Origin of the sequence: Massilia sp. Mn16-1_5 (assembly GCF_004798585.1) — a bacterium.
Taxonomy (GTDB): domain Bacteria; phylum Pseudomonadota; class Gammaproteobacteria; order Burkholderiales; family Burkholderiaceae_D; genus Telluria.
Genome location: NZ_PPXQ01000002.1, coordinates 1 through 401,374 on the forward strand (window position 1 = coordinate 1; position 401,374 = coordinate 401,374).

The window sequence follows — 401,374 nt, forward strand, 5'->3', positions numbered from 1 at the left end:
GGCGCCAGCTCGGCCGCATAGTCCAAGTTAAGTTGAAGAGCCATAATAAAAAACGGATTCATGATTGAACATGAATCCGTTTTAGCTCTTGCGGCGCAGAGATCAATGCCTTAAGTGACTGGCATTAACCCTTGGGTCGGCTTTCTCATTTCAGCGGAAGCGATCAGTCGTCGCCGCCCACGATGCCCAGCAGGCGCAGCAGGCTGGTGAAGATGTTGTACACGTCCAGGTAGATCGCCAGGGTGGCCGAGATGTAGTTGGTCTCGCCGCCGTTCACGATGCGCTGCACGTCATACAGGATGAAGGCCGAGAAGATACCGATCGCCAGCACCGACACCACGATCGAGATGACCGACATCTGCAGGAAGATGTTGGCAACGGCCGCCAGCAGCAGCACGATCACGCCGGCGAACAGCCAGCTGCCCATGCCCGAGAAGTCGCGCTTGGTGGTGGTGGCGATGCTCGCCATCACGGCGAACACGACCGCGGTGCCGCCGAAGGCGGTCATGATCAGCTGGCCGCCGTTGCCGTAGCCCAGGGTGTGGCGCAGCAGCGGGGTGAGCATCAGGCCCATGAAGAAGGTGAAGCCGAGCAGAACGAACACGCCGGCCGCGGATTCCTTGGTCTTCTCGATCGCGAACATGAAGCCGAAGGCGATCGCCATGAAGACGATGAAGCCCATGAAGCCGCTGAACATCGGCAGCGCCAGCGAGACGCCGACATAGGCGCCCAGCACCGTCGGAATCATCGACAGCGCGAGCAGCCAGAAGGTATTGCGCAGTACTTTGTTGCGCGTGACCTGGCTATATGCCACGTCATAAGCAGGTTGCTTTTGCAGAATGGGATTCATGATCGCTCCGGTTGGGTAAATATGTATTGCCACTCAAGCATAGCATGGGGCTGTTCGTTGTAAACCGGCCTTAAGCTTTCCATAAGGGAGTGGTTGCGCTCGCTGAGGAAAGCAAATGACCACGTTGACAAGGCGGTTTTTCGCCGCCACTCTACCACTTTGGCCCTTGCCGCGGCAATATCGGCTATATGGGTCCAGGTATGGTAAAATCAAAGGTTGATTGAGTTCTTACTTTCTCGATTTAAACCTTTCTTTTTATTGGAGTTTTACATGGCAATCGAACGCACCCTGTCGATCATCAAACCAGACGCAGTTGCAAAAAACGTGATCGGCCAAATCTACAGCCGCTTCGAAAACGCTGGCCTGAAGATCGTTGCTGCCCGCATGACCCAACTGACCCGCGAGCAGGCTGAAGGCTTCTACGCCGCTCACAAAGAGCGCGGCTTCTTCAACGACCTGGTGAACTTCATGGTTTCCGGCCCTGTCATGATCCAGACCCTGGAAGGCGAAAACGCCGTCCTGGCACACCGCGACCTGATGGGCGCGACCGATCCGAAGAAAGCTGAAAAAGGCACCATCCGCGCCGATTTCGCCGATTCGATCGATGCCAACGCCGTTCACGGTTCGGACGCTGTCGAAGCTGCAAAAGTTGAAATCGCCTACTTCTTCCCAGAACTGAAGTAATCGATTTCCCGTATCAGACGCCGCTCGCTTGATGCCTCGGGCCCTGCGAGCGGGGTTGCATCACTTTTTAGTATTAGGAACAACATGACGACCCTCACCAACCTGCTGGACTTCGATCCCGCGCAACTCGTCGCCTACTGCGCCGAATTGGGTGAGAAGCCGTTCCGCGCCAAGCAGCTGCAGCGCTGGATCCACCAATTCGGCGCCGGCAACTTCGACGACATGACGGATCTCGCCAAGTCGCTGCGCGAAAAACTCAAGACCCGCGCCGAGATCCGTGCGCCGGGCATCATCAGCGACCACACCTCGACCGACGGCACCCGCAAATGGCTGGTCGACGTCGGCAACGGCAACGCGGTCGAAACCGTGTTCATCCCGGAAGAAAACCGCGGCACGCTGTGCATCTCCACCCAGGCCGGCTGCGCCGTCAACTGCCGCTTCTGCTCGACCGGCAAACAGGGCTTCAACCGCAATCTCACCGTGGCCGAGATCATCGGCCAGCTGTGGATGGCCGAGTTCGAGCTGCGCCGTACCAAGGGCATCGAGCCCGGCCCGAAGGGCGAACGCCAGATCACCAACGTGGTCATGATGGGCATGGGCGAGCCGCTGCTGAACTACGAGCCGACCGTCACGGCCCTGAAGCTGATGCTCGACGATAACGCCTACGGCCTGTCGCGCCGCCGCGTGACCCTGTCGACCTCGGGCGTGGTGCCGAACATCGACAAGCTGTCCCAGGATGTGCCGGTGGCGCTGGCTGTCTCGCTGCACGCGTCGAACGACGCGCTGCGCGACATCCTGGTCCCGCTGAACAAGAAATACCCGCTGCGCGAACTGATGGCCGCCTGCAAGCGCTACCTGGAATTCGCGCCGCGCGACTTCATCACCTTCGAATACTGCATGCTTGACGGCTTCAACGACAGCGACGAGCACGCACGCGAACTGATCGCGCTGGTGAACGATCCGGTGGTAGGCGTGAACTGCAAGTTCAATCTGATTCCGTTCAACCCGTTCCCGGAATCGGGCCTGACGCGCTCGAAGAATCCGCGTATCAAGGCCTTCGCCGAGGTCCTGATGAACGCCGGCATCGTGACCACTGTGCGCAAGACGCGCGGCGACGACATCGACGCCGCCTGCGGCCAGCTGGCCGGCGAGGTGCAGGACCGCACCCGCGTCGCCCAGCGTATGGAAAAGATGGCCGAATACCAGAAGAAATTCGGCGCCGATTTCGGACGCATCGTGGAGATTCCTTCTTGATCGTGACGACGCCAGTCCGGGGCATGGTGAACCGCTTCGCGGCAGCGCTCGCGTTGTGCCTGCTTGCGGCCTGTGCCGCGCCTGGCAACAGCGGTGCCGAGCTCAAGACGGCGTCGGACCAGACCGCGAACGAGAAGCGCGCCTTGATCCGCCTGCAACTGGCGGTCGGCTACTACCAGCAGGGCAAGTACGACATCGCGCTCGACGAGGTCAAGCAGGCGATCAATGCCGATCCGGACTACGCCGACGCCTACGGCATGCGTGCGCTGATCTACACGGCGATGGGGCAGGTGCCGCTGGCCGACGACAATTACCAGCACGCGCTGCGCCTGGCGCCGCGCAACCCCGAGCTGGCCAACAACTACGGCGCCTTCCTGTGCCAGACGGCGAACCGTCCGCAAGAGGCGATGCGCCAGTTCGAGTCGGCGCTGAAGAACCCGTCCTACCAGACGCCGGTGAGCGCGCTCGTGAACGCGGGCGTGTGCAGCCTGAAAACGAAGAATATCGATGCGGCCGAGCGCTACCTGCTCGACGCACTGCGTTACCAGCCCGACCTGCCGGCCGTCTCGAGCGGACTGGCGCGGGTCTATTTCGAGCGGCGCGACTACCAGCGCGCCGGTTTTTTCATTAACCGCCTGACAGAAGTGTCGAAGCTCGACAACCTGTCCGCCGATGCGTTGTGGCTCGCTTTGCGGGTGCAGCGTAAACTGGGCGAACGCTCGATGGAGGCCAGCCTGGTGGCGCAGTTGCGGCGGCGCTTCCCGGGCTCGCCCGAATACCTGGCGTACGAGCGCGGGGCTTTCGATGAGTGAGACGACAATGACTTCAGAGCGCACGGAACAAAGCGCCCCTTCGAACCAACACCACGGCCATCCGGGCGCGACCCTGTCGGCCCAGCGCGAATCGATGGGCTGGACCATCGAGCAGGTGGCCGAGCAGCTCAAGCTGGCGCCGCGCCAGGTGGTGGCGATCGAAGCGGGCGACTATGCAGCTTTGCCGAGTCCGGCCGTGACGCGCGGTTTCGTGCGCGCCTACGCCAAGATCCTGCGGCTCGATCCGGCCCCGCTGGTAGCGATGATCCCGATGGACAACCCGGTCCCGGTCGACACCGGTGCCGTGCGCAGCAACCGTCCGACCTCCTTCTCGCACTCGCGCTACCCGACCCACGGCAAGCGCTCGAGCCTGCCGCTGGCCTGGATCGCCGGTGTCGTGGTCGTGGCCGCTTGCGCGGGCGCGGCCTGGCATTTCGGCCTGGTCTCGCTGCCGGGCAGCCAGGCCCCAGGCAACGAAGCCGTGCTGGCCGGTCCGGCCGAGACCGCCACCGCAACGGCGCCGGCCGCCGATACGGTGCATAACCCGACCGTGCCGCTGATCTCGGTGCCGGCCCCGGCCGACGCGAATGCCACCGGCGCCGCACCGGCAGCCGGCGCCGCGGGCGCAACGGCGACGCCGCCGGCAGCAACGACGACGCCAGGCGCCGCCGCCGGTACCCCGGCAGCAGTCACGACGGCACCGGCAACGCCAGCCACCGCGACCCCGGCGCCGGCTGCGGCCACGCCGGCTGCCGCGCCGGCCGCCGAGGGCGCCAATACCCTGGTGCTGACTGTGCGCGAAGATTCGTGGATCGAAGTCAAGCCGCAAGGCGGCCGCGCCCTGATCTCGCGCCTGGTGAAAGCCGGCAGCACCGAGACCGTTGAAGTGCCGGGCACGGCGACCCTGGTGGTTGGCAATCCAAGCGGCGTCTCGGCCACGCTGCGCGGCGCCGCCGTTGCCTTGCCTGCATTGCCGGGCAAGACAATCTCCCGCGTAACCCTGAAGTAAAACAGAGTGTAGCCCGGGCACCGCCCGGGGCAGGGCGGCATCGAGACGACGCCCCAAACAAGGACAACGAGCAAAGCATGACTTCTACGAACCTGCCAATTCCTTCCGGCCCGATGGCGCGCCGCGCCGCGCGCCGCGTGCTGGTCCAGCACGGCGAGCGCAAGGTCTGGATCGGCGGCGACGCCCCGGTCGTGGTGCAGTCGATGACCAATACCGACACCGCCGACGTGATCGGTACCGCGATCCAGATCAAGGAACTCGCGCGCGCCGGCTCCGAGATGGTGCGCCTGACCGTGGACAAGCCGGAAGCGGCCGCCGCCGTGCCCCTGATCCGCGAGCAGCTCGACCGCATGGAAATCGACGTGCCGCTGGTCGGCGACTTCCACTACAACGGCCACATCCTGCTGCGCGACTTCCCCGAGTGCGCCAAGGCGCTGTCGAAGTACCGCATCAATCCGGGCAACGTGGGGCAGGGCGCCAAGCGCGACACCCAGTTCGCCCAGATGATCGAGATCGCGATCCAGCACAATAAACCGGTGCGCATCGGCGTCAACTGGGGCAGCCTCGACCAGTCGCTGCTGGCGCGCATCATGGACGAGAACGCCGCACGTGCGAACCCGTTCAGTGCGCAGGCCGTGATGTACGAAGCCCTGATCACCTCGGCGATCGAGAACGCGGTGAAGGCCGAGGAAATCGGCTTGGCCAAGGACAAGATCATCCTCTCGTGCAAGGTCTCGGCCGTGCAGGACCTGATCGCGGTCTACCGCGAACTGGCGCGCCGCTGCGATTACCCGCTGCACCTGGGCCTGACCGAAGCCGGCATGGGCAGCAAGGGCATCGTCGCTTCGACCGCGGCTTTGTCCGTGCTGCTGCAGGAAGGCATCGGCGACACCATCCGCGTTTCGCTGACCCCGGAACCGGGCGGCGACCGCACGAAGGAAGTGATCGTGTCGCAGGAAATCCTGCAGACCATGGGCCTGCGCAAGTTCACCCCGATGGTGATCGCCTGCCCGGGCTGCGGCCGTACAACGTCCACCGTGTTCCAGGAACTGGCCGACAACATCCAGACCTTCCTGCGCGATTCGATGCCGGAATGGAAGAAGCTGTATCCGGGCGTGGAAGCGATGAACGTGGCCGTGATGGGCTGCATCGTCAACGGTCCGGGCGAATCGAAGCACGCGAATATCGGCATCAGCCTGCCCGGTACCGGCGAATCGCCGGCCGCGCCGGTGTTCGTCGACGGCCAGAAGGTGGCGACGCTACGCGGCGAGCGGATCGTCGACGAGTTCCAGAACATCGTGCTGGAGTATGTGAAGAAGAACTACGGCAAGCAGACCGAGATCGCGTAGGGTGCGCACTCCGTGCGCACGCAGTCGACCTCGTGCGCACCCCGCCGTATCACGTAGCCCGATAGATCGAATGCCGTACCGCGTGCGCACAAGTGCGCACCCTACTGAAAAATAGAATATGTCCAAACCAGAAAAAATCGTCGCCATCAAAGGCATGAACGACATCCTCCCAAGCGATGCACCACTGTGGGAGCTGTTCGAAAACACCGCTGAAACCATCCTGAAAAGCTACGGCTACCAGAAGATCGTGACCCCGATCGTCGAGGAAACCGGCCTCTTCAAGCGCGCCATCGGCGCCGTCACCGACATCGTCGAAAAGGAAATGTATTCCTTTACCGACTCGATGAACGGCGACGAGCTGACCCTGCGCCCTGAAGGTACGGCCGGCGTCGTGCGCGCGGTGCTAGAGCACAACATGGTCTACGACGGTCCGAAGCGCCTCTGGTACAAGGGCCCGATGTTCCGCCACGAGCGTCCGCAGCGCGGCCGCTATCGCCAATTCTTCCAGTTCGGCGCGGAAGCCGTCGGCTTCACCGGCCCGGACATCGACGCCGAGCTGATCATGCTGTGCCGCCGCCTGTGGGACGACCTGGGCCTGCAGAACGTGCGCCTGGAACTGAACTCGATCGGCAACGCCGAGGAGCGCCTGCGCCACCGTGCCGACCTGATCGCCTACTTCGAAAAGCACGCCGACATCCTCGACGCCGAAGCGCAGCGCCGCCTGCACAGCAACCCGCTGCGCATCCTCGACACCAAGAACCCGACCATGCAAGAGATGGTGAACGGCGCGCCGCAGCTGCTGTCGTACCTGGGCGAGGAATCGCTGGCGCACTTCGAAGGCGTGAAAAAACTCCTCGACCGCAACAACGTGCAGTACACCGTCAACCCGCGCCTGGTGCGCGGCCTGGATTACTACAACCGCACCGTGTTCGAATGGGTCACCGAGGAACTCGGCTCGCAGGGCACGATCTGCGCCGGCGGCCGCTACGATCCGCTGATCGAGCAGTTCGGCGGCAAGGCGACCCCGGGCGTCGGCTTCGCGATGGGCATCGAGCGCATCATCGAGCTGATGAAGGGCCTGGGCGAACCGGCCCAGCCGAGCCAGTGCGACGTCTACATGGTGCACCAGGGAGAAGAGGCGCAAGTGCAGGCCTTCATCCTGGCCGAGCGCCTGCGTGATGCCGGCCTCGACGTTGTGTTACATTGCGCAACGCCAACGGGTGCGGGCAGCTTCAAGAGCCAGATGAAGAAGGCCGACGGCAGCGGCGCATCGTTTGCCGTGATCCTGGGCGAGGATGAAGTGGCGAACAATGTGGCGGCCGTGAAGTCGCTCCGTGGCGAAGCCGGCGAGCAGCAGCAGGCGACCGTCGCCTTCGACGCGGTGGTCGACCAAATCGTCGATGCCATCGTCGGCGACCACGATCACGACCACGATCACGTGCATTACCATCCGTAAGAGCAGCAGACCGATTCACCCATATAACTACTAGACGAACGACATGGCATACGACCTCGAAGAACAAGAGCAGATAGCGACTTTCAAGGCTTTCTGGTCCAAGTACGGCAACCTGATCACCTGGGTGCTGATCCTCGCCCTCGGCGCCTTTGCGGCCTACAACTTCTGGAACAAGCACCAGCGCGACCAGTCGGTGGCGGCTTCCGGCCTGTACGACGAGCTCACCGATGCCGTGACCGCCAAGGACAACGCCAAGAGCCAGCGCATCGCCGCCGACATCCAGTCGAAGTACAAGCGCACCAGCTACGCCCAGATGAGCGCCCTGGCCGCGGCCAAGACCGCCTTCGAAGCGAACGACCTCAAAACCGCGAAAACCCAGCTGCAATGGGTGATCGACAACGGCAACGACGAGTACAAGTCGGTGGCCCAGCTGCGCCTGGCCGGCGTCCTGCTCGACGAGAAGAACTTCGACGGCGCGATGAAGCTGCTGAACGGTACTTTCCTGCCGCAGTTCTCGGCTGAAGTGTCGGACCGCAAGGGCGACGTGCTGGTCGCGCAGAACAAGATCGTCGACGCCCGCGCCGCCTACGTCGCCGCGCTCGCCGCCATGGGTCCGAAGCACCCGGGCAGCCAGCTGGTGCGCATCAAGCTGGAAGCGATCGGTGGCACTGCACCGGATGCGGCCAAAAAAGCCGCTTAAACTGATCATTACGTAAGGGCCCACGCTTGCCGCAAGGCTCGGAGCGGGCGAAAAAGCCTTCAGGGCAAGGCGCATCGTCGAAGACAGTACGCGAGTACGGCGAGACGATGCAACGCAGCCATGAAGGCTTTTTCGCCCGCTCCGCGTGGGTTTTGCCTCTCTACGACTCGAAACAAGGTAAAAGAAAAATGCGTATTACCCGTAAGCTGGTTGGTGTCGGTGTCCTGGCCCTGATGACGGGCTGCTCGACCTTGAGCTCGCTCAATCCATTCGGATCGAAATCGAAGGGCAACGAGCCCGCCAAGCTGGTCGAACTGAAGGGCACGATGGCCGTGCGCACCGCCTGGAAGCTGGACATCGGCAAGGCGCGCGGCAACCAGTTCTCGCCTGCGCTGGCCGGCAATACCGTGATCGTCGCCGGCGGCGACGGCAGCATCGCCCGGGTCGAAGCGGCGGACGGCCGCCAGGTCTGGCGCATCAAGGCGGGCAGCGACCTGACCGCCGGCGTCGGCACCGACGGCAATGTGATCGCCGTCGGCGCCGCCGACGGCGTCCTGATGGCCTTCGACATGGACGGCAAGGCGCTCTGGAAGAGCCAGCTGTCGAGCGAAATCCTCTCCGCGCCGGCCGTGGGGCAGGGCATCGTCGTGGCCCGTTCGATCGACAACCGCATCGTCGGTTTCGACGCCACCACCGGCCAGAAGAAATGGACCGTCCAGCGCGCCGCGCCGCCGCTGACCCTGCGCACCGCGCCGGGCATGGCCGTGTACGACAAGGACGTGATCGTGGCCCAGCCGGCCGGCAAGCTCGGCTCCTTCCTGCTCGCCACCGGCGCGCCGCGCTGGGAAGTCGAAGTCGCGCCGGCGCGCGGCGCCACCGAACTGGAGCGCGTGACCGACATCGGCGGCGCCCCGAGCATCTTCGAATCGGATGTCTGCGCCGTCGCCTACCAGGGCCGCGTCGCCTGCTACGACGTCGCCAGCGGCTCGCCGCGCTGGACCCGCGACCTGTCCTCGCTCGTGGGCGTGGCGGTCGACCAGCGCTTCGTCTTTGCCGCCGACGACAAGGGCGCCCTGAACGCCTTCAACCGCGACGGCGGCGCCAGCGCCTGGAAGAACGACAAGCTGGCCTTCCGCGGCCTGTCGACGCCGGTGTCCTACGGCCGTGCCGTGGCGGTCGGCGACTACGAAGGCTACGTGCACTTCCTGTCGCGCGAGGACGGCACTTTCCTGGCGCGCGCCGCCACCGACGGCAGCGCCATCACAGGCACCCCGCTGGTCGCGGGGTCGAACCTGATTTTTCAAACACAAAATGGAACTGTGACCGCCATCGCGGTCGAATAGAATAACTACATGAAGCCGGTAATTGCACTCGTTGGTCGCCCGAATGTCGGGAAGTCGACCCTATTCAACCGCCTGACCCGTTCGCGCGACGCGTTGGTGGCCGACCTCCCTGGCCTGACGCGCGACCGCCACTACGGCGAGGGGCGCATCGGCGAGCGGCCGTTCCTGGTCATCGACACGGGCGGTTTCGAACCGGTCGCCAAGGAAGGCATCATGCACGAGATGGCCATCCAGACGAAGCAGGCGGTGGCGGAAGCCGACATCGTCGTCTTCCTCGTCGACGGCCGCCAGGGCCTGACCCCGCACGACAAGACGATCACCGACTTCCTGCGCAAGTCCGGCCGCCAGGTCATGCTCGTCATTAACAAGTCCGAGGGCATGAAGTACACCTCGGTCACCGCCGAGTTCTATGAGCTGGGCATGGGCGACCCCTACGTCATCTCGGCTGCCCACGGCGACGGCGTGCACGACCTCGTCAACGAGGCGCTCGACCAGGCCTTCGCCTCGCGTCCGCACGAGGAAGACGAACTGGAAAACCAGGACCACGGGGTCAAGATCGCCCTGGTCGGCCGTCCGAACGTCGGCAAGTCCACCCTGATCAACACCCTGGTCGGCGAACAGCGCGTGATCGCCTTCGACATGCCGGGCACCACCCGCGACTCGATCGAAGTGCCCTTCGAACGCGACGGCAAGCAGTACACGCTGATCGATACCGCCGGTATCCGCCGCCGCGGCAAGGTGTTCGAGGCGATCGAGAAGTTCTCGGTCGTGAAAACCCTGCAGTCGGTGTCGGAAGCCAACGTGGTGGTGCTGATGCTCGATGCCCAGCAGGACATCTCCGAGCAGGATGCCCACATCGCCGGCTTCATCCTCGAGTCCGGCCGCGCCCTGGTGGTGGCGGTCAACAAGTGGGATGGCTTGACGACCGACCAGCGCGACCAGATCAAGAACGACATCGACCGCAAGCTCGATTTCCTCGGCTTTGCCGAGATGCGCTTCATTTCGGCGCTGAAAGGCACCGGCATCAAGCAGCTGATGACCTCGGTCGACGCGGCCTACAAGGCGGCCACCGCCAACCTGTCGACGCCGCGCCTGACACGCGCGCTGCAGGAAGCGATCGAAAAGCAGGAGCCGAAGCGCAAGGGCGGTACCCGTCCGAAGATGCGCTACGCCCACCAGGGCGGCCAGAACCCGCCGGTCATCGTCATCCACGGCAATGCCCTGGACGGCGTCACCGAGCCGTACAAGCGCTACCTGGAAAAGCATTTCCGCGACACCTTCAGCCTGATCGGTACGCCGCTGCGGATCGAACTGCGCAGTGGTAAGAACCCGTTCGACAAGAACCGCGAATAATGGGGCGCATGGATCGGCTTTGCTCGTCCGTCTTAATTGTTTCTTAAGCGTAGCAGTACGACAAAAACCACTAAAACAGGTTACAGTAACTACAAGGCCTCGTTCGCAAAGCTGAATCTTGCCCCGTGCACTTGAAATGGGGGCGCAAGCCTCCAACTTTTAAACTACAACAACATTACGGAGCTGTTATGAGCAACAAAGGGCAACTGTTACAAGACCCATTCCTCAATGCCTTGCGCAAAGAGCACGTCCCAGTCTCGATCTACCTCGTCAACGGGATCAAGCTGCAGGGCCATATCGAGTCGTTCGACCAATATGTCGTCCTGCTGCGCAACACCGTGACCCAGATGGTGTACAAGCATGCCATTTCCACCGTTGTACCGGCTCGCGCCGTCAATCTCAACCTCGAATCCGAAGCTGAGTAAGGCCGATGGCTGACGCCCCCGGCACTCCCAATATGCGCGCCGCGCTGGTCGGCGTCGATTTTGGCGCGGTCGATTTTTCGGCCAGCCTTGAAGAGCTGGCCTTGCTGGCCAGCTCTGCCGGCGCCGAGCCGATCGATACGATCACGGCCAAGCGCAATGCTCCCGATCCCGCTTACTTCGTCGGCAGCGGCAAGGCCGACGAAATCGGCGTCGCCGCCAAGGCTGCCGGCGCAGAGCTCGTCATCTTCAATCACGCTTTATCGCCTGCGCAGCAGCGTAACCTCGAGCGCCGCCTCGAATTGCGCGTCATCGACCGCACCAGCCTGATCCTCGACATCTTCGCCCAGCGCGCCAAGAGCCACGAGGGCAAGCTGCAGGTCGAGCTGGCCCAGCTGCAGCACCTGGCCACGCGCCTGATCCGCGGCTGGACCCACCTTGAACGCCAGAAGGGCGGTATCGGCCTGCGCGGTCCCGGTGAAACCCAGCTCGAGACCGACCGCCGCCTGATCGGCGAGCGCGTCAAGGCCCTGCGCACGCGCCTGGCCAAGCTGCGCAAGCAGCACGAAACCCAGCGCCGCCAGCGCGGCCGCAACAATACCTTCTCGGTGTCCCTGGTCGGCTATACCAACGCCGGCAAGTCGACCCTGTTCAACACGCTGACCAAGGCCGGCGTCTACGTCGCGAACCAGCTGTTCGCGACCCTGGACACGACCAGCCGCCGCATGTACCTGGGCGACCAGACCGGCAGCGTCGTCATCTCCGACACGGTCGGATTCGTGCGCGAACTGCCGCACCAGCTGGTGGCGGCATTCCGCGCCACCCTGGAAGAAACCATCCACGCCGATTTGCTGCTGCACGTGGTCGACGGTTCGTCGCCGGTGCGCATGGAGCAGATCGAGCAGGTCAACGAGGTCTTGCGCGAAATCGGCGCCGACCATATTCCGCAGATCCTCGTGTGGAACAAGATTGATGCGGCCGACCTCCAGCCTGGGGTCGAACGTGATGAACATGATAAAATCAGCCGCGTTTTTATCAGCGCCAGGAGCGGCGCCGGCCTTGATCTGCTGCGCGAAGCCATTGTCGAGGCAGCAAGCTCGGCGGACCGTTATCCTCCGAGCGCTGTGCCAGGCTCGAGCCCTGAAAACGATGAGCAGGACGATGCAGCGCTGGACGACGACTTTGATGACGCCGGCGAAAGTATTCCAACCTCCACCCATGTCGGGCCACACTGAAGCCTATGCTTGTTTCTTTAATAAAAAAATTCGGCGTCAAACTGTCGCTGAACGATCCACGCTGGGGTAAAAATCCTCAAGGCGATAACAGCAAGGCCCAGGAGGGCCGCCGTCCGGGTGAGGGTCCACCCGATCTCGATCAGATGTGGCGCGATTTCAATGCGCGCCTGAATCGCCTGTTCGGCAGCCGCGGCAACAATGGCGGCGACGCCGGCGGTCCTTACCGTAGCGAAGGCCGCGGCGCCGGCATCACGGCTTCCGTGATCGGCTTCATCGTCCTGCTGATCTGGCTCGCCAGCGGTGCCTTCATCGTGCAGGAAGGGCAGGTCGGCGTGGTCACCACCTTCGGCCGCCTCTCGCACACCACCGGCGCCGGTTTCAACTGGCGCTGGCCGGCCCCGATCCAGGCCCACGAAACCGTCAACGTCTCGCAGGTGCGCACGGCCGAAATCGGCTACCGCGACAACGTGCGCAACAAGCAGGGCGCCGAGTCGCTGATGCTGACCGACGACGAAAACATCATCGACATCCAGTTCGCGGTGCAGTACACGCTGAAGGATCCGGTGGCATGGGTCTTCAACAACCGCGACCAGGACACCACCGTGCACCAGGTGGCCGAAACGGCCATCCGCGAAGTCGTCGGCAAGAGCAAGATGGACTTCGTGCTGTACGAAGGCCGCGAGAAGGTCGCGCTCGACGTGCACAACATGATCCAGCAGATCGTCGACCGCTACAAGCTCGGTGCCCTGATCACCAACGTGACCATGCAGAACGTACAGCCGCCGGAGCAGGTGCAGAGCGCCTTCGACGACGCCGTGAAAGCCGGCCAGGATCGCGCCCGTGCCCGCAACGAAGGCGAAGCCTATGCCAACGACGTGATTCCGCGCGCCCGTGGTGCCGCATTCCGCCTGCTGCAGGACGCCGAAGCCTATCGCTCGATGGTGGTCGAGAATGCCACCGGTAATGCCTCGCGCTTCAACCAGGTGGTGACGGAATATGCAAAGGCCCCGGGCGTGACCCGCGACCGCATGTATCTCGACACCATGCAGCAGATCTTCAGCAGCACCAGCAAGGTGATGGTCGACGCCAAGTCCGGCTCCAACCTGCTGTACCTGCCGCTCGACAAGCTGATCGCCCAGGTTGCCGCCAACGATGCCGCCACGGGGACCGCCCGTTCCGGTCCGGTGCAGGCGCCGCAGGAGCAGCCGGCGGCGACGCCGTCGCAGGAAGTAATGCAGACCATCGAACAAGTACGCCAGCGCGACAGCCGTTCGCGCGATTCCTCACGTGACCGGGAGAGCCGTTAATGAACCGCCTCGTAACCATTTTCGTGGCGGGCTTCATTGCCCTGATGCTGCTGTCCTCGACCGTCTTCGTCGTCGACCAGCGCCGCTTCGCCATCGTCTTCGCACTGGGCGAGGTGCGTGAAGTCATCGCCGAGCCGGGCCTGCACTTCAAGCTGCCGCCGCCTTTCCAGAACGTGATCTATCTCGACAAGCGCGTCCTGACGCTCGACACGCCCGACGCCGACCGTTTCATCACGGCCGAGAAGAAGAACATTTTGGTCGACGCCTTCGTCAAATGGCGCATCGTTGAGCCGCGCTTGTACTACGTCAGCTTCAGCGGCGACGAGCGCGCCGCTGCCAACCGCATGTCGCAGATCATCAAGGCGGCCCTGAACGACGAGATCACCAAGCGCACCGTGCGCCAGGTGATCTCGGGCGAACGCGGCGCGGTCATGCAAGCGGTGCATAACAAGGTTGTGGCCGAAGCCAAGCAGATCGGCGTCGGCATCGTCGACGTGCGCCTCAAGCGCGTCGACTACATCGAGCAGATCAACAACTCGGTCTACGACCGCATGCGCGCCGAGCGCGTGCGCGTGGCGAACGAGCTGCGTTCGACCGGTTCGGCCGAAAGCGAAAAGATCCGCGCCGACGCCGACCGCCAGCGCACCGTGATCCTGGCCGAAGCCTTCCGCGATGCCGAGAAGATCAAGGGCGAGGGCGATGCCAAGGCCTCGGCGATCTATGCCGACTCCTTTGGCAAGAATCCGGAGTTCTACAAGTTCTATCGTTCACTGGAAGCCTACCGCGCCAGCTTCAAGGCGCACGGCGATGTGATGGTGATCGATTCGAATTCGGAGTTCTTCAAGTATTTCCGAAACCCCGGGAGCAAATAAGCGATCTGCAAACGCCGCGTTCATCGCGGCGTTTTTTCTTTGCATACTCCGTACGCGTGGAGTCGGGACTTCACCCTACGACTACCGCTGACCGTAGGGTGGAGTCCCGACTCCACGCGTTACACCGTGCGAGCAGCCCACCGCTTGTCTAGTCAGATTTCAGTGGCAACCCGGCAACTTCTAAGCACATCAGCAAGCATCCGCCCCCAGCCCCGCCGCATTTTCGGGTAAAATTGCCGATTCGGCGCCGACTTCGTCCTGCACGAGCGCGCCTTGTTGCTTCATTTCTAACAATTCCCAACGCTGTCGCCCATGCCGAACTGGCTTTTGCCTGAGAATATCGCCGACGTATTGCCGTCGGAAGCGCGCAAGATCGAAGATCTGCGCCGCCAGATGCTCGACACCTTCCGCCTGTACGGCTACGAACTCGTCATGCCGCCGCTGCTCGAATACGTCGAGTCGCTGCTGGCCGGCGCCGGCCAGGATACCGACCTGCGCACCTTCAAGCTGGTCGACCAGCTGTCGGGCCGCCTGCTCGGCCTGCGCGCCGACATGACGACGCAGGTGGCGCGCATCGACGCGCACCTCCTGAACCGTGATTCGATCACCCGCCTGTGCTATGCCGGCAGCGTCCTGCATACCCGTCCGTCGGGCCTGCACGCCACCCGCGAGCCGATCCAGATCGGCGCCGAGATCTACGGCCACGCCGGCCTGGAAGCCGACGCCGAGATCCAGGAACTGGCGCTGGCTTCCGTCGCCCTCGCGGGCTTCCTCGACGTGCGCCTCGACATGGCCCACGTCGGCGTGCTGCGCGCGCTGCTGGAAGAAGACGCGCTGGCGAAAAAGGACGAGGCCCAGATCACCGCGTTGCTGCGCGCCAAGGATGTCCCCGGTCTGAACGAGCTGACCCGCGCCTATGCGCCGGCGACGCGCGACGCGCTGCTCGCGCTGCCGAACCTGTACGGCGACGTCGAGGTCCTCAAGCGCGCGAAAGAGGTGCTGCCTGCGCTGCCGGGCATCACGCGCGCCCTGGCGGAGCTCGCGGCGCTGGCCGCCGGCGCCATCGGCCGCGCGCAAGTGGCGATCGACCTGGCCGACCTGCGCGGCTACCAATACGAAAGCGGCGCCATGTTCGCGCTGTATGTTCCCGGCCTGCCGAACGCGGTGGCGCGGGGAGGGCGCTACGACCATGTCGGCGAAGCCTTCGGACGCGCGCGTCCGGCGACCGGCTTCTCGCTCGACCTGCGCGAGCTGGCCCGCCTGCTGCCGACGGCCGAGCGCAAGCATTCGATCCGCGCCCCGTGGGGCAATGCGCCCGAGCTGCGCGAAAAAATCGCTGACCTGCGCAAGGCAGGCGAAGTCGTGATCCAGTCCATGCCGGGTCACGAGAATGTTCAGGACGAGTTCGAGTGCGACCGCGTGCTCGTCCTCGAAGATGGAAATTGGATTCTCAAAAACTTAGGTTAAGTGATGTCAAATACAAACGTGGCAAAGAACGTCGTTGTCATCGGCACCCAGTGGGGCGATGAAGGCAAGGGTAAGATCGTCGACTGGCTGACCGATCACGCAGCGGGCGTCGTCCGTTTCCAGGGCGGCCATAACGCCGGCCATACCCTGGTCATCAAGGGCCAGAAAACCGCACTGCAGCTGATCCCGTCGGGCATCATGCGCGAAGGCGTGGCCTGCTACATCGGCAACGGCGTCGTCGTCTCGGTACCGGACGTGATGCGCGAAATCGACAAGCTGGCCGCCGCCGGCGTCGAAGTCGTGTCGCGCCTGAAGATCTCGGAAGCCTGCCCGATCATCCTGCCGTACCACGTCGCCATCGACCAGGCCCGTGAAGCCAAGCGCGGCGTCAACAAGATCGGCACCACCGGCAAGGGCATCGGCCCGGCCTACGAAGACAAGGTCGCACGCCGCGCGATCCGCATCGCCGACCTGCTCAACGAAGAGCGTTTCGCCGAAAAGCTCAAGGAAAACCTGGAATACCACAACTTCGTGCTGGTGAACTACCTGGGCGGCGAAGCGATCGACTTCCAGAAGACCTACGACGACGCGATGGCCCTGGTGCCGCGCCTGCGTCCGATGGTCGGTGACGTCTCCTCCGCCCTGTACGCCGCCCACAAGGCCGGCGGCAGCCTGCTGTTCGAAGGCGCCCAGGGTTCGCTGCTCGACGTCGACCACGGCACCTATCCGTTCGTCACCTCGTCGAACTGCGTGGCCGGTAACGCCGCCGCCGGCGCCGGCGTCGGTCCTGGCATGCTGCACTACATCATGGGCATCACCAAAGCCTACACGACCCGCGTCGGTTCGGGCCCGTTCCCGTCCGAACTGCCGACCGACGCAGGCGTCGGCGAGCACCTGTCGCGCGTGGGCCACGAGTTCGGCACCGTGACCGGCCGCGCCCGCCGCTGCGGCTGGTTCGACGCCGCGCTGCTGCGCCGCTCGGTCCAGATCAACGGCGTGACCGGCATGTGCCTGACCAAGCTGGACGTGCTGGACGGCATCGAGTCCCTGAAGCTATGCACCGGCTACAAGATCGACGGCCGTGACGTCGACATCTTCCCGGTCGGCGCCGAAGAAGCCGCCGCCTGCGTGCCTGTCTACGAAGAAATGCCGGGCTGGACCGAGTCCACCGTCGGCGCCAAGTCGATGGACGAGCTGCCTGCCAACGCCCGCGCCTACATCAAGCGCATCGAAGAGCTGGTCGGTATCCCGGTCGACATGGTGTCGACCGGTCCGGACCGCGAAGAAACCATCGTGCTGCGTCACCCGTTCGCCGCTTAAATAAAATAATAGGAATGACTGAAATGAACACCCCTGCATCGACCGACAAGGACCTCTGGGTTTCGTGGGACGAGTACAACCGCCTGGTCGAGCGTCTTGCACTGCAAGTCTACGAATCGAACTGGAAGTTCGACATGGTGCTGTGCCTGGCGCGCGGCGGCGTGCGTCCTGGCGACGTGATCTCGCGCATCTTCGACGTGCCGCTGGCGATCCTGTCGACCAGCTCCTACCGCGAAGAAGCCGGCACCAAGCAGGGCAACCTGGACATCGCCAAGTACATGACGATGACCAAGGGCCCGCTGGCCGGCCGTATCCTGCTGGTCGATGACCTGGCCGATTCCGGCGTGACTCTGCAGCGCGTGCGCGAGCACCTGCAGACCAACTACCCGGACGTCACGGAAGTGCGCTCGGCCGTCATCTGGGTGAAAGGCACCTCGGCCTTCAAGCCGGACTACCACCTGGAAGACCTGCCGCACAACCCGTGGATCCACCAGCCGTTCGAGGACTACGACGGCTTGCGCCCGCACCAGCTGGCGGCGTGGATGAAGAAGTTCGAGAAGTAATCGCGTCTGCGGCCCTGAGCTGACAGTGCGAAAAAGGCCAGAACGTTTCGGCGTTCTGGCCTTTTTCTTTCCGACTTCCAACGTGCAACGGCAAGCGTGCGAATCGGTTAAGATTGTGTCGCATCTCTTTATTGCCGGGAAACCAAGAAAAACAACATGACCCAAAGCTTCTTCCAGACCTTCATCCTGCTCATCCTCGTCACTGACCCTTTCGGCAACGTTCCCTTGTTCGCCACCGCCCTGAAGGACACGCCGCTGCACCGCCGGCCGCGCATCGTCGTGCGCGAGTGCGCGATCGCGTTCCTGCTGCTCCTGATCTTCATGTTCTTCGGCCAGCACTTCCTGGCCGCCTTGCACCTGAGCCCGATCGCGCTGCGCATCGGTGGCGCCGTAATCCTGCTGATCATCGCAATCCGCATGATCTTCCCGCATCCGGACGGCGTACTTGGCCGCAGCGAGCACGGCGAACCGTTTATCGTGCCGCTGGCCATTCCCGCGCTGGCAGGCCCGTCGGCACTGGCGACCGTGTTGCTGTTCAGCTCGAATTCGGTGGCTGAAACCATGGTGCATGTCGCGGCCCTGGCTGCGGTCGGCGTGGTCTGGCTGATGGTGTTCCTGAGCGCCGAGCGCCTCCAGCAAAAGCTGGGGCCGCAGGTGATGACGGCGTTCGAGCGCCTGATGGGACTGATCCTGACGGCGATGTCGGTCGAGATGCTGCTGGGCGGCATTCGAGATTTTGTGAAGACCCTGTGAGATGAGCAACCCGGACGCCTCCACCCCGCAGCACGATGACGCGGCTTCGCTGATCTTCCTCAGCGGTGGCGGCGAGATGGGCGCCATGATGCGCGCCCACGACTGGTCGCGCTCGCCGCTGGGCCACCCGTCCACCTGGCCGCAGGCCCTGCGCACGGTGGTGGCGCTGATGCTGAACTCGGCTTTCCCGATGTTCGTCGCCTGGGGCAAGGATCTCGGCTTCCTGTACAACGACGCCTACGTCCAGGTTCTCGGCGAGAAGCACCCGGCCTCGCTGGGTGCGCCGTTCTACGACATCTGGAAGGAGATCTGGCAGGACATCAACCCGCTGATCGAGCGGGCGCTGCAGGGCGAGGCGACCTACATGGAAAAGCTGCCGCTGCTGATGAACCGCCACGGCTACGACGAGCAGACCTGGTTCACCTTTTCGTATTCTCCCGTGCGCGACGACAGCGGCACGCCTGCCGGCGTGTATTGCGCCTGCGTCGAGGTGACCGGGCAGGTGCTGGCCGAGCGCTACCGCGACGAGGAGAACAAGCGCCTGGTGACCCTGTTCGAGCAGGCGCCCGGCATCATCGCGGTGCTGCGCGGTCCCGAGCATATCTTCGAAATCACGAATAAAAGCTACATGGAACTGGTCGGGCGCACCGACCTGGTCGGCAAGCCGGCACGCGACGCCTTGCCATACGTGGAAGGGCAGGGCTTCTTCGAGCTGCTCGACCAGGTCTACACGAGCGGCGAGCCCTTCGTCGGCCACGCGGTACCCTTCGACATCGCGCGCGCGCCGGGCGCGCCGCTGGAGCGCCGCTATCTCGACTTCATCTACCAGCCGATCCGTGACCCAGCCGGCGACGTGGTCGGCATCTTCGTCGAGGGCAGCGACATGACCGTGCGCAAGCAGGTCGAGGACGAACTGCGCGCCGCGAATCGCCAGAAAGACCAGTTCCTGGCGATGCTGGCGCATGAGCTGCGCAACCCGCTGGCGCCGATCACGACCGCCGCCCAGCTGCTCAAGATGGGCACGCTGGACGCGAAAGCCATCCGCAATGCCAGCGAGATCATCGCGCGCCAGGCCGAGCACATGACGGATCTCGTGAACGACCTGCTGGACGTCTCGCGCGTGACGCGCGGCCTGGTCACGCTGGACAAGGAAGAGCTCGACCTCAACGCCGTGGTGGCCGGCGCGCTGGAACAGGTACGTCCGCTGATCGAATCGAAACGCCATTCGCTGACGATGCAGCTGTCGGGCGAGCCGGTGCACGTGCTGGGCGACCGCACGCGCCTGGTGCAGGTGCTGTCGAATATCCTGAACAATGCCGCGAAATACACGCCGCCCGGCGGCGAGATCGTCCTGCGCGTGACGGCCCTCGAGGACCACGTCGTCGTCACCGTGCGCGACAACGGCATCGGCATCGAGCCGGACGTGCTGCCGTATATCTTCGAGCTGTTCACCCAGGCCGAGCGCACGCCGGACCGTTCGCAGGGAGGCCTCGGGATTGGCCTCGCGCTGGTCAAAAGCCTGGTCGCGCTGCACGGCGGCAAAGTCGATGCGCGCAGCGAAGCGCCGGGCAAGGGCAGCGAATTCGAGATCTGCCTGCCGCGCATGGACACGGGCGCGGCGGCGACGCCGGAGGCAAACGGCGAATCGCTTGCTGCGCGCGCCCAGCCGCTGCGCGTGGTGGTGGTCGACGACAACCAGGATGCGGCCCAGATGCTGGCGACGCTGCTGGAAGTGCAGGGCCATTCGGTGTCGGTGGAATACGACGGCCGCGGCGCGGTGCTGCGCGCCCGCATCGAGCGTCCGCACGTGATGCTGCTCGACATTGGACTGCCCGATACCGACGGCTACGCCCTGGCGCGCCAGCTGCGCGCGATTTCCGAGCTGCGTGGCGTCACCCTGATCGCGCTGACCGGCTACGGCCAGGACGAGGACCGGCGCATGGCGGAAGAGGCCGGCTTCGACCATCACCTGGTGAAACCGGCGGACCTGGCGCAGGTCACTGCCATCCTCGCTTCGGTCCAGCGCTCCACGGCTTAAGTTTCGGGTGCTTGTGCGAAGCGCATTGTTCGGCAATACTGCCGTGCGCTTCACTCACATAAAAAGGACAAGCATGAAACAAGCAATCTCGGCCCTCGGCCTCGCCCTGTTCCTGAGCGCTGCCGCCGCCGGCACCGCCGTGGCCGCAACGCCGGCAGCCCCTGCCGCTCAGGCACAAGGTCTGCAAAAGATCGACACCGTCGTCGGCAAGGGCAAGGAAGCCGTCGCCGGCAAGACCGTCGTGGTCCACTACACCGGCTGGCTGTACGCGCCGACAGCGCCGAAGCAGCGCGGCCAGCAGTTCGACAGCTCGGTCGGCGGCGAACCGTTCACCTTCCCGCTGGGCATGGGTGGCGTCATCAAGGGCTGGGACCAGGGCGTGACCGGCATGAAGGTCGGCGGCAAGCGCACGCTGGTGATTCCGGCGGAACTCGGCTACGGCCAGCGTGGCGCCGGCCCGATCCCGCCGGGCGCGACCTTGTTGTTCGATGTCGAGCTGCTCGACGTGAAATAAAGCGCTTCCTGGTGCGACAGAGAGCGGCCTGCGGGCCGCTTTTTGTTGTCCGCCCGATCCGTGCGCAAGCCTGCGCAGCGCTCGTTGTATGCTGAGATCAATTATGTATCGGCATGCATACGATGAGGACCTGGAGAATTGCAATCGAAAAGGCGGCGCTCGATCGGGAGTGCAAGGGCGCGCGCGAGAGCGGCGGTCACTGGCACAGCGAAGGCCAGCCGGCCTTGTACGCGGCGATGACAGTGGAGCTGGCGGTGCTGGAAAAGTTCGTGCACACCGAGGAGGTCGACGAGGAGCCGCTGGTGCTGGTGGCGATCGATCTGCCGGACGATCCGGAGCTTGGGCTGGACGTCTCTGCCGATGACCTGCCTGAAGGGTGGGACGCGCTGGAGGATGGCGGCAGCGCCACGGCGTTCGGTACGGCTTTCCTGAAGAAGCGCGAACATCTTTATATGCGCGTGCCGTCGGTGATCGTCGGTGAGGGCGTGAACCTCGTCATCAATCCGGCGCATCACGCGTATGAAGAGGTCAAGCTGAGTATCGCGCGGAGCTTCAGTTTTAATCCGCGGATGTTCAAGCGTTAGGGCAGGGAAGCATTGGACAGGTCTTCCGATGGCGCTAAACGCGCGGGCATGCCCGCCCTACGTTACGCCACCGTCTCGTGAACTTTCTACCGCAAGTGGTGCACCGTAGGGCGGGCATGCCCGCGCGGATCACCGTCTGCGTTCCGGCGAATTTTCACTTCGAACAAAAAAACGGCGCCACTGGCGCCGTTCTGCTTACTTGCCCAACATCGACACCACATTGTCCGCCCCCGGCGCCCCGAAGGCCTGCTGCTTGAGCACATGCAGCTGGTCGCGCACCTGCGCCGCTTTCTCGAACTCGAGGTTCTTGGCGTGGTCAACCATGAGCTTCTCGAGGCGCTTGATCTCCTTCGAGATCTGCTTCTCGCTCATGCCCTCGACCTTGGCCGTCGCTTCCGCTTCCGCCAGGGAAGTGGCACCTTCGGCCATGGCCTTCTGCGCAGCATTGCTGTAGACGCCGTCGATCAGTTCCTTGATCTTCTTCTGCACACCCTTCGGCGTGATGCCGTTCGCCTCGTTGAAGGCGATCTGCTTGGCGCGGCGGCGTTCGGTTTCGTCGATCGCGCGGCGCATCGAGTCGGTAATGTGATCCGCGTACAGGATCGCCACGCCGTTCAGGTTACGCGCCGCGCGGCCGATGGTCTGGATCAGCGAGCGCTCGGAACGCAGGAAGCCTTCCTTGTCGGCGTCCAGGATCGCGACCAGCGACACTTCCGGCAAGTCCAGGCCCTCGCGCAGCAGGTTAATGCCGATCAGGACGTCGAAGGTGCCGAGACGCAGGTCGCGCAGGATCTCGACACGTTCCACCGTCTCGATGTCGCTGTGCAGGTAGCGCACCTTGATGCCGTGGTCGCTCAGGTATTCCGTCAGCTGCTCGGCCATGCGCTTGGTCAGCGTGGTCACCAGCACGCGCTCGTCCTTCTTGATGCGGTCGTTAATCTCGCTCATCAGGTCGTCCACCTGCGACAGGGCGGGGCGCACGATGACTTGCGGGTCGACCAGGCCGGTCGGACGCACCACCTGCTCGACCACGTTGTCCGCATGCGAATTCTCGTATTCGGCCGGGGTCGCAGAGACGAAGATCGTCTGGCGCATCTTCGACTCGAATTCCTCGAATTTCAAAGGCCGGTTGTCGAGCGCCGAGGGCAGGCGGAAGCCGTAGTCGACGAGATTCGTCTTCCTCGAACGGTCGCCGTTGTACATGGCGCTGAGCTGGCCGACCAGCACGTGCGACTCGTCCATGAACATGATCGCGTCCTTCGGCAGGTAGTCGACCAGGGTCGGCGGCGGTTCGCCCGGCATCGATCCGGACAGGTGGCGCGAGTAGTTCTCGATGCCCTTGGTGAAACCGATCTCGGCCAACATCTCGAGGTCGAAGCGGGTGCGCTGTTCCAGGCGCTGTTCTTCGATCAGCTTGTTTTGCTGGCGGAATTCCTCGAGGCGGTCTTTCAGCTCGGCCTTGATCGACTCGACCGCGCGCAGCACGGTCGAGCGCGGCGTCACGTAGTGCGAACCCGGATACACGGTGAAGCGCGGGATCTTCTGGCGCACGCGGCCGGTCAGCGGGTCGAACAGCTGCAGCGATTCGATCTCGTCGTCGAACATCTCGACGCGGATGGCCAGCTCGGCGTGCTCGGCCGGGAAGATGTCGATGGTATCGCCGCGCACGCGGAAAGTACCGCGGCCGAAGTCCATCTCGTTGCGCGTGTACTGCATCTGGATCAGGCGCGCGATGATGTCGCGCTGGGCCACCTTGTCCTTGTGGCGCAGCGTCAGGATCATCTTGTGGTATTCGTTCGGATTACCGATACCGTAGATGGCCGACACGGTGGCGACGATAACGACGTCGCGCCGCTCCATCAGCGACTTGGTGCACGACAGACGCATCTGCTCGATGTGCTCGTTGATCGACGAGTCCTTTTCGATGAACAGGTCGCGCTGCGGCACATAGGCTTCCGGCTGGTAGTAATCATAGTAGGACACGAAATACTCGACCGCGTTCTGCGGGAAGAATTCGCGGAACTCCGAGTACAGCTGGGCCGCCAGGGTTTTATTTGGCGCGAACACGATCGCCGGCCGGCCGGCCTTGGCGATCACGTTGGCCATCGTGTAGGTTTTACCGGAACCCGTCACGCCGAGCAGGGTCTGGTACATCAGGCCGTCGTCGATGCCTTCGACCAGGCCGTCGATCGCGGTCGGCTGGTCGCCGGCGGGCGGGAAGGGCTGGTGCAGCTTGAATGGCGACCCCGGGTAAGTAATAACCGTAGGTTCCGGGGAATTTGCGATGGATAAATCAGCCATACTTTCAGACCTTTGCTAGAATGGGGATTCGTTTGCGGCACTGCAGCAGAGGTATCGCTGCGGTGCCGCTGTCTATACAACTGCTGCGATCCACCGACAAAATCAGTTTATCACGATGACTTCCACCGCCTCCGCCAGCCTCTTCGGCGCCATCGACATGGCCCCGCGCGACCCGATCCTGGGCATCACCGAAGCATTCAACGCCGATACGAACCCGGCGAAAATCAACCTGGGAGTCGGCGTCTACTATGACGATAACGGCAAGGTGCCTCTGCTGCAGTGCGTGCAGAAAGCGGAAGCGAAATTGATGGAGCAGCTGTCGCCGCGCACCTACCTTCCGATCGAAGGCCTGGCAGCGTACGACAAAGCCGTGCAGGAGCTTGTATTTGGGGCCGACAGCGCGGTAATTCAAGAGAAACGTGCAGTCACCGTGCAAGCCATCGGCGGCACCGGCGCACTGAAGATCGGCGCCGACTTCCTGAAGCGTTTCTCGCCCGATTCGCAAGTCTTCATCAGCGATCCGAGCTGGGAAAACCACCGCGCCCTGTTCGAGTCGGCTGGTTTCATCGTCAACAACTACACCTATTACGATCCAGCCACCCATGGCGTGAACTTCGAAGGCATGCTGGCCTCGCTGCGCAAGATGGACGCCGGCTCGATCGTCGTGCTGCACGCTTGCTGCCACAACCCGACCGGCGCCGACCTCACGCAAGACCAGTGGGGCCAGGTGATCGAGGCGGTGCAGCAGGGCGGCCTGATTCCCTTCCTCGACATGGCCTACCAGGGCTTCGGCGCGGGCATCGCGGAAGACGGCGCCGTGGTGCGCCGCTTTGTCGACGCCGGCGGCCCGCTGCTGGTCTCGAACTCGTTCTCGAAGTCCTTCTCGCTGTACGGCGAGCGCGTCGGCGCGCTGTCGGTGGTTGCTTCGAGCGGCGAAGAAGCGGCACGCCTGCTGTCGCAGCTCAAGCGCGTCGTGCGCACCAACTACTCGAACCCGCCTTCGCATGGCGGCAAGGTCGTCGCCACCGTGCTGTCGACGCCGGAACTGCGCCAGCTGTGGGAAGACGAACTGGCCGGCATGCGCGTGCGCATCAAGCAGATGCGCGAAGCGCTGGTCGAGAAGCTGGCCGCCAAGGCGCCTGGCTACGACTTCGGTTTCGTGCGCGAGCAGGTCGGCATGTTCTCGTATTCGGGCCTGACGAAAGAGCAAGTCGGCAAGCTGCGCGACGAATCGATCTATGCGGTCGACACCGGCCGTATCTGCGTTGCCGCGCTGAATTCGAAGAACATCGATCTCGTCGTTGACGCGATCGCCAAAGTCCTCTAAAATCTTGGCTCTTCGCTGCTGAACTTGTTTGGCAGCAAAGAGCAAGCAATTCCCTGATAGCTCAGTCGGTAGAGCGACGGACTGTTAATCCGCAGGTCCCTGGTTCGAGTCCAGGTCGGGGAGCCAGAATACGAAAAAGAGTTTCGAGAAATCGGAACTCTTTTTTTTCGTCGGTAGTACTGGTCACGTCACCGATGTCCGCAAACACTGCTCGACTTTCCGCGCGGGCATGCCCGCCCTACAACTGCAGGTCCCTGGTTCGAGTCCAGGTCGGGGAGCCAGAATACGAAAAGGAGTTTCGAGAAATCGGAACTCTTTTTTTCGTTTACGCATCCCGCGGAAATTTTTCTCCCATGAAGGCCAAAAACGCCTGCACCCGCGGGCTGAGGTGCTTGCGCCCCTGGTACACCAGGTACAGCGGCTCCTGCGCCGGCGGCTGGTAGTCGGCCAGCACCCGCACCAGCCGGCCGCTGCGCAAGTCTTCGCCCACGTGGAATTCGGCCAGCCGCACCAATCCCATGCCATGGCGCGCCAGCTGCAGCAGCATGTCGCCCTGGTTGGCGCCGACATTGCCTTCGGCGGCGACGGTGCGCGCTTCGCCATGTTCCAGCACGGGCCAGGCGTTCCAGTCGGTGCGCTGGCTGAAGTTGAGGCAGTTGTGCCGGGCCAGGTCGTCGGGTGTCTGCGGCGTGCCATGGCGCGCCAGGTAGGAGGGCGCCGCGCAGATGATCCAGGCGCTGTCGAGCAGGCGGCGCGCAACCAGGGACGAGTCGGGCAGGGGGCCGCCCTGGATCGAGACGTCGATGCGCTGTTCGGCGAAATCGACCGGCTCGTTGGTGAGGTGGAACTCGATGCGCAGCTTCGGGTGCCGCGCCAGGAATTCGCCGACGATCGGCGCCAGCTGGTACTTGGCGAAGGTGACCATCGAGTGCACGCGCAAGGTGCCGCTGACCTCGCCCGAGCAGGCCAGCACCGCATTCTCGGCGTTGCGCAGCGCGGCGAAGATGGTCTGGCCTTCGTCGTAGAGCACGCGTCCGGCTTCGGTCAGCGTGAGCGCGCGCGAGCTGCGGTGGAACAGGCGCGCCTGCAGGCGGTCTTCCAGGCGCGACACCAGTTTGCTCACGGCGGAGGGCGACAGCTCCAGCCGGCGCCCGGCGGCGGAAAAGCTGCCGCTGTCGACCGCCGCCACGAACACTTCCAACTCGCTCAACTGTATCGACACCGGCCCACCTGTGAAATTTCGTCATCGTCCATTGACGATTATCGCATTGTCCACTCCGCGTGCGGGGCGCAAGATGGTCTTCTGCCGCGCAGGCTCCATCCCGGCGCCGGCGCCAACCGAACAAGGAGAACCAAGTGTCCAAGTCGACCGAACGTACCCACCCGAGCAGCCTGGTGGGCTTTTCCCAGCCGATCCCCCGTTTCGCCATCAACGACCTGGTCGTTCCCGATGCGGTGCCGGAAGACGAACGCGAATGGGTGCCGCAGGCGCCAAACGTCTGGTTCCGTCCGCTCATCCTGAACGTCACGCAAGGCTATTTCGTCAACGTGCTGCGCGTGCGTAAAAGCGGCGTGCTGTCGCGCCACCGTCACGACGGCCCGGTGCATGCCCACGTCCTCAAGGGCCGCTGGTACTACCTCGAACACGACTGGACCGCGATCGAAGGCTCGTACGCGCACGAGATCCCGGGCGAGATCCACACCCTGTACGTGCCGGAAGACGTGACCGAGATGATGACGCTGTTCCATGTGACCGGCGCCTACACCTATCTCGACGAGGAAGGCAAGCCGACCGGCTACGAGGACGTGTTCACCAAGCTGGAAGCGGCTGTGAAGCATTACGAAGCCGTGGGCCTCGGCACCGACTACGTGCGCCGCTTCATCCGGTAAGCGCAGGGGCTCGTCCACGCTTGCTTGAACACAGGAGACAGCCCGCCGATGCAGCGGGCGTGCAATGATGAAAAAAAGGAGCAGCAACATGAGTACCGATACCCCCGGCATCGCCCTCCCGCTCGGGAGTGGCGCAGCCGCCGCAAGCGAGCAGGCGCAGGTCTACCGAAAGGTCAGCCTGCGGCTGATTCCTTTCCTGTTCATCTGCTACGTCGCGGCCTATCTCGACCGCATCAACATCGGCTTCGCACAATTGCAGATGAAGGCCGACCTCGGCTTTTCCGATGCGGTGTACGGCCTGGGCGCCGGCATCTTCTTCTTCGGCTACGCGCTGTTCGAAGTGCCGAGCAACCTGTTGCTGGAAAAGATCGGCGCGCGCAAGACGCTGCTGCGCATCATGGTGCTGTGGGGCCTGACCTCGGCCGGCATGATGTTCGTCACCACGCCGACCCAGCTCTACATCGCGCGCTTCCTGCTGGGGCTGTTCGAAGCCGGTTTCTTCCCCGGCATGATCCTGTACTTCACCTATTGGTACCCCTCGAAGATGCGCGCCAGGATCATCGCGCTCTTCATGTCGGGCATGGCGGTGGCCGGCATCATCGGCGGACCGCTGTCGGGCTGGATCATGAACGACATGGCCGGCGTCAACGGCTGGCGCGGCTGGCAGTGGATGTTCCTGCTCGAAGGCATCCCGGCCGTGCTGCTGGGCGTGATGGCGTGGTTCCTGCTCGACGACCGTCCGGGCCAGGCGACGTGGCTGTCGAAGCGTGAAAAGGAGCTCATCGAGCACACGCTGCAGCAGGACCAGCACGACCTCGGCCCGGCCCACCACGGCTCGCTGCGCCATGCGCTGCGCGATCCGAAGATCTACATCCTCGCCTTCGCCTACTTCACTTTCATTGCCGGCACCTACGTGATCACGTTCTGGCTGCCGACCATCGTCAAGAGCTTCGGCGTCACCGATCCGCTGCGCATCGGCCTGCTGACCGCGATCCCGTACATCATCGGCGCGATCGGGATGGTAGTACTGAGTAAAAACTCGGACCGCACCCGCGAACGCCGCTGGCACGCCGCCGGCGCCGCCTTCCTCGGCGGAGCGGGCCTGGTGGTGGCCAGCCTGCTGCCGGGACAGTTGGCGCTGGCGCTGGTGGCGCTCTCCTTTGCGACGATCGGCATCCTGGCCACGATGCCGCTGTTCTGGGCGATGCCGACCGCCTACCTGTCGGGTCCGGCCGCGGCGGGCGGGATCGCGCTGATCAATTCGCTCGGCCTGATCGGCGGCTTCGTCAGCCCTTTCGTCATCGGCTGGTTCAAGACGGCGACGGGAAGCGTCAACTACGGCCTGTATTTCGTGACGGCGCTGATGGTGCTGGGCGGGATCGCGCTGCTGGTCGGCGTGCCGGCGAAGGCGCTGCGCGAGAAGCGGGAAGGGTGACCGGACCGGCAAGGCCTGCACGAAGAAGTTTCGTGCAGGCCTTGCAGAATGCCGCTGAGCAGTTATAATGCCAAGCTCAATTCCCTGATAGCTCAGTCGGTAGAGCGACGGACTGTTAATCCGCAGGTCCCTGGTTCGAGTCCAGGTCGGGGAGCCAGAATTCAGCAGTAAGCAAAAGGCCGCGTCGATGACGCGGCCTTTTTGTTTTATGCCCCGCGTACCGGCTTCACCTTCGAGGCCGCCGCCAGCGCCCGTTCGCGGGAGGTCTCGACGTCGTCAGCGGTGGCCAGCGCCACGCCCATGCGCCGGCGCGTGAAGGACTCCGGCTTGCCGAACAGGCGGATGTCGCTGCCCGGCACCTGCAGGGCCTCGGCCACGCCTTCGAAGGCGATTCCCTGCGCATCCATGCCGCCGTAGATCACGGCCGAGGCGCCCGGAGCGCGCAGTGCCGTGTTGACCGGCAGGCCGAGCACCGCCTTCGCGTGCAGCTCGAATTCGCTCTGCAGCTGCGTGGCCATGGTGACCATGCCGGTATCGTGCGGGCGCGGGCTCACTTCCGAGAACCAGACCATGTCGCCCTTGACGAACAGCTCGACGCCGAACACGCCCAGGCCGCCGAGGTTGCTGGTCACTTTTTCGGCGATGTCGCGCGAACGCTCGAGAGCGAGGGCGCTCATCGGATGCGGCTGCCAGGATTCCACGTAGTCACCCTGCACCTGCTTGTGGCCGATCGGCTCGCAGAAGCCCGTCTGGATCTCGCCGTCCGCGCCGCGCGAGCGTACCGTCAGCAGGGTGATCTCGTAGTCGAAGTCGATGAAGCCTTCGGCGATCACGCGGCCGGCGTCGACCCGGCCGCCGGCGGCGGCGTAGTCCCAGGCGGCTTTCACGTCGACCGCGCTGTCGAGTTTCGATTGGCCCTTGCCCGAGGAGGACATCACCGGTTTGACGACGCAGGGGAAACCGACGGCCGCGCACGCCTGTTCCAGCTCTTCCAGGCTGCTGGCGAAGCGGTAGGGCGAGGTTGCCAGCCCCAGGGTCTCGGCGGCGAGGCGGCGGATGCCTTCGCGGTTCATCGTCAGCTGGGCGGCGCGCGCGGTCGGGATGCAGGTGATCGTGCCGGCCGCTTCGAGTTCCGCCAGCTTGTCGGTGGCGATCGCCTCGATCTCGGGGATCACGAGGTGGGGCTGTTCCTGCGCGATCAGGGCGGCCAGCGCGTCGCCGTCGGTCATGTCGATCACGTGGGCGCGGTGCGCGACCTGGTGGCCCGGCGCGTTCGGATAGCGGTCGACGGCGACGACTTCGACGCCGAGGCGCTGCAGGGAGATGGTCACCTCCTTGCCGAGTTCGCCGGAGCCGAGCAGCATTACGCGGGTGGCGGAAGGAGAGAGGGGAGTGCCGAGAATGGTCATGGTCTTGTAGAGTGAAGAGCGCCGTGCGCAGGGTGCTGGGACTATAGCAAAGGCGGGTCGAATGCGTGCAAAGTTGAAAAGTTTGTCCGGGACTCGCCAAATCCGGATTGGCCCGCTATAATGTTGCCTCAATTCCCTGATAGCTCAGTCGGTAGAGCGACGGACTGTTAATCCGCAGGTCCCTGGTTCGAGTCCAGGTCGGGGAGCCAGAATATGAAAGAGAGCGTCGAGTGATCGGCGCTCTTTTTTTTTCGTCGTTAGCCGCTGCTGCTGCTGCTGCTGCTGCTGCCGTTGTAGGGTGCGCACTCTGTGCGCACGCGGTTGTGCATTCGCATACCAGCGTCGCCTCAAATCAACCGGTCATACCGCGTGCGCACGGAGTGCGCGGTAAATCCGCCGCTGAGGCCATTGGCCTCAACGGCCCCTACGCAGGCGCCAACTCTGCTTTCACGCCTTCGCGCGCCAACGGCGCCAGCCGATCGAACCACGGCGCCACCCCCTCCAGCTGGTGCGCCAGCTGCAGCAGCCTGTCCTCGGCCCCAAAACGCGCGACGAATTGCACGCCCAGCGGGAGGCCGGCGGCGGTCCAGTGCAGCGGCACCGACATCGCCGGCGTGCCGGTCAGATTGGCCAGCTGGGTGAAGGGCACGTAGCGCAGGCTGTCGCGGGCGATCTTGTTGACGGTCCCTTCCAACAGGCCCAGCCGCGCCAGGATGCCGAGCAGGCCGCTGCGTTGCAGCAGGTCGAGCACGAATTGCTCGCCGCGCGGGGGATCACCCTGGCCGTGGCGGATCGGCGGATGGGCCAGGGTCGGCGTCAGCAGCATGTCGTAGCGGGCATGGAAGCGTGCCAGCGCACGCGAGAAATCGTTCCACTTCGCCAGTTGCGTGGTCAGGTTTCCGGCCGAGACGCTGCCGCCCAGCGTCGCCAGCAGCCGGCTCATCAGTTCGACGTCGGCGCTGCGCGCGCCCAGCGCCTTGCCGCGCGCGACCATGGCCGGCACCTGACCGAAGTACACGTGTAAAAAACTTTCCGCCAGCGCCGCGCCGTCGAGTTCGGGCGCCGCTTCCTCGACTTCGTGACCCAGTCCGCGCAGCAGGGCAACCGTCTTTTGCACGGCCAGCACCGCTTCCGGATGCACCTCGGTGCCGATTGGCGAGACGGTACTGAAACCGATGCGCAGATGCCCGGGATCGCGCCGCATCAGGTCGACGTAGGGCGCGGCCGGCGGGACGATGTCGAACGGGTCGCCCGGCTCGGGACCGGACAGGATGTCGAGCGCCAGCGCCGAGTCGCGCACGCTGCGCGACAACACGCCTTCGGTGGAGGCGCCGAACCAGACTTCGCCGATTGCCGGCCCGGACGATACCCGACCGCGCGAAGGGCGCAGTGCGAATAGTCCGCAGCAGGCGGCCGGGATGCGCAGCGAGCCGCCGCCGTCGTTGCCGGCCGCCATGGGCACGATGCCGCTTGCGACCGCCGCTGCCGCGCCGCCGCTCGAACCGCCGGGCGTATGGTCGAGGTTCCAGGGATTGCTGGCGCGGCCGTAGAGCACCGAATCGGTCACCGCTTTCAAAGCGAATTCCGGGAGGTTGGTCTTGCCGAAGACGACCAGGCCGGCCTGCAGGTAACGGCGCACGACGGCGGCGTGTTCGCTCGGCACATAGCCCTGCATCGAGCGGCTGCCGAAGCTGGTCGGCACGCCGGCGTAATCCTGCACGCCGTCCTTAATCAGGAAGGGCACGCCGGCCAGTGGCCCGCTCGACAAGTGCGCCAGTTGCGCCAGCGCCTGCTTGTCGAGCAGGCGGCAGACGGCATTGATGCGGCCGTGGACGTCGGCATTGCGGGTCAGCGCCAGCGCCAGCAGTTCGGCCGGGGTGGTGTCGCCGCGGCGCACCAGGGCGGCGAGGGCGGTGGCGTCGTGTTGCAGGTAATGGGCGAAGTCCATGGCATCCTCGAGGAATACCCATATGGAATAGCTTCATTGGAATCTTGTCAAGTTAAAATCAAATCCGTCATTTCCTGCGCTTCTTGTCGTTCGACGTGTAGGTACGAGTATAGAAGTCCGGCGGCTTCCTCGCGACCCAATCGATGAAGGCGCGGATCTCCTCGTGGCCGCGCAGCGCTTCCCAGGTATGGTAGGTGCGCAGCAGCTCGCGCTCGGTAAAGGCCGAGTGGATCTTGCGATGACAGATCTTGTGGATCGGGAACTGTTCCTTGCCCTTGAAGGTCTTCGGCACCAGGTGGTGGCGGTCAATGTTGACTGTGCCCAGTTCGCGGCCGCAGAGAGGGCAGAGAGAATCGTCCATGGCTCCTGTCGTGGTAAAAAACATTGTGAATACAATGTGGTGGCGAATCGGAGACCGACAAGCCGAAACGTGAATTTGATGAACTTGCTGTTCACATTGGTGTAGAATCAACGCTTCACAAAATGCAACTTGGCCTTTGCGTGGCGAGCAAAAACGGGGCCCTTCCAACGATGATCGAAGACGAAACGAGTTCCTGTTCGATCCTGCTGATCGATGACGAGCCATTCGCTCAGTCGATCATCGAGCATGGACTGAAAACCTGCGTCAAGCACGTCCTCCATTACGAGTCGAGCCCGGCCCGGGCAGTCGATCTCGTACGCGAGCTGGACATCACCGTGGTGCTGGTCGACCTGCGCATGCCCGACCTCGACGGCTTCGAATTCACGCGCCGCCTGCGCGCCACGCCCGACACCGAACACGTCCCCGTCATCATGCTGTCGTCCGAGGACGATCCGGAAGTCAAGGCGCAAGCCTTTGCCGCCGGCGTCAACGACTACATGGTCAAGTGGCCCGATCCGCGCGAACTGGTCGCACGCGTCCAGTACCACAACGACGCCTGCATCGCCCGGCGCGAGCGCGACGCCGCCTTCGTCTCGCTGCGCCTGAGCCAGCAGCAGCTGGCCGAGAGCCAGTCGGCCCTGCACCAGGCGCAGAAGATGGAAGCTATCGGCCAGCTGACCGGCGGCGTGGCTCACGACTTCAACAACGTGCTGCAGATCATCGGCGGCAACCTGCAATTGCTGAAACTCGTCGGCAACCTGAACGAGGCGGCGCGCACGCGCGTCGAGATGGCGCTGGCCGGCGTCGAGCGCGGCGCCAAGCTGTCCTCGCACCTGCTGGCCTTTGCCCGGCGCCAGCCGCTGCAGGCCGTGGTCCTGAATCCCGGGCACCTGCTGCGCGAGATGGACGACATGATGCGCCGCGTGCTGGGTCCGAATGCGCGCATCGTCACCGATATCGATCCGGCCCTGTGGAGCACGGTCGCCGACCCGAACCAGCTGAACAACGTGCTGCTCAACCTGGCCATCAATGCGCGCGATGCGATGGGCGGCAACGGCAGCTTGCTGATTCGCGCGACCAATGCCGGTGGCGCTGCCGCAGGCAGGGACGCAGCGCTGCCGCCGGGCGTCCCGGCCGGCGAGTACGTCCTCATCGAAGTGGCCGATACCGGCAAGGGCATGCCACCCGAGGTCCTGCAGCGGGCCTTCGAGCCCTTCTTCACGACCAAGCCGGTCGGGAAGGGCACGGGCCTGGGACTGTCGATGGCTTATGGCTTCGTCAAGCAGTCGGGCGGCGAGATCGTGCTCGACAGCGAAGTGGGGCGCGGCACCAGCGTGCGCATCTTCCTGCCGCGCAGCGCCACCGAAGCCGCCCAGCCGGAAGCACCAAGCGATGTGCCGCTGTTCGGCGGCCTGGAAACGATCCTGGTGGTGGAAGACGAGGAAGACGTGCGCAGCTCGACCTGCGCGATCCTGTCCGCCCTCGGCTACGAAGTGCTGGAAGCCTGCGACGCGGCCGGCGCGGTCGAGCTGGTCGAAAGCGGACGCCATATCGACCTGGTGTTCACCGACGTCATCATGCCGGGTCCCGTGAGCAGTCTGCAACTGGGCGAGGCGGTGCGCGCGCACCTGCCGGACGCGCAGATTTTATATACCTCGGGCTACGCGGAAGGGGTATTGGCGCACGAGGGCAAGGTCAGCGCCTCGGTGCACCTGCTGCAGAAACCGTATCATCCGGACGCGCTCAGCGCGCGCATCCGTCATTTGCTGCGGCGCGGACGCGCCGGCACGCTGCAGGCCGCGAGCAACAGCGGCGCGACGGCCGCCTAAGAGCACCCAGGCGCTCTAAGCCGCTTACTTCGGCGGCGTGTAGCGGAACGAGCCCGGCGGCGGTTCGTTCAGCACGGCCCAGAACATGCCGAGGTCGGCAATCGCGCGCAGGAAATCCTTGAAATCGACCGGCTTGACGACGTAGGCATTCACGCCCAGCGAGTAGCTCGTGATCAGGTCCTGTTCTTCCTTCGACGAGGTCAGCATCACGACCGGCATGCTTTTCAGCGACTCGGTCTTGCGGATCGTCGCCAGCACTTCCAGGCCGTCGACTTTCGGCAGCTTCAGGTCGAGCAGGGTGACGGCCGGGTTGCCTTCCGGACGCTCGGCAAATTCGCCGCGGCGCAGCAGGTAGTCGAGCGCCTCGGCGCCGTCGCGCACGACCACGACTTCGTTGGCAAGCTGGCTGCGCGCCAGCGCCACCAGGGTCAGCTCGAGGTCGTTCGGATTGTCTTCGACCAGCAGGATGGGTTTTAACATGGTTGGCTTGCCTGGCGTTTAAAGTGCGAGTTTGCGCGGGATACTGAAGGAGAAGGTGGCGCCCTGGCCGAGTGTCGAGTCTGCCCAGGCGCGTCCGCCGTGGCGTTCGACGATGCGGCGCACGTTGGCCAGGCCGATGCCGGTGCCCTGGAAGTCTTCCATCCGGTGCAGGCGCTGGAACACGCCGAACAGCTTGTGCACGTATTCCATGTTGAAGCCGGCGCCGTTGTCGGCGACGTGGAACACCGTTTCGTGCTCGTCCTGCTCGGACCAGATGCGGATCCGGGCCGGGTCGCGCCCGCCACTGAATTTCACCGCGTTCGACAGCAGGTTCTGCACGGCCAGGTGCAGGAAGGTCGGGTCGGCGGTGATGCGCGGCAGTGGCGCGACGTCCCATTCGATGTTGCGGCCGGCCGTGTCGAGCGACAGCTTGTCGATGCAGGAAGCGAGCAGCTTCGACATGTCGACCTCGACCGGGCGCAGGGCGGCGCGGCCCATCTGCGAAAAACTCAGCAGGTCGTCGACCAGCTTGCCGGCCAGGCGCGCCGATTCCTTGATGTTGGTGAGGAAGCGCTGGCGCATGGCCGTGTCCTCGCTGCCGGCGGACTCCAGCAGCAGGTCGGAGAAGCCGACGATGTGGCGCAGCGGCGCGCGCAGGTCATGCGAGACCGAATACGAAAACGCCTCCAGTTCCTTGTTGGCGCGGCCCAGCTCCTCGGCCAGTTCCGCCATCTGCTCGGCGCGTTCGAGCGCGATGCCGAGCAGGGCGCTGCGGAATTCGCCCGTCAGCTCGATCTCGGCCACGTGCCAGGGCTGGCTGACGCCGTGGATGACTTCGCGCCAGGTAGCGAAGCTGGTGCGCGGACTGAGCTGCGTGGGCGTCGGCATCCCCTCCTTTTCATGCGGATTGCCGGCCCACTCGATGGTATGCACCACCTCGGGACGGAACCACAGCAGGTAGTGCTTGTGCAGGCGCGAGATCGGCATGGCCAGCAGGCCGCTGGCATTGCGCCGGATGGCGGCCCCGCCCGGATACGCGGCCGACAACTGGTCGGTATGGTAGATCTCGGCGCCGTGGCCTTCCGTTTCGAGCCAGGTGACCAGCTCGCCAATCGCGCGGGCGTCGGGCGTGTCGCCCCAGGTCAGCACGCGTTCGTCGGTGACGACGGCCACGCCGCCGGCGCGCGCAAAGCGCAGCAGTTCCGGGAAGACGCCGCTCATGTTCTCGATGACGTCGGCGCCCTTGGTGAGATTGCCCAGCATGGCCACCATCATGCGCCGTACCTCGAGGCGGAACTGCAGCTCGGTCGCGTCCTCGCGCGACTCGATGCACAGCGCCAGCACCTGGCCCAGCTGCTCGCAGGCGGTGCGCTTTTCAAAGGCGAGCGGGCAGGGCGTCTCGTTGTGGCAGGAGATCAGGCCCCACAGTTTGCCCTTGACCATCAGCGACACCGACATCGAAGCCAGCGTGCCCATGTTGCGCATGTATTGCAGGTGCACGGGCGAGACGCTGCGCAGGGCGGCAAAGGAGAGGTCGTTGCGTGCGCCCGTCACGGGATTTTCCGCCGGCACCAGCGGCGCCGGGACATAATTCGCGTCCTGGATCAGGCGGATGCGCGAGAGCGCATACAGCTCGCGCGCCTGGGCCGGGATGTCGGTTGCCGGAAACCGTTGTCCCATGTACGAGTGGTACGCCTCTTCCTTGGACTCGGCCATGACGTGGCCATGGCCGTCGCGGTCGAACTGGTAGACCATCACGCGGCCGAAACCGGTCACCATGCGTACGTGGTGGGCCGCCAGCGTGGCCAGCGACTCCACCGACTGGGTCTCGTTCACGTTCAGCAGGAAGTCGCCCAGCAGCGGATACAGATTGCGGAAGTCCGGTGCTTCGGCGCGCTCGACGGCTTCGCATTCGAGCACGGTCACGCTGTCCCACACGTGGCCGAGGGCGTCGAAATGGGCGCCGTTGCCGGCCGTAATCGTACCCAGGTAGAAGGGACGGTTGCCCAGGCTGCCATTGGTGAGCGCCGGCAGCAGGCGCTCGGCCGCGTCCAGGCCGATGACCTGGGCCAGCGGCCGTCCGCAAGCGGCCTCGGCGTCGACGCCGGTCCAGCGCGCCAGGTTGGCGCTGGCCTGCAAGACCTGCCCGTCCGGCGCCAGCGTCAGCAGGAAGCCATGGGGCTGGATGCTGCCGGGAGTACGGATCGGTTCCCGGTCACAGCCGGACAGGTCGAGCGGTGCGGAAGAAGGTGGAGTCATGAGGCGCGGCGCGGGCACGGCTGGGTTGCAAAAGCAGTATTCTAGCGTGAAAGGCAAGGGCCGGTGCGAGGCCGGGCCGGCATTTTCCGCACAGTGCAACGCCGGAACGAATGGACAAGTTTTTGAGGCGATCGCGGCTTGACCTTTCTGTAAAGACATGGACGATCTGGCAATGTCGCGTGGCTGGAAAACGCCATTTGGGTTTATTATCCTGCATTATTCCGCCATTGCGAGCTCTCGCCACCGATGACCAACCAACCTGCCAAGAAGACGCTGACCGAAGAACAGCGCTTCCAGTACCTGATTTCCGGGATCAGCGACTACGCGATCTACATGCTCGATCCCGAAGGCCATGTCAGCAGCTGGAATGCAGGCGCCCAGCGTTTCAAGGGCTACCTGGCGCCGGAAATCCTGGGTCAGCATTTCTCGCGCTTCTACACCCCCGAGGACCGGGCCACGAACCTGCCCGAGCGCGCGCTGGCGACCGCCTTGGCCGAAGGCAAGTATGAAGCCGAAGGCTGGCGCATGCGCCAGGACGGCACGCGCTTCTGGGCCAGCGTCGTGATCGACCCGATCTACGACGAACAGGGTACGCTGCTGGGCTACGCCAAGATCACGCGCGACATCACCGAGAAGCGCCAGGCCGAGCAGGCGCTGCGTGCCAGCGAGGAACGCTTCCGCCTGCTGGTGCAGGGCGTCACCGACTATGCTATCTACATGCTCTCGCCCGATGGGACGGTGACCAACTGGAACGTCGGTGCCGAGCGTATCAAGGGCTATAGCTACAACGAAATCGTCGGCCAGCACTTTTCGCGCTTCTATACCGAGGAAGACCGCGGCGCCGGCCTGCCGGCGCGGGCGCTCGGCAATGCCGCGCGCGAGGGGCGCTACGAAGCCGAAGGCTGGCGCCTGCGCAAGGACGGCACCCGCTTCTGGGCCCACGTCGTGATCGACGCGGTCCACGACGAGATGGGTTCGCTGATCGGTTTCGCCAAGATCACGCGCGACCTGACCGAGAAAAAGAAGGCCGATGCCGCCCTGGCGGAAGCCAACGCGGCCCTGTTCCAGGCGCAGAAGATGGAATCGATCGGCCAGCTGACCGGCGGCATCGCGCACGACTTCAACAACCTGCTGTCGGTGCTGGCCAGCGGCCTGGAAGTGCTGGCCCTGGGCCGTGGCGCCGGCGCCGACGCCAAGACCTTCGACAGCATGCGGCGCGCGATCGACCGCGGCGCCACGCTGACCCAGCAGCTGCTCGCCTTTGCGCGCCAGCAGCCGCTGCAGCCGGAAACGCGCAGCGTGAACCGCCTGATTTCCGGTTTCGAATCCGTGCTGCGGCGGGCCGTGAACGCCTCGATCGACTTCCAGGTCAAGCTCGAACCGCAGATTCGCACCACCGTCATCGACAGCGCGCGCTTCGAGTCGGCGATCCTGAACCTGGTCGTCAACGCGCGCGACGCCATGCCCGAGGGCGGCCACCTGCAGATCGAGACCGCCAACGTCGACCTCGTCGAAGGCGAGGTGCGCGGCCTGGCGCCGGGCCCGTATGTGCGCGTGACCGTGAGCGACACCGGCACCGGCATGACGCCCGAGACCGCCGCACGCGCCTTCGAACCCTTCTACACCACCAAGGAAGTAGGCAAGGGGACCGGCCTCGGCCTGTCCCAGGTGTACGGCTTCATCAAGCAGTCGGGCGGCGAAGTCGTGATCGGCACCGCGCCGGGCGAAGGCACGTCGATCTCCATTTTCCTGCCGGCCGCGCCCGGCCAGGATGGCGGCACGCACCAGGACAACACCGAACTGGTGCTGATCGTCGAAGACGAGCCCGACCTGATGGACGTCGCCTCGGCGCTCTTCATCAGCATGGGCTACGAGGTCGTCACCGCATCGGGCAGCCAGGAAGCCATAAAGCTGCTGGCCACGCGTGACGTCGACATCCTGTTCACCGACGTCATCATGCCAGGCATGAACGGCATCGAGCTGGCGACTTATACGCAAGCGAACTATCCCGAGGTGAAGACGATCCTCGCCTCGGGCTATCCACTGCCGGCCCTGAAGCTCGAGAATGCCAAGCTGGACGATTTCGTCTTCGTCGGCAAGCCCTATCGCCTGTCCGACCTGGCGCGCGCGCTGCGCTCGGCGGCGTAAGACAGACGGCGCCCTGCTCACAGCGCAAACAGGATATCGCTGATGCGCTCGTAGACCGGTTCGGCCGGCGGCCCCTTGTTCGGCCAGTTCAGGATGTCGAAGTGGTCGTAGCCCCGATAGTTCCCCAGGAAATTCCAGGTGCCCGGCAGCGGCGTGCCGTCGAAGTCGCGCACCGGATGCCCGGCGGGCGCACGCATGCTGTTCGTATTGACCACGCCGTCGTTGGCGAACCAGGCGGCGTCGACGCGCACCCGCCCGGGCGCATCCTGGGTGTAGCCGCCCATCCCATGCTGCAGCATCGAGGGCACGATCCATTCCCCGGCATAGGTCTTGTAGTAGGTGAACATGTCGTTGCGCGGGTACTGGTAATAGCGGTTCTGCAGCGGCGCGATCGTGCGGTCGGTGTCGTTGCAGCAGGTCGCGCCGGCTTCGGTGGCGACCGTGCCGACCGAAAAATAATAGACGCGGGGCGAGGTGCGGGCCCAGGCATTGAAGTTGCGCGCGCCGTCGGGGGCCAGTTCCCAATTGGCGAGATCGGCCAGCAGCCAGTCGCGCAGGGGCGAACGCAGTTCGGGCAGGATGTCGAGCACGGCGTCGCGCAGGGTGGTGCCGTTGTGCGGCGCCGAGATCGTGGTGACGCTGCGGATCCAGCCGAACTTGCCGCCGCGGTAGAGATCGCCGTTGCCGGCCTGCGGGTCGCCGTGTTCCAGCAGTTCGACCAGGGCGCGGATGGTCGTGCCGCCCTGGCTGTGGCCGATCATGTGCAGCGGGTGCCCGGCGTCCCAGGCCGGATACAGCGCGGGCGGGTAGCCCAGCGGGTTGTTCGCGGGATCGGCCGCCCAGCACTGGACCGCCTTGTCGGCGGTGCCGGCGCTGCGGGGCCGCGCGCCGTAGTCGACGCAGCCGCCCTTGAGCTGCGCATACAGTTCGGCTGCGCGCTCGCGGTTGCTGGCGATGGCGCCGACGGTTGCGGTGAAGACCGTGTGCGGTCCGCGATAACTGCGCAGGTGGGCGGCCAGGTCGCCGTAGCCGCCCCAGTACAGGAAACCGCTGCGCGGGAACTGGTCGGGACCGAAGCCGAGGAAGCCGTGCACCAGCACGATGGGATTGTCATTGCCGGCTCGGGCCGTGCCCGTCAGCTGGGCAAGCGTCAGGAGGAGCGCGGCAAGGAGAATCCGGTACAGACGCGGCATGAAGCTCTCCGGAAGGTCGAAGGCTTCATTGTGGGAGGGTGGGAAAGGCTGAGGTTTGCGCCAGATCGAGCGGGCGCGAGAACGAGGCTAGCGGCGCAACAGGAGCGTGCGCCGCCGGCTTGACGATATGAATCAGTTTGCTGCCGGAACCGGCTTGGCCACGGGAACCGTACTGCCCACCGCACCCGGCGCATTCGCGTCGGCCGGTGCCGCGATCGAGGCCGTCATGCTGGCCTTCTCGGCGGCGTCGACGCGCTCGCCGTTCCACACCACGTAGTCGTCGATCGAATACAGCTTGCAAGGCTCGGTGCTCTTGGCCGAGCAGGTGGCCAGGGCGCGCGCTTCCGGCGACTCGCCTTCCTCGGCCCAGGTCCAGGCGCCCGATGGCGAAACGGCAAAGGCGCGCGGCGTCATCTTGGTCAGATAGTCGGCGTAGGCGCGGCGTCCGTTTTCCGAGAGGAAGGGCACGGCCTCGATGTCCTCGACCTTGGCGAACTCGGTGCGCGCCGGCATCGGCGGCGCCGGCACGTCGTACAGTACTTCGGTCGGCATGCCGACGCCCTTCAGGAACTGCATGGTGTCGTTCAGCCAGATCTTCTCGCCGTCGCGGCTGGCGAGCATGCCGTGGGCGTCGCGCTTGAACGAAGGGAATTCGATCAGGCGCGCCTTGCCGCCGGCCTGGGCAAAGGCTTCGTGCAGGCGGTTGGCCAGGTCCGGGCCGAACAGCGAATCGTTCTCGCCATACATCCACAGGCTCGGCACCTTGCTGTTGGCGCCGTATTCGGCGAAGGCCGACACCAGCGCCGAACGCCAGGCGCAGCGGTCGCTGTCGTCGCGCAGGCCGCCCGCGAAATTGATCAGGCCGCGCACGCCGGGCAGCTGCTGGGTGCCGAGCGCCATCGTCGCCAGGCCGCCGTAGGACTGGCCGGCCACCACGATATGGTCCTTGTCGATCCAGGACTGGGCGCGCGCATACTCGAGCGTCGAACGGATGTCTTCGGCCTGCAGGTAGCCGTTGGCCGTCATGTTGCAGCCGCGGTCGCGGTAGCGTCCGGTCGAATTGGCGAAGCCCTGGCGCATCGGCACCATCACGGCGTAGCCGCGCTTCACGAAGGCGGTCGCCATGTGATAGAAGCGGTCGCGCGGCTGGGCGCTCGGGCTGCCCGGGTCCTTGCCGTGGTTGATCACCAGCAGCGGGAACGGACCGGGACCGTTCGGGCGGAACACGGTCGTCTCCAGCATCGCGCGGTTCTCGAGCCCGGCCGGCACCTGCACGATCTGTTCGTTCATGCGGTAGTCGAGCGCGAGTTCCCCCTCGATGGCGATGCCCGGCAACATGGCCAGGCTGGCGATCAAGGCGGCGGTAATCTTGCGGACAGCGGGAGAAACTTTGAACATGGGCGACTCTGAAATGCCTGCCGGTGCGACAGAATTGCTTGCGGGAATAAATTGATTCTAGGCACCTAGAAACGCGAGGGCAATATCCGTTTGGGCAATTCCAGAGTTAAATTTTCGTGTGTGGTAAAGATGCTTAGATACATCAACAATGAAAGCCGCCCCTGTTGCGCTTATGGCCTCGAAAAGCGTGATTGAACGGGAAAGATTGCCGCTTTGATAGCGGTAAAATCGACGAGGGCTTGTCAACTTGTTTATGAGTGACTTGGCGGCAAGGCGGCGCGGCCCGCCAGGCACTTTCACTAGAATGGTTGCGGCAGTTCCCAACCAATCGCGAGGAGAACGACATGGTGAAAGTGGCGGTAATCGTGGGCAGTACCCGTCCAGGACGCAAGGCACTCGACGTGGCACGCTGGGTGATGGAGACGGCGGGCAAGCGCAGCGATGCGCAGTTCGAACTGGTCGATATCCAGGATTTCAACTTGCCCCTGCTTGACGAGCCGGTGCCACCCTCGATGGGCCAGTACTCGAAGCCGCACACGATCGCCTGGGCCGAGAAAATTGCGCAGTACGACGGCTTCGTTTTCGTCACGCCCGAGTACAACCACGGCACCTCGGGCGCGCTGAAGAACGCCATCGACTTCCTTTATAAAGAGTGGAACAACAAGGCGGCGGGCTTCGTCGGCTACGGCAGCGCGGGCGGGGCGCGCGCAATCGAGAGCCTGCGCCTGGTGATGGGCGAACTGATGGTGGCCGACGTGCGCGCCCAGGTGATGCTGTCGCTGTTTACCGACTTCGAGAATTTCGCGACCTTCAAGCCGGCCGCGCACCACACGGGATCGGTGAACGCCATGCTCGACCAGGTGGTGGCCTGGAGCGGGGCGCTGGCGCCGCTGCGCAAGGGCGCCTAGCGTTACAATCGGCGCCTGTTTCTTTTTGCATGCGCCGATGTCTTCTCTGATTTCCTCCCGCCGCGCCAGCTGCGCGGTCTGCCTGCGCGCGCAGTCGGCCTGTATCTGCGCCTGGGTGCGGCCGGTCGCCGTGGCGCCCGCCTTGCTGATCCTGCAACACCCGCTGGAGGTGGCGAATGCGAAGAACAGCGCGCGCCTGCTGCATCTGTGCGTGGCCGGCAGCACGCTGGCGGTCGGCGAGCAGTTCGAGCCGTTCGAGCTCGATGCGCTGCTACATGCCGACGGGTGCACGCCTGTGCTGTTGTATCCCGAGACGCCAGGCGTGGCCGCGGCCGGGACGGCAGAGCTGCCGCCGGCGGACCAACTGCGCCTGGTCGTGCTCGACGCCACCTGGCGCAAGAGCCGCAAGATGCTGCACCTGAACCCGGCACTGCAAGCACTGCCGCGCCTGGCGCTCTCCAGCATGCCGGCATCGAACTACCGCATCCGCAAGGCGCATGCGCCGGACCAGCTGTCGAGCCTGGAAGCTGGCGCCTACGCGCTGGGCCAGCTCGGCGCGGACATGGCTGTGGTCGCGCCGCTATTCGATGCCTTTGACGGTTTTGTGCAACAGCAGGCCGATTTCGTGCCGGCTGACCGCGCACGTACACGGCACGCTTGAGTTCACAGAGATAGCGGCGTACCATACTGTATAAACATACAGTACGAGGTGCCCAAGTGGAACTGCGCGAAAGAACAATTGACCGTGAATACAGTGCCGAGCAGCCCATCGTGGCCGCGCGTCCGCTCGTGGCGGCACGCGGGCGCGGCGCCGTGTCGAACATCCAGGGCCGTTATGAAGTCAACGGCCGCGAAGGCTTCGACGACGGCTGGGAAGCCGGCATCGCCATCGAGGGCGCACCGCGCTTCAAGACCCAGGTCACGGACGAGATCGCCAAGAGCATCCTGTCGCGCAATGCCTCGCCCGACATTCCCTTCAAGGTTTCGCTGAATCCGTATCGAGGCTGCGAGCACGGCTGTATCTATTGTTTTGCGCGGCCGACGCACAGCTATCTCGGCCTGTCGCCCGGACTCGATTTCGAGACCCAGCTGTTTGCCAAGGTCAACGCGGCCGAGCTGCTGCGGCGCGAGCTGGCCAAGCCCGGGTATCAACCCGAACACATCGCCATCGGCGTGAATACCGACGCTTATCAACCGTGCGAGCGCGACAAGCGCCTGACGCGCCAGGTGCTCGAGGTGCTAAGCGAGTGCAATCACCCGGTCGGCATGATCACCAAGTCCTCGCTGATCGAGCGCGACATCGACCTGCTGGCGCCGATGGCGGCCAAGGGCCTGGCCTGCGCCGCGATCACGCTCACCACGCTCGACTCGGAAATCTCGCGCACGCTGGAACCGCGCGCGGCCGCCCCGGCGCGGCGCCTGCGCACCATTCGCACGCTCACCGAGGCCGGCATCCCGGTCAGCGTCAGCGTGGCGCCGATCATTCCTTTCGTGACCGAACCGGAAATCGAGCGCATCCTGGAAGCGGCGCGCGATGCTGGCGCCGTCAGCGCGCACTACACGGTGCTGCGGCTGCCCTTCGAGGTCAATCCGCTATTCCAGGAATGGCTCGAAACCCATTTCCCCGAGCGTGCCCAGCGCGTGATGAACCGCGTGCGCGAGATGCGCGGCGGTAAGGATTACGACAGCGACTGGGGCAAGCGCATGAGCGGCGAGGGCGTCTGGGCCGATTTGATCCGCCAGCGTTTTACCAAGACCGTCGAACGCATGGGGCTGGGCAAGCTGAGCAACCGCTTTTCGCGGCTCGACACCTCGCAGTTCCGGCGGCCGCTGGTGGTGCCGGCGGCGGCCGGGAAGGCGAGTGGGAAGGGCGCGGGGCAGCTGGATTTGTTCTAAGGGCGAACCGGCGCGAGGAGGGACGCAACTCCGTGCACGATCTGCGGGTCCAAGGGTGTGCATACAGGAGAACGCCATGCCGAACAAACCCCAGACACCCGCACCGCGCCCACCAAATGGTCCGAGCACGACCGGCAAACCCTCCGGCAAGGGACGAGGAAACAACCCTCCCGGTCAGGGTGGTCCGCGCAAGCGCAGGCGGTGAGCCTGCAGGCATGCCTGTGGAGCGCGACTATTGGCCCAGACAGATGATCTTGGTGGCGTATTCTTTCGCGTTGCTCTTCTTGCTCGCCGCCCAGGCGATGACTTCCTCGGCCTCGGCCACCGTCATGACCGTGGCTTTGTCCTTGTTCTTGATGAAGGAGACGCCTTCGAACTTGCCTTCCTTGCTACGCATGACCTTGGCGAACACGGGCGGCTTGGTGCCGCCGTCGGCAAGCTTGTTTTGTTGAACGAGGTAACGCTGGTCCTTGGTTTCCATGGGCTTCGATCAAAAATGAATGCAGGCTGCATTGTACGGCCTGCCGGCCTCACGTCCCGGAAGCACTCAGTTGCCGGCCAGTTCCACGAGGTGCCGTTCGATCTCGAACACGTGGGCGTCATCCTTGCCCAGCGCGCGCAGGGCTCTGGCCAATTCCAGCAGGTATTCGCTGTTCGGTCCGCTCGGACCAGCCGCAGTGGCGATCTGTTGTGCGATCTCGTACTCAGTCGCAGGGCCGAGAAAGGCCGCGTTCTCGTGGGTCGCGATGTACACCAGGCCCTCTGCGCTACCACCCCCGTCGAAGGCGATGTCGATCGCCAGGCGCAGGTAGCCATTCTTCTCGCGGTGGTCGAGGTGGGCGAATTCCTCGGGCGTGACCAGGTAGGCCATGCCGTGGCAGACGGCGCCTTCGTCCGGCACCAGGGTGACGACCCGGCCCGGCGCGGTCTCGGTGCCGCGGTGGTCGTGCGAACCCTGCCAGAAACGCCGCGTCCAGCCCTTGATGCTGGCCGGGCGCCGTTCGAGATAGGGAAAGTCGGCCTTGAAGATGAGGGAACCGTAGCCGAACAGCCAGACTTGGTGGTGGCCGTCGAATTTGTCCATGCGCTGGTTGATCGCAATGGTATTGTGGGACATCTGTGCAGCTCCGCCGAAAACAATGGACCTGATTCTAGCCCAGCGCCATCAGCGGCGCAGGCTCAGGGCGCATTGCCTCATGCCTCATGCCTGCTGCGCACGCGCCTCGCTGCGCTTGGCATCCACATAGGGAAACAGGAAATCGATGAAGCTCTGCGCCGCGGGCGACAGCGAACGGCCGGCGCGGGTGTAGACGAAGAAGCGCCGCGTCAGGCGCGGTGCTTCCAGCGGGCGCATGTGCAGTTTATAGAGCTGGACCAGCGGCTCGGCATAGGGCAGGCAGACGGTGATGCCGAGCCCGGCGCTGACCATGGCCAGGGCCGTCGTCATGAAGGTCACCTCGTTCGCCGGTTTCAGGGACACGTCGCGCAGCATCGCCCCCATGTCGGCCTGCAGGCGCTCGGTGAATTGTCCCTGCAGCGAAATGAAAGGATAGCGCGCCAGGTCCTGCCAGGTTACCTGCTCCTGGCTTTCCAGTGCGTGGCCCCGGGGGAAGACCAGCGAGAAGGGCATCTCGAACAGTTCGCGTGTTTCCAGCTGCGGCGCCGGTTCGCGCTCGGGGCCGATGCCGAAATCGGATTCGCCCGAGAGCACGCGTGCGATCACTTGCTCGACCGCGCTGTCGGCCACGCGCACGTCGATGTCCGGATGCCCGGCGCGGTAGGCGGCCACCGCTTCCGGCACCAAGGTGCAGCACATCAATTGCGGCGCGGCGATACGAACGACGCCCTTGCGCAGTTGCGTGTGGTCCGCCACGTACGCCAGCGCACCGTCGAGATCATCGATCATCTGGCTAAATAGCGGGTACAGCTCGCGACCGATGTCCGTCAAGACGATGCGGCGCGTCGAGCGGTCGACCACGCGCGCGCCCAGGGTCTGCTCGAGCTCCTTGATCAGGCCCGATAAAGCCGATTGCGTCACGTGCATGGCCGCTGCCGCTGCCGTGAAATTGCCCGTCTTGGCAAGCGCCACGAAGGCGCGCATCTGGCGCAGGGTCGGATTCATAAGATAGTCTGATAAATCAGGCAGAAAATATTGTTTGTATGATAGTTCAAATTGTTTTTTAATGGCGGCAACTCACTGCACAGAACGAAGGATTTCGCCATGAAACTCGCCACCCTCAAGACCGGCGGCCGCGACGGTACGCTGGTCGTCGTCAGCCGCGACCTGGTCACCTGCCAGGCCGTCCCGAAAATCGCCCGCACCCTGCAGTCCGCCCTCGACGACTGGGACAATGTCGCGCCGCGCCTGCAGGCCGTGTACGACAAGCTCAACCAGGGCAGCGCCGATCAGGCCGAAGCCTTCGTCGAGTTGGATTGCCACTCGCCGCTGCCGCGCGCCTTCCAGTGGGCCGACGGCTCGGCCTACATCAACCACGTCGAGCTGGTGCGCAAGGCGCGCAACGCCGAGGTGCCGGCCTCCTTCTATACCGATCCGCTGATGTACCAGGGCGGCGGCGATTCCTTCATCGGCCCCAACGATCCGATCGCGGTCATGAGCGAGGACTGGGGCGTGGACCTGGAAGCGGAAGTCGCGGTCGTGACCAGCGACGTGGCGATGGGCGCCAGCGTGGAAGAAGCGGCCAAGGCGATCCGCCTGGTCATGCTGGTCAACGACGTGTCCCTGCGCAACCTGATCCCGAACGAACTGGCCAAGGGCTTCGGCTTCTACCAGTCGAAGCCGGCCAGCGCCTTCTCGCCGGTGGCGGTCACGCCTGACGAGCTGGGCGACGCCTGGCTTGACTCCAAACTGCACCTGCCGCTGCTGGTCTCGATCAACCAGGAGCCTTTCGGCAAGCCGAATGCGGGCGAAGACATGACCTTCAGCTTCGCGCAACTGATCGCCCACGCCGCCAGGACGCGCGAACTGTGCGCCGGCAGCATCATCGGCTCGGGCACGGTGTCCAACAAGCAGGGCAACCTGCACGGTTCCAGCATCGCCAACGGCGGCGTCGGCTATTGCTGCCTGGCCGAAGTGCGGATGTACGAAACCATCGAGCACGGCGCCCCTCAAACCCCATTCCTGCGCTTCGGCGACAGCGTGCGCATCGAAATGCTGGACGCCGACGGCGCCAGCATCTTCGGCGCCATCGATCACGAGGTGTCGCATTACCACGGGAGGAAAGAATGAAGCTTTATACGTATTTCCGTAGCTCCGCGGCCTACCGCGTGCGCATTGCCCTGAACCTGAAGGGCCTGAGCTATGACGCCATCCCCGTGCACCTGCTCAAGGATGGCGGCCAGCAGCGCCAGGAAGAATACCGCCGCATCAATCCGAGCGGCCTGGTGCCGGCTTTTCAGGACGAGCGCATCACGCTGACCCAGTCGATGGCCATCATCGAATACCTGGAAGAGCGCTTCCCGGCCGTCCCGCTGCTGCCACAGGACGCGCCGGGCCGCGCCAAGGTGCGCGAACTGGCGCAAATCATCGCCTGCGACATTCACCCGCTGAACAACCTGCGCGTGCTGAGGCACCTGGTGCACGAGCTGAAACTCAGCGAAGAGCAGAAGACCGAGTGGGTACGCCACTGGATCCGCGAGGGCCTGGCCGGCCTCGAGACCCACCTGGCGCGCGACCCGGCCGCCGGCCCGTTCTGCCATGGTCCTGCGCCGACGATCGCCGACTGCTTCCTGGTGCCGCAGGTCTTCAATGCGCAGCGCTTCGAGATCGACATGGCCGCCTATCCGAACATCGCGCGCATCAACGAGCAGTGCGTCGAGCTGCCTGCCTTCGCGGCGGCGCATCCGTCGAAACAGCCGGACGCCGAGTAAGCGTTTTTAATGCCGGGTCGCCGAGCGATCCGGCTCCGACGGCGTCGAGATCTCGTCCAGCGTGCGGTCGACGTCGGCCGAATGCTTGGTCGCCACGTCGCCCAGCGAGACGATGCCGATCACTTTCTGCGAGCCTTCGTCGAGCACGGGGATGCGGCGGATCTGGACGTCGCCCATCTGGCCCAGCACCTCGTCGACGCTCTGGCCTGCCGTGCAGGTGCGCACGTCGGTGCTCATCACGTCGGTAACCCGGGTCGAGACGGGATTCTGGCCGGCGGCCACCGAACGCACGGCGATGTCGCGGTCGGTGATCATGCCGACCAGCTTGTCGCCTTCGAGCACGGGAATGGCGCCCACGTTCAATTCGTCCATCAGTTGCGCGGCGCGCTGCACGCTGTCCTGCGGCGAAATGGTCTGCACGTCGCGGGTCATGATGTCCTGGATGGTTTGCATGACTGGTCTCCTGTTCTGGTTAGCGGGGCGACAAATATGCCTCGATTCCTGAAACCGCTACGCCAGCTTGACGCGCGGCATGCTGGCACCCGCCGTGCATGGGCTGGGCTACAATTCCGCCTCCTTTTCGCTACATCCATGCCATGACCGGATCCCTGATTCCCGAGGCCATGATCGATGCCCTCGATCTTGCCGACGCCTCCTGGCGTCCCCATCTGCTGCGCGGGCTGGAGGCGGTCGCCCGCGCCAATCCCGGCTACCTGCCGGCGCTGGCCGTCGACGACTACCTGCCGACCCAGGGACGCCTGTTCGCCGCTTTTGCCCAGCCGCTGGAGCGCGTTCGTTATGTGCTGGTGGGGGAGGGGCCGTATCCGCGCGCGGAAAGTGCGACCGGGGTCTGCTTCATGGATGGCGCCGTCGGCGAGCTGTGGAGCGAAGCCGGGCTGTCGAAGCCGGTCAACCGGGCGACCTCGCTGCGCAACTTCATGAAAATGCTGCTGGTGGCCGACGGGCAGTTGCAGCTCGAGGATACCGGCGGGGCGGCAATGGCGCCGGTGGCCGCTGCTGCGCGTTCCAACGGAGCGATCCGGACCCTGGCGCAACTGCAGGACAACCTGACGCAGCACGGCTTCCTGCTGCTGAACGCGGCGCTGGTGTTTCGCAAGCACGTCAAGCCGGTGATCGATGCGCGCGCCTGGCTGCCGTTCCTGCAGACGGTGCTGGCGGTGCTGGCCGGGCAGCCGCAACAGCCGACGCTGGTGTTGTGGGGGAAGATTGCGGAGGAGTTGAGGAAGCTCCCGGAGACGGCCATATTGCCGCAGGTGGTGGCGGAGCATCCGTATAACCTGAGCTTTATCGGGCATCAGGGGATGCAGCAATTGTTCGGACCGATGGAATTATTGCGGGCGCGGTGATGCGGAGGTCGCGTATCGACGCGTGGAGTGCGCAGGCGCCACGTCGATGTACGCTCAAGGGTGGAGCACTCCACCCTACGCGCGCGGCAATTCGTAGGGTGGGCGGGGGATTTCAGTCTGGGAGACTGAAATCCCGCCCACGCGGTGATACGCGACGGCTGAGCCCTCGAAAACGCACCGCCAACCCCTAGGCCGTTTTTTGGCCTGCCAAGACAAGCCCCCCGGAATTTGCTATACTTGACTAAATCGTTCAACTAATCCGGTCTTTATGCTTCAGCATCGAAGACCCAGGAAAAGTGAATACGAAATGAACAAGAGCAATATTTTAACATTACCGGGGTTGTGATGCGTCTGACCACCAAAGGCCGTTTTGCTGTCACTGCGATGATCGATCTTGCCCTGCGCCAGGGCACGGGTCCGGTCACGCTGTCGGGCATCAGCCAGCGCCAGGCCATTTCGCTGTCCTACCTGGAGCAGCTGTTCGGCAAGCTGCGCCGCCACGAGATCGTCGAATCGATTCGCGGTCCGGGCGGCGGCTACAGCCTGGCGCGTCCGGCGGACAAGGTGACGGTGGCCGACATCATCATCGCCGTCGACGAGCCGCTCGACGCCACCCAATGCGGCGGCAAGGAAAACTGCCACGGGTCCGACGCCGCCAGCGGCATCCGCTGCATGACGCACGACCTGTGGACCACGCTGAACGCCAAGATGGTCGACTACCTGGACTCGGTCTCCCTGCAAGACCTGGTCGACCAGCAGAAGCAGAAAGAACAAGCCGTCGTGGTAGTGCACCGTACTGCCGCAGCAACCGGGCAAAACGCCGCAAAAATTGAAGCATGACTGGAGTGAACTGATGAACGCGCCTTTGGATAAAAAAATCGAGCAGAGCTTCGTGACTGCACCACATTTCCCGGTCTACATGGACTACTCGGCAACGACGCCGATCGACCCGCGTGTGGCCGACAAGATGATTCCGTTCCTGCGCGAGCAGTTCGGCAATCCGGCCTCGCGCAGCCACATGTACGGCTGGTCGGCCGAGGCGGCCGTCGAAGAGGCGCGTGGCCACGTGGCAGCCCTGGTCGGCGCCGATCCGCGCGAGATCATCTGGACCTCCGGCGCAACCGAGTCGAACAACCTGGCCCTGAAGGGCGCGGCCCAGTTCTACAAGACCAAGGGCAAGCACATCATCACGGTGAAGACCGAGCACAAGGCCGTGCTCGATACCGTGCGCGAACTGGAACGCCAGGGTTTCGAGGCGACCTACCTCGAGCCGCAGGACAATGGCCTGATCACCGTCGAGCAGCTGGAAGCGGCGATCCGTCCGGACACCATCCTGGTCTCGGTCATGCTGGTGAATAACGAAATCGGCGTGATCCAGCCGATCGACGCGATCGGCGAACTGTGCCGCTCGAAGGGCATCATCTTTCACTGCGACGCTGCCCAGGCGACCGGCAAAGTGCACATCGACCTGAACAAGACGAAGTGCGACCTGATGACCTTCACCGCGCACAAGACCTATGGTCCGAAGGGCATCGGCGCCCTGTACGTGCGCCGCAAGCCGCGCGTGCGCCTGGAAGCGCAGATGCACGGCGGCGGCCACGAGCGCGGCCTGCGTTCGGGCACGCTGCCGACCCACCAGATCGCCGGCATGGGCGAAGCCTTCCGCATCGCCAAGGAAGAGATGGATGCCGAGATCGTGCGCATTACGGCATTGCGCGACCGCCTGGCGAAAGGCCTGATGGAGATCGAAGAGGTCTATATCAACGGCGACATGACCAACCGCGTGCCGCACAACCTGAACGTCTCGTTCAACTACGTCGAAGGCGAGTCGCTGATCATGGCGATCAAAGACATCGCCGTGTCGTCGGGTTCGGCCTGCACCTCGGCCTCGCTGGAACCGTCCTACGTGCTGCGCGCCCTGGGCCGCAGCGACGAACTGGCGCACAGCTCGATCCGCTTCACCATCGGCCGCTTCACGACCGAGGAAGACATCGACTTCACGATCGAACTGCTGAAGTCGAAGGTCGGCAAACTGCGCGAACTGTCGCCGCTGTGGGACATGTTCAAGGAAGGGATCGACCTGAATTCGATCCAATGGGCAGCCCACTAATTACTGAAGAATTCAAGGAGTCACACCATGGCATATTCCGATAAAGTCCTCGACCACTACGAGAATCCACGCAACGTCGGCGCCTTCGACAAGGGCGACGAATCGATCGGCACCGGCATGGTCGGCGCACCGGCCTGCGGCGACGTGATGAAGCTGCAGATCAAGGTGAACGAGCAGGGCCTGATCGAAGACGCTAAGTTCAAGACCTACGGCTGCGGTTCGGCAATCGCCTCGAGCTCGCTGGTGACCGAGTGGGTCAAGGGTAAAACCCTGGACCAGGCACTGGCCATCAAGAACACGCAGATCGCCGAAGAACTGGCGCTGCCGCCGGTGAAGATCCACTGCTCGATCCTGGCCGAAGACGCGATCAAGGCCGCCGTCGCCGACTACAAGACCAAGCACGCAACTGCTTAAGTAGAGAACCCAAGCTGGAGAAGAAACGCATGGCAATCACACTGACCGAAAAAGCGGCGAAGCACATCAACCGCTACATCGAGCGTCGCGGCAAGGGCCTCGGGCTGCGTTTCGGCGTGCGCACCACCGGCTGCTCCGGCCTGGCCTACAAGCTGGAGTACGTCGACGAAGCGGCGGCCGAGGACAACGTCTTCGAGTCCCACGGCGTGAAGGTCTTCGTCGACCCGAAAAGCCTGCCCTACATCGACGGCACCGAACTCGATTTCGCCCGTGAGGGACTGAACGAAGGCTTCCGCTTCAACAACCCGAACGTCAAGGACAATTGCGGTTGCGGCGAGAGCTTCCGTATCTAAACCAAAGATGCAGAATCACTTCGAGCTCTTCGGCCTGCCGGCCCGCTTCGACGTCGACCTGGGCGCACTCGATGCGGCCTACCGCGAGGTCCAGGGCCGCGTCCACCCGGACCGCTTCGTCAACGCGACCGGCGCCGAGCAGCGCGTCGCCATGCAGTGGGCCACGCGCGCCAACGAAGCCTACCAAACGCTGAAGCACCCGCAAAAGCGCGCTCAGTACCTGTGCGAACTGAACGGCGTCGACCTGCAGACGGAATCGAACACGGCGATGCCGATGGACTTCCTGATGCAGCAGATGGAGTGGCGCGAAGCCCTGGGCGACGCCCGTGCGGCGAAGGATGCCGACGCGCTCGACGCCCTCGACAAGGACGTGCGCATGGAGCGCAAGGCGCTGCTCGAGCGGGTAGGGAAGCAGCTCGACGCCGGCGATTTCCAGCAAGCCGCCGAAGGCGTGCGCGCCCTGATGTTCCTCGACAAATTCGGCGACGAAGTACAGTACGCCTACGAGTCAGTAGAAGGCTAAAACAGCGTCGGCTTCGAGAGTAGGAACGTAAGGTGGGCGGGTTTCCCGCCCACGCGTCCAACTAGCGTTTGAACACGTAGGGTGGGCGCCCCGTGCCCACCACAAAATAACAACCAGGTAACACGAACATGGCACTTTTGCAGATCTCCGAACCCGGCATGTCCACCGCCCCGCACCAGCACCGCCTGGCGGTCGGCATCGACCTGGGCACCACCAATTCGCTCGTCGCCACCGTGCGCAGCGGGATTCCTGAAGTGCTCAGCGACGAAGACGGCCGTTCCCTGCTGCCATCGGTCGTGCGTTACCTCCCCAACGGCCATGCCCACATCGGCCGCAAGGCGCAAGCCCAGCGCACGACCGACCCGAAGAACACCATCGTCTCCGTGAAGCGCTTCATGGGCCGTGGCTTGAAGGACATCGCCCACGCCGAGAACCTGCCTTACGACTTCGTCGACGGCGAAGGCATGGTGCAAATCCGCACCGTGGCCGGCGTGAAAAGCCCGGTCGAGACCTCGGCCCAGATCCTCGCGACTCTGCGCCAGCTGGCCGAGGATTCGCTCGGCGACGAACTCGTTGGCGCGGTGATTACCGTGCCCGCCTACTTCGACGACGCCCAGCGCCAGGCGACCAAGGACGCGGCCCAGCTGGCCGGCCTGAACGTGCTGCGCCTGCTGTCGGAACCGACCGCCGCGGCGATCGCCTATGGCCTCGACCACGGCTCGGAAGGCGTCTACGCCGTCTATGACCTGGGCGGCGGCACCTTCGACATCTCGATCCTGAAGTTGTCGAAGGGCGTGTTCGAAGTCCTGTCCACCGGCGGCGACTCGGCCCTGGGCGGCGACGACTTCGACCACCGCCTGTTCTGCTGGATCACCGAGCAGGCAAAATTGTCTCCGCTGTCGGAAGAAGACACGGCCACCCTGATGGTCAAGGCGCGCCAGGCCAAGGAACTGCTGTCGACCAATGACGAAACGACGGTCGACGCCGTCCTGAATTCGGGCGAACTGGTGCACGTGAACGTCACCGCGCAGACCTTCGCCGAGATCACGAAGCACTTGGTGGCCAAAACGATGAACGCGATCCGCAAGGCCATGCGCGACGCCAACGTCAGCGTGGAAGACGTGGACGGCGTGGTGATGGTCGGCGGCGCGACGCGCATGCCGCACGTGCGCCGCACCGTCTCCGAGTTCTTCCACACCATCCCGCACGCGAACATCGACCCGGACAAGGTCGTGGCGCTGGGCGCCGCCATCCAGGCGAACCTGCTAGCCGGTAACCGCGCCGCAGGCGACGACTGGCTGCTGCTGGACGTGACACCGCTCTCGCTCGGCATCGAGACCATGGGCGGGCTGGTCGAGAAGATCATCCCGCGTAACTCGACGATTCCCTGCGCCCGTGCCCAGGAATTCACGACGTTTAAAGATGGCCAGACCGCGCTGGCGGTGCACGTGGTGCAGGGCGAGCGCGAGCTGGTGTCGGACTGCCGCTCGCTGGCGCGCTTCGAGCTGCGCGGCATCCCGCCGATGGCTGCCGGCGCGGCACGCATCCGCGTGACCTATCAGGTCGACGCCGACGGCCTGCTGTCGGTCTCGGCGCGCGAGACGCGTTCGGGTGTGGAGGCCTCGATCACGGTGAAGCCGTCCTACGGCCTGGCCGACGACGAAGTGGCGCGTATGCTGCAGGACTCGTACAGCTCGGCGCAGGCCGACATGCAGATGCGCGCGCTGCGCGAAGAGCAGGTCGAGGCCGACCGCATCCTGCTGGCGACGCAGTCGGCGCTGGACAGCGACAGCGAGCTGCTCGAGGCGCTTGAACTGGAAGCGGTCGGCAAGCTGGTGCAGGGCGTGCGCGATGCGATCGCCTACGCGAACGACGCGGCCATCGAACCAGGCACGCGCCAGAACGCGCTGCACGATGCGGTGCAGGCGCTCGCGCACGGCACCGAGGAATTCGCCGCGCGCCGCATGGACAAGAGCGTGCGGCAAGCATTGGCCGGAAAGTCCCTGGACGAAGTGTGATGTTGTAGGGTGGGCATTTATGCCCACGCGGTACGGCGTGTGATCCGTGTTTGTGCCAGCATCAAAGAACAGTATAAATTATTAACGAGGTAACCCAAGTGCCACAAATCGTCATCCTGCCCCACCCGGTCTTCTGCCCCGACGGCGCCGTCCTGGAAGCCCCGGCCGGCAAATCCGTCTGCGACGTCATGCTGGAAAACGACATCGAGATCGAACACGCCTGTGACCGCGTCTGCGCCTGCACCACTTGCCACGTGATCGTGCGCGAAGGCTTCGACTCGCTCAACGACCTGGAAGAGAAAGAAGAAGACATGCTCGACAAGGCCTGGGGCCTGGAGCCGAATTCGCGCCTGTCCTGCCAAGCCATCGTGGCGGAAGAAGACCTCGTGGTCGAAATCCCGAAGTACACGATCAACCACGCAGCCGAGAAGAACCACTAACCGGGAGCCGCTATGAAGTGGACCGACGTCACCGAGATCGCCGAAGCGCTGGTCGAACAGTATCCGGACGTGGACCCAAGCACGGTCCGCTTCGTGGACCTGCACAACTGGGTCGTCGAACTCGAGGGCTTCGACGACGACCGCACGCGCGGCGGCGAGCGCGTACTGGAAGCCATTCAGGCAGCATGGATCGATGAAGCACGCTAAGCAAACCAACACCAAGGCCCCGGCAGCGCCCGAGCTGCCCCCAGAAGTGCGTCCCGGGCAGTCGATCGAACTGCTCAAGGAACTGCACATCCTCACGCGCGACGCGAAACTCAACCAGGACAGCCGCAGGAAGCTGAAGCAGGTGTACCACCTGATCAACTTCATCGAGCCGCTCGTGAAGGATGTGCGCGGCGAGAAGGGCAGCGTTTCGCTGGTCGACCACGGCGCCGGCAAGTCCTACCTCGGCTTCATCCTCTACGACCTGTTCTTCAAGGGCCTGCAGGACGCCTCGCACATCTACGGCATCGAGACGCGCGACGAGCTGGTGGCCAGGTCGACCGAGCTGGCGGCGCGCCTGGGTTTTACGAACATGTCCTTCCTGCCGCTGTCGGTGGCCGAGTCGACCACGTCAAGCAAGCTCCCCGAGACCATCGACATCGTCACCGCGCTGCACGCCTGTAACACGGCCACTGACGACGCCATCGACTTCGCGCTGAAGAAGAAGGCCAAACACATGGTGCTGGTGCCGTGCTGCCAGGCGGAAGTCGCCTCGGTGCTGCGCAAGAACAAGGGCCGCGACCTGAAAAGCCCGCTGACCGAAATCTGGCGCCGTCCGATCCATACGCGCGAATTCGGGAGCCAGGTGACCAACGTGCTGCGCTGCCTGCAGCTGGAAGCGCACGGCTACGAAGTGACCGTTACCGAACTGGTGGGCTGGGAGCACTCGATGAAGAACGAGCTGATCGTGGCTACGTATAAAAACCTGCCGCGCCGCCGTCCGAGCGAGCGCCTGCAGGAAGTGCTGTCCACGCTGGGGCTGGAAGAGATGGGCCAGCGTTTTTATTCTTCGCAAGCTGACGCCGTAACTAACGACTGAGACAAATGAGCGAAAACATGAAGTGGATCGACCTGCGTAGCGACACCGTCACCCAGCCATCCGACACCATGCGCGCCGCGATGGCCGCCGCCGAAGTCGGCGACGACGTCTACGCCGACGACCCGACCGTGAACCGCCTGCAGGACTATGCGGCCGACCTGTTCGGTTACGAGGCAGGCATGTTCGCGCCGAGCGGTACGCAAACCAATCTGATCGCCTTGATGACCCACTGTGGCCGCGGCGACGAGTACCTGGTCGGCCAGGAAGCGCACACCTACAAGTACGAAGGCGGCGGCGCCGCGGTGCTGGGCTCGATCCAGCCGCAGCCGATCGCGAACCAGGCCGACGGTTCGATCGCGTTGGCCGACATCGAGGCCTACATCAAGCCCGACGACATGCACTTCGCACGCACCCGCCTGCTGGCGCTGGAAAACACGATCGGCGGCCGCGTATTGAAACAGGACTACATCGCACAGGCGACCTCGCTGGCGCACGCGAAGGGCCTGGCCACCCACCTCGACGGCGCGCGCGTTGCCAACGCCGCGGTCAAACAGGGCATCAGCCTGCGCGAAGTCGTGAAAGGCTTCGATACGGTCTCGGTCTGCCTGTCGAAAGGCCTGGGCGCGCCGGTCGGCTCGGTGCTGCTGGGCCCGAAGGCCTTCATCGAGCAGGGCAAGCGCTGGCGCAAGATGCTGGGCGGCGGCATGCGCCAGGCCGGCGTGCTGGCGGCAGCGGCGCATCACGCGCTCGAACACAACGTGCAGCGCCTGGCGCAAGACCACGAGAACGCAACGCTGCTGGCGCAGGGCCTGTCCGGTATCAATGCCTTGAGCGTCGCTATGCCGCAGACGAACATCTTCTGGCTCGACATTCCAGCCGCGGCATGCGAACCGCTACGCAAGTCGCTGGCCGAGCAGGGCATCCGCGCCTCGATCGGCCCGCGCACGCGCCTGGTGACCCACCTGGACATCTCGCGCGCCGACGTCGAGAAGGTCGTCGCTGCCTTTAAAACCTTCTTCCAGGACTGGCGCGCCTGATGAGTGACGAGGGAATCCGCCTGGCCAAGCGTGTGGCCGAACTGGCGTCGTGCTCGCGGGCGGAGGCCGAGCGTTACATCGCGAATGGCGGCGTCAGCGTCGACGGCGCCGTGGTCGAGGATCCGGCGACGCGCGTGACGCCGGCGCAAGCCGTCGTGCTGCTGCCGGGCGCCAGCTCGCAGGAAGCGCCGCCGGTGACCATCCTGCTGCACAAGCCGTCCGGGATGAATGCGGGCGTGGGCGTGCGCGGCGCGCATGCGCTGGAGTGCCTGAATGCCGCTACACTGGTGGCGGGCCACGGCCAGCCGCGCTTCCTCAAGCGCCACCTGGCGCGCCTGACTTTGTGCACGCCGCTGGAAACCGATGCCAGCGGGCTGGTGATCTATTCCCAGGACTTCCGCGTCGTGCGCAAGCTGCTGGACGATGGCGAGCGTGTCGAGCACGAGTATGTGGTCGATGTGTCGGGCGGGATCCAGGAGGGTGGGCTGGCGCTGCTGAACCATGGCTTGAGCTTCAACGGCAAGCCGGTCAACCCGATGAAGGTCAGCTGGCAGAGCGAAGGGCGGCTGCGCTTCGCGGCCAAGGGCGTGCGGCCCGGGCAGATCGAGCACATGTGCGCGGCGGTGGGGTTGACGGTGACCGACATCAAGCGGCTGCGTGTGGGCAGGATGTCGATGGGCGGACTGCCTGTTGGACAGTGGCGCTATCTGACGGACTACGAACGCTTCTGAGGTCTGCGTGGGCCGTACCGCGTGGGCATGAATGCCCACCCTACGAACAGCCATATGTAGGGTGGGCATTCATGCCCACGCGGTATGGCGTCCGAACAGAGCTTACTTTTTCTTGCCTACCTTCGGCAACGCAATCAAGCGCGTCCCCGCAATCCGGTCATGCAGGAACTGCCGGTCCTTGTCGAGAAACGCCGTCAATCCCCAGGCAATCAACCCCAGCACCAGCACGAGCGCCCATTCCTTGAAATGGTGCAGGTCCATCAAGCCGCCCACCAGCAGCGCCGGCGCAAACCAGCCCCAGGCCAGCAGGTAGCGCAGCGCCGCATTCCGGAACGGCACCTTCGACGAGCCCACCTTCACCACCTTGATCCGCCAGGTCTTCATCGCCAGCGTAAACCCGCTGCCGCTCCAGGCATGCACGAAATACGCCGCCGTCACCAGGAACAGGAACACCATCAACCCCGCGCGGTAGGCCGGTTCCTGCCGGTTGCCGGTAACGAAGATATAAATGAAAACCGCCAGCGCCTCGACCGCGATCAGGAGGAAGGCTTCATAGACCATCGCGATGACGCGGCGCTTGACGGTCGGGGTGCCGATGAGGGGAGCTGCTGGAATCTTATCCGTTTGCATTCGAAGGCGTGGGCGCGGCGAGAGGTTGGGCGGCGGGAGTGGCTGGCGCCGGTGCGGCGGCAGGCGGCGCCGCCGGTACGGGAGCAGGCACCGGCGCCGGTTGGGTGATCGCCGGCGCGGCCGGGACCGCGGCGGGCGCTTCCATCGACATGCAGGAGGCGCCGCGGCGCGTGGTGCCGGCCGGGCAGCTGGTCGGCGCGACGATCATGTTGCTCGCGGCGGCCGGGCTGTTGGCGGGGGCCGCGTTCTTGCGCGCCGTCGCCGCCAGGCGCTGCTTCTCGCCGGGGGTGAGCTGCTTGTAGCTTTCCCAGGTGGCGGCTTTGTCGCCGGGAGCGAGCTTGCGCGCCTTGTTGTAGTTCTCGCGCGCGAGGTTGCGCTGCTCGGGCGTCAGGCGCATCCACTGGCGCATGCGTTCGTGCACGCGGCCCTGCTCGGTCGGGTTCATCGACGCGAAGCGGCGCGACATCTCCAGCCATTTCTTCTTGCGCACGCCATCCATCGCATCCCATTCCGGATGCAGGGGCTCGAGCGCGACCTGCTGGGCCGGCGAGAGATCGCGCCACAGGGGCTTGTCGAGGGCGCGTGCGCTCTTGACGGCGGCGGTGCCGGGCGCGCTCGCGGAAGCGCTCGGGGCCCGTGTACCGGCCGGGCCGGCGTCATCGGCGTGCTGCCAGATGGCCCAGGCCGCGAGGCCGGCCAGCAGCGCCGCCACCGCGGCAATCCAGCCGAGGCGGCGGGGCTTGGAAAGAGGTGTCCTCATTGCTGGCGCTGTTGCGACTCCAGGTAGGCATTGAAGCCATGGTCGAGGTAGGCCGTCAGCGGCAGTTCGTCGGCCAGCACGGCCGCGTCGAGCTCGGCCAGTTCGGCGATGCGCTGCTGCTCTTCATACTGGTACAGCCCGCCCAGGCCGACGACCAGCGCCAGCAGGGGAATGGCCACGCCGAGGCGTCCGAGGGAGGCGCCGGAGAAATGGAAATCGACATCGAAGAAGCGGCGGCTCTTGCGCGGCTGCTGCTTGCGCGACAGCGCGATGGCGCGCGCGGCGGCCAGGCGCTCGGTGGTCGAAGCCGGCAGCGCGTCGAGGTTCTCGTTCAGGGCGTGGCGTATCTTGTACGCCAGGTTGATGTCGTCGGTATTCATAGTTGTATTCCCTTGGCCCGCAGGGCGTCGGCAAGGGCATGCGTCGCGCGGGAACAGTGCGTCTTGACGCTACCCTCCGAGCATCCCATCGCCGCGGCCGTCTCGGCCACGTCCATATCCTGCCAGTAACGCATAAGGAAGGCTTCGCGTTGACGCGCCGGGAGTTTTTGTATCTCCGCTTCGATCAGCTGCAAGGTCTGGGCGCGTTCGGCCTGGTCCATGGTGGACTCGGCCGCAGCCGTTCCTTCCTCCGCTTCATACGCTTCGAGTATATCAAAGTCCTCATCGCTTCCTTCCCGTCGGCCGAGGCCAGAAAAGAGACTGACCCAGGTGTTGCGCACCTTTTCGCGGCGGAAGTAATCGAGGATGGTGGTCTGCAAGATGCGCTGGAACAGCATCGGCAGTTCGGCGGCTGGCTTGTCGCCGTATTTCTCGGCGAGCTTGATCATCGCGTCCTGCACGATGTCGAGCGCCGCCTCGTCCTTGCGCACCGCATACACGGCTTGCTTGAACGCCCGCCGCTCGACATTCTCGAGGAAGTCGCCTAGTTCTTTGTCTGTCGCCATGCGATGAGGAGGGGTGATGCGCGCGGGTACTTAGCCCATGCTTTATGGAAAACCCACGAATCCTAGCAAAAATCCCCCCTGTATGCACTGGAATTGCTCAGTGTCGTGCCCGGCGCGGCGGCGAAGTGTCAAAAAACGCATGTCGATCCTCGAAATGATTCGTTGTCGCTGCGGCAGCGGCTGGCTAACCTGAACCCAAGATTGACTCAGCCTAGTCACCATGCCTCTCGATAATGCCGCCCGCCAGGATTTCGATATCCGCCCCCTGAACGCCCCGCTCGGCGCCGAAGTGCTCGGCCTCGACCTGTCGCGCCCGCTCGGCACCGCCGACCTGGCCCGGGTCCACCGCGCCCACCTCGACCACCACGTGCTGGTCTTCCGCGACACCCATATCACCCCGGCCCAGCAGGTGGAATTTTCGCGCCGCTTCGGCGAACTGCAGATCCACGTGCTGCGCCAGTTCCAGCTGCCGACCCAGCCCGAGGTGCTGGTCATCTCCAACATCCGCGAGAACGGCGAGCCGATCGGCCTGGGCGACGCCGGCCACTACTGGCATTCCGACCTGTCCTATAAAGCCACCCCCAGCCTGGGTTCGATGCTGCATGCGCAGGAATTGCCGGAAGAGGGCGGCGACACCCTGTTCGCCAACCAGCACCTGGCCTGGGACACGCTGGCGCCCGAACTGCAGCGCGAAGTGGAGCACTTGCAGGCCGAGCACAGCTACCTGGCGCGCTACGAAGACCTGAGGAAGCTCAACCCCTGGCGTCCGGCGCTGACCCAGGCGCAAATCGACGAAGTGGTGCCGGTGCGCCAGCCGGTCGTGCGCACCCATCCGGAGACGGGCCGCCGCGCGCTGTTTGTGAGCGAACATTTCACGACCCGCATCCTCGATATGCCGGAAGCACGCAGCCGCGAGCTGCTCGACGCCCTCTTCGAGCACAGCACGAAACCGGAATTCATCTACCGCCACCAATGGCGCCCGCACGACATGGTGTTCTGGGACAACCGCTCGCTGCTGCACCTGGCCGCCGGTTGCCCGCCCGAGCAGCGCCGCAAGCTGTACCGCACCACGATCGCGGGCGATGTCCCGTTCTGAACCAGGAGAATCCATGAATATCAAGAAAATCGCCGCCGCGCTGGTCGCAGCCTCCCTGGTCGCCGCCGTTCCTGCCGCGCAGGCCGAGGGCAAGATCCGTATCGCCGAGCAGTTCGGCGTGGTGTACCTGCTGCTGAACGTAGCCCAGGACCAGAAGCTGATCGAGAAGCACGGCAAGAAGCAGGGCGTCGAGATCGACGTCGACTGGGTCAAGCTCTCGGGCGGCGCGGCCGTCAACGACGCACTGCTGTCGAATTCGGTGGACGTGGTCGGCGCCGGCCTCGGCCCGCTGATGACGATCTGGGACCGCACCGCCGGCAGGCAGAACGTGCGTGCCGTCGCCTCGCTCGGCAATTTCCCCTACTACCTGATCAGCACCAACCCGGCCGTGAAGTCGATCGCCGACTTCGGTCCCAAGGACCGCATCGCGCTGCCTGCGGTGACCGTCTCGGTGCAGGCGCGCATCCTGCAGATGGCGGCGGCCAAGCAGTGGGGCCAGGCCCAGTTCAAGAAGCTCGATTCCTTCACCCAGGCCGTGCCGCATCCGGACGCGGCCGCCGCCGTGATCGCCGGCGGCACCGAGATCAATGCCCACTTCGCCAACCCGCCGTTCCAGGAGCAGGAACTGGCAGGCAATCCGAAGGCGAAGATCGTGCTCGATTCCTACCAGGTGCTGGGTGGCCCGGCTTCGGCGACCGTGCTGTACGCAACCGAAAAGTATGTGAAGGAAAATCCGAAGACGTATAGGGCCTTCCTCGACGCCTTGGTGGAGGCGGCGCAGCTGGCCTCGACCAATCCGGAAGCGGCGGCCGATGCCTACCTGCGCGTGAACAAGGGCAACATCGACCGTGCGCTGCTGATCAAGGTGATCAAGGATCCGAAGGTGCAGTTCAAGGTGGCGCCGCAGAACACGCTGGGCCTGGCGCAGTTCCTGCACGAGGTCGGTGCGATCAAGAAAAAGCCGGAGAGCTGGAAAGACTACTTCTTCGAGCATCCGGCGCTGGCCTCGGGGAGCTGAGATGACGACGCCACCCTTGCAGGTCGTCCCGCCCACCGGCCCGCTGCTGCGTGCCGAGCACGTGACGATCGAATACGCCGGCGCCCGAGGTACCGTGCGCGCCACCGAGGACGTCAGCTTCGAGGTCTATCGGGGCGACCGCTTCGTGCTGCTGGGCCCTTCGGGCTGCGGCAAGTCGACCTTGCTGAAGGCTGTCGGCGGCTTCATCACGCCGCGCGCCGGCAGCCTGCAATTGAAGAGCAAGCCGATCACCGGGCCGGGACCGGACCGCATCGTCGTGTTCCAGGAATTCGACCAGCTGCCGCCGTGGAAGACGGTGGAGAGCAACGTCATGTTTCCGCTGCTGGCCGGCGGCGTCAAGAAGGCCGAGGCCCGCGAACGCGCGCGCCACTGGCTGGGCAAGGTCGGTCTGGCGCGCTTTGCCGACGCCTATCCGCACACGCTTTCGGGCGGGATGAAGGCGCGGGTCGCGATCGCGCGGGCGCTGGCCATGCAGCCGGACATCCTCTTGATGGACGAACCCTTCGCGGCGCTCGACGCGCTCACCCGGCGCACCATGCAGGAACAGCTGCAGAGTCTGTGGGAAGGGATCGGTTTTACGATGCTGTTCGTGACCCACTCGATCGAGGAGGCGCTGGTGGTGGGGAACCGCATCCTCCTGCTGAGTCCGCACCCTGGCCGGGTGCGCGCGGAGCTCAACAGCCACCAGTTCGATCTGGGGAGCGCGGGCAGCGTGGAGTTCCAGGCGGCGAACGAGCGCATTCACCGCTTGCTGTTCGGTGATGGAGGCATCGCGGCGCCGCGCGTCGCGCCTGCCCATACGGCCTTGCAGGTGCACGCATGAACGCCTTCAAGGATCCACCGATTCGTCCCGAATACGAACTGGCGCTGGCCTTGCCGCAGGCGGGCGCCAATGCCGCAGCACAGCCGGCGGCATCGCCCTTGAACCTGTCCTGGCTGCGCAAGGCCGGCATCCTGCTAGTGCTGGCCATGATCTGGGAAGTGGTCGCGCGCTGGTACGGCAACGACCTGCTGCTGCCGACCTTCGTTCAGACGGCCCGCGCCCTGGTCGAGGGGCTGGCGACGGGCGAACTGTTCGGCTATATCGGCGTTTCGTTCGCAACGCTCACCCAGGGCTATGTGATGGGTGTCGCCGGGGCTTTCCTGCTGACCTGGCTGGCCGTGTCGAACCGTTTGGGGCGCGAGCTGATCGAGACGCTGACGGCGATGTTCAATCCACTGCCGGCGATTGCCTTGCTGCCGCTGGCGCTGCTCTGGTTCGGCCTGGGTAAAGGCAGCCTGATCATGGTGCTGATGCATTCGGTGCTGTGGCCGCTGACCCTGAATGCCTGCGCGGGTTTTCGCGCGGTGCCGGAGACGCTGCGCATGGCGGGGCGCAACTATGGGCTCGGCGGCTTGCGGCTGGTGCTGCAGATCCTGATCCCGGCGGCGCTGCCGGCGATCCTGTCGGGACTCAAGATCGGCTGGGCTTTCGCGTGGCGTACGCTGATTGCGGCGGAGCTGGTGTTCGGGACCACGTCGGGGCAGGGCGGGCTGGGGTGGTTCATCTTCCAGAGCCGCAATGAGCTGTTCACGGACAAGGTGTTTGCGGGGCTGGCGGCGGTGATTATCATCGGGCTGGCTGTCGAGCATGTCGTGTTCCAGACATTGGAGCGGGTGACCGTTCGGAAGTGGGGGATGGAGCGATAGGGCGTGCATGGGCACGAAAACGCGGGCATGCCCGCCCTACGTTACACAACGGTTCCGTGAACTTGCAATGGACGGTTGTGCGCCGTAGGGCGGGCATGCCCGCGTTCATCGCCCGCACACCTGGGCCAACGACCTCATCGCTGCACCGCACGATCCCCTCTGCAAATACGCACCGCAACGGTGCGTGTTGTCTTTTCTATTTTTTATCTTGACCAAAATGGTGCAACGCAGTAAGGTGTTCCTCACGCTTTGCACCCCCGAAGCTTCAGAGTCAGTCAGACGCGCACACAAGGCCCGTTCGGCATGACACGCTTTCATTTGTAGGCAGTTTGCTCCAACCCGCGCCAAAAGCGCGAGAGATGCGTCGAGCCGCTACAGACACTCAGCCAAACGAGTTGCGTCCAGCGCTGTTCCGAAGGTATCTATTGATACCGGGAGTCCAGTGTGCGCGCAGAAAGAAGGGAAGCTGAAGGCGCTGTGGGGCAAATCGCACCTCGTTAGGAAAGAGCATCCGATCAATCTCCCATTGGGTTTTGAAAGGAATGATTCATGAATAACGAAGCCTCAGCCCCGATCACGGGCGCTGAAATCGTCGTCCGTTGCCTGGCCGAGGAGGGCGTCAAACACGTCTTCGGCTATCCCGGTGGCGCGGTGCTGTACATCTACGACGCCATCTTCCAGCAGGACAAATTCCAGCACGTGCTGGTCCGCCACGAACAGGCAGCCGTGCATGCGGCCGATGCCTATTCGCGCAGCTCGAACACCGTCGGCGTCGCCATCGTCACCTCCGGTCCGGGCGTCACCAATGCCGTCACCGGCCTCTCGACCGCCTACATGGATTCGATCCCGATGGTCGTGATCAGCGGCCAGGTGCCGAGCCATGCGATCGGCCAGGATGCCTTCCAGGAATGCGACACGGTCGGCATCACCCGCCCCGTGGTCAAGCACAACTTCCTGGTCAAGGACGTCAAGGAACTGGCCTCGACGCTGAAGAAAGCCTTCTTCATTGCCCGTACCGGCCGTCCCGGGCCGGTGCTGGTCGATATCCCGAAGGACATCAGCATGCACAAGTGCATGTTCGAGTATCCGCGCGAAATCGAGATGCGCTCCTATAAACCGGTGGACAAGGGCCATACCGGCCAGATCCGCAAGGCCGTCCAGCTGCTGCAGGGCGCCGAGCGCCCGATGATCTATGCGGGCGGCGGTGTGATCCTGGCGAATGCCTCGAACGAGCTGAACCGCCTGGTCGAGAAGCTCGGCGCGCCGGTCACGAACACCCTGATGGGCCTGGGCGGCTCGCGCTCGACCGATGACCGCTTCGTCGGCATGCCCGGCATGCACGGCACCTACGAAGCGAACATGGCGATGCAGCACTGCGACGTCCTGATCGCGATCGGCGCCCGCTTCGACGACCGCGTGATCGGCAACCCCAAGCACTTCGCCAGCCATCCGCGCAAGATCATCCACATCGACATCGACCCGTCCTCGATCTCGAAACGGGTCAAGGTCGACATCCCGATCGTCGGCAACGTCAAGGAAGTGCTGACCGAATTCCTGGCCCAGCTCGACGCGGCAGGCAGCACCCGTGCCAATCCGGAACCGCTGCGCGCCTGGTGGAAGCAGATCCAGGAGTGGCGCGGCCGCGAGTGCCTGAAGTACGAGGATTCCGACCTCGTCATCAAGCCGCAGTCCGTGATCGAAAAGCTGTGGCAGGTGACCAAGGGCGACGCCTTCATCACCTCCGACGTCGGCCAGCACCAGATGTGGGCCGCCCAGTACTACCCCTTCGACAAGCCGCGCCGCTGGATCAATTCGGGCGGCCTGGGCACGATGGGCGTCGGCCTGCCGTATGCGATGGGCGTGCAGATGGCGAACCCGGATGCGACCGTGGCCTGCGTCACCGGCGAAGGCTCGATCCAGATGTGCATCCAGGAGCTCGCGACCTGCAAGCAATACCATCTGACGCCGAAGATCATCCTCCTGAACAACCGCTTCCTGGGCATGGTGCGCCAGTGGCAGCAGATCGACTACGGTTCGCGCTATTCCGAGTCGTACATGGATTCGCTGCCGGACTTCGAGAAGCTGGCCGAGGCCTATGGGCACGTCGGCATGCGCATCGAGAAGCCGGGCGACGTCGAGGGTTCGCTGCGCGAAGCGTTCGCGATGAAAGACCGCCTGGTCTTCATGAACTTCATCACCGACCAGAGCGAGAACGTCTGGCCGATGGTCAAGGCCGGCAAGGGCCTGTCTGAAATGCTGCTCGGATCGGAGGACCTGTAAATGAGACACATCATCTCGGTTCTCCTGGAGAACGAAGCCGGCGCCCTGTCGCGCGTGGTGGGCCTGTTCTCGGCCCGCGGCTACAACATCGAAACGCTGACCGTGGCGCCGACCGAAGACGCGACCCTGTCGCGCATGACGATCGTGACCTCCGGTTCGGACGACATCATCGAGCAGATCACCAAGCACCTGAACCGCCTGATCGAAGTGGTGAAAGTGGTCGACCTGACCGAGGGCCAGCACATCGAGCGCGAGCTCATGCTGATCAAGGTGCGGGCGGTCGGCAAGGAGCGCGAAGAGATCAAGCGCACCGCCGACATCTTCCGCGGCCGCGTCATCGACGTGACGGAGAAGAGCTACACGATCGAACTGACCGGCGCCAAGAGCAAGCTCGACGCCTTCATCGACGCCATCGACCGTGCTTCGATCCTGGAGACCGTCCGTACCGGCGGCTCCGGCATCGGCCGCGGCGAGCGCATCCTAAAAGTCTGATGCATCGATTTGGTGGGCACGGGGCGCCCACCCTACGTTGCTGATTGCGATGACGACGTAGGGTGGGCGGCTCCACCGCTCCGATTGAATAACACGAAACGCCGGCGCCGCCCACGCGTAACGCCTGCACACAACGAACATAAAACAAAGGAATGACCATGAAAGTTTTCTACGACAAAGACTGCGACCTCTCCCTCGTCAAAGGCAAGAACGTCGCCATCATCGGCTACGGCTCGCAGGGCCACGCGCACGCCCAGAACCTGTCCGAATCGGGCGTCAACGTCACCGTCGGCCTGCGCCGCGGCGGCGCTTCCTGGAACAAGGTCGAGCAGGCCGGCCTGAAGGTCGCCGAGGTCGATGAAGCGGTCAAGAACGCCGACATCATCATGATCCTGCTGCCGGACGAGAACATCGCCCAGGTCTACAAGGAAAACGTCGAGCCGAACGCGAAGCAGGGCGCCGTGCTGGCATTCGCCCACGGCTTCAACGTCCACTACGGCCAGGTCGTGCCGCGCGCCGACCTCGACGTCATCATGATCGCCCCGAAAGCGCCGGGCCACACCGTGCGCAGCACCTACAAGGGCGGCGGCGGCGTGCCGCACCTGATCGCCGTCTACCAGGACAAGTCCGGCTCGGCTCGCGACATCGCGCTGTCGTATGCGATGGCCAACGGCGGCGGCCGCGCCGGCATCATCGAGACCAACTTCCGCGAAGAGACCGAGACCGACCTGTTCGGCGAGCAGGCCGTGCTGTGCGGCGGCACCGTCGAGCTGATCAAGGCCGGTTTCGAGACCCTGGTCGAAGCGGGCTACGCGCCGGAGATGGCCTATTTCGAGTGCCTGCACGAGCTGAAGCTGATCGTCGACCTGATCTACGAAGGCGGCATCGCCAACATGAACTACTCGATCTCGAACAACGCCGAATACGGCGAGTACGTGACCGGTCCGAAAGTCGTCACCTCGGCGACCAAGGAAGCGATGAAGCAGTGCCTGAAGGACATCCAGACCGGCGAGTACGCGAAGAGCTTCATCCTCGAGAACAAGGCCGGCGCCCCGACCCTGATCTCGCGCCGCCGCCTGACGAGCGAGCACCAGATCGAGGAAGTCGGCGCCAAGCTGCGCGCGATGATGCCGTGGATCGCGAAAAACAAGCTGGTGGATCAGTCGAAGAACTGATGACGGAGGGACCGGCTTCGTAAGTGGACGATCTCAAATGCAACTTTCCATTACAAAATCACGATGGATGGATGCACGGCAGTATCGTATAAGGGAGACCTTACTGAACCACGGAGAAACCATGTCCCTTCCAAAACTCTTCCTCGTCACCAGCCTGGTGCTGGCAGCCCACGCCGGCGCGCAGACGCTGCCTGCACCGAGCACCTCCGGCACGATGGTCATCGTGCCGGCCAACGGCGAAGTGCGCCACGCCAACGACCAGGCGACCGTCACCTTCGCCGTCGAGGAATTCGACAAGGACAAGGCCGCCGCCGCCGCCCGCGTGAACCGCAAGATGAAGGAGGGTACCGACATCGTGCGCCGCGCCGATCCGAAGGCCGAGCTGAAGACCCAGGGCTATTACACCTATCCCGTGTATCCGGAACCGCCGGTGCAGCCGCTGCCGGCTAGCCGTACGCCGGTGAAGCCGGTACCGTCGGGCTGGCGCGTCGGGCAGTACCTGGAAGTGAAGACGACGAATCTGGCCGAGCTGCCGAAGACGGCGGCCGCGGCACAGAAGGTCCTGCAGATCAACGGCATCCAGTTCGGCCTGGCGCCGGCGACCGAAAAGATGCTGGACGATCAGCGGATCGCCGCGACCTACCGCAACCTGAACGAGCGCATCGTGTCGATCGCGCGCGCGATGGGGCGCCAGCCGGGCGATGCCGTGCTCGACACGGTCGACTTCGAGGGAACGGGTAATTACGGCGGCGAACGCAGCGACAAAGTCATGATGATGCGCGCCGCGGCGCCGGCGGCGGAAAGCGCGAGCGAACCAAGTTTTGAACCAGGAGAAACGACCTTACAGATGCATCTTGTTGGCAAGGTGAAGTTCAAGTAAGGATTTCGTATCGGCAAACCTGCAGCTTGCTGATATGGATTCCAATAGTATCCGTTCGCTAACATGCCGTTCCCGCCTCTATAATGGCGGAAACGGCGCGCGGTTCATGCCAGCGCGCGAACACTATTTGAATACGGAACCTTATGCCAGCCTTTCCACGACGTAAGAAAAATGGAACAGCGCCTCGCGCGCCACGATTTGCCCGCCTGAAGCGCCTCGGCCGCCGTGCCGAAGACCGCCAGGGCAAGCGCGGACGCGGCATTTATTTGCTGCCGAATGCGTTCACGACCGGCGCCCTGTTCTGCGGTTTCTACGCGATCGTGATGGCGATGAACCAGCGCTTCGAGCATGCCTGCTGGGCCGTGTTCATCGCCATGATCCTGGACGGGCTGGACGGGCGCGTGGCGCGCCTGACGAATACGCAGTCGGAGTTCGGCGCGCAGTACGACAGCCTGTCGGACATGGTGTCCTTCGGGGCGGCGCCGGCGCTGGTGATCTATGAATGGTCGCTGCGCGGACTAGGAAAGCTGGGCTGGATCGCCGCCTTCGTCTACTGCGCCGGCGCCGCGCTGCGCCTGGCGCGCTTCAACACCAACATCGAGGTGGTGGACAAGCGCTTCTTCCAGGGCTTGCCCAGCCCGGCGGCGGCGGCGCTGGTGGTCGGTTTCATCATGTTCATGACCGACCCGGACATCAACATCAGCGCACGCCAGGTGGACTGGGTGAGCTGGTGCATCGCGGTGTTCGCCGGCCTGACGATGGTGTCGAATGTGCCGTTTTACAGCTTCAAGGACGTGAACTTCCGCAAGTCGGTACCGTTCATCGTGGTGTTCCTGATCGCCCTTGGCTTCGCGCTGGTGGCGATCGATCCGCCGAAAGTCCTGTGGCCGATTTTTGTAGTGTACGGTTTGTCGGGCTATGTGGTGTACGTGCTGCAGCGCGCCCGCGGCAAGCGGGTCAGCATCATTCCGACCGACGAACCGATGAAGGATAGCGAGCGCCGCTAAGGCCGACCGGGTCGGCACGGCAGGCGCTCATCGATTAACAAGCGCCTATCGGAGTAGCCATGTTCGACCCCAACCGCCTCATCATTTTCGACACCACCCTGCGCGACGGCGAGCAATCGCCGGGCGCCTCGATGACCAAGGACGAAAAAGTCCGCATCGCGCGCCAGCTCGAACGACTGCGCGTGGACGTCATCGAAGCCGGCTTCGCCGCCGCTTCCCCGGGCGACTTCGAGGCCATTCGCGCCATCGCCAGCGTGGTGCGCGACTCCACCATCTGCTCGCTCTCGCGCGCCAACGACCGCGACATCGCACGCGCCGCCGAAGCTCTGCAACCTGCCGCCCGCAAGCGCATCCACACCTTCATCGCCACCTCTCCGCTGCACATGCAGATGAAGCTGCGCATGGAGCCGGAGCAGGTGCTGGAACAGGCGAAACTCGCCATCCGCTACGCGCGCAACCACACCGACGACATCGAGTTCTCGCCCGAGGACGGCAGCCGCTCGGAAGAGGATTTCCTGTGCCGCGTGCTGGAAACCGTGATCGCCGAAGGCGCGACCACCATCAACTTCCCCGACACCGTCGGCTACGCCACGCCCGAAGTCTTTGGCGAAACCATCCGCCGCCTGCGCGAACGGGTGCCCAATTCCGACAAGGCCATCTGGTCGGTGCACTGCCATAACGACCTGGGCCTCGCAGTGGCGAACTCGCTGGCCGGCGTGGCCATCGGCGGGGCGCGCCAGATCGAGTGCACCATCAACGGCCTGGGCGAACGGGCAGGGAACACGGCGCTGGAAGAAGTCGTGATGGCGCTGCGCACACGCGCCGACTACTACAAGCTCACGGTCGGCATCGACACCACGCAGATCGTGCCGGCCTCTAAAATGGTCTCGCAGATCACGGGCTTCGCCGTGCAGCCGAACAAGGCGGTGGTCGGCGCCAACGCCTTTGCCCACGCCTCCGGCATCCACCAGGACGGCATCCTGAAAGCGCGCGAGACCTACGAGATCATGCGCGCCGAGGATGTCGGCTGGCATGCCAATAAAATCGTGCTCGGCAAGCTCTCGGGCCGCAACGCCTTCAAGGCGCGCCTGCAGGAACTGGGCATCGACCTCGAGTCGGAAGCCGAGGTGAATGCCGCCTTCGCCCGCTTCAAGGAGCTGGCCGACCGCAAGAGCGAGATCTTCGACGAGGACATCATGGCGCTCGTCTCGGCCGAGGACCACGCGCAGGAAGGCGAGTACTTCCGCTTCGTCTCGCTGTCCCAGCGCTCGGAAACCGGAGAGCTGCCGCACGCGCGCGTCGTGTTCGCGATCGACGGCCAGGAATACACCTGCGAGGGCAGCGGCGACGGCCCGGTCGACGCCACCGTGAACGCCATCGAAAGCCAGGCCAAGACGGGCGCCGACCTGATCCTCTTCTCGATCAATGCGATCAGCGGCGGCACCGAGTCGCAGGGCGAGGTGACGATGCGCCTGTCGCGCCAGGGGCGGATCGTCAACGGCGTTGGGGCGGATCCGGATATCGTCGTGGCTTCGGCCAAGGCCTACCTGTCGGGCCTGAACAAACTGCATTCGAAGGTCGAGCGGGCACACCCGCAGCTCTGAGGGCGGTAGCGTGGGGTGGCCATCCATCCCCACGATGCGGCGTGCATGCCCTCATCCTCATGTGCGCCACGACCCGACTCGGGTCAATATACTCGGGGCATGAAAAAACTCATCTACGGCGCAAGCGTGCTGCTGGCCGGCGCGCTCGCGGCCTGCTCCCCGCTTGCGGTCGTGAATGCGGTGTCGCCGGGCGGCGCTGTGCAGGCCACGTCCGCGCTGCGCTATGGCCCCGACCCGCGCAACATGCTCGACGTCTATCGCCCCGCGGGCAATGCCGTGGACGCGCCGGTGGTCGTGTTTTTCTACGGGGGTAATTGGGTCAGCGGCAAACGCGCGGACTATGCCTTCGTCGGCCGCGCCCTGGCCGCGCGCGGTTTCGTGGTCGTCATTCCCGATTACCGGCTCTACCCTCAGGTGCGCTATCCCGACTTCCTGGTCGATGGCGCCGCGGCCGTCACCTGGACCGTGCGCGAGATCCGCGCCCACGGCGGCGACCCGATGAAGGTCTTCCTGATGGGGCACAGCGCCGGCGCCTATAACGCCGCCATGCTGGCGCTCGATCCGCGCTGGCTGGAGCAGCAGGGCATGACGAGGAGCATGCTGCGCGGCTGGATCGGCCTGGCCGGTCCCTATGATTTCCTGCCGGTGCAAAACCCGGTCACCAGGCCCGTGTTCAGCGCCCCGGATACGCCGCCCGACTCGCAGCCGCTCGCGCACGTCAGCACGCTCGCCCCGCCCGCGCTCCTGATCGCGGCCAGCAAGGACAAGCTCGTCGATCCGGCGCGCAACACCGGCGGCATGGCGGCCAAGCTGCGCGCGTACCACGTGCCGGTGCGCGAGCTGTATGTCGACGGCGTCAGCCACGCAACCCTGGTCGCCTCGCTGTCGAATTCGCTGAAGGGGCTGGCGCCGACGCTCGATGCGGTCGAGACCTTTATCCGTAGCGAAGGCGGACGATAAGTCCTACCAGCCCTTGCGGTCGCGCACGTCGAACATCGGATCCGGCCCATTCATCATCTGCCGCACCACACCCTGCTGGTCGAAGTGCACGTGCATCAGCGAATTCCACACGCCCGCCTCCTTGTAGCGGTAGGACCAGACCTCGTAGTTGCGCAGGTGGACGCGCGAGATCTCGGCCGGGCGGCCGATCGTGCGCAGGACCTCGTCCTTGGTGGCCTGGTCGACCTTGAGCGTGGCGAATTTTTCGCCGGTGAGCACCTGCTCGTAGGAGAGCAGCCTGCCGTCCGGGCTCATGTGGGCCATCCAGGTGAACTGGCCGAACGGCGCGGTCGCGTATTCCAGGTTCCGGCTACCGTCGGGGAGGGGATAGACGGCCGTCGGCTGTCCCAGCTTGGTCGTGACGGCGGCAAGCGGATCGTCCACCAGCGGCGTTTCCTTGAAGATCGGCCCGGCACAGCCCGCCAGGGACAGGATGGCGCAAAGGCTTGCAATTCTGATCATTTTGTTCATGAAATCCTCTGCTGTCGGCCTGAAAACCCCATTATGAAGGACTTCAAGGCCAGCAAATGCTGGTGACGCCCCAGGTTTTCGCATATACTGGCGGGTCTGTCCGCAAGGGCAGGTTTTTTTAATCAAATCACGGTGCGCTGGGTTCCGACTCTTGCACCGCATGTGAAAGGTAACATCATGACCGTTGAAAACATCAACAAGTCGGCCATCATCGCCGACAACGCACGTGGCCAGAACGATACCGGTTCGCCGGAAGTCCAGGTCGCACTGCTGACCGCACGCATCAACGAACTGAACGGCCACTTCAAAGCCCACCAGAAAGACCACCACTCCCGCCGCGGCCTGATCATGATGGTCAACCGCCGTAAGAGCCTGCTGGCTTACCTGAAGCGCAAAGACCTGAACCGTTACCGCGACCTGATCGCCAAGCTCGGCCTGCGTAAGTAATTGTTGCGCCAGACGGCTTAAGTCAAGGAAATGCCTGCGTCAGTTCCAACTGTCGCGGGCATTTTTTGTTTCAAGCCTTTGATGTTCAAGTTGTAAGACGGGGTTCTGAGACTCGTCCGTGGTGAGGTGAACGACAGCTCCTGAAAATCTGTCGGCAAATAGAAAGGGATTACCAATGTTTAATAAAGTTACGAAGACCTTCCAGTACGGTCAACACACCGTCACCCTGGAAACCGGTGAAATCGCCCGTCAAGCTTCCGGCGCCGTCATCGTGTCGGTCGAAGATACCGTCGTGCTGGCCACCGTCGTCGCCAAGAAGGATGCCAAGCCAGGCCAGGACTTCTTCCCGCTGACCGTCGATTACATCGAAAAAACGTATGCTGCCGGTAAAATCCCGGGCGGTTTCTTCAAGCGCGAAGGCCGTCCTTCCGAAAAAGAAACGCTCACCTCGCGCCTGATCGACCGTCCGATCCGCCCGCTGTTCCCGGAAGGCTACCTGAACGAAGTTCAGGTCATCATCCACGTGCTGTCGGTCAACCCTGAAATCGATCCGGACATCCCGTCGATGATCGGCGCCTCGGCTGCCCTGTGCATCGCCGGCATCCCGTTCAACGGCCCGATCGGCGCCGCCCGCGTCGGCTACGCCAACGGCCAGTACATCCTGAACCCGACCACCACCCAGCTCAAGACCTCGCAGATGGACCTGGTCGTCGCCGGTACCGAAACGGCCGTGCTGATGGTCGAATCCGAAGCGCAGCAGCTGTCCGAAGAAATCATGCTGGGCGCGGTCGTCTACGGCCACGACCAGATGCGCGCCGTCATCGACGCGATCCACGCCCTGGTCGAAGAAGGCGGCAAGCCGGAAGTCGAGTGGACCGCGCCGGCCAAGAACGAAACCCTGATCGCCCAAGTGTCCGAGCTGGCCTCGGCAAAAGTGCGCGAAGCCTACCAGACCCGCGAAAAGTCGGCACGCCAGCAAAAGCTGAAGTCGCTGTCGTCGGAAGTCATGGCCGCCCTGGCGGAGCAGGGCGTTGACGCGAATGCGGCCGACGTCGGCAACATCCTGTTCGACATGGAAGCCAAGGTCGTGCGTTCGCAGATCCTGGACGGCGAGCCACGTATCGACGGCCGCGACACCCGCACCGTGCGTCCGATCGAGATCCGTACCGGCGTGCTGCCGCGTACCCACGGCTCGGCCCTGTTCACCCGCGGCGAAACCCAGGCCCTGGTCATCGCCACCCTCGGCACCGCCCGCGACAGCCAGAAGATCGACGCGCTGATGGGCGAGTACACCGACGACTTCATGATGCACTACAACATGCCTCCGTTCGCCACCGGCGAAACCGGCCGTGTGGGCACCCCGAAGCGCCGCGAAATCGGTCACGGCCGCCTGGCCAAGCGCGCGTTGGTCGCGGCTCTGCCTTCGCAGGAAGAGTTCAGCTACTCGGTGCGCCTGGTGTCGGAAATCACTGAATCGAACGGTTCCTCGTCGATGGCATCGGTCTGCGGCGGCTGCCTGGCACTGATGGACGCCGGCGTGCCGATGAAGGCGCACGTCGCCGGCATCGCCATGGGCCTGATCAAGGAAGGCGGCAAGTTCGCCGTCCTGACCGACATCCTGGGTGACGAAGACCACCTGGGCGACATGGACTTCAAGGTCGCCGGTACCACCGCAGGCATCACCGCGCTGCAGATGGACATCAAGATCCAGGGCATCACCAAGGAAATCATGCAGGTGGCACTGGCGCAAGCCAAGGAAGCCCGCCAGCACATCCTGGGCGAGATGCAGAAGGCCGTGCCGACCGTGAAGACCGAACTGTCGGACTTCGCTCCACGCCTGATCACCATCAAGATCAACCCTGAGAAGATCCGTGACGTGATCGGCAAGGGCGGCGCCGTCATCCGCGCGCTGACCGAAGAAACCGGCACCCAGATCGACATCACCGACGAAGGCATCGTGACCATCGCATCGGTCGACGCCGCCGCCGGCCAGGAAGCCAAGCGCCGCATCGAAGAGCTGACCGCGTCGGTCGAAGTAGGCAAGACCTACGACGGCACCGTCCTGAAGCTGCTGGACTTCGGCGCCATCGTGCAGGTCATGCCGGGCAAGGACGGCCTGCTGCACATCTCGCAGATCGCCAACGAGCGCGTCAACGCCGTCGCCGACTACCTGAAGGAAGGCCAGCAAGTGCGCGTGAAGGTCCTCGAGACCGACGAGCGCGGCCGCCTGAAGCTGTCCATGAAGGCTGCCGATCCTGTGGAAGGCGCGGCGCAGTAATCCAAGCTGTAGGCTGAAGCAAAAACCGCCAGTGCGTGAGCCTGGCGGTTTTTTTATTTCTTACGCCGCCTGGCGGCCGATCCAGCGCCGATACTTCCGGGTCTTGAGCAAAGTATCGACCTGCTGCTCGACAAAGGCGCGCAGTGGCGTCACGCCCGGATTCGGCCTCTTGCCCCGGCTCATGCGCCGCAGCTGGTGCTTGACCATCGCCATATAGGCCAGCGAGGCCAGCACCTTGCTGTTCCAGGTAATGGGCTGCAAGGCGGGGGCGCTGGGCGTGCCGGCCTTCCAATCGCGCGGCAGGGAGGGATTCAGCGCCAGGGCGGTACCGATGCCGACCACGTCGATGCCGCCTTGCAGCACCTGCTCGGCGACCGGCAGGCGGCGGATGCCGCCGGTGACCATCACCGGCATGTCGGCGACTTGCGCGATGTCCTCGGCGAACTCGAGAAAATAGGCTTCGCGCGCCAGCGTGCGGCCGTCGCGCGCCTGGCCGTGCATGGCCGGTGCTTCGTAGCTGCCGCCGGACAACTCGAGCAGGTCGATCTTCAAGGGGTTCAGCATGCGCACGACCTCGCGCGCATCCTCGGGACTGAAGCCGCCGCGCTGGAAATCCGCGGAATTGAGTTTCACCGAGACCGCAAAGCGCGCGCCGACCCGCATGCGGACGTCGCGCACGACGTCCAGCAGGATGCGCGCCCGGTTCTCCAGCGAGCCGCCCCAACGGTCCGTGCGCCGGTTGGTGATCGGTGACAGGAACTGGCTGAACAGGTAGCCATGCGCGGCGTGGATCTGCACGCCGTCGAAGCCGGCCTGTTCGGCCAGCACGGCCGTCTCGACGAAGCGGCGCTTGACCTCCTCGATTTCCGCTTCCGTCATTGGCTTCGGCGCGCTGAACTGTTTCGAGAAGCGTCCCATGTCCATCGCCACGCTCGATGGCGCGAGCGTCGGTTGGCCAAGCGCCGCCGGCATCTGGCGTCCGGGGTGATTGATCTGCATCCAGACCTGGGCGCCGCCCGCCTGGGCCGCCTTGGCCCATTGCGCAAAGCGCGCACGGTGTTCGCCCGACTCCAGTACGACGCCGCCCGGGCCGGTCATGGCGCGGCGGTCCACCATCACGTTACCCGTGACGATCAAGCCGGTTCCTCCCTCGGCCCAGGTGTGGTAGAGCCGGATCAGCTCATCGGAAGGTGCATGGTCGGCGTCGGCAAGGTTCTCTTCCATGGCGGCTTTCGCCAGGCGATTATTCAAGCGGGTGCCGTTCGGCAAAGTGAGGGGAGTAAATGGGCTCATTGGCGGCTCCTGGGTTACGATGCACAGGATCGTAAGCCTCAAGTCAACTTGAAGGTCAACAGGTATTTTACGAACTCGTTGACCACGCAGGGCTTGACCTTCAACTTCACTTCAAGGCTAGGCTTTCCTTATTTCACCCAGGGGATCGATATGAAAATTGGCGAACTTGCAAAACGCACGGGCCTGTCGGCGTCGGCGATCCGCTTCTACGAATCGAAGGGGCTGTTGAAATCGGTGGGCCGGCAGTCGAATGGCTACCGCGACTATCCGCTCGACGCCGCCGTTATCCTCAGTATCATCGTCAACGCCCAGCAGACCGGGTTCACGCTCGACGAGATCAAGGCGATCCTGCCGGCGCAATCCGACGGCTGGCGCCACGACGAACTGATCGCGACCCTGAACCGGAAGCTGCAGGACATCGAGGCGATGGAGCTGCGCCTGGCGCAGAACAAGGCGCACCTGCGCTCGCTGATCGCGCTGATCGAATCGAAGCCCGCCGACATGGCCTGCGCGGACAATGCTGCCCGCGTGATCGACAGCGTCGACCTGCAGCCGCCGCGCAAAGGCAAACAAGTCCCTTGACCTTCAAGCCGGCTTGAAAGCTAGCATCCCCTCGATCTTTCAACCAGTCGAAGGGAACGCAGCATGCATATCAAACGCAGCATGGCCATCGCCGGCATGGCACTCATGGCGGCAACGGCGGCCGCCACGGAGCAGGAAACGACGACGATCGACATCGCCGGTCATGAAGTGCCGGTCCTCAAGGGCGGCCTGTACGACCGCTACCGTTCGAATCCGCCGCTGTCCATCATCCAGCAGGAGGCACCAGGCGTCGACCTCGGCTGGTTCAAGACCCTGAAAAAGGAAAAGGTCGACGTCGGCTTCGAGACGTATTCTCCGAACTTCTATTACAAGGACAGCCGGATCACCGCCATCTTCACCGCCGACATCGAACGCCTGCGCGAACTGGTGCCGGCCGCGGTGCGTGCGCGGGTCGAGCCGCTCCAGGTCTGGCCGGGCAGGGGCGTGGTGGCCCTGACCGCCTATGCCTATCACTACTGCGACAACGACAGCTACAACGAGATCTCGCTCTCGGTCGTCACCAACCGCCCCGGCTCGGGCAGCTTCGGGCCCTTCAGCTTGCTGGGCCAGGCGCGGGCCAAGGATTTCTGGGGCTATGTGCTCAAGCTCCCGGTGAACACGGAGCTGGCGCGGGTGCGCGGCGTGGTCGGTTACGGATTGCCGAAATGGCTAAGCGATATTCGCCTGCGCGAAGACGAACGAACGATCGCATTCGAGCTCCTCGATCCGGACAGCGGCAAAGTAGATTTGGTGCTGGAGGGGAGCAAGCTGCCGGGGCTGTCGAACGAGGCCGAGCTGGTCACCAACAGCTTCGTCAACGTCGCTCGGGATGGCGGGCTGAACTATGGCTATGCCGTGTCGCGCCAGCTCAGCCATGCAGCGAGCAGCGATGCGCAAACGGTTCGCCTGACCCTGGGCGAAGGCAGCCTGGCCGCCTACATCAAGTCCCTGAAGCTGGGAAAGATGCTGCGTTACGAGTACGTGCCGCAATTCCAGAGCGCGCTGTATGCGCCGCGCCCGCTGGCCGATTTGTCGTCTGGCCGCTGAACGCGTCATCGATGGACGAAAAAGCGAGGTCCCACTAGACTGCCGGGTTATCGCCATCTCGGAGCACACTGTGGGAATCCTCGACTTTTTCAACCGTACCCCAACGCCTGCCAAATTCGCCAGGATCGTCATGCAGGCGGCCAGGGAGCGCGGCGTCGACGGCCCCATGGAGTTCGACGCGCAGAACTTCCGCATCGTCCTGGGCAAGAACGACGTCGTCAACCTGCACAATTTTTATCACGACTACTGCCAGGCGCCGCGTGCCGGGCGCGACGAGGTAGTGGCCAAGTATTCGCACCTGTTCGTGCGCTCGGACATTCCCGACGCCTTCGATGCGGCCCGGCGCAACGTGCTGCCGGTGCTGCGCACACGCGCTTTCCTGCAGGCGGCCCGCTTCGCGCCGCTGCTCGATGCCGGCGTCAAGGAAACCCGGTTTGCCATGGCCGATTTCAGCGACGATACGGCGCTCCTGTTGGCCTACGACACCGAGCACCTGACGCGCGTGCTCGGCATGGAGCAGCTCGCGACCTGGGGCGTGTCGCTGGAGGAGGCGACCGCCGTCGCCCTCGACAATCTGCGCGACCTCGCCGCAGAAAAGTTCATTCAGATTTCGCCGACCCAGTTCGCGAGCGACTGGAACGACGCCTACGATTCGTCGCGCCTGCTGCTGGCCGACCTGGCGCACCGCGTGGCCGGCCCGCGGGCGGTGGCGATGATTCCGACGCGCGGACGGATGCTGCTGAGCGCCGCGCGCGGCAAGGCCGACCTGCTGGCACTGCTGCAAAACGCCAAGGCGGCGATCGACCAGGAAGGGCGGCGCGTGTCGACGCTGATGTACGAATTCGTCGACGGCCGGCCGGTGCCCTTCCGGCCGGAGGACGAGGAGGTGGCGTGCCTGCTGGCCGACCTGCAGCGCATCGCGCTGCAGGAAGACTATGCCGAGCAGAAGCAGCTGCTCGAGCAGGTCCACGAGAAGCAGGGCGTCGATGTGTTCGTGGCCACTTACATGCTCTACAAGGGCGAAGACCAGGGCGTGTTCAGCGTTGCGACCTGGACCGAGGACGTCGACGCCTTGCTGCCCCGTGCCGACAAGCTCGCCTTCGTCGAGATGAACGACGCGGGCGAGACGCGCAGCGCGGGCGTGCTGGAGTGGGAGCGGGTCGAAGCCGCGGCCGGACACTTGATGCAGCTTGATCCGGAACTTTATCCGCCCCGTTATCGGGTGAAGCAGTTTCCCGACCTGGCCAGCCTGGGTTTGCAGTAAAACGTCCCGTTCTGCAGCCATGCACCGGCATGGTGCGAATGCCCCCGCACGTTAGTCAAACGTTTCATGGATTCAATAGCAGAAGTGTTATAGTTAATAATTCTCCAATTGTGGGGCAGCTCGTCCAGAATTCGGGCGCACCCATGAACGACGACCAAACCTAGGAAAGCATCGATGACCACGAAAGACAACGCCTCCCGCATCAGCCAGCTCATCCAGGAACACCAGGCTGAAATCGGCTCGCAATGGATTGCCCAGCTCGAAGCCCTGTTGTTGCGCGGCACCAGCAGCGCCAAGGAACAGCTGCGCATGCATTGCCAGCAATTCCTGGCAGCTTTTGCCCAGGCAACCCGTAGCGGCGAGCTGGAGAATATCGAACACCGGTCCTGGGACGAAGTGCGCGACCTGCTAAGCGAGATCTCGTCGACCCGCGCTAAGAGCGGTTCGACGCCCAGCGAGACGGCCAGTTTCGTGTTTTCTCTGAAGCAACCTCTGTTTTCGCAAATGACGGATGCCTTCGCGGACGACCCGGCTGCCCTGGCCGCCGCGTCGTGGTCGGTCAGCTCGCTGCTCGACAAGCTCGGCCTGTACACGATCGAAGTGTTCCAGAAGGCCAAGGACCAGATCATCGTGCGCCAGCAGCAGGAGCTGCTGGAACTGTCGACCCCGGTGGTAAAACTGTGGAACGGCATCCTGGCGCTGCCGCTGATCGGCACGCTGGACTCGGCCCGTACCCAGGTCGTAATGGAAAACATCCTGCAGAAGATCGTCGATACCGGCGCCATCATCGCCATCATCGACATCACCGGCGTGCCGATGGTCGACACCCTGGTCGCCCAGCACCTGATGAAGACAATCGCCGCCGCGCGCCTGATGGGCGCCGACTGCATCATCAGCGGCATCCGCCCGCAGATCGCACAGACCATCGTGCACCTGGGCGTGAACCTGGAAGACGTGATCACCAAGGCGACGCTGGCCGACGCCTTCCTGGTCGCCCTCGAGCGTACCGGCGCTTCGGTCACCATCAAGAATTGAGCCGACGATGGAACGCATTCCTATCCTGCGGATGGGTGACCTACTGCTGGTCACCATCCAGGTCGACATGCACGACCGCCTGGCCATGACCTTGCAGGACGACCTGACCGAGCGTATCGTGCGCGATAACGCCAAGGGCGTGCTGATCGACATTTCGGCGCTCGACCTGGTCGATTCCTTCATCGGGCGCATGATCAGCAATACCGCGGCGATGGCGCGCGTGCTCGACGCCCAGACCGTGGTGGTCGGCATGCAGCCGGCCGTTGCCATCACCCTGGTCGAGCTGGGCCTGACCCTGCACGGCGTGAAGACCGCGCTGAACGTCGAGAAGGGCATGGCCCTGCTCGGAAAGAACCTGAACAGATGAGCACCACGACTGATTCCGCAGTCGGATTCGAGACCGATCTGGTCGAAAGGCATGCCCGGCTGCGCGCGGACCGGGTCTTGCTGCCATTGCGCGGGGATGAGGACGTCGTCGGCCTGCGCAAGCACGTGCGCGAGCGCGCGGTCGGGATCGGCCTGTCGCTGGTCGACCAGACCAAGCTGATCACGGCAGCCAGCGAACTGGCGCGCAATACCATCAAGTACGGAGGTGGCGGCAGCGCCTACCTCGACAAGCTGGTCGACGGCCTGCGCCAGGGCGTCGGGCTGGTGTTCGTCGATGCCGGCCCCGGCATCCCGGACCTCGAGCAGGCGCTGCGCGACGGCTATACGACCGGCGGCGGCCTGGGCCTGGGCCTGGGCGGCTCCAAGCGCCTGGTCGACGAATTCGACATCGACACCCGTCCGGGAGAGGGGACCGCGATCGCGGTCGTGAAATGGAAACGCTGATCAGCTCCATCGACGCCCAGCTCGCCTTCCCGATCGTGCACGCCAGCGACATCGCGGCCGCACGGCGCGCCGGGCAGAAGCTGGCAACCGAGCTCGGTTTCAACGAGACCCGCGCCGGCGCGCTGGCCCTGATCGTCACCGAGGCCGGCACCAACCTGCTCAAGCATGCGGGCGAGGGCACGCTTTACCTGAACGTGGCCCAGTCCGAGGGCGTGCCCGGGGTCGACGTGCTGGCCGTGGACAACGGTCCCGGCATCGCCGATCTCGACGCCTCCCTGCGCGATGGCATGTCCACCACCGGCACCTCAGGCACCGGGCTGGGCGCCTTGCGTCGCCTGTCCGACGAATTCGACGTCTGGTCGGCGCCGGGCAATGGAACCGTGTTCTTCATGCGCCTGTGGCGTGACGAGGCCGGGCCGGGCCTGTGCCGGGTCGACGTCGGCGCGCTGACCGTGCCCCTGGCGGGCGAAGACGAATGCGGCGATGGCTGGGGCGTGGCCTGCGACCCGACGGGGGCAACCCTGCTCGCGGCCGATGGCCTGGGCCACGGACCGAGCGCGGCCGCCGCGGCGCGCGCGGCGCTGGGCGCACTGGTGAGCCGGCCGACCTCCGAGCCCGGTCCGCTGGTCGAGGCGGCGCACGAGGCGCTGCGCAGCACGCGCGGCGCGGCGCTGGCGGCGGCGCGCATCGATTTCGAAAACGATACGATCCGCTTCGCCGGCATCGGCAACATCGGCGCCTACGTAATCGACGGCCAGTCGCGCCGCGCGCTGGTCTCGCACAACGGCATCGTCGGCCACAACATGCGCAAGGTGCAGGAATTTTCCGTGCCCTGTCCGCCGGGGGCGCTGGTGATCATGCATTCCGACGGCATCCAGACCCAGTGGGACCTGGACCGCTATCCGGGGCTGCTGGCGAGCAGCCCGGCGCTGGTCGCGGCGATGCTGATGCGCGACTTCATCCGACGCCGCGACGATGCGATGGTGCTGGCGGTGCGCCGCCGTGCGGGGCGCCCATGAGCCAGCGCATCCTGTCGGTCGTCATCGAAAGCGACAAGGACGTGGTGCTGGTACGCCAGCGCGCGCGCCAGATTTCGCACCTGCTCGGCTTCGCCAAGCAGGACCAGGTGCGCATCGCCACCGCCGTCTCGGAAGTGGCGCGCGCCGCCTGTTTCGGCGGCATCAAGGCACGCGTCGGCTTCGTGCTGCACGACGGGCACGCGCGCCAGCAGCTCGAAGTGACGGTAACGGCCGCCCAGGCCGCGCAGGCGGAGTCGGAAGCGGCGGCGCTGGCCGATGCCGCGCTGGTCACCGCCCATCGCCTGATGGACAGCTGCGTGGCCGACGGCGGCAGCGACGCGCCCGCGATCCGCATGCAGAAGGCGCTGCCGCCGCAACTGCCTGTCAGCCCGTCGCGGCTGGCCCAGATCGCCACGGAACTGGCCGCCACGCCGGCCGGCAGCTCCTTCGAGGAAGTGCAGCAGCAGAACCGCGAACTGGTCGAAACCCTTGCCGAGCTGCGCGAGCGCCAGGAAGACCTGCTGTCCTTGACGCGCGAACTGGAAGACACCAACCGCGGCATCGTCGCCCTCTACGCCGAGATCGAGGACAAGGCCGAGCGCCTGCGCCGTGCGGACGAAATGAAATCGCGCTTCCTGTCCAACACCAGCCACGAATTGCGCACGCCGCTGTCCTCGATCCGTGCGCTCTCGAAGCTCCTGCTCGACCGCATGGACGGCGAACTGACCGAGGAGCAGGAACGGCAGGTCTGGCTGATCGAGCGCACCGCCACCGAGATGTCGGAGCTGGTGAACGACTTGCTGGACCTGGCCAAGATCGAAGCGGGGCGGGTAGAAGCGCAGCCGGCGCCGGTCGTGGTCGATAACCTGTTCCGCGCCCTGAAGGGCATGATGCGTCCACTGGTGGACGACAGCCGGGTCGAACTGGTGTTCGACACCGGCGGCATCAAGGATCCGTTCGAATCGGACGAGGGCATGCTGTCGCAAATCCTGCGCAATTTCATCTCGAACGCACTGAAGTTCACCGAGCAGGGCTCGGTACGCGTGAGCGCGGAGCACGAGCTCGAGAACGACACGCTGCGCTTTGCCGTCACCGACACCGGCATCGGCATCGATGCCGATCACCTGCAGCTGATCTTCGAGGAGTTCACCCAGGTCGAGAATCCGCTGCAGCGCAAGAGCAAGGGCACGGGCCTGGGGCTGCCGCTGTGCCGGCGCCTGGCCGAACTGCTGGGTGGCCGCGTCGAGGTCAGCAGCCGGCCCGGCACCGGCTCGACCTTCGTGCTGATCCTGCCGCGTTTATTTCCCCATCCGGCGCCTGCCGAGGCTTGAAGAAACCGAACCATGACTGCCAACCCACCTCTGATCCTCAACGTCGACGACAACGACGGTGCACGCTACGCCAAGACCCGGATCCTGCAAAGCGCGGGCTTCCAGGTGCTGGAAGCGGCCAACGGCACCGATGCACTGGCGATGGTCCGGGAAGAGAATCCGGCGCTGGTGCTGCTGGACGTGAAGCTCCCCGATATCAACGGTATCGAGGTCTGCCGCCGCATCAAGGCCGATCCTGATACCAACGGCGTACTGGTGCTGCAGACCTCGGCCGCGCTGACCGGGCGCGCCGACAAGATCCGCGGCCTGGAAGGCGGCGCCGACAACTACCTGGCCGCGCCGATCGAGGCCGACGAGCTGATCGCCAACGTGAATGCGCTGCTGCGCATGCGCCAGACCCAGGACGCGCTGCGCGAGGGAGAAGAACGCTTTCGCCAGCTGACCGACAACATCGAGGACGTGTTCTGGATGTTCTCGGCGCCGAACGGCGTGCTGGCTTATGTCAGCCCGGCCTACGCCACCATCTGGGGGCGCAGCGTCGACACGCTCAAGCGCCAGCACGCCAGCTGGCTGGAAAGCGTGCACCCGGACGACCGCGCGCGTCTGGCCGGACGCTGGGCGGCGCTGGCGACCCAGCCGCACTACGACGAGGAATTCCGCCTGATGATGGCCGACGGCGCGACGCGCTGGGTGCGCGACCGCCTGTTCGCGGTGAGGAATGCGCGCGGCGAGGTGTACCGCGTGGCGCGCATCACCAGCGACATCTCGGCACGTAAAGAGATGGAAGCGCTGCTGCGCGCGGCCGACGCCAACAAGAACCAGTTCCTGGCCACGCTGGCGCACGAGCTGCGCAATCCCCTGAGCCCGATCCGCAATGCCGCGGCTTTGCTCGGGGTGGGCGGCGCCAACGCCGAGCAGCGCCATGCGCATGCACGCGAAGTGATCCTGCGCCAGGTCGACCACCTGGCGCACCTGGTGGACGACTTGCTGGATGTGGCGCGCATCTCGGAAGGCAAGATCGTGCTGCGGCGCGAAGAGGTCAACCTGGGCGCCGTGATCGCCCAGGCGATCGAGACCGCCGGCCCGCTGATCGCCGCGCGCAGCCACCAGCTCGACGTGCACCAGCCGGACTGCCAGGTCTGGGTCGCGGGCGACCCGGTACGCCTGGCGCAGTCGGTCGGCAACCTGCTGCACAACGCCGCCAAATTCACGCCGAAGGGCGGCACCATCACGCTGAGCGTGGCGCTCGCGGGCGAGAACGTCCAGATCGCGGTGCAGGACAACGGCATCGGCATCGCCGAGGACAACCTGCCGCGCATCTTCGGCATGTTCGCGCAAGCCGCGGTGCCGCCGGACCGCGCGCCGGAAGGCCTCGGCATCGGCCTGTCGCTGGTGTCGCGCCTGCTCGAGATGCACGGCGGCCAGCTGCGCGCCGAGAGCCCGGGCATCGGCATGGGCAGCACCTTCACCGTCGAGCTGCCGGTGCTGCGCACCACGGGTAACGAGTGTGCAACGGACGCGGCGCAGCAGCAGGACGCCCTCGGCGGCGGCCTGCGCGTGCTCCTGGTGGACGACAACGTCGACGCCATGGAGATGATGGGCTTCCTGCTGGCAGAGATGGGCCACGAGACCTGGACCACCTCCGACGCCGCCCAGATCGAGAGCCTGGCGCTGCAGCACCGCCCGCAGGTGATCGTGCTCGACATCGGCCTGCCGGGCGCCGACGGCTACCAGCTGGCGCGCATGATCAAGGCGAATCAGGAACTGAAGCACATCCGCCTGGTGGCGCACACCGGCTACGGCTCGCCAGACGACCGCCGCCGCGCGCAGGAGGCGGGCTTCGATGCGCACCTGGTCAAGCCGGCCGAGCTCGAGGATCTGGAAAAAGCCCTGCGCGGCTAAAACGGCGCGGACACGCATACGCCGTACCGCGTGGAGTCAGGACTCCACCCTACGATTATCTTGGTTCGTAGGGTGGAGTCCTGACTCCACGCGTTTTCGTGCCCGAGCCCACCCGGGCGCCAGCACGAGTCGAACTAATTGATTGGCGGCAATCAAGCCCGGCCAATCCGGCATGTTGGCTAGAATGAGCAAGCGCATTTGTCTCCATTCCGACCGCCAACGATGCTTTCCGACGACACGCTTGACGCGGCCCGCCTGGCCATCCTCGACGCCTACCGGATCCTCGACACCGGGGCCGAGGAGTGCTTCGACCGCGTGCTGGATCTGGCCGGCGCCCTGTGCGGCACGCCGCTGGCTACACTGGCCTTCGTCGACGCCACGCGCGAGTGGCGCAAGGCCACGCTCGGCGCGATGCCGGCCGAGGTGGCGCGCGGCGCATCGCTCGCGGCCGTCGCGGTCGATGCCGGGCGCGAGCTGATCCTGCCCGACGCCTGCGACGGCCGCCATGCCGCCGCCGCCCGCGCCGCCGGCTGGTGCTTCTATGCCGCCATGCCGCTGGTGACGCAGGAGGGCTACGTGCTCGGCGTCCTGGCGGTGATGGACCGCGCGCCGCGCCTGCTTGCGGCCGGCCAGCTCGACGGCTTGCGCACCCTGGCCCAGCTGGCGATGGCCCAGCTCGAGCTGCGGCGGCGCCGGCACGACGAGACGCCGGCCGCGGCGGAACCCGAACAGCGCTTGCGCCAGCTGGCCGACGCCATGCCCTACGTCGTCTGGTCGGCCACGCCCGAGGGCCTCATCGATTACGCGAACAAGGCGATCTACGATTATGCCGGCATGCCCGACACCGGCGACATCGGCGCACAATGGATAGGGCTGCTCCATCCCGAGGACGTGGAGCCCACGCTGAGGGTCTGGGGCGAGTCGGTCGCTACCGGCGCCGTGTTCTCGGCCGAATACCGCCTGCTGCGCGGGGCCGACCGCAGCTACCGCTGGCACCTGGCCAAGGGCATGCCGATCAGGAGCGCGGAGGGCGCCATCGTCAAGTGGTACGGCACCACGACCGACATCCACGACATGAAGCTGGCGCACGAGGAAATCGGGCGCCTGGCCTTCTACGACACGCTGACCGGCCTGCCCAACCGCCAGCTGCTGGCGGACCGCCTGGGGCATGCGGTGGCGCTGCATGCACGCAACAAGCGCTATGGCGCGGTGCTCCTGATCGACCTCGATCACTTCAAGCTCATCAACGACACGCTCGGCCACGACAGGGGCGACCTGCTGCTCGAGCTGGTCGCGCGCAAGCTGGTCGCCAGCGTCGCCGCGCGCGATACCGTGTCGCGCCTGGGCGGCGACGAGTTCGTGATCGTGCTCGAGGACATCGGCCTCAACGAAGCGCAGGCCGCCGGGCGCGCTGCCGGCGTGGCGCGGCGCATCCTGGAAGCGCTCTCCGGCTCGTTCAACCTGGACGGCTACGAACGGCACATCACACCCAGCGTCGGCGTGGCCCTGTTCGGCGGCGTCGTCCATGGCATCGGCGAGCTGCTCAAGCGCGCCGACATGGCGATGTACCAGGCCAAGGGCGCGGGGCGCAATACGGTGCGCTTCTTCGACCCCGCGGTCCAGGCCGCGGCACTGGCGCGCGCCAGCCTCGACGCCGAGCTGCGCCAGGCCCTGCAGGATGGCCAGTTCCTGCTGCACTACCAGTCGCAGCAGGACGGCGCGGGGACCGTCATCGGCCTCGAGGCCCTGGTGCGCTGGCAGCATCCGCAGCGCGGCATGGTGTCGCCGGCCGAGTTCATCCCGCTGGCCGAAGACACCGGCTTGATCCTGCCGCTGGGGCGCTGGGTGCTGGAAGAGGCCTGCGCCCAGCTGGTGCGGCTGGGCGCCGTGGCCGGCACGGCAGGCATGAACCTGTCGGTCAACGTCAGTGCCCTGCAGTTCCGCCAGCGCGGCTTCGTGGACGAGGTGCTGGAGGTGCTGGCGCGCACCGGAGCCGATCCGCGCCGCCTGAAGATCGAGCTCACCGAGTCGCTGCTGGTCGAGGACATGGACGGCGCCATCGAGAAGATGGCGCGCCTGAAGGAACACGGCGTCTGTTTCGCGCTCGACGACTTCGGTACCGGTTACTCCTCGCTGGCCTACCTCAAGCGGCTGCCGCTGGACGAACTGAAGATCGACCAGTCCTTCGTGCGCAACCTGCACAGCGATTCGCGTGACCTGGCGATTGTGCACACGATCGTCGCGCTCGGGCGTTCGCTGTCCATGTCGGTGATCGCGGAAGGCGTGGAAACGACGGAACAGCGCGCCCAGTTGGCCGAGTGTGGCTGCCACCATTATCAAGGCTACCTGTTCAGCCGGCCGTTGCCGGCGCAGCAGCTCGCCGAATTCCTGGCGCGGCGTACCTGACAAGGTGCCCCGGCGGTGAACTTTGCAGGCCCGTCCAACTCTTAGCATGATTGCCGCCTGCGAGGAGAACCGCCATGGCCCAGCTATCGACTCCCGGCACACCGCTCGTGCTGGCTTCCGCCCAACTGAAGCGCAATACGCCGGCCGAGGTGGCGCAGGCGAAGACCCCGTGGCGCGAAGCCTCGCTCGAGTTCTGGCGCCGCCGCAACGCGGTGCTCGACGCCATCTTCTACGACTTGAAAGTCATCCATCCGCTCGAGGCGGCCGCGCTCGCGCCCTGGCTGGCGCGCGAAGGCGCCTTGCTGATCGTGCCGCCGTCCGGCGCCGGTGCCTTGACCATGTGCCCGCACATCGACGACTTCGCCCGCGCCGGTGGGGCAGGCTTGCGCATCCTGGCCGTGGCCGGCGTCGGCAGCTCGGCGCTCGGCACGGCCGCCTTCGCCCGCAATGTGGCCGATGCTTTCAACGAGCCGGTGGCGGCGCTGGTGTCGGGCTACGGCCTGGCCGACCTGCTGACGGAAGCGGCGGGCGGCTGGTTCTGGTTCGGCGCGCTCAACCGCATGCGCCACGCCTTCGAACAGCTCGACGACTTCACGCGCGGCACCGTGTTCGACCTGACGCCGGACGTGCCCAACGTCGCCCGCGCCAGCCTCGACACGCGCACGCTGTGCGCGCTGCTAACCGACGAACGCTTTCGATTCGGCCTGCTGACCGGACACTCGAAGGGCAACCTGGTGATCTCGGAAGCGCTGTACGCGCTGCGTGCCGCGGAGGCCGACGAGCACCTGGCGGACGTGGGCATCGTCACCATCTCGGCGGCGATTGCCATGCCGCCGCGTTATCGCAAGATCGTCGACGTCATCGGCGAGGTGGACTGGTTCGGGGCGCTCAATTCGAACGTGGCGATCGGGGTGGAGTACCGGCCGAAGCAGGCGTGGCATCACACGAATACGGAGCTGGCGTATCACTTGCCGGTTCGTGAGGTGATGAGTAACTTGCGGCGCGAGCGAGGGAGTGCGCTCTTGCAGTGACGTTGCGGATGATCGAATGCCGTACCGCGTGGGCATGGAATGCCCACCCTACAAATGCGGACGCGTCGGCCGCAAAAAACAATGCCCGCACGGGGCGGGCATCGGATCTGGAACAACCCGTCTCACCTCTCCGTGACGGTGAACTCGCCAAAGGGCTTGAGCTGCTCCGCCACCGCCTTCGGATCGCCGACCACGACGATCGACTGCGCCTCCGGTGCGAAATACTTCTTCGATACGTCGCGCACCTGCTGCGGCGTCACCTTCTGGATCAGCGGCACGTACTGGCCGAGGAATTCCGGCGGCAGGCCGATCAGCCAGTTTTGCGCCAGCGTGTTCGCCACCGCGCCCTGGAGCTGGTTGCTGATCAGGTAGCCGCCGGCGACGTAGCGCTTGTTCATCGTCATCTCCTCCGGCGGCACCAGCTCGCTGCCGATGCGCTTGTACTCGTTGAAGTACTCGGTCAGCGCCGCCCCCGTGACTTCGTTGCGCACGTCGGCGCCGCCGACGATGGCGCCGCCGACGCGGTTCATGCGCGCACCTGCCGAGGCGCCGTAGGTATAGCCCTTCTGTTCGCGCAGGTTGATGTTGACCCGGCTCGAGAAGCCGCCGCCGAGGATGGTGCTGGCCAGGCGTAGCGGCACCTGCTCGTCGGCGCTGGCCTGGATGCCGGGGCCGCCGACGCGGATGGTCGACTGCACGCTGTTCGCGCGCTCCAGCAGGATGCGCGCCGGTTTCGCGGCGCGCGGCGCCGGTGCCGTCTCGGCCAGGGCCGGACCCTCGGCCTTCCAGTCGCCGAACGCGGCCTGGGCCAGCTTCATCGCTTCGCCTTCCTTGACGCTGCCGGTGATCACCAGCAGGGCGCGGTCGGGACGGAAGCGCTTCGCATGCTCGCTGCGCAGCAGGTCCTGCGTGGTCGAACCGATCGACGCCTCGGTCGGCTGGGTGTGGCCATACGGGTGCTCGCCATACACGGCCTGGTTGATGGCGCGCTCGGCGCGGAAGCGCGGCGTGGCCTCGGCTGCGCGCAGCTCCTGCAGCGCGTTGGCCTTGGCCAGCTCGACTTCCTTGGCCGGGAAGCTCGGCGTGCGCACCACTTCGGCCAGCAGGGACATCATCGCCGGCGCCTGCGAGGCGAGGGCGTTGGCCTGGACCAGGATGCCGTCCGAGGCCGAGCTGGCGGCCACCGAGCCGCCCATGCCCTGGGCCGCTTCGGCGATGGCGCGCGAGTCGCGCTTGGCGCTGCCTTCGTTGATCATGTAGGCCAGCAGTTTGGCAAAGCCCGGATGGGCACTGTCGTCGGCCGCGAAGCCGGCGCCGCGCACGGCCAGCACGTAGTCCACGCGCGGCAGGCCCTTACGGGGTACGACCCAGACGGTCATGCCGTTCGCCAGGGTTTTTTTAATGATGGTCGGCGCCGGGATCGGCTTGTCCTTGCCGTAGGCCGGCATGGCGCTCGGCTTGGCGGCGGCAGGGGTGTCCGCGGCGAAGGCGGCCGGGGCGAAGGCCAGCGAGACGGCCAGTGTCAGCATCAGTTTTTTCATCGATGCGCTCCTCATTTCTGTGCGCCGGCAGCCGGCGCGGTTGGTGCAGGGGCAGCCGCCACCTTGGCGACGGGCTTGCGGTCGATGACGGTGCGGTTGTTCTTCACCAGGTAGGTGGAGGCCGCGCGCTGGATGTCGGCGGACGTGACGCCTTCGATCCAGCCCGGGATCTTGTTGACGACGTGTGCATCGCCCCACAGGGTCTGCAGGCGCGCCAGGGTGTCGGCGCGCGTGATGAAGCTTTCCAGGTGGTTGTTCCAGTCGGCCAGCATGCGGGTTTTCACGCGCTTGAGGGTCGCGTCGTCGACGCCGTCCTTGACGATCTTTGCGATCTCTTCATCGATTGCGGTCAGGACCGCGTCGGCGTTCGTCGTCGGCTTGTACATCGTGTACACGGTGAACAGGGTCGGGCCATCGAATTCCCAGGGGCTGGTGAGGCCGAACAGGATGTCGAGGTTCAGCGACAGCTCGCGGCCTTTCACCAGGCCCTGGTACAGGACCGAGGCGTCGCCGCCGGCCAGCAGTTCGCCGAGGACGGCCATCGGCGCCTGGTCGCGGCTGCCGCGTTCCGGCATTTTCCAGGCCGCGGCCAGCGCGGGCACCTGGGCCAGGGCGTCGCTTTGCTCGACGCGCTTCTCGGCCTTGTTCAGCGGCTCGGAGAAGTCGCCGCCTTTCGGCACCGGACGCGCGGCGATGCCGCCGAAGTATTTCTGGGCCAGCGCAAAGCCCTGCGCCGGCGTCACGTCGCCGGCGATCGCCAGCACCGCGTTGTTCGGGCCGTAGTAGTCGCGGTGGAAGGCGCGCACGTCGTCCAGGCTCGCGCCCTCGAGGTCCTCGAAGCTGCCGTAGCCGTCGTGGTTGTTCTCCCATTTCTGGAACGCGTGCTGGCCGATGTCGATCCACATGAAGCCGCCGTAAGGCTGGTTCTTCACGTTCACGCGGATCTCTTCCTTGACCACGTCCTGCTGGTTCTTCAGCGTCTCCTTGTTGAAGTCGAGCGTCTTCATGCGGTCCGCTTCGAGCCACAGGATCGGTTCGAGCGAGGAGGCCGGCGCGGTCTCGATGTAGTTGGTGAAGTCGGCGCGGGTCGAACCGTTGTTGCGGCCGCCGCCGCCGGTGATCGTCCTGTCGAACACGCCCTTCGGGGCATTCGGGGTGCCCTGGAACATCAGGTGTTCGAACAGGTGGGCGAAGCCGGTGCGGTTCTTCGGTTCCAGGCGCATGCCGACGTGGTACACGACCGAGACGCCGACGGTGGGCGAGCTATGGTCTTCGCTGATAATGACGGTCAGGCCGTTGTCGAGTTTCTTGGTGTGGACCGGCAGGTTCCACTTGTCGCTCGTTGCCGCGAGGGCTGAGACCGACAAGCCGAGCCCGGCCAGCAGGACGGGAAGATGGCGCATGCGCATTGATGACCTCGAATAAATGGCGGAGTCGAATGAAAACCGTGAAAAACGGAGCGAATCATCTTAGCGCAAGGGAATGTCAAAACGTAATCTTTTTTGCGTATGTATGTTGACGCTACGCAAGGTAGCCAACCCGGCAATTTGTCGTCCAGTCCCGCAAATCTGCAGTCTGTCGCAATCCGGGGCGGGGCATGCCGGCCTCTGGGTATAGTGCTTCCATTGCCAATTTGTATAAAAATTGTCGGATGAGCGGATTTTTCGCTGGAACCCGGCAGGGCTTGCTGGTAGGGTGGCCGCCACGTATGTACGGACGTGCAGGGCTCGAACAAGAACATCGCATCGCACCACGGAGAAACACATGAACAAATTCTTGAAGCTCGGCCTCGCGGCCCTCGGACTGTTGGCGCTGATGCGCCTGGCAACGGCCGCGCCCGAGAGCACCAGCGAAACGCGCCCGCTCGATGCGCGCGTGGTGCGCGTCAAGATCGACGGGGTTGTCGACCTGCGGGTGCGCCAGGGCAGCCCGGCCTCGCTGGTCCTGTCCGGCGATCCGCGCTGGATCGCGCAGATGACGACCCTGCAAAGCGGCGACACGGTCGTCATCGGTACCGAGATGCACGAGATGCGCATGGGCCGCAAGAACGGCGTGCGCGCCGACCTGGTGCTGCCGAACCTGCGCGAAGTCAGCTCGGAAAGCGTCGGCATGACCGACATCAGCGGCTTCAAGGGCGAGGAACTGGAACTCTCGCTCGACGGCGCCGGTTCGATGAACGTGAACGCGGACTTCCGCGTGATTTCGGCCAGCCTGGGCGGCGTCGGCAGCATGAAGCTGGCCGGCCTGAACGCCGAACGCATCACCCTCGACCTGCAGGGCGCCGGCTACGTGACCCTGGCCGGGCGCAGCAAATCCTTGAAGGCCGAGCTGGGCGGACTGGGCGGCCTGGACGCGCAGCAGTTCGCCGCCGACAGCGTCACGCTCGAACTGTCGGGGCTGGGCAACGCAACGGTCACGGCGCACCAGAGCGCCAACCTGAACCTGTCGGGCATGGGTTCGGTCACAGTCTACGGCAAGCCGCTGAACCGCCGGGTGAGCGTCGATGGACTGGGCAAGGTCAGCTGGAAATAGAACGTAGTACGGGCGAAATAAGAAAAAGTAGGCGCAAGACCGAACCACGCACGAGACAATGAAAAAATTTACTGTAGCGATCCTGCTGGCACTAGGGCTGCATGGTGCAGCGCTGGCAGGATTTCCCGAAGGGGCGAACGCGTACAACGCGCGCAACTATGCGCTGGCGTTGAAAGAGATCACGCCCCTGGCGCGCGCCGGCAATCCCGAGGCCCAGCACCTGCTGGGCTTGATGTATTACATGGGCCGCGGCGTCACGCGCGACTACAAGCAGGCCTTCGCCTGGCACCTGAAGGCGGCCCAGCAGGGCAAGGCCGACGCCCAGTATGTCGTCGGCGCCATGTACTACACGGGTAACGCCGTGCCGCTCGACCAGAAGCTGGCCGTCAACTGGTTCCGCCGCGCGGCCGAGCAGGGCCACGCCGAAGCCCAGCACGCACTCGGCCTGATGTACCGCTACCACGTGGCGGGCGTGCCCGGCGATCCGGTGATCGCCTACATGCTGTGGAACCTGGCGGCGGCGAGCGGCAACCACAATGCCGTCGGCCAGCGCGCGGCGATCGCCAAGACCATGACGCAGGAGCAGATCGAGGAGGCGCAGGCCTTGTCGCGGACGTGGAAGGTGGGGACGCCGTTGCCGATGCAGTCGAAGACCGGTGGAGGGTAGCTTGTTGGACAGGGGAGCCACGGCCCCGTACCGTGCTCCACTTCTTCGCCACCTGACATACGATGAGTAACGCGAAAACTTGGGCGGCGCCCATTGCGCATGAACTACACATCCGAGTGGTCAGGCATTCCGCGCGAGCGCGCGGCGTCTGCTGACAGCCAGACAGCCAGAACCTTGTTCGAATACGACGCCAAGCCGGCATCAAGGCGCCTGGCGCTGGTCATCGTTGCGGTATCGCTGGGGATGTTTATTACGCTCATCCCGTTCGCGAGTACGCCGCTGGCCGCCGCGCCCTGGTTCATCCCCCTGCATCAGCCGGTTCTCGCGATCAACGACCTGATCACGACGACGCTGCTGCTCGGCTATTTCTACCTGACCCGCAGGAAGGCCATCCTGGTCCTGGCCTGCGGCTACCTGTACTCGGCCGTCATGGCAACGGTGCACTTGCTGTCCTTCCCGGGCGTCTTCACGCCCACCGGGCTGCTCGGCGCCGGCCCGCAAACGACCGGCTACCTGCACGTTTTCTGGCACCTCGGCTTTCCCGTTGCGGTCATCGCCTATTCCTTCCTCAAGCAGACGGGCCGGCCCGCGGAAAAGCCGGGACGGGCGACGGCCAAGGCGATGCTGGTGACGCTCGCCTGCGCCGCCGTGCTGGGCACGCTGGCGACGGCGGGAGGCGACTGGCTGCCGCAGATGTTGACGGACAACCGTTACTCGTCCGCCTTCAACATCGGGCGCTACGGCCAATGGTTCGTTACCGGGCTGGCCCTGGTCATCCTGTTCACCCGCCGCTCGGCCTCGGCGCTGGACATGTGGCTGGGGGTGGTGCTGTCCGCATGGTTCTTCGAAATCGGGCTCGTCAGCGTGTTCAATGCCGGCCGCTGGGATGTCGGCTTCTATGCCGGCAGGGCATACGGCCTGGTCGCCTCGATCTTCGTCCTGATCATGCTGCTGGTCGAGCACGGGCGCATGCACCGCGACCTGGCCGAAGCCCAGGCCACCGCACGCACCGCCGCCAGGCTGCAGGAAATGCAGCAAGTGCTGCGCCTGGCATTGAAAGCGGGAAGGATGGGCGTGTTCAGCTGGGACCTCGTCAACGATCGCGCATGGTGGAGCCCGGAGGTGGAGCAGGACATCCTCGGGCTGCGGGCCGGAGAACTGGCTGCGCAGCCGGACGCGCTGACGGATTACGTGTTCGCCGAGGATCGCGACCGCCTGCGCGCAGATCCACGAATGCATCGGCAACCGGCGCGAATGCGATGTCGAGTTCCGCCTGCGCGACGCGCAAGGTGAGCCGCGCTGGGCGTTCGCGCGCGGCGAAGCCGGTTACGACGAGCATGGCAAGGCAACGGTGGTATTCGGCGTCCTGGCCGACATCACGGAGCGCAAGCGCGGCGAGGCGGCGGCAGCCGAGATGGAGAGGCATTTCCACACCCTGGCGGACGAATTGCCGGAGATTGCCTGGATGGCGCGGCCGGACGGCTGGATCTACTGGTTCAACCGGCGCTGGCACGAATACACCGGGCTGTCGCAGGCGGAGGCCGAAGGCTGGGGCTGGCGCAAGGTGAACGACCCGGACCTGGTGCCGACCATCGTCGCCAGGTGGCGCCATTCGGTCGCCACCGGCGAACCCTATGAAATGGTGGTGCCCTTGAAGGGGACGGACGGCCGCTGGCGGCAGTTCCTGAGCCGGGCTGTGGCGCTGCGCAACAACGACGGGCAGATCATCCACTGGTTCGGGGTGAATGCCGACATCACGGCGCAGACCGAGGCCGAAGAGACGCTCAAGCTGGCGGACCAGCGCAAGGACGAGTTCCTGGCGACGCTGGCCCATGAGCTGCGCAATCCGCTGGCGCCGATCCGCAACGCCGCCGAACTGCTGACGCGCATGCCCGGCCTGCCGCCCAGCGTCGAACGGGCGCTGGCCATCGTCGACCGCCAGTCGCGCCACCTCGCGCGCCTGGTCGACGACCTGCTGGAGGTGTCGCGGATCACCCAGGGAAAGGTGTCCCTGCGCAAGAAGGACGTGTCGCTGGTCGACTGCCTGTCGGACGCATTGCACGCGGTGGAAGGCGCGCTCAAGGCTGCCGGACACGAGGTACTGGTGCACCTGCCCGACGACCCGTTATACGCGAGCGCGGACGCCACCCGCATCGTCCAGTGCTTCCTCAACCTGCTGAACAACGCGATCAAGTTCACGCCGCACGGCGGCGTGATCGGCGTGTCGGCCGAGCGCCTGCCCGGCATGGCGAAGATCGCCATTTCCGATAGCGGCATCGGCATTCCGCCGGAACACTTGCAGGATATCTTCGGCCTGTTCTCGCAAGTCACCCCGGCGCTCGAGCGCAGCCAGGGCGGCCTCGGGATCGGCTTGTCGCTGGTGAAGGGGTTTGTCGAGCTGCACGGCGGCAGTGTCGAGGCGGCGAGCGCAGGCGCCGGCAGCGGCAGCACGTTTACCGTCACCCTGCCGCTGCTCGAGCGGCCCGCCCTGTCGCCGGCGGACATGACGCATACCAGCCACAATGCGAGCCGCGAAGCGCGCCTGCATCCGCGCCGTGTCCTCGTCGTCGACGACAACCGCGATGCCGCCACCAGCATGGTGGCCCTGTTGCAAGCGGCCGGCCACCAGGTGCGCGAGGCCCACGACGGACAGGAGGGACTCAGGCTGGCCTTCGAGTTCGAGCCGGAGGTCGTCCTGCTCGACCTCGGCATGCCGGGCATATCGGGCTTCGACGTGGCGCGCGAACTGCGCGGACGGACCGCCCAGGCGGCGCCGCGCATCATCGCCGTCACCGGATGGGGCCAGGAAAGCGACCGCCGCCTGACGCGCGAGGCCGGCTTCGACTTCCACCTGACCAAGCCGGTCAATCACACGGAACTGGACGTGCTGCTGTCGATGGATGTGCCCAATGCCGAACCGGCGGCGCCGCCGGTCCGGCACTAGGCCATGACTACATCGGCGGCTGTCCGTTGGATGCCGTCACGCCCGCATCCACGGGCAGGTTGACGCCCGTGACCAGGCGCGCGTCCTCGCTTGCCAGGAATGCGATGACCGCTGCAACGCCTTCCGCATCCTCTGGTGCGCCGAGCGGCATGCGTTCATTGAACTTGGCGACCAGCTCGGGATCCGCCAGCATGTCCTGGGTCATGCCGGTATCCGTGAAGCTCGGATTGACCGCGTTGACCCGCACGCCATCCTTTCCTGCATCCAGCGCCATCGCGCGCACCATGTTGCTGACCGCGCCCTTCGAGGTGTTGTAGGCGAAGGTATTCCAGTCGCCTCCCAGCCCCGAGACGGAGGAGGTCATGACGATCGAGCCTTTGACCTTGACCAGTTCGGGCATCGCCGCCTTGGCCATGTGGAAGTAGCCGGCCACGTTGACCGACATGACGTGGTCGAAGTCTTCTTCGCTGGTCTGCATGATGTCGCCTTCGACCGCCACGCCGGCGTTGTTGACCAGGATGTGCAGGCCGCCGAAACGGTCGAGGGCGGCCTTGACGGCGGTGGTGGCGGTTTCCTTTTTGGCGGTGTCGCCGACGTGGACGAGGACGCGGTCCTGTGGGAGTCCAGAAGCAACTTTCTTGAGGCTGGCTTCGTCCTTATCGAGCATCACGACACGGGCGCCTTCGTCGAGGAAACGGCGGGCGGTGGCCAGGCCGATGCCGGAAGCGGCGCCGGTGACGAGTACGGTTTTGTCTTTGAAGCGGTTCATTCTGATTCCTCTATTAGCCAAACCAAATTGAGCGGCGCAAGTAGCCGCAGCGGCAATGACGATGTGCGCAAACTAGCCTGATCGCGGATACGCCGGAGTTTGATTACGACGATAGCACGGCCGTGCAAATACGGATTTTCTGTTTCTCCACGCAACTTCACGCGTTGTGGATCATGCTGTTCGCAGGCGTTGCAGGCGGCTAATTGAGCTTTCTCAAACGACAACAATTCAGGTAAACTGGTTTCCAATTAGGCGCGTGCGTGGCGGCTATTCACAATTCAAGGAAATTCGTGCGTATCAGTTTCTTGTGCGGTTTAGCTTTTCTATTAATCGGCTTGCTTCCGGCACAGGCCGGGACCTGGCAACCATCGCCAGGGCAGGTACAGGTCTCGATCTGGCCCGGGGCTGTACCTGATGCACTATCCGCGCAAAAGACAGAGTCTGTCGTCGCTGCGACGGGACATGGTGGCTGGATGCAGATTAATGACGTCAGCCGCCCCACGATGACCGTGTATCCGGCGAAGAACATGAACACCGGAGCCGCCGTAGTTGTATTTCCTGGAGGAGGATTCAGGGTTCTCGCCATCGACCTGGAAGGAACGGAAATCTGCGATTGGCTGACATCGCGGGGGATTACCTGCGTGCTGCTCAAATACCGTGTCCCTGGAGGAAACGATTATTGGGACGATAAATGTAATTGCAGGATTACGCCAAAAATACCGCGTGCGCTGCAGGACGCGCAAAGGACTATCAAGCTGGTGCGCTCGAAGGCACAGGAACTGCATCTCGATCCAAAAAAAATCGGAGTCATTGGCTTCTCGGCAGGGGGGTATCTGGTCGCGCAGACCAGCAATATCGTTACACCCACGTACAAGCCGGTTGACGCGGCCGACGCCTTGAGCAGTCGCCCCGACTTTGCTATTGCGCTCTATCCGGGCCACCTTTGCCGCTCCGGCGTATTAGAAGCAAGCATTCATGTAACGAAGGCGACTCCCCCTACATTCCTGTTACAAGCTTGGGATGATCCGGTGGATTCCATCTGCAACAGTATTCTCTATGCCGACGCGCTTCATCACGCGGGGGTGCCCACAGAGGTTCATTTCTTTGCAAAGGGAGGGCACGCTTTCGGTCTCAGGGACAAGGACCACCCAGTTGCAGCCTGGCCGACGCTAGTCGAAAGCTGGCTTAAGGAAATTGGAGTCCTGTAGATCGGTGCGATTCGCACCGTCCTGCGGCCCGAAGCCGTTACCGACATTCGCGCTCATTGGTTTTTGACAAACGACCTACAATACCGGAAACAGTTTATTTGAACTCCTTACCTGTGACCGTCATAAGGTCCGACGACACGCCCTGGATGGAAACGGCTTTCGGAGAGCACGGCATACGCCGCTTCCCGGCTGGACAGACCAACCCCCGAATTGTCGAGTACAACGACCACACCAACTTGCGCGGCTATGACGACAAGATTTCATGGTGTTCATCTTTCGTGAATTGGTGCCTCGCCCAGTCCGGTATCGCAGGCACTGGTTCAGCATTGGCCCGTTCCTGGCTGGAATGGGGTGTACCCCTTGAAAGCCCCGTTCCCGGATGCATCGCCGTGCTGACACGGGACGATCCGAATAGCTGGAAAGGTCACGTGGGTTTCTTCCTGCGCGTGGAAGGGGACTGCGTTTTCCTGCTTGGAGGGAATCAGCTCGAAGAGGTTCGGGAACATTACTACCCCGTAGCCAGTGTGTTGAGCTACCGGTGGCCCGCTCATCGACTTGAAGCCGACAATAAGACTGATAACAGCTAATGTCAGGTCCGGGTTGTCAGCCGACCCTGCAATAGGTCGCAATCGGCCAGCAGCGCCCGCTACATGACGATCGTACGACCATTGGTGGTGGCTTGATGATGTCGATGTGCTGCTCGGCAGATTGCAGGCGCTGCGACGCTGCCGACGGCCGTGAGCGCAGGTTCACCAGTACAATCTGATGCATTAGCTAAAAGCCAAGGTCTTGTGATGCCAATATCGCTTCCAGAAGCAATTCAGACACGGAGCTTAACGTTAAGAAAGCCCGATGCGGCCGATGCGAAGCACATTTTTAAAGCTTATACGCAGGACCTCGACGTTGCGCGATATCTGGTCTGGCGCCCGCATCAGTCGATCGGGGAAACCGAAGCGTTCATTTTGAACTGCATGCAAGGCTGGGCCAGCGGCCAGCGCCGCCCGTTTATCCTCACCCGGCGCGAAAACAGTCGTATTCCCATCGGGATGCTGGAAGCGCGCATTCTCCCGAATGCCATCGACCTCGGATATGTTTTGCAGCGATCATATTGGGGCGCCGGTCTCATGACCGAAGCAATCCTTGCTCTTAGTGACGCGGCCTTGAGTCTCCCGGAATGTTCTCGGGTGCAGGCAACGTGCGACACGGAAAATCATGCATCTGCGCGCGTGTTGGAGAAGGCCGGGTTCACGAGAGAAGGGCAGCTTGAACGGCATAGTGTATTACCCAACCTTGGACCCGAACCGCGCGCATCGTTCATGTATGCGCGTTCCAGATAGCGCCAATCGGAAGCCGAGGGGCTGGTCTGTTATCTGACACTGACCGTTTGTGACATTGACCGGTTCCGTTCAAGATTACCCAACCATGACCAATCAAAATAAGACGGAACGGTGCCAAATTTGCGGGCGCGGCCTCGATAACCCAGCAGATTCGCTTTCGGAAAACTGTGGCGGCGATTGCTGGGGATGTATTGGCGAGATTGAGGCCGATATGGGCGATTCCTGGGCGTTGGCCAAAGTTCGAAAAGAGTTCGATGCTGGTCTTCGTCCAGGCTGGATTGATCCCACTGAACCGTAAAACCAATACCTGCTGTGCCACCGCTCCATCGGCTATTCGGCCGTTTTTTTCGGTCACTCAGCTTCGACGTTGTAGCAATCAAGAAATTGCAATAGTATCCAGAACCTCAGGCGCACCGATGGGTTCGCCAACCGTTCCCACTACTGCAAGGACCTGATTGCATGAAGCTTGTTCGCCCGACCCTCCTGCTGGCCGCCGCCGTCCTGTCCACTTTACCCGCCAGCGCGTCCCTCGCGGCCCAGGCCGCCGCGCCGAAAGCCGCCACCCCGGCGCTGAAAGTCGACTATCAGAAGTTCACGCTGCCCAACGGCCTGGAAGTCATCTTCCACATCGACCGTTCCGACCCGGTCGTGGCCGTCAACCTGACGGCGCACGTGGGATCGAGCCGCGAGAAGGCGGGTCGTACCGGCTTCGCCCACCTGTTCGAGCACCTGCTGTTCCTGGAGTCGGAAAACCTGGGCAAGGGCGGTCTCGACAAGATGACCGCGCGCATCGGCGGCTCGGGCGCCAACGGCTCGACCTCGCAGGACCGCACCAACTACCTGCAGACGGTGCCGAAGGATGCGCTGGAGAAGATGATCTGGGCCGAGGCGGACAAGCTGGGCTGGTTCATCAACACCGTCACCGATCCGGTGCTGGCCAAGGAAAAGCAGGTCGTCAAGAACGAGAAGCGCCAGGGCGTGGATAACGCGCCTTACGGCCACACCCGCTACGTCATCAATAAGGCCCTGTATCCGGCGGACCATCCCTATAACTGGCAGGTCATCGGTTCGCTCGAGGACTTGCAGAATGCAACCCTGGACGACGTCAAGGAATTCTTCCGCCTCTGGTACGTGCCCAACAACGTGACCCTGGTGCTGGCGGGCGACTTCGATCCGGTGCAGGCCCGCAAGTGGGTCGAAAAGTATTTTTCCGAAATCAAGCGCGGTGAGGCGATCAAGCCGATGGCCAAGCGTCCGGGCAGCCTGAAGCAGACCGTGAAGCTGGCGCACGAGGACAACTTCGCGAAGCTGCCCGAGCTGACCATGACCTGGCCGACCGTCGAGGACCTGCATCCGGATTCGTATGCGCTGGAGGTGCTGGCCGAATACCTGTCCCAGACCAAGCGCGCGCCGTTCTACAAGGTCGTCGTCGAAGACAGCAAGCTCGCGCCAGCCGTCCAGATCGGCAACAACACCTCGGAACTGGCGGGCCAGTTCATGCTGCGCATCCGCGCCTTCGAAGGCAAACCGCTGGACGAGGTGGCAGGCGCCGTCGACCAGGCCTTCGCCAGGTTCGAGAAGGAGGGCATTTCCGAGCGCGACCTGAACCGCATCAAGGCCGGCCTGGAAACCCGTTTCTACAACGCGATGTCGAGCGTGCTCGGCAAGTCGGCGTTGCTGGCGGAATCCAACTACCTGACCGGCAATCCGGGTTATGTGTCCGATAGCGTCAAGAAGACCCTGGCGGTGAGCACGGCCGACGTGCGCCGCGTGTACGACACCTACATCAAGGGCAAGCCGTTCGTGGCGACCAGCTTTGTCCCGAAAGGCAAGCTGGCGCTGGCGCTGAGCGGATCGAGCAAGGCCGAAGTGGTCGAGGAAAAAGTGGTGCAGGGCGCCGAGCAGGCGGTCGACGCGAGCAAGAACGCGGAGTATGCGAAGACGCCGTCCTCGTTTGACCGCAGCAAGGAACCGCCGTACGGCGAGACGCCGGCGCTGAAGGTGCCGCAGGTGTGGAACACCACGCTCGCCAACGGCATGCGCGTGTACGGCATCGAGAACAAGGAAGTGCCGCTGGTGCAGTTCGACATCGCGATCGACGGCGGCCTGCTGCTGGATCAACTCGACAAGGTGGGCGTGGCCAACCTGATGGCGCGCATGCTGACCCAGGGCACCGCGAGCAAGACGCCGCAGGAACTGGAAGAAGCGATCCAGCAGCTGGGCGCGACGATCAATGTCGCTGCCCGTACCGAGGATGTGCGCATCAGCGTCACGACCCTGGCGCGCAATTATGCGGCGACCCTGGACCTGGTCGAGGAGATGCTGCTGCAGCCGCGCTGGGACGAGAAGGAGTTCGCCCTTGTCAAGGCAAGCGTGCTGAGCCAGATCCGCCAGCAGGAAGCCGATCCGAACGCGCTGGCCGGCATCAATTTCGCCAAGCTGGTCTACGCCAAGGACGATCCCCGTTCGCGCAACATCCTGGGTACGGCGGAGGCGGTCAACGCGATCACCATCGACGACCTGAAGACGTACTACCGCGCCAACCTGTCGCCGTCGAACGCACGCATGCACGTGGTCGGCGCCTTGCCGAAGGCGGCGATCGCCCGTTCGCTGGCCGGGCTCGGACGCGACTGGAAAGCGAAATCGGTGGAACTGCCAGCAAGCTCGCTGGCCGGCGGTGCGGCTCCAGGCAAGGTCTACTTCGTCGACGTGCCGGACGCCAAGCAGTCGGTGCTGAACGTCGGCTACCGTGCGCTGCCCGTCACCGACGCGGATTATTACCCGGCCACCGTGATGAACTACATCCTGGGCGGCGGCGGTTTCGCCTCGCGCCTGACCCAGCAGCTGCGGGAAGGGAAGGGCTATACCTATGGCATCCGCTCGGAGTTCGCGGGCAGCAAGAGCGCCGGTCCGTTCATCATCGCCAGCGGCGTGCGCAGCAACGTCACGCTGGAGTCGACCCAGCTGGTGAAAGCCATCCTGCAGGACTACCCGGCGACCTATACGGCGGCCGACCTCGAGACGACCAGGAACTTCCTCGTCAAGAGCAATGCGCGCGCCTTCGAAACGGCCGCGGCCAAGCTGGCCATGCTCGACAACATGAGCAAGTACGGCTGGCGCGCCGACTACGTCAAGGAGCGCGAAGGGATCGTCAAGGCGATGACGCTGCCGCGTATCCAGGCGCTGTCGACGAAGTACCTGGATCCGTCGAAGATGGTGTGGCTGGTGGTGGGGGATGCAAAGACCCAATTGCCGCGCATGAAGGAGCTGGGCTTCGACGAGCCGGTGCTGATCAGCAAATGATTGTAGGGTGGGCATGCCCACGCGTGACGCCTGCATCGTGTTGGCGGAGTCGTTCCTTAAACGGAGCCAACACGATTCGACGTTTACGCGTGGGCATGCCCACCCTACGCTTGAATTACTCAACCGTCGCTGGCGCCTTCTGCTGCGCCGGCTTCAACCCCGATATCCCCACCGAACGGAACAGCGTCAGCGGCACCGCATTGCCCATCGCCTGGTAGCCCAGGTCGTTCGGGTGCAAATGATCGCCGCTGTCGTAGGCCGGCAGGAAGCGCGTCGGGTGCGAGGGGTCGCGCGTGGCGAGGTCGAAGTCGATCACGGCGTCGAATTCGTCGCTGTTGCGGATCCAGTTATTCACCGCCTGGCGCACCACTTCCTTCTCGGGCGAATAGTAGCCCGCGCCTTCGAAGGGCGTCAGCGTTGCGCCGAAGACGGCGATCCCCTTGGCGTGGGCGCGGGCGATGACCTGGCGGTAGCCGGCGATCAGGTCGGCAGCGGGGATCGGATTCATGGCCGGGCTGTTGCCGATGTCGTTGATGCCGATGAGCAGGGTCATGTAGCGCACGCCGGCGGTGGCCAGCACATCGCGGTCGAAGCGCTCGAGGATGCTGCGGCCGGCGAGCGGGTTGGGCGAATCGCTGACCAGGCGGTTTCCGCTGATGCCGCGGTTGACCACGCCCAGGCGCGCGTTCAGGCCGAGCACGGGATCGCGCACGGTTTGCAGGCGGCGCGCCAGCCAGTCGGGCCACCGGTTGTTGGTGTCGACCGTGCTGCGCGTGCCGTCGGTGATCGAGTCGCCCAGGGTGACGATGGACGGTCCGGCGCTGTCGACGTCCACTTCGGTGAGGAAGGGCCAGGCCGTGATCGTGCGCTGCACGGGGAGGGTGGCGGCCGCCGTGAAGTCGCCCGGCAGCGAGACGTAATTGGTCTGCAGGCCCGTGTTGTGGATCGTGGTCGCCTCGACCGTGCCCGGCAGGTACAGGCTGACGGCAAGGTCGCCCAGGGCCGGCACGTTCAGTTCCACCGGGTCCGACAGCACCGGCGCGCCGGGCGGGATCGTGATCGAGGGGCTGCCGCTGAAGGTCAGCACGCGGTCGGTGCCGGGTGCGACGTCGGAACCCGCTGCGCGCACGCCGATGCGGGCGGCACCGATGCGCAGGGGCACGGTGCCGAACTCGTTCGATACGCGGATGCGCACGCGGTTGCCGCCGATGCTGGTATGGACGATCAGGCGCAAGGTCTGGTCGGTAAAGGTTTGCAGGTTGGTCGCGGGCGGCGGGCCGGCGGGCGCCGTGCCCCAGGTGCCGGTCCAGCGTTCGTTGCTCCAGTTCTGGGCGCCGGCGTGCTGGCCGGGCAGGGCGAGGGCGATCGCCAGTGCGACGCCACCCAGCAGCATGCCGCGGCGCGGGCGATTGGACGGGGTCGGACGATGAAAGGCGGCCGCGGTGCGCTGGGCCAGGTCGGACAGGGCGGACGATATCGACAACATGATCGTGCTCCTTCGTGGTTGGTGGAAACGTGCTCATATGGCTGAGCGCGCGTCCTCCAATCTATGCGGCGCGGGTAGCACGGACAAGGTAGGTACGGACGAGTTCGTTGTGCTAGCTCTAAAGTTCCCCACAAAGCTCATGCGTCAAAGAATTTGTTTGCGTTTGAGCACAGCAAATTGAAATAAAGTCGCCATACGGCAACAAATCCGGACCCCGACGCGTGCGCAGGCACTGACGTACAATTGTTGTTTTCTCAAGAGGAGACCGGACCATGCGTGCCATCGAAATCACCCAACCGGGCAAGCCCGAGGTATTGCAACTGTGCGAGCGGCCGACGCCGGAGCTGAAGGCCGGTGAGGTACTGATCAAGGTCCACGCGGCGGGCATCAACCGCCCCGATGTGTTCCAGCGCCTGGGCCAGTATCCGGTGCCGCCGGGCGCCTCCGACCTGCCGGGCCTGGAAGTGGCGGGCGAGATCGTCGACGGTGAGCTCGGCGACAGTGGCTTTGCCAAGGGCGACATGGTCTGCGCGCTGGTGCAGGGCGGCGGCTATGCCGAGTACTGCGCGGCGCCGCTGGCGCAATGCCTGCCGGTGCCGCAGGGCTTGTCCATGGTCGAGGCGGCCTCGCTGCCGGAAACCTTTTTCACGGTCTGGTCCAACGTGTTCGATCGCGCGCAATTGAGCGAGGGCGAGACCCTGCTGGTGCAGGGCGGCACGTCCGGCATCGGCGTGACGGCGATCCAGCTGGCGACCGCCATGGGACACCGCGTGTTCGCCACCGCCGGCACCGAAGACAAGCGCCGCGCCTGCGAGGAGCTCGGCGCCGAGCGCGGCATCAACTACCGGGACGAGGATTTCGTCGCCGTGGTGAAAGAACTGACGGGCGGGAAGGGCGTCGACGTCGTGCTCGATATGGTGGCCGGCGACTACGTGGGACGCGAGATCGATTGCCTGGCGGACGATGGGCGCATTGCGATCATCGCGCTGCTGGGTGGTGCCAAGGCGAATGTCGACCTGTCGCAAGTGCTGCGCCGGCGCTTGAGCATCAGCGGTTCGACCCTGCGGCCGCGGCCGGTGGCCTTCAAGGGCGCGATCGCGCAGAAGCTGCGCGAGCGGGTGTGGCCGTTGCTCGAAGCGGGGAAGATCAAGCCGGTGATCTACAAGACTTTCCCGCTGGCCGAGGCGGCCGCTGCGCACGAGTTGATGGAGTCGAGTACGCACGTCGGGAAAATCGTGCTGCAGGTGGTGTGAACCGGTGGATCGGGCGTAGGGTGGGCGCTCCGTGCCCACCAAACGATGCGCCAACGTGACCCATGCAATGGTGGGCACAGGGCGCCCACCCTACGCCCTGCGAACAGCAATGAATCCTAGGGTGGAGTCCCGACTCCACGCAGTCGTGCGCCGGATACCGCGCGCTGCGAGATCCATTGACGTCTTTTCAACACGCCCACTCAGCCATTTGTTTGACCGCCCCCTGAACGGCGGCTAGAATAGCGGGTTATTTGACTGTGGGGTAATATGCGTCCCAAACTCGTCGTAGGTAACTGGAAGATGAACGGCAGCCGCGCGAACAACGCGACGCTGCTCGCTGGTATTGTTGAGGGTCTGGGCCAAGGCAAGGCGCAAGCCGCCGTCTGCGTTCCGGCACCGTATCTGCAGCAATGCGCCGATACGCTGGCCGGCAGCGAGCTGGCCTGGGGTGCGCAGGATGTATCGATCCACGCCAGCGGTGCCTACACGGGCGAGGTCGCGGCCTCGATGCTGAGCGATTTCGGTTGCCGCTACGTGATCGTCGGCCACTCGGAGCGCCGCGCCTACCACGGCGAAACCGACCAGCAGGTGGCGCAGAAGGCAGTGGCGGCACTCAACGCCGGCCTGACCCCGATCGTCTGCGTCGGCGAGACGCTGGATCAGCGCGAAGCCGGACAAACAAATGTCGTAGTTAACAAACAATTGTCTGCCGTGCTGGAGCTGCTCGACGGCGCAGCGGTACAGCGCATCGTGGTGGCCTACGAGCCGGTCTGGGCGATCGGCACCGGCAAGACGGCGACCCCGGCGATGGCGCAGGAAGTGCATGCCGAGCTGCGCAGCCAGCTGCGTGCCCGCAGCCTTGATGCAGGCGAGAAGGTCGCGATCCTGTACGGCGGCAGCATGAAGCCGGACAATGCGGCCGAATTGATGGCCCAGGCCGACATCGATGGCGGCCTGATCGGCGGCGCGGCCCTGAAGGCGGCGGACTTCCTCGCCATCATCAACGCTGCTTGAAGCATCCAGATTTTCAGAATTTGCAACGTAGTTAAACTTGGAATGGAATTGTAATGAACATGTTGTTCAATCTTGTGATCGTCGTGCAGGTGATCTCGGCCCTGGCTATCATCGGCCTGGTGCTCTTGCAGCACGGTAAGGGTGCCGACATGGGCGCCGCCTTCGGTTCCGGCGCCTCGGGCAGCCTGTTCGGCGCCAGTGGTTCGTCGAACTTCCTGTCGAAGTCGACGGCTGTCGCCGCCGCGATCTTCTTTGCATCGACCCTGGCGCTGGCCTACATGGGCAATAACCGTACCCCGGGCGCGTCGCAAGACAATGGCGTGATGGGCCGCCTGGCAGCGCCGGCGAATGGCGTACCTGCAAACAATGCTGGCGCCAACGTGCCAGCCACCACGACCCCGGCCGACGTGCCTGCGCCGACCGCCGGCGTGCCGGCCGCACCGACCGCCGACGTGCCGCCAGGCCCGGCCGAGACCGTGCCGGCCACCGTGTCGCCGGCCCCGGCCGCGCAGTCGACCCCGGCCGCGCCGGCAGCACCTGCTCCGCAGAAGTAATCGTCGTTTCAGTCGTGCGCGCACGGGGCCATGGGCCGGCGTGCGCGAGGGCCGCAAGGCCCATGCAGGTCCTCGCAGTACCTCCGGCAGCCGCTTGACCAGGGCGCTGTCCGGCTCTCAGGCGCCCTGGGTCGTGCTTTAGCCGGCCTGAGGCAAGAAAGTTTGAGAAATTCCCTGTTTTTCCTTGCGATGCATCAATTTGAGCATTGAAAAAAGGTGCTAAGGCAGGGTAGAATACTGGTCTCCAGCCGACGTGGTGAAATTGGTAGACACGCTATCTTGAGGGGGTAGTGGCGCAAGCTGTGCGAGTTCGAGTCTCGCCGTCGGCACCAAGATACAGAAAAAGCCAGCAAGGGCAAACGAGCGATTGCTCTCATGCCTGAGCTGGCTTTTTTACGAGGATCAGTCGTACGGTCCTGGTGGCAGGCACGAGGCCAGGATTGCGCGATACGGCGCTGCAGGCATGCAGTGGTTTCATTAACCGATCGTTCAAATAGGCTCCATCGTGAACCTCGAAAATTACTTCCCCGTTCTTCTCTTCATCCTGATCGGCGTCGGTGTCGGCGTCGCACCCCAGGTGCTCGGCTATCTGCTCGGGCCACAGCGTCCCGACGCTGCCAAGCTCTCCCCCTATGAATGCGGCTTCGAAGCCTTCGAAGACGCGCGCATGAAATTCGACGTCCGGTACTATCTGGTCGCGATTCTCTTTATTTTGTTTGATCTGGAAACGGCATTCTTCTTCCCATGGGGCGTCTCCATGCGCGAGCTGGGCTGGACCGGCTTCGTCACGATGATGGTGTTCATCGCCGAATTCGTCGTCGGCTTCTGGTACATCTGGAAGAAAGGTGCCCTTGATTGGGAATAAGCCATGGCTATTCATGAAGGCGTTCTAAACGAAGGTTTTATTACCACTACAGCCGATAAGCTGATCAACTGGGCGCGTACCGGGTCGATGTTCCCGATGACGTTTGGCCTGGCCTGTTGCGCGGTCGAGATGATGCATGTGGGCGCTGCCCGCTATGACCTCGACCGCTTCGGCATTGTGTTCCGTCCATCGCCGCGCCAGTCCGACGTGATGATCGTCGCCGGCACGCTGTGCAACAAGATGGCGCCGGCACTGCGCAAGGTCTACGACCAGATGGCCGAGCCGCGCTGGGTGATCTCGATGGGTTCCTGCGCCAACGGCGGCGGCTACTACCACTACTCGTACTCGGTGGTGCGCGGCTGCGACCGCATCGTGCCGGTCGACGTCTATGTGCCGGGCTGCCCGCCGACGGCTGAAGCTCTGCTGTACGGCATCATGCAGTTGCAGAACAAGATCAAGCGCACCAACACCATCGCGCGTTAATACTGCGAATCACCATGACGACAAAACTCGAAGTCCTCCAACTCGCCCTGGAAAAAGCCCTGGGCGAGGGCGCCGTCATTACGGCAGCGCTCGGCGAAGTGACCGTGGTGGTCAAGGCCGCCGATTACATCAAATCGATGCAGACCCTGCGCGACGATCCGACCCTCGCATTCGAGGAAATGATCGACCTCTGCGGCGTCGACTACTCCCAATATGGGGAAGGCACCTGGGACGGCCCGCGCTACGCGGTCACCACCCACCTGCTGTCGCTGGCAAATAACTGGCGCGTCCGCGTGCGCGTGTTCTGCCCGGACGACGAGATGCCGATCGTCGAATCGATCACCGGCATCTGGCGCGCCGCCAACTGGTACGAGCGCGAAGCCTTCGACCTGTTCGGCATCCTGTTCGACGGTCATGGCGACCTGCGCCGCATCCTGACCGACTATGGCTTCATCGGCCACCCGTTCCGCAAGGACTTCCCGATCTCGGGCTACGTCGAAATGCGCTACGACCCCGAGCAGAAGCGCGTGATCTACCAACCCGTGACGATCGAGCCGCGTGAAAACATTCCGCGCGTGATCCGCGAAGAAACCTACGGGATGAAATAATGGCTGAGCTTAAGAATTACACCCTGAACTTTGGTCCGCAGCACCCGGCAGCGCACGGCGTGCTGCGTCTCGTGCTGGAACTGGACGGCGAAGTGATCCAGCGCGCCGACCCGCACATCGGCCTGCTGCACCGCGGCACCGAGAAGCTGGCCGAGACCCGCACCTACCTGCAGTCGGTGCCGTACATGGACCGCCTCGACTACGTCTCGATGATGTGCAACGAGCACGGCTACGTGCTGGCCATCGAGAAGCTGCTGGGCATCGAAGCGCCGGTGCGCGCCCAGTACATCCGCGTCATGTTCGACGAAATCACGCGCCTGCTGAACCACCTGATGTGGCTGGGCGCGCACGCGCTCGACATCGGCGCCATGGGTCCGTTCCTGTACGCCTTCCGCGACCGCGAAGACCTGTTCGACGTCTATGAAGCCGTCTCGGGCGCGCGCATGCATGCGGCCTACTACCGTCCGGGCGGCGTGTATCGCGACCTGCCGGACACCATGCCGCAGCACCGCGAATCGATCATCCGCAGCAAGAAAGCGATCGACAAGCTGAACGAAGACCGCCAGGGCTCCGTGCTCGACTTCATCGAAGCCTTCACCAAGCGCTTCGACGGCTACGTCGACGAATACGAGACCCTGCTGACCGATAACCGTATCTGGAAGCAGCGTACCGTCGGTATCGGCGTCGTCTCGCCGGAAGATGCGAAGGCCATGGGCTTCACCGGCGCCATGCTGCGCGGCTCGGGCATCGCCTGGGACCTGCGCAAGACCCAGCCGTACGCCGTGTACGACAAGCTGGACTTCGACATCCCTGTGGGCACCAACGGCGACTCCTACGACCGCTACCTGGTGCGCGTGGAAGAAATGCGCCAGTCGAACCGCATCATCAAGCAGTGCATTACCTGGCTGCGCGCGAACCAGGGTCCGGTGATGATCGACAACCACAAGATCGTCCCGCCTGCGCGCGAAGAGATGAAGTCGAACATGGAATCGCTGATCCACCACTTCAAGCTGTTCACCGAAGGCTTCCACGTCCCGCCGGGCGAGGCCTATGCGGCGGTCGAGCACCCGAAGGGCGAGTTCGGCATCTACATCGTCTCCGACGGCGCCAACAAGCCATACCGCCTGAAGATCCGCACGCCCGACTATGCGCACCTGCAGAGCCTGGACGAGATGGCGCGTGGCCACATGATCGCCGACGCCGTCACGATCATCGGCACCCAAGACATCGTTTTCGGTTCCATCGACCGATAAGTCCGAAAGGCAGAAAAGATTATGTTGTTATCTGAGCAGTGCTATAAAAAAATCGACCGCGAGTTGGCCAAGTACCCGGCCGACCAGCGCCAGTCGGCCGTGATGGCCGCGCTGGCCCACGCCCAGGTCGAACTGGGCTGGCTGTCGCCCGACACCATGCAGGAAATCGCCGACTACATCGGCATGCCGGCCATCGCCGTGCAGGAAGTGGCGACCTTCTACAACATGTACAACACCCGCCCGGTCGGCAAGCACAAGATCACCGTGTGCACCAACCTGCCGTGCGCGCTGTCGGGCGGCGAGCGCGCCGCGCACCACCTGATGCAAAAACTCGGCGTCGAGTTCCGCGGCACCACCGAAGACGGCCAGTTCACCGTGATGGAAGGCGAGTGCATGGGCGCCTGCGGCGACGCGCCGGTCATGCTGGTGAACAACCACCGCATGTGCTCGTTCATGAGCAACGACAAGATCGACGCCCTGGTGGAAGAACTGAAGGAAGCGAAGCAATGACCAGCCTGCACGACCGTCACATCAACCCGCTGATCCTGAAGGATCTGAACGGCGAAAACTGGCACCTGGAAGACTACGTCAAGCGCGGCGGCTATTCGGCCCTGCGCCGTATCCTCGAAGGCGGCGTCTCGCCGGAGCAAGTCATTGCCGACCTGAAGGCCTCGGGCCTGCGCGGCCGCGGCGGCGCCGGTTTCCCGACCGGCCTGAAGTGGAGCTTCATGCCGCGCCAGTTCCCTGGCCAGAAATACCTCGTCTGCAATACCGATGAAGGCGAGCCGGGTACGTTCAAGGACCGCGACATCATCCGCTACAACCCGCACGCGCTGATCGAAGGCATGGCCATCGGCGCCTACGCGATGGGCATCACCGTGGGCTACAACTACATCCACGGCGAGATCTTCCAGGAATACCTGCGCTTCGAAGAGGCGCTGGAAGAGGCGCGTGCCGCCGGCTTCCTGGGCGATAACATCATGGGCTCGGCGTTCAGCTTCCAGCTGCACGCGCACCATGGCTACGGCGCCTACATCTGCGGCGAAGAAACCGCGCTGCTCGAGTCGCTGGAAGGCAAGAAGGGCCAGCCACGCTTCAAGCCGCCTTTCCCGGCCTCGTTCGGCCTGTACGGCAAGCCGACCACCATCAACAACACCGAGACCTTCGCCGCCGTGCCGTTCATCATGAATGTCGGCCCGGAGAACTACATGGGCATGGGCAAGCCGAACAATGGCGGCACCAAGATCTTCTCGATCTCGGGCGACGTCGAGCGTCCGGGCAACTACGAGATCCCGCTGGGCACCCCGTTTGCCAAGCTGCTCGAGCTGGCCGGCGGCATGCGCGGCGGCAAGAAGATCAAGGCCGTGATTCCAGGCGGTTCCTCGGCTCCCGTGATCCGCGGCGAAGTCATGATGGAAACCGACATGGACTACGATTCGATCGCGAAGGCCGGCTCGATGCTGGGTTCGGGCGCCGTCATCGTCATGGACGAGACGCGCTGCATGGTCAAGTCGCTGCTGCGCCTGTCCTACTTCTATTACGAAGAATCCTGCGGCCAGTGCACGCCTTGCCGTGAAGGCACGGGTTGGCTGTACCGCATGGTGCACCGTATCGAAAACGGACAAGGTCGTCCGGAAGACATCGAGCTGCTGAACAACGTGGCCTTCAACATCAAGGGCCGCACGATTTGCGCCCTGGGTGAAGCCGCCGCGATGCCGGTGGAAGCCATGATCAAGAACTTCCGCGAGGAATTCATTCATCACATCGAGCACAAGCAATGCCTCGTGCCCGCATACCTTTAAGCCAGGTCAGGTAACGATCAAATGGTTGAAATTGAATTAGACGGCAAAAAAGTCGAAGTCGCACCAGGTTCCATGGTGATGGACGCCGCAAACAAACTCGGGACCTATATCCCGCACTTCTGCTATCACAAGAAACTGTCGATCGCAGCGAACTGCCGCATGTGCCTGGTCGAAGTGGAAAAGGCGCCGAAGCCGATGCCGGCCTGCGCCACCCCGGTCACGCCAGGCATGATCGTGCGTACCCACAGCGACAAGGCTGTGGCCGCGCAGAAGTCGGTCATGGAGTTCCTGCTGATTAACCACCCGCTGGATTGCCCGATCTGCGACCAGGGCGGCGAATGCCAGCTGCAGGATCTGGCCGTCGGCTACGGCAAGAGCAACTCGCGCTACAACGAAGAAAAGCGCGTGGTGACGCCGAAGGAAGCCGGTCCGCTGATCTCGATGGAAGAGATGAGCCGCTGCATCCAGTGCACCCGCTGCGTGCGTTTTGGCCAGGAAGTGGCCGGCGTCATGGAATTCGGCATGCTGGGCCGTGGCGAGCACTCGGAAATCACGACTTTCGTCGGCAAGACCGTCGACTCGGAAGTGTCGGGCAACATGATCGACCTGTGCCCGGTCGGCGCGCTCACCAGCAAGCCTTTCCGTTACAGCGCACGTCCATGGGAACTGTCGCGCCGTAAATCGGTGTCGCCGCACGACTCGCTCGGCTCGAACCTGATCGTCCAGGTCAAGGGCGGTAAAGTGATGCGCGTGCTGCCGCTGGAAAACGAACACATCAACGAGTGCTGGCTGTCCGATAAAGACCGCTTCTCGTACGAAGCCCTGGACAATGCCGACCGCCTGATCAATCCAATGATCAAGCAGGGCGGCCAGTGGCAGGAAACCGACTGGCAGACGGCGCTGGAATACGTCGCCCACGGCCTGCGCAACATCCGCCACGAACACGGCAACGACAGCATCGCCGCCGTCGCGACCGCGCACTCGACCGTCGAAGAACTGTTCCTGCTGAACAAAGCCATGCGCGGCTTCGGCGTGAACGCCGTCGACTTCCGCCTGCGCCAGAGCGACTTCGCCCTGGACGGTTCCGTCACCCCATGGCTGGGCATGCCGATCGCCGAACTGTCGTCGCTCAAGCGCGCCTTCGTCATCGGTTCCTTCCTACGCAAGGACCACCCGCTGGTCGCAACCCGCCTGCGTACGGCAGTGAAGGGCGGCGCCAAGCTGTCGATCCTGCACGGTTCGGACGAGGACAACCTGATCCCGACCGCGAATAAACTGATCGCGGCGCCGAACGACTGGCTGGCCGTGCTGTCGGAAGTCGTCTCGGCCGTGGCCGCCGCCAAGAACGTCTCGGCGCCAGCCGGCTTCGAGAGCGTGCAGGCAGGCGACGTGGCGAAAGCCATCGCTGCCTCGCTGGTCGCGATCGACGGCGATACCCCGGGCGCCGTCCTGCTGGGTAACGCAGCTTCGCACCACCCGCAAGCCTCGAAGATCCACGCCGCCGCGCAATGGATCGCCGACGCGACCGGCGCCAAGTTCGGTTCCTTCGTCGAAGCCGCGAACACGGTCGGCGGCTACCTGGTGGGCGCCACCACCAATGCCGACCTGTTCAGCGTACCGAAGAAAGCTTATGTATTGCTTAACGCCGAGCCGGAGCTGGATGCCGCGAATCCGCAGCAGGCAGTCGCCGCGCTGGCCGGCGCCGAAATGGTCGTCGCCATGTCGCCGTTCAAGCACGGCATGGACTACGCCGACGTGCTGCTGCCGATCTCGCCGTTCACCGAGACCGCCGGCACCTTCGTCAACTGCGAGGGCCGCGCACAGAGCTTCAACGGTACCGTCAAGCCGCTGGGCGAGACCCGTCCGGCCTGGAAAGTGCTGCGCGTGCTGGGCAACCTGCTCGGCCTGCAAGGTTTTGATTACGACACCGCCGAATCGATCCGCGACGAAGCGCTGGGCAAAGGCGTGACCGACCTCTCTAGCAAGCTGAACAACGTGGCCAAGCTGGCGCCATCGGCAGCCTCGCGCTCGGAAGAGCAGGGCGCACTGCAGCGCCTGGCCGACGTGCCGATCTACTTCGCCGACGCCATCGCGCGCCGTTCGGAACCACTGCTGCGCACGGCCGATGGCCAGCAGCCGCTGGCTCGCCTGCCGAAGGCGCTCGCCGAGAAGCTGGGCGTGGTCGCCGGCGACGTCGTCAAGGTCACGCAAGGCAATGGCAGCGCGCTGCTGGTCGCCGACATCGACGCCCGCCTGCCGGCGAACGTCGTGCGCGTCGCCGCCGCGCACCCGGCCACCGCCACGCTCGGCGCGATGTTTGGCTCCATTAATGTTGAAAAAGCAGGGGAGGGCAAGTAATGGCAACGCCCGGTTTTATCGATAACGTCTACACCGGCGGCGATGCGCTGCTGGGCCCGGTCTGGCCAGTGGCCTGGACCCTGATCAAGATCCTGTGCGTGCTGCTGCCGCTGATGGGCCTGGTCGCTTACGCCACCCTGTGGGAGCGCAAGCTGATCGGCTGGATCCAGATCCGCGTGGGTCCGAACCGCGTGGGCCCGATCGGCTTGCTGCAGCCGATCGCCGATGCGGTCAAGTTGCTGCTGAAGGAGATCGTGATCCCGTCGAAGGCGACCACCAAGCTCTTCGTGCTGGGCCCGATCATGACCATCATGCCGGCCCTGGCCGCCTGGTCGGTCGTGCCTTTCGGCCCGCAAGCGGCGCTGGCCAACGTCAACGCCGGCCTGCTCCTGCTGCTGGCGATCACCTCGATCGAAGTCTACGGCATCATCATCGCCGGCTGGTCCTCGAACTCGAAGTACTCGTTCATGGGCGCGATGCGCGCCTCGGCCCAGATGATTTCGTACGAAATCCCGATGGGCTTCGTGATGGTCGTGGTGCTGATGGTCTCGGGCAGCCTGAACTTCTCGGACATCGTCGCCGGCCAGGCCGTCGGCATGGCTGCAAGCAATGGCCTGAACTTCCTGTCGTGGAACTGGCTGCCGCTGCTGCCGCTGTTCGTCATCTATTTCGTCTCCGGCCTGGCAGAGTGCAACCGCCACCCGTTCGACGTGGTGGAAGGCGAGTCGGAGATCGTCGCCGGCCACATGGTCGAGTACTCGGGCATGTCCTACGCGATGTTCATGCTGGCCGAATACGCCAACATGATCCTGATCGCCACCCTGGCATCGATCATGTTCCTGGGCGGCTGGCACGCACCGTTCGCATTCCTGGAATTCGGCGGCGCCTTCGGCGGCTTCTTCTGGCTGTTCCTGAAGATGTTCCTGCTGGTGTCCATGATGATCTGGGTCCGCGGCACCTTCCCGCGTTACCGCTATGACCAGATCATGCGCCTGGGCTGGAAAGTCTTCATTCCAATCACGCTGGTCTGGCTGGTGCTGGTTGCCGGCGTCATGCAGACGTCCTGGAATATCTGGAAGTAAGGAAGCGCATTCAAATGAACCGAATTAAAGAAATCCTCGGCAGCCTGATGCTGTCCGAGCTGTTCAAGGGGCTGGCCCTGACGGGCCGCTACGCCTTGTCGCGCAAGATCACCGTGCAGTACCCGGAAGAGAAGACGCCGATGTCGAACCGCTTCCGCGGCCTGCACGCGCTGCGCCGCTACCCGAACGGGGAAGAGCGCTGCATCGCCTGCAAACTGTGCGAAGCGGTGTGCCCGGCGATGGCCATCACGATCGAATCGGCGCAGCGCGAAGACGGCACCCGCCGCACGACGCGCTACGACATCGACCTGACCAAGTGCATCTTCTGCGGCTTCTGCGAAGAGTCCTGCCCGGTCGACTCGATCGTCGAGACCCACGTGCTGGAATACCACGGCGAAAAGCGTGGCGATCTCTACTACACCAAAGAGATGCTGCTGGCCGTGGGCGACCGTTACGAAGCCGACATCGCTGCCGCTCGCGCGGCCGACGCGAAGTACCGTTAAAAGAAAAGGTCCCGTCAGTCATGCAATTCACAACTGGTTTGTTCTACGTCTTCGCGGCCATCATGGTGCTGTCCGCGTTGCGCGTCATTACCGCGAAGAACCCGGTGCACGCCGCGCTGTTCCTCGTGCTCGCCTTCTTCAACGCGGCCGGTATCTGGCTGCTGCTGAAGGCCGAGTTCCTGGCCATCGTGCTGGTGCTCGTCTACGTCGGCGCCGTCATGGTGCTGTTCCTGTTCGTCGTCATGATGCTCGACATTAATATCGACCGCATGCGCGAAGGCTTCCTCGGCTATGTGCCGCTGGCCTCGATCATCGGCGCCGTCGTCGTCATCGAGATGGCCCTGGTGCTGTGGAATGGCTACGGCAACTTCGCCCAGACCCCGGAAGCGGCCGCGCTGAACATCGGCGGCACCAAGGAACTGGGTCGCCTGATCTACACCAAGTACATCTACGGCTTCGAAGTGGCCGCCGTGATCCTGCTGGTGGGTATCATCGCCGCCGTCTCGCTGACCCTGCGCAAGCGCAAGGACAGCAAGGCCATCGATCCGGGCGCGGCTGTCCGCGTCAAGCGTAACGACCGCCTGCGCATCGTCAAGATGGAAGCGGTGAACCAGCGCGCCATCGACGAAGCAGCCGTTGCCGCCGCCGCCGCCGCGCAGAACAAGGAGCAAACCCCATGACTTTATCGCTCGCACACTACCTGGTCCTGGGAGCGATCCTGTTCGCAATCTCGATCGTGGGTATCTTCCTGAACCGGAAGAACATCATCATCCTGCTGATGGCCATCGAACTGATGCTGCTGGCGGTGAACCTGAACTTCGTCGCGTTCTCCCATTACCTGGGCGACGCGGCGGGGCAGATCTTCGTGTTCTTCATTTTGACCGTCGCGGCCGCCGAATCGGCGATCGGCCTGGCGATCCTGGTGGTCCTGTTCCGTAACCTGGACACGATCAATGTGGAAGACCTCGACAGCCTCAAGGGCTGACCGGTCTCGGCTAGATAAACAATAACGATTAAGGTTCAACATGGCGGGGCAACTCTCTTCCTCAATGTTACTGGCGGTGCCTCTGGCGCCGCTGGCGGGCTCGGCGATCGCCGGCCTGCTTGGTACCAAGTTCCTTGGTAACGTGGTCGGCCGCAAGGTCTCCCACACGGCAACCATCCTCGGCGTCCTGATCGCCCTGATCATCTCGGTGCAGACCCTGATGGCAGTGCTCGACGGCGCCAGCTTCAACCAGGACATCTACACCTGGATGCAGGTCGGTACCGTGAAACTGGCGGTCGGCTTCCAGATCGACACGCTGTCGGCAATGATGATGTGCGTGGTCACTTCGGTGTCGCTGATGGTCCACATCTACACGATCGGCTACATGGCCGAGGACGAAGGCTACAACCGCTTCTTCTCGTACATCTCGCTGTTCACCTTCTCGATGCTGATGCTGGTCATGTCGAACAACTTCCTGCAGCTGTTCTTCGGCTGGGAAGCGGTGGGCCTGGTGTCGTATCTCCTGATCGGCTTCTGGTACACCCGTCCGACCGCGATCTTCGCCAACATGAAGGCCTTCCTGGTCAACCGCGTCGGCGACTTCGGCTTCATCCTCGGTATCGGCCTGCTGCTGGCCGCGTCGGGCACGATGCACTACGGCGAAACCTTCGCCCAGGCCGACAAGCTGGTCGGCATGACGGTGCCCGGCATCGGCTGGCCGCTGCTGACCGCCGCCTGTATCTGCCTGTTCATCGGCGCGATGGGCAAGTCGGCGCAGTTCCCGCTGCACGTCTGGCTGCCTGACTCGATGGAAGGCCCGACCCCGATCTCGGCACTGATCCACGCCGCAACGATGGTTACCGCCGGCATCTTCATGGTGTCGCGCATGTCGCCGCTGTTCGAACTGTCGGACGGCGCGCTGTCCTTCATCATCGTCATCGGCGCCATCACCGCGCTGTTCATGGGCTTCCTGGGCATCATCCAGAACGACATCAAGCGCGTGGTCGCGTACTCGACCCTGTCGCAGCTGGGCTACATGACCGTCGCCCTGGGCGCCTCGGCCTACTCGGTGGCCGTGTTCCACCTGATGACCCACGCGTTCTTCAAGGCACTGCTGTTCCTGGGCGCCGGTTCGGTCATCATCGGCATGCACCACGACCAGGACATGCGCAACATGGGCGGCCTGCGCAAGTACATGCCGATCACCTGGATCACCTCGCTGCTCGGCTCGCTGGCCCTGATCGGTACCCCGTTCTTCGCCGGTTTCTACTCGAAGGACTCGATCATCGAAGCGGTGCACGCCTCGAACATCCCGGGCGCCGGCTTTGCCTACTTCGCCGTGCTGGCAGGCGTTTTTGTTACCGCCTTCTACTCGTTCCGCATGTACTTCCTGGTGTTCCACGGCGAGTCGCGCTGGAACCACCCGGCGCCGCATAGCCACGGCCACGATTCGGACGCCCACAACGAGGAAGACGATCACGCCGGTGACGATCACCACCACCACGGCCTGCAGCCGGGCGACAAGCCGCACGAGTCGCCGCTGGTCGTGACCCTGCCGCTGATCCTGCTGGCGATCCCGTCGGTCATCATCGGTTTCCTGGCCATCGGCCCGATGCTGCACGGCGACTTCTTCAAGGGCGTGATCTTCGTCGGCGAAAACCACCCGGCGATGGAAACCCTGCGCGAAGAATTCCACGGCGCGGTCGGCATGGCGACCCACGGCCTGACCACGGCACCGTTCTGGCTGGCCCTGGCCGGCGTGGCCCTGGCCTACTACTGCTACATGATCAACCCGCGCGTGCCAGCCTGGTTCTACAACAAGTTCAAGTTCCTGCACACCCTGCTGGACAACAAGTACTACATGGACAAGTTCAACCAGGCAGTGTTCGCGGGCGGCGCACGCGCCGTCGGTACCGGCCTGTGGAAGGGCGGCGACCGTGCGCTGATCGATGGCCTGCTGGTCAACGGTTCGGCCAAGCTGGTGGGCTGGTTCTCGCTGATCACCCGTACCTTCCAGACGGGTTACATCTATCACTACGCGTTCGTGATGATCGTGGGCGTCATGGCGACCCTGCTGTACTTCTTCCCGTTCTGGCGCTAATCACAGGCAAAGAAAAAGACAAATGATGCAGTCTACGATCTCTACATTTCCTCCTTACCTGAGCCTGGCTATCTGGCTCCCGATCCTGTTCGGCGTGCTCGTGCTCGCCGTGGGACGCGACAAGAACGCGGGCTTCGCCCGCCTGCTGTCGCTGGTCGGCGCGGTCGTCAGCTTCCTGCCGACGATCCCGCTGATCACGAACTTCGACAACGCCGCCCATGGCATGCAGTTCTATGAAATGGCGCCGTGGATCGACACCTTCAACATCTTCTACCGTCTCGGTGTGGATGGCCTGTCGCTGTGGTTCATTCCGCTGACGGCCTTCATCAACATCATCGTGATCGTGGCGGCCTGGGAAGTCATCCAGGAACGCGTGTCGCAGTACATGGGCTCCTTCCTGCTGCTGTCGGGCCTGATGATCGGCGTGTTCGCTTCGCTCGACGGCCTGCTGTTCTACTTCTTCTTCGAAGCAACCCTGATCCCGATGTTCATCATCATCGGCGTCTTCGGTGGCCCGAATCGCGTGTACGCGGCATTCAAGTTCTTCCTGTACACGTTCTTCGGCTCGCTGCTGACCCTGGTCGCGATCATCTACCTGTACAACGTCTCGGGCACCTTCGACATCCAGAAGTGGCACCTGCAGCCGCTGGGCATGAAGGAACAGATCCTGATCTTCATCGCCTTCTTCATGGCCTTCGCCGTCAAGGTGCCGATGTGGCCGGTGCACACCTGGCTGCCTGACGCCCACGTGGAAGCGCCGACCGGCGGTTCCGTCGTGCTGGCCGCGATTATGCTGAAGCTGGGCGCCTACGGTTTCCTGCGTTTCTCGCTGCCGATCACCCCGGACGCCTCGCACTACCTGGCGCCGGTCGTCATTGCGCTGTCGCTGATCGCCGTGATCTACATCGGCCTGGTGGCCCTGGTCCAGAAGGACATGAAGAAACTGGTCGCCTATTCGTCGATCGCCCACATGGGTTTCGTCACCCTCGGCTTCTTCATCTTCAACGACATGGGCGTGCAGGGCGGCCTGATGCAGTCGATCTCGCACGGCTTCGTGTCGGGCGCGATGTTCCTCTGCATCGGCGTGCTGTATGACCGCGTTCACTCGCGCGAAATCGCCGACTACGGCGGTGTCGTCAACACGATGCCGAAGTTCGCCGCCTTTGCCGTGCTGTTCTCGATGGCGAACGCCGGCCTGCCGGCCACCTCGGGCTTCATCGGCGAATTCATGGTCATCCTGGGTTCGGTGCAGTTCAACTTCTGGACCGGCCTGGCCGCGGGTACCGCGCTGATCCTGGGCGCCGCCTACTCGCTGTGGATGGTCAAGCGCGTCGTGTTCGGCCCGATTGGCAATCAACACGTCGCCGAACTGGTCGACCTGAACAAGCGCGAATTCGCGATCCTGGCCGTGCTGGCCATCGCCACGCTGTACATGGGCCTGTATCCAGCGCCGATCGCCGAGACGCTGCAAACCTCGGTGGCCGACCTGCTGCAGCACGTCTCGGTCAGCAAGCTGCCTCAATAAATCGACTTCAACGCCATGAACAACACTTTATTACCGGCAGTCGACACCAACCTGGTGCCGGTCTACGCCGAAATCTTCCTGCTGATCGCGGCTTCCGCGATCCTGCTGATCGACATGTACCTGAAGGGCACGCGTCGTAACATCACCTACTGGCTGTCGCTGCTGACCCTGGTCGGTTGCGCCGTCTTCAGCTGGGCCGACTACAACGCCGGCACCACGGTCTACACGTTCAACAACATGTACGTGTCGGATCCGATGTCGAACCTGCTGAAACTGTTCACCTACCTCGCGGTGGGCGTCACCCTGGTGTATTCGCGCCAGTACGCGACCGAGCGCGGCATGCTCTCGGGGAACCTGGGCGGCGAGTTCTACGTGCTCGCGCTGTTCTCGATGCTGGGCCAGATGATCATGATCTCGGGTAACAGCATGCTGTCGATCTACCTGGGCCTGGAACTCATGTCGCTGTCGCTGTACGCGCTGGTGGCACTGCGCCGCGACCATGCGATCTCGACCGAAGCATCGATGAAGTACTTCGTGCTGGGTTCGCTGGCTTCGGGCTTCATGCTCTACGGTATCTCGATGATCTACGGCGCCACCGGTTCGCTCGACCTGAACGAAATCGCCGCCCGTGCCGCAACCGGCGCCAACAGCACGATCCTCGTGTTCGGCCTGGTGTTCCTGGTGGCCGGCATGGCCTTCAAGCTGGGCGCCGTGCCGTTCCACATGTGGGTGCCGGACGTCTACCAGGGTTCGCCGACCGCCGTGACCCTGCTGCTGGGTGGCGCGCCGAAACTGGCATCGTTCGCCATGGTGCTGCGCATCCTGGTCGAGGGCCTGGGCCAGATGGCCTACGACTGGCAGCAGATGCTGCTGGTGCTGGCCGTGCTGTCGCTGGCAATCGGTAACCTGACCGCGATCGCCCAGACCAACATCAAGCGTATGCTGGCCTACTCGACGATCGCCCAGATGGGCTTCGTGCTGCTGGGCATGCTGGCCGGCGTGGTGGGCGAGGACCGCTCGAACATGGGCGCCGCCTACAGCTCGGCCATGTACTACTCGATCACCTACGTGCTGACCACGCTGGGCGCCTTCGGTCTGATCATGATGCTGGCGCGTTCGGGCTTCGAAGCCGAGCAGATCGCCGACTTCAAGGGCCTGGGCCGCCGCAGCCCGTGGTTCGCCGTCGTCATGACCATCCTGATGTTCTCGCTGGCCGGCGTGCCGCCGATGATGGGCTTCATGGCCAAGTGGGCAGTGCTGCAGGCCGTCGCCAACACCGGCGCGGTCTGGCTGGCCGTGGTCGCCGTGCTGTTCTCGCTGATCGGCGCCTTCTACTACCTGCGCGTCGTCAAGACGATGTGGTTCGACGAAGCGGCCGACAACAGCCCGATCGTCACCCACGGCGACATGCGCGTCGCGCTGTCGATCAACGGCATCATGGTCGTGCTGCTGGGCCTGATCCCGGGCACCTTGCTGAGCGCCTGCCTGCAGGCCATGCAGCTGACCCTGAAGTCGTAATGTGATGGACGTCTCGTTCGCAGCCTGGATCGTGGTTGTCGTGGCCTTGTTGGCCGCCAACCTCCCGTTTGCGAACGAGCGCGTGTTCGGCGTCGTTTCCTTGAAGCCAGCGCAAACCGGCCAGGTGCGCCGCAAGCCCTTCGTGGCGCGCCTGCTCGAGCTCCTTGTTCTATACTTCCTCGTCGGCCTCGTCGGCTACCTGCTCGAATCCCGCATCGGCAACGTGTTTGCCCAGGGCTGGGAGTTCTATGCGGTGACCGGCTGCCTGTTCCTCGTGCTGGCGTTTCCGGGATTTGTCTTTACCTATCTGCGTAAGCGCCGCTGATTCTCCGATCAACGCTCTACACAGGGGTCCAATGGATTCGCAACACCTGAAGGAAGTTCGCCTCGACGGCGAAGTGGCTTACGACGGGCATTTCCTCAAAGTCTCGCGCGACCGCATCCAACTGCCGGACGGCAAAGTCACTCACCGCGAATACATCCGCCATCCGGGCGCGGTAACGATCCTGCCGCTGCTCGACGACGGCCGCGTGCTGCTCGAGCGCCAGTTCCGCTACCCGAACGACCGCGTCTTCATCGAATTCCCGGCCGGTAAAATCGACCCGGGCGAGGACCACCTGGCCTGCGCCAAGCGCGAGCTGGAAGAAGAAACCGGCTACACCGCCACCGACTGGCGTTTCGTCTGCACCATCCACAATGCGATCGCCTATTCCGACGAGCACTTGGAACTGTTCCTGGCGCGCGGGCTGACTGCGGGCGAGGCCAGGCTGGACGAAGGCGAGTTCCTGGAAATCTTCACGACCACGGTGCCGGAACTGATGGCGATGGTGAAGTCGGGCGAAATCACCGACGTGAAGACCATCATCGGCGCCTTCTGGCTGGAAAAGATCGTCAACGGGACCTGGTCGCCGGCCTGACGTCATGAAGTGGTTGCTCGTGCTCGCCCTGCTGTGCGCCCTCGCGCCGGCGAGCGCGCGCACCGCATTCCAGGCGCGCTGCGAGGACACGATCGGACAAAGTGTCTCGGTCATGAGCTCGAAGCAGAACGGCTACCGCATCGACCACAGTTATTCGTTCCACGGCCTGTCCGCCATGAAGGGCGACCGCGCGCCGGGCAGCTATGTACTGGGACTGACGCGTACGGCCTCGCAGGTCGGCATCAAGGTCGAGGGCCGCATGCTGAGCGATCCGGCCAGCGGCTACGAATGCGTGGCGCCGCGCCTCGAGATCAATCTGTATTACCTGCCCATCGTCGTCTACGTCGGACGCGAATTCCCGCCGCATACCTGCTCCTACCGCGAGATCCTGGCCCACGAACTGCGCCACCGCGACATCTATCTCAATTACCTGCCACAGGCCGAGAAGGTCATCAGCGCTGCCCTGGCGCGCCGCTTCGAGGGCAAGCCGCTGTACGCGCCGCGCGGCCAGGCGCGCAGCCTCTTGCAGCGCGAGATCGACAGCGGCTGGATGCCCTTCATTAAAAACGAGATGGCGAAAGTCGAACGTTTACAGGCCGCAATCGATACCCCGCAAGAATACGCCCGTCTCGGCAAAGTTTGCGCAGGTGAGGTACAGTCTCTTATCAGACCGGCAAAGAGTAAACGAAGCACATGAATTCACAGGCACCACGTTATTTCGCGCTCATCCCCGCCGCCGGCGTCGGGGCGCGCATGGCCGCGAGCGGTCCCAAGCAATACCTGAAAATCGGCGGCAAGCCGATGCTGCGTCATGCCATCGACGCCTTCCTGTTCAGCGAACTGATCGCGCATACCTATGTCGTGGTCAGCCCGGACGATCCGATCATCGACAGCGTCGTACCGAGCCACGGCGTGACCGTGCTGCGCTGCGGCGGGGCGACCCGCATGGAGTCGGTGCAGAACGGCCTCGCGGCCCTGAGCCCGACGCTGCGCGAGAACGACTGGGTGCTGGTGCACGACGCGGCCCGCCCCGGCCTCGACGACGCGCTGATCGAAAAACTGATTACCCAGACCGGCGAACATCCGGTCGGCGGCCTGCTGGCCCTGCCGGTGGTCGACACCGTCAAGCGCAGCATCGCCGGCGACCTCGGCACCGTCTCGCGCGAAGGTTTGTGGCTGGCGCAGACGCCGCAGATGTTCCGGTATAAACTGCTGCGCGACGCACTGGCGGCTGCGCGCGACCCGAACCAGATCACCGACGATGCCTCCGCCGTCGAAGCGCTCGGCCTGTCGCCGAAACTGGTCGAGGGCCATCCGCGTAACATGAAGGTGACGCTGCCGTCCGACGTGCGCATCGCCGAGATGTACCTGGCCACGACCCAACCTGAATTACTGTAAGCACACCATGGCACTCGCATCCTACAACCCGACCCCACCGTTTCGCATCGGCACCGGCTATGACTGCCACCGCCTGGTCGAAGGGCGCAAGCTGATCGTCGGCGGCGTGACCATCCCGCATCGCCTCGGCCTGTTCGGCCATTCGGACGCCGACGTGCTGCTGCACGCGATCATCGACGCCTTGCTGGGCGCGGCCGCGCTGGGCGACATCGGCAAGCATTTCCCGGACACCGACCCGATGTTCGCCGGCGCCGACTCGCGCGTCCTGCTGCGCGAAGCCGCCACCCGCGTCGTCGCCACCGGCTACACGATCGGCAATGTCGACGCCACCATCATCGCCCAGCAACCGAAGATGGCGCCGCACATCCCGCACATGGTCTCGCGCATCGCCGAAGACCTGGGCGTGTCGCCGCAGCAGGTGAACATCAAGGCCAAGACCAATGAGAAGCTCGGCTACCTGGGCCGGGAAGAGGGCATGGCGGCGGAAGCGATTGCTATGCTGATTCGCGCCGGCAGCTAAGACTTCGTCGTAACAGGGAGGACGACCTCCCCCCAGTCCGGGAACCAATGTCGGGACGGCCCGCCTTTTTCAAGGAGCGCCGTCATGGCCTGGATCATGTTGCTTGTCGCAGGAATTTTCGAAGTCGTATGGGCCTATTCGATGAAGCAGTCGGAGGGGTTCACACGGCTGTGGCCGTCCATCGTCACCCTGGTCATGATGACAGCGAGCTTCTTCTTGCTGTCTTTCGCCATGCGCAGCATCCCTCTTGGGACGGCCTATACGGTATGGACCGGCATCGGCGCGGTCGGCGCCTTCATCGTCGGGATCGTCCTGCTGGGCGAGCAGATCAATCCGACGCGCATCCTGGCCGCCGTGCTGATCGTCTGCGGCCTGGTGCTGATGAAGCTGTCGTCGCAGTAGCGTCCCTTGTGCCGGCCAGCTGAACCCGGTTCAATGAAAAATCCGCGCCGCTGCGAAAGCCAGTCCGGCAACGGCCGTCGCCGTGCCGAGGAACCACTTGATCAGGGTGGTTTCCAGCTGGGCGACGTCGGCCTTCGTGGCCGTGTTCTGCGCCAGGCCGTCGGCGACGGTTTCGATTTTTGCCAGGCGCACATCGACGGAGCGCATCTCTCGCCGGCACTCGTCGCCGAAACTTTCGAGCCGCGCGATTCTCGGTTCCATGTCGTCTTCTCCGCGTGGTGAAACTACACCGCTGAAAGGGCGGGGCGGCGCAGTGCCCGGCCCGACCGTTGAATTGCGTGCCTGAGACCGTCTTGCCGCGGCCGCGTTCGTGGTGTGCTCATGCATTGTGTGGCATTCTTTCGTGGCTGGTTCCGGATAGGTCAATCGTGCGGCGCCCCGACCAGCAGGGCTGCACGGCCTGTACATCTTCTTCGACCACGAGGATTCCGTTCCGATCCCCGCCACACTTTGTTCGACATCATCAGTTCCATATCTTCACGCGCTTCCGGCAAGGATCGAGGGCTGCCAGCAAGGCCTGCGGTTCGTTGTTAAACTCTCATTCCAGTTCCGCATGCGTGCGCACGCGGCAAACAACAATAACGGGGATGACGATGAGTACCCATACCGAGATGTCGACACGCGCCGCCTGGCTTCTGATCCTTGCCGCCAGCGCGATCCTGATGATCACGATGGGCGCGCGCCTGACCACCGGCCTGTTCCTGTCGCCGCTGAACACCTCCACCGGCCTGGGTGTGGCGACGATCAGCTTCGCGCTGGCCGTGGGCCAGTTCATGTGGGGCGCTTCGCAGCCGGTCTTCGGCGCCATTGCCGACAAGTACGGCCCGGCCCGTGTGATCGTGCTCGGCGCGCTGCTGCTGGCCGGCGGCCTGGCCGCCACGCCCTTCGTCAGTTCGGAATGGGGCCTGCTGCTGACCATGGGTGTGCTCTCGGCGGCGGGGGCCGGCGCCGGCAGCTTCTCGATCCTGATCGGCGCCACCGCCCAGCGCCTGCCGGCCGCGCGCCGTCCCTTCGCTTCCGGCTTCATCAATGCCGGCGGCTCCTTCGGCCAGTTCGTGTTTTCTCCGCTGATGCAGGTCCTGATCGCCGGCCCCGGCTGGATCATCGCCATGCTGACCATGGCGGCCACCACCTTGCTCACCATTCCGCTGGCCTGGCTGATGCGCGGCCGCAAAGCCGCGCAGCCGACGGTGGCCGCGGCCGGGGCGGCGCCGGTGATCGGCATCAGCCTGACCCAGCAGCTGCGCGAAGCCATGCGCGACCGCAGCTACCTGTGCCTGCATGCCGGCTTTTTCACCTGCGGTTTCCATATCGCCTTTCTCGTGACCCACTTGCCGGGTGAAGTTGCCCTGTGCGGCCTGCCGGTCGCCGTGGCGGGTACGGCGCTCGGCCTGATCGGCCTGTTCAACATCGCCGGCAGCCTCAGTGCCGGCGCACTGTCGACACGCTATCGGATGAAAAACCTGCTGGCCCTGATGTACTTCAGCCGTGCGGCGATCATCGTCGTCTATTTGCTGGCGCCAAAGACCGCACTGACCTTCTACATCCTTGCCGCCGCGCTCGGCTTCACCTGGCTGGCGACGGTGCCGCCCACCGCCGGCCTGGTCGGCAAACTCTTCGGCACGCGCTACCTGGCGACCCTGTTCGGCCTGACCCTGCTGTCGCACCAGATCGGCGGCTTCTTCGGCGCCTGGCTCGGCGGCCTGGCCTTTGTCCGCTTCGGCGACTACAGCTGGATGTGGTACGCCGACATCGCGCTGGCACTGGCGGCGGCCCTGGTCAACCTGCCGATCCGCGAAGCGCCCGTGGCGCGCGGCGCCGCACTGGCCAAGGCGTAGCGGTGGCACGCGACAGCTGGGCCTACCGCGAGGTGGCCGTGCATTCGGTGCCGGATCCGCGCACCGGGCGCCTGCGCATCCAGCCGATGCCGGGCCAGGCCTTCGCGCCCACGACGCGGGTGCAGTGCGCGCGCTCCTTGCGCGACCCGGCCCAATACCCGGCCGGTACCCGCTTCCTGCTCAACGCCAAGCTGACCGACCGCCTCGGCGGTGAACCCTTCCTGTTCGCCTGGCACGGCGATCCGGTTCAGGTGCTGAGTGCGGCGCAGGCGCGGAAATTTCTTGCGGCATTCCGGCGCGGCCGCATCTGAAGGAGGCGCGCGCACGCGCTTGCGGGAAAGTGGTTACCATCAAGATTTTGCAGACAATGAAAGAGGGGATCGCATGGCATCGAAGAAAATCGCAATCGTCGTTGGCAGCCTGCGCAAGGATTCGTACAGCGGCAAGCTGGCAAAGGTGATGAGCCAGCTGGCAGAAGGCAAGCTCGACATGGAAGTCGTCGAGATCCGCGACCTGCCGATGTATGACCAGGACATCGACACCGAGACACCGCCGCCGGCCTACACGGCCTTCCGCGAGCGCATCCGCGCGGCGGACGGCATCCTGTTCATCACGCCCGAATACAACCGCTCGGTGCCGGGCGCGCTGAAGAACGCGATCGACGTCGGCTCGCGTCCCTACGGCAAGGCCGCCTGGAGCGGCAAGCCCTGCGCCATCGTCAGCCAGTCGCCGGGCGCGCTGGGCGGCTTCGGTGCCAACCACCACCTGCGCCAGACGCTGCCTTTCCTGAACATGCCGGCCATGCCGGCGCCGGAAGCCTATCTCGGCGGCATCGCCGACAAGTTCGACGGCGACCATCTGAAGGACGAGTCGCTGCGCGGCTTCCTGCAGACCTTCGTCGACAGCTTCGCCGCCTGGGTCGAGCGCCACGCCGGCTGAGTCCCGGACGCCTGGGCATGGCCTGCAACGGCCCCGCATCCGCACTGCGCGGAGGCGGGGCCGTTCTCTTTTCCGCAGGCTTTTCGTGTTTGCACACCTTTGATCCAGCGCAAACCCGGGACATGGTGCTGCCCTAGCCTTGAGGCTTCGCGCGGAAGACGCCCTCCTGTGCCGGGCGGGCGCCGCCGGCGAAACATGGACTACTCCTATAAACACTTACCCATGAATGAGGCAACGCATGTATCCATTTTCCCAATCGGTGACCCCGGCGGTGCGTACCCACCTGGACGCGCAGACCGCCTTCATGAACGACATGTCGAAATCGCTGTTCCAGTCCTTTCAGCAGATGTGCAACCTGAACATCCAGCTGGTGCAAACGATGCTCGAGGAAACGGCGCTGGCAAGCCAGCAGATCCTGACCGCCGACCGCCAGACCGAAGTGCTGAGCGCAGCCGCGTCGCGTGCCCAGCCCACCACCGAGAAGCTGCGCGCTTACCAGCAACACATCTCGCGCCTGGCGGCCGACGCCCAGGTGGAACTGGCGCGCGTGACTGAAGAGCACGTGCAGAACACGACCCGCACCGCGCGCCAGCTGGCCGACGAGGTGGCGCGTACTGCAACCGAGGAAACCCAGCGCGGCCTGCGCCAGGGCCAGGATAACCTGCAGCGCTTCGTCGATCCGTTTGCGGCCGGTAATGGCCAGGACCGCGCCCAGGGCAGCGCCGGCACGCAAGGCGCGAGTGCAGGGCAGGCCGGCAACTTCCAGCGTCCGGACGGCAGCCCGGGCGCCTCTCAGGCCAGCAAGACCGCGCACTGAGAGACGAGCCCGGCCCGGCCGGGTTCAGCCGCCGTTCTCGTCCTGGCGCTCGCGGTCGAGCCGCGCCTTCATGGCAGCCACGTCGGCCATGAACTCGTCGACGCTGCTGTCCGGCGTGGCCCGCATCTCGGGCGGCAGCAGCACCGACATATAGAGTTCGTCGGCCAGGCGGCCGTTGCGCTGCTCGTTGCTGATCAAAACCAGGCCCGAACCGAGCAGGGCCAGGGCCGCGCAGACGATTGCGTGGCGCCGGCGCGGCTCCGGTTTCACCGTCGTCAGGTGGAAATAGACCATGCCGGCCACCAGCGCGATCGCCACGTGCGAGCCATAGCGGGTGAAGACCTCGATCGACCAGGCATAGCCGATGGAGCTCGAGACCAGGCGGAACAGCATCAGGGCGGCAACGCCGCTGCCGAAGATGAACAGGTGGCGCCCGAGCCGCGCATGGCGGCCGAACAGGCGGTTGCCGAGGGCCCACAGGCCGCTCCAGACCAGGCCGGCGCCCAGGCCGTAGGCCAGCGCCAGCAGGTAACGGAACGGCCGGTAAGCCTGGGTATCGGCCAGCCACATCGTGAATAGCGCGACCAGGGCGATCAGCACGGTGCCGGCCAGGCCGGGCAGGGCGCCTTCCCAGCCGTGCATGGTGCGGTCACGTACTTCGGGCGGCACCGGGAAGTCGGCGGCGCGGATGCGCAGGGTCGTGTGGCCGAGCCGGGCAACCGTGTTGCCGGTCAAGACCAGGCGTTCGCTGCGCTTGCCCGCGTGGACCACGCCGTTGCGCGTGCCGAGGTCGCGCAGCACAAGGCTGCCGTCCTCGCCCGCTTCGACCAGCGCGTGGTGCGCGGCCGCATAGGCGTCGTCGAGGATGTAGTCGTTGTCGTAGCCGCGGCCGATGCGGATCGGCAGGCTGTCCACCCGATGCCGGTGCAGCACGTCACCGTTGCGCGCGAGGGTTTCGATGAACCATGGCCCTTTCATAGGCACTTCACTGTAGCTTCCCGCTGCGCCCGAGCGCGTTGAGGAAGGCGCGGGCGACGCGCATGCCGTTATCGTAGGACACGCCGGACACGTCGAGCCGGCTCTGCAGGCTGGCCTGGGCATCGTCGGTACTGGCTGTCAGCAGGGTGAAGTTGTACAGCCCCGGGAACTTGCGGTAGGCCCGCACGCAGGTGACGGCACGCAGCGGCAGGTTATTGGTGCGCACGTAGCGCTCGCTGCAGAGCGGACCCGTCAGGCGCACGTCGCGCGTACGGCCGAGGCGGTCGAGGCCGAACTGGCTGCTGGCCAGGGCCGCGAAACGCAGCGGATGCAAGCTCATCGAACGCAGGTACTGGTGGCTCATGGCCACTTGCCCGGTCTGCTGGGTGTCCGAGACATAGATCGCCGATTCCATCGCGCAGTTGAGCGTATCGGAGCTGAAGGAGACGTCCGCCATCGCATTCGAGCGGCCCCAGCAGCGTACCTGGCCGGACTCGCGCACCGGTACCCGGTAGGGGCCCATGTTCTTGATCGAGAGCGGGGAATCGAGCAGGCGCCCGACCATGGCGCGCTGGTGCGCCAGCAATTGCTCGGCGATGAGGGGATTGAAGTCCTTGGGCGCCGCGCGCTGCTTGGCAACGCGGCGCAGCAATTCCTGCGCGTACCCGACCGGCACCAGGAAGCTGACTGCCTCGCCGTCGCGCCGCTTCGATACATTGATCCCGGCCACAGTCCCGCTCGAGGTCACGCTCGGCCCGCCGCTCATGCCCGAATTGATCGGGCCGCTGAAAATCAGCTGGTCGTAGAAGCTGCGGCTGACCACGCCGTTATAGGCGCCTTCCGAAATGGCGAAGCCCAGGTCGAGCGGATTGCCGAGCGAGTACAGGTCCTGGCCCTGGATCAGTTTCACCGGCTTTTCCGGAACGATGAAAAAGCCGGTGCCGTTGCGGTTCACGCGCAGCACCGCCAGGTCGTGCAGCACGTCCACGGCCAGCAGTTCGACCGGGCCATGCTCGCCGTTGGTGTCGACGTATTCGCCGGCATACACCTCGGGATCGAGCGCCATCTGCGAGACCACGTGGTAATTCGTCAGCACCAGGTTGCTGGTGCCGACCAGGAAGCCCGAGCCCACCGTCGACTGGGTGCGGCCGTTTTTCAGCAGCATGCGGATCTGCAGCAGATCGGCCTGGGCCGACGAGTACAGCTGCTGGGCGGCCGAGGAGGGCGGCGGCAGGGCGGTGGTGGTATCGAGTTCGCCGGGACCGGGCGCGGGCGGGGTGGCGCCGGGTGGCGTGACGGGCGGCAGCGCCGGCGATGTGGCGGCGGGCGGCGCCTCCGGCTTGGCCGCCTGCGCCGCGGCTGCCCGCACGCGTGCCGGGTGCGCGCCGGCCGGCGCGGTGGCGCCGGCGTGGCTGCTCAGGACTACACCGAAAACGAGGCTGGCGGCAAGTTTCATGGCGGTGGCGACGGCGCGGGCAGCGCCGCACGCGGGAAGCCACCCTGCACCTCAGCAGTCAGCGAGCGCTCGATGCGCGCTCAGTAAGTGCTATCTTGCCACCACACTAAGTTATCTGCAGAACGTTACAGTTCGCCATCTTCGGCAATCGCTGCCGACGGGGTGCTCATCATGTGGCCGAGCTTGGCCTGCTTGGTGTCGAGGTAGCCCGTGTTGAAGGCATTCCGGTTGACCAGCAGCGGCACCCGTTCCGTCACCTCGATGCCGAGGCGCGCCAGGGCGTCGATCTTGCGCGGATTGTTGGTCATCAGCTTGACCTGCCTGATGCCGAACTGTTCCAGCATCGGCAGGCACAGTTCATAGTTGCGGGCGTCGGCATGGAAACCGAGCTGCAGGTTGGCCTCGACCGTATCGGCGCCGGCTTCCTGCAGGCGGTAGGCGCGGATCTTGTTCACCAGGCCGATACCGCGGCCTTCCTGGCGCAGGTAGAGCAGCACGCCGCGGCCTTCGGCGGCGATGCGTTTCAGGGCGCCCTCGAGCTGGGCGCCGCAGTCGCAGCGCTGCGAGAACAGGACATCGCCGGTCAGGCATTCCGAATGCACGCGCGCCAGCACCGGTTCGCCGTTGCCGATGTCGCCCAGGGCCATGGCCAGGTGTTCCTTGCCGGTGGAATGCTCGACGAAAGCGTGCAGCGTGAACTGGGCCCACGGCGTGGGCAGCGCGCAGGACGTGACGTAGTCGAGCAGGGGAGCGGCGGGCGTTGCGTTGTTGGACATGCTGTGTTCTGGTGCGGTTGGATGTAACCAGTAAGTATAAGAGAAATCGGCCGCGGCCGTGCGACCGGTGGCCGTGCCAGTCCCCGCGCGCCCCGGCACATGGTACTCTTGCACCATAGTAAATATGTAGTAAATGAGCTGATGCACATGGACCGTTCTTCGACTTCCCAGCCAGCCGCGACTGGCGCCACCGCACGCAAGCCGGCCCGGCGCGGCCTGGGCACCTGGCTGGCGCTGGCCTTCTCGCTGCTGTCGATCTTCCTTACCGTGCTGATGGTCGAGGTGGTCGACGTGGCGGCCACCAGGCAGATCGAGGCCAGTATCGGCCAGGGCTTGCGCGAACTGGCGGTGCAGGCGGCCGACAAGCTCGAACGCGGCATGTACACGCGCTACCGCGAGGTGCGGCTGCTGGCGCAGCGGCGCGACCTGGCACCCGCAAGCAACGACCTGGCCGAGCGCCGGGCGGTGCTGGACAGCATCAAGCAATCCTACGAATACTACGACTGGATCGGCATGGCCGGCCTCGACGGCCGGGTGCAGGTCGCCGCCGGCGGCCTGCTCGAAGGCGCCGACGTATCGCAGCGGCCCTGGTTCGGCAACGCCCTCAAGGGCATCCATGTCGGCGACGTGCACGAGGCGGTGCTGCTGGCCAAACTGTTGCCGCGCCAGGAGGGCGAGCCGCGCCGCTTCGTCGACGTCGCCTTTCCCTACAAGGATGCGCAGGGCAAGACCATCGGCGTGCTCGGCGCCCACCTGTCCTGGCAATGGGCGCGCTCCATCGAGCGTTCGGTAATCGCGCCGCTTGCCACGCGCGGCAAGGTCGACGCCCTGATCATCGGCAACAATGGCACTGTGCTGCTGGGGCCAAGCGGACTGCAGGGCAAGAAGCTGGACCTGCCCAGCCTGCGCGCGGCAGAGCGCCAGGATGCCGGCTACCTGGTCGAGCGCTGGCCGGATGGCACCTCCTATCTGGTGGGTTTCAGCCGCGGCCGCGGTTTCGATGCCTATCCGGGCCTGGGTTGGACCGTGCTGGTGCGCCAGGCCGAGCTCGACGCCTACGCGCCAGCCAGGGAGCTGCGCCGGCGCGCCCTGATCAGCGGGCTGGCGCTGGCGGCGCTGTTCTCGATCGCCGGCGTGGTGCTGGCGCGCTACATCACGCGCCCGCTGGGCCGCCTGGTGAGCGAGGCCGAGCGCATCCGCGGCGGCGAGAACGTGCCGCTCGTGTCGGGACGGGGCAGCTATGTCGAGGTCGAGACCCTGTCCGCCACCCTGAACGCGCTGCTGAGCGACCTGCGCCAGCGCCGCCACGAACTGAAGGGCGTGAACGCCACGCTCGAGGCGCGCGTCGAGGAGCGGACGCGCGAAATGGAGCGCGCCCTGGTTGCCGTGCGCGCCAGCGAACAGCGCATCGGCGCCATCGTCGAGGCGGCCCAGGATGCCTTCGTCGGCGTCGACATGCGCGGGCTGGTCACCGACTGGAACAGCGCGGCCGAGCGCATGTTCGGCTGGAAACGGTCCGAGGTGCTGGGCTGGCCGATGCCGGAACTGATCGTGCCCGAGCGCTTCCGCCCCAGCACCTATAAAGCGATCGAGATGGTGCGCGCGACCGGCTACAGCCCGCTGCTCGAGCGCCGCGTCGAGCGCCTGGTGATCGACCGCCAGGGCGTCGAATTCCCGATCGAGATGACGGCCGGGCTGGCCAGCGGCGGCGAGGGCAGCTTCTTTGCCGTCTTCCTGCACGACATCTCCGAGCGCAGGAAAGTCGAGCAGCTGAAAAGCGAATTCGTCGCCACCGTCTCGCACGAACTGCGCACCCCGCTGACCTCGATCCGCGCTTCGCTCTCGATGCTGGCCGACGGCATCGCGGGCGACTTGCCGCCCGATGTCGCCGGCCTGGTCATGATCGCGCACGACAGTTGCGAGCGCCTCGTGCGCCTGGTGAACGACGTGCTCGACATCCAGAAGATCGAGGCCGGCAGCATGCAGTTCGAGCGCCACGCCCAGCCGCTGCTGCCGGTGGCCGAGCATGCGCTGGCCGGGATGCAGGGATACGCGGGCCAGATGGGCGTCGTCCTGCAGCTGGAGTGCGACCCGGCCGCGCGCGACCTGTCGGCTGCGATCGACCACGACCGCCTGGTGCAGGTGCTGACGAACCTGCTGTCGAATGCGATCAAGTTCTCGCCGCGCGGCGGCCGCGTGACGCTGGCGCTGTGCCTGCATGCGGGCCGCGCGCGCCTCTCGGTGCGCGACCAGGGCAGCGGCATCCCGCCGGCCTTCCAGCCGCGCGTGTTCCAGCGATTTGCCCAGGCTGATGGCGCCGATACGCGCCAGAAGGGCGGCACGGGGCTGGGGCTGTCGATCAGCAAGAGCCTGGTCGAGGAACATGGCGGGCAGATCAGTTTCGAGACGGCGCCGGGTGCCGGGACGACTTTCCATGTCGATTTGCCGCTGGCGCCGGCGCCGTGAAACCAGAAAGTAAAGCTCAGACCGCCGCAGCCTGGCGCCCTTGGAGTTCCTTGTTGACTTGCGTGACCAGGAACGCGGCCACGATGGTGGTACCGACGACCACGTAGCCGACGTGCGGGAAGCCTTGCAGCTTGCCGTTTGCACCCGTGCTGACGAGGTGGCCGGCGATGATGGCGGCCAGGCCGCCGGACAATTGCTGCAGCGAGGAGCTGATGGCATTGAACGAGCCTCGCATATGCTGCTCGGGGACCGACGCTGCCAAGGCCTGGTACGGAATCATGCGCGAGAAAATGCCGAGGAACATGACGACATTCACGGCGATCACGACCGGCAAGGGCACGGGCGGCAGGTGCGTGTAGGTCAGCACCATGACGATCGTCACCGCGGTGCCGAAATAAAACACAGGCATCTTGCCGAATCGATCGGCCAGCTTTCCGATCAGCGGACCCACGAAAATCGTGCACAGCCCCGTGATCAGATAAATCGTCGGCAGGCGGTCCAGGCCGATGCCCAGGTTGTTGACGGTGAAGACGCTGCTGAACGGCATCAGCATGAAGCCGCCGGTGGCGAGTAAACACGTGGTGGCCAGTGCAGGCAAGTGGCGCCGATCGGTTACGGTGGCGATCAGGTGTTGCAATGCGTTCGAGCGTGACTGTCCTTGCAGGTGAGCGTCGACCGGTTGCAGGCGCCAGGCGAGCACGACGCCGCCTATGGCGCCGATGCCGACGATGAGGAAAAACGGTGCATGCCAGCTGAAATGGTTCGATAAATACAGCGCGACCGGGATGCCCATCACCTGGCTTGCGGCGAACGCGGTCTGGATGATGCCCATCACGCGGCCGCGCAAATTGGGCGCAAACAGGTCGGTAGCAATGGCCAGCAACACCGAGCCGATCACGCCGCCGAAGAGGCCGGTGACGATGCGCGCGGCCAGCATCGCTTCGAACGAGCGCGCCAGGCCGCACCACAGCGTGCCGCAGATGAAACCGGCATAGAAGAACAACAGTAATTTCTTGCGGTCGAAGCGGTCGGCAAAGCCTGCTGCCAGCAAGCCGGACAGGCCGGCACTGAACGCATACGCCGACACCACGATGCCGAAGCGCGCCGGCGAAATGCCGAGTGAGGGCATGATCACAGCGCCGAGCGGCGACATCACCATGAAGTCGAGGATGACGGCGAACTGCAGAAAGGCAAGCAGGCCGGCCACGAACTTCTGGTAGCCGGTGAACGGGACGGTGGCGGGTTGAGCGGTTTTCTTATCGAGGGCTAGCATGAAGTTCCTGGTTGACGTGAGCGCCCCTGCGCGCTGCGATACGCGGGCAATGCCGCAATATACTGAATTTCGGCCTTTTGCTCATTTGCTCCCGTACGTTGCCGGCCGAAGGCGCTTTCGGCGGACTCGATGTCCGCTCACGACCCGCAAAGCGGACGTGCCGACAGCACAGCTTCTTCCCCCGCTCGCGGGGCGCTGGCAGATCGTGCGCTTCACTTGAACTCCACATTAGCTACTTGTTCGATTTCTCAGCCTCGTTCGGCTCCTCTCCGGGTTTGTAGCGTGGCGCGGGTTGTGGCAGGAGGAAGAAGGCAACGCACAGTAGTGCAATGGCCACTCCGATGCGCGGCGCCACGATCACAAGGGGAACTGCAGCGATCTGGACCAGCGTCGCAGCGCCGTAGCGGCGCGTCATCTGCTGGAGGAAATCGGGCGCCAACCGTTCGTCCATCAGCCTGCGGCCTGGCATTGCATAGAACCATTTCGACATCCAGGCGGAGGCAGTCAGGGCAAGACCGGTAACCAGGGTCACTGACGCGACGGGCTCGAAGCCCGTGCCGAGGTGGAAGCACCAGACGCGGATTGGATAAGGAATGACAATGATCGCCAGTATGAACAGGAGGTTGATCGTGCCGAACCAGTGATCAGTCTTGGCATAAATGCGACCCGTATAATGGTGCTGCAGCCAGTAGGCGCCGATCACGACATAGCAGAGAACAAGCGCGAGAAATTCGCGCCACTGCTCCGCCATGGCGCGTGCCAGGTCGCTGTAGCCATGTGCGCCCTCGGGAGATCCGGGGACCTTGATCTCGACGATCAGCAGGGTCAGCGCGATTGCGAAAACCGCGTCGCTGAATCCCTCGAAGCGGTCAAGTCCGCGCTCGGCACCATGCGTTTCCGCGTCGGTCAATTGGTTACGTTTATTGCGTAACATCATCTGAGTCCTTTCTCGCATACCGGAGCCGCCCCGAGCAAATTAGGCGCTCAAAGTATGACCGCTTTTGGCCGTTAGCGACGCTCCGAGTGGCTCAGTGTACGCACTTCGCTGCTTTCCGGGTAAAGAAGGGTAGATCACTACCTCTTATGCCCGTCATTGCCAGCGCCAACCGTGCAGCGCCAGCCCCCCGAACGAGGACCAGGCCGAGAAATCGCGCTCCAGCCGCGGCAGCAGCGCGCGCAGCCGCTCCGGATTGCCGTGGAAGCTGGTGGCGCTGCCGTCCAGCGTACGCTCGCCCGAGAGGCGATACAGGGTGCCGGCCGTGGTTTTTACCGGCTGGCGCAGCAGCACCAGTACCGGCGTTTTGCCGACCTGCGCCACCAGCAGCGATCCTGACTCGTCGGCGTCGGCCCGCACGTAGCGCCGTTGCAGTTCCGGCGCTACCCGGCCGGCTTCCAGGGCAATGTGCACGCCCTTGCCGTGCCGGGTACCCCAGTCGAGGAAGGGCACGGCGAAGCGGACAATCTGGTCCGGATCGGTGCGGTAGTCCATCACGGCCAGGCCGTCGGACGTTTTCGCCAGGCCGTCGAGCAGGGCGCGCTTGTCCCACCACCAGAAGGGCACGACGAATTCAAGCGGCATGCCGCCGGCCGCCGCATGCAGCGCCTGCGCCATGGCCAGGTATTCGCGGTCGCGCAGGTCCGGGTCCAGCACGGTGTCGTCCAGCAGATAAGGTTCGACGTCGAACTGCATGGCGCGCAGGCGTTCCTCGGGTTTCGCGGCGCGGTTGTAGGCGGCGTAGGCGCGGGCGCGGTCCACGGTGGCGGCGCGCTGCGAGGGCAGCACCATGTGCGGGTCGCCTTCGACCGCCGTGACGGCGATGCCGGCCTGCCCGGCGCGGCGCACGAAGGCAGCCAGGCGGTCCGGTTCACGTACGCGGGCGCCCTCGAGCGGCACGACGATGAACAGTTCGCGCACGGCTTCGCGCCTGGCCCAGGCCAGCAGCGCATCGGGCTTGTCACGCCATTCGGCGCGTTCCCAGATCCAGGTGGCGCGTGGTTGCGGCTTCCCGGGGACAGGTTCCAGGCTCAGCGCATCCAGCGTGAGCGTGGCAGCGTTCGATGGGCACAGGAGCACGAACTGGCGCCAGCCGGCACGATCGAGCGCGGCCGGCAGCGCCAGCGTGGCTGCGCCCTTGGCGGCATCGAGGTCGCCGAGCGCATGGGAGGTTTCGCGCGCAGCCGAGGCCTCGTCCGCGGCCTGCAGGCTGAACGTACCATTGGCGCTGTAGCGCGCCGCCAGGCGCAGTTCGGCCAGCGGCAGCTGCCAGGGACCGTCGATCAGCACCCCGGCCGCGCGCGTGCCGGCGCCGCAAGCCAGGCGCAGCTTGCCGTCGGCATGCTCGGCGCGCACCCGCTCTTCCACTCCGAACGGACGCACGCGCGCTTCACCCAGCAAGTTGGCGCGCAGCGGTACCGGGCGCCGCTGCGGCACGGCGCCGGGCCGGTCGGGTTGCGGCAGGTCGTGGCTGGATGGCGCGAACGGCTTGTTGCCGACCGCGCCATAGAGCAGGATGGTGCGCGCCGGCGTATCGCCGGGGGCGAGCGGATACAGGCTTTCCACCTGGGACGCATCGACGCCGAGCGCGCTCGCGCGACAGCCCGGCAGTTGCGGCGCGCTGCTTACCGCCAGCACGCTGCCGTCCGCCAACTTGACCTGCACGCCGTCCTTCGGCGCCGCGTCGGCCGGGCACAGGTGCAGGTAAGCGGCGTGCGCGGAAGACGACATCAGGAGCAAAGCGGCCAGCAGCGCTTTCATGGCCCGCGGGGCGGCACGCCGGCGCCTTCCTCGCCGATGCCCTTGCGTTTCATCGCACCCCAGGTCGCCTCCTTCTGGCGCAGCCAGCGCCACAGGCCGACCAGGCGCCACCAGGTATTGAGCTGGCGGTAGCCGAAGTTCTCGAGGATCACGATCAATCCCAGCATGAGCAGCTGCTTGCCGCGCGGGTAGAGGTGGAAGGACATCTCTTCCAGCAGCAGCCCGGACGCCGACAGCAAAATGCCCAGTCCCAGCGCCACGAACAGGAAGGCGCCAAAGGCTTCCCAGGAGATCGCGCCGGTGAGGAAGGCAAAGACCATGAAGATGTAGCCGCCCAGTTCGATCACCGGTCCGAGCCACTCGAAGAACAGCATGAAGGGAAACGCGACCCAGCCGGCGACGCCGCCGTTACGCGAGAACATCAGGCCCCAGTTCGCGTTCAGGCTTTCGGCCAGGCCGCGCTGCCAGCGCACGCGCTGGTTCTTCAGCGTCGCCATGTCTTCCGGGGCTTCGGTCCAGCACACCGGATCGGGCACGAATTCGATGCGGTAGGGCTGGCCCTTTTCACGCAGGGTGCGGTGCATGCGCACGACGAGTTCCATGTCTTCGCCGATAGTATTCGGGCGGTAGCCGCCGGCCAGCACCACGGCATCCTTCTTGAAGATGCCGAAGGCGCCCGAGATGATCAGCATGCCGTTCAGCGCCGACCAGCCGAGGCGCCCGAACAGGAAGGCGCGCAGGTATTCGACCACCTGGAACAGCGCCAGCGGGCTGCGCGGCAGGCCGACCTTGGTCAGGAAACCGCCGCTGACTTCGCAGCCGTTGGCCACGCGCACGGTACCGCCGGTGGCGACCATGGTCGGGTCGCGCAGGAAGGGCTCCGTCACTTTCGCCAGGCTGTCGCGCTGCAGGATGGAGTCGGCGTCGACGCCGCAGAACAGCGGATAGCGCGAGGCGTTGATGCCGGCGTTGAGCGAGTCGGCCTTGCCGCCGTTGACCTTGTCGATCACGCGCACGTTCGGGTAGCGCGTGGAGCGGTAGATCTGGCGCACCTCCTTGGTCGGGATCGTGCGGCGGTAGGCTTCGGGGAAGGGCAGCAGGGCGAACTCGCGCTGCAGCACTTCCAGGGTCTTGTCCTTCGAGCCGTCGTTGATGATCACGATCTCGAATTCGGCGTAGCTCAGCTGCAGCATCGAGCGGATCGAGGCGGCGATCGTCGCTTCCTCGTTGTAGGCGGGGACCAGGATGCTGACCGGCGGCTCCAGGCCGGAGTACGCCCGCGGCAGGTCGCCCAGGAACTGCTCCTGGCCACGCCGGTGCAATGCCCGCAGCGAGAATAGGTTTAATAACAAGTAGCCGCCGTTCAGCGCCACGAAGAAGCAGAGCACGAACCAGGTGACGAAGGCGACGATGACGTGTTCGGTATTCATGCGAGGCTCACTTGTTGGCGCTTTCGGCCAGCGCCTGCGACAGCATGTCGGCGGCGAAGCGGTCGGTCAGGGAGGCGCGCAGGACGTCCAGGTCGGCGCGCGACAGCGCCGGCAGTTCGAGCAGGGCTTCGGCGGCGCGGTAGCGCACCCACCATTCGCGGTCGCCCAGCAGCTGCACGAGGCGCTCGGCGTCGGCGCGTTCGCCGACCCGGCCCAGCGCGCGCGCCGCCTGCACCCGCACCTGCCAGTCCGCGTGCGCCAGCAGCGCGCGCACCTCAAGCAGGGTCTCGGGCGTGCGCACCCCACGCAGTCCGGCGATCACGACCGGCATCGACGGGCTGCGCAGCGCCGCGCCCAGCACGGCGCCCGGCAGCGCCAGGTGCAGGGCCTCGGCGATGCGCAGCGCGCGCGGCAGCTTGTCCTCACCCAGCTGCGGCAGCAGGCGCGTCAGCGCGGCGGCTGCAGGTTCCGTCGCCTGCTGCAGGATGCCGGCCGCCAGCGACAGCGCCCATTCCTCGCGCGCGATGAAGAGCGGGACCATGTAGTCGGCGGCGGCGGGCGGATCGACCCGCACCAGCGCCCAGAGTGCGGTCAGCGCGACCGTGTTGTCGGGCTGTTCGGCCATGCGCAGCAGGGCCGGCCAGGCTTCGCGGTCGTGCAGGTGGCCCAGCACCAGGGCCGACAGCAGGCGCGCCGGCCGGCTGCCGCGCACCAGCAGGCCGCGCGCGTAGGCGTCGATGCCGAGGCGGCGTGCCACTTCGTTCAGCGCCTCGTTGGCTTCGCCGCGCAGGGAACCCTGCAGGTGAGCCCACAGGCGCAGGAAGGGCAGGCGCTCGGCGCGGCGCAGCGGCGGCAGGCTGTCCGGCATCTCGCCGACGATGGCGGCATTCAGCAGCGGGCGCCAGCGCGCCAGCGCCCGTGCGTCGCTGCGCTGGCGCCGGCGCAGCATCAGGCGCATGCCGATGATCTGCAGGCCCAGCAGCAGGGTCAGGAGCAGCGCCGCGAAGCCGGTCCAGAGGGCGGCGGCGATGAAGGTGTCGGGGTTGGTGGCCGGGGTCAAAGGCGCGTCCTTGCCGCTGCGCCGTCAGGTGCTTGGGCGCAGGAAGCGGCGCACGCGGGCCAGCAGTTCCTGCGGCTGGAAGGGCTTGATGACGAAGTCGTTGGCGCCGGCGTCGAGCGCGCGCACGGTGTCGCGCTCGGTGTTCTTCGCGGTCAGCATCAGCACCGGCACGTCGCGCCAGCTTTCCTGCGAGCGGATCAGCTGCACGATCTCGAAACCGTCCACGTAGGGCAGCATCACGTCGAGCAGGACCAGGGCCGGCGGCTCCGCGGCCACGATGTGCTGCGACGCGGCGCGTCCGTCGGCCATGTGCACCACCTGGTAGCCCTGGCGTTCCAGCATGAAGCGCAGGACCTGGGAGATGTGTTCGTCGTCCTCGACGACGAGGACGGTCGAGGCGGTGGTCGGATGTGTTTGCATGCGCTCTGGATGACGTAAAGATAGAAGTGATTATAGCCAAGCACTCCGCCCCGGTCGCGCCATGCCTTCCCTGGCGCGGCGGGACAAAGCCGGTACGCCGCTTGAGCGTTGCTATGCAGCAACGCAAGTCTGGCATGCAGCGGCCTTAGCGGGCGCCACGCAGCGGCTCGAGCAGTCCGCGCAGGTCGTTATGGTCGAGCTCGTACATCAGTTCCAGCAGTTCGCCCAGTTCACCGCGCGGAAAGCCTTCGCGCGCGAGCCAGCCGAGGTAATGGCCGGGCAGGTCGGCGATCTTGCGGCCTTCGTATTTCCCGTAGGGCATGTCGCGGGTGAGCAGCAGGAGCAGGTGTTCGGGTTTCATGGTGGCGCCACTTTAGCAAAAACGACGAAAGAGGTAGGATGAATATTCTTGGGAGATCGCCATGAACCATGAATTCGACCTCGACCGCTTCGTCGCCGCCCAGGATCCCGTGTACTCCGACGTCCTGGCCGAACTGCGCACCGGCAAGAAGCGCACCCACTGGATGTGGTTCGTCTTCCCGCAGATCGCCGGCCTGGGCCGGAGCGAGATGGCGCGGAAGTACGCGATTCGCTCGGGCGACGAAGCCGCCGCCTACCTGGCCCACCCGGTACTGGGGCCGCGCCTGCGCGAGTGCGCGCGCCTGGTCGCCACCCACCGCGACATGGACATCGGCGCGATCTTCGACGGTCCCGACGACCGCAAATTCCATTCTTCGATGACCCTGTTCGCCGATGTCGCTCCGGACGAGGCCGTGTTCCAGACCTGTCTCGACCAGTTTTTCGACGGCCTGCCCGACTCGGCCACGCTGGCGCGGCTCTGAGCGCGCCGGTCTCCCGGCGGCGATGCCCGCCAATACGGCCCCATGCGCTGGGCAAGCCCATCTTGTGCGTATAATCCGCCGGGTGTCCGACCCTCTTTATTATTGAAAATAACAAACATGGCTTCATCCGATAACATCAGCATGGCGGTGTTCTGCGATTTCGAGAACGTAGCGCTGGGCGTACGCGACGCCAACTACGAGAAATTCGACATCAAGCCCGTGCTCGAACGCCTGCTGCTCAAGGGCAGCATCGTGGTCAAGAAAGCCTATTGCGACTGGGACCGCTACAAGGGCTTCAAGTCGACGATGCACGAAGCGAATTTCGAGTTGATCGAGATCCCGCACGTGCGCCAGTCGGGCAAGAATTCGGCCGACATCCGCCTCGTCGTCGACGCGCTCGACCTGTGCTACACCAAGTCCCACGTGAATACCTTCGTGATCATCAGCGGCGACTCCGACTTCTCGCCGCTGGTTTCCAAGCTGCGCGAGAACGCCAAGCAGGTGATCGGCGTCGGCGTCAAGCAGTCGACCTCCGACCTGCTGGTCGCCAACTGCGACGAATTCATCTTCTACGACGACCTGGTGCGCGAGGTGCGCCGCGCTGCCGCGAAACGCGACGAACGCAAGGCCCAGCCGCAAAAGCGGCCAAGTGGAGACGACCGCCGCAAGGAAGAGCTGGAAGCGCGCAAGACGCAGGCCCTGGAAATGGTGGTCGAGACCTTCGACGCGCTGGTATCCGAACGTGGCGACACGGGCAAGATCTGGGCTTCGCTGCTGAAGGACACCCTGAAGCGCCGCCGTCCGGAATTCTCCGAGGTGTATTACGGCTTCCGCACCTTCGGCAACCTGCTCGAAGAAGCACAGGTGCGCGGCCTGTTCGAGTTCGGCCGCGACGAAAAGTCGGGCACCTATGTCTATCGCAGCACCAGCGCTGCCGCCGCCGTGCCTGCCGAAGGGCCGACCATGGCCGAGACCATCCTGGCCGCGCCGGAAGCGCTGGCCGAGGGTGAGGAAGCACCGGCACCGGTCGAGGCGAAGGAAGAAGGCAAGAGCAAGGGCCGCACCCGCGGCGGACGCGGACGCAAGAATGCGCGTACCGAAGCGCCGTTCGTGGCGGTGACGCCGGACGAAGTGGCCGAGGTGGCCGACGAAGCCGAGGCCGCGCCGGCGGAGGAAGCGGCCGCAGATGCGGGCATGGAAGCCTGGCCGGCCCCGGCCGCGCTGGAAGAGGTGGTCGCCGCCGTCGAACCGGCCGTGCTGGAAGAAGCCCCGGCGCCGGCGAAGAAGGAACGCCGCCGCACGCCGCGCAAGCCGACGGCCAAGCAGCTGGCCGCGCAGGCCGAGGAAGCATCCGCGCCGGAAGCCCCGCAGGTCGATGCGGTGCCGGCGGCCGATGTGCCTGTGGCCGAGATCGCAGCGCCGGTCGCCACGCTGGCTGAGGACGACGACGAATACGTCTTGCCCGATGACGTCAACGGTAACGTGGCACGGGACGAGAACGGCGCCGCCCGTCCGAAATCCGGGCGCGGCGGTTCAAGCCGTCCGGCACGCAAGCCTGCGGCACGCAGCCGCCGCCCGGCCAAGCCGAAAGCGGCGCCGGAAAAGGGCTGACCGGCGTAGGATCGGCACAGTGGCAAGCGGCGCGCGAGGGGAGCGATTCCATCCCGCGCGCCCGGCTGGATCGATCACACAACCGTCGTAAAAGGAGCTGTCATGCGTGCGCTTGCCGGATTGCTGCTGTCCTTCCTTGCCCTCGCCAGTGCGCCGCTCGCCGCCGCCGCGCCGCCTGCGCCCCTGGCAAATCACCCCATCCTCGGCATCTGGCGCCTGGCGCTGCCCGAACTCCACTGCATCGAAACCTACCGCTTCCGCGGCGACGGCACCACCCTGGTGACGAGCAAGGAAGAAATCTCCGAAAGCGAATACCGCATCCCCGACAAGCCGAGCGCCAAGGGCTTCTACAAACTGGAGGACCGCATCGTCAAGGACAACGGCAAGAAGGATTGCTCGGGCGAGATCATGAAGGTCGGCACCCAGGCCACCAATTTCGTACGCTTCCACCCGTCGGGGGCGCTGTTCCTGATGTGCAGCGACGAGACGATGGAGGCCTGCATCGGGCCGTTCGAGCGGGTGGAGGGTGAGGAGGCGTGACCGGGCGCCGGTGGCCGCAGGTCCGTTGTGGGTGTATATTGCTGGGCGAATCATCATCACCCACGGAAACACATGTCCCCGGTTCTTCTCTTCTGCATCCTCATCGGCTATTTCGCGCTCCTGCTCGGCGTCGCCTGGGCCACCTCCCGCAACGCCAACAACGACAGCTTCTTCATCGGTAACAAGAGCAGCAACTGGATGCTGGTCGCCTTCGGCATGGTCGGCACCACGCTCTCCGGCGCCACCTTCATCAGCGTGCCCGGCGCCGTCGGCAAGGACGCCTTCGGCTATGGCCAGATCCTGATCGGCTATATCTTCGGCTACATCGCGGTGGCCTATATCCTGCTGCCGCTGTACTACCGCCTGAAACTGACCTCGATCTACCATTACCTGGACGTGCGCCTGGGACGGCGCGCCTACCAGAGCGGGGCCGGCTTCTTCATCGTGTCGCGCCTGCTCGGTTCCACTGCGCGGCTCTACCTGGTCGTCAACATCCTGCAAGCGATCATCCTCGACAGCCTGGGCGTGCCGTTCTGGCTCACCACGCTCGTGATCCTGGCCATGATCCTGATGTACACCTACCAGGGCGGCGTGAAGACCATCGTCTGGACCGATACCCTGCAGACCACCTGCATGCTGTTCGGCCTGTTCGCCTGCGCCTGGTTCCTGCTGGGCGAACTGGGCATGTCGATTCCGGACAGCCTGAACGCCATGCAGTCGCAGGGGCTGGCGCGCATCTTCACCTGGGATGTCGACAGCCCGAATTTCTTCTGGAAGCAGTTCGTCGCCGGCATCTTCATCGTGCTGACGATGACGGGCATGGACCAGGAGATGATGCAGAAGACGATCTCGGTGAAAACCCTGGCCGACTCGCAAAAGAACCTGCTGAGCCTGACGCTGGTGCTGACCATCGTGCTCTCGTCCTTCCTGTTCCTGGGCGGCTTGCTCTACCTGTACGCGCCGCTGGCGGGCGTGACGGCGACCGGCGACAAGATCTTCCCTGCCGTCGTGATGGGCCATCTGCCGGCCGCCGTACAGATCATCTTCCTGATCGCGCTGGTCTCGGCCCTGTTCCCGAGTGCCGACGGGGCGATCACGGCGCTGACCTCGACCTTCTGCATCGACATCCTCGGCATCAAGCGCCGTCCGGACCTTGACGTAGCAAGCCAGGAACGCCTGCGCCGCCGCGTCCACCTCGGCTTCGCCCTGCTGTTCCTGGTGCTGGTGCTGGGCTTCAAGGCGGTCGACGAGCCGAGCATGATCGGCGTGATCCTGAAACTGGCGGCCTACACCTATGGGCCGCTGCTGGGCCTGTTCGCCTTCGGCATGCTCACCAAGCGCTCGCTGACCGACCGCCTGGTGCCTTACGTCACCGTCGGGGCGCCGATTCTTTGCGCGATCCTTGAGTTCTATCAGCAATACTTGCTCGGCAGCTATCGGCTGGGACTTGAACTGTTGATGGTCAATGGCATACTCGTATTCGCCGGTCTCTTTGCGATCTCGCACAAAGAGACGGCAGACAAAGTCACTGTGACAGCTTGACGTCCCCCTTTTTAGCGGAGTTCCGATGTCCTTCAAACCCCTGAGTTCCCTGCGCCGCGGTATCGGCATGTTCTGGCGCGGTCTAGACACCACGCGTCGCTTCGTGTTGAACAGCCTGTTCCTGCTGGTCGTGGTCGTGCTGCTGGTGGCAATCTTCACCGGCGGCCCCAAGCCGCTCGTCTCGAAAACGGCGCTCGTGCTCGAACTGCGCGGCGACCTGGTCGAAGAGCATACGGGCGGCCTGCGCGACGCGCTGCTGGCCAACGTCGGCGGCGAAGTGAGGCGGATGGTGGAATTGCGCGACCTGCTGGTCGTGCTCGACGCCGCCGCCAAGGACAAGAACATCAGCAGCGTGGTCCTGCTGCTCGACGAACTCGACGGCGGTGGCCTGGCCATGCTGCACGAGGTCGGCGCCGCGATCGACCGCGTCAAGGCGGCCGGCAAGCCCGTGATCGCCTGGGGCGGCAGCTTCGACCAGAAGCGCTACCTGCTCGCCTCGCACGCCAGCGAAGTATATGTGCACCCGATGGGCATGGTGCTGATCGAAGGTTTTGGACGTCACCGCAATTACTACCGCGAAGCCCTCGACAAGCTGGGCGTCACGGTCAACCTGATGAAGGTCGGCACCTACAAGAGCTTTGCCGAGCCTTATATCAGCAACGGTCCGTCGCAGGCGGCCGTCGAGGCCGATACCTTCCTGTACGGCGCGCTGTGGAACGGCTACACGGCGCTTGTGGAGAAGAACCGCAAGCTGCCGCTTGGTGCCGTCGCACGCGGCATCGACCAACTGCCGCAGCTGATGGAAGCCACCGGCGGTAACGCGGCCCAGGTGGCCGTCAACCTGAAACTCGTCGACGGCATTAGAACGAAGGACGAAGTGCGCGCGATGATGATCAAGCGTGGCGTGTACGAGGAGTCGACCAAGACCTTCCGCCAGGTGTCCTTCGCCGACTACCTCGCCCGCAATCCGCAGAAGGCTTTCGGCGACGCGGTCGGCGTGATCGTCGCGGCCGGCGAGATCACCGAAGGGCAGGGCGGCCCCGGCGTCGTCGGCGGCGTCTCGACCGCCAACCAGATCCGCCGCGCGCGCGAGGACGACTCGGTCAAGGCGGTGGTGCTACGCGTCGATTCGCCCGGCGGCAGTGCCTATGGCTCGGAGCTGATCCGGCGCGAACTGGAACTGACGCGCGCGGCCGGCAAGCCGGTCGTGGTTTCGATGGGCAGCGTGGCGGCATCCGGCGGCTACTGGATCTCGATGGCGGCCGACGAGGTCATCGCCGATCCGGCCACCATCACCGGCTCGATCGGGGTGTTCGCCATCCTGCCGACCGCCGACAAGGTCGCCGACAAGCTGGGCGTGCGTACCGCCGGCGTGACCACCACCTGGCTGGCCGACGCCTACAACCCGCTGCGTCCGCTCGATCCGCGCTTCGGCCAGTTGGTGCAAGCCAGCATCAACAACGTCTACCGCGAGTTCACCACGCGCGCCGCCGCCGCCCGCAAGACCACGCAGGCGAAGATCGACGAAGTCGGCCAGGGCCGGGTCTGGACCGGCACGCAAGCCAAGGAACGCGGCCTGGTCGACACCCTGGGCAGCTACGGCGACGCGCTGCGCTCGGCCGCCAAGCGCGCCAAACTGGGCGACGATTTCCGCGTCGCCTATGTCCAGCGTGCCGAGTCGAGCCTGGAACGCTTCCTGTCGCTGCTGGGCGTGTCCGATGTCCAGGCCATCCGGATCCAGGTCAAGCTGGGCATGCTGCCGGACGCGCTGCCGGCTGGCGCCGTCGCCGGCGTGGCGAAAGACCTGGGCTGGCTGTCGGACTTGGCAGAGGGCAAGAAGCCGTTCGCGGCCGTGACCCATTGCCTGTGCGAATTGCCATGAGCGCGAGCCCGTAAAGCCATGTAGCGGTTTTGTATCGGCTGTTACAAATTAAGTAGGAATCCAAAGCGGGCCCCGGTTTACCGGGGTCCGCTTTTTCATGCATCTTCCTTGTACTTCTTCCTATGGTGTAAAGCGGTGTAAAGACCCGGCGGACGGGGAAAAAAGCATAGATTTTGACCGCCGCGCTATGTACGTTACGAAACATATCCTTCGTGTGGGCCATGCTACATTCCAAGCTGATTAATTGTGCATTTGTCAGCAAGCCGACATCAAGGATGAGCATGGATTCCACCGTATCCCCGAACAAGACTCCGAATCCCCCAACGCGTCCCAAGAAGCGCAGCAAGATCATCGGCAGCATCATTGCCGTGCTCAGCATGATCGCGCTCGGAGCGCTCGCCTGGTACCTGACCCATCGCACGCCGCAGGGCGCGGGTGCCGCCGGTCCCGGTGCCGCGGCGGGGGCGCGCGGCGGGGCGGGGGCCGGTCCGGGCGGTGGCGGGGGCGGCGGTGGTCCGGGCGGCGGCGGCAGGCGCGGCGCTCCGGCCACGACGGTCGGCGTCGCAACGGCCGAACAGGTCGACATCCCGGTCACCCTGGAGGCGCTGGGCACGGTGACGCCGGCGGCGGTGGCCACGGTGCGTCCACAGGTCTCCGGCGTGCTCCAGAAGATCAACTTCACCGAAGGGCAGATCGTCAAAGCCGGCCAGGTGCTGGCCACGATCGATCCGCGCCAGTCGGAAATCGCGCTGCTGCAGGCCACCGGCCAGCGCCAGCGCGACGAAGCCCAGCTGGAAAACGCGCGCCTGCTGCTGTCGCGTTACCGCACCCTGCTCGAACAGGACTCGATCGCGCGCCAGGAAGTCGATACCCAGGCCGCGCTGGTGCGCCAGCTCGAGGCAACCGTGAAGACCGATACCGCCGCCGAAAACCTGGCGCGCCTGAACCTGAGCTATGCGCAGGTGAAGGCGCCGATCTCCGGGCGCGTCGGCCTGCGCACCGTGGACATCGGCAACCTCGTCTCCAGCGGCGACGCCAACGGCATTGCCGTCATCACCCAGTTCTCGCCGATCGACGTCGAATTCGCCGTGCCCCAGGACCAGGTGCCTGAGCTGCAGGGGCGCATCGCCCAGAACGCAAAGCTGCCCGCCACGGCGCTCGACCGTACGCGCAGCAGCACGCTCGCGACCGGCCGCTTCGCCGCGCTCGACAACCAGGTTGATACCCAGACCGGCACCGTGCGCGCCAAGGCCAGGTTCGAGAACGCCGACAACAAGCTGTTCCCGAGCCAGTTCGTCAACCTGCGCCTGGAAGTGCGCACCATCGAAGATGCCGTGGTCGTGCCGGTCAACGCGATCCGCCACGGCGCCAACGGCGATTTCGTCTACGTGCTCAACCCGCAGGCGAAGACGGTGGCGCTGCGCACGGTCACGCGCGGCCAGGCCTTCGGCGACAAGGTGCAGGTCGCGACCGGCCTGAAGGCGGGCGAGCAGGTGATCACGGAAGGCGCGGACCGCCTGAAGGATGGCGCGAAGGTGACCTTGCCGGGTGACCGGCCGCAAGGCGCAGCCGGTGGCCGCCAGGGCGGACAGGGTGCGCAGGGCGAACGTCCGCGCCGCCAGCGCGAAGGAAGCACGCAATGATGAAGATCGTAGGGTGGGCACCCCGTGCCCACGCGGACGTGCGCGAGGTGCTGCGATGAGCCCGTCCGGCCCATTTATCCGTCGTCCCGTCGCGACGGCCCTCCTGATGCTGGCCATCGTCCTGGCCGGCCTGGTCGGCTACAAGTTCCTGCCGCTGTCCGCGCTGCCGCAGGTCGACTTCCCGACCATCCAGGTGCAAACCCTGTACCCGGGCGCCAGTCCCGAAGTCATGGCGCGCACGGTGACGGCGCCGCTGGAGCGCCAGTTCGGCCAGATGTCCGGCCTGTCGCGCATGAGTTCGACCAGCGCCGCCGGTGTCTCGGTGGTCACGCTGCAGTTCGGCCTCGGCCAGACGCTCGACGTGGCCGAGCAGGAAGTGCAGGCCGCCATCAATGCCGGCGGCTCGCTGCTGCCAGCGGACCTCCCCGCGCCGCCGGTCTACGCCAAGGTCAATCCGGCCGACGCGCCGGTGCTGACCCTGGCCATCACCTCCGATACGGTGCCGCTCACCGAAATCCAGAACATGGTGAACACGCGCCTGGCCCTGAAGATCAGCCAGGTTTCGGGCGTCGGCCTGGTCACGCTCTCGGGCGGCCAGCGTCCGGCCGTGCGCATCCAGGCCGATACCGAGGCCCTCGCTTCCTACGGCATGGGCCTCGACTCGCTGCGCACCGCGATCACGGCGGCCAACGCCAACAGCGCCAAGGGCAGCTTCGACGGCCCGACCCGCGCCTACGCCATCAATGCCAACGACCAGCTGGTCACCGTCGACGACTACAAGAACCTGATCGTCGCCTACCGCAATGGCGCCCCGGTGCGCCTGGGGAATGTCGCGCGCGTGGTCGACAGCGCCGAGAACGTTCGCCTGGGCGCCTGGGCCAACATGAAGCCGGCCATCATCCTGAACGTGCAGCGCCAGCCGGGCGCCAACGTGATCGCCACCGTGGACGCGATCAAGGAACGCCTGCCGGAACTGCAGGCTAGCCTGCCCGCCGCCCTGCGCCTGGACGTGCTGAGCGACCGCACCACGGGCATCCGCGCCTCGGTCGAACACGTGCAGATCGAACTGCTGCTGGCCGTGGTGCTGGTGGTGCTGGTGATCTTCGCTTTCCTGCATAGCATCCGCGCCACCGTGATCGCCAGTCTCGCCGTGCCGATCTCGCTGATCGGTACCTTCGGCGTGATGTACCTGCTCGGCTACAGCCTGAACAACCTGTCGCTGATGGCGCTGACGATCGCGACCGGCTTCGTCGTCGACGACGCCATCGTCATGATCGAGAACATCGCGCGCTACATCGAGGAGGGCGAGAAGCCGATGGCGGCCGCCATCAAGGGCGCGGCCCAGATCGGCTTCACCATCATCTCGCTGACGGTCTCGCTGATCGCGGTGCTGATCCCGCTGCTGTTCATGGGCGACGTGGTCGGCCGCCTGTTCCGCGAGTTCGCGGTGACCCTCGCCATTACGATCCTGATCTCGGGCGTGGTCTCGCTGACCCTGGTGCCGATGATGTCGGCGCGCTGGCTGCGCAGCCATGAGGAAGAAAAGCCGAGCCGCCTGGCAAAGAAGACCCAGGCCTTCTTCGACCGTGTGATCCACAAGTACGATCGCGGCCTGGACTGGGTGCTAGCACGCCAGGGCCTGACCCTGATCGTCGCCCTGGCCACGCTGGCGCTCACCGCCTTGCTGTGGGTGGTGATCCCGAAAGGCCTGTTCCCGACCCAGGACACGGGCCAGCTGCAAGCGCGCGTGGAAGCGCGCCAGGCGATTTCCTACCAAGGTATGGCCGAGATGCAGCAGGCGGCCGCCAAGGCCATTCTCGAGGATCCGGAAGTGGAGTCTTTAGCCTCCAATGTCGGAGTGGATGCCGCCAACAACACGATGCTCCACACCGGCACCATGCTGATCAATTTAAAACGCGATCGGGACAGTGACCAGGACGAGATCATGATGCGCCTGAAGCGGCGCGTCGCGAATGTCGCCGGCCTGACGCTGTACCTGCAGCCGACTCAGGATCTGACCATCGACGCCGAGAGCGGCCCGACCCAGTACCGCGTCTCGCTGGAAGGCGCCGACAACGCCACCGTGATCGAATGGGCGCACAAGCTGGTCGCGCGCATGGCGCAGCAGAAGCAGCTGCGCAACGTGACGACCGACGCGGGCGCGGTCGGCGCCGCGGCCGTGGTCCACATCGACCGCGACACCGCCTCGCGCCTGGGCATCACGGCGTCTTCCATCGACGACGCCCTCTACAGCGCCTTCGGCCAGCGTATCGTCTCGACCATCTTCACCGAGACCAACCAGTACCGGGTAATCCTGGAAGCCCAGCAGGACGAAGCAATGTCGCTGGCGGCACTGGGCCGCCTGCAGCTGCGCACCAGTTCCGGCGAGCCGACGCCCCTGTCGGCGGTGGCGAGCATCCGCGAGGAACAGGCGCCGCTGCAGGTCACCCACGTGGCCCAGTATCCGGCCACCACCATCGGCTTCGACACCAGCGCCGGCACCTCGCTCGGCCAGGCGGTCGACTCCATCCGGGCCGCAGCAAGCGACATCAAGCTGCCGGCGTCCGTCACGCTGACCTTCCTCGGCGCGTCGGGCGCGTACGAAAACTCGCTGTCGAACCAGCTGTGGCTGATCCTGGCCGCGGTGGTCTGCGTCTACATCGTGCTGGGCGTGCTCTACGAGAGCTACATCCACCCGCTGACCATCCTCTCGACCCTGCCGTCGGCCGGTGTCGGCGCGCTGCTGGCGCTGTGGATCACGGGGCAGGGGCTGGGCGTGATCGGCATCATCGGCATCATCCTCCTGATCGGCATCGTCAAGAAGAACGCGATCATGATGATCGACTTCGCGATCGAGGCCGAGCGCGACGAAGGCAAACCGCCACTCGAGGCGATCCGCCAGGCCGCGCTGCTGCGCTTCCGCCCGATCCTGATGACGACGCTGGCCGCGCTGTTCGCCGCGGTGCCGCTGATGTTCGGCTGGGGCGAGGGCGCGGAGCTGCGCCGTCCGTTGGGCCTGGCTATCTTCGGCGGCCTGATCGTGTCGCAGCTGCTCACGCTGTTCACGACGCCCGTGATCTACCTCGCGTTCGACCGCGTGTCGCGGCGCTGGAGCGGCAAGGCGCCGGCCAAACCACGTGAGATCAAGGCATGAACCTGTCGAAGCCTTTCGTCCAACGCCCGATCGCGACCGTCCTGCTGACGCTCGGACTGGCCCTGGCCGGCATCGGCGCCTTCTTCGTGCTGCCGGTCTCGCCGCTGCCACAGGTCGACTACCCGACCATTTCGGTGTCGGCTTCGCTGCCGGGCGCCAGTCCCGAGACCATGGCCAGCAGCGTGGCCACGCCCCTGGAACGACGGCTGGGCACGATCGCCGGCGTCAACGAGATGACCTCGAACTCGGGCAGCGGATCGACCCGCGTCAGCCTGCAGTTCGACCTGAACCGCAAGATCGATGCGGCCGCGCGCGAAGTGCAGGCCGCAATCAACGCCGCGCGCGCCGACCTGCCGTCCACGTTGCGCAGCAACCCGACCTATCGCAAGGCCAATCCCTCGGACCAGCCGGTGATCATCCTGGCGCTGACGTCAAAGAGCCGCAGCCCCGGCCAGATCTACGACGCCGTCTCCAACATCGTCCAGCAGCGCCTGGCCCAGGTGCCGGGCGTGGGCGAGGTCGAGATCGGCGGCGGTTCGCTGCCGGCCGTGCGGGTAGAACTCAATCCCTATTCGCTGAACCGCTACGGCGTCTCGGCCGAGGACGTGCGCGCCGCCATTCAGTCGAGCAATCCGAACCGCCCCAAGGGCGCATTGGAGGGCAACGGCAACCGCCTGCAGATCTATTCGCAGGCCGATACTGCAACCGGCGGCCGCACGGCCGCCGATTACCGCGGCCTGGTGGTCGCCTGGCGCGACGGCGCCGCGATCCGCCTGCAGGACGTGGCGGACGTCATCGACGGCCCGGAAAACATCAACACCCTGGGTTTGTTCAACGGCGAGCCGGCCGTGATCGTGCTGGTCACGCGCCAGCCTTCGGCCAACGTCATCGAGACGGTGGACGGCGTGCGCGCGCTGCTGCCCTCGCTGCAGGCCCAGCTGCCGGGCGACGTCACCCTGCAGGTGGCCTCGGACCGCACCAACTCGATCCGCTCCTCGCTGCACGAGATCGAATTCACGCTCTTGATCTCGATCCTGCTGGTGGTGCTGGTGGTGAGCGTGTTCCTGCGCAGCGCGCGCGCGACCGTCATCCCGGCGGTGGCGACCGTCGTTTCTCTGCTGGGCACCTTCGGCGCCATGTATCTGCTGGGCTTCAGCCTGAACAACCTGTCGCTGATGGCGCTGACAGTGGCGACAGGATTCGTCGTCGACGACGCCATCGTGGTACTGGAAAACACGGCGCGCCATATCGAATCCGGCATGGACCGCATGCAGGCAGCCCTGGTCGGCGCACGCGAAGTCGGTTTTACCGTGCTCTCGATCAGCCTGTCGCTGGTGGCGGTCTTCATTCCGCTGCTGTTCATGGGCGGGCAGGTCGGGCGCCTGTTCCGCGAGTTCGCGGTGACGCTGTCGGCGGCCGTGATGATTTCGCTGGTGATCTCGCTGACCACCACGCCGATGATGTGCGCCTGGCTGCTCAAGAAGGGCCACACGATCGAACGCCAGCCGGGCCGCTTTGCCCGCTGGTCGGAAGCCGGTTTCAACTGGCTGCTGCGCGTGTACGAGCGCTCGCTCGACTGGGCGCTGGGCAGCATGGCGCTGGTGATGGTCATCCTCGTGTTCGTGATCGGCCTGAACGTCTACCTGTTCTCGGCGGCGCCGAAAGGCTTCTTCCCGCAACAGGACACGGGCCAGATCAGCGGCGGTATCCGCGCCGACCAGAGCATCTCCTTCCAGGCCATGCAGGCGAAAATGCGCCAGCTGGTCAACATCATCAAGCGCGACCCGGCGGTCGACACCGTGGTCGGTTTTACCGGCGGCGGCCGGGCAGGGGGCGGCTTCATGTTCATCAACCTGAAACCGGCGTCCGAGCGCACTGACAAGGGCCAGGCAGTGATCGCGCGCCTGCGGCCGAAACTCGCGCGCGTGACGGGCGTCTCGCTGTTCCTGAATCCCGTGCAGGATCTGCGCATGGGCGGACGCTCCAGCAACTCGACTTACCAGTACACGCTGAAAAGCGACAATGCCGAAGACCTGAAGGCCTGGGCCGGCAAGCTGGCCGACGCCATGAAGCGCCAGCCGCAGCTGGTCGACGTCGATACCGACCAGGCCGAGAACGGCGTCGAGATGTACGTCACCATCGACAAGGCGACCGCCGCGCGCCTGGGGATCAATACGCGCGACGTCGACAACGCCCTGTACAACAACTTCGGCCAGCGCCAGGTGGCGAACATCTACGATGAGCTGAACCAGTACCACGTGATCATGGGCGTGGCGCAGAAGTATGCGCAGACGCCGGAAGCGCTGAACGATGTGTACGTGCCGGCCAAGCCGACGGGCAGCAACACGGCATCAGGCACCACTACCGCCACCGCTGCGACGACCGGCGCCGCCACGAGCGGCACCACCACCAGCAACGGCACGCCGGCGCCCGCCTCGACCCTGACCGCCACGCGCGACGCCTCCGGCGGCTCGGCCCTGTCCAGCAGCGCGACCACCATGGTGCCCCTGTCAGCCATCGCCAGCTTCGCCGAAAGCGCGACGGCGACCTCGGTCAACCACCAGGACGGCGAACTGGCGACCACCGTCTCCTTCAACCTGGCCGAAGGCGCCAACCTGGAAGACGGCAAGGCGGCGGTAAAACAGGCCGAAGCCGACATCGCCATGCCCTCGAATGTGCGCGGCAGTTTCCAGGGCACGGCGCGCGCGGCCGAGGAGTCGAACAAGGAGCAGCCCTTCCTCATCCTGGCGGCCATCGTCGTCATCTACATCGTGCTCGGCATCCTCTACGAAAGCCTGATCCACCCGATCACGGTGCTGTCCACCTTGCCCTCGGCCGGCGTCGGCGCGGTGTTGGCGCTCCTGATGTTCAACATGGAGTTCTCGATCATTGCGCTCATCGGCGTCTTCCTCCTGATCGGTATCGTCAAGAAGAACGCGATCCTGATCATCGACTTCGCGCTCGACCTCGAACGCTTGAAGGGCGTGACTGCCCTGGAGGCCGTGCGCGAGGCCTGCCTGCTGCGCTTCCGCCCGATCCTGATGACAACGCTGGCCGCGGCCCTGGGCGCGCTGCCGCTGGCGATCGGCTTCGGCGAAGGCTCCGAGCTGCGTCAGCCGCTGGGCATCGCCATCATCGGCGGCCTGATCGCCAGCCAGCTGCTCACCTTGCTCACCACGCCGGTCGTCTACGTCCTGCTCGATAAACTGCGCCGCCCGACCACCGGCGAGCGCGAACTGGCGCGCCATCCGATCGAGGATGAGGCCGTGCCATCCATTTCACGATGAGATCCCGTATGCAGAAAACCACGCCGTTCCGACTGACCTTGCTGGTGTTAAGCCTCAGCCTCGCCGGCTGCGCCGTCGGCCCCGCCTACCAGCGCCCCAGCACGCCGGAACCCGTCGCCTATAAGTCGCTCGAAGGCTGGGTGCCGGCCGCACCCGCCGACGCCCTGGAGCGCGGACCGTGGTGGCAGCTTTTCGGCGACCCGCAGCTCGATGCGCTGGCGGCGAGTGTCGAGGTCTCGAACCAGAACGTGGCCGCCGCGGTGGCCAACTATGCGCAAGCACGCGCGCTGGTGCAGCAGGAGCGCGCCGCGCTGTTCCCGACGGTCTCGCTGAATCTCTCGGGCGACCGCTCCGGCGTGCGCGGGCAAGGCGCGAGCAGCGGCTATCGCCTCAACCTGGGCGGCAGCTGGGAGCCCGATGTCTGGGGCCGGCTGCGCGCCGGCGTGACCAGCGCCCAGGCCGGCGCCGAAGCCAGTGCCGCGGACCTGGCCAGCGCCCGCCTCGCGGCGCAGGGCGAGCTGGCCTCGAACTATTTCACCATCCGCGCCCTCGACGCCCAGCGCACGCTGCTCGAACGCACCATCTCCGGCTACGAGCGCGAACTGCAGATCACCCAGAACCGCTTCAACGTCGGCATCGCCGCCCGCACCGACGTGCTGCAGGCCCAGACCCAGCTCGCCAGCGCCAGGAGCGACGCCCTGACCCTGGCGCGCCAGCGTGCCCAGTTCGAACATGCGATCGCGATCTTGGTCGGCAAGGCCGCAAGCGAGTTCACGCTGGCGCCTACGCCCGAGTGGCGCGTGACGGTGCCCGAGGTGCCGGTCGGCGTGCCGGCCACGCTGCTGCAGCGCCGCCCGGACATCGCCGCCGCCGAACGCGACGTCGCCGCGGCGAATGCGGAAATCGGCATCGCGCGCTCCGCCTACTTCCCGAACATCGGCTTGTCCGGCTCGCTGGGCACCAGCGGCAGCCGTGTGGGCGACCTGTTCTCGCTCTCGAACGCGGCCTGGTCCTTCGGCCTCTCGGCGGCGCAGTCGATCTTCAATGCCGGCGCCACGCGGGCCAGCGTGGCGGGCGCCGAAGCGCGCCACCAGGCCGCCGTCGCGCGCTACCGCCAGACGGTGCTGAACGCCTTCGCCGACGTCGAGGACCAGCTGACGGCCACCCGCGTGCTGGCCCAGCAGCAGGACCTGCGGCGCCAGGCCTCCGAGGCGGCGGACCTGGTCGAACAGCAGATCATGAACCGCTATCGGGCCGGGCAGGTGGGATACACGGACGTGGTGCAGGCCCAGGTCACGGCCCTGAATGCGCGCCGCGCGCTGGTGCAGGTGCAGAGCGACCGCCAGACCGTGGCCGTGGCGCTGATCCAGTCGCTGGGCGGCGGCTGGCACGCGGGCGCCCAGCCTTGAAGACGGCACTTTCGTCTCCAGCTTGAGTTGTCACCTACTCAAGCGGGACTTCTTATGTTCTTCTTTCGCCATCCGAAACCGGTCGTCGACGGCCGCGCTGTTGCAGTGCAGGTCGTGCAGCAAAAGACGACGCGGGAAGTCTCGCGCACTGTGCTGGTCGTGGAGACGCCCCCGCTCAGCGCGACAGCTTCGCCGGTGCCTCCACGGCCGCGACAGGTTCTTCCGGGCGCCGCGCCCACTTCTGCGCCAGCACCGCGCACACCATCAGCTGGATCTGGTGGAACAGCATCAGCGGCAGGATGATCATCCCCAGCGCCGAGGGTGCGAACAGCACCTTGGCCATCGGCACGCCGCTGGCCAGGCTTTTCTTCGAGCCGCAGAACACGATGGTGATCTCGTCCTCTTTCGAAAAGCCGAGGCGGCGGCTGATCCAGGTGGACAGCGCCAGGGCGATGGCCAGCATCACGCAGGACAGCACCGTCAGCACGAGCAGCGCCGTGCCCGAGATGTGCCGCCACAGTCCTTCGTTGACGGACTCGCTGAAGGCCATGTAGACGACCAGCAGGATCGAGCCCTGGTCGACATAGCGCAGCACCGGCTTGTGGCGGTCGATGAAGGCGCCGATCCAGGGGCGCAGCAGCTGGCCGGCGATGAAGGGCAGCAGCAGCTGCTCGACGATCTTCCAGATCTGGTCCAGGCCCGAGCCCCCGGCCGCTTGTGCGCCCTGGACCACCAGGGTGCCGACCAGCAGCGGCGTGAGGAAGATGCCGAGGAAGTTCGAGGCCGTGGCGCTGCAGACGGCGGCCGCCACGTTCCCGCGCGCCAGCGCCGTGAAGGCGATCGAGGACTGCACGGTGGAGGGCAGCACGCACAGGAACAGGATGCCCATCGTGAGTTCCGGCGTGAGCAGGGTGAGCGCCAGCGGTTCGATGGCCAGGCCCATCAGCGGGAACATGACGAAGGTGGCGGCCAGCACCAGAAGGTGCAGGCGCCAGTGGGTCAGGCCGGCGACCAGGGCTTCGCGCGAGAGCTTGGCGCCGTGCAGGAAGAACAGCAGGCCGATGGCCAGGGTGGTGATGTCGCCCAATACGACGGCGGCCTCGCCGCTGGCGGGCAGCACGCTGGCCAGCAGGACCATGAGCATCAGGCCGATGGTGAAGGCGTCGAGCGCGAGGCGGCGCATGAGGGTGGAGAGAGAGGCGGCGATGCTGGACATGGGATCCTGAACGGGAACGACGGTGACCGGTCATTCTAGCCGCAAGCTCGAGCGCGTGCCCAGGACGGCGAAGGGCGGGCGTATTGACGCCAAAAAGACGTTCTCTCTGTTTGCCAACCGGGCTATACTCCCCGCTTGTTTTTACTCGTCAATCGGGGTCTACCTTGTTCAAATCGATCGTTCTTCCCGTCGCCCTGCTGGGCGTCGCGGCCGGCGCCATGGCCGACGAAGGCCAGTGGCAGCCGCACCAGCTGCCGCAGCTGAAATCCGAACTGAAACGCATCGGCATCACGATGCCGGCCGAGAAGCTGGCCGACCTGTCGAAGCATCCGATGAGCGCGATCGTCTCGCTGGGCGGCTGCTCGGCTTCGTTCGTGTCGCCGGACGGCCTGGTGGTCACCAACCACCACTGCGGCTACGGCGCCGTGCAGCGCAATTCGACCCCGGAAAAGAACTACATCGTCGACGGCTTCCTCGCCAAGACCCGCGCCGAGGAACTGCCGGGCGGCCCGAGCTCGCTGGTCTACGTGACCGAGAAGGTCGAAAACGTGACCAGCCGCGTCCTGAAGGACCTGGGTCCCGAGCTGACCGGCCGCCAGCGCAATGAGGCGATCTCCTCGCGCATCAAGGCCCTGATCGCCGAATGCGAGAGCGACAAGGCCTACCGCTGCTCGGTGCCGGCCTTCCATCGCGGCCTCGAGTACTACCGCATCAAGCAGCTGATGATCCGCGACGTGCGCCTGGTGTACGCGCCGTCGGACAAGATCGGCAACTTCGGCGGCGACATCGACAACTACGAGTGGCCGCGCCAGACCGGCGACTTCACTTTTCTCCGCGCCTACGTCGGCCCGGACGGCCGTCCGGCCGACCCGTCGCCGAACAACGTGCCATATAAATCGAAGGACTTCCTGGTCGTCTCGGCCGAAGGCCTCAAGAATGGCGATCCGATCCTGCTGGCCGGCTACCCGGGCCGCACCAGCCGCTACAAGCTGCCTCAAGAAATCCGCTTCGCGCGCGACGTCGACCTGCCTGGCCGCGTCTCCAGCATCACCGCCGACCTCGACGTCATTGCGGCAGCGACCAAGGGCAATGCCGCCTGGGACGTGCGCTACGCCAGCGTCGCGAAAAGCCTGAACAACGTGCTCAAGAAGAGCCAGGGCCTGCTGGACGGCTTCGCGCGCAAGGACATCGCCGCCATCAAGGACGTGCAGGACGCCGAATTCCGCAGCTGGTACGCCAAGAACGGCAGTGGACCGAAGCTGCTGGCCGACCTCGACGCCGTGATCGCGCTTGATATGGCGCTGTCGCGCGAAGAAGGCGCCTATGCGGAAGCCACCCACAGCGACCTCTTGAGGAGCGCACGCACCCTGTATCGCCTGGCCCAGGAACGCCAGAAGCCGGACGCCGAGCGCGACGCCGGCTACCAGGAGCGCAATCTCTCCTTCATCAAGGCACGCCTGAGCGGCCTCGATAAATCCTTCGTCGCGCAGGTCGACCAGGCGCGTTACGCCGCCGCCCTGAACCGCTACGCGAAGATCGACCAGAAGCTGCGCCCGCAAGGCCTGGACGCGCTGCTGCCGAATCCGACCAACCTGGCGCCCCTGTACCAGGCGACCGAACTGGCCGACACCGACAAGCGCCTGGCCTGGATCGGCAAGGACCTCGCCGCCTTCCAGCAGTCGAACGATCCCTTCATCCAGCTCGCCGTGCGCCTGAACGACGTGGCGAAAAGTCTGGAAGAGCGCCGCAAGGAAGTCGACGGCAACCTCGATCGCACCATCCCGCAGTACATGGCGGCCGTCATCGCCTGGAAGAAGTCGCAGGGTAAACCAGTCTACCCGGACGCCAACTCGACCCTGCGCGTGACCTACGGCACCGTGTCGCCCTACGCGCCGCGCGACGGCCTGGTGAAAGGTCCGTTCACGACCGTCGAAGGCATCATCGCGAAGGCGACCGACAAGGATCCGTTCCTGGTTCCGGCCGCGCTCACCGAAGCGGTCAAGGCCAAGCGCTACGGCGTCTTCAAGGATCCGGTGCTGAACACGGTGCCGGTGAACTTCCTGTCGAGCGCGGACACGACCGGCGGCAACTCCGGTTCGGCCGTGATGAACAAGCGCGGCGAACTGGTCGGCCTGAATTTCGATTCGACCTATGAATCGATCACCAAGGACTGGTACTTCGACACCGCGATCACGCGCGCGATCCACGTCGACATCCGCTACATGCTGTGGGTAATGAAGGAAGTCGACCATGCCGACAACCTGCTCAAGGAAATGACGATCAAGTATCCGAAGAAGTAAGCGGAATATCCTTGATCGAAAAACCGCGGCCGGGAGCATTCCCGCCGCGGTTTTTTTTACGCGAACCGGATCTCGAAGCGCGTCTGGCCTTCACCCGTCGTCTCCAGCGCATAGCCGAACCCGTGCCGGTTCAACACCTCGCGCACGAACATCAGGCCGATGCCCTGGCCACCGGGCTTGGTGGTGAAGAAGGGCGTGAACAGGCGGCGCGGGGCGACTTCGCCGAGCAGGCCGGCCGAGTCGACCACCGACAGCACGGCTTGCGCGCCGCGCGCCTCCAGCGCCAGGTGCACGTGGCCACCCGGCACGCCGCGTGCCTGGCGTCCCTGTACCGCTTCGATCGCATTCTTGACGATGTTCAGGAGCGCCTGTTCCATCAGCTGGCCATCCATCGCGATCGGCTCGATCTCGTCGCAGCGTACCCAGCGCAGTTCGACGCCGCGTGCGCTGCAGGCCTCGCGCTTGAGCCAGAGGATGTCGTCGACGATGGCGCGCAGGCTGGTCGGGCGCAGTTCAGGTTCCGGCATCTTGACCACCCGCGTGAAGCGGTCGATGAACTCGCCCAGGCTGACGTTGCGGCGCCGGACCGCGTCGATCGCGGTCGAGAAGTCGGCGGCATCGCTGTCGGCCAGCTGGTTCCGGTAGAACAGCAGGGAGTCGAGCACCGAGCGCGTGGCCGCGACGGTGTTGTTGACTTCGTGCGCCAGCACCCGCACCAGCTTGGCGTAGGTTGCGCGTTCCGAGTCTTCCAGTTCCGCAGTCAGCTCTTCCACGAACAGGAAGTCGCGTGCGAAGCCGCGGTCGTAGAAATGGCCGCGCTGGGCGCGGTAGCGGCGGCCATCGAGGTCGGTGAGGAGGCGGCTCTCGCCGGATGCCAGCGCATCGAGCTGCGCGGCCAGGTCGCGGCGGCGTTCGTGCTCGCGTGCGTCGGCTGACGGCGCGGACATGGGCGGCCGCAGGTCCGCAAGGCGTTTGCCCTGCGCCTGCTCCAGCCCGAGCAGCGTAGCGGCACTGGCGTTGACCAGGCTGATGGCGCGATCGTAGTCGAATACCAGCACCGCGCTCGGCGTGGCTTCCAGCAGGCGGTCGAGCAGGCCTTGCTGCTCGCCGGCCATGAGGCGCTCGCGGTGCAGGGCGGCGAGCATCGTGTTGAAGCTTGCCACCAGCTCGCCAAGTTCGTCAGGTTTACCCGCTGCGGGCGGGGCCATCCGGTTGGCGTAGTGCTGGTCCTGCAGCAGGTCGCGAAAGCGCCGGGTGTAGTCGAGCGGCTCGAGCGCGCGCCGCATCAGGCGCCAGCCCGCCGCAAGACTTGCAAGCAGCAGCAGTTCGGCGCCGACGAACAGCAGCGGATGGCCCGGCAGCAGCAGGGCCGCGCAGGCCAGCGGCGGCAGGTGGATGGCGAGGATGTAGGCGCCGAGCCGGCCTTGCAGGCTCACGCCCCTTCCTCGGCTTGGTCGCCACTCTCGCCCAGGCCGTGCCGCTCGAGGCGCCGGTACAGCGCGGTGCGCGACAGGCCCAGGGCCCTGGCCACGCGCGAGATGTTGCCGGTGTGCTGGGACAGGGCGCGTTCGATCATGTGGCGTTCGACCTGTTCCAGGGTCATGCCGTCGACGCCGAGGCGCGTGGTATCGACGGCGTCGTCGGCCTGGCCGGCGGCCACGAAATCGGCCTGCGTCAGCTGTGCCTTGTCGACCAGCAGCAGGGTGCGTTCCAGGGTCTGCCTGAGCTGGCGGATATTGCCGGGCCAGGGCTGGGCCGCCAGCCATTCGAGGGCCTGGCTGGTGAGCGTGACCTCGCCCAGTCCATAACTGGCGGCTACCCTGGCGACGATATGGCGCGCCAGCAGCGCGATGTCGCTGCGCCGTTCGCGTAGCGGCGGCAGCCGGATCGTGATCAGGTTCAGGCGGTAGAACAGGTCTTCGCGGAATTCGCCGGCAGCGACCAGTTCGGCCAGTTCGCGATTGGTGGCGGAGACCACGCGCACGTCGGCCTGTTCGCTGCGGCTGGCGCCGACCGGCTGGTAACGCCCGTCCTGCAGCACGCGCAGCAGCTTGACCTGGTCGCCGCGGTTGAGTTCTCCGATCTCGTCGAGGAACAGGGTGCCGCCTTCGGCACTGGCGACGTGGCCTTTGCGGTCTGCGCGCGCGTCGGTGAAGGCGCCGCGCACGTGGCCGAACAGTTCGCTCTCGAACAGGCTCGAGGTGATCGCGCCCATGTTGATCTTGACGAGGGCCTGGCTTGCGCGCGGGCTGTTGCGGTGGATCGCGTCGGCTACGAGTTCCTTGCCGGTGCCGCTCTCGCCCAGGATCAGGACCGGCGCCCTGGTGCGCGCGACCTGGCCGATGGTGGCGAGCACGCGCAGCAGCTTCGGGTGCTCGCCGACGATGTCGGCGAAGTCGAACTGTTCGTCGAGCGCGCGCCGCGACGGCCCACTGGCGGGCGAGTTCAGGTTCGGATTCAGTTCGAGCGTGGCGCGCACCAGCTCGATCAGCTGGGCATTGTCCCAAGGCTTGGTGAAGAAGTTGGCGGCGCCGGCCTTGATACCGGCCACCGCGAGTCCGATCGAACCCCAGGCCGTCATCAGGAGCACCGGCAGCGCCGGATGGCGTTCGCGGATCTGCGCCAGCAGGGCCAGGCCCTCTTCGCCGCTGGTCTGCGGCGAGAAGTTCATGTCCTGCAGGACCAGGTCCACGCTTTCGCGCGCCAGCAGGTCGAGGGCCTCGCTGGCGCCGGCGGCGCGCAGCGGTTCGAATCCGGATTGCTTGAGCAGCAGGGCCAGCGAGACCAGGACCGCGCCATCGTCGTCGACGACGAGGATGCGCGCAGGAGGGGATATATGCATCGTCAGTCTTTTTTCTAGCTATTCGTAGTGCAGCGCTTCGGTCGGGGACAGGCGGCTGGCACGCCATCCCGGATACACCGCGCACAGCAAGGATAGCAGATAGATCGCGGCCATCGACAGCAGGGCGGCCCCGGCGAACACGGGCCAGTTCAGGTTTTCCCCAAAGACGCCCGTCAGGGGCAGCTGCACCAGCAGGGCCAGGCCGAGCACGATGGCGGTCGAACTGAGCATGAACTGCTCCGCCACGATCTGGCGGTAAACCTGGCTGGCGCTGGCGCCGAGCGCGCGCCGCAGGCCGATCTCGGGGATGCGCTGGGTGGTGTTCTGCCACAGCGCGCCGAACAGGCCGAAGGCGACCATCAGCAGCATGAAGGCGGCGATCACGCCCACGATGATCAGCGGAACGGTCTGCGTCTTGAGCATCGATGCGCGCATGTTCGAGAGCGGTGTGATCTGGTAGGACCAGTCGTTCTTGACCAGTTTCAGGCGTGCGTTCAGGCGCTGCTCGAAATCGCGCGTGGTACCCGGCCGGAGTTTGAGCAGGATGGTGCGGGCATCGCGGTAATTCTTGCCGGGCTCGAGGCGCGTGAACATGAAGTTGTCCGGAGCCGCCAGTTCGCCCTTGCCGCGGTACTCGCCGACCACGCCGACGACGCGGTAGGCCTGGGGCGTTTCCCTGTCGTCGGCCTCGATGAATTGCTGGCCGACCGCGCGCTCGCCAGGGAACATGGCCTCGGCCATGCGGCGGTTGAGGACGACCGGCCGCTGCGCGGCGCCGTTGTCGAGCTTTGAAAACCAGCGGCCGTCTGCCAGCTCCAGGCCGAGCACGCCGGCCGCGCCGTCGTCGCCCTCGATCATCTCGGTGTGCACGGTCCCGCCGCCCGCCGACCCCTCAGGGCCGCCACGGCGCATGTCGCTGGTCATGGTCGACATCGAGTAGGGCTCGTAGGTAACGAAGCCGACGTTTTTCACTTCGGGGAGCGCGCTCAATTCGCGGCGCAGGCCGTCATACAGGGCCTCTTCGAAGCGCTTGTTGCCGTTGTCGCCGGGCTTCACCGTGACCGACCAGACGTCGGCGGCGTCGAAGCCCAGCGGCATCCGGTACAGCTGCAGGTAGCGCAGGCCGAAGGCGGCCAGCGCGAACACGATGGCGAAGGCGATCAGGATTTCAAGGCTCAGCATCAGATTCCTGGACTTGCGTTTCCAGGTCAGTTTCAACAGGTGGCGCAACATCAGACGGCTCCCTTCAGGGCGTGGACAGGATCGAGGCGCGACATCTTCCAGGCCGGAAGCACGCCGGAGAGCAGGCCGAAGACGGTGGCGATCAGCATCCCCCAGCCGAACACGGCCAGGTTCAGGTCGACCTGCAGGTAGGGAATCAGGTCGGCGGACTCCAGCCAGGCGAGCACGCCGGCGGTGGCGCCGAGCGCGATCAGGCCGCCCGCGAGACAGAGCAGCACGTTCTCGACGACCAGCTGCACCGCCAGCTGGCTGCTGGTGGCGCCGAAAGCCTTGCGCACGCCGATTTCCGAACGCCGCTCCATGATCCGGCCGGTGTTCAGGTTGACCAGGTTCAGCGCCGGCAGCAGCATGAAGAGCAGCATCGCGACCACGATCCCGGTCAGCAGCTTGCCGGCGCCGGAATCGGGCGTGTCGGTGCTCTGCGTCAGGATGCGCGCGAACACGTCGAGCTTGCTGTCGGCCCAGAAGCGGATCTTGTTCCACTCGGTCGGGTCGTCATGGACCACGCCCTGGGCGATGCGGGCGACCTGTTGCTGGATGCGCGGCAGGTCGGCGGCGCGTTCTGCCAGGATCAGCGCCGTGAACAGGCCGCTCAACTGGTTGCGGTAGTCGCTGGTCGGGAAGGTCGAAATCGGCGCCCAGATGTCGGCATAGGCGTTCAGGTGCATCGCGTCCTCGACCACGCCGACGACTTCGAACACCTGGCCGCCGACGTCGATGCGCTGGCCTACGGCCTGCTTCGGCGTGCCGGCGAACAGGCGCTGCGCGCTGGACGCGTTGAGCACGGCGATCATGCGGCCGGCGGCATCGTCGGCGCTTGTCGGCAGGCGGCCGGCCAGCAGGCGGAAGTCGAGCACCTTCCAGTAGTCGGCGTCGGCGCGGCGCATCATCAGTTCGCTCACGTTCAGGCCCTGGTAGACCGACACCGAGGCGGGGAGGGTGACGGCGGCGACGCGCTCGACGCCGGACATGGGCTTGAGGTATTTCTCGATCAGCTTGTAGCCGGGCAGCGTGGTGCTGACGCGGTTGCCCTTGGGTCCTTCCATGCGCATCATCAGCACCTGCAGGAAGCGGTCGCTCTTGCCTTCGACCCCGGAGGGGCGGAAGGCCGTTTCCAGCAGCGAGGCGATCACCATCAGCACGACCAGGGTGAGCACGATGCACAGCAGGTTGATCGCCGTGAAGAGCTTGCGGCGCATGAAGACCTTCCATGCGGTGAGCAGATAGTTGCGGAACATGGCCTCTCCTTATGCGACCAGCTGGCCGTCGAACACGCGCACGATGCGATTCGTGCGGCGTGCCTCGCGCTCGTCGTGGGTGACCATCACGACCGTCGTGCCTTCCTCGTTGAGTTTCAACAGGATGTCCATCACTTCCTCGCCCATCTTGCTGTCGAGGTTACCGGTCGGTTCGTCGGCCAGCAGCACCTGGGGCTCGCCGACGATGGCGCGGGCGATCGCCACGCGCTGCTGCTGGCCGCCCGAGAGCTGGTTCGGGTAGTGGTCCATGCGCGCGCCCAGGCCGACCTTCTCCAGCGCCTGGCGCGCCAGGCGGCGCCGTTCGGCTGCGCTCATCTTCCGGTACAGCAGCGGCAGTTCGACGTTGTCGATCACGCGCAGGTCGGAAATCAGGTGGAAGCTCTGGAAGATGAAGCCGAAGGTGCTGTTGCGCAGGTTGGCGACCTGCTTGTCGCGGTAGCGCGTGATCGGGATGCCTTCGACTTCGACGCTGCCCTGGCCGGGCCGGTCCAGCAGGCCGATCAGGTTGAGCAAGGTGCTCTTGCCGCAGCCGCTCGGCCCCATCATGGCGACGAATTCGCCCTTTTTCACGTGCAGGTCGATGTCCTTCAGGGCCAGGGTTTCCACCTTGTCGGTGCGGTAGGTCTTGCTGACATTACTCAATCGGATCATGTTGTCCCTCGTTTGTTCTGGAAGTGATCGTTAATATGAAATGCGGATGTTGTCCTGCTGGGCATAGGCGCTGGTATCGGAGACGATGAAGCGCTCGCCGGCGCGCGCGCCCGCCACCACCTCGAGCAGCTTGCCGTCGCCGCCGCCGAGGCGCAGCTGGGTCTTGCGTGCCATGCCGCCGGCGACCTGGAAGGCTGGCTGCGGCCCACTGCCGTTGAAGGCGGCGCCCGCATCGAGCACCAGCACGCCTTTCTTCTCGGCGGTGACGATGTTGACGTCGACCCGCATCTTGTTGCGCAGGAGCGGGTTGTGCGGCTGCGCGAGGTCGACCAGCAGCTTGACGGTGCCGTTCTGGATCTCGGGCAGGATGGTGTGCACGCGGCCGGCCAGCAGCTCGCCATTCTGCTCGACGCGGACCGGCTGGCCCGGCGCCAGCAGGCGCGCATGGAAGTCGGACAGGGTGGCCTCGACCCGGTAGTTGTTCAGTTCCGATACGCGCGCCAGCAGCTGGCCGGCGCCGACACTGGCGCCTTCTTCCTGTACCAGCGAGGTCAGCATGCCGCCGAAGGGGGCACGGACGTGGGCCTGGGCCAGCAGGCGCTCCTGCTGGGCGATCTGCTTTTGCAGGATCTCCTTTTGCAGGCGCGCGGCGTCGACGCTGCCGGCGCTGGCGCGGCGGTTGTCGACGACCTGTTCGCGTTGCTGGCGCAGCTGGATCTCGGTGCGCTTGACGGCCAGCTCCGCGCCCAGCAGGTCTTCGCCGGACACCAGCCCGCTCTGGCGCAGCTTCTGGTTGCGGTCGTGGCGTGCGCGCGCCGACAGCAGGTCGAGTTCCAGCAGTTCGATGCTGCTGGTCAGCTGCTTGTGCTTCTGGTCGCGTTCGAGCGCCAGTGCGGCGATGCGGTTCTCCTGCTGCGCCAGCTGCTCCTGCAGGCGGTCCAGCGCGAGGCGGATCTCGCGGTCGTCCAGTTCCAGCAGCAGCTCGCCCTTGGCCACCTGCTGGCCGGGCTTGGCGTGCACCTTGGCCACGCGGCTGGCGGCCGGGCTGGCCACGACTTCCTCGTGCACCGGGATCACGAGGCCGGCGGCGTTCACGGTATGGGCGACGTCGCCGCGGCGCACGATGGAGACGACGATGTCGGCGGCGTCGACGCTCGGACGCAGTACGCGGTTGAGGCCCCAGCCGGCGGCGAGCAGGCCGGCAAGGAGGAGGGCGCCGGCAAACAGGCGCAGGCGCCGGCGGCGCAGGAGGAAGGCAGGGTCGAGGGCTTGGTCCATGGCGAGAAGGCAGTGAGCGATAGGGCAATGAGTCTTGCTGCATCTATTGCAAATGCCGTGCCAGCGCCGTATGCCCCGTACGCGCCGCCTGGCAGGGGGGGCGGCATGCCCGCTGGCGGGCAGGGGTGTCCGGATCCGGACAGTGCTGTCCAGTTTGCGGGGAATAATGCAAAACCGCGGCGCCTGGCCGCGGTTTCCGGTGCTGCGCAATCGCCGATTGCGCTTACTTCGCCGCCGCTTTCGCGCCGATATGCTTGCCGAGGAAAGCCTCGAGCTTCTCGTAGAAGGCGGTGCGATTCGCCGTGTCGTAGAAGCCGTGGCCTTCGTTCGGGGCCAGGAACCACTCGGGCGGACGGTTGGCCTTGATGAGGGCGGCGCGCATCGCGTGCGCATGCTCGACCGGGGCGCGCTTGTCCTGTCCGCCGTGGATCAGCAGCACCGGCGCCTTGATGCTGGATGCGAGCATGACCGGCGAGTTGCGGTCGAGCTCCGCCCTGTCGTCGCCGACGTACTTGCGGAACGCGCTTGCCTTGAAGGTATCGCCGCGGTTGTTCTCCGGCTTGGCCAGCAGCTTCAGGTCATACACGCCGACATAGCCGACTACGCACTTGTAGCGGGCCGAATCGCGCGCGGCCAGCATCATCGACGCGTAGGCGCCGAAGCTGGCGCCATAGGCGCACACGCGTTCGCCGTCGACCGCACCCTGGGCGATGGTCCAGCGCGTCGCATCCTCGAGGTCGTCGATGATCTTGCCGCCCCACTGGCGGTAGCCGGATTCCAGGAAGTCGAGGCCGCGCCCGCCCGAGCCGCGGAAGTTCACCTGCAGAACCGCGTAGCCGCGGCTGGCCAGGAACTGGGCATCGTCGTCGAAGAACCAGGTGTCGAAGGGACCGTGCGGACCGCCATGCGGCAGCACCACGAGCGGCGGCTTGCCGGTGCCGGTTTGCAGAGGCATCGTCAGGAAGCCATGCAGTTCCAGGCCGTCGCGCGCCTTGAAGCTGATCGGACGGCGTTCGGCCATCTGTTCCGGATAGATCGCTTCCATCGCGGAGAACAGCAGGTCGGCCTTCATCGTGCTGCGGTCGAACAGGTAGTAGCTGCCGGGATCGCGATCGCTCTTCACGCTGAACAGCAGCAGCCTGCCGTCGTCGCTGAAGTCGATGAAGTGCAGGTACTGCCCAGGGAACTGCGCGCTCAGCTGCTGGTGCAGCTGGGCGTCGGCGCTCTTCTCGTCGAAGTAACGGACTTTCGGAATGCCGATGGTCGAATGGGCGCCGAAGGGCAGCGATTCGCCCGTGAACAGCAGGCCTGTGTAGCTGCCAACCGGATCGGAGAACAGGGTGCTGCGCTTGCCGGTCGCATAGTCTTCGCGGATCAGGCTGTCCGGCTCGCCCTCGGCCGAATAGGATGCGATGAATTCACGGTCGTCGGGAGCGAAGTAGAAGGGACGGTAGCGCCTGCCGTTTTTCTTCTCGATCTTGTTCCAGCGCTTGGCGGCTTCGTCGAAACGGAACTCGACGGCGTGTGCCTCGTCGTCCGTGCCGAGGGCGAAACGCGGCTTGCCGCTGTGCTGCAGGATGAAGGTCACATCCGGCATCGGCACGTCGGCCACCAGGGTGCGCGTGGCCCTGGCCGAGTCGATGTCGTACAGCAGGGTGTTCTTGCCTTCCCAGGCGTGGCTGGTCACGAACACGCGTCCGTCGCGCTTCTTCGACACGTCCTCGACGTAGCCGAACGCGTCGTCATCGCCATAGCGCTCGCCGCGGCTGGACAGATTGCGCATGCGGTAGCCGAACAGGTATTCCTGCTTCTTGCCGTCGATGTCGGTGGCGACCAGTTCGCCGGTGGCCTGCGGCGCCTCGCGTGAACCGAACTCGCGGCCCTTGGCGACGACCAGGCGGGTCGGGCTGACCCAGTGGTAGCTGACCGGCACCTCGAACACGGGGAAACGTACCGCGCCCGTCATCTTCATGTCCGGCAGCGAATACATCATCAGGACCGGGATGAAGCGGTCGCCGCTCGGCACGCGCGCGGTGATGGCGATGTGCTTGCCGTCGGGCGCCATGCGCGGATTGTAGAACTGGTCTTCCTGCACGAAGGCGGCAAGGGGAACCGTGGCCGGTGCGGCCTGCTGGGCCAGGGCCGGCTGGGCGGCGAGCACGGCCGCATAAAGGACCGCGAGGTGCAAACGCATGAAGGTCTCCTGTTTTTATAAAATGCATCAAGGATTATTTCAGTATAACAATGATATTTCCTAGAATAAAAATCTTTTTGACAACATGTCGCGTCCTTGCGACCTTTGGCCTGCGTTGCATAAACGCCGGGTAGCAGGCATACTCGCGAGCCCGATGAGCATGACGCTTTCCATTTTTTCCAACCTGCCAAGGCGTGCGCCAGCGCGTTCCAGGTCTCCCTGCCGCGCATGAACGACACCCTTGCCTTATTCGGCTTCAGCACCACGCCGCTCGAACTCATCTCGTTCGCCCTCGCGGTCACGACCGTGCTGCTCAACATCCGCCAGAACCACTGGGCCTGGCTGTTCTCGATCGCGTCGTCCGCCACCTATGCCGTCGTGTTCTTCGATGCGCGCCTGTACGGCGACAGCGGCCTGCAGCTGGTCTTCATCGCGGCCTCCATCTGGGGCTGGTGGCAGTGGCTGCGCGGAGCCGGCGAGACGAAGCTGGTCGTCACGCGCCTGGGCCGCGCGGGCTGGATCCGGGCGCTGCTGGGCTGGGGCGCGGCCTTCCTGGCGCTGTCCTGGTTCCTGGCGAACTACACCAACACCGACGTGCCGCACATGGACGGCTTTCTCACGGCCGGCAGCCTGGTCGGCCAACTCCTGCTGGCTCGCAAGAAGGTCGAGAACTGGCATGTGTGGGTGATCGTCGACGTGTTGTATGTCGGCCTGTACGTGTTCAAGGACCTGCATGTGACGGCGGTGCTGTACGCCGTGTTCGTGGTGCTGGCCGTGCGCGGCCTGCGCGCCTGGAGCGCGTTGGCGAAGGCGCTGCCGTGAGCGTGCGCCGCATCGCCGTGCTGGGTGCCGAGTCGTCCGGCAAATCGACCCTGTGCCAGGCGCTGGCGCAGCGCTACGGAACGGTGTGGGTACCCGAGTACCTGCGCGAATTCGTCGACACCCATGGACGCGTGCCGTTCGAGGCGGACCAGTACGGGATCGCGCGCACGCAAAAAGAGCGCGAGGACGCGGCGGCGCTGCAGGCGAAGGACTTCCTGTTCTGCGACACCACGCCGCTGATGACGGCGCTCTACAGCCGCGTGTACTGGGGAAGGGTGGATGCGCAGTTGGAGCTCCTCGCGCACCGCCACGACTATGCGCTGACGCTGGTGACGGCGCCCGACATGCCCTGGATTCCGGATGGCCTGATGCGCGAATCGGAAGAGGTGCGCCAGCGCGTCTTCACGCTGGTGGAGGATGAGCTGGATGCGCGCGGCATCCGTTTCGTGCTGCTGGAAGGCGACCTGCCGCACAGGCTGCGGCAGGTCGAAGCGGCGCTCAAGGTGCTGGCGCCGTTGTGAGACTTAGAAGTCGAACTGGGCCGAGACGCGGAAGGTACGCGGCGCGCCCGGCAGCAGGTAGCCGCCCAGATCCTGGGTGACGTCGCGCCAGTAGAACTTGTCGAACAGGTTGTCGACGCGTGCGCGCAGGATCACGTTGGTCGCGCCCATCTTCATGCCGTAGGCGGCGCCCAGTCCCACCACGTGGTAGCCCGGCACGTCGACCGTGTTCTCCGGATCGAAGGTCTTCTTGCCCGCATACTGCCACTGGCCGTTCAGCTTCAGTCCCGGTACGTTTGGCACCGCATACTCGGCCCAGACGGTGGTTTTCAGGTCCGGCACGTTGGTCACGCGCTTGCCGTCCAGCGCCCCGTCGCCCGTGTCTTCCTGGCGTGCGCGCAGGGCCAGCAGCGAGGCGCCGTAGGCCAGGCCGCCAGTGGCGCGCTGGGCCGACAGTTCCAGGCCCCGGTGCACGCGGCGGCCATTGCGCACAAAGGTCTCGTTGGCATCGGTGTATTCCAGGCCCGAGGTGATCTGGAACACGGCGGCGCTCACCGACACGTCCTTGCCGGCGATGCCCTTGACGCCGAACTCGATCTGTTTCGAGCGGTTCGGGCCCAGGTCCTGGTTGGCGTTGCTCGTCTCGATCGGCGCCACGCCGCCCGATTCCAGGCCGTGCGCGAGGGTGCCGTAGACGTTCCAGTTCTTGGTCGGGCAGTAGACCAGCGAGACGTTCGGCAGCGCGAAGGACGCCTTGTCGCTCACCCATGGCAGGCTTGATTCGGGCTGCTGGGCGCTGTCGATCTTCACGTAGCGCAGGCCGGCGTGTACGGCCAGCTGCGGCGTCAGGGTGACGATGTCCTGCACGTAGACGGCGCGTTCGCGGTCGCGGAAGCGCTCGTAGACGGGGCCCGTCGTCGGGTTGCCCGGCGCCGGATCGGTGATCAGCGGATTGTAGATGTTGCTGTAGCCGGCGTAGTCGTAGACATAGTCGCCGTAGCTGTTGTGGCGCTCGGCGTAGCTGCTGCCCAGCGTGAGCAGGTGGCCTACGTTGCCCGTGCTCAGGCGGCCCTGGAGCTGGGCCTGCAGGCCGAACGGGGTCTTGCGCTCGCCCGTGCTCTGGTAGTCGTAGACGTCGTAGTCGCCGTTGCCGCAGTAGCCCGGATAGTAACCGTCTCCTTCGTTGCTGCAGCCGTAAGGGAAGGCGGTGAAGTCGTCGCGCTTGAACCAGTGCTTGTTGGCCGAGACCGTGGCGTTCCAGTCGGCGTTCAGGCGATAGGCGAAGCGCAGGCCGACGTTGGCGCTGTCGGTGTCGACGGGGCGGGTCCAGGGCTGGGCGTTGAGCAGCAGCTTGGGCGAGACCTGCGCCGGCAGGTCGACGCCGCGGATCAGCTGGTAGCCGGGCGCAGTGATCTGCTCCTTGTGCTGGAAGTCCAGGTCGAGGTCGAGCTTGGCGTCCGGCGTGATCTGCCAGTCGAAGGCGGCGGAGGCGAACTGGCGCTTGCCGTCGGCGCCGCGCACATACGAGCGCAGGCGGTCGGCGGCGGCATTGATGCGGTAGCCGAAGCGGGTGTCCTCGAAGCGCCCGCCGATGTCGGCTTCCGCGTGCACGGTGCCCCGTTCGCGCGCTTCGACCGTGATCGAACGCAGCGGTGTGTCGGTCGGGCGCTTGGTCACGAAGTTGATCACGCCGCCCGGTGCGGCCAGGCCCGCCTGCAGGCCGGCCACGCCCTTGAGCAGCTCGAAACGTTCCTTGTTCTCGAGCGGGATCTGGGTGTCGCCGGCGATCGCGATGCCGTCCTTGCGGTAGCCCGAGTTGTTGTTCAGCTTGAAGCCGCGCACCGAGAACTGCTCGGCATAGCCGACCGCGTTGTAGGCGTCGCCGACCGAGGCGTCGTATTGCGCGGCGTCGCTGGCCGAGCGGATCGACAGGTCCTGCATCTGGCTGCGGCCGATGGCGACCACCGAGGCCGGGATGTCCATCAGCGGCAGGTCGGCGAAGCCGCCGATATTGGCGCGGTCGCTGACGGCCCACTTGCTGCCGGTGACGAGGACCGAGGCCACAGGTTCGGCCGTTTGCGCCTGGACGGCAAAGGCCTGCGCCAGGGCGCAGGCAAGGAGGGAATGCTTGAAGACGGGTTTCATTGGTTTGCTCGCTTTCGCGCGCCACGACGGAGGTGGCGCACTGCTTTTTATAAAAGCCGGAGCCAACGTGGGGGAAGGGCAAACAAGGTGTGAACTGCTTGGCGCGCTTTCCTTCGCTGGCATTATCCAGATCAGGTACGAAGGGTATCTCTCACCCGGAACACAGTTCCAGGACCCCTAGCGAGGCGCGAGTGTAACACGGCCCGTGCGGGCCGTGGTAGATCTGGCAATGCCGCGTATGCTTATGTCTCCACCGTCTCCCGAAACGGCGCCGCATGCTCGTGGTGCGAGCGCGCATGCAGCAGGTGGCGCTGCAGCGTGGCGCGCGTGCTGTCGCCGATGGCGCGCCAGTACTCGCGGCGCTGGGCGGCACGCTTGCGGTGTTTCGAGGGCATGTCGGCCAGCGGCTTGAGGTAGAAGGGCAGGTTCACTTGCCAGGCGTCGCCCGCCAGTTCGACGCCGCCCAGCACGCGCCAGAAACCGTCGTAGGCGTTGGCGAAATGCTTGATCTCTTCCGGATCGTAGGCGATGTGGGAGGTGCACTTCACGGCCAGCACCTGCTCCATGCCGACGGCCTGCGCCAGGCCCTGCATCGCGGCGAAGCAGAAGAAGCTGGGCGAATTGTTCGGGAAGCAGGTCTCGAAGGCGTCGAAGGCTTCGCCCGAATCGGTCCAGCGGCCCTGGTTGCGTGCGACGAAAGGTACCAGCGGCGCCGGCGCGGTGCCTGGCGCCACGGCCTTGGCGATCGCGCCGTCGATCCAGGAATACGAGAGCCGGTGCAGCACCTTGCCGTCGGCCACCAGGGCGATCGTCAGGTCACCCTCGGCATTCATGCGCGAGGCCATCTCCAGCCGGATCAGGAAGGCGTGCTCGCCCACGCTGTGCTGCCACAGGACCAGGCCGCCGTCGGCGTACACGGCCGCCTTGTAGGCCGCGTCGAAGGTCGTTTCCTCGAAGCGGTAATGCGCCAGCACGCCCTGCACGCGCTGGCGCGCGCTCAAGCCCTGCACCAGGTAGCCCCGGTGGCTCAGGTGATGGAAGGGATCGTCGTTGGGCGGGGCCATCACGTAATTGCGGTAGACGTCGAGCTGGCACAGCGCCGCATGGTCGCGGTAAAACCGCAGGACGCGGGCACTGCGCAGCACCGACAGCAGCCAGGACGAGACGGACAGCTCCTTGCGGCGGGCCAGCCAATAACGGGTAAGGTGCGCGAAGATCATCGGACGCTCCGTGGAAAACGGCGGGTTGCGGACGACCTCATGTTGTCCCAGCCGGCTCATCTCGGCGGTGCGATTGCTCAAGGGAAATAAATTCTCTGGGGCAATATTTTGGGCGCACTCATCCTCGCCATTCCTACGCATGGTCAGCATCGTGTTCTCCTTCAAATCCGCTTTTCTCTTCAGCAATTGAGATTCTTTATTGCAAGATTAGCACGAGCTGCGCGCTGTATCACGCGAATCCGTTCCATACTGGGCTTTTCCAGTCTGCGGAGGGCACGATGGCGTACGAACTCTTGTATTGGCCGGGCATCCAGGGACGGGGCGAATTCGTCCGCCTGGCGCTCGAGGAAGCGGGAGAGGATTACGAGGACGTCGCGCGCGGACCGGGCGGCGTCGATGCCTTGATGGCGGCGCTGAAGGAGGGGCCGACGCCCAGCTTCGCGCCGCCTTTCCTGCGCGCCGAGGGCATGACGATCGGACAGACGGCGGCGATCCTGATGTACCTGGGCGAACGTCATGGCCTGGCGCCGCAGGACACGGCCGGGCGCCTGTGGACCCACCAGTTGCAGCTGACGATCGCCGACCTGGTGGCCGAGGCGCACGACACCCACCATCCGGTGGGCAGCGGCCTGTACTACGAAGACCAGAAAGCCGAAGCGCTGCGCCGCGCGCAGGATTTCACGAGGGCGCGTATCCCGAAGTTTTTCACCTGGTTCAGCCAGGTGCTGGGCGAGAAGGATTACCTGCTGGGAGCCGGCATCACCTATGCCGACCTGTCGCTGTTCCAGCTGCTCGAAGGCCTGGACTACGCCTTCCCGAAGGCGACGGCGCGGGCGCTGGCGCAGCACCCGAACCTGGCGGCGCTGCGCGGACGGGTGGCGGCGCGTCCGCGGATTGCCGCCTACCTGCAGTCGCCGCGCCGGATTCCCTTCAATGAAGAAGGCATCTTCCGGCGCTATCCGGAGCTGGATATTTAATCCCAGCTTGGTCCGAAGTCCGGGCTGACCAGGCGCTCGCCGCGATCGAGGGCGTCGATGGCGGCCAGGTCGTCTTGGTTCAACACCAGGCTCGTCGAAGCCAGGTTGCTGGCCAGGTTCTCGCGCCGCGTCGACGAAGGAATCACGGCATGGCCGCGCGCCAGCAGCCAGGCCAGCGTGACCTGGGCCGGCGTCGCCTGCAGGCGCGCGGCGATCGCCTTGATAACGGCGTCGTCCAGCACCTTGCCGTAGGCGAGCGGCATGTAGGCCGTCAGCCCGATCCCGTGTTCACGGGCGAAGGCAGCCACCGCGCGGTTCTGCAGGTAAGGGTGGAGTTCGACCTGGTTGGTGGCGATGTTGGCCGCGCCGACCGCATCGATCGCTTCCTGCATCAGCGCAATCGTGAAGTTCGAGACGCCGATCGTGCGTGTCAGCCCGAGTGCGCGCGCCTCCAGCAGGGCCGCCATCGATTCGGCCACCGGAACGGCCCCGTTCGGCGAAGGCCAGTGGATCAGGGTCAGGTCGAGCTGCTCGAGGCGCAGCTTGCGCAGGCTTTCTTTCAGGCTCGGGATCAGGGCGTCTCCGGCCAGGTGTTCGGTCCAGATCTTGGTGGTGACGAAGACCTCCTTGCGCGGCACGCCGCTGCTGGCGAGTGCGGTACCGACTTCTTCCTCGTTGCCGTAGATCTGGGCGGTGTCGATGTGGCGGTAGCCGAGATCGAGGGCGTTGGCGACGCTGTCGATGGCGGTCTGGCCTTGCAGGCGGAAGGTGCCGGCGCCGATGGTGGGCATGTTCATGTGGTTTCCTTATGTAGATTAAACGAGTTCTGCTTGCTTCACGGCGGGCTTGATGCGGCGCGCGTCGTTGCGGTCGAGCCGTCCGGCCAGGGTGGTGAGCAGCAGCGCGCCGACCACGATCAGGGCGCCGATCGGCGGCGTCGCCATCAGGCCCAGGTGCTTGAGGACCAGGCCGCCGCCCCAGGCGCCGAGCGCGATGCCGAGGTTGAAGGCGGCGATGTTCAGGCCCGAAGCCATATCCACCGCCTGCGGGACGTCGCGTTCGGCGCGCTGCACGACATACAGCTGCAGGGCCGGCACGTTGCCGAAGGCGACCGCGCCCCAGGCCAGCACCGTGGCCACGACCAGCACCGGATGCGGCGCCGTAAAGCTCAGCACGGCCAGGACCGCGGCCAGCAGGGCGAACACGATCTGCAGGGCGCGTACCGGCCCCTTTTTATCCGCCAGGCGGCCGCCCCAGATATTCCCGGCCGCGACCGAGACGCCGTAGACCAGCATCACCAGGCCCACGCTCGAGGGCGCAAAGCCGGCCACGTCCTGCAGGATCGGGGCAAGATAGGTGAAGGCAATAAAGGAGCCGCCGTAGCCGAGCGTCGTGATCGCATACACCAGCAGCAGGCGCGGCTGCTTCAGGACGGCGAACTGCTTGGCCAGGCTGGCCGGCTTGGCGCCGCCGATGGTCCTGGGTACCAGCAGCGCGCTGCCGATCATGGCGATCACGCCGAGCAGGGCGACGGCGAGGAAGGTCGACTGCCAGCCGAATTGCTGGCCGATCCAGGTACCGAGCGGCACGCCGGTCACCAAGGCGACGGTCAGGCCCGTGAACATCAGGGCGATGGCGCTGGCCGCCTTTTCCTTCGGTACCAGGCTGGTGGCGATGGTCGAGCCGATCGAGAAGAACACGCCGTGGGCCAGGCCGGTCAGCACGCGGGCGGCCATCAGCGCGCCGTAGCCGGGCGCGATCGAGGCGACCAGGTTACCGGCCGTGAACAGCAGCATCAGGCCGATCAAGAGTTTTTTGCGCGGCACGCGGGCGGTGAGGGCGGTCAGCAGCGGCGCGCCGACGGCGACGCCGAGCGCATACACGCTCACTAGCAAACCGGCGGACGGGACCGACACGCCGAGGCTGGCGGCGACGTCGGGGATCAGGCCGACGATGACGAATTCGGTGGTGCCGATGGCAAAGGCGCTCAAGGTAAGCGCCCACAGGGCAAGAGGCATGATTTCTCCAGGAACAATGTGAACAGGGGAGGCAGTGTGCGCCAAGCCAGCCTCCGGAAAAATCCCCTGCGCTACAATAGACTTTTGACTGGGAGTCACGAATGATCGATGTCGAGGCCATGATTGCCTTCTCCGCCGTCATGGATGCGGGATCGTTTTCCGGCGCGGCGAGCCGGCTCGGGCAAACGCCCTCGGGCGTATCGCGCACCATCGCGCGCCTGGAAAAGCACCTCGGCCTGACCCTGCTGCACCGGACCACGCGCCGCCTGCAGCTGACCGACGAGGGCAGCTGGTTTCTCGAACGCGCCCGCTCCCTGCTGGCCGACATGGCCAATACCGAAGCCGAAGCCGCCGCGCGCCGATCCCAGCCCTCGGGCCTGGTGCGCGTCAACGCCGCCACGCCGACCCTCGACCACCTGCTGGCGCCGCTGGTGCCTGCCTTTCTCGATGCCTATCCGCTGGTGCAGCTGGAATTGACGAGCGGCGAAACCGTCGTCGACCTGATCGAGGAGCGTGCCGACCTGGCGATCCGCATCGGCAACTTGCCGGACTCCACCCTGAATGCGCGCCTGCTCGGCCGCAGCCGGGTGCGGGTGCTGGCGGCGCCGGCCTATCTGGAACGCCATGGCACGCCGGCCAGCGTGGCGGACCTGGCGCGCCACCGCCTGCTGGGTTTTTCGCAGCCGGGTTCGCTCAACACCTGGCCGCTGGTCCACGACGGCGCCGAAGGCTACACGATCACCCCGAGCGTGACTGCCTCGAGCGGCGAGACCGTGCGCCACCTGGCGCTGGCCGGCGCCGGCATCGTCTCGCTGTCGGATTTCATGACGCGCGCCGACCAGACGGCCGGGACGCTGGTGCCGCTGCTGCCGGATGCCGCTTTGCCCTGGGACCAGCCGGTCTGGGCCGTCTTCTATAAACAGGGTGCGCTGGCCCCGCGGGTGGCGGCGCTGGTGGACTTCCTGGTACGCGAACTGGGGCCGGTACTGGAAGCGCGCCGAGGCTGAGCCGTATGGCGCAGCGCAGCACCGATTCTGATTGCGTGAACTTCCGGCGCGCGCTACGCTCTTACCGTAGTACTGTATAAAAACCCATGACAAGCGAATAAGTCATCTACTTACCTGAAAGGAGAGCACCATGAGTTCAGCGGTCAAGCCGGTCGAAGAGGGCATGCACACCGTCGCCCCCCATCTCGTCTGCGCCAATTGCAGCGAGGCCATCGAGTTCTACAAGAAAGCCTTCGGCGCCACCGAAGTCATGCGCTCGCTCATGCCCGACGGAAAGGTCGGCCACGCGATGATCCGCATCGGCGATTCGCCCGTCTTCCTCGCCGACGAATTCCCCGACTACGGCTCCTTCGGCCCGCTGAGCCTGAAAGGCAGCCCGGTGACCATTCACCTGTCGGTGCCGAATGTGGACCAGATCTGGAACAGCGCCAAGGCCGCCGGCGCGACCGTCCGCATGGAATTGGCCGACATGTTCTGGGGCGACCGCTACGGCCAGCTGGACGATCCCTTCGGCCACCGCTGGTCGATGGCAACTCACATCCGCGACGTCTCGGAAGAGGAAATCCAGGCGGCCATGAAGACCGAGTGCGCCTGAGTTAGTCTTCAGACGGCCGCGGCCGCGTGAAGGTGCTCGTACAGGATCAGGCTGCCGATCACGATCAGCACGACGCCGCCGACGATCTCGGCGCGCTTGCCGACCAGCGCGCCCAGGCCGCGGCCGAGCATCACGCCCAGCGTAACCATCACGAAGGTGGCGAAGCCGATTGCCGCCGCCGTGACCCAGATGTTGGCGTCGATGAAAGCCAGGCCGGCGCCCACGATCAGGGCGTCGATGCTGGTCGCCATGCCGGTCACGGCCAGGCGCAGGAAGGAATGGCTGCTCGGCTTGTCTTCCTCTAGCTCGGGTTCGCCCCAGCCGGCGTGAATCATGCGCAGGCCGAGCGCGCCCAGCAGGACGAAGGCGATCCAGTGGTCCCAGGCTTGTACATAGGGCGCGGCGGCGGTGCCGAGCAGCCAGCCGAACAGGGGCGTGAGACCTTCGATGACGCCGAAGATGGCGCCGGTGCGCAAGGCCTCGCGCAGGTGAGGGCGTTGTAGTGCGGCACCCTTGCCGACGGCGGCGGCGAAGGCGTCGGTCGACATGGCCAGGGCGAGGGAAGCGGTAGCAGCGAAATTCATGGGCTTGTTCCGTCGGGCGCACGCAAAGGCAGGCCCGCGCGGCCCGAACTCGCACGCAGGCATGCCAAAGGTCTTGCCAACCGGACGGCTGCCCGTACCACGGCGCGCAGGTCGGCGCCGAGTATGTTGATACGGGAACTTCCGCAGCCAGCGCGTCACGCGCTCCAGCAGTCGGAAGCAGGCTACTCCCCAATGGATGCGGTATTGTAACCGAGGATGGAGCGAAAAACTCAGCAATATCCGGGCAATGCCGCCCGCGCACGGCAGTGTGGGCATTTGCACAAGAACCCAGCGCCACGTAGACTGGCCCGTAATATCGACCCATCAGAGGAGAACGATTTGGACCATCATGACGACCCCAGTGCCCTCGACATCGTGATCGTGCCGCCCACGCACGATCTGGGCGACGGCTTCCAGGTACGGCGCGCCTTGCCGAGCCGCCAGCGGCGCATGGTCGGCCCCTTCGTCTTCCTCGACCAGATGGGCCCGCACGTATTCCAGCCCGGCCAGGGCCTGGATGTGCGGCCCCATCCGCACGTCTGCCTGGCCACCGTCACCTATCTGTTCGACGGCGAGATCATGCACCGCGACAGCCTGGGCAGCGTGCAGCCGATCCGGCCCGGCGAAGTCAACTGGATGACGGCCGGGCGCGGCATCGTCCACTCCGAGCGCACCGATACCGCGCTGCGCCAGGACGGCAGCGGCCTGTTCGGCCTGCAATGCTGGGTCGCACTGCCGTCGCGGCAAGAGGAAACCGATCCGGCCTTTACCCACACCAAGGCCGCCGAGCTGCCCTTCATCGAAGGCGAGGGCGTCGAAGCGCGCGTCGTGGCCGGCAGCTACTGGGGCAAGCGTTCGCCGGTCGCCACGCTGTCCGATATGTTCTACGTCGACGTCGAGTTGCGCGCCGGCGCCCGTATCGCGATGCCGCCGGAGTACCCGGAGCAGGCCATCTATATCGTCGAGGGTCGCCTCGACCTGGGGCGCGACGGCACATTCGAGCCGGGCCAGCTGGTGGTGCTGAAGCCGGGCGCCGAAGTGCGCCTGGGGGCACCGGGGCCCGGTCCGACGCGCATCATGCTGCTCGGCGGCGAGCCGATGGACGGCCCGCGTTTCCTGTCCTGGAATTTCGTCGCCAGCTCCGAGGAGCGCATCGAACAGGCCAAGCGCGACTGGAAGGCGGGCGCCTTTCCCCAGGTGCCGGGCGAGACCGAATTCATTCCGCTGCCCGACTCGCAGGGCCGTCCGGTGCGCTACCCGTAGTAAATATACAAGGCATCGCCAGCACGACCAGACCCGGCGCGCTATCATCGCAGCTCTTCCATGTCAAAGGAGCAAGCCATGAACGCCCTCGACGTCCAACGCATTGCCGCCTTCTCCGACGGCGCGCAGGGCGGCAACCCGGCCGGCGTCTGGATCGGCGACGTCTTGCCAGGCGAAGCCGAGATGCAGCGCGTGGCCCATGAGATCGGCTATTCCGAAACCGCCTTCGCCGCGCCGCTGGGCGAGGACTGGCGCGTGCGCTACTTTTCGCCCGAATCCGAAGTGCCGTTCTGCGGCCACGCCACCATCGCCCTCGGCGCGGCACTGGCCGCCCGCCAGGGCGACGGCGTGTATTCGCTGCGGCTGAACGATGCGCTGATCACGGTCGAAGGCCGGCGCGGCGTCAATGCCGAGGGCGAGGCGCTGACCTCGGCCGCCCTGCAATCCCCGCCCACCCGCAGCGCGCCGGCCCCGGCCGCGCTGGTCGAGCGCGCGCTGGCGCTGTTCGGCTACCAGACGGGCGACCTCGATCCGCGCATTCCGCCGGCCCTGGCCCATGGCGGCGCCGACCACCTGGTGCTGGCCCTGCGCAGCCGCGCGCTGCTCGCAAGCATGCGGTATGAGCTCGAAGCAGGGCGGCAGTTCATGCGCGAAGCCGGTCTCGTCACCGTCGTGTTGTTGTGGGCGGAATCCGACACGCTTTTCCATACCCGCAACCCATTTGCATCCGGCGGCGTGTATGAAGACCCGGCCACCGGTGCCGGCACCGCGGCCCTGGCCGGCTACCTGCGCGACCTCGGCTGGCCACACGGCGGGGCCATCAGCGTCGTGCAAGGCGAAGACATGGGCATGCGCTCGCGCCTGCACGCCGCGATCGGGGTGGAGCAGGGCAGCTCGATCCGGGTCTCGGGCACTGCGCGCAGACTGTAGGACAACACGCCAGGCCGTTTTGTAGGACAACACGCCGCGGGTTCTTACTGACCCGCGGGTTTTATGAATTTTGAATTAAGGGGGAAAAGCCCGCCTGCTCAGCAGTTAGATATTTCTCCAAAGATTGATAATTATCAGGAAACAAGTTTTCTTCTTTAAACATTACCGGAGTTATCGATCATGGAGTACCAAGCAAACATCACCAGCCAAGGAAGCGCCGATGCGATCCGCCTGTTTGGTGATCAGCAGGGTGCGCAGCCACTCGATGAGCGGCAGCCGGTCATCGAGCGGCTGCCGTTCACGATCCGCCGTGTCGAAACCGAGGACGACTTGTTGAAGGCGGTGCGCATCCGCCACGCCGCTTATGCCCGCCACGTGCCCGAATTCGCGCGCTCGCTGGCCCTGCCGGAAGCGGCCGACTACGAAAGCGACACCATCGTCCTGCTCGCCGAGTCCAAGCTCGACGGCACGCCGATGGGCAGCACCCGCATCCGTACCAACCTGTTCCGCCCGCTCGGCGTGGAAGAGTCGGTCGAACTGCCGGAGTGGCTCCAGGGCCGCCGCCTGGTCGAGGCGACCCGTCTCGGCATCGACGAAGGCCGTACCGGACGCATGGTCAAGATCGCCCTGATCAAGGCCTGCTTCATGTATTGCCAGCAAAACGACATCGAATGGTCGGTCGCCACCGGCCGTCCGACGGTAGCGCGCCAGTACGAGCAGCTGCTGTTCTCCGACGTGTTCCCGGAGCAGGGCGCGATTCCGCTGGCGCACGTGGGCAACCTCGAGCACCGCGTGATGGCCTTCGAGATCGAAACCTTCGAAGCGCGCTGGGCCGCCGCCCGTCATCCGCTGTACAAGTTCTTCTTCGACACCCAGCACCCGGACATCGACGTCGGCCCGAAAGCCGAGCCGCGCCTGACCCGCGTGCGCTTCCCGCAGCGCTCGCCGGCTGCGTCCACCGGTGCCGACCACCTCGGACTGGCCTTCGCCTGAGCAAAGCGGAAGAGATGGCCGTTCGATATTGCATGACGGCATCTCGCTAACCCTGTATCCTTGCGCTTGATCAGACTGCGGGAAGTTCCGCCCGCAGTCTTTGTTGCTTGTGATACCGCTTATGCCCAATTCCTCCGACCCGACACGCAGTTCCACTTCGCTCATGGCCAACCTGGCCGTGGAACGGGTGCTGCGCGTATTCGCGTATTACCTGATACCGATCGGCATCGGCCTGTTTTCCCTGATTGCCCTGCTGTTCTGGCACAACCAGTACAGCGTGACCGAGCCTGCGGTACTGCCCCTGCGCGTGCTGCAGCAGCCGCTCGACCTTGGCGCCGACCCGTCGCCGGCCGCGATCCTGGCCCGTTTGAACGGCCAGCCGCCGGTTCCCGGCTACGACACCAAGCTCAGCGAGCGCCCGGTCTGGTTCGGTTTTTCCCCGATGTCGGCCTCGGTCGAGCAGGACGTCATCGAGTTCCCGTCGCGCCATGCCCTGGCAATCCGTTGTTGGGATGCAACAACGCTGCGCCCCCTGGGCGAGGCCAGCCGCAACCATGCGGGCGGTGCGATCGATCCGGTAAAAGCCGGTTTTGCGCTGCGCACGGCGCGCCTGCCTTCGCAGGTACTGTGCAGCGGCACCTTTGCCGGTCCGGCCCGTGTCAGCGTGGCGCAATGGCCATCCGAACAGTTCGCGCTGTCGGTGGAGCAGTATCACCGCAAGTCGGGCCTGCTCGACGGCGGCATGATCGTGCTGGCCCTGTTCGTGCTGTTGACCGCGCTGATCAATCGCCAGCCCCTGTACGTGCTGTTCTCGGGCTGGCTGATCCTGAACCTGCGCATCGGCGCGCTGTCGGCCGGCTGGGACATCCAGTGGCTGGGCCAGACCATTCCCGCCGACTGGCTGCTGCTCTCGCGCTCGGTGACCATCACGCTGTACGGCATCGCCACCCTGACCCTGTATCAGAACCTGCTGCGCGAAAGCCTCGAAGGCCTGCGCTACGCCGTGCCGATGCGCGTCATGCAATGGCTGTGCATCCCGATGCTGGTGGCGGCGGTGGCCGTGCCATATCGCGTCTACCTGCCGATGCTGTGGGTGATTTGCGCCTGCTGCTTCTCGATGATGACGGTCGGCCTGTTCAAGATCATCGTCGAATCGCGCAACCGGGTGGCGTCCTGGTTCGCCGCTTCGTTTGCGCTGACGTTTGTGGCCTCGCTGGCCGAGATCGTCTCGGCGGCGCTGGGCATGCACGAAGTCATCGGCGTCATCAATAGCGTGACCGCGGCACTGGCCTCGAGCCTGCTGGCCGCGCTCGCGGTGGCCGAGCAAATGCGCGCCGAGACGGAAAAGCGCGAAGAGGCCCAGCAAAAGCTGGAGCACGCCTACGAGGCGATGCCGGTCGGCCTGTTCACGCTCGACATGTACGGCCACTTCCAGAGCGCCAATCCGGCCCTGCGCAAGATGCTGGGCGCGGAGAACTTCGAGCTGGGCCGCACCGCCTGGCGCCACTTCTTCAGCGAAAACGTCTGGATGGAATTGCACGAGCAGGTCCATGGCCGCAGCGATGCCGAGCTGGAAATCGCCAACCGCGACGGCAGCCGCCGCTTCCTGGTCAGCGCGACCCTGGCGCGCGGCCGCATCGAGGGCGTGCTGCAGGACGTCACCGAGAAGCACAAGGCCACCGAGCAGCTGCGCTTCATGGCCAACAACGACCCGCTGACCAAGGTCTTCAACCGCCGCGGCATCGAAAAGATGTTCGAAGGCGCAGCCGCCTCATTGGCGGCCGGCAAGCCGATGGCGATCGCCTATATCGACCTCGACCGTTTCAAGCTGATCAACGACCTGTTCGGCCACGGCGCCGGTGACGAAGTGCTCAAGCAGGTGTGCGAGCGCATGGCCATGATGCTGGCCGGCGGCCAGCAGATCGGCCGCGTCGGCGGCGACGAATTCGTCATCGTGATGCCCGACACGGCGATTCCGCTGGCGGCGCTGATCTGCCGCGGCATCGTCGACCGCATCGGCGGCACCCCGTACCGGGTCGGCGACAAGGCCTTCCACGTGCGCGGCTCGGTCGGCCTGATCGAGGTATCGCCCGGCATGCCGATGAAGGACGCGATCTCGGCGGCCGACCGCGCCTGCCGCTCGGCCAAGGAGGCGAGCGACGGCCTGGTCGTCTACGAACGCCACGCCGCCGCCTTCCACGAGCGCGAAGCCGAGCTGAAGCTGGTGGCGCGCCTGCAGAGCCCGAACGCGACCGACGGCCTGTTCCTGGAAATGCAGCCGATCATGTCGCTGAAGAACCCGAACGACTCGCTGAACTTCGAAGTGCTGCTGCGCATGCGCGGCCTGGACGGGCGCGTGATGCCGGCCGGCCCGCTGATCGGCGCAGCCGAGAAATGCGGCCGCGCCAGCGTGATCGACCGCTGGGTCCTGACCACGACCCTCGGCTGGATCGCGGAAAACATCTCGCGCCTGCCGAACACGCGTTTCGTCTGCATGAATCTGTCGGGCGCCTCGCTGAACGACGAGCGCTTCGTTGCCGACACATTGGAGATCCTGGCGCGCCACGTGCACGTCGCCAGCCGCCTGTGCATGGAAATCACCGAGAGCGTGGCCCTGCACGACCTCGACAACACGCGCCGCTTCATCGACCAGGTGCGCAATTTCGGCGTGAAAGTGGCGCTGGACGACTTCGGCGCGGGCTATACCTCCTTCTCCTACCTGAAGGAACTGCCGGCCGACGTGCTGAAGATCGACGGCAACTTCGTTGTGAACATCAATGCGCACCCGGCGAACGTCGCCATCGTCGAAGCCATCGTCAGCCTGGCGGGCAATCTCGGCATGAAGACCATCGCCGAGTGGGCCGAGGATGCCGCTACCGTGCAGACCCTGGCCGAGATCGGCGTCGATTATGTGCAGGGCTGGGCGGTGTCGCGCTCGCAGCCGCCGGAGCGCCTGCTGACGGCCGCCTCGTCAGCCAGCTTCATCCAGGACCAGGAATTGCTCGACATGCTGCCGAACCTGGGGCATGGTGCGGCGCTGGATCTGCACGGGATCATGAAGCTGCATTAAAACGCAGGCATATGGTGGGCACGGGGCGCCCACCCTACGGCTGCGACGCTTGTAGGGTGGGCGCCCCGTGCCCACCATTACTGAATCGTTGCCAGCGACGGCCGTGCGTGCCGTTCCGAATCAATCAACAGCAGTTGAGCGCGGGCCGCCTTGAGCGTCGCGACATCGCGCGCCAGCGGGCGGTCCTGTTGCGCCACGCGCGGACGCCAGGCCTGCTGGCGGTGCATGGCCGGCGGCGCCTCGTAGCGCTGCACGGCCAGCGGCCGGGTTTCAGTCACGCCGGCGGATGACTCGGGCGCAGCATTGCTCACCAGGCGCGTGGCCTGGGAACCGCTTTCGCAGGGCTGGTCGGTGAGCGTCACATGGCCCGCGCCATCGACGCATTTCAGGATTTCGGAACCCGCCAGGGCGGCGGGCATGGCGGCAAGGGCCGCACACATCAGGGTCAGCTGAGAGGCCAGGCGCTTCATGGCGTCCTCCATCGATACGATGGAACCATTGTCCCAGCCGAGACTGCCTTACTCTGTTAGGTGCTTCACGGTGCGCGGACATTGTCAAAAAAACCACGCATGAGATCACTCGTCGGTTCAGGGACGCCGCGCCACCAGCTGGATCTCGACCAGGAAGCCATGGTGCAGGGCGGGCACCGGCACGACGGCGCGCGCCGGCTTGTGCTCGCCGAACACGCCCGCATAGATGTTGTTAAAGGCCGGCCAGTACTCGACGTCGGCCAGGTAAGCCGTGCATTGCACCACGTCCTGGAAGCCGCAGCCGGCCGCGCGCAGGACCTTTTCGCACTGGTCGAAGACGGAATCGCATTGCGCTTCGAACAGGGCGTCCGCAGGGACGCTGTCGCGGGCCGGCAGGATGCCCGACAGGAAGACCAGGCCGCCGGCGGCAACCGCCTGCGAATAATGGCCGGCGGGCACCGGCAGTTCGTTCGACTGGATGAACTCCATTCAGGCTACCAGTTCCGCGAAGCGCGAGAGGTCGACGTTGCCGCCGCTGATCAGGATGCCCACGCGCTTGCCGCTCACCGGTACCACGCCGCACAGGGCCGCCGCGGCGCCCAGGCAGCCGGTCGGCTCGACCACCATCTTCATGCGCTCGGCAAAGAACTTCATGGTCTCGACCAGCTGCGCGTCGGTAACAAGCACGATGTCGTCGACGCGGCGCTTGATCACCTCGAAATTATGTTCCCCTATGTGCGTCACCATGGCGCCGTCAGCGATCGTCTTCGGGACGCCGATGTGGACGATCTCGCCTTTGCGCAGCGATTGCTGGCCGTCGTTGCCGGCTTCCGGCTCGACGCCGATCACCTTGCAATCCGGCGACAGGCCGCTCGCCGCCAGCGCGCTGCCGGCCAGCAGGCCGCCGCCGCCCAGCGGGACCAGCAGGATGTCGAGCGGTCCGACTTCTTCGAACAATTCCTTGGCCGCCGTGCCCTGGCCGCAGATCACGTCCGGATGGTCGTAGGGCGGAATCAGGGTCATGCCGCGTTCTTCGGCCAGGCGGCGCGCGATCTCCTCGCGGTTTTCCGTAAAGCGGTCGTAGAAGATCACTTCACCGCCGTATTCCTTGGTCGCCTGGATTTTCAGGGCGGGGGCGTCGTTCGGCATGATGATGGTGGCCTTGATGCCGGCCAGGCGCGCCGACAGGGCGATCGCCTGCGCGTGGTTGCCCGACGAGAAGGTCAGCACGCCGGCGGCGCGCTGGGCGTCGCTGAAACGCGCGATCGCGTTGTAGGCGCCGCGGAATTTGAAGGCGCCCATGCGCTGGTAGTTCTCGCACTTGAAGAACAGCTGGCCGCCAGTACGCGCATTGGCGGTGCTGGAGCTGAGCACGGGAGTACGGTGGGCAGCGCCTTCGAGGCGCGCGCCGGCTTGTTCGACGTCGCTGTATTGGAGATTGTCGGTCATGATGTCAGAGAGGGAAAAAATCAGCTTGCAAGGGGCAGCGCCAGCTGCACCAGCAGCCCGCCGCCTTCGCGGTTACGCACCGTCAGCTCGGCATTGTGGCGGCTCACCACGCGTTCGACAATGGCCAGTCCCAGGCCCGCACCGTTGGCCTGGCCGCGCGCCGTATCGAGGCGGGTAAACGGTTTCATCAGCTGGTTGATCTGGTCCTCGGGCACGCCCGGGCCATGGTCGCCGATCTCGACGACGGCGCGCCGGCCGTGCGAGGTGCTGCGGACGTGGCAGGCGAACTCGAGTTCGGTGTAGTCCTGGCCCGGCGTGCGGGCATAGCGGCGCGCGTTTTCGATGACGTTGTTGATCACGCGACGCAGGTCGGTCTCGTTGCCCAGCACCTGGACCTCGTCCTCGATGCGTGTCGTGACGCGCATGCCGGGCAGGCGCGTCGCATGCTGGGCGCAGTCGGCCAGCAAGTGCGACACATCCACCGGCACGAAGCTCGAGGCCTCGGTCGGCTTGGCGTAGTCGAGGAACTGGCCGATGATGGCGTCCATCTGGGCGATATCGGATTGCATGCCTTCGCGCGCATCCCGGGACAGGTTGGCCATCTCGAGTTCGAGCTGCATGCGCGCCAGCGGCGTACGCAGGTCGTGCGAGATGCCGGCCAGGATCACGGCCCGGTCCTTCTCGACCTGCGCCAGGTCTTCGACCATCTGGTTGAAGCTGCGGTTGGCCTCGATGATCTCCTTCGACCCTTTTTCCGGCAGCGGGGCGGGGCGCTCGCCCTTGGCGATCACACGCGCGGCCGCGGTCAGGCGCGCCAGCGGCAGGTTGATCAGGCTCGAGATGAAGGCCGCGCCCAGCAGCGAGAGCACACCCACCACGCTGGCCCAGCCGAGCCACTGGATGCGCGTCAGGCCGGCGATGCGTTCGCGCTCGAGCATCAGCCAGTACTGGTCGTCCTCGATGTTAAAGCTGATCCAGAAACCGGCCATGCCGTTCACGCGGCTGGAAAAGCGCGTCTGCGCCCCCAGTTTGTCGCGCACCGCGGCGGCGATTTCGGGCATCAGGGGATTGTTCGGCGGCGGATCGACCTGGTCGGTGTCTTCCAGCGTGAAGATGCGGATGCCCTCGTTCGACACCAGTTCGAACAGCAGCTCGCGCCGCAGTTCGGGCGCGGAGTGGGTCAGCGCCGCCTTGGTGATCGTCACCACCGACACCACGAGTTCCGCCGTCTGCTGGACTTGCGGGCCGCGCTGGAACACGTTCAGCATGCCGATCCAGGAGCCCATCGACAGGGTCGTGAGCAGAGACAGCAGGAAGAAGGTGCGCCAGAACAGGCCGCTCTTCATCCAGCCCATGCGCCCGGCCTTGGCCGGGGAGGACGATACAAACGACGGAGCAAGCACTAGCGCGGCTGTCCTTCAGGAATGAAGACGTAGCCCAGGCCCCAGACCGTCTGGATGTAGAGCGGGCTGGAAGGATCGGGTTCGATCAGCTTGCGCAGGCGCGAGATCTGGACGTCGAGCGAGCGGTCGAAAACTTCGTATTCGCGGCCCCTGGCGAGCTCCATCAGCTTTTCGCGCGACAGCGGCTGGCGCGCGTGGCGCGCGAACACCTTCAGCACCGAGAATTCGCCCGTGGTCAGGGGCACGGTCTCGCCGTTCTTCTTGAGCGTGCGCGTGCCGAGATCGAGCACGAACTGGCCGAATTCGAAGGTCTGCGGCGTTTCCGAGGGCGCGCCCGGGATTTCGTCCGGGCCCTTGCGGCGTAGGACGGCGCCGATTCGGGCCACCAGTTCGCGCGGATTGAAGGGCTTCGGCAGGTAGTCGTCGGCGCCCATCTCGAGGCCGACGATGCGGTCGACGTCCTCGCCCTTGGCGGTCAACATGATGATCGGGGTCTGGTCGCCGGCGCCGCGCAGGCGGCGGCAGATCGACAGGCCGTCCTCGCCGGGCAGCATCAGGTCCAGTACCAGCAGGTCGTAGCGCTCGCGCAGCCAGAGCTTGTTCATCGCCGGCGCGCTTTCCGCGGTGACGACCTGGAAGCCTTGTTCCGTCAAATAGCGCCGCAGCAGGTCGCGCAGGCGCACGTCGTCGTCGACGACCATGATCTTGGCGCTATGGCCGCCGGTCGCTGCAGGGCTTGTGCCGCTGCCCGTATTCGAAGTGGATGCAGGATTCATATGCTGTTCATTTGTCAGATTCATATCGCTATGGTAACTTCTGTCCGCGCTAATTTTGGGATATACAGACAGGTCATTACATTGTGTTACAAACTTTACCCAATTAGGCTTATACCCAAGGGCAGTTCCCCCTACACTGGGAACCAATGAAAGACAGCTTATCCGTTTATCCAGCACCACGGAAGAGGAACACCATGACAAACGCGCTCGACAAAACCAATGCAGCAGCCCAGGCCCAAGGCCGGCTCGCCCGCCTGGCGCGCCGTGGTGTGGCCCTGGCCGTACTCGCCTGTGCCGGTATCGGCGCGGCCCACGCACAATACCATGGTCGCCGCGACGATGCCCAGTTGCAGCCACCTCCGTCCGTCCGTGCCGAGCGCTTTCCGGCGCCGGCACAGCAGATCGAACAGCCGCGCGAGCAGCGTGGGTATGACCAGATGCGCGAGCAGATGCGCGAACAGCAGCGTGCCTACGAGGAACAGCGCCGCCAGGCCGCTCAGATGCAGCAAAGCGATCCGAACCGCGATGGGGGGCGCCGTGGCGGTCGCCTGACGCCGGACGAGCGGCGCGACCTGCGGCGCCAGATCAACGAAGCGGGGATGGATATTTATCCGAACGCGCAGCGGCGCTGAACGCCGGGAAAAGTGAACGAGAGCCGGGCTGGTCCCGGCTTTTTTTCGTTTGCACGCCCAGCCGGATGAGAATTTGTGAGAATGTTGTTGGCGATTATTTATTTATCCGTAACAACATGATACGCTGACACGCTGCCCGCCTTGATTTCCCATCAAGGATCCGGCTATCCACCTGGAGCAGGAACGTGTCCGATACCGCTGTCGCACCTCCCCCCGCGCCCGCCGCGCGCTTTGCCCCGGCCGGCCCGGAGCATTGCATCGACCGTCGTCCCGACGGCGTCTACGCCGATCCGGCCGTACTCGGCACCACGGTGCTGGCCGCCATCGACAGTATCCTGCGCTCCGGTAACATCCTCAGCGGCATCGATTACCCGGTCCTGATCAAGGCGCTGTTTGGCACCGGTCCGGCCCTGCCGGCCGGTCCCGACGGCCGGCCGCTGGTGCGCCTGGCCAGCGACATCGTGCCTTTCAACCAGCAGCGCCGCAGCCTGTACCGCTCGGTGAAGATCGCCGGCGGCGAAGCCGAATACTGCTTCGAGCCCGTGTTCCTGGCAGGTCCGGGCGGCGAGGCCGAGATCCCGACCCAGCTCGACCTCGACGAATTCGTGGCCGACATGTGGCTCAAGGGCATCCGCTTCGGCATCGACCTGGCCAGCGTGCGCGCCGGTATCGCCAATCCGTCGCTGGGGCGGGTCGTGGTGGCGCGCCGGCTCGAGCCGGAAGCGGGCGTGGACGCGACCGTGGTCGAGGTCTCGGACGACATTCACCGCAGCGACGCGCCGCGCCAGCTGTCGAACGGCAAGCTCGACCTGATGTCCTTCCAGAACCGCTTCCCGCAGGTGCAGGGCGGCACGCGCCTGCTGCAGAAGCTGCCCACGAAAGAAGGCAAGCCCGGCTTCGAATTGTCGGGCATCCGGATCGAACCGGCGGCGCCGCGCGACCTCGACTTTTCGACCTATGCCGGCGACGGCACCCGCGTCGAGAAAGGCGCGGACGGCGAATACCTGGTCGCGGCGCGCACCGGCTACCTGAACGTCGACCCGAAGACGCACAGCATCGCAGTGGGCGACAAGATCGTCAGCCGCGACGGCGTCAGCGCCAGGACGACCGGCAACCTGCAGCTCACCGGCGACTACGAGGAATTCGGCGACGTGCAGGAAAAGCGCATCGTCGAAGGCAACGGCATCACCGTGCACGGCGACGTCTACGGCGAGATCCATTCGCGCGGCGGCATGGTGCGCCTGCGCGCCAACCTGGTCGGCGGCAGCGCCCACAACGCGCGCGGCGACATCCAGGTCGACGGCGTGACGGCGAACGCGGTGCTGCAGGCATTGGGGGGTACCGTGACCTTGCAGCGTGCCGAGAACTGCGTCGTCTCCGGCACCCGGGTGCGCATCGAGCATGCGGTCAACTGCGACATCATCGCCGACGAGGTCTCGATCGGGAGCGCCGAAGGCTGCGCCCTGGCCGCGCGCCGCATCAAGGTCGACAGCACGGCGCCCTGGCGCGAGAGCGACATGCTGGTGCTGGTCCTGGCGGCCGATTGCAGCCGCATCGACGAGGTACTGGAACAGATCGGCGCGCGACTGCGGCAGTTCGAGGCGGCCGGCGCGCGCCACAAGGCGACACTGGCCGAACTGTGCGCCAAGCCCGCGGTGCGCAAGTACCTGGAGATCGCCGGTCGCGTGCGCAGCGGCGAGATGAGCCTGACCCCGGCCCAGGCCCAGCAGTTCAAGCAGATGGGCCAGGCGGTCGCTCCCGACCTGCAGAAGATCGGCGAGGTCTCGGCGGCGCGCAAGGCGGTCGACGCCGAACACGCCGAAGGCCAGGCGCTGCTGGCCCGCTTCACCGCCCAGCGCGCCGAGCGCGTGGCCGGCAGCGAGGTGACGCTGCGCCTGCTACAAGGGGAGACCCAGGTACGCCTGCTGCCTTTCGATCCGGACGACGCCTGCTTCTACGACTTGCCGGTCCGCGAAATCAAGGCGCGCCTGCACGGGAATGCCGGCACGGTGCTGCATGCCGCGGCTGCGGGCAGCTACGCCTGGGGCGGTGCCGACCCGATCGTGTAATGATGGTGTAAGGAAAGATTGACTGCTCTCAACGAGGGCAGAGGGGCCAGGGCCTAGCATGATGACTGTTACCGAAAGGAATCATCATGCACAAGGACATCATGGCATTTTCACCGGCACCCAACCAGTTCCTGAGCTTCAAGCTCGGCGGTCTCGAATACGGACTCGATTTCGGCAAGGTGCAGGAGTTGCGCATCCTGAAGTCGCTCGAACGTTTCGCCGCCGACGGCGCGCTCGTCGAGGGCGTGGCCGTGTCGCGCGGCGTGATCATGCCCATCGTCGACATGCGCGCCGCCTTCTGCGGCCACCCGGTCGAAACCAAGCCGACTACCGACGTGATCATCCTCAAACTGTCGACCTGCGTGATGGGCATGGTGGTCGACGGCGTGACCGACGTGGTGACCCTGCTGCCGGAACAGATTTCGCCGATCCCCGGCGCCGACGGCGGCGCGATCGACTACCTGATCGGGCTGGGGGTGACGGAGGGGCGCAGGCTGATCCTGGTCGACATCGACCGCTTGATGTCAATCGACAAAAAGAACAGCCAGCGCCAGGTGGCGTGAGCACGTTGTCGACGTATCCGCGCCCACCGATTCACACCGCCAGTAGGGTGGGCGCCCCGAGCCCACCGCTTTTACGCAGCCAGGCCTTCCAGCTGCTCCTGCAACTCCAGCCACTCGTTCTCCAGCGTGCCCAGGTCACGCGCGCAGAAGGCCTGGTCGGCAACCAGGTTCTTCAGCTCTTCCTTCTTGTCCGCTTCGTAGATGCCTGAATCGAGCAAGCGCGCATCGATGTCGGCCTTCTTTGCATTCAGCTTGGCCATCTGCTCCTCGATGCGCTTGATGCGGTTCTCGATCGGCTTCTTCAGCGCGGCCATGCGCTGGCGCTCTTCGGCGTCCAGGCGCTTTTGCTCCTTGCGGTCGACGGTCGGCACGGGCGCTGCCGCGACGGCGGCGGGTGCGGCGGCCTTGGCTGCCGGCTTGGCGCCCGGCAGGGCCTCGTTGCCTTTGCCCAGCTTGGTCTGGAACAGCCATTCCTTGTAGTCGTCCAGGTCGCCGTCGAAAGGCTGCAGGCGGCCGTCGGCGACGATGATGAACTGGTCGGTCGTCGCGCGCAGCAGGTGGCGGTCGTGCGAGACCACGACCAGCGTGCCTTCGAACTGCGCCAGCGCCATGGTCAGCGCCTCGCGCGTTTCCAAGTCTAAGTGGTTCGTCGGTTCGTCCAGCAGCAGCAAATTAGGACGCTGCCAGACGATCAAGGCCAGCGCCAGGCGCGCCTTTTCGCCGCCCGAGAAGGGCGCGATCGGGCTCGTGACCATGGTGCCCGGGAAGTTGAAGCTGCCCAGGAAGTTGCGCAGCTCCTGCTCGCGCACGGTCGGCGCGATCTTCGCCAGGTGCCACAGCGGCGACTCGTCGTGGCGCAGCATCTCGACCTGGTGCTGCGCAAAATAGCCGATCGACAGGCCCTTGCCGAGGGTGGCGTGGCCGGTCAGCGGCGCCAGTTCGCCGGCGATGGTTTTGATGAGCGTCGATTTGCCGGCACCGTTCACGCCGAGCAGGCCGATCCGCTGGCCGATCTGCAGCGAGAAGTTGACGCGGCTGACGATGGTCTTGCCGCCGACCTTGTCGCCGTGGGCATCGAGCAGCGGATAGCCGGCGTCCACGTCTTCCATCACCAGCAGCGGATTCGGTGCGGCCAGCGGCTCGCGGAATTCAAACGAGAATTCGGCGGCCGCGCGCAGCGGCGCCAGTTCTTCCATCTTGGCCAGCGCCTTCATGCGGCTCTGGGCCTGGCGCGCCTTGGTGGCTTTCGCCTTGAAGCGGTTGATGAAGGATTCCAGGTGGGCCTTGGCGCGCTGCTGTTTTTCGAGAGCGCTGGCCGCCAGCACCATCGCGGCGGCGCGCTGGCGTTCGAAGGACGAGTAGTTGCCCGAGTAGCGCTTGAGCTTCTGTTCGTCGATATGGACGATCACGTTGACGATCTCGTCGAGGAAATCGCGGTCGTGCGAGATGATGATCAGGGTGCCGGGATAGCGTTTCAGCCAGTCTTCCAGCCAGATGATCGCATCCAGGTCCAGGTGGTTGGTCGGTTCGTCCAGCAGCAGCAGGTCGGAAGGACACATCAGCGCCTGCGCCAGGTTCAGGCGCATGCGCCAGCCGCCCGAGAAGCTCGCCACCGGCTGCTGCATCTGCTCGAGCGAAAAGCCCAGGCCCAGCAGCAGCTGCTCGGCGCGCGACTGTACGGTATAGGCGTCGGCGTCCGCCAGCGCGCTGTGCACGTGGCCCATCGCGATGCCGTTTTCCTGGGTGTGCTCGGCCGCTTCCAGGCTTTCCAGTTCGGCCTGCAGGCGGCGCAGGTTGACGTCGCCGTCGATTGCGTACTCGAGGGCAGGGCGGTCCAGCGCCGGCGTCTCCTGCGCCACGTAGGCCATGCGCCACTTGGCGGGGAAATCGATCTCGCCCTGGTCGGCATGCAGTTCGCCGCGCAGCATGGCGAACAGGCTGGATTTGCCGGCGCCGTTGGCGCCGATCAGGCCGATCTTGTCGCCGGGGTTCAGGGTCAGGTCGGCGCCTTCCAGCAGCGGCTTGGTGCCGCGCATCAGGCTGACGTTCAGGAAGCGGATCATGCGGTATCTATTCTCGGGCTTAAGCGTTTTGCAGCTGTTCGGCGGTCAGCAGGAACACTGCATCGTCGCCGGCGCTGGTGGTGAGCCAGGTCAAGCCCAGGTGGCCGAAGGCGGCTTCCGCGTATTCGGCTTCGTTGCCGATCTCGACCACCAGGATGCCTTCCGGCGTCAGGCGTTCGGCGGCGCCGGCCACGATCTTGCGCACCAGGTCCATGCCATCGAGGCCGCCGTGCAGGGCGATCTGCGGCTCGCGCAGGTATTCCGGCGGGAGTTTGCTCATCGAGTCGGCGTTCACGTAGGGCGGATTGGTGACGATCAGGTCGTACTTCTTGAACGGGACGTTCTCGTACAGGTCGGACTCGATCGGGTTCACGCGGCCTTCCAGCTTGTAGTCGCGGATGTTCCGCTCGGCGACCGCCAGCGCATCCTTCGAGATATCGACCGCGTCGACCACGGCGTTCTGGTAGACGTCGGCCATCATGATCGCCAGGCAGCCCGAACCCGTGCACAGTTCGAGCACGTTCTCCACGCTGAACGGGTCGGTCACCCAGGGACTGAAGAAGTTCGGGATCAGCTCGGCGATGAAGGAGCGCGGCACCAGCACGCGCTCGTCGACGTAGAAGGCGTAGGTGCCGAGCCAGGCCTCGTTGGTGATGTAGGCGGCCGGCACGCGCTCGCTCGTGCGGCGCTCGATCACGGCCAGCACCTGCAGCACTTCTTCCGGCAGCAGTTTCGCATCGAGGAAGGGATCGAGGCGGTCGAGGGGCAGCTTCAGGGTGTGCAGGACCAGGTAGGCCGCTTCGTCGAAGGCTTCGGCGCTGCCGTGGCCGAAGAACAGCTTGGCCGCATTGAAGCGGGAAACGGCATAGCGCAGCAGGTCGCGCGGGGTGCTGAAAGGTGTCGTGGTCATGTTGTTCTCGCGTGTTCTGGTTAAGCTGCCAGGAGATTTTCCAGCGTGCGGCGGTAGATGTTCTTCAAGGGATCGATGAAGCGCAGCTCGACGTGCTCGTCGATCTTGTGGATGCTGGCGTTGGGTGGGCCGAATTCTATCACCTGGGGGCAGATGCGGGCGATGAAGCGCCCGTCCGAGGTCCCGCCCGTGGTCGACAGCTCGGTCGCCACGCCGGTCTCCAGCTTGATCGCACTGCACATGGCGTCCGACAGCGTGCCCTTCGGCGTCAGGAAAGGCTGGCCGGACAGGGTCCATTCGAGTTCGTATTCGAGCCCGTGGCGGTCGAGGATGGCGTGCACCCGCGCTTCCAGTCCCTCGGCCGTGCTCGCGGTCGAGAAGCGGAAGTTGAATTCCAGCGTCAGCTGGCCCGGGATGACATTGTTGGCGCCGGTGCCGGCGTGGATGTTCGAGATTTGCCAGCTGGTCGGCGCGTAGTACTCGTTGCCGTCGTCCCAGACCTCGGCGGCGAGTTCCGCCAGCGCGGGCGCGGCCTGGTGGATCGGATTGCGTGCCAGGTGCGGGTAGGCGATGTGGCCCTGCACGCCCTTGATCACGAGGTGGCCCGAGAGCGAGCCGCGGCGGCCGTTCTTGATCATGTCGCCCAGGATGTGGCTCGAGGTCGGCTCGCCGACCAGGCAGTAGTCGAGCTGCACGCCGCGTTCTTCCAGCAGGTCGCAGACGACGGCGGTGCCGTCCACGGCCGGGCCTTCCTCGTCGCTGGTGATCAGGAAGGCGATCGAGCCGCGATGGTCGGGGTGGGAAGCGACAAACTCCTCGCAGGCGATCACCATCGCTGCGATCGAGGTCTTCATGTCTGCCGCGCCGCGGCCATACAGCCTGCCGTCGCGCACCGTCGGCGTGAAGGGCTCCGAAGTCCACTGCTGCACCGGCCCGGTCGGCACCACGTCGGTGTGGCCGGCGAACACGAACACGGGCGACTCGGTACCCTTGCGCGCCCACAGGTTGGTGACGCCGTTCGAGACGATCGATTCGCAGGCAAAACCCAGCGGCGCCAGCAGTTCGGCCAGGCGTTGCTGGCAACCCTTGTCGTTGGGCGTGATCGAATCGAGCGCGATCAGCTCGGCCGCCAGCTCCTGGGTGCGCGAGGTCCGGATCACGCGGCCCCCACGAGGCGCGTGTAGGCGTCCGGCGAGAAGCCGACCGACAGCAGGCCGTCGCCTTCCAGCACCGGACGCTTGATGACCGAGGTATTTTCCAGCATCAGTTCCAGGGCCGAGGCCTTGTCGACGACCAGCGCCTTGCGATCAATGGGCAGGTTGCGCCAGGTCGTGCCCTTGCGGTTGACCAGGGTTTCCCAATCCAGCGTCTCGAGCCAGCGCGCGGCCGTTGCGCGGTCCAGGCCCTGCTTCTTGAAGTCGTGGAAGCTGAAATCGACGCCGTTATCAAGCAGCCAGGTGCGGGCTTTCTTGACGGTGTCGCAGTTGGGAATACCGTAGAGTGTCTTGTTCATGGGCGTCAATCAGTCGAGGCAAGGAAGCTTGCCGCATGCGCAGTAAATCGGGAAGGGCGGAAGGATAGCATATGCCCATCCGGGGCGGAGATGTCGCACACGGGGCATGCAGATACCGAACTGCCGGGCAGCGCGGATGTCTTAGGGGGAGGAGCCGCATGCCGCGGCCCCTTTACCGAAAGGAGCTCCGCCATGAAAGTCATGCGAAGTTTACCGATTGCGCTGGCCGCTGCGCTTGCCTTGCTGATGTCCGGCTGCGCCACCGAGTATTACCACACGCCCCACGAAATGGCCGATGTATACGGGACGTATCCGCTCTCCGACGGCGACACGCTGCGCATCGAGAAGATGGGCAACCGCGCCTTTGCACGGCTGAATGGCGCCGAGCCGGTGCGCCTGACTTCGGTCGGGCCGCTCGAATTCGTCACGCAGGACCAGTCGTTGCACCTGCAGTTCGAACCGCTGCCCTTTACGACCGAGGTGACGGTGGAACGGCTCAGGTATTGAGGGTGAACTCGGTGAAGGAGGCTTCCGGCGGCTCGTCCTTCTTGTTGGCGGCCTCCTGCGCTCCCTGCGCCGGCCCGTTGTTGAGCAGCCAGAGCAAATTTGTCGCCGAGTCGGCGTTCGCCAGCGCCTCGTCCTGGGTGACGAGGCCGGCCTGCACCAGCGCGAGCAGCGCGCCTTCGAAGGATTGCGAACCGGGCGAGAGGCTCTTGTCCATCGCTTCCTTGATCTGGCTGAGTTCACCCTTTTCGATCAGGTCGGCGATGTAGCGGGTGTTGAGCATGACTTCCACCGCCGGCTGGCGCGTGCCGCCGGCGGCCGCTTTCACCAGGCGCTGCGAGACGATCGCGCGCGTGGCCGACGCCAGGTCCTGCAACAGGGCGGGGCGGTTCTCGACCGGGTAGAAGCCGATGATGCGGTTCAGCGCGTTGTAGCTGTTGTTGGCGTGCAGGGTGGCCACCACCAGGTGGCCCGACTGGGCATAGGCCAGCGCCGCGCCCATGGTCGCCTGGTCACGGATTTCGCCGATCAGGATCACGTCTGGCGCTTGACGCAGGCTGTTGCGCAGGGCCAGCTCGAAGTCGAGGGCATCGCTGCCGATCTCGCGCTGGTTGACGATCGATTTCTTGTTCTTGAAGAGGTACTCGATCGGGTCTTCCAGGGTCAGGATGTGGCCGGTGCGCTGTTCGTTGCGGTAGTCGAGCATCGACGCGATGGTGGTCGACTTGCCGGAACCGGTCGCGCCCACGACCAGCAGCAGGCCGCGCTTTTCCATGATCAGTTCCGCCAGTACCGGCGGCAGGCCGAGCTCGCCCAGCGGCGGGATCGTGGCCGGCACGAAGCGGAACACGGCCGAGACGCTGCCGCGCTGGCGGAAAGCGGACAGGCGGAAGCGCCCCAGATTCGGCACGGAGATGCCGGTATTGAGTTCGTTGCTGCGGTTTAGTTCTTCCAGCTGTTCGGGCGTCGTGACTTCGTTCAGCAGCGAATCGATGTTGTCGCGGTCGAGCTTGTGCTGGTTGATCGGGATGAGGTTCCCGTTGATCTTGATGTGGACGGGAGAATTCACGGCGAAGAACATGTCCGACGCGTTTTTTTCTTTCATGAGCTGGAACAGGCGGTCCATGGCCATGTGGTGTTCTCCCGGGTGGTGCGATGTTGTGTGATGAATCAGCGGCCGGTTGAACGCGTGTGCGGGAGACCCGCCCACCCTACGTCCCTTCGATCAAGGATGTAGGGTGGGCGGGTTCCCCGCCCACGCGTTCAACGCACGTTCAATCCGTCGAAACGGAAATCAGATCCCGCGCAGCAGCTCGTTGATGCCGGTCTTCGAGCGCGTCTGCGCATCCACGCGCTTGACGATCACGGCGCAGTACAGGCTGTACTTGCCGTCGGCCGAAGGCAGCGAACCGGATACCACGACCGAACCCGAAGGCACGCGGCCGTACGTCACTTCGCCCGTTTCGCGGTTGTAGATCTTGGTCGACTGGCCGATGTACACGCCCATCGAGATCACCGAGTTCTCTTCGACGATCACGCCTTCGACGATTTCCGAACGGGCGCCGATGAAGCAGTTGTCTTCGATGATGGTCGGGTTGGCCTGCATCGGCTCCAGTACGCCGCCGATGCCGACGCCGCCCGACAGGTGGACGTTCTTGCCGATCTGAGCGCAGGAACCGACGGTGGCCCAGGTGTCGACCATGGTGCCTTCATCGACGTAGGCGCCGATGTTGACGTAGGACGGCATCAGCACCACGTTCTTGCCGATGAAGGAGCCGCGGCGCGCAACGGCCGGCGGCACCACGCGAAAGCCCCCCTTGGCGAAGTCGTCGGCCGTGTAGTTGGCGAACTTGGTCGGCACCTTGTCGTAGAACTGCATGCCGCCGCCACCTTCGACAGGCACGTTGTTCTCCAGGCGGAACGACAGCAGCACGGCCTTCTTGATCCACTGATTGACGATCCAGTCGCCGCCTTCCTTTTGCGCCACGCGCAGGGTGCCCGCGTCGAGGCCAGCCAGCACTTCGGCCACGGCGTTGCGCACGTCGGCCGGAGCGGTCGATGGGCTGAAGTCCGCGCGCTGTTCCCACGCGGTGTCGATGATGTTCTGGAGTTGTTGGGTCATGATGGAATAATCTCGGTTTCAGGAATCTTTGCGCAGGGACTGGCAGAACTGGACGATGCGATTGGCCGCTTCCAGCCCCTCGTCCACGCCCGCCACCAGCGCCATGCGGATGCGGTTGCGGCCCGGATTGGTCCCGTGCGCGTCGCGCGCGAGGTAGGATCCGGGCAGAACCGTCACATTATATTCGGCGTACAGCCGGCGTGCGAACTCGGTGTCCGACAAGCCGGTGCGGCGCACGTCGGCCCACAGGTAGAAGCCGGCGTCCGGCAGCTCGACGTCCATCACCTCGCGCAGCAGCGGGGTAATCAGGTGGAACTTTTCCTTGTACAGGTTGCGGTTGTCCTGCACGTGGGCTTCGTCGCCCCAGGCCGCGATCGAGGCCGCCTGCACCACCGGCGACATCGCGCCGCCGCAGTAGGTGCGGTAGAGCAGGAATTTCTTCATCACGGCCGGGTCGCCGGCAACGAAGCCGGAGCGCATGCCCGGCACGTTCGAGCGCTTCGACAGGCTCGAGAACACGACCAGGTTGGTGTAGGCGTGGCGGCCCAGCTGGTGCGCCGCTTCCAGCGCGCCCAGCGGCGGGGTGGAGCCGGTGTAGATCTCGGAATAGCACTCATCGGCCGCGATCACGAAGCCGTGGCGGTCGGACAGGGCGAACAGTTCGCGCCAGTCATCCAGGCTCAGGACGGCGCCGGTCGGATTGCCCGGCGAGCAGACATAGAGCAGCTGCACGCGCGTCCAGACCTCATCGGGCACGGCATTGTAGTCGGGCGCGAAGTTGCGCGCCGGGTCCGAATTCACGAAATAGGGCGTGGCGCCGGCAAGGTAGGCCGCGCCTTCGTAGATCTGGTAGAACGGGTTCGGGCACAGCACCAGCGGATCCGGGCGGCCGGCGTCGATGACCGCATGGGCGATCGCAAACAGCGCCTCGCGCGAGCCGTTCACCGGCAGGATCATCGTGGCCGGATCGAGGGGCGGGATGCCGTAGCGGCGCTCCAGCCAGAGCGCAATCGCCGCGCGCAGCGGCTCGCTGCCGATCGTGCTCGGATAGCTCGACAGGCCGGCCACCGCATGCATCAGCGCCTTTTCGATGAAGGGCGGCGTCGGATGCTTCGGCTCGCCGATGCCGAGGCTGATCGGCGCCAGCGCAGGATTGGGCGTCACGCCGGCGAACAGTTCGCGCAGCTTCTCAAAAGGGTAGGGGTGGAGTTTGTCGAGATTGGGATTCACGGCGGTCAGCAGTAAGCGCGATGCGAAAACGGCCATTATATGCCGATAAATCCGAGCGACGCGCAGGCTGCCCCGCTAGCCGGCTCCGCGCAGCGCCTCCTCGCGCCAGGCGCCGGGGTTGGTACCCGACCATTCCTTGAAAGCGTGGGTGAACGCGCTCTGCTCCTGGTAGCCGAGCAGGAAGGCGATGTCCAGCAGCGACAGGCCGGGCTGGCGCAGGTAGTCGCGCGCCAGCGCATGGCGCGCCTCGTCGAGCACCTGCTGGAAGCTGGTGCCGGCATCGAGCAGCCTGCGCTGCAGGGTGCGCGGCGACAGCGCCAGCTCCGCCGCGATGCTTGGCAGGCGCACGCGGTCCTGCGCCAGGTTGCGGATCACCGCCGCGCGGACGGCCGCCACGATCGGCGGCGGAGCGGATGTCGCCGCGCGCTGGCCGAGCAGGCGCTCGGCATGTTGCTGCAACACCGGATACAGGCTGATGTCGGCGTTCGGCAGCGGCAGAGAAAGCAGGGCGGCATCGAAATGCGCGGTGTTCGCGGGCGCGCCAAAGTGCGGCAGGGCGCCGAACACGCGTTCGTATTCGGTATTGTCGGCGCCGCCGCCGTGCGCGAACGCGATGCGCGCCGGCGGCAACTGCCCGCCTGCGAGCCAGCGCCCGAAAGTCTGGATGCCGGCGAAGACGCTGTCGGCGAGATGGCGGCTTGCCTGCGGATAGTGGCTGATCCACGCGTACTCGGCGCGCTCGTCCTGCAGCGTCAGCTGCGAGCGGCCGAGATCGTGCGCCAGCGCTTCGTAGCGCATGGTCTGCTCGAAGACCTGGCCCAGGTCGCGGCAGGCCAGCAGCACCAGGCCATAGACGCTGTAGGTGCCGAGCTTGACGCATTCGCCCACGTGCAGGCCGAAGTGCTCGTCGTGCGCCAGCGCCGCGCCGGCGTCCAGCAGGCGCAGGTAGTCCTCGGCCGCCAGCGATTCGGGCAGCGGCTGCAGGGCATCCTCGGGAAGACCGGCCGCGCGTGCGAGTGCCTGCGGGCCCACGCCGCGCGCGCCGGCGGCGTCGAGCAGGGGCTGCAGGTAGGAGCCGGTGACCCGGCGCCGGGCCGAGACGATGGTTGGCGCAAATGAGCAAGGCAGTGTCATAAAGGAGCAATACGCGGCGGGCGTTCTCGCTTACTCTGGCATGAATGTCAATAAAAGTATAGAGGGGCGGGCGCATGCGCAGGTGGAACGGCTGGGGCGAAGAGACGATCGATGTCGAGATGAATGCGGATGCGCTGCGCTTCCTGGAAGCGCGCATCGGGCCGGGGCAGGCGCCCGTCGACGCCACTTTCGAAGACGCCTGCGCTGCGATTCCCGCCAGCCGCCTGGTGCCGCATCCACTCGTCGATACGACGCCATCGGTACGCGCCCTGCATGCGCTGGGCCAGAGCCTGCCCGACTGGCTGCGCCTGCGCCATGGGCGCCTGAGCGCGGTGCCGGACGGCGTCGCCTTCCCGGAGAGCGCGGACCAGGTGCGCGCGCTGCTGGCCTATGCGGCGGAGAATGGCGCCGCCGTGATTCCTTATGGCGGAGGCACCAGCGTCGCCGGCCACCTGACGGCGCCGGGGGAGCAGCCCACGCTGTGCATCGCCCTCGGCCGCCTGCGCGCGATGCGCAACCTCGACACCGAATCGCAGCTCGCCAGCTTCGGCGCCGGCGTCACCGGTCCCGACCTTGAAGCGCAGCTGCGCGCCCACGGCTACACGCTCGGGCACTTCCCGCAATCCTTCGAGTATTCCACGCTGGGCGGCTGGGTTGTCACGCGTTCTTCCGGCCAGCAGTCGCTGCGCTACGGCCGCATCGAGCAGCTATTCGCGGGCGGCCGGGTCGAGACGCCGGCAGGAACGCTGGAGATCTCGACTTTCCCCGCATCCGCCGCCGGCACCGACTTGCGCGAACTGGTGCTCGGCTCGGAAGGGCGGCTCGGCATCCTGGTCGACGCCACCGTGCGCGTCACCAAGCTGCCGGACTTCGAGGCCTTCCACGCCGTATTCTTCCCCGATTGGGAAAGCGCCCAGCGCGCCGTGCGCACGCTGGCCCAGGCGCGCCTGCCACTGTCGATGCTGCGCCTGTCGAACGCCGTGGAAACCCAGACCATGCTGGCGCTGGCCGGCCACAAGCGGCAGGTCGCCATGCTGGAAGGGTGGCTGCGCCTGCGCGGCTGCTTTGATGCCAAATGCATGCTGCTGGTCGGCGCCAGCGGCAGCAAAGGCCAGGCGCGCGCCGCCCTGCGCGCGGCCTTTTCGATTACACGCGCCGAGCGCGGCGTCCACATCGGCAAGGGCCTGGGCGAGCGCTGGCGCCACAACCGCTTCCGCAACGTCTACCTGCGCAACTCCGCCTGGCGCCAGGGCTATGCCATCGACACGGTGGAGACGGCGCTCGACTGGCCGGGCGTGAGCGCTGCCATGGCGGCCATCGAGGCGGCCGCCGCGCGGGCCCTGGGCGAACACGGGGAGCGCGTGCACGCCTACACCCATCTGTCGCACCTGTACCCGCAGGGCGCGAGCGTGTATTCCACCTTTGTCTATCGTTTGGCGGGCGACTACGAGACGGATCTCGCGCGCTGGCGCAGCCTGAAAAGCGCGGTGTCGGAAGCCATCGTCGCCAGCGGCGGCACGATCAGCCACCAGCACGGCGTCGGCGCCGACCACGCGCCCTGGCTGGAAGCGGAGAAGGGACAGCTCGGACTGGAAGCGATGCGCGCGCTGTTCAAGCGCTTCGATCCGGATGGGCGCATGAATCCGGGCAAGCTGGTGATGCCGTGAGCGCACTCTGGCCGCAGGGTTGGCGCGCGGCGCTGCCCGAACTGTGCGCGCGCGAATGGGACCTGCTCATCGTCGGCGGCGGCATCACCGGCGCCGGCATCCTGCTCGAAGCCTCGCGCCGTGGATTGAAAGCCCTGCTGGTCGAACAGCGCGACTTCGCCTGGGGGACGTCCAGCCGCTCCTCGAAGCTGGTGCACGGCGGCCTGCGTTACCTGGCGCAGGGGCACCTGAAGCTGACGCGCGAAGCCGTGCACGAACGCGAGGCGCTGCTGCGGGATGCGCCGGGCCTGGTCGAGCCCCAGGGCTTCGCCTTCGCCGACTACGGCGCCAGCAAGCGCAAGCGCCGCACCATGCTGGCCGGCCTGGCGCTGTATGATCTGTTCGCCGGACGGCGCGAAGCGCACTGGCTGCCGACGACCGAATTTGCGCTCCGGGCGCCCGGCACGGTGCGCGAAGGCCTGCAAGGCGGCGTGATCTACACCGACGCCAAGACCGATGACGCGCGCCTGGTACTGCGCACGCTCGCCGAGGCGCGCCGTCACGGCGGGCAGGCGCTCAACTACGTCGCGGCGCGCTCGCTGCTCAATGGAGCGGGCAGGGTGAACGGCGCCGTGCTGCGCGACGACGTGGACGGCACGCTGCATCAAGTGCGCACACGCCTCGTGATCGACGCCTGCGGGGCCTGGGCCGGCCTGCTGGGCCAGGATGGCCCGCGCCTGCGCCCGCTGCGCGGCAGCCACCTGGTACTCCCGGCCTGGCGCCTGCCGCTGGCGCAGGCGATCAGCCTGATGCATCCGATTGACGGCCGTCCCGTGTTCGCCTTCCCCTGGGAGGGCGCGACCCTGGTCGGCACTACCGACGTCGACCACCGCGACGGCCTGGCGCGCGAGGCGGCGATCACGCGCGCGGAGCTCGACTACCTGATGCTGGCCCTGACGACCCAGTTCCCGCAATGCGGCCTGAAGGAGGCCGACATCCTCGCCACCTATGCCGGCGTGCGTCCGGTGCTCGACGACGGCGCGGCCGGCGCGCCCTCGCAGGCGGGCCGCGAACACGCCGTGTCTTCCCGTCCTGGCATCGTCAGCGTCGCCGGCGGCAAGCTGACCACCTTTCGCGCGATCGCGCTCGACACCCTGCGTCTCGCACAAGCTCAGCTGCCCGGCTGGGGCGATGGCTTGTCGCCATGCCGGATCTTCGATCCGGTCGCGCTGCCGCAGGCCGGCCGACGCATGCCGGGCACCATGCTGCGGCGCCTCGCGGGCCGTCATGGCATGCAGGCCCAGGCCCTGCTCGACGCCGCCCACGAGGGCGAACTGGACACCATCCCGGGAACCGACACCCTGTGGGCCGAACTGCGCTGGGCCGCGCGTGCGGAAGCGGTGCGGCACCTGGACGACCTGCTGCTGCGCCGTACCCGCATCGGCCTGCTGCTACGCGGCGGTGCTGAGGAACACCTGGCGCGCATCCGCGCCATCTGCCAGCCCGAACTCGGTTGGGACGACGCGCGCTGGGAAGAGGAAGTGTGCTCCTACCGGCAGACCTGGAACAATCATTACAGCCTGCCGCCCGCGGCAAGGCAAGCACACGCATGAACACCGATCCGCTCATCCTTTCCATCGACAACGGCACCCAGAGCGTGCGCGCGCTGCTGTTCGACCTGCGCGGGAACATCGTCGCCAAGAGCCAGGTGCCGCTGCAGGCCTACTTTTCGCTGCAGCCCGGCTGGGCCGAGCACGAGCCGGAAGACTACTGGCAGGCGGTGTGCCGCGCCTGCCAGGGTTTGTGGAAGCAGCCCGGAGCCGATCGAACGGCCGTGGCCGGGGTGGCCGTGACGACCCAGCGCGGCACCGTGGTCAACCTGGACGTCGATGGCAAGCCGCTGCGTCCCGCGATCACCTGGCTCGACCAGCGCAGGACCGGGACGGTGCCGCCGATCGGCCCGTTCTGGCGCACGGCCTTCAAGCTGGCGCGCGTCGCCAGCACGATCGACTTCTTCCGCGGCGAAGCCGAGATCAACTGGATCCGCGCCCACCAGCGCGAGGTGTGGGAGGCGACGGATAAATTCCTGCTGCTCTCCGGTTACCTGAACTGGCGCCTGTGCGGCCGCTTCCTCGACTCCAGCGGCTCGCAGGTGGCCTACCTGCCCTTCGATTACAAGCGCCACGAATGGGCATCGAAACGCGACTGGAAATGGCAGGCGCTGGCGGTGGAGCGCCGCATGCTGCCCGAACTGCAGCCGCCGGGCACGCAACTGGGCAGCATCGGCGAGGAGGCCGCCGCGCAGACCGGCATCCCGGCAGGCACGCCCTTGTTTGCGGCCGCCGCCGACAAGGCCTGCGAAGTGCTGGGTGCGGGCTGCCGCGAGCCGCACGTGGGCTGCCTGAGCTACGGCACCACGGCGACCATCAACACCACCAGCCGCCGCTATGTCGAGGTGACGCCTTTCGTGCCGCCGTATCCGTCGGCGATTCCCGGTGCGTACAGCACCGAGGTGCAGGTCTTCAGGGGCTACTGGATGGTCAACTGGTTCAAGGAGCAGTTCGGCCACCACGAGCAGCTGCAGGCGCTCGCCGGCGACCTGGCGCCCGAGCAGCTCTTCGACCGCCTGGCCGAATCGGTGCCGCCCGGTTCCATGGGCCTGATGCTGCAGCCATACTGGACGCCGGGCATCCGGGTGCCGGGACGGGAAGCGAAGGGCGCGATCGTCGGCTTCGGCGACGTCCACACGCGCGCCCACGTCTACCGTGCCATCCTCGAAGGGCTGGCCTACGCGCTGCGGGAAGGGAAGGAACGGATCGAGGCGAGGAGCGGCGTGCGCATCACGGAGTTGCGGGTCTCGGGCGGCGGTTCGCAGAGCGACGCGGCGATGCAGCTCACCGCCGACATCTTCGGCCTGCCGACCGCGCGCCCGCACGTGTACGAGACCTCGGGCCTGGGCGCCGCGATCGACGCCGCCGTCGGCCTGAAACTGTATCCGGACTTCGCCAGCGCCGTGGATGCGATGACGCGCGTCGGCCGGGTGTTCGAGCCGATCGCGGCCAACCGCGCGATCTATGACCGGCTCTACAAGCGGGTATATAAGAAGATGTACCGTCAGCTGCAGCCGCTGTACCACCAGATCGCCGAGATAACCGGCTACCCGCAGCAGCTTTAAGCGTCGAGCACCGCGGCGATGGCCTTGAACGTCGCCCCGGTCTTCACGGCGCGCACGCCGTTGCGGCCGGTCTCCTTGACCGCGTACATGGCGCGGTCGGCCTGCACGAAGAAGTCCTTGATGTCGTCGATCTGGGTCGGCACGATGGTCGCGACGCCGAGGCTGGCGGTGACCCAGGGCGAGGTCCTTGAACCCGGGTTCGGGATGTTCAGCGACTCGATGTGGGCGCGGATCGTTTCGGCCATGGCGCAGGCGGATTCGAAGCCGGTTTCGCCGAACAGCAGCACGAATTCCTCGCCACCGTAGCGCGCCGCCAGGTCGGTCGTGCGCAACGCATGCGACTGCAGCGCCATCGCCACCTGCTGCAGGCAGGTGTCGCCGGCGGCGTGGCCCAGGCTGTCGTTGTAGCCCTTGAAATGGTCGACGTCGAGCACGATCAGCGACAGCGGCTGGCTCGAACGCAGGGCGCGCTGCCATTCCTTGTCCAGGAAGGTGTCGAAGTGGCGCCGGTTGGCTATTTTTGTGAGCGGATCGACCATCGCCGCGCGCTGCAGCGCGTTTTCCGACTGTTTGTGGTGGGTGATGTCGTGCAGCAGGGCGACGAACAGGGGCTGCTCGGCGTCCATCGGCGTCAGCGTGAAGTCCATTGCGCGCAGAATGCCGTCGCGCTGGCGGATCAGCACTTCGCGCGCGCCGCGCGCGTTCGGCCCGGTTCCGCCCCGCACGCCCTGGCCGAACAGGTCCAGGCATTCCTGCGCCACCGAGGGCGCCAGCAGCGCGTCGAGCGCGACGCCGGCCAGCTCGCCCGGCCCGTAGCCGAGGTAGCGGTCGCAGGCCGGATTCGTGTACTGGATGCGGCCCGAGGGCTCGATCACCATCAGGCCTTCGTCCATGCTGTCGACGATCAGGCGCAGGCGCTCGGCCTGCTGTTGCTGCGACATGCTGGTGCGGCGGAACTGCAGCTGGGCGCGTACGCGGGCGCAGACCTCGGCCAGGCGCAGCGGCTTCGGGATGTAGTCGGCGGCGCCGATGTCGAAGGCGGCCACGATGTCGTCCGTCTCGGTACGCGCGCTCATGAAGATGACCGGGATGTTGCAGGTCGACGGATGGGCCTTCAGGCGGCGGCAGACTTCCATGCCGTCCATGCCGGGCAGGACGATGTCGAGCAGGATCAGGTCGGGCTGGGCGCGCTGGGCGATCGAGAGCGCCCGCTCGCCGCTATTGGCGACAAAGGTCTGGTAGCCCTGTTGCAGCATCATGGAGCGCATGGCTCCGAGCTGGGCCGGCGCGTCGTCGACGATCAGGATGGCGGCCTGGCGCATCGTGGCAGCTGGAGCGGGGGCGAGGGGAGACATTGCGGTTGTCGCGGTGACGAGTTTGATTTCGTTCAAAATCATAACCCGATGTCGACACCTGCGGGAATTTTTGTTGCCTAAGGGCTAGTATTTATTGTTGAAGTGCCACAACTCTGTGGTATGAAAACCGCTGTAACTGAAGGTTTTTCCGACTGGAAATTCCATCTTATGCAGGGTGGCTGGCGCCGCAGCCGCTGCGGCGCCAGAAAGCATTACAGCATGGCCGCGATCAGCTTGCCGAGGATGGCGATGCCTTCGCGAATGCGCTCCGGCGGCACGGTGACGAAGGACAGGCGCAGCGTGTTCGTTTCGCCTTCGTTGGCATAGAAGGGCGCGCCTGGGACAAAAGCCACGCGCGAGGCGATCGCCGTGTCGAGCAGCTTCATGGCGTCGATACTCTTCGGCAGCGTGACCCAGATGAACATGCCGCCTTCCGGCTTGGTCCAGCTGACGCCGGCCGGGAAGTGCTCCGCCATCGCGTCCAGCATGGCCTGGCACTGGTTGGCGTACAGGGTGCGGATGGTCGGGATGTGTTCGTCGAGGAAGCCGTCCTTCACCACTTCGTGCACCACCATCTGGGTCAGCTGGGCGGTATGCAGGTCGGCCGCCTGCTTGGCCAGTTCGAGGCGGCGCACCAGCGGCAGCGGGGCGCACACGTAGCCGAGGCGGATACCCGGGGTCAGGACCTTGGAGAAGGAGCCCATGTAGATCACGCCGTCCGGGTTCATGGCCACCAGTTTCGGCATCGGCTCGCCCGAATACGACAGCGCGCCGTAGGGGTCGTCCTCGATCAGCGGCAGTTGCAGGCGGGCGCAGGTCTCGACCAGTTCCTGGCGCCGTGCCAGCGACAGCGAGCGGCCGGTCGGGTTCTGGAAGTTCGGCAGCGAATACAGCAGGCGCGCTCCCTTGGCCACGCCATCGATCGAGGAGGGCACCAGGCCGTCGTCGTCGGTGGCGACCGAGGCGAATTCCGGACGGTAGACCGAGAAGGCCTGCAGCGCGCCCAGGTAGCTCGGGGTCTCCACCAGCACGCGGCTGCCTTCGTCGATCAGCACCTTGCCGATCAGGTCGAGCGCCTGCTGCGAACCCGACACCATCATGATCTGCTCGGGCAGGATCTTCGTGCCTTCCGTGGACAGCGAGTTCGCGATCCATTCGCGCAGCGGCGCGTAGCCGTCGGTCGGGCCGTACTGCAGCGCTACTTTACCCGTCTCGGACAGTACCTTGTCGTAGGCCGCCTTCATGCGCTCGACCGGGAAGGTGGCCGGCGAAGGCAGGCCGCCGGCGAAGGAGATGATCTCCGGACGCTGGGTGATCTTCAGGATCTCGCGGATGAAGGAGCTTTGCAGCCCTTGCGCGCGTTCGGAAAACTGCCACTGGATGGGATTCGGATTCTCGATTTTCATGCTGGTCTCACTGGAAGAGCGCACCGGATAGGCGGCCTGCTGAAAAAAAGGCCGGGCTTGTGGCCCGGCCTTTACGGTAAGTGTTACGCCACTTCGACGATCATTTCGATCTCGACGCAGGCGCCGCGCGGGATCTGGGCCACGCCGAAGGCGGAGCGGGCATGCTTGCCGGCGTCGCCGAAGACTTCGCCGAACAGTTCCGAGGCACCGTTGGTGACCAGGTGCTGCTCGGTGAAGTCAGGGGTCGAGTTCACCAGGCTCATCAGCTTGACGATGCGCTTCACGCGCGTCAGGTCGCCGCCGCAGGCATCCTGCAGGGTGCCCATCAGGTCGATGGCGATAGCGCGCGCGGCGGCCTGGCCGTCCGCCGTGGTCTTGTCCTTGCCCAGCTGGCCGACGTTGACCGAGCCGTCCGCGTTCTTCGCGATGTGGCCCGAGATGAAGACCAGGTTGCCGGTCTGTACGTACATGACGTAGGCGGCGGCCGGGGCAGCAGCTTGCTGCAGGGTGATGTTCAGTTCCTTCAGTTTGTCGTAGACGGACATGGGTTTCTCTGTAGTGCGGTGGATGAAGCCGGTATTGTACGACTTGCCAGCGTCGATGCCCACTTATGGTGCGACAGCGCGTGCCGGTTGCCGCGCGAGTTCCACGATGGCGGCGTTCCAGATGTTCACCCAGGTGTTCATGCCATGGCCGCTCGGCACGTAAATCTCATTGACCAGGGCGCCGCGGGCACGTAGTGCGGGAGCGATCGCCGTCGCGTTCTTGTAAAAGCCCCGTTCCATATGGCCTGCGCCGACAAAGGCACGCCGCCCGTCCAGCGCCTCCTCGCTGCGGGTGCGCCACTGCGCCGGCGACATGATGATGGCGCCATCGAAATGTCCACCCTGTGACACCAGCGCATCGTAGGCCCAGGCGCCGCCGTTCGAATAGCCGGCCACGATACGCCGGCGCGGCCGGGCGCCGCCTTCGATCTGGCCAGCCAGGTCCTGTGTCACGAAACGCATGAAGGCGTCGTAGCGCGCCGGATTCACGTCCAGCAGGAGTTCCTCGATGCGTGCGCCGTTCGTGTCGAGCTCGGCATTGTGAACGCCGGCGATCACGATGCCGCGCATGTCGATCCCGTTCGCCAGCGCGTTGTGGACGAATTGGTCGGTGGTATGGCCGTCGGATGTGTAGATGACGATGCAGCCGGCAATGCCCCGGCGGCAGGCGGCGCCCCGGAAGACCGATACCTTGCGCGTACCGTATTCGCCCTGGGCCGCAAAAGTGCGCGTTTCCAGTGCCGCCCCGTCGCGGGCGACGAGACCGGTGTCGATCTTGTTGTCTGCAAAGACGAACTGGGGCGAGCCCCGGTGCCGCAGGCGGGTATCCGGGCGCTTGTCCGCCCCGAGGAACTGGAGGTCGAGCAAGGCAGTTTGCATCCGGCTCCAGCGGAAGCGGGCCGAATACACGTCGTCGGCAATCCTGTCGAGGTAACCCTGGATTTCGCAGCAGAGGAAGGGGCCGTTCGGATAGAGGGCAGGGCCCGGCAACATGCGCACGCTGACAGCCAGGGTGTCGTCCTTGATCTCCCACGCGAAATCCCGTGTGCGCAGCTTGGCGAGTTCGGACGCCAGGACCTCTGGGGACAAGGGCTGCTTGCAGGGAAGATCAACGCCGGCCTCAGGATGCTCCGCCGCACAGGCGCGCATGTCGCGCGGGATGAAACGCTCGTCGGCCAGCGTGGTATGGCACAGCATCAGGCAAGCCAGCGAAAACAGGGCGGTCAGCGCACGGCGCGCAAGGGCAAAACGGGTCGGTGCGGTCATCGCATGCGAGATCGAGTTGGCAAACCGCCGAGTATAGGGAATCTAACTGCTTGTAAACTCACCAATGTTCACGTCGGCGTCGGCCATCCGCTTGAATGCCGCCGCTACCCGGGAACCTGGGTCAGCGCCACGTTCGCGGTAGCCCACGTGCTGGCAGGCATACCAGTAGCTCACGACGCGTCGCTCCGTCTTCGCAAGAAAGCCCGGGTTCTCGCGAAAATCTGGGCTACGACTTGCGCCTTCGTTTCGAGTTCGGCGGGAAATGTCCGGACGGGAGAGTCGGTAAGGAAGGTCATCGTCGGTTTCTCGGTCCCGGATGGGATGCCTGGATAGTGTAATGTTTGCAAGCGCCGGCAGAGCAAGCTGGCCCATTTATTTGTTATTGTTTTGGTATTGCTTGGTGGTATCATTCCGGGTCGCCGCGTCAGCGGCCCATTCGGAGATCGCAAGCATGCCGCCGGTGTTACTACTCAAGCTCCTGCTGGTCCCGCTCCTGATCTGGCTGGTTACGCTCGCCGGCCGCCGCTGGGGTCCCGCAGTCGCCGGGTGGCTCTCCGCCTTTCCGATCGTCGCCGGTCCCATCCTGTTCACCCTCAGCCTGGAGCAGGGCGCTGCCTTTGCCGCGCGTGCCGCGGAGGGAACCTTGCTGGCGGTCGTCGCCATTCTCGTGTTCAGCCTGGCCTACGCCTGGGCCTCGCTGCGCTGCGGCGTCGCCGGGTCGATGCTCACCGCGCTGCTGGCCTTGGCAGGCAGCGTGGCCCTGCTGCAGGCGACACGCTTGCCCCTGGGCCTGGCCTTCGTGCTGGTCTGGTGCGCCTTGCTGCTGTGCCTGAAAGTGTTTCCGCAAGCGGCCCCGGTGGCTGCCGGCAAGCGCCGCAACGATCTGCCTTGGCGCATGCTGGCCGCGGCCCTGCTGGTGCTGGCCGTGACCGGCGGCGCCACCCACATGGGCGCGCGCCTGTCGGGGTTCTTCGCCATGTTCCCCGTGATGGGCACGGTGCTGGTCGGGTTCGCCCACGCCGGTTCCGGTCGCGCGGGCGCGGTGGCCCTGCTGCGCGGCATGGTAATCGGTTACTTCGGCTTCGCCACCTTCTGCGTCGTGCTGGCCATGCAGCTACGCGAGGGCGTGGTCGGAAGCGCGTTCGCCCTGGCGCTGGGCTGCGCACTGGTGGTGCACGTTGCGGCGCGACGCCTGCTGGTCAGGCCTGCCTTGCCGGCGGCGGTTGCCCCTCAGGCAAAGGCCTGAAAATCGGGGTCTTGAAAACGGTGACAGTATCCCAATATTGCAGCAATCCGTTCAACCTGCTTATTTAATCTGAACCACCACGAGGAACAAGATGGCTGTCGCCGAAAAAGAAACCCTTGGCTTTCAAGCTGAAGTAAAACAGCTGCTGCAACTGATGATCCACTCCTTGTATTCGAACAAGGAGATCTTCCTGCGCGAACTGATCTCGAACGCGTCCGACGCGGCCGACAAGCTGCGCTTCGAGGCGATCAACAACGATGCCCTCTATGGCAACGACCACGAGCTGAAGATCCGCGTCAACTTCGACAAGGAAGCGAAAACCATCACGATTTCGGACAACGGCATCGGCATGAGCCGCGACGAAGTCATCTCGCACCTGGGCACGATCGCCAAGTCGGGCACCAAGGAATTCTTCTCGCGCCTGTCGGGCGACCAGCAAGCCGACGCGGCCCTGATCGGCCAGTTCGGCGTGGGCTTCTATTCGGGCTTCATCGTCGCCGACCGCATCACCGTCGAGACCCGCCGCGCGGGCGCCGACGCCTCGCAGGGCGTGCGCTGGGAGTCGACCGGCGAGGGCGACTACTCGGTCGAGCAGATCGAGAAGGCTGGCCGCGGCACCGACGTCATCCTGCACCTGCGCGCCGGCGAGGAAGAGCTGCTCTCGAGCTGGAAGATCAAGTCCATCATCCGTAAATACTCCGACCACATCTCGCTGCCGATCCTGATGCAGAAGGAAGAGTGGGACGAGGAGAAGAAGGAAACCGTCCTGAAGGACGACTTCGAGACCGTCAACCAGGCCAGTGCCCTGTGGGCCCGCAACAAGGCGGACGTCACGAAGGAGCAGTACGACGAGTTCTACAAGCACGTCTCGCACGACTTCCAGGAACCGCTGACCTACACGCACAACCGCGTCGAGGGCCGCAGCGAGTACACCCAGCTGCTGTACGTGCCGAGCCACGCGCCCTTCGACCTGTGGGACCGCAACAAGCGCGGCGGAATCAAGCTGTACGTGAAGCGCGTCTTCATCATGGACGACGCCGAGCAGCTGATGCCGACTTATCTCCGCTTCATCAAGGGCGTGATCGATTCGGCCGACCTGCCGCTGAACGTCTCGCGCGAGATCCTGCAGGAGTCGCGCGACGTCAAGGTGATCCGCGAAGGCTCGACCAAGCGCGTGCTGGGCATGCTGGAAGAACTGGCGAACGCCGACGAGCAGGAAACCAGGGACAAATACGTCACCTTCTGGAAGGAATTCGGCCAGGTGCTGAAAGAGGGCATCGGTGAGGACACGACCAACAAGGACCGCATCGCCAAGCTGCTGCGCTTCGCGTCGACCCATGCCGACTCCGCCGACCAGACCGTGTCCTTTGCCGATTACATCGCGCGCATGAAGGAAGGCCAGGACAAGATTTACTACGTCACGGCCGACAGCTACAACGCCGCGAAGAACAGCCCGCACCTCGAGATCTTCCGCAAGAAGGGCGTCGAAGTGCTGCTGCTGACCGACCGCGTCGACGAGTGGATGCTGTCCTTCCTGACCGAATTCGAGGGCAAGGAACTGACTTCGGTGGCCAAGGGCGGTCTCGATCTCGGCAAGCTGGAAGACGAAGCCGAGAAGAAGGAACACGAAGAGACCGAGACCCAGTACAAGGAACTGGTCGAGAAGATGAAGGGCGCCTTGGCTGATAAAGCCAAAGATGTGCGCGTCACGCACCGCCTGACCGATTCGCCGGCCTGCCTGGTGGCGGACGAGCACGAACTGTCGGCCAACCTGGTGCGCATGCTGAAGGCGGCCGGCCAGAACGCGCCGGAGTCGAAGCCCATCCTCGAGATCAATCCGAACCACCCGCTGGTCACGCGCCTGAAGTACGAAGACGCGACCAGCCCGCGCTTCGCCGACTGGTCGCACATCCTGTTCGACCAGGCCATGCTGGCCGAGGGCGGCAGCCTCACCGATCCCGCGGCCTTCGTGAAGCGCTTGAACGAGATGCTGCTGGCGACGAGCAAGTAAGCGTCCTCGCGATCGTCAAAAGACCGGGCTACACGCCCGGTTTTTTTATGCCTCGATCGTTAACGTTGATTGACCGGAAGGTTCAACGGGTGGCGGACTGGCTGCGCGCCGCCAGCCGCACGAACATCCGCTCGAACCACCATTTGCGGTGCTCCGTCAGCTGCCCAAGCACCAGCGTCGCCAGCGCGATCAGCACCACCAGCATCCCCACGTCCAGTGCATTCGAGGCCCGGTGCGGATACAGCGCGAGCCACAGCCGCATCACCAGCGCATGCACCAGATACAGGGTAAAGGTGTAGGAGGCAAGCCAGCGGATCGGCCGCTCGAGATGCTGGAGGGCGCGCAGGCCGAGGCTGCGCGCACACAGGAAGTTCGCCACCACCAGCACGCAGACGAGATAGTCGGCCAGGAAGCGGTCCGCGCTTTTCAGGGGCAGGCCGGGGAAGGGCCAATGGGCGAGGGCGGCGGCGCGCAGCGCCACATCCAGTCCGCTCGCTTTGAAGGCGAAAAACAGCCCCAGCGTCGCGCACCAGCCGAACAGCGCCAGCGGACGCGCCAGCGTGTGCCGCTTCTGCCAGTGCCAGGCCAGTACGCCGGCTGTCCATACCGGCAGCAGCAGCCACAGCTTCGGGCCGGCCAGCAGCAACAGGGAGCCGAGGATCGCCAGCCGGCGCTTGCCGCGCAGGTAGAAGGCGGCGCCGAAGAGCGCGTAATACCAGACCTCGTAGCCGAGCGACCAGTAAGGCGCCAGCAGCGGCGGCGGTTCGGAAATGGTCCAGAGTTCGCCCATGAACAGCAGGTGCAGCGGCAGGTAGAGCCAGGGCTTGGCCAACTGGTAGTACGCGTGCGGGGACGCCCGGCCGCTCAGCACGAGGAAAGCAGCGGCAGCGAATGCCAGCAGCAGCACCGGCAGGGCGACCGAGTAGATGCGGGTGGCGCGCGCCACCCAGTAGGCGCGCAGGCCGGCGTTCCTGCGCTCGGTCGTATAGGCGATCACGAAGCCGGACAGCACGAAGAAGACGACCACCGCTTCGCGCCCCAGGCCGAGCCACCAGTGGCCGCTGCCGGGAACGATCACACCGTAGGGCGAGAAATGGCTGGCGACGACCAGCACCGCCGCGAGGAAGCGGCAGCAGTCCAGATACAGCGAGAATGCGTGGGGGAGGGACGCCGGGCGCTCGGCCACGCTGATGCCGGCCGTGGCCTCGTGTGCACCCATGCCGCTTCCCGACATAGGCGCTAGGCCCGCACCTGCCCGAGGAATTCGAGCAGCAGGCGCTCGCCCTCGGGCCAGTCGCCGTAGCCGGCATCGGCGTTCACGTGGCCGGCGGCGCCGATTTCGACGTAGCGGCTGCCCCAGGCTTCGGCAAAGGCCAGGGCGCGCTCGCGGCTGACGAATTCGTCGTCGGTACTGGCGATGACCAGGCTGGGGAAGGGCAGGCGCGCGAGCGGCACGGGCGCGAAGCCGTTGCTGCCGATCGGGTAGGTCGAGGCCTCGACGTCGCTTGGTGCGACCAGGAAGGCGCCGGCCGCGCGCAGCGGCGAACCGGAGGCGGCCCAGTGGGCGGCGAGGATGCAGCCCAGGCTATGCGCGACCAGCACCGGCGCACCCGCGCAGGCGGCGACGGCGGCATCGAGTTCGGCCACCCATTCGTGGCGGTCCGGATTGTTGAAGTCGCGGTGCGCGACCCGGCGCCAATCGGGATGGCGCGCTTCCAGGTGCGACTGCCAGTGCTGCGGTCCGGAATCCCAGAGGCCCGAAAGAATCAGTACGTCGCCGTCCATGCCGTCTCCTTGTCGATCAATTCATTCTACATGGGTCGGCGCGGGCGCCGCTTACAGGGCCGTGCGCAGCGCGAACAGTTCCGGGAACAGGACCACGTCGAGCATCTTGCGCAGGTAGCTCACGCCCGCGGTACCGCCGGTTCCGGTCTTGAAGCCGATGATGCGCTCGACCGTCGTCACGTGGCGGAAGCGCCAGAAGCGGAAGGCGGTCTCGAGGTCGACCAGCTTTTCGGCCAGTTCGTACAGGCCCCAGTGGTGCTCCGGGTCCTGGTAGACGGCCAGCCAGGCCGCCTGCACCGAATCGTCGTGGACGGTCGGCTCTTGCGGCGAGCGTGCCAGGCGTTCGGGCGCGATCGTAAAACCGCTGCGCGACAAGAGGGCCACGGCTTCGTCGTAGATCGAGGGCGTGTCGAGGGCCGCGGACAGGGTCGCATGGGCCGCCGGGTTCTTTTCGTGCACCGCGAGCAGGGCCGCATTCTTGTTCCCGAGGATGAATTCGAGTTCGCGGTACTGGTGCGACTGGAAGCCCGAGGAGGCACCGAGATAGGGCCGGATCGCCGTGTACTCGGAAGGCGTCATGGTCGCCAGCACGTCCCAGGCATGCACCAGCTGATCCATGATGCGCGCCACCCGCGCCAGCATTTTAAAAGCCGGATCGAGTTCGCCCGCGCGCAGGTGGGTGCGCACGGCATGCAGTTCGTGCAGCATCAGCTTGACCCAGAGTTCGCTGGTCTGGTGCTGGATGATGAATAGCATCTCGTTGTGGTTGGGCGAGAGCGGGTGCTGGGCCGTGAGGATCTGGTTCAGACCGAGGTAGTCGCCATAGCTCATCGACTCCTTGAAATCCATCTTGGCCCCATGCCACTCGGCGGGGTTCTTGTCGGGTTTGTTCATGTCTGCCTCAGGTAACGGCGCCGCGTTCGGCGGCCACGTCGTAGTCCTCGCGGTCGAGGATGTCCTTCAGGATCGCCACCGCATCCCAGACGTCCACGAAACGCGTGTACAGCGGGGTGAAACCGAAGCGCATGATTTCCGGCTCGCGGTAGTCGCCGATCACGCCGCGCCCGATCAGCGCCGCCATGACCGCGTAGCCGTGCGGATGGGTGAAGCTGACCTGGCTGCCGCGCCGGACGTGTTCGCGCGGCGTCACCAGTCCCAGCGGGTGATTCGCGCAGGTGCCTTCGACCAGCTCGATGAAGAGGTCGGTCAGGGCCAGCGACTTGGCGCGGATGGCCTCCATGCTCGTTTCCTCGAACACTTCGAGGCCGCATTCGACCAGCGCCAGCGAGACCACCGGCTGGGTGCCGCACAGGGCGCGGCCGATGCCGTCGGTCGGCGCGAAGCCGTGTGCCATGGCGAAGGGCTTGGCGTGGCTCCACCAGCCGGTGAGCGGATGGGAGAAGCTGGCCTGGTGGCGCCGCGGCACCCAGATGAAGGCCGGCGAACCGGGGCCGCCGTTCAGGTATTTATAGGTGCAGCCGACCGCGAAGTCGGCTTCGGCCGCGTTCAGGTCGACCGGCACGGCGCCGGCCGAGTGGGCCAGGTCCCAGACGATCAATGCACCATGTTGGTGCGCGTGACGGGTGAGGGCGGCCAGGTCGTGCTGGTAGCCGGTGCGGTAGTTCACGTGGGTCAGCATGACGACGGCGCAGTCGGCGTCGATCGCGGCCGGCAGCTCCTCGACGGAGTCGACCAGCCGCACGCGGTAGCCCTGCTGCAGCCATTCGCTCAGGCCTTCGGCCATATAGATATCGGTCGGGAAATTGCTGCGCTCGGTGACGATGACGCGCCGCGCGGCGTTTGGCCCCTCGGCCTGCAGGCGGACGGCCGCGGCCAGCGCCTTGAACAGGTTCAGCGAAGTAGTGTCGGTGACGGCCACTTCGCCCGCCTGGGCGCCGATCAGCGGGCCGAGACGTTCGCCCAGGCGCTTGGGCATGTCGAACCAGCCGGCCGTGTTCCAGCTCGTGATCAGGTCGCGGCCCCATTCGCGCGCCACCACCTGCTGGGCGCGTTCGAGCGCCGCGCATGGACGGGCGCCTAGCGAGTTGCCGTCGAGGTAGATGACATCCTGAGGCAGGTCGAAGCGTTCGCGCAGGGGCGCGAGCGGATCCTGGGCGTCGCGCGCGAGGCAATCGGCGCGGGTGATCGAAAATTCGTTCATATATGAAGGAGGGCAGTGGTGAGCGGGGCCGTTCGGCCGCGAGTGTAACAAGAAAAGGCTGCCCGGCGGCGGCTTGCCGATGACGCTTTGCCATCTTTTTTCGCCCTTGCACCTCGTATCGGCACTATTTTGAACTTTTTTCAAAAATTTTTGCTCTCAACCCTAAAGTTCAGGCGAACCCAGCCGTAAAGGAGTCAGAGGCCACGAAACGGTGTCTGAAAATAATTCAAAAATATTTTCAAATCACCCTAAAGTTCCTCCGAGCGCTGCCGTTAAAGGGTCAGAAGGGACGAAAAGGACCTGAAAAAAAGTTCAGGACAAGCCTAAAGTTCTGGTCTTGGTTGACGTAAACCAACACATAGACGATGTGCCGCACCGGCAAGCCGTCCGAAAAAGCGCAGTTCGCATGACCTCATTTGCCTCCTGTTTTCATAGGAGCGCCTTCCTATTCAGCCCCGGTTTGTCAGACAAACTCCTACGGGCACGCCCGCGTTTGCCGGACGCAAAATACAGGGTCCGTCCGATTCCCCTAATGTTTCTCTACGGTCAGAATCTATCTCACTGGCAACACAAACAGCCAGGTTCAACAGGAAGATGGAGAGAAAAATGACTGCAAACGACATGATGGCTGAAATCCGGGACGCCAACCTGAGCTACCTGATGCTGGCCCAGCAAATGATCCGCGCCGACAAAGTCACCGCCATTTTCCGTCTCGGCATCTCGGCCGACATCGCCGACCTGATCGAGGGCATGAGCAACGCCCAGATCCTGAAGCTTGCCGGCGGCAACATGATGCTGGCCCGCTTCCGCTTCGACGACACCGCCATCCTGTCGATGCTGACCAGCCACAGCAAGGACCGCGCCCTGGCCCAGTCGCATGCCGCGATTCTGATGGCCGGCCAGCCCGCCGAGGAAATCGCCTGACAGTGGAATTTCTCTCAGGACACATTGTAAAATCCCGCTGAGCTCGGCCTGATAGTGTAGGATAGCCGGGACACCAGCCGGAGCCGTGGGATGAGTAAAAAAAGCGTCGTATCTGAAGCGCAGGAAATCCAGCTCGCCATCGAGTTGATCACCCTGGGCGCCCGCCTGCAACTGCTCGAGAGCGAAGTCTCGCTCTCCCGCGAGCGCCTCATCAAGCTGTACAAGGAACTGAAGGGCGTGTCGCCGCCGAAAGGCATGCTGCCGTTCTCGACCGACTGGTTCCTCACCTGGCAGCCGAACATCCATTCCTCGCTGTTCATCAATATCTACAACTTCCTGGTAGAAAATGCCGGCGCGAGCGGCGTGCAGGCGGTGATGAAGGCCTATAAGCTTTACCTCGAACAGATGCCGGCCGCGCCCGGCGAAGAGCCGCTGCTCTCGCTGACGCGCGCCTGGACCCTGGTGCGTTTCTTCCAAAGTAACATGCTGGCGCTGGCGCCCTGCGGCAAGTGCAAGGGCAAGTTCGTCGTCAATGCGCTCGACCTGAACCGCGACTACCTGTGCGGCCTGTGCCATATGCCCTCGCGCGCCGGCAAGACCCGCAAAGCCAAGGACGCCGCCGTGCTCGACGCCGCCGCGCTCGACGCCGCCGCGCGCGAGGACGCCGCGGGCGAGGGCTGATCCGCCATCGTGAGCGTTCGCCTCCTGCGCGCCCCATCGGTCCGCGCGCTCCTGTGCCAGCTTGCCGCCTTTCCGCTGACTTTATTGGCCGTCTACCTGCTGGCGCGCGCCGGCCTGCAGCCGTCCTACCTGCACGCGGCGCTGCTGCAAGGCCTGTTCGCCGCCATATTGACCTGGCGCTGGCGCCTCGCATCCTGGTGGATCGCGATCGGCCTGCTGTTCGCGCCCGCCCTGTACGCGGCCAACGGCCTGGCGCTGCCGTCCTGGCTGTTCCTGGCCGTTTTCCTGTTCATGCTGGTCTTGTATTGGTCGACCTTCCGTACCCAGGTGCCGTACTACCCGTCCGGCAAGAGCGCCTGGGCGGCGGTGGCCGGACAACTGCCGCAGGGCAGGGAAGTGAAGCTGATCGACATCGGCAGCGGCCTGGGCGGGCTGGTGCTCGACCTGGCACGCCGCCCGGGCGTGCAGGCAACCGGCATCGAACTTGCGCCGCTGCCCTGGCTGGCCAGCTGGCTGCGCGCGCGTTTGAGCGGCAGCCCGGCCGTTTTCATTCGCGGTGACTATGAGTTACTCGAATTCGGCGCCTACGATGCCGTGTTCGCCTACCTGTCGCCGGCGGCCATGACAGCGCTGTGGCGCAAGGCGAAACGCGAGATGCGTCCGGGCAGCATGCTGATGAGTTATGAATTTACTGTTTCCGAAGCATCACCAAGCATGTCTCTCTATCTACAAGATACTGGTCGAACTCTCTACATTTGGCACTTTTAGGCCACAAAACAGGCCTTTTTACTTGCCCATAGGCCATTCTCAAGCTATTGTTCCAGCTGCTGTAGTTCCCTACGTAAATATTTTTTCTGAGATACATTGTCTCGGATTCATGATCCCGCGCGCGACCACCGCGGACCGCCTTCTGGAGCACGTTCTTGTTCGTCATTATCGGTTACATCATTGTCTGTGCTTCGGTGTTCGGCGGCTTCGTCATGTCCGGCGGACACGTGGCCGTGCTGTTCCAGCCGCTCGAGCTCCTGATGATCGGCGGCGCCGCTGTCGGCGCCTTCTTTGTCGGTAATAACAACAAGTCGATCAAGGCCACCATGAAGGCCTTGCCGAGCGTCTTCAAGGGCTCGCAGTACACCCGCGAAATGTACATGGAACTCATGTCGCTGCTGTTCGACGTGCTGTCCAAGGTGCGCAAGGAGGGCCTGATGTCGATCGAAGGCGATATCGAATCGCCCGAAGCGAGCCCGCTGTTCTCGAAATATCCGCTGGTACTGGCCGACCATCACATCGTCGAATTCATGGCCGACTACCTGCGCCTGATGGTGTCCGGTAACATGGACGCCTTCCAGATCGAGAACCTGATGGACAACGAGATCGAGACCCATCACCACGAAGGCGCCGTGCCGGCCCACGTGATCGCCAAGCTGGGCGACGGCCTGCCGGCCTTCGGTATCGTGGCCGCCGTCATGGGCGTGGTGCACACGATGGAATCGGTCGGCATCCCGCCGGCGGAACTGGGCATCCTGATCGCGAAAGCGCTGGTCGGTACCTTCCTCGGCATCCTGCTGGCCTACGGTTTCGTCGGTCCGCTCGCCAGCCTGCTGGAACAGAAGCTCGACGAATCCAGCAAGATGTTCCAGTGCGTGAAGGTGACCCTGCTCGCCAGCCTGAACGGCTACGCGCCGGCCCTGGCCGTCGAATTCGGCCGCAAGGTGCTGTACTCGACCGAGCGTCCATCGTTCGCCGAGCTGGAAGAGCACATCAAGAAGTCGAAGGCGAAGTAAGCCATGGCTGACGAAGGACAGCGCCCGATCATCGTCAAGCGGATCAAGAAGACCGCCGGCGGGCACCATGGCGGCGCCTGGAAGATCGCCTATGCCGACTTCGTGACGGCAATGATGGCTTTCTTCCTGCTGATGTGGCTGCTCGGCTCGACCTCGAAGGGCGACCTCGAGGGCATCTCCGAATTCTTCAAGAACCCGCTGAAGGTGGCGATGTCCGGCGGCTCCGGTTCCGGCGACAGCTCCTCCGTCATCAAGGGCGGCGGCACCGACCTCACGCGCCGCAACGGCCAGGTGAAGAAGGGCGACATCGAGACCAACAAGAAGACCTACGACCTGAACGACGCGCGCGCCGCGTTGGAAAAGGCCGAGGGCGAGCGCCTGAAGACGCTGAAGATGAAGATCGAGTCGGTCATCGAAGCCAATCCGACCCTGAAGAAATACCAGAACCAGCTGCTGCTCGACATCACCAGCGAAGGCCTGCGCATCCAGATCGTCGACGAGCAGAACCGCCCGATGTTCGCGCTGGCCAAGGCGACCCTGCAGCCCTACACGAGCGACATCCTGCACGTACTGGGCATGGTGCTGAACGACGTGCCGAACCGGATCGGCCTGTCCGGCCACACGGATTCGACGCCGTACTACAGCGACGCCGGCTACAGCAACTGGGAACTCTCGGCCGACCGCGCCAACGCCTCGCGGCGCGCGCTGGTGGTCGGCGGGCTGGCGGACGAGAAGATCCTGCGCGTGGTCGGCCTGGCCGCCGCCGCGCCGCTCGACCGCGCCGATCCCTTCAACCCGATCAACCGCCGGATCAGCATCATCGTCATGAACAAGCGCACCGAAGACGCCGTCATGCGCGACGCCGCCACGCTCGACGTGCCAGCCGCGGACGGCAAGGCGGCCGCGCAAGCCGTCGTCGAAGCAACGAAGTAAAAGCAGGGCCCGACTGGAGCACATAATGAGAAAAAAGATTTTGGGTTCGCACGTGAAACGCCTGTTGTCCGGCGTGTCGACGCACGGGCGACGCCACCTGAGTGAAGTCGAGACCGACCTGCTGCAAACGGAATTGCTGCTCGAAGAGGCGGTGGAAAAACTGACCAGCAGCTTCATGGCGATCCACAGCGCCGTCGGCGCACGCCAGGAAACGATCGACCGCCTGGTCGCGGCCGGCACCCTGAGTGGCGAGGACGCGGCGGCGCTGGCGGGCATGTCGGGCGAAATCGGCACCCACGTGAACACGGCGATCACCAGCATGCAGTTCCAGGACATGACGAGCCAGCTGATCGAGCGTACCCTGAAGCGCGTGACGGGCTTGCGCGAATTCCTGGGCACGCTGGACGAGCACGGTGCCGACATCACGCACGACACCGGCAGCGACGAAATCGTCGAGCGCCTCGGCAAGGTCAGCATGGCGCTGGCGATCCAGTCGCTCGAACTGCGCAGCGTGCTGCGCAAATCGGTGGAACAACAGCATCTCGAAAGCGGCGATATCGAACTGTTCTGACAGTTCGTTCCCCGTTCAACCCAAGAAATCAAAGAAAACAGCAGGAGCACAACATGGCTAAAACAATTCTCGCGGTCGACGATTCGAGCTCGCTGCGCCAGATGGTGGCGTTCAGCCTGAAGGCGGCCGGTTACCAGGTGGTGGAAGCGGTCGATGGCCAGGATGGCCTGGACAAGGCGAAGAACCAGGTCGTCGACCTGGTGCTGACCGACCAGAACATGCCGCGCATGGACGGCCTGTCGCTGATCAAGCACCTGCGCGGCCTGCCCGAGTACCAGAAGGTGCCGATCCTGATGCTGACCACCGAATCCTCGGACGAAATGAAGTCCAAGGGCCGCGCGGCCGGCGCCAACGGCTGGCTGGTCAAGCCGTTCGATCCGCAGCGCCTGATCGAAGTCGTCAAGAAAGTGATTGGCTAAGGCAATGGAGCCGCGCCGTATGCACGTACTTCTTTGCAGGATTTCACCATGACGATCGACATCAGTCAGTTTTACCAGGTCTTTTTCGACGAGGCCGAAGAGCTGCTCGCCGAAATGGAACGGCTGCTGCTGGGCGTCGACGTGGCCGCCCCCGATGCCGAAGACCTGAACGCGATCTTCCGCACCGCGCACTCCGTCAAGGGAGGCGCCTCGACCTTCGGCATCACCGACATGAGCGAGGTCACGCACGTGCTGGAGTCGCTGCTCGACCGCATCCGCAAGGGCGAGATGGCCCTGACGAGCCAGCACGTGGACGCCTTCCTGGCGGCCAAGGACACGCTCAAGATGCAGCTCGACGGGCACCGCAACGGCGCCGACGTCGACCAGGACAACGTCGCCAACGTGCGCATGGTGCTGCACGACCTGTCCGAAGGCCTGGTGCCGGCGGCATCGCTGGTTGCCCCTTCCTTCCTGCACGCCGAACCGAAGGCCCAGACGGGCGAGGGCGCGCACCGCTACAAGATCGAACTGCCCGACATTCCGCAGCGCGACGTGAACGCCCTGGTCGACGAACTGGGCCTGATGGGCCGCGTTTCGGTCACGCCCCTGGAAGGCGGCCGCAGCGCGCTGATCATTACCACCCACGAGAGCCTGGAAGACATCGTCGCCATCTGCTCCTTCGTGCTGAACCCCGACGATTTGAAAATCTTCGAGGCGCCGCCGCTCACGCCCGAGCAGCGCGCGCTGGAAGCGGCCGAGCGCGCCCGCATCGAGGACGAGCAGGGCTACGGCTTCTTCGACCCGGCCGACGATGCGCCGGCGGCGCAGGCCGAGATCTCGGACGACGAGCGTGGCTACGGCTTCTTCCAGCCGATCGAGCAGATCCGCGCGCTGGCCGGGGTCGATGCCGCGCCCGTGAAATCGGCGCAGGCCAATGAAGTGATGGAGGCCGTCGAGAAGAAGGCGGCCAAGAAGGACGAGAAGGGCGCCGAGTCGTCCTCGATCCGCGTCTCGGTCGAGAAGGTCGATCAACTGATCAACCTGATCGGCGAACTGGTCATCACGCAAGCCATGATCGAGCAGCGTTCGAGCAATCTCGACCCGATGCTGCACGAGCGCCTGCTGTCGTCCGTCAGCCAGCTCACCCGCAACACGCGCGAGCTGCAGGAAGCCGTGATGTCGATCCGCATGATGCCGATGGACTTCGTGTTCTCGCGCTTCCCGCGCATGGTGCGCGACCTAGCGAGTAAACTCGGCAAGAAGGTCGATTTCATCACCCACGGCGCCGCGACCGAACTGGACAAGGGCCTGATCGAGCGCATCGTCGATCCGCTGACCCACCTGGTGCGCAATTCGATCGACCACGGCATCGAAATGCCGGCTGCGCGTGCGGCCGCGGGCAAGTCGGAAGCGGGGCGTCTGTTCCTGTCGGCCGGCCACCAGGGCGGCAACATCGTGATCGAAGTCGCGGACGACGGCGGCGGCCTGAACCGCGAGCGCATCCTCGCCAAGGCGGCCCAGAACGGGTTGGCCGTATCCGACAACATGAGCGACGCCGAGGTCTGGCAGCTGATCTTCGCGCCGGGCTTCAGCACGGCGGATGTGGTCACCGACGTCTCGGGACGCGGCGTCGGCATGGATGTTGTCAAACGTAATATCACCGCCATGGGCGGCTCGGTCGACATCCGCTCGGCGCGTGGCTTCGGCACCACGATTTCGATCTCTTTACCGCTCACACTCGCCATTTTGGACGGGATGACTATACGTTGCGGTGAGGAAATCTATATCCTTCCATTAGGCTATGTGGTCGAGTCGCTGCAGCCGCGCCGCGAAGACGTGCGCGACATCGCCGGGCGCGGCCAGGTGCTCAAGGTCCGTGGCGAATACCTGCCGCTGATCGCGCTACACGGCGTGTTCGGCATCGAGTCGCGGGTGCAGGATCCGAGCGAAGGCATCGTCGTGATCCTGGAATCGGAAGGCAAGCGCGCCGCGCTCCTGATCGACGACCTGGTCGGCCAGCAGCACGTGGTGGTGAAGAACCTGGAAGCGAACTACCGCAAGGTGGCGGGCATTTCCGGCGCCACCATCCTGGGCGACGGCGGCGTCTCCCTGATCCTCGACGTGGCGGCGCTGGTGCGCTCGTCACGCCAGCTGGCAGACGAAGCCCTGGCCTCTTGATTGAATATAAATAAGGAAAACACCATGTCCATGACGAACACCATCGCGCAAGCGCAAGACGGCGCCGGCAACGAATACCTGGCCTTCACGCTCGGCTCGGAGGAGTACGGGATCGACATCCTGAAGGTGCAGGAAATCCGCGGCTACGAAGCCGTGACCCGCATCGCCAACGCGCCGGAATTCATCAAGGGCGTGATCAACCTGCGCGGCATCATCATTCCGGTGGTGGACATGCGCATCAAGTTCAATCTCGGTACCCCGACCTACGACCAGTTCACGGTCGTGATCATCCTGAACATCGGCGGCCGCGTGATGGGCATGGTGGTCGACAGCGTCTCCGACGTGACCACGCTGACCCCGGACCAGGTCAAGCCGGCGCCGGACATGGGCACCGCCTTCAGCACCGACTACCTGATCGGCCTGGGCACCGTGGACGAGCGCATGCTGATTCTGGTCGACATCGACCGCCTGATGTCGTCGAGCGAGATGGGTCTCATCGATCAAAAGCTGGCTGCATAAAAAGAACGGCACCGAGCAAACGACAACGCCGGCCCCGGCCGGCAAACGAATCATAGGTAAGGCAAAGTGCCGTTACACACCTCCGAGACAGTCAAGGAATTTGACTTCACGCGCGCCGACTTCGAGCGTGTGCGCGCCCTGATCTACCGCCGCGCCGGCATCTCGCTGGCCGACAGCAAGCAGGAAATGGTCTACAGCCGCCTGGCGCGGCGCCTGCGCGCGACCGGCATCCAGTCCTTCGGCAAGTACCTGGACGAGCTGGAAGCGGGGCGCCTGGGCGAGGAGTGGGAATCGTTCACGAACGCCCTGACCACGAATCTCACCTCGTTCTTCCGCGAAGCGCATCACTTCCCGCTGCTGGCCGAGCACGTGAACGGCTTGCGTGCCCACAGCCGCGAACCCCTGACGATCTGGTGCTCGGCCAGCTCGACCGGCGAAGAGCCGTACTCGATCGCGATGACGCTGTGCGAAGCCTTCGATACGCTCACGCCGCCGGTGCAGATCGTCGCCACCGACATCGACACCAACGTGCTGTCGGTCGCCAGCGAAGGCGTGTACGGCATGGAGCGCCTGGAAAAGATGGCGCCCGAGCGCCTCAAGCGTTTCTTCCTGAAGGGCAAAGGCCGCCACGAAGGCATGGCGCGCGTGCGTCCGGAACTGCGCCAGCTGGTGAGCTTCCGCCAGCTGAATCTGCTGTCCGACCAGTGGCCAGTGAGCGGGCAGTTCGACGCCATCTTCTGCCGCAACGTGATGATCTATTTTGACAAGGAAACGCAGCGCAAGATCCTGGCGCGCTTCGTGCCGCTGATGAAGCCGCACGCGCTGCTGTTTGCCGGCCACTCCGAAAACTTCCTCTACGTTTCCGACTCGCTGCGCCTGCGCGGCAAGACCGTCTACGAGCTCAACGAAATTCGCAACGACCGCCGCGCCTGAGCCGCGGTCATCCCGGAAACACCATGCATTCGAATAGCCAGTTCGCCACCAACGTCTACTACGACCGCACCTTCGATTGTGATGCGGCCAAGATCTTGCCAGGCGAGTACTACTACACCGGCAAGAACATGCTGATCGTCACCGTGCTCGGTTCCTGCGTCTCGGCCTGCATCCGCGACCGCGTGACCGGCCTGGGCGGCATGAACCACTTCATGCTGCCCGATGGCGGCGGCGACGCCGGCAGCCCGGTTTCGGCCTCGATGCGCTATGGCACCTTCGCGATGGAAGTGCTGATCAACGACTTGCTGAAGGCCGGCGCCCGGCGCGAGAACCTGGAGGCGAAAGTCTTCGGCGGCGGCGCCGTGCTGCGCGGCTTTACCGCGATGAACGTGGGCGAGCGCAACGCGGCCTTCGTCATGCAATTTCTGAAGACCGAACGCATCCCGGTGCTGGCCGAGGACCTGAACGACATTCATCCGCGCAAGGTGTACTTCTTCCCGAGGACGGGCAAGGTCCTCGTCAAAAAACTCATGCAGACCCAGAACGATACGCTGGCCAAGCGCGAGCTCGACTACGCCAAGCGCCTCAAGGTCGAGCCCGTCGGCGGCGAAATCGACCTGTTCTGATTTGTCACGTACGCAAAGGAACCCATATGAAAACCAAGGTCCTGATCGTCGACGACTCGGCCCTGATCCGCAGCGTGATGAGCGAGATCGTCAATTCGCAGCCCGACATGGAAGTGGTGGCCACCGCCCCCGACCCGCTCGTCGCGCGCGAACTGATCAAGAAACACAATCCCGACGTGCTGACGCTCGACGTCGAAATGCCGAAGATGGACGGCCTCGACTTCCTGGAAAAGCTGATGCGCCTGCGCCCGATGCCGGTGCTGATGGTGTCCTCGCTGACCGAGCGCGGTTCGGAAATCACGATGCGCGCGCTGGAACTGGGCGCCGTCGACTTCGTGACGAAACCGAAGATCTCGATCCAGACCGGGATGCGCGAGTACACCGAGCTGATCACGGATAAGATCCGCGCCGCCGCCCGTGCGCGCGTAAAACGCACGGTGGCCAGCACGGCGCCGACCACGGCCCTGCCGTCGATGCGCAGCCCCCTGATCTCGTCGGAAAAGCTGATCATCATCGGCGCCTCGACCGGCGGCACCGAAGCGATCCGCGAGTTCCTGATGCAGATGCCGTCGGATTGCCCGGGCATCCTGATCGCCCAGCACATGCCGGAAGGTTTTACCACCTCGTTCGCGCGCCGTCTCGATTCGCTATGCCGCATCACCGTCATGGAGGCGGCCGGCAACGAACGCGTGCTGCCCGGCCACGCTTATATTGCGCCGGGTCACTCGCACCTGCTGCTCACGCGTTCGGGCGCCAACTACATGACGAAGATCGAGCAGACCGACCCGGTGAATCGCCACCGTCCTTCGGTCGACGTGCTGTTCCGCTCGGCAGCTGTTGCTGCCGGTAAAAACGCAGTCGGCGTAATCCTGACGGGCATGGGTAAAGACGGCGCTGCTGGTATGCTGGAGATGAAAAACGCCGGTGCCCAGAATTTCGCCCAGGACGAAGCTTCGTGCGTCGTCTTCGGCATGCCGCGCGAGGCCATCGCAATCGGCGCCACCCACGAAGTGGCGCCGCTGACGGCCTTGCCCGGCCTGGTGCTGGGGCACCTGGCGGCGCATGGCGGCAGAGCGTTGCGCGTTTGATCCGGATCGCGGCGAATCGTCGCTTTTCCGCTCTGTTTTATCGCCGTACGGCAACAAAAATGCTATTCTTGAGTTTGCTCGATGCTGCATATGCCAGCGACTCAAGCCACACTAACCATTAGTAAAAGAAACAACGGAGTAATTCATGGCTGATCCAAAGATGCGTTTCCTGGTTGTTGACGATTTCTCGACGATGCGCCGCATCGTCCGGAACTTGTTGAAAGAACTGGGCTACGCCAACGTCGATGAAGCGGAAGACGGCGTGATGGCGCTGGCGAAGCTGCGCAGCGAACAGTTCGACTTCGTGGTCTCCGACTGGAACATGCCCAACATGGACGGTCTGACCATGCTGCAGAACATCCGTGCCGATCCCGCCCTGGCCAAGCTGCCGGTGCTGATGGTGACCGCGGAAGCGAAGAAGGAAAACATCATCGCGGCGGCCCAGGCCGGCGCAAGCGGCTATGTGGTGAAGCCTTTCACCGCGGCCACGCTCGACGAGAAGCTGAACAAGATCTTCGAGAAAATGGGAAATGCCTGATCATGGTTGAGCCGATCGCTGAAGGTGTTGCAGAAGGGGTGGCCAACGACGAGGTGCTGATCCGCGTCGGGCACATGACGCGTGCGCTGCACGACAGCCTGCGCGGCCTTGGCCTCGACAAGCTGGTCGAGAAGGCGGCCAGCGACATTCCCGATGCGCGCGACCGGCTCGATTATGTGGCGCGCCTGTCGGAACAGGCCGCCAAGCGCGTGCTCGACGCCACCGACGCCGCCGGCCCCCTGCAGGATGCGGTCGAAAGCCGCAGCGCGGAACTGCGCACGTCCTGGCAGGCGCTGCTGGACAAGGACGGTGCCGGTGAAGCCGACTGGAAAGCGCTGGCCGAGCGCAGCATTGCCGTCATGGCCGAGAACGAACGTGCCGCCACCGCCACCCGTGCCGAGCTGATGAACATCATGCTGGCCCAGGACTTCCAGGACCTGACCGGGCAGGTGATCGGCAAAATCACCTCGATCGCGCAAGACCTGGAAAAGCAGCTGGTGCAAGTGCTGATCGATTTCGCGCCGAGCGAGATCCGGCGCGAGCTCGACAACGGCTTGCTGAACGGTCCGCAGATCAAGCCGGAAGGCAATACCGAAGTGGTGGCGAACCAGGGCCAGGTCGACGACCTGCTCGACAGCCTGGGCTTCTAGGCTTATTTGCACTCCTTTGGCGGCCCCGGCCGCCATTGTTTTATTCGCGACCACTCCATGCATCACACCAACTATATTGTGCGCGAGCCGCTGCTCGACCCTGCGCAGCGCGTCATCGGCTATGAACTGCTGTGGAAGCAGGGCGCCCAGGCCGTCCCCGACGCCGAGCTCGAGCAACTGGTGGCCTTCGTCGCCGAACACGTCAACCACGAGGAACACGGCTGGCTGTTGCGCGACAAGCAGCTCTTCCTCGACGCGGTGCCGGCCATGCTGTCCACCGACGCGCTGTTCAACCTGCCGCCCGAGCACACCGTGCTCAGCCTGCAGGCGCGTTGCCTGAACGACGCGGATGCCAGGGCCGCCGTCAAGGCGGTGCGCGCCGGCGGCGTCGGCATCTCGCTGCGCGGCCTCGACGTCAAGCACCTGACCCCGGCGCTCGCGCCCTATGCCTCGCACGTCGAGATGCGCTTCGCCGGCATCGACGTCGCCGCCCAGGCGCGCAGCTACGCCGCCGCCAAGCAGGCCTCGCTGCGCATGGTCGGCCGCCCGGTCACCAACTGGATCGACTACGACGCCTGCGCCGCGCTCGGCCTGGACGCCTTCGTCGGCAAGCTGCACCTGACCCCGCGTCCCGGCAACCCGGTGAAGGGCCTGAACCCGGCCCAGACCATCATCCTGCAGCTGATGCAGATGGTGCAGAACAACGAGGACATCCCCAAGCTGGAAGGCGTGCTCAAGCGCGATCCGGCATTGACCTACAAGCTGCTGCGCAACATCAATTCGGCCGGCTTCGGCGCCGGACGCGAAGTGCAGTCGATCCGCCAGGCGATCAGCCTGATGGGTTACGCCCCCCTGTACCGCTGGCTGACCCTGCTGCTGGCGGGCGCCAGCGCGAGCGGCTATTCGCCGGTGCTGATGGAAACGGCCGTCGTGCGAGGCCGCCTGACCGAACTGCTGGGCCTGCATTCCTTGCCGAAGAGCGAGGGTGAACACCTGTTCGTTGCCGGCATGTTCTCGCTGCTCGACCGCCTGCTCGGGCTGCCGATGAAGGAAGTGCTGGAAACCATTCCGCTGCCGCCGGAAGTCGTGCGCGCACTGATGGCGCGCGAGGGCATGTACGGCCCTTACCTGGCGCTGGCCGAGGCCTGCGAGCTCAGTTCCAACCTGGTGGGTGCGCTGGCCGGGTCGCTCGACATCAGCCCGCTGGAAGTGAACAAGGCGCACCTGTCGGCGCTGGCGTGGGCGCAGGCGGTGACGCAATAAGTGTGAACGCGGGCATGCCCGCCCTACGATGCACAACGGTCCCAGGTCGATGCGTAACCGTAGGGCGGGCATGCCCGCGCAGAAACGGCGCTTGCCGTCGGCTTACTTCAACACCTACGCCACCTGCCGTCCGCGATTCGAGGTCACCAACCGCTGCAGCGTCTGCTGCATCTGCATTTCAATGTTCGAAATGCTGCACCCGACCTGCACCTGCTCCCCCAGCAGGAAGCTGCGGAACGGCCGCAGCAGGCGGATTTCCAGGTCGGCGACGATCGCCAGCGCCGGGCCCAGCTGCAGGCGCACGCTCTTCAGTTTACGGCCCACATACAGTTCCGCCGCCTGGTCGGGCGTGGCGCGCAAGCCGACGCCGCCGGTGGAATAGTCGCACAGGGGCAGCTCGAACTGCTTGTTCATCAGGGTGAAGGTAGCGGCATAGTTGCCGTTGACCGGAGTGTCCAGGCGCGGCGCCGCACGGCGATTCAGTACCAGGCAGGATTCCGGGAACACGGCCGGCACCAGGTTGAGTGTGCCGGGCTGTGGCGTCCACTCGCCTGCCAGGTCGAACTGGAGCTTGGCATTGCCGCCGAGCGCCGCGACGAAGGTCGCACGGCCGGGTGGAATCGTGCCGACGACGTCGAGCGTGAAATGGGGTTCTTCCGGATGCACCGTGTCGATGCGCGCCAGCAGCGGCTCCCCCAGGCTGCCCGGGTAGATCGTCAGCGGTTCCCCGGACTCGGCCAGGCTGGTGAAGGTCTCGCCGATGTCGAAGGGATCGCGCATCTCGTGCGGCGCGGCGCTCTGGTGGATGCGTTCGAGCAGGTCGCTGGGACGGGGCGGTCCCTTGCGGGGCGGGTGATTCGGGGTATCGGTCACGGCGGCAATCCTTGCAGCAAAATCTGCCGGGCAGGACCCCGGCAGCTGCCAGTATAAACGGCCAGGCCTGGTGTTGCAAAAAGTAAATTACTATTTACAAAACAACAGGCCCGCCGTGGCGGAATCGCCTCAGATTTCCAGGTTGTCGATCAGGCGCGTGGTACCCAGCTTGGCCGCGGCCAGCACCACCAGCGGCGCGCCCTCGAGCAGGTCGCCGGCCGACGGCGGCTGCAGGTCGATGCGCTTGCGCACCGAGACGTAATCCGGCTTCCAGCCGCGTGCGCTCAGTTGCGCCATCGCCTCGCGCTCGACCGAGAAAATGTCGAGGTGGCCGCCGCGGATCTCGTTGGCGACAAAGTTCAGTCCCTGGAACAGGGCCGGCGCTTCGGCACGTTCGTCGGGCGACAGGTACATGTTGCGCGAGGAGAGGGCCAGGCCGTCCTCGGCGCGCCAGGTCTCGGCGCCGATGATTTCGGTCGGCAGCGCGAACTGGCGCGCCATGTTACGCACGATCATCAGCTGCTGGTAATCCTTCTTGCCGAACACGGCCACGCGCGGCTGCACGCAGGAGAACAGTTTGGTCACGACCGTGCAGACGCCACCGAAGAAGCCCGGGCGGAACTCGCCTTCCAGCGTATTGCCCAGGGTGTCGGGGGGCTGCACGCGGTATTCCTGCGGCTCCGGATACAGGTCCTTCTCGGTCGGCGCGAACAGCACGTACACGCCTTCCTTTTCCAGTTTCTCGACGTCGGCCTGGAAGGTGCGCGGATATTTGTCGAAGTCTTCGTTCGGGCCGAACTGCAGGCGGTTCACGAAGATGGACGCGACCACCGGGTCGCCATGCTTGCGCGCCAGGCGCATCAGCGACAGGTGGCCTTCGTGCAGGTTGCCCATCGTCGGCACGAAGGCGGTGCGCAGCTGGCCGCGCAGCTGGTCGCGCAGTTCGTCGATGGTGGTGATGATTTTCATGGTGTTATATGCGTAAGGTTAATTGCATGCGCAAGCATAAGCTGTTTATGCCGGCGAGTACGCGAGGCGCACGTAAATCGGCGCGAACGGTTCTGCCTGCGTGATTTCGACCAGGGTTTCCTTGGCCAGCTCGAGCAGGGCGACAAAATGGACGACGACGATCGGCACCGATTCCGAGCCTGCGAACAGCTCGCCGAATTCGACGAAACGCTGGGACTGCAGGGTACGCAGGATCGCCGACATGTGCTCGCGTACCGACAGCTCCTGGCGCCCGATGCGGTGGTGCTGGGTCAGCTTCGCGCGGCGCAGCACGTCGAGCCAGGCGCGCTGCAGATCGTGCGGATCGACGTGCGGCAAGACCGGGGTCAGGCTTTGTTCGACCGTCAGCGAAGGGCGCTGGAAATCGCGGCCTTCCTGCGGGATCGCGCCCAGGCGCACGGCGGCCAGCTTGATCTGTTCGTATTCCAGCAGGCGCCGCACCAGCTCCGCGCGCGGGTCGCCCGTGTCTTCGATCAGGTCGTCCTGGCGTTTCGGGAGCAGCATGCGCGACTTGATCTCGATCAGCATCGCCGCCATCAGCAGATACTCGGCGGCCAGTTCCAGGTTGCTCTTGCGGATCTGCTCGACGTATTCCAGGTATTGCAGGGTCACCTGCGCCATCGGGATGTCGAGGATGTTGAAGTTCTGCTTGCGGATCAGGTAGAGCAGCAGGTCGAGCGGACCTTCGAAGGCGTCGAGAAAGATCTCGAGGGCATCCGGCGGGATGTACAGGTCGTTCGGCATGCGCAGCAGCGGCTCGCCGTACAGGCGCGCAATCGCCGCCGCGGCGGCATCGTCGAGGCGGGCAGCTTCATCAACGATCGCTCCATCGGCCGCCACCTCAGGTGCAACTTCGGTGGCGGCCTGTTCCGGCAGCATGCCTGGTGGCCTTTAGACCTTGGTCTGGTAAGGGTAAGCGTTCTGGCGCAGGCGCGATTCCTTGATGCGCGCTTCTTCCTCGAGCGAGATCGGGGCCTTGTCCCACAGCAGGGAGCGGCCTTCCTGTTGGCGCTGTTCCATACCCGGCGTTTTCGCCTTCAATTCTTCGATGAACTTGGTGTGCTCGGATACGTAACCGGTAAATTTAGCCATTTGATTTGATTCAGAAAATAAATGCCGGGACGGCGAGGGCAGATTGTTCCGCCCCACGCGTCCCGGCGTCAAGGTTTAAGGATGCAGCGCGTTCAGTTGGCGTGCAATGATGTCGTGGTTCAGCCACAGCACCGGGGCGATCTTCTCCGACGCGCCGTAGAACATCAGCGGGCCGGCGCCTTCCAGCACCAGCGAGGACAGGTGGTCGGTGATCAGGGCCTTCTTGTCCTTGTGCAGGCCGGTGATCTCTTCCGAGGTGCCGATCATGACGTCGGCCAGGGCCGGTGTATTGTCCATCGGCCAGGCTTCGAAGTTGCGGAACTGGGCGCTGGTCGGGTCGTTGTTGTATTGCTCGATCTTGTCCAGCAGCGATTGCAGCGAGGTGCCTTCGCCCAGCAGGTTCTGGCAGATCTGCCATTGTTGCTCAGCCCATTCTCCGCCGCCTTCCTTCTTCAGCGCGGTCAACAGCGGGAACAGCGACAGTTCGACGCCCACGAAGATGTCCGAGGAATTGGTGCGGATTTCCGGGCAGTTGAAGACGGTCGCGGCGATGCCCTGGTTCCAGGCGGCCTGTGCAACGCTTTCCAGGCGCATCTTGGCGTAGCCCTGGGTGTAGTTGGTGTAGGTCTGCCAGACGTATTCGCCGCCGATCAGGATCTCGGTGCCGTGGTAGCCGTAGGCCGTGTAGCGCACTTCGCCACCGGCTTTCGTTACGCGCTCGCGGATCGGGGCGGAGGCGTCGATCAGGTATTTCAGCGTGTTGGCCGTGACTTCGTCGAAGTTCATCAGGATCAGCTTGCCCAGGTCGCTGTCGAGCAGGGCGCGCGAGGACTCGAAGCGGTCGCCGCGGCCCTTATAGATGCGGTTGGCGATGGCCAGGAAGGCCTTGATCTTCGGGATGCCACCGGCCATGGTGTGGGCGAAGAAGACGTTGGCGCCTTTCGGGATCAGCTTGTCGATCTCGGCCATGGCCTGGGCGGCGCTGGTCGTGAAGCGGCGCACGCCGGCTTCGCGGCAGCGCTCGATCTTTTCCCAGTCCAGCTTGTCGTCCTGCCAGGTCTTGAGCTTCACGTCGGCCAGCAGTTCGGTCGGGTTCTGCTCGCCTTCCGGCGCGTCCATGTCGAAACCGGCCATCAGCGGCACGTTGACGATGCGGCCGCCCAGCTTTTCTTCGGCTTCCGCGTGTTCTTCAGCGGTCAGCGCGCGCAGGGCGCCGGTCTCGTCGCGGCGGCCGACGGTGATGCCGACGATCGTCATGCCCGCCTTGCGCGCCTCGTCGATCAGGCCATTCACATAGCCGCGGCCGAACAGTTCGCCGAACAGGACGAAGACGTCGCCCTTGCGGAACACGTTGGCGGTCGGGATATGGCGGAGGGGAGTGAGTTCGGTCATGTTATTTTCTACCTCTCAAAGGAGTTTGTAGGGGCGTCTAGAGCGCGTGTTTCTTCAGAAAAACGGCATTATACCGCCGCCATGTGGGCCAGGAAACGTTCTTCCCAGGCCCTTGCCACTGGTTCAGCGAATGCGCATGCCCGGCGTCGCGCCCGGCATCGGGTCCAGCAGATACATGCCTGGATTCGTCTTCTCGTCGGCGGCCGAGGCGCACAGCACCATACCTTCCGACACGCCGAACTTCATCTTGCGCGGCGCCAGGTTGGCCACCATCACCGTCAGCTTGCCGACCAGCTCTTCCGGCTTGTAGGCCGACTTGATACCCGAGAACACGTTGCGGTGACGGCCTTCGCCCACGTCCAGCGTCAGGCGCAGCAGCTTGCCGGCGCCTTCGACGTGCTCGCAGTTGACGATGCGGGCTACACGCAGATCGATCTTCGTAAAATCGTCGATCGAGATTTCCGGTGCGAGTTCTTCGATGTCGGCGCCGGCTTCGTCCACTGGGGCGGTCGCCGCAACGGCCAGGCCGGAATCGGACACGACGGCGGGCGCAGCAGGAGCCGCAGGCTTGTCGAACAGGTTCTCGACCATCTTGGCGTCGACGCGCTGCATCAGGTGGCTGTAGGCGCCGATCGTGCGGCCCAGCATGGAGCTGGTGACGGCCTCGCCCTGGGTATCCGCCCAGCTGAAGCCGGCGTCGCCCAGGAATTCAGAGACGCGCGCGGCCACTTGCGGCAGCACCGGCGAGAGCATGATGGTCAGCTGGCGGAACAGGATGAGCGCGGTGGTGCAGACGTCGTGCAGTTCGGCCGTTTTCGTTTCGTCTTTCGCCAGGATCCATGGCTTGTTCTCGTCGACGAACTGGTTCGTCACGTCGGCGATCTCCATGATCTCGCGCAGTGCACGGCCGAACTCGCGGGCTTCGAAAGCGGCGGCGATGCTCGCCTGGCGCTCTACGCCGTCCACGGTCAAGGCTTTCGCGATCCAGCTCTTCGCGTTATCCGACAGCGAGCTTGCCAGCTTCCCGTCGAATTTCTTGGCAATAAAACCGGCGCAACGGCTGGCGATGTTCACGTACTTGCCGATCAGGTCGCTGTTGACGCGGGCGACGAAGTCCTCGCCGTTGAAGTCCAGGTCTTCGACTTTCGCGTTCAGCTTGAAGGCTAGGTAGTAGCGCAGCCATTCCGGGTTCATGCCCAGTTCCAGGTAGCGCAGCGGCGAGATGCCGGTGCCGCGCGACTTCGACATCTTTTCGTTGTTCACGGTCAGGTGGCCGTGCACGGCCACTTTCAGCTTGTCGATGATCGGGTGGCCCGAGAAATTCAGCATCGCCGGCCAGAACAGCAGGTGGAAGGACACGATGTCCTTGCCGATGAAGTGCACTTGCTCGGCGTTCGGGTCCTTGAGGAAGGCGTCGAAATCCAGGCCCTGCTTGTCGAAGTAGTTCTTCAGCGAAGCCAGGTAGCCGACCGGCGCGTCCAGCCACACATAGAAGAACTTGCCCGGCGCATCCGGAATCGGGATGCCGAAGTAGGGCGCGTCGCGGGAAATGTCCCAGTCGGCCAGCTTTTCGCCGGATTCGCCCAGCCACTCGGAGACCTTGTTCACCATCTCGGGTTGCAGGCGGCCCGGGGTGTTCAGCCATTCCTTCAGGAAGTGGAAGCAGCGCGGGTCGGACAGCTTGAAGAAATACTGTTCCGAGGGCTTCAGCACCGGGGCCGAGCCGGTGAACACCGAGTACGGATTGATCAGTTCGGTCGGCTGGTAGGCGGCGCCGCAGACTTCGCAGTTGTCGCCGTACTGGTCTTTCGCATGGCACTGCGGGCACTCGCCCTTGATGTTGCGGTCGGCCAGGAACATGCCCTTGACCGGGTCGAAGAAGCGGTCGACGGTCTTGGTGACGATCAGGCCGGCATCGCGCAGCTTGCGGTAGATGCCCTGCGAGAGTTCGACGTTCTCCGGCGAATCGGTCGAATACCAGTTGTCGAAGGCGATGTGGAAGCCGTCCAGGTACTGCGGGCGGCCGGCGGCGATCTTGGCCACGAATTCCTGCGGGGTGATGCCTTCCTTCTCGGCGGCGATCATGATCGGCGTGCCGTGGGTGTCGTCGGCGCAGACGAAATGCACCTGGCGCTTGGTGTCGCCGTCGCGCTGCATTCGCTGGAAGCGGACCCAGATGTCGGCCTGGATGTACTCCATCATGTGGCCGATGTGGAAGGCGGCATTCGCGTAGGGCAGGGCGGTAGTGACGAACAGCTTGCGGGTCATGGTCGAAACGCTATTAGTGGACGGAAAAAAGGCATTCTACCAGCGGATGGCCCTAAACGTTTAGGGGGTATTGGCTCGTTTTGCCATTTCAACAAGAGACCACGGTTCGATTTTTGCTACACTGCGCCCATCACATTCGGAGAAACACATGAGCATCACAGCAGACGAGGTCAAGGCGGCACTGGCAAAGGTCATCGATCCTAATACGGGCAAGGACTTCGTGTCCTCGAAATCGGTCAAGAACATCCAGGTCGATGGCGCCGACGTCGCCTTCGACCTGGAGCTGGGCTATCCGGCGAAGAGCCAGGTTGCCCCGCTGCGCGCCCTGGCCGTGAGCGCCGTCAAGGGCATCCCGGGCGTCGGCAACGTCAGCGTCAGCGTGCAGGTGAAAATCCTGTCGCACGCGGTGCAGCGCGGCCTGAAGGTGATGCCCAACGTGAAGAACATCATCGCCGTGGCCTCGGGCAAGGGCGGCGTCGGCAAGTCGACCACCGCCGTCAACCTGGCGCTGGCCCTGGCCGCCGAGGGCGCCAGCGTCGGCGTGCTGGATGCCGACATCTACGGTCCCTCGCAGCCGATGATGCTGGGCATTAACGCGCGTCCGGAAAGCCTGGACGGCAAGACCATGGAGCCGCTGGAAAACCACGGAGTGCAAGTGTCCTCGATCGGCTTCATGATCGATCCGGACGAGCCCATGGTCTGGCGCGGCCCGATGGTCACGCAAGCCCTGCAGCAGCTGCTCGAGCAGACCAACTGGCGCGACCTGGATTACCTGATCGTTGACATGCCGCCGGGCACCGGCGACATCCAGCTGACCCTGTCGCAGAAAGTCCCGGTCACGGGCGCCGTGATCGTCACCACGCCGCAGGACATCGCCCTGCTGGACGCGCGCAAGGGTTTGAAGATGTTCGAGAAGGTCGGCATTCCGATCATCGGCATCGTCGAGAACATGAGCACCCACATCTGCTCGAACTGCGGCCATACCGAGGCGATCTTCGGCCAGGGCGGCGGCGAGAAGATGTGCAAGGACTTCGGCGTCGACTTCCTCGGCGCGCTGCCGCTGACCATGTCGATCCGCGAGCAGACCGATTCGGGCCGCCCGACGGTGGTGGCCGATCCGGATGGCGCTGTGGCCTCGGTCTATAAAGAGATCGCACGCAAGGTTGCCGTCAAGGTGGCCGAGAAGGCGAAGGACATGACGAGCAAATTCCCGAGCATCGTCGTCAAGAACGACTGAATGCGGCTTGCAGCAATACGGGAGCAGCTCGCCGGCCTGGGAGCGCTTCCTGAACACCAGGCGCGCGTCCTGCGCGACTGGGTGCAGGGCGCGCCGCACGAGCGCGGGCGGCGCCGTCCCGCCGACTATCTGCCGAAAACCGTACGCGAGGCGCTGCCCCGGCTCGATGCCGAGCTGGCCGGGCTGGCGCGCGTGATCAGCGAGCACCCGGCCGAGGATGGCTCGGCGCGCCTGCTGGTCGGATTGGCGGACGGCCAGGCCGTGGAAACCGTGCTGCTGCCGCGCGACGGCGTCTGTGTCTCGAGCCAGGTCGGCTGCGCCGTCGGTTGCCAGTTTTGCATGACCGGGCGCGAGGGGCTGTTGCGCCAGATGACGAGCGGCGAAATCGTGGCCCAGGTCGTCCTGGCCCGTGCCCGTCGTCCGGTGAAAAAGGTCGTGTTCATGGGCATGGGCGAGCCGGCCCATAACCTGGACAATGTGCTGGAAGCCATCGAGCTGCTCGGCATCGAGGCGAATATCCCGCATAAAAACCTGGTGTTCTCGACCGTCGGCGACCCGCGCGCCTTCCAGCGTTTGCCGCTGGGTAGGGTCAAACCGGCGCTGGCCCTGTCCCTGCACACCACCAAGCCGGACCTGCGCGCCGAACTGCTGCCGCGCGCCCCGAAGCTGGCGCCTGAGAAGCTGGTGGAATTCGGCGAACGCTACGCGCGCCTGTCCGGCTACCCGATCCAATACCAGTGGACCCTGCTGGATGGCGTCAACGATGGCCAGGATGAGCTGGATGGCATCGTCGCCCTCCTGCGCGGCAAGTACGCGATCCTCAACATGATTCCCTACAACACCATTCCCGACCTCGCTTTCCGGCGCCCGAGCTGGGACAAGGCGAGGGCGATCGCGGCTGCCCTGCATGCGCGCGGGGTGCTGACCAAGCTGCGCGACTCGGCCGGCCAGGACGTGGAGGGCGGCTGCGGCCAGTTGCGCGCCCGGGTCGCACGCAGCATTCCCCGCAGTATTCCCATCCAGCGCGCCTGAAGTTTCTTCCACGCCAACACGACGCTTTTTCTTGTCAAGCGTTGCGCGCATGTTTTTCCGCGTCCGTTCTGTTTAAAAATAAAGTCTGTAGGAACAACCTTCCTACACTGGCGTTTGACCCTCATTCGCCAAGCGGCCAGCAAGCCGTAACAAGGACACATGAACAGCACCTGCGCGCGATGGAGCGACCGTTACCTGGGCGCGAACCACTGGTTCATCCCGGCCGACCTGTTGAAGGGGGCGGCCAACATGCGCACGCGCGCCGAAAACGTCGTCAACGCCGCCCTGCTGGCCGGCACCGCCGGACCCTTTTACGCGCTGGCCTACCACCTGCTCGGCTTCGATGCGGCCGCCGTCGAGATCCTGCTGTGCTGCGTCGGCATGCTGCTCTCGCCGCTGCTGCTGCGCTTCAGCGGCAGCATCTGGGCCGCGCGCGAACTGTTCCTGTGCGCGCTGTTCTTCAATTTCACCTGGCTCAGCTACAACCTGGGCGGCATCGGGGCGCCCACGGCCAGCTGGCTGATCACGGCGCCGCTGGTCGCGATGTTCCTGGGCGGCGTCGCCAGCGCCCTGTTCTGGCTGGCGCTCAGCTGCGCCGCCGCCGTCACTATCTATATGCTGCCCGGGGCCGGTTATCCGCTGCCGAGCCACCCGGTGGCGGACATGGCGCTGCTCTACCTGGCCTGCCACCTCGGCCTGTTCGTGGTGGTGCTGGTGTTCGCGCTGCTGTTCGAGCTGACCAAGACCCAGGGCTTCGTCAAGCTCGAGCAGGCGCTCGGCACCATCAACGAGCTGGCCATCCGCGACGAGCTGACCGGGGTGCACAACCGCCGTTACCTGCTCGGCCTGATCGACCGCGAAAAGGAGCGCAGCGACCGCAACGGCCGCGCCTTTTGCCTCTGCCTGCTCGACATCGATTTCTTCAAGCGCATCAACGACACCTGGGGCCACAGCGCCGGCGACACCGTGCTGCGCGCCTTTGCCGGCACCGTGCAGGGCCTGGTGCGCGGCAGCGATTGCTTCGGGCGCTACGGCGGCGAGGAATTCCTGCTGATGCTGCCCGAAACCCCGGCCGCCGACGCCATGGTGCTGGCCGAGCGCGTGCGCGCCGCGATCGAGAAGATGCGCTGTGTCGAAGGCGGCAGCGAGATCGCCTTGACGGTCTCGATCGGGATGGCCGAGTACCGCATGGGCGAGGCGGTCGGGCTGGCGGTCGGGCGCGCCGACGAGGCGCTGTATCTTGCCAAGTCGAGCGGCCGCAACCGGGTGGTCTGCCATGGGCAGGGCGAATCGACCCTGGCGCTGCGCGCGGATGCGCCGGTGATGGTGCAGCTGAAAGACCTGGGCGCCAGCGTCGGCCGCATGCTCGACGGCGTGCATTGCGACCAGCTGACGGGCCTGCTGAACCGGCGCCTGCTGCGCGACCGCCTGCGCCACGCGATGGACCGGGCCGACCGCAATCGCCGCCTGGTGGCGCTGCTGCTCCTGAACATCAACAAGTTCAAGGAAGTCAACGACGCCCTCGGCTACGAGGCCGGCGACGCACTGCTGGTGCAGGCCGGCGGCATCATCCGCCAGTGCCTGCGCGACTGCGATACGGTGGCGCGCTGGAGCGGCGACGAATTCGTGGCGTTGCTGGAAGACCTGGGCGGGGAGAGCGACGCGCGCCAGGTGGCCGAGAAGATCCTCGATCGTTTCGGCCTGCCGCTCGTCCTGGACCAGGCGGCCGGCGCGCGCGAATGTTTTGTGACGCTCTCGGTCGGCGTGGCCCTGTACCCGGCCGAGCACTGCGACCTCGACGCGCTGCTCAAGCGCGCCGACATCGCCATGCGCAGCGCGCGCGCCTGGGGCGAGAACACGGTCCAGCTGTATTCGAGCGCCGTCAGTGAACCGCAAAGCGAACGCCTGGCGCTGAAGAACGGCCTGCGCGACGCCCTCGCGCGCGGCCAGCTGTTCCTCGAATACCAGCCGCAGGTCGACCTGGCCACGCGCCGCATCGTCGGGGTCGAGGCGCTGCTGCGCTGGCAGCATCCGGTGTACGGGCGCATCGATCCGGGCCGCTTCATTCCACTGGCCGAGGAAACCGGCATGATCGTGCCGATCGGCGACTGGGTGCTGCGCACGGCCTGCGCCCAGAACCGCGCGTGGCGCGACGCCGGCCTGCCAGGCGTGAAGACGGCCGTCAACCTGTCGGCGCGCCAGCTGCGCCACCCCGACATCGCCGCGCGCGTGCTGGAGATCGTCGAATCGAGCGGCCTGCCGCGCGGCTGCCTCGACCTCGAGATCACCGAGGGCGTGCTGATCGACGACCTGGAAGCGAACCGCGCCGTGATGGCGTCCTTGCGTGCGGCCGGCGTGCTGGTCTCGATCGACGACTTCGGCACCGGCTACTCCAGCCTGAACTACCTGTCCGAACTGCCCGTCGACATCCTCAAGATGGACGGCCTGTTCGTGCGCAGGCTCGGCCAGGCATCCGGCAAGGATGGGCGCGCGCGCCCGTATGCGATCGCCGAGGCCATCGTGGCGATGGCGCACCGGCTCGAGTTGAAGGTGATTGCCGAGTGCGTCGAGAACGCCGAGCAGCTGGGCGACCTGGACGCCATGGGTTGCGACGAAGCCCAGGGTTACCTGTTCCACCGGCCGCTGCCAGCCGAACAGGTCGGCGCGCTGCTCGCGCGCCAGGCCGGACAGGCGGCCGCCATGCTTGCCGCCTGATTTTCCCTCTTTTATCCCGAAGTTTATTCCCTTAGCGAGGAGTACACCGTGCACGAGGAAACGATCGTCTTCGAGCGCGCCGCCGACATCGCCGGACTGGAAGCCTCCGGTGCACTGCGCGGCAGCGTCGCCCAGTTCGCGCAAGCGCGCGGCCCCAACCTGATCCGCCGTACCGAGGCGCTCGACGCCTGGTGCCGGCTGCGCGCCGCGCACGGCGTCTGGCAATACGCGCGTGCGCTCGATGGCGCGCCGAGTCCGGAATCAAGCGTGCGCGAGGAGGGCGAGGCCGCCAGCGCAGCCTCGCGCGGCGTCAACTTCGCCTCTCAGGATTACCTGTCGCTGGCCTCGCACCCGGCGGTGCACGAAGCGGCGCGCGCGGCCTTGCAGGAAGCCGGCCCGCACAGCGCCGGCTCGGCGATCCTGCTCGGCAACAGCCGCCTGTCGCTGGCGCTGGAACAGGCGCTCGGCACGCTGCTGCAGTGCGAACACGTGACCCTGTTCCCGACCGGCTGGGGCGCGGCTTTCGGCGCCATCACGGCGCTGGTGCACGCGCGCGACTACGTCGTGGTCGACCAGCTGGCCCACGCTTCGCTGCGCCAGGGCGCGAATGCCGCGACCCGCAACGTGGTGCTGCACCGGCACCTGGACTCCGGCCACGTGCGCGAACTGCTGGCCGCGATCCGCGCCCGCGATACCGAGAACGGCATCCTGGTCGTGACCGAAGGCCTGTTCAGCATGGATGCCGATTGTCCCGACCTGCCGCTGATGCAGCACCTGTGCCGCGAGTACAACGCCACCCTGCTGGTCGACGTCGCCCACGACCTGGGTGCGCTCGGTCCGAACGGCAGCGGCAGCCTGGGGCTGCAGGGCATGCTGGGCAAGGTGGATCTCGTCATGGGCGCGTTCTCGAAAACCTTCGCTTCGAACGGCGGTTTTGTCGCCAGCGCCTCACACGCGGTCAAGCGCCAGATGCAGCTGTTCGCCGGGCCGCACCTGTTTTCGAACGCGCTGTCGCCGGTGCAGGCGGCCTGCGTGCTGGAATCCCTGCGTATCGTCGAGAGCAGCGAAGGCGAGGGCCTGCGCGACGCCCTGCTGCGCAATGCGATGGCCTTGCGCGCCAACCTGGCCGAGACCGGCATGCGCTGCATCGGCGTGCCCTCCGCGATCGTGCCGCTCTGGATCGGCAACGAACAGGTGGCGCGCCTGGCCGGACGCACGCTGGCGCGCGAGGGCGTGTTCGTGAATGCGGTCGAGTATCCGGGCGTGCCCCTGGGCGCCGCGCGGCTGCGCCTGCAAGTGATGGCGGGCCACCGGCCGGCCCAGCTGCGCCAGGGCGCGCGCATGATCGGGGCGGCCGTCAGCGGCGCCGGCGCGGCGCTCGGCGTGGAGCCGGCGCGCCAGCCCTGGCCGCGGGAGCGCGCCCGTGGCTGACACATCCGGCCCCGGAGCGCCGCTGCTGGCGGAGCGCCTGCGCGAGCGGGCGCACAGCACCCCGCAGCGCGTCGCCTATACCTTCCTGCGCGAGGACGGCGTCGCACAGGATATCGGCTACGCCGAACTGGCCGCGCGCGTCGATGCGCTGGCCGGACACATGCTGCACCATGCCGCACCGGGCCAGCGCGCCTTGCTGCTGTACCCGGCGGGGATCGACTTCATCGTCGCCTTCTTCGCCTGCCTGGCGGCCGGCATCCATGCCGTGCCGGCCGCGCCCGCGCACCGCGCCCGCGATTGCGCGCGCTTGGAGGCGCTGCTGGCCGACGCCGCGCCGGCGCTGGTGCTGTGCGCGCCTGAGGCGCACGCGGCCTGCGCGGCGGCGCTGGCGCGTGCCGGCTGCACGGCGCCCCTGTTGCGGGAACCAGGCACGGCAGGCGCCGCCGCCTTGCCGCGGCCGGCCCTCGATGCCGTTGCTTTTCTCCAGTACACCTCGGGTTCCACCGGCCAGCCGAAGGGCGTCGAAGTCACCCATGCGAACATCGCCGCCAACGTCGCGGCGATCGGCAGCGCCTTCGGCTTCCGGCCGGAGACGGTGATGGTGAGCTGGCTGCCGCCTTTCCACGACATGGGCCTGATCGGCAGCATCGCCGCGCCTTTGATGCTCGGCTTTCGCTCGGTGCTGATGGCGCCGGGCAGCTTCCTGCGCAGGCCAGGCGCCTGGCTGGAAGCGGTCACGCGCTACTCCGCCACCTGCAGCGGCGGACCGAACTTCGCCTGGGACCTCTGCCTGCGCCGCATCCAGGGCGCGCAGAAGGCGCAGCTCGACCTCTCCAGCCTGGAGGTGCTCTACAATGGCGCGGAACCGGTACGCGCCACGACGCTGGAGGCGTTCATGGAGGCCTTCGGCCCCTGCGGCCTGCGCCGCGAAGCCCTGTTTCCGTGCTACGGCATGGCCGAGGCCACGCTGCTGGTGGCGGGCGGCCCGCGTGGACGCGCGCCGCGCATGCTGGCGCTGGACACGGCGGCGCTGGAGCGCGGCGCGGTGCGCGAAGCGCATCGAGGCCAGGCCGGCAGCCGGCTGCTGGTCAGCTGCGGTCCGGGCGCGCCGGGCGTCGCCCTGGCCGTGGTCGATCCGGCGCGCGCCACCCCAAGGGCGGAGGGCGAGATCGGCGAACTCTGGATCGCCGGCCCCGCCGTCGCCCGCGGCTACCATGCGCGCCCCCAGGACAGCGCCCGCAGCTTCGGCCTCCGGATCGCCGATGCGCCGGCCGCCTGGCAAGGCGCGCGCTGGCTGCGCAGCGGCGACCTCGGCTTCGTGCGCGACGGCGAAGTCTATATCACGGGCCGCCGCAAGGACGTCATCGTGATCCACGGCCGCAAGATCCACGCCCAGGACGTCGAAGCGCTGGCCGAAAGCGCTGCCGCCGAACTCGCGCCGAACAGCTGCGCCGCCTTCGCGCTGGACGGCGAGGGCAAGGAAGGTGGCGAGCGCCTGGCCCTGGTGGTCGAGGCGACGCGGGCGCTGGCGCGCGGCGGCGACCTTGATGCGCTGGCGCGTTCGATCCGCGCCGGGGTGACGGCCGGCACCGGCGTGGCGCTGCAGCTGCTGGCCTTTGTCGCGCCCGGCGCGTTCCCGCGCACCACCAGCGGCAAGGTCCAGCGCGCGCGCTGTAAGGAGCTGCTGCGGCGGGGCGCCTTGCCCCTGCTGGCCGTGCGCACGGCGCATGCCGGGGGCAGCGAGGGCAGCGCGGGCAGCGCGGGAAGCGCAACCCGCGCCGATGCCGCCATCGACTGGCTGCGTGGTTACGCGGCGCGCAGGCTCGACTCGCGCCTGGCCGACGAGCGCCGCTCGCTGGCGCCGCACGTCCTGCTCGATTTCGGCGCCCGCGGCCTGCTCGGGCTGCAGGCGCCGCTCACCAAAGGCGGCCTGGCGCTGGCCACGACGGACCTGGTGCGCGTGATGGCGCAGCTGGCCGCGCTCGACCTGAGCCTGGCGACCCTGGTCGGCGTACACAACGGTCTCGGCTTGCGCCCGCTGCTGCGCTTCGGGACCGAGGCGCTGCGCGCCCAGTGGCTGCCGGTGCTGGCGGGCGGGCGCCAGCTGGCCGCCTACGCGCTGAGCGAGCCGCAGGCCGGATCGAACCCGCGCGCGATCGGCAGCCGCGCCGAACGGGTCGAGGGCGGCTGGCGCCTCGACGGCGAGAAGCACCTGATCGGCCTGGCCGCCTGGGCCGGCGTGCTGACGGTGTTCGCGCGCGCTTTCGACCCGGCGGGACGGGCGCTGGGGACGATCGCGCTGCTGGTTCCGGCCGATGCGCCCGGCCTGGTTCTGGGACCGGAAGCGCTGACGATGGGCATGCGCGCGATGCCGCAGAGTGCGCTGCGTTTCGAGGGCGTGTATGTGCCGGACGCCCAGGTGCTGGGCGAACCCGGCGCCGGCATGGAGGTGGCCCAGGATGCGATGGGCTTCGCGCGCCTGGGCATCGGCGCCCTGTGCGTGGGCGCGATGCAGCGCTGCCTGCAATTGATGGCGCGCTATGCGGCGCGGCGCGACATCGCCGGCGGGCGCCTGCTCGACAACCCGGTGACGCTGCTGCGCCTGCACGAAGTCGATTGCGCCATCGAGGCAGCGCAGGCCCTGGTCGACGCGCTGGCGGACGAGATCGATGCCGGCACAGCGCTGCCGCTTGACGCCTGCAGCGCCTGCAAATGCGTGCTCTCGGAACTGCTGTGGGAGACGGTCGACCGCCTGGTGCAGATGCTGGGCGGGCGCGGCTACCTCGAGAACAACCTGGCGCCGCAACTGCTGCGCGACGCGCGCGTGCTGCGCATCCTGGAAGGGCCGAGCGAAGCCTTGTACGCCCACCTCGGGGCGCTGGCGCGCCTGCCCGGCAATCCCTTGATGCGGGCGCTCGAGCGCCTCGGTGGGCCGGGGCAGGCCGCCTGGCCCACCCAGCTGCCTGCGCAGGGCGGCGGCGCCTGGCAGGACGTGCGCAACGGCGAATTCGCCGCCTGGACGCTGCTGGCGGCCGCCGCGCGCGGTGACGCTGCCGCCTGGGCGCGCCGCCGTCTCGACCTGCTGCGCCATGCGATCGAGGCCGAGAGTGGGGCGGCGGCGATTGCGCCCTCGGCCGGCGCGCTGCTGGCGCGCGTCGCGCAGCACGCGCGGGCGATCGGCGACGTCGAGCAGGATGCGCCGGGAGAAGCGGGCGGGCTCGATCCCTTGCTGCGCCGGGCGGCGCCCGACATCGCGGCGGCTCCGGTGGCGGCACCGGCCGCACCGTCCAGCCTGGAACTGGTGCGTGCCTGCGTCGCCCGCTGGCTGCGCGAGGGCGGGCTGGGGGACGGGCCAAATGAGGAGCTGCCGGGCATCGCCGTGGACGTGGCGGCAGAGCGGGACGGCGGCGGCGCGGCATGCGAGCGTGAGGACTGGAACGTCGACACGCCGTTCAGCGACCTCGGTATCGATTCGCTGGCCTCGGTGCCGCTGGCGCTCGAGATCGAGCAGGCCGGCGGGGTGCCGGTCAGCGCCGAGCTGCTCTATGACTACCCGACGGTGCGCGCACTGGCCGCGTATATAGACGAGCAGCGAGACGAGCAGCGCGATGAGCGCTGCACGGAGCCAGGCGGCGAGCGGCGGGTGCACGCGGCATAGCGAAGCAGGGAAGGCGGGCGAGGGCGGTGCCCGCTTGACACGCATCGGGGTAAAATAGCCGCTTTACCCTTTCGCTTTTCGCCATGACCGTCCGCACTCCCGTTCGTACACGCTTTGCTCCCAGCCCGACCGGCTATCTCCACCTCGGCGGCGCGCGCACCGCGCTGTATTCCTGGGCCTACGCCCGCCACTTCGGCGGCACCTTCATCCTGCGCATCGAAGACACCGACCTCGAGCGTTCGACGCCGGAAGCGGTGCAGGCGATCCTGGACGGCATGCAGTGGCTCGGCCTGTCGCACGACGAAGGCCCGTTCTACCAGATGCAGCGCATGGACCGCTACCGCGAAGTCGTCAAGGGCATGCTGGAAGCCGGCACCGCCTACCTCTGTTACTGCTCGCCGGAAGAAGTCGAAGCGATGCGCGAACGCATGCGCGCGGCCGGCGAAAAACCGCGCTACGACGGCACCTGGCGTCCGGAGCCGGGCAAGGTCTTGCCGCCGGTGCCTGAAGGCGTCAAGCCGGTGGTGCGCTTCAAGAATCCGCTGGACGGCGAGGTGACCTGGAACGACGTGGTCAAGGGTCCGATCACGATCGCCAACAAGGAGCTCGACGACCTGATCATCGCGCGTCCGGACGGCACGCCGACCTACAACTTCTGCGTCTCCGTGGACGACTGGGACATGCAGATCACCCACGTGCTGCGCGGCGACGACCACGTGAACAATACGCCGCGCCAGATCAACATCCTGCGCGCGCTGGGCGCCGAGCTGCCGCAGTACGGCCACCTGCCGATGATCCTGGGCCCGGACGGCCAGAAGCTGTCCAAGCGCCACGGCGCCGTCAGCGTGATGCAGTATCCGGAGCAGGGCTATCTGCCGGAAGCGATGCTGAACTACCTGGCGCGCCTGGGCTGGAGCCACGGCGACGATGAGATCTTCTCGATGGAACAGTTCACCGAGTGGTTCAACCTCGAGCACCTGACCGCCTCGGCCGCCCAGTTCAATCCCGAAAAGCTGGCCTGGCTGAACAACCACTACATCAAGGCCGCCGACAACGCGCGCCTGGCCGAGCTGGCGCGGCCGAAAATGGAAGGCGCGCAGTTCGACGGCGCACCTGAGCTTCCTGCCGTGCTGGCGCTGGTGAAGGACCGCGCCAACACGATCAATGAACTCGCCGATGCCGCCATGCTGTTCTTCCGCCAGCCGGCACCAAGTGCGGAGCTGATGAGCCAGCACCTGACCGACGCCGTCAAGCCGGCGCTGGCCGCATTCGCCGAGCGCTGCCGGACGGTTGAGTGGAACAAGGCCGCGATCGCCGCCATGCTCAAGGAAGTGCTGGCCGCCCATGGTCTCAAGATGCCGCAGATCGCGATGCCGCTGCGCCTGCTCGTCACCGGCCAGCTGCAAACGCCGGCGATCGACGCGGTGCTGGAACTGTTCGGCCGCGAGACCGTGCTGGCGCGCGTAGGGAAGGGGCTGTAATCGGGAAGCGAATATCGTGGGACGAACATTCCCTCGATATTCGTCAAATCGGTATTTGCGTAATGCAAGAACCCCCGCTATAATGCTCGCACTTCAGCAGTACGGGGGTATAGCTCAGCTGGGAGAGCGCTTGCATGGCATGCAAGAGGTCAGCGGTTCGATCCCGCTTACCTCCACCACTTTGAAGTGTAGTAATCGGTAGTTCAGGGTCCCCATCGTCTAGAGGCCTAGGACATCACCCTTTCACGGTGAGTACCGGGGTTCGAATCCCCGTGGGGACGCCAAGGTTTTGGCAGAGGTTTTGCCGGAAGCTGCGCCAGCGGCAGCAGTAGTAGATGTAAAAGCAGTATGTTATAATGTTGTTTTCCCGTAGGGGGTATAGCTCAGCTGGGAGAGCGCTTGCATGGCATGCAAGAGGTCAGCGGTTCGATCCCGCTTACCTCCACCACGTAGGAAAAACAATGTTGTAGCAGTCCAGGGTCCCCATCGTCTAGAGGCCTAGGACATCACCCTTTCACGGTGAGTACCGGGGTTCGAATCCCCGTGGGGACGCCAAGAATTCGGCAGTAGCAGTATAGTAGTAATCGATACAGTTTTAGGTCCCCATCGTCTAGAGGCCTAGGACATCACCCTTTCACGGTGAGTACCGGGGTTCGAATCCCCGTGGGGACGCCAGTTAGTGCAAAAAGCCGCCTTGTGCGGCTTTTTGCTTTTCTACGTTTCTCTCCCGTCGAGCATCCATGTCCGCTTCCCCCCTGACTCTGGCCATCTTCTGCAAGGTCGTCGACAACTACGGCGACATCGGCATCTGCTGGCGTCTCGCGCGCCAGCTGCAGCGCGAACATGGCGTGGCGGTCACGCTCTGGGTCGACGACCTGGCCAGCTTCCGCCGCATCTGTCCCGAGGTGGATATCGACGCTGCGACCCAGCAAGTGCAGGGCGTGGCCGTGCATCACTGGCGCGGCCAGGACGACGACTACACGCCCGCGGATGTGGCCGACATCGTCATCGAGTTTTTTGCAGTAGATATCCCTCCTCGCTACGCCGAAGCGATGGCGGCGCGCACGCCGCGTCCGGTCTGGCTGAACCTGGAAGGCTTGACGGCGGAAGAGTGGGTCGAAGGCTGCCATCGCCTGCCGTCGATGCACCCGCGCCTGAAGCTGACCAAGCATTTCTTCTTCCCCGGCTTTACGAATCAGACCGGTGGTCTGCTGCGCGAGGCGGGCTTGGCAAGCGAGCGCGAAGCCTTCCTCGGCCAGCCGCAGCAGGTACGGGCCTTCCTGCACGGCCTCGGTTTGCCCGATGCCGAGATCGACGCCTATAAAGTGTCGTTGTTCTGCTATCCGCATGCGCCGGTGGCCGAGTTGTTCGCGGCCTGGCAGGGCGGCGGCGAACGCTTGACCTGCCTGGTGCCTGAAGGCGTGGCCGCAGGGGCGGTCGAGGCTTTCCTCGGCGGTCCGGGCCGCGCCGGCGCGGTCGCCACGCGCGGCAATCTGACGGTGCGCGTGCTGCCCTTCGTGCCGCAACCGGACTACGACCGCCTGCTGTGGGCTTGCGACTTGAACTTCGTGCGCGGCGAGGATTCCTGGGTGCGCGCCCAGTGGGCCGGCAAGCCTTTCGTCTGGCATATTTATCCGCAAGACGAGAATCTGCACCACAAGAAGCTGCGGGCTTTCCTCGGCCGTTATGCGCCCGACATCGACAGCCTGCAAAGCGTGATGCTGCAATGGAATGGTGCTGCTGCGCACCCCGCGAGCTGGTCCGAGCTGTGGTCGGCATTGCAGGGCGACAAGGAGCGTATCGAGACCCGCTCGCGCGTGTGGCAGGCGCGGATGTTGGAAAACGGCGACCTCGCAACGAACCTGCTCGCCTTCGCCGCTTCACTGCGTTAGGCACGGCTCGCGTTACGTGGTATCATGCTCTGTTACTGCAACCCCCTTTTTTAGATACTCATAATCCTATGAAACCCGCAAAAGAGATTCGTGTCGGCAACATCATCATGGTTGATGAAAAGCCTTTTATCGTCCTGCGTTCCGATGTCAACGGCTCGAGCCGCACGGGCTTCACCTACAAGTGGAAGATGAAAAATCTTCTGACCAACGCACCGCTGGAAAACGTGTTCCGCGGCGATGACAAGTTCGACGTCGTCGTGCTGGACAAGAAGCCGGTCACCTACTCGTACTTCGCCGATCCGCTGTACGTCTTCATGGACGAAGAGTACAACCAGTTCGAAATCGAAGAAGAGAACCTGGGCGACGCGCTGCACTACCTGAAAGACGGTATGGAATGCGAAGCCGTGTTCTACGACGGCAAGGCCATCTCGGTCGAACTGCCGACCACCATCGCACGCCAGGTCGTCTACTCGGAACCAGCCGTCAAGGGCAACACCTCGGGCAACGTCCTGAAGGAAGCCAAGATCGAGAACGCCATCGAAGCCCACCAGCACATCGTCATGGTGCCGCTGTTCGTGAGCCAGGACGACACCATCGAGATCGACACCCGCACCAACGAATACAAGCGCGTCGTACGCAACTAAGCCGTAACTAAGACCAGCTTGTAGTCCGTTTTGCGAAAAAACGCTGCCTTCACCGGCAGCGTTTTTTTTCGTCTATTCGATTCAGCGGGAAATGGTGCTGAGTGGAAAGCACTGCTATGCTAGTGCTTTACTTATAAACAAGAGTGGAGAGACAGATGGATCGCAGGGATTTCGTTCGACTGGGTGTAGCTGCCGGTGCAGTGGCGGGTGTAGCGGCAAACGCGGCAGCGGCACCGAAGGCCATGGCGGCCGACGACTTGCTGGATGCAGGCGTGCGCGAGCAGGGCGCGGTCATGGCCGCCGGCAAGACCAGTTCGCAGCAGCTCGTGAAACGCTACCTGGCGCGCATCGCCGCCGTCGACAAGGCCGGCCCGAAGATCAATTCCGTCATCGAACTCAATCCCGACGCGCTCGCCATTGCAGCCGAACTCGACCGTGAGCGCGCAGCCGGCAAGCTGCGCGGTCCGCTGCACGGCATTCCGGTCCTGCTGAAAGACAATATCGCCACCGGCGACAAGATGAGCACGAGCGCCGGTTCGCTGGCGCTGCACGGCGTGCGGGCTAAAAAAGACGCCTTCGTTGCCGAGCGCCTGCGCGCGGCCGGCGCCGTCATCATCGGCAAAACGAACCTGTCGGAATGGGCGAACATGCGCTCGACCCATTCGGTCAGCGGCTGGAGCGGACGCGGCGGCCAGACCAGGAATCCGCATGCGCTGGACCGCAACCCGAGCGGCTCGAGCTCCGGTTCGGGCGCCGCGATCGCGGCCAGCCTGGCCACGCTGGCGGTCGGCACCGAAACCGACGGTTCCATCGTCTCCCCGGCATCGAGCTGCGGCATCGTCGGCATCAAGCCGACCCTGGGCCTGGTCAGCCGCAGCGGCATCATCCCGATCGCCCACTCGCAGGATACGGCCGGTCCGATGACGCGCAGCGTCGCCGATGCCGCCCTGATGCTGGCGGCCATGACCGGCGTCGACAAGGACGATGCGGTCACGAAGGAGAGCAATGGCAAGGTCGCCGACTATGCCGCGGCCCTGCGTCTGGATGGCCTGCGCGGCAAGCGCATCGGCGTGGCGCGCGATTTCTTTGGCGGCAGCACGGTCATCGACGAGCTCATCGACAAGGAGCTGGCCGTCTTGCGCGCGCAGGGCGCGATCCTGGTCGACGTCAAGGTGCCGAACACGGACAAGTACGGCGAGACCGAGGTCGAAGTGCTGCTGCAGGAATTCACGCCGGACCTGGCCGCGTATCTGGCCGCCTACGCCCCGCATGCGCCGGTGAAGAACATGGCCGACGTGATCGCCTTTAACGAAAAGAACGCGGCGCGCGAGATGCCGTACTTCGGCCAGGAACACCTGATCGCTTCGCAGAAGAAAGAGGGACTGGATTCGAAGGCCTACAAGGAAGCGCTGGCGAACAACCTGCGCTATTCGCGCGAAGAGGGCATCGACCAGGTCATGCGCGAACACAAGCTCGATGCACTGGTGGCGCCGACCGGCGGCCTGGCCTGGCTGACCGACTACATCAACGGCGACCACTACGGCATGAGCTTCTCGTCGCCGGCGGCGGTGGCCGGCTATCCGCACGTCACGGTGCCGGCCGGCTTCGCACGCGGTCTGCCGGTCGGGATCTCGTTCGTGGGCGGCGCCTGGAGCGAGGCGACCCTGATCGGCATGGCCTATGCCTACGAGCAGGCCAGCAAGCGCCGCCGCGCGCCGGCCTTCCCGGGTACGGTCAACATCAAGGTCTAAACAATTGTTTGAGCGGCACAAACAGTTGTTTGTGCCGCCGGAATCAGTTCCGCTTGGCGCGTTCGAACGCGGGACCCCAGAGCGGATGTCCCTGTTCGCCCGACTCCAGATCGAAGTCGGGATCGATTTTCAGGATCTTCTCGAAGCTTTGCTCGCACTGCTTCGGACGCGAGGTCACGCAGTAGCTGAAGGCGGTGTATTTCAGGGCGTCCACCCGTACGCGCAGCGGCGAATTGCTGCGGATGTCGTTCGAATTCAGGCGCTTGATGGCGCCGTTGAAATCTCCCTCGTTGTACAGGCGGATGCCTTCGCGCAGCGCGGTCTGGTCGCGGTTCGGCGCCGCTTCGGCACGGGCCTCGCTGCGCGATTCCGAACGCGATTCGGCGCGTGCGCCCGGCCGCGGTTCGTCCTTGCCCACTTCGCGCACGACGGTCCGCGCAGGCTTGCGGTTGAGAGCCGAATCCATCAGCGAATTCATTTCGGCGCAGCCGGACAAAGCTGCGGCGGCCAACAGAGCGCCCAGCCAGCGGGGAGGAAGAATTCTCGGCATGACAGCCTCCTTATTCGGCCTTGGCCGTGAAATCGTGTTCAATGGCCATGGACTCCTTCGAGCCGGCGTCGACGGTCATCGTATGCTCGGGGAAACTCGGATTGACGATCCGGATCGTGTGCTGGCCCGGCGCCAGGGTCAGGCGCTTGACCGGCGGGCTCACGCCGCGGTCGACGCCGTCGACGTAGACGGTGCCCCAGGGCTTGATCAGCAGTTTATACGTGGTGCCGTTGACGACGGCGACGCCGTTCTTGCCTGCAGGTTTGGCAGGCTCGGCCGTCGTTTCCGGCCCCGCGGCCTCGTCCGCCGCGACCATTCCTTCGGCTTCCTCGGCGGCCGGCACGGCAGCCTGGTCGGCCGGCGCACTGGCGGATGGCGGCGCGAGCACGGTGTCGCCCTTGTCCAGGCCGTTGGCGGCGCGCTCGGCGGGCGGCAGGCTCAAGGGCACCAGGTCGCGCGTATCGTCCTGTTGCATGTACGAGATGAGCGCGCTCCCGGCTGCCAGCACGACGACGGCGGCGCCCGCCAGCATGCCCCAGCGCTGTGCGCGGCCGCTGCGTTCGGTGGTAGTCCAGGTCTGCTGGAGTCCGCCCGGCGCGGCTTGCCCCGTCGGAGCGCCCGGAGCGGCGGATGGTTTCAGCGGAGCAGCCGGTGCCGGTCCGGTGTCCTTGGCGAAGGCGGGCGCGATGCGTTCGGGTGCGCGCTCATGGGGCGCGTCATTCTGGTTGGCCGGCTTGCGCAGCATGGGGCTGGCTGCGCTGTCGGGAGCGGGCGGCTCGTGGTGGAGCGGTTCCGGCGCCGGCGCAGGCTCGTCCGATAACGCCGGCTGCGCGTCCAGGGCCGGAGGCGGTTCGACGAGGGCCACGGCCGGCTCCGGTATCGCCTCGGCCGCACCGGCTTCGATCCCCAGCAGGGCACGCATCTCGGCAATGGTCTGCGGCCGCAGGCGCCGGTTCGGCCCCAGGCAGCAGTCCAGGCCCTTGGTCAATTGCTCGCTGTAGCCTTCGTAGAGGCGCGGTCCCAGCGGCCCGTCCGGCGGCAGTTCGGCGGTGATCGCGTAATGCCCGACCAGGGCCAGCGCGTGCAGGTCTCCGGCCAGGCTGGGTGCGTCCGAGGCGGTTTCGTCGACCGAGGGCAGCAGCAGGGCTTCGCCATTGGCCAGCATCACCAGCGTGTCGGGCGTGATCGGACGATGCGGGGCGCCGCTGGCGTACTGCTGTTCGAGCGAGTCGAGGGTGTGGCGCAACAAGTTGCGGCACCAGGTCTCGTCGACCAGCGCGGGGGTGTGCTCGACGATGTCGCGCACCGGGCGCCCGTCCGAGAACGGGGTGTAGATCGATGTGGTTTGGCTGGTCATTTTGCTAAACGTTTATTTTTAGCAAAACTATGCCAGATTTAAGCTTCCAGTGGCGCTGCTGAGTTCAAACGTGCGCGGGTCCGCCCAGGTTCAGACCTCGAGGAAACGCATCTTGAAGCTACGTCCCTTGAAGCTGCCGAAGTCCGGTCCCAGCTTGTTGCCCGCGTTCAGCTTGCGGTAAGCGGCGTCCGCCACCTCGCGTGCGAGCGCGACATAGGTCTGGAATTCGGTGACGTTGATCTTGCCGACCTGGTCCTTCAGCAAGCCGGCATCGCCGGTGAGGGCGCCCAGCACGTCGCCCGGACGCAGCTTGTCCTTCTTGCCGCCGGCGATCACCATGGTCAGCATCGGTGCCGGCTCGGCCGGCAGCACGGAGTCCCCGAGGTCCTCGATCTTGTGCCAGGTCACGGGCGCGTCCTGGTACTCCTCGATCGCGCGCACCCATTTCTTTTCGTTCGGCGCGCACAGCGACAGGGCAAGACCGGTCTCGTCGCCGCGGCCGGTGCGGCCGATACGGTGCACGTGGACTTCCGCATCTTTCGAGACGTCGACGTTGATCACCGCTTCCAGGTTGGCGATGTCGAGGCCGCGCGCGGCCACATCCGTTGCAACCAGCACCGAGCAGCTGCGGTTGGCAAACAGGATCAGGATTTCGTCGCGCTCGCGCTGTTCGAGTTCGCCGTACAGGGCCAGCGCCGAGAAGCCTTGGTCGCGCAGCGAATCGGCCAGTTCGCGGCAGTGCGCCTTGGTGTTGCAGAAGGCGAGGGTCGAGACCGGCTTGTAGTGGCGCAGCAGGCGCGCGACCGCATCGTCGCGGTTGTCGAAGCCGACTTCATAGAAGCGCTGCTCGATCTTGGAATCGTCGTGCTGGCTCTCGACCGCGATCTCGACCGGGTCGTTGAGGAAGCCGGCGGTGGCGTGGCGGATGTCGTCCGGGTAGGTCGCCGAGAACAGCAGGGTCTGGCGGCGCTGCGGGCAGGCCGAGACGATGCCGGCGATCTCGTCGTAGAAACCCATGTCGGTCATGCGGTCCGCCTCGTCCAGCACCAGGGTCTGGACCTTCGACAGGTCGATCGTCGCGCGGCCGAGGTGGTCGCGGATGCGGCCCGGCGTGCCGACCACGATGTGGGCGCCGTGCTCGAGCGAGGCGATCTGCGGGCGCATGGCGACGCCGCCGGTCAGGGTCAGGATCTTGACGTTGCCGACGCCGCGCGCCAGGCGGCGCAGTTCGCCCGCGACCTGGTCCGCCAGTTCGCGCGTCGGGCACAGCACCAGGCCCTGCACCGCGAACCAGGCCGGATTGAGCTTATGCAGCAGGCCGATGCCGAAGGCCGCGGTCTTGCCGCTGCCGGTCGCTGCCTGCGCGATCAGGTCGCGGCCCTGCAGCACCGAAGGCAGGCTTTCGGCCTGGATCGGGGTCATCTCGTGGTAGCCGAGGGTACCGAGGTTGGCGAGGAATTGCGGTGCCAGCGGCAGCGCGGAGAAGGAAGTGGTGATGCGCGAGGTGGTCATGCGGCCTCCAGCCGAAAAGGGCCGGAAGTCAGGGGTCCGGTGCCCAGACCGGCAAGCCGGTCAGATCAAGGTTGTCGTCGCGGCGCCAGACTGGCAAGCCGGTGGTATCGGTTTCTTCGAGCAGGGAAATCTGCTCCTGCTTCATGGCCGGGCGGCGGGGACGGGGAGCGCGTTTGGTCTCTATCTGGGCCAACTGTGCGACAGCGCCGGCTTCGAGCGGGGCGGCCGGTTCGAAACCCGGCAGGTCGATCGTGGCGTTGTCTTTCTTGTCTCTCATCCGGCGTACTGGGCCCAGAAAACAAAAGCCCGGCTGCAAGAGTCGGGCTCGTTGTAAAACTCGTGTTTGGTTGCGGGGACAGGATTTGAACCTGTGACCTTCGGGTTATGAGCCCGACGAGCTGCCAGACTGCTCCACCCCGCAGCGCTATTGTACTGCTTCACGCTCCGGGATGCAAATGCAGGGAAGAAGTTATCCCTTTGCACTCCGCAAACGCCACAACGAAGTCACTTCCTGCGCACGGGCCGCATGCAGCGGATCGTCCTTGTCCTGTGCCTTCGGATGAACGGGGCGCACGTCGTGCCGTCCCGCGACCGTCAGGCCTGCCGCTTCGATCCAGCCCAGCAGCTGCTCGCGCGAACGCAGGCCCAGGTGCTCGGCCAGGTCGGACAGAATTAGCCAGCCTTCGCCGCCCGGCGCCAGGTGTGCCTGCAGGCCGTTCAGGAAGCCGCGCAGCATGCGGCTGTCCGGGTCGTAGATCGCGTATTCGATCGCCGAACTCGGCTTGCCCGGTAGCCAGGGCGGATTGCAGACGACCAGTTCGGCCTGGCCTTCGGGGAACAGGTCGGCCTGGATGATCTCGACCTGCGCGTCCAGGCCAAGGCGCGCGATGTTCTCGCGCGCGCAGCCGAGAGCGCGCGCATCCATGTCGGTGGCGAGCACGCGGCGCAGCCCGCGGCGCGCCAGCACGGCGGACAGGATGCCGGTGCCGGCGCCGATGTCGAAAGCGGTCTGCGCTTTGTGCGGCAGCGGCGCCTGCGCGACCAGCTCGACGTACTCGCCGCGCACGGGCGAGAACACGCCATACCAGGGATGGATGCGATCGTCGAGCGCCGCGATCGGCACGCCCTTGCTGCGCCATTCGTGTGCGCCGATGAGGCCCAGCAGTTCGCGCAGCGAGACGACGAAGGGTTCGCTGAACGCGCCATAGGCCTCGTTGCAGGCCTGACGTACGTCCGGTGCGCGCCGCAGCGGAATCGTGTAGTCGGCCTCGAACGGGATCAGCAGCATGGCCAGCGTGCGGGCACGCTGCAGCTGGGCCAGGCGATGACGGTGGAACTGCTCGGTAATCGTCGGCGCGGCCGTCCCCGCCTTGGCCCGCTTGGCACGGGCCGGCTTCTGGTCGATCCGGCGCGCCAGCGCCTGCAGCAATTGGCGCGCATTCTGGAAGTCGCCGCGCCAGAGCAGGGCGGTGCCATCCAGGGCCAGCCGGTAGGCCGTGTCGGCCGCCATTGTGTCGTCGGCAATGACGACCTTTTTTGGGGCCGGCCAGCCGCTCTCCGAACGCCACAGCGCGGAGCGTGCCTGGCCGTTCTCCACCCATTCGATACGCGTCATATCAGTGGTGGTGATGCCAGTGGCCGTCGCCCGATTCCATGAAGGACTTCACGGCGTCAGGATTGCCGGTCGCATGGCGGCGCACTTCGCCGCAGCCGCAGATGCCCTGGTAAGGCTGGATGTGCGAGCAGGCCGAGACCTTCTGCAGGAAGACGGTGACGTTTTTTGCGCACTTGGCGCATTTGAAGGTGAGGGTGCGGGCGGGTTTCATGTTGTTCAGTGGGTGCTGGATGCAAAGGGCGCCATTGTACAACGCTGCATATACCGCGGTGGGGGTATGCATGTTGACATGGCTAGCCAGTTTTGCAACACTCGATCCGTTGTATTTCTTGATAACAATATGGAGAAGCCCATGCGTCTGGTCCGTTCCGTTGTCCACCTGTCCGCGCTCGCCCTGTGCGTGCATGCCGCCTTTGCCCCAGCCCACGCCGCGACCACCGCACCTGCCGCCAAAGTCCAACAGGCGCAAAAGGCGCCCAAGCGCTACACCATCGAGCAGTTCATGGCGACGACCTCGGTGACCGGCGCCTCCTTCAGCAAGGACGAGAAGAACATCCTCTTCAGCAGCAACGCCTCCGGCATCTTCAACGTCTATACGATCCCCGTCGGCGGCGGCAAGCCGGTGCCGCTGACCCGCTCGACCCTGGATAGCACCTACGCCATCGGCTACTTCTACAACGACGACCGCGTCCTGTTCACGCGCGACAGCGGCGGCAACGAGCGCAACCACGTGTTCGTGCGCGAACTCGACGGCAAGGAAACCGACCTGACCCCGGGCGACAAGCACCGCGCGATGTTCGCCGGCTGGCGTCCCGACGGCAGCGGCTTCTATGTCCTGACCAACGAGCGCGATCCGAAGTTCTTCGATCTCTACCTGTATGACGCGAAGGACTACAAGCGTAGCGTCGTGTACCAGAACGACAGCGGCATGAACGTGTCCTCCATCAGCCGCGACGGCAAGTGGCTGGCCTTCGACAAGCCCAACACCACGGCCGACAGCGATGTCTACCTCTACAACGTGGCCGCGCGCGAAATGAAGCACATCACGCCGCACAAGGGCACCGCCAGCCATTCGGCGTCGACCTTCGATCCGGACTCGAAGCGCCTGCTGTTCACCACCAACGACGGCGGCGAATTCGCCCGCATCGCCAGCTACGACCTCGCCAGCGGCCAGGTCAGCGACGTCGAGAAGGCCGACTGGGACCTGCTCGGCACCAGCTATTCGCGCAACGGACAGCACCGGGTGAGCGTGGTCAACCGTGACGGCAGCATCGACGTGCGCGTCAGCGAAGCGGGAGGCAAGCCGGTGGCGATGCCCAAGCTGCCGGGCGGCGAGCTGCGCCAGACCACCTTCTCGCCGAGCGGCCGCCTGGTCGCGTTCTATCTCAACGGCGACCGCTCGCCGAGCAATCTGTACGTGCACGACTTTGGCAGCAAGAAGACTACTCAGCTGACCCAAAGCCTGAACAAGGAAATCGATCCGAACGACCTGGTCGAGGCCGAGGTGGTGCGCTTCCGGTCATTCGACGGCATGGTGATCCCGTCGATCTACTACAAGCCGAAGGGCGCCTCCGCCACGAACAAGGTGCCCGCCATCGTCTACGTGCACGGCGGCCCGGGCGGCCAGACCATGCGCGGCTACAACGCCCAGATCCAGTACCTGGTCAACCACGGTTATGCGGTGCTGGGCATCAACAACCGCGGCAGCTCGGGCTACGGCAAGACCTTCTTCACCGCCGACGACCGCAAGCATGGCCGCGAGCCGCTGTGGGACTGCGTCGAGGCCAAGACCTGGCTCGCCAGCCTCGGCTACATCGATCCGGAACGCGTGGCGATCATGGGAGGCAGCTATGGCGGCTACATGACCCTGGCGGCGATGGCCTTCCGACCGGAAGCCTTCAAGGTCGGCATCGACATCTTCGGCGTGAGCAACTGGGTACGCACCCTGGAGAGCATTCCGCCCTACTGGGAAGCGCAGCGCAAGGCGCTGTACGACGAGATCGGCGACCCGGTGAAGGACAAGGAATTCCTGGTCGCGACCTCGCCGCTGTTCCACGCGGCGAACATCCGCAAGCCGCTGATGGTCATCCAGGGGGCGAACGACCCGCGCGTGATCAAGCCGGAGAGCGACGAGATCGTCGAAGGCGTGCGCAAGAACGGGGTGGAGGTGGAGTACATCGTGTTCCCGGACGAGGGGCACGGCTTCTCCAAGAAGAAGAACCAGATCGAGGCCAGCGCGAAGATCCTGGCCTTCCTCGACAAGCACCTGAAGAAGTGAGCTTGTGTTGAGTTAGAACGGATTCACGTGCAGCGTGAATCCGTTTTTTTTATGCTCCCGGCAGGTCGCGCCGCTTTATGTGCCGACACTCACCGCGCTGCTGCCTCCCCCGGTCGGCCGCACCTGGATCTTGGCCGCGATCCGCTCCGTCATCTCCTGCACGTGCGAGATCACGCCGACCTTCCGGCCCATGGCCTGCAGCGCGTCGAGCGCGTCCATGGCGATGCCGAGGGTGTCGCTGTCGAGCGAGCCGAAGCCCTCGTCGATGAACAGCGACTCGACCCGTACCCGGTTCGAGGACAGCGAAGCCAGGCCCAGCGCCAGGGCCAGCGAGACGAGGAAGGATTCGCCGCCCGAGAGGGAGTTGACCGAGCGGATTTCGCCGCCCATGTCCTGGTCGCGCACCATCAGCGCCAGCGAGGGGGCGCCGGCGTTGTCGACGCGCTCGAGGCGGTAGCGCCGCGCCAGCTGGTTCAGGTGGCTGTTGGCGTAGCCGAGCAGGACGTCGAGCGTGAATTGCTGGGCGTAGTTGCGGAACTTCTTGCCGTCGGCGGAACCGATCAGTTCCGACAGCCGACCCCAGCGCGCCTCGATCGCCTGCTGGCGTTCGATCTCGGCCAGCATCGATTGCGCCCGCACGCGGCGCTCGTCGTCCTGGGCCGCCTGCAGGCGCAGGCTGGTCGCGCGTTCGTGCACGGCGCTGCGTTCTTCCAGCACGGCCTGCAAGGCGTCGGCGACGGCGGCGCCGTCCTGCATGGCGCCGTCGGGCGATGCGCTGGCTTCGTGCAGCGCGCGCTGGGCCTTGCGCTCGGCCAGCACGGTGTCTGCCTTCGACAGCGCGGCGTCGAGTTCGGCCAGGGCGGCGCGTTCCTGGGCCCGCGCGGCCTCGCCGACGGCGAGCAGGCCGGCCAGCTGCGCCTGGCTCTCCACCGGTGCCAGATCGGCATGGTGGGCGGCATAGTCCTCGAGCCAGTCGGCCAGTCGTGCGGCGGCATCCCTCGCGTCGTCCTGCAGCGTTCCGATGCGTTCCTGGGCCTGCGTGAGCGCACTGCGCACCCGGGTTTCGCGCTGCGCCGCCTCGCCGGCCGCCGCCTGGCGCGCGGCCAGGGTCTCACGGCTTGACGTGACGGCGCGGCGCAGCTCCTGCTCGACCTCGCCGACGGCGCGGCCCGCGAACAGGGCGGCGCGGGCGGCGCGCCGTTCTCCCAGTTCGGCTTCGCTGCGGGCACAGGCATCGAGCGCGGCGGCAGCGGCGCCGGCTGCATGCTCGGCGCGCACGGCCGCTTCGCGCTGGGCAGCTTCGAGCGCCGCCAGGGCCGCGCGCTGTTCAAACAGCTGGGTGGACTGCGTCGTCCAGGCTTTCGCCTCGGCCGCACGCGCCGCCTGCCATTGGACGGGATTGCGGCGCCACAGCGCTTGCCAGCCCTCGCCGGATGCGTCAAGCAGCACAGGATCGAGGTCGGCCAGCACGGCCGCCAGCGCGGCGCGCTCGCGTTCGAGCTGGGCACCGATCGTTTTGTGTTCGCTTTCCAGGGTGCCCAGGGCAGCCTGCGCCTTATGGGCGGCCTCGCGCAGGCGCGTCTGTTCGGCGGTCGCGGCTTCGAAGCTGGCCTGGGCCGTCTCGCGCGCCTGCATGGCGCGCCGCGCGGCCTGCTGGCGCGCGTCGATGGCCTCCAGCGCCTCGCGCACGGCCGACATCTGGGCTTCGAACCAGGGCTGGCGTTCGCCGGCGGGCGGCGCCTCGCCGGACACCGGATTGGCGCGCCAGGCGGCATCGAGTTCGGCCAGGTCGGCCGCCAGGGCAGTGCGCTCCTGCGCGAGCGTGGCCAAGCGCTCGCCGCTCGATGCGAGCTGGGCGCGCCGCGTCGCCTGTTCCGACAGGTTGCGCTGTACCTCGGCGCGGCGCTCGGCGACCTGGGTGCGCAGCAGTTCGAAGACCGCGTGCAGGCGCGCGTCCTGGTGCGCGTAGGGATGGGCTGCGCTGCCGCAGACCGGGCAGGGGTCGCCCTCGACCAGCGCCGCGCGCAGGGTGGCGACGTCGCCGGCGCAGGCCAGTTCGGCCGCGCTCAGGGCCTGCTCGGCCTGGCTTGCCGCGCCAGTCAGCGCGGGCTCGGCGGCAAGTGCGGCCGCCAGCGCGGTGTCGGCGGTGCTGCGCGCGGAGCGGGTGCGTTCGAGTTCGGCATCGATCCGGGCCAGGTGGTCGCGCGCCGTGTGCAGGCCTTTCGCCAGGCGCACGGCGGCGCCCAGCTGTTCGCGCCGGGCGTCGAGACGCTGGCGCTCTTCATTCAAGGCATCCGGATCGAAGCCGGCCAGCGCAGCGGACGCAGCCTGGCGCGCGGCTTCAAGTTCGGCGATGCGGCCGGTCGCCGCGTCAAATGCCTCCTGCGCTGCCTGCGCGGTGGCGGCCGCATTCACGCGGGCGCGCTCGGCCCGGGCCAGGGAGGCAATGCTGGTTTCCTCGCTCGCGGCAGCCTGCGCGGCCTGCGCGAACAGCTTGTCCCAGCGCGGCCACTGCGCGGCCAGGGCTTCGTGGCGGCGATGGTCGGCGAGCCAGGCGGCGCTGCGCGTCTCGGCCTCGCGCGTCTGCGCCAGCCGGGTTTCGGCCTCGCCAAGCAGTGCGCGCGTACGCGCCAGCTCGGCCGCCGATTCGTCGCGCCGCGCGGCCAGCTGGGCATGGGCGCCGGCCAGCGTGGCGATGGTCGCATCGAGCGCTTTTGCCGCGTCGAGCTGCGCGGCGGCGGCCAGTTGCGCCGCCTCCGCCGTCTCGAGCGCCAGGGTCGCGCCTTGCACTTCCTGCAGGGCCTGGTGCACGCCTTGCGCCGCGCGTTCGAGTTCGCCCTGGCCGTTGGCAAGCAGGGCTTCGACCTGCGCGCGCTCGGCATCCAGGCGCGCCAGTTCCGCCATCAGCGGACGCGCGGCCTGCACTTCGTCCAGGGTGGCCAGGCGCAGGCGCCGATCCTGCGCCGCTTCCGCGTGCAGGCGGGCCTCGGCCAGCAGGCTTTCCGCCTGCGCTTCGTTCTGGCGCAGGCGCTCGCTCTCCTGGTGCCAGCGCAGCTGGGCTTCCAGCAGGGCACGGCGGACGTCGACCGCCTGCAGGGCGACCTCCACGGCGGCGCGTTCGGCATCCAGCTCGGCACGGGCTTCCTGGGCGAGCGGCGCGTGGTCGGCCAGGCGCGAAGTCAGGCGCCGTACCGCATCCTGTTCCTGTTTATAGCGCTCGTAGGCGCGCTTCGAGATCTCGCTGTAGACGGCGCTGCCGGTGAGCGTTTCGAGCAGCTCGCCGCGCTCGTTCTCGTCGGTTTTCAAAAAGGCCGAGAACTCGTTCTGGGCCAGCAGCACGGAACGGGTGAACTGCTCGAACGAGAGGCCGATGCGCGCCGCGATCTCCGCCTGGGCCTCGGTCTTGGTGCCGCCCAGCGCAACCAGCTCGGGCAGGCGGTGCAGGGTCATGTTCGAGGCCTGCAGCAGGCCGCTGACCTTGTTGCGCGAGCGGCGCACGCTCCAGCGCGCGCGGTAGTGGACGCCGTCGTTGCCGACGAAGTCGACTTCGGCATAACCCTCGGCCGAACCGCGGCGCAGCAGGTTGCGCGCGTCGGTGGTCGAGACGGATTCGCCGCCGGCGTCGGGCAGGGCGCCGCGGCTGCTGCGCTGCTGCAGGCGCGGCGTGTTGCCATATAAAGCCAGGCAGAGGGCGTCGAGCAGGGTGCTTTTGCCGGCGCCGGTCGGCCCGCAGATCGCGAACAGGCCGGAGGAGGCCAGCGGTTCGCTCTCGAAATCGACGCAAAATTCTCCCGCCAGGGACGCCAGGTTGCGTCCCGAGATACGCAGGATCTTCATGCGCGCTCCGCGTCGCCGGGGAGCATCAGTTCGGCAAAGGCCGTCAACTGCTCATTCGGCGCCTCTTCACCGAAGCGCTGCTGCCACAGGCGGCGGAAGATGTCGTCCGGTTGCAGCTGCGCCAACTGGTCGAGCGTCAGCGCGTCGGCGCCGTCTTCGCGGGTGACGACTTTGCGGGTCGGCTCGATCTTCGCCAGGCGCACGGGCTTGCCGGCGATCGCCGTCTCCACTTGCGCGCGCAGGCCCGGCTCCGGACCGTCGAGCAGCACCCGTACCTCCAGGTAGGGGCGGCACTGCGGCGGCAGGTCGGCGTCGAGTTCGAGCGCTTCGAGCGCGGCCAGTACTTCCGGCAGCGGCGCCGGCTTGGGCGGCACGCGCAGCAGCTCGACCGCGCGCGGCACGAGGAGTGGCGTGACTTCCTTCGCGGTCGGGCCGTCGAGGTCGATGCGCAGCACCTGGTGCTGGTAGCCGACTTCGGCGAACGACAGCGGCAGCGGGCTGCCGGAATAGCGCAGGTGCTCCTTCTTGCCGACGCGCTGGGCGAGGTGCAGGTGCCCCAGCGCCGCATAGGCGATCTCCGGATCGAACATCGAGGCCGGCAGCGCTTCGGTGCCGCCGATGACGATGCGGCGCTCCGAGTCGATCGAGGACTGGCCGTCGACCATGTGGCAGTGGCCCATGGCCAGGATCGCCTGATCCGGCTGGCGGCGCGACCGGGCCAGTTCGAAAGCCTGGCTGTAGAGCAGGGCGATGCCGTTCAGGTAGGCGTCGCCTTCGACCTCGGCCTTGGGCACGTCGCCCGGACGCAGGAAGGGCACGCCCAGGCACCAGGCTTTCACTTCGCCCGCTTTGTCCTTCAGCGGCACCAGCAGGCGCTCGAGGTCGATCTCGCCGTCGCGGCCGCGCACCACGTTGCCGATCACGATCGTGCCGTGGGCTTCCAGCAGCGGCCCCGGCGCTTCCAGGCGGCCGGGCGAATCGTGGTTGCCGGCGATGACGACGATCTGCAGGTGCGGCGCGCGCAGCTTGGCCCGCTGCAGGAAGCCGTAGAGCTGGCGCTGGGCGGCGGACGAAGGATTGGCGTTGTCGAAAATGTCGCCCGCGATCAGGAGCGCGTCGGCCTCTTCACTGACGATCGTATCGAGCAGCCAGTCGAGGAAGCACTGGTGTTCGTAGGTCCGGTCGTAATTGTGCAGGGTCTGGCCGAGGTGCCAGTCGGAGGTGTGCAACAGCCGCATGGAGAATCGGGAAAAGGATGGTGAAGGTCGGCTGCACTATAGCGCAGCCGGGCCGCGTCTTCAAAAAAATCGCGCACGCCCCTGCGCTGCTTGGTAAAACCTCATTAGAATATTTACATGAGCGAAATTGTCCTCTCGATAAGCGGCGCTCGCGCCCTGCACCTGGCGGCCCAGGGCCTGCTGCAAGCGCGCCGGCGCAAGGCCACCAAGGCCGACGTCCTCGACACGATCCGCCGCATGGGCGTGTTGCAAATCGACACCATCAACGTCGTCGCCCGCAGTCCTTACCTGGTGCTGTGGAGCCGGCTGGGCGACTACCCGTTGGAATGGCTCGAAGAGCTGCTGGCCGAAGGCAAGCTTTTCGAATATTGGGCCCACGAAGCCTGTTTCATCCCGCGCGAGGATTACGGCCTGTACCGCCACCGCATGCTGGACCCGGGCGCGATGGGCTGGAAGTACTCCGCCACCTGGATGCGCGAGCGCGCCGGAGAAGTCGCGGCCCTGCTGGCCCACATCCGCAGCACGGGCCCGGTGCGCTCGTCCGACTTCGAACGCAGCGACGGCAAGGCCGTCGCCAAGGCGGAAGGCTGGTGGGAGTGGAAGCCGGAAAAGCGCTCGCTGGAAGTCCTGTTCACTTCGGGCGCCCTGATGATCGCGCGCCGCCACAACTTCCAGCGCGTCTACGACCTGGCCGAGCGCGTGCATCCGGAATGGGACGATGCGCACATGCCGGCGCTGCCCGAGGTGCGCCGCAGCTTCGCCCTGCGTGCGGTAAAAGCCCTGGGTCTGGCGCGCGCCGCCTGGGTGCCCGACTACCACCGCACCCGCCGCCCGCATGTCGACCTGGGCAAGCTGGCCGAGGAGGGGCTGCTGTTGCGCGCCCGCGTCACCGGCTGGGACGACCCGGTCTACATCCATCCCGACAATGCCGGGCTCGCGCAGCAGGCGGCAAGCGGCACGCTGAATCCGACCCTGAGCACGATCCTGTCTCCCTTTGACCCCGTGGTCTGGGACCGGCGCCGCGCGCTGGAATTGTTCGATTTCGACTACCGGCTCGAGTGCTACACGCCGGCCGCCAAGCGGCGCTACGGTTACTTCACGCTGCCGCTGCTGCGCCGCGGCGCCCTGGTGGGGCGGATCGACGCCAAGGCGCACCGGCGCGAGGGCGTGTTCGAAATAAAAGCGCTGTTCTTCGAGCCGGGGGTGCGCGCCAGCGATGCGCTCGTACGCGACGTCGCCGGCGCCCTGCAGCGCTGCGCGCGCTGGCATGGCTGTCCGCAGCTGCGCCTGCTGCGCAGCGAGCCGGCGGAACCCGGTGAACGCCTCGGCGTCCTGCTGGGCACGGGCGCGGACCTGGCCGCCGCATGATCCTGCCGCCGGCGCCCCTTGCGGCCGTCGGCCCCGACGGGCAGCCGCTTTTCGGGCGCTACCAGGGCCTGGCCGGCGCGCCCGGCTGGGACAGGCTGGCGCCGCCCCATGCGCGCGGTGCGCTGTGGCGGCGCCTGCACCACAAGCGCTGGCATTTCGTCGCCCTGGTCACCGAGGAGCTGTTCTGCGGCGTGGCCATCGTCGATATCGGCTGGAGCAATACCGCCTTCGCCTATGTGTTCGACCGTGGCCGGCGCCGCGTCGTGGCCGCCCTGTCGCCGCTGGGTGTGGCGGGCTTGACGGCGGTGGTGGGAGCAACGGTGGCGCAAGGTGCCCGCTTTACGCTGCCGGGACGGCGCATCGCGATCGAGGCGGACGGTGCGCACGGCCACCGGCTGCAGCTTCATGCGGGAGGCTTTCGCATCGATGCGGCCTACGCCGGCACCGGGCCGCGCCTGCTGGCGGTCGGACCCGTGTGCGACGGCGGCAGCGTGCACAGTACCCAGAAGTCGCCGGGCCTGGCGTTGCAAGGCTGGCTGGAGGCGGGCGGGCGCCGCTTTCGCCTCGATGGCGGCGTGGCCAGCTACGATTTTTCGAACGGCTTGCTGGGGCGGCGGACGGCCTGGCGTTGGATTTCGGCGCACGGGCTGGACATCGGTTTCAACCTGCAGGCCGGCTACTTTGGCGACGCCGAAAATGCGCTCTGGGTAGACCGCGTGCTGGTTCCGCTGGGCGCGCTCGAGGTGAATATCGGAGCCGGCGGCGTCTGGACCCTGGTGACGGACGATGGCCTGCTCGACCTGCGATTCACGCCCGAAGGCACGCGCTGCGACGACAAGCAATTGCTCGTGGCCAGTTCGCGCATGCGCCAGCACGTGGGCCGCTTCGACGGCTGGGTGAGGTCGGCGCCGGACGCGCCGCGGCGTGCGGTCACGGGGCTGGCGGGGCTGGCCGAGGACTACCGCGCACGCTGGTAGGCAGGCAATAGCGGCGCAACGCGGCGGGGTCCCGCGGGTTGACCGACAGCTCAGCGCAGCCTTGGCCGAGTTTGATCGAGATCAAACCCGCGACTGTCGTGATCCTTACACTGTTAGCTTCCTTCAGGCTGAAGAGAAGAAAAAACATCCGCCCAGCCTGTTCAAAAACCAATGTGTCCAGCCAGGCCGCGTTCCCCTGCGGGGAATGCGCTCGCGCTGAAGACACCGAGAGGAGACCGAATGCTGACCGCGACCTATACCCTCGTTGCGCTTTCCGTCGAACAAACCAATCTGCGGGTGAGCCTGCATGCCGTGCAGCAACTGGTCCAGAAAAGCTATGCGCGCCAGAGCGCGCTGACCGAGGGACAGGCCGACTACGTCTGCGATACCTTGCGCCGGCTTTACGAAAGCTGCCAGGGCCGCAAGCTCGACCGCTTCCTGCTGCCGGCCCTGCGCCGCGCGGGTGCCGTCGCGAACGCGCCAGCCGAGCCTCTGCTCTGCGAGCTCGACATGCTCAGCCGCAGCGCCGCCGAGGCGCTGGGTACGGCCTGCCGCCTGGCCGCCGGCAGCATCGCCTCCGAAGAGGACGTCGATGCGTTCTGCCTGGCCGTCGAGCGTTTCTGCGTGGCGCTCGAGCTGCGTTTCGACCGCGAGGAGCGCGAGCTGTTCCCGATCGCGCGCGGCGTCATTGCCGGCGACGCCTGGTTCGCCGTCGCCAACCAGATGCTGGCCTACGACGCCTACCGCGAGGAGCACCGCGGACGCGTGCCGCCGCCGGCCAGCCGCGCGGGCCGCGGCGAGGCGGCGCACCGGCAGGGGCTGCCGGTCTCGTATCTGCACTAGCTGCTCGCTGTTGGCCCATTGCGGCCGGGGACGCCAGGAAAATCCCGCATCGTTCTTTGTTATGATGGGGGTTTTGGAAGTGCGATTTCATCATGTTCGAATTCCTATTCAAGCGTCAGGGCGACAAGAACGGCAACGGACGCGGTGCGCAAGCCGACGCGCCCGCACAGCCCGCCGACGCGTCTGCCAAGGCGGGCGGCGCATCGGACAAGGCCAACCCGAAAGGCGGCGCCAAGGCTGGTGCCGCCACGGCCAGCGCAGCTAACGCCCGTACCGGCACGGCGCTGCGCGAGCAGCAGGCCGAGCAACTGAAGTTGCTCGACGGCGATGAATCGCGCGCAGTGGACTTCATCCTCCAGTGCGAATTTTCCGAACTGCGCCTGTCGGCCGCCGAGCTGGTGCACAGCCGCGCCGGGCTCGAGCGCGTCCATGCGGCCATGCGCAACCTGGACCGCCGCGTCGCCAAGCTGATGCAGTCGCGCCTGGATGCGATCCGCCACCACGACGCCGAACTGGCGCGCGGCCAGGCCACGCTGGACGCGGCGCGCGCGCTGCTGGCCGACGACCGCCTGACCCCGAACCAGGTCGCCGACCTCGACCACAAATGGGCCGTGATCGCCGCGCCCGAACTGAATGACAGCTTTGCTCCCGTGCGCGCCCAGCTCGGTGCGCGCCTGGAAGCGCAGGTGCAACTCCAGCGCGCCATGATCGACCGCTTGGCTGCCTTGCGTCAGCTGGAAACGGCCGGCCTGGATTCCGCCGGCATGGCCGCCAGCCTGGACAAGATGATGGCCGAGCAGACCGAGGCCCTGGCCGCGCCCGAGCACCCCTCGCTGCCGCGTGCGCTGGTCGCGGAATTCGCCGCCGAGCATGCGCGCCTGACGGCTGCGCTGACCACGCTGGAACAATCGCAGGCGGCCCTGGCCGCGCGCGAAGCGGCGCTCACCGAATGGCAGGCCCAGCCGGTCGCCGAACTGCAGGCCGAGACCCTGCGCCAGGCCTGGCGCAAGCTGCCGGCACTGCCCAAAGGCGCGGCCGGCCAGGCCCTGCAGGCGCGTTTCGACGCGCTGCTGGCGACGCTGCCGCAACCCGTACGCAAGGAAGCGCCCTCCAAGCAGCAGGCAGCCACGGGCGCCGAGCGCGCAGGCGAGGGCGCCCCGCGCGCCCAGAAAGCCGTAAAAGGCGCCGACCAGGCTTTCCTCGACAAGCTCGACGCGCTGGAAGCCGCCCTGCAGCAGGGCTCGCTCGCCCATGCCGCCGAACTCGACAAAGCGCTGAAGGAAAGCAAGGGCAAGGGCATGCGCCTGACCAGCTCGCAGGCCGACCGACTAACTCACCTGCGTGCCGAACTGAAGCGCCTGTCGGACTGGGCGCGCTGGGGCGGCAACGTCTCGCGCGAGGAACTCATCAAGACCGTCGAAGGCTTGCCCACCCAGAACCTGGCGATGGCCGAGCTGGCGAAGAAGGTCGGTAGCATGCGCGAGCGCTGGAAGGCGCTCGACAGCCTGTCGGGCGCCGCCCCGAAAAGCCTGTGGGAACGTTTCGACCATGCCTGCACGGTCGCCTACGCCCCGGCCGCGGCGCACTTCCGCCACCTGGCCGACGAGCGCCATGCGAACGCGGCGAAAGGCGAAGCCATCGTGCAGGAAGCCCAGGCCGAGATCGCGAAGCTGGAATCGGGCGAAGCCGACTGGAAGCACGTCGCCGGCACGGTGCAGCGCCTGCGCCTGGCCTGGAGCCACCTGGGCGCGATCGACCGCAAGGACAAGAAGCGCCTGGACCAGCTGTTCGGCGCCGCGCTCACCACGCTGCAAGGTCCCCTGGAAGAGCAGCGTAAGATGGAAGTGGAGGGGCGCGAAGAGCTGATCGACGAAGTGCTGGCGATCGATCCGCACGACCGCCACGCGGTCGACCGCCTGCGCGACATCCAGGCGCGCTGGCAGGAGCATGCGCGCGCGCTGCCGCTGGAACGCAAGGCCGAGCAGGCGCTGTGGCAGCGTTTTCGCGCCGCCTGCGACGCCTTGTTCGCCCAGCGCAAGGAAAGCGCGCACGCGCTTGATGCCGAGCGGCGCGCCCACGAGGTGGCGAAGGAAGCGATCAGCGCGCGGCTGGAAGCGGCCGCGCCTGAAGCCACTGCCGCCACCGCATCGAAGCTGCTGCGCGAGGCTGCCGCCGAATGGCATGCGATCGGCCCGGTGCCGCGCGCGCACGAGGCGCGGGTCGACAAGCGTTACCACGAGGCCGTGGCGAAAGTGCAGCACCACGCCGACCTGTCGCGCCGCGCGGCCGGGCTGGCGCTGGCCAGCGCCCTGCGCGACAAGCTGCGCGCCGTGCAGGAACTCGAGGATTCGCTGGCCCAGCCGGGGCAACAGGTTTCCAGCGGCGACTGGCGCGCACGCTGGGCGGCCCTGCTGGCGGCCGGTCCCGAATACGATCCGGTGCTCGATGCCCGTTTCGAGGCGGCCCTGAGTGCACTCGACACCGACCGCGACGCCTATGCGCGCCTCTTGGAAGCCAACCGTCCGACCCTGCTGGCCGAACTGCTGCGCCAGGAAGTAGCGGCGGGCATCGACAGCGGCGCGGAGTTTGCGCGCGACCGCCTCAAACTGCAGGTCGAGGCCTTGCAGTCGACTCTGAAAGCCGGCAACAAGCCTTCCGGCCGCCACACCGCCCTGCATGCATTGTGCGCCTTGCCGGCCCTGGTCGACGAACGCACGGCGCTGCGCATCGAGCAGCTCTTGATGCGTACGGCGCGGGAGGGAAAATGAGCGAAGTCAGAGTACAGGCCGGGGACTTCGACCTCGGCCAGGAATTGGCGCGCCTGCGGGCAGGCGACGCCCGCGTCGGTGCCGTCGTGAGTTTCGTCGGCACGGTGCGCGACATGAACGACGGCTCCCAGGTCTCCGAGATGGAGCTGGAACACTACCCGGGCATGACCGAGCGCGCGCTGGAAGACATCGTGGCCCAGGCCGAAGCACGCTGGCCACTCTACAACGCGCTGGTGATCCACCGCGTCGGCCCGCTGGCGCCCCTGGAGCAGATCGTGCTGGTGGCGGTCAGCGCCGCCCACCGTGGCGAAGCCTTTGCCGCCTGCGAATTCATCATCGACTACCTCAAGACGGACGCCCCGTTCTGGAAGAAGGAACAGACGCCCGAGGGCGCACGCTGGGTCGACGCCCGCATCAGCGACGACAGCGCCAAGGCCAAGTGGAGCCCGGCCGGAGTGCGGGCTTGAGCTGGCTCGCCGTCGGCGCCGGCGCCGCGATCGGCGCCTGGCTGCGCTGGGGGCTCGGCATGTGGCTCACCAACGTGCACGCGCACGTGCAGGCGGGCACGTTGGCCGCCAACCTGATTGGTGGCTATGCGATCGGCATCGCGCTCGGCTTCTTCACGGCCAATCCCCTCATCAATCCGGAATGGCGCCTATTCATCGTCACCGGCTTCCTTGGCGGCCTGACGACCTTTTCCAGCTTCTCCGGCGAATCGGTGGCCTTGATGCAGCGCGGCGAATTCGGCTGGGCGCTGGCGCATACGGTGCTGCACCTGGTCGGCTCGATCCTGCTGTGCGTGGCCGGCTTCGCTACCTGGCGCGCGCTGCGGGGCTAAGCGCGTCGGCCGGTTTTTTAAGGTGGGCATTCATGCCCACGCGGTACATCGCCTGTTTGGCCGTAAAGCTGTCTCGAACCGCACGAGCCGCATTCCGCGTGGGCATGAATGCCCACCCTACGACCTACCGCGTACCGCCAGCCGATACTCCTGCGGTTTCTCAACGAACCCGCACGACGCGGTGCTAGGCTTGCCACCGGATAATTACCCGGAGCCCGCCATGACCACCGTTCAACGACCAACCGCCGCCTTCGTCGGCGCATCCTGGAGCGCGCTGTTCATCGGCGCAATCGCTTTCCTGATCGGCTTGTGGAACGCCCAGATGGCGCTCAACGAGAAGGGCTACTACCTGACCCTGCTGCTCTACGGCCTGTTCGCCGCCGTTTCGCTGCAAAAGTCGGTGCGCGACCGCAGCGAGGGCATCGCCGTCACCGGGATGTACTTCATGCTGTGCTGGATCTCGCTGTGCGCCGTCATCCTGCTGCTGGCGGTCGGCCTGTGGAATGCCGCGTTGCAGCCGAGCGAGAAGGGCTTCTATGCGATGTCCTTCGTACTGAGCCTGTTTGCCGTGGTGGCGGTGCAGAAGAACGTGCGCGACCTGGGCAAGGGGGCCGGCATGCTGCCTGCCGAGCAGGGTTGACGCCTCCGTAGGATTCGACTGACCGTCGCGCGGGCAGATCTTGAAATGTGACCGGCCATCCCAATTTTGTTTCCTAGTTAAGAACACTCACTAGGAGCAAAAACATGCGGCAAGACAAATTGACGACCAAGCTCCAGGAAGCGCTGGCGGATGCCCAGAGCCTGGCGGTCGGCAACGATAACCAGTACATCGAACCGGTGCACCTGCTCGTCGCCCTGCTGAACCAGGACGACGGCGGCGCCCGTTCGCTGCTGCAGCGCGCCGGCGTGAATGTCGGCGGCCTGACCAACGCGCTCAGGAATGCCTTCGAACGCCTGCCGAAAGTCTCGGGCACGGGCGGCGAAACGCAGGTCGGACGCGAGCTGGTATCGCTGCTGAACCTCGCCGACCGCGAATCGCAAAAGCGCGGCGACCAGTTCCTCTCGTCCGAGATGGTGCTGCTCGGCCTCGCCGAAGACAAGTCGGAAGCAGGGCGCCTGGCGCGCGAGCACGGCCTGGCGCGTAAATCGCTGGAGTCGGCGATCGCGGCCGTGCGCGGCGGCGAGACCGTGAATTCGCAGGACGCCGAAGGCCAGCGCGAAGCGCTGAAAAAATACACGCTCGACCTGACCGAGCGCGCTCGGCTGGGCAAGCTCGATCCGGTGATCGGCCGCGACGACGAGATCCGCCGTGCGATCCAGGTACTGCAGCGCCGTACCAAGAACAACCCGGTGCTGATCGGCGAGCCGGGCGTGGGCAAGACGGCGATCGTCGAAGGCCTGGCCCAGCGCATCGTGAACGGCGAAGTGCCCGATTCGCTGAAGGGCAAGCGTGTCCTGTCGCTCGACATGGCGGCGCTGCTGGCCGGTGCCAAGTTCCGCGGCGAGTTCGAGGAACGCCTGAAATCCGTGTTGAAGGAGCTGGCCCAGGACGAGGGCCAGACCATCGTCTTCATCGACGAGATCCACACCATGGTCGGCGCCGGCAAGGCCGAAGGCGCGATGGACGCGGGGAATATGCTGAAACCTGCGCTGGCGCGCGGCGAGCTGCACTGCGTCGGCGCGACCACGCTCGACGAATATCGCAAGTACGTCGAGAAGGATGCCGCGCTCGAGCGCCGCTTCCAGAAGATCATCGTCGACGAGCCGAGCGTGGAGGCGACCATCGCCATCCTGCGCGGCCTGCAGGAGAAGTACGAGCTGCACCACAAGGTCGAGATCACCGACCCCGCGATCATCGCCGCGGCCGAGCTCTCGCACCGCTACATCAGCGACCGCTTCCTGCCCGATAAAGCCATCGACCTGATCGACGAGGCGGCCTCGAAAATCAAGATCGAGATCGACTCCAAGCCGGAAGTCATGGACAAGCTGGAGCGACGCCTGATCCAGCTGAAGATCGAGCGCGAAGCCGTGCGCAAGGAGACCGACGAGGCCTCGCTGCGCCGCCTGGAGCTGATCGGCGAAGAGATCACGCGCCTGGAACGCGAGTACAACGATTACGAAGAAATCCTGAAGTCGGAAAAGGCGCAAGTGCAGGGCACCACCCACATCAAGGAAGAGATCGAGCGCATCCGTCACCAGATGGAGGAAGCCAAGCGCCAGTCGAACTGGCAGCAGGTCTCCGAATTGCAGTACGGCCGCCTGCCGGAACTGGAAGCGCAGCTCAAGCATGCCGAGGAAGCGGCGGGCCGCGAAGATGGCGAGGCCGAGAAACCGAAGCTGCTGCGCACCCAGGTCGGCGCCGAGGAGATCGCCGAAGTCGTCTCGCGCGCGACCGGCATTCCCGTCTCGCGCATGATGCAGGGCGAGCGCGACAAGCTGCTGCACATCGAAGAGAAGCTGCACGAACGCGTGGTCGGCCAGGACGAGGCGATCGAAGCGGTGTCGGATGCGATCCGCCGCTCGCGCGCCGGCCTGTCGGACCCGAATCGTCCGTACGGCTCCTTCATGTTCCTGGGACCGACTGGCGTCGGCAAGACGGAGCTCTGCAAGGCGCTGGCAAGCTTCCTCTTCGATACCGAAGAGTCGCTGATCCGCATCGACATGAGCGAATTCATGGAGAAGCATTCGGTGGCAAGGCTGATCGGCGCGCCGCCGGGCTATGTCGGCTACGAAGAGGGCGGCTATCTCACCGAAGCCGTGCGCCGCAAGCCCTACAGCGTGATCCTGCTCGACGAGATCGAGAAGGCGCACCCGGACGTGTTCAACGTGCTGCTGCAGGTGCTCGACGACGGCCGCATGACCGACGGCCAGGGCCGCACCGTGGACTTCAAGAACACGGTGATCGTCATGACCTCGAACCTGGGTTCGCACAAGATCCAGTCGATGGACACCGACGAACCGGCGGTGGTGAAGCTGGCCGTGATGGCCGAGGTACGCGGACACTTCCGTCCGGAGTTCATCAACCGCATCGACGACATCGTGGTCTTCCATGCGCTGGACGAGAAGAACATCGGCGCGATCGCGAAGATCCAGCTGCGCGGCCTGGAAGAGCGCCTGGCCAAGATGGAGATGACGCTCGACATCGACGACGAGGCCCTGCAGAAGATCGCGGAAGCCGGCTTCGATCCGGTGTACGGCGCGCGTCCTCTGAAGCGCGCGATCCAGCAGCAGATCGAGAACCCGCTGTCGAAGGCGATCCTGTCGGGCCGCTTCGGACCGAAGGACACGATTCCGGTGCGGGTGCAGCACGGGCAGCTGGTGTTCGGCGATCAGGCGCAGGTGGAGCTGGCGAAGTAGGGCGGGCATGCCCGCGCGTGACGCCGGCATCGTGTTGGCGGGGTCTTTCCCCAAACGAAGTCAACAAGGCGCAACGTTCACGCGCGGGCATGCCCGCCCTACGGTGTGCCGCCACCAGCATGGCCGCTGGCTTTTGGCTACACTGATCGTTTCCGCTTCCTAGCAAACATTACAGATGAACCCAACAAGCCTGCGCCAGGACGCGCGCGTGATCGGCCTGGTCGGCGTCTCGCACGGCGTCTCCCATTTCTACCACCTGATCCTGGCCGGCCTGTTTCCCTGGCTGAAGACGGCATTTACCCTCTCGTATGCCGAGCTGGGTTTCCTGATGAGCGTGTTCTTCGTCGTCTCGGGCGTCGGCCAGGCGCTGTCCGGCTTCCTGGTGGACAAGGTCGGCGCGCGGCGGGTGCTGTTTGCCGGCCATGCGCTGCTGGGTGGCGGTGCGCTGGTGCTGGCGAGTGCGCCGAACTACGCGATGCTGGTGCTCGGCTCGCTGATCGCCGGCTGCGGCAATGCCGTGTTCCACCCGGCCGGCTACACGCTGCTGAACCACAACGTGTCGAAGGAACGCCTGCCGTATGCCTTCTCGGTGCACGGCATTTCCGGCAACATCGGCTGGGCCGCCGCGCCCCTGTTCGTGGCGGCCGTCGCCACGCTGTCGAGCTGGCGCACGGCGCTGCTGAGCGCCTCCGCGATTCCCGCCCTGATGCTGCTGACCCTGTTCCTGAACCGCAAGATGCTTGGCACCAGCCAGCCGGCAGCGGCGGCCGCGCAGAAGGCGGGCGGCTCCTTCGACTTCCTGCGCCTGCCGGCGGTGTGGATGTGCTTCGGTTTCTTCTTCCTGACCTCGGTTGCGCTGGGCGGGATCCAGGCCTTCTCGTCGACCAGCCTGACCGCGCTGTACGGCATCTCGCTGGCGACCGCCGCGACTGCCTATACCACCTTCATGCTGTCCTCGGCGGCGGGCATGGTGGCGGGCGGCTTCCTGGCGGCGCGCGCGCGCAACCACGACCGCACGATCGCGATATGCTTCCTGTTCGCCGCCGCGCTGGCCCTGCTGCTGGCCGCCTCGATCGTGCCGGGGCCGCTGGTGGTGCTGGTGATGGGCGCGATCGGCCTCTCGACCGGGATTGCCGGGCCCTCGCGCGACCTCCTGATCCGCGCCGCGGCGCCGCCGAACGCCACCGGCCGCGTGTTCGGCGTCGTGTACTCGGGACTGGACAGCGGCATGGCCGTCGGCCCGGTGCTGTTCGGAATGCTGATGGATGGCGGCCATCCGGCCGGCCTGTTCATCGGCGTGGCCCTGTTCCAGACGCTGGCGATCGCCACCGCGGTGGGCGCCGGCGGCAAGGAGCGGGCGGCGGTACCGCACAAGGCCTGACTGGGCCGAAGCGCCATGAAAAAAGCGGGCCATCGGCCCGCTTGTCGTTTGCAGCGCTAATTCAGCCGCGCTTGCGCAGCGCCAGGCCCATCAGCACCAGGCCGCCCAGCAGCAGGGCGATCGCGCCTGGCTCCGGCACTTCGCTGGTTTCGTGGGTTTGCGCTACCGGCTCCAGCACCGGTACCGGCTGAGTGGTGCCCATCGACGGCGGCGGCACCGGCGAGTCCACGACGCCGTTTCCGGCAGGGACGCCCGTGTTCTCCGACGTGTTGCTGCTGACCGGCGTCGTCGCAGGCGGCGGGGTCACGGATTCGTTCACGACCGGCTGCGTCACCACTGGCTCGGTCACCGGCGGCGTTACCGCCGGCGGGGTCACCACGGGTGGAGTCACCACGGGCGGCGTTACAACTGGCGGCGTTACAGGCGGCTGCGTCACCGGCGGCGTCACCGGCTGGGCCACGACGACCGGCGTCGAGGCGATGGTTTTCGACAGCAGGTCGCCGATCTTGTTGTTCGACGCGTCGAGGAAATTGACCTTCAGGTGAGGCTCATCCAGGTCCGGCGCGCCGGTGAAGGCGAAGCTGAACACCATGTTGTCCGTCAACGCAACCGGCGTCCCCGTCAGGCACAGCGAGGTCTTCTCGCGGTTCTTGCCGCCACCGCCGCTGCAGCCGTTGGCCGTCAGTTCGCGCGCCGACATCTTCCATAGTTCGACGCCTTTGGGCGTCGCCGTCACTTGTACGCTCTGGAAGCTGCCGATTTCCTTGATGCTGAGTGCGCCGATAGTGGTCGCGCGGCTCCAGTCGCCGCTGTGTTGGGCGGCATCGATCTCGAGCGTCAGTACATTATTGACCCAGGTGGTAGTGAAGACCACGTCCTGGTAGGTAAGCACGCCGGCCTGCGCCGAGCTCAGCCCTGCAGCCGCTGCGAGCGCCAGGGCCGTCTTGCGAATAAGAGGTTTCACTGCTTGTCCTTTTGCTGATTAGTCAGGGCGCAGCTTGCGGGTTTTGCTGATTTCAGTCAATCAAATAATCGTAAAAGCAAGATAACTGGCCAATAAGCAACATTTCGCAACATTCCCCTTTGTTGGTACGAGACAATCAGGAGTTATCCATTCCTGGGCGTTTTTTATGATGTGAAACGCGCAAACCATGGCGTGAAAAGCTGCAGCAGAAGGGTCGCAAAGCCGCTTCCATGCTGAGAAATTTCGTCCCGTATCATGGAATGGTTTGCTTAACTTATTGATTTGAAAATATAAAAAATTAATTAGATGTCTTATATAAGACTGATTGTGCGCTGCGCAACCTGGGCTATGATTCAAGCAACGGATCCATTTCGCAAACAGCTCTATCACTATCAGGAGAAACAAAATGGCAACTCGTGAACAGCAGATCGCAGCTTTGCAAAACGACTGGGACAACAATCCCCGCTGGAAGGGTGTCGTGCGCAACTACAGTGCCGAGGATGTGGTGCGCCTGCGCGGTTCGCTCCAGATCGAGCACACGCTGGCCAAGCGCGGCGCCGAGAAGCTGTGGGACCTGGTCAACAACGAACCCTTCGTCAACGCCCTGGGCGCCATGACCGGCAACCAGGCAATGCAGCAGGTGAAAGCCGGGCTGAAGGCGATCTACCTGTCGGGCTGGCAGGTGGCCGGCGACGCCAACGTAGCCGGCGAGATGTATCCGGACCAGTCGCTGTACCCGGCCAATTCGGTGCCGCTGGTCGTGCGCCGCATTAACAACACCTTCCAGCGCGCCGACCAGATCCAGTGGTCGGAAGGCAAGGACGACATCGATTACTTCGCGCCCATCGTGGCCGATGCCGAAGCGGGCTTTGGCGGCGTGCTGAACGCCTTCGAGCTGATGAAGGCGATGATCGAGGCGGGCGCCGCCGGCGTGCACTTCGAAGACCAGCTGGCCTCGGTCAAGAAATGCGGCCACATGGGCGGCAAGGTGCTGGTGCCGACCCGCGAAGCCGTCGAGAAGCTGACCGCGGCGCGCCTGGCGGCCGACGTGATGGGCACCTCGACCCTGGTCATCGCCCGTACCGATGCCGAAGCGGCCGACCTCCTGACCTCGGACGTGGACGACAATGACCAGTCCTTCTGCACCGGCGAGCGCACGGTCGAGGGTTTCTATCGCACCCGCCCCGGCATCGAGCAGGCCATTTCGCGCGGCCTGGCCTATGCGCCCTTTGCCGACCTGGTCTGGTGCGAGACCGGCAAGCCGGACCTGGAATTCGCGCGCAAGTTCGCCGAAGCCATCCATGCCAGGTTCCCGGGCAAGCTGCTGGCCTATAACTGCTCGCCTTCGTTCAACTGGAAGAAAAACCTGGACGACGCCACCATCGCCAGGTTCCAGAAGGAACTCGGCGCCATGGGCTACAAGTTCCAGTTCATCACCCTGGCCGGTTTCCACGCCCTGAACTACGGCATGTTCAACCTGGCCCATGGTTATGCGCGGCGCCAGATGTCGGCTTTCGTGGAGTTGCAGGAAGCCGAATTCGCCGCGGCCGAAAGGGGCTTCACGGCCGTGAAGCACCAGCGCGAAGTCGGTACCGGCTACTTCGACGCGGTGACCCAGGCCATCCAGCAGAACCAGAGCTCGACCACGGCGCTGCACGGCTCGACCGAAGACGAGCAGTTCTTCGACGAAAAGAAAGTGGCCTGAGCGGAGGCGGACATTCCTACCCGCTGAGGCGGGTGGCCGCTGGAACAATGCACCCGTTAGCGGGTGCATTTTTTTTGTTCTTGTCGTTTAACCATGTTTATGAGGGGACATAGTATTTACCGGTTGTCAATACGCAACATCAAAGAAAATATCAATTTGCCTTCTGATGTGCCTTTCTGTAAATTGCCGACCTGCAAACTTAGTTGTTCGTTTGCATAGTGCCGAAGTCGCCCAGGCTCCGGAATAAACGAGCACCCCGCAATGACGGGACTGCCTATCTACTACTTTGGATCTCCCATGAAAAAAATCTCCGCCATCCTGTTCGCCCTCATGCTGACCGCTTGCGTGAGCGCACCGCGCATCGCCGCTCCGAACCTGATCGCCGCACCGAAGCCGATCGTCGGCAACAGCGGCAAGTTCATGTCGCCGTACACCGAAGACGGCACCGTTGCCGCCTGGGTCGAGAAGGGCCGCAACGCCAGCGTTGGCGCCAACCTCGGCGGCTTCGTCGGTGCACAGGCCGGCCAGAAACTGGCGGAGAACATTCCTTTCGTCGGCGGCATCCTCGGCCAGCACATCGGTGAAACCGCAGGCCGCGCGATCGCCGTGAAGATGGCCGGCGGCGAAGAATTCATCCGCGCCAACTCGGACCTGTCGTTCAACTCGGTCAACGACATGGCCGTCTACATGTACGCCAAGAACTCGACCCACAAGGACTTCGCCGAAGCCCTGAAGCTGGCCCAGGAAATCTACCCGGAACTGAAGACCGCCTACTACCCGGCGATCATCAACGCCTCGGCGGCAGTCAAGAACTAAGGCGGAGCACATGACGATCAAACTGTTTGCAGGCGCACTGGCTGCGCTGGTGCTGGCCGGTTGCGCCACGCCCAACCTGGACAACTCGGCCGGCCGCCGCGTCGTCTACCAGGACGTCTCGACCACCTCGCAACGCGTCGCCGGCGTCGGCGTCGAATCGCAGGACGTCGTCTCGATGACCGACCGCATGATCCGCGACATCCTGGCCACGCCGCAGATCGCCGGCCGCGCCACGCCGCCGCGCATCATCATCGATTCCGAGTACTTCGCCAACGACAGCTCCTCGCGCATCAACAAGAACCTGATCACCGACCGCCTGCGCATCGAGCTGAACCGCGCAGCGCAGGGCCGCCTGATTTTCGTCGCCCGCCACTATGGCGACATGGTCTCCAAGGAACGCGAGGCCAAGCGCAACGGTGAGACCGACAAGGGCACGATCCGCGCCACCAAGGCCAAAGCCGGCGCCGACTTCCGCCTGGGCGGCCGCATCACCTCGCTCGACGCCAACTCGGCCCAGAGCGGTACGCTGTCGCGCTACCACCAGATCAGCTTCGAGCTGATCGACCTCGAATACGAAACGATCGCCTGGAGCGGCCTGTTCGAATTCAAGAAGGAAGCGCAGGATGACGTCCTGTATCGCTAAGCGATTCGCCGCGCCAGCGCTGCTGGCGCTGGCTGTTGCAGCGCCGGCGCATGCCGATTTCGCGGCCGAGACCGCGAAGCTGCGCAGCGCGCCGGCCAAGGACGCCACGCTCTATACGCTGCAAGCCGGCGTGGCGGCGCTGGCGGAGAACCGCACGGCCGAATCGAGCGAACTGTTCGACACGGCGCTGTCCAGCATCGAAGGCATGTTCGCCAACACCGAAGGCGCGGCCAAGGCGCGTTCGCTGTGGTACGAGGAGGGCGCCAAGGACTACAAGGGCGAACCCTACGAGCGGGCGATGGCCTTCTGGTACCGCGGCTTGCTCTACCTGGCCGGCGGCGACTACGAGAACGCGCGCGCGTCCTTCCGCGGCGGCATCCTGCAGGACGCCTTCGCAGAGGAACAGCAATACCGCAGCGATTTCGCCTCCCTGATGCTGCTCGAGGGCTGGAGCAACCAGCTCAACGGCGACAAGGGGCAGGCCGAGGACGCCTACAAGGAAGTGGCCAAGCTGCGCCCGGGCTTCAAGGCGCCGGGCAAGGACGCCAACATGCTCGTCATCGCGGAACTGGGCGGCAGCCCGCGCAAGGTCGGCGACGGCATCGGCAACCACGAGATCGTCTACCGCAAGGCCAAGCGCATGCCGGAACGCACGCTCAAGCTCGAGATCGACGGCAAGCCGGTGGCGCTCGCCCAGGCCGAGGACATCTTCTTCCAGGCCTCGACCCGCGGCGGCCGTCCGGTCGACCGCCTGATCGAAGGCAAGGTCGCGTTCCAGAACGTGGCCGGCGGCATCGGCGAAGTGGCCGGCGCGCTCGCCTCGGAAGGCAGCGTCTGGGCCGCGGCCAGCGGTGGCGGCGGTGGACGCGCGCTCGGCGCCCTGGCGGCGGTCGGTGCGATTTCCTCGCTGGTGGCGGTCAACGTCAAGCCGCGCGCGGACGTGCGCTACTGGGCCAACCTGCCCGAGACCGTGCATGTCGCCGCATTGCCGCACAAGGGCTTGCCCTCGTCGGTCAACGTGGCGCTGTTCGACGAAGCCGGCCAGCCGGTGAGCGTCGACAACGTGCAGGTACACAAATGGATCGACAAGCGCGGCAACGTGCTCGTCTGGATCAAAACCAGGAATTGATATGAACTTTACGAAAACCCTCATCGCCCTCGGCTGCGTGACGCTGCTGGGTGCCTGCCAGACTGTTTCGCAGGAAGGCGCGCAAATGGGCGTGCGCGTGGAAGACGCGAATTCGCCGACCGCGCGCATCATGTACGACCAGGTCGTCATCCTCGACAAGGTCCTGCAGAACGCCAAGACCGGCAAGATCGCCATCGAAGGCCAGGGCGCCAGCCGCACCCCGACCGGCACCCTGAAGGTGACCGTCGCCGTGCGCAACCGCACCGACTTCAACCAGACCCTGGAACTGCGCACCAGCTACTTCGACAGCGGCTTCGGCCCGACCGAGAAGCCGTCCGGCTGGACCCGCCTGCACCTGGATCCGAACGGCGTCGGCCACTACCAGGAAAGCTCGATGGGCACCGGCAACGTCGCCCACTACTACGTCGAAGTGCGGGAGGCGCGGTGATCAAGCGCAGCCTGTTCGCCGCCCTGATGGCGGTCTCCGCCGTGGCCTCGAGCCAGCATCTGGAAGCCCCGCGCCAGATCGGTGCCGCACCAGCCGCCCAGCCTGGCGTCTCGGATCCCTCGGACACCGGCGTGATGGCCGCGCCTAGCGATGCCGGCAGCCTGCGCAAGTGGTACGCCGCCCAGCGCCGTCCGGGCGTGGTGCTGTACTTCGAGCGCAAGCTCGAGCAGCTGCCGCCGGGCTGGCGTGGCGCCACCCGCCTGCACATCGAGGACAAGCGCCTGGTCGACGGCAAGGAATCGAGCCGTAACGTGACCGTCGGCGTCGAGCGCAACGTCGCCAACGAAGCCCCAAGCTCGCAGTTCGTTTCCCTGTTCCAGCAGTCGCTGCAGCAGGAGATGAAGCGCCAGCAGATGACCGTGCTCGACAGCGCGGTCCTGCAGCGCAAGCTCTCCAGCACGGGTGCACAAGGCGACATCGAGTACAAGTCCTTCAAGGGCGCGGCCCGCTTCGTGTTCGAAGTCGAGCTGCTGAGCCTGAACGGCAAGTGGGAACTGGTCGGCACGCTGAAGGACATCCACAGCGGCGCCCTGGTTTCCAGCGTCAACCTGCCAATCGACGGTATCGCTGCGCGCGCCGACATGGACCGCGCCAGCCGCTCGCTGGTGGCACGCCTGCTGCAATCGCAGGTCGGGTAAGCACACCCCTGCGGCCGCCGATTTGGGCGGCCCGGCGGTTCTGGGCGATAATGGCGGCATCTTGCCGGCCGTTTTGCCCGGAACCGCGTCTTTCGCGCCGGTTCCTGCCGGCGCTTTCTATTTAGGATTCCCAGATTATGTTGAGCTACCGCCACGCCTTTCACGCGGGTAACCATGCCGACGTCCTCAAGCATTTCGTCCAGGTGCAACTGCACCAGTACATGAATCAAAAGGACACGGCCTATACCTATATCGACACCCATTCGGGGGCCGGCGTGTATGCGCTCGACAGCAACTTCGCCACCAAAAATGCCGAGTTCGACACCGGCATCGGCCCGCTGTGGGGGCGCACCGACCTGCCGCCGGCGCTGGCCGAGTACGTCGACCTGGTGCGCGGCATGAACCCGAGCGGCAAGATGCGCTACTACCCGGGCTCGCCCTGGGTGGCCGACCAGATGACGCGGCCTGACGACCGCCTGCGCCTGTTCGAGCTGCATCCGGCCGACAGCAAGATCTTGGCAGACAATTTCCGCAAGGCGGAAGCGCACAAGGCGGAGCAGGGCGAGCGCGCGCGCGGCCGGCGCGTGATGATCGAGCGCGGCGACGGCTTCATGAGCCTGAAGGCGCTGCTGCCGCCGCCATCGCGCCGCGCGCTGGTGCTGATCGACCCGCCGTATGAAGTCAAGGACGACTACCGCAAAGTAAAAGATGCGCTGGAGGAGGCGCTCGGCCGCTTCCCGAGCGGCATGTTCGCTGTCTGGTATCCGGTGCTGCAGCGTATGGAGTCGCGCCAGTTCGCAGACCGCCTGAAGCGCCTGCCGGCCAAGGAATGGCTGAACGTCACGCTGACCGTCTCCACGCCCGGTCCGGACGGCTTCGGCCTGCACAGCAGCGGCATGTTCATCCTGAATCCGCCCTATACGCTGGAGCCGCTGCTGCGCGAAGTCATGCCGTATCTGGTGAAAGTGCTGGGCAAGGATGCCGGCGCGAGCTTCCTGATCGAACGCGGCACTCAGGTGACCGGTGCGGCGGCCGGCCGCGTCGGTGCCGGCGGGACTGCGCGCCAGCCGGTCGGCAACGCGCGCCGCGCCAGCCCGCTGTCGGGCACGGGCAGCCTGCGCCTGCCGGGCCAGGCGATGCCGACGCGCGATGCCGGCGCCAAGGATGCGGCCCGTCCGGATGGCGCCGCCGCGAAGGTGAACGCCGCGGCGCGCGCCAAGCGCTTTTCGCGTCCGGAAGCCGAGCGTCCGGACGAGCGTTTCGATCCGGCGCGTGATCCCGGCAAGGCGCCGCGTGCGCGCTATGCGGACGAGCGTCCGCGCGTGCCGGGCGCGCGTCCGGAGCGGGCGGCGGGTGGGCGGCCTGGTTCGGGACGGCCAGTCGCCGGCGCCGGCACCGGTCCGGCACGGCCGCCGCGCAAACGCGGCTGATCGCCCGCGGGGCCAGCCGGTCCCGCTTTTCCTACGCTATCGAAGCGCTGCTTTCATGGAATGCGGGTCATTTACGCAACGCTGGAGCGCGTCCGTTTCGATGTAAAAATGTAAAGATTCCTGCGATGGTGTATAGTCATCTCAGGGTGCGCACCGATGCGCATGCCTTGCCGCGCCCGCTGCGCCGCAAGGCTTTTCAGGAGTTGACATGCATGCCGCAGCAAGGCCGGTATCGACGATACCGGCCGATGAATTTTTCCTGGCACGCCAGCCCATCCTGGGCCGTGGCGAGCATCTGGTTGCTTACGAGCTGCTGTTTCGCGCAGCCGCCGAGCACGATGACGCACGCCTGACCGACGGCGCGTCGGCCACCGCGGCGGTCATCGCCCATGCGTCGCAGCTGGGGCTGGAGCAGGTGGTGGGCAACAAGCTGGCATTCGTCAATGTGGACGACGTCGTCCTGATGAGCGACTACGTGCGTTTCCTGCCGCCGAATAAGGTTATCCTCGAAATCCTCGAAACCGTCAAGCCGACTGAGCCTTTGCTGGCCCGGATTGCCGAGCTGAAGGAGCTGGGCTTCACTTTCGCGCTGGACGACGTCGTTCATCACAGCGAGGAGGTCGAACAATTACTCGGCCTGGTCGACGTGGTGAAGATCGACCTTCAGGGCGTGGCGCCCGAAGCGCTGGCGCACCTGGCCGCCTCGCTGCGCAAGGCCAACAAGAAACTGTTGGCGGAAAAGGTGGAGACCCAGCAGGAATTCCGGCTGTGCCTGGAGCTGGGTTTCGAATACTTCCAGGGCTATTATTTTGCGCGCCCCGTGATCCTCAGCGGCCGCAAGATCACGCCTTCCGAGTTGGTGATCCTGCACCTGCTCGAACTGATCAATTCGGACGCCGACGATGCCGCCATCGAAACCGCGGTCAAGCGCGACCCGCTGATCAGCCTGAACCTGCTGCGCCTGGTAAACAGCCGCGCCGCCGGGCCGGAGCATCGCATCGAATCGATCTCCGAAGCCCTGGTGCAACTGGGCCGCAAGCAATTGCGGCGCTGGCTGCAGATCCTGATGTTCGCGGCGCCCGGCAGCAAGGTCGAACTGAATTCGCCGTTGCTGCAGCTGGCCACCACGCGCGGCAAGCTGCTCGAGCTGATGTCGCTGGAGGTCTATCCGCTGGACGTGAACGGCGCCGAGCGCGCCTTTACGGTCGGCATCATGTCGCTGGCCGATGCGCTGTTCTCGATGCCGATGGCCGACATCCTCGACAACGTCGAACTGGCCGACGACGTGCGCGCCGCGCTGCTCGAACGCAGCGGCGACCTCGGCGCCATGCTGGTCGTCGTCGAGCGCCTGGAAAAGGCCGATACCGGGAGGCAGTTCACGGCCGCCTTGCGCAAGCTGGGGCTGACCTCGAAGCAGGTGCGCGAGATCGAGCTGGCAGCGTTTGACTGGGTGAGCGAGCTCGTTCACGATGCTGCTTAAAAAGGTGGAGTCAGGACTCCACCCTACCTGATCCGTAGGGTGGAGTCCTGACTCCACGCGTTTCACGGCATCCAGACCCACGCCACCATTATTGACCCAGAAACAGGAAAACGGTCGGTTTCTTGTGGAAGTCCGGCATCTTCCCGCCCGCCAGTTGCGCCTTCCACTTCGCCGCCGTCAGGGTGCGCACCGATTCGGTCGCCAGCGACAGGTCCGTCGCCACGCAGATCAGCGTGCCCGGCTGGCAACTCGCCACCAAGGCTTCCAGCATCTGCCCATTCCGGTAAGGCGTCTCGATCAGCAACTGCGTCTGCTTTTCCAAACGCGAACGCGCCTCCAGCTCGCGGATGCGCTTGGTGCGCGCCGCGGCGTCCGTCGGCAGGTAGCCGTTGAAGGCGAAGCTCTGGCCGTTGAGGCCGCTTGCCATCACGGCCAGCAGCAGGGAGGAGGGGCCGACCAGCGGGCGCACCGTCACGCCATGCTGGTGCGCCAGGCGGACCAGGTCGGCGCCCGGGTCGGCCACGGCCGGCACGCCGGCTTCCGACACCAGGCCGGCATCCTCGCCGGCCAGCAGCGGCTCCAGCAATTGCGCGAGCGCGGCGGCCGGGGTGTTGACGTTGAGTTCGGCGATGCGGATCTCTTGCAGGGGTTTCGCCAGCGGGTGGTCGATCGCGACCAGTTTCAGGAAGGCGCGTGCGGTTTTCGCGTTCTCGGCGACGAAGTAGCTCAGCTGCGAGGTGAGCGCCTGCACCTGGCCGGGCAGGACGTGGTTGAGGGCGCCGGATGCGGCGTCGGTAGGGCCAAGGGTGTTCGGAATCAGGTAAAGGGTGCCAGGCATAAATAAAGTAAACAGTTAAATACCGAAGAAGCGCACGCCGGCGCGGCGCAGCATGCCGGTCAGGGCGATCAGGGGCAGGCCGGTGAGGGCGGTGGGGTCGGAAGAATCGATGCGTTCGAGCAGGGCGATGCCCAGGCCCTCGTTCTTGGCGCTGCCGGCGCAATCGTAGGGCTGCTCGATGCGCAGGTAGGCGTCGAGCTCGGCGTCCGGCAGGTCGCGGAAACGCACGAAGACCTGGACGTTTTCCACCTGAGCCGTGCCGTCGCGGCCGTCCCACAGGCACAGTGCCGTGTGGAACACCACCTCGCGTCCGCGCATCGTTTGCAGCTGCGCCAGCGCTCGTGCGTGGTCGCCCGGCTTGCCGATCTGGGCGCCGTCCAGCGTGGCGACCTGGTCGGAGCCGATCACGAGTGCGCCCGGATGCCGCAGGGCGATCGCCTCGGCCTTGGCCCGTGCCAGGCGCAAGGCGGTGGCTTCAGGCGCTTCGCCGGGCAGGGGCGTTTCAATGATGTGCGGGGCAATCGCCTCGAAGGGCAGGTGCAGGCGTCCCAGCAGTTCGCGGCGGTAGCTGGAACTGGATGCCAGGATCAGGCGCGGCGTGGAAGAACTTGGTATCATGGGCGCGCTTTAGCGTGTATTTATTAGAAAAGCAGATAGATGAGTCATCCCGGCAAGTAAAGCTGATGGATCGGCCATCGTAGAATGCACGGCCGTCCTATGGCACAACAGATCGCAGCGCCAGGAGCCAAAAAAACGCGCAAGTCTTTGACTGCACGAGGATAACCCTGTTATTATCGCAGGTTTTCCGGGGACGTTTTCTGCAATGAGCGCTTTTGTCATCGACGCCTTTGAGTTCTGCCGTAATAATGGCTATCGCGAAGGGGTGACCCCGGTCACGGAAATGACCCGTCTTGCCGCCGACTGCGCCAACGCCAGCGGCGAGATCGCCTGGTCGATCCAGGGCGGCACGACGCCGCAAGGCTATCCGACCATGACCTTGTCGGTGGCCGGTCCGGTTCAGCTGGTCTGCCAGCGTTGCCTGACCCCGTTTGATTACCGCATCGATTCGTCGACCCAGCTGGTACTGGGGCGCGACGACGAGGAAGCGGACCAGATCGAGGAAATCCTCGACGACGAAAGCATCGACGTGATCGTCGGCAGCCACACTGCCGACATCCGCCAGCTGCTCGAGGACGAAGCCCTGCTGGCCCTGCCGCAGGCGCCGAAGCACGAGGTTTGTCCAGACACCACGCTGCTGGATGGCCTGAAGTCTGAAAAGGTATCGCCGTTCGCCGGCTTGAAGAACCTGAAATCCGAATAAGTTAGTAGTAAAGCAGTTGTAGTCAAACGCGCGCACAGTCGAGTATGTCAGGGCAGCGTTATTAAATATTCCGGCCATCGCGAGGTTGCCGGTGGGATACTCGATGTGCATGTTTTTGCAAATCGATTGTGTTAGAATTTTAGAACTTTAGTATTAGGAGTCATCATGGCAGTTCAGCAGAATAAGAAGTCCCCATCGAAGCGCGGTATGCACCGTTCGCACGATTTCCTGGTTGCCCCTAACCTGGCAGTCGAGCCGACCACCGGTGAAACCCACCTGCGTCACCACATCAGCCCGAACGGCTTCTACCGTGGTCGCAAAGTCCTGAAGACCAAGAACGACGAGTAATCGCCGTCTTGCTTTTCTGTACCATGAAAGCGGTGCAACGTATGTTGAGTGCGTGGCGCCGCTTTTTATTTGTCCCCGGTCGCCGTAGTTTGCGCACCACCACGGTTGCTCGTCCGAACCGGCATCGCGCCTCAGAGCGCATGCATCTTGCCGCCCACCTCGTGTGAGTCGCGGTACTACCCCCACAGATGACAATTAAAATATCCATCGACTGCATGGGCGGAGACCATGGTCCTTCCGTTACCATTCCTGCAGCCTTGTCCTTCCTGAAGCAACAGCCGGAAGCCGAACTGATTCTCGTCGGCCTGGAAGAAACCCTGCGCGCCGAACTGAAAAAACACAACGCCGAGAATACGCCTCGACTGTCGATCAAGCACGCCTCCGAAGTGGTGGCGATGGACGATCCGGTCGAAGTTGCGCTGCGCCGTAAGAAAGATTCCTCGATGCGCGTCGCCGTCGAGCTGGTCAAGGAAGGCACGGCCAACGTCGCCGTTTCCGCCGGTAACACCGGCGCCCTGATGGCCGTCTCGCGCTATGTGCTCAAGACCATGGCCGGTGTCGACCGCCCGGCGATCTGCTCGATCTTGCCGAACCAGAAGAACGGCCCCACCTACATGCTCGACCTCGGCGCCAACGTCGACTGCAGCCCGCACCACCTGCACCAGTTCGCGATCATGGGCTCGGTCCTGGTCTCGGCCATGGAAGGCATCAAGAAACCGACCATCGGCCTGCTGAACGTCGGCACCGAAGAGATCAAGGGCAACGACGTCGTCAAGGAAACGGCTGTGCTGCTGCGCGCCGACCACGAGCGTGGCGCCCTGAATTTCTATGGCAACGTCGAAGGCAATGACATCTTCAAGGGCACCACCGATATCGTCGTTTGCGACGGCTTTGTCGGCAATGTGACCCTGAAAGCCGTTGAAGGCTTGTCGCGCTTCGTGAAATCCGTGTTCAAGCAGAACGTGCTGTCGATGATGGGTGCGGTACTGGCCAGGAACTCGCTGAAGAAACTGAATCCGGAGCGCTACAACGGCGCCAGCCTGCTCGGCCTGAAGGGCCTGGTCTTCAAGAGCCATGGCGGCGCGAATGCGTATGCTTTCGAATGGGCAATCAAACGCGCTTTCGATGCGGCAAAATATAATGTACAAGAGCAGCTCTCGACGATGATCGCCGAGTTGATGCCAGACACGCCTGACGCCCAGCGCCAGGTTTGATAGACGACGGAACACGGTTGGAGATGCAATGACTGTCTACAGCAAAATCATCGGCACCGGCAGCTACCTGCCGGCGCGCAGGGTCAGCAACGACGAACTGGCGGCCGAGCTCGCCACGAAGGGTATCGAGACTTCGGACGAATGGATCAGCTCGCGCAGCGGCATTTCCGCTCGCCACTATGCCGCCGCCGACCAGCAAGCCTCGGACCTCGCCGTCGAAGCGGCACTGCGCGCCCTCGAGGCGGCCGGCAAGAGCCCGGGCGACATCGACATGGTCATCGTCGCCAGCTCCACGCCGGATTTCCAGGGCAGCTTCCCCAGCACCGCCTGTGTCGTGCAGCGTAAACTCGGCATGGCCAACCACAGCGCCGCCTTCGACGTGCAGGCCGTCTGCAGCGGCTTCGTCTACGCGGTCGCGACCGCCGACGCCTTCATCAAGGCCGGCATGCACAAGACGGTGCTCGTGATCGGCGCCGAAGTGTTCTCGCGCATCCTGAATTTCGAAGACCGTACCACCTGCGTGCTATTCGGCGACGGCGCCGGCGCCGTGGTCATGACGGCTTCCAGCGAGCCGGGCATCCTGGCCGCCAAGCTGCATGCCGACGGCACCCATGGCGACATCCTCTCGATTCCGCCGAACCCGGCCGGCAGCCCGGCCAGCGGCGGCTTCCTGCACATGGATGGCCAGGCCGTGTTCAAGCTGGCCGTCACCGTGCTGGAAGAGGTCGCCACCGAAGTGCTGGACGCGGCCAAGCTGTCCGCTTCCCAAGTCGACTGGCTGATCCCGCACCAGGCCAATATCCGCATCATGAAGAGCACGGCCAAGAAACTCGGGCTGCCGATCGAGCGCATGGTGGTTACCGTGGACGAGCACGGCAACACCTCGGCCGCCTCGATCCCGCTGGCGCTCGATCTTGCCGTGCGCGACGGTCGCATCAAAGCAGGCGACAATATCCTGATGGAAGGTGTCGGCGGCGGCTTCACCTGGGGCGCCGTCCTCGCCCGCATGTAATCACAAGGAATAACAAGATGAGCAAATTCGCATTTCTGTTCACCGGCCAGGGCGCGCAAGCGGTCGGCATGCTGAACGGTTTCGCCGGCAATGCCGTGGTCGAACAAACCGTCGCCGAGGCGTCGGACGCCCTGGGCATGGACATCGGCAAGCTGATCGCCGAAGGCCCGAAGGAAGACCTCGATCTCACCACCAACACCCAGCCGGTCATGCTGACCGCCGCCGTCGCCGTCTACCGCGCCTGGATCGCGGCCGGCGGCCCGGTGCCGAGCGTCGTTGCCGGCCATAGCCTGGGCGAATACTCGGCCCTGGTCGCCGCCGGTGTGATCGATTTCAAGGATGCGGTGCCGCTGGTGCGTTTCCGCGCCCAGTCGATGCAGGAAGCGGTGCCGGTCGGGCAGGGCGGCATGGCCGTCGTGCTGGGTCTGACCGCCGACGACGTGCGCGCAGTATGTGCACAAGCGGCAGAGGGTGAAGTGGTCGAGGCCGTGAACTTCAACGAGCCGACCCAGATCGTGATCGCCGGGCATGCCGGCGCCATCGACCGCGCCTGCGAGATCGCCAAGGCCAAGGGCGCCAAGCGCGCCATGAAGCTGGCCGTGTCGGCGCCGTTCCACTCCTCGCTGTTGAAACCCGCCTCGGACCGCCTGCGCGAGTACATGGCGAACATCACCTTCCACGCGCCACGTATCGATTTGATCAACAACGTCGATGTGGCTATCCTGAATGAGCCGGAGGCGATCAAGGATGCCCTGGTGCGCCAGGCGGCCGGCGCCGTGCGCTGGGTCGAGACGATGCAGAAGATGGCGGCCGAGGGTGTCACCCAGGTCATCGAATGCGCACCGAGCAAGACCCTGATCGGCATGGCGAAACGCATCGATCCGGTGCTGGTGGGCGAGGCCCTGACGGACCAGGCTGCGCTCGAGCGCGTGCTGGCCAGTATCAAAGGCGCCTGAGCTTAGGCCCGTTTTAAAAAAGGAAAAGAATGAATCTGGAGAACCAAGTCGCTCTCGTCACCGGTGCCTCACGCGGCATCGGCAAGGCCATCGCCCTCGAGCTGGCCCGCCAGGGCGCGAAAGTCGTCGGCACCGCCACCAGCGAATCCGGCGCGCAAGCAATCACCGCCTACCTGTCCGAATTCGGCGGGCAGGGCATGGTCCTGAACGTGACCGACGCGGAAAACTGCACGGCCGTCATCGACGCCGTGCAGAAGAACGTCGGCAGCATCGCTATCCTTGTCAACAATGCCGGCATCACCCAGGACAACCTGGCCATGCGCATGAAGGACGAGGAGTGGGACAGCGTGATCGCGACCAACCTCACCGCCGTCGGCCGCCTCTCGCGCGCCGTGCTGCGCGGCATGATGAAGGCCAAGCACGGCCGCATCATCAACATCACTTCCGTCGTCGGCTCTTCGGGCAATCCGGGCCAGATGAACTACGCGGCCGCCAAGGCCGGCGTGGCCGGAATGACCCGTGCGCTGGCACGCGAAATCGGCAGCCGCAACATCACTGTCAATTGCGTCGCCCCCGGCTTCATCGACACCGACATGACCAAGGCACTGGGCGAAGGCCAGCACGAAGCCCTGTTGACCCAGATTCCGCTGGGCCGGCTCGGCCAGCCGGAAGACATCGCCCATGCGGTGGCCTTCCTGGCCGGTCCGACCGCTTCCTACGTCACCGGTACCACGCTGCACGTAAATGGCGGCATGTACATGAATTAAGCGAAATCTGCCGCCACGGGGCATACGTTTGGAAAGCGCCCTATTTACATCGCGGCAGAATCTCATCTTTTAGCAGGAGTTTCGGCTGAATTAGCGTCAGACGCCGAAAATAGTTTTTCAGCGCGCAAACCTGATAAAATGCGCGCACTTTCCGCAACACATACCTAATGGAGCCATAACATGTCGGATATCGAACAACGCGTTAAAAAAATCGTCGCTGAGCAACTGGGTGTTGCAGAAGCCGACATCAAAATCGAGTCCTCGTTCGTTGACGACCTCGGCGCTGATTCCCTGGACACCGTCGAACTGGTGATGGCCCTGGAAGACGAGTTCGAAATGGAAATCCCTGACGAGCAGGCCGAGAAAATCACCACCGTCAAGCAAGCGATCGACTACGCGACCGCGCACGTCAAGGCCTAAGCGGGCCTAAGCTGTTTTAGTTTTCGGGAGAATCGCTTGAGCCGTTCACGCAACCGCCGCGTTGTCATTACCGGCCTGGGCTGCGTTTCCCCCATCGGCAACAATATCGCCGATGCGTGGAGCGCAGCGCTGGCCGGCAAGTCGGGCATTGCCAACATCACCAGGTTCGATGCTACGCCGTTTTCGACCCGCTTTGCCGGCGAGGTCAAGGGTTTCAATATCGAGGATTACATCCCCGCCAAGGAAGCCCGCAACATGGATACCTTCATCCATTTCGGCATGGCAGCGGGTATCGAAGCCCTGCAGGATTCGGGCATTGAAGTCACCGAAGAGAATGCCGACCGTATCGGCGTGATCGTCGGTTCCGGCATTGGCGGCTTGCCGCGCATCGAAGAGCAGAAGGACGAGTACGACAAGCGCGGCCCGCGCCGCATTTCGCCGTTCTTCGTGCCTGCGTCGATCATCAACATGATCTCGGGCGACCTCTCGATCAAATTCGGGTTGCGCGGTCCGAACCTGGCCATCGTCACGGCCTGCACCACCGGCCTGCACTGCATCGGCGCGGCCGGCCGCCTGATCGAATACGGCGACGCCGACGTGATGATCGCCGGCGGTGCCGAGTCGACCATCTCGCCGCTGGGCCTGGGCGGTTTCGCCTCGGCGCGCGCGCTGTCCTCGCGCAACGAGGATCCGGCGACCGCGTCGCGTCCCTGGGACCGCGACCGCGACGGCTTCGTGCTGGGCGAGGGCGCCGGTGTCATGGTGCTGGAAGAGTACGAGCACGCCAAGGCGCGCGGCGCGAAGATCTACGCCGAGCTGCTGGGCTTTGGCATGAGCGCGGACGCCAACCACATTACTGCGCCGATGGAAGACGGCAGCGGCGCGAGCCGTTGCATGGTGTCGGCCATGAGCAATGCCGGGATTAATCCTGACCAGGTGCACTACGTCAACGCACACGGCACCTCGACGCCGCTGGGCGACCTGGCCGAAGTGCAGGGCATCAAGCGCACCTTCGGCGATCACGCGCAGAAGCTGGTGGTCAACTCGACCAAGTCGATGACCGGCCACCTGCTGGGCGGCGCCGGCGGCCTCGAGTCCGTGTTCACGGTGCTGGCGATCCACAACCAGGTCTCGCCGCCGACGATCAACCTGTTCAACCAGGATCCGGCCTGCGATCTCGATTTCGTGGCGAACACCGCCCGCGACATGCAGATCGACTACGCCGTGAAGAACTCGTTCGGCTTCGGCGGTACCAACGGTACCCTCGTCTTCGCCAAGGTTTAATAGTTCATATTGAACCTGCCGCGCCCGGTAGTGTCTAAACTACCGGGCGCCTGACCCTGCCGCACCCCGCGCGCGGCAGGCGTTCCGTTTCACTTTCCCCTCATCCGATGTCCCTTGCCGTGTCCGCACGTGTTGCGCCCTCGCGCCGTTTGCGCGCGGGCCTGCTGCTGTTCGCGCTGGCACAGCTGTGCGCCGCGCTGACGGTCGGCCTGGTGTTGCCGGAGCGCGTCGCCGGTGCCCCTTTTTGCGCGGCTTTTTTCCTCCTTGCAGCGCTCTTCTTGCTGCACGGATGGGCGGGTGCGACTAAGACGCACCAGATTGATGTATCTGGAACCGGCAGCATCCGCCTGACGGTACAACAGGAGATGGAAGCCGATCCGCTGGCCTCCAACGGATTCGTGGTCACGCTGTTGCCCGCAACCCTGGTCTGGCCTGCGCTGCTCCTGCTGCACCTGGCCGACGAGGAGGGTGCGACCCACATCGTGCCGGTACTGCGCGACAGTCTTGCGCCGCCTGAATACCGGGCGCTGCGCGTGGCGATCGGCACCTTGTGCCGCCGCCCTGAACACGCGGCAACGGCGAACGAAATACTTTGAACTTATTGCAGTCGGCCAACTCTTAAGCTTGGAGGGAGATGCGATCCTCCGGCCGGCGCAGCCTTAATGGACACGGTCAGTGACGACAGAACGCGAGGGTGATCAACTGCTGGTCGAACGCGTCCAGGCCGGTGACAGGCAGGCGTTCGATTTGCTGGTGGCAAAGTATCAGCGCAGACTGATGCGTCTGGTGTCGCGCCTCGTGCACGATCCGGCGGAAGCCGAGGACGTGGTGCAGGAAACGTTTATCAAGGCTTTTCGCGCCTTGCGCCATTTCCGCGGAGAGTCCGCGTTTTATACCTGGCTATATCGAATTGGAATCAACACGGCAAAGAATTATCTCGTCACACAAGGCAGGCGCGCACCGACCTCTACCGAGGCAGATACGGAACGTGCTGAAGGGTTTGACGATGCGGACAGCTTGCGCGATATTAATACACCGGAATCGGTGTTAGCGAGCAAGCAGATTGCCTATACGGTCAATGCGGCCATGGAAGCACTGCCGCTGGAATTGCGGACGGCGATCGTCCTGCGCGAAATCGAGGGTTTGAGCTACGAAGAAATCTCCGAAGTGATGGCCTGTCCAATCGGGACGGTGCGCAGCAGGATTTTCCGCGCACGAGAGGTCATTGCCGAAAAATTGAAGCCTTTGCTCGATTTTCCGGCCGATAAACGTCGGTAGCTAGCGTTATCGCATTAACTGAATCCTGCCAGCCTGATAGAGGGCTGGGCAGGCTACCCAACCTGGGACTATCTGGATTACCTGGCTACTGGAACCGCCGATGGAAACGAACAAAAAAAACCGCGAACGTATTTCCGCCTTGTGCGACGACGCGTTGCCGAAAGACGATCATGAGCTCGCCTGCGCAGCCCTCGGCACGGCCGACGGGCAATCAGCGTGGGAAGTGTACCACCTGATCGGCGATGTGCTGCGCACGGGAGAGTCTGCCGACCTGTCGCCCGGCTTCGCGGCACGCCTGAGCGCGCGCCTGGCAAGCGAACCGATGCACCCGCGCCGCACCACGGCCGAGCTCGAGACCGCCAAGATGGCGGTTCCGGTGGCGCCGACCCTGTCGTCCTGATCCTCTCGTCCCGACTCCTCTCCGGCGGCCCGCCCGGTGCCGCCGCCATGCCCTCACGGGGCCAGCCGGCTGCCGGATCCCGTCCGGCCCGGCAGCGCGCACGCCCTCAGCCGCATGCGCGACAAAACGGCGGTTTTTGGCTTACCATAACGTCAATTTCCGTCCTCACCCCTGACTCCCATGACAAGCAAACCTTTTGCCAGCGTCCTCGTGTCGGCCCTGATGTTGACGTGCGCCGGCCTGTCCGTTCCCGCCACCGCCGCTGCGGCCGCCGCTGCGCCGGTCCCGACGCCGGTGGTGACGGGCCTGCCGGACTTCTCCGACCTGATCGACAAGGCCGGACCCGCCGTCGTCAACATCCGCACCACCGAACGCGTACGGATGGGGCAGGGCGGGCCGGGAGAGGAAGAGATGCAGGAATTCCTGCGCCGCTTCTTTGGCCAGCCGATCCCGCGCCGCCGCTCGCCCCAGCCGCAGCAGGAAGAGCAGGAAGTGCAGCGCGGCGTCGGCTCCGGCTTCATCATCTCCGACGACGGCTATGTGCTGACGAATGCCCACGTGGTCGAGGGCGCCGACGAGGTCACGGTCACGCTGACCGACCGCCGCGAATTCAAGGCCAAGGTGCTCGGTTCCGACCGCCGCTCCGACGTCGCCCTGCTGAAGGTCAGCGCGACGAATCTGCCTTACCTGCGCACCGGCGACTCGAGCAAGATCCGGGTTGGCGAATGGGTGATCGCGATCGGCTCGCCTTTTAACCTCGATAACACGGTGACGGCCGGCATCATCTCGGCCAAGTCGCGCGATACCGGCGAGTACTTGCCGCTGATCCAGAGCGACGTCGCCGTCAATCCCGGCAACTCGGGCGGCCCGCTGATCAATATGCGCGGCGAAGTCATCGGCATCAACTCGCAAATCGCCACGCTCTCCGGCGCCTACAACGGCATCTCCTTCGCCGTGCCGATCGACGAAGTCATGCGCGTGGCCGACCAGCTCAAGAAGACCGGCCGCGTCACGCGCGGGCGCCTGGGCGTGCAGATCAGCGAAGTCACGCGCGACGTCGCCGAGTCGCTCGGCCTGGGCAAGGCGCGTGGCGCCGAAGTGTCGATGGTGGAGGCGGGTGGTCCGGCCGAGAAGGGTGGCATCAAGGTCGGCGACATCATCCTGAAATTCAACGGCCAGCCGATCGAGACGACGCGCGACCTGCCGCGCCTGGTCGGTGCCACCAAGGTCGGCGCCCGCGCCAGCGTCACCGTCTGGCGCCGCGGCCAGCAGCTCGAGGTGCCGGTCACGATCGTCGCGCTGGAAGACGAAAAACTTGATGCCGCCAAGCCGCAGCCGAACAAGCCGACGCCGGGTGCCGCGCCGAACGCGCTCGGCCTGCACGTCTCCAACCTGAGCGCCGAACAGCGGCGCAGCCTGCGCCTGGAAGGCGGCGTCGTGGTCGATTCCTCCGAGGGCAGGGCCTCCACCGCCGGCGTTCGTGCGGGCGACATCATCCTGCAGATGAACAACGTCGAGATCAAGGATGCGGCCCAGTTCAATGCGCTGGCCGGCAAGCTCGATCCGAAGAAGAGCGTGGCGGTGCTGGTGCGGCGCGAGAACGTGACGCAATACCTCGTGATCAAGCCGGTCAAGTGATGGCGCAGTTCACCCTGTATTCGCGCAGTTACTGCCATCTCTGCGAGGACATGCTGGATGCCTTGCAGGCGCTGGCGCCGCAAGGGCGGCCGTTCGAGGTCGACGTGATCGACGTCGATGCCGATTCCGCGCTGGTCGAGCGCTTCGACGAGCTGGTGCCTGTATTGTTCGGGCAGCTGGACGAGCCGGAGCTGTGCCACTACTTTCTGGATGTCGAGGCCGTTCGCAACTATCTCGACCGGGAGTCGGTCAAGGTGACGTAGGGTAGGGTGGGCGCTCCGAGCCCACGCGGTCAACGTACGTCTGCGAAACGCACCAGCTAACTATCACCGCGTGGGCGGGAAATCCGCCCACCTTACATTCCTACAAATGACCTTATCGTGAAGCCACCGCCGCGGTGGGCACGGGGCGCCCACCCTACATTCCAATTTCCGGGCTTTCTACCCTGAAATCCGGTAAAATGCCTGGTTTGGAAAAGCGTTGGCCCCTGGTACTTCGGCTTTAGATGACACAAAGGCGCTCGCCTGGGGAAAACCAGCCCCACACGAAGCGCCTTTTTCGCATGGCGCCCGCTGTTTCGCCCCTTTTTGGTTTTGAGCTTTGTTAATGAACAACATACGTAACTTCTCCATCATCGCCCACATCGACCACGGCAAATCGACCCTGGCCGACCGCATCATCCAGCTGTGCGGTGGCCTGTCCGATCGCGAAATGGACGCGCAGGTGCTCGACTCGATGGACCTGGAGCGCGAGCGCGGCATTACCATCAAGGCGCAGACCGCGGCCCTGCAATACAAGGCGCGCGACGGCCAGACCTATAACCTGAACCTGATCGATACCCCGGGCCACGTCGACTTCAGCTATGAAGTCTCGCGCTCGCTGTCCGCCTGCGAAGGCGCGCTGCTCGTCGTCGATGCCTCGCAAGGCGTGGAAGCGCAGACGGTCGCGAACTGCTACACCGCGCTGGATCTCGGCGTCGAAGTGGTGCCGATCCTGAACAAGATCGACCTGCCGCACGCCGACCCGGACAACGCCAAGAAGGAAATCGAGGACGTCATCGGCATCGACGCGTCCGACGCCACCGTCTGCTCGGCCAAGACCGGCCTGGGCGTGGAAGACGTGCTGGAAACCCTGATCGCCAAGGTCCCGCCGCCAAAGGGCGACCCGGACGCGCCGCTGCAGGCCCTGATCGTCGACTCCTGGTACGACCCGTATGTCGGCGTCGTGATGCTGGTGCGCGTGGTCAACGGCACCCTGCGCCCGAAGGACAAGATCCTGCTGATGGCGACCGAATCGGTGAACCTGGTGGAAAACATCGGCATCTTCACGCCGCGCTCGGTCTCGCTGCCGCAGCTGTCCGCAGGGCAGGTGGGCTTCATCATTGCCGGCATCAAGGAGCTGACGGCCGCCAAGGTGGGCGATACCGTCACCCTGGCCAGCCGTCCGGCCCCCGAGCCGCTGCCGGGCTTCAAGGAAGTCCAGCCGCAGGTCTTCGCCGGCCTGTTCCCGGTCGAAGCGAACCAGTACGACGCCCTGCGCGACTCGCTGGAAAAGCTGAAGCTGAACGACGCCGCCCTGATGTACGAGCCGGAAGTCTCGCAGGCGCTGGGCTTCGGCTTCCGCTGCGGTTTCCTGGGCTTGCTGCACATGGAAATCGTGCAGGAACGCCTCGAACGCGAATTCGACATGGACCTGATCACCACCGCGCCGACCGTGGTGTACGAGGTCGAGATGCGCGACGGCTCCATCATCCGCGTCGACAACCCGTCGAAGATGCCGGAAACCTCGAAGATCAACGAAGTGCGCGAGCCGATCGTCGACGTCAATCTCTACATGCCGCAGGAATATGTCGGCTCGGTGATGACGCTGTGTAACGGCAAGCGCGGCATCCAGATGGACATGGCCTACCACGGCCGCCAGGTGAAGCTGCACTACGAGATCCCGATGGCGGAAATCGTGCTCGACTTCTTCGACCGCCTGAAATCGACCTCGCGCGGCTATGCCTCGATGGACTACGAGTTCAAGGAAAACCGCGCCGCCGACGTGGTGAAGGTCGACATGCTGATCAACAGCGAGAAGGTCGACGCGCTGGCGATCATCGTCCACCGCGCCAACGCGCCGTACCGCGGACGCCAGGTCGCGGCCAAGATGCGCGAACTGATCCCGCGCCAGATGTTCGACGTGGCAATCCAGGCGGCCATTGGCGCCACCATCATCTCGCGCGAAAACGTCAAGGCGCTGCGCAAGAACGTGCTGGCGAAGTGCTACGGCGGCGACGTCAGCCGCAAGAAGAAACTGCTTGAGAAACAAAAAGCCGGTAAGAAACGCATGAAACAGGTTGGTTCGGTGGAGATTCCACAGGAAGCCTTCCTCGCCATCCTTCAAGTGGAAGATAAATGAACCTGCAACCGATCCTGGGAAATTTCGCACTCATCCTCTTCGTACTCATGGTCGTCACGGGAGCCGTCTGGTTCCTGGACGTGTTCGTACTGGCCAAGAAACGCCGCGCCGCCGCCGACGCGGCGCTGGCCGAATACGATGCCCGTACGGCCAAGCTGACGGCCGACGGCATCAAGGTCGACAACAACGGCAACCGCGCCGCGATCGAAGCGGCGCACCTGCGCCAGCCAACCTGGGTCGAGTACTCGGGCAGTTTCTTCCCGGTGATCGCGCTGGTCTTTTTCCTGCGTTCCTTCCTGTGGGAGCCGTTCAAGATCCCGTCGAGCTCGATGGTGCCGACCCTGCTGGTCGGCGACCTGATCCTCGTGAACAAGTACACCTATGGCATCCGCCTGCCGATCGTGAACAAGAAGATCATCGAGATCAACGATCCGCAGCGTGGCGACGTCATGGTGTTCAAGTATCCGAAGGACATGAGCCAGGACTACATCAAGCGCGTCATCGGCGTGCCGGGCGACAAGATCACCTACGAAAACAAGCGCCTGACCGTGAACGGCGTGCCGGTAGAGTACACCCAGCTGGACGATTACCTGGACGACGAACGGCCGATCTACCACAAGCAGTTCGTGGAAAAGCTGCCGGGCATGGAGCACCGCATCCTGAACACGGACCCGGCGCGCTCTTTCAACCTCGACGGCGTGGAGAACTTCCCGCATCGCGAGGCCTGCGACTATTCGTATGATAAATTTACCTGTATCGTACCGGCAGGCAACTACTTCATGATGGGCGACAACCGCGACAACAGCGCGGACAGCCGTTACTGGGGTTTTGTCCCCGACAAGAATATTGTCGGCAAGGCCTTCCTGGTCTGGATGAACTTCGGCGATCCGAAGCGCATCGGCGGGATCAAGTAAGGCGTTCTTCGATCTCGGCAAGGAGTCATGATGCAGGTTTTTTCGCGTAAGCAAACGGCGCATTACCAGAAGGGTATGTCTCTCACCGGACTGATCCTGGTCCTGATGGTCATCGGCGTGTTTGCGCTGCTGGCCATCAAGATCGTGCCGTCCTACCTGGAGTTTCGTGCCGTGCGTGACGGCATGACGCGGGCAAAGGCGGCCGGCGGCAGCGTGGCCGAGATGCGCCAGACCTTCGACAAGTTTGCCGAGATCAATAACGTCGAAGCCATCCACGGCCGCGACCTGGTCATCAGCCGCGACGGCGCGAATCCGGAAATCAGTTTTGCCTACGAAAAGCGCATTCCCCTGACCGAACGCGCCACCCTCGTCATCGATTACGATGGCACGACCGACCCGAGCGGCGTGGTCGCCGCCAAAGCGGACTGATCCGCGCTGAGCGGATCCAGCCGCTCAGGTCCTGCATGCCGGCCTCGCGGCCGGCTTTTCCATGGCGCGCGCCGGCCGGCGCCGCCCAACCGAGCAGGAAGCGCCGCCTTTGCAGCGGCCGTACTACAATACATCGACAATGAATCTTCAGTTATTGCAAACGCGCTTGGGTTATACGTTCCGGGATGCTGGCCTCCTGCAGCAGGCCCTGACGCATCGCAGCCATAGCAGCCTGCATAACGAACGCCTGGAGTTCCTCGGCGACTCGATCCTGAACTGCGTCGTCGCCTCGATCCTCTACGAACGCTTCAGCCACCTGGACGAGGGCGATCTGTCGCGCCTGCGCGCCAACCTCGTCAAGCAGCAATCGCTCTACGAAATCGCCCAGAAACTGGAACTCTCGCAATTCCTGCGTCTCGGCGAAGGCGAACTCAAGTCGGGCGGTTTCCGCCGTCCCTCGATCCTGGCCGACACCCTGGAAGCCCTGCTGGGCGCGATCTTCCTCGACGCCGGTTTCGATGCCGCGCGCAACGTCATCCGCGCCTTCTACATCCCGCTGCTGGAAACGGTCGATCCCCGCACTTTGGGCAAGGACGCCAAGACCCTGCTGCAGGAATTCCTGCAGAGCCGCAAGATTTCCCTGCCGACGTATAACGTGATCGCCACCCATGGCGCCGCCCACAGCCAGGAATTCGAGATCGAATGCCTGGTGCCCAAGCTCGGCATCCAGGTCTTCGGCCGCGGCGGCAGCCGCCGCGCCGGCGAGCAGGCCGCCGCGCGCCTGGCGTTGGAAACGGCCGAGCAGGCCCTGCGCAAGACCCCGGCCGCCGGCCGCAAGGCCAAGCCGCGCGCCGCCCAGCTGAAACTGGCCGGCATCGCCACCATCCAGGGCGACGAGGCGGCCGACGGGCACGCAGTTGCCCCTACCAAACAAGCGTAACGAAACATGAATACCGAACACACCCCGGGCGAGCAGCCTGAAGATCCGTCCACCGAGAAAGAGGCGGTCGACATCGGCGCCTTCTTCCGCGAGCGCGGCGAGGCCGCCGCCACCCCGCAGGGCTTCCGCTGCGGCTACATCGCCATCGTCGGCCGCCCGAACGTGGGCAAGTCGACCCTGATGAACGTGCTGATCGGCGCCAAGGTGTCGATCACCTCGCGCAAGGCCCAGACGACGCGCCACCGCATCACCGGTATCCAGACCCATGACGATGCCCAGTTCATCTACGTCGATACGCCGGGTTTCCAGACGCGCCATTCGAATGCGCTGAACAAGACGCTGAACAAGACGGTCTCGAACACCCTGACGGCCTCGGACGTCGTGCTCTTCATCGTCGAGGCCGGCACCTTCGGCCCGGCCGACCAGCAAGTGCTCGACCTGCTGCCGAAGAATGTCCCGGTGATCCTGGTGATCAACAAGTCGGACCGCATGAAGGACAAGGCGACCCTGATGCCTTTCGCCCAGAAAGTGGCGAGCCTGCGCGACTTCACGGCCATCGTGCCGGTGTCGGCCAAGCTGCGCTTCCAGGTCGACGCGCTCGAGCGCGAGATCCGCACCCACCTGCCGGAAAACCCGCCGATCTTCGGGCCGGACGATATCACCGACCGCAGCGAAAAATTCCTCGCCGCCGAGATCGTGCGCGAAAAAGTGTTCCGCCTGCTGGGCGACGAGCTGCCCTATACCAGTACGGTGCTGATCGAGCAGTTCCTCCAGGAAGGCAATCTGCGCCGCGTCTTCGCCGCCATCCTGGTCGAGCGCGATACGCATAAATCGATGATCATCGGTAACAAGGGTGCGCGCCTGAAGGAAATCTCGACCCAGTCGCGCCTGGACATGGAAAAGCTGTTCGGCGGCCCCGTGTACCTGGAGATCTGGGTCAAGGTCAAGTCCGGCTGGGCCGACAACGAAGCGGGCCTGCGCGCCTACGGCTACGAGTAAGCGCCGGAGGACCGTTCCCCACGCATGACGAGCCTCGACACCAACTCCGAGAAGGAAACGGCCGACGCGACGCCGACGGCGTCGGCACCCGCGCAGCGCCGCAGCCGCGTGCCTGTGCGCGAAACCCGGGTGACGGGCCAGCCGGCCTTCGTCCTGCACAGCTATCCCTACAAGGAAACCAGCCTCATCGTCGACCTGTTTACGCGCGACCATGGCCGCATCGCGGTCGTGGCCAAGGGCGCGAAGCGGCCGTTGTCGAAGCTGCGCGGGGTGCTGCAGACCTTCCAGCCGCTATCCGTGTCGTGGAGCGGCAAATCGGAACTGCGCACCCTGGTCGACGCCGAATGGGTGGGCGGCATGCTCCCCATCGAACGCACGGCCTTGCTGTGCGGCTTTTATCTGAACGAACTGCTGGTGAAATTGCTGGCGCGCGACGACCCCCATCGCGCCTTGTTCGATCACTACATTTCGACGCTGAACGAACTCGCGCACGACGAACCGGCACAAATTGCCTTGCGAAAGTTCGAACGGGCCTTACTTAAGGAAACGGGCGTCGCCGCGGACCTGAGCCGCTCGACGACCAGCCGCGCGCTCGTCGAGGCGAGCGTCGATTACGTGGTCGATCCTGAGCGCGGCGCACGTGAAGCGCGCGTGTCCGATGTCTGGCCTGTCGTGTCCGGCAAGACCCTGCTCGACATGGAGCGCGAGGACTACGCCGACCCTGCCACCCAGGCGCAGAGCAAGCAATTGATGCGGTTCCTGCTGGCGCACCACCTGGGCGGGGTGCCGCTGAACACCCGGCAGATCTTGATCGATTTAATGCAGTTATAAATAACCGAAAAACCATGAGCTTCCTGCAACCCGTCGGCCCGGTCATCGACCTGGGCGTCAACATCGACCACATCGCCACCGTGCGCAATGCGCGCGGCACGGTCTATCCGGATCCGCTGCGCGCCGCGCTGCTGGCCGAGCAGGCCGGCGCCGACCTGATCACGCTGCACCTGCGCGAAGACCGCCGTCACATCAAGGATGCCGACGTGCTGGCGATGCGCCCGCAGCTGGCCACGCGCATGAACCTGGAAACCGCGGTGACCCAGGAAATGATCGACTTCGCCTGCCAGGTGCGCCCGCAGGACGTCTGCCTGGTGCCCGAGCGGCGCGAGGAAGTGACGACCGAAGGCGGCCTCGACGTGATCCGCTACTTCAAGGAAGTCGAGATGGCGGTCAAGCAGCTGAAAGGCGAGGGCATCCGCGTCTCGCTGTTCATCGACGCCGATGAAGCCCAGATCGCCGCCGCCCAGCAGACCGGCGCCACCGTGATCGAGCTGCACACGGGCCGCTATGCCGAGGCCGAAGGCGCCGAGGCCCTGCATGAACTGGAGCGCATCAAGCTCGGCGTGGCCGCCGGCGTGAAGCACGGCCTGGTGGTGAACGCCGGCCATGGCCTGCATTACACCAACGTGCAGCCGGTCGCCGCGATCCGCGACATCGCCGAGCTGAACATCGGCCATGCGATCGTCGCGCATGCGCTCTTCGCCGGCTGGGAAAATGCCGTGCGCGAGATGAAGGCGATCATGGTCGCCGCCCGCCTCGGCGTCAGCCTGGGGGCGCAGTGATCTACGGCATCGGCACCGACATCGTCCAGATCTCGCGTGTCGAGGCCGCGCTCGCACGCAACGAGCGCTTTGCCGAAAAGATCCTCGGCCCGCAGGAACTCGAAAAATTCCGCGCGCGCCGCGCCCGCAGCGAAGTGCGCGGCCTGCGTTTCCTCGCCACGCGCTTCTCGGCCAAGGAGGCCTTTTCGAAAGCCATCGGCCTCGGCATGCGCATGCCCATGACCTGGCGCTCGGCCCAGATGCTCAATGCCCCGAGCGGCAAGCCCGTCATCGTCTGCAGCGGCGCGCTCGAGGAATTCATGCGCGCGCATCGCCTGAGTGCGCAAGTCACCATCAGCGACGAAGCCGACTACGGCGTCGCCTTCGTGATCGTCACGCAGGACGCGCAATCTTAAACACCGACACGCAAGCAAAACACCTGTGACCAAGGAAGTGCCATCCCCCGAGCTGCCGCAGAACCCGGCGCCTGACAACGCCGTCCCCGACCATGTAGCGGAGGCGCCCGTGTCTTATGTAGCGGCGGGCGGTGCGGCCATGCCCGCGCCGCATCCGGTCGAGGACAAGCCGGTGCGTACGCGTAAGAGCAAGGCCGAGCCTGCGCCGCGTGCGCGTCCCGACGCCCGCCAGGTCATGAAGGAAGAACTGACGGCGACTCTCAGGGACGATGCCGCCGATCCCGTGAAGCCGAGCATGTCGGCGCGCGAACAGGTGCTGGCGACGGTCGCCAAGCTCCCCGGCCTGCCGGGCGTGTACCGCTATTTCGACGCCAACCAGAACGTGCTGTATGTCGGCAAGGCGCGCAACCTCAAGAACCGCGTGTCGAGCTACTTCCAGAAAAACCTGTCGAGTCCGCGCATCGCGATGATGGTGTCGCAGATCGCGCACCTGGAAACGACGGTCACGCACAGCGAGGCCGAAGCCCTGATCCTGGAAAACAACCTGATCAAGGCTTTGAAGCCGCGCTACAACATCCTGTTCCGCGACGACAAGAGCTATCCCTACCTGAAGATCACGGGCGGCGACTTCCCGCGCATGGCCTATTACCGCGGCGCCCTGGACAAGAAGAACCAGTACTTCGGACCTTTCCCGAGTGCCTGGGCGGTGAAGGAATCGATCCAGATCCTGCAAAAGGTCTTCATGCTGCGCACCTGCGAGGACAGCGTGTATGCCAACCGCACGCGTCCCTGCCTGCTGCACCAGATCGGCCGCTGCAGCGGGCCTTGCGTGAACCTGATCGACAAGGACGAGTACAGGCTGGACGTCGAGAACGCCGCGAAGTTCCTGCGCGGACGCCAGACCGAGGTCATGGAAGACCTGCAGCACAAGATGCAGGGCTTCGCCGAAAAGCTGATGTTCGAGCAGGCCGCCGGCGTGCGCAACCAGATCCAGTCGCTCTCGCGCGTGCTGCACCAGCAGAGCATGGAAACGACGGGCGACGCCGACGTCGACGTCATCGCCGTGGTGGTGCAGGGCGGCCGCGCCTGCGTCAACCTGGCCATGGTGCGCGGCGGGCGCCACCTGGGCGACCGCGCCTACTTCCCGACCCAGGTCGGCGAAGCGCTGACCGAGGGTTCGATCGAATGCGAAGTGCTGGCCGCCTTCCTGGTCCAGCACTACACCGACAAGTTCGTGCCGAACTGCCTGATCCTGAATATCGAGTTCGACCAGCCCGAATTGATGATGGCGCTGACCGAGCAGTGCGGCCACCGCATCAACCTGATCTTCCAGCCGCAAGGGCAGCGCCGTCAGTGGCTTGAGCTCGCTCAAAAGGGTGCGGAGATCTCTCTGGCCCGCCTGCTGTCTGAACAAGGGTCGCAGCAGTCGCGTACGCGCGCGCTGGCCGAGGCCTTGTCGCTGGACGCGACCGATCTCGAGACCTTGCGCATCGAATGCTTCGACATCAGCCACACGGCAGGGGAGGCGACCCAGGCATCCTGCGTGGTGTTCCACCACCACGCGATGCAGAACTCGGAATACCGGCGCTACAACATCAACGGCATCACGCCGGGCGACGACTATGCGGCCATGCGCCAGGTTTTGATGCGCCGGTACGAGAAGGTCGCGGGCGGCGAGGGCGTCATGCCCGACGTCGTGCTGGTCGACGGCGGCAAGGGCCAGGTCGAGATGGCGCGCCAGGTGTTTTCCGAGCTGGGCCTGGACATCGGCCTGATCGTCGGCGTGGCCAAGGGAGAAGGGCGCCGCGTGGGCCTGGAAACCCTGATCTTCGCCGACGGCCGCACGGCGCAGGAGCTGGGCAAGGAATCGGCCGCGCTGATGCTGGTGGCACTGATCCGCGACGAGGCGCACCGCTTCGCCATCACCGGCATGCGCGCCAAGCGCGCCAAGGCGCGCCAGGCCTCGCGCCTGGAAGAGATCGAAGGCATCGGCGCCAAGCGCCGCCAGCGCCTGCTGGCCCGCTTCGGCGGCCTGCGCGGCGTGATCGATGCGAGCGTCGAAGACCTGTGCAGCGTGGAGGGCATTTCGACGGCGCTGGCTGAGGAAATTTACCGCCAGCTGCATTGAACCGCCAATGCTGTGCGGGCACCGCGAACGCGTGGAGTCCCGACTCCACGCGGTACAGCGTCCGCATATCGTCACCGTGTCTCCTGCCGAGCTCAACTGGTTTAAAAAGCAATACCCATGTAGACTAGCGGCGCACGCTTTTTTAACGGTAAGCCAGTTCACGCCCTTATGCCTTTCAACATCCCGATTCTCCTGACCTGGTTACGTGTAGCACTCATCCCCCTCGTTGTCGGCGTCTACTACCTCCCCGCCCAGTGGCTCCCGCATGCAGACCAGAACCTGGCGGCCACGCTCGTCTTCATCATTGCCGCGGTAACCGACTGGTTCGACGGCTTCCTGGCGCGCCGCTGGAACCAGACCTCGGCCTTCGGCGCCTTCCTCGATCCGGTCGCGGACAAGCTGATGGTGGCCGGCGCACTGCTGATCCTGATCCAGCTGCAGCGCGTGGATGCGGTGATCGCCTTCATCATCATCGGCCGCGAAATCACGATCTCGGCCCTGCGCGAATGGATGGCCGAAATCGGCGCGCGCAAGTCGGTGGCCGTCAGCTCGCTGGGCAAGGTGAAGACCGCCGCCCAGATGGCCGCGATCCCGATGCTGCTCTTCCATGACAGCATCCTCGGCATCGACATCCACTTCTGGGGCGAGATCCTGCTGTGGGTCGCCGGCGTGCTGACGGTATGGTCGATGTTCTACTACCTGCGCCGCGCCTGGCCGGTCATTAAGGAAAAAGGCGGGAATCTGTAAGATTAATCCTCTGTCATCCTTGACGTACGGATCAGATCATCTATAATGCTTGCCTGTTGCGACAGACATCGCAGCAAACGACAGACAAAGCGGGAGTAGCTCAGTTGGTAGAGCGCAACCTTGCCAAGGTTGAGGTCGAGAGTTCGAGACTCTTCTCCCGCTCCAAACGTTTGTTGAGTGTTCGTAGTAATGGGTTGTCTTGGAAGTTGAAACAATTTCTGCGATAATCGATGTTTCCAGCATGCGGGAGTAGCTCAGTTGGTAGAGCGCAACCTTGCCAAGGTTGAGGTCGAGAGTTCGAGACTCTTCTCCCGCTCCATGTCCGGAAGCAGCAGTTTGTAAGCAGGTAAGAAACACACTCCGTGCGGGAGTAGCTCAGTTGGTAGAGCGCAACCTTGCCAAGGTTGAGGTCGAGAGTTCGAGACTCTTCTCCCGCTCCATTCAGGCGTGTTAATAGCAATAACTCCTAAGCGGGAGTAGCTCAGTTGGTAGAGCGCAACCTTGCCAAGGTTGAGGTCGAGAGTTCGAGACTCTTCTCCCGCTCCAAGAATTCAGAGAAGAGGTTCTTCTCCTGTTGAAGTGGCATATAACCCGCCGGCTCAGCAGCAATACCAAATACTCTGGCGAGGTAGCAAAGCGGTTATGCAGCGGCCTGCAAAGCCGTCTAGACGGGTTCGACTCCCGTCCTCGCCTCCAGAACAAAGCCAAAATCGCCTCTCGAAGGCGATTTTGCTTTTTCCGGACTCCGTTCAAGATTGCAAACTCGACCATGGGTCACAACATCCACACCCTCAAGGAAGCCCGCGCCCTGGCGCTGCGGGTCTGGCGCGACGCCGCTCGCTTTTTCCTCAGTATCGAACTGGCGCTGATGGTGCTGGTGGCGGTCTGCACCGTGGCCGGCGTCTTCCTCGCCGCCATGGGCGACCTGCGCTTCATCCTCGCATTCGGCTTCGCGATCGCCTATGTAGCGACGCGCTCGGTGCTGCATGTCAGGCGCAAGCTAAGTTGGCCTTTCATCTGAACTTATTCGTTTTCTGTTGATGTGGCGCATAGACGCCCGGCTCTGCAGGCGTACTATAGAACCCATGGCGAGGTAGCAAAGTGGTTATGCAGCGGCCTGCAAAGCCGCCCAGACGGTGTTCGACTCCCGTCCTCGCCTCCAGAACACAGCAAAAATCGCCCTCGTTGGCGATTTTTGCATTTCCGGGCTAGCACCCGTTCGGATCGGCCGAGTCAGGGGACTTGCCGTGCCGTGCGTGCTTATTTCTTGGCGCTGCGGCTACGGCTGGTATTGCGCGTGCTGTGGCGGGTACGGTGTTTGCGCCGCGCAGTCGTACGATGCGCGGGCTTGTGCGCCGACTTCGTTTCCCCCGCCTTGGCACGCTGCTTGTTGACGATGCGTGCCGCGACTTCGTCCTCGCGCCCCTTGTAGCGTTTTTCCTTCTTGAATTTCCGCTCGAGCTTCTTGGCTTCGCGCTCGCGGCGTGGACTCGCTCCTCTCGGCATGGCATTCCTCCTGTGTCTCATCTGGTGTGTGGATGATCTTACTGAAGAACCCATGCCAGGGACGCACGCTTCAGCCGGCTTACTCCACGTCGGTGTCGAAGGTTTGCTTGACCAGCGACCGCAGCCAGCCGTTTGCCGCATCGTGCTGGACGCGCGGATGCCAGAACTGGCGGATGCCGAAGGGAGGCACCTTTACCGGCGTCTCCACCATGCGGATACTTTTATACGAAGCGAATTTGGTGGCCAGCTCGCGCGGCACGGTGGCGATCAGTTCCGGATTCTGCTCGATAATCATCGGCACCGTCAGGAAGTGGGGCGTGCTCAGGTAGATGCGGCGCTTCTCAAGTCCTTGGTCGATCACGGCATCGTAGGCATCCTCCAGCCGTCCCGAGAGCGACACCACGATGTGCTCCATGGCGAAGAAGCGTTCGCGCGACAGGGACTCGCCGATGGTCCGGTTACCGCGATTGACGATGGTCACAAAAGAGCGCGTGAACAGCTGCTGCTGGAACAGGCCCTCCGGCACCGAATGCAGGGAGCCGAGCGCGAGGTCGGCTTCACCGCTTTCCAGCGCCCCCGCGACCTGGTGCATGGGCACCTGCAGCGCACGCAGGGTGCAGCCGGGCGCGGTGAGGCGCAGCCGTGCGATCAGGCGCGGCAGGAAAATCAGGCCGCCCATGTCGGTCAGGCAGACGCCGAAACTGCGGCGCGCGCTCGCCGGATCGAAGCCTTCGCGCACCAGCAGTTCCCCGCGCACCGTGTCCATCACCGCCTGGACCGGCGCCAGCAGCTGCAGGGCGCGCGGGGTCGGCTGCATGCCGCTGCCGGTCTTGAGGAAGAGGGTATCGCCGAAGAAGTCGCGCAGCCGCTTCAGCGCGTGGCTGACGGCGCTCTGCGACATGCCGAGTTCCTCGGCCGCGCGGCTGACGTTGCGCACCCGGACCAGGGCCTCGAAGACGGGCAACAGATTCAGATCGAGTTCGGCTGTCTCGTTATGCAGGATGTTCATAACGGTTATCGATAAGAGGTGATTGCCAGATCATACGACAACTCGTATCGTCTCCGGAACAACATGGAGGAGACCGCATCATGAACGAGAAAAAATTCGCATCCCAGGCCGACCTGCAGGAAAAGAAGACCAGCTTCATCAAGCTCTCCGACAATGCCTATGCCTACACCGCCGAAGGCGATCCGAACTCGGGCGTCATCATCGGCGACGACAGCGTGATGGTGATCGATACCACGGCGACGCCGGTCATGGCGCAGTCGCTCATCAAGCACATCCGCAGCGTGACCGACCTGCCGATCAAGTACGTGGTGCTGTCGCACTACCACGCCGTGCGCGTGCTGGGCGCCTCGGCCTATTTCGCGGAAGGCGCCGAGCAGATCATCGCATCAACCGGCACCTATGAATTGATCGTCGAGCGCGGCGAGCAGGACATGAAGTCCGAGATCGAGCGCTTCCCGCGCCTGTTCGCCGGGGTCGAATCGGTGCCCGGCCTGTCCTGGCCGACCATGGTCTTCGAAAAAGAGCTGACCATTTTCATGGGCAAGCTGGAAGTGAAACTGGCCCATATCGGCATGGGCCACACCAAGGGCGACACCATCGCCTGGATCCCGTCGCAGAAGATCTGCTTCTCGGGCGACCTGGTCGAATACGGCGCGGCCGCCTACACCGGCGACGCCCAGCTGGAAGAATGGCCGGCCACGCTGGAAGCCCTGCGCGCCCTCGGTGCCGAGAAGCTGGTTCCCGGCCGCGGCGAGGCGCTGATGAATCCGCAGCAGGTCAACGAGGGCATCGACTACACCAAGGACTTCGTCACTACGCTCTTGAATAGCGCTAAAGAAGCGGTGGCCCAGAACATGTCGCTCAAGGAGGCCATGGTCCACGTGCGCAGCAAGATGGACCCGAAGTTCAGCCACGTCTTCATCTACGAGCACTGCCTGCCCTTCGACGTGACGCGCGCCTACGACGAGGCCAAGGGCATCAAGCATCCGCGCATCTGGACCGCGGAGCGCGACCAGGAGATGTGGCATTCGCTGCAGGCCTGACGCCCTTGGTAGCCGGAGCCCGCCATGGACATCGATTATCAACGCTGCGAATTCGCGTACACGCCGGCCAATGTACCTGAGGGCGCACGCCATCCGGTCGTGGTGGTCGGCGCCGGCCCGGTCGGGCTGGCCACCGCCATCGACCTGGCCCAGGGCGGCGTGCCGGTCGTGCTGCTCGACGACGACAACAAACTCTCTCACGGCTCGCGCGCCATCTGCTTTTCCAAGCGCACCCTCGAAATCTTCGATCGTCTCGGCTGCGGCCGGCGCATGGCGGAGAAGGGCGTACGCTGGCATGTCGGACGCGTCTTCCACCGCAGCGACGAGGTGTATAGCTTCGACCTGCTGCCGGAAGAGGGCCACCAGTACCCGGCCTTCGTGAACCTGCAGCAGTACTACGTCGAAGGCTATCTGCACGAGCGCGCGCAGGAACTGCCGCTGCTGGATCTGCGCTGGTGCAGCAAGCTCACCGGCCTGGTTCACCATCCGGACCACGTCGCGCTGACCGTCACCACGCCCGATGGCGCCTACACGCTCGACGCGCAATACGTGGTCGCGGCCGACGGCGGCAAGAGTACCGTGCGCGCCCTGATGGGACTGGAGAGCCACGGCCGCACTTTCCGCGACCGCTTCCTGATCGCCGACGTCAAAATGACGGCGGACTTCCCGGCCGAGCGCTGGTTCTGGTTCGATCCGCCTTTCCACCCGGGCCAGTCGGTACTGCTGCACCGCCAGCCGGACAACATCTGGCGCATCGACTTCCAGCTCGGCTGGGACGCCGATCCGGTACTCGAAAAAACGCCCGAGCGCGTCATCCCGCGCATCCGCGCCCTGCTGGGCGAGGACGCGCAGTTCGAGCTCGAATGGGTCAGCGTGTATTCCTTCTGCTGCCTGCGCATGGACAGCTTCCGCCACGGCCGCGTGCTGTTCGCGGGCGATGCGGCGCACGGCGTCTCGCCTTTCGGTGCACGCGGCGCCAACAGCGGCGTGCAGGATGCCGACAACCTGGCCTGGAAGCTCAGGCTTGTCGTCGAGGGCAAGGCGCCGCACACGCTGCTCGATAGCTATGCGCGCGAACGCGAAGCGGCCGCCGACGAGAACATCCTCAATTCCACGCGCTCGACCGACTTCATCACCCCGAAAAGCGCAGTCAGCCGGCTGTTTCGCGACGCCGTGCTGCAGCTGGCGAAAGAACGGCCCTTCGCGCGCAAGCTGGTCAACAGCGGCCGCCTGTCCACGCCCACGACCTATGCCGACTCCCGCCTGAACACGCCCGACACCGATGCCTTTGCGGCCCTGCGTCCCGGCGCGCCGGCGCCGGATGCGCCGCTGCGGCACAAGGGTATTGAGGACTGGCTGCTGCGCCATCTGGGCGGCGGCTTCACCGGTCTCTATTTTGCAGGCGGTGAAGAGGATGCGGTAGTGCTGCGCCAGCTCGAGGCGCTGGAGCAGGAAGCGGTCCCGGTGCGCACCCTGACAATCGGCGCTGGAGGATTCGAAGACAGCGCCGGCATGTGCGCCGCACGCTATGACGCCACACCCGGCAGCTTTTATCTATTGCGGCCCGACCAGCACGTGTGCGCGCGCTGGCGCAGCGTCGACCTGCAAGCCGTGCGCGCCGCACTCGCACGCGCTTGCGGCAAGGAGGCAATCCAGGCGCTACCGGAAGAAATGGAGCACGCATGAACGCGCGCCTGAACGTCGAACCGAACATCGCCGACCCCGACGCCTTCTACGAACTGCTGGTCGACAGCCACCAGGATCTGAGCGACGCGCAAAGCAGCATGCTCAATGCCCAGCTGATCCTGCTGCTGGCAAACCACGTCGGCGATCTTGGCGTGCTGCGCGAAGCCTTCGCCATCGCGCGCGCCAACGTCACGCCTGGCGCCTAGCCAGCAGACGGGAACTGCCGGCCACCAGCAGGGCAGCGACACCCAGCCCGGCGAACGCCAGGTGCAGTCCCACTGCATGCGAGACGAAGCCGATCAGCGCCGGGCCGGCCAGGATGCCGGCGTAGCCGATGGTCGTGATCGCGCTCACGGCCAGGCCGACCGGCATGTCTTTCTGATTGCCGGCGGCCGTGAACAATACCGGCACGATGTTCGAGGCCCCGAGGCCGACCAGCAGGAAGCCGAGCAGGGCCACGGCCGGCAGCGGCGCCAGCACGACGGTGAAGAAACCGACGGCGGTGGCCAGGCCGCCGACCAGCATCACGCGCATGCCGCCCCAGCGCCGCACGACGCGGTCGCCCGTGAGCCGTCCCGCCGTCATCGCCACCGCGAACACCGCATAGCCAAGCCCGCCCTGGCCGGCCGCCAGTCCGGTCACGCCGGTCAGGAACACGGCGCTCCAGTCGAGCACCGCGCCTTCGGCCAGGAAGATCAGGAAGCACAGCAAACCGATCAGGATCACGGCGCCATGTGGCATGACAAAGAAGGGGGCATCGCGCTCCGCCGCCGGCGCCGTACGCAGCAGGTGCGGCGCCGCCACGACGAGCGCCACCGCGGCCAGCGCGGCGACCAGACTGCATGCGGCCAGCGGTCCGAACCCGAAGCCCAGCAGCAACGCCATCCCGCCCGCGCCGGCGAAGCCACCCACGCTGAACAGGCCGTGAAAGCCCGACATCAAGGCGCCGCCTTGCTCCTTCTCGACGATCACCGCCTGGATGTTCATCGCCACGTCGAGCGCGCCGATAGCGGCGCCGAAGACCAGCAGCGCAAGCCCTTGCAACAGCGGCGTCGGCGCCAGTGCCAGCACGGGCAGCACCAGGCAGCCCACCGCGCCCGAGCACAGGATCACGGGCCGGCAGCCGAAGCGCGAGGCCAGCATGCCGGTGAGCGGCATGGCGAGCAGCGAGCCGATGCCCAGGCACAGCAGCAGCAGGCCGAGCTGCGCTTCTTCCAGCTGCAAGCGCGCCTTGGCGAAGGGGACGAGGGCGGCCCAGGCCGACATGGCGATGCCGGCTGCGAGAAAGGCGAGGCGGGTGGACCAGCGACGTTGGGAAGGGGTGTGCTGCAAGACGACTCCAGGACGGGACTGCGGAGTCCGCGACGATAGCAGCTTTCGCCACCGGCCGTGCGCCAGCGCGCTGAAGAGTCAGGAAGCGCGGCGCTGCGCGCGCTGCTTGTCTGTCGGAGCATCGCTGCCCAGCACCTCGTTCAGGCGCGCCACGAGATTTTCGCGCGCCAGCACCGCGTGCCCGTCCGTCAGCTTCACCGCCAGCTTCACGTCCCCGGCCTTGATCGCCTTGGCGATCGTCTCGTGTTCGTCCCAGATCGCTTCGCGCTGGCCCGCGGATTGCAGCACGGCGCCCATCACGCGGCGCAGGTGGACCCAGTGCAACTGGGTCGTCTCGAAGATCAGCGGATTGCCCGAGGCGCGGTAGATCGCGCTGTGGAAGGCGATGTCCGCCTCGACCATCGCCTTGACGTCCTTGCCGCGCGCGGCGCGCCGGCCGGCTGCGATGATGTCGGCGCCGATATCGGCCTTGCGCTCGGCGGCCAGCCTGGCGGCCAGCGTGTCGAGGGCGCCGCGCACCTGGTATAGGTTGCCGATCCATTCGGGATCGAGTTCGGCCACCAGCAGGCCGCGACCCGGCGCGTCCTGGACCAGGCCATCCTTCTTCAACAGCCGCAGCGCCTGCAGCACCGGCGAGCGCGACACGTTCATCTGTTCGGCGATCTCTTCCTGCGTGATGCGGGTGCCGGGCGGCAGCGAGCCGTCGCTGATGGCGTCGAGCAGGGTCTTGTAGACCTCGTCGACCAGATCGGGACGTACCTGAATTTTCGAGAGTTTGGTCAGCATGGTTTCACCTTTGTATTCAGTATACGTCGAATGGCAATGAAGTCAATTTTGTCGCGTCGAGCTTGCCGTATGCGTGCGGACACGTTTCAGGAAAACGCTTGACATTCATTCGGAACCGGCCAAGAATGAACTCTGTATACAGAATACCGAACACAGAAAACCGCAGCCATCGATACCAGAGGAGACACCATGAACACCCGAGACAAGACCGCCGAAGTCGCAAGCCAGGCTGCCAGCCAGCCTGTCGTCAAGAAGCTGATCCCCTTCGGCGGCTACCACACCAACAAGGTGCCCGGCCACGATCCGGAGCTGACCGAGGTCGGCCCCGGCACGCCGATGGGCGAGTACATGCGCCGCTTCTGGCATCCGGTCTGCATGTCGCTGGAGCTGACCGACACGCCGCATTTCCTGAAGATCCTGGGCGAGGAACTGGTGGCCTTCCGCGACGGTTCGGGACGCGTCGGCCTGCTGCACGCGCATTGCGTGCATCGCGGCGCTTCGCTCGAATACGGCGCCATCCAGGAAAAGGGCATCATGTGCTGCTACCACGGCATGGTGTTCGATATCGACGGCACCTGTCTGCACGTGCCTTTCCCGAAGGGCGAGGAGAAGGAGGGCGAGAAGTACGCCTGCTCGATCAGGCAGGGCGCCTATAAAGCCTTCGAGCGTAACGGCCTGGTGTTCGCCTACATGGGGCCGCCGGAAGAGGAGCCGCCCTTCCCCGAGTGGGAGGGCAACTTTACCGTGGCCGAGGGCGACGAGCTGGTCCCCTACAGTAACTTCCAGCACTGTAACTGGCTGCAGGTGCAGGACAACGCCGCCGACAACTTCCACCCGACCGCGCTGCACGCGGCCAAGAACGTCGTCAACAAGCAGTTCCAGGGCACGACTTTCGACGAGGTCGGCGCGGCCTCGATGGAAGTGGCGCCCGACATGCAGTTCATCCCGATCCACGGCGGCCGTGGCCTGGCCTGCGCCGGCGCGCGCCGCGTGAACAAGGACAAGCTCTTCGTGCGCGTCCAGCACCAGGTGCTGCCGAACCTGAGCCTGCACGCCTATACCTCGGAAGATGGTTCGAACAAGAAGCTGTTCTCGCGCTTTCACATCGTGCGCTGGACCGTGCCGGTCGACGACGTCAACAGCAAGATGATCGGCTGGCGCGTGATGGGTCCCGGCATCGACACCCGCGGCGTCGGCAACAAGGAGATGGTCGGCTACGAGACCATCGATTTCCTCGAAGGGCAGGTGGCGATGCGCCGTCCCGAGCGCTTCGGCAAGTACAAGCTCGAGGACCTGCCGCCGATCCCGGCCGACCACCGCGCGCGCGAGAATTACAAGGAATGCCAGTACGCGCCGGGCGACTACGAGGCCATCATCAGCCAGCGCCCGATCGCGGTCCATGCACTGGAAAACCCGACCAAGTTCGACGCCGGCGTCTTCCAGTTCCGCAAGATGCTGCGCGACGCCGTGCGCGGCACCAACCCGGCCGCAGGTCCCGAGCAGTTCGCCGCCTGGCTGCGCGAGAACGGCGCCGCCCCGAACAGCTACTGCTCGGGCAACGTGCTGGAAGTGCCGGAAGGCGCCACGGTCGAGGAGGAGGTGAAGCGCCGCCGCCATGTCACCCGCCAGATCGTGGCCATCCTCACCGAGAGCGAGCAGCTCAAGGGCGACGAGCGCGCGGCTTTTGTCCGCCGCCGTTTCGACGAGCTCGAACAGTCGACCAAGAGCTGATGCGCCGTCCCGAGCAGGAGACAGACATGGAAATGAACCAGACCTTTATCGGCGTCAGCCGCCCGCAGGCGAGCCTGTCGCTGGTGGTGCGCCAGATCCGCTTCGAGGCGAGTGGGATCAACTCGTACGAGCTGACCGACCCGGAGGGTGGGGAACTGCCGCCTTTCACGGCCGGCGCCCACATCGACATCCATCTCGCCAACGGCATCGTGCGCCAGTACTCGCTCTGCAATTCGCCGATGGAGCGGCACCGCTACGTGATCGCTGTCCTGCGCGACGAGAAAGGGCGGGGCGGCTCCAGGGCTTTGCACGACTCGCTGCGGGTGCAGGACATCGTCACCGTCAGCGCGCCGCGCAACAATTTCAAATTGGCGCCCACGGCGAAGAAGGTGATCCTGCTCGCCGGCGGCATCGGCATGACGCCCCTGAAATCGATGGCGCATGCACTGGAAGCGACCGGCGTGCCTTTTGAGCTGCACTACTGCGCGAGGAACGCCGGCTGCGTCGCCTTCCGCGAGCAGCTTGAATCGACCTGGGAACACGGCAAGCTGCACTTCCATTTCGACCATGGAGACCCGGCCCAGGGTCTCGACATCGCCGGGCTGCTGCGCACTGCCGGCGAGGATACGCACCTGTTCTACTGCGGCCCCGGCGGCTTCATGAAGGCCTGCGCCGAGGCGTCCAGCCACTGGCCGGCGGGCACGGTGCACTTCGAGCACTTCAAGGCGCCCGAGCCGTCGCCCGCCGCGGCCGATGCGGTCGCACCCGGCAGCTTCATGGTGAAGATCGCCAGCACCGGCGCGCTGCTCGAAGTGCCGGCCGAGCGCAGCATCGCCGACGTGCTGGAAGAAGCCGGCATGCACATCGAGACCTCCTGCCAGGCCGGCCTGTGCGCAACCTGCAAGATCCGCTACCTGGAGGGCGAGGTCGACCACCGCGACTACATCCTGGACGACGCCGAGCGCGGCCAGTGGCTGACCGCCTGCGTCTCGCGCGCGACGAGCGGCACCCTGGTGCTCGACCTGTAGCCATTCAATGACATACCTGAGGAGACCAACATGCTGGACAAAGTAAAACACACGCAGTCCGCCCTGCAGCAAGACGCGCAGCGCTCGATCTATTATCCGAAGCAGGAAGGCGTCATCTTCCCGCAGATTCCCTCCTTCGCCAGTGTCGAGGAAGAGCGCCGGCACCGCAAGGAGCGCCTGGTCGCCGCCTGCCGCGCCTTCGCCCAGCAGGGCTACGACTACGGTTTCGCCGGCCACCTGACGGTGCGCGACCCGGAGCATCCGGAGCTGTACTGGACCAACCCGATGTGCGTGCATTTCTCGCAGGTGAAGGTCTCGAACCTGATCCTGGCCGACCACAAGGGCAGGGTGGTCGAGGGCGACTATGCCATCAACCGCGCCGGCTTCGTGCTGCATGCGGCCGTGCACGAGGCGCATCCGGACATCATGGCGATGTGCCACGCGCACACGGTCTACGGCACCGCTTTTGCCGCGCTCGGCCGTCCGCTCGATCCGATCAGCCAGGACGCCGCCGCCTTCTTCGAGGACCACATCGTCATCAAGGACGAGGCGGGCCAGGTCGCGGTCGAGGAAAAGGCGGGCCTGTCGGTGTGCGACTGGTTCAAGGACGTCAAGGCCGCCATCCACCAGAACCACGGCCTGCTGACGGCCAGCCGCCACAGCATCGAATCGGCCGCCTTCTGGTTTATCGCGCTCGAACGCTGCTGCCAGCAGCAGCTGCTGGTCGAGGCGACCGGCATCAAGCCGGTGATGGTACCGCCGGACCGCTCGCGCTACAGCCGCGAGCACGTCGGCAGCGAATACATCGGCTGGCTGCATTTCCAGACCATCTGGGACCAGCTCTCCAAAACGCAACCGGACATGTTCGACTGAGGCCCTGTCCAGGCCACGCTTCACCGCATTGTTCCAGGCCGTCACAAGCGGCCATTCAGGACGCCAGACCGGGAAAGCGGCAGTACCTGCCGCGCCAACCCGGCGAGTCCGACAACCATCAGGAGACAAACAATGTTAAGCACAAGCACGCTGGTCGGTGGCGCCGCCACCCATGACGAGGCAGCTGCCGCCTATGCCAAGGTCACATGGCGGCTGCTACCTTTCCTATTCATCTGCTACGTCTTCGCCTATCTCGACCGGGTGAACGTCGGCTTCGCCAAGCTCAAGATGATGAGCGACCTCGGTTTCAGCGAAGCCGTCTACGGCCTCGGGGCCGGGGTTTTTTTCGTCGGCTACCTGCTGTTCGAGGTACCGAGTAACCTGATCATGCTGAAGGTCGGCGCCCGCATCTGGATCGCCCGCATCATGGTCACCTGGGGCCTGATCTCCGGCGCGATGATGTTCGTAACGACGCCGACCAGCTTCTACATCCTGCGCTTCCTGCTCGGGGTGGCCGAAGCGGGCTTCATTCCGGCGATCCTGCTGTATCTCACCTACTGGTTCCCGGCCTCCAAGTGCGGCAAGGTGACCGCGCTGTTCCTGACCGGGATCCCGATGTCGGGCGTGATCGGCGGACCGCTGTCCGGCTTCATCATGGCCAGGATGGACAACGTGCAGGGCATGGCGTCCTGGCAGTGGCTGTTCGTGCTCGAAGCGATTCCGACCGTTGCGCTGGGCATCGTCGCCTACTTCTTCCTGAACGACCGGATCGCCGACGCCAAGTGGCTGACCGAACGCCAGAAGGGCATTCTCGAGCACGAATTGAGCCAGGACCAGCACGGCAAGCAGCACTCGCTGCGCGACGGCTTTACCAAGCCGCTGGTATGGCTGCTGAGCGTGATCTACCTGTTCTTCACGATGGGCCTCTACGGCGTCAGCTTCTGGCTGCCCTCGATCGTCAAGGCCAGCGGCGTGTCGGACCCGCTCGACATCGGCCTGCTGACCATGATCCCCTACGCCTTCGCTACACTGGCGATGATCCTCACCGGCCGCAGCTCGGATGCGCGCCACGAACGCCGATGGCACCTGGCCCTGGCCGGCATCGCCGGCGCCGTGGGCCTGGCCTGGAGCGTGGCCTATGCCGACAACACGCCGGTGGCGATGCTGGCGCTGACGCTGGCGACGATGGGCATCATGACGACGATCTCGCAATTCTGGACCCTGCCGCCGGCGATCCTGAGCGGCGCGGCGGCGGCGGCCGGGATCGCGATCGCCAACTCGGTCGGCAGCGTCTCGGGCCTGATCGCGCCTTACCTGCTGGGCGTGGTGAAAACCGTCACCAGCAGCACCAATAGCGGCGTGCTGGTGCTGGCGGTGTGCCTGGTGGTCGGCAGTGCGCTGGTATTTACGGTGCCGGCCAAGCTGGTCAACCGCAAGTAGGCGTGCGCCGCCCGTTGCAGGCATGCGGGTATTCTTTGGGATCACCATCAAGGAGAGACCATGGACACTACCCGCTTCCAGGACTGCATCGACGCCTGCAACGCCTGCGCCACCGCCTGCGACAACTGCGCGGCCGCCTGTCTGCAGGAAGAGGACGTCAAGATGATGGCCGGCTGCATTGCGCTGGACATGGACTGTTCCCAGCTGTGCCGCCTGGCCGCCGGCTATATGGCGCGCGGGAGCCGCTTTGCGCGCGAGCTGTGCCGGCTGTGTGCGGACGTGTGCGCGGCCTGCGGCGAGGAATGCGGCAAGCACGACGCCGACCACTGCCGGCGCTGCGCCGAGGCCTGCCGGCGTTGCGCCCAGGCCTGCCGCGCGATGGCGGACGCGGCCTAGGACGCGCCTGGATTACTTCTGCTTGCGGCGGCGCGCGGCGCCGATGCCTGCCAGCGCCAGGCCGAACAGGGCCAGGCTGGCCGGCTCCGGCACTTCGGCGGCCGGCGTGTAATCGAAGCTGACACCCGCGTAGGCGCTATCCGGGAAGAACAGGTTGACGTCGTCGTCCAGGCGCATGCTCACGTTCAGGATGCCATCGGCCAGCAGCGCCACCAGGTCCTCGTGCGACAGGCTGAAGGCGATCGACCACTCGTTGTCGTCGAAACCATAGGCCGTGCGCGTCGTGGCGTCGTCGAAGCCCAGCACGCCGAAGTCGATGCCTTCGGCGCTGCCGTAGGCGACTTCGGTCGGGTCGGCCTTGCCGGAGAAGCTTGCGGTGTAGTCGCCGCGGGCGTGGAAGGTGAGCGTGCCGCCGCCGATGAAGGAGCGCGACAAGCCGTCGAACGAGAAGGCAAATACCTGGCTTTCGCTGGTTTGCGGGGCGATCTGGGTGATGGGGTCGGCCGATGCGCCGAACGAGGCGAAGCACAGCGAGGCGGTTGCAAGCAGGCGGGTCAGTTTCATGGTCTTTTTCTTTCTTGTCGATTAATCGGATATCCCGACGCCTCTCCAAGCGAAATCCATGCCATCTTGATAACTGCTTGATTCGATTGCAGTTAATTCTGCAAAAAATTCCTACTGTAAAGTTTCTCGACAGAATGCGATCTTAATTCATGCCAACTGCATGCACCGGCGCGTCGCCGGCTTCGCGCCGCGTCACGTGCAGGATCGACATGTCGAAGTGGTAGGACATGGCCGAGACCGCGCCCATGGCCCAGCTCGGGCGGCCACTGCGCCTTCAACGCGGCCACGCTGGCCGAGGCGCTGCGCTGGTTATGGCATACGTAGGGTGGAGCGGGCTGCGAACCGCTCCCGACTCCACGCGTCAACTGTGGTCGGTGACTGCGCCAGTACGCTCGCATAGGGGACGCGTGGGCTCGGGAGCCCACCCTACGAATCGTGGTAATGCCGTTTTACCCGGCCTTGTCGAGATTGTTCAAGGCGCGTCTCAGGAAGCCCGCGAACTGCGCCATCTCGTCCTTGCTGAAGTCCGAAAACGCGCAGCTCAGTTTCCCCGAGACCTCGGGCAGCACGCCTTCGAGCAGGGCACGGCCCTGGCTTGTGAGGGTGATCGTGACGCTGCGGCGGTCGCCCGCGCGCGTGCCCCGTTCGATCAGGCCACGGGCGGCGAGGTCGTCGCAGACCCGCGTCAGGTTGGCCGGCTTTTCGTGGCAGGCCTCGCTCAACTCGGAGGCGGTCGAGCTTTCGTCGGGGCTGCCGTACAGGATCGCCAGCACGATGTAGCCGGTGTCGGCCAGTTCATAGGGCTTGAGCGCGGCGTTGGTGCGGTCGCGCAGCCGCTTTTGCAGGTGATGGTTCAGCCGCACCAGCAGGATGGGTTCATACGGAAAATCAGGCACCCGCGCCTGGATGTTGCGCAATCTTTTTTCCGTCGGCTCGAAATCGCTCATGAACGCTCCTGCTTGGTAATGACAAATTGTAACCGTCCCGGCCGGATAGCGGTAGAGCTTCGGCGCAGGGCACTGCCTGCGCCGTGTACTGCGGTGCTTACTGGGCCGTATCGCCGCCCTTGACGCTGCCTTGCGAGGCATCGGTCATCAGGGCAACGGCCGGCTTGGCGGCAGCCGGCTTGGCAACGGCGGCCGTACGAGCGGCAGGCGCGCCGGCGCGGTTCTCGAGTTCCGGGTGACCATCGGTCATCACGACGCCGGCAGGGTTGGCGATCTTGACCCAGTTCGGATACACGTAATCGGCTTCCGACGGCGGATAGTTGCCGCTCTGCTTGGCCTGCTCGAGTTCGGCGAGGACGCGGGCGCGGACCGGATCGGTCGATGCGGGGGCGGCGCTGGCGGTGCCGGCGAGCAGGGAAACGAGGAGGGCAGGGATGAGGTATTTGGAAGACATGAAAGACTCCTGAAGTCGTGAGTAAGCGCAGGAATTTGCGCGATGGATCTATTTTACTCCTGAATAGTTCATTTGTGTAGTACATGTCTTTTTCTTTTGCGTGTGCCGCATTTCCAACCCGTGTGGTCACCCCGGCAAGTGCTCCGCTATAATGCGTACAGGGTGCCGTACCGCTCAGGTACGTCAGGATTGCGCTGGTCGGGCCGCCGTGCGCTACTCTTGCGACCGTACCCGCCACTATGCGCATCCAGCGAAAACTCTCGAACACCTTCCAACGCTTCTTCGAGTCCGGCAAGGCCGGCGGCATTGTCCTCATCCTGTGTACCCTGGCCTCGCTGGCGCTCGCCAATTCGGCCGCGGGCGAGGCCTGGCTGGGCTTCTGGCACCTGCACGTGGCCGGGCTGAGCCTCGAGCACTGGATCAACGATGCCCTGATGGCGGTGTTCTTCCTGCTGATCGGCCTCGAGCTCGAACGCGAGCTGTACAACGGCGAGCTGTCCGACCTGAGGAATGCCATGCTGCCGGCGCTGGCGGCGGCCGGCGGCATCGCCGTGCCCGCCCTGATCCACTTCAGCCTGAACGGCGGCACGCCGACCCAGGCCGGCGTCGGCATCCCGATGGCCACCGACATCGCTTTCGCCCTCGGCGTGCTGGCTCTGCTCGGCAACCGGGTACCGGCTTCCCTGAAAATCTTCCTGACCGCGCTGGCCGTGATGGACGACCTCGGCGCGATCATCGTCATCGCCGTGTTCTATACCGCGGAACTGTCCTTTGCCTACCTGCTGGGGGCGCTGGCGGTGTTCGGGGTATTGGTGGCGATGAACCGGATCGGGCGCGTCATGGCCCTGCTGCCGTATTTGCTGGGCGGCGCCCTGATGTGGTTCCTGATGCTCAAGTCCGGCGTGCACGCGACGATCGCCGGCGTGCTGCTTGCCTTCGCGATTCCTTATTCGAGCAGGGAGGACGATGCGGCGTCGCCCTCGCACCGGCTCGAACACGCGCTGCACAAGCCCGCCGCCTTCCTGATCCTGCCGATCTTCGCACTGGCCAATACCGGCATCGTGATCGGCGCCGGCTGGGCCGGCGAGCTGCTCACCCTGAACAGCCTCGGCATCCTGCTCGGCCTGGTCGCCGGCAAGCCGGTCGGCATCGTCGTGTTCAGCTGGATGGCGGTCAAGACCGGCCTGTGCCGCCTGCCGCTCGACCTGGCCTGGCGCCACGTGCTGGGCGCGGGCCTGCTCGGCGGGATCGGCTTCACCATGTCGATCTTCATCACCAACCTGGCCTTTGCCGGCCGTCCGGAGCTGGTCAACGCCTCGAAGATGGCGATCCTGGGCGCGTCGCTGGTGGCCGGCCTGGCCGGTTTCGCCTGGCTCAAATCGATGGGCGCGCCGCTCGCCTCCGACCCTGACCTCGAGGCGATGGACTTCGAGCAAGAGCCGGTCTGATGCCTCCATAAGGCAGCCGCCGGAGAAGCGCGCCAATGCCGAAATCCATTTGCGCATAAGAATCTACATTTGTACAAATGTAGTGTCTGGGTTACAATTTTGAATTGTCGGCGCCGCGTGGCGCCGTCCTGGACATGTCCGCCCCCGACGCGTCCTTCCTCTCCCTGGCAAACGGCAGATGCGCAGTCGCGCCGTTTGTATTCGCCTTGTGCGGCCCTTCGCCGCACACCACCAGGCCGGCGCCGCGGCGCCGGGCGCATCGCTCTGAAAGGACGAAGACGATGACTGTCGCAGTACCTTCGCAACGGGTCTCCCGCCCGCAACCCCACAAGTTCGTACTGGCCACCGACCTCGACGGCACGCTGCTGGCCGGCAGCCTCGCGGCGCGGCGCCGCGTGCGCGCGCTGTTCTCGGCGGCGAACCCCGGCGCCCGCCTGGTGTTCGTTACCGGCCGCGCCATCGAATCGATCCTGCCGCTCTTGAGCGACCCGACCATACCGGCGCCAGACTTCATCATCGCCGACGTCGGCGCCACCATCGTCGACGGCGACTTGCGCCCGGTCGGCGGCCTGCAACAGGAGATGGCTGCGCGCTGGCCCGGTTCGCAGGCCGTGCTGAAGGCGCTGGCCGGATTTCCCGGCCTGACGCGCCAGAGCGTGCCGCAGGAGCGGCGCTGTTCCTTCCTGGCGGGCGAGGGCGCCGTCACGCCTGCCCTGCGCGCGGCGGTCGACGCCCTCGGCTGCGACCTGCTGCTGTCGGCCGGCTGCTACCTCGACGTGCTGCCGCGCGGCGTCGGCAAGGGCGCGGCCGTGCTGGCTCTCGCCCAGGCGGTCGGGCTCGATCCGGCCAGCATCGTCGTCGCCGGCGACACCCTGAACGACCTGTCGATGTTCGAGACCGGCCTGCACGGCGTGGTGGTCGGCGACGCCGAGCCGGCGCTGGTGGACAGCGTGCGCAAACGTCCGCTCGTGCACATCGCCGCCGGTCCCGGCTGCGACGGCATCCTCGAGGGGCTGGCGCAGCACGGCGCGCTGTGCGCCAAGGCCACGCCGATCAAGCCGCGCGCGGCGGCCGCTCCCGGGCAGGCCGACCTGGTCATGGTCTACCATCGCCTGCCCTACGACGAAGTGCTCGAGCAGGGCGTCGTCCAGCGGCGGCGCCCGCGCAGCCCGAACGGCATCATCCCGACCCTGCTGCGCTTCTTTGCCGACGACCGCCCCGGCTCCTGGGTTGCCTGGACCGAGCAGCCGAGCCGCGCGCCGGACGGTTTCGAGGCCCACGTGGCTGTCGATCCCGAGCGCTACCCGCAGCTGCAGGCGGCGCGCATTGCGCTCACCCGCGAGGACATCGACATCTTCTACAAGAAGTTTTCGAAGGAAGCCTTCTGGCCGATCATCTTCTCCTTCCCCGACAAGGCCGAGTTCAGGCAGGACCACTGGGAACGCTACCTCGAGGTGAACCGCCTGTTCGCGCAGCAGGTCGCGCGCGAGGCGGCCGAGGGCGCCGTGGTCTGGGTGCACGACTACAACCTGTGGATGGTGCCGGCCTTCCTGCGCCCGCTGCGTCCCGACCTGCGCATCGCCTTCTTCCACCACACGGCCTTCCCGTCCAGCGACGTCTTCAACATCGTGCCCTGGCGGCGCGACATCGTCGGCAGCCTGCTGCAGTGCGACTACGTGGGCTTCCACATCCCGCGCTACGTCGAAAACTTCGTCGACGCGGTGCGTTCCTTCGCCCCGGTCGAGGTCCTCGGCAGTGCTCCGTGCGCGCCGCGCTTTCTCACCTATGGCTGCGCGCTCGGCGTCGACACCGTCACCACGGCCATCGAGGCGGGCGGGCGCCGCGTCGGCCTGGGCGCCCATCCGGTCGGCACCGACGTCGCGCTGATCGAAAAGCTGGTGTCGAACGAGGCCGTGCAGGTACAGGCCGCGGACCTGCGCGCCTACCTGGGCGAAGCGACCGGCATCGTCTCGATCGAGCGCCTCGACTACGTGAAAGGCACCCTGGAAAAGCTGCAAGCCTTCGAGCGCCTGCTGGAAAGCCATCCCGAGCACATCGGCAAGGTCACGCTGCTCAACATCGTCACGCCGGCGGCGCCAGGCATGGAGATCTACGAAAGCCTGCGCGTCGAGGTCGATCGTGCGGTGGGCCGTATCAACGGCCGCTTCTCTACGCTCGGCTGGGTGCCGGTGCGCTACTTCTACCGCTCGCTGCCCTTCGAGGAAGTGGTGGCCCACTACGCCGCCTGCGACATCGCCTGGATCACGCCGCTGCGCGACGGCCTGAACCTGGTTGCCAAGGAATTCGTCGCGGCCAAGCGGGCGTCGAGCACCAATGGGGTGCTGATCCTGTCCGAGTTCGCAGGCGCCGCCGTCGAGCTGCACGGCGCGCTGCTGACCAATCCCTACGACGTCAACGCCATGACCGCCGCGCTGCACCAGGCGCTGACCATGGGCGAGGACGAACGCGCCTACCGCATGGCGCGCATGGCGATGATCGCCGCCGAGCACGACGTCGCGCGCTGGGGCAGCGACTTCCTGGACGCCGTCGATGCGGCGACCCTGCCGCCGGCCATGTTGCCGAAGGCGGCTTGACCTATTACCGAATCAGAAAGGCTGAGTTGTGAACTACGTTGTATGGAATAACGACCTGGGCACCTGGCTGGTTGCCGCCACCATCGCGCTGGCGGTCTGCGTTGGCCTCGACGCCGTCAAGCGCATCCTGGTGCGGCGCCTGTCGGCCTATGCCGCCCGCACCGACACTTATATGGACGACCTGGCGCTGCGGGTGCTGTCGGCGACCCACGCCGTCTTCATCCTGGCCATGGGCCTATATGCCGGCGCCCAGCTGCTCAACCTCACCGAGCGCAGCGCCGCGCTGCTGGCGAAACTGGCGATCGCGGCCTTGCTGCTGCAGGCGGCGCGCTGGGGCGACGTCGGCGTGCACGGCTGGCTGCATTTCTATCGCATCCGCCGCAGCGCCGAGGACGCGGCCAGCACCACCTCGACGGCGGCGCTGGGCTTCGTCGCGCGCACCGCGCTGTGGCTGGTAATCGTCCTGATGATCCTCGATAACTTCGGCGTCAACATCACGACCCTGATCGCCAGCCTCGGGATCGGCGGTATCGCGGTGGCGCTGGCGCTGCAGAACATCCTGGGCGACCTGTTCTCCTCGCTCTCGATCGTGCTCGACAAGCCCTTCGTCGTGGGCGACTTCATCATCGTCGACGACGTCCTCGGCACCGTCGAATACGTGGGCCTGAAGACGACGCGCATCCGTTCGCTGGGCGGCGAGCAGGTCGTGTTCTCCAACAGCGACCTGCTCAAGAGCCGCATCCGCAACTACAAGCACATGCAGACGCGCCGCATCGTGTTCGGGATCGGGATCACCTACGCGGTGAACAAGGAGCAGCTGCGCAGCGTGCCCGCGATCCTGCGCGAAGCCGTGGAGGCCCAGCCGCAGGCGACCTTCGATCGCGCCCACTTCAAGTCCTATAGCCCGTCCTCGATCGATTTCGAGGTGGTGTATTACGTGCAGACGGGGGACTACGGCGTGTACATGGACGTGCAGCAGGAGATCAACCTGATCCTCTTCGAGCGCTTCGCGGAAGCCGGCATTGCCTTCGCCCAGCCGCGCCAGGTGGTGCAGCTGGCGGAACCGGCGGCCGCGCTGCAAGTGCTCGAACCGGAACAGGAGCAGCGGCGCGCCGCCTGATTTCAGCGCCGGCGCGGCGGCGCCATCAGCACCAGGCGCGCGCCGGGCGACTTGGTGCGCGTCACCAGCCAGGCCTGGGCGCGCTCCGCTTCAAACGGCTTGAGCGCCGTCCTGCAGGTGGCGCTCAGGGTCGGCACCTCTTCGGCTGGTTTGGCATCCGCCGTGGCGACAAGTGCCCGGCCCATCAGCAGGTCGCCGCATTGCGGAAACTGGGCGGCGAATTCGGCGGCGACGTCGGCCGCCGTCTGGCGCCAGCTGTCGTGCTTTGCCTTTTCCTGCGCCAGTTCCTGCTTGAGTTGAACGATGCTGGCGTCGCGCTCGCGCAGGCCCTGCTGGGTGTCGCGGAAGATGTCGGCCAGGATGTCGGCCTTCAGCAGGCCGACGTCGACCTTGCTGTCCTCGGCCTGGTGCACGAGCAGGCTGGCGCCGGCCAGGCCTGATTGCGGCAGGCGCTTGCCAATGGCGTCGATGGCCGACTGCGGCATGCGCGCGCCGATCAGGGTCAGTTCGATCTGGCGCCGCAGCGGATCGAGGCGCGTATCGACCACGTGGGTGGTCCCGGTGCCGAATTCCTGGCGCACGAACTGGCGTGCGCGGTTGCCGAACACCTCGTTGTCGACCAGCTGGATCGCCAGGTAGATGCTGGGCAGGGCCGTCAGCAGCACCACTGCGAACAGGGTGCGCTTGACGCGCTTCTCGACGCGCTGGTCGACGAACTTGCGGTGCGGCAGGCGCAGGTATTCGATCACGATCACGGTGGAGGCGGCGATGAAGACGCAGTTGATCGAGAAGAGGTAAAAGGCGCCGCCGAACATGCTCCAGTCGCCGTTGGCCAGCCCGTAGCCGGCGGTGCACAGCGGCGGCATCAGGGCGGTGGCGATCGCCACGCCCGGAATCACGTTCGATTTCTCCTTGCGCGTCATGCCGATGATGCCGGCCAGGCCGCCGGCCAGTGCGATCAGCACGTCCCACAGGGTCGGCGTGGTGCGCGCCAGCAGTTCCGACTGGGCTTCGTCGAGCGGCGTGAGCAGGAAGTACAGGGTCGAGGCGGCCAGGCTGATCGCCGCCGCGATGCCGAGGTTGACGAAGGAGCGGCGCACCAGCGCGAAATCGAAGATGCCGATGCCGTAGCCGATGCCGACAATCGGCCCCATCAGCGGCGAGATCAGCATCGCGCCGATGATCACGGCCGGCGAATTGATGTTCAGGCCGATCGATGCGACGAAGATCGCGAACATCAGGATCCAGGGCGTGGCGCCGCGCAGCTCGACGCCGGCACGCAGGGTGCTGTCGATGACGTCGTCGTCGGCCTTGTCGTGCAGGAGGCTGAAGCGGTGGGCGAGAGTAGCTGGGGCCGCGGTGGGGAGGGCGGTATCGGTGTCGTTCGTGCTCATGTCGGTAGCCGGGCGGGCGCGGGGTAGGGAAGAAGCGGGAGCGCCATGATAACGATTGAACGTACATTTGGGCAAATGTGTTGTTTCTGATACAATTTCGCTTTCGCTCACTGCCGAGCAGGCGAGTGTCATTACGAAGTGCCGCCGCACCTTCGCTGCCGCCGTTCCCATTGCCGGTTTCCATGGCGCCGCGCCCGGCCGGTCCGGTCATCCCTTGCGCGTCCCTGTCCTCCCGTGTCCCCCCTGGCGGACGGTGCGGTGTATCGTGCAAGCTGCCGGCATTGGCGGCATCCACTGACAAGGAGTCCCATGCAACTGCTCTTACCTGCAGGTTTCATCTTTTTGGTCGTCATGTGGGGCATCTTCGCCCCCGCCAGCATGGCCGGCGTGTTCGGCACGCTGCTGGCCGCACTGACCCGCAACTTCGGCTGGTTCTACCTCTGGGTGGTGCTCGGCCTGGTCCTGTTCGCCGCCTTCGTCGCCTTCGGCCGCTATGGCAACATGAAACTCGGCGGCGAGGACGACGAGCCCGAGTTCACGGTGGGCAGCTGGTTCGCCATGCTGTTCGCCGCCGGCATGGGCATCGGCCTCGTGTTCTGGGGCGTGGCCGAACCCATCTCGCACTACGGCACCGCGCCGCCGGGCGTGGTGGCGGGCACGCCGGAGGCGGCGAATACGGCCATGCGCTACGTCTTCTTCCACTGGGGCCTGCATCCATGGGCCGTGTACAGCGTGGTCGCGCTGGCGATCGCCTTCTTCCAGTACCGGCGCGCCGGCAATCCTTTGATCAGCACCGTCACCGGCTCGCTGCCGTGGGCGCCGATCCGCAAGATGTCTGGCTTCTTCAACGGCCTGGCGATCGTCGCCACCGCCTTCGGGGTGGCGGCCTCGCTGGGCGTGGGCGCGCTGCAGATCAACAACGGCCTGCACGCCGTGTTCGGGCTAGAGGTCGGCGCCACCTCGCAGGTGGCGATCATCGTCGTCACCGCCGCCGTCTTCATCACCTCGTCCGTCACGGGCGTGGAGAAGGGCATCAAGCTGCTCTCGAACTTCAACATGGGGGTGGCCGTGCTGCTGGCGCTTGCCGTGTTCATCCTCGGGCCGACGGTCGCCATCATCGACACCTTCTCGAACACCCTGGGCAGCTACCTGAGCGAATTCGTGCGCATGAGCCTGCGCGCCACGCCTTTCCGCGACAGCAGCTGGGTCGGCAACTGGACCATCTTCTACTGGGCCTGGTGGATTTCCTGGTCGCCCTTCGTCGGCCTGTTCATCGCGCGCGTCTCGCGCGGCCGCACGATCCGCGAATTCATCCTCGGCACCGTGCTGGCGCCTTCGCTGGCCGCCTTTGTCTGGTTCGCGATCTTCGGCGGAACCGCGCTCTACATGGAGATCTGGCAGCACGTGCCGCTGGACGAAGCCGTCAAGGCCGACGTCGCCACGGCCCTGTTCCGGATGTTCGATGCGATGCCTTTCGGGCAGGTCATGTCGGTCGTCGCAACCCTGCTGGTGGTGGTCTTCTTCGTCACCTCGGGCGACTCGGCGGTGCTGGTGCTGGGCATGATGAGCAGCGGCGGCGACCCGAATCCGCCGACGCGCACCAAATTGGTCTGGGGCGGCCTGATCGCCGGCATCGCCATCAGCCTGCTGCTGGCCGGCGGCCTCGATGCGTTGCAGACCGCGACCATCCTGTTCGCGCTGCCGTTTGCGGTCGTGATCGTGCTGATGGTGATCGCCCTGTGGCGCGCGCTGGGCGAGGACTGGACGGAAGAGATGCGGCGCGAGCGCGAGACCCGGCGCCGCTTGCGCGAGATGGCGGCGCGCCAGGCCGCCATCGATGCCGCTGCGCCGTAAGGTGGGCTCGGGGCGCCCACCCTACGAGCCTGCCGAGGTACGGTAGGGTGGGCGCCCCGTGCCCACCGAAGCGCATCACTGGCAGCTGAAGTTCGCAGCGTCCTCGATGCTGCCGCTCCCCTTGTAGCGCGCCACTTTCGGATAGGCGCACAGGGGACGCGTGCGGTTCGCCGCCCAGCCGGCCGGCACGTCCGCATTCACGCCGCCAGCATTGCCGGCACCACGTGCGCTGGCCGTCACGCTGTCCGGCGCCTGGCCCCTCTCGACCCAGTTCACCAGCGGCGTCAGCATGTCGAACTGGTCGGTGGCCGGGCCGCCCGAGCAGTGGTTCATGCCGGGCACGCGGAAGAAGCGCGCGAAGTTGGCCGCGTCGCCGCCGTTCGCGGCGCGCAGCGATTCGTACCAGTTGGTCGTGTCGTCGCTCGAGAAGATCGGGTCGCTGGTGCCGTGGTAGACCAGCATCTTGGCGCCGCGGTTCTTCAGCGTCCCCAGGTTGCTCGTGTTCGGCGGCACCATGAAGGACAGGGCGTTTTCCGGATACGTGGCGCTGGTGGCATTGATGCGCGCGAGCAGCTGGTCCAGGTTGGCGTTAAGGACGAAGTCGCGGCCGTTGAACGTGGCGCGGTCCTCCGGCGGCACCGACCAGATGAAGGCGACGGCGCCCGAATCGCGGTCGATCGGTGCGCCGAATTTCCATGAGGCCCACCCGGCCGTGGCCAGGCCGGCGTCATACGGGAAGCTGGTGTAGATGGTCGCGCCGCTCTCGGTCTTGGCGCCGCTGAACAGGCCGGCGATCTTCGTCTTCTGGTCCGCGCTCAGGCACGTGCCGTCGCGCGCGCCGGTGCAGGTCGGCACGTCGCGGTTCAAATCGAAAGCTTTCTGGCAGGCGCCCGTGTCCTGCACCAGCCCGTCGGCGCTGCCGTCGAGGGCATCGCATTTGCCCAAGACCGCATTCGAAACCAGCGCCCGCTCGGCCTGGGTGAATCCGGTCGTCAAATCGCTCGGCGTCGAGGCCAGCGACGCATAGGTCTTGCCGCCTGCGATATTCGCGATCGCCGCCAGCGGCAGCCGGTAGCCCGGGTTCCCGACCAGGAAACCGTCGTACTGTTCGGCGTAGCGTGCCGCCGCCACCATCGCGTGGCGTCCGCCGTTCGAGCAGCCGCCGATGTAGGAGCGGTCCGGTCCCTTGCCGTAGGCGGTCTGGATGATGTTCTTCGCCATCGGGGTCAGCTTGCCGACCGCCTGGTAGCCGTAGTCGAGCCGTGCCTGCGGATCGATGCCGAAGAAGGGCGTCGGCGCCTGGTGGCCGGCATCGGAACTGATGACGGCAAAGCCCAGGTTCAGCGCATTCTCGAGCGGACCGCCGCCGCCCACCGGGCCGGTCGCGGTGACGACGCTGCCATCGACGCCGCCGTTGGCCTGGTAGAAGAAGCGGCCGTTCCAGTTGGTCGGGAGGCGCATCTCGAAGCCGAGCGCATAGGCCTGGGCGTCGACCGGGCTGGTACGGCGCGCCAGCTGGCCGGTGACCAGGCAGTGCTGGGCGACCGGCTTGCCGGCGATCGTCAGGGTGCCCGCTGCGACCGAGGTGGCGGACGTGATCACGGCTTCGGGATAGTTGATACGGGTCGCCAGGTCGGTGCAGCTGACGAGCGTAGCGCCGACGGCCGGTGACAGTTGCGGCAGGCCAGGCGCCGGCTGGCTTGGGGGCGGGTTGTCGACGACCGGGTCGTCGTCGTTGTCGCTGCAAGCGGCCAGCAGCAGGGTGGCGAGGACCAGGGCGGAACCATTTTTCAAGGTGTTCATGCGTGCGTACTCCTCTGCGAAGAAACAGATGAATGACAAAACGATGGAGGGCGGTCCCTGCGCGGCTACTTGCAGGGCGCGCAGGGACTATTCGGTCATGAAGGCGGCGCTTAGTCCGGCATCACGTCCTTGAGGGTGCTGATCGGCTGGTTGACCAGCTTGCCGTTCACGCGCTTGACCTCGCGGATGTACATGTTCTGCACGATGTCGCGGGTCTTCGGATCGATGCTGATCGGGCCGCGCGGGCTGTTCCACTTCATGCCCGAGAGGGTCTTGACGGCCGCTTCGCCCGTCACGTTCCCGTTCAGCTTCTTGACGGTCTCGTAGATCATGCCCATCGTGTCATACGCCGCGACGGTGACGAAGGTTGGCGGCGGGCGGTTCGGGTTGGCATCCGCATAGGCCTTGAGGAAGGTCTTATTGGCTTCGTTGTCCAGCGCCGTCGAGTAGTTCAGCACCGTTACCGCGCCCAGCGCGCGCTCGCCCAGCGCTTCCAGGGTCGGCGTATCGCTCGTCATGTCGCCCACGCCCAGGAACTTGATGCCGGCCTTGTCCAGGCCCTTGTCGCTATAGGCCTTCAGCAGGGCGGTACCGTCCTCCACGCCGGGAGCGAAGAAGAACAGGGCATCCGGCTTCTCGTCCTTCACGCGTTGGATGAAGGGAGAATAGTCGGGATTCTGCAGCGGGGTGCGCGAGGAACCGATGATCTTGCCGCCGGCTTCAGTAAAACCCTTGGCGAACAGCTTCTCGGCGTCGTGGCCGGTGCTGTAGTCGGAGACCAGCGAATACACGCGGCCGATCTTGTTCTGACCGGTCCAGGTGCCGAAGGGTTCGGTCATCTGCTGCATCGTCATCGAGGTGCGCAGCATGTAGGGAGATTTCGCCGTGATGCCGGTGGTGACCGCGTTCATGACGATCATCGGCACCTTGCCTTGCGTCGCGACCGGGGCCACGGCCAGTGCGCTCGGGGTGAGCGAGAATCCGATCAGGAAGTTGACCTTCTCGCGCCCGATCAGCTCCTGCGCCGCGCGTTTCGAGAGTTCGACGTTGCTGCCGCCGTCGTCGCGGTAGATGATCTGGACCTTCTTGCCGGCGACGGTATCGCCGTTCAGCTTCATCCAGGTCTTGATGCCGTCCTCGAAAGGCTTGCCGATATTGACGAAGGGGCCGGTCAGGGCGGCGATGACGCCGATCTTGATCGTGTCTTGTGCGTAGGCCTGGCTGCCCGCGAAGGGAAGGGCGGCCAGGGTCAGGCAGGCGAGGGTCTTCAGTTTCATGCTGTCTCCTTTTTAGGTTTTATGCTGCTTTTAGTTTGCAACCAGTACGCTTGAATCTGTTCCGTCATACAGCGCCTCGACCAGGGCCGCGCGCCGGTTCAGCACCGCCGCCTGGTTGATCGAGCCCTTGTCGGTCTGCTCGCGCGCGTCGATCGAGGGCGGCTCACTCAGGAGCAGCAGGCGGTCGACCCGGGTCGAGGAGCCGCTCGCGTCCACGTTCAGCGTCGCCAGCAGCTGCGTGAAGAAGGCGCGTACCGGTTCGCTGGCCAGTATCTCGTCCGCCGGCGTCCCGGCCGGCAGCGTCGACAGCGCCAGGCAGTTGTCCATGCGCGGGAAGATCATCAGGCCGATCGCGTGGCGGTCCAGGCCCGTCACCACCGCGTCCTGCACGTAGGGCGCGCCCTGGCTGATCACGCGCGCCCGCAGCGGCCCGACGCTCACGAACGTGCCCGAGCTGAGCTTGAAGTCCTCGGCGATGCGCCCGTCGAACATGAAGCCGAGTTCCGGCTTGGCCTCGTCGACGAAGCGCAGCGCGTCGCCGGTGCAGTAGTAGCCGTCGGCGTCGAAGGCCTCGGCGGTGAGGTGCGGCGCGCGCCAGTAGCCTGGCGTCACGTGCGGACCGTGGAAGCGCGCTTCCAGCTTGCCGTTCATTGGCACCAGTTTCACCTTGCAGCCCGGCGCCGGCACGCCGACATAACCGGCGCGGCTGATCGGGCCGGTGCCGAAGGTGCAGGACGGCGAAGTCTCGGTCATGCCCAGGCCGGTCATGATGCGGATCGATTCGCCGCAGCGCCTCAAAGCCACTTCATCGAGGTGCTCCCAGGCCGATTGCGACAGGCCGGCGCCCGCGCAGAAGAACAGCTTCACGCGCGAGAAGAATGTCTGCGCCAGCTGGTCGTCCGTTTCCAGCGCTTCGGCCAGCATCTCCCAGGCCACGGGAATATTGAAGTAGACGGTCGGGGCGATCTCGCGCAGGTTGCGCAAGGTCGTCGCGAAATCCTTTGGTGTCGGGCGGCCGTCGTCGAGATAGATCGTGCCGCCGTTGTAGAGCACGATGCCGACGTTGTGGCTGCCGCCAAACGTATGGTTCCAGGGCAGCCAGTCGAGCAGCACCGGTGGCTCCTCGCCGAAGAAGGGGAAGGTCTGCAGCAGCATCTGCTGGTTCGAGCACAGCATCTGGTGCGTGGTGATCACCGCCTTCGGCTTTTTCGTGGAGCCCGAAGTGAACAGGAACTTGGCGATGGTCGATGGGCCGACCTGTTCGTTACGGGCGTCGATGCTGGTCGGTTCGGTCGCCAGCAGCGAGGCGAAGGTGGTGGCGCTGCGGCCCGGCACCTCGCCGCGCGCCAGGATCAATTCGGTGTCAGCAGGCAGAACGGCCTCGATGGCGCGCGCAAACGAGGTGCCGTCGCAGGCGAACAGCGCGCCCGGCGTCAGCTGCTCGATCAGGTCGCGCAGCTTGGCGGGATCGGTCGCCACCAGCGAATACGCCGGCGACAGCGGAGAATAAGGCACGCCCGCATACATCGCGCCCAGCGCGAGCTGGAAGTGCTCCAGGTCGTTCCCGGACAGGATGACGAGCGGACGCTCTTCCGACAGGCCCCGGTCGAGCAGGGCCTGGCCGATGCGGCGCGCGCTCTGCAGCACGTCGGCATACGAGAGGCGGATCCACTCGCCGCTAGGTGCGCGCCGCGCCACCAGGGTGCGTTCGGGATGGTCCTGCGCGCCCGAGACCAGGCGGTCGGTAAAGCGTGCCGGGAAGGGCGCCAGCGGCGTGACGGCGTCGACATGCCAGACGCCGTCTTCCTGCCAGGCCGCTATCTCGGGATTGCCGAGGGCGACCTGGCGCGTCCTGCCACTGCGCGCTCCACCGGCCGCCATCGAAACATCGTTCATGGCGGCCCCCATTCAGATCGGGTAGTGGCGTGAGGTGGTCTGCACCGTGATCCAGCGCAGGTCGGTGAACTCGGCGATCGCCGCCTTGCCGCCGAAGCGGCCGTAGCCGCTGCCCTTCACGCCGCCGAAGGGCATTTGCGCCTCGTCGTGCACGGTCGGGCCGTTGATGTGGCAGATGCCCGATTCGATGCGCTGGGCCACCGCCATCGCGCGGCCGATGTCGCGCGAGAACACGGCCGACGAAAGGCCGTATTCGCTGTCGTTGGCCATCTGGATCGCTTCCTCGTCGGTGTCGAAGCGCAGCACCGAGACGATCGGCCCGAAGGACTCTTCCTGGTACACCAGCATCTCGGGCGTGACCTCGTCGACGATCGCCGGCTGCATGATGTTGCCGTCCACGCTGGTGCCCGATTGGGTCACCTTGGCGCCGCGCTGGCGTGCGTCTTCCAGCATCTTCTCGACGCGGGCGGCGGCGCTCGGATCGACCATGCCGGCAAGCGGTGCGTCCGCGCGCGCGGCCTTCAGGGTCGCGGTCTTGGCGGCCAGCTTTTCCACAAACGCCGGGGCGATCTTGCGGTCGACCAGGATGCGGTCGGCCGACATGCAGATCTGGCCCTGGTTGAAGAAGGCCGAGAAGGCGGCCGCTTCAACGGCCTCGTCGAGGTCGGCGTCGTCCAGCACCACGACCGGGTTCTTGCCGCCCAGCTCGAGCAGCACCGGTTTCAGGTGCTTGGCCGCGGTCTGGGCGATGATGCGGCCGACCTTGGTCGAGCCGGTGAAGTTCACGCGGCGCACGGCCGGCGCGGCGATCAGGCGCTCGACGATCTGCGCCGCGTCGTCCGGGGCGTTGGTGATCACGTTCACCACGCCTTCCGGGAAACCGGCATCGACGAAGACCTGGCCGATCAGGCGGTGCAGGGCAGGGCACAGCTCGGAGGCTTTCAGGATCACGGTATTGCCGCATGCGAGCGGCATGGCGACCGCGCGCGTGCCGAGGATGATCGGCGCATTCCAGGGTGCGATGCCGACCACCACGCCGCAGGCCTGGCGCACGCCCATCGCCAGCGAACCGGGTACGTCGGACGGAATGACCTCGCCGGCGATCTGGGTCGTCATCGAGGCCGCTTCGCGCAGCATGTTCGCGGCGAGGGTCACGTTGAACTGGTACCACATCGGCGCGCCGCCGCATTCGGCGACGGCCGCTTCGACGAACTGGCCGCGCAGCGCTTCCATCTTGTCGGCGGCTTTCAACAGCAATGCACGGCGCGCGCCCGGGGCCATGGTCGACCAGGCGGGGAAGGCGGCTTTCGCGGCTTCGACGGCGGCATCGACGTCCTCGATGGTGGCGGATGCCGCGCGGGTGGCGACCTCGCCGGTGGCGGGATTGCGGCGCTCGAAGGTGGCGCCGTTGGAGGCCGGACGGGTTTGTCCGTTCAGTAGCAGGTCTGCTTGGAACATCAGATGTCTCCTCTGTGGAAGGATTGGAAGGGGCGGCTATCCGTCACCGGATGCCGCCTCCTATTATTGTCTCGTTGTCGGGTCTCGTGTCAGGTCGTCGGGCGTTTGTAGGTCTGCAGGCCCGGCTTGATCGTCTTATCGTCCAGGAACTGCTTGAGACCTTCCTTGCGGCCCTTTTCCGGGTCGCGCTGGTTCGACTGGTCGGTCTTGGCGTACAGGTAGTCCTCGTTCTGGTCCCAGGTGAGTTCGCGGCAGCGCTTGAAGCCGATCTTCGCAAAGCGCAGCACCACCGGATTCTTTTCCAGCAGCTTGCCCGCCAGTTCGATCACGGCCTCGCGCAGCTGTTCCTTCGGCACGCTCTTGTTGATCAGGCCCATGGCGGCCGCTTCCTTGCCGGTGAAGGTGTCGCCGGTCATGATGTAGTGCAGCGCCTGGCGGTGGCCCATGGTGTCGGCCACGGCCTTGCTGACCAGGTTACCCGGCGGGATACCCCAGTTCACTTCCGACAGGCCGAACACGGCGTCGTCCGCGGCAATCGCCAGGTCGCAGGCGACCAGCGGCGAGAAGGCGCCGCCGAAGCACCAGCCGTTGACCATGGCGATGGTCGCCTTGCTGTACATGCGCAGCAGCTTCCACTGCCACTGGGAGCAGTCGCGGCGCATGCGTTCTTGCATGATCTCGGGCTTGCCGTCGGTCTCGCGGAAGTATTCTTTCAGGTCCATCCCCGCCGTCCAGGCGTCGCCGGCGCCGGTCAGCACGACGACCTGTGCGTCGTCGTCCAGCTCGAGGGTCTCTAACACGTCGATCATCTCGCGGTTCAGCGTCGGGCTCATCGCATTGCGCTTCTCCGGACGGTTCAGGGTGATCCAGCCGATACCGTTCTCCACGTCCACCTTGACGGTCTTCCAGCGCGCTTCGTATTTGGACATACAATGTCTCCTCTTAGTAAGAATGTTATCAGGCTGCCTGATATACGGCTTATACTATGCCTGAATCCATTCCGGTGACAAGTACTTTTTCATGACGACTTCAAAAAAACTTTCGACAGCGAGCGCGGCCGCATCCGCGGCGCATAAGCCCATGGGCCTGGCCTACCTGGTCGGCCGCCTCGACCACGTGCTGAACCAGCGCCTGCGCGACGCCCTCGCGCCCGCCGGCCTGTCCGTGCCGCAGTACACGGCCCTGTCCGTATTCCGCGCGCATGGCTCCCTCTCGAACGCCCAGCTCGCCACGCGCACGATGATCTCGCCGCAGTCGGCCAACGAGATGGTCAAGCAGATGGAAGCGAAGGAATGGATCGCCCGCACGCCCGATCCGGCGCATGGGCGGATCATCCAGATCAGCCTGACGGCGGCGGGCGAGGCGGCGCTGGCGGAGTGCGATGCGAAGGTGACCGAGGTGGAGCGGGCGATGTTTCCGGAGCTGGACGAGGCGGGGAGGGTGGCGTTGCTGGCGCAGTTGCGGGGCGCGGTAAGGGCGCTGAGTGTGCAGGGGATCTAAGAATACCTGACCCCACTCTTTACTTGAGCGCAACCCAAGCAAGCGCTCAGCACATCATGTCGAGGATAATGAATTGAAGAGTCCGGATTCGATATACCAGGATGCTGTCGATAGCGAAATTGATCGCCTTGCCCGGCTGTCTCCGTGTGAATTAATGCGAATTGAACCCCTCAGCTGGAAGCTGGACACCGAATGCGGTCCTGTCGAGCTGCATTGCGTAATTAGCGACCAGAGCGACGTTCGACATATCGTCGTCATGTCCGAGCGGCCGCTGATGCTCGGTATGGCTCGGAGGCGATTTGTCGCGGCGGTCGAAGTCAAGTTGAGTGCGGAGCGTATGTCCAATGCATGTGTTTCGGACTTGTATGATTAGACTCGCGGTGAGCCGCAGACGGCGAATCTAAATCAGACACCTGCCCCCACCGTTCAGTGCCCGATCATGGCGAGCTCATCGGAAGGGAGCACCCGTAATCCGCGTGCGATGGGAACTGCCCGCACCAGGGCGGCCGCAACAGCGCTCGCGGCAACCGGCCTGTAGCGCCCCGGCAGCAAAGGCGAGACCAGCCTGCCGATCGGTGCGGCGATCCTTTCGCCCCAGCGCAGCGGCTGGTTCAAACTGCTCCGATCGCCGAGCAGGAGTGAAGGTTGCGCGATCACCAGTGCCGGAAACAGCGGTTTCAGCGCCGCCTCCAGCTCGCCTTTGACCCGGTTGTAGAACACCCTTGATTGCGCATCCGCCCCGACGGCGCTGACCAGGCCGGCGCGCGTCGCCCCTGCGGCCGCGGCCAGCGTGGCCACGGCAAGGTTGGCCTCTAGGTCGACGGCCCGGAACGCCTGTTCGCTGCCCGCCACGCGGATCGTGGTGCCAAGCGCCAGGTAGACTTCATCGACGCGCGGCAAGGAGGGCAGCCGGGCGAAATCCACGATATGAACCTGCACCCGCGGATCGGATTGATCGAGCGCGCGCCGGCTCAGCACGTGAATCTCGGTTACTGCGTGATCGGCCAGCAGGGCGCGCAGGATCTCCCTGCCGACCAGGCCGGTGGCGCCGGCAAGCAGGACCCTGCGAGGGACGAGATGGTCGGACATGGATGCCTTTGCGAGTAAAGTCGAGAAACCTGGGTCACGTAAAACCAGTTCAGGAGTAGACTGTAATCCACTCTGCATGCCGCTGCCTGCACCCTCCGCATTCACACCTGGAAAGGCCCGATCGTGATCGTCGTCTACAAATACGGCTATCCGCCCGGTACGGCGACGCCGGATATCAGTCCCTTCGTCGTCAAGCTGGAAACCTGGCTGCGCATGTCCGGTATCCCTTATGAAACCCGCACCGGCACCCGTCGCGAGATGCCGAAGGCCAAGCTGCCGGCAGTGCGGGTCGATGGACGCCTGATCGCCGACTCGTCCTTCATCATCGCTCATCTCCAGCAGCACGATCCCCGCGCGCTGCGCGACACCCATCTCAGTTCCTTGCAACAGGCGCAGGCCGAGGCGATCAAGGCCCTCGTCGAGAGCCAGCTGTATTTTGTCGGCTTCTATTTCCGTTGGTGCGTTCCCGCGAATTTCGACCGCTACCGGCCCTTGCTGCTCGATTATGCCAGGCGCAGCGTGCCAGGCTGGCAGCGCCCCTTGCTTCCACTGATCGGGAACGCCGTCCTCTCGATGATACGGCGCCGGAAGGCCCGCCAGGCATGGGAGCAGGGCATGGGGCGCCACAGCGGCGAGGAGGTGCTGGCCATCGGCTGCGATGGCGTGCGGGCCCTGGCGACGCTATTGGGGCAGCAAGACTATCTGTTCGGCGCATTCCCGAGCACCGTTGACGCAAGCGTGTATGGCATGGTGCACACCCTCGTCAAACATCCGTTCCCGGGGCCGATGCAGGATTTTACGCTGGCCCAGCCGGAGCTGATGGCTTACCACGACCGCATCGCGCGGCGCTACTGGGCAGAGGTTGGGCAATGAGTCAGCGGATAGACGTCGAGTTCGTATCCGGCCAGAAAGGTGAGCATTGCCGCGCCTGGTTGTACGAGCCCGGGGAAAAAGGCCCGTTTCCCATCATTGTCATGGCGCACGGGCTGGGAGGCACCAGGAAGATGCGACTGGATGCCTTTGCGGAGCGTTTTTCCGGCGCGGGCTACGCCTGTCTGGTCTTCGACTACCGTCATTTTGGAACGAGCGAGGGCCATCCCCGGCAATTGCTCGACATCGGCAAGCAGCTGCAGGATTGGTCGTCCGCCATCGGTTTCGCGCGCAAGCAGAAAAACGTAAGAGCCGACCAGGTTGTTCTGTGGGGAACCTCTTTCGGTGGCGGCCATGTGCTCGTCGCCGCGGCGGAGGATACGCGGGTGGCCGCTGTCGTCGCCCAGTGCCCATTTACCGACGGCATCGCCTCTGCGCTGGCCATGGACTGGCGCAGCAGCATCAAAACAAGCGCAAAAGCCGTCTGCGACGTACTTCGGTCCGCCCTTGGATTGACGCCATTGTTTGTGCCTGCCGCAGGTCCGCCGCGCTCCGCGGCATTCATGACCGCGCCCGACGCGCAACCCGGTTACCTGGCGCTGGTTCCCGCCGGCTCCGTGTTCGACAATCGGGTGACCGCGCGCTCTGCGCTGGCCATTATTCCTTATCGACCGGGGCGCAGGGCAGCGCAGTTGGCGTGTCCGGTGCTGTTCTGCATTTGTGAGGACGACTCGGTGGCCCCGGCCAAGCCGGCCTTGCGCTATGCGAGGCAAGCGCCAGGCGGTGAAGTGCGCTTGTATGCGCAGAAGCATTTCGACATCTATGTCGGCGCAGGCTTCGAACAAGCCGTGACCGACCAGCTGACATTCCTGCGCCGCTGCATTTCGTGAAAAGGACGAAGTCCCCGCCTCTCCCTTCTAGCCCCGCGCAATCACCAGCAAACCCGCCGCAATCAGGCCGGCTCCCGCCAGCTTCGCCAGTGTAAGCGCCTCGCCCAGTATCCACCAGGCCAGCAGCAGGGCCACCACCACGCTGCCCTTGTCGATCAGCGCCACGGTCGACACTTCGCCCTGCTTGATCGCCTTGTAGTAGAAGATCCAGGAGGCGGCGGTCGTCACGCCCGACAGGCCCAGCCAGAAATAATTTTTCCAGGTCAGCGCTTCGAACTGCGACATTGGCACGACCGCGGCGGCAAACAGCAGGACGAACACGAAGACGAAGCAGGTGCGGATCGCGAGCCCGAGGTCAGCGGAGATGCCGGTCAGCCCGAGCTTGGCGATCACCGAGGTGAAGCCGGCGAATGCCATCGACGCGAATGCATAGGCGATCCAGCGTTCCATGTGTTTTCCTTTCAGGCGGAGGGGGAGGGCCTTGCCGTCGACTCGCGCTCCATCAGGCTGAAGCCCACGTCGATGATGTTGTCTTCGAGCGGCCTGCCTTCGATCCGCGCGAGCAGCGCGCGCGCGGCCTGGATGCCGATGGCGCGCTTGTCGACGTACACCGACGAAATCGGCGGCGAGGTGTGGCCTGCGAAATCGAAGTCGCCGAAGCCCATGATGCCGAGCTGGCCCGGCACGGCGATGCCGCGCACCGAGGCCTCGGTCAGTACGCCCTGGGCCAGCGCATCGGAACTGCAGACGATCACGTCGAGGTCCGGATGCCGCTCGAGCAGGGCGCGCAGGCCCTGGCGTCCGAGCGCCAGGTTCGCGGGCACCGGGACCATGTGGGCCGGGGGAGGGGGCAGCCCGGCGCGGCGCAGCGCCGCCTCCAGGCCCTTGCGGCGCACGGCGGCCCGTTCGTCGTTGGCCCATACCAGGCCGAAGCGCCGGTATCCCTTGTCCAGCAGGTAGCGCCCGATCGTCTCGCCGATGTCCGTGTGCGAGAAGCCGACCAGCATGTCGAGCGGTGTCGGCGTCAGGTCCCAGGTCTCCACCACCGGCACGCGCGACGCCAGCAGCTTCTTGCGCACGCTTTGCAGGTGGCTGATGCCGGTGAGGACCACGCCGTCCGGTTGCCGGCTCAGGATGGCGGACACCGCTTCTTCTTCGTTCTGCGCCGAGTAGTTCGAGACGCTCAACAGCAACTGGTAGCCATGCGCCGCCAGCTCGTCGCCGAGTGCCTGCACCGTCTCCGCGAACATCGAGTTGAACAGCTGGGGCACGACGGCTGCGATCAGGCGGCTGCGTTTCGAGGCCAGGCTGCCGGCAAGCATATTCGGAATGTAGCCGATCGAGGCCGCCGCCTCTTTCACGCGTTCGATGGTCTCCGGCTTGACCAGCTTGGGGTTGTGCAGGGCGCGCGACACGGTGATCGGCGACAGGCCCGCCAAGCGTGCGACGTCCTTGAGCGTGATGCTCTGCGCACGGGAGGCGTCCGGATGGTCAGGGTCGGTCGGCATGGAAGAGGACATGCAAATTCTGCTTGATTACGTTAATGATTGCGTTATCATACCAAAACGCCCGGCTTGAAGTGCTTCGAAGCACACCCCGGCGGACACGGCGGAAAGCCCGCCGGATAGTGGCCCGATTCGTCCAGGCCATATTTTTTGATTCCGAATGATTGCGCTGTCATTTATGAGCCTTAAGTGCTCTGCCTGTCGAATGCTCAGAAATGATTGCGCAACCATTAATGCCGCCCTTTGACATGGAGCTTGCCATGACCACATCCCCCATCCACACCGCCATCCAGAGCGACAGCATCGCGTGGATCCGTATTTCCTCGTCCTACCTGCCGCTGGCGAACCCGATCAGCGACGCCAAGGTGCTCACCGGACGCCAGAAGCCGATGACCGAGATCGCGATGCTGTTTGTCGAGATCGAAACCCATGATGGCCACACGGGCCTGGGTTTCAGCTATTCCAAGCGCGCCGGCGGTCCCGGCCAGTTCGCCCACGCGAAGGAAATCGCGCCGGCCCTGCTGGGCGAGGACCCGAACGATATCGCGCGCCTGTGGGACAAGCTGTGCTGGGCCGGCGCCTCGGTTGGCCGCAGCGGGCTGTCGGTGCAGGCCATCGGCGCCTTCGACGTCGCCCTGTGGGACCTGAAGGCGAAACGTGCAAACCTGTCGCTGGCCAAGCTCCTCGGCGCGCATCGCGATTCGGTGCGCTGCTATAACACCTCGGGCGGCTTCCTGCACACGCCTCTCGAGCAGCTGCTCGTCAACACGACGGCCTCGCGCGAGAAGGGCATCGGCGGCATCAAGCTGAAAGTGGGCCAGCCAAACTGCGCGCTGGATATCGAGCGCGTACAGGCCGTGCGCGCGCACCTCGGCGACTTCCCGCTGATGGTCGACGCCAACCAGCAATGGGACCGCCCGACCGCGCAGCGCATGTGCCGCACCTTCGAGCAGTTCAACCTGGTCTGGATCGAGGAACCCCTCGACTGCTACGACTACGAAGGCCACGCCGCGCTGGCCGCGCAGTTCGACACCCCGATCGCCACCGGCGAGATGCTCACCAGCGCCGCCGAGCACGGGGACCTGATCCGCCACCGCGCCGCCGACTACCTGATGCCCGACGGGCCGCGCGTCGGCGGCATCACGCCTTTCCTGAAAGTGGCGGGCCTGGCCAGCCACGCCGGCCTGATGCTGGCGCCGCACTTCGCGATGGAACTGCACGTGCACCTGGCGGCAGCCTATCCGACCGAACCCTGGGTCGAACACTTCGAATGGCTCGAGCCCCTGTTCAACGAGCGGCTGGAACTGAAGAACGGCCGCATGATCGTGCCGACCCGGCCGGGCCTGGGCGTGAGCCTGAGCGAGCAGGCGCGCGCCTGGAACCGCGAGCAGGCCGAAGTCGGCCGGCGTCCCTGAGGGAGCGGCCATGGAGAACAATACGCAGATGGTGATCGGCGCGACGCCGCGCCACATCCGCATGCACGAGAACGACAACGTCGCCATCGTGGCCAACGACGGCGGGCTGCCGGCCGGAACCGCGTTTCCCGACGGCCTGGTCCTGGCGGGACACGTACCGCAAGGGCACAAGGTGGCCTTGCGCGCCATCCCGGCGGGAAGCCCGATCGTGCGCTACAACGTCCGCATCGGCCACGCGCTGCGCGACATCGGGCAGGGCGCCTGGGTCGAGGAGTCGCTGGTCGGCCTGCCGCCCGCGCGCAGCCTCGACGACTTGCCACGGCCGGCAAGTCCGCCCGCGCCCTTGCCGCCGCTGGAAGGCCATACTTTCGAAGGCTACCGCAATGAGGACGGCTCCGTCGGCACCCGCAACATCCTTGCGATCAGCACTACCGTGCAATGCGTGAGTGGCGTGGTGGATTTCGCGGTCAAACGCATCCGCGAGGAGCTGCTGCCGAACTACCCGAACGTGGACGACGTGGTCGCGATCGAGCATGCCTACGGCTGCGGCGTCGCCATCGATGCGCCCGGCGCCGACATTCCGATCCGCACCCTGCGCAATATCGCGAAGAACCCGAACTTCGGCGGGCGCGTCATGACCGTCAGCCTGGGCTGCGAGAAGCTGCAGCCGGCGCGCCTGTTCCCGCAGAGGAGCATCCCGATCCAGGGTGCGTCCGGGCCGGACGTCGTCTGCCTGCAGGACAGCGCGCATGTCGGCTTCCACTCGATGATCGAGTCGATCATGGCGACCGCGGAGCGGCACCTGGCCCAGCTCGACCGGCGCCGCCGCGAGACCTGTCCGGCTTCAAGCCTGGTGGTCGGCGTGCAGTGCGGCGGCAGCGATGCCTTCTCGGGCGTGACCGCCAACCCGGCCGTCGGCTTCGCCAGCGACCTGCTGGTGCGGGCCGGCGCGGCCGTGATGTTTTCGGAAGTGACCGAAGTGCGCGACGGGATCGACCAGCTGACCGCGCGCGCCGCCAACGAGGAATTGGCCCAGGCCATGATCCGCGAAATGGCCTGGTACGACGCCTATCTGCAACGCGGCGGGGTCGATCGCAGCGCCAACACGACGCCCGGCAACAAGAAGGGCGGACTGGCCAACATCGTCGAGAAGGCGATGGGCTCGATCATCAAGTCCGGCACCAGCCCGATTACGGGCGTGCTGTCGCCCGGCGAGAAGCTGGCCGGGAAGGGCTTGATCTATGCCGCCACGCCGGCCAGCGACTTCGTCTGCGGCACCCTGCAGCTGGCCGCGGGCATGAACGTCCACGTGTTCACCACCGGGCGCGGCACGCCCTACGGCCTGGCTGCGGTACCGGTCGTGAAGGTGGCGACGCGCGACGACCTGGCACGCCGCTGGCACGACCTGATGGACGTGAATGCCGGCCGCATCGCCACCGGCGAGGCGACGATCGAGGAGCTGGGTTGGGAGCTGTTCCAGTTCATCCTGGATGTCGCCAGCGGACGCAAGAAAACCTGGGCCGAGCACTGGCGGCTGCACAACGCCCTGGCCCTGTTCAACCCGGCGCCGATCACCTGAACCCGGCCGCTTTCCCCTTTCCCGTTTTGTAGCACCCACACACAATCAGGAGACAACAATGAACGCTAAAAAAATATTGCTGGGCCTTGTCATGGGGATGTCGGTGGCGCTCGGGGCGCAGGCCGGCTATCCGGAGCGGACCATCACGGCGGTGGTGCCCTTTCCGCCGGGCGGCTCGACCGATGCGATCGCGCGCGCGATCGGGCCGAAGATCACGGCGCGCCTGGGCCAACCCTGGGTCGTCGACAACCGCCCCGGTGCCACCGGCGCCATCGGCGCGGCCATGGTCAAGCGTTCGGCACCGGACGGCTACACCTTGCTGGTGGCATCGATCGGCGTGTATGCGGTCAATCCCTGGCTGCAGAGGAAATTGCCTTACGATCCGGCCAGGGACTTCGACCTGCTGACGGTCGCGGTGCGGGCACCGAATGTGCTGGTGGTGAACCCGAACCTGCCGGTCAACTCGCTTCCCGAGATGATCGCCCACCTGAAGAAACATCCCGGCAAGGTGACCTTCGCGTCTGCAGGGAATGGCACCTCGGATCACCTGACGGCCGAACTGTTCTGGCAAAAGAGCGGCACCACGGCCCTGCACGTGCCCTACAAGGGCGGCGCCCCGGCGCTGACCGACCTGCTCGGCGGCCAGGTCGACGCCTCGTTCATGAACATCAATACCGTGCTCCCTTATATCAAGGCCGGCAGGCTGAAGGTGCTGGCCGTGACGGGCGATGGACGCGCCGCCGTGCTGCCGAAGGTGCCGACCCTGGGTGAAGAGGGTGTGCACGGCGTCGACATCTTTTCCTGGCAGGCCGTGGCCGCGCCGAAAGGCCTGCCGAAGGACGTGAAGGTCAAGCTCCACGACGCGGTCGTCGCGGCCCTGAACGAGCCCGACATCAAGGGCAAGCTGGTGGAGCAGGGCTTCGAGGTCGTCGCCAACAGCCCGGAACAGTTCGAAAAGTTCCTGGCGGTCGAACTGGCGCGCTGGAAGAACGTCATCGAAGTGGGCAAAATCACGGCCGACTGAGCAACTGCTTACGCCGGTCTCGTCTCCGTGCCGGCGCCGCGCGTGATGTGCAGCATGCGGCTCGGCGCCCGCACCTTCGCCGTATGCCAGACGCCCCGCGGCACCACGACGGCGCCGCTGCCGTTCAGGGCGATCGTGACGACGTTCGTGCCCTGCTCGAGCAGGAGGTCGACGGCGCCCGACAGCAGGTAGACGAATTCGTCGCCCTGCGGGTGCATCTCCCAGCTCGGCCAGTCCTCGGTAAACGCGAATTCGCTGACCAGCCAGCCCTGGCCGTGTTGTGCCAGCTCGGATGCGGGCAGCTGCCAGAAGGTATCCGCCGGCAGCGCCAAGGCCTCGCCGTCGTCGGCAAGGCGGACGTAGGTGTGTTGGGGGTGCAGGGGCATGAGGTCTCCGGTCGCAGTGTCGGGTACGTCCATCCTATCAGCCGATGGCGCAGGTACGAAAGCCCGCGAAGATGTCGTCCCGTTCGGGCGTATAGAAATTGCGGAAACGCGGGGAGCGCAGGCGCGGCGGCGTTGCGAAGGACGCGCCGCGCAAGGTCTGGCGCGTGCCGAACCAGGGCGCGGAATATTCGCGGTAGCGGTCGGCGCTGAAGCCCGGGTAGGGCAGGAAGGGCGAGGCCGTCCATTCCCACAGCTGGCCCCAGCGGAACCCGGGTTCGCCGGCGCAGGCGGCGAATTCCCATTCTTCCTCCAGCGGCAGGCGCCGTCCGGCCCAGCTGCAATAGGCCTGGGCTTCGTACAGGCTCACGTGGCGCACCGGCGCGTCCGCATCGAGTGCCAGGCCGCGTCCGAAGTGGACCTCATCCCAGTCGCCATCCTCGTGCCGCCGCCAGTAGCGCGGCGCCCTGCGCCCCGTTTGCGCCAGCCATGCGCGGCCTTCTTCGCTCCAGTACTGCGGTCTGTTGTAGCCGTCGGCGTGCACGAAGCGCAGAAAGTCCTCGTTGGTGACCAGGCCGGCGTCGATCGTGAACGGCGCGACATGGCAGTGAGTGGCCGGTCGCTCGTTGTCGAACACGAAGCCACTCGATTGCTCGCCGCCGCGCAGGAAGTCGCCGCCGATAAAGGCGATCTCGCCGGCTGCCGGCGCCTTGGCCGGGAACGATAGCGGCGCGGCCACGCCCAGCGTCTGCATGGTGTAGAGCAGGGCTTCGCCGTGCATGTCCTCGTGCGCCAGCGCCAGGCGGTAGGGATAGAGCGCGGTATCGTCCCCGGGTGTGTGCGCCAGCCGCTCGCGTATCGCCTCCAGCACGTCGCGGCAGTAGGTCCCGAGCGCGTCCGGGGAGGGCAGGTCGAGTGTCCAGCGCGCGTCGTGACCTACCGTGTTCGAATCGAAGAGTGCGTCGCCGTGCGCCAGCAGCGATGGACCGCAAGCGTCTCCCGGCCGGGTGCCGCGCGCCTCGCGCAGGACGAACCATTCGGCGAACCAGGCGACATGCCCAAGTTCCCACAGAGGTGGGTTGAGGATTGGCAGGCATGGTAGCTGCGCGGGCCGGTCGTAGCCGGCTGCGGCCAGGGCGTCGAACAGGGCCAGCGTGTGGCGGCGCGCGTCCTGCAGGGCGGTGTCGAGGGTTGCCGCATCCATCCGGCGAAATCCACTGGGATCGTATTTCATGCGCCTATTTTACGGTGAATGCGTGTTCTTCCGTAGCGCCGGGAAAGGGTTGATAAATACCGGAAATATATTCTTATGAGTAACCATTTGTCGGAAAAATTTACAACTGATCAGATTCGATCCTTACTCATCTTGCATATGCCCCGTATTTACAATTGGCATAAGTATTGCTGCGCAGTCGAAGCCAGCATTGGCAGACAACTAAAGGGAGACAACCGTGTCAAAAACGAAAAGAATCGCCTGTGCCGCTGCGATTGCCTTGTCGGTCGCCGGACATGCAGCAGCTGACCCCATCGTCCTCACCTTCGAAGGAATCGCCGACCGCGCCTCGGTCAACGATTTCTATAACGGCGGCACGGATTCCAGCGGCAGGCGTGGCACCAATTACGGAATCAATTTCTCGAGCCTCAGCCTGGCCACGATCGACGCCGAAGCCGGGGGCACTGGCAACTTCGCCAACGAACCGTCGGCGAATACGGTCGTCGCCTTCCTGCAGGGGAACGCCGTGACGATGAATGTCGCGGCCGGCTTCGATACGGGCTTTTCCTTCTTCTACAGCAGCAAGGAAAACGGCTTCATCGACGTCTACGACGGCTTGAATGGGAGCGGGAACCTGCTCGCCTCGATCGAGCTCGACGACAATATCGACGCCTGCGCGGGCGATCCGACGGGAGAATATTGCCGCTGGACCCCGATCGGCGTCAGCTTCGCCGGCATCGCCCGCTCGGTTGACTTCCGCGGCGCCACCAACAACATCGGCTTCGACAACATCACGCTGGGCAGTTTCACGCCGGGCCTTCCCACCGTGCCCGAGCTGCCCGGCGATCCGGATGACCCCGGCAATCCCGGCGACCCGGGCACGCCAGGCAACCCGGCCGAGGTGCCGGAGCCCGCGACGCTGGCGCTGACGGCGATCGGCCTGGCGGCAGTGCTGGCGCCGCGCCGCCGTCGCCAGGCGGTTTAAGATCGTCCTGCGTGCATGCGGGCTGGCCGATGGCCTGCATGCCGCACAACAAATATTTGTACAAATACAGATTCCCGGCGAAAATCATGGATCGCCCGGCGTCCTGCAATCACAACACATTCCATGAAGCACTCCCACAATTGGCGCGACCGCATGCGCGTCGAATTCTCCGACTGGCAGCTCTGGTCGGGCCGCGCGGTCGTCGTCGCCCTGGCCGTACTGGCCGGCCTCTCCATCGTCGCCTTCACTTGGCTGTCGGAGCTCACGGCCGACCTGTTCGACATCATGCGCCTGGTCCTCTGGTGGAGCCCGCTGGTGTGGACGCCGCTGTGCACGGCCGGCCTGGTCTGGCTGACGCGCCGTTATGCCCCGGGCGCGGCCGGCTCCGGCATTCCGCAGGTGATGGCGGCGCTCGATCCGGCGCTGCCGCCCGAAAAGCGCGGGCTGTTCGTGTCGCTCAAGCTCAGCCTGGCGAAGGTCGGGCTGACCGCGGGCGGCCTGCTGGCCGGCCTCTCGATCGGACGCGAAGGCCCCTCGGTGCAGATCGCGGCCGGCGTCATGCTGCAGGCGCGGCGCCTGCTGCCGCGGCGGGCGCAGGTCCACGTCAACGTGCACGGCATGCTGGTGGCGGGCGGCGCGGCCGGCATCGCGGCGGCCTTCAACACGCCGCTGGCGGGCGTCATGTTCGCCATCGAGGAACTGGCGCGCGCTCCCGAACAGAGGAACAGTGGCCTGATCATCAGCGCGATCGTGCTGGGCGGCCTGGTCGCCGTCTCGGCGCATGGGAACGCCACCTATTTCGGCTTCATCCACATCGGCACGCTCGGCATGACGCTGCTGCTTCCCGGCCTGGTGGTGGCGCTGTGCACGGGCATCGCCGGAGGCCTGTTCTCGCGCCTGATGATCGCCTCGACTGCCGGCACGGGCCTGGATTTCATGAGCCGCTTGCGCGCGCGCCGGCCCGTCGTGTTCGCCGGCGTCTGCGGTTTCGTCGTCGCCGTGATCGGCCTGGTGACAAGCGGCGCCACCTTCGGCTCAGGCTATGCGCCTACGAAATCCATGGTCGACGGCGTCGCCACCATGCCGATGCTGTACGCGCTCTTCAAATTCCTGGCCACCTGGCTGAGCACCTGGTCCGGCGTGCCGGGCGGGATCTTCGCGCCTTCGCTGGCAATCGGCGCGGCGCTCGGCAACGACGTGGCCGTCGCCTTCTTCCAGACCCAGGCGCCGGCCCTGATCGCACTCGGCATGGTGGGCTTCCTGGCGGCCGCGACCCAGGCGCCGCTGACGGCCTTCATCATCGTGATGGAGATGGTGGACGGCCACGCCATGGTGCTGAGCCTGATGGCCTGCGCGCTGGTGGCCAGCATGATCGCGCGCATCATCAGTCCGCCGCTGTATCCGTCGCTGGCGCGCATGCAGCTGGGGCGCGCCGGGATGGCGTGATGCGGCCTGCCGGCACCTCTGCTATGCTGGAAGGTCCTCGACAAGAACGGATCGTCATGACAGGAACAACGCATTCGCAGGCCGGCTTCACCGATCATTGGGTTACGCAAGGGGAGGGCCGGCTCTTTGTCCGCACCTGGCAAGGCCGCGACGACACGCTGGCCCCGATCGTGCTGCTGCACGACTCGCTCGGCAGCGTCGCCCTGTGGCGCGATTTTCCCGCGCGGCTGGCGGCAGGGACGGGACGCAGCGTCGTGGCCTACGACCGCCTCGGCTTTGGCGAATCCAGCCCGCGCACGGACGTGCTGACGACTTCGTTCGTCGGCGACGAGGCCGCAAACGGCTTCGCGGCCGTGCGCGAACAGCTCGGCATTCGCCAGTTCGTCGTATTCGGCCACAGCGTCGGCGGCGCGATGGCGATCCACTGCGCGGCGCGCTACCCGGAGGCTTGCGAAGCCTTGATCACCGAATCGGCGCAGGTCTTCGCCGAAGAGACGACCTTGGCGGGCATCCGCGTGGCGAAGGCGCAGTTCGCCGATCCCGAGCAGATGGGCCGTCTGGAGAAGTACCACGGCAGCAAGGCGCAATGGGTGCTCGATGCCTGGACCGGCACCTGGCTGTCGGCGCCGTTCGCGTCCTGGACGCTGAAGGAGGTGCTGCCGCAGGTCGGCACGCCGACGCTGGCGATCCACGGCGGCGACGACGAGTACGGGACGACCCTGCACCCGCGCCTGATTGCCGAATGGAGCAGGGCCGAGGTGCAGGTCGCGATCATGCAGGAGGCGCACCACCTGCCGCACCGCGAAGCGCCGGACCAGGTCGTCGCCCTGGTCCGTGACTTTCTTACGTCCCTGTAGACTGCGCGGCGCGGCCAGCCAGCAGCGCCACGCCGGCCGCGGTCACCAGCACCGCGGCGCTGGCGCCGAAGGTGGCGCGGTAGCCGAAGCCGTCGAACAGCAGTCCGCCCACGGTCGCGCCCAGCGCGATCGCCAGCTGTACCACCGCCACCATCAGCCCGCCGCCGGCTTCGGCATCCTGCGGCAGGGTTGTCGCGAGCCAGGTCCACCAGCCGACCGGGGCCGCCGTACCGACCAGGCCCCAGACCGCGAGCAGCAGGGCGGTAACAAAAGGCGAGGCGCCGAACAGCATCAGCGCGACACCGATCGCCGCCATCAGCAGCGGAATCGTCACCAGCGTCTTGTACAGGCCATCCTTGAGGAAGGCGCCGATCACGCTGGTGCCGATGAAGCCGGCCACGCCGATCACGAGCAGCATCAGCGAGGTCGTCGCCGCGCTCGCATGCGTCACCGTCTCGAGGAAAGGACGCAGATAGGTGAACAGCGCGAACTGCCCCATGAAGAACAGGCTGACGCCGGCCATGCCGAGGGCGACCGCGGGCCGCTTGAGCAGGGTGAACACGTTGGCGCCGCCTGGCGCGCGTTCGGCCGGCATGGCAGGCAGGCTGACCCACTTCCAGGCCAGCGCCAGCACCGCCACCGGAATCAGGGCGAAGAAGGCGCCGCGCCAGCCGACGATCGAGCCGAGGAAGCTGCCCAGGGGCGCCGCCACCACGCTCGCCAGCGCGTTGCCGCCGTTGACAATGGCCAAGGCTTTGGGCACCTGCTCGCCCGGCACCAGGCGCATGGCGATCGCCGCCGACATCGACCAGAAGCCGCCGATCGCCACGCCGATGAAGGCGCGGCCCGCTATGAAGCTCCAGTAGTTCGGCGCGAACGCGGCCACGCTGCCCGAGACGATCATCAGCAGCGTCAGCGCCAGCAGCAGGATCTTGCGATCGAGCCTGCCGGCCAGCCTGGCAAGCGACAGGCTGGTGGCGAGCGCGAAGGCGCCGGAGACGGCGATCGACTGCCCGGCCTGGCCTTCGCTGACGTGCAGGTCGGAGGCGATGGCCGTCAGCAGGCTGACGGGCATGAACTCGGAAGCGACCAGCACGAAGGCGCCCAGGGACAGCGCGAATACACCGCCCCACGCCGCCGGCAGATTGGCGCCGGCGGTGCTTGCAACAGGACTCTGCATCGTCTTACGCCGCAGCCAGGGTCGCGCTGTCGATCACGAAACGGTACTTCACGTCGCCCTCGAGCATGCGCTCGTAGGCGGCGTTGATCTCGTCGGCCCGGATCATCTCGATGTCGGCGACGATGCCGTGCTCGGCGCAGAAGTCGAGCATCTCCTGGGTTTCCGGGATCCCGCCGATCATCGAGCCGGCCAGCGCGCGGCGCTTCATGATCAGGTTGAACACTTGCGGCGACGGGTGCGGAGACGAGGGCGCGCCGACCAGCACCATGGTGCCGTCGCGCTTGAGCAGCGAGAGGTAGGCGTCGAGGTCGTGCGGCGCGGCCACCGTGTTGACGATCAGGTCGAGCTTCTTCGCCTGCGCCGCCATCGCATTGGCATCGCGCGAGACGACGACTTCATGCGCGCCCAGCGCTTCGGCATCCTGGCGCTTGCTTTCCGAGGTCGTGAAGGCGACCACGTGCGCGCCCATCGCACGGGCCAGCTTAATGCCCATGTGACCGAGGCCGCCGATGCCGACGATGCCCACCGTCTTGCCGGGACCGGCATTCCAGTGGCGCAGCGGAGAGTAGGTGGTGATGCCGGCGCACAGTAGCGGCGCGACCGCGGCCAGCTGTTCTTCCGGATGGCCCACGCGCAGCACGAAGCGCTCGTGGACGACGATCTGTTCCGAGTAACCGCCCAGGGTGTGGCCGGGCGCGTCATTGGTGGCGCCATTGTAGGTGCCGACCATGCCGTCGCAGTAGTTCTCGAGGCCGTCCTCGCAGTCGGCGCAGTGCCGGCAGCTGTCGACCATGCAGCCGACGCCGACCAGGTCGCCGACTTTGTATTGGGTAACGTGTTCGCCGATTGCCGAGACGCGGCCGACGATTTCGTGGCCCGGCACGCAGGGGAAGAGGGTGCCGGCCCATTCGGCGCGCACCGTGTGCAAGTCGGAGTGGCAGACGCCGCAATAGGCGATGTCGATCTGGACGTCGTGGTGACCCGGTGCGCGGCGGGTGATGTCCATCGATTCGAGGGGCTTGTCGGCGGCGTAGGCGCCGTAGGCTTTGACGGTCATGAATGTTTTCCTTGAAAGAGTTGCGCCACCGACGCGGACTAGGCGGACGTGGCGGGACAGGTCGCCATCTTAAGGGCAAAAGCGGGGGCAAAACGGGGCGGAAATTGCTTGGGCTTATGAATGCCATTCATGAATGGAGGCGGTTTTTCAGATTGTGGAGTACTGAATTGCGGTGCAATTGCGCAGCGGGACGATACGCGGGGCCGTCCCGCGCCGCGCACCGCTAAGCGCGAACCACAGGGGCACCGCGATTGTCTTAACTAGACCGGCTATCCAATACGCCGCACGGTGGTACTGGAGGAAAGCGAATGAATTTGCTGCAGGCGATCGACGATCCGTCGGCGCTACGCCGCCTGCCGCGCGAGCAGCTCGACGCGCTGGCCCGGCAGTTGCGCCAGTTCCTGCTCGAATCGGTGGCGCGTACCGGCGGCCACCTCTCGTCCAACCTCGGTACCGTCGAGCTAACGATCGCGCTGCATTACGTGTTCGACACCCCGCGCGACCGCATTGTCTGGGACGTGGGGCACCAGAGCTATGGCCACAAGGTACTGACGGGCAGGCGCGAGCGGATGCACACGCTGCGCCAGCTGGGCGGCATCTCCGGCTTTCCGCGCCGTAGCGAGAGCGTCTACGACACCTTCGGCACCGCGCACTCGTCGACCTCGATTTCGGCCGCGCTCGGCATGGCCCAGGCGGCCAGGCTGCGCGGCGAGGACCGGCATGCGGTGGCCGTCATCGGCGATGGCGCGATGAGCGCCGGGATGGCCTACGAGGCCCTGAACAATGCCGGTATCGCCGGCGACCTGCGCCTGCTGGTGATCCTGAACGACAACGACATGTCGATCTCGCCCGCGGTCGGCGCGCTGAGACACTATCTGGCGCGCCTGTCCTCACACCGCGCGGCCGCGGCGGCCACGGTATTCGAGCAGTTCGGCTTCGACTACACCGGACCGATCGACGGCCACGACCTCGACGCGCTGGTGCCGGCGCTGGAAAAGCTGCGCGAACGCACCGGCCCGCAGTTCCTCCACATCGTCACGAAGAAGGGGCAGGGCTACAAGCTGGCCGAGGCCGAACCGACCCGCTACCACGGCACGGGGAAATTCGATCACGCGCTCGGCTTGCCGGCTTGCGCTTCAGCGGCCAAGCCGAGCTACACCGAAGTGTTCGGCGGGTGGCTGTGCGACATGGCAGCAGTCGATCCGCAGCTGGTCGGCATCACCCCAGCGATGCGCGAGGGTTCGGGCCTGGTCCGCTTCGAGCAGCTGTACCCGGAGCGCTATTTCGACGTCGGCATCGCCGAGCAGCACGCCGTCACCTTCGCGGGCGGCCTTGCGGCTGAGGGCATGAAGCCGGTGGTGGCGATCTATTCGACGTTTCTGCAGCGCGCCTATGACCAGCTGATCCACGACGTGGCGTTGCAGGACCTCGACGTCAGCTTTGCCATCGACCGCGCCGGCCTGGTCGGGGCGGACGGCGCGACCCATGCCGGCAACTACGACATTGCCTACCTGCGCTGCATCCCGAACATGGTCCTGATGGCCGCGTCCGACGAAAACGAATGCCGCAGGATGCTCAGCACGGCCTACCGCTACCCAGGGCCGGCGGCGGTGCGCTTCCCGCGCGGCAGCGGACCCGGTGTGGCGGTGCAGCAGGCCCTGGACGAGATCCCCTTCGGCCGCGGCGAGCTCCGGCACGAGGGCCGCGGCACCGCCATCCTCGCCTTCGGCGCGATGCTGGCGCCGAGCCTGGCCGCCGGGAGGACGCTGGGCGCGACAGTGGCGAACATGCGCTTCATCAAGCCGCTCGACACCGAACTGGTGCTGCGCCTGGCACGCAGCCACGCCCAACTGGTGACGGTGGAGGAGGGCTGCCTGATGGGCGGCGCCGGGGCCGCGGTGGCGGAGGCGCTGGCCGCGGCCGGCGTGGTCAAGCCGCTCCTGATGCTGGGCTTGCCCGACGTGTTCGTCGAGCACGGCGATCCGGCCGCCCTGCTGGCCGCGGCCGGGCTCGATGCGGACGGCATCGCCGACGCGATCCGGCGGCGTTTTCCGGAGCAGCAGGGAAGGCGGGTGGCAAATGACAGCTGAGCGCGAACAGGCAGGCGCCGGGCTCGGTGCGTATGTCGCGGATGCTCCCGCGCCCGAGCCGGTGACGGCGCGCAGCTCCTTCCACACGGCGCTGCGCCTGCTGCCGGCGCCGCAGCGCGCCGCGATGGTCGACATTTACGCCTTCTGCCGCGCGGTGGACGACATCGCCGACGGCACCGACCCGGCGCCGGCCAAGCGCGCCGCCCTCGAACGCTGGCGCGCCGACATCCAGGCCTGCTGCGCGGGCGCCGGTCCGGTGCGCCTGGCCGCACTGCAGGGCCACATCGAGACCTTCGGGCTGGCCTGTGCCGACTTCGAGGCCGTGATCGACGGCATGTTAATGGACGCCGGGGCCGCGCCCTTGTGCGCGCCCTCGGCAGACATCCTCGACCTCTACTGCGACCGCGTCGCCAGCGCCGTCGGGCGCCTGTCGGTAAAAGTGTTCGGCGTGCCCGGCCTGGATGGCGTCCTGCTCGCGCACCACCTGGGACGCGCCCTGCAACTCACCAACATCCTGCGCGACATCGACGAGGATGCCGCCATCGGGCGCGTCTACCTGCCGCGCGAGCCGCTGCTGGAGGCAGGCGTCGCCGTGGACGGCGCTTCGGCCGATGCCATCGTCGCCGATCCTGCCCTGGACCATGCCTGCCTGCAGGTCGCGGCCCAGGCGCTGGAACATTTCGAATACGCGCGGCGCGTGATGCGCCATTATCCGGCCTCGCGCGTGCGCACGCCGCGGCTGATGGGCGCGGTCTACCGTGCCTTGCTGGCGCGCCTGTGCACACGCGGCTGGGCCTGTCCGCGCGCGCCGGTCCGCGTTGGCAAGCTGGCGCGGGCGGGGATCCTGCTGCGGCATGCGCTGGTGTAGCGTGGAGGCGAAGCGATGCGCTATTCGGCCTGTGGGGCAATGGGGAAGGAGGGGATCCTGGCCGGTGCGGCCCGCCAGGACACGCAAGCAGCGCGGCTCGCGCGCGCGACCGATACGGCGCTCGCCGCCGTGCTGGAGGAGCAGCGGCCGGACGGCCACTGGGTCTACGAGCTGGAAGCCGATGCCACCATCCCTGCCGAATACGTGCTGATGGTGCACTTCCTCGGCGAGCCGCCCGATGCCGTGCTCGAAGCGAAGATCGGCCGCCACCTGCGCCGGGTCCAGGGCGCGCACGGCGGCTGGCCGCTGTTCCATGGCGGCGCCTTCGATCCCAGCGCCAGCGTGAAGGCCTATTTCGCCCTGAAGATGATCGGCGACCCGGTCGATGCCCCGCACATGGCGCGGGCGCGCGCCGCCATCCTGGCCCACGGCGGGGCCGAGCAGAGCAACGTGTTCACGCGCTTCCTGCTGGCGCTGTACGGCATCGTGCCCTGGGACGCGGTGCCGGCCATGCCGGTCGAGATCGCGCTGCTGCCGGGCTGGTTTCCCTTCCACCTCACGAAAGTCTCGTACTGGACCCGCACCGTGCTCACGCCCCTGCTGGTGCTGGGCGCACTCAAGCCGCGCGCGCGCAACCCGCGCGCGGTCGGCATCGACGAGCTGTTCCTGGCGCCGCCCGAGCAATTGCGCGTGACGGCGCGCGCGCCGCACCAGAGCCGCCTGTGGTTCGCCTTCTTCCGCAGCGTCGAGAGGCAATTGCGCCGCCTCGAGCCGCGCATCCCCGCGCGCCTGCGCCGCCGCGCCATCGAGCGCGCCAGCGCTTTCGTTCGCGCGCGCCTGAATGGCGAACACGGACTGGGCGCCATCTTCCCCGCGATGGTCAACGCGGTGCAGATGCTCGACGCGCTGGGCCTGGAACGCGAAGCGGGCGAATACGCCGGCGCACGTCGGGCGATCGACAAGCTATTGGTCGACCGCGGCGAAGAGGCATACTGCCAGCCCTGTTTCTCGCCGGTCTGGGACACGGCGCTGATGTGCCACGCGCTGTTCGAAGTCGGCACGCAGGAGGCGACCGAGGCGGCCTTGCGCGGCCTCGAGTGGCTGCGGCCGCTGCAGATCCTCGACCTGCACGGCGACTGGAGCCTGAACCGTCCTGGCCTGCGTCCCGGCGGCTGGGCCTTCCAGTACGCGAACGCGCACTATCCGGACGTGGACGACACGGCGGTGGTGGCGATGGCGATGCAGCGCGCCGACCGCGTGTTGAAAGAGCCCAGGTTTGCCGACGCCGTCGAACGCGCGCACGAATGGGTGCTCGGCATGCAGAGCCGCAACGGCGGCTGGGGCGCCTTCGACCCCGACAACACCTGCCGCTACCTCAACAACATTCCTTTCGCCGACCACGGCGCGCTGCTCGACCCGCCGACGGCCGACGTCTCGGCGCGCTGCCTGTCGCTGCTGCTCCAGCTCGACCCGCAGGCCTGCCGCAAGCGCGGCTCGCCCGCGGCGCGCGCGCTCGACTGGCTGCTGTGCGCCCAGGAACCGCACGGCGCCTGGTACGGCCGCTGGGGCATCAACTATGTGTACGGCGTCTGGTCCGCACTGTGCGCGCTCGGCGCGGCGGGCATGGGCATGGACGCGAGGCCGGTCGCGCGCGCGGTCGACTGGCTGCACGCGGTGCAGAATCCGGACGGCGGCTGGGGCGAGGACGGCAGCAGTTACCGCCTCGACTACGCCGGCCACGAACCTTTTCAATCCTTGCCGTCGCAGACCGCCTGGGCGCTGCTCGGCCTGATGGCGGCCGGCGCCGTCGATTCGCCCGCCGTGGCGCGCGGCGTCGACTGGCTGCTCGCACACCAGCGCGAGGACGGCCTGTGGGACGAGGAGCACCATACCGCGACCGGCTTCGAGCGGGTGTTCTACCTGCGCTATCACGGCTACGCGCGCTACTTCCCGCTGTGGACGCTGGCGCGCTACCGCAATCTGCGCGCATCCGGCATCAAACATGTCGGATTCGGCATGTGAAGCCGGACGCCATCCCTCGCTGCGCACCGGTGCTGGTCGTGTGCGGCCTTGCGTTCGAGACGGCCATCGCGGCGGGGCCGGGCGTGGTCGCGGTGCGCGGGCCGGGGCCGGTGCGGGTCGCGGCTGCCATCGAGGCGCTTGCCGGCCATGGCGATGGCTGGGCTGGCATCCTCAGCTTCGGCTGTGCTGGTGCGCTCGATCCGAGCCTGCGGGCGGGCGACTGCGTGGTGGCGTCCCGTGTGGACACGCTGGCTGCCGATCCGGCGTGGACGCAAGCCTTGATGGAGCGCCTGCCGCGCGCCCGCTTCGGAGCCCTGGCAGGACTGGACGCGCCGCTTGCCACCCGCGCTGCCAAGGCGGCGCTATGGCAAGAGAGCGGCGCGCTGGCGGTCGACATGGAGTCGCACGCGGCCGCACTGGCCGCGCGCCGTTTGCAGCTGCCGTTCGCGGCGGTGCGTGTCGTGCTCGACCCGGCCTGGCGTAGCCTGCCGCCATGCGCGCTGGCGGCACTGCGCGAGGACGGCGGCACCGACCTGAAGGCGTTTTTACGCGCATTGACGCCCGGTGACCTGGGCCCACTGGCGCTGCTGGCCCTCGATGCCTGGCGTGCGCGGAGCAGTTTGCGCAGAGTGCATGCCCAGTTGGGCACGGGGCTAGCGCCGTCGCGCAGCCATGCCGCACAGCGCGAATGTCGTTAAACGTAGGGTGGACTCCTGAGTCCACGTGTTGAGCGTACTTAGCCCGCAGCGCGTGGGAACAACCGGTTGTATGTGCGCTCCGGTGCCACGCGTCGCATGCAGCGGGATATGGCGCAAACATGGCCGAGTGCGGCCTCGCTTAAACGACTGCTATCAGGTTGATACCGGCGTGTCATTTCTCCTTCGGCGCGGTCGTGCCCTGGCCAGCCTCATAGTCAGGCAAGGTCTCCGGCTTGTCCTCATCCAGCTTCGACTGCCTCCGCGCCAGATACGCATCGCGCACGAACAGGTACTTGTCGAGCGCCGCCTCTTCCAGCAGGTCGGTCGCGTTCAGGAAGCGCGCGCGGGTGCTGACGAAGTTCACGCCCCACATCACGTTGCGCGCGCGCGGCTCCGCGTAGCTCGTCGGACTGGCGTACTGGTCCACGCCGAAGCCGGCGGCGTCGCGGAAGGTGCTCGGCCCGAACAGCGGCAGTACCAGGTAGGGTCCGCTGGCGACGCCGTAGTGGCCCAGGGTCAGGCCGAAGTCCTGGTCGTGCGTCGGGATCCCGGCCGGGGTGGCGATGTCGAGCACGCCGAGCAGGCCGAAGGTGCTGTTCAGGGCGAAGCGCATCAGGTCGGACATGCCGTCGGCGAAACGCAGCTGGGCGAAGTTGTTGAGCATGACCGGCACGGTGCCGAGGTTGGCGAAGAAATTCGCGATCCCGGTCCGGATCGGCCGCGGTACGACACGGTTGTAGCCGCGCGCGACCGGCTGGGCGATGTTGCGGTCGACGGTGTCGTTGAAGCGCCAGGTGGCGCGGTTCAGCGGCTCGAGCGGGTCCGCGGGATTACGGTCCGGGCCGGTGGCACAGCCAGCGGTGGCGGCCAGCACGCAGGCGGCCGTGGTGCGCAGAATGGTCCGGATGAGGCGTCGGGGGTAGGTGTGCATGCCGGCTCCAGTCATGATCGAGGGTTCAGGAGGAAGAGTGTTCCAGCCCGGCGTCCGTCTTGTGGGCGTTGCCGCGCGGTGTGCCGAGCAGGATGGGCTGGAAGAAGACGGCGCCGATCAGGGTGCAGACCAGGGCCAGCACCAGCAGGGCGCCCATGCTGGCGGTGCCCGGATGGTGCGAGAGCCACAGGCTGCCGAAGGCGGTGCCGGTGGTGGCCGCGCTCAGGATAATGGCCTCGGTCAGGCCCTGTTCCAGCAGGGCCGCCTGGCCCGCGCGCCAGGCCATCACGTAGTAGATCTTGAAGGCGACGCCGACGCCCAGCAGCAGCGGCAGCGCGATGATGTTGGCGAAATTGAGCGGCATGTCGAGCAGCACCGTCGCCTCGAGCGTGACCAGGCCCGAGACCAGCAGCGGCACCATGGTCAGCAGCACGTCGCCAAAGCGCCGGAACGCGAGCCACAGCAGCAGCGAGATCGTCGCCACGGCCAGCAGCGCGGCCTGGACGAAGGCGTCGACGATCAGGTCGGCCGCCCCCATGATCGAGATCGGTCCGCCGCTGGCATCGGGTGCGACCCGCTGCACGGCCTGCGCGAAGCGGCGCAGCAGGACGTCGTCGCGCACCGGGTCCCCGCTACCCGCGCCCTCGGGACGGCGCGGGCTGGCGTCGACCAGCGCGCGGCCGTCGGCGGCGATCCAGTTGCGCCGCAGTTCCGCCGGGAGCGAGGCCAGCGTCACCGCTTCGGGGCGCAGGGCCTGGCGCAAGGCATCGAGCGCGAGCCTGAGCGGCAACGCCAGCGCCAGCTCGGCACGCTCGCGGGTGGCCGTATCGGCGCGCGCCAGCGCCGCCAGCGCGCGCGACAGGCGCTGGGCCGCCAGCGCCCCGGCACCGGGGTGGTCGAGCGCGGCATTGCGCAGCGCAAGCGCGGCCGCGCGCAGGGCCGCGACGCGCGCGGTGTCCGGCGCCGGCAGTAGCTGCGCCTGCTCCAGTACCGGCAGCAGGGCGTCTGCTGCGGCGGCGATCAGCGGGAGCTTGGCGGTTTGCTGCTCGGGCACCAGGCTGGCCGCCGTCATGACGCGCGCCACTTCCGGCAGGCGCTCGATGCGGGCCGCCACCGCTTGCGCCTGCGCCAGCGTGGGGACGAGCACCTGGATGTTGTCGAGGCCAATATCCGTGCTGCGCGACAGCGTCCGCAGCGCCGTCATCGATTCGCTTTGCGGGCTTTTCAGGTGCAGCGGATTGAAGTCGAACTCCAGGTGGCGCAGCAGCGGCAGGCCGGCGATCACCAGGGCCAGCGTGGCCACCAGCAAAGGCTTGCGATGGGCCTGCAGCGCGCGGTCGACCGGGGCCAGCCAGGGGTAGCCGGGGGCGCTGGCGGCGGGGCCGGGCGCGAGCACCTGGATCAGGGCCGGCAGCAGGGTCAGGCAGGAGGGCAGGGCGACGAACAGGATGCCGACGCCGGCGATTTGCCCCAGTTCGGCCACGCCGCGGTAGGCGGTCGGCAGGAAGGAGAGAAAACCGAAGGCGGTGGCGATGGCGGCCAGCGTCAGGGGCAGGCCGATCACCTGCGTGGTCTCATGCAGCGCCTCGGCGGTGACGCCGTGCTGGCGGTGCAGCTCGCGAAAGCGCATGCCGAACTGGATGCCGAAGTCGATGCCGATGCCGACGAACAGGATCGCAAACGCGATCGAGATCAGGTTCAGGGCGCCGACCATCATCAGCCCCAGCGCCGAGGTCAGCACCAGGCCGCCCGCCATGGCCACGCAGACGGCCAGCACCAGCTTGCCCGAGCGCAGGGCGCGCCACAGCAGCCCCAGCACCAGCAGCAGCGAGAGCAGGCTGCCAAATACCGTTCCTTCCTGCAGCGAGGCGAACTCGTCGTCCGACAGCGGAATCGGCCCGGTCAGCGCAATGCCGGCGTGGTAGCGGTCCATCAGGCGCAGTTCGCGCGCCGTGGCGCGGATCGCCTCGGCCGCGGCGGCGCCGGGCATCAGGTCGGCGAAGTCGAGGACCGGCCTGACTTCGACCAGGCTCGACGCCGGGCTATCCTTGGCGGCGCCGGCCAGGTCCTGCCAGGACAGCGCTCCAGGCCGCCCCGCCAGCGCGGCCTCGACCGCGGCGGCGCTGCGCTCCAGCAGCGGCGCCATGCCGGCCAAACTGACCTGGCCGGTCTGCAGCGGCGTGCCGAGCGTCACCGACAGTAGATTGGCCAGCCCGCGCAGCGAGGGATCGTGGGCGAGGGCCTTGAGCAGCGGCCTGGCGTCGCGCAGCTGCGCGGTGAGATCGGTGAGCTCGGGCACGGACAGGTAGAGCAGGCCATTGCGCTGGAAAAAGGGATGGGCCTCGCCCAGGGTGACCGAGTGGAAGCGCTGCGGCTGTTCGCACAGGCGCGCGGCCAGTTCGCGCGCCGCCTGGGCGGCCAGCTCGGGCGCCGGCGCGGACACGACGATGAGGGTGGTGTCGCTGCGCTCGCGGAAGGCGGCGGTTACGGCGGCGTCGCGTTTGGTCCATGGCGCGCCCGGGTCCATTAGGCGGCCGACATCAGTGGTGATGGCGAAGTGATTCGCGGCATATAACCCGGCGCCCAGCACCAGCAGCGCGTACGCGCCGATGACACGCCAGGCATGGCGAACCGAGAGGTGGACGATCCGGGCGATCAGCTTGGTCAGCATACGCGTCAGAGGATGGGCCGGTGCGATACGCCATAGTAGCAAGTACCATCCGGGCAGGCTTCGGCGTATGCTGGCGGTGTCGTATTAAGGCCGCATGCAAGTAAGGAGACCTCATGAAACCGATCATCCTTTCGCTGGCCATGCTGGCGCCGGCCTTGCCGGCCTCATTCGGGGTATTGGTCCCGGCCCATGCCCAACAGACCGAGAGCCAATCACCGCACCAGGCGGTCAAAAGCACCATCGAGCGCGTGATGTCGGCCATCCGGAGCGACCCCGGCGGCCGCGCCGGCGACCCTGATCGGATCTATCAATTGGTCCAGCAACACTTCCTGCCGGCCACCGATTTCGCCCTGACCACCCGCTATGCGGTCGGCGATGCCTGGGCCAGCGCCACGCCGGCCCAGCGCGAGGCGCTGGTCAAGCAGTTCCAGACCCTGCTGGCGCGCACCTTCGCCCTCCAGTTGACCCAGATCCACGAGCAGGACACCCAGTTCACCTACGCGCCCGTGGCGCGCCCCGCGGCGGACGCCAATGACGCCGTGGTCAAGACCAGCGTCCGCACCGAGGGCGAGCGCATGCCGATCGATTACCGCCTGCGCAAGACCGGGGCCGGCTGGAAGATCTACGACATCAACATGATGGGCGCCTGGATGATCCAGGTCTACCGGAAACAGTTCGCGGCCCAGTTGGCGTCCGGCGGAGTCGACGGCCTGATCAAGTACCTGGCCGCCCATAATGCGGCCGTGTGAGGCGGCGCAGTCTTCTGGCTTCGAACCAGTGCCAGGACAGCAAGGCGGGCAGGCCGAGCACGATCTCGCGCATGCGCTTGACCAGGGCCAGCGAGAGCGCGACCTCGCCGCCCACGCCCGCAAGAACGCCGAACAGCAGCACGGCCGCCTCCTGCACCCCGAGCCCGGCCGGGACCAGGAAGCTGGCGTGGCGCGCGGCCTGGGTCAGCGCCTCGATGGCGACCGCGGTGCCCAGGTCGACCGGATGGCCGAGCAGGCGTAGCGCATACCAGGTCTCGAGGCTGCCGAGCAGGTAAGAGAGCAGCTGCCAGCCCAGCGCCCGCAGCAGCGCGCCGTGGCGGCCGAACAGGCGCACGACGGCGGCGTCGAGCCGCGCGCCGTCCAGGTCCGGCGTGCGGGGACCGAGCAGGCGCAGGCGCCAGCGTTCGAGGCGCTGGAAGGGCGCGCCGTGACGCAGCAGCCACCAGGCCAGCAGCGGCAGCGGCAGCGACAGCGCCAGGCCGGTAGCGATCACCCCGACCTGGTGCATGCCCGCGGCGATCTGCGCCATCAGCACAACGCCGAGGCCGCAGAACAGGTAGAGCACGATCATCGTGAGCAGCACCTCGACGATCACGCTGGCGGTGATGGCGGCCGTGTCGGGCAGGCGCGTGCGTACCAGACGCACGCCGACCACTTCGCCGCCCACACCCGCCGCCGGCAGCAGGCGGTTGACGGCTTCTCGCACCGCGGCCACCCAGAGCAGGAAGGGGAAGCCGGGCGCCCGTTCAAGCAGAATCTGCCAGGCGCGCACGTCGAGCATCAGGGTGACGACGCGCAGCGGCACCAGCAGCAGCAAGGTCCAGCCGGCCTGCGCGACGGCGTCCAGCACGGCGTGCCAGCCCTGCCAGGCGACCAGCCCGCACAGCAGGAGCAGACCGGCAAGCGCACCGCCGATGGCCAGCCGGTTCATGCGCCCAGCAGGTCGGCGAAGCCGCCGAAGCGGACGCCTCCCGCGCGCAGGGAGGCACGCGCCGCGGCCACGCGCGGCGAGACCAGGGCGGCGAATTCGTCGGCGTGGCGGTAGCCCGCCATCGAGGCGGCGATTGCCGTGCCCGACGCCAGCGCAGGGTGCAGGTAGAGTTCGCCGACCCCACTTGGGGGCAGACGCGCCAGGGCCGCCAGCAAGGCCTCCTCGTCGAAGCGGCCAGAGAGGCGCAGGCCGAGCAGGTAGTCGTTGTGCGCGATGCCGGCTGCGCGCAGGCGGGCGCGCAGCAGGAGCAAGCATGGCCGCAGCCAGGCCGGCAGCCCGGCTTCGTAGGGCAGCCGCACCGCGCGCAGGCCGAATTCGCGGCCGATGTCGAGGATCAGTGACAACACCGTCGGGTGCAGGTGGAAGTGCTTGTGGGCGTTGACGTGGTCGAGCGCAAGGCCGGTCGCCGCAAAGGCCTCGAACTGGGCGCGGATCTCGGCGGCCAGCTGGCGCCGTACGCGCGGCAGGCAGAAAAAGCGGACGCCGTCCCGCACCATGCGCGTGCCGAAGCGGCCGCTCGCATCGACCAGATCGCGGATACGGCGCGGCGGCAGCACGGCGGCGCCGTCGGCCAGTACCAGGTGCAAGCCGACCCGCAGGCCGGGACAGGCGCGCGCGACGGAAATCGCGTCAACCGCGGCCGGCGCCCCGACCATCAGGCTGGCGGCGCTCAAGACCCCCTCGCGATGGGCGCGCAGCACGGCGCGGTTGACGCTCTCGTGCAGGCCGAAGTCGTCGGCCGTGATGATCAGGCCGGCGCAGTTCATTCCGCTCTCACGCCTGCTCCGCCCCATGGTCGCGCAGGAAGCGGAAGAACTCGACGCCTTCGCGCAGGCGCCGGCGCGTCATCTCCCAGCTGTGCAGCATCTCGCGCACAATTTCCCAGATCTTCGCCGGCCGAAAATAAAAGCTGCGGTAGAACTGCTCGAGGCTGTGGTACATCTCCTGGCTCGACAGGTGCGGATAGTTGAGGGCGGCCAGCTGCACCCCGCTTTCGTTGACCAGGTGGATGGTCTTGTTCGGCGGGATCCATTCGTTTTCCAGCGCCTGTTCATACAATTTGGTGCCCGGATAGGGCGCGGCGAGCGAGACCTGGATCGTGTGCGGATTGATCTCCTTGGCGAAGGCGATCGACTTGGCGATGGTCTCGCGGGTCTCGCCCGGCAGGCCGAGGATGAAGGTGCCGTGCACGGTGATGCCCAGTTCCCGGCAGTCGACGGCGAAGCGGCGCGCGATGTCGGTGCGCAGGCCCTTCTTGATGTTCAGGAGGATCTGGTCGTCGCCCGACTCGTAGCCGACCAGCAGCAGGCGCAGCCCGTTCTCCTTCATGATCTTCAGGGTGGAATAGGGCACGTTGGCCTTGGCGTTGCAGGACCAGGTCACGCCGAGTGCGCCGAGGCCGCGCGCGATCTCCTCGGCGCGCGGCCGGAAGTCGGTAAAGGTGTCGTCGTCGAACATGATCTCCTTCACATCTAGCATGTTCTCCTTGATCCAGCGGACCTCGGCCAGCACGTTTTCCGGCGAGCGGATCCGGTAGCGGTGCCCGCCCACGGTCTGCGGCCACAGGCAGAAGGTGCAGCGCGAGCGGCAGCCGCGCCCGGTGTACAGGGACACGTAGGGGTAGTTCAGGTAGCCGATGAAGTAATTGCGGATGTTCAGGTCGCGCTTGTAGATGGGCGCAACAAAAGGGAGGGCGTCCATGTCCTCGATCATCGGGCGCGGCGGATTGTGGTGGATGCCGCCGTCGGCGTCGCGCCAGCTGATCCCGGCGATATCGGCCAGCGGCCGGCCCTCGGCGATGTCGCGGCAGGTATAGTCGAACTCCTCGCGCGCGACGAAGTCGATGGCGCTGCTGGCCTGCAGCGAAGGGCCGGGATCGACCATGACCTTGGCGCCGACCATGCCGACCAGGGTCGCAGGTGTACGCTCCTTGATCAGTTCCGCGAAGCGGGCGTCGGCCGGGAAGGAGGGGGTGCTGGTATGCATGATGACCAGCTCGTAGTCCCGGGCGATGTCCAGCGTCTGCGCCACCGAGAGGCCGTCGGCGGGGGCGTCGAGCAGGCGGCTGCCGGGCACCAGGGCGGCGGGTTGCGCGAGCCAGGTCGGGTACCAGAAGGAGCGGATCTCGCGCCTGGCCTGGTAGCGCGAGCCGGCGCCGCCGTCGAAGCCGTCGAAGGAGGGCGCTTGCAGGAACAGGGTTTTCATGTCGGTGATTCCTTCATGTTTTCCGGGGCGCGGCGGCCGTCCACGCGTAGCCGGTGTCCGCGCCAGCGCGTCGTGCTGCCGGCGAATGCGCTCAGCCACTCGAGCAGCAGCAGGCAGTCGCGCAGCGCCGCGATCGGCAGCGAAGCAAGGTTCGGCGCTGCGCGCCAGTGCAGCAGCATGCGCGCACACAAGCCCGGCAGCGCCAGCGCCCAGTTCCAGGGCGTCGGCGCCAGCCACAGGCCGAGCGCCAGCATCGGCAGCGTGAAGCTGACGAAGCAGAAGGCATAGCCGGGCGGATTGAGCGAACGGATGGTCTGCATCCAGCGCCGCTCGCGTGCCCATAGTGCGGCCAGGCTGCGTTCGGTGACGTCGGTGCGCACGACCACGTCGGAGAGGATCGTCGCCAGCCCCTGGCGCCGGGTCAGCTCGCCGAGCCAGAAATCGTCGGCCAAGCGGTCCTTCAGTACCTCGAAGCCACCGATCCTGTTGAGCGTCTCGGTACGCAGGGCAATGGTGGCGCCAAAGCCGAAGGCGCTGCTGCCGCCGCGGCTGGCGACGCCGACCGAGGGCGCGAACCAGCTGTCGATGAAGAGCGCCCCCACTCGGCTCCAGAAGCCGCCCGCCGCAACGCCGCGATAAAGGCAGGTGACGATGCCGACGCCGGGCTCGGCCAACGGCGCGGTCACGCGCTCGAGGTAGTCGGGGCCGGCGCCGATGTCGCTGTCGGCCACTACCAGCCACGGGTGGCGCGCCGCCGATCGCATGTTGATCAGGTTGCTCACCTTGAGGTTGCTGCCGTGGATGCGTGGGTCGGCCACCAGCCGGATGTCGACCTCGGGAAAGCGGCGTATCAGGCGCTTCACTACCACGGCGGCGGGATCGCCGGGGTCGCGCACCCCGAATATCAGCTGGTAGCAGGGATGGGTCTGTCGGCACAGGCTGGCGAGGTTGCGCTCCAGGTTGGGCTCGGCGCCGCACAGGGGCTTGAGGACGCTCACCGGGACCGGTTCCGACGCGGTGCCGCGCTGCCAGGTGCGCGGGCGACACAAGAGTGCAGCCAGCGCGTATACCGTGGCCAGCGCGGTCAGCAGCGCTCCGATAAAGGTGACGGCTGCCATCGGCGTCTCTCCATCTCAGCCCGGACCGGCGGCCTTGCGCCGCCCGCGAATCTCTTCAAGCTTGATGGCCACATGGCGCGCGTGCACATACTCCGCCGGCCGCTGGCGGTCGAGTGCAAGTTCCGGCGCCATCGGCCCGCTCGTGCGCACGCCCCTGAGTGCGACCTTCGCCGCCGCCAGCGGGCGCGCGATGGTGTCGACCACGGCGCTCGCCTCGTAGCCGCTGTGGACCATGCAATCGGCGCATTTTTCGTAGCGTCCGGTGCCGTAGGCATCCCAGTCGGTTTCCTCCATCAGTTCGCGAAAGCTCGCGGCATAGCCTTCGCCCAGCAGGTAGCAGGGCCGCTGCCAGCCGAACACGGTGCGCGCCGGGTTGCCCCAGGGCGTGCAATGGTAGGTCTGGTTGCCCGCCAAAAAATCGAGAAACAGGCTGGACTGGCTGAAGGCCCACTTGCGGCCACCATCCCCACGCGCAAATATGTCGCGAAACAATTGCTTGGTTTTCGAACGGGTCAGGAAGTGATCCTGCTCCGGAGCCCGTTCATAGGCATAGCCGGGCGAGACCGTGATGCCGTCCACGCCGAGTTCCTTGACCGTGTCGAAGAAGGCGGCCACGCGTTCGGGCTGGGCGTCGTTGAACAGCGTGCAGTTGATGTTGACGCGAAAGCCTGCCGCCTTGGCGCGCCGGATCGCGGCCACCGCGCGTTCGTACACGCCCGGCTGGCAGACCGAGCGGTCGTGCATCTGCGGGTCGCCATCCAGGTGCACCGACCACACCAGGAAGGGACTCGGGTGGTACTGGTCCAGCTTCTTTTCCATCACCAGCGCGTTGGTGCAGAGGTAGACGAAACGGCGCCGGGCGACGATGCCGGCGACGATGTCCGGCATCTCCTTGTGCAGCAGCGGCTCACCGCCGGCAATCGAAACCACCGGGGCGCCGCACTCGTCGACCGCGCCCAGGCACTCCTCGCGCGACAGGCGCAGGTTCAGGATCTCGTCGGGATAATCGATCTTGCCGCAGCCCGCGCAGGCAAGATTACAGCGGAACAATGGCTCCAGCATCAGGGCAAGCGGGTAACGTTTCTGGCCCGCAAGGTGCTTGCGCAGGATGTAGGCGCCGACCAGGGTTTTTTGCAGCATCGGAATGGCCATGTCGGCTCCTTCGCTACGCCGCGCGGCCGGCCAGTTCGGCCGGCAGGCGGAACTCCACGTGCTCCACCAGGCCGTCCATCGTCGACAGTTCGACCGGGGCCAGGCGGCGCAGCGCCGCGATGACATCCTCGACCATGGCTTCGGGCGCGGAGGCGCCGGCCGTGATGCCGACCGTGCCGGCGTCTGCGACCCAGGCTGGGTCGAGCGCGCTGCCGTCGTCCAGCAAATAGCTCGGGATGCCGCATTCGGTGCCGATCTCGCGCAGCCGGTTCGAATTCGAGCTGTTGGCCGCGCCGACGATCAGCAGCACGTCGACCTGCCGGCACAGCTCGCGCACGGCGCGCTGGCGGTTCTGGGTGGCGTAGCAGATGTCGCGCACGCTGGGGCCGACGACGTCGCTGAAACGGCGCTCGATGGCGGCGATCACGCCGCGGGTGTCGTCCACGCTGAGGGTTGTCTGGGTAACGTAGGCGACCGGGGTGTCCGGCGCCAGGTCGAGCGCCTCGACGTCGCGCTCGTTCTGCACGAGCAGCACGCGCCCGTCGATCTGCCCGGTCGTGCCCTCGACTTCGGGATGGCCGGCGTGGCCGATCAGGATCACGACCCGGCCGCTCGCCGCGTATTGCCGGCCCTGCAGGTGGACCTTGGCGACCAGTGGACAGGTCGCGTCGAGCACGTGCAGGCCGCGGCCCGCGGCCTCGGCCTCGACGGCGCGCGCGACGCCGTGGGCGCTGAAGATCGTGACCGCGCTTGGAGGCACTTGTTCCAGCGTATCGACGAAGACCGCCCCCTTGTTGCGCAAGCCGTCGACCACGGCCTTGTTGTGAACGATTTCGTGGCGCACGTACACCGGCGCGCCGTGGCGTTCGAGCGAGCGCTCGACGATCTCGATGGCGCGGATGACGCCGGCGCAGAAACCGCGCGGCTGGGCTAGGATGACTCGCATGACTTCTCCGTTTCTGGTGTCCGGGTCTTGATCCTGTTTTGATCGCGCGCGGGCGACGACGTTCAGCCGATGGCGCGCAGGATTACAATTCGCGCAAGGGTGCCACTTGCCGGCGCCCGGAGAGGCCTCCATGGCTGGGCAGGAAAGCATCCTGGTTACCGGCGCGGCCGGTTTCATCGGTTCCGCCGTGGCGCGCGCGGCCGTGGCACGCGGCTATCGGGTGCGCGTGCTGGTGCGCGCGACGAGTGCGCGCGCCAACCTCGCCGGGCTCGACGCCGAGGTGTTCGAGGGCGACATGCGCGACCAGGCCGCCGTGGAACGGGCGCTGGCCGGCATGCGCGGCCTGCTGCATGTGGCCGCCGACTACCGGCTGTGGGCGCGCGATCCGGACGAGATCGTGCGCAACAACCTGGACGGCACGGCCGCGGTGATGCGCGCGGCGCTGGCGGCCGGCGTCGAGCGCGTCGTCTACACCAGCAGCGTGGCGACCCTGCGCGTCGGTCCTGCGACGGTAGCGGCCGGCGAAGACGAGCCGCTGGCACCAGGCGAGGGGATTGGCGCCTACAAGCGCAGCAAGATTCTGGCGGAACGTCTGGTGGAACGCATGGTGCTCGAGGACCATGTACCGGCCGTCATCGTGAACCCGTCGACCCCGATCGGTCCGCGCGACCTGCGGCCGACCCCGACCGGACGCATCATCGTCGAGGCGGCCAGCGGGCGCATGCCGGCCTATGTCCAGACCGGGCTGAACGTGGTCGATGTGGACGACGTCGCCGAGGGTCACCTGCTGGCGCTCGAAAAGGGAAGAGTAGGCGAACGCTACATCCTGGGCGGCGAGAACCTGATGCTGCGCGATTTGCTGGGCGAGATCGCCGCGCTGGCAGGAGGGCGCGCGCCGCGCCTGCGCCTGCCGGTGGCGCCGCTGATCCCGCTGGCGCACGCGTTGGAAGCCATGGCGCGCCGGACCGGACGCGAACCTTTTCTGACCGTGGACGGACTGCACATGTCGCGCAACCGGATGTTCTTCCGTTCCGACAAGGCTATGCGCGAGCTGGGCTACCGGCCGCATCCGCACGGCGGCGCGCTGCAGGCGGCGCTCGACTGGTTCGGGCGCGCGGGCTATCTCCGCTAGTGCGCGGCGCGTCCCAGCATGCGCAAAGCGAGGCGCACCAGCCGCGGCACCGTGGCCGGACGCAGCAGGCGTGCATCATAGCCGGCGAAGCGGCGCTCGTTTTCCGCCAGGCAGAGGGCCAGCAGATCGGGCAGGGCGGGTGCTTCGGCGGCCACCGCCTGCGCGCCGTTCAGCGTGAAGTTGTTGTCCTGGGCGGCATCGCTGCCGACCGTGCGCGCCAGGCCGATGCGCTCCCACACCAGGAAGGCCCAGACCGCCGCCACCTTCGCCTCGAAACGCAGGCGCCGCCAGGGCGACAGATTGGCGCGATGCCAGGCGATCCAATTGGCGAACAGCAGGATGTGGCGGCACTCTTCCTGCATCACGGGCTCGAAGGTGTCGACCAGTTCGCGCGGGAACAGGCCCGAACGGCGCGCAAGCTCGAACAGGCCGAAGGCGAAGAAGCTATCGATGCACTCGCTGAAACCGGTGACGAGATAGGCCCGTTCCGCATCCGCCGGCCAGGCATACGGCGCTTCCGGCGCCAGCGCGATGCCGTAGGCCGCCACCATGCGCGCCAGGACCTCCTTGTGACGGTTTTCCTCCCAGGCATTCAGGGCCAGCGCGGCGCGCATGTCCGGGTCCGGCACGGTGCCCGCATAGGCCGCCATCCGCAGCTTGGCCTTGCCCTCGGTCTGCACCGCGATGTCCCAGATCGGCAGGGCGACGATGCGCGCCAGCGCTTGCGGAGGCAGGCGTGGCCAGTCAAGCACGGCCGGTCGGTAGGGATTGAAGGTGTCGCGGAACATGCGGCAGGTTTCGCGGCGATGCAGGTCGGAGCCGGGTGTAAAGAGGCCCTCGGCCGGGCTGGTCCAATGGCGCATGCCGGCGTCGGCTGCATCGAGCGCCGCCGCGTCCGCTGCCGGCGCGCCGGCGGCCACTGGCGGGCGAAAGCCAGGCACCAGCTGCGCGATGTCGAAGCCATCCTCGAGATACCCGTCCATGCCCGCTCCCGGCGTGGTGCGATCGGATGCGCCGATTATGCCTCTTTCGTGAAGCAGGTTCGATTCGGCGTGATCGATCCTTAAAAACGTAACTAACCAACGATGGGGCGTAGTGCTAAAAGGCGTGGCGAGCAGGCGGCCGCGGGTCGCCGCGGACCGGGGCAGGCCGGGGCAGGCCGGGACTGGCGCCCTCGGCCCGCTGTTCACATCGGGCGCAATGTCAAGGCACGACGGGTGCCGGCGCTACACGCATACCGAGGTCACCGGGGTGGGCGTGTCGCCTTTCTGGCGGTGCCGCTTGCATTCGGCTTTCCTGTAGGCGTCGACCTTTTTTGCCAGGGCTTTATGCACGAGGTTCACCTGATATCCTGGGATGATGGTATTGGTCAGCGTCATCTCGCTGTCCCGCAGATCCCAGATGAAGATATTCGGCTTCTTGCCCGCCCCCATATCCTTGAGCGCGCGTGGCTTGCCGTATTTGTTCGTGAGCGATTGTTGAAGCTGGGAGATCTCATCGTTGCTCAGCTCCTTGAACAGCGGTTTATCCCGCGAAAAGGTATTGCGCAGCTGTACCGATATTGCGTAGAGGACCTCGTCGACGAAGGCGTAGCGCACCACCGGCAGCCCTTCGAAATCGACACCCGCCACCGTGACCAGCACAACCTGCTCCAAGCCGACCTGGCTCATCCCGTCCTTGCCGCTGCCGCCGCCGATCGCCAGGTTGCCTGCGCTGACAATGCTGGCATCGCACGCGGCCCACATCTCGCGCGCCTCGGCGAGCGTGGTCTTGCTGATGACGGGCGCCGCGCATTCGCCGGCATGGGCGGGAAGCTGGATGCCGAGACAGGTCATGCCAAGAGTAAAAGCTGCCGCGGCATGGCGGACAAGCGTGAAGCGGTGTGCAATCAGGCGCATCGGGTAGACCTCGTCAGGTTGGCTCAAGTTATTGCTAAATCGTACGCCAGCTCGTAAGTTGTGTCACGACAACTTTTGCGAACCGCAGCCTGCGCGCCCGTCCGCGCGCGAGTCCGGCTCCCGGCGTGCCGGTCGGTTAAGATTGCAGAAAACGCCGCATAGTCTTCACTCGCTTTTCAACCACCAGACCCTACGATGAAACAACTGCTGTCCTCCTGCGCCCTCGGCCTGTCCCTGACTCTCACGCTCACCCTTGCCGGCTGCGAACGCAACAAGGCCCCTGTCGCGGCCGCGGCCGACACCGTCGCCATGCAAAAGATCGATACCGTGCCCGGCACCGGCAAGGAAGCGCTCGCCGGCACCACGGCCGTCGTCAACTACACGGGCTGGCTGTACGTGCCGGATGCGCCGCAGCAGCATGGCGCCCAGTTCGATTCCTCGATCGGGCGCGAACCCTTCAGTTTCCAGCTGGGCGCGGGCCAGGTCATCAAGGGTTGGGACGAGGGCGTGCAAGGCATGAAGGTGGGCGGCAAGCGCACCCTGATCGTGCCGGCAAGCATGGGCTACGGCGAGAGCGGCGCCGGCCCGATTCCGCCGAACGCCAACCTGGTCTTCGACGTCGAGCTGCTGGACGTACGCTAGGAAACACTGACGCCGGAAAGCATGGCTTGACACCAGGCGCGGAACTTCATGTATTGTTATATACCGCGTTATATAAAAATACCTGAATTAGCGACAACGATGGATATCTTGCGAGACTACGGCGCCGTCTTCCTCGGCAGCCGCCTGAAACGGCTGGGCGAACGGATGCAGGCCGGCGCCGCCCGGGTCATCCTTGAAGCCGGGCTGCCCGTCCAGCCTGCCCACATGCCCTTGCTGGCCGCGCTGGACAAGCAGCCGATGACGATCGGACAGTTGGCGCAAGCCGTCGGCGTCAGCCAGCCCGGCGTGACGCGCGCGGTCGGCCAGCTGGTCGAACTGGGCCTGGCGCATTCGCAAACGGGGGACGACCAGCGCCTGCGCACGATCTCGCTCGCGCCCGCCGGCGAAGCGGCAATGGCACGCGCCCGCCTCAAGGTGTTCCCGCAGGTCGGGGCCGCCGTCGGTACGCTGCTGCAGGACCGGCTCGATGCCTTCATGGCGCAGCTGGCCGAACTCGAAACCGCGCTGGAGGCGGCGCCGATCGATGTCCTGGCCGCCCAGTCGGCCCCGTCCCTCCTGACAATCCGGGAGTACAGCGACGCGCTGGCGCCGGCCTTCCACGACATCAATGCCGAATGGATTACCGACATGTTCCGGCTCGAAGCGACCGACCGCGAAGTGCTGGAAAACCCGCGCGCGCACATCATCGACCGGGGCGGCGTGATCCTGTTCGCCGAAGCCGAAGGCCTCGGCATCGTCGGTACCTGCGCGCTGCAAAAGACCGGCGAACGCAGCTTCGAGCTGACCAAGATGGGCGTGCGGGCAAGCGCGCGCGGCCTGAAGGTCGGCGAGTTCCTCCTGCGCGCCACGATCGACCGCGCCATGCGGATCGGCGCCGAGCCGCTCTACCTGCTCACCAACACGAAATGCGCCGCAGGCATCCACCTGTACGAAAAGGCGGGTTTCCAGCACGACGCCGAGATTATGGCGCGCTACGGCGCCCGTTACGCGCGTTGCAACGTGGCGATGCGCTACGTGCCCGGCGCCGCCTGAGCATTCAAGCTTGCCGCTTCACTGCAGCCGCCCCAGCACCGCCGCCACGATCCGGTCGCAGCGCTCTCCATCGAAGGAAAACGCCGAATCTACCGCGCGGTCGAAGTCGCGCGCCAGCGCCTCGCGCAGCAGGCCGCGGGCGCGGAAGTACTGGCTGCGCACGGTCGCCTCGGGGATGCCGAGGATGGCCGCCGTTTCCTGCACCGACAGGTCTTCCACCGCGCGCAGCATGAAGACGGTGCGCAGGCTGTCGGGCAGGGCGTCGATGCGCGCCTCGATCAGGCGCCGCGCTTCCGCCCGCAGGGCCGCGTCGTCCGGCGTCTCGGGTGCGTTGCGCTCGCTGCTCATGGCATCCTCCTCCTCGAGCTCGACGTCGGCCGCGCCCGGCACCAGCTCGATGATGTCGGCCCGGCGCCGCGTCTTGCGCAGGCGTCCGGTCGCTTCGTTGACGACGATGCGCGTGAGCCAGGTGGACAGACTCGCATCGCCGCGAAAGCTCGCCATCTTGCGGTAGGCCAGCAGGTAGGATTCCTGCACCACGTCCTCGGCTTCGGCGTCGTCGCGCAGGATGCTGCGCGCAGTGCGGTAGAGCGCGCCGTTGTGGCGCCGCATCAGCACTTCGAAGGCGCCCGGATCGCCGGCGGCCACCATGCTGGCCAGGTCGAGATCGGTTGCCTGCAAAGGGTCCGGCTTGCTGTGTGCTTTCATCGACGCTTCCTTCATTTCACCACCAGCGTGGCGGTCATCGTGCGGTGCAGCGTGCACAGGTAAGGGTAGGTACCGGCCTTCGTGGCCTTGTAGCGCCAGCTGGCGCCGGCGGCGATCACGGGCGAGGCCGGGCCGCCTTTCACGGTTTCCGCCACGGCTGTGTGCGGCAACGGATCCTTGTTACGCCAAACGACCGTGTCGCCGCGCTTCACCTCGACAGTTTGCGGGATAAAACGCATGCCGTCGATCAGGATCGTGTGTACGGCCGCGGCCGCCTGAAGCGGCGGGACGAACGTGGCCAGCAGGGCGAGCGCACAGCCCGCCCTTGTGGGGTGGAAAACCACGGCCGCCGCCTTACTGCATCGATGCCTGCAGCTTCTTCGCGTGCTCCAGGTGGGCAACGAAGGCCGGGCGGGTCTTGACCAGTGTGTCCTTCAGTTCGGCATTTTTAGCGTTCGGGATCAAGGTCTTGTCCAGCGCGTCGATCACGGTTTGGTGATAGGTCACTTCATGGTCGATATAGGCCTTGTCGAACTCCTTGCCCTTGAGCGTCTTGAGCTTGGCGATGTTCTCGGCGCCGCCCGATTTCAGGCTCTTGCTGGTCTCGCTCTCCTGCGGCTTTACCTTCAGCTTTTTCACCAGCGCGCTCGCCTGCTTGTTGACGCCTGTGTGATCGGTCACCATCTGCTTGGCAAATGCCTTGACCTCCTTTTCCTTGGTCATTTTCTGCGCCAGCTTGCCGGCATCGATGTCGACTTGGTTGGCGGCAACGACGATGCCGGCGATCTGGGCATCGTCGGGCGCCGTCTGTGCCCAGGCGCTACCGGCCAGCGCGAACAGGCCGGCGAGGGTGGTGGACAAAAGCTTGCGGGAAAAGTGTGTCATGGTGTGCTCCTCTATCGGGTGGATGTTGTTCTTGCACCCCATTAGATGTCGCATCCCGCGTTTGCGTTGCAGGGATTTCATCTGTTCCCGCAGAAATTGGTAGGATGCACAACTATGACGACATCCGAACTCTTCCCCGGCTTCCGCCCCGAGCGCATCCAGGTTGCGCCCGGCATCGACATCCAGGCCATCGTTGGCGGCTCCGGCCCGCCCTTGTTGCTGCTGCACGGGCACCCGCAGACCCATGCGATCTGGCACCGCGTTGCGCCCGCGCTGGCCGAACGCTACACGGTTGTCGCCTGCGACCTGCGCGGCTACGGCGACTCATCGAAGCCGGCGGGCGAGCCCGATCACGCCAACTACAGCAAGCGCGCCATGGCGCTGGACGCGCTGGCCGTGATGCGCGCGCTCGGCTTCGAGAGCTTCCGCGTACTGGCCCACGACCGCGGCGCCCGCGTCGCGCACCGCCTGGCTGCCGACCATCCGCAGGCCGTGCTCAAGATGGCCCTGCTCGACATCGCGCCCACGCTGGCCATGTATGCGCAGACCGGCGAAGACTTCGCGCGCGCCTATTGGCACTGGTTCTTCCTGATCCAGCCTTCTCCGCTGCCCGAACGCCTGATCGAGGCCGACCCGGCCGCCTACGCGGTCGACGTCATGGGCCGCCGCAGCGGCGGCCTGAAGGTCTTCGACCCGCGCGCGCTGCGCGAGTACCAGCGCTGCCTGGCGCTGCCCGGCACCGCGCACGGCATCTGCGAAGACTACCGCGCCGCGGCCGGCATCGACCTCGAACACGACCGCGCCGACCGCGAGGCCGGCAAGCGCCTGGCCATGCCGCTGCTGGTGCTGTGGGGCGAGCAGGGCGTGGTGCACCGTTGCTTCGATCCGCTGAAGGAGTGGCGGGAAGTCGCAGACGATGTGCAAGGCGGCACGCTGCCTTGCGGGCACTACATCGCGGAAGAGGCGCCCGCGGCCTTGCTGGAGCGGGTGCTGCCCTTCCTGTCGGACTAGCCGCGTTCAACATTCGCGCCTCGGCTCGATCCATTGTTAATCGTGAGTTAATAATGGATTGAGCCAGGCATCGCCACGACGCTGCCGCCGCTCGGTACAGTGCATGCACGACATCACTTACCAGACGGAGACAGCAGCAATGAAAACCTACCAAATCGCAACCATTCCAGGCGACGGCATCGGCAAGGAAGTCGTGCCCGCGGGCCGGCAGGTGCTCGAAGCCCTGGCGGCCGGCAATAGCAGCTTCCAGTTTGCCTTCGAGGACTTCGACTGGGGCGGCGACTACTACCGCAAGCACGGCGTCATGATGCCGGCCAACGGCCTGGATGCGCTGCGCAACAAGGACGCGATCCTGTTCGGCTCGGCCGGCGACCCGGACATCGCCGACCATATCACCCTGTGGGGCCTGCGCCTGAAGATCTGCCAGGGCTTCGACCAGTACGCCAACGTGCGTCCGACCCGCATCCTGCCGGGCATCGACGGCCCGCTGAAGCGCTGCGCGCCGGAAGACCTGAACTGGGTCATCGTGCGCGAAAACTCGGAAGGCGAGTACTCGGGCGTGGGCGGCCGCGTGCACCAGGGCCATCCGATCGAGGCCGCCACCGACGTCAGCATGATGACCCGCGTCGGCGTCGAGCGCATCCTGCGCTTCGCCTTCAAACTGGCCCAATCGCGTCCACGCAAGCTGCTGACCGTGATCACCAAGAGCAATGCCCAGCGCCACGCGATGGTGATGTGGGACGAGGTCGCGGTCGAAGTGTCGCGCGACTTCCCGGACGTGAAGTGGGACAAGGAACTGGTCGACGCCGCCACCGCGCGCATGGTCAACCGTCCGGCCACGCTCGACACCATCGTCGCCACCAACCTGCACGCCGACATCCTGTCCGACCTGGCCGCGGCGCTGGCCGGCAGCCTGGGCATCGCCCCGACCGGCAACATCGATCCGGAGCGCCGCTACCCGTCGATGTTCGAGCCGATCCACGGCTCCGCCTTCGACATCATGGGTAAAGGTTTGGCCAACCCGATCGGCACTTTCTGGTCGGTCGTGATGCTGCTCGAGCACCTGGGCGAATTCGAAGCTGCCAAGCAGGTGATGGCGGCGATCGAAAGCGTGACCAGCACCCCATCGCTGCACACGCGCGACCTGGGCGGCACGGCCACCACCGCGGACGTCACGCGGGCCGTGTGCGACTTCCTGGGTGCCCGCCGCGAGCGCGCCGCAGCCTGAGAAGGTTTCATTTCATCGGTGCCGCCACGCGCGGCCCGGTCCTGCGCCAGTCCTGCGCAGTCGCATTACAAGTGCGCGTTTCCGACAAAACCACCTGCCGCAGAGCGGGAAGGGGACGCAGCAGACATCAAGGAGACATCATGTCAACCCGCATCTTCGGAAAACTGTATGTGCAGGTCCTGATCGGCGTGGTCGCCGGCGGCCTGCTCGGCTTCCTCTACCCCCAGCTCGGCACCGATCTCAAGCCGCTCGGCGACGTCTTCATCCGGCTGATCAAGATGGTGTTCGCACCGGTCATCTTCGCCATGGTGGTGCTCGGCATCGCCCGCATGGAAAGCATGAAGGAACTGGGGCGCGTCGGGGTACGCGCCCTGATTTATTTCGAGGTCCTGTCGACCTTCGCACTGCTGCTCGGCCTGGTCGTCGTGAATGTGTTCCAGCCGGGCGCCGGCATGAACGTCGATGCCAAGGCGCTCGATACCCACGCCATCTCCAACTACACGGCAGCCGCGGCAAAGTCCGGCGGCTTCATCGAGTTCCTGCTGCACATGGTGCCGACCAGCGTGGTCGAGGCGCTGGCCAAGAACGACATCCTGCAAATCCTCGTGTTCGCCACCATGTTCGGTGTCGCCCTGTCGCACATGGGCCGCGCCGCCAAGCCGGTGGTCGACGTGCTGGAAGCCTTCAGCAACGCCATGTTCGTGGTGGTGCGGATGGTCATGCGCATCGCGCCGATCGCCGCCTTCGGCGCGATCGCTTTCACGGTCGGCAAATACGGCCTCGGTTCGCTGCTATCGCTCGGACAGCTGATGGCCTGCATGTACCTGACCTGCGTCGCCTTCGTCTTCGTAGTCCTGAACGGGATCGCCCGCGCCTCGGGCTTCAGCCTGTGGAAGTTCCTCCGCTATATCAAGGATGAGATCTTCACCGTGCTCGGCACCAGCTCCTCGGAGTCGGTCGTGCCGCAGCTGATGCATAAACTCGAGCACCTGGGCGTATCGAAGCCGGTTGTCGGCCTGGTGGTGCCGGCCGGCGTCACCTTCAACCCGGACGGCCAGTGCATCTACTACACGATGGCCGCGATCTTCATCGCCCAGGCCACCAACACGCCGCTGTCGCTGGTGGATCAACTGGTGATCATGGGCGTGCTGATGGTGACGTCGAAAGGCTCGGCCGGCGTCACCGGTTCCGGCTTCATCACGCTGGCCGCGACCCTGGCTTCGATGGGCAACATCCCGGTCGCGGGCATGGTGCTGCTGCTCGGCGTCGACCGCTTCATGTCCGAAGCCCGCGCCATTACCAACACCATCGGCAATGCGGTCGGCACCGTGGCGATCGCCAAGTGGGTGGGCGGCGTGGACAGCACCCGCATGCAGCGCATCCTCGACGGCCACGAAGTGGCGCCGCTGGTCAAGCCGGCCGAAGAGTCGCCAGTGCCGGTCGAACTGAACGTGGTCGGCCTGCCCGGCGTTCACAAGGCCTCGGCTTGAGGGAGGGCGTGATGGACGGCGCACGCGCTTTTCTCGAGAGCCTGTTCAACGCCGCGATCGCCGCGGCGCAGCCGGCCCTGTGCATTCCGGCCTTCTTGCCCGACGCGCCGCGTGGCCGCCTGATCGTGATCGGCGCCGGCAAGGCCTCGGCCGAGATGGCGCGCGCCGTCGAGCGCAACTGGCCCGGACCACTCGAAGGACTGGTGGTCACGCGCTACGGCTACGCCGTACCCTGCGAACGGATAGAGATCGTCGAGGCGGCCCACCCGGTGCCGGACCAGGCCGGGCTGCATGCCGCCAAGCGCATGCTCGACCTGGTCGGCGGTTTGACGGCCGAGGACACGGTGCTGTGCCTGGTCTCGGGCGGCGGCTCCTCCCTGCTGCCCCTGCCGCTTCCCGGCATCACGCTCGAGGACAAGCAGGCCGTGAACCGCGCCTTGCTCGCATCGGGCGCCAGCATCGGCGAAATGAACTGCGTGCGGCGCCACCTGTCCGGCATCAAGGGCGGACGCCTGGCCGCCGCCTGCCATCCGGCGCAGGTGGTGACGCTCTTGATCTCCGACGTGCCCGGCGACGATCCGCGCGACATCGCTTCCGGTCCGACCGTGGCCGACGAGAGCACCTGCGCGGATGCCCTCGCCATCGTCGAGCGCTACGGCATCGCGCTTCCTGCCAACGTACGCGCGGTCCTGGAGAGCGGCGCCGGCGAGTCGGTCAAGCCGGGCGATTCGCGCCTGGAAGGGCACACGGTGTACATGATCGCCACGCCGCAGATGGCGCTGCACGCCGCGGCCCGCGTTGCCGAGGAAGCCGGCATCACGCCTTACATCCTCGGCGACAGCATCGAAGGCGAAGCACGCGAGGTCGGCAGGGTCTTGGCCGGCATCGCCTTGCAGGCGGCGCGGCGCGGCCAGCCCTTTGCCGGTCCCTGCGTGCTGCTGTCCGGCGGCGAGACCACGGTCACGATCCGCGGCAAGGGCAGGGGCGGGCGCAACGTCGAGTTCCTGCTGTCGGCGGCGATTGCCCTGCGCGGCGAGCCGGGCGTGCACGGACTGGCCGGCGACACCGACGGCGTCGACGGCGTCGAAGAAATCGCCGGCGCCTACTTCTCTCCGGAGACCATCGCCCGCGCCTTCGCCCAGGGCATCCGTCCGCTCGCAAGCCTGGACCGAAACGATGGCCATGGCTTCTTCCAGGCCCTGGGCGATTCGGTCGTGACCGGGCCGACGCTCACCAACGTCAACGACTTCCGGGCCATCCTCATCAACCCCGCATTTGCAGGTACCCAACATGAACCGTAATCGCAAGGCCAAGATCGTGGCCACCGTCGGCCCCGCCAGCAGCGACGCCGCCACCCTGGAAGCCATGTTCCGCGCCGGCGCGGACGTCTTCCGCCTGAACTTCAGTCACGGCACCCACGAGGACCACAAGGCGCGTCTCGGCATCCTGCGTGGGCTGGAACACAGCCTGGGCCGTCCGATCGGCGTACTGCTCGACCTGCAGGGGCCGAAGCTGCGCATCGGCAGCTTCGCCGGCGGCGCGGTCAAGCTGGAGCAGGGCGCCGCCTTCCGCCTGGATCTGCAGGCCGACCGGCCGGGCAACGTCGAGCGTGTCGCGCTGCCGCATCCCGAGATCTTCGCCGCGCTGGAAGCGGACGCGCGCCTGCTGCTCGACGACGGCCGCATCGAACTCCAGGTCCGGGACTTCTCCGCCGAGCATGCCGACACGGTCGTGGTCAACGGCGGCGTGCTGTCCGACCGCAAGGGTGTCAACGTGCCGGGCGTGGTGGTGCCGATGTCGGCGCTGACCGCGAAGGACCGGCGCGACCTCGATTTCGGCCTTTCGCTGGGCGTGGACTGGATCGCGCTCTCCTTCGTGCAGCGCGCGGAAGATATCCACGAGATCCGCGAGATCGTGCAGGGCCGCGCGGGCATCATCGCCAAGCTGGAAAAGCCGGCGGCCATCGCCCAGCTCGACGCCATCGTCGAAGCGGCCGATGCGGTGATGGTGGCCAGGGGCGACCTCGGCGTCGAGGTGCCGGCCGAACAGGTGCCGGCGATCCAGAAGCGCATCGTGCGCACCTGCCGCCGCCTCGGCAAGCCGGTGATCGTCGCGACCCAGATGCTCGAATCGATGGTGGCCGCGCCGGTGCCGACGCGCGCCGAAGCCTCCGACGTCGCGACCGCCGTGTATGACGGCGCCGACGCCGTGATGCTGTCGGCCGAATCGGCCTCGGGCCATTTTCCGCTCGAAGCGGTCCGGATGATGAATAACATTATCGAGCAGACCGAGTCCGATCCGTATTACACTGAAAGCATCCACGCCGCCCAGAGTCCGGCCAGGGCCGGCATTGCCGACGCCATCGGCCTGGCCCTGCGCAACGTCGCCGACCTGCTGGATGTCGCGGCGACCGTCGCCTACACCAGTTCGGGCCACTCGGCACTGCGGGTGGCGCGCGAGCGGCCCAGGGCGCCGATCATCGGCATGACGCCGAAGCTGGCCACGGCGCGCCGCCTGGCACTGGCCTGGGGCGTGCATGCGGTGTTGATCCACGACGTGGCCTCGGTCACCGAGATGACGGAATTTGCCTGCGCCACGGCCGGACGCGAAGGACTGGCGCAGCCGGGACAGACGGTGGTGATCGCCGCCGGCATGCCCTTCGGGGCAGCCGGCACCACCAACCTGCTGCGCATTGCACGCTTGGGAGAATGATTCTGCCGTACCCGCAGGCTCACCTGCATTGTCAATAAATGGGCATCTGCCCGCATAACAAGGGAGACACATGAAGAAGAACCTCATTGCAGGAGCCGTCCTGGCCCTGTGCGCCGCCGGCGCCTCGGCACAAACCGCGGTCGCAATCTACGGCATCGCCGATGCGGCCTTCGTCGCCGAGCGCGGCGGCGTCGCCGGGAACGCCAACAAGATCATCGGCGGCGCTGCCTCGGCATCGCGCATCGGCTTCCGCGGCACCGAAGACCTGGGCAACGGCATGTCGGCCCTGTTCACGCTGGAGACCGGCGTGCGCCTCGACACCGGCACACTCGATGCGGCCAACACGCTGTTCAACCGCCAGGCCTTCGTCGGCCTGAAGACCCGCGCCGGCACGGTCACCCTCGGCCGCCAGTACACGCCGTGGCATAACGTGCTGGCCCAGGTCGCCGACCCGTTCGCGACCGGCTATGCGGGCGGCTCGAAGAACCTGTTCCCGGATTCAGGCGCGAACGTCCGCACCAGCAATACGATCGTCTACAGCGCACCGACGACCTCGGGCTTCACGGGCCAGCTGGCCTACAGCCTGGGCGAACAGGCCGGCGATTCCACGGCCGGACGCCAGATCGGCGCGTCAATCGGCTACGCAAACGGGCCGCTGACCGTCAGCCTGGCCTACAACAACAAGAACAACGACGTCGCGGCGGCGCCGGGCGTCACCCCGGTCAACCGCAGCAGCGGCCGCAACACCATGCTGGCGGCGAACTATGACTTCAAGATCCTCAAGGCCTATGCCGCCTTCAACGTCGACAAGGGTTTCAACAGCGCGCCGCTGGCCAACACCGGCAATCCGTTCGGCGGCGTGGCGCCGACCGCATCAACCGACGGCAACGAGATCCTGCTTGGCCTGTCGGCGCCGGTCGGCACCGGTACCGTGCTGGCCACGCTGATGCGCAAGGACGACAAGACCGCCTTCAACCAGGATGCCCGTTCCTGGGGCATCGGCTACGTGTATCCGCTGTCGAAGCGCTCCAACCTGTACACAGCCTACGGCAAGGTCGACAACCGCAACGGCGCCGGCTATACCGTCAACAACAACTCCGAGACGGGTAGCGGCGACAGCGCCTTCAACCTGGGCGTGCGCCACACCTTCTGAGCCGGCTTCATGCGGCCGTCGGCGTCTCGTTCGACGGCCACCTGGCCACTTCCTGCCCCACCGGCGTGGCCGACGAAAAGGCGTTGGCCACGAAGTCCACAAAAGAGCGTACCCGCGCCGCGGTCTGCAGCTGGTGCGGGTACACCGCATAGATGTCCGCGCCGGGCGTCTCCCAGTTCGCCAGTACCTGGCGCAGGCGTCCGCTCTGCAGGTACTTCGCGACGTCCCACTCCGCCCGCATGATCAGCCCATGTCCCTCGAGCGCCCAATTGACGGCGATCTCGCCGTCGTTGGTACTGAGCTCGCCGCGCACCTTCACCGTCTCCGTGCGCTGGCCTGAGGTCAGGTGCCAGATGCCGTAGCCTTCGGCGCCCTGGCGGATGCCGATGCAGCTGTGGTGCGTCAGGTCGTTCGGCACGCGTGGGGTGCCATGGCGTTCGAGGTAGGCGGGCGCAGCGCAGATCAGGCGCCGGTTCGAGGCCAGGCGGCGCGCGATGACGCGCGTATCGGGCGGTTCGCCGAAGCGGATCCAGACGTCGCAGGCATCCTCGATCAGGGTCGGCGGGTTCACCGTCAGCTGCAACTGGACATGCACGTCCGGATAGCGCTTGTGGAAGGCCGAGATCAGGGGCGCGATATGGCTGCGGCCGAAACCGAGCGTGGCGTTGACCCGCAGCAGGCCCTTGGGCGCAACGGCCGCACTGGTGATCATCTGCTCCATGTCCTCGATGTCGGCCAGGATGCGCCGCGAGTGTTCGAGGTAGATCTCGCCTTCGGCCGTCAGGCCGATGCGGCGCGTGGTCCGCTGCAGCAGGCGGGTGCCGAGGCGCGCCTCCATCTGCGACAAACGTTTGCTGACCCCGGCGGTGGTGACGTTGAGTTCGCGCGCCGCGGCCGACAGGCTGCCGGCGCGTACCAGCAGGCTGAAGAAGGCCATCTCGGACTGGGCATTGACGGGTGTGGACATTGTTAATCCAAGATTAATAATGGTTCAACTTTAGCGCCATATTTAAGTGCTCGCAAGCCGTATATTCGCTCATGACCCGGCAACCGGATCACGACAGCGAAGACCCATAACAATTCAGGAGACGAGCATGCAACAGCATCCACGGCAGGTACGGCGCATGGCGAAAGCCCTTGCGCTGGCAGTCTTACTCGGTAGCGGCGCCAATGCGATGGCCCAGGCCTGGCCCGCCAAGAACATCACCATCGTCGTGCCCTTCGCGACCGGCGGCACCACCGACGCGATCGCCCGCACGCTGGGACAGGAGCTGTCGAAATCCCTGGGCCAGCCCGTCATCGTCGAGAACAAGCCGGGCGCCGGCGCCACCATCGGCGCCGACTACGTCGCCAAGGCCAAGCCGGACGGCTACACGCTGCTGGTGGGCGCCGTGCACCACACGATCGCGACCAGCGTCTACAAGAAGCTGCCCTACGACTTCCAGCGCGACCTGGCGCCGGTCTCCACCGTCGCCATGGTGCCGAACGTGCTGGTGGTGAACCCGAACGTCCCTGCGAAGAACGTCAAGGAGCTGGTGGCGCTGGCGAAGAAAACGCCGGGCAAGCTCACCTTCGGCTCGAACGGCAACGGCACCGGCCAGCACCTGATCGGCGCCCAGTTCAACATCGCCAGCGGAACCGACATCGTGCACGTGCCCTACAAGGGCAGCGGTCCGCTCACCATCGACCTGCTGGGCGGGCAGATCGACATGTCCTTCGACACGGTGACGCCGGTGCTGTCGCATATCCGCGCCGGCAAGCTGCGCGCGCTCGCGGTCACGACCATCAAGCGCTCGGCCGCGCTGCCCGACGTGCCGACCCTCGACGAGTCCGGCCTGAAGGGCTTCGACCAGGGCACCTGGTTCGGCGTGCTGGCGCCGGTGGCGACGCCGAAGGAGGTCGTGACGCGCCTGAATACCGAGGTCGTGAACATCGTGAATTCGGCCGAGTTCAAGAAGCGGATGGAAGAGATCGGCGCGGTCCCGGTCGGCAACAGCGCCGCGCAGATGGCCAGCCAGATCAAGACCGACACCGAGCGGTACGCGAAGCTGGTGAAGGATGCGAAGGTGACGGTGCAGTAGAGGTGGACTAAAAGCAGGCGTACGCCGTTTGGCGGCGGCGTCGGGTACAGTCGGCGGCATGCCCGACTCTCCAACATACCCGGCCACGCCCGATGGCCGCTACTTCGTGGTGAAAGGCCGCCTCTGGCGCACCAGTAACCCGGCGCTGCCGGATGCTGAGCGCCAGCACCTGGTCGGCCGGCTGATGCTCGCCCGGCGCCAGGTCGGCGCCGCCAAACGCGCCGGCAACCTCGTAGCCGAACGCACCGCCCGCGCTGCCGTCGACGCGGCCAAGCGCGGCCTCGGCGAGCGCGGGCCCGTCTGGTGGACGGACGGCGCGCCCGACTACAACCGCAAGCTCGCCCTCAACACACCCTACGCCGACTGGTACGCGGCGCTCCCCCAGGACTAGCTGCGCAGCGCCTGTACGGGACTCATCCGGATCGCCGCCGCCGTATGCTTCGCCGTCGCGCCGATCGCCGCGACCAGGGCCAGCGCCACCGCCGCCACCAGTGGCCAGGCACCCAGGGGCGCGCGCTCGGCGAAGCCGTCCAGGTAGTAGCGGATCGCCAGCGCCGCCGCCGGCAGGCCGATCAGGCCCGCGACCGCCACCGTCAACCCGAATTCGCGGCCCAGGCGCCGCGCGATGGCGCCGTTGCTGGCGCCGTACAGCTTGCGGATCACGATCTCGCGCCGGCTGCGCTGCACTGTGTAGGCGGACAGCACGTAGATGCCGAAGGCGGCCAGGGCGAGGGCCACCAGGCTGGCCGCGCCCAGGATTTTGACCATGCGCAGGTCCTGGCGGTAGCTGTCGCCGAAGACGCTGGCGGCGCTACGCATGTACATCTTCCCGTTCGGGAAGTACTGGCGCCAGACCGGGCCGATCGCGTGGGCCAGTGCCTGCTGGTCGAGCTGTGTGCGCAGCGTGACGACGCTGTCGGCATCGGTCAGCGTATAGACGATTGGTCCCGGGCGCTCGCGCATCGACTGGTGGCGCACGTCGGGCGCGACGCCGACGATCGTCAGGTCGAAGCCGTCCGGGCCGGGCGCGAACGGGATCGCGCCGATCGCTTCTTCAGCGGTACGATAGCCCAGGGCCTTGACGGCGGCCATGTTCAGGAGCGCCACCCTGGACGTGGGCTGGTCGCGCTCGGCGCTGAACAGGCGGCCGGCGACGGGACGGATGCGGTACAGGTCGAAGAATTCCGGCGAGGTGCGTTTCACCTCCATGCGCAGCTCGCCCCCATTGCGCAGGTTGAAGCCGCCGGTGATCTTGTTGGCGTCGCGTCCGATCGCCTCGGCCGAAATCGCCGCGCCCTCGACGCCGGGTACGCGCGTCACGGCGCGCACGAAACCCTGGATCTGTTCTTCCTTCGCCAGGGGCATGTCGAGCAAGGTCAGGCTGCCCGGGTCGAAACCCGGATCGGCGGTGGTCGCGTACCAGGTCTGCCAGCCAACGGCCACGGTGACGCCGGCCAGCGCCATCGCGGTGGCGAACTGCAGCACGGTGAGCGTGCGCCGCAGCCACAGGTTGCCGACCGTCTCGCTGTTGCTGTCGCGGCCTGCCAGCACGGTCGCGGCGCGTACCCGCAGCGCCGTCCAGGCCGGCCAGGCGCCAGCCGCGAGGCCCGCCAGCACACCCGCTAGCCACGCCAGCGCCAGCCGGGCGGGCGTGAAGAAACCTTCGAGCTTGCGGTCGACCAGGTCGGCGAACAGCGGCAGCAGCAGCCAGACGAGCACGATGCCGGCGCTGGTTGCCAGCAGGGCGACGAGCACCGACTCGGCCAGGAACTGGGCCGCCACGCGCGCGGCGCTGGCGCCCAGCACCTTGCGCATGCCGATCTCGCGCTGGCGCCGCAGCGTGCGCACGGTGGCGAGGTTGATCCAGTTGCTCATCGCCAGCGCCAGGATCAGGAGGGCGACACCGGCCAGCGCCAGCGTGCTGGCGCGCTGGCCGTAGTTGCGCTTGTCGCGGCCGCTGGCCAGGTCGGGGTCGAAGTAGGCGTCGGGCAGGGCGGCCAGGCGAATTTCGACGCCGGGGCCGGTGAGCGAGCGGCCCATGGGCCCTTTGCGCATGGACTGGTTCATGGGCGAGGCTTCGACCGCGTCCTGGAGCAGGGCGCCGAGCCGGGCCGGGTCGGCGCCCGCGCGCAGCTTGAGGAAGATCTGGCCGCGCTGCTGGCCCGCCGGGTGCAGGGTGCGGTCTTCCGGTTTCAGCGCCCGGCTGAGCGGCCCGCCGAGGGCTTCCCAGCGCACGGTGGTGTTGGCCGGCAGGTCAGGAATCACGGCCAGCACCTGCAGCACGTCGTCGCCGGCGCCCACGGTCTTGCCCAGCACCTCCGTGTGGCCGAACAGGCGCAGGGCTGTCTCGCGCGTCAGCGCCAGGCCGTCAGGGCGGTTCAATGCCGCCTGCAGGTCGCCGCTCAAGGGCTTGATGCCGAAGATGGCGCCGAAACTCGGATCGACCGCGTACATCCTGACTTCGTGCAATTCATTGGCGGCGCGCAGCGGATGCTGGATCTGCTGCGCGTTGCTGGCCTGCTCGACGACGCCGCTGGCGAGCGCCGCGTCGCGCAGCATGAGGGTGGCGCGCGTGTTCCAGTCCGGGCGCGGGAAGAAGTTGATGCGCTGCTTGACCACATACACCCGCTCGCCGTCGGGCACGTGGCTGTTGTAGTTCAGGCAGTAGGCGACGAAGCCGAGCAGCAGGAAGCAGGCGGCGCAGGCCAGCGCCAGGCCGAGCACCGTGACGGCGGAATAGCCGGGTTCCTGCATCAGCTGGCGCCAGCCGATGCGCAGGTCGCGCGCGAAGTTGAATTCGACGAAGTTAAAGTTGATCTTCATGCCGCCCTCAGCGCGTCGACGACGATACGGCCATCGAGCAGGTTCAGCGTGCGCGATGCCTGGGCCGCATGGGCCGGGGAGTGGGTCACCATCACCACCGTCGTGCCCTCGAGGTTAATCGTGCGCAGCATGCGCATCACTTCGTCGCCGTGCGCCGTGTCGAGGTTACCGGTCGGTTCGTCGGCCAGCAGCAGGGCGGGGCCGGCCACCAGCGCCCGCGCGATCGCGACGCGCTGCTGCTGCCCGCCCGACAGCTGCGAGGGTTTATGACGCGCGCGGTGGGCGACGCCGAGCTTGTCCAGCATGGCGTTCACGCGCTCGCGCCGCTCGGCCGGCTTCATGCCGCTGTATTCGAGCGCCAGTTCGACGTTCTCGAACACATTCAACTCATCGATCAGGTTGAAACTCTGGAAGATGAAGCCGATGCGTCCGCGCCGCAGGCGGTTCAGGCGCGCCTCGCTCCATCCAGCCACGTTCTCGCCCTCGAACCAGTATTCGCCGGTGCTCGGCACGTCCAGCAGGCCGAGCAGGCCGAGGAGGGTCGACTTGCCGCAGCCCGAAGGGCCGGTGATGGCGACATATTCTCCGGCCTCGATCTCGAGGTCGATGCGGTCGAGGGCCGTGGTGTGGACTTCCCCCGCCACGTGGGTCTTGCTGATGCCTGAAAGCTTGAGCATGCCATTCCTTTTTTTTGGAGTAGAAGATTACTGCGAAATGCTGAGTGCGGTCGACTGTCCGAAGGCCGCATAGCTTGAAACGATGACTTGATCTCCGGGCCGCAGGCCTGCCAGCACCTCGACCTGGGCATTGCTGCGCCGGCCCGTGCGCACCGCGCGCCGTTCGGCCGTACGGCCATCGGGCCCGAGCACGTAGACCCAGGCGCCGCCGCTGTCGCCGACCCAGGGGCCGGCAGGCAAGACCAGGGCGCGCGCGGGCTGGCCCAGGGTGAGCTGGGCGTCCAGGCTCTGGCCGGGGCGCAGCGAGGCCGGCTGCTCGCCGCTGAACCGCAGCTCCGCCAGGAAGCGGCCTTCCTTGATCTGCGGGTAGACGCTGGCAATCTGCACCGGATAGCGCCGGCCCTCGTGTTCGATCGAGCCGGGACGTCCGCTTGCCACGCGGTTCAGGTAGAACTCGTCGATGCGCGCGGCCAGCTTGAAGTGGCCCGGGTCGTCGATGCGGCCGACGTTCTTGCCGGTGACGATCGATTCGCCCACCTGCATGCGAAAGTCGGTCAGGCGGCCGGCCACGGGGGCGCGCACCACCAGCGCGTCGACGGTGGCCTGCACCAGCTGCAGGCCGGTATCGAGTCCGCCAATCGCTTTTTCCAGTTGCGACAGGGCCGGCGTGCGCACCTGGCTGTCGGCGGCGGCGCTGCGCTTCTCTAGCGCGATGGCGCGCGCCTCCTTCTCGAACGCGTCGCGCGATTCTTCCAGCGCCACCGGGGAGATGAAACCCTGCGCGGCCAGGCGCTCGTTGCGCGCGTGGCGCTTGCGCGCCTGTTCGAGATTGAAGGCCAGTTCGTCGAGGCGGCGCTGGCGCGTGCTGCGGTCGCTCTCCTGGGCCAGGCGCAGGTTGGCCAGGTTGTAGAGCTGCTGCGCCTGTTCGGCCTGGCGCGCCAGCAGTTCCAGGTTGCGCTGCGGGTTCGCGATGCGAAACAGCAGCTGGCCCTTGTTGACCACGTCGCCGTCGCGCACGAAGACTTCCTCGATGCGCCCCGACTCGACCGAATCGAGGATCACCGAGTCGAGTGGTTCGGCGTTCGCGCGCACCACCAGCTCGTCGCGGAAGACGCCTTGCTGCACGGCGGCGATCTGCAGCTCGGCGCGCTCCACGCGCAGGCCGCGCGGGATCTGCTGCCAGAGGGTGGCGCCCAGGGCCAGCAGCAAGACGGCGGCGGTACCGCTTATGACGAGCTTCCTGCCGCGCTTGCGCGGAACGATGGTATCCATGGCGGCGCCGGTGGCAGGAGCGGGAATCGGTTTCAGGGACATGCGAGGCTCGGTGAATGATGACGAGGACTGTCATTGCAAGCGCCGTGCCATGCCGTTTTCGGGCCCGATTGCCGGCTTTGCGAGACGATCTGTCCACTCCCGAACAGGCCAGGTGTCCGTTTCCGGACAGGTGTGCGGCAAGCGGGCAAATGCCATTTCGCCAGCTCATCTTCGCTGCTAGAATGCCCCGGACTTCAATGCCTCGCGCCTGCACATGGACCCGACCACCGCCCGCATCCTGATCCTCGACGACGACGCCGACGTGGCCTTCGCCGCGCGGATGCTGCTGCGCCGGCGCCATGGCGAGGTCACGGTACTGCACGACCCGGCGCGCCTGCCGGCGGCGCTGGCCGCGGGGGGCTTCGACGTGGTCCTGCTCGACCTGAACTTCACGCCGGGCCGCACCGACGGCGCCGAAGGCCTGGCCGTACTCGACCTCCTGCGCACACAGCCCCAGCCGCCCGCCGTGATCGCCCTGACGGCCTATGCCGACGTGCCGCTGGCGGTGGAAGCGCTCAAGCGCGGCGCGGGCGACTTCATCACCAAGCCCTGGGACAATGCGCGCCTGCTGGCGGCCGTCGATGGCGCCCTGGCGCGCCGCAGGGAGGCGCCGCCGGCCGGCTCGATCCTGATGGGCGAGTCGACCGCGATGGCCGCGGTGCGCGCGATGGTGGCCGGCGTCGGCCCGACCGAGGCCAACGTGCTGGTGCTGGGCGAGAACGGCGTCGGCAAGGAACTGGTGGCACGCGCCATCCACCTCGCCTCGAAGCGCGCAGCAGCGCCGTTCCTCGCGGTGGACATGGGCGCGCTGCCGGAAGCGACCTTCGAGAGCGAGCTGTTCGGCCACCGCAAAGGCTCCTTTACCGATGCCAAGGCCGACCGCGACGGCCGCTTCCAGGCGGCGCGTGGCGGTACGCTGTTCCTCGATGAAGTGGGGAACATGCCTTTGCCGGCCCAGGCCAAGCTGCTGGCGGCGCTGGAGCGGCGCGAAGTCACGCCCTTGGGCGCCGACCGACCGCAGGCGGTCGACGTGCGCATCGTCAGCGCCACCAACCTCGACGAGGCGAGCCTGTTCGACCCGGCCGTGTTCCGTCCCGACCTGCTGTTTCGCCTGAATACGATCGTGATCCGGGTGCCGCCGCTGCGCGAACGGCGCGGCGACATCCCGGGCCTGCTGCGCCACTACCTGGCCCATTACGAGGCGCAGTACGCGCGGCCGGCGCGTCCGCTGGCCCCCAGCGCGCAGGCGGCGCTGCTGGAATGGCCCTGGCCCGGCAACGTGCGCGCGCTGCGCCATGCCTGCGAACGCGCTGTGATCCTCGCCGCCGGCGACAGATACGCGTTCGCCGACTTCGGTCTGGTGGTGCCAGGCGCTGCACCAGCGCCGGCGCCGGTGCCGGAAGACCAGACCCTGGGCGAAGTCGAGCGCGGCGCGATCGCCGCCGCGCTGGCGCAGGCCAAGGGCAATATCAGCGAAGCGGCGCGGCGCCTTGGACTAAGCCGCGCCGCACTGTACCGCAAGCTCGAGAAGCATGGCCTCTAGGCGCGTGCTGCAACTGAAAGCCGCTGCGGCCATCCTCGCCCTGATGGCGCTGGCTGCAAGCGCCCAGGCCTGCGGCGACGCGCCACGCCTGCTGGTGCTATGCGCGCTGGCGGCGCTGGCGCCAGGCTGGGTGGTCTGGCATGCGCTGGTGCGGCTGGCACCGAGCGCCACCCAAGTGGCGGCGAGCGATCCGGTCCCGCTGCGCTCGTCGGCCGATGCGCTGGCGCTGGAGGCGCGCCTCGAACATGCGCCGGTCGCCCTGTTCCTGATCGAGGCCCGGGGCGAAGTCGCGCCCCTGAACGCCAACGCGCGCCAGTTCCTGGCGCCGGGACGGGTGCTCGATCGCGGCAAACTCTTCGCGCAGCTGGCCGCGCAGCCGGCGCAGGGACGCGCATTGCTTGCCTTCGATACCGAGCGCGGCCTTGAACGCGCCATGGTGGCGCTGTCCGCGCTCACGGTGCAGGGCAAGCCGCAGCGCGTCGCCGCGCTGCTGCCGGTCGAAAGCGAGCTCGAATCGGAGACCCTGAACGCTTGGCGCCAGCTGGTGCAGGTGCTGACCCACGAGATCATGAATTCGCTGACCCCGGTGGCCTCGCTCTCCAGCACGGCGCAAGGCATGCTGCTCGAACTGCAGCCCCAGTTGGAGGGCGAGGCAGCGGCCGGCCTCGCGATGGACCTGACGATGGCGCTGGACGCCATCGCGCGCCGGGCGACGAGCCTGGCGGACTTCGTCGGCAGCTACCGCAGCTTGTCCGGCATGCTTGAACCGCGCCCCGAGCAGATCGACCTCGAGGCTTTGTTCGCGCGCTTGACCCTGCTCGTCGAACCTGCCTGGCAGGCCCGCGGCGGCGAGCTGCGCATGCTGGTGGAACCGGGCGCGCCGGTGTTGGTGGCCGATCCCGGCCAGATCGAGCAGGCCCTGATCAACCTCCTGAAGAATGCGCTCGAGGCGACCGTCGGCATGGCTGCTCCTGGCGCGACGGTGCACGCGCGCCTGGTGCGCGGCGCCCGCCTGCGCATCGAGGTCAGCGACAACGGTCCCGGCGTGCCGGAGGAACTGCTGCCGCATATCTTCACGCCCTTCTTCACGACCAGGAAGGGTGGGCGCGGCATCGGCCTGGCGCTGGTGCGCCAGCTGGTGCACGGCAACGGCGGCACCGTCCGCCACGTGCGGCCCGTGACGGGCGGTGCCCGCTTCGTGCTGAGTTTTTAAAGCGGCGGCACGACGCCCGCGAACTGCAGCAGGTCGGCCATCCGGAAGTCGCCCGGATGGCTGGTCGGCAGCGTCGGATGCCACTGCGGCGCGGCGCGCAGGTAGGCGCCCGGGTCTTCGCGCAGCAGGCCGACGAAGACCTCGCCGACGATGCGTCCGCCGACGGGGCCCAGGCGCAGGCCGTGCTCCATCACCTCGGCTTCCTTCAGGATGTAGAAGAACAGCGGGGTCGAGCTGGCCAGGGTGTCACGCGGGTCGAGCGCGTAGGGCGCCAGCTCGCTCAGCTGGCTGGGCGCGAGCACCGGCATGTGCATGGTGCGCGCGATCGCCTGGCCGGAGGGGATGCCGAAGTTGATGTGGCGCGAGAGCGTACGTGCGGGCAGCGACTGCACGCCGTCGTTCGGCAGGCCGGGAGAAGGCGCACGCGCGCCGGGCAGCTGCATCAGCGGCGAGGACATCCTGGCGTCGATGCGCTTGTTCGGCCGCACGTTGCCGTCGCCGAAATCGAAGAAGGTCTGCCAGTCGACGAAGCGCCGCGCCGCCCGCTTGCCGCCGCGCAGGTCGTTCGGATCGGGCGCGGCCGGGTTCTCGGCGTCGTCGAAGATGAAGGCGAAGAAGGGCGCGCCGCCGGTCGGTCCGAAGTTGGCGCGGTAGCTGGGACGCACCTGGGAGTGCCCGAAACGGTAGGCGGCGGCATTGAATTCGATGGGGATGCGCGGCATCTCATGGCCGTCGCCAGTGCGGAAGCGGTTCAGCGAGGCCTCTGGATGGTAGTACGTCAGGCCGTTGCGCAGGATGTCGTCGAGCTGCGCCTGGCCGATCGTCAGCGGCAGGAACTCGTGCAGGATGATCCACTGGTAATGCCAGGTCACCAGCCGGCGCGCGTCCGTGTACAGCTTCTGGGCGCTGGCGCCGCGATACGCCGGCTGCGCGGCCAGGTAGTCGGTGACGGCATTGTGGAAGGAGAGCAGGGCGACCTGCATCTGCGCGATCACGACGTTCTCGTCGTTGCGGCTTTCGGCGACGATGGCGTTGTTCTGGCGGTCGCGCGGCATGTCGAAGCGCACCGCGCCATGGCGCGAGACGGCTTCGGAACCGGGTATCCGTTCGAGACGGAACTTGATGCGTCCCGAGCTGCTGTCGTAGAGTTCGGGCGAGCCCGTCGGCCCGTTGCCGTAGACCGAGTCGAGGTCGAAGGCGGCCGTGCGGAAGTTCACGGTTGCCATCGGGTTCGCGTTCGCGTTCAGGATCGACTTGCGGTCGAAGGTGACGTCGTGGTCGAGGAACTGGCCGAGGAAGGTCATGCCGGCGGTCATGTTCGGATTGTCCGGGTTGTTCGGGCTGAACACGGACGGATTCAGGATCGACTGGATCGGGTCGGTGAGGTTGTCGCCGGCGTCGATCAGGTCGTTGCGCGCCCCCATGCGCTGCATCGCCGCGCGCGCCGCGGCGGTTTGGGGCGCGAACGAGGGCAGGGCGGGGTACATGCGGGTGAACACATTGTCGGGGTGGGGAGCGCGGGCCGGCTGGCGCGCGGTGACGGTATCTGCTTCCGTGGAATTGACGACCAAACAGAGGCCTAGCGGCGCAAGCGCCGATAAAACGTGCTTTCTCATCTACGACTCCTGAAAGTTTCAAAAATTCAACGTGCGCGGGGATACGGCTGGCAATTCCATGCTGGGGGTACTGTTCAGATGCGTGCCGCCACGAAGGGCTGCAGCGAGGTGAATAACCGAGGGAATAGCAAAACGGACACTGACGCTGAAAAACGTTGAAGGCCTCAGTATCGATCGGGAAAGTTGGATGTCAAGCAAGGTCAGGCACGCGTATTTCGCGGCTGCGGCTGCTTCGTAGGGTGGGCGCCCCGTGCCCACCATGCTTCGTGCAATCCGTCTGCTCATCGTTATGGTGGGCACGGGGCGCCCACCCTTGTATCTTGATCGAGTTGGTGGTTAGCTATCACCAGCAGAGGTGAAGACCAGCTTGGGCCCACCCTTAAGGCTCGACCTTGGAAGGTAGATCAAGCCCTTCACCTCGTTCCCACACCA

360 protein-coding genes, 16 tRNA genes, 1 pseudogene and 2 riboswitches are annotated in these 401,374 nt (G+C 65.7%); of the genes and pseudogenes, 251 read left to right on the forward strand and 126 right to left on the reverse strand.

All coding sequences use genetic code 11. From position 1 onward, the window contains the following. Nucleotides 1–163: 163 nt before the first annotated feature. Complete coding sequence (locus C2862_RS02005) at nucleotides 164–850, reverse strand: Bax inhibitor-1/YccA family protein (protein WP_136218457.1); 687 nt, start codon at nucleotides 848–850, stop codon at nucleotides 164–166. A gap of 270 nt (nucleotides 851–1,120) precedes the next feature. Between C2862_RS02005 and ndk the strand changes: the two genes are divergently transcribed. The 20 genes from ndk (at nucleotide 1,121) to C2862_RS02105 (ending at nucleotide 21,885) form a co-directional block, all read left to right on the forward strand. Continuing rightward, entirely contained in the window at nucleotides 1,121–1,534 is a 414-nt protein-coding gene (gene ndk, locus C2862_RS02010) for a nucleoside-diphosphate kinase (protein ID WP_136218458.1), read from the forward strand. An 84-nt stretch (nucleotides 1,535–1,618) separates the two neighbouring features. Further along, entirely contained in the window at nucleotides 1,619–2,788 is a 1,170-nt protein-coding gene (rlmN, locus tag C2862_RS02015) for a 23S rRNA (adenine(2503)-C(2))-methyltransferase RlmN (protein ID WP_136218459.1), read from the forward strand. A 23-nt stretch (nucleotides 2,789–2,811) separates the two neighbouring features. Next, nucleotides 2,812–3,600, forward strand: coding sequence for a type IV pilus biogenesis/stability protein PilW (pilW, locus tag C2862_RS02020; RefSeq protein ID WP_136218781.1), 789 nt, complete (start codon nucleotides 2,812–2,814; stop codon nucleotides 3,598–3,600). Between the two features lie 7 nt (nucleotides 3,601–3,607). After that, nucleotides 3,608–4,609: a RodZ domain-containing protein gene (locus tag C2862_RS02025; RefSeq protein ID WP_136218460.1), complete on the forward strand. Its 1,002-nt coding sequence runs from the start codon at nucleotides 3,608–3,610 to the stop codon at nucleotides 4,607–4,609. Nucleotides 4,610–4,686: 77 nt separating this feature from the next. Further along, nucleotides 4,687–5,958 (forward strand): flavodoxin-dependent (E)-4-hydroxy-3-methylbut-2-enyl-diphosphate synthase, encoded by a 1,272-nt coding sequence (ispG, locus tag C2862_RS02030; RefSeq protein ID WP_136218461.1) that lies wholly within the window; start codon nucleotides 4,687–4,689, stop codon nucleotides 5,956–5,958. Nucleotides 5,959–6,076: 118 nt separating this feature from the next. Beyond that, nucleotides 6,077–7,414 carry a histidine--tRNA ligase gene (hisS, locus tag C2862_RS02035; RefSeq protein ID WP_136218462.1) on the forward strand — a complete coding sequence of 446 codons (1,338 nt, stop codon included), beginning with the start codon at nucleotides 6,077–6,079 and terminating at the stop codon, nucleotides 7,412–7,414. A 43-nt stretch (nucleotides 7,415–7,457) separates the two neighbouring features. Beyond that, the gene (locus C2862_RS02040; RefSeq protein WP_136218463.1) at nucleotides 7,458–8,114 is read left to right on the forward strand and encodes a tetratricopeptide repeat protein; all 657 of its coding nucleotides are present in this window, start codon (nucleotides 7,458–7,460) and stop codon (nucleotides 8,112–8,114) included. A gap of 188 nt (nucleotides 8,115–8,302) precedes the next feature. Next, a complete protein-coding gene (gene bamB, locus C2862_RS02045) occupies nucleotides 8,303–9,457 on the forward strand; it encodes an outer membrane protein assembly factor BamB (protein WP_136218464.1) in 1,155 nt (384 codons plus the stop codon). 9 nt (nucleotides 9,458–9,466) lie between these two features. Then, nucleotides 9,467–10,810: a ribosome biogenesis GTPase Der gene (der, locus tag C2862_RS02050; RefSeq protein WP_136218465.1), complete on the forward strand. Its 1,344-nt coding sequence runs from the start codon at nucleotides 9,467–9,469 to the stop codon at nucleotides 10,808–10,810. A 188-nt stretch (nucleotides 10,811–10,998) separates the two neighbouring features. Next, complete coding sequence (hfq, locus tag C2862_RS02055) at nucleotides 10,999–11,235, forward strand: RNA chaperone Hfq (protein WP_019141241.1); 237 nt, start codon at nucleotides 10,999–11,001, stop codon at nucleotides 11,233–11,235. A gap of 32 nt (nucleotides 11,236–11,267) precedes the next feature. Beyond that, complete coding sequence (gene hflX / locus C2862_RS02060; protein WP_136218782.1) at nucleotides 11,268–12,467, forward strand: GTPase HflX; 1,200 nt, start codon at nucleotides 11,268–11,270, stop codon at nucleotides 12,465–12,467. A gap of 5 nt (nucleotides 12,468–12,472) precedes the next feature. Further along, the gene (hflK, locus tag C2862_RS02065; RefSeq protein WP_136218466.1) at nucleotides 12,473–13,774 is read left to right on the forward strand and encodes an FtsH protease activity modulator HflK; all 1,302 of its coding nucleotides are present in this window, start codon (nucleotides 12,473–12,475) and stop codon (nucleotides 13,772–13,774) included. Further along, nucleotides 13,774–14,646 (forward strand): protease modulator HflC, encoded by an 873-nt coding sequence (gene hflC / locus C2862_RS02070; protein ID WP_136218467.1) that lies wholly within the window; start codon nucleotides 13,774–13,776, stop codon nucleotides 14,644–14,646. Before hflK ends, hflC begins: the two co-directional genes overlap by 1 nt. Nucleotides 14,647–14,958: 312 nt before the next feature. Continuing rightward, entirely contained in the window at nucleotides 14,959–16,113 is a 1,155-nt protein-coding gene (locus tag C2862_RS02075) for an ATP phosphoribosyltransferase regulatory subunit (RefSeq protein ID WP_136218468.1), read from the forward strand. Nucleotides 16,114–16,116: 3 nt separating this feature from the next. Continuing rightward, complete coding sequence (locus C2862_RS02080; RefSeq protein WP_136218469.1) at nucleotides 16,117–17,433, forward strand: adenylosuccinate synthase; 1,317 nt, start codon at nucleotides 16,117–16,119, stop codon at nucleotides 17,431–17,433. A 23-nt stretch (nucleotides 17,434–17,456) separates the two neighbouring features. After that, nucleotides 17,457–17,996, forward strand: a complete 540-nt coding sequence (locus C2862_RS02085; protein WP_136218470.1) for a phosphoribosyltransferase — start codon at nucleotides 17,457–17,459, stop codon at nucleotides 17,994–17,996. A gap of 156 nt (nucleotides 17,997–18,152) precedes the next feature. Continuing rightward, nucleotides 18,153–18,749, forward strand: a complete 597-nt coding sequence (locus C2862_RS02090; protein ID WP_136218471.1) for a MarC family protein — start codon at nucleotides 18,153–18,155, stop codon at nucleotides 18,747–18,749. Nucleotide 18,750: 1 nt separating this feature from the next. Then, the gene (locus tag C2862_RS02095; RefSeq protein WP_136218472.1) at nucleotides 18,751–20,787 is read left to right on the forward strand and encodes an ATP-binding protein; all 2,037 of its coding nucleotides are present in this window, start codon (nucleotides 18,751–18,753) and stop codon (nucleotides 20,785–20,787) included. A gap of 73 nt (nucleotides 20,788–20,860) precedes the next feature. Beyond that, nucleotides 20,861–21,301 (forward strand): FKBP-type peptidyl-prolyl cis-trans isomerase, encoded by a 441-nt coding sequence (locus tag C2862_RS02100; RefSeq protein ID WP_136218473.1) that lies wholly within the window; start codon nucleotides 20,861–20,863, stop codon nucleotides 21,299–21,301. A 122-nt stretch (nucleotides 21,302–21,423) separates the two neighbouring features. Next, the gene (locus C2862_RS02105; protein ID WP_168709984.1) at nucleotides 21,424–21,885 is read left to right on the forward strand and encodes an RES family NAD+ phosphorylase; all 462 of its coding nucleotides are present in this window, start codon (nucleotides 21,424–21,426) and stop codon (nucleotides 21,883–21,885) included. 195 nt (nucleotides 21,886–22,080) lie between these two features. Here C2862_RS02105 and uvrB read toward each other — a convergent pair whose 3' ends face one another. After that, nucleotides 22,081–24,186 carry an excinuclease ABC subunit UvrB gene (uvrB, locus tag C2862_RS02110; protein ID WP_136218475.1) on the reverse strand — a complete coding sequence of 702 codons (2,106 nt, stop codon included), beginning with the start codon at nucleotides 24,184–24,186 and terminating at the stop codon, nucleotides 22,081–22,083. 115 nt (nucleotides 24,187–24,301) lie between these two features. On the opposite strand from uvrB, the gene C2862_RS02115 reads away from it, so the two are divergent. Both C2862_RS02115 and C2862_RS02120 read left to right on the forward strand, forming a co-directional pair. Further along, nucleotides 24,302–25,513 (forward strand): amino acid aminotransferase, encoded by a 1,212-nt coding sequence (locus C2862_RS02115; RefSeq protein WP_136218476.1) that lies wholly within the window; start codon nucleotides 24,302–24,304, stop codon nucleotides 25,511–25,513. A gap of 50 nt (nucleotides 25,514–25,563) precedes the next feature. After that, nucleotides 25,564–25,639: transfer RNA gene (locus tag C2862_RS02120), tRNA-Asn, on the forward strand. Between the two features lie 199 nt (nucleotides 25,640–25,838). Here the strand turns inward: C2862_RS02120 and C2862_RS02125 are convergent. Continuing rightward, complete coding sequence (locus C2862_RS02125) at nucleotides 25,839–26,735, reverse strand: LysR family transcriptional regulator (protein ID WP_136218477.1); 897 nt, start codon at nucleotides 26,733–26,735, stop codon at nucleotides 25,839–25,841. 134 nt (nucleotides 26,736–26,869) lie between these two features. Here C2862_RS02125 and C2862_RS02130 point away from each other — a divergent pair, with 134 nt between their 5' ends. The 3 genes from C2862_RS02130 to C2862_RS02140 all read left to right on the forward strand — a co-directional run bounded on the left by C2862_RS02130 (nucleotide 26,870) and on the right by C2862_RS02140 (nucleotide 28,995). Further along, the gene (locus C2862_RS02130) at nucleotides 26,870–27,403 is read left to right on the forward strand and encodes a 2,4'-dihydroxyacetophenone dioxygenase family protein (protein ID WP_136218478.1); all 534 of its coding nucleotides are present in this window, start codon (nucleotides 26,870–26,872) and stop codon (nucleotides 27,401–27,403) included. 88 nt (nucleotides 27,404–27,491) lie between these two features. Continuing rightward, entirely contained in the window at nucleotides 27,492–28,838 is a 1,347-nt protein-coding gene (locus C2862_RS02135; protein ID WP_136218479.1) for an MFS transporter, read from the forward strand. Between the two features lie 81 nt (nucleotides 28,839–28,919). Continuing rightward, nucleotides 28,920–28,995: transfer RNA gene (locus C2862_RS02140), tRNA-Asn, on the forward strand. 49 nt (nucleotides 28,996–29,044) lie between these two features. Here C2862_RS02140 and purT read toward each other — a convergent pair. Beyond that, nucleotides 29,045–30,247: a formate-dependent phosphoribosylglycinamide formyltransferase gene (gene purT / locus C2862_RS02145; RefSeq protein ID WP_136218480.1), complete on the reverse strand. Its 1,203-nt coding sequence runs from the start codon at nucleotides 30,245–30,247 to the stop codon at nucleotides 29,045–29,047. Nucleotides 30,248–30,380: 133 nt separating this feature from the next. Between purT and C2862_RS02150 the strand changes: the two genes are divergently transcribed. Then, a tRNA-Asn gene (locus C2862_RS02150) sits at nucleotides 30,381–30,456 on the forward strand. Between the two features lie 215 nt (nucleotides 30,457–30,671). Here the strand turns inward: C2862_RS02150 and C2862_RS02155 are convergent. Beyond that, on the reverse strand, nucleotides 30,672–32,195 hold the full coding sequence (locus C2862_RS02155) for an amidase (protein WP_136218481.1): 1,524 nt from the start codon (nucleotides 32,193–32,195) through the stop codon (nucleotides 30,672–30,674). Nucleotides 32,196–32,262: 67 nt separating this feature from the next. After that, nucleotides 32,263–32,556, reverse strand: a complete 294-nt coding sequence (locus C2862_RS02160) for a hypothetical protein (RefSeq protein WP_136218482.1) — start codon at nucleotides 32,554–32,556, stop codon at nucleotides 32,263–32,265. Between the two features lie 170 nt (nucleotides 32,557–32,726). Here C2862_RS02160 and C2862_RS02165 point away from each other — a divergent pair, with 170 nt between their 5' ends. Continuing rightward, nucleotides 32,727–34,385: a response regulator gene (locus tag C2862_RS02165; RefSeq protein ID WP_136218483.1), complete on the forward strand. Its 1,659-nt coding sequence runs from the start codon at nucleotides 32,727–32,729 to the stop codon at nucleotides 34,383–34,385. Nucleotides 34,386–34,409: 24 nt separating this feature from the next. Here C2862_RS02165 and C2862_RS02170 read toward each other — a convergent pair whose 3' ends face one another. Both C2862_RS02170 and C2862_RS02175 read right to left on the reverse strand, forming a co-directional pair. Further along, a complete protein-coding gene (locus C2862_RS02170) occupies nucleotides 34,410–34,865 on the reverse strand; it encodes a response regulator (RefSeq protein WP_136218484.1) in 456 nt (151 codons plus the stop codon). A gap of 18 nt (nucleotides 34,866–34,883) precedes the next feature. Then, nucleotides 34,884–37,124 (reverse strand): ATP-binding protein, encoded by a 2,241-nt coding sequence (locus C2862_RS02175; RefSeq protein WP_136218485.1) that lies wholly within the window; start codon nucleotides 37,122–37,124, stop codon nucleotides 34,884–34,886. 246 nt (nucleotides 37,125–37,370) lie between these two features. Here C2862_RS02175 and C2862_RS02180 point away from each other — a divergent pair, with 246 nt between their 5' ends. After that, a complete protein-coding gene (locus tag C2862_RS02180; RefSeq protein WP_136218486.1) occupies nucleotides 37,371–39,272 on the forward strand; it encodes a PAS domain-containing sensor histidine kinase in 1,902 nt (633 codons plus the stop codon). Nucleotides 39,273–39,289: 17 nt separating this feature from the next. Here the strand turns inward: C2862_RS02180 and C2862_RS02185 are convergent, their stop codons facing one another. Together C2862_RS02185 and C2862_RS02190 are read right to left on the reverse strand one after the other, a co-directional pair. After that, nucleotides 39,290–40,465, reverse strand: coding sequence for a triacylglycerol lipase (locus tag C2862_RS02185; RefSeq protein ID WP_168709985.1), 1,176 nt, complete (start codon nucleotides 40,463–40,465; stop codon nucleotides 39,290–39,292). Nucleotides 40,466–40,597: 132 nt separating this feature from the next. Further along, entirely contained in the window at nucleotides 40,598–41,863 is a 1,266-nt protein-coding gene (locus C2862_RS02190) for a dienelactone hydrolase family protein (protein ID WP_168709986.1), read from the reverse strand. Nucleotides 41,864–42,207: 344 nt separating this feature from the next. Between C2862_RS02190 and C2862_RS02195 the strand changes: the two genes are divergently transcribed. From C2862_RS02195 to C2862_RS02205, 3 genes are all read left to right on the forward strand, one after another. After that, nucleotides 42,208–42,771 (forward strand): NADPH-dependent FMN reductase, encoded by a 564-nt coding sequence (locus C2862_RS02195; protein WP_136218487.1) that lies wholly within the window; start codon nucleotides 42,208–42,210, stop codon nucleotides 42,769–42,771. Between the two features lie 37 nt (nucleotides 42,772–42,808). Beyond that, on the forward strand, nucleotides 42,809–43,432 hold the full coding sequence (locus tag C2862_RS02200) for a tRNA-uridine aminocarboxypropyltransferase (protein ID WP_136218488.1): 624 nt from the start codon (nucleotides 42,809–42,811) through the stop codon (nucleotides 43,430–43,432). Between the two features lie 62 nt (nucleotides 43,433–43,494). Further along, complete coding sequence (locus tag C2862_RS02205; protein WP_373888244.1) at nucleotides 43,495–44,667, forward strand: PA0069 family radical SAM protein; 1,173 nt, start codon at nucleotides 43,495–43,497, stop codon at nucleotides 44,665–44,667. Nucleotides 44,668–44,899: 232 nt separating this feature from the next. On the opposite strand, the gene C2862_RS02210 is transcribed toward C2862_RS02205, so the two are convergent. From C2862_RS02210 to C2862_RS02220, 3 genes are all read right to left on the reverse strand, one after another. Then, nucleotides 44,900–45,148, reverse strand: coding sequence for a hypothetical protein (locus C2862_RS02210; protein ID WP_136218489.1), 249 nt, complete (start codon nucleotides 45,146–45,148; stop codon nucleotides 44,900–44,902). Between the two features lie 66 nt (nucleotides 45,149–45,214). Continuing rightward, nucleotides 45,215–45,784, reverse strand: coding sequence for a gamma-glutamylcyclotransferase (locus tag C2862_RS02215; protein ID WP_136218490.1), 570 nt, complete (start codon nucleotides 45,782–45,784; stop codon nucleotides 45,215–45,217). 84 nt (nucleotides 45,785–45,868) lie between these two features. Then, a complete protein-coding gene (locus tag C2862_RS02220; protein ID WP_136218491.1) occupies nucleotides 45,869–46,789 on the reverse strand; it encodes a LysR family transcriptional regulator in 921 nt (306 codons plus the stop codon). 99 nt (nucleotides 46,790–46,888) lie between these two features. Here C2862_RS02220 and C2862_RS02225 point away from each other — a divergent pair, with 99 nt between their 5' ends. Both C2862_RS02225 and maiA read left to right on the forward strand, forming a co-directional pair. Next, nucleotides 46,889–47,914: a fumarylacetoacetate hydrolase family protein gene (locus C2862_RS02225; protein WP_136218492.1), complete on the forward strand. Its 1,026-nt coding sequence runs from the start codon at nucleotides 46,889–46,891 to the stop codon at nucleotides 47,912–47,914. After that, complete coding sequence (gene maiA / locus C2862_RS02230; RefSeq protein WP_136218493.1) at nucleotides 47,911–48,555, forward strand: maleylacetoacetate isomerase; 645 nt, start codon at nucleotides 47,911–47,913, stop codon at nucleotides 48,553–48,555. The genes C2862_RS02225 and maiA overlap by 4 nt, the downstream gene beginning before the upstream one ends. A gap of 6 nt (nucleotides 48,556–48,561) precedes the next feature. Here the strand turns inward: maiA and C2862_RS02235 are convergent, their stop codons facing one another. Beyond that, nucleotides 48,562–49,008, reverse strand: coding sequence for a CBS domain-containing protein (locus C2862_RS02235; protein ID WP_168709987.1), 447 nt, complete (start codon nucleotides 49,006–49,008; stop codon nucleotides 48,562–48,564). Between the two features lie 143 nt (nucleotides 49,009–49,151). Between C2862_RS02235 and C2862_RS02240 the strand changes: the two genes are divergently transcribed. The 12 genes from C2862_RS02240 to C2862_RS02295 all read left to right on the forward strand — a co-directional run bounded on the left by C2862_RS02240 (nucleotide 49,152) and on the right by C2862_RS02295 (nucleotide 58,632). Next, the gene (locus tag C2862_RS02240; protein ID WP_136218494.1) at nucleotides 49,152–49,922 is read left to right on the forward strand and encodes a uracil-DNA glycosylase; all 771 of its coding nucleotides are present in this window, start codon (nucleotides 49,152–49,154) and stop codon (nucleotides 49,920–49,922) included. A gap of 345 nt (nucleotides 49,923–50,267) precedes the next feature. Then, nucleotides 50,268–50,762, forward strand: a complete 495-nt coding sequence (gene iscR, locus C2862_RS02245; protein ID WP_136218495.1) for a Fe-S cluster assembly transcriptional regulator IscR — start codon at nucleotides 50,268–50,270, stop codon at nucleotides 50,760–50,762. A gap of 13 nt (nucleotides 50,763–50,775) precedes the next feature. Next, nucleotides 50,776–52,032, forward strand: coding sequence for an IscS subfamily cysteine desulfurase (locus tag C2862_RS02250; protein WP_136218496.1), 1,257 nt, complete (start codon nucleotides 50,776–50,778; stop codon nucleotides 52,030–52,032). Between the two features lie 27 nt (nucleotides 52,033–52,059). After that, nucleotides 52,060–52,446 carry a Fe-S cluster assembly scaffold IscU gene (gene iscU, locus C2862_RS02255; RefSeq protein ID WP_056333406.1) on the forward strand — a complete coding sequence of 129 codons (387 nt, stop codon included), beginning with the start codon at nucleotides 52,060–52,062 and terminating at the stop codon, nucleotides 52,444–52,446. 29 nt (nucleotides 52,447–52,475) lie between these two features. Beyond that, nucleotides 52,476–52,799, forward strand: a complete 324-nt coding sequence (gene iscA / locus C2862_RS02260) for an iron-sulfur cluster assembly protein IscA (protein ID WP_056333409.1) — start codon at nucleotides 52,476–52,478, stop codon at nucleotides 52,797–52,799. 7 nt (nucleotides 52,800–52,806) lie between these two features. Beyond that, nucleotides 52,807–53,322 carry a Fe-S protein assembly co-chaperone HscB gene (gene hscB / locus C2862_RS02265; protein WP_136218497.1) on the forward strand — a complete coding sequence of 172 codons (516 nt, stop codon included), beginning with the start codon at nucleotides 52,807–52,809 and terminating at the stop codon, nucleotides 53,320–53,322. A gap of 128 nt (nucleotides 53,323–53,450) precedes the next feature. Further along, nucleotides 53,451–55,340 (forward strand): Fe-S protein assembly chaperone HscA, encoded by a 1,890-nt coding sequence (hscA, locus tag C2862_RS02270; RefSeq protein ID WP_136218498.1) that lies wholly within the window; start codon nucleotides 53,451–53,453, stop codon nucleotides 55,338–55,340. A 98-nt stretch (nucleotides 55,341–55,438) separates the two neighbouring features. Beyond that, the gene (fdx, locus tag C2862_RS02275; RefSeq protein ID WP_136218499.1) at nucleotides 55,439–55,780 is read left to right on the forward strand and encodes an ISC system 2Fe-2S type ferredoxin; all 342 of its coding nucleotides are present in this window, start codon (nucleotides 55,439–55,441) and stop codon (nucleotides 55,778–55,780) included. Between the two features lie 12 nt (nucleotides 55,781–55,792). Next, nucleotides 55,793–55,987, forward strand: a complete 195-nt coding sequence (gene iscX / locus C2862_RS02280) for a Fe-S cluster assembly protein IscX (RefSeq protein WP_136218500.1) — start codon at nucleotides 55,793–55,795, stop codon at nucleotides 55,985–55,987. Continuing rightward, on the forward strand, nucleotides 55,974–56,864 hold the full coding sequence (locus C2862_RS02285) for an SAM-dependent methyltransferase (RefSeq protein ID WP_136218501.1): 891 nt from the start codon (nucleotides 55,974–55,976) through the stop codon (nucleotides 56,862–56,864). The genes iscX and C2862_RS02285 overlap by 14 nt, the downstream gene beginning before the upstream one ends. Nucleotides 56,865–56,869: 5 nt before the next feature. Beyond that, nucleotides 56,870–57,901, forward strand: coding sequence for a low-specificity L-threonine aldolase (gene ltaE / locus C2862_RS02290; protein WP_136218502.1), 1,032 nt, complete (start codon nucleotides 56,870–56,872; stop codon nucleotides 57,899–57,901). Continuing rightward, nucleotides 57,901–58,632, forward strand: coding sequence for an rRNA pseudouridine synthase (locus C2862_RS02295; RefSeq protein ID WP_136218503.1), 732 nt, complete (start codon nucleotides 57,901–57,903; stop codon nucleotides 58,630–58,632). The genes ltaE and C2862_RS02295 overlap by 1 nt, the downstream gene beginning before the upstream one ends. Nucleotides 58,633–58,734: 102 nt before the next feature. Here the strand turns inward: C2862_RS02295 and C2862_RS02300 are convergent, their stop codons facing one another. The 4 genes from C2862_RS02300 to C2862_RS02315 are packed head-to-tail and all read right to left on the reverse strand — an operon-like array spanning nucleotide 58,735 to nucleotide 60,968. Further along, nucleotides 58,735–59,262, reverse strand: coding sequence for an RDD family protein (locus C2862_RS02300; protein ID WP_136218504.1), 528 nt, complete (start codon nucleotides 59,260–59,262; stop codon nucleotides 58,735–58,737). Next, the gene (locus C2862_RS02305) at nucleotides 59,249–60,022 is read right to left on the reverse strand and encodes a DUF3106 domain-containing protein (protein WP_136218505.1); all 774 of its coding nucleotides are present in this window, start codon (nucleotides 60,020–60,022) and stop codon (nucleotides 59,249–59,251) included. The genes C2862_RS02300 and C2862_RS02305 overlap by 14 nt, the downstream gene beginning before the upstream one ends. After that, nucleotides 60,019–60,402 carry a DUF3619 family protein gene (locus C2862_RS02310; protein ID WP_136218506.1) on the reverse strand — a complete coding sequence of 128 codons (384 nt, stop codon included), beginning with the start codon at nucleotides 60,400–60,402 and terminating at the stop codon, nucleotides 60,019–60,021. The genes C2862_RS02305 and C2862_RS02310 overlap by 4 nt, the downstream gene beginning before the upstream one ends. Further along, nucleotides 60,399–60,968, reverse strand: a complete 570-nt coding sequence (locus C2862_RS02315) for an RNA polymerase sigma factor (RefSeq protein WP_136218507.1) — start codon at nucleotides 60,966–60,968, stop codon at nucleotides 60,399–60,401. The genes C2862_RS02310 and C2862_RS02315 overlap by 4 nt, the downstream gene beginning before the upstream one ends. A 220-nt stretch (nucleotides 60,969–61,188) precedes the next feature. Here C2862_RS02315 and C2862_RS02320 point away from each other — a divergent pair, with 220 nt between their 5' ends. The 11 genes from C2862_RS02320 (at nucleotide 61,189) to C2862_RS02370 (ending at nucleotide 73,190) form a co-directional block, all read left to right on the forward strand. Beyond that, nucleotides 61,189–62,064, forward strand: a complete 876-nt coding sequence (locus tag C2862_RS02320) for a TauD/TfdA family dioxygenase (RefSeq protein ID WP_136218508.1) — start codon at nucleotides 61,189–61,191, stop codon at nucleotides 62,062–62,064. A 13-nt stretch (nucleotides 62,065–62,077) separates the two neighbouring features. Next, complete coding sequence (locus C2862_RS02325; protein WP_229467254.1) at nucleotides 62,078–63,082, forward strand: ABC transporter substrate-binding protein; 1,005 nt, start codon at nucleotides 62,078–62,080, stop codon at nucleotides 63,080–63,082. A 1-nt stretch (nucleotide 63,083) separates the two neighbouring features. Then, on the forward strand, nucleotides 63,084–63,926 hold the full coding sequence (locus C2862_RS02330) for an ABC transporter ATP-binding protein (protein ID WP_136218510.1): 843 nt from the start codon (nucleotides 63,084–63,086) through the stop codon (nucleotides 63,924–63,926). Beyond that, nucleotides 63,923–64,792, forward strand: coding sequence for an ABC transporter permease (locus C2862_RS02335; protein ID WP_136218511.1), 870 nt, complete (start codon nucleotides 63,923–63,925; stop codon nucleotides 64,790–64,792). Before C2862_RS02330 ends, C2862_RS02335 begins: the two co-directional genes overlap by 4 nt. A 549-nt stretch (nucleotides 64,793–65,341) precedes the next feature. Further along, nucleotides 65,342–67,072 carry an acetolactate synthase 3 catalytic subunit gene (locus tag C2862_RS02340; RefSeq protein ID WP_136218512.1) on the forward strand — a complete coding sequence of 577 codons (1,731 nt, stop codon included), beginning with the start codon at nucleotides 65,342–65,344 and terminating at the stop codon, nucleotides 67,070–67,072. Further along, nucleotides 67,073–67,564 carry an acetolactate synthase small subunit gene (gene ilvN, locus C2862_RS02345; protein WP_136218513.1) on the forward strand — a complete coding sequence of 164 codons (492 nt, stop codon included), beginning with the start codon at nucleotides 67,073–67,075 and terminating at the stop codon, nucleotides 67,562–67,564. A gap of 158 nt (nucleotides 67,565–67,722) precedes the next feature. Next, a complete protein-coding gene (ilvC, locus tag C2862_RS02350; protein ID WP_136218514.1) occupies nucleotides 67,723–68,739 on the forward strand; it encodes a ketol-acid reductoisomerase in 1,017 nt (338 codons plus the stop codon). Between the two features lie 121 nt (nucleotides 68,740–68,860). Then, nucleotides 68,861–69,619 (forward strand): SIMPL domain-containing protein, encoded by a 759-nt coding sequence (locus C2862_RS02355; protein ID WP_136218515.1) that lies wholly within the window; start codon nucleotides 68,861–68,863, stop codon nucleotides 69,617–69,619. 143 nt (nucleotides 69,620–69,762) lie between these two features. Further along, the gene (pssA, locus tag C2862_RS02360; RefSeq protein ID WP_136218516.1) at nucleotides 69,763–70,626 is read left to right on the forward strand and encodes a CDP-diacylglycerol--serine O-phosphatidyltransferase; all 864 of its coding nucleotides are present in this window, start codon (nucleotides 69,763–69,765) and stop codon (nucleotides 70,624–70,626) included. A gap of 59 nt (nucleotides 70,627–70,685) precedes the next feature. Further along, nucleotides 70,686–72,230 carry a 2-isopropylmalate synthase gene (locus C2862_RS02365; RefSeq protein ID WP_136218517.1) on the forward strand — a complete coding sequence of 515 codons (1,545 nt, stop codon included), beginning with the start codon at nucleotides 70,686–70,688 and terminating at the stop codon, nucleotides 72,228–72,230. 99 nt (nucleotides 72,231–72,329) lie between these two features. Continuing rightward, nucleotides 72,330–73,190 (forward strand): alpha/beta hydrolase, encoded by an 861-nt coding sequence (locus tag C2862_RS02370; protein WP_136218518.1) that lies wholly within the window; start codon nucleotides 72,330–72,332, stop codon nucleotides 73,188–73,190. Nucleotides 73,191–73,193: 3 nt separating this feature from the next. Here the strand turns inward: C2862_RS02370 and C2862_RS02375 are convergent, their stop codons facing one another. After that, complete coding sequence (locus C2862_RS02375) at nucleotides 73,194–73,700, reverse strand: hypothetical protein (RefSeq protein ID WP_136218519.1); 507 nt, start codon at nucleotides 73,698–73,700, stop codon at nucleotides 73,194–73,196. A 177-nt stretch (nucleotides 73,701–73,877) separates the two neighbouring features. Between C2862_RS02375 and rpsO the strand changes: the two genes are divergently transcribed. Beyond that, nucleotides 73,878–74,147: a 30S ribosomal protein S15 gene (gene rpsO / locus C2862_RS02380; protein ID WP_136218520.1), complete on the forward strand. Its 270-nt coding sequence runs from the start codon at nucleotides 73,878–73,880 to the stop codon at nucleotides 74,145–74,147. A gap of 175 nt (nucleotides 74,148–74,322) precedes the next feature. Further along, nucleotides 74,323–76,425: a polyribonucleotide nucleotidyltransferase gene (gene pnp, locus C2862_RS02385; RefSeq protein ID WP_136218521.1), complete on the forward strand. Its 2,103-nt coding sequence runs from the start codon at nucleotides 74,323–74,325 to the stop codon at nucleotides 76,423–76,425. A gap of 60 nt (nucleotides 76,426–76,485) precedes the next feature. On the opposite strand, the gene C2862_RS02390 is transcribed toward pnp, so the two are convergent. Continuing rightward, complete coding sequence (locus C2862_RS02390) at nucleotides 76,486–77,718, reverse strand: NADH:flavin oxidoreductase/NADH oxidase family protein (RefSeq protein ID WP_136218522.1); 1,233 nt, start codon at nucleotides 77,716–77,718, stop codon at nucleotides 76,486–76,488. A gap of 150 nt (nucleotides 77,719–77,868) precedes the next feature. Between C2862_RS02390 and C2862_RS02395 the strand changes: the two genes are divergently transcribed. The 11 genes from C2862_RS02395 to C2862_RS02445 all read left to right on the forward strand — a co-directional run bounded on the left by C2862_RS02395 (nucleotide 77,869) and on the right by C2862_RS02445 (nucleotide 90,166). Next, nucleotides 77,869–78,300, forward strand: a complete 432-nt coding sequence (locus C2862_RS02395) for a MerR family DNA-binding transcriptional regulator (RefSeq protein WP_136218523.1) — start codon at nucleotides 77,869–77,871, stop codon at nucleotides 78,298–78,300. 63 nt (nucleotides 78,301–78,363) lie between these two features. Next, nucleotides 78,364–79,347, forward strand: coding sequence for an acetoacetate decarboxylase family protein (locus C2862_RS02400; RefSeq protein ID WP_136218524.1), 984 nt, complete (start codon nucleotides 78,364–78,366; stop codon nucleotides 79,345–79,347). A gap of 70 nt (nucleotides 79,348–79,417) precedes the next feature. Next, entirely contained in the window at nucleotides 79,418–80,611 is a 1,194-nt protein-coding gene (locus C2862_RS02405; protein ID WP_136218525.1) for a hypothetical protein, read from the forward strand. 174 nt (nucleotides 80,612–80,785) lie between these two features. Beyond that, nucleotides 80,786–81,646 carry an STAS domain-containing protein gene (locus tag C2862_RS02410; protein WP_136218526.1) on the forward strand — a complete coding sequence of 287 codons (861 nt, stop codon included), beginning with the start codon at nucleotides 80,786–80,788 and terminating at the stop codon, nucleotides 81,644–81,646. Between the two features lie 7 nt (nucleotides 81,647–81,653). After that, nucleotides 81,654–82,013 (forward strand): STAS domain-containing protein, encoded by a 360-nt coding sequence (locus tag C2862_RS02415; protein ID WP_136218527.1) that lies wholly within the window; start codon nucleotides 81,654–81,656, stop codon nucleotides 82,011–82,013. Continuing rightward, nucleotides 82,010–82,477 carry an anti-sigma regulatory factor gene (locus tag C2862_RS02420; protein ID WP_136218528.1) on the forward strand — a complete coding sequence of 156 codons (468 nt, stop codon included), beginning with the start codon at nucleotides 82,010–82,012 and terminating at the stop codon, nucleotides 82,475–82,477. Before C2862_RS02415 ends, C2862_RS02420 begins: the two co-directional genes overlap by 4 nt. Further along, nucleotides 82,465–83,496 carry a SpoIIE family protein phosphatase gene (locus C2862_RS02425; RefSeq protein WP_136218529.1) on the forward strand — a complete coding sequence of 344 codons (1,032 nt, stop codon included), beginning with the start codon at nucleotides 82,465–82,467 and terminating at the stop codon, nucleotides 83,494–83,496. Before C2862_RS02420 ends, C2862_RS02425 begins: the two co-directional genes overlap by 13 nt. After that, on the forward strand, nucleotides 83,493–84,827 hold the full coding sequence (locus tag C2862_RS02430) for a sensor histidine kinase (protein ID WP_136218530.1): 1,335 nt from the start codon (nucleotides 83,493–83,495) through the stop codon (nucleotides 84,825–84,827). Before C2862_RS02425 ends, C2862_RS02430 begins: the two co-directional genes overlap by 4 nt. Before the next feature lie 12 nt (nucleotides 84,828–84,839). Then, complete coding sequence (locus tag C2862_RS02435; RefSeq protein ID WP_136218531.1) at nucleotides 84,840–86,729, forward strand: response regulator; 1,890 nt, start codon at nucleotides 84,840–84,842, stop codon at nucleotides 86,727–86,729. 222 nt (nucleotides 86,730–86,951) lie between these two features. Then, nucleotides 86,952–89,135, forward strand: coding sequence for a bifunctional diguanylate cyclase/phosphodiesterase (locus C2862_RS02440; RefSeq protein WP_136218532.1), 2,184 nt, complete (start codon nucleotides 86,952–86,954; stop codon nucleotides 89,133–89,135). A 74-nt stretch (nucleotides 89,136–89,209) separates the two neighbouring features. Then, nucleotides 89,210–90,166, forward strand: a complete 957-nt coding sequence (locus tag C2862_RS02445; protein WP_136218533.1) for a hypothetical protein — start codon at nucleotides 89,210–89,212, stop codon at nucleotides 90,164–90,166. Nucleotides 90,167–90,288: 122 nt separating this feature from the next. Here the strand turns inward: C2862_RS02445 and C2862_RS02450 are convergent, their stop codons facing one another. Beyond that, nucleotides 90,289–91,707, reverse strand: a complete 1,419-nt coding sequence (locus C2862_RS02450) for a pitrilysin family protein (RefSeq protein WP_136218534.1) — start codon at nucleotides 91,705–91,707, stop codon at nucleotides 90,289–90,291. An 11-nt stretch (nucleotides 91,708–91,718) separates the two neighbouring features. Further along, a complete protein-coding gene (locus tag C2862_RS02455) occupies nucleotides 91,719–93,110 on the reverse strand; it encodes a pitrilysin family protein (RefSeq protein WP_229467255.1) in 1,392 nt (463 codons plus the stop codon). A gap of 361 nt (nucleotides 93,111–93,471) precedes the next feature. On the opposite strand from C2862_RS02455, the gene C2862_RS02460 reads away from it, so the two are divergent. From C2862_RS02460 to C2862_RS02475, 4 genes are all read left to right on the forward strand, one after another. Next, nucleotides 93,472–94,239, forward strand: coding sequence for a GIN domain-containing protein (locus C2862_RS02460; RefSeq protein WP_136218536.1), 768 nt, complete (start codon nucleotides 93,472–93,474; stop codon nucleotides 94,237–94,239). Between the two features lie 58 nt (nucleotides 94,240–94,297). After that, nucleotides 94,298–94,906: a tetratricopeptide repeat protein gene (locus tag C2862_RS02465; RefSeq protein WP_136218537.1), complete on the forward strand. Its 609-nt coding sequence runs from the start codon at nucleotides 94,298–94,300 to the stop codon at nucleotides 94,904–94,906. Nucleotides 94,907–95,005: 99 nt separating this feature from the next. Further along, nucleotides 95,006–96,199, forward strand: a complete 1,194-nt coding sequence (locus tag C2862_RS02470; protein ID WP_136218538.1) for an MASE4 domain-containing protein — start codon at nucleotides 95,006–95,008, stop codon at nucleotides 96,197–96,199. A 58-nt stretch (nucleotides 96,200–96,257) separates the two neighbouring features. Next, nucleotides 96,258–97,850: an ATP-binding protein gene (locus C2862_RS02475; RefSeq protein WP_136218539.1), complete on the forward strand. Its 1,593-nt coding sequence runs from the start codon at nucleotides 96,258–96,260 to the stop codon at nucleotides 97,848–97,850. 7 nt (nucleotides 97,851–97,857) lie between these two features. Here C2862_RS02475 and C2862_RS02480 read toward each other — a convergent pair whose 3' ends face one another. Together C2862_RS02480 and C2862_RS02485 are read right to left on the reverse strand one after the other, a co-directional pair. Beyond that, nucleotides 97,858–98,619: an SDR family NAD(P)-dependent oxidoreductase gene (locus C2862_RS02480; RefSeq protein WP_136218540.1), complete on the reverse strand. Its 762-nt coding sequence runs from the start codon at nucleotides 98,617–98,619 to the stop codon at nucleotides 97,858–97,860. Next, entirely contained in the window at nucleotides 98,616–98,867 is a 252-nt protein-coding gene (locus C2862_RS02485; protein WP_136218541.1) for a hypothetical protein, read from the reverse strand. The genes C2862_RS02480 and C2862_RS02485 overlap by 4 nt, the downstream gene beginning before the upstream one ends. 42 nt (nucleotides 98,868–98,909) lie before the next feature. On the opposite strand from C2862_RS02485, the gene C2862_RS02490 reads away from it, so the two are divergent. The 5 genes from C2862_RS02490 to C2862_RS02510 all read left to right on the forward strand — a co-directional run bounded on the left by C2862_RS02490 (nucleotide 98,910) and on the right by C2862_RS02510 (nucleotide 104,467). Then, nucleotides 98,910–99,827, forward strand: coding sequence for an alpha/beta hydrolase (locus tag C2862_RS02490; protein ID WP_229467256.1), 918 nt, complete (start codon nucleotides 98,910–98,912; stop codon nucleotides 99,825–99,827). Between the two features lie 146 nt (nucleotides 99,828–99,973). Continuing rightward, nucleotides 99,974–100,414: a TIGR02594 family protein gene (locus C2862_RS02495; protein ID WP_136218542.1), complete on the forward strand. Its 441-nt coding sequence runs from the start codon at nucleotides 99,974–99,976 to the stop codon at nucleotides 100,412–100,414. A gap of 150 nt (nucleotides 100,415–100,564) precedes the next feature. Then, complete coding sequence (locus C2862_RS02500) at nucleotides 100,565–101,164, forward strand: GNAT family N-acetyltransferase (RefSeq protein WP_136218543.1); 600 nt, start codon at nucleotides 100,565–100,567, stop codon at nucleotides 101,162–101,164. Nucleotides 101,165–101,249: 85 nt separating this feature from the next. Further along, nucleotides 101,250–101,462 carry a hypothetical protein gene (locus C2862_RS02505; RefSeq protein ID WP_210735848.1) on the forward strand — a complete coding sequence of 71 codons (213 nt, stop codon included), beginning with the start codon at nucleotides 101,250–101,252 and terminating at the stop codon, nucleotides 101,460–101,462. 161 nt (nucleotides 101,463–101,623) lie between these two features. Beyond that, the gene (locus tag C2862_RS02510; protein ID WP_136218544.1) at nucleotides 101,624–104,467 is read left to right on the forward strand and encodes a pitrilysin family protein; all 2,844 of its coding nucleotides are present in this window, start codon (nucleotides 101,624–101,626) and stop codon (nucleotides 104,465–104,467) included. Nucleotides 104,468–104,582: 115 nt separating this feature from the next. Here the strand turns inward: C2862_RS02510 and C2862_RS02515 are convergent, their stop codons facing one another. Further along, entirely contained in the window at nucleotides 104,583–105,953 is a 1,371-nt protein-coding gene (locus C2862_RS02515) for an SGNH/GDSL hydrolase family protein (protein WP_136218545.1), read from the reverse strand. A gap of 272 nt (nucleotides 105,954–106,225) precedes the next feature. Here C2862_RS02515 and C2862_RS02520 point away from each other — a divergent pair, with 272 nt between their 5' ends. The 24 genes and pseudogenes from C2862_RS02520 to sugE all read left to right on the forward strand — a co-directional run. Beyond that, nucleotides 106,226–107,206, forward strand: a complete 981-nt coding sequence (locus tag C2862_RS02520; protein ID WP_136218546.1) for an NAD(P)H-quinone oxidoreductase — start codon at nucleotides 106,226–106,228, stop codon at nucleotides 107,204–107,206. Between the two features lie 267 nt (nucleotides 107,207–107,473). Beyond that, nucleotides 107,474–108,220: a triose-phosphate isomerase gene (gene tpiA / locus C2862_RS02525; protein WP_136218547.1), complete on the forward strand. Its 747-nt coding sequence runs from the start codon at nucleotides 107,474–107,476 to the stop codon at nucleotides 108,218–108,220. A gap of 53 nt (nucleotides 108,221–108,273) precedes the next feature. Further along, nucleotides 108,274–108,774 (forward strand): preprotein translocase subunit SecG, encoded by a 501-nt coding sequence (secG, locus tag C2862_RS02530; protein WP_136218548.1) that lies wholly within the window; start codon nucleotides 108,274–108,276, stop codon nucleotides 108,772–108,774. 247 nt (nucleotides 108,775–109,021) lie between these two features. After that, a tRNA-Leu gene (locus C2862_RS02535) sits at nucleotides 109,022–109,106 on the forward strand. 173 nt (nucleotides 109,107–109,279) lie between these two features. Beyond that, nucleotides 109,280–109,639: an NADH-quinone oxidoreductase subunit A gene (locus tag C2862_RS02540; protein WP_136218549.1), complete on the forward strand. Its 360-nt coding sequence runs from the start codon at nucleotides 109,280–109,282 to the stop codon at nucleotides 109,637–109,639. A gap of 3 nt (nucleotides 109,640–109,642) precedes the next feature. Then, a complete protein-coding gene (locus C2862_RS02545; protein ID WP_056333529.1) occupies nucleotides 109,643–110,122 on the forward strand; it encodes an NADH-quinone oxidoreductase subunit B family protein in 480 nt (159 codons plus the stop codon). 14 nt (nucleotides 110,123–110,136) lie between these two features. Then, nucleotides 110,137–110,730, forward strand: a complete 594-nt coding sequence (locus C2862_RS02550) for an NADH-quinone oxidoreductase subunit C (RefSeq protein ID WP_136218550.1) — start codon at nucleotides 110,137–110,139, stop codon at nucleotides 110,728–110,730. Then, entirely contained in the window at nucleotides 110,730–111,983 is a 1,254-nt protein-coding gene (locus tag C2862_RS02555) for an NADH-quinone oxidoreductase subunit D (RefSeq protein ID WP_136218551.1), read from the forward strand. Before C2862_RS02550 ends, C2862_RS02555 begins: the two co-directional genes overlap by 1 nt. A gap of 21 nt (nucleotides 111,984–112,004) precedes the next feature. Then, nucleotides 112,005–112,493 carry an NADH-quinone oxidoreductase subunit NuoE gene (gene nuoE / locus C2862_RS02560; protein WP_136218552.1) on the forward strand — a complete coding sequence of 163 codons (489 nt, stop codon included), beginning with the start codon at nucleotides 112,005–112,007 and terminating at the stop codon, nucleotides 112,491–112,493. Next, the gene (gene nuoF / locus C2862_RS02565; protein ID WP_136218553.1) at nucleotides 112,490–113,785 is read left to right on the forward strand and encodes an NADH-quinone oxidoreductase subunit NuoF; all 1,296 of its coding nucleotides are present in this window, start codon (nucleotides 112,490–112,492) and stop codon (nucleotides 113,783–113,785) included. Before nuoE ends, nuoF begins: the two co-directional genes overlap by 4 nt. A 21-nt stretch (nucleotides 113,786–113,806) precedes the next feature. Continuing rightward, nucleotides 113,807–116,143, forward strand: a complete 2,337-nt coding sequence (nuoG, locus tag C2862_RS02570) for an NADH-quinone oxidoreductase subunit NuoG (RefSeq protein WP_136218554.1) — start codon at nucleotides 113,807–113,809, stop codon at nucleotides 116,141–116,143. Continuing rightward, entirely contained in the window at nucleotides 116,143–117,225 is a 1,083-nt protein-coding gene (nuoH, locus tag C2862_RS02575) for an NADH-quinone oxidoreductase subunit NuoH (protein WP_136218555.1), read from the forward strand. Before nuoG ends, nuoH begins: the two co-directional genes overlap by 1 nt. Nucleotides 117,226–117,239: 14 nt before the next feature. Continuing rightward, nucleotides 117,240–117,728, forward strand: coding sequence for an NADH-quinone oxidoreductase subunit NuoI (gene nuoI, locus C2862_RS02580; RefSeq protein WP_136218556.1), 489 nt, complete (start codon nucleotides 117,240–117,242; stop codon nucleotides 117,726–117,728). A gap of 20 nt (nucleotides 117,729–117,748) precedes the next feature. Further along, entirely contained in the window at nucleotides 117,749–118,408 is a 660-nt protein-coding gene (locus C2862_RS02585) for an NADH-quinone oxidoreductase subunit J (RefSeq protein WP_136218557.1), read from the forward strand. After that, a complete protein-coding gene (gene nuoK, locus C2862_RS02590; protein ID WP_136218558.1) occupies nucleotides 118,405–118,713 on the forward strand; it encodes an NADH-quinone oxidoreductase subunit NuoK in 309 nt (102 codons plus the stop codon). The genes C2862_RS02585 and nuoK overlap by 4 nt, the downstream gene beginning before the upstream one ends. A 40-nt stretch (nucleotides 118,714–118,753) precedes the next feature. Then, nucleotides 118,754–120,814 (forward strand): NADH-quinone oxidoreductase subunit L, encoded by a 2,061-nt coding sequence (gene nuoL, locus C2862_RS02595; protein ID WP_136218559.1) that lies wholly within the window; start codon nucleotides 118,754–118,756, stop codon nucleotides 120,812–120,814. A 22-nt stretch (nucleotides 120,815–120,836) separates the two neighbouring features. Further along, nucleotides 120,837–122,339, forward strand: coding sequence for an NADH-quinone oxidoreductase subunit M (locus C2862_RS02600; RefSeq protein ID WP_136218560.1), 1,503 nt, complete (start codon nucleotides 120,837–120,839; stop codon nucleotides 122,337–122,339). Between the two features lie 15 nt (nucleotides 122,340–122,354). Then, nucleotides 122,355–123,857, forward strand: coding sequence for an NADH-quinone oxidoreductase subunit NuoN (gene nuoN / locus C2862_RS02605; protein WP_136218561.1), 1,503 nt, complete (start codon nucleotides 122,355–122,357; stop codon nucleotides 123,855–123,857). 4 nt (nucleotides 123,858–123,861) lie between these two features. Further along, on the forward strand, nucleotides 123,862–124,182 hold the full coding sequence (locus C2862_RS02610; RefSeq protein ID WP_136218562.1) for a DUF2818 family protein: 321 nt from the start codon (nucleotides 123,862–123,864) through the stop codon (nucleotides 124,180–124,182). A gap of 31 nt (nucleotides 124,183–124,213) precedes the next feature. Next, nucleotides 124,214–124,774, forward strand: coding sequence for an NUDIX domain-containing protein (locus C2862_RS02615; RefSeq protein WP_136218563.1), 561 nt, complete (start codon nucleotides 124,214–124,216; stop codon nucleotides 124,772–124,774). A 4-nt stretch (nucleotides 124,775–124,778) separates the two neighbouring features. Then, a complete protein-coding gene (locus C2862_RS02620; RefSeq protein ID WP_136218564.1) occupies nucleotides 124,779–125,471 on the forward strand; it encodes a hypothetical protein in 693 nt (230 codons plus the stop codon). Then, a complete protein-coding gene (gene ispD / locus C2862_RS02625) occupies nucleotides 125,468–126,172 on the forward strand; it encodes a 2-C-methyl-D-erythritol 4-phosphate cytidylyltransferase (RefSeq protein WP_136218565.1) in 705 nt (234 codons plus the stop codon). Before C2862_RS02620 ends, ispD begins: the two co-directional genes overlap by 4 nt. Nucleotides 126,173–126,179: 7 nt before the next feature. Further along, nucleotides 126,180–126,692: a 2-C-methyl-D-erythritol 2,4-cyclodiphosphate synthase gene (gene ispF, locus C2862_RS02630; RefSeq protein ID WP_136218566.1), complete on the forward strand. Its 513-nt coding sequence runs from the start codon at nucleotides 126,180–126,182 to the stop codon at nucleotides 126,690–126,692. Nucleotides 126,693–126,755: 63 nt separating this feature from the next. Beyond that, a pseudogene (gene sugE, locus C2862_RS02635) lies at nucleotides 126,756–127,094 on the forward strand (quaternary ammonium compound efflux SMR transporter SugE); the annotation flags it as partial. A 30-nt stretch (nucleotides 127,095–127,124) separates the two neighbouring features. Here sugE and C2862_RS02640 read toward each other — a convergent pair. After that, nucleotides 127,125–127,355 (reverse strand): hypothetical protein, encoded by a 231-nt coding sequence (locus C2862_RS02640; protein WP_136218568.1) that lies wholly within the window; start codon nucleotides 127,353–127,355, stop codon nucleotides 127,125–127,127. A gap of 392 nt (nucleotides 127,356–127,747) precedes the next feature. Here C2862_RS02640 and C2862_RS02645 point away from each other — a divergent pair, with 392 nt between their 5' ends. From C2862_RS02645 to C2862_RS02660, 4 genes are all read left to right on the forward strand, one after another. Continuing rightward, complete coding sequence (locus C2862_RS02645; protein WP_136218569.1) at nucleotides 127,748–128,992, forward strand: MFS transporter; 1,245 nt, start codon at nucleotides 127,748–127,750, stop codon at nucleotides 128,990–128,992. A gap of 2 nt (nucleotides 128,993–128,994) precedes the next feature. Next, nucleotides 128,995–129,303, forward strand: a complete 309-nt coding sequence (locus C2862_RS02650; protein WP_136218570.1) for a hypothetical protein — start codon at nucleotides 128,995–128,997, stop codon at nucleotides 129,301–129,303. 73 nt (nucleotides 129,304–129,376) lie between these two features. Continuing rightward, the gene (locus C2862_RS02655; RefSeq protein ID WP_136218571.1) at nucleotides 129,377–129,931 is read left to right on the forward strand and encodes an NADPH-dependent FMN reductase; all 555 of its coding nucleotides are present in this window, start codon (nucleotides 129,377–129,379) and stop codon (nucleotides 129,929–129,931) included. A 238-nt stretch (nucleotides 129,932–130,169) separates the two neighbouring features. Further along, complete coding sequence (locus tag C2862_RS02660) at nucleotides 130,170–130,748, forward strand: phasin family protein (protein ID WP_136218572.1); 579 nt, start codon at nucleotides 130,170–130,172, stop codon at nucleotides 130,746–130,748. A gap of 24 nt (nucleotides 130,749–130,772) precedes the next feature. Here C2862_RS02660 and C2862_RS02665 read toward each other — a convergent pair whose 3' ends face one another. The 3 genes from C2862_RS02665 to ribA all read right to left on the reverse strand — a co-directional run bounded on the left by C2862_RS02665 (nucleotide 130,773) and on the right by ribA (nucleotide 133,958). Then, nucleotides 130,773–131,726, reverse strand: coding sequence for an FHA domain-containing protein (locus tag C2862_RS02665; protein WP_136218573.1), 954 nt, complete (start codon nucleotides 131,724–131,726; stop codon nucleotides 130,773–130,775). A gap of 7 nt (nucleotides 131,727–131,733) precedes the next feature. Beyond that, nucleotides 131,734–133,182 (reverse strand): serine protease, encoded by a 1,449-nt coding sequence (locus tag C2862_RS02670; protein WP_136218574.1) that lies wholly within the window; start codon nucleotides 133,180–133,182, stop codon nucleotides 131,734–131,736. A gap of 125 nt (nucleotides 133,183–133,307) precedes the next feature. After that, a complete protein-coding gene (gene ribA / locus C2862_RS02675; protein WP_136218575.1) occupies nucleotides 133,308–133,958 on the reverse strand; it encodes a GTP cyclohydrolase II in 651 nt (216 codons plus the stop codon). Between the two features lie 147 nt (nucleotides 133,959–134,105). Here ribA and C2862_RS02680 point away from each other — a divergent pair, with 147 nt between their 5' ends. Next, the gene (locus tag C2862_RS02680) at nucleotides 134,106–136,424 is read left to right on the forward strand and encodes a sensor histidine kinase (protein WP_136218576.1); all 2,319 of its coding nucleotides are present in this window, start codon (nucleotides 134,106–134,108) and stop codon (nucleotides 136,422–136,424) included. Between the two features lie 16 nt (nucleotides 136,425–136,440). Here the strand turns inward: C2862_RS02680 and C2862_RS02685 are convergent, their stop codons facing one another. From C2862_RS02685 to C2862_RS02715, 7 genes are all read right to left on the reverse strand, one after another. Continuing rightward, nucleotides 136,441–137,697, reverse strand: a complete 1,257-nt coding sequence (locus tag C2862_RS02685; RefSeq protein WP_136218577.1) for an MFS transporter — start codon at nucleotides 137,695–137,697, stop codon at nucleotides 136,441–136,443. Between the two features lie 232 nt (nucleotides 137,698–137,929). After that, the gene (locus C2862_RS02690) at nucleotides 137,930–138,631 is read right to left on the reverse strand and encodes a TMEM175 family protein (RefSeq protein WP_229467257.1); all 702 of its coding nucleotides are present in this window, start codon (nucleotides 138,629–138,631) and stop codon (nucleotides 137,930–137,932) included. Between the two features lie 156 nt (nucleotides 138,632–138,787). Beyond that, the gene (locus C2862_RS02695; protein ID WP_136218579.1) at nucleotides 138,788–140,452 is read right to left on the reverse strand and encodes a hypothetical protein; all 1,665 of its coding nucleotides are present in this window, start codon (nucleotides 140,450–140,452) and stop codon (nucleotides 138,788–138,790) included. Next, the gene (locus C2862_RS02700; RefSeq protein WP_136218580.1) at nucleotides 140,449–141,882 is read right to left on the reverse strand and encodes a glycosyltransferase family 2 protein; all 1,434 of its coding nucleotides are present in this window, start codon (nucleotides 141,880–141,882) and stop codon (nucleotides 140,449–140,451) included. The genes C2862_RS02695 and C2862_RS02700 overlap by 4 nt, the downstream gene beginning before the upstream one ends. 7 nt (nucleotides 141,883–141,889) lie before the next feature. Beyond that, the gene (locus C2862_RS02705) at nucleotides 141,890–142,942 is read right to left on the reverse strand and encodes a HEAT repeat domain-containing protein (RefSeq protein WP_136218581.1); all 1,053 of its coding nucleotides are present in this window, start codon (nucleotides 142,940–142,942) and stop codon (nucleotides 141,890–141,892) included. Nucleotides 142,943–142,966: 24 nt separating this feature from the next. Then, nucleotides 142,967–143,362 (reverse strand): response regulator transcription factor, encoded by a 396-nt coding sequence (locus C2862_RS02710; RefSeq protein WP_136218582.1) that lies wholly within the window; start codon nucleotides 143,360–143,362, stop codon nucleotides 142,967–142,969. Between the two features lie 145 nt (nucleotides 143,363–143,507). After that, the gene (locus tag C2862_RS02715; protein ID WP_136218583.1) at nucleotides 143,508–143,723 is read right to left on the reverse strand and encodes a DUF3820 family protein; all 216 of its coding nucleotides are present in this window, start codon (nucleotides 143,721–143,723) and stop codon (nucleotides 143,508–143,510) included. Nucleotides 143,724–143,784: 61 nt separating this feature from the next. Here C2862_RS02715 and C2862_RS02720 point away from each other — a divergent pair, with 61 nt between their 5' ends. The 9 genes from C2862_RS02720 to C2862_RS02760 all read left to right on the forward strand — a co-directional run bounded on the left by C2862_RS02720 (nucleotide 143,785) and on the right by C2862_RS02760 (nucleotide 159,272). Then, nucleotides 143,785–144,204 (forward strand): DUF1810 domain-containing protein, encoded by a 420-nt coding sequence (locus C2862_RS02720; protein WP_136218584.1) that lies wholly within the window; start codon nucleotides 143,785–143,787, stop codon nucleotides 144,202–144,204. 117 nt (nucleotides 144,205–144,321) lie between these two features. Further along, the gene (locus C2862_RS02725; RefSeq protein ID WP_136218585.1) at nucleotides 144,322–145,815 is read left to right on the forward strand and encodes an NYN domain-containing protein; all 1,494 of its coding nucleotides are present in this window, start codon (nucleotides 144,322–144,324) and stop codon (nucleotides 145,813–145,815) included. A 102-nt stretch (nucleotides 145,816–145,917) separates the two neighbouring features. Next, nucleotides 145,918–146,355: a hypothetical protein gene (locus C2862_RS02730; RefSeq protein WP_229467258.1), complete on the forward strand. Its 438-nt coding sequence runs from the start codon at nucleotides 145,918–145,920 to the stop codon at nucleotides 146,353–146,355. Between the two features lie 72 nt (nucleotides 146,356–146,427). Continuing rightward, nucleotides 146,428–147,897: a sodium:solute symporter gene (locus tag C2862_RS02735; RefSeq protein WP_136218586.1), complete on the forward strand. Its 1,470-nt coding sequence runs from the start codon at nucleotides 146,428–146,430 to the stop codon at nucleotides 147,895–147,897. A 25-nt stretch (nucleotides 147,898–147,922) separates the two neighbouring features. Next, the gene (gene sppA, locus C2862_RS02740) at nucleotides 147,923–149,779 is read left to right on the forward strand and encodes a signal peptide peptidase SppA (RefSeq protein WP_136218587.1); all 1,857 of its coding nucleotides are present in this window, start codon (nucleotides 147,923–147,925) and stop codon (nucleotides 149,777–149,779) included. 281 nt (nucleotides 149,780–150,060) lie between these two features. Continuing rightward, entirely contained in the window at nucleotides 150,061–151,422 is a 1,362-nt protein-coding gene (locus tag C2862_RS02745; protein ID WP_136218588.1) for an efflux RND transporter periplasmic adaptor subunit, read from the forward strand. A 55-nt stretch (nucleotides 151,423–151,477) separates the two neighbouring features. Beyond that, nucleotides 151,478–154,576 carry a multidrug efflux RND transporter permease subunit gene (locus C2862_RS02750; protein ID WP_136218589.1) on the forward strand — a complete coding sequence of 1,033 codons (3,099 nt, stop codon included), beginning with the start codon at nucleotides 151,478–151,480 and terminating at the stop codon, nucleotides 154,574–154,576. Next, nucleotides 154,573–157,863 (forward strand): efflux RND transporter permease subunit, encoded by a 3,291-nt coding sequence (locus tag C2862_RS02755; RefSeq protein ID WP_136218590.1) that lies wholly within the window; start codon nucleotides 154,573–154,575, stop codon nucleotides 157,861–157,863. The genes C2862_RS02750 and C2862_RS02755 overlap by 4 nt, the downstream gene beginning before the upstream one ends. 8 nt (nucleotides 157,864–157,871) lie before the next feature. Further along, on the forward strand, nucleotides 157,872–159,272 hold the full coding sequence (locus C2862_RS02760) for an efflux transporter outer membrane subunit (protein ID WP_136218591.1): 1,401 nt from the start codon (nucleotides 157,872–157,874) through the stop codon (nucleotides 159,270–159,272). A gap of 175 nt (nucleotides 159,273–159,447) precedes the next feature. On the opposite strand, the gene C2862_RS02765 is transcribed toward C2862_RS02760, so the two are convergent. Next, nucleotides 159,448–160,488: a bile acid:sodium symporter family protein gene (locus C2862_RS02765; protein WP_136218592.1), complete on the reverse strand. Its 1,041-nt coding sequence runs from the start codon at nucleotides 160,486–160,488 to the stop codon at nucleotides 159,448–159,450. 164 nt (nucleotides 160,489–160,652) lie between these two features. On the opposite strand from C2862_RS02765, the gene C2862_RS02770 reads away from it, so the two are divergent. Continuing rightward, nucleotides 160,653–162,788, forward strand: a complete 2,136-nt coding sequence (locus tag C2862_RS02770; protein ID WP_373888242.1) for a S46 family peptidase — start codon at nucleotides 160,653–160,655, stop codon at nucleotides 162,786–162,788. A gap of 56 nt (nucleotides 162,789–162,844) precedes the next feature. Here the strand turns inward: C2862_RS02770 and C2862_RS02775 are convergent, their stop codons facing one another. From C2862_RS02775 to C2862_RS02805, 7 genes are all read right to left on the reverse strand, one after another. Next, nucleotides 162,845–164,224 (reverse strand): PAS domain-containing sensor histidine kinase, encoded by a 1,380-nt coding sequence (locus C2862_RS02775; protein ID WP_136218593.1) that lies wholly within the window; start codon nucleotides 164,222–164,224, stop codon nucleotides 162,845–162,847. Next, nucleotides 164,221–165,630 carry a sigma-54 dependent transcriptional regulator gene (locus C2862_RS02780; RefSeq protein WP_136218594.1) on the reverse strand — a complete coding sequence of 470 codons (1,410 nt, stop codon included), beginning with the start codon at nucleotides 165,628–165,630 and terminating at the stop codon, nucleotides 164,221–164,223. The genes C2862_RS02775 and C2862_RS02780 overlap by 4 nt, the downstream gene beginning before the upstream one ends. 18 nt (nucleotides 165,631–165,648) lie before the next feature. Next, nucleotides 165,649–166,812 carry an ABC transporter permease gene (locus C2862_RS02785; protein WP_229467259.1) on the reverse strand — a complete coding sequence of 388 codons (1,164 nt, stop codon included), beginning with the start codon at nucleotides 166,810–166,812 and terminating at the stop codon, nucleotides 165,649–165,651. A gap of 50 nt (nucleotides 166,813–166,862) precedes the next feature. Then, on the reverse strand, nucleotides 166,863–168,110 hold the full coding sequence (locus tag C2862_RS02790) for an ABC transporter permease (protein ID WP_136218596.1): 1,248 nt from the start codon (nucleotides 168,108–168,110) through the stop codon (nucleotides 166,863–166,865). Between the two features lie 9 nt (nucleotides 168,111–168,119). After that, nucleotides 168,120–168,782, reverse strand: coding sequence for an ABC transporter ATP-binding protein (locus tag C2862_RS02795; RefSeq protein ID WP_136218597.1), 663 nt, complete (start codon nucleotides 168,780–168,782; stop codon nucleotides 168,120–168,122). 30 nt (nucleotides 168,783–168,812) lie between these two features. After that, on the reverse strand, nucleotides 168,813–170,060 hold the full coding sequence (locus C2862_RS02800; protein WP_136218598.1) for an efflux RND transporter periplasmic adaptor subunit: 1,248 nt from the start codon (nucleotides 170,058–170,060) through the stop codon (nucleotides 168,813–168,815). Between the two features lie 223 nt (nucleotides 170,061–170,283). Continuing rightward, the gene (locus C2862_RS02805; protein ID WP_136218599.1) at nucleotides 170,284–172,254 is read right to left on the reverse strand and encodes a S9 family peptidase; all 1,971 of its coding nucleotides are present in this window, start codon (nucleotides 172,252–172,254) and stop codon (nucleotides 170,284–170,286) included. Nucleotides 172,255–172,482: 228 nt separating this feature from the next. On the opposite strand from C2862_RS02805, the gene pnuC reads away from it, so the two are divergent. Beyond that, nucleotides 172,483–173,076, forward strand: coding sequence for a nicotinamide riboside transporter PnuC (pnuC, locus tag C2862_RS02810; RefSeq protein WP_136218600.1), 594 nt, complete (start codon nucleotides 172,483–172,485; stop codon nucleotides 173,074–173,076). Continuing rightward, entirely contained in the window at nucleotides 173,073–173,597 is a 525-nt protein-coding gene (locus C2862_RS02815) for an AAA family ATPase (RefSeq protein ID WP_229467260.1), read from the forward strand. The genes pnuC and C2862_RS02815 overlap by 4 nt, the downstream gene beginning before the upstream one ends. Nucleotides 173,598–173,600: 3 nt before the next feature. On the opposite strand, the gene C2862_RS02820 is transcribed toward C2862_RS02815, so the two are convergent. After that, nucleotides 173,601–175,721, reverse strand: coding sequence for a TonB-dependent siderophore receptor (locus C2862_RS02820; protein WP_136218601.1), 2,121 nt, complete (start codon nucleotides 175,719–175,721; stop codon nucleotides 173,601–173,603). A 91-nt stretch (nucleotides 175,722–175,812) separates the two neighbouring features. Beyond that, nucleotides 175,813–175,910, reverse strand: a riboswitch (TPP riboswitch). Between the two features lie 53 nt (nucleotides 175,911–175,963). After that, on the reverse strand, nucleotides 175,964–177,022 hold the full coding sequence (locus C2862_RS02825; RefSeq protein WP_229467261.1) for a DUF535 family protein: 1,059 nt from the start codon (nucleotides 177,020–177,022) through the stop codon (nucleotides 175,964–175,966). A gap of 197 nt (nucleotides 177,023–177,219) precedes the next feature. Here C2862_RS02825 and C2862_RS02830 point away from each other — a divergent pair, with 197 nt between their 5' ends. Next, a complete protein-coding gene (locus tag C2862_RS02830) occupies nucleotides 177,220–177,918 on the forward strand; it encodes a glutathione S-transferase (protein WP_136218602.1) in 699 nt (232 codons plus the stop codon). Here the strand turns inward: C2862_RS02830 and dkgB are convergent. Together dkgB and C2862_RS02840 are read right to left on the reverse strand one after the other, a co-directional pair. After that, nucleotides 177,915–178,715, reverse strand: a complete 801-nt coding sequence (gene dkgB / locus C2862_RS02835) for a 2,5-didehydrogluconate reductase DkgB (RefSeq protein ID WP_136218603.1) — start codon at nucleotides 178,713–178,715, stop codon at nucleotides 177,915–177,917. The two genes, C2862_RS02830 and dkgB, sit on opposite strands and share 4 nt — an antisense overlap. Before the next feature lie 18 nt (nucleotides 178,716–178,733). Beyond that, the gene (locus C2862_RS02840) at nucleotides 178,734–179,936 is read right to left on the reverse strand and encodes an MFS transporter (RefSeq protein ID WP_136218604.1); all 1,203 of its coding nucleotides are present in this window, start codon (nucleotides 179,934–179,936) and stop codon (nucleotides 178,734–178,736) included. A 101-nt stretch (nucleotides 179,937–180,037) separates the two neighbouring features. Here C2862_RS02840 and C2862_RS02845 point away from each other — a divergent pair, with 101 nt between their 5' ends. After that, nucleotides 180,038–180,943: a LysR family transcriptional regulator gene (locus C2862_RS02845; RefSeq protein WP_136218605.1), complete on the forward strand. Its 906-nt coding sequence runs from the start codon at nucleotides 180,038–180,040 to the stop codon at nucleotides 180,941–180,943. 130 nt (nucleotides 180,944–181,073) lie between these two features. After that, the gene (locus C2862_RS02850) at nucleotides 181,074–181,538 is read left to right on the forward strand and encodes a VOC family protein (protein ID WP_136218606.1); all 465 of its coding nucleotides are present in this window, start codon (nucleotides 181,074–181,076) and stop codon (nucleotides 181,536–181,538) included. Between the two features lie 8 nt (nucleotides 181,539–181,546). On the opposite strand, the gene C2862_RS02855 is transcribed toward C2862_RS02850, so the two are convergent. After that, nucleotides 181,547–182,122, reverse strand: a complete 576-nt coding sequence (locus tag C2862_RS02855) for a manganese efflux pump MntP family protein (RefSeq protein WP_136218607.1) — start codon at nucleotides 182,120–182,122, stop codon at nucleotides 181,547–181,549. 7 nt (nucleotides 182,123–182,129) lie between these two features. After that, nucleotides 182,130–182,325, reverse strand: a riboswitch (yybP-ykoY riboswitch). 136 nt (nucleotides 182,326–182,461) lie between these two features. Between C2862_RS02855 and C2862_RS02860 the strand changes: the two genes are divergently transcribed. The 4 genes from C2862_RS02860 (at nucleotide 182,462) to C2862_RS02875 (ending at nucleotide 188,378) form a co-directional block, all read left to right on the forward strand. Beyond that, the gene (locus C2862_RS02860; RefSeq protein ID WP_229467262.1) at nucleotides 182,462–183,385 is read left to right on the forward strand and encodes a pirin family protein; all 924 of its coding nucleotides are present in this window, start codon (nucleotides 182,462–182,464) and stop codon (nucleotides 183,383–183,385) included. A gap of 78 nt (nucleotides 183,386–183,463) precedes the next feature. Continuing rightward, nucleotides 183,464–184,315: a PhzF family phenazine biosynthesis protein gene (locus tag C2862_RS02865; RefSeq protein ID WP_136218609.1), complete on the forward strand. Its 852-nt coding sequence runs from the start codon at nucleotides 183,464–183,466 to the stop codon at nucleotides 184,313–184,315. 180 nt (nucleotides 184,316–184,495) lie between these two features. After that, complete coding sequence (locus C2862_RS02870) at nucleotides 184,496–185,308, forward strand: hypothetical protein (protein WP_229467263.1); 813 nt, start codon at nucleotides 184,496–184,498, stop codon at nucleotides 185,306–185,308. Between the two features lie 121 nt (nucleotides 185,309–185,429). Beyond that, nucleotides 185,430–188,378 carry an EAL domain-containing protein gene (locus tag C2862_RS02875; protein WP_136218610.1) on the forward strand — a complete coding sequence of 983 codons (2,949 nt, stop codon included), beginning with the start codon at nucleotides 185,430–185,432 and terminating at the stop codon, nucleotides 188,376–188,378. A 77-nt stretch (nucleotides 188,379–188,455) separates the two neighbouring features. On the opposite strand, the gene C2862_RS02880 is transcribed toward C2862_RS02875, so the two are convergent. From C2862_RS02880 to ompR, 5 genes are all read right to left on the reverse strand, one after another. After that, the gene (locus C2862_RS02880; protein ID WP_136218611.1) at nucleotides 188,456–188,848 is read right to left on the reverse strand and encodes a DUF4124 domain-containing protein; all 393 of its coding nucleotides are present in this window, start codon (nucleotides 188,846–188,848) and stop codon (nucleotides 188,456–188,458) included. 117 nt (nucleotides 188,849–188,965) lie between these two features. Further along, entirely contained in the window at nucleotides 188,966–189,337 is a 372-nt protein-coding gene (locus tag C2862_RS02885; RefSeq protein WP_136218612.1) for a RidA family protein, read from the reverse strand. Continuing rightward, nucleotides 189,338–190,297 carry a threo-3-hydroxy-L-aspartate ammonia-lyase gene (locus C2862_RS02890; protein WP_136218613.1) on the reverse strand — a complete coding sequence of 320 codons (960 nt, stop codon included), beginning with the start codon at nucleotides 190,295–190,297 and terminating at the stop codon, nucleotides 189,338–189,340. 20 nt (nucleotides 190,298–190,317) lie between these two features. Next, the gene (locus C2862_RS02895) at nucleotides 190,318–191,652 is read right to left on the reverse strand and encodes an ATP-binding protein (protein WP_136218614.1); all 1,335 of its coding nucleotides are present in this window, start codon (nucleotides 191,650–191,652) and stop codon (nucleotides 190,318–190,320) included. Nucleotides 191,653–191,699: 47 nt separating this feature from the next. After that, on the reverse strand, nucleotides 191,700–192,401 hold the full coding sequence (gene ompR, locus C2862_RS02900) for a two-component system response regulator OmpR (RefSeq protein ID WP_229425647.1): 702 nt from the start codon (nucleotides 192,399–192,401) through the stop codon (nucleotides 191,700–191,702). Between the two features lie 269 nt (nucleotides 192,402–192,670). Between ompR and C2862_RS02905 the strand changes: the two genes are divergently transcribed. The 3 genes from C2862_RS02905 to C2862_RS02915 all read left to right on the forward strand — a co-directional run bounded on the left by C2862_RS02905 (nucleotide 192,671) and on the right by C2862_RS02915 (nucleotide 195,740). Then, nucleotides 192,671–193,108 carry a hypothetical protein gene (locus C2862_RS02905; protein ID WP_136218616.1) on the forward strand — a complete coding sequence of 146 codons (438 nt, stop codon included), beginning with the start codon at nucleotides 192,671–192,673 and terminating at the stop codon, nucleotides 193,106–193,108. Between the two features lie 185 nt (nucleotides 193,109–193,293). Beyond that, nucleotides 193,294–195,177 carry a flagellar assembly protein A gene (locus C2862_RS02910; protein ID WP_136218617.1) on the forward strand — a complete coding sequence of 628 codons (1,884 nt, stop codon included), beginning with the start codon at nucleotides 193,294–193,296 and terminating at the stop codon, nucleotides 195,175–195,177. A gap of 86 nt (nucleotides 195,178–195,263) precedes the next feature. After that, nucleotides 195,264–195,740 carry a chemotaxis protein CheW gene (locus C2862_RS02915; protein WP_136218618.1) on the forward strand — a complete coding sequence of 159 codons (477 nt, stop codon included), beginning with the start codon at nucleotides 195,264–195,266 and terminating at the stop codon, nucleotides 195,738–195,740. A gap of 71 nt (nucleotides 195,741–195,811) precedes the next feature. Here the strand turns inward: C2862_RS02915 and C2862_RS02920 are convergent, their stop codons facing one another. The 4 genes from C2862_RS02920 to C2862_RS02935 are packed head-to-tail and all read right to left on the reverse strand — an operon-like array spanning nucleotide 195,812 to nucleotide 200,226. Next, nucleotides 195,812–197,803, reverse strand: coding sequence for an ATP-binding cassette domain-containing protein (locus C2862_RS02920; protein ID WP_136218619.1), 1,992 nt, complete (start codon nucleotides 197,801–197,803; stop codon nucleotides 195,812–195,814). Nucleotides 197,804–197,822: 19 nt separating this feature from the next. After that, the gene (prmB, locus tag C2862_RS02925; protein ID WP_136218620.1) at nucleotides 197,823–198,713 is read right to left on the reverse strand and encodes a 50S ribosomal protein L3 N(5)-glutamine methyltransferase; all 891 of its coding nucleotides are present in this window, start codon (nucleotides 198,711–198,713) and stop codon (nucleotides 197,823–197,825) included. A 20-nt stretch (nucleotides 198,714–198,733) separates the two neighbouring features. Then, nucleotides 198,734–199,870 (reverse strand): succinyl-diaminopimelate desuccinylase, encoded by a 1,137-nt coding sequence (gene dapE, locus C2862_RS02930; protein ID WP_136218792.1) that lies wholly within the window; start codon nucleotides 199,868–199,870, stop codon nucleotides 198,734–198,736. Continuing rightward, on the reverse strand, nucleotides 199,870–200,226 hold the full coding sequence (locus C2862_RS02935; protein WP_136218621.1) for an arsenate reductase: 357 nt from the start codon (nucleotides 200,224–200,226) through the stop codon (nucleotides 199,870–199,872). Before C2862_RS02935 ends, dapE begins: the two co-directional genes overlap by 1 nt. Before the next feature lie 192 nt (nucleotides 200,227–200,418). On the opposite strand from C2862_RS02935, the gene C2862_RS02940 reads away from it, so the two are divergent. Further along, on the forward strand, nucleotides 200,419–200,733 hold the full coding sequence (locus tag C2862_RS02940) for a hypothetical protein (protein ID WP_136218622.1): 315 nt from the start codon (nucleotides 200,419–200,421) through the stop codon (nucleotides 200,731–200,733). On the opposite strand, the gene C2862_RS02945 is transcribed toward C2862_RS02940, so the two are convergent. The 4 genes from C2862_RS02945 to C2862_RS02960 all read right to left on the reverse strand — a co-directional run bounded on the left by C2862_RS02945 (nucleotide 200,723) and on the right by C2862_RS02960 (nucleotide 205,216). Next, nucleotides 200,723–201,862, reverse strand: a complete 1,140-nt coding sequence (locus C2862_RS02945) for a PilT/PilU family type 4a pilus ATPase (protein ID WP_136218623.1) — start codon at nucleotides 201,860–201,862, stop codon at nucleotides 200,723–200,725. The two genes, C2862_RS02940 and C2862_RS02945, sit on opposite strands and share 11 nt — an antisense overlap. 162 nt (nucleotides 201,863–202,024) lie before the next feature. Further along, on the reverse strand, nucleotides 202,025–202,852 hold the full coding sequence (gene dapD, locus C2862_RS02950) for a 2,3,4,5-tetrahydropyridine-2,6-dicarboxylate N-succinyltransferase (RefSeq protein ID WP_136218624.1): 828 nt from the start codon (nucleotides 202,850–202,852) through the stop codon (nucleotides 202,025–202,027). A gap of 18 nt (nucleotides 202,853–202,870) precedes the next feature. Beyond that, nucleotides 202,871–204,082 (reverse strand): succinyldiaminopimelate transaminase, encoded by a 1,212-nt coding sequence (dapC, locus tag C2862_RS02955; protein ID WP_136218625.1) that lies wholly within the window; start codon nucleotides 204,080–204,082, stop codon nucleotides 202,871–202,873. A 75-nt stretch (nucleotides 204,083–204,157) separates the two neighbouring features. Then, nucleotides 204,158–205,216, reverse strand: a complete 1,059-nt coding sequence (locus C2862_RS02960; RefSeq protein WP_136218626.1) for an AraC family transcriptional regulator — start codon at nucleotides 205,214–205,216, stop codon at nucleotides 204,158–204,160. 74 nt (nucleotides 205,217–205,290) lie between these two features. Here C2862_RS02960 and C2862_RS25640 point away from each other — a divergent pair, with 74 nt between their 5' ends. The 3 genes from C2862_RS25640 to C2862_RS02975 are packed head-to-tail and all read left to right on the forward strand — an operon-like array spanning nucleotide 205,291 to nucleotide 210,037. Further along, nucleotides 205,291–206,883 carry an FAD-binding oxidoreductase gene (locus C2862_RS25640; protein ID WP_136218627.1) on the forward strand — a complete coding sequence of 531 codons (1,593 nt, stop codon included), beginning with the start codon at nucleotides 205,291–205,293 and terminating at the stop codon, nucleotides 206,881–206,883. Next, nucleotides 206,880–208,475 carry a glycerol-3-phosphate dehydrogenase/oxidase gene (locus tag C2862_RS02970; protein WP_229467264.1) on the forward strand — a complete coding sequence of 532 codons (1,596 nt, stop codon included), beginning with the start codon at nucleotides 206,880–206,882 and terminating at the stop codon, nucleotides 208,473–208,475. Before C2862_RS25640 ends, C2862_RS02970 begins: the two co-directional genes overlap by 4 nt. Next, the gene (locus C2862_RS02975) at nucleotides 208,472–210,037 is read left to right on the forward strand and encodes an FGGY-family carbohydrate kinase (protein WP_136218629.1); all 1,566 of its coding nucleotides are present in this window, start codon (nucleotides 208,472–208,474) and stop codon (nucleotides 210,035–210,037) included. Before C2862_RS02970 ends, C2862_RS02975 begins: the two co-directional genes overlap by 4 nt. Here the strand turns inward: C2862_RS02975 and C2862_RS02980 are convergent. The 4 genes from C2862_RS02980 to C2862_RS02995 form a co-directional block, all read right to left on the reverse strand. Further along, nucleotides 210,034–211,392 carry a diguanylate cyclase gene (locus C2862_RS02980; RefSeq protein WP_136218630.1) on the reverse strand — a complete coding sequence of 453 codons (1,359 nt, stop codon included), beginning with the start codon at nucleotides 211,390–211,392 and terminating at the stop codon, nucleotides 210,034–210,036. The two genes, C2862_RS02975 and C2862_RS02980, sit on opposite strands and share 4 nt — an antisense overlap. Nucleotides 211,393–211,604: 212 nt before the next feature. Beyond that, nucleotides 211,605–212,798 carry a PLP-dependent aminotransferase family protein gene (locus tag C2862_RS02985; protein ID WP_136218631.1) on the reverse strand — a complete coding sequence of 398 codons (1,194 nt, stop codon included), beginning with the start codon at nucleotides 212,796–212,798 and terminating at the stop codon, nucleotides 211,605–211,607. A gap of 83 nt (nucleotides 212,799–212,881) precedes the next feature. Then, nucleotides 212,882–213,343, reverse strand: a complete 462-nt coding sequence (locus C2862_RS02990; protein WP_136218632.1) for a RidA family protein — start codon at nucleotides 213,341–213,343, stop codon at nucleotides 212,882–212,884. Nucleotides 213,344–213,406: 63 nt separating this feature from the next. After that, nucleotides 213,407–214,609 (reverse strand): hypothetical protein, encoded by a 1,203-nt coding sequence (locus tag C2862_RS02995; RefSeq protein WP_136218633.1) that lies wholly within the window; start codon nucleotides 214,607–214,609, stop codon nucleotides 213,407–213,409. A 451-nt stretch (nucleotides 214,610–215,060) separates the two neighbouring features. Between C2862_RS02995 and C2862_RS03000 the strand changes: the two genes are divergently transcribed. Beyond that, on the forward strand, nucleotides 215,061–215,855 hold the full coding sequence (locus C2862_RS03000) for a hypothetical protein (RefSeq protein WP_136218634.1): 795 nt from the start codon (nucleotides 215,061–215,063) through the stop codon (nucleotides 215,853–215,855). Nucleotides 215,856–215,946: 91 nt separating this feature from the next. Continuing rightward, nucleotides 215,947–217,866, forward strand: coding sequence for a molecular chaperone HtpG (gene htpG, locus C2862_RS03005; RefSeq protein ID WP_136218635.1), 1,920 nt, complete (start codon nucleotides 215,947–215,949; stop codon nucleotides 217,864–217,866). An 82-nt stretch (nucleotides 217,867–217,948) separates the two neighbouring features. On the opposite strand, the gene C2862_RS03010 is transcribed toward htpG, so the two are convergent. Genes C2862_RS03010 through kynU form a run of 4 tightly spaced genes read right to left on the reverse strand, consistent with a single transcriptional unit; the run spans nucleotide 217,949 to nucleotide 221,812 of the window. Beyond that, entirely contained in the window at nucleotides 217,949–219,085 is a 1,137-nt protein-coding gene (locus tag C2862_RS03010; RefSeq protein WP_168709988.1) for an acyltransferase, read from the reverse strand. 20 nt (nucleotides 219,086–219,105) lie between these two features. Next, nucleotides 219,106–219,651 carry an alpha/beta hydrolase gene (locus C2862_RS03015; RefSeq protein ID WP_136218637.1) on the reverse strand — a complete coding sequence of 182 codons (546 nt, stop codon included), beginning with the start codon at nucleotides 219,649–219,651 and terminating at the stop codon, nucleotides 219,106–219,108. 51 nt (nucleotides 219,652–219,702) lie between these two features. Beyond that, entirely contained in the window at nucleotides 219,703–220,545 is an 843-nt protein-coding gene (kynA, locus tag C2862_RS03020; RefSeq protein ID WP_136218638.1) for a tryptophan 2,3-dioxygenase, read from the reverse strand. 7 nt (nucleotides 220,546–220,552) lie between these two features. Continuing rightward, nucleotides 220,553–221,812, reverse strand: a complete 1,260-nt coding sequence (kynU, locus tag C2862_RS03025; protein ID WP_136218639.1) for a kynureninase — start codon at nucleotides 221,810–221,812, stop codon at nucleotides 220,553–220,555. Between the two features lie 606 nt (nucleotides 221,813–222,418). On the opposite strand from kynU, the gene flhD reads away from it, so the two are divergent. The 15 genes from flhD to C2862_RS03100 all read left to right on the forward strand — a co-directional run bounded on the left by flhD (nucleotide 222,419) and on the right by C2862_RS03100 (nucleotide 234,919). Beyond that, nucleotides 222,419–222,736 (forward strand): flagellar transcriptional regulator FlhD, encoded by a 318-nt coding sequence (gene flhD / locus C2862_RS03030; RefSeq protein ID WP_047826184.1) that lies wholly within the window; start codon nucleotides 222,419–222,421, stop codon nucleotides 222,734–222,736. A 90-nt stretch (nucleotides 222,737–222,826) separates the two neighbouring features. Continuing rightward, complete coding sequence (gene flhC, locus C2862_RS03035; protein WP_136218640.1) at nucleotides 222,827–223,417, forward strand: flagellar transcriptional regulator FlhC; 591 nt, start codon at nucleotides 222,827–222,829, stop codon at nucleotides 223,415–223,417. Nucleotides 223,418–223,426: 9 nt separating this feature from the next. Beyond that, nucleotides 223,427–224,185 (forward strand): cyclopropane-fatty-acyl-phospholipid synthase family protein, encoded by a 759-nt coding sequence (locus tag C2862_RS03040; RefSeq protein ID WP_229467265.1) that lies wholly within the window; start codon nucleotides 223,427–223,429, stop codon nucleotides 224,183–224,185. A gap of 155 nt (nucleotides 224,186–224,340) precedes the next feature. Continuing rightward, entirely contained in the window at nucleotides 224,341–225,201 is an 861-nt protein-coding gene (motA, locus tag C2862_RS03045) for a flagellar motor stator protein MotA (protein WP_136218642.1), read from the forward strand. Nucleotides 225,202–225,204: 3 nt separating this feature from the next. After that, nucleotides 225,205–226,134 (forward strand): flagellar motor protein MotB, encoded by a 930-nt coding sequence (gene motB, locus C2862_RS03050; RefSeq protein ID WP_136218643.1) that lies wholly within the window; start codon nucleotides 225,205–225,207, stop codon nucleotides 226,132–226,134. 22 nt (nucleotides 226,135–226,156) lie between these two features. Next, nucleotides 226,157–226,705 (forward strand): chemotaxis protein, encoded by a 549-nt coding sequence (locus tag C2862_RS03055; protein WP_136218644.1) that lies wholly within the window; start codon nucleotides 226,157–226,159, stop codon nucleotides 226,703–226,705. 53 nt (nucleotides 226,706–226,758) lie between these two features. Next, nucleotides 226,759–227,124: a response regulator gene (locus tag C2862_RS03060; protein ID WP_136218645.1), complete on the forward strand. Its 366-nt coding sequence runs from the start codon at nucleotides 226,759–226,761 to the stop codon at nucleotides 227,122–227,124. Between the two features lie 48 nt (nucleotides 227,125–227,172). Continuing rightward, on the forward strand, nucleotides 227,173–229,302 hold the full coding sequence (gene cheA / locus C2862_RS03065; protein WP_136218646.1) for a chemotaxis protein CheA: 2,130 nt from the start codon (nucleotides 227,173–227,175) through the stop codon (nucleotides 229,300–229,302). A gap of 24 nt (nucleotides 229,303–229,326) precedes the next feature. Further along, nucleotides 229,327–229,821: a chemotaxis protein CheW gene (locus C2862_RS03070; protein ID WP_136218647.1), complete on the forward strand. Its 495-nt coding sequence runs from the start codon at nucleotides 229,327–229,329 to the stop codon at nucleotides 229,819–229,821. Nucleotides 229,822–229,887: 66 nt separating this feature from the next. Continuing rightward, complete coding sequence (locus C2862_RS03075) at nucleotides 229,888–230,754, forward strand: CheR family methyltransferase (RefSeq protein WP_136218648.1); 867 nt, start codon at nucleotides 229,888–229,890, stop codon at nucleotides 230,752–230,754. A 23-nt stretch (nucleotides 230,755–230,777) separates the two neighbouring features. Further along, a complete protein-coding gene (gene cheD / locus C2862_RS03080) occupies nucleotides 230,778–231,380 on the forward strand; it encodes a chemoreceptor glutamine deamidase CheD (RefSeq protein ID WP_136218649.1) in 603 nt (200 codons plus the stop codon). 26 nt (nucleotides 231,381–231,406) lie between these two features. Beyond that, entirely contained in the window at nucleotides 231,407–232,468 is a 1,062-nt protein-coding gene (locus C2862_RS03085; protein WP_136218650.1) for a chemotaxis response regulator protein-glutamate methylesterase, read from the forward strand. A gap of 145 nt (nucleotides 232,469–232,613) precedes the next feature. Beyond that, on the forward strand, nucleotides 232,614–233,006 hold the full coding sequence (gene cheY / locus C2862_RS03090) for a chemotaxis response regulator CheY (RefSeq protein WP_056333842.1): 393 nt from the start codon (nucleotides 232,614–232,616) through the stop codon (nucleotides 233,004–233,006). A gap of 2 nt (nucleotides 233,007–233,008) precedes the next feature. Then, the gene (cheZ, locus tag C2862_RS03095; RefSeq protein WP_136218651.1) at nucleotides 233,009–233,656 is read left to right on the forward strand and encodes a protein phosphatase CheZ; all 648 of its coding nucleotides are present in this window, start codon (nucleotides 233,009–233,011) and stop codon (nucleotides 233,654–233,656) included. Nucleotides 233,657–233,713: 57 nt separating this feature from the next. Next, nucleotides 233,714–234,919 (forward strand): EAL and HDOD domain-containing protein, encoded by a 1,206-nt coding sequence (locus C2862_RS03100; protein ID WP_136218652.1) that lies wholly within the window; start codon nucleotides 233,714–233,716, stop codon nucleotides 234,917–234,919. 114 nt (nucleotides 234,920–235,033) lie between these two features. Here the strand turns inward: C2862_RS03100 and C2862_RS03105 are convergent, their stop codons facing one another. The 6 genes from C2862_RS03105 to metG all read right to left on the reverse strand — a co-directional run bounded on the left by C2862_RS03105 (nucleotide 235,034) and on the right by metG (nucleotide 241,552). After that, the gene (locus C2862_RS03105; protein WP_229467266.1) at nucleotides 235,034–235,792 is read right to left on the reverse strand and encodes a PilZ domain-containing protein; all 759 of its coding nucleotides are present in this window, start codon (nucleotides 235,790–235,792) and stop codon (nucleotides 235,034–235,036) included. A gap of 129 nt (nucleotides 235,793–235,921) precedes the next feature. Further along, complete coding sequence (panC, locus tag C2862_RS03110) at nucleotides 235,922–236,761, reverse strand: pantoate--beta-alanine ligase (protein WP_136218653.1); 840 nt, start codon at nucleotides 236,759–236,761, stop codon at nucleotides 235,922–235,924. Between the two features lie 45 nt (nucleotides 236,762–236,806). Then, nucleotides 236,807–237,679, reverse strand: a complete 873-nt coding sequence (locus tag C2862_RS03115) for a ScpA family protein (protein ID WP_136218654.1) — start codon at nucleotides 237,677–237,679, stop codon at nucleotides 236,807–236,809. 12 nt (nucleotides 237,680–237,691) lie between these two features. Further along, a complete protein-coding gene (locus C2862_RS03120) occupies nucleotides 237,692–237,892 on the reverse strand; it encodes a DUF3460 family protein (RefSeq protein ID WP_136218655.1) in 201 nt (66 codons plus the stop codon). Nucleotides 237,893–237,967: 75 nt separating this feature from the next. Continuing rightward, entirely contained in the window at nucleotides 237,968–239,284 is a 1,317-nt protein-coding gene (locus C2862_RS03125; protein WP_136218656.1) for a hypothetical protein, read from the reverse strand. Between the two features lie 123 nt (nucleotides 239,285–239,407). Further along, nucleotides 239,408–241,552, reverse strand: a complete 2,145-nt coding sequence (gene metG, locus C2862_RS03130) for a methionine--tRNA ligase (protein WP_136218657.1) — start codon at nucleotides 241,550–241,552, stop codon at nucleotides 239,408–239,410. Between the two features lie 148 nt (nucleotides 241,553–241,700). On the opposite strand from metG, the gene apbC reads away from it, so the two are divergent. From apbC to C2862_RS03200, 14 genes are all read left to right on the forward strand, one after another. Beyond that, nucleotides 241,701–242,789, forward strand: a complete 1,089-nt coding sequence (apbC, locus tag C2862_RS03135; RefSeq protein ID WP_136218658.1) for an iron-sulfur cluster carrier protein ApbC — start codon at nucleotides 241,701–241,703, stop codon at nucleotides 242,787–242,789. Beyond that, nucleotides 242,790–243,821: an RNA methyltransferase gene (locus C2862_RS03140; RefSeq protein WP_136218659.1), complete on the forward strand. Its 1,032-nt coding sequence runs from the start codon at nucleotides 242,790–242,792 to the stop codon at nucleotides 243,819–243,821. A gap of 159 nt (nucleotides 243,822–243,980) precedes the next feature. Next, complete coding sequence (locus tag C2862_RS03145) at nucleotides 243,981–246,536, forward strand: diguanylate cyclase (RefSeq protein WP_136218660.1); 2,556 nt, start codon at nucleotides 243,981–243,983, stop codon at nucleotides 246,534–246,536. 48 nt (nucleotides 246,537–246,584) lie between these two features. Further along, nucleotides 246,585–247,967 (forward strand): aminotransferase class I/II-fold pyridoxal phosphate-dependent enzyme, encoded by a 1,383-nt coding sequence (locus C2862_RS03150; protein ID WP_136218661.1) that lies wholly within the window; start codon nucleotides 246,585–246,587, stop codon nucleotides 247,965–247,967. Beyond that, nucleotides 247,960–251,625, forward strand: coding sequence for an AMP-binding protein (locus tag C2862_RS03155; RefSeq protein ID WP_136218662.1), 3,666 nt, complete (start codon nucleotides 247,960–247,962; stop codon nucleotides 251,623–251,625). Before C2862_RS03150 ends, C2862_RS03155 begins: the two co-directional genes overlap by 8 nt. A gap of 83 nt (nucleotides 251,626–251,708) precedes the next feature. Next, nucleotides 251,709–253,106, forward strand: coding sequence for a glutamate--tRNA ligase (gltX, locus tag C2862_RS03160; protein WP_136218663.1), 1,398 nt, complete (start codon nucleotides 251,709–251,711; stop codon nucleotides 253,104–253,106). 103 nt (nucleotides 253,107–253,209) lie between these two features. Beyond that, a tRNA-Ala gene (locus C2862_RS03165) sits at nucleotides 253,210–253,285 on the forward strand. 29 nt (nucleotides 253,286–253,314) lie between these two features. After that, nucleotides 253,315–253,390 (forward strand) — tRNA-Glu (locus C2862_RS03170). 88 nt (nucleotides 253,391–253,478) lie between these two features. Continuing rightward, nucleotides 253,479–253,554: transfer RNA gene (locus tag C2862_RS03175), tRNA-Ala, on the forward strand. A 31-nt stretch (nucleotides 253,555–253,585) separates the two neighbouring features. Next, nucleotides 253,586–253,661, forward strand: a tRNA-Glu gene (locus C2862_RS03180). Between the two features lie 44 nt (nucleotides 253,662–253,705). After that, a tRNA-Glu gene (locus C2862_RS03185) sits at nucleotides 253,706–253,781 on the forward strand. 65 nt (nucleotides 253,782–253,846) lie between these two features. Beyond that, nucleotides 253,847–254,998 (forward strand): elongation factor P maturation arginine rhamnosyltransferase EarP, encoded by a 1,152-nt coding sequence (earP, locus tag C2862_RS03190; protein ID WP_136218664.1) that lies wholly within the window; start codon nucleotides 253,847–253,849, stop codon nucleotides 254,996–254,998. 68 nt (nucleotides 254,999–255,066) lie between these two features. Beyond that, nucleotides 255,067–255,642, forward strand: coding sequence for an elongation factor P (locus C2862_RS03195; RefSeq protein ID WP_136218665.1), 576 nt, complete (start codon nucleotides 255,067–255,069; stop codon nucleotides 255,640–255,642). Nucleotides 255,643–255,797: 155 nt separating this feature from the next. Then, nucleotides 255,798–257,393, forward strand: coding sequence for an amidase (locus C2862_RS03200; protein WP_136218666.1), 1,596 nt, complete (start codon nucleotides 255,798–255,800; stop codon nucleotides 257,391–257,393). 43 nt (nucleotides 257,394–257,436) lie between these two features. Here the strand turns inward: C2862_RS03200 and C2862_RS03205 are convergent, their stop codons facing one another. The 7 genes from C2862_RS03205 to C2862_RS03240 form a co-directional block, all read right to left on the reverse strand. Continuing rightward, the gene (locus tag C2862_RS03205; protein ID WP_136218667.1) at nucleotides 257,437–257,943 is read right to left on the reverse strand and encodes a TssQ family T6SS-associated lipoprotein; all 507 of its coding nucleotides are present in this window, start codon (nucleotides 257,941–257,943) and stop codon (nucleotides 257,437–257,439) included. Nucleotides 257,944–257,953: 10 nt separating this feature from the next. After that, on the reverse strand, nucleotides 257,954–259,300 hold the full coding sequence (locus C2862_RS25175) for a PEGA domain-containing protein (protein ID WP_168709989.1): 1,347 nt from the start codon (nucleotides 259,298–259,300) through the stop codon (nucleotides 257,954–257,956). A gap of 90 nt (nucleotides 259,301–259,390) precedes the next feature. Then, a complete protein-coding gene (gene dbpA, locus C2862_RS03220; protein ID WP_136218669.1) occupies nucleotides 259,391–260,812 on the reverse strand; it encodes an ATP-dependent RNA helicase DbpA in 1,422 nt (473 codons plus the stop codon). 28 nt (nucleotides 260,813–260,840) lie between these two features. Beyond that, on the reverse strand, nucleotides 260,841–261,089 hold the full coding sequence (locus tag C2862_RS03225; protein ID WP_136218670.1) for a hypothetical protein: 249 nt from the start codon (nucleotides 261,087–261,089) through the stop codon (nucleotides 260,841–260,843). A 67-nt stretch (nucleotides 261,090–261,156) separates the two neighbouring features. After that, a tRNA-Met gene (locus tag C2862_RS03230) sits at nucleotides 261,157–261,233 on the reverse strand. A gap of 48 nt (nucleotides 261,234–261,281) precedes the next feature. Then, nucleotides 261,282–262,427 carry a class I SAM-dependent methyltransferase gene (locus C2862_RS03235; RefSeq protein WP_136218671.1) on the reverse strand — a complete coding sequence of 382 codons (1,146 nt, stop codon included), beginning with the start codon at nucleotides 262,425–262,427 and terminating at the stop codon, nucleotides 261,282–261,284. Nucleotide 262,428: 1 nt separating this feature from the next. After that, the gene (locus C2862_RS03240; RefSeq protein WP_136218672.1) at nucleotides 262,429–262,638 is read right to left on the reverse strand and encodes a hypothetical protein; all 210 of its coding nucleotides are present in this window, start codon (nucleotides 262,636–262,638) and stop codon (nucleotides 262,429–262,431) included. A gap of 141 nt (nucleotides 262,639–262,779) precedes the next feature. Between C2862_RS03240 and C2862_RS03245 the strand changes: the two genes are divergently transcribed. Further along, nucleotides 262,780–264,705, forward strand: a complete 1,926-nt coding sequence (locus C2862_RS03245) for a S9 family peptidase (protein ID WP_136218673.1) — start codon at nucleotides 262,780–262,782, stop codon at nucleotides 264,703–264,705. 75 nt (nucleotides 264,706–264,780) lie between these two features. Here the strand turns inward: C2862_RS03245 and C2862_RS03250 are convergent, their stop codons facing one another. After that, the gene (locus C2862_RS03250; protein WP_136218674.1) at nucleotides 264,781–268,542 is read right to left on the reverse strand and encodes an AAA family ATPase; all 3,762 of its coding nucleotides are present in this window, start codon (nucleotides 268,540–268,542) and stop codon (nucleotides 264,781–264,783) included. After that, on the reverse strand, nucleotides 268,539–269,780 hold the full coding sequence (locus C2862_RS03255; RefSeq protein ID WP_136218675.1) for an exonuclease SbcCD subunit D C-terminal domain-containing protein: 1,242 nt from the start codon (nucleotides 269,778–269,780) through the stop codon (nucleotides 268,539–268,541). The genes C2862_RS03250 and C2862_RS03255 overlap by 4 nt, the downstream gene beginning before the upstream one ends. A 117-nt stretch (nucleotides 269,781–269,897) precedes the next feature. On the opposite strand from C2862_RS03255, the gene C2862_RS03260 reads away from it, so the two are divergent. The 9 genes from C2862_RS03260 to C2862_RS03300 all read left to right on the forward strand — a co-directional run bounded on the left by C2862_RS03260 (nucleotide 269,898) and on the right by C2862_RS03300 (nucleotide 281,312). Further along, nucleotides 269,898–271,148, forward strand: coding sequence for a winged helix-turn-helix domain-containing protein (locus tag C2862_RS03260; RefSeq protein WP_136218676.1), 1,251 nt, complete (start codon nucleotides 269,898–269,900; stop codon nucleotides 271,146–271,148). Then, nucleotides 271,145–272,125: a DUF2804 domain-containing protein gene (locus C2862_RS03265; protein ID WP_136218677.1), complete on the forward strand. Its 981-nt coding sequence runs from the start codon at nucleotides 271,145–271,147 to the stop codon at nucleotides 272,123–272,125. Before C2862_RS03260 ends, C2862_RS03265 begins: the two co-directional genes overlap by 4 nt. A 240-nt stretch (nucleotides 272,126–272,365) precedes the next feature. Then, the gene (locus C2862_RS03270; RefSeq protein ID WP_136218678.1) at nucleotides 272,366–272,968 is read left to right on the forward strand and encodes a hypothetical protein; all 603 of its coding nucleotides are present in this window, start codon (nucleotides 272,366–272,368) and stop codon (nucleotides 272,966–272,968) included. 92 nt (nucleotides 272,969–273,060) lie between these two features. After that, the gene (locus tag C2862_RS03275) at nucleotides 273,061–275,736 is read left to right on the forward strand and encodes a DUF349 domain-containing protein (protein ID WP_136218679.1); all 2,676 of its coding nucleotides are present in this window, start codon (nucleotides 273,061–273,063) and stop codon (nucleotides 275,734–275,736) included. Then, complete coding sequence (gene moaE, locus C2862_RS03280; protein ID WP_136218680.1) at nucleotides 275,733–276,203, forward strand: molybdopterin synthase catalytic subunit MoaE; 471 nt, start codon at nucleotides 275,733–275,735, stop codon at nucleotides 276,201–276,203. Before C2862_RS03275 ends, moaE begins: the two co-directional genes overlap by 4 nt. Further along, nucleotides 276,200–276,574, forward strand: a complete 375-nt coding sequence (gene crcB / locus C2862_RS03285) for a fluoride efflux transporter CrcB (RefSeq protein ID WP_136218681.1) — start codon at nucleotides 276,200–276,202, stop codon at nucleotides 276,572–276,574. The genes moaE and crcB overlap by 4 nt, the downstream gene beginning before the upstream one ends. A 220-nt stretch (nucleotides 276,575–276,794) precedes the next feature. Next, a complete protein-coding gene (gene yiaA, locus C2862_RS03290; protein ID WP_136218682.1) occupies nucleotides 276,795–277,214 on the forward strand; it encodes an inner membrane protein YiaA in 420 nt (139 codons plus the stop codon). 104 nt (nucleotides 277,215–277,318) lie between these two features. Then, nucleotides 277,319–279,931, forward strand: a complete 2,613-nt coding sequence (gene clpB / locus C2862_RS03295; protein ID WP_136218683.1) for an ATP-dependent chaperone ClpB — start codon at nucleotides 277,319–277,321, stop codon at nucleotides 279,929–279,931. Between the two features lie 175 nt (nucleotides 279,932–280,106). Next, nucleotides 280,107–281,312, forward strand: coding sequence for an MFS transporter (locus C2862_RS03300; RefSeq protein ID WP_136218684.1), 1,206 nt, complete (start codon nucleotides 280,107–280,109; stop codon nucleotides 281,310–281,312). A 61-nt stretch (nucleotides 281,313–281,373) separates the two neighbouring features. Here the strand turns inward: C2862_RS03300 and C2862_RS03305 are convergent, their stop codons facing one another. After that, complete coding sequence (locus tag C2862_RS03305) at nucleotides 281,374–282,276, reverse strand: PEP-CTERM sorting domain-containing protein (protein ID WP_136218685.1); 903 nt, start codon at nucleotides 282,274–282,276, stop codon at nucleotides 281,374–281,376. A 406-nt stretch (nucleotides 282,277–282,682) separates the two neighbouring features. On the opposite strand from C2862_RS03305, the gene aceA reads away from it, so the two are divergent. From aceA to C2862_RS03345, 8 genes are all read left to right on the forward strand, one after another. Next, nucleotides 282,683–283,981 (forward strand): isocitrate lyase, encoded by a 1,299-nt coding sequence (gene aceA / locus C2862_RS03310; protein ID WP_136218686.1) that lies wholly within the window; start codon nucleotides 282,683–282,685, stop codon nucleotides 283,979–283,981. Between the two features lie 297 nt (nucleotides 283,982–284,278). Further along, nucleotides 284,279–284,797: a hypothetical protein gene (locus C2862_RS03315; protein WP_136218687.1), complete on the forward strand. Its 519-nt coding sequence runs from the start codon at nucleotides 284,279–284,281 to the stop codon at nucleotides 284,795–284,797. Nucleotides 284,798–284,807: 10 nt separating this feature from the next. After that, entirely contained in the window at nucleotides 284,808–285,440 is a 633-nt protein-coding gene (locus C2862_RS03320) for a penicillin-binding protein activator LpoB (RefSeq protein WP_136218688.1), read from the forward strand. Next, nucleotides 285,421–286,569 carry a hypothetical protein gene (locus tag C2862_RS03325; RefSeq protein ID WP_136218689.1) on the forward strand — a complete coding sequence of 383 codons (1,149 nt, stop codon included), beginning with the start codon at nucleotides 285,421–285,423 and terminating at the stop codon, nucleotides 286,567–286,569. The genes C2862_RS03320 and C2862_RS03325 overlap by 20 nt, the downstream gene beginning before the upstream one ends. Before the next feature lies 1 nt (nucleotide 286,570). Next, entirely contained in the window at nucleotides 286,571–287,017 is a 447-nt protein-coding gene (locus C2862_RS03330) for a hypothetical protein (protein ID WP_136218690.1), read from the forward strand. Next, nucleotides 287,014–287,715: a hypothetical protein gene (locus C2862_RS03335; protein ID WP_136218691.1), complete on the forward strand. Its 702-nt coding sequence runs from the start codon at nucleotides 287,014–287,016 to the stop codon at nucleotides 287,713–287,715. Before C2862_RS03330 ends, C2862_RS03335 begins: the two co-directional genes overlap by 4 nt. 137 nt (nucleotides 287,716–287,852) lie before the next feature. Next, nucleotides 287,853–289,145 carry a 23S rRNA (adenine(2030)-N(6))-methyltransferase RlmJ gene (locus C2862_RS03340; RefSeq protein WP_229467267.1) on the forward strand — a complete coding sequence of 431 codons (1,293 nt, stop codon included), beginning with the start codon at nucleotides 287,853–287,855 and terminating at the stop codon, nucleotides 289,143–289,145. 208 nt (nucleotides 289,146–289,353) lie between these two features. After that, nucleotides 289,354–290,625 carry an EAL and HDOD domain-containing protein gene (locus tag C2862_RS03345; protein ID WP_136218692.1) on the forward strand — a complete coding sequence of 424 codons (1,272 nt, stop codon included), beginning with the start codon at nucleotides 289,354–289,356 and terminating at the stop codon, nucleotides 290,623–290,625. Between the two features lie 88 nt (nucleotides 290,626–290,713). Here C2862_RS03345 and C2862_RS03350 read toward each other — a convergent pair whose 3' ends face one another. Both C2862_RS03350 and C2862_RS03355 read right to left on the reverse strand, forming a co-directional pair. Beyond that, entirely contained in the window at nucleotides 290,714–291,463 is a 750-nt protein-coding gene (locus C2862_RS03350; RefSeq protein ID WP_136218693.1) for an SAM-dependent methyltransferase, read from the reverse strand. A gap of 15 nt (nucleotides 291,464–291,478) precedes the next feature. After that, the gene (locus tag C2862_RS03355; RefSeq protein WP_136218694.1) at nucleotides 291,479–292,081 is read right to left on the reverse strand and encodes a Maf-like protein; all 603 of its coding nucleotides are present in this window, start codon (nucleotides 292,079–292,081) and stop codon (nucleotides 291,479–291,481) included. Between the two features lie 205 nt (nucleotides 292,082–292,286). On the opposite strand from C2862_RS03355, the gene C2862_RS03360 reads away from it, so the two are divergent. From C2862_RS03360 to C2862_RS03505, 30 genes are all read left to right on the forward strand, one after another. Then, nucleotides 292,287–292,784, forward strand: a complete 498-nt coding sequence (locus C2862_RS03360; protein ID WP_136218695.1) for a DUF177 domain-containing protein — start codon at nucleotides 292,287–292,289, stop codon at nucleotides 292,782–292,784. A gap of 165 nt (nucleotides 292,785–292,949) precedes the next feature. Next, nucleotides 292,950–293,132, forward strand: coding sequence for a 50S ribosomal protein L32 (gene rpmF / locus C2862_RS03365; protein ID WP_028104096.1), 183 nt, complete (start codon nucleotides 292,950–292,952; stop codon nucleotides 293,130–293,132). 188 nt (nucleotides 293,133–293,320) lie between these two features. Beyond that, nucleotides 293,321–294,346 (forward strand): phosphate acyltransferase PlsX, encoded by a 1,026-nt coding sequence (plsX, locus tag C2862_RS03370; RefSeq protein ID WP_136218696.1) that lies wholly within the window; start codon nucleotides 293,321–293,323, stop codon nucleotides 294,344–294,346. A 28-nt stretch (nucleotides 294,347–294,374) separates the two neighbouring features. Further along, the gene (locus C2862_RS03375) at nucleotides 294,375–295,358 is read left to right on the forward strand and encodes a beta-ketoacyl-ACP synthase III (RefSeq protein WP_136218697.1); all 984 of its coding nucleotides are present in this window, start codon (nucleotides 294,375–294,377) and stop codon (nucleotides 295,356–295,358) included. A 17-nt stretch (nucleotides 295,359–295,375) separates the two neighbouring features. After that, nucleotides 295,376–296,314, forward strand: coding sequence for an ACP S-malonyltransferase (gene fabD, locus C2862_RS03380; protein WP_136218698.1), 939 nt, complete (start codon nucleotides 295,376–295,378; stop codon nucleotides 296,312–296,314). 29 nt (nucleotides 296,315–296,343) lie between these two features. Further along, complete coding sequence (fabG, locus tag C2862_RS03385; protein WP_136218699.1) at nucleotides 296,344–297,081, forward strand: 3-oxoacyl-ACP reductase FabG; 738 nt, start codon at nucleotides 296,344–296,346, stop codon at nucleotides 297,079–297,081. A 180-nt stretch (nucleotides 297,082–297,261) separates the two neighbouring features. Continuing rightward, complete coding sequence (acpP, locus tag C2862_RS03390; protein ID WP_020653257.1) at nucleotides 297,262–297,501, forward strand: acyl carrier protein; 240 nt, start codon at nucleotides 297,262–297,264, stop codon at nucleotides 297,499–297,501. A gap of 36 nt (nucleotides 297,502–297,537) precedes the next feature. Continuing rightward, nucleotides 297,538–298,785, forward strand: a complete 1,248-nt coding sequence (fabF, locus tag C2862_RS03395) for a beta-ketoacyl-ACP synthase II (protein ID WP_136218700.1) — start codon at nucleotides 297,538–297,540, stop codon at nucleotides 298,783–298,785. A 107-nt stretch (nucleotides 298,786–298,892) separates the two neighbouring features. Next, nucleotides 298,893–299,381: a protein YgfX gene (locus C2862_RS03400; RefSeq protein WP_136218701.1), complete on the forward strand. Its 489-nt coding sequence runs from the start codon at nucleotides 298,893–298,895 to the stop codon at nucleotides 299,379–299,381. 79 nt (nucleotides 299,382–299,460) lie between these two features. Then, nucleotides 299,461–300,063 carry an RNA polymerase sigma factor RpoE gene (gene rpoE, locus C2862_RS03405; protein WP_056333972.1) on the forward strand — a complete coding sequence of 201 codons (603 nt, stop codon included), beginning with the start codon at nucleotides 299,461–299,463 and terminating at the stop codon, nucleotides 300,061–300,063. 100 nt (nucleotides 300,064–300,163) lie between these two features. Next, nucleotides 300,164–300,463: a sigma-E factor negative regulatory protein gene (locus tag C2862_RS03410; protein ID WP_136218702.1), complete on the forward strand. Its 300-nt coding sequence runs from the start codon at nucleotides 300,164–300,166 to the stop codon at nucleotides 300,461–300,463. 180 nt (nucleotides 300,464–300,643) lie between these two features. After that, nucleotides 300,644–302,101: a DegQ family serine endoprotease gene (locus C2862_RS03415; RefSeq protein WP_136218703.1), complete on the forward strand. Its 1,458-nt coding sequence runs from the start codon at nucleotides 300,644–300,646 to the stop codon at nucleotides 302,099–302,101. Next, nucleotides 302,101–302,364 carry a glutaredoxin family protein gene (locus C2862_RS03420; protein ID WP_136218704.1) on the forward strand — a complete coding sequence of 88 codons (264 nt, stop codon included), beginning with the start codon at nucleotides 302,101–302,103 and terminating at the stop codon, nucleotides 302,362–302,364. Before C2862_RS03415 ends, C2862_RS03420 begins: the two co-directional genes overlap by 1 nt. Before the next feature lie 343 nt (nucleotides 302,365–302,707). Next, nucleotides 302,708–304,501, forward strand: a complete 1,794-nt coding sequence (gene lepA, locus C2862_RS03425; protein WP_136218705.1) for a translation elongation factor 4 — start codon at nucleotides 302,708–302,710, stop codon at nucleotides 304,499–304,501. Further along, on the forward strand, nucleotides 304,498–305,415 hold the full coding sequence (gene lepB, locus C2862_RS03430) for a signal peptidase I (protein ID WP_136218706.1): 918 nt from the start codon (nucleotides 304,498–304,500) through the stop codon (nucleotides 305,413–305,415). Before lepA ends, lepB begins: the two co-directional genes overlap by 4 nt. A 75-nt stretch (nucleotides 305,416–305,490) precedes the next feature. Beyond that, nucleotides 305,491–305,844 (forward strand): DUF4845 domain-containing protein, encoded by a 354-nt coding sequence (locus tag C2862_RS03435; RefSeq protein ID WP_229467268.1) that lies wholly within the window; start codon nucleotides 305,491–305,493, stop codon nucleotides 305,842–305,844. A gap of 139 nt (nucleotides 305,845–305,983) precedes the next feature. Further along, a complete protein-coding gene (rnc, locus tag C2862_RS03440; protein ID WP_136218707.1) occupies nucleotides 305,984–306,784 on the forward strand; it encodes a ribonuclease III in 801 nt (266 codons plus the stop codon). Between the two features lie 6 nt (nucleotides 306,785–306,790). After that, nucleotides 306,791–307,783 carry a GTPase Era gene (gene era / locus C2862_RS03445; protein ID WP_229467269.1) on the forward strand — a complete coding sequence of 331 codons (993 nt, stop codon included), beginning with the start codon at nucleotides 306,791–306,793 and terminating at the stop codon, nucleotides 307,781–307,783. Between the two features lie 24 nt (nucleotides 307,784–307,807). After that, entirely contained in the window at nucleotides 307,808–308,614 is an 807-nt protein-coding gene (recO, locus tag C2862_RS03450) for a DNA repair protein RecO (RefSeq protein ID WP_136218708.1), read from the forward strand. A 14-nt stretch (nucleotides 308,615–308,628) separates the two neighbouring features. Beyond that, entirely contained in the window at nucleotides 308,629–309,399 is a 771-nt protein-coding gene (locus C2862_RS03455; protein ID WP_136218709.1) for a pyridoxine 5'-phosphate synthase, read from the forward strand. Further along, nucleotides 309,396–309,794, forward strand: a complete 399-nt coding sequence (gene acpS / locus C2862_RS03460) for a holo-ACP synthase (protein ID WP_136218710.1) — start codon at nucleotides 309,396–309,398, stop codon at nucleotides 309,792–309,794. The genes C2862_RS03455 and acpS overlap by 4 nt, the downstream gene beginning before the upstream one ends. A 295-nt stretch (nucleotides 309,795–310,089) precedes the next feature. Beyond that, nucleotides 310,090–311,922 (forward strand): excinuclease ABC subunit UvrC, encoded by a 1,833-nt coding sequence (gene uvrC / locus C2862_RS03465; RefSeq protein WP_136218796.1) that lies wholly within the window; start codon nucleotides 310,090–310,092, stop codon nucleotides 311,920–311,922. A 168-nt stretch (nucleotides 311,923–312,090) separates the two neighbouring features. Beyond that, entirely contained in the window at nucleotides 312,091–312,669 is a 579-nt protein-coding gene (gene pgsA, locus C2862_RS03470; protein ID WP_136218711.1) for a CDP-diacylglycerol--glycerol-3-phosphate 3-phosphatidyltransferase, read from the forward strand. An 89-nt stretch (nucleotides 312,670–312,758) separates the two neighbouring features. Then, a tRNA-Gly gene (locus C2862_RS03475) sits at nucleotides 312,759–312,834 on the forward strand. Between the two features lie 78 nt (nucleotides 312,835–312,912). Next, a tRNA-Gly gene (locus tag C2862_RS03480) sits at nucleotides 312,913–312,988 on the forward strand. A gap of 45 nt (nucleotides 312,989–313,033) precedes the next feature. Then, nucleotides 313,034–313,109 (forward strand) — tRNA-Gly (locus C2862_RS03485). 30 nt (nucleotides 313,110–313,139) lie between these two features. Then, nucleotides 313,140–313,215: transfer RNA gene (locus C2862_RS03490), tRNA-Gly, on the forward strand. 76 nt (nucleotides 313,216–313,291) lie between these two features. Beyond that, nucleotides 313,292–313,365 (forward strand) — tRNA-Cys (locus tag C2862_RS03495). Nucleotides 313,366–313,438: 73 nt separating this feature from the next. Further along, nucleotides 313,439–313,690, forward strand: coding sequence for a hypothetical protein (locus C2862_RS03500; protein ID WP_136218712.1), 252 nt, complete (start codon nucleotides 313,439–313,441; stop codon nucleotides 313,688–313,690). A 66-nt stretch (nucleotides 313,691–313,756) separates the two neighbouring features. Beyond that, nucleotides 313,757–313,831 (forward strand) — tRNA-Cys (locus C2862_RS03505). Nucleotides 313,832–313,929: 98 nt separating this feature from the next. Here C2862_RS03505 and C2862_RS03510 read toward each other — a convergent pair. Together C2862_RS03510 and C2862_RS03515 are read right to left on the reverse strand one after the other, a co-directional pair. Next, nucleotides 313,930–314,175, reverse strand: coding sequence for a hypothetical protein (locus tag C2862_RS03510; protein ID WP_136218713.1), 246 nt, complete (start codon nucleotides 314,173–314,175; stop codon nucleotides 313,930–313,932). Between the two features lie 79 nt (nucleotides 314,176–314,254). Then, nucleotides 314,255–315,184, reverse strand: coding sequence for a LysR family transcriptional regulator (locus tag C2862_RS03515; RefSeq protein ID WP_136218714.1), 930 nt, complete (start codon nucleotides 315,182–315,184; stop codon nucleotides 314,255–314,257). A gap of 80 nt (nucleotides 315,185–315,264) precedes the next feature. On the opposite strand from C2862_RS03515, the gene C2862_RS03520 reads away from it, so the two are divergent. From C2862_RS03520 to C2862_RS03530, 3 genes are read left to right on the forward strand one after another with little or no spacing between them, the layout of a single operon-like run. After that, nucleotides 315,265–316,227, forward strand: coding sequence for an MBL fold metallo-hydrolase (locus C2862_RS03520; RefSeq protein ID WP_136218715.1), 963 nt, complete (start codon nucleotides 315,265–315,267; stop codon nucleotides 316,225–316,227). Nucleotides 316,228–316,251: 24 nt separating this feature from the next. After that, complete coding sequence (locus tag C2862_RS03525) at nucleotides 316,252–317,913, forward strand: FAD-dependent oxidoreductase (RefSeq protein ID WP_136218716.1); 1,662 nt, start codon at nucleotides 316,252–316,254, stop codon at nucleotides 317,911–317,913. Further along, on the forward strand, nucleotides 317,910–318,119 hold the full coding sequence (locus tag C2862_RS03530) for a DUF2783 domain-containing protein (protein ID WP_136218717.1): 210 nt from the start codon (nucleotides 317,910–317,912) through the stop codon (nucleotides 318,117–318,119). Before C2862_RS03525 ends, C2862_RS03530 begins: the two co-directional genes overlap by 4 nt. Here the strand turns inward: C2862_RS03530 and C2862_RS03535 are convergent. Together C2862_RS03535 and C2862_RS03540 are read right to left on the reverse strand one after the other, a co-directional pair. Next, nucleotides 318,103–319,245 carry an MFS transporter gene (locus tag C2862_RS03535; RefSeq protein ID WP_229467270.1) on the reverse strand — a complete coding sequence of 381 codons (1,143 nt, stop codon included), beginning with the start codon at nucleotides 319,243–319,245 and terminating at the stop codon, nucleotides 318,103–318,105. The two genes, C2862_RS03530 and C2862_RS03535, sit on opposite strands and share 17 nt — an antisense overlap. Nucleotides 319,246–319,323: 78 nt before the next feature. Then, on the reverse strand, nucleotides 319,324–320,031 hold the full coding sequence (locus C2862_RS03540; protein WP_136218719.1) for a GntR family transcriptional regulator: 708 nt from the start codon (nucleotides 320,029–320,031) through the stop codon (nucleotides 319,324–319,326). A 189-nt stretch (nucleotides 320,032–320,220) separates the two neighbouring features. Here C2862_RS03540 and C2862_RS03545 point away from each other — a divergent pair, with 189 nt between their 5' ends. The 5 genes from C2862_RS03545 (at nucleotide 320,221) to C2862_RS03565 (ending at nucleotide 325,499) form a co-directional block, all read left to right on the forward strand. Further along, nucleotides 320,221–321,762, forward strand: a complete 1,542-nt coding sequence (locus C2862_RS03545; protein ID WP_136218720.1) for a Rieske 2Fe-2S domain-containing protein — start codon at nucleotides 320,221–320,223, stop codon at nucleotides 321,760–321,762. A 32-nt stretch (nucleotides 321,763–321,794) separates the two neighbouring features. After that, entirely contained in the window at nucleotides 321,795–322,790 is a 996-nt protein-coding gene (locus C2862_RS03550; protein WP_136218797.1) for a PDR/VanB family oxidoreductase, read from the forward strand. Between the two features lie 30 nt (nucleotides 322,791–322,820). Beyond that, nucleotides 322,821–323,663: a class II aldolase/adducin family protein gene (locus C2862_RS03555; RefSeq protein WP_136218721.1), complete on the forward strand. Its 843-nt coding sequence runs from the start codon at nucleotides 322,821–322,823 to the stop codon at nucleotides 323,661–323,663. A 132-nt stretch (nucleotides 323,664–323,795) separates the two neighbouring features. Further along, the gene (locus C2862_RS03560) at nucleotides 323,796–325,103 is read left to right on the forward strand and encodes an MFS transporter (protein WP_136218722.1); all 1,308 of its coding nucleotides are present in this window, start codon (nucleotides 323,796–323,798) and stop codon (nucleotides 325,101–325,103) included. Nucleotides 325,104–325,163: 60 nt separating this feature from the next. Continuing rightward, nucleotides 325,164–325,499: a four-helix bundle copper-binding protein gene (locus C2862_RS03565; protein WP_136218723.1), complete on the forward strand. Its 336-nt coding sequence runs from the start codon at nucleotides 325,164–325,166 to the stop codon at nucleotides 325,497–325,499. A gap of 12 nt (nucleotides 325,500–325,511) precedes the next feature. Here C2862_RS03565 and C2862_RS25470 read toward each other — a convergent pair whose 3' ends face one another. The 3 genes from C2862_RS25470 to C2862_RS03580 all read right to left on the reverse strand — a co-directional run bounded on the left by C2862_RS25470 (nucleotide 325,512) and on the right by C2862_RS03580 (nucleotide 327,464). Next, nucleotides 325,512–326,063: a PEP-CTERM sorting domain-containing protein gene (locus C2862_RS25470; RefSeq protein ID WP_210735859.1), complete on the reverse strand. Its 552-nt coding sequence runs from the start codon at nucleotides 326,061–326,063 to the stop codon at nucleotides 325,512–325,514. A 449-nt stretch (nucleotides 326,064–326,512) separates the two neighbouring features. Then, nucleotides 326,513–327,010 carry a MarR family transcriptional regulator gene (locus tag C2862_RS03575; RefSeq protein WP_136218724.1) on the reverse strand — a complete coding sequence of 166 codons (498 nt, stop codon included), beginning with the start codon at nucleotides 327,008–327,010 and terminating at the stop codon, nucleotides 326,513–326,515. A gap of 97 nt (nucleotides 327,011–327,107) precedes the next feature. Next, nucleotides 327,108–327,464: a DUF4148 domain-containing protein gene (locus tag C2862_RS03580; RefSeq protein ID WP_136218725.1), complete on the reverse strand. Its 357-nt coding sequence runs from the start codon at nucleotides 327,462–327,464 to the stop codon at nucleotides 327,108–327,110. Nucleotides 327,465–327,703: 239 nt separating this feature from the next. On the opposite strand from C2862_RS03580, the gene nhaA reads away from it, so the two are divergent. The 3 genes from nhaA to C2862_RS03595 all read left to right on the forward strand — a co-directional run bounded on the left by nhaA (nucleotide 327,704) and on the right by C2862_RS03595 (nucleotide 332,626). Continuing rightward, entirely contained in the window at nucleotides 327,704–328,912 is a 1,209-nt protein-coding gene (nhaA, locus tag C2862_RS03585) for a Na+/H+ antiporter NhaA (protein ID WP_136218726.1), read from the forward strand. Nucleotides 328,913–329,193: 281 nt separating this feature from the next. After that, entirely contained in the window at nucleotides 329,194–331,506 is a 2,313-nt protein-coding gene (gene ggpS, locus C2862_RS03590; protein WP_136218727.1) for a glucosylglycerol-phosphate synthase, read from the forward strand. Nucleotides 331,507–331,534: 28 nt separating this feature from the next. Beyond that, complete coding sequence (locus C2862_RS03595) at nucleotides 331,535–332,626, forward strand: mechanosensitive ion channel family protein (protein WP_168709990.1); 1,092 nt, start codon at nucleotides 331,535–331,537, stop codon at nucleotides 332,624–332,626. 2 nt (nucleotides 332,627–332,628) lie between these two features. On the opposite strand, the gene C2862_RS03600 is transcribed toward C2862_RS03595, so the two are convergent. Continuing rightward, nucleotides 332,629–334,020 (reverse strand): DUF389 domain-containing protein, encoded by a 1,392-nt coding sequence (locus C2862_RS03600; protein WP_136218728.1) that lies wholly within the window; start codon nucleotides 334,018–334,020, stop codon nucleotides 332,629–332,631. 309 nt (nucleotides 334,021–334,329) lie between these two features. Between C2862_RS03600 and C2862_RS03605 the strand changes: the two genes are divergently transcribed. Next, nucleotides 334,330–335,874: a BCCT family transporter gene (locus C2862_RS03605; RefSeq protein WP_136218729.1), complete on the forward strand. Its 1,545-nt coding sequence runs from the start codon at nucleotides 334,330–334,332 to the stop codon at nucleotides 335,872–335,874. A gap of 75 nt (nucleotides 335,875–335,949) precedes the next feature. On the opposite strand, the gene C2862_RS03610 is transcribed toward C2862_RS03605, so the two are convergent. The 5 genes from C2862_RS03610 to C2862_RS03630 all read right to left on the reverse strand — a co-directional run bounded on the left by C2862_RS03610 (nucleotide 335,950) and on the right by C2862_RS03630 (nucleotide 343,237). After that, on the reverse strand, nucleotides 335,950–337,677 hold the full coding sequence (locus C2862_RS03610) for a tannase/feruloyl esterase family alpha/beta hydrolase (protein WP_136218730.1): 1,728 nt from the start codon (nucleotides 337,675–337,677) through the stop codon (nucleotides 335,950–335,952). A 110-nt stretch (nucleotides 337,678–337,787) separates the two neighbouring features. Then, nucleotides 337,788–338,954, reverse strand: a complete 1,167-nt coding sequence (locus tag C2862_RS03615; protein ID WP_136218731.1) for an ABC transporter substrate-binding protein — start codon at nucleotides 338,952–338,954, stop codon at nucleotides 337,788–337,790. Nucleotides 338,955–338,984: 30 nt separating this feature from the next. Continuing rightward, nucleotides 338,985–340,850, reverse strand: a complete 1,866-nt coding sequence (locus C2862_RS03620; protein ID WP_210735861.1) for a feruloyl-CoA synthase — start codon at nucleotides 340,848–340,850, stop codon at nucleotides 338,985–338,987. Nucleotides 340,851–340,862: 12 nt separating this feature from the next. Continuing rightward, a complete protein-coding gene (locus C2862_RS03625) occupies nucleotides 340,863–342,308 on the reverse strand; it encodes an aldehyde dehydrogenase (RefSeq protein WP_136218733.1) in 1,446 nt (481 codons plus the stop codon). A gap of 89 nt (nucleotides 342,309–342,397) precedes the next feature. Further along, entirely contained in the window at nucleotides 342,398–343,237 is an 840-nt protein-coding gene (locus C2862_RS03630; protein ID WP_136218734.1) for a p-hydroxycinnamoyl CoA hydratase/lyase, read from the reverse strand. A gap of 91 nt (nucleotides 343,238–343,328) precedes the next feature. On the opposite strand from C2862_RS03630, the gene C2862_RS03635 reads away from it, so the two are divergent. Then, nucleotides 343,329–343,808, forward strand: coding sequence for a MarR family winged helix-turn-helix transcriptional regulator (locus C2862_RS03635; protein WP_136218735.1), 480 nt, complete (start codon nucleotides 343,329–343,331; stop codon nucleotides 343,806–343,808). Between the two features lie 426 nt (nucleotides 343,809–344,234). On the opposite strand, the gene C2862_RS03640 is transcribed toward C2862_RS03635, so the two are convergent. After that, nucleotides 344,235–344,897, reverse strand: a complete 663-nt coding sequence (locus C2862_RS03640; RefSeq protein WP_136218736.1) for an NAD-dependent epimerase/dehydratase family protein — start codon at nucleotides 344,895–344,897, stop codon at nucleotides 344,235–344,237. A gap of 123 nt (nucleotides 344,898–345,020) precedes the next feature. Here C2862_RS03640 and C2862_RS03645 point away from each other — a divergent pair, with 123 nt between their 5' ends. Together C2862_RS03645 and C2862_RS03650 are read left to right on the forward strand one after the other, a co-directional pair. Beyond that, nucleotides 345,021–345,770 (forward strand): glutathione S-transferase family protein, encoded by a 750-nt coding sequence (locus C2862_RS03645; protein WP_229467272.1) that lies wholly within the window; start codon nucleotides 345,021–345,023, stop codon nucleotides 345,768–345,770. Continuing rightward, the gene (locus C2862_RS03650) at nucleotides 345,767–346,657 is read left to right on the forward strand and encodes an alpha/beta hydrolase (protein WP_136218737.1); all 891 of its coding nucleotides are present in this window, start codon (nucleotides 345,767–345,769) and stop codon (nucleotides 346,655–346,657) included. The genes C2862_RS03645 and C2862_RS03650 overlap by 4 nt, the downstream gene beginning before the upstream one ends. Before the next feature lie 27 nt (nucleotides 346,658–346,684). On the opposite strand, the gene C2862_RS03655 is transcribed toward C2862_RS03650, so the two are convergent. Then, a complete protein-coding gene (locus tag C2862_RS03655) occupies nucleotides 346,685–347,107 on the reverse strand; it encodes an EamA family transporter (protein ID WP_136218738.1) in 423 nt (140 codons plus the stop codon). Nucleotides 347,108–347,118: 11 nt separating this feature from the next. After that, nucleotides 347,119–348,177: a LacI family DNA-binding transcriptional regulator gene (locus C2862_RS03660; protein ID WP_229467273.1), complete on the reverse strand. Its 1,059-nt coding sequence runs from the start codon at nucleotides 348,175–348,177 to the stop codon at nucleotides 347,119–347,121. 245 nt (nucleotides 348,178–348,422) lie between these two features. On the opposite strand from C2862_RS03660, the gene C2862_RS03665 reads away from it, so the two are divergent. From C2862_RS03665 to C2862_RS03675, 3 genes are read left to right on the forward strand one after another with little or no spacing between them, the layout of a single operon-like run. After that, complete coding sequence (locus tag C2862_RS03665; protein ID WP_229467274.1) at nucleotides 348,423–349,577, forward strand: mandelate racemase/muconate lactonizing enzyme family protein; 1,155 nt, start codon at nucleotides 348,423–348,425, stop codon at nucleotides 349,575–349,577. A gap of 10 nt (nucleotides 349,578–349,587) precedes the next feature. Continuing rightward, nucleotides 349,588–351,156 carry a galactarate dehydratase gene (gene garD, locus C2862_RS03670; protein WP_136218740.1) on the forward strand — a complete coding sequence of 523 codons (1,569 nt, stop codon included), beginning with the start codon at nucleotides 349,588–349,590 and terminating at the stop codon, nucleotides 351,154–351,156. Nucleotides 351,157–351,214: 58 nt separating this feature from the next. Beyond that, nucleotides 351,215–352,180, forward strand: coding sequence for a Bug family tripartite tricarboxylate transporter substrate binding protein (locus C2862_RS03675; protein ID WP_373888243.1), 966 nt, complete (start codon nucleotides 351,215–351,217; stop codon nucleotides 352,178–352,180). An 8-nt stretch (nucleotides 352,181–352,188) separates the two neighbouring features. On the opposite strand, the gene C2862_RS03680 is transcribed toward C2862_RS03675, so the two are convergent. Next, on the reverse strand, nucleotides 352,189–352,566 hold the full coding sequence (locus C2862_RS03680; RefSeq protein WP_136218741.1) for a cupin: 378 nt from the start codon (nucleotides 352,564–352,566) through the stop codon (nucleotides 352,189–352,191). A gap of 37 nt (nucleotides 352,567–352,603) precedes the next feature. Next, nucleotides 352,604–353,797 carry a selenoneine synthase SenA gene (gene senA / locus C2862_RS03685; RefSeq protein WP_229467275.1) on the reverse strand — a complete coding sequence of 398 codons (1,194 nt, stop codon included), beginning with the start codon at nucleotides 353,795–353,797 and terminating at the stop codon, nucleotides 352,604–352,606. A 217-nt stretch (nucleotides 353,798–354,014) separates the two neighbouring features. Between senA and C2862_RS03690 the strand changes: the two genes are divergently transcribed. The 3 genes from C2862_RS03690 to C2862_RS03700 all read left to right on the forward strand — a co-directional run bounded on the left by C2862_RS03690 (nucleotide 354,015) and on the right by C2862_RS03700 (nucleotide 357,064). Further along, on the forward strand, nucleotides 354,015–354,761 hold the full coding sequence (locus tag C2862_RS03690) for a PEP-CTERM sorting domain-containing protein (protein WP_136218742.1): 747 nt from the start codon (nucleotides 354,015–354,017) through the stop codon (nucleotides 354,759–354,761). 123 nt (nucleotides 354,762–354,884) lie between these two features. After that, nucleotides 354,885–356,207: a chloride channel protein gene (locus C2862_RS03695; protein ID WP_136218743.1), complete on the forward strand. Its 1,323-nt coding sequence runs from the start codon at nucleotides 354,885–354,887 to the stop codon at nucleotides 356,205–356,207. Nucleotides 356,208–356,263: 56 nt separating this feature from the next. Beyond that, the gene (locus tag C2862_RS03700) at nucleotides 356,264–357,064 is read left to right on the forward strand and encodes an alpha/beta fold hydrolase (protein WP_136218744.1); all 801 of its coding nucleotides are present in this window, start codon (nucleotides 356,264–356,266) and stop codon (nucleotides 357,062–357,064) included. Here C2862_RS03700 and C2862_RS03705 read toward each other — a convergent pair. Then, a complete protein-coding gene (locus tag C2862_RS03705) occupies nucleotides 357,051–358,244 on the reverse strand; it encodes an MFS transporter (RefSeq protein ID WP_136218745.1) in 1,194 nt (397 codons plus the stop codon). The two genes, C2862_RS03700 and C2862_RS03705, sit on opposite strands and share 14 nt — an antisense overlap. Nucleotides 358,245–358,248: 4 nt before the next feature. Beyond that, nucleotides 358,249–359,301, reverse strand: coding sequence for an NAD(P)-dependent alcohol dehydrogenase (locus C2862_RS03710; protein WP_136218746.1), 1,053 nt, complete (start codon nucleotides 359,299–359,301; stop codon nucleotides 358,249–358,251). Nucleotides 359,302–359,609: 308 nt separating this feature from the next. On the opposite strand from C2862_RS03710, the gene dxs reads away from it, so the two are divergent. The 4 genes from dxs to C2862_RS03730 are packed head-to-tail and all read left to right on the forward strand — an operon-like array spanning nucleotide 359,610 to nucleotide 364,979. Continuing rightward, nucleotides 359,610–361,391: a 1-deoxy-D-xylulose-5-phosphate synthase gene (gene dxs / locus C2862_RS03715; RefSeq protein WP_136218747.1), complete on the forward strand. Its 1,782-nt coding sequence runs from the start codon at nucleotides 359,610–359,612 to the stop codon at nucleotides 361,389–361,391. Then, a complete protein-coding gene (gene hpnD / locus C2862_RS03720) occupies nucleotides 361,381–362,259 on the forward strand; it encodes a presqualene diphosphate synthase HpnD (protein WP_136218748.1) in 879 nt (292 codons plus the stop codon). Before dxs ends, hpnD begins: the two co-directional genes overlap by 11 nt. Nucleotides 362,260–362,274: 15 nt before the next feature. Further along, nucleotides 362,275–364,281: a squalene--hopene cyclase gene (gene shc / locus C2862_RS03725; RefSeq protein ID WP_136218749.1), complete on the forward strand. Its 2,007-nt coding sequence runs from the start codon at nucleotides 362,275–362,277 to the stop codon at nucleotides 364,279–364,281. Beyond that, nucleotides 364,278–364,979 carry a squalene--hopene cyclase gene (locus C2862_RS03730; RefSeq protein WP_168709991.1) on the forward strand — a complete coding sequence of 234 codons (702 nt, stop codon included), beginning with the start codon at nucleotides 364,278–364,280 and terminating at the stop codon, nucleotides 364,977–364,979. Before shc ends, C2862_RS03730 begins: the two co-directional genes overlap by 4 nt. A gap of 172 nt (nucleotides 364,980–365,151) precedes the next feature. Here the strand turns inward: C2862_RS03730 and C2862_RS03735 are convergent, their stop codons facing one another. Then, nucleotides 365,152–365,910, reverse strand: coding sequence for a VacJ family lipoprotein (locus tag C2862_RS03735; protein ID WP_136218751.1), 759 nt, complete (start codon nucleotides 365,908–365,910; stop codon nucleotides 365,152–365,154). A gap of 25 nt (nucleotides 365,911–365,935) precedes the next feature. Then, nucleotides 365,936–368,581, reverse strand: a complete 2,646-nt coding sequence (locus tag C2862_RS03740; protein ID WP_136218752.1) for an MMPL family transporter — start codon at nucleotides 368,579–368,581, stop codon at nucleotides 365,936–365,938. 113 nt (nucleotides 368,582–368,694) lie between these two features. Here C2862_RS03740 and C2862_RS03745 point away from each other — a divergent pair, with 113 nt between their 5' ends. Further along, nucleotides 368,695–369,330: a phospholipid-binding protein MlaC gene (locus C2862_RS03745; protein WP_136218753.1), complete on the forward strand. Its 636-nt coding sequence runs from the start codon at nucleotides 368,695–368,697 to the stop codon at nucleotides 369,328–369,330. On the opposite strand, the gene C2862_RS03750 is transcribed toward C2862_RS03745, so the two are convergent. The 6 genes from C2862_RS03750 to ispH are packed head-to-tail and all read right to left on the reverse strand — an operon-like array spanning nucleotide 369,296 to nucleotide 375,763. After that, nucleotides 369,296–370,282, reverse strand: coding sequence for a lysylphosphatidylglycerol synthase domain-containing protein (locus C2862_RS03750; protein WP_136218754.1), 987 nt, complete (start codon nucleotides 370,280–370,282; stop codon nucleotides 369,296–369,298). The genes C2862_RS03745 and C2862_RS03750 overlap by 35 nt on opposite strands. Next, nucleotides 370,279–371,109 (reverse strand): hopanoid biosynthesis-associated protein HpnK, encoded by an 831-nt coding sequence (hpnK, locus tag C2862_RS03755; RefSeq protein WP_136218755.1) that lies wholly within the window; start codon nucleotides 371,107–371,109, stop codon nucleotides 370,279–370,281. Before hpnK ends, C2862_RS03750 begins: the two co-directional genes overlap by 4 nt. 7 nt (nucleotides 371,110–371,116) lie before the next feature. After that, nucleotides 371,117–372,547: a hopanoid biosynthesis associated radical SAM protein HpnJ gene (gene hpnJ / locus C2862_RS03760; RefSeq protein WP_136218756.1), complete on the reverse strand. Its 1,431-nt coding sequence runs from the start codon at nucleotides 372,545–372,547 to the stop codon at nucleotides 371,117–371,119. Further along, the gene (gene hpnI / locus C2862_RS03765) at nucleotides 372,544–373,665 is read right to left on the reverse strand and encodes a bacteriohopanetetrol glucosamine biosynthesis glycosyltransferase HpnI (protein ID WP_136218757.1); all 1,122 of its coding nucleotides are present in this window, start codon (nucleotides 373,663–373,665) and stop codon (nucleotides 372,544–372,546) included. Before hpnI ends, hpnJ begins: the two co-directional genes overlap by 4 nt. A gap of 15 nt (nucleotides 373,666–373,680) precedes the next feature. Continuing rightward, nucleotides 373,681–374,817, reverse strand: a complete 1,137-nt coding sequence (gene hpnH / locus C2862_RS03770) for an adenosyl-hopene transferase HpnH (protein WP_136218758.1) — start codon at nucleotides 374,815–374,817, stop codon at nucleotides 373,681–373,683. A gap of 13 nt (nucleotides 374,818–374,830) precedes the next feature. Then, the gene (gene ispH / locus C2862_RS03775; RefSeq protein ID WP_136218759.1) at nucleotides 374,831–375,763 is read right to left on the reverse strand and encodes a 4-hydroxy-3-methylbut-2-enyl diphosphate reductase; all 933 of its coding nucleotides are present in this window, start codon (nucleotides 375,761–375,763) and stop codon (nucleotides 374,831–374,833) included. A gap of 130 nt (nucleotides 375,764–375,893) precedes the next feature. Between ispH and hpnA the strand changes: the two genes are divergently transcribed. Then, nucleotides 375,894–376,895 (forward strand): hopanoid-associated sugar epimerase, encoded by a 1,002-nt coding sequence (gene hpnA, locus C2862_RS03780; RefSeq protein WP_136218760.1) that lies wholly within the window; start codon nucleotides 375,894–375,896, stop codon nucleotides 376,893–376,895. Here hpnA and C2862_RS03785 read toward each other — a convergent pair. Further along, complete coding sequence (locus C2862_RS03785; RefSeq protein WP_136218761.1) at nucleotides 376,892–377,878, reverse strand: ferritin-like domain-containing protein; 987 nt, start codon at nucleotides 377,876–377,878, stop codon at nucleotides 376,892–376,894. The genes hpnA and C2862_RS03785 overlap by 4 nt on opposite strands. A 243-nt stretch (nucleotides 377,879–378,121) precedes the next feature. Beyond that, nucleotides 378,122–378,820, reverse strand: coding sequence for a hypothetical protein (locus tag C2862_RS03790; protein ID WP_136218762.1), 699 nt, complete (start codon nucleotides 378,818–378,820; stop codon nucleotides 378,122–378,124). Nucleotides 378,821–378,988: 168 nt separating this feature from the next. Here C2862_RS03790 and C2862_RS03795 point away from each other — a divergent pair, with 168 nt between their 5' ends. Further along, entirely contained in the window at nucleotides 378,989–379,435 is a 447-nt protein-coding gene (locus C2862_RS03795; protein WP_136218763.1) for an FKBP-type peptidyl-prolyl cis-trans isomerase, read from the forward strand. A 99-nt stretch (nucleotides 379,436–379,534) separates the two neighbouring features. Continuing rightward, a complete protein-coding gene (locus C2862_RS03800; protein ID WP_210735863.1) occupies nucleotides 379,535–380,488 on the forward strand; it encodes a bifunctional helix-turn-helix transcriptional regulator/GNAT family N-acetyltransferase in 954 nt (317 codons plus the stop codon). A gap of 18 nt (nucleotides 380,489–380,506) precedes the next feature. Here the strand turns inward: C2862_RS03800 and C2862_RS03805 are convergent, their stop codons facing one another. From C2862_RS03805 to C2862_RS03815, 3 genes are read right to left on the reverse strand one after another with little or no spacing between them, the layout of a single operon-like run. Next, nucleotides 380,507–381,211: an RNA polymerase sigma factor gene (locus tag C2862_RS03805; RefSeq protein ID WP_136218765.1), complete on the reverse strand. Its 705-nt coding sequence runs from the start codon at nucleotides 381,209–381,211 to the stop codon at nucleotides 380,507–380,509. Beyond that, nucleotides 381,208–381,540 carry a cupredoxin family copper-binding protein gene (locus C2862_RS03810; RefSeq protein WP_229467277.1) on the reverse strand — a complete coding sequence of 111 codons (333 nt, stop codon included), beginning with the start codon at nucleotides 381,538–381,540 and terminating at the stop codon, nucleotides 381,208–381,210. Before C2862_RS03810 ends, C2862_RS03805 begins: the two co-directional genes overlap by 4 nt. Before the next feature lie 10 nt (nucleotides 381,541–381,550). After that, the gene (locus C2862_RS03815; protein WP_136218766.1) at nucleotides 381,551–382,081 is read right to left on the reverse strand and encodes a DUF4142 domain-containing protein; all 531 of its coding nucleotides are present in this window, start codon (nucleotides 382,079–382,081) and stop codon (nucleotides 381,551–381,553) included. A 114-nt stretch (nucleotides 382,082–382,195) separates the two neighbouring features. Here C2862_RS03815 and C2862_RS03820 point away from each other — a divergent pair, with 114 nt between their 5' ends. From C2862_RS03820 to C2862_RS03845, 6 genes are all read left to right on the forward strand, one after another. After that, on the forward strand, nucleotides 382,196–383,092 hold the full coding sequence (locus C2862_RS03820; RefSeq protein ID WP_136218767.1) for an alpha/beta fold hydrolase: 897 nt from the start codon (nucleotides 382,196–382,198) through the stop codon (nucleotides 383,090–383,092). Nucleotides 383,093–383,231: 139 nt separating this feature from the next. Further along, nucleotides 383,232–384,320: a tartrate dehydrogenase gene (locus tag C2862_RS03825; RefSeq protein WP_136218768.1), complete on the forward strand. Its 1,089-nt coding sequence runs from the start codon at nucleotides 383,232–383,234 to the stop codon at nucleotides 384,318–384,320. A gap of 140 nt (nucleotides 384,321–384,460) precedes the next feature. After that, the gene (gene dctA, locus C2862_RS03830) at nucleotides 384,461–385,810 is read left to right on the forward strand and encodes a C4-dicarboxylate transporter DctA (RefSeq protein WP_136218769.1); all 1,350 of its coding nucleotides are present in this window, start codon (nucleotides 384,461–384,463) and stop codon (nucleotides 385,808–385,810) included. Between the two features lie 11 nt (nucleotides 385,811–385,821). Continuing rightward, nucleotides 385,822–387,111: a glycerate kinase gene (locus tag C2862_RS03835; protein ID WP_136218770.1), complete on the forward strand. Its 1,290-nt coding sequence runs from the start codon at nucleotides 385,822–385,824 to the stop codon at nucleotides 387,109–387,111. Continuing rightward, a complete protein-coding gene (gene pyk, locus C2862_RS03840; protein ID WP_136218771.1) occupies nucleotides 387,101–388,522 on the forward strand; it encodes a pyruvate kinase in 1,422 nt (473 codons plus the stop codon). The genes C2862_RS03835 and pyk overlap by 11 nt, the downstream gene beginning before the upstream one ends. Before the next feature lie 70 nt (nucleotides 388,523–388,592). After that, nucleotides 388,593–389,675 (forward strand): porin, encoded by a 1,083-nt coding sequence (locus C2862_RS03845; protein ID WP_136218772.1) that lies wholly within the window; start codon nucleotides 388,593–388,595, stop codon nucleotides 389,673–389,675. 7 nt (nucleotides 389,676–389,682) lie between these two features. Here the strand turns inward: C2862_RS03845 and C2862_RS03850 are convergent, their stop codons facing one another. Next, on the reverse strand, nucleotides 389,683–390,642 hold the full coding sequence (locus tag C2862_RS03850) for a LysR substrate-binding domain-containing protein (protein WP_136218773.1): 960 nt from the start codon (nucleotides 390,640–390,642) through the stop codon (nucleotides 389,683–389,685). 127 nt (nucleotides 390,643–390,769) lie between these two features. On the opposite strand from C2862_RS03850, the gene C2862_RS03855 reads away from it, so the two are divergent. Together C2862_RS03855 and C2862_RS25645 are read left to right on the forward strand one after the other, a co-directional pair. Continuing rightward, nucleotides 390,770–391,756 carry a tripartite tricarboxylate transporter substrate binding protein gene (locus C2862_RS03855; RefSeq protein WP_136218774.1) on the forward strand — a complete coding sequence of 329 codons (987 nt, stop codon included), beginning with the start codon at nucleotides 390,770–390,772 and terminating at the stop codon, nucleotides 391,754–391,756. Nucleotides 391,757–391,814: 58 nt separating this feature from the next. After that, entirely contained in the window at nucleotides 391,815–392,147 is a 333-nt protein-coding gene (locus C2862_RS25645) for a hypothetical protein (protein ID WP_136218775.1), read from the forward strand. On the opposite strand, the gene C2862_RS03865 is transcribed toward C2862_RS25645, so the two are convergent. The 3 genes from C2862_RS03865 to C2862_RS03875 are packed head-to-tail and all read right to left on the reverse strand — an operon-like array spanning nucleotide 392,144 to nucleotide 396,570. Then, nucleotides 392,144–394,579, reverse strand: coding sequence for an ABC transporter permease (locus C2862_RS03865; protein ID WP_136218776.1), 2,436 nt, complete (start codon nucleotides 394,577–394,579; stop codon nucleotides 392,144–392,146). The two genes, C2862_RS25645 and C2862_RS03865, sit on opposite strands and share 4 nt — an antisense overlap. After that, the gene (locus C2862_RS03870) at nucleotides 394,576–395,256 is read right to left on the reverse strand and encodes an ABC transporter ATP-binding protein (RefSeq protein WP_136218777.1); all 681 of its coding nucleotides are present in this window, start codon (nucleotides 395,254–395,256) and stop codon (nucleotides 394,576–394,578) included. Before C2862_RS03870 ends, C2862_RS03865 begins: the two co-directional genes overlap by 4 nt. 27 nt (nucleotides 395,257–395,283) lie before the next feature. After that, nucleotides 395,284–396,570: an efflux RND transporter periplasmic adaptor subunit gene (locus C2862_RS03875; RefSeq protein WP_229467278.1), complete on the reverse strand. Its 1,287-nt coding sequence runs from the start codon at nucleotides 396,568–396,570 to the stop codon at nucleotides 395,284–395,286. Between the two features lie 214 nt (nucleotides 396,571–396,784). On the opposite strand from C2862_RS03875, the gene C2862_RS03880 reads away from it, so the two are divergent. Continuing rightward, on the forward strand, nucleotides 396,785–398,113 hold the full coding sequence (locus C2862_RS03880) for a sigma-54 dependent transcriptional regulator (RefSeq protein ID WP_136218778.1): 1,329 nt from the start codon (nucleotides 396,785–396,787) through the stop codon (nucleotides 398,111–398,113). Next, nucleotides 398,103–399,326, forward strand: a complete 1,224-nt coding sequence (locus C2862_RS25890; RefSeq protein ID WP_136218779.1) for a PAS domain-containing sensor histidine kinase — start codon at nucleotides 398,103–398,105, stop codon at nucleotides 399,324–399,326. The genes C2862_RS03880 and C2862_RS25890 overlap by 11 nt, the downstream gene beginning before the upstream one ends. Here C2862_RS25890 and C2862_RS03890 read toward each other — a convergent pair. After that, nucleotides 399,323–400,897, reverse strand: coding sequence for a heme peroxidase family protein (locus C2862_RS03890; protein ID WP_168709992.1), 1,575 nt, complete (start codon nucleotides 400,895–400,897; stop codon nucleotides 399,323–399,325). The two genes, C2862_RS25890 and C2862_RS03890, sit on opposite strands and share 4 nt — an antisense overlap. Nucleotides 400,898–401,374 lie beyond the last annotated feature (477 nt).

What these genes read in the sequence shown, in the direction of transcription:
- C2862_RS02005 (WP_136218457.1), bottom strand. Translation starts at nt 850, where the DNA reads ATGAATCCCATTCTGCAAAAGCAACCTGCTTATGACGTGGCATATAGC.
- ndk (WP_136218458.1), top strand. Translation starts at nt 1,121, where the DNA reads ATGGCAATCGAACGCACCCTGTCGATCATCAAACCAGACGCAGTTGCA.
- rlmN (WP_136218459.1), top strand. Translation starts at nt 1,619, where the DNA reads ATGACGACCCTCACCAACCTGCTGGACTTCGATCCCGCGCAACTCGTC.
- pilW (WP_136218781.1), top strand. Translation starts at nt 2,812, where the DNA reads ATGGTGAACCGCTTCGCGGCAGCGCTCGCGTTGTGCCTGCTTGCGGCC.
- C2862_RS02025 (WP_136218460.1), top strand. Translation starts at nt 3,608, where the DNA reads ATGACTTCAGAGCGCACGGAACAAAGCGCCCCTTCGAACCAACACCAC.
- ispG (WP_136218461.1), top strand. Translation starts at nt 4,687, where the DNA reads ATGACTTCTACGAACCTGCCAATTCCTTCCGGCCCGATGGCGCGCCGC.
- hisS (WP_136218462.1), top strand. Translation starts at nt 6,077, where the DNA reads ATGTCCAAACCAGAAAAAATCGTCGCCATCAAAGGCATGAACGACATC.
- C2862_RS02040 (WP_136218463.1), top strand. Translation starts at nt 7,458, where the DNA reads ATGGCATACGACCTCGAAGAACAAGAGCAGATAGCGACTTTCAAGGCT.
- bamB (WP_136218464.1), top strand. Translation starts at nt 8,303, where the DNA reads ATGCGTATTACCCGTAAGCTGGTTGGTGTCGGTGTCCTGGCCCTGATG.
- der (WP_136218465.1), top strand. Translation starts at nt 9,467, where the DNA reads ATGAAGCCGGTAATTGCACTCGTTGGTCGCCCGAATGTCGGGAAGTCG.
- hfq (WP_019141241.1), top strand. Translation starts at nt 10,999, where the DNA reads ATGAGCAACAAAGGGCAACTGTTACAAGACCCATTCCTCAATGCCTTG.
- hflX (WP_136218782.1), top strand. Translation starts at nt 11,268, where the DNA reads ATGCGCGCCGCGCTGGTCGGCGTCGATTTTGGCGCGGTCGATTTTTCG.
- hflK (WP_136218466.1), top strand. Translation starts at nt 12,473, where the DNA reads ATGCTTGTTTCTTTAATAAAAAAATTCGGCGTCAAACTGTCGCTGAAC.
- hflC (WP_136218467.1), top strand. Translation starts at nt 13,774, where the DNA reads ATGAACCGCCTCGTAACCATTTTCGTGGCGGGCTTCATTGCCCTGATG.
- C2862_RS02075 (WP_136218468.1), top strand. Translation starts at nt 14,959, where the DNA reads ATGCCGAACTGGCTTTTGCCTGAGAATATCGCCGACGTATTGCCGTCG.
- C2862_RS02080 (WP_136218469.1), top strand. Translation starts at nt 16,117, where the DNA reads ATGTCAAATACAAACGTGGCAAAGAACGTCGTTGTCATCGGCACCCAG.
- C2862_RS02085 (WP_136218470.1), top strand. Translation starts at nt 17,457, where the DNA reads ATGAACACCCCTGCATCGACCGACAAGGACCTCTGGGTTTCGTGGGAC.
- C2862_RS02090 (WP_136218471.1), top strand. Translation starts at nt 18,153, where the DNA reads ATGACCCAAAGCTTCTTCCAGACCTTCATCCTGCTCATCCTCGTCACT.
- C2862_RS02095 (WP_136218472.1), top strand. Translation starts at nt 18,751, where the DNA reads ATGAGCAACCCGGACGCCTCCACCCCGCAGCACGATGACGCGGCTTCG.
- C2862_RS02100 (WP_136218473.1), top strand. Translation starts at nt 20,861, where the DNA reads ATGAAACAAGCAATCTCGGCCCTCGGCCTCGCCCTGTTCCTGAGCGCT.
- C2862_RS02105 (WP_168709984.1), top strand. Translation starts at nt 21,424, where the DNA reads ATGAGGACCTGGAGAATTGCAATCGAAAAGGCGGCGCTCGATCGGGAG.
- uvrB (WP_136218475.1), bottom strand. Translation starts at nt 24,186, where the DNA reads ATGGCTGATTTATCCATCGCAAATTCCCCGGAACCTACGGTTATTACT.
- C2862_RS02115 (WP_136218476.1), top strand. Translation starts at nt 24,302, where the DNA reads ATGACTTCCACCGCCTCCGCCAGCCTCTTCGGCGCCATCGACATGGCC.
- C2862_RS02135 (WP_136218479.1), top strand. Translation starts at nt 27,492, where the DNA reads ATGAGTACCGATACCCCCGGCATCGCCCTCCCGCTCGGGAGTGGCGCA.
- purT (WP_136218480.1), bottom strand. Translation starts at nt 30,247, where the DNA reads ATGACCATTCTCGGCACTCCCCTCTCTCCTTCCGCCACCCGCGTAATG.
- C2862_RS02155 (WP_136218481.1), bottom strand. Translation starts at nt 32,195, where the DNA reads ATGGACTTCGCCCATTACCTGCAACACGACGCCACCGCCCTCGCCGCC.
- C2862_RS02160 (WP_136218482.1), bottom strand. Translation starts at nt 32,556, where the DNA reads ATGGACGATTCTCTCTGCCCTCTCTGCGGCCGCGAACTGGGCACAGTC.
- C2862_RS02165 (WP_136218483.1), top strand. Translation starts at nt 32,727, where the DNA reads ATGATCGAAGACGAAACGAGTTCCTGTTCGATCCTGCTGATCGATGAC.
- C2862_RS02170 (WP_136218484.1), bottom strand. Translation starts at nt 34,865, where the DNA reads ATGTTAAAACCCATCCTGCTGGTCGAAGACAATCCGAACGACCTCGAG.
- C2862_RS02175 (WP_136218485.1), bottom strand. Translation starts at nt 37,124, where the DNA reads ATGACTCCACCTTCTTCCGCACCGCTCGACCTGTCCGGCTGTGACCGG.
- C2862_RS02180 (WP_136218486.1), top strand. Translation starts at nt 37,371, where the DNA reads ATGACCAACCAACCTGCCAAGAAGACGCTGACCGAAGAACAGCGCTTC.
- C2862_RS02185 (WP_168709985.1), bottom strand. Translation starts at nt 40,465, where the DNA reads ATGCCGCGTCTGTACCGGATTCTCCTTGCCGCGCTCCTCCTGACGCTT.
- C2862_RS02190 (WP_168709986.1), bottom strand. Translation starts at nt 41,863, where the DNA reads ATGTTCAAAGTTTCTCCCGCTGTCCGCAAGATTACCGCCGCCTTGATC.
- C2862_RS02195 (WP_136218487.1), top strand. Translation starts at nt 42,208, where the DNA reads ATGGTGAAAGTGGCGGTAATCGTGGGCAGTACCCGTCCAGGACGCAAG.
- C2862_RS02200 (WP_136218488.1), top strand. Translation starts at nt 42,809, where the DNA reads ATGTCTTCTCTGATTTCCTCCCGCCGCGCCAGCTGCGCGGTCTGCCTG.
- C2862_RS02210 (WP_136218489.1), bottom strand. Translation starts at nt 45,148, where the DNA reads ATGGAAACCAAGGACCAGCGTTACCTCGTTCAACAAAACAAGCTTGCC.
- C2862_RS02215 (WP_136218490.1), bottom strand. Translation starts at nt 45,784, where the DNA reads ATGTCCCACAATACCATTGCGATCAACCAGCGCATGGACAAATTCGAC.
- C2862_RS02220 (WP_136218491.1), bottom strand. Translation starts at nt 46,789, where the DNA reads ATGAATCCGACCCTGCGCCAGATGCGCGCCTTCGTGGCGCTTGCCAAG.
- C2862_RS02225 (WP_136218492.1), top strand. Translation starts at nt 46,889, where the DNA reads ATGAAACTCGCCACCCTCAAGACCGGCGGCCGCGACGGTACGCTGGTC.
- maiA (WP_136218493.1), top strand. Translation starts at nt 47,911, where the DNA reads ATGAAGCTTTATACGTATTTCCGTAGCTCCGCGGCCTACCGCGTGCGC.
- C2862_RS02235 (WP_168709987.1), bottom strand. Translation starts at nt 49,008, where the DNA reads ATGCAAACCATCCAGGACATCATGACCCGCGACGTGCAGACCATTTCG.
- C2862_RS02240 (WP_136218494.1), top strand. Translation starts at nt 49,152, where the DNA reads ATGACCGGATCCCTGATTCCCGAGGCCATGATCGATGCCCTCGATCTT.
- iscR (WP_136218495.1), top strand. Translation starts at nt 50,268, where the DNA reads ATGCGTCTGACCACCAAAGGCCGTTTTGCTGTCACTGCGATGATCGAT.
- C2862_RS02250 (WP_136218496.1), top strand. Translation starts at nt 50,776, where the DNA reads ATGAACGCGCCTTTGGATAAAAAAATCGAGCAGAGCTTCGTGACTGCA.
- iscU (WP_056333406.1), top strand. Translation starts at nt 52,060, where the DNA reads ATGGCATATTCCGATAAAGTCCTCGACCACTACGAGAATCCACGCAAC.
- iscA (WP_056333409.1), top strand. Translation starts at nt 52,476, where the DNA reads ATGGCAATCACACTGACCGAAAAAGCGGCGAAGCACATCAACCGCTAC.
- hscB (WP_136218497.1), top strand. Translation starts at nt 52,807, where the DNA reads ATGCAGAATCACTTCGAGCTCTTCGGCCTGCCGGCCCGCTTCGACGTC.
- hscA (WP_136218498.1), top strand. Translation starts at nt 53,451, where the DNA reads ATGGCACTTTTGCAGATCTCCGAACCCGGCATGTCCACCGCCCCGCAC.
- iscX (WP_136218500.1), top strand. Translation starts at nt 55,793, where the DNA reads ATGAAGTGGACCGACGTCACCGAGATCGCCGAAGCGCTGGTCGAACAG.
- C2862_RS02285 (WP_136218501.1), top strand. Translation starts at nt 55,974, where the DNA reads ATGAAGCACGCTAAGCAAACCAACACCAAGGCCCCGGCAGCGCCCGAG.
- ltaE (WP_136218502.1), top strand. Translation starts at nt 56,870, where the DNA reads ATGAGCGAAAACATGAAGTGGATCGACCTGCGTAGCGACACCGTCACC.
- C2862_RS02295 (WP_136218503.1), top strand. Translation starts at nt 57,901, where the DNA reads ATGAGTGACGAGGGAATCCGCCTGGCCAAGCGTGTGGCCGAACTGGCG.
- C2862_RS02300 (WP_136218504.1), bottom strand. Translation starts at nt 59,262, where the DNA reads ATGCAAACGGATAAGATTCCAGCAGCTCCCCTCATCGGCACCCCGACC.
- C2862_RS02305 (WP_136218505.1), bottom strand. Translation starts at nt 60,022, where the DNA reads ATGAGGACACCTCTTTCCAAGCCCCGCCGCCTCGGCTGGATTGCCGCG.
- C2862_RS02310 (WP_136218506.1), bottom strand. Translation starts at nt 60,402, where the DNA reads ATGAATACCGACGACATCAACCTGGCGTACAAGATACGCCACGCCCTG.
- C2862_RS02315 (WP_136218507.1), bottom strand. Translation starts at nt 60,968, where the DNA reads ATGGCGACAGACAAAGAACTAGGCGACTTCCTCGAGAATGTCGAGCGG.
- C2862_RS02320 (WP_136218508.1), top strand. Translation starts at nt 61,189, where the DNA reads ATGCCTCTCGATAATGCCGCCCGCCAGGATTTCGATATCCGCCCCCTG.
- C2862_RS02325 (WP_229467254.1), top strand. Translation starts at nt 62,078, where the DNA reads ATGAATATCAAGAAAATCGCCGCCGCGCTGGTCGCAGCCTCCCTGGTC.
- C2862_RS02330 (WP_136218510.1), top strand. Translation starts at nt 63,084, where the DNA reads ATGACGACGCCACCCTTGCAGGTCGTCCCGCCCACCGGCCCGCTGCTG.
- C2862_RS02335 (WP_136218511.1), top strand. Translation starts at nt 63,923, where the DNA reads ATGAACGCCTTCAAGGATCCACCGATTCGTCCCGAATACGAACTGGCG.
- C2862_RS02340 (WP_136218512.1), top strand. Translation starts at nt 65,342, where the DNA reads ATGAATAACGAAGCCTCAGCCCCGATCACGGGCGCTGAAATCGTCGTC.
- ilvN (WP_136218513.1), top strand. Translation starts at nt 67,073, where the DNA reads ATGAGACACATCATCTCGGTTCTCCTGGAGAACGAAGCCGGCGCCCTG.
- ilvC (WP_136218514.1), top strand. Translation starts at nt 67,723, where the DNA reads ATGAAAGTTTTCTACGACAAAGACTGCGACCTCTCCCTCGTCAAAGGC.
- C2862_RS02355 (WP_136218515.1), top strand. Translation starts at nt 68,861, where the DNA reads ATGTCCCTTCCAAAACTCTTCCTCGTCACCAGCCTGGTGCTGGCAGCC.
- pssA (WP_136218516.1), top strand. Translation starts at nt 69,763, where the DNA reads ATGCCAGCCTTTCCACGACGTAAGAAAAATGGAACAGCGCCTCGCGCG.
- C2862_RS02365 (WP_136218517.1), top strand. Translation starts at nt 70,686, where the DNA reads ATGTTCGACCCCAACCGCCTCATCATTTTCGACACCACCCTGCGCGAC.
- C2862_RS02370 (WP_136218518.1), top strand. Translation starts at nt 72,330, where the DNA reads ATGAAAAAACTCATCTACGGCGCAAGCGTGCTGCTGGCCGGCGCGCTC.
- C2862_RS02375 (WP_136218519.1), bottom strand. Translation starts at nt 73,700, where the DNA reads ATGAACAAAATGATCAGAATTGCAAGCCTTTGCGCCATCCTGTCCCTG.
- rpsO (WP_136218520.1), top strand. Translation starts at nt 73,878, where the DNA reads ATGACCGTTGAAAACATCAACAAGTCGGCCATCATCGCCGACAACGCA.
- pnp (WP_136218521.1), top strand. Translation starts at nt 74,323, where the DNA reads ATGTTTAATAAAGTTACGAAGACCTTCCAGTACGGTCAACACACCGTC.
- C2862_RS02390 (WP_136218522.1), bottom strand. Translation starts at nt 77,718, where the DNA reads ATGAGCCCATTTACTCCCCTCACTTTGCCGAACGGCACCCGCTTGAAT.
- C2862_RS02395 (WP_136218523.1), top strand. Translation starts at nt 77,869, where the DNA reads ATGAAAATTGGCGAACTTGCAAAACGCACGGGCCTGTCGGCGTCGGCG.
- C2862_RS02400 (WP_136218524.1), top strand. Translation starts at nt 78,364, where the DNA reads ATGCATATCAAACGCAGCATGGCCATCGCCGGCATGGCACTCATGGCG.
- C2862_RS02410 (WP_136218526.1), top strand. Translation starts at nt 80,786, where the DNA reads ATGACCACGAAAGACAACGCCTCCCGCATCAGCCAGCTCATCCAGGAA.
- C2862_RS02415 (WP_136218527.1), top strand. Translation starts at nt 81,654, where the DNA reads ATGGAACGCATTCCTATCCTGCGGATGGGTGACCTACTGCTGGTCACC.
- C2862_RS02420 (WP_136218528.1), top strand. Translation starts at nt 82,010, where the DNA reads ATGAGCACCACGACTGATTCCGCAGTCGGATTCGAGACCGATCTGGTC.
- C2862_RS02425 (WP_136218529.1), top strand. Translation starts at nt 82,465, where the DNA reads ATGGAAACGCTGATCAGCTCCATCGACGCCCAGCTCGCCTTCCCGATC.
- C2862_RS02430 (WP_136218530.1), top strand. Translation starts at nt 83,493, where the DNA reads ATGAGCCAGCGCATCCTGTCGGTCGTCATCGAAAGCGACAAGGACGTG.
- C2862_RS02435 (WP_136218531.1), top strand. Translation starts at nt 84,840, where the DNA reads ATGACTGCCAACCCACCTCTGATCCTCAACGTCGACGACAACGACGGT.
- C2862_RS02440 (WP_136218532.1), top strand. Translation starts at nt 86,952, where the DNA reads ATGCTTTCCGACGACACGCTTGACGCGGCCCGCCTGGCCATCCTCGAC.
- C2862_RS02445 (WP_136218533.1), top strand. Translation starts at nt 89,210, where the DNA reads ATGGCCCAGCTATCGACTCCCGGCACACCGCTCGTGCTGGCTTCCGCC.
- C2862_RS02450 (WP_136218534.1), bottom strand. Translation starts at nt 91,707, where the DNA reads ATGAAAAAACTGATGCTGACACTGGCCGTCTCGCTGGCCTTCGCCCCG.
- C2862_RS02455 (WP_229467255.1), bottom strand. Translation starts at nt 93,110, where the DNA reads ATGCGCCATCTTCCCGTCCTGCTGGCCGGGCTCGGCTTGTCGGTCTCA.
- C2862_RS02460 (WP_136218536.1), top strand. Translation starts at nt 93,472, where the DNA reads ATGAACAAATTCTTGAAGCTCGGCCTCGCGGCCCTCGGACTGTTGGCG.
- C2862_RS02465 (WP_136218537.1), top strand. Translation starts at nt 94,298, where the DNA reads ATGAAAAAATTTACTGTAGCGATCCTGCTGGCACTAGGGCTGCATGGT.
- C2862_RS02470 (WP_136218538.1), top strand. Translation starts at nt 95,006, where the DNA reads ATGAACTACACATCCGAGTGGTCAGGCATTCCGCGCGAGCGCGCGGCG.
- C2862_RS02480 (WP_136218540.1), bottom strand. Translation starts at nt 98,619, where the DNA reads ATGAACCGCTTCAAAGACAAAACCGTACTCGTCACCGGCGCCGCTTCC.
- C2862_RS02495 (WP_136218542.1), top strand. Translation starts at nt 99,974, where the DNA reads ATGGAAACGGCTTTCGGAGAGCACGGCATACGCCGCTTCCCGGCTGGA.
- C2862_RS02505 (WP_210735848.1), top strand. Translation starts at nt 101,250, where the DNA reads ATGACCAATCAAAATAAGACGGAACGGTGCCAAATTTGCGGGCGCGGC.
- C2862_RS02510 (WP_136218544.1), top strand. Translation starts at nt 101,624, where the DNA reads ATGAAGCTTGTTCGCCCGACCCTCCTGCTGGCCGCCGCCGTCCTGTCC.
- C2862_RS02515 (WP_136218545.1), bottom strand. Translation starts at nt 105,953, where the DNA reads ATGTTGTCGATATCGTCCGCCCTGTCCGACCTGGCCCAGCGCACCGCG.
- C2862_RS02520 (WP_136218546.1), top strand. Translation starts at nt 106,226, where the DNA reads ATGCGTGCCATCGAAATCACCCAACCGGGCAAGCCCGAGGTATTGCAA.
- tpiA (WP_136218547.1), top strand. Translation starts at nt 107,474, where the DNA reads ATGCGTCCCAAACTCGTCGTAGGTAACTGGAAGATGAACGGCAGCCGC.
- secG (WP_136218548.1), top strand. Translation starts at nt 108,274, where the DNA reads ATGAACATGTTGTTCAATCTTGTGATCGTCGTGCAGGTGATCTCGGCC.
- C2862_RS02545 (WP_056333529.1), top strand. Translation starts at nt 109,643, where the DNA reads ATGGCTATTCATGAAGGCGTTCTAAACGAAGGTTTTATTACCACTACA.
- C2862_RS02550 (WP_136218550.1), top strand. Translation starts at nt 110,137, where the DNA reads ATGACGACAAAACTCGAAGTCCTCCAACTCGCCCTGGAAAAAGCCCTG.
- C2862_RS02555 (WP_136218551.1), top strand. Translation starts at nt 110,730, where the DNA reads ATGGCTGAGCTTAAGAATTACACCCTGAACTTTGGTCCGCAGCACCCG.
- nuoE (WP_136218552.1), top strand. Translation starts at nt 112,005, where the DNA reads ATGTTGTTATCTGAGCAGTGCTATAAAAAAATCGACCGCGAGTTGGCC.
- nuoF (WP_136218553.1), top strand. Translation starts at nt 112,490, where the DNA reads ATGACCAGCCTGCACGACCGTCACATCAACCCGCTGATCCTGAAGGAT.
- nuoG (WP_136218554.1), top strand. Translation starts at nt 113,807, where the DNA reads ATGGTTGAAATTGAATTAGACGGCAAAAAAGTCGAAGTCGCACCAGGT.
- nuoH (WP_136218555.1), top strand. Translation starts at nt 116,143, where the DNA reads ATGGCAACGCCCGGTTTTATCGATAACGTCTACACCGGCGGCGATGCG.
- nuoI (WP_136218556.1), top strand. Translation starts at nt 117,240, where the DNA reads ATGAACCGAATTAAAGAAATCCTCGGCAGCCTGATGCTGTCCGAGCTG.
- C2862_RS02585 (WP_136218557.1), top strand. Translation starts at nt 117,749, where the DNA reads ATGCAATTCACAACTGGTTTGTTCTACGTCTTCGCGGCCATCATGGTG.
- nuoK (WP_136218558.1), top strand. Translation starts at nt 118,405, where the DNA reads ATGACTTTATCGCTCGCACACTACCTGGTCCTGGGAGCGATCCTGTTC.
- nuoL (WP_136218559.1), top strand. Translation starts at nt 118,754, where the DNA reads ATGGCGGGGCAACTCTCTTCCTCAATGTTACTGGCGGTGCCTCTGGCG.
- C2862_RS02600 (WP_136218560.1), top strand. Translation starts at nt 120,837, where the DNA reads ATGATGCAGTCTACGATCTCTACATTTCCTCCTTACCTGAGCCTGGCT.
- nuoN (WP_136218561.1), top strand. Translation starts at nt 122,355, where the DNA reads ATGAACAACACTTTATTACCGGCAGTCGACACCAACCTGGTGCCGGTC.
- C2862_RS02610 (WP_136218562.1), top strand. Translation starts at nt 123,862, where the DNA reads ATGGACGTCTCGTTCGCAGCCTGGATCGTGGTTGTCGTGGCCTTGTTG.
- C2862_RS02615 (WP_136218563.1), top strand. Translation starts at nt 124,214, where the DNA reads ATGGATTCGCAACACCTGAAGGAAGTTCGCCTCGACGGCGAAGTGGCT.
- C2862_RS02620 (WP_136218564.1), top strand. Translation starts at nt 124,779, where the DNA reads ATGAAGTGGTTGCTCGTGCTCGCCCTGCTGTGCGCCCTCGCGCCGGCG.
- ispD (WP_136218565.1), top strand. Translation starts at nt 125,468, where the DNA reads ATGAATTCACAGGCACCACGTTATTTCGCGCTCATCCCCGCCGCCGGC.
- ispF (WP_136218566.1), top strand. Translation starts at nt 126,180, where the DNA reads ATGGCACTCGCATCCTACAACCCGACCCCACCGTTTCGCATCGGCACC.
- C2862_RS02640 (WP_136218568.1), bottom strand. Translation starts at nt 127,355, where the DNA reads ATGGAACCGAGAATCGCGCGGCTCGAAAGTTTCGGCGACGAGTGCCGG.
- C2862_RS02645 (WP_136218569.1), top strand. Translation starts at nt 127,748, where the DNA reads ATGAGTACCCATACCGAGATGTCGACACGCGCCGCCTGGCTTCTGATC.
- C2862_RS02655 (WP_136218571.1), top strand. Translation starts at nt 129,377, where the DNA reads ATGGCATCGAAGAAAATCGCAATCGTCGTTGGCAGCCTGCGCAAGGAT.
- C2862_RS02660 (WP_136218572.1), top strand. Translation starts at nt 130,170, where the DNA reads ATGTATCCATTTTCCCAATCGGTGACCCCGGCGGTGCGTACCCACCTG.
- C2862_RS02665 (WP_136218573.1), bottom strand. Translation starts at nt 131,726, where the DNA reads ATGAAAGGGCCATGGTTCATCGAAACCCTCGCGCGCAACGGTGACGTG.
- C2862_RS02670 (WP_136218574.1), bottom strand. Translation starts at nt 133,182, where the DNA reads ATGAAACTTGCCGCCAGCCTCGTTTTCGGTGTAGTCCTGAGCAGCCAC.
- ribA (WP_136218575.1), bottom strand. Translation starts at nt 133,958, where the DNA reads ATGTCCAACAACGCAACGCCCGCCGCTCCCCTGCTCGACTACGTCACG.
- C2862_RS02680 (WP_136218576.1), top strand. Translation starts at nt 134,106, where the DNA reads ATGGACCGTTCTTCGACTTCCCAGCCAGCCGCGACTGGCGCCACCGCA.
- C2862_RS02685 (WP_136218577.1), bottom strand. Translation starts at nt 137,697, where the DNA reads ATGCTAGCCCTCGATAAGAAAACCGCTCAACCCGCCACCGTCCCGTTC.
- C2862_RS02690 (WP_229467257.1), bottom strand. Translation starts at nt 138,631, where the DNA reads ATGTTACGCAATAAACGTAACCAATTGACCGACGCGGAAACGCATGGT.
- C2862_RS02695 (WP_136218579.1), bottom strand. Translation starts at nt 140,452, where the DNA reads ATGAAAGCGCTGCTGGCCGCTTTGCTCCTGATGTCGTCTTCCGCGCAC.
- C2862_RS02700 (WP_136218580.1), bottom strand. Translation starts at nt 141,882, where the DNA reads ATGAATACCGAACACGTCATCGTCGCCTTCGTCACCTGGTTCGTGCTC.
- C2862_RS02710 (WP_136218582.1), bottom strand. Translation starts at nt 143,362, where the DNA reads ATGCAAACACATCCGACCACCGCCTCGACCGTCCTCGTCGTCGAGGAC.
- C2862_RS02715 (WP_136218583.1), bottom strand. Translation starts at nt 143,723, where the DNA reads ATGAAACCCGAACACCTGCTCCTGCTGCTCACCCGCGACATGCCCTAC.
- C2862_RS02720 (WP_136218584.1), top strand. Translation starts at nt 143,785, where the DNA reads ATGAACCATGAATTCGACCTCGACCGCTTCGTCGCCGCCCAGGATCCC.
- C2862_RS02725 (WP_136218585.1), top strand. Translation starts at nt 144,322, where the DNA reads ATGGCTTCATCCGATAACATCAGCATGGCGGTGTTCTGCGATTTCGAG.
- C2862_RS02730 (WP_229467258.1), top strand. Translation starts at nt 145,918, where the DNA reads ATGCGTGCGCTTGCCGGATTGCTGCTGTCCTTCCTTGCCCTCGCCAGT.
- C2862_RS02735 (WP_136218586.1), top strand. Translation starts at nt 146,428, where the DNA reads ATGTCCCCGGTTCTTCTCTTCTGCATCCTCATCGGCTATTTCGCGCTC.
- sppA (WP_136218587.1), top strand. Translation starts at nt 147,923, where the DNA reads ATGTCCTTCAAACCCCTGAGTTCCCTGCGCCGCGGTATCGGCATGTTC.
- C2862_RS02745 (WP_136218588.1), top strand. Translation starts at nt 150,061, where the DNA reads ATGGATTCCACCGTATCCCCGAACAAGACTCCGAATCCCCCAACGCGT.
- C2862_RS02750 (WP_136218589.1), top strand. Translation starts at nt 151,478, where the DNA reads ATGAGCCCGTCCGGCCCATTTATCCGTCGTCCCGTCGCGACGGCCCTC.
- C2862_RS02755 (WP_136218590.1), top strand. Translation starts at nt 154,573, where the DNA reads ATGAACCTGTCGAAGCCTTTCGTCCAACGCCCGATCGCGACCGTCCTG.
- C2862_RS02760 (WP_136218591.1), top strand. Translation starts at nt 157,872, where the DNA reads ATGCAGAAAACCACGCCGTTCCGACTGACCTTGCTGGTGTTAAGCCTC.
- C2862_RS02765 (WP_136218592.1), bottom strand. Translation starts at nt 160,488, where the DNA reads ATGTCCAGCATCGCCGCCTCTCTCTCCACCCTCATGCGCCGCCTCGCG.
- C2862_RS02780 (WP_136218594.1), bottom strand. Translation starts at nt 165,630, where the DNA reads ATGCATATATCCCCTCCTGCGCGCATCCTCGTCGTCGACGACGATGGC.
- C2862_RS02785 (WP_229467259.1), bottom strand. Translation starts at nt 166,812, where the DNA reads ATGCTGAGCCTTGAAATCCTGATCGCCTTCGCCATCGTGTTCGCGCTG.
- C2862_RS02790 (WP_136218596.1), bottom strand. Translation starts at nt 168,110, where the DNA reads ATGTTCCGCAACTATCTGCTCACCGCATGGAAGGTCTTCATGCGCCGC.
- C2862_RS02795 (WP_136218597.1), bottom strand. Translation starts at nt 168,782, where the DNA reads ATGATCCGATTGAGTAATGTCAGCAAGACCTACCGCACCGACAAGGTG.
- C2862_RS02800 (WP_136218598.1), bottom strand. Translation starts at nt 170,060, where the DNA reads ATGGACCAAGCCCTCGACCCTGCCTTCCTCCTGCGCCGCCGGCGCCTG.
- C2862_RS02805 (WP_136218599.1), bottom strand. Translation starts at nt 172,254, where the DNA reads ATGCGTTTGCACCTCGCGGTCCTTTATGCGGCCGTGCTCGCCGCCCAG.
- pnuC (WP_136218600.1), top strand. Translation starts at nt 172,483, where the DNA reads ATGAACGACACCCTTGCCTTATTCGGCTTCAGCACCACGCCGCTCGAA.
- C2862_RS02820 (WP_136218601.1), bottom strand. Translation starts at nt 175,721, where the DNA reads ATGAAACCCGTCTTCAAGCATTCCCTCCTTGCCTGCGCCCTGGCGCAG.
- C2862_RS02830 (WP_136218602.1), top strand. Translation starts at nt 177,220, where the DNA reads ATGGCGTACGAACTCTTGTATTGGCCGGGCATCCAGGGACGGGGCGAA.
- dkgB (WP_136218603.1), bottom strand. Translation starts at nt 178,715, where the DNA reads ATGAACATGCCCACCATCGGCGCCGGCACCTTCCGCCTGCAAGGCCAG.
- C2862_RS02840 (WP_136218604.1), bottom strand. Translation starts at nt 179,936, where the DNA reads ATGCCTCTTGCCCTGTGGGCGCTTACCTTGAGCGCCTTTGCCATCGGC.
- C2862_RS02845 (WP_136218605.1), top strand. Translation starts at nt 180,038, where the DNA reads ATGATCGATGTCGAGGCCATGATTGCCTTCTCCGCCGTCATGGATGCG.
- C2862_RS02850 (WP_136218606.1), top strand. Translation starts at nt 181,074, where the DNA reads ATGAGTTCAGCGGTCAAGCCGGTCGAAGAGGGCATGCACACCGTCGCC.
- C2862_RS02855 (WP_136218607.1), bottom strand. Translation starts at nt 182,122, where the DNA reads ATGAATTTCGCTGCTACCGCTTCCCTCGCCCTGGCCATGTCGACCGAC.
- C2862_RS02865 (WP_136218609.1), top strand. Translation starts at nt 183,464, where the DNA reads ATGAACGCCCTCGACGTCCAACGCATTGCCGCCTTCTCCGACGGCGCG.
- C2862_RS02870 (WP_229467263.1), top strand. Translation starts at nt 184,496, where the DNA reads ATGGAGTACCAAGCAAACATCACCAGCCAAGGAAGCGCCGATGCGATC.
- C2862_RS02875 (WP_136218610.1), top strand. Translation starts at nt 185,430, where the DNA reads ATGCCCAATTCCTCCGACCCGACACGCAGTTCCACTTCGCTCATGGCC.
- C2862_RS02880 (WP_136218611.1), bottom strand. Translation starts at nt 188,848, where the DNA reads ATGAAGCGCCTGGCCTCTCAGCTGACCCTGATGTGTGCGGCCCTTGCC.
- C2862_RS02885 (WP_136218612.1), bottom strand. Translation starts at nt 189,337, where the DNA reads ATGGAGTTCATCCAGTCGAACGAACTGCCGGTGCCCGCCGGCCATTAT.
- C2862_RS02890 (WP_136218613.1), bottom strand. Translation starts at nt 190,297, where the DNA reads ATGACCGACAATCTCCAATACAGCGACGTCGAACAAGCCGGCGCGCGC.
- C2862_RS02895 (WP_136218614.1), bottom strand. Translation starts at nt 191,652, where the DNA reads ATGGGCTGGATGAAGAGCGGCCTGTTCTGGCGCACCTTCTTCCTGCTG.
- ompR (WP_229425647.1), bottom strand. Translation starts at nt 192,401, where the DNA reads ATGGTCGTCGACGACGACGTGCGCCTGCGCGACCTGCTGCGGCGCTAT.
- C2862_RS02905 (WP_136218616.1), top strand. Translation starts at nt 192,671, where the DNA reads ATGACAAACGCGCTCGACAAAACCAATGCAGCAGCCCAGGCCCAAGGC.
- C2862_RS02915 (WP_136218618.1), top strand. Translation starts at nt 195,264, where the DNA reads ATGCACAAGGACATCATGGCATTTTCACCGGCACCCAACCAGTTCCTG.
- C2862_RS02920 (WP_136218619.1), bottom strand. Translation starts at nt 197,803, where the DNA reads ATGATCCGCTTCCTGAACGTCAGCCTGATGCGCGGCACCAAGCCGCTG.
- prmB (WP_136218620.1), bottom strand. Translation starts at nt 198,713, where the DNA reads ATGACCACGACACCTTTCAGCACCCCGCGCGACCTGCTGCGCTATGCC.
- C2862_RS02935 (WP_136218621.1), bottom strand. Translation starts at nt 200,226, where the DNA reads ATGAACAAGACACTCTACGGTATTCCCAACTGCGACACCGTCAAGAAA.
- C2862_RS02940 (WP_136218622.1), top strand. Translation starts at nt 200,419, where the DNA reads ATGAAAGTCATGCGAAGTTTACCGATTGCGCTGGCCGCTGCGCTTGCC.
- C2862_RS02945 (WP_136218623.1), bottom strand. Translation starts at nt 201,862, where the DNA reads ATGGCCATGGACCGCCTGTTCCAGCTCATGAAAGAAAAAAACGCGTCG.
- dapD (WP_136218624.1), bottom strand. Translation starts at nt 202,852, where the DNA reads ATGACCCAACAACTCCAGAACATCATCGACACCGCGTGGGAACAGCGC.
- C2862_RS02960 (WP_136218626.1), bottom strand. Translation starts at nt 205,216, where the DNA reads ATGACACTGCCTTGCTCATTTGCGCCAACCATCGTCTCGGCCCGGCGC.
- C2862_RS25640 (WP_136218627.1), top strand. Translation starts at nt 205,291, where the DNA reads ATGCGCAGGTGGAACGGCTGGGGCGAAGAGACGATCGATGTCGAGATG.
- C2862_RS02975 (WP_136218629.1), top strand. Translation starts at nt 208,472, where the DNA reads ATGAACACCGATCCGCTCATCCTTTCCATCGACAACGGCACCCAGAGC.
- C2862_RS02980 (WP_136218630.1), bottom strand. Translation starts at nt 211,392, where the DNA reads ATGTCTCCCCTCGCCCCCGCTCCAGCTGCCACGATGCGCCAGGCCGCC.
- C2862_RS02985 (WP_136218631.1), bottom strand. Translation starts at nt 212,798, where the DNA reads ATGAAAATCGAGAATCCGAATCCCATCCAGTGGCAGTTTTCCGAACGC.
- C2862_RS02990 (WP_136218632.1), bottom strand. Translation starts at nt 213,343, where the DNA reads ATGTCCGTCTACGACAAACTGAAGGAACTGAACATCACCCTGCAGCAA.
- C2862_RS02995 (WP_136218633.1), bottom strand. Translation starts at nt 214,609, where the DNA reads ATGACCGCACCGACCCGTTTTGCCCTTGCGCGCCGTGCGCTGACCGCC.
- C2862_RS03000 (WP_136218634.1), top strand. Translation starts at nt 215,061, where the DNA reads ATGCCGCCGGTGTTACTACTCAAGCTCCTGCTGGTCCCGCTCCTGATC.
- htpG (WP_136218635.1), top strand. Translation starts at nt 215,947, where the DNA reads ATGGCTGTCGCCGAAAAAGAAACCCTTGGCTTTCAAGCTGAAGTAAAA.
- C2862_RS03010 (WP_168709988.1), bottom strand. Translation starts at nt 219,085, where the DNA reads ATGGGTGCACACGAGGCCACGGCCGGCATCAGCGTGGCCGAGCGCCCG.
- C2862_RS03015 (WP_136218637.1), bottom strand. Translation starts at nt 219,651, where the DNA reads ATGGACGGCGACGTACTGATTCTTTCGGGCCTCTGGGATTCCGGACCG.
- kynA (WP_136218638.1), bottom strand. Translation starts at nt 220,545, where the DNA reads ATGAACAAACCCGACAAGAACCCCGCCGAGTGGCATGGGGCCAAGATG.
- kynU (WP_136218639.1), bottom strand. Translation starts at nt 221,812, where the DNA reads ATGAACGAATTTTCGATCACCCGCGCCGATTGCCTCGCGCGCGACGCC.
- flhD (WP_047826184.1), top strand. Translation starts at nt 222,419, where the DNA reads ATGACTGCAAACGACATGATGGCTGAAATCCGGGACGCCAACCTGAGC.
- flhC (WP_136218640.1), top strand. Translation starts at nt 222,827, where the DNA reads ATGAGTAAAAAAAGCGTCGTATCTGAAGCGCAGGAAATCCAGCTCGCC.
- motB (WP_136218643.1), top strand. Translation starts at nt 225,205, where the DNA reads ATGGCTGACGAAGGACAGCGCCCGATCATCGTCAAGCGGATCAAGAAG.
- C2862_RS03060 (WP_136218645.1), top strand. Translation starts at nt 226,759, where the DNA reads ATGGCTAAAACAATTCTCGCGGTCGACGATTCGAGCTCGCTGCGCCAG.
- cheA (WP_136218646.1), top strand. Translation starts at nt 227,173, where the DNA reads ATGACGATCGACATCAGTCAGTTTTACCAGGTCTTTTTCGACGAGGCC.
- C2862_RS03070 (WP_136218647.1), top strand. Translation starts at nt 229,327, where the DNA reads ATGTCCATGACGAACACCATCGCGCAAGCGCAAGACGGCGCCGGCAAC.
- cheD (WP_136218649.1), top strand. Translation starts at nt 230,778, where the DNA reads ATGCATTCGAATAGCCAGTTCGCCACCAACGTCTACTACGACCGCACC.
- C2862_RS03085 (WP_136218650.1), top strand. Translation starts at nt 231,407, where the DNA reads ATGAAAACCAAGGTCCTGATCGTCGACGACTCGGCCCTGATCCGCAGC.
- cheY (WP_056333842.1), top strand. Translation starts at nt 232,614, where the DNA reads ATGGCTGATCCAAAGATGCGTTTCCTGGTTGTTGACGATTTCTCGACG.
- cheZ (WP_136218651.1), top strand. Translation starts at nt 233,009, where the DNA reads ATGGTTGAGCCGATCGCTGAAGGTGTTGCAGAAGGGGTGGCCAACGAC.
- C2862_RS03100 (WP_136218652.1), top strand. Translation starts at nt 233,714, where the DNA reads ATGCATCACACCAACTATATTGTGCGCGAGCCGCTGCTCGACCCTGCG.
- panC (WP_136218653.1), bottom strand. Translation starts at nt 236,761, where the DNA reads ATGAAAATCATCACCACCATCGACGAACTGCGCGACCAGCTGCGCGGC.
- C2862_RS03115 (WP_136218654.1), bottom strand. Translation starts at nt 237,679, where the DNA reads ATGCTGCCGGAACAGGCCGCCACCGAAGTTGCACCTGAGGTGGCGGCC.
- C2862_RS03120 (WP_136218655.1), bottom strand. Translation starts at nt 237,892, where the DNA reads ATGGCTAAATTTACCGGTTACGTATCCGAGCACACCAAGTTCATCGAA.
- C2862_RS03125 (WP_136218656.1), bottom strand. Translation starts at nt 239,284, where the DNA reads ATGACCGAACTCACTCCCCTCCGCCATATCCCGACCGCCAACGTGTTC.
- metG (WP_136218657.1), bottom strand. Translation starts at nt 241,552, where the DNA reads ATGACCCGCAAGCTGTTCGTCACTACCGCCCTGCCCTACGCGAATGCC.
- apbC (WP_136218658.1), top strand. Translation starts at nt 241,701, where the DNA reads ATGAGCATCACAGCAGACGAGGTCAAGGCGGCACTGGCAAAGGTCATC.
- C2862_RS03140 (WP_136218659.1), top strand. Translation starts at nt 242,790, where the DNA reads ATGCGGCTTGCAGCAATACGGGAGCAGCTCGCCGGCCTGGGAGCGCTT.
- C2862_RS03145 (WP_136218660.1), top strand. Translation starts at nt 243,981, where the DNA reads ATGAACAGCACCTGCGCGCGATGGAGCGACCGTTACCTGGGCGCGAAC.
- gltX (WP_136218663.1), top strand. Translation starts at nt 251,709, where the DNA reads ATGACCGTCCGCACTCCCGTTCGTACACGCTTTGCTCCCAGCCCGACC.
- earP (WP_136218664.1), top strand. Translation starts at nt 253,847, where the DNA reads ATGTCCGCTTCCCCCCTGACTCTGGCCATCTTCTGCAAGGTCGTCGAC.
- C2862_RS03195 (WP_136218665.1), top strand. Translation starts at nt 255,067, where the DNA reads ATGAAACCCGCAAAAGAGATTCGTGTCGGCAACATCATCATGGTTGAT.
- C2862_RS03200 (WP_136218666.1), top strand. Translation starts at nt 255,798, where the DNA reads ATGGATCGCAGGGATTTCGTTCGACTGGGTGTAGCTGCCGGTGCAGTG.
- C2862_RS03205 (WP_136218667.1), bottom strand. Translation starts at nt 257,943, where the DNA reads ATGCCGAGAATTCTTCCTCCCCGCTGGCTGGGCGCTCTGTTGGCCGCC.
- C2862_RS25175 (WP_168709989.1), bottom strand. Translation starts at nt 259,300, where the DNA reads ATGACCAGCCAAACCACATCGATCTACACCCCGTTCTCGGACGGGCGC.
- dbpA (WP_136218669.1), bottom strand. Translation starts at nt 260,812, where the DNA reads ATGACCACCTCGCGCATCACCACTTCCTTCTCCGCGCTGCCGCTGGCA.
- C2862_RS03225 (WP_136218670.1), bottom strand. Translation starts at nt 261,089, where the DNA reads ATGAGAGACAAGAAAGACAACGCCACGATCGACCTGCCGGGTTTCGAA.
- C2862_RS03235 (WP_136218671.1), bottom strand. Translation starts at nt 262,427, where the DNA reads ATGACGCGTATCGAATGGGTGGAGAACGGCCAGGCACGCTCCGCGCTG.
- C2862_RS03240 (WP_136218672.1), bottom strand. Translation starts at nt 262,638, where the DNA reads ATGAAACCCGCCCGCACCCTCACCTTCAAATGCGCCAAGTGCGCAAAA.
- C2862_RS03245 (WP_136218673.1), top strand. Translation starts at nt 262,780, where the DNA reads ATGCGTCTGGTCCGTTCCGTTGTCCACCTGTCCGCGCTCGCCCTGTGC.
- C2862_RS03250 (WP_136218674.1), bottom strand. Translation starts at nt 268,542, where the DNA reads ATGAAGATCCTGCGTATCTCGGGACGCAACCTGGCGTCCCTGGCGGGA.
- C2862_RS03255 (WP_136218675.1), bottom strand. Translation starts at nt 269,780, where the DNA reads ATGCGGCTGTTGCACACCTCCGACTGGCACCTCGGCCAGACCCTGCAC.
- C2862_RS03260 (WP_136218676.1), top strand. Translation starts at nt 269,898, where the DNA reads ATGAGCGAAATTGTCCTCTCGATAAGCGGCGCTCGCGCCCTGCACCTG.
- C2862_RS03265 (WP_136218677.1), top strand. Translation starts at nt 271,145, where the DNA reads ATGATCCTGCCGCCGGCGCCCCTTGCGGCCGTCGGCCCCGACGGGCAG.
- C2862_RS03270 (WP_136218678.1), top strand. Translation starts at nt 272,366, where the DNA reads ATGCTGACCGCGACCTATACCCTCGTTGCGCTTTCCGTCGAACAAACC.
- C2862_RS03275 (WP_136218679.1), top strand. Translation starts at nt 273,061, where the DNA reads ATGTTCGAATTCCTATTCAAGCGTCAGGGCGACAAGAACGGCAACGGA.
- moaE (WP_136218680.1), top strand. Translation starts at nt 275,733, where the DNA reads ATGAGCGAAGTCAGAGTACAGGCCGGGGACTTCGACCTCGGCCAGGAA.
- yiaA (WP_136218682.1), top strand. Translation starts at nt 276,795, where the DNA reads ATGACCACCGTTCAACGACCAACCGCCGCCTTCGTCGGCGCATCCTGG.
- clpB (WP_136218683.1), top strand. Translation starts at nt 277,319, where the DNA reads ATGCGGCAAGACAAATTGACGACCAAGCTCCAGGAAGCGCTGGCGGAT.
- C2862_RS03300 (WP_136218684.1), top strand. Translation starts at nt 280,107, where the DNA reads ATGAACCCAACAAGCCTGCGCCAGGACGCGCGCGTGATCGGCCTGGTC.
- aceA (WP_136218686.1), top strand. Translation starts at nt 282,683, where the DNA reads ATGGCAACTCGTGAACAGCAGATCGCAGCTTTGCAAAACGACTGGGAC.
- C2862_RS03315 (WP_136218687.1), top strand. Translation starts at nt 284,279, where the DNA reads ATGAAAAAAATCTCCGCCATCCTGTTCGCCCTCATGCTGACCGCTTGC.
- C2862_RS03320 (WP_136218688.1), top strand. Translation starts at nt 284,808, where the DNA reads ATGACGATCAAACTGTTTGCAGGCGCACTGGCTGCGCTGGTGCTGGCC.
- C2862_RS03325 (WP_136218689.1), top strand. Translation starts at nt 285,421, where the DNA reads ATGACGTCCTGTATCGCTAAGCGATTCGCCGCGCCAGCGCTGCTGGCG.
- C2862_RS03330 (WP_136218690.1), top strand. Translation starts at nt 286,571, where the DNA reads ATGAACTTTACGAAAACCCTCATCGCCCTCGGCTGCGTGACGCTGCTG.
- C2862_RS03340 (WP_229467267.1), top strand. Translation starts at nt 287,853, where the DNA reads ATGTTGAGCTACCGCCACGCCTTTCACGCGGGTAACCATGCCGACGTC.
- C2862_RS03345 (WP_136218692.1), top strand. Translation starts at nt 289,354, where the DNA reads ATGCATGCCGCAGCAAGGCCGGTATCGACGATACCGGCCGATGAATTT.
- C2862_RS03350 (WP_136218693.1), bottom strand. Translation starts at nt 291,463, where the DNA reads ATGCCTGGCACCCTTTACCTGATTCCGAACACCCTTGGCCCTACCGAC.
- C2862_RS03355 (WP_136218694.1), bottom strand. Translation starts at nt 292,081, where the DNA reads ATGATACCAAGTTCTTCCACGCCGCGCCTGATCCTGGCATCCAGTTCC.
- C2862_RS03360 (WP_136218695.1), top strand. Translation starts at nt 292,287, where the DNA reads ATGAGCGCTTTTGTCATCGACGCCTTTGAGTTCTGCCGTAATAATGGC.
- rpmF (WP_028104096.1), top strand. Translation starts at nt 292,950, where the DNA reads ATGGCAGTTCAGCAGAATAAGAAGTCCCCATCGAAGCGCGGTATGCAC.
- plsX (WP_136218696.1), top strand. Translation starts at nt 293,321, where the DNA reads ATGACAATTAAAATATCCATCGACTGCATGGGCGGAGACCATGGTCCT.
- C2862_RS03375 (WP_136218697.1), top strand. Translation starts at nt 294,375, where the DNA reads ATGACTGTCTACAGCAAAATCATCGGCACCGGCAGCTACCTGCCGGCG.
- fabD (WP_136218698.1), top strand. Translation starts at nt 295,376, where the DNA reads ATGAGCAAATTCGCATTTCTGTTCACCGGCCAGGGCGCGCAAGCGGTC.
- fabG (WP_136218699.1), top strand. Translation starts at nt 296,344, where the DNA reads ATGAATCTGGAGAACCAAGTCGCTCTCGTCACCGGTGCCTCACGCGGC.
- acpP (WP_020653257.1), top strand. Translation starts at nt 297,262, where the DNA reads ATGTCGGATATCGAACAACGCGTTAAAAAAATCGTCGCTGAGCAACTG.
- C2862_RS03400 (WP_136218701.1), top strand. Translation starts at nt 298,893, where the DNA reads ATGTCCCTTGCCGTGTCCGCACGTGTTGCGCCCTCGCGCCGTTTGCGC.
- C2862_RS03410 (WP_136218702.1), top strand. Translation starts at nt 300,164, where the DNA reads ATGGAAACGAACAAAAAAAACCGCGAACGTATTTCCGCCTTGTGCGAC.
- C2862_RS03415 (WP_136218703.1), top strand. Translation starts at nt 300,644, where the DNA reads ATGACAAGCAAACCTTTTGCCAGCGTCCTCGTGTCGGCCCTGATGTTG.
- C2862_RS03420 (WP_136218704.1), top strand. Translation starts at nt 302,101, where the DNA reads ATGGCGCAGTTCACCCTGTATTCGCGCAGTTACTGCCATCTCTGCGAG.
- lepA (WP_136218705.1), top strand. Translation starts at nt 302,708, where the DNA reads ATGAACAACATACGTAACTTCTCCATCATCGCCCACATCGACCACGGC.
- lepB (WP_136218706.1), top strand. Translation starts at nt 304,498, where the DNA reads ATGAACCTGCAACCGATCCTGGGAAATTTCGCACTCATCCTCTTCGTA.
- C2862_RS03435 (WP_229467268.1), top strand. Translation starts at nt 305,491, where the DNA reads ATGTCTCTCACCGGACTGATCCTGGTCCTGATGGTCATCGGCGTGTTT.
- rnc (WP_136218707.1), top strand. Translation starts at nt 305,984, where the DNA reads ATGAATCTTCAGTTATTGCAAACGCGCTTGGGTTATACGTTCCGGGAT.
- era (WP_229467269.1), top strand. Translation starts at nt 306,791, where the DNA reads ATGAATACCGAACACACCCCGGGCGAGCAGCCTGAAGATCCGTCCACC.
- recO (WP_136218708.1), top strand. Translation starts at nt 307,808, where the DNA reads ATGACGAGCCTCGACACCAACTCCGAGAAGGAAACGGCCGACGCGACG.
- C2862_RS03455 (WP_136218709.1), top strand. Translation starts at nt 308,629, where the DNA reads ATGAGCTTCCTGCAACCCGTCGGCCCGGTCATCGACCTGGGCGTCAAC.
- uvrC (WP_136218796.1), top strand. Translation starts at nt 310,090, where the DNA reads ATGTCGGCGCGCGAACAGGTGCTGGCGACGGTCGCCAAGCTCCCCGGC.
- pgsA (WP_136218711.1), top strand. Translation starts at nt 312,091, where the DNA reads ATGCCTTTCAACATCCCGATTCTCCTGACCTGGTTACGTGTAGCACTC.
- C2862_RS03500 (WP_136218712.1), top strand. Translation starts at nt 313,439, where the DNA reads ATGGGTCACAACATCCACACCCTCAAGGAAGCCCGCGCCCTGGCGCTG.
- C2862_RS03510 (WP_136218713.1), bottom strand. Translation starts at nt 314,175, where the DNA reads ATGCCGAGAGGAGCGAGTCCACGCCGCGAGCGCGAAGCCAAGAAGCTC.
- C2862_RS03515 (WP_136218714.1), bottom strand. Translation starts at nt 315,184, where the DNA reads ATGAACATCCTGCATAACGAGACAGCCGAACTCGATCTGAATCTGTTG.
- C2862_RS03520 (WP_136218715.1), top strand. Translation starts at nt 315,265, where the DNA reads ATGAACGAGAAAAAATTCGCATCCCAGGCCGACCTGCAGGAAAAGAAG.
- C2862_RS03525 (WP_136218716.1), top strand. Translation starts at nt 316,252, where the DNA reads ATGGACATCGATTATCAACGCTGCGAATTCGCGTACACGCCGGCCAAT.
- C2862_RS03530 (WP_136218717.1), top strand. Translation starts at nt 317,910, where the DNA reads ATGAACGCGCGCCTGAACGTCGAACCGAACATCGCCGACCCCGACGCC.
- C2862_RS03540 (WP_136218719.1), bottom strand. Translation starts at nt 320,031, where the DNA reads ATGCTGACCAAACTCTCGAAAATTCAGGTACGTCCCGATCTGGTCGAC.
- C2862_RS03545 (WP_136218720.1), top strand. Translation starts at nt 320,221, where the DNA reads ATGAACACCCGAGACAAGACCGCCGAAGTCGCAAGCCAGGCTGCCAGC.
- C2862_RS03550 (WP_136218797.1), top strand. Translation starts at nt 321,795, where the DNA reads ATGAACCAGACCTTTATCGGCGTCAGCCGCCCGCAGGCGAGCCTGTCG.
- C2862_RS03555 (WP_136218721.1), top strand. Translation starts at nt 322,821, where the DNA reads ATGCTGGACAAAGTAAAACACACGCAGTCCGCCCTGCAGCAAGACGCG.
- C2862_RS03560 (WP_136218722.1), top strand. Translation starts at nt 323,796, where the DNA reads ATGTTAAGCACAAGCACGCTGGTCGGTGGCGCCGCCACCCATGACGAG.
- C2862_RS03565 (WP_136218723.1), top strand. Translation starts at nt 325,164, where the DNA reads ATGGACACTACCCGCTTCCAGGACTGCATCGACGCCTGCAACGCCTGC.
- C2862_RS25470 (WP_210735859.1), bottom strand. Translation starts at nt 326,063, where the DNA reads ATGAAACTGACCCGCCTGCTTGCAACCGCCTCGCTGTGCTTCGCCTCG.
- C2862_RS03575 (WP_136218724.1), bottom strand. Translation starts at nt 327,010, where the DNA reads ATGAGCGATTTCGAGCCGACGGAAAAAAGATTGCGCAACATCCAGGCG.
- C2862_RS03580 (WP_136218725.1), bottom strand. Translation starts at nt 327,464, where the DNA reads ATGTCTTCCAAATACCTCATCCCTGCCCTCCTCGTTTCCCTGCTCGCC.
- nhaA (WP_136218726.1), top strand. Translation starts at nt 327,704, where the DNA reads ATGCGCATCCAGCGAAAACTCTCGAACACCTTCCAACGCTTCTTCGAG.
- ggpS (WP_136218727.1), top strand. Translation starts at nt 329,194, where the DNA reads ATGACTGTCGCAGTACCTTCGCAACGGGTCTCCCGCCCGCAACCCCAC.
- C2862_RS03600 (WP_136218728.1), bottom strand. Translation starts at nt 334,020, where the DNA reads ATGAGCACGAACGACACCGATACCGCCCTCCCCACCGCGGCCCCAGCT.
- C2862_RS03605 (WP_136218729.1), top strand. Translation starts at nt 334,330, where the DNA reads ATGCAACTGCTCTTACCTGCAGGTTTCATCTTTTTGGTCGTCATGTGG.
- C2862_RS03610 (WP_136218730.1), bottom strand. Translation starts at nt 337,677, where the DNA reads ATGAACACCTTGAAAAATGGTTCCGCCCTGGTCCTCGCCACCCTGCTG.
- C2862_RS03615 (WP_136218731.1), bottom strand. Translation starts at nt 338,954, where the DNA reads ATGAAACTGAAGACCCTCGCCTGCCTGACCCTGGCCGCCCTTCCCTTC.
- C2862_RS03620 (WP_210735861.1), bottom strand. Translation starts at nt 340,850, where the DNA reads ATGAACGATGTTTCGATGGCGGCCGGTGGAGCGCGCAGTGGCAGGACG.
- C2862_RS03625 (WP_136218733.1), bottom strand. Translation starts at nt 342,308, where the DNA reads ATGTTCCAAGCAGACCTGCTACTGAACGGACAAACCCGTCCGGCCTCC.
- C2862_RS03630 (WP_136218734.1), bottom strand. Translation starts at nt 343,237, where the DNA reads ATGTCCAAATACGAAGCGCGCTGGAAGACCGTCAAGGTGGACGTGGAG.
- C2862_RS03635 (WP_136218735.1), top strand. Translation starts at nt 343,329, where the DNA reads ATGACGACTTCAAAAAAACTTTCGACAGCGAGCGCGGCCGCATCCGCG.
- C2862_RS03640 (WP_136218736.1), bottom strand. Translation starts at nt 344,897, where the DNA reads ATGTCCGACCATCTCGTCCCTCGCAGGGTCCTGCTTGCCGGCGCCACC.
- C2862_RS03650 (WP_136218737.1), top strand. Translation starts at nt 345,767, where the DNA reads ATGAGTCAGCGGATAGACGTCGAGTTCGTATCCGGCCAGAAAGGTGAG.
- C2862_RS03655 (WP_136218738.1), bottom strand. Translation starts at nt 347,107, where the DNA reads ATGGAACGCTGGATCGCCTATGCATTCGCGTCGATGGCATTCGCCGGC.
- C2862_RS03660 (WP_229467273.1), bottom strand. Translation starts at nt 348,177, where the DNA reads ATGTCCTCTTCCATGCCGACCGACCCTGACCATCCGGACGCCTCCCGT.
- C2862_RS03665 (WP_229467274.1), top strand. Translation starts at nt 348,423, where the DNA reads ATGACCACATCCCCCATCCACACCGCCATCCAGAGCGACAGCATCGCG.
- garD (WP_136218740.1), top strand. Translation starts at nt 349,588, where the DNA reads ATGGAGAACAATACGCAGATGGTGATCGGCGCGACGCCGCGCCACATC.
- C2862_RS03675 (WP_373888243.1), top strand. Translation starts at nt 351,215, where the DNA reads ATGAACGCTAAAAAAATATTGCTGGGCCTTGTCATGGGGATGTCGGTG.
- C2862_RS03680 (WP_136218741.1), bottom strand. Translation starts at nt 352,566, where the DNA reads ATGCCCCTGCACCCCCAACACACCTACGTCCGCCTTGCCGACGACGGC.
- senA (WP_229467275.1), bottom strand. Translation starts at nt 353,797, where the DNA reads ATGAAATACGATCCCAGTGGATTTCGCCGGATGGATGCGGCAACCCTC.
- C2862_RS03695 (WP_136218743.1), top strand. Translation starts at nt 354,885, where the DNA reads ATGAAGCACTCCCACAATTGGCGCGACCGCATGCGCGTCGAATTCTCC.
- C2862_RS03700 (WP_136218744.1), top strand. Translation starts at nt 356,264, where the DNA reads ATGACAGGAACAACGCATTCGCAGGCCGGCTTCACCGATCATTGGGTT.
- C2862_RS03705 (WP_136218745.1), bottom strand. Translation starts at nt 358,244, where the DNA reads ATGCAGAGTCCTGTTGCAAGCACCGCCGGCGCCAATCTGCCGGCGGCG.
- C2862_RS03710 (WP_136218746.1), bottom strand. Translation starts at nt 359,301, where the DNA reads ATGACCGTCAAAGCCTACGGCGCCTACGCCGCCGACAAGCCCCTCGAA.
- dxs (WP_136218747.1), top strand. Translation starts at nt 359,610, where the DNA reads ATGAATTTGCTGCAGGCGATCGACGATCCGTCGGCGCTACGCCGCCTG.
- hpnD (WP_136218748.1), top strand. Translation starts at nt 361,381, where the DNA reads ATGACAGCTGAGCGCGAACAGGCAGGCGCCGGGCTCGGTGCGTATGTC.
- shc (WP_136218749.1), top strand. Translation starts at nt 362,275, where the DNA reads ATGCGCTATTCGGCCTGTGGGGCAATGGGGAAGGAGGGGATCCTGGCC.
- C2862_RS03735 (WP_136218751.1), bottom strand. Translation starts at nt 365,910, where the DNA reads ATGCACACCTACCCCCGACGCCTCATCCGGACCATTCTGCGCACCACG.
- C2862_RS03740 (WP_136218752.1), bottom strand. Translation starts at nt 368,581, where the DNA reads ATGCTGACCAAGCTGATCGCCCGGATCGTCCACCTCTCGGTTCGCCAT.
- C2862_RS03745 (WP_136218753.1), top strand. Translation starts at nt 368,695, where the DNA reads ATGAAACCGATCATCCTTTCGCTGGCCATGCTGGCGCCGGCCTTGCCG.
- C2862_RS03750 (WP_136218754.1), bottom strand. Translation starts at nt 370,282, where the DNA reads ATGAACCGGCTGGCCATCGGCGGTGCGCTTGCCGGTCTGCTCCTGCTG.
- hpnK (WP_136218755.1), bottom strand. Translation starts at nt 371,109, where the DNA reads ATGAACTGCGCCGGCCTGATCATCACGGCCGACGACTTCGGCCTGCAC.
- hpnJ (WP_136218756.1), bottom strand. Translation starts at nt 372,547, where the DNA reads ATGAAAACCCTGTTCCTGCAAGCGCCCTCCTTCGACGGCTTCGACGGC.
- hpnI (WP_136218757.1), bottom strand. Translation starts at nt 373,665, where the DNA reads ATGGCAGCCGTCACCTTTATCGGAGCGCTGCTGACCGCGCTGGCCACG.
- hpnH (WP_136218758.1), bottom strand. Translation starts at nt 374,817, where the DNA reads ATGGCCATTCCGATGCTGCAAAAAACCCTGGTCGGCGCCTACATCCTG.
- ispH (WP_136218759.1), bottom strand. Translation starts at nt 375,763, where the DNA reads ATGCGAGTCATCCTAGCCCAGCCGCGCGGTTTCTGCGCCGGCGTCATC.
- hpnA (WP_136218760.1), top strand. Translation starts at nt 375,894, where the DNA reads ATGGCTGGGCAGGAAAGCATCCTGGTTACCGGCGCGGCCGGTTTCATC.
- C2862_RS03785 (WP_136218761.1), bottom strand. Translation starts at nt 377,878, where the DNA reads ATGGACGGGTATCTCGAGGATGGCTTCGACATCGCGCAGCTGGTGCCT.
- C2862_RS03795 (WP_136218763.1), top strand. Translation starts at nt 378,989, where the DNA reads ATGAAACAACTGCTGTCCTCCTGCGCCCTCGGCCTGTCCCTGACTCTC.
- C2862_RS03800 (WP_210735863.1), top strand. Translation starts at nt 379,535, where the DNA reads ATGGATATCTTGCGAGACTACGGCGCCGTCTTCCTCGGCAGCCGCCTG.
- C2862_RS03805 (WP_136218765.1), bottom strand. Translation starts at nt 381,211, where the DNA reads ATGAAGGAAGCGTCGATGAAAGCACACAGCAAGCCGGACCCTTTGCAG.
- C2862_RS03815 (WP_136218766.1), bottom strand. Translation starts at nt 382,081, where the DNA reads ATGACACACTTTTCCCGCAAGCTTTTGTCCACCACCCTCGCCGGCCTG.
- C2862_RS03820 (WP_136218767.1), top strand. Translation starts at nt 382,196, where the DNA reads ATGACGACATCCGAACTCTTCCCCGGCTTCCGCCCCGAGCGCATCCAG.
- C2862_RS03825 (WP_136218768.1), top strand. Translation starts at nt 383,232, where the DNA reads ATGAAAACCTACCAAATCGCAACCATTCCAGGCGACGGCATCGGCAAG.
- dctA (WP_136218769.1), top strand. Translation starts at nt 384,461, where the DNA reads ATGTCAACCCGCATCTTCGGAAAACTGTATGTGCAGGTCCTGATCGGC.
- C2862_RS03835 (WP_136218770.1), top strand. Translation starts at nt 385,822, where the DNA reads ATGGACGGCGCACGCGCTTTTCTCGAGAGCCTGTTCAACGCCGCGATC.
- pyk (WP_136218771.1), top strand. Translation starts at nt 387,101, where the DNA reads ATGAACCGTAATCGCAAGGCCAAGATCGTGGCCACCGTCGGCCCCGCC.
- C2862_RS03845 (WP_136218772.1), top strand. Translation starts at nt 388,593, where the DNA reads ATGAAGAAGAACCTCATTGCAGGAGCCGTCCTGGCCCTGTGCGCCGCC.
- C2862_RS03850 (WP_136218773.1), bottom strand. Translation starts at nt 390,642, where the DNA reads ATGTCCACACCCGTCAATGCCCAGTCCGAGATGGCCTTCTTCAGCCTG.
- C2862_RS03855 (WP_136218774.1), top strand. Translation starts at nt 390,770, where the DNA reads ATGCAACAGCATCCACGGCAGGTACGGCGCATGGCGAAAGCCCTTGCG.
- C2862_RS25645 (WP_136218775.1), top strand. Translation starts at nt 391,815, where the DNA reads ATGCCCGACTCTCCAACATACCCGGCCACGCCCGATGGCCGCTACTTC.
- C2862_RS03865 (WP_136218776.1), bottom strand. Translation starts at nt 394,579, where the DNA reads ATGAAGATCAACTTTAACTTCGTCGAATTCAACTTCGCGCGCGACCTG.
- C2862_RS03870 (WP_136218777.1), bottom strand. Translation starts at nt 395,256, where the DNA reads ATGCTCAAGCTTTCAGGCATCAGCAAGACCCACGTGGCGGGGGAAGTC.
- C2862_RS03875 (WP_229467278.1), bottom strand. Translation starts at nt 396,570, where the DNA reads ATGTCCCTGAAACCGATTCCCGCTCCTGCCACCGGCGCCGCCATGGAT.
- C2862_RS03880 (WP_136218778.1), top strand. Translation starts at nt 396,785, where the DNA reads ATGGACCCGACCACCGCCCGCATCCTGATCCTCGACGACGACGCCGAC.
- C2862_RS25890 (WP_136218779.1), top strand. Translation starts at nt 398,103, where the DNA reads ATGGCCTCTAGGCGCGTGCTGCAACTGAAAGCCGCTGCGGCCATCCTC.